287 protein-coding genes and 16 pseudogenes (2 of these 303 running past the window's edge) are annotated in these 461,373 nt (G+C 71.7%); 165 read left to right on the top strand and 138 right to left on the bottom strand.

The genetic code is table 11. The features are described from left to right. The 3 genes from N6H00_RS38265 to N6H00_RS38275 form a co-directional block, all read left to right on the top strand. Window positions 1–531, top strand: the 3' portion of a protein-coding gene (locus tag N6H00_RS38265; protein ID WP_268976499.1) for a MaoC family dehydratase. Its footprint begins 39 nt before the window's first position; only the last 531 of its 570 coding nucleotides appear in the window; its start codon lies off the left edge, out of view; its stop codon occupies window positions 529–531. A 390-nt stretch (window positions 532–921) separates the two neighbouring features. Further along, window positions 922–2,541, top strand: coding sequence for an extracellular catalytic domain type 1 short-chain-length polyhydroxyalkanoate depolymerase (locus tag N6H00_RS38270; protein WP_268976500.1), 1,620 nt, complete (start codon window positions 922–924; stop codon window positions 2,539–2,541). Window positions 2,542–2,724: 183 nt separating this feature from the next. Beyond that, on the top strand, window positions 2,725–4,158 hold the full coding sequence (locus N6H00_RS38275; RefSeq protein WP_268976501.1) for a 3-hydroxybutyrate oligomer hydrolase family protein: 1,434 nt from the start codon (window positions 2,725–2,727) through the stop codon (window positions 4,156–4,158). 54 nt (window positions 4,159–4,212) lie between these two features. Here N6H00_RS38275 and N6H00_RS38280 read toward each other — a convergent pair whose 3' ends face one another. Beyond that, window positions 4,213–4,437: a hypothetical protein gene (locus N6H00_RS38280; RefSeq protein WP_268977303.1), complete on the bottom strand. Its 225-nt coding sequence runs from the start codon at window positions 4,435–4,437 to the stop codon at window positions 4,213–4,215. Between the two features lie 288 nt (window positions 4,438–4,725). On the opposite strand from N6H00_RS38280, the gene N6H00_RS38285 reads away from it, so the two are divergent. From N6H00_RS38285 to N6H00_RS38325, 9 genes are read left to right on the top strand one after another with little or no spacing between them, the layout of a single operon-like run. Beyond that, the gene (locus N6H00_RS38285; RefSeq protein WP_268976502.1) at window positions 4,726–5,031 is read left to right on the top strand and encodes an MSMEG_0570 family nitrogen starvation response protein; all 306 of its coding nucleotides are present in this window, start codon (window positions 4,726–4,728) and stop codon (window positions 5,029–5,031) included. Then, window positions 5,028–6,344, top strand: coding sequence for an MSMEG_0569 family flavin-dependent oxidoreductase (locus N6H00_RS38290; protein ID WP_268976503.1), 1,317 nt, complete (start codon window positions 5,028–5,030; stop codon window positions 6,342–6,344). The genes N6H00_RS38285 and N6H00_RS38290 overlap by 4 nt, the downstream gene beginning before the upstream one ends. A gap of 10 nt (window positions 6,345–6,354) precedes the next feature. Then, entirely contained in the window at window positions 6,355–7,170 is an 816-nt protein-coding gene (locus N6H00_RS38295; RefSeq protein ID WP_268976504.1) for an amidohydrolase family protein, read from the top strand. Window positions 7,171–7,205: 35 nt separating this feature from the next. After that, window positions 7,206–7,736, top strand: a complete 531-nt coding sequence (locus N6H00_RS38300) for an MSMEG_0572/Sll0783 family nitrogen starvation response protein (RefSeq protein ID WP_268976505.1) — start codon at window positions 7,206–7,208, stop codon at window positions 7,734–7,736. A 10-nt stretch (window positions 7,737–7,746) separates the two neighbouring features. Continuing rightward, window positions 7,747–8,838, top strand: a complete 1,092-nt coding sequence (locus tag N6H00_RS38305) for an MSMEG_0568 family radical SAM protein (protein WP_268976506.1) — start codon at window positions 7,747–7,749, stop codon at window positions 8,836–8,838. 1 nt (window position 8,839) lies between these two features. Next, window positions 8,840–10,273: an MSMEG_0567/sll0787 family protein gene (locus N6H00_RS38310; protein WP_268977269.1), complete on the top strand. Its 1,434-nt coding sequence runs from the start codon at window positions 8,840–8,842 to the stop codon at window positions 10,271–10,273. Next, a complete protein-coding gene (locus tag N6H00_RS38315; RefSeq protein WP_268976507.1) occupies window positions 10,270–11,121 on the top strand; it encodes a carbon-nitrogen hydrolase family protein in 852 nt (283 codons plus the stop codon). Before N6H00_RS38310 ends, N6H00_RS38315 begins: the two co-directional genes overlap by 4 nt. Next, window positions 11,118–11,954 (top strand): carbon-nitrogen hydrolase family protein, encoded by an 837-nt coding sequence (locus tag N6H00_RS38320; protein ID WP_268976508.1) that lies wholly within the window; start codon window positions 11,118–11,120, stop codon window positions 11,952–11,954. The genes N6H00_RS38315 and N6H00_RS38320 overlap by 4 nt, the downstream gene beginning before the upstream one ends. Further along, entirely contained in the window at window positions 11,951–13,027 is a 1,077-nt protein-coding gene (locus N6H00_RS38325) for an MSMEG_0565 family glycosyltransferase (protein WP_268976509.1), read from the top strand. The genes N6H00_RS38320 and N6H00_RS38325 overlap by 4 nt, the downstream gene beginning before the upstream one ends. A gap of 155 nt (window positions 13,028–13,182) precedes the next feature. Here the strand turns inward: N6H00_RS38325 and N6H00_RS38330 are convergent, their stop codons facing one another. After that, the gene (locus N6H00_RS38330; protein ID WP_329618602.1) at window positions 13,183–14,322 is read right to left on the bottom strand and encodes a GlxA family transcriptional regulator; all 1,140 of its coding nucleotides are present in this window, start codon (window positions 14,320–14,322) and stop codon (window positions 13,183–13,185) included. A 70-nt stretch (window positions 14,323–14,392) separates the two neighbouring features. Between N6H00_RS38330 and N6H00_RS38335 the strand changes: the two genes are divergently transcribed. Then, window positions 14,393–15,433: an NADP-dependent oxidoreductase gene (locus tag N6H00_RS38335; protein ID WP_443073164.1), complete on the top strand. Its 1,041-nt coding sequence runs from the start codon at window positions 14,393–14,395 to the stop codon at window positions 15,431–15,433. A gap of 42 nt (window positions 15,434–15,475) precedes the next feature. Here the strand turns inward: N6H00_RS38335 and N6H00_RS38340 are convergent, their stop codons facing one another. Both N6H00_RS38340 and N6H00_RS38345 read right to left on the bottom strand, forming a co-directional pair. Next, on the bottom strand, window positions 15,476–16,372 hold the full coding sequence (locus tag N6H00_RS38340) for an alpha/beta fold hydrolase (RefSeq protein WP_268976510.1): 897 nt from the start codon (window positions 16,370–16,372) through the stop codon (window positions 15,476–15,478). 368 nt (window positions 16,373–16,740) lie between these two features. Then, the gene (locus tag N6H00_RS38345; protein ID WP_268976511.1) at window positions 16,741–17,751 is read right to left on the bottom strand and encodes an NADP-dependent oxidoreductase; all 1,011 of its coding nucleotides are present in this window, start codon (window positions 17,749–17,751) and stop codon (window positions 16,741–16,743) included. Between the two features lie 104 nt (window positions 17,752–17,855). On the opposite strand from N6H00_RS38345, the gene N6H00_RS38350 reads away from it, so the two are divergent. Then, window positions 17,856–18,413: a TetR/AcrR family transcriptional regulator gene (locus tag N6H00_RS38350; RefSeq protein WP_268976512.1), complete on the top strand. Its 558-nt coding sequence runs from the start codon at window positions 17,856–17,858 to the stop codon at window positions 18,411–18,413. A gap of 226 nt (window positions 18,414–18,639) precedes the next feature. After that, a pseudogene (locus N6H00_RS38360) lies at window positions 18,640–18,834 on the top strand (glycoside hydrolase family 15 protein); the annotation flags it as partial. Between the two features lie 6 nt (window positions 18,835–18,840). Here N6H00_RS38360 and N6H00_RS38365 read toward each other — a convergent pair. From N6H00_RS38365 to N6H00_RS38375, 3 genes are all read right to left on the bottom strand, one after another. Further along, complete coding sequence (locus N6H00_RS38365; RefSeq protein WP_268976513.1) at window positions 18,841–20,301, bottom strand: hypothetical protein; 1,461 nt, start codon at window positions 20,299–20,301, stop codon at window positions 18,841–18,843. Beyond that, entirely contained in the window at window positions 20,298–21,134 is an 837-nt protein-coding gene (locus tag N6H00_RS38370) for an undecaprenyl-diphosphate phosphatase (protein ID WP_268976514.1), read from the bottom strand. Before N6H00_RS38370 ends, N6H00_RS38365 begins: the two co-directional genes overlap by 4 nt. A gap of 90 nt (window positions 21,135–21,224) precedes the next feature. After that, on the bottom strand, window positions 21,225–21,728 hold the full coding sequence (locus tag N6H00_RS38375) for a hypothetical protein (protein WP_268976515.1): 504 nt from the start codon (window positions 21,726–21,728) through the stop codon (window positions 21,225–21,227). Window positions 21,729–21,869: 141 nt separating this feature from the next. Here N6H00_RS38375 and N6H00_RS38380 point away from each other — a divergent pair, with 141 nt between their 5' ends. Continuing rightward, complete coding sequence (locus N6H00_RS38380; RefSeq protein WP_268976516.1) at window positions 21,870–22,247, top strand: BlaI/MecI/CopY family transcriptional regulator; 378 nt, start codon at window positions 21,870–21,872, stop codon at window positions 22,245–22,247. A gap of 15 nt (window positions 22,248–22,262) precedes the next feature. Next, window positions 22,263–23,195, top strand: a complete 933-nt coding sequence (locus tag N6H00_RS38385) for a M56 family metallopeptidase (RefSeq protein WP_268976517.1) — start codon at window positions 22,263–22,265, stop codon at window positions 23,193–23,195. Window positions 23,196–23,453: 258 nt separating this feature from the next. Here the strand turns inward: N6H00_RS38385 and N6H00_RS38390 are convergent, their stop codons facing one another. Then, on the bottom strand, window positions 23,454–23,744 hold the full coding sequence (locus tag N6H00_RS38390) for a hypothetical protein (RefSeq protein ID WP_268976518.1): 291 nt from the start codon (window positions 23,742–23,744) through the stop codon (window positions 23,454–23,456). A 301-nt stretch (window positions 23,745–24,045) separates the two neighbouring features. Here N6H00_RS38390 and N6H00_RS38395 point away from each other — a divergent pair, with 301 nt between their 5' ends. Beyond that, the gene (locus tag N6H00_RS38395; RefSeq protein ID WP_268976519.1) at window positions 24,046–27,303 is read left to right on the top strand and encodes a bifunctional [glutamine synthetase] adenylyltransferase/[glutamine synthetase]-adenylyl-L-tyrosine phosphorylase; all 3,258 of its coding nucleotides are present in this window, start codon (window positions 24,046–24,048) and stop codon (window positions 27,301–27,303) included. 188 nt (window positions 27,304–27,491) lie between these two features. Here the strand turns inward: N6H00_RS38395 and N6H00_RS38400 are convergent, their stop codons facing one another. Beyond that, the gene (locus tag N6H00_RS38400) at window positions 27,492–29,048 is read right to left on the bottom strand and encodes a carboxylesterase/lipase family protein (RefSeq protein WP_268976520.1); all 1,557 of its coding nucleotides are present in this window, start codon (window positions 29,046–29,048) and stop codon (window positions 27,492–27,494) included. 6 nt (window positions 29,049–29,054) lie between these two features. Next, window positions 29,055–30,350 carry an MFS transporter gene (locus tag N6H00_RS38405; RefSeq protein ID WP_268976521.1) on the bottom strand — a complete coding sequence of 432 codons (1,296 nt, stop codon included), beginning with the start codon at window positions 30,348–30,350 and terminating at the stop codon, window positions 29,055–29,057. Between the two features lie 136 nt (window positions 30,351–30,486). On the opposite strand from N6H00_RS38405, the gene N6H00_RS38410 reads away from it, so the two are divergent. Then, window positions 30,487–31,422: a LysR family transcriptional regulator gene (locus tag N6H00_RS38410; protein WP_268976522.1), complete on the top strand. Its 936-nt coding sequence runs from the start codon at window positions 30,487–30,489 to the stop codon at window positions 31,420–31,422. 64 nt (window positions 31,423–31,486) lie between these two features. Here the strand turns inward: N6H00_RS38410 and N6H00_RS38415 are convergent, their stop codons facing one another. Beyond that, window positions 31,487–32,551: an aldo/keto reductase gene (locus tag N6H00_RS38415; protein ID WP_268976523.1), complete on the bottom strand. Its 1,065-nt coding sequence runs from the start codon at window positions 32,549–32,551 to the stop codon at window positions 31,487–31,489. Window positions 32,552–32,683: 132 nt separating this feature from the next. On the opposite strand from N6H00_RS38415, the gene N6H00_RS38420 reads away from it, so the two are divergent. Beyond that, a complete protein-coding gene (locus N6H00_RS38420; RefSeq protein ID WP_268976524.1) occupies window positions 32,684–33,502 on the top strand; it encodes a helix-turn-helix transcriptional regulator in 819 nt (272 codons plus the stop codon). A gap of 49 nt (window positions 33,503–33,551) precedes the next feature. Here N6H00_RS38420 and N6H00_RS38425 read toward each other — a convergent pair whose 3' ends face one another. The 13 genes from N6H00_RS38425 to N6H00_RS38485 form a co-directional block, all read right to left on the bottom strand. After that, entirely contained in the window at window positions 33,552–33,722 is a 171-nt protein-coding gene (locus tag N6H00_RS38425) for a hypothetical protein (RefSeq protein ID WP_268976525.1), read from the bottom strand. Continuing rightward, the gene (locus tag N6H00_RS38430; protein WP_268976526.1) at window positions 33,701–34,285 is read right to left on the bottom strand and encodes a hypothetical protein; all 585 of its coding nucleotides are present in this window, start codon (window positions 34,283–34,285) and stop codon (window positions 33,701–33,703) included. The genes N6H00_RS38425 and N6H00_RS38430 overlap by 22 nt, the downstream gene beginning before the upstream one ends. Before the next feature lie 179 nt (window positions 34,286–34,464). Then, window positions 34,465–35,736, bottom strand: a complete 1,272-nt coding sequence (ectB, locus tag N6H00_RS38435; protein ID WP_268976527.1) for a diaminobutyrate--2-oxoglutarate transaminase — start codon at window positions 35,734–35,736, stop codon at window positions 34,465–34,467. 70 nt (window positions 35,737–35,806) lie between these two features. Beyond that, window positions 35,807–37,687, bottom strand: coding sequence for a condensation domain-containing protein (locus tag N6H00_RS38440; RefSeq protein WP_268976528.1), 1,881 nt, complete (start codon window positions 37,685–37,687; stop codon window positions 35,807–35,809). Continuing rightward, window positions 37,684–38,712 carry an LLM class flavin-dependent oxidoreductase gene (locus N6H00_RS38445; protein WP_268976529.1) on the bottom strand — a complete coding sequence of 343 codons (1,029 nt, stop codon included), beginning with the start codon at window positions 38,710–38,712 and terminating at the stop codon, window positions 37,684–37,686. Before N6H00_RS38445 ends, N6H00_RS38440 begins: the two co-directional genes overlap by 4 nt. Window positions 38,713–38,758: 46 nt before the next feature. Further along, window positions 38,759–39,526: a class I SAM-dependent methyltransferase gene (locus N6H00_RS38450; RefSeq protein WP_268976530.1), complete on the bottom strand. Its 768-nt coding sequence runs from the start codon at window positions 39,524–39,526 to the stop codon at window positions 38,759–38,761. A gap of 49 nt (window positions 39,527–39,575) precedes the next feature. Next, entirely contained in the window at window positions 39,576–40,466 is an 891-nt protein-coding gene (locus tag N6H00_RS38455; RefSeq protein WP_268976531.1) for a hypothetical protein, read from the bottom strand. 26 nt (window positions 40,467–40,492) lie between these two features. Further along, entirely contained in the window at window positions 40,493–41,701 is a 1,209-nt protein-coding gene (locus tag N6H00_RS38460; RefSeq protein WP_268976532.1) for a cytochrome P450, read from the bottom strand. Then, a complete protein-coding gene (locus N6H00_RS38465) occupies window positions 41,698–43,017 on the bottom strand; it encodes an aminotransferase-like domain-containing protein (RefSeq protein ID WP_268976533.1) in 1,320 nt (439 codons plus the stop codon). The genes N6H00_RS38460 and N6H00_RS38465 overlap by 4 nt, the downstream gene beginning before the upstream one ends. A gap of 11 nt (window positions 43,018–43,028) precedes the next feature. Next, the gene (dpgC, locus tag N6H00_RS38470) at window positions 43,029–44,357 is read right to left on the bottom strand and encodes a (3,5-dihydroxyphenyl)acetyl-CoA 1,2-dioxygenase DpgC (protein WP_268976534.1); all 1,329 of its coding nucleotides are present in this window, start codon (window positions 44,355–44,357) and stop codon (window positions 43,029–43,031) included. Then, window positions 44,354–45,106, bottom strand: a complete 753-nt coding sequence (gene dpgB, locus N6H00_RS38475; protein ID WP_268976535.1) for an enoyl-CoA-hydratase DpgB — start codon at window positions 45,104–45,106, stop codon at window positions 44,354–44,356. The genes dpgC and dpgB overlap by 4 nt, the downstream gene beginning before the upstream one ends. Window positions 45,107–45,120: 14 nt before the next feature. Beyond that, entirely contained in the window at window positions 45,121–46,254 is a 1,134-nt protein-coding gene (gene dpgA, locus N6H00_RS38480; protein ID WP_268976536.1) for a 3,5-dihydroxyphenylacetyl-CoA synthase DpgA, read from the bottom strand. 36 nt (window positions 46,255–46,290) lie between these two features. Continuing rightward, window positions 46,291–47,439: a glycine amidinotransferase gene (locus tag N6H00_RS38485; protein WP_268976537.1), complete on the bottom strand. Its 1,149-nt coding sequence runs from the start codon at window positions 47,437–47,439 to the stop codon at window positions 46,291–46,293. Window positions 47,440–47,909: 470 nt separating this feature from the next. Between N6H00_RS38485 and N6H00_RS38490 the strand changes: the two genes are divergently transcribed. From N6H00_RS38490 to N6H00_RS38515, 6 genes are all read left to right on the top strand, one after another. Beyond that, on the top strand, window positions 47,910–48,953 hold the full coding sequence (locus N6H00_RS38490) for a methyltransferase (RefSeq protein WP_268976538.1): 1,044 nt from the start codon (window positions 47,910–47,912) through the stop codon (window positions 48,951–48,953). Between the two features lie 59 nt (window positions 48,954–49,012). Further along, window positions 49,013–50,713, top strand: a complete 1,701-nt coding sequence (locus N6H00_RS38495) for an ABC transporter transmembrane domain-containing protein (protein WP_268976539.1) — start codon at window positions 49,013–49,015, stop codon at window positions 50,711–50,713. Next, window positions 50,710–52,524, top strand: coding sequence for an ABC transporter ATP-binding protein (locus N6H00_RS38500; protein WP_268976540.1), 1,815 nt, complete (start codon window positions 50,710–50,712; stop codon window positions 52,522–52,524). The genes N6H00_RS38495 and N6H00_RS38500 overlap by 4 nt, the downstream gene beginning before the upstream one ends. An 87-nt stretch (window positions 52,525–52,611) precedes the next feature. Further along, the gene (locus N6H00_RS38505) at window positions 52,612–55,107 is read left to right on the top strand and encodes an amino acid adenylation domain-containing protein (RefSeq protein ID WP_268976541.1); all 2,496 of its coding nucleotides are present in this window, start codon (window positions 52,612–52,614) and stop codon (window positions 55,105–55,107) included. Continuing rightward, window positions 55,101–56,483, top strand: coding sequence for a peptide ligase PGM1-related protein (locus N6H00_RS38510; RefSeq protein ID WP_268976542.1), 1,383 nt, complete (start codon window positions 55,101–55,103; stop codon window positions 56,481–56,483). The genes N6H00_RS38505 and N6H00_RS38510 overlap by 7 nt, the downstream gene beginning before the upstream one ends. A gap of 70 nt (window positions 56,484–56,553) precedes the next feature. Continuing rightward, a complete protein-coding gene (locus N6H00_RS38515; protein ID WP_268976543.1) occupies window positions 56,554–56,793 on the top strand; it encodes an acyl carrier protein in 240 nt (79 codons plus the stop codon). An 87-nt stretch (window positions 56,794–56,880) separates the two neighbouring features. Here the strand turns inward: N6H00_RS38515 and N6H00_RS38520 are convergent, their stop codons facing one another. Genes N6H00_RS38520 through N6H00_RS38535 form a run of 4 tightly spaced genes read right to left on the bottom strand, consistent with a single transcriptional unit; the run spans window position 56,881 to window position 66,854 of the window. Beyond that, window positions 56,881–59,982: an amino acid adenylation domain-containing protein gene (locus N6H00_RS38520; protein ID WP_268976544.1), complete on the bottom strand. Its 3,102-nt coding sequence runs from the start codon at window positions 59,980–59,982 to the stop codon at window positions 56,881–56,883. Then, on the bottom strand, window positions 59,979–61,772 hold the full coding sequence (locus tag N6H00_RS38525) for a non-ribosomal peptide synthetase (protein WP_268976545.1): 1,794 nt from the start codon (window positions 61,770–61,772) through the stop codon (window positions 59,979–59,981). Before N6H00_RS38525 ends, N6H00_RS38520 begins: the two co-directional genes overlap by 4 nt. A 27-nt stretch (window positions 61,773–61,799) precedes the next feature. Beyond that, a complete protein-coding gene (locus N6H00_RS38530; protein ID WP_268976546.1) occupies window positions 61,800–62,579 on the bottom strand; it encodes a hypothetical protein in 780 nt (259 codons plus the stop codon). A 57-nt stretch (window positions 62,580–62,636) separates the two neighbouring features. Continuing rightward, a complete protein-coding gene (locus N6H00_RS38535) occupies window positions 62,637–66,854 on the bottom strand; it encodes an amino acid adenylation domain-containing protein (protein ID WP_268976547.1) in 4,218 nt (1,405 codons plus the stop codon). A gap of 553 nt (window positions 66,855–67,407) precedes the next feature. Between N6H00_RS38535 and N6H00_RS38540 the strand changes: the two genes are divergently transcribed. The 8 genes from N6H00_RS38540 to N6H00_RS38575 all read left to right on the top strand — a co-directional run bounded on the left by N6H00_RS38540 (window position 67,408) and on the right by N6H00_RS38575 (window position 76,917). Next, window positions 67,408–68,121 carry a GntR family transcriptional regulator gene (locus N6H00_RS38540; protein ID WP_268976548.1) on the top strand — a complete coding sequence of 238 codons (714 nt, stop codon included), beginning with the start codon at window positions 67,408–67,410 and terminating at the stop codon, window positions 68,119–68,121. A 60-nt stretch (window positions 68,122–68,181) separates the two neighbouring features. Further along, entirely contained in the window at window positions 68,182–69,585 is a 1,404-nt protein-coding gene (locus N6H00_RS38545; RefSeq protein ID WP_268976549.1) for a cytosine permease, read from the top strand. A gap of 3 nt (window positions 69,586–69,588) precedes the next feature. Beyond that, the gene (gene biuH, locus N6H00_RS38550; RefSeq protein ID WP_268976550.1) at window positions 69,589–70,275 is read left to right on the top strand and encodes a biuret amidohydrolase; all 687 of its coding nucleotides are present in this window, start codon (window positions 69,589–69,591) and stop codon (window positions 70,273–70,275) included. Next, window positions 70,272–72,098, top strand: a complete 1,827-nt coding sequence (atzF, locus tag N6H00_RS38555; protein ID WP_268976551.1) for an allophanate hydrolase — start codon at window positions 70,272–70,274, stop codon at window positions 72,096–72,098. The genes biuH and atzF overlap by 4 nt, the downstream gene beginning before the upstream one ends. Window positions 72,099–72,251: 153 nt before the next feature. Beyond that, entirely contained in the window at window positions 72,252–72,503 is a 252-nt protein-coding gene (locus tag N6H00_RS38560; RefSeq protein ID WP_268976552.1) for a hypothetical protein, read from the top strand. Window positions 72,504–73,024: 521 nt separating this feature from the next. Continuing rightward, window positions 73,025–75,514: a glycosyltransferase gene (locus N6H00_RS38565; RefSeq protein ID WP_268976553.1), complete on the top strand. Its 2,490-nt coding sequence runs from the start codon at window positions 73,025–73,027 to the stop codon at window positions 75,512–75,514. Between the two features lie 48 nt (window positions 75,515–75,562). After that, window positions 75,563–75,937, top strand: a complete 375-nt coding sequence (locus tag N6H00_RS38570) for a hypothetical protein (protein WP_268976554.1) — start codon at window positions 75,563–75,565, stop codon at window positions 75,935–75,937. Next, the gene (locus N6H00_RS38575; RefSeq protein WP_268976555.1) at window positions 75,934–76,917 is read left to right on the top strand and encodes a glycosyltransferase family 2 protein; all 984 of its coding nucleotides are present in this window, start codon (window positions 75,934–75,936) and stop codon (window positions 76,915–76,917) included. The genes N6H00_RS38570 and N6H00_RS38575 overlap by 4 nt, the downstream gene beginning before the upstream one ends. A gap of 43 nt (window positions 76,918–76,960) precedes the next feature. Here the strand turns inward: N6H00_RS38575 and N6H00_RS38580 are convergent, their stop codons facing one another. Continuing rightward, window positions 76,961–79,378, bottom strand: a complete 2,418-nt coding sequence (locus N6H00_RS38580) for a SpoIIE family protein phosphatase (protein ID WP_268976556.1) — start codon at window positions 79,376–79,378, stop codon at window positions 76,961–76,963. Window positions 79,379–79,530: 152 nt separating this feature from the next. Here N6H00_RS38580 and N6H00_RS38585 point away from each other — a divergent pair, with 152 nt between their 5' ends. The 19 genes from N6H00_RS38585 (at window position 79,531) to N6H00_RS38675 (ending at window position 105,690) form a co-directional block, all read left to right on the top strand. Next, complete coding sequence (locus tag N6H00_RS38585) at window positions 79,531–80,193, top strand: TetR/AcrR family transcriptional regulator (protein WP_268976557.1); 663 nt, start codon at window positions 79,531–79,533, stop codon at window positions 80,191–80,193. 251 nt (window positions 80,194–80,444) lie between these two features. Continuing rightward, complete coding sequence (locus tag N6H00_RS38590; RefSeq protein WP_268976558.1) at window positions 80,445–81,755, top strand: MFS transporter; 1,311 nt, start codon at window positions 80,445–80,447, stop codon at window positions 81,753–81,755. Between the two features lie 2 nt (window positions 81,756–81,757). Further along, window positions 81,758–83,083 carry an MmgE/PrpD family protein gene (locus N6H00_RS38595; protein ID WP_268976559.1) on the top strand — a complete coding sequence of 442 codons (1,326 nt, stop codon included), beginning with the start codon at window positions 81,758–81,760 and terminating at the stop codon, window positions 83,081–83,083. Window positions 83,084–83,266: 183 nt separating this feature from the next. Beyond that, a complete protein-coding gene (locus N6H00_RS38600; RefSeq protein WP_268976560.1) occupies window positions 83,267–85,369 on the top strand; it encodes a hydantoinase/oxoprolinase family protein in 2,103 nt (700 codons plus the stop codon). Beyond that, entirely contained in the window at window positions 85,366–87,402 is a 2,037-nt protein-coding gene (locus N6H00_RS38605) for a hydantoinase B/oxoprolinase family protein (RefSeq protein ID WP_268976561.1), read from the top strand. The genes N6H00_RS38600 and N6H00_RS38605 overlap by 4 nt, the downstream gene beginning before the upstream one ends. A 26-nt stretch (window positions 87,403–87,428) precedes the next feature. Next, window positions 87,429–89,021 carry a class I adenylate-forming enzyme family protein gene (locus tag N6H00_RS38610; RefSeq protein ID WP_268976562.1) on the top strand — a complete coding sequence of 531 codons (1,593 nt, stop codon included), beginning with the start codon at window positions 87,429–87,431 and terminating at the stop codon, window positions 89,019–89,021. After that, entirely contained in the window at window positions 89,018–89,998 is a 981-nt protein-coding gene (locus N6H00_RS38615) for a cyclase family protein (RefSeq protein ID WP_268976563.1), read from the top strand. Before N6H00_RS38610 ends, N6H00_RS38615 begins: the two co-directional genes overlap by 4 nt. Window positions 89,999–90,028: 30 nt before the next feature. Further along, entirely contained in the window at window positions 90,029–91,201 is a 1,173-nt protein-coding gene (locus N6H00_RS38620) for a thiolase family protein (protein WP_268976564.1), read from the top strand. 5 nt (window positions 91,202–91,206) lie between these two features. Next, entirely contained in the window at window positions 91,207–91,608 is a 402-nt protein-coding gene (locus N6H00_RS38625; protein WP_268976565.1) for a Zn-ribbon domain-containing OB-fold protein, read from the top strand. Then, window positions 91,605–92,540, top strand: a complete 936-nt coding sequence (locus N6H00_RS38630) for a TIGR03620 family F420-dependent LLM class oxidoreductase (protein ID WP_268976566.1) — start codon at window positions 91,605–91,607, stop codon at window positions 92,538–92,540. The genes N6H00_RS38625 and N6H00_RS38630 overlap by 4 nt, the downstream gene beginning before the upstream one ends. Window positions 92,541–92,571: 31 nt before the next feature. After that, window positions 92,572–96,093, top strand: coding sequence for an indolepyruvate ferredoxin oxidoreductase family protein (locus tag N6H00_RS38635; protein WP_268976567.1), 3,522 nt, complete (start codon window positions 92,572–92,574; stop codon window positions 96,091–96,093). After that, a complete protein-coding gene (locus N6H00_RS38640; protein ID WP_268976568.1) occupies window positions 96,087–97,484 on the top strand; it encodes an FAD-binding oxidoreductase in 1,398 nt (465 codons plus the stop codon). The genes N6H00_RS38635 and N6H00_RS38640 overlap by 7 nt, the downstream gene beginning before the upstream one ends. After that, window positions 97,466–98,509 (top strand): alcohol dehydrogenase catalytic domain-containing protein, encoded by a 1,044-nt coding sequence (locus N6H00_RS38645; RefSeq protein ID WP_268976569.1) that lies wholly within the window; start codon window positions 97,466–97,468, stop codon window positions 98,507–98,509. The genes N6H00_RS38640 and N6H00_RS38645 overlap by 19 nt, the downstream gene beginning before the upstream one ends. Further along, complete coding sequence (locus tag N6H00_RS38650; RefSeq protein ID WP_268976570.1) at window positions 98,506–98,913, top strand: Zn-ribbon domain-containing OB-fold protein; 408 nt, start codon at window positions 98,506–98,508, stop codon at window positions 98,911–98,913. Before N6H00_RS38645 ends, N6H00_RS38650 begins: the two co-directional genes overlap by 4 nt. Then, window positions 98,910–100,148 (top strand): CoA transferase, encoded by a 1,239-nt coding sequence (locus tag N6H00_RS38655; protein WP_268976572.1) that lies wholly within the window; start codon window positions 98,910–98,912, stop codon window positions 100,146–100,148. The genes N6H00_RS38650 and N6H00_RS38655 overlap by 4 nt, the downstream gene beginning before the upstream one ends. Continuing rightward, window positions 100,145–101,623 carry an aldehyde dehydrogenase gene (locus N6H00_RS38660; protein WP_268976573.1) on the top strand — a complete coding sequence of 493 codons (1,479 nt, stop codon included), beginning with the start codon at window positions 100,145–100,147 and terminating at the stop codon, window positions 101,621–101,623. The genes N6H00_RS38655 and N6H00_RS38660 overlap by 4 nt, the downstream gene beginning before the upstream one ends. 82 nt (window positions 101,624–101,705) lie before the next feature. Continuing rightward, window positions 101,706–103,313 (top strand): outer membrane protein assembly factor BamB family protein, encoded by a 1,608-nt coding sequence (locus tag N6H00_RS38665; protein ID WP_268976574.1) that lies wholly within the window; start codon window positions 101,706–101,708, stop codon window positions 103,311–103,313. A 166-nt stretch (window positions 103,314–103,479) separates the two neighbouring features. Beyond that, window positions 103,480–104,676 (top strand): acyl-CoA dehydrogenase family protein, encoded by a 1,197-nt coding sequence (locus tag N6H00_RS38670; RefSeq protein WP_268977273.1) that lies wholly within the window; start codon window positions 103,480–103,482, stop codon window positions 104,674–104,676. Window positions 104,677–104,820: 144 nt separating this feature from the next. Further along, window positions 104,821–105,690: a hypothetical protein gene (locus N6H00_RS38675; protein WP_268976575.1), complete on the top strand. Its 870-nt coding sequence runs from the start codon at window positions 104,821–104,823 to the stop codon at window positions 105,688–105,690. A 148-nt stretch (window positions 105,691–105,838) separates the two neighbouring features. Here the strand turns inward: N6H00_RS38675 and N6H00_RS38680 are convergent, their stop codons facing one another. Together N6H00_RS38680 and N6H00_RS38685 are read right to left on the bottom strand one after the other, a co-directional pair. Further along, window positions 105,839–106,801, bottom strand: coding sequence for a phosphotransferase family protein (locus tag N6H00_RS38680; RefSeq protein WP_268976576.1), 963 nt, complete (start codon window positions 106,799–106,801; stop codon window positions 105,839–105,841). Next, complete coding sequence (locus N6H00_RS38685) at window positions 106,785–107,165, bottom strand: hypothetical protein (protein ID WP_268976577.1); 381 nt, start codon at window positions 107,163–107,165, stop codon at window positions 106,785–106,787. The genes N6H00_RS38680 and N6H00_RS38685 overlap by 17 nt, the downstream gene beginning before the upstream one ends. 374 nt (window positions 107,166–107,539) lie before the next feature. Here N6H00_RS38685 and gdhA point away from each other — a divergent pair, with 374 nt between their 5' ends. Then, window positions 107,540–108,898 (top strand): NADP-specific glutamate dehydrogenase, encoded by a 1,359-nt coding sequence (gene gdhA, locus N6H00_RS38690; protein WP_268976578.1) that lies wholly within the window; start codon window positions 107,540–107,542, stop codon window positions 108,896–108,898. 92 nt (window positions 108,899–108,990) lie between these two features. On the opposite strand, the gene dgoD is transcribed toward gdhA, so the two are convergent. Beyond that, a complete protein-coding gene (gene dgoD, locus N6H00_RS38695) occupies window positions 108,991–110,136 on the bottom strand; it encodes a galactonate dehydratase (protein ID WP_268976579.1) in 1,146 nt (381 codons plus the stop codon). Between the two features lie 203 nt (window positions 110,137–110,339). On the opposite strand from dgoD, the gene N6H00_RS38700 reads away from it, so the two are divergent. The 16 genes from N6H00_RS38700 (at window position 110,340) to N6H00_RS38775 (ending at window position 125,827) form a co-directional block, all read left to right on the top strand. Continuing rightward, window positions 110,340–111,119, top strand: coding sequence for a LamB/YcsF family protein (locus N6H00_RS38700; RefSeq protein WP_268976580.1), 780 nt, complete (start codon window positions 110,340–110,342; stop codon window positions 111,117–111,119). Continuing rightward, the gene (locus tag N6H00_RS38705) at window positions 111,116–111,859 is read left to right on the top strand and encodes a 5-oxoprolinase subunit B family protein (protein ID WP_268976581.1); all 744 of its coding nucleotides are present in this window, start codon (window positions 111,116–111,118) and stop codon (window positions 111,857–111,859) included. Before N6H00_RS38700 ends, N6H00_RS38705 begins: the two co-directional genes overlap by 4 nt. Further along, the gene (locus N6H00_RS38710) at window positions 111,852–112,823 is read left to right on the top strand and encodes a biotin-dependent carboxyltransferase family protein (RefSeq protein WP_268976582.1); all 972 of its coding nucleotides are present in this window, start codon (window positions 111,852–111,854) and stop codon (window positions 112,821–112,823) included. The genes N6H00_RS38705 and N6H00_RS38710 overlap by 8 nt, the downstream gene beginning before the upstream one ends. A 20-nt stretch (window positions 112,824–112,843) precedes the next feature. Further along, window positions 112,844–114,073 carry an aminotransferase class I/II-fold pyridoxal phosphate-dependent enzyme gene (locus N6H00_RS38715; RefSeq protein ID WP_268976583.1) on the top strand — a complete coding sequence of 410 codons (1,230 nt, stop codon included), beginning with the start codon at window positions 112,844–112,846 and terminating at the stop codon, window positions 114,071–114,073. Window positions 114,074–114,244: 171 nt separating this feature from the next. Next, on the top strand, window positions 114,245–115,570 hold the full coding sequence (locus tag N6H00_RS38720) for an MFS transporter (protein WP_268976584.1): 1,326 nt from the start codon (window positions 114,245–114,247) through the stop codon (window positions 115,568–115,570). Between the two features lie 56 nt (window positions 115,571–115,626). Then, a complete protein-coding gene (locus tag N6H00_RS38725; protein WP_268976585.1) occupies window positions 115,627–116,661 on the top strand; it encodes a M24 family metallopeptidase in 1,035 nt (344 codons plus the stop codon). A gap of 56 nt (window positions 116,662–116,717) precedes the next feature. Next, complete coding sequence (locus N6H00_RS38730) at window positions 116,718–117,530, top strand: aldo/keto reductase (RefSeq protein ID WP_268976586.1); 813 nt, start codon at window positions 116,718–116,720, stop codon at window positions 117,528–117,530. Between the two features lie 186 nt (window positions 117,531–117,716). After that, on the top strand, window positions 117,717–118,700 hold the full coding sequence (locus N6H00_RS38735) for an NAD(P)-dependent oxidoreductase (protein WP_268976587.1): 984 nt from the start codon (window positions 117,717–117,719) through the stop codon (window positions 118,698–118,700). Between the two features lie 48 nt (window positions 118,701–118,748). After that, window positions 118,749–119,516 carry an SDR family NAD(P)-dependent oxidoreductase gene (locus N6H00_RS38740; RefSeq protein WP_268976588.1) on the top strand — a complete coding sequence of 256 codons (768 nt, stop codon included), beginning with the start codon at window positions 118,749–118,751 and terminating at the stop codon, window positions 119,514–119,516. Further along, a complete protein-coding gene (locus tag N6H00_RS38745) occupies window positions 119,509–120,534 on the top strand; it encodes a sugar phosphate isomerase/epimerase family protein (protein WP_268976589.1) in 1,026 nt (341 codons plus the stop codon). The genes N6H00_RS38740 and N6H00_RS38745 overlap by 8 nt, the downstream gene beginning before the upstream one ends. A gap of 49 nt (window positions 120,535–120,583) precedes the next feature. Next, window positions 120,584–121,372: an SDR family NAD(P)-dependent oxidoreductase gene (locus tag N6H00_RS38750; protein ID WP_268976590.1), complete on the top strand. Its 789-nt coding sequence runs from the start codon at window positions 120,584–120,586 to the stop codon at window positions 121,370–121,372. Further along, window positions 121,369–122,154, top strand: a complete 786-nt coding sequence (locus tag N6H00_RS38755; RefSeq protein WP_268976591.1) for an SDR family NAD(P)-dependent oxidoreductase — start codon at window positions 121,369–121,371, stop codon at window positions 122,152–122,154. Before N6H00_RS38750 ends, N6H00_RS38755 begins: the two co-directional genes overlap by 4 nt. A 21-nt stretch (window positions 122,155–122,175) precedes the next feature. Beyond that, window positions 122,176–123,216, top strand: a complete 1,041-nt coding sequence (locus N6H00_RS38760; protein ID WP_268976592.1) for a zinc-binding dehydrogenase — start codon at window positions 122,176–122,178, stop codon at window positions 123,214–123,216. A 48-nt stretch (window positions 123,217–123,264) separates the two neighbouring features. Continuing rightward, entirely contained in the window at window positions 123,265–123,942 is a 678-nt protein-coding gene (locus N6H00_RS38765; protein ID WP_268976594.1) for a 4-carboxy-4-hydroxy-2-oxoadipate aldolase/oxaloacetate decarboxylase, read from the top strand. 8 nt (window positions 123,943–123,950) lie between these two features. Next, on the top strand, window positions 123,951–124,826 hold the full coding sequence (locus N6H00_RS38770; protein ID WP_268976595.1) for an NAD(P)-dependent oxidoreductase: 876 nt from the start codon (window positions 123,951–123,953) through the stop codon (window positions 124,824–124,826). A 71-nt stretch (window positions 124,827–124,897) separates the two neighbouring features. After that, window positions 124,898–125,827, top strand: a complete 930-nt coding sequence (locus N6H00_RS38775; protein ID WP_268976596.1) for a LysR substrate-binding domain-containing protein — start codon at window positions 124,898–124,900, stop codon at window positions 125,825–125,827. A 4-nt stretch (window positions 125,828–125,831) separates the two neighbouring features. Here N6H00_RS38775 and N6H00_RS38780 read toward each other — a convergent pair whose 3' ends face one another. Next, window positions 125,832–126,575, bottom strand: a complete 744-nt coding sequence (locus tag N6H00_RS38780; protein WP_268976597.1) for an SDR family oxidoreductase — start codon at window positions 126,573–126,575, stop codon at window positions 125,832–125,834. On the opposite strand from N6H00_RS38780, the gene N6H00_RS38785 reads away from it, so the two are divergent. Beyond that, entirely contained in the window at window positions 126,574–126,732 is a 159-nt protein-coding gene (locus tag N6H00_RS38785) for a hypothetical protein (RefSeq protein WP_268976598.1), read from the top strand. The two genes, N6H00_RS38780 and N6H00_RS38785, sit on opposite strands and share 2 nt — an antisense overlap. 64 nt (window positions 126,733–126,796) lie before the next feature. Then, a complete protein-coding gene (locus tag N6H00_RS38790; protein WP_268976599.1) occupies window positions 126,797–127,792 on the top strand; it encodes a 2-hydroxyacid dehydrogenase in 996 nt (331 codons plus the stop codon). Window positions 127,793–127,870: 78 nt separating this feature from the next. Here N6H00_RS38790 and N6H00_RS38795 read toward each other — a convergent pair whose 3' ends face one another. Both N6H00_RS38795 and N6H00_RS38800 read right to left on the bottom strand, forming a co-directional pair. Continuing rightward, a complete protein-coding gene (locus N6H00_RS38795; RefSeq protein WP_443073170.1) occupies window positions 127,871–128,335 on the bottom strand; it encodes a lamin tail domain-containing protein in 465 nt (154 codons plus the stop codon). A 114-nt stretch (window positions 128,336–128,449) separates the two neighbouring features. Next, complete coding sequence (locus N6H00_RS38800) at window positions 128,450–129,052, bottom strand: TetR/AcrR family transcriptional regulator (protein ID WP_268976600.1); 603 nt, start codon at window positions 129,050–129,052, stop codon at window positions 128,450–128,452. A gap of 78 nt (window positions 129,053–129,130) precedes the next feature. Between N6H00_RS38800 and N6H00_RS38805 the strand changes: the two genes are divergently transcribed. Both N6H00_RS38805 and N6H00_RS38810 read left to right on the top strand, forming a co-directional pair. Then, a complete protein-coding gene (locus tag N6H00_RS38805; protein ID WP_268976601.1) occupies window positions 129,131–129,967 on the top strand; it encodes an SDR family oxidoreductase in 837 nt (278 codons plus the stop codon). A gap of 33 nt (window positions 129,968–130,000) precedes the next feature. Continuing rightward, complete coding sequence (locus N6H00_RS38810) at window positions 130,001–130,594, top strand: helix-turn-helix domain-containing protein (RefSeq protein WP_268976602.1); 594 nt, start codon at window positions 130,001–130,003, stop codon at window positions 130,592–130,594. 12 nt (window positions 130,595–130,606) lie between these two features. On the opposite strand, the gene N6H00_RS38815 is transcribed toward N6H00_RS38810, so the two are convergent. After that, window positions 130,607–131,632: an SMP-30/gluconolactonase/LRE family protein gene (locus N6H00_RS38815; RefSeq protein WP_268976603.1), complete on the bottom strand. Its 1,026-nt coding sequence runs from the start codon at window positions 131,630–131,632 to the stop codon at window positions 130,607–130,609. Window positions 131,633–131,805: 173 nt separating this feature from the next. Between N6H00_RS38815 and N6H00_RS38820 the strand changes: the two genes are divergently transcribed. The 3 genes from N6H00_RS38820 (at window position 131,806) to N6H00_RS38830 (ending at window position 135,208) form a co-directional block, all read left to right on the top strand. Next, a complete protein-coding gene (locus tag N6H00_RS38820) occupies window positions 131,806–133,608 on the top strand; it encodes a flavin-containing monooxygenase (RefSeq protein ID WP_268976604.1) in 1,803 nt (600 codons plus the stop codon). Window positions 133,609–133,725: 117 nt separating this feature from the next. Further along, window positions 133,726–134,391 (top strand): hemerythrin domain-containing protein, encoded by a 666-nt coding sequence (locus N6H00_RS38825; protein WP_268976605.1) that lies wholly within the window; start codon window positions 133,726–133,728, stop codon window positions 134,389–134,391. 286 nt (window positions 134,392–134,677) lie between these two features. Beyond that, entirely contained in the window at window positions 134,678–135,208 is a 531-nt protein-coding gene (locus N6H00_RS38830; protein ID WP_268976606.1) for a VOC family protein, read from the top strand. 141 nt (window positions 135,209–135,349) lie between these two features. Here the strand turns inward: N6H00_RS38830 and N6H00_RS38835 are convergent, their stop codons facing one another. The 17 genes from N6H00_RS38835 to N6H00_RS38915 all read right to left on the bottom strand — a co-directional run bounded on the left by N6H00_RS38835 (window position 135,350) and on the right by N6H00_RS38915 (window position 157,058). Further along, window positions 135,350–136,159: a zinc ribbon domain-containing protein gene (locus N6H00_RS38835; RefSeq protein ID WP_268976607.1), complete on the bottom strand. Its 810-nt coding sequence runs from the start codon at window positions 136,157–136,159 to the stop codon at window positions 135,350–135,352. A 460-nt stretch (window positions 136,160–136,619) separates the two neighbouring features. Beyond that, window positions 136,620–137,183, bottom strand: a complete 564-nt coding sequence (locus N6H00_RS38840; RefSeq protein ID WP_268976608.1) for a phage tail protein — start codon at window positions 137,181–137,183, stop codon at window positions 136,620–136,622. Continuing rightward, window positions 137,180–139,138, bottom strand: coding sequence for a putative baseplate assembly protein (locus tag N6H00_RS38845; protein WP_268976609.1), 1,959 nt, complete (start codon window positions 139,136–139,138; stop codon window positions 137,180–137,182). The genes N6H00_RS38840 and N6H00_RS38845 overlap by 4 nt, the downstream gene beginning before the upstream one ends. After that, window positions 139,138–139,560, bottom strand: coding sequence for a GPW/gp25 family protein (locus tag N6H00_RS38850; protein WP_268976611.1), 423 nt, complete (start codon window positions 139,558–139,560; stop codon window positions 139,138–139,140). The genes N6H00_RS38845 and N6H00_RS38850 overlap by 1 nt, the downstream gene beginning before the upstream one ends. Continuing rightward, window positions 139,560–139,877, bottom strand: coding sequence for a PAAR domain-containing protein (locus tag N6H00_RS38855; RefSeq protein ID WP_268976613.1), 318 nt, complete (start codon window positions 139,875–139,877; stop codon window positions 139,560–139,562). The genes N6H00_RS38850 and N6H00_RS38855 overlap by 1 nt, the downstream gene beginning before the upstream one ends. A 178-nt stretch (window positions 139,878–140,055) precedes the next feature. Then, the gene (locus N6H00_RS38860) at window positions 140,056–141,879 is read right to left on the bottom strand and encodes a VgrG-related protein (protein ID WP_268976614.1); all 1,824 of its coding nucleotides are present in this window, start codon (window positions 141,877–141,879) and stop codon (window positions 140,056–140,058) included. Next, on the bottom strand, window positions 141,876–142,598 hold the full coding sequence (locus N6H00_RS38865) for a CIS tube protein (protein ID WP_268976615.1): 723 nt from the start codon (window positions 142,596–142,598) through the stop codon (window positions 141,876–141,878). The genes N6H00_RS38860 and N6H00_RS38865 overlap by 4 nt, the downstream gene beginning before the upstream one ends. Before the next feature lie 82 nt (window positions 142,599–142,680). After that, the gene (locus N6H00_RS38870) at window positions 142,681–143,106 is read right to left on the bottom strand and encodes a phage tail protein (protein ID WP_268976616.1); all 426 of its coding nucleotides are present in this window, start codon (window positions 143,104–143,106) and stop codon (window positions 142,681–142,683) included. Between the two features lie 196 nt (window positions 143,107–143,302). Then, window positions 143,303–145,522: a hypothetical protein gene (locus N6H00_RS38875; RefSeq protein ID WP_268976617.1), complete on the bottom strand. Its 2,220-nt coding sequence runs from the start codon at window positions 145,520–145,522 to the stop codon at window positions 143,303–143,305. A 1,252-nt stretch (window positions 145,523–146,774) separates the two neighbouring features. Next, window positions 146,775–146,933 carry a DUF6760 family protein gene (locus N6H00_RS38880; RefSeq protein WP_268976619.1) on the bottom strand — a complete coding sequence of 53 codons (159 nt, stop codon included), beginning with the start codon at window positions 146,931–146,933 and terminating at the stop codon, window positions 146,775–146,777. Next, entirely contained in the window at window positions 146,930–147,424 is a 495-nt protein-coding gene (locus N6H00_RS38885) for a hypothetical protein (protein WP_268976620.1), read from the bottom strand. Before N6H00_RS38885 ends, N6H00_RS38880 begins: the two co-directional genes overlap by 4 nt. Continuing rightward, window positions 147,421–147,861, bottom strand: coding sequence for a phage tail protein (locus tag N6H00_RS38890; protein WP_268976621.1), 441 nt, complete (start codon window positions 147,859–147,861; stop codon window positions 147,421–147,423). Before N6H00_RS38890 ends, N6H00_RS38885 begins: the two co-directional genes overlap by 4 nt. A 34-nt stretch (window positions 147,862–147,895) precedes the next feature. After that, entirely contained in the window at window positions 147,896–149,479 is a 1,584-nt protein-coding gene (locus tag N6H00_RS38895; protein ID WP_268976622.1) for a phage tail sheath family protein, read from the bottom strand. A 340-nt stretch (window positions 149,480–149,819) separates the two neighbouring features. Next, window positions 149,820–151,853, bottom strand: a complete 2,034-nt coding sequence (locus N6H00_RS38900) for an ATP-binding protein (protein WP_268977275.1) — start codon at window positions 151,851–151,853, stop codon at window positions 149,820–149,822. 464 nt (window positions 151,854–152,317) lie between these two features. Then, window positions 152,318–153,061 (bottom strand): DUF4255 domain-containing protein, encoded by a 744-nt coding sequence (locus tag N6H00_RS38905; protein WP_268976623.1) that lies wholly within the window; start codon window positions 153,059–153,061, stop codon window positions 152,318–152,320. Continuing rightward, on the bottom strand, window positions 153,058–156,147 hold the full coding sequence (locus tag N6H00_RS38910) for a hypothetical protein (protein WP_268976624.1): 3,090 nt from the start codon (window positions 156,145–156,147) through the stop codon (window positions 153,058–153,060). Before N6H00_RS38910 ends, N6H00_RS38905 begins: the two co-directional genes overlap by 4 nt. Before the next feature lie 188 nt (window positions 156,148–156,335). Further along, the gene (locus N6H00_RS38915) at window positions 156,336–157,058 is read right to left on the bottom strand and encodes a helix-turn-helix transcriptional regulator (RefSeq protein ID WP_268976625.1); all 723 of its coding nucleotides are present in this window, start codon (window positions 157,056–157,058) and stop codon (window positions 156,336–156,338) included. Between the two features lie 297 nt (window positions 157,059–157,355). Between N6H00_RS38915 and N6H00_RS38920 the strand changes: the two genes are divergently transcribed. Continuing rightward, on the top strand, window positions 157,356–158,732 hold the full coding sequence (locus N6H00_RS38920) for a COG1470 family protein (protein ID WP_268976626.1): 1,377 nt from the start codon (window positions 157,356–157,358) through the stop codon (window positions 158,730–158,732). A 327-nt stretch (window positions 158,733–159,059) separates the two neighbouring features. Here N6H00_RS38920 and N6H00_RS38925 read toward each other — a convergent pair whose 3' ends face one another. Then, window positions 159,060–160,223, bottom strand: a complete 1,164-nt coding sequence (locus N6H00_RS38925; protein WP_268976627.1) for a M20 family metallopeptidase — start codon at window positions 160,221–160,223, stop codon at window positions 159,060–159,062. A gap of 117 nt (window positions 160,224–160,340) precedes the next feature. Beyond that, the gene (locus N6H00_RS38930) at window positions 160,341–161,609 is read right to left on the bottom strand and encodes a CapA family protein (protein WP_268976628.1); all 1,269 of its coding nucleotides are present in this window, start codon (window positions 161,607–161,609) and stop codon (window positions 160,341–160,343) included. A 24-nt stretch (window positions 161,610–161,633) separates the two neighbouring features. On the opposite strand from N6H00_RS38930, the gene N6H00_RS38935 reads away from it, so the two are divergent. Beyond that, window positions 161,634–162,449, top strand: a complete 816-nt coding sequence (locus tag N6H00_RS38935; protein ID WP_268976629.1) for an IclR family transcriptional regulator — start codon at window positions 161,634–161,636, stop codon at window positions 162,447–162,449. Window positions 162,450–162,491: 42 nt separating this feature from the next. Here N6H00_RS38935 and N6H00_RS38940 read toward each other — a convergent pair whose 3' ends face one another. Continuing rightward, a complete protein-coding gene (locus N6H00_RS38940; protein WP_268976630.1) occupies window positions 162,492–163,292 on the bottom strand; it encodes an alpha/beta fold hydrolase in 801 nt (266 codons plus the stop codon). Window positions 163,293–163,737: 445 nt separating this feature from the next. Here N6H00_RS38940 and N6H00_RS38945 point away from each other — a divergent pair, with 445 nt between their 5' ends. The 3 genes from N6H00_RS38945 to N6H00_RS38955 all read left to right on the top strand — a co-directional run bounded on the left by N6H00_RS38945 (window position 163,738) and on the right by N6H00_RS38955 (window position 166,314). Next, the gene (locus N6H00_RS38945) at window positions 163,738–164,295 is read left to right on the top strand and encodes a TetR/AcrR family transcriptional regulator (RefSeq protein ID WP_268976631.1); all 558 of its coding nucleotides are present in this window, start codon (window positions 163,738–163,740) and stop codon (window positions 164,293–164,295) included. Then, window positions 164,292–165,185, top strand: a complete 894-nt coding sequence (locus N6H00_RS38950; protein ID WP_268976632.1) for an aldo/keto reductase — start codon at window positions 164,292–164,294, stop codon at window positions 165,183–165,185. Before N6H00_RS38945 ends, N6H00_RS38950 begins: the two co-directional genes overlap by 4 nt. 109 nt (window positions 165,186–165,294) lie before the next feature. Then, on the top strand, window positions 165,295–166,314 hold the full coding sequence (locus N6H00_RS38955) for an NADPH:quinone reductase (RefSeq protein ID WP_268976633.1): 1,020 nt from the start codon (window positions 165,295–165,297) through the stop codon (window positions 166,312–166,314). A gap of 253 nt (window positions 166,315–166,567) precedes the next feature. Here the strand turns inward: N6H00_RS38955 and N6H00_RS38960 are convergent, their stop codons facing one another. The 5 genes and pseudogenes from N6H00_RS38960 to N6H00_RS38980 form a co-directional block, all read right to left on the bottom strand. Then, entirely contained in the window at window positions 166,568–167,587 is a 1,020-nt protein-coding gene (locus N6H00_RS38960; RefSeq protein WP_268976634.1) for a terpene synthase family protein, read from the bottom strand. Between the two features lie 39 nt (window positions 167,588–167,626). Further along, window positions 167,627–168,955 carry a cytochrome P450 gene (locus tag N6H00_RS38965; RefSeq protein ID WP_268976635.1) on the bottom strand — a complete coding sequence of 443 codons (1,329 nt, stop codon included), beginning with the start codon at window positions 168,953–168,955 and terminating at the stop codon, window positions 167,627–167,629. 336 nt (window positions 168,956–169,291) lie between these two features. After that, a pseudogene (locus N6H00_RS40685) lies at window positions 169,292–169,550 on the bottom strand (transposase); the annotation flags it as partial. A 39-nt stretch (window positions 169,551–169,589) separates the two neighbouring features. Then, window positions 169,590–170,894 carry an MFS transporter gene (locus tag N6H00_RS38975; RefSeq protein WP_268976636.1) on the bottom strand — a complete coding sequence of 435 codons (1,305 nt, stop codon included), beginning with the start codon at window positions 170,892–170,894 and terminating at the stop codon, window positions 169,590–169,592. Between the two features lie 80 nt (window positions 170,895–170,974). Beyond that, entirely contained in the window at window positions 170,975–172,171 is a 1,197-nt protein-coding gene (locus N6H00_RS38980; RefSeq protein WP_268976637.1) for a dipeptidase, read from the bottom strand. Between the two features lie 756 nt (window positions 172,172–172,927). On the opposite strand from N6H00_RS38980, the gene N6H00_RS38985 reads away from it, so the two are divergent. Together N6H00_RS38985 and N6H00_RS38990 are read left to right on the top strand one after the other, a co-directional pair. Beyond that, window positions 172,928–173,998, top strand: coding sequence for an oxidoreductase (locus tag N6H00_RS38985; protein WP_268976638.1), 1,071 nt, complete (start codon window positions 172,928–172,930; stop codon window positions 173,996–173,998). A gap of 254 nt (window positions 173,999–174,252) precedes the next feature. Beyond that, window positions 174,253–174,918: a maleylpyruvate isomerase family mycothiol-dependent enzyme gene (locus tag N6H00_RS38990; protein ID WP_268976639.1), complete on the top strand. Its 666-nt coding sequence runs from the start codon at window positions 174,253–174,255 to the stop codon at window positions 174,916–174,918. A 308-nt stretch (window positions 174,919–175,226) separates the two neighbouring features. Here the strand turns inward: N6H00_RS38990 and N6H00_RS38995 are convergent, their stop codons facing one another. After that, window positions 175,227–177,590 carry a transketolase-like TK C-terminal-containing protein gene (locus N6H00_RS38995; protein WP_268976640.1) on the bottom strand — a complete coding sequence of 788 codons (2,364 nt, stop codon included), beginning with the start codon at window positions 177,588–177,590 and terminating at the stop codon, window positions 175,227–175,229. 126 nt (window positions 177,591–177,716) lie between these two features. Here N6H00_RS38995 and N6H00_RS39000 point away from each other — a divergent pair, with 126 nt between their 5' ends. The 5 genes from N6H00_RS39000 (at window position 177,717) to N6H00_RS39020 (ending at window position 188,800) form a co-directional block, all read left to right on the top strand. Further along, entirely contained in the window at window positions 177,717–178,235 is a 519-nt protein-coding gene (locus tag N6H00_RS39000) for an Lrp/AsnC family transcriptional regulator (RefSeq protein ID WP_443073172.1), read from the top strand. Window positions 178,236–178,575: 340 nt separating this feature from the next. Continuing rightward, window positions 178,576–180,057: an amidase gene (locus N6H00_RS39005; RefSeq protein WP_268976641.1), complete on the top strand. Its 1,482-nt coding sequence runs from the start codon at window positions 178,576–178,578 to the stop codon at window positions 180,055–180,057. Window positions 180,058–180,363: 306 nt separating this feature from the next. After that, window positions 180,364–180,672: a trypco2 family protein gene (locus tag N6H00_RS39010; RefSeq protein WP_268976642.1), complete on the top strand. Its 309-nt coding sequence runs from the start codon at window positions 180,364–180,366 to the stop codon at window positions 180,670–180,672. Window positions 180,673–180,697: 25 nt separating this feature from the next. Further along, window positions 180,698–184,981, top strand: a complete 4,284-nt coding sequence (locus N6H00_RS39015; RefSeq protein ID WP_268976644.1) for a trypsin-like peptidase domain-containing protein — start codon at window positions 180,698–180,700, stop codon at window positions 184,979–184,981. Between the two features lie 186 nt (window positions 184,982–185,167). After that, window positions 185,168–188,800: an NACHT domain-containing protein gene (locus N6H00_RS39020; protein ID WP_268976645.1), complete on the top strand. Its 3,633-nt coding sequence runs from the start codon at window positions 185,168–185,170 to the stop codon at window positions 188,798–188,800. A gap of 74 nt (window positions 188,801–188,874) precedes the next feature. Here the strand turns inward: N6H00_RS39020 and N6H00_RS39025 are convergent, their stop codons facing one another. Next, window positions 188,875–189,282: an ester cyclase gene (locus N6H00_RS39025; protein ID WP_268976646.1), complete on the bottom strand. Its 408-nt coding sequence runs from the start codon at window positions 189,280–189,282 to the stop codon at window positions 188,875–188,877. Between the two features lie 340 nt (window positions 189,283–189,622). On the opposite strand from N6H00_RS39025, the gene N6H00_RS39030 reads away from it, so the two are divergent. Next, window positions 189,623–190,405 carry an SDR family oxidoreductase gene (locus N6H00_RS39030; protein WP_268976647.1) on the top strand — a complete coding sequence of 261 codons (783 nt, stop codon included), beginning with the start codon at window positions 189,623–189,625 and terminating at the stop codon, window positions 190,403–190,405. Between the two features lie 138 nt (window positions 190,406–190,543). Here N6H00_RS39030 and N6H00_RS40690 read toward each other — a convergent pair whose 3' ends face one another. After that, window positions 190,544–191,863: an eCIS core domain-containing protein gene (locus N6H00_RS40690; protein ID WP_443073174.1), complete on the bottom strand. Its 1,320-nt coding sequence runs from the start codon at window positions 191,861–191,863 to the stop codon at window positions 190,544–190,546. A 581-nt stretch (window positions 191,864–192,444) separates the two neighbouring features. Further along, window positions 192,445–193,002: a TetR/AcrR family transcriptional regulator gene (locus N6H00_RS39040; protein WP_268976648.1), complete on the bottom strand. Its 558-nt coding sequence runs from the start codon at window positions 193,000–193,002 to the stop codon at window positions 192,445–192,447. 77 nt (window positions 193,003–193,079) lie between these two features. Here N6H00_RS39040 and N6H00_RS39045 point away from each other — a divergent pair, with 77 nt between their 5' ends. Further along, window positions 193,080–193,775, top strand: a complete 696-nt coding sequence (locus N6H00_RS39045) for an alpha/beta hydrolase (protein WP_268976649.1) — start codon at window positions 193,080–193,082, stop codon at window positions 193,773–193,775. Between the two features lie 295 nt (window positions 193,776–194,070). On the opposite strand, the gene N6H00_RS39050 is transcribed toward N6H00_RS39045, so the two are convergent. Together N6H00_RS39050 and N6H00_RS39055 are read right to left on the bottom strand one after the other, a co-directional pair. Then, window positions 194,071–194,529: a PPOX class F420-dependent oxidoreductase gene (locus tag N6H00_RS39050; protein WP_268976650.1), complete on the bottom strand. Its 459-nt coding sequence runs from the start codon at window positions 194,527–194,529 to the stop codon at window positions 194,071–194,073. A 63-nt stretch (window positions 194,530–194,592) separates the two neighbouring features. Next, window positions 194,593–194,979 carry a nuclear transport factor 2 family protein gene (locus N6H00_RS39055; protein WP_268976652.1) on the bottom strand — a complete coding sequence of 129 codons (387 nt, stop codon included), beginning with the start codon at window positions 194,977–194,979 and terminating at the stop codon, window positions 194,593–194,595. 26 nt (window positions 194,980–195,005) lie between these two features. Here N6H00_RS39055 and N6H00_RS39060 point away from each other — a divergent pair, with 26 nt between their 5' ends. Then, entirely contained in the window at window positions 195,006–195,647 is a 642-nt protein-coding gene (locus tag N6H00_RS39060; protein WP_268976653.1) for a TetR/AcrR family transcriptional regulator, read from the top strand. A 23-nt stretch (window positions 195,648–195,670) separates the two neighbouring features. After that, window positions 195,671–195,939, top strand: a pseudogene (locus tag N6H00_RS40695) (transposase); the annotation flags it as partial. Window positions 195,940–196,120: 181 nt separating this feature from the next. On the opposite strand, the gene N6H00_RS39065 reads toward N6H00_RS40695, so the two are convergent. Beyond that, window positions 196,121–196,714 (bottom strand): TetR family transcriptional regulator, encoded by a 594-nt coding sequence (locus N6H00_RS39065; RefSeq protein WP_268976654.1) that lies wholly within the window; start codon window positions 196,712–196,714, stop codon window positions 196,121–196,123. 93 nt (window positions 196,715–196,807) lie between these two features. On the opposite strand from N6H00_RS39065, the gene N6H00_RS39070 reads away from it, so the two are divergent. From N6H00_RS39070 to N6H00_RS39075, 3 genes and pseudogenes are all read left to right on the top strand, one after another. Further along, the gene (locus N6H00_RS39070) at window positions 196,808–197,875 is read left to right on the top strand and encodes an NAD(P)-dependent alcohol dehydrogenase (protein ID WP_268976655.1); all 1,068 of its coding nucleotides are present in this window, start codon (window positions 196,808–196,810) and stop codon (window positions 197,873–197,875) included. A 43-nt stretch (window positions 197,876–197,918) separates the two neighbouring features. After that, window positions 197,919–198,002 (top strand): annotated as a pseudogene (locus N6H00_RS40700) (IS5/IS1182 family transposase); the annotation flags it as partial. A 228-nt stretch (window positions 198,003–198,230) separates the two neighbouring features. Further along, window positions 198,231–198,953: a dienelactone hydrolase family protein gene (locus N6H00_RS39075; RefSeq protein WP_268976656.1), complete on the top strand. Its 723-nt coding sequence runs from the start codon at window positions 198,231–198,233 to the stop codon at window positions 198,951–198,953. Window positions 198,954–199,378: 425 nt separating this feature from the next. Here N6H00_RS39075 and N6H00_RS39080 read toward each other — a convergent pair. Together N6H00_RS39080 and N6H00_RS39085 are read right to left on the bottom strand one after the other, a co-directional pair. Further along, window positions 199,379–199,947 (bottom strand): annotated as a pseudogene (locus N6H00_RS39080) (helix-turn-helix domain-containing protein). Between the two features lie 8 nt (window positions 199,948–199,955). After that, window positions 199,956–200,513 (bottom strand): annotated as a pseudogene (locus N6H00_RS39085) (MFS transporter); the annotation flags it as partial. Between the two features lie 122 nt (window positions 200,514–200,635). On the opposite strand from N6H00_RS39085, the gene N6H00_RS39090 reads away from it, so the two are divergent. Both N6H00_RS39090 and N6H00_RS40300 read left to right on the top strand, forming a co-directional pair. Beyond that, complete coding sequence (locus N6H00_RS39090; RefSeq protein WP_268976657.1) at window positions 200,636–200,764, top strand: hypothetical protein; 129 nt, start codon at window positions 200,636–200,638, stop codon at window positions 200,762–200,764. 167 nt (window positions 200,765–200,931) lie between these two features. Continuing rightward, a pseudogene (locus N6H00_RS40300) lies at window positions 200,932–201,480 on the top strand (citrate/2-methylcitrate synthase); the annotation flags it as partial. Between the two features lie 78 nt (window positions 201,481–201,558). On the opposite strand, the gene N6H00_RS39105 reads toward N6H00_RS40300, so the two are convergent. Next, the gene (locus N6H00_RS39105; protein WP_268976659.1) at window positions 201,559–201,963 is read right to left on the bottom strand and encodes a tautomerase family protein; all 405 of its coding nucleotides are present in this window, start codon (window positions 201,961–201,963) and stop codon (window positions 201,559–201,561) included. 732 nt (window positions 201,964–202,695) lie between these two features. On the opposite strand from N6H00_RS39105, the gene N6H00_RS39110 reads away from it, so the two are divergent. From N6H00_RS39110 to N6H00_RS39160, 11 genes and pseudogenes are all read left to right on the top strand, one after another. Beyond that, window positions 202,696–203,904 (top strand): glycoside hydrolase family 30 beta sandwich domain-containing protein, encoded by a 1,209-nt coding sequence (locus N6H00_RS39110; protein WP_329618606.1) that lies wholly within the window; start codon window positions 202,696–202,698, stop codon window positions 203,902–203,904. A 463-nt stretch (window positions 203,905–204,367) separates the two neighbouring features. Further along, window positions 204,368–205,771, top strand: a complete 1,404-nt coding sequence (locus tag N6H00_RS39115; protein ID WP_268977277.1) for a purine-cytosine permease family protein — start codon at window positions 204,368–204,370, stop codon at window positions 205,769–205,771. Window positions 205,772–206,331: 560 nt separating this feature from the next. Beyond that, window positions 206,332–207,333, top strand: coding sequence for an Lrp/AsnC family transcriptional regulator (locus N6H00_RS39120; RefSeq protein ID WP_268976661.1), 1,002 nt, complete (start codon window positions 206,332–206,334; stop codon window positions 207,331–207,333). 103 nt (window positions 207,334–207,436) lie between these two features. Next, window positions 207,437–208,387, top strand: coding sequence for a polysaccharide deacetylase family protein (locus N6H00_RS39125; RefSeq protein ID WP_268976662.1), 951 nt, complete (start codon window positions 207,437–207,439; stop codon window positions 208,385–208,387). 14 nt (window positions 208,388–208,401) lie between these two features. Beyond that, window positions 208,402–209,712: an MFS transporter gene (locus tag N6H00_RS39130; protein ID WP_443073264.1), complete on the top strand. Its 1,311-nt coding sequence runs from the start codon at window positions 208,402–208,404 to the stop codon at window positions 209,710–209,712. Beyond that, the gene (locus tag N6H00_RS39135; RefSeq protein WP_268976664.1) at window positions 209,712–210,536 is read left to right on the top strand and encodes an SDR family NAD(P)-dependent oxidoreductase; all 825 of its coding nucleotides are present in this window, start codon (window positions 209,712–209,714) and stop codon (window positions 210,534–210,536) included. The genes N6H00_RS39130 and N6H00_RS39135 overlap by 1 nt, the downstream gene beginning before the upstream one ends. Beyond that, window positions 210,533–212,755 (top strand): 2-dehydropantoate 2-reductase, encoded by a 2,223-nt coding sequence (locus N6H00_RS39140; protein WP_268976665.1) that lies wholly within the window; start codon window positions 210,533–210,535, stop codon window positions 212,753–212,755. Before N6H00_RS39135 ends, N6H00_RS39140 begins: the two co-directional genes overlap by 4 nt. A gap of 157 nt (window positions 212,756–212,912) precedes the next feature. Next, the gene (locus N6H00_RS39145) at window positions 212,913–213,707 is read left to right on the top strand and encodes a TetR/AcrR family transcriptional regulator (RefSeq protein WP_268976666.1); all 795 of its coding nucleotides are present in this window, start codon (window positions 212,913–212,915) and stop codon (window positions 213,705–213,707) included. Next, a complete protein-coding gene (locus tag N6H00_RS39150) occupies window positions 213,704–214,552 on the top strand; it encodes an SDR family NAD(P)-dependent oxidoreductase (RefSeq protein ID WP_268976667.1) in 849 nt (282 codons plus the stop codon). The genes N6H00_RS39145 and N6H00_RS39150 overlap by 4 nt, the downstream gene beginning before the upstream one ends. Window positions 214,553–214,556: 4 nt before the next feature. Beyond that, window positions 214,557–215,168 carry a hypothetical protein gene (locus tag N6H00_RS39155; protein ID WP_268976668.1) on the top strand — a complete coding sequence of 204 codons (612 nt, stop codon included), beginning with the start codon at window positions 214,557–214,559 and terminating at the stop codon, window positions 215,166–215,168. Window positions 215,169–215,455: 287 nt separating this feature from the next. Next, window positions 215,456–215,629: pseudogene (locus tag N6H00_RS39160) on the top strand (substrate-binding domain-containing protein); the annotation flags it as partial. Between the two features lie 251 nt (window positions 215,630–215,880). Here N6H00_RS39160 and N6H00_RS39165 read toward each other — a convergent pair. From N6H00_RS39165 to N6H00_RS39175, 3 genes are all read right to left on the bottom strand, one after another. Further along, a complete protein-coding gene (locus N6H00_RS39165; protein WP_268976669.1) occupies window positions 215,881–217,218 on the bottom strand; it encodes an MFS transporter in 1,338 nt (445 codons plus the stop codon). Between the two features lie 141 nt (window positions 217,219–217,359). Next, window positions 217,360–218,529, bottom strand: a complete 1,170-nt coding sequence (locus N6H00_RS39170; protein WP_268976670.1) for an acyl-CoA dehydrogenase family protein — start codon at window positions 218,527–218,529, stop codon at window positions 217,360–217,362. A 14-nt stretch (window positions 218,530–218,543) separates the two neighbouring features. Further along, entirely contained in the window at window positions 218,544–220,100 is a 1,557-nt protein-coding gene (locus tag N6H00_RS39175) for an acyl-CoA synthetase (RefSeq protein ID WP_268976671.1), read from the bottom strand. Between the two features lie 114 nt (window positions 220,101–220,214). Here N6H00_RS39175 and N6H00_RS39180 point away from each other — a divergent pair, with 114 nt between their 5' ends. Further along, complete coding sequence (locus N6H00_RS39180) at window positions 220,215–220,859, top strand: TetR/AcrR family transcriptional regulator (protein WP_268976672.1); 645 nt, start codon at window positions 220,215–220,217, stop codon at window positions 220,857–220,859. A gap of 95 nt (window positions 220,860–220,954) precedes the next feature. Further along, window positions 220,955–222,139, top strand: coding sequence for a serine hydrolase domain-containing protein (locus tag N6H00_RS39185; RefSeq protein ID WP_268976673.1), 1,185 nt, complete (start codon window positions 220,955–220,957; stop codon window positions 222,137–222,139). Between the two features lie 17 nt (window positions 222,140–222,156). On the opposite strand, the gene N6H00_RS39190 is transcribed toward N6H00_RS39185, so the two are convergent. Continuing rightward, complete coding sequence (locus N6H00_RS39190; protein ID WP_268976674.1) at window positions 222,157–222,849, bottom strand: DUF4232 domain-containing protein; 693 nt, start codon at window positions 222,847–222,849, stop codon at window positions 222,157–222,159. 211 nt (window positions 222,850–223,060) lie between these two features. After that, window positions 223,061–223,702 carry a DJ-1/PfpI family protein gene (locus tag N6H00_RS39195; protein WP_268976675.1) on the bottom strand — a complete coding sequence of 214 codons (642 nt, stop codon included), beginning with the start codon at window positions 223,700–223,702 and terminating at the stop codon, window positions 223,061–223,063. Window positions 223,703–224,059: 357 nt separating this feature from the next. On the opposite strand from N6H00_RS39195, the gene N6H00_RS39200 reads away from it, so the two are divergent. Continuing rightward, entirely contained in the window at window positions 224,060–224,572 is a 513-nt protein-coding gene (locus N6H00_RS39200; protein WP_268976676.1) for an RDD family protein, read from the top strand. A 31-nt stretch (window positions 224,573–224,603) separates the two neighbouring features. Beyond that, the gene (locus N6H00_RS39205; protein WP_268976677.1) at window positions 224,604–225,911 is read left to right on the top strand and encodes a DUF1266 domain-containing protein; all 1,308 of its coding nucleotides are present in this window, start codon (window positions 224,604–224,606) and stop codon (window positions 225,909–225,911) included. A 219-nt stretch (window positions 225,912–226,130) separates the two neighbouring features. Here the strand turns inward: N6H00_RS39205 and N6H00_RS39210 are convergent, their stop codons facing one another. The 9 genes and pseudogenes from N6H00_RS39210 to N6H00_RS39250 form a co-directional block, all read right to left on the bottom strand. After that, window positions 226,131–227,570 (bottom strand): xylulokinase, encoded by a 1,440-nt coding sequence (locus tag N6H00_RS39210; protein WP_268976678.1) that lies wholly within the window; start codon window positions 227,568–227,570, stop codon window positions 226,131–226,133. Next, window positions 227,567–228,283, bottom strand: coding sequence for a GntR family transcriptional regulator (locus N6H00_RS39215; RefSeq protein WP_268976679.1), 717 nt, complete (start codon window positions 228,281–228,283; stop codon window positions 227,567–227,569). Before N6H00_RS39215 ends, N6H00_RS39210 begins: the two co-directional genes overlap by 4 nt. A 3-nt stretch (window positions 228,284–228,286) precedes the next feature. Then, a complete protein-coding gene (locus N6H00_RS39220; RefSeq protein WP_268976680.1) occupies window positions 228,287–229,483 on the bottom strand; it encodes a CaiB/BaiF CoA transferase family protein in 1,197 nt (398 codons plus the stop codon). 32 nt (window positions 229,484–229,515) lie between these two features. Then, window positions 229,516–231,207, bottom strand: a complete 1,692-nt coding sequence (locus tag N6H00_RS39225; protein WP_268976681.1) for a thiamine pyrophosphate-binding protein — start codon at window positions 231,205–231,207, stop codon at window positions 229,516–229,518. A 48-nt stretch (window positions 231,208–231,255) separates the two neighbouring features. Beyond that, complete coding sequence (locus N6H00_RS39230; RefSeq protein ID WP_268976682.1) at window positions 231,256–232,266, bottom strand: hypothetical protein; 1,011 nt, start codon at window positions 232,264–232,266, stop codon at window positions 231,256–231,258. Further along, window positions 232,263–233,627, bottom strand: a complete 1,365-nt coding sequence (locus N6H00_RS39235; protein ID WP_268976683.1) for an MFS transporter — start codon at window positions 233,625–233,627, stop codon at window positions 232,263–232,265. The genes N6H00_RS39230 and N6H00_RS39235 overlap by 4 nt, the downstream gene beginning before the upstream one ends. 51 nt (window positions 233,628–233,678) lie before the next feature. Further along, on the bottom strand, window positions 233,679–234,641 hold the full coding sequence (locus N6H00_RS39240; protein ID WP_268976684.1) for a MaoC family dehydratase: 963 nt from the start codon (window positions 234,639–234,641) through the stop codon (window positions 233,679–233,681). Between the two features lie 765 nt (window positions 234,642–235,406). After that, window positions 235,407–235,569: pseudogene (locus N6H00_RS40705) on the bottom strand (IS481 family transposase); the annotation flags it as partial. Window positions 235,570–235,627: 58 nt separating this feature from the next. After that, window positions 235,628–237,040, bottom strand: a complete 1,413-nt coding sequence (locus tag N6H00_RS39250; protein WP_268976685.1) for an MFS transporter — start codon at window positions 237,038–237,040, stop codon at window positions 235,628–235,630. A 285-nt stretch (window positions 237,041–237,325) separates the two neighbouring features. On the opposite strand from N6H00_RS39250, the gene N6H00_RS39255 reads away from it, so the two are divergent. From N6H00_RS39255 to N6H00_RS39265, 3 genes and pseudogenes are all read left to right on the top strand, one after another. Next, a complete protein-coding gene (locus tag N6H00_RS39255; protein WP_268976686.1) occupies window positions 237,326–237,883 on the top strand; it encodes a 2'-5' RNA ligase family protein in 558 nt (185 codons plus the stop codon). 183 nt (window positions 237,884–238,066) lie between these two features. After that, window positions 238,067–238,645 (top strand): restriction endonuclease, encoded by a 579-nt coding sequence (locus N6H00_RS39260; RefSeq protein ID WP_268976687.1) that lies wholly within the window; start codon window positions 238,067–238,069, stop codon window positions 238,643–238,645. Between the two features lie 117 nt (window positions 238,646–238,762). Beyond that, window positions 238,763–239,166: pseudogene (locus tag N6H00_RS39265) on the top strand (MmyB family transcriptional regulator); the annotation flags it as partial. Window positions 239,167–239,494: 328 nt separating this feature from the next. Here N6H00_RS39265 and N6H00_RS39270 read toward each other — a convergent pair. The 4 genes from N6H00_RS39270 to N6H00_RS39285 all read right to left on the bottom strand — a co-directional run bounded on the left by N6H00_RS39270 (window position 239,495) and on the right by N6H00_RS39285 (window position 243,314). Continuing rightward, window positions 239,495–240,409, bottom strand: a complete 915-nt coding sequence (locus N6H00_RS39270) for a sulfotransferase domain-containing protein (RefSeq protein ID WP_268976688.1) — start codon at window positions 240,407–240,409, stop codon at window positions 239,495–239,497. Between the two features lie 40 nt (window positions 240,410–240,449). Further along, on the bottom strand, window positions 240,450–241,919 hold the full coding sequence (locus N6H00_RS39275) for an MFS transporter (protein ID WP_268976689.1): 1,470 nt from the start codon (window positions 241,917–241,919) through the stop codon (window positions 240,450–240,452). A gap of 73 nt (window positions 241,920–241,992) precedes the next feature. Continuing rightward, the gene (locus N6H00_RS39280; protein WP_268976690.1) at window positions 241,993–242,778 is read right to left on the bottom strand and encodes a class I SAM-dependent methyltransferase; all 786 of its coding nucleotides are present in this window, start codon (window positions 242,776–242,778) and stop codon (window positions 241,993–241,995) included. Beyond that, complete coding sequence (locus N6H00_RS39285) at window positions 242,775–243,314, bottom strand: adenylyl-sulfate kinase (protein ID WP_268976691.1); 540 nt, start codon at window positions 243,312–243,314, stop codon at window positions 242,775–242,777. The genes N6H00_RS39280 and N6H00_RS39285 overlap by 4 nt, the downstream gene beginning before the upstream one ends. 836 nt (window positions 243,315–244,150) lie before the next feature. Here N6H00_RS39285 and N6H00_RS39290 point away from each other — a divergent pair. From N6H00_RS39290 to N6H00_RS39300, 3 genes are all read left to right on the top strand, one after another. Then, a complete protein-coding gene (locus N6H00_RS39290; protein ID WP_268977278.1) occupies window positions 244,151–244,582 on the top strand; it encodes an Rrf2 family transcriptional regulator in 432 nt (143 codons plus the stop codon). A gap of 94 nt (window positions 244,583–244,676) precedes the next feature. After that, on the top strand, window positions 244,677–245,429 hold the full coding sequence (locus N6H00_RS39295) for an SDR family NAD(P)-dependent oxidoreductase (protein WP_268976692.1): 753 nt from the start codon (window positions 244,677–244,679) through the stop codon (window positions 245,427–245,429). Window positions 245,430–245,499: 70 nt separating this feature from the next. Continuing rightward, window positions 245,500–245,916, top strand: coding sequence for a nuclear transport factor 2 family protein (locus N6H00_RS39300; RefSeq protein ID WP_268976694.1), 417 nt, complete (start codon window positions 245,500–245,502; stop codon window positions 245,914–245,916). Window positions 245,917–246,125: 209 nt separating this feature from the next. On the opposite strand, the pseudogene N6H00_RS39305 reads toward N6H00_RS39300, so the two are convergent. Next, window positions 246,126–246,314, bottom strand: a pseudogene (locus N6H00_RS39305) (cytochrome P450); the annotation flags it as partial. Window positions 246,315–246,640: 326 nt separating this feature from the next. Here N6H00_RS39305 and N6H00_RS39310 point away from each other — a divergent pair. Further along, a complete protein-coding gene (locus N6H00_RS39310) occupies window positions 246,641–247,693 on the top strand; it encodes a fatty acid desaturase family protein (RefSeq protein WP_268976695.1) in 1,053 nt (350 codons plus the stop codon). A gap of 492 nt (window positions 247,694–248,185) precedes the next feature. On the opposite strand, the gene N6H00_RS39315 is transcribed toward N6H00_RS39310, so the two are convergent. The 6 genes from N6H00_RS39315 to N6H00_RS39340 form a co-directional block, all read right to left on the bottom strand. Beyond that, the gene (locus N6H00_RS39315; RefSeq protein WP_268976696.1) at window positions 248,186–248,638 is read right to left on the bottom strand and encodes a nuclear transport factor 2 family protein; all 453 of its coding nucleotides are present in this window, start codon (window positions 248,636–248,638) and stop codon (window positions 248,186–248,188) included. Between the two features lie 26 nt (window positions 248,639–248,664). Further along, a complete protein-coding gene (locus tag N6H00_RS39320) occupies window positions 248,665–248,880 on the bottom strand; it encodes a ferredoxin (protein ID WP_030840144.1) in 216 nt (71 codons plus the stop codon). Beyond that, window positions 248,877–250,097, bottom strand: coding sequence for a cytochrome P450 (locus N6H00_RS39325; protein WP_268976697.1), 1,221 nt, complete (start codon window positions 250,095–250,097; stop codon window positions 248,877–248,879). The genes N6H00_RS39320 and N6H00_RS39325 overlap by 4 nt, the downstream gene beginning before the upstream one ends. A 142-nt stretch (window positions 250,098–250,239) precedes the next feature. Then, window positions 250,240–252,984, bottom strand: coding sequence for an AAA family ATPase (locus N6H00_RS39330; protein WP_268976698.1), 2,745 nt, complete (start codon window positions 252,982–252,984; stop codon window positions 250,240–250,242). Then, window positions 252,981–255,626, bottom strand: coding sequence for a helix-turn-helix transcriptional regulator (locus N6H00_RS39335; protein ID WP_268976699.1), 2,646 nt, complete (start codon window positions 255,624–255,626; stop codon window positions 252,981–252,983). Before N6H00_RS39335 ends, N6H00_RS39330 begins: the two co-directional genes overlap by 4 nt. A 465-nt stretch (window positions 255,627–256,091) precedes the next feature. Beyond that, window positions 256,092–256,685, bottom strand: a complete 594-nt coding sequence (locus tag N6H00_RS39340) for an NADPH-dependent FMN reductase (protein ID WP_268976700.1) — start codon at window positions 256,683–256,685, stop codon at window positions 256,092–256,094. A gap of 256 nt (window positions 256,686–256,941) precedes the next feature. On the opposite strand from N6H00_RS39340, the gene N6H00_RS39345 reads away from it, so the two are divergent. Further along, the gene (locus tag N6H00_RS39345; protein WP_268976701.1) at window positions 256,942–258,126 is read left to right on the top strand and encodes an acyl-CoA dehydrogenase family protein; all 1,185 of its coding nucleotides are present in this window, start codon (window positions 256,942–256,944) and stop codon (window positions 258,124–258,126) included. A 159-nt stretch (window positions 258,127–258,285) separates the two neighbouring features. On the opposite strand, the gene N6H00_RS39350 is transcribed toward N6H00_RS39345, so the two are convergent. Both N6H00_RS39350 and ccrA read right to left on the bottom strand, forming a co-directional pair. Beyond that, complete coding sequence (locus N6H00_RS39350; RefSeq protein ID WP_268976702.1) at window positions 258,286–260,364, bottom strand: aspartate aminotransferase family protein; 2,079 nt, start codon at window positions 260,362–260,364, stop codon at window positions 258,286–258,288. Window positions 260,365–260,378: 14 nt separating this feature from the next. After that, on the bottom strand, window positions 260,379–261,728 hold the full coding sequence (gene ccrA / locus N6H00_RS39355; RefSeq protein ID WP_443073176.1) for a crotonyl-CoA carboxylase/reductase: 1,350 nt from the start codon (window positions 261,726–261,728) through the stop codon (window positions 260,379–260,381). A 134-nt stretch (window positions 261,729–261,862) separates the two neighbouring features. On the opposite strand from ccrA, the pseudogene N6H00_RS39360 reads away from it, so the two are divergent. From N6H00_RS39360 to N6H00_RS39375, 4 genes and pseudogenes are all read left to right on the top strand, one after another. Further along, window positions 261,863–273,211 (top strand): annotated as a pseudogene (locus N6H00_RS39360) (type I polyketide synthase); the annotation flags it as partial. Between the two features lie 161 nt (window positions 273,212–273,372). Beyond that, the gene (locus N6H00_RS39365; RefSeq protein ID WP_443073265.1) at window positions 273,373–279,375 is read left to right on the top strand and encodes a thioester reductase domain-containing protein; all 6,003 of its coding nucleotides are present in this window, start codon (window positions 273,373–273,375) and stop codon (window positions 279,373–279,375) included. Window positions 279,376–279,431: 56 nt separating this feature from the next. Beyond that, complete coding sequence (locus N6H00_RS39370) at window positions 279,432–281,072, top strand: HAL/PAL/TAL family ammonia-lyase (protein WP_268976705.1); 1,641 nt, start codon at window positions 279,432–279,434, stop codon at window positions 281,070–281,072. Then, window positions 281,069–282,913 carry an AMP-binding protein gene (locus tag N6H00_RS39375; protein ID WP_268976706.1) on the top strand — a complete coding sequence of 615 codons (1,845 nt, stop codon included), beginning with the start codon at window positions 281,069–281,071 and terminating at the stop codon, window positions 282,911–282,913. The genes N6H00_RS39370 and N6H00_RS39375 overlap by 4 nt, the downstream gene beginning before the upstream one ends. Before the next feature lie 57 nt (window positions 282,914–282,970). Here the strand turns inward: N6H00_RS39375 and N6H00_RS39380 are convergent, their stop codons facing one another. From N6H00_RS39380 to N6H00_RS39390, 3 genes are all read right to left on the bottom strand, one after another. Further along, window positions 282,971–283,156 (bottom strand): hypothetical protein, encoded by a 186-nt coding sequence (locus tag N6H00_RS39380; RefSeq protein ID WP_268976707.1) that lies wholly within the window; start codon window positions 283,154–283,156, stop codon window positions 282,971–282,973. 132 nt (window positions 283,157–283,288) lie between these two features. Further along, the gene (locus N6H00_RS39385) at window positions 283,289–286,099 is read right to left on the bottom strand and encodes a BTAD domain-containing putative transcriptional regulator (protein ID WP_268976708.1); all 2,811 of its coding nucleotides are present in this window, start codon (window positions 286,097–286,099) and stop codon (window positions 283,289–283,291) included. Beyond that, on the bottom strand, window positions 286,096–286,890 hold the full coding sequence (locus N6H00_RS39390; RefSeq protein WP_268976709.1) for an AfsR/SARP family transcriptional regulator: 795 nt from the start codon (window positions 286,888–286,890) through the stop codon (window positions 286,096–286,098). Before N6H00_RS39390 ends, N6H00_RS39385 begins: the two co-directional genes overlap by 4 nt. A 1,130-nt stretch (window positions 286,891–288,020) precedes the next feature. Between N6H00_RS39390 and N6H00_RS39395 the strand changes: the two genes are divergently transcribed. From N6H00_RS39395 to N6H00_RS39410, 4 genes and pseudogenes are all read left to right on the top strand, one after another. Beyond that, window positions 288,021–324,155 (top strand): type I polyketide synthase, encoded by a 36,135-nt coding sequence (locus tag N6H00_RS39395; RefSeq protein ID WP_268976710.1) that lies wholly within the window; start codon window positions 288,021–288,023, stop codon window positions 324,153–324,155. A gap of 5 nt (window positions 324,156–324,160) precedes the next feature. Continuing rightward, window positions 324,161–334,906, top strand: a complete 10,746-nt coding sequence (locus N6H00_RS39400; protein WP_268976711.1) for a type I polyketide synthase — start codon at window positions 324,161–324,163, stop codon at window positions 334,904–334,906. 54 nt (window positions 334,907–334,960) lie between these two features. Further along, a pseudogene (locus N6H00_RS39405) lies at window positions 334,961–351,523 on the top strand (SDR family NAD(P)-dependent oxidoreductase); the annotation flags it as partial. A gap of 109 nt (window positions 351,524–351,632) precedes the next feature. Further along, the gene (locus N6H00_RS39410; protein WP_268976713.1) at window positions 351,633–352,133 is read left to right on the top strand and encodes a hypothetical protein; all 501 of its coding nucleotides are present in this window, start codon (window positions 351,633–351,635) and stop codon (window positions 352,131–352,133) included. 71 nt (window positions 352,134–352,204) lie between these two features. On the opposite strand, the gene N6H00_RS39415 is transcribed toward N6H00_RS39410, so the two are convergent. Then, a complete protein-coding gene (locus tag N6H00_RS39415; RefSeq protein WP_268976714.1) occupies window positions 352,205–353,077 on the bottom strand; it encodes a ketopantoate reductase family protein in 873 nt (290 codons plus the stop codon). Between the two features lie 70 nt (window positions 353,078–353,147). Here N6H00_RS39415 and N6H00_RS39420 point away from each other — a divergent pair, with 70 nt between their 5' ends. Continuing rightward, window positions 353,148–353,777: a TetR/AcrR family transcriptional regulator gene (locus N6H00_RS39420; protein WP_268976715.1), complete on the top strand. Its 630-nt coding sequence runs from the start codon at window positions 353,148–353,150 to the stop codon at window positions 353,775–353,777. 283 nt (window positions 353,778–354,060) lie between these two features. Continuing rightward, window positions 354,061–354,891, top strand: a complete 831-nt coding sequence (locus N6H00_RS39425; protein WP_268976716.1) for an alpha/beta fold hydrolase — start codon at window positions 354,061–354,063, stop codon at window positions 354,889–354,891. A 190-nt stretch (window positions 354,892–355,081) separates the two neighbouring features. Here the strand turns inward: N6H00_RS39425 and N6H00_RS39430 are convergent, their stop codons facing one another. Next, window positions 355,082–356,344, bottom strand: coding sequence for a YncE family protein (locus tag N6H00_RS39430; protein WP_268976717.1), 1,263 nt, complete (start codon window positions 356,342–356,344; stop codon window positions 355,082–355,084). Window positions 356,345–356,644: 300 nt separating this feature from the next. Between N6H00_RS39430 and N6H00_RS39435 the strand changes: the two genes are divergently transcribed. From N6H00_RS39435 to N6H00_RS39460, 6 genes are all read left to right on the top strand, one after another. Continuing rightward, the gene (locus N6H00_RS39435; RefSeq protein WP_268976718.1) at window positions 356,645–357,262 is read left to right on the top strand and encodes a helix-turn-helix domain-containing protein; all 618 of its coding nucleotides are present in this window, start codon (window positions 356,645–356,647) and stop codon (window positions 357,260–357,262) included. Between the two features lie 115 nt (window positions 357,263–357,377). Then, complete coding sequence (locus tag N6H00_RS39440; protein WP_268976719.1) at window positions 357,378–358,583, top strand: NAD(P)/FAD-dependent oxidoreductase; 1,206 nt, start codon at window positions 357,378–357,380, stop codon at window positions 358,581–358,583. Next, the gene (locus tag N6H00_RS39445; protein WP_268976720.1) at window positions 358,580–358,942 is read left to right on the top strand and encodes a (2Fe-2S)-binding protein; all 363 of its coding nucleotides are present in this window, start codon (window positions 358,580–358,582) and stop codon (window positions 358,940–358,942) included. Before N6H00_RS39440 ends, N6H00_RS39445 begins: the two co-directional genes overlap by 4 nt. Window positions 358,943–359,017: 75 nt before the next feature. Next, entirely contained in the window at window positions 359,018–360,499 is a 1,482-nt protein-coding gene (locus N6H00_RS39450) for an FAD-dependent oxidoreductase (RefSeq protein WP_443073177.1), read from the top strand. Between the two features lie 87 nt (window positions 360,500–360,586). Continuing rightward, the gene (locus tag N6H00_RS39455; protein ID WP_268976722.1) at window positions 360,587–361,519 is read left to right on the top strand and encodes a dihydrodipicolinate synthase family protein; all 933 of its coding nucleotides are present in this window, start codon (window positions 360,587–360,589) and stop codon (window positions 361,517–361,519) included. Beyond that, on the top strand, window positions 361,519–362,520 hold the full coding sequence (locus N6H00_RS39460) for a proline racemase family protein (protein ID WP_268976723.1): 1,002 nt from the start codon (window positions 361,519–361,521) through the stop codon (window positions 362,518–362,520). The genes N6H00_RS39455 and N6H00_RS39460 overlap by 1 nt, the downstream gene beginning before the upstream one ends. Here N6H00_RS39460 and N6H00_RS39465 read toward each other — a convergent pair. Further along, window positions 362,517–362,846 carry a beta-L-arabinofuranosidase domain-containing protein gene (locus tag N6H00_RS39465; protein WP_268976724.1) on the bottom strand — a complete coding sequence of 110 codons (330 nt, stop codon included), beginning with the start codon at window positions 362,844–362,846 and terminating at the stop codon, window positions 362,517–362,519. The genes N6H00_RS39460 and N6H00_RS39465 overlap by 4 nt on opposite strands. A gap of 2 nt (window positions 362,847–362,848) precedes the next feature. Next, window positions 362,849–363,349 carry a beta-L-arabinofuranosidase domain-containing protein gene (locus N6H00_RS39470; protein ID WP_268976725.1) on the bottom strand — a complete coding sequence of 167 codons (501 nt, stop codon included), beginning with the start codon at window positions 363,347–363,349 and terminating at the stop codon, window positions 362,849–362,851. 90 nt (window positions 363,350–363,439) lie between these two features. On the opposite strand from N6H00_RS39470, the gene N6H00_RS39475 reads away from it, so the two are divergent. The 3 genes from N6H00_RS39475 to N6H00_RS39485 all read left to right on the top strand — a co-directional run bounded on the left by N6H00_RS39475 (window position 363,440) and on the right by N6H00_RS39485 (window position 364,682). Further along, a complete protein-coding gene (locus tag N6H00_RS39475; protein ID WP_268976726.1) occupies window positions 363,440–364,093 on the top strand; it encodes a GntR family transcriptional regulator in 654 nt (217 codons plus the stop codon). Next, entirely contained in the window at window positions 364,090–364,230 is a 141-nt protein-coding gene (locus N6H00_RS39480) for a hypothetical protein (protein WP_268976727.1), read from the top strand. The genes N6H00_RS39475 and N6H00_RS39480 overlap by 4 nt, the downstream gene beginning before the upstream one ends. 146 nt (window positions 364,231–364,376) lie before the next feature. After that, window positions 364,377–364,682: a PadR family transcriptional regulator gene (locus N6H00_RS39485; protein WP_268976728.1), complete on the top strand. Its 306-nt coding sequence runs from the start codon at window positions 364,377–364,379 to the stop codon at window positions 364,680–364,682. Window positions 364,683–364,705: 23 nt separating this feature from the next. Here N6H00_RS39485 and N6H00_RS39490 read toward each other — a convergent pair whose 3' ends face one another. Beyond that, window positions 364,706–365,983, bottom strand: a complete 1,278-nt coding sequence (locus N6H00_RS39490) for an APC family permease (RefSeq protein ID WP_268976729.1) — start codon at window positions 365,981–365,983, stop codon at window positions 364,706–364,708. Between the two features lie 159 nt (window positions 365,984–366,142). Here N6H00_RS39490 and N6H00_RS39495 point away from each other — a divergent pair, with 159 nt between their 5' ends. Continuing rightward, window positions 366,143–366,460 (top strand): hypothetical protein, encoded by a 318-nt coding sequence (locus tag N6H00_RS39495; RefSeq protein WP_268976730.1) that lies wholly within the window; start codon window positions 366,143–366,145, stop codon window positions 366,458–366,460. On the opposite strand, the gene N6H00_RS39500 is transcribed toward N6H00_RS39495, so the two are convergent. Further along, window positions 366,380–367,402, bottom strand: a complete 1,023-nt coding sequence (locus N6H00_RS39500; protein ID WP_268976731.1) for a polyprenyl synthetase family protein — start codon at window positions 367,400–367,402, stop codon at window positions 366,380–366,382. The genes N6H00_RS39495 and N6H00_RS39500 overlap by 81 nt on opposite strands. 722 nt (window positions 367,403–368,124) lie before the next feature. Here N6H00_RS39500 and ctaD point away from each other — a divergent pair. Both ctaD and ctaF read left to right on the top strand, forming a co-directional pair. Beyond that, entirely contained in the window at window positions 368,125–369,798 is a 1,674-nt protein-coding gene (gene ctaD, locus N6H00_RS39505; protein WP_268976732.1) for an aa3-type cytochrome oxidase subunit I, read from the top strand. Next, window positions 369,795–370,187, top strand: coding sequence for an aa3-type cytochrome oxidase subunit IV (gene ctaF / locus N6H00_RS39510; RefSeq protein WP_268976733.1), 393 nt, complete (start codon window positions 369,795–369,797; stop codon window positions 370,185–370,187). The genes ctaD and ctaF overlap by 4 nt, the downstream gene beginning before the upstream one ends. Here the strand turns inward: ctaF and qcrB are convergent. The 3 genes from qcrB to N6H00_RS39525 all read right to left on the bottom strand — a co-directional run bounded on the left by qcrB (window position 370,117) and on the right by N6H00_RS39525 (window position 374,577). Continuing rightward, entirely contained in the window at window positions 370,117–371,628 is a 1,512-nt protein-coding gene (gene qcrB, locus N6H00_RS39515) for a cytochrome bc1 complex cytochrome b subunit (RefSeq protein ID WP_443073266.1), read from the bottom strand. The genes ctaF and qcrB overlap by 71 nt on opposite strands. Before the next feature lie 1,494 nt (window positions 371,629–373,122). After that, complete coding sequence (locus N6H00_RS39520) at window positions 373,123–373,791, bottom strand: Type 1 glutamine amidotransferase-like domain-containing protein (RefSeq protein WP_268976734.1); 669 nt, start codon at window positions 373,789–373,791, stop codon at window positions 373,123–373,125. Between the two features lie 327 nt (window positions 373,792–374,118). Beyond that, window positions 374,119–374,577: a peptidoglycan-binding domain-containing protein gene (locus N6H00_RS39525; protein WP_268976735.1), complete on the bottom strand. Its 459-nt coding sequence runs from the start codon at window positions 374,575–374,577 to the stop codon at window positions 374,119–374,121. Between the two features lie 477 nt (window positions 374,578–375,054). On the opposite strand from N6H00_RS39525, the gene N6H00_RS39530 reads away from it, so the two are divergent. The 3 genes from N6H00_RS39530 to N6H00_RS39540 all read left to right on the top strand — a co-directional run bounded on the left by N6H00_RS39530 (window position 375,055) and on the right by N6H00_RS39540 (window position 377,800). Then, window positions 375,055–375,780, top strand: coding sequence for a leucine-rich repeat domain-containing protein (locus tag N6H00_RS39530; protein ID WP_268976736.1), 726 nt, complete (start codon window positions 375,055–375,057; stop codon window positions 375,778–375,780). Between the two features lie 410 nt (window positions 375,781–376,190). Next, entirely contained in the window at window positions 376,191–376,631 is a 441-nt protein-coding gene (locus N6H00_RS39535; protein WP_268976737.1) for a MarR family winged helix-turn-helix transcriptional regulator, read from the top strand. Window positions 376,632–376,714: 83 nt separating this feature from the next. Then, complete coding sequence (locus tag N6H00_RS39540) at window positions 376,715–377,800, top strand: FAD-dependent oxidoreductase (protein ID WP_268976738.1); 1,086 nt, start codon at window positions 376,715–376,717, stop codon at window positions 377,798–377,800. Between the two features lie 27 nt (window positions 377,801–377,827). Here N6H00_RS39540 and N6H00_RS39545 read toward each other — a convergent pair. Then, window positions 377,828–377,971: pseudogene (locus tag N6H00_RS39545) on the bottom strand (transposase); the annotation flags it as partial. 169 nt (window positions 377,972–378,140) lie between these two features. Here N6H00_RS39545 and N6H00_RS39550 point away from each other — a divergent pair. Both N6H00_RS39550 and N6H00_RS39555 read left to right on the top strand, forming a co-directional pair. After that, window positions 378,141–378,419, top strand: coding sequence for a sigma-70 family RNA polymerase sigma factor (locus tag N6H00_RS39550; protein WP_268976739.1), 279 nt, complete (start codon window positions 378,141–378,143; stop codon window positions 378,417–378,419). Between the two features lies 1 nt (window position 378,420). Continuing rightward, window positions 378,421–379,032: a hypothetical protein gene (locus tag N6H00_RS39555; protein WP_268976740.1), complete on the top strand. Its 612-nt coding sequence runs from the start codon at window positions 378,421–378,423 to the stop codon at window positions 379,030–379,032. 301 nt (window positions 379,033–379,333) lie between these two features. Here the strand turns inward: N6H00_RS39555 and N6H00_RS39560 are convergent, their stop codons facing one another. From N6H00_RS39560 to N6H00_RS39570, 3 genes and pseudogenes are all read right to left on the bottom strand, one after another. Next, window positions 379,334–381,400 (bottom strand): hypothetical protein, encoded by a 2,067-nt coding sequence (locus tag N6H00_RS39560; RefSeq protein WP_268976741.1) that lies wholly within the window; start codon window positions 381,398–381,400, stop codon window positions 379,334–379,336. Between the two features lie 568 nt (window positions 381,401–381,968). After that, a pseudogene (locus N6H00_RS39565) lies at window positions 381,969–382,162 on the bottom strand (transposase); the annotation flags it as partial. Further along, window positions 382,155–382,439, bottom strand: coding sequence for a hypothetical protein (locus tag N6H00_RS39570; RefSeq protein WP_443073178.1), 285 nt, complete (start codon window positions 382,437–382,439; stop codon window positions 382,155–382,157). The pseudogene N6H00_RS39565 and the gene N6H00_RS39570, both read right to left, overlap by 8 nt. A gap of 98 nt (window positions 382,440–382,537) precedes the next feature. Between N6H00_RS39570 and N6H00_RS39575 the strand changes: the two genes are divergently transcribed. Beyond that, the gene (locus N6H00_RS39575; RefSeq protein WP_329618623.1) at window positions 382,538–383,326 is read left to right on the top strand and encodes a LysR substrate-binding domain-containing protein; all 789 of its coding nucleotides are present in this window, start codon (window positions 382,538–382,540) and stop codon (window positions 383,324–383,326) included. A 96-nt stretch (window positions 383,327–383,422) separates the two neighbouring features. Here the strand turns inward: N6H00_RS39575 and N6H00_RS39580 are convergent, their stop codons facing one another. Next, the gene (locus N6H00_RS39580; protein ID WP_268976742.1) at window positions 383,423–383,887 is read right to left on the bottom strand and encodes a MarR family winged helix-turn-helix transcriptional regulator; all 465 of its coding nucleotides are present in this window, start codon (window positions 383,885–383,887) and stop codon (window positions 383,423–383,425) included. Between the two features lie 118 nt (window positions 383,888–384,005). On the opposite strand from N6H00_RS39580, the gene N6H00_RS39585 reads away from it, so the two are divergent. After that, entirely contained in the window at window positions 384,006–385,262 is a 1,257-nt protein-coding gene (locus N6H00_RS39585) for an alpha/beta hydrolase (RefSeq protein WP_268976743.1), read from the top strand. A 361-nt stretch (window positions 385,263–385,623) separates the two neighbouring features. On the opposite strand, the gene N6H00_RS39590 is transcribed toward N6H00_RS39585, so the two are convergent. The 6 genes from N6H00_RS39590 to N6H00_RS39615 all read right to left on the bottom strand — a co-directional run bounded on the left by N6H00_RS39590 (window position 385,624) and on the right by N6H00_RS39615 (window position 391,962). Further along, window positions 385,624–386,655: an LLM class F420-dependent oxidoreductase gene (locus N6H00_RS39590; protein ID WP_268976744.1), complete on the bottom strand. Its 1,032-nt coding sequence runs from the start codon at window positions 386,653–386,655 to the stop codon at window positions 385,624–385,626. 20 nt (window positions 386,656–386,675) lie between these two features. Beyond that, window positions 386,676–387,476 (bottom strand): SDR family oxidoreductase, encoded by an 801-nt coding sequence (locus N6H00_RS39595; protein ID WP_268976745.1) that lies wholly within the window; start codon window positions 387,474–387,476, stop codon window positions 386,676–386,678. Further along, on the bottom strand, window positions 387,476–388,360 hold the full coding sequence (locus tag N6H00_RS39600) for an amidohydrolase family protein (RefSeq protein ID WP_268976746.1): 885 nt from the start codon (window positions 388,358–388,360) through the stop codon (window positions 387,476–387,478). Before N6H00_RS39600 ends, N6H00_RS39595 begins: the two co-directional genes overlap by 1 nt. A 46-nt stretch (window positions 388,361–388,406) precedes the next feature. Next, a complete protein-coding gene (locus N6H00_RS39605; protein WP_329618625.1) occupies window positions 388,407–390,002 on the bottom strand; it encodes an AMP-binding protein in 1,596 nt (531 codons plus the stop codon). A 90-nt stretch (window positions 390,003–390,092) separates the two neighbouring features. Further along, window positions 390,093–390,869: an AraC family transcriptional regulator gene (locus tag N6H00_RS39610; protein WP_268976748.1), complete on the bottom strand. Its 777-nt coding sequence runs from the start codon at window positions 390,867–390,869 to the stop codon at window positions 390,093–390,095. A gap of 469 nt (window positions 390,870–391,338) precedes the next feature. Next, complete coding sequence (locus N6H00_RS39615) at window positions 391,339–391,962, bottom strand: TetR/AcrR family transcriptional regulator (RefSeq protein WP_268976749.1); 624 nt, start codon at window positions 391,960–391,962, stop codon at window positions 391,339–391,341. A 140-nt stretch (window positions 391,963–392,102) separates the two neighbouring features. Between N6H00_RS39615 and N6H00_RS39620 the strand changes: the two genes are divergently transcribed. Continuing rightward, window positions 392,103–393,062 (top strand): quinone oxidoreductase family protein, encoded by a 960-nt coding sequence (locus N6H00_RS39620; protein ID WP_268976750.1) that lies wholly within the window; start codon window positions 392,103–392,105, stop codon window positions 393,060–393,062. A gap of 200 nt (window positions 393,063–393,262) precedes the next feature. Here the strand turns inward: N6H00_RS39620 and N6H00_RS40710 are convergent. From N6H00_RS40710 to N6H00_RS39645, 6 genes and pseudogenes are all read right to left on the bottom strand, one after another. After that, window positions 393,263–393,597, bottom strand: a pseudogene (locus tag N6H00_RS40710) (sulfatase); the annotation flags it as partial. Further along, window positions 393,594–395,426 carry a glycoside hydrolase family 2 protein gene (locus N6H00_RS39625; RefSeq protein ID WP_268976751.1) on the bottom strand — a complete coding sequence of 611 codons (1,833 nt, stop codon included), beginning with the start codon at window positions 395,424–395,426 and terminating at the stop codon, window positions 393,594–393,596. The pseudogene N6H00_RS40710 and the gene N6H00_RS39625, both read right to left, overlap by 4 nt. A gap of 40 nt (window positions 395,427–395,466) precedes the next feature. Further along, window positions 395,467–398,439, bottom strand: coding sequence for an alpha-mannosidase (locus N6H00_RS39630; RefSeq protein WP_268977282.1), 2,973 nt, complete (start codon window positions 398,437–398,439; stop codon window positions 395,467–395,469). A gap of 138 nt (window positions 398,440–398,577) precedes the next feature. Then, window positions 398,578–399,465 (bottom strand): carbohydrate ABC transporter permease, encoded by an 888-nt coding sequence (locus N6H00_RS39635; RefSeq protein ID WP_268976752.1) that lies wholly within the window; start codon window positions 399,463–399,465, stop codon window positions 398,578–398,580. After that, entirely contained in the window at window positions 399,465–400,376 is a 912-nt protein-coding gene (locus tag N6H00_RS39640) for a carbohydrate ABC transporter permease (RefSeq protein ID WP_268976753.1), read from the bottom strand. The genes N6H00_RS39635 and N6H00_RS39640 overlap by 1 nt, the downstream gene beginning before the upstream one ends. Then, window positions 400,373–401,722 carry an ABC transporter substrate-binding protein gene (locus N6H00_RS39645; RefSeq protein ID WP_268976754.1) on the bottom strand — a complete coding sequence of 450 codons (1,350 nt, stop codon included), beginning with the start codon at window positions 401,720–401,722 and terminating at the stop codon, window positions 400,373–400,375. The genes N6H00_RS39640 and N6H00_RS39645 overlap by 4 nt, the downstream gene beginning before the upstream one ends. A gap of 234 nt (window positions 401,723–401,956) precedes the next feature. Here N6H00_RS39645 and N6H00_RS39650 point away from each other — a divergent pair, with 234 nt between their 5' ends. From N6H00_RS39650 to N6H00_RS39660, 3 genes are all read left to right on the top strand, one after another. Then, window positions 401,957–403,174, top strand: coding sequence for an ROK family transcriptional regulator (locus N6H00_RS39650; protein ID WP_268976755.1), 1,218 nt, complete (start codon window positions 401,957–401,959; stop codon window positions 403,172–403,174). A 145-nt stretch (window positions 403,175–403,319) separates the two neighbouring features. Beyond that, on the top strand, window positions 403,320–403,988 hold the full coding sequence (locus N6H00_RS39655; protein ID WP_268976756.1) for a prolyl oligopeptidase family serine peptidase: 669 nt from the start codon (window positions 403,320–403,322) through the stop codon (window positions 403,986–403,988). A gap of 249 nt (window positions 403,989–404,237) precedes the next feature. After that, window positions 404,238–404,819, top strand: a complete 582-nt coding sequence (locus N6H00_RS39660) for an alpha/beta hydrolase-fold protein (RefSeq protein ID WP_268976758.1) — start codon at window positions 404,238–404,240, stop codon at window positions 404,817–404,819. 317 nt (window positions 404,820–405,136) lie between these two features. Here the strand turns inward: N6H00_RS39660 and N6H00_RS39665 are convergent, their stop codons facing one another. The 3 genes from N6H00_RS39665 to N6H00_RS39675 form a co-directional block, all read right to left on the bottom strand. Beyond that, window positions 405,137–406,096 (bottom strand): sulfotransferase domain-containing protein, encoded by a 960-nt coding sequence (locus N6H00_RS39665; protein WP_268976759.1) that lies wholly within the window; start codon window positions 406,094–406,096, stop codon window positions 405,137–405,139. A 393-nt stretch (window positions 406,097–406,489) separates the two neighbouring features. Further along, window positions 406,490–407,509 (bottom strand): Gfo/Idh/MocA family protein, encoded by a 1,020-nt coding sequence (locus N6H00_RS39670; RefSeq protein ID WP_268976760.1) that lies wholly within the window; start codon window positions 407,507–407,509, stop codon window positions 406,490–406,492. Next, window positions 407,506–408,879 carry an NDP-hexose 2,3-dehydratase family protein gene (locus N6H00_RS39675; protein ID WP_268976761.1) on the bottom strand — a complete coding sequence of 458 codons (1,374 nt, stop codon included), beginning with the start codon at window positions 408,877–408,879 and terminating at the stop codon, window positions 407,506–407,508. The genes N6H00_RS39670 and N6H00_RS39675 overlap by 4 nt, the downstream gene beginning before the upstream one ends. Window positions 408,880–409,177: 298 nt before the next feature. Between N6H00_RS39675 and N6H00_RS39680 the strand changes: the two genes are divergently transcribed. From N6H00_RS39680 to N6H00_RS39710, 7 genes are all read left to right on the top strand, one after another. Then, window positions 409,178–409,384 carry an MbtH family protein gene (locus N6H00_RS39680; protein WP_268976762.1) on the top strand — a complete coding sequence of 69 codons (207 nt, stop codon included), beginning with the start codon at window positions 409,178–409,180 and terminating at the stop codon, window positions 409,382–409,384. Between the two features lie 24 nt (window positions 409,385–409,408). Continuing rightward, window positions 409,409–410,281, top strand: a complete 873-nt coding sequence (rfbA, locus tag N6H00_RS39685) for a glucose-1-phosphate thymidylyltransferase RfbA (RefSeq protein ID WP_268976763.1) — start codon at window positions 409,409–409,411, stop codon at window positions 410,279–410,281. 12 nt (window positions 410,282–410,293) lie between these two features. After that, window positions 410,294–411,286 carry a dTDP-glucose 4,6-dehydratase gene (gene rfbB, locus N6H00_RS39690; RefSeq protein WP_268976764.1) on the top strand — a complete coding sequence of 331 codons (993 nt, stop codon included), beginning with the start codon at window positions 410,294–410,296 and terminating at the stop codon, window positions 411,284–411,286. Window positions 411,287–411,362: 76 nt separating this feature from the next. Then, the gene (locus tag N6H00_RS39695) at window positions 411,363–412,148 is read left to right on the top strand and encodes a thioesterase II family protein (RefSeq protein ID WP_268976765.1); all 786 of its coding nucleotides are present in this window, start codon (window positions 411,363–411,365) and stop codon (window positions 412,146–412,148) included. Window positions 412,149–412,162: 14 nt separating this feature from the next. After that, a complete protein-coding gene (locus tag N6H00_RS39700) occupies window positions 412,163–413,416 on the top strand; it encodes an activator-dependent family glycosyltransferase (protein WP_268976766.1) in 1,254 nt (417 codons plus the stop codon). Further along, window positions 413,413–414,033 carry a dTDP-4-dehydrorhamnose 3,5-epimerase family protein gene (locus N6H00_RS39705; RefSeq protein WP_268976767.1) on the top strand — a complete coding sequence of 207 codons (621 nt, stop codon included), beginning with the start codon at window positions 413,413–413,415 and terminating at the stop codon, window positions 414,031–414,033. The genes N6H00_RS39700 and N6H00_RS39705 overlap by 4 nt, the downstream gene beginning before the upstream one ends. Then, a complete protein-coding gene (locus N6H00_RS39710) occupies window positions 414,030–414,956 on the top strand; it encodes an NAD-dependent epimerase/dehydratase family protein (protein WP_268976768.1) in 927 nt (308 codons plus the stop codon). The genes N6H00_RS39705 and N6H00_RS39710 overlap by 4 nt, the downstream gene beginning before the upstream one ends. A gap of 27 nt (window positions 414,957–414,983) precedes the next feature. Here the strand turns inward: N6H00_RS39710 and N6H00_RS39715 are convergent, their stop codons facing one another. Beyond that, window positions 414,984–415,871 carry a 2OG-Fe dioxygenase family protein gene (locus tag N6H00_RS39715; protein ID WP_268976769.1) on the bottom strand — a complete coding sequence of 296 codons (888 nt, stop codon included), beginning with the start codon at window positions 415,869–415,871 and terminating at the stop codon, window positions 414,984–414,986. A gap of 531 nt (window positions 415,872–416,402) precedes the next feature. Between N6H00_RS39715 and N6H00_RS39720 the strand changes: the two genes are divergently transcribed. From N6H00_RS39720 to N6H00_RS39730, 3 genes are all read left to right on the top strand, one after another. Beyond that, complete coding sequence (locus N6H00_RS39720; protein ID WP_268976770.1) at window positions 416,403–429,026, top strand: type I polyketide synthase; 12,624 nt, start codon at window positions 416,403–416,405, stop codon at window positions 429,024–429,026. Further along, a complete protein-coding gene (locus N6H00_RS39725) occupies window positions 429,023–440,128 on the top strand; it encodes a type I polyketide synthase (protein WP_443073268.1) in 11,106 nt (3,701 codons plus the stop codon). The genes N6H00_RS39720 and N6H00_RS39725 overlap by 4 nt, the downstream gene beginning before the upstream one ends. Window positions 440,129–440,363: 235 nt before the next feature. Continuing rightward, entirely contained in the window at window positions 440,364–441,755 is a 1,392-nt protein-coding gene (locus N6H00_RS39730; RefSeq protein WP_329618702.1) for a tryptophan 7-halogenase, read from the top strand. A gap of 256 nt (window positions 441,756–442,011) precedes the next feature. On the opposite strand, the gene N6H00_RS39735 is transcribed toward N6H00_RS39730, so the two are convergent. The 7 genes from N6H00_RS39735 to N6H00_RS39765 all read right to left on the bottom strand — a co-directional run bounded on the left by N6H00_RS39735 (window position 442,012) and on the right by N6H00_RS39765 (window position 448,409). Then, the gene (locus N6H00_RS39735) at window positions 442,012–442,980 is read right to left on the bottom strand and encodes an LnmK family bifunctional acyltransferase/decarboxylase (RefSeq protein WP_268976773.1); all 969 of its coding nucleotides are present in this window, start codon (window positions 442,978–442,980) and stop codon (window positions 442,012–442,014) included. Window positions 442,981–443,064: 84 nt separating this feature from the next. Further along, window positions 443,065–444,264: a histidinol-phosphate transaminase gene (locus tag N6H00_RS39740; protein ID WP_329618628.1), complete on the bottom strand. Its 1,200-nt coding sequence runs from the start codon at window positions 444,262–444,264 to the stop codon at window positions 443,065–443,067. A gap of 13 nt (window positions 444,265–444,277) precedes the next feature. Continuing rightward, window positions 444,278–444,535, bottom strand: a complete 258-nt coding sequence (locus tag N6H00_RS39745; RefSeq protein ID WP_268976774.1) for an acyl carrier protein — start codon at window positions 444,533–444,535, stop codon at window positions 444,278–444,280. A 21-nt stretch (window positions 444,536–444,556) separates the two neighbouring features. Next, a complete protein-coding gene (dmpG, locus tag N6H00_RS39750; RefSeq protein ID WP_443073183.1) occupies window positions 444,557–445,636 on the bottom strand; it encodes a 4-hydroxy-2-oxovalerate aldolase in 1,080 nt (359 codons plus the stop codon). After that, window positions 445,633–446,538 carry an acetaldehyde dehydrogenase (acetylating) gene (locus N6H00_RS39755; protein WP_268976775.1) on the bottom strand — a complete coding sequence of 302 codons (906 nt, stop codon included), beginning with the start codon at window positions 446,536–446,538 and terminating at the stop codon, window positions 445,633–445,635. The genes dmpG and N6H00_RS39755 overlap by 4 nt, the downstream gene beginning before the upstream one ends. A 77-nt stretch (window positions 446,539–446,615) precedes the next feature. Beyond that, a complete protein-coding gene (locus N6H00_RS39760; RefSeq protein ID WP_268976776.1) occupies window positions 446,616–447,404 on the bottom strand; it encodes a 2-keto-4-pentenoate hydratase in 789 nt (262 codons plus the stop codon). Window positions 447,405–447,422: 18 nt separating this feature from the next. Beyond that, window positions 447,423–448,409: a class I SAM-dependent methyltransferase gene (locus N6H00_RS39765; RefSeq protein WP_268976777.1), complete on the bottom strand. Its 987-nt coding sequence runs from the start codon at window positions 448,407–448,409 to the stop codon at window positions 447,423–447,425. Window positions 448,410–448,849: 440 nt separating this feature from the next. Between N6H00_RS39765 and N6H00_RS39770 the strand changes: the two genes are divergently transcribed. Further along, window positions 448,850–461,373: the 5' portion of a non-ribosomal peptide synthase/polyketide synthase gene (locus tag N6H00_RS39770; RefSeq protein WP_268976778.1), read on the top strand. 6,670 nt of this gene lie beyond the right edge of the window; the window shows 12,524 of its 19,194 coding nt (coding positions 1–12,524); the start codon lies at window positions 448,850–448,852; the stop codon falls past the right edge of the window.

Below are 461,373 nucleotides of genomic sequence, written 5' to 3' on the forward strand. Positions count from 1 at the left end.
GCTGTGGTCGAGGGCTGGCAGGGCCGCTACTTCGAGGACTTCACCACCGGCGACGTGTACCGCCACCCCCTGGGGCGCACGGTCCTGGAGACCGACAACTCCTGGCTCACGCTCCTGACGCAGAACACCGCGCCGCTGCACTTCGACCGCCACTACTCGGCGGGCACCACCTGGGGCAAGCCGCTGGTGGACTCCACCTTCACCCTCGCCCTGGTCACCGGGCAGAGCGTCACCGACATCTCCCAGCATGTGATGGCCAACCTCGGCTGGGACCGGGTCAGGCTGCCGAACCCGGTCTTCGAGGGCGACACCATCTACTCGCAGTCCGAGGTCCTGAACACCCGGGAGTCCGCCAGCCGACCTGACGTAGGCATCATCAGCGTGCGCACCATCGGCTACAACCAGGACGGTGTCATCGTCATCACCTTCGAGCGGACACTGATGGTCTACCGCCGCGGACACGGGCCCCGGTTCGCCGCGGTGGAACCGGTCTGGGACGAGCGGTCCCGCAGGGCCGCGGGACTGCACTGACCGGTCCGGCCCTCCCGCCGGCCACGGTCTGCGTACTGCACTTGGGCGCGGCCTGCCCCACGCGGCTGGCGTCCTCGGCCGCCATACCGCCCAGCCCGCCGACGCCCGGTCCGCCGACGCCCGGTCCCTCCAGGGCAGGCAAGGCCGACCGGCCGAGTCGGACACCATGACGCCCTACCCGTGTCGGGTGGGGCGTTCGTCGCGTCCGGGTATCAGATTCCGCAAGGCGACACAATCCGTCCGGGCGCACATCGCGCGGTGCGGGGTGTGGTGCTCCGGGCCATACCGTTGCGGGTTGAGCCACCCCTACGGTGCCGGGCACCGGGGCGCTCCCACTGATCGACGTCAGGGAGCCCTCCGTGTCCCCCCCACGACATCGAGGGAGCCGCCATGCAGCCGCCGCCGTTCCGGGGAATCCTCACCCCGCTGTTCCCCCTCTCCTCCTCGCCGCCGGTCGGGTCGTTGTCGCGTCCGGGACGGCGGGGGGTGCTCACCCGTCTCGTGGCCGTCGTGGCCCTCGTACTCGGAGCGGCCCTGCTCGGCCCTGCGCCGACGGCCCACGCCGCGGCGGGCCTGACCAAGCCCGGTCTGACCAAGCCCGGTCTGACCAAGCCCGGTCTGACCAAGCCCGGTCTGACCAAGCCCGGTCTGACCAAGGCGGACCTGACCAAGGTCGCGGACTTCGGCACGAACCCGGGCCGGCTGAACATGTACGTCTACCGGCCCGCGTCCCTGCCCGCGGAGCCGGCGGTGGTGTTCGCCCTGCACGGTTGCACCCAGGACGCCCAGGGCTACGCCGACAACTCCGGCCTGCTCTCATTCGCGGACCGCTATGGCTTCCTGCTCGTGTTCGCCGAGACCACGTCGTCGAACAACGCGAACAGGTGCTTCAACTGGTTCCAGAGCAGCGACAACCGCAGGGGCCAGGGCGAAGCCGCGTCGATCCGGCAGATGGCCGCTCACACCGTCTCCGCCTACGGCGCGGACCCCCAGCGCACCTACATCACCGGGCTGTCCGCCGGCGGTGCCATGACGTCGGTGATGCTCGCCACCTATCCGGACGTCTTCCAGGCCGGCGCGGTCGTCGCCGGCCTGCCCTTCGGCTGTGCCACCGACGTCAGCAGCGCGTACCTGTGCATGAACCCCGGGACCGACCTGACCGCGGACCAGTGGGCGCGGCGGGTCCGTGACGGCTACCCCTCGTGGTCGGGCCCGTGGCCGCGCGTGGCCATCTGGCACGGCGACAAGGACACCACCGTCGCGCCGCGCAACGCCGACGAGTTGCGCGACCAGTGGACCGCTGTGCACGGCGTGTCCCAGACGCCGGACCGTACCTCGGTGATCGGCCCGAACTCCACCCGGCACGAGGAGTACCTGGCCGCGGACGGATCGGTGGCCGTGGAGGTGAACCGGGTGCCGGGCATCGGGCACGGCACCCCGGTCGATCCCGGCACCGGAGCGCAGCAGTGCGGCAGCACCGGCGCCGCCTACTTCCTGGACTCGATCTGTTCCAGCTACTGGATCACGCAGTTCTTCGGCCTGAGCGGATCCGCCTCCGACCCCGGTTCGCTGCCCGCTCCGTCCGGCCTGGCCGCCACCGGCGCCACCGACACCACCATCAGCCTGACCTGGAAACCCGTCGACGGCGCCACCGACTACGCCGTCCACCGCGACGGTGCCCAGATCACCACGTCCGCCACGACGTCGTACACGGACACCGGCCTGAGGGCGGGCACATCGCACACCTACGCGGTCGCCGCCCGGGACGCGGACGGCAAGGCCGGACCGCTCTCGGGCGCGGTCACCGCGCAGACGACCGGTGCCACGGCCGTCTGCTGGACCGCCGGCAACTACGCTCACGTCCAGGCGGGCCGCGCCACGACGAGCGCCGGTTACACCTACGCCAAGGGCTCCGGCCAGAACATGGGCCTGTACAACACCTTCGTCACGACCACCTTGAAAGAGTCGCCGACCGGCTACTTCACCGTCGCGAACGACACCTGTCCCTGACCCGGGGACCCGGAACCGGTGGCGGCCGCGGGCACCGCGCCGGAGCGCCCGCGGTCCCGCGCCCGTCATGGCGGCGGCCCACCTCTGAGGGGCCTCAGTCATGGCGGGCGCACCCATGTTCGTCTCCACCGTGCGCGACCTAGCCTCCAGTCCGTCATCCATCCGCACGTCTGGAGGCTCTCCATGGTTCTGCCCCTCGGTGTCGGACGGGCCCCGAGAAGACGCACCGGCCTCGGCGCTCTCACCCTGGCCGCAGTCGCCGTCCTGCTCCCCTCACCGGCCACGGCCCGGCCTGCTCCCGATGCCCCGGACGGTCACTGCGCCCGTCTGTCCCAGCTGCGTGTCCCGGCGGCGGCACGTCAGCAGGCCGACTGCCTGGACGAGCTGACCACGGCGGGAACGGCGGCCACCGGCCACACCGACCCGGCGGACTGGGCAGGGCTGACGCCCAAGAACCTGGCCACTCCCACCGGAGTGCCCGGGATCCAGATCGACGGCTACTTCCCCGACACCTCCACCACCAACACCAACCACGGGTGGAACCACGACGCCCAGTTCGTCATCCGGCTGCCCGACCGCTGGAACGGTGGCCTGGTCGTGGCCGGCACCCCCGGTAACCGCGAGCAGTACGCCAACGACCGGGCCATCGCCGACTGGGTGCTCGCCCGCGGTTACGCCTACGCCGCCACCGACAAGGGCAACACCGGCCCCGCGTTCTACCGTGATGGCTCCCGGCCGGGCGACGCCGTCGCCGAGTGGAACACCCGCCTCACCCAGCTGACCCGGGCCGCCCGCGCGTCGGTCGCCCAGCGCTACCACCGGCCGCTAGAGGAGCGCACCCTGGTCACCGGGATGTCCAACGGCGGCTACCTCGTGCGCTGGCAGCTGGAGAACCATCCCGAGCTGTACGACGGAGGAGTCGACTGGGAAGGCACCCTGTGGCGCGCGGAGGGACCCAACCTCTTCACCTTCCTGCCGGCCGCCCTGCGCGACTACCCCACCTACGCGGCAGGCGGCCCCGCAGCCGGCCAGGCGCGCGAGGCGCTGCTCCGCGCCGGGTTCCCGGCCGGCTCCGAGTTCTTGTGGCCGTACCACCACGAGGTCTACTGGGATCTGACGCAGCGCGTCTACCGCGAGGAGTTCGACCCCGGCTTCGATGGGGAGAAGGAAGCCGGCACACCGTATTGCGCCCCGGGGACGGTCCCGGGCTGCGATGCCGACTACGACTACGCCACCCGCTCCTCCGGCGTCCACGCGGCCGTGGAACGCATCGCGTTGACCGGTCGTATCGGCAAGCCGCTGATCACCATCCAGGGCAATCTCGACGTGCTGCTGCCCGCCGGCCGGGGCTCCGACGTGTACGCGCGTATGGTCCGGCAAGCGGGCCTTGGCGGCCGGTACCGCTACTACCGCATCGAGGACGGCACGCACACCGACGCCCTCGTCGACACCTTCCCCGACCGACTCCGGCCCTTGCTGCCGTGTCACCGCTCAGCCTTCACCGCCCTGGAGAGCTGGCTCACCACCGGCCACCGCCCGCCCGCGAACCACACGGTCGTCCGGCCCGCAGGTGCCGACCAGGCGTCCCTGCTCGCCGAGTGCCGTCTCGACGGATGACCGCCCGGCGGCCGTGAGCACGAGCCACGGCCGCCGTACGCCCTCCCCGTACCGTCACCCGGCCGATGCCGGGCGGTGTCCCCGACGCCACACCGCGCGGGTGTTCAGCGTCGAGGAGAGCCGCGAGGTCGGGTCACCGTCCACGAGCACCAGGTCCGCCGAGGCGCCGGGCTCGATCCGCCCGCCACGCGTGGGCGGGATCCCAGGCCGGCTGGGCTGGGCCCTCAGCCACTCCAGCGGATCGTCCGTCAGCGCATCGACAGCCTCCTCATCGCTCACGACCGGCCCCGACAACCGTGTCACGCCGGGCATCCCGCCGGCGGGGGAGAGACGACGGTGCCCGGGCGCGCCACTCTCGTCGCGTACTCCGCCCTGGTGCGGACCGTACACGCCCCTTTCGGTTTGCCTATGAGGCAACTCAGCGTATGCTGGCGGTCGCCCAATGTGAGGACCTTGTAACCGCCCTTTATTCCGGATGACTTGGTTCCGCAATCGCCGCTGACTGAAGTGGTCCGTACAAGCAGCGGCGAGGTGTTCACCACCTCGGCGCCTCGCCTGGAGGACTTCATGCCTGAGATCTATTTCCGCGTCCGCTGGCCAGACGGCGAGACCCAGCGCTGTTACTCCCCCTCCACGGTGGTCGAGGACTACTTCACCGCGGGGAGTGCCTACGACCTCGCGGACTTCGTGGACCGCAGCCGCACCGCCCTCGGTATCGCCGGTGAGCGGGTGAGGGAGAAGTTCGGCTTCCACTGCACCGGCGCCTCCGACCAGCTCGCGCGGATCGAGCGCACCGCCTCCGCCTACGCCTCCTTCCCGGGAGCCGAGGTCACCGTCGAGGCGCTGGTCAACGCGGACGGGAGCGTGCGGTGAGCGCGGCGGTACGGCTGGCCGGAGCCCACTTCCCGGTGGCGGTGGTCGGCGGCGGACAGGCGGGTCTGTCGATGAGCTACTGCCTGCGCCGGCGCGGTGTCGAGCACGTCGTGATCGAGGCGCATCGGGTGGCACACGAGTGGCGCGAGCGTCGCTGGGACACCTTCTGCCTGGTCACCCCCAACTGGCAGTGCAAGCTGCCCGGTTTCCCCTATCGGGGTGACCACCCCGACGGCTTCATGGTCCGCGACGAGATCGTGCGGTACCTGGAGGACTACGTGGCCTTCTTCCGGCCGCCGCTGGTGGAGGGGGTGGCCGTCACCAGGCTGCGCCGGGCCGCGAGCGGTGTGTTCGAACTGAGCACCTCCCAGGGGGACTTCACCACAGACCAGGTGGTGGTCGCCACCGGCCCGTACCACACCCCGTCCGTGCCCCGCATGGCCGAGCGGCTGCCCGAGGGCATCGCGCAGATCCACTCCTCCCGCTACCGCCACCCGGCCCAGCTCCCCGACGGGGCCGTGCTGGTGGTCGGCACCGGCCAGTCCGGCTGCCAGATCGCCGAGGACCTGCACCTGGCCGGCCGGCAGGTCCACCTGGCCGTGGGCAGCGCACCGCGGGTCGCCCGGTTCTACCGGGGCCGCGACTGTGTGGCCTGGCTGGACGACATGGGCCACTACGCCAGGAGCATCGACGAGTTCGGCGACGCCGACGCGGTCCGGATGCGCGTCAACCACTACGTCACCGGCCGCGACGGCGGCCGTGACATCGACCTGCGGGCCTTCGCCCGCGACGGTATGCGGCTGTACGGGCGGCTCACCCGAATCCGAGGTACCGCCCTGGAGTTCGCCGGCGACCTGAAGGCGAACCTGGACCACGCGGACGCGGTGGCCGAGGGCATCAAGGACGCCATCGACGCCTACATCGCCGGGCAGGACATCCCGGCTCCGCGGGAGACCCGGTACGTACCGGTGTGGGAGCCCGCCGAGCAGCCGGGCCACCTGGACCTGGAAGCGGCCGGCATCACCTCCGTGGTCTGGTCGACCGGTTTCCGCCGCGATCACCGGTGGGTCGAGATACCCGTCTTCGACGGGCGCGGCTACCCGATGCACCGGCGCGGCGCCACCAGCACACCCGGCCTGTACTTCCTGGGACTGCCCTGGCAGTACTCATGGGGCTCGGGACGGTTCGAGGCGGTGGGCCGGGACGCCGAGTTCCTGGCGGACCACATCGACGCCTCCCGTCGTACGGCCGACGTCTGCGGCGCCCTCACCGGCGCGCCGGCCGAACTCGCCGCCGCGCTCCCCATCGGCTGAAAGCACCGACATGGTCTTCGACGCACACCGCCACATCGGCGTCCTGCCCGCCTACCCCTTCTACGGCGGCCCGCCCGTCAATCCCGACACCACCGCCCGTGCCACGGTCGGGCAACTGATCGCCGACCTGGACGCGGAAGGCACCGAACGCGCCCTTGTCCTTCCCAACTACGGGGTCCCGGACCCCGCCGTCGCGTTCTCCTTCAACGAACTGGCCGTCGAGGCCGCACAGCGCGACGACCGCATCAGGGCCGGGCTGTGGGTATCGCCCCGGCCCGAGGACCAGGACCGGACCCTCCAGGCCCTGAAGCTGGCCGGTGAGGAGGGCGTGCGCGCCCTGAAACTGAGCTTCCTGCTGGGTGGCCGCCCCACCGACCCGGCCTGTCGGCCCCTGCTCGACCGCATTTTCGCCGAAGCCGCCCGGTACGGACTGGTGGTCCATGTGCACACCTCGCCGGGCGCCGCCTCCGACATCGACGAGGTCGGCCACCTCGTCGACTGGTACGCCGGCCAGGTGCCCGTCCACCTCGTCCACTTCGGTGGTGGGATGAGCGGCCACATCAAGCTCGCCGGCTCCCGGTTCTTCGACTGGATCGCGGCCGGCAAGCGCGTCTACACCGACCTCTCCTGGGCCATCGGCTTCGCGCCCCGCTGGCTCGCCCAGGAGATCGAGCGCCGCGGCATCGGCCACGACCGGGTGCTCTTCGCCAGCGACCAGCCGTGGGGCGACTTCGCGGGCGAGTACGCCCGCCTCGCCGCGGCGACCGGCGGCGGCGCCCTCGGCGAGCTCGTCTTCCGGGACACGTTCGCCGCGCTCTACGACTGACCGACCCGACCACCGCACCGCACAGGGAGACAGCCATGTCCGAAACCCCGGCCACCGCCGAACTCACCGACGTCGAGCAGCAGTCGCTCAACGAGATCCCGCACCCCTCACTGCCCGAGGGCTCCAGCATCTACGGCTCCACCAAGGTCTTCCCCGACTACCAGGCCGAGAACGGCGAGACCTACTTCACCCTCGTCCACGGCATCGCCCACGAGTCGTCGGTGTCCTTCGTCGCCGTCCTGCAGGCCACCCGCGCCCTGCGCAAGGGCTTCGAGACCGCGATCTACTTCTACGGCCCCGGCTCCCTCAACTGCCTGGCCACCCGCGGCTTCCCGACCACCGGCAACTCCGCCTTCCCCGGCGAGCACAACATCAACAACCAGCTCAAGACGTTCATCGCGGAGGGCGGCAAGGTGTACTGCTGCCGCTTCGGCCTGTCACTGCACGGCGCCCGCGAGGAGGACCTCATCGAGGGCGTCATCCCCACCCATCCGCTCGACGTCCAGGACGCGCTGATCCACTACGCGCGCAAGGGCGCCATCATCAACTCGACCTACCAGCTGTAAGGGGCACGACGTGAGCGTTGGCACCGGAACGACAGGTACGGCGGTGGACGTGCGGATCACGACCCGCGCCGAACTCGCCCTTCGAGGAGTCGCGTTGGACGCCCCCGTGCGGCGGCCGGACGGCGCGGGCCCCAGCGACGACGGACACGTCCTCGTCGACGGTGCCAACGCCGCGCTCCCCACCAACCCCGGCAGTCCCTACCGGGTCCGCGACGGCAAGGTGTGGCTCGGCGACGAGGACACCGGCCTGACCCTCACCGCCGTACGACGGCCGAAGTTCTACGACCTGACCACCGCCGACGGCGTCCCCTACGAGCACATCGCCCGCCTGCACGGCGCCGACGTCCTCGCCACCACCGTCGTGCAGACCTGCGTCCGCTACGCCGAGGCCGACCGCTGCCGCTTCTGCACCATCGAGGAGTCCTTGCGCTCCGGCGCCACGGTGGCCGCCAAGACACCGGCCCAGCTCGCCGAGGTGGCCAAGGCCGCGGTACGGCTGGACGGCATCAAGCAGATGGTGATGACCACCGGCACCACCACCGGCCCGGACCGTGGCGCCCGCACCCTCGTACGGTCGGTGCGCACCGTCCTGCGGGCGGTGCCCGGACTGCCGATCCAGGTGCAGTGCGAACCGCCCGGCGACCTGTCCTGGATCCGCTCCCTGCACGACGCCGGGGCCACCGCGATCGGCATCCACGTCGAGTCCCTGGACGAGGAGGTGCGCCGGCGCTGGATGCCCGGCAAGTCCACCGTCCCCCTGGCCGAGTACGAGGCAGCGTGGGACGAGGCGGTAGCGGTCTTCGGACCGAACCGCGTCTCCACCTACCTGCTGGTCGGCCTGGGTGAGGACCCCGACGAACTCGTCGAGGGGGCGGGGCGGCTGATCGAGAGGGGCGTGTACCCCTTCGTCGTCCCCTTCCGGCCCATGGCCGGCACCCTCGCGGCCCGGGACGGCGTCCCGGCGCCGAGCGCGGAGCGCCTGACCTACGTCACCCGGGGCGTCGCGGCGAAGCTGCGCGCGGCCGGGATGAACGGCGCCGACCAGGGGGCCGGCTGCGCGGCCTGCGGGGCGTGCAGCGTGCTGCGCTCGGCGGGTGGCTGAGATGTACCTCGACGGATCCGCCGCGCCCCCCGCCTCCGGCGAGGCTCCCGACATCCTGGCCCTGCTCGGTGATCGCAGCACCCTCGCCCGGCAGCCCGCCTTCCACATCGAGGAAGCCGACGGACACGGCGGACTGCGTGCGTACCGGCGCCTGCGCCGAGACGTCTTCGTGCACGAGCAGGAGCTGTTCTCCGGTCACGACCTGGACGACTGGGACACCGACCCGCGCACGCTCGTGCTCATCGCCAGGGACCGCACGGGCACGGTCGTCGGCGGAGTGCGGCTCGGCCCGGCGACCGGCGGCCCCGACATCGGGTGGTGGCAGGGCGGTCGCCTGGTCGTCGCCCCGGCCGCCCGCGGAGCGCACGGCATCGGCGCGGCCCTGGTCCGGGCCGCCTGCGCCCGCGCCGAGGCGGAAGGCGCGCTGCGGTTCGACGCCACCGTCCAGGCCCGCAACGAGGTGCTGTTCCGGCGGCTGGGCTGGCAGCGGGTCCGTGAGGTCACGGTCGCGGACGCGCCCCACGTACTGATGCGGTGGCCGATCGGGCGGATCGCGGCGCAGGCGTCCGCCGCCAAGGCCGCCCTCGGTCCGCTGCTCGCCCCGCTCGCCACCGCCACGCCCGGCTTCGTCGGCGACGACGGCGCGCCGGTCCCCGGCACCGATGTGCTCGCCGCGTGCGACGCCATCGTGCCGTCCATGGTCGAACGCGACCCGGAGTGGGCGGGCTGGTGCGCCGTCCTGGTCAACGTCAACGACCTGGCGGCCATGGGCGCCTCACCGCTCGGGCTGCTCGACGCGCTAGGTGCCCGGGACGCCGCGCACGCGGCACGCGTCCTGGCCGGACTGGGCCGGGCCGCGCGGGCGTACGGCGTGCCCGTTCTGGGCGGGCACACCCAGCTCGGCGTCCCGGCGGCCCTGTCCGTCACCGCACTGGGCCGGACCCGGCATCCGGTGCCCGGCGGCGGCGGACGCCCCGGCCACGCCGTACGGCTGACCGCGGACCTCGGCGGCGCCTGGCGCCCGGGGTACCGGGGCCGCCAGTGGGACTCCACCAGTCACCGCCGTGCGGACGAACTGCGGGCGATGACCGGCGCGCTGGCGGTCACCCGGCCCGCCGCGGCCAAGGACGTGTCGATGGCCGGCATCGCGGGCACCCTCGGCATGCTCACGGAGGCGAGCGGCTGCGGGGCAGTGCTCGACGTGGCCGCCGTGCCCCGCCCGCCGGAGGCGGCCATGGGCGACTGGCTCACCTGCTTCCCCGGCTACGCGATGCTCACCGCCGATGTTCCCGACGCGCCGCCGCTCGCCGCCGGGCCCGCCGCGGACGCCGTGTGCGGGGTGCTGACCACGGGAGAAGGAGTCGGGCTGCGCTGGCCCGACGGAGACATCACCGAAGCGGTCACGGCCACGGTGACCGGGATGGGAACCGCATGACCACCCTGCGCATGGCGGCCGTCGCCGCCGAGTTCGGCCGCGATCTGGAGGACGCCTTCGCCACCGTCGAACGGCTGATCAAGGAGGCCCGCGCCGAGGGCGTACGGCTGCTCGCCCTGCCGGAAGCCTGCCTGGGCGGCTACCTGCTCAGCCTCGACGACGACACCGCGCTCGACGAGGGGCCGCCCGCCCTCGCCGTGGACGGGCCCGAGATCCGCCGGCTGGCCGCGATGGCCGGTGAGATGACCGTGGTCGCGGGCTACTGCGAGGCGGGCGGGGACGGTCTGCGCTACAACAGCGTCGTCTGCGTCAGCGGCGACGGCGTCCTCGGCAACCACCGCAAGGTGCACCAACCGCTGAGCGAGGACGCCAGCTACGCCTCCGGCGACCGCTTCCACGCCTTCGACACCCCGGTCGGCCGGATCGGCATGATGATCTGTTACGACAAGGCGTTCCCGGAGTCCGCACGGGCGCTCGCGCTCGACGGAGCGCAGATCGGGGTGTGCGTGTCGGCCTGGCCCGGCGCGCGGACCAACGCCTCGGCCGACCTGGCCGAGGACCGCTGGAAGCGCCGCTTCGACCTCTTCGACCGGGCCCGCGCCCTGGAGAACCAGATCGTATGGCTCTCGGCCAACCAGGCGGGCACCTTCGGGTCACTGCGCTTCGTCGGCAGCGCCAAGGTCGTCGACCCCGGCGGCGAGATCCTCGCGGACACCGGAGTCACGGCCGGGACCGCCGTCGCCGAACTCGACGTCGCACAGGCTCTCCAGACCGCCCGCCGGTCCATGGGACACCTGCGCGACCGGCGCCCGGACGCCTACACACCCCCAGGAGCGGCAACCGCATGAGCACGATCAGGATCGCGGCCGCGGCCGCCCACTTCGGTCGCGACCTGGAGTTCGATCTGGCCCGCGTCGGCAAAATCATCGACGACGCGCGCGCATCCGGTGCTGGGCTGCTCGTCCTGCCCGACGCCGCGCTCGGCGGCTACCTCGCCGACCTGCGCCACCCCGATCCCGACGCCCTGCCCCCCGCCCTTGAGCCGGACGACCCGCTGATCCTCGAAGTGGCCCGTCGCGCGGCCGAGATGGTGGTGTGCGTCGGCTACTGCGAGGACGGCGGCACCGAGCGCTACAACGCCGCCGTCTGCGTCAGCGGCGACGGCGTCCTCGGCCGCCACCGCAAGGTGCACCTGCCGGCCGGCGAGGTCGCCGCCTACACCCCCGGCGACCGGTTCGACGCCTTCGACACCCCGGTCGGCCGGATCGGCATGCTCATCGACTACGACAAGACGTTCCCCGAGTCCGCCCGCTCCCTCGCCCTGGACGGCGCCGAGATCCTCGCCTGCCTGTCCGCCTGGCCCACCAGCATCACCAACCGCGCCCCGCGCATGGCCCAGGACCGCCAGGCCAAGCTCTTCGACCTGTACGACCAGGCCCGCGCCGCGGAGAACCAGGTCGTCCTCGCCTCCGCCAACCAGACCGGCGCCATGGGCGGCATGCGCTTCCTCGGCCAGGCCAAGGTCGTCGGCCCCGGCGGCGACATCCTCGCCCGCACCTGGGCCAAGGCCGGCCTCGCGGTCGCCGAGGTCGACGTGGCCGAGGAGATCGACCGGGCCCGTCGCATCCTGCACCACCTCGGCGAACTGCGCCCCTCCGCCTACCGGGAGACCCCGTCGTGAACATCGCCCTGCTGAGCTACTCCACCAAGCCGCGCGGCGGAGTGGTCCACACCCTCGCCCTCGCCGAGGCCCTCGCGGCGGCGGGCCAGGACGTCACCGTGTGGACACTGGGCCGGGACGGCGACGCGGGCTTCTTCCGCCCCGTGGACCCGGCCGTACGCCTGCGGATCGTGCCGTTCCCGCACGGCCCGGAGAACGAGACCGTGGGCGAGCGCATCCTGCGCTCCATCGACACCCTCCGCGACGCCTTCGACCCGGCATCGTACGACGTCGTCCACGCCCAGGACTGCATCAGCGCCAACGCGGCCGGCCGCTGCGTCCGCACCGTCCACCACATCGACCACTTCACCACACCGGAGCTGGCCGCCTGCCACGAGCGGGCGATCGTGGAGCCGTACGCGCACATCTGCGTCTCACGATCGGTGGCCGGGGAACTGGCCCGGGGATGGGGGCTGACCCCGGTCGTCATCCCCAACGGGGTGGCGTACGAGCGTTTCGCCACCGTTGCCCCGGAAGCCCGCGCCGCCTGGCGCTCCCGCCTGGGCCGCTACGTCCTCACCGTGGGTGGCATCGAACCCCGCAAGGGATCGCTGGACCTGCTGGAGGCGTATGCCGCGGTGCGCACCGCCCGTCCCGATGTGCGGCTGGTGATCGCGGGCGGCGAGACACTGTTCGACTACCGCGCCTACCGGGCCCGTTGGGAGGCCAGAGCCGCCGAGCTCGGTGTCGAGCCGGTCGTGCTGGGGCAGGTCGCCGAGGAGGAACTGCCCCCGCTGGTCGCCGCCGCCGGTGCTTTCGCCTTCCCCTCCGTCAAGGAGGGCTTCGGACTGGCCGCCATGGAGGCGCTCGCCGCGGGCGTTCCACTGGTGGTCCGCGATCTGCCCGTCCTGCGCGAGGTGTTCGACGGCGCCGCCCGTTTCGCACACACCCCCGACGACCTGGCCGCCGCGCTCGGCGCGGCGCTCGCGGCCGACGACCCGGCCCGGCGGGCGAGGGGCCGACAGCTCGCCGCGCGGCACACCTGGAAGGCGGCCGCCGAACGGCATCTGGCCTTCTACCGCACACTCGGCTGAGCAGCGCGTTCCACCGCGACCGGCGGCGCGGTCAGCACCGCCGCCATGCTCGAAGGCGGCGCCGGCCCACCCGGGCGTACATCGGCGAGGTGACACACCGCCATGCCCGGATCAGCCCTCAACGGTGCGCACCCGTGCCAGGGGAGTGTCCGGCGTCATGGCCCGGACCGTGCCGCCGGCTCGTCGGACATGCCGAGTGGGAAGGCGGGCCGCGCGGTGGCCGGGGGCGCGGCCGGACCCGAGGCACGGAAGGTGCGCCGGTACGCCGACGGGGCGACCCCCGCCTCCGCCGCCAGGTGCCGGCGCAGCGAGGTGGCGGTGGCGAAGCCGACTTCGTGGGCGACCCGTTCCACCGGCAGGTCGCTGGACTCCAGCAGGTGCCGCGCCCGCCGCAGCCGCTGCTGGGTCAGCCAGCGGCCGGGGCTCAGACCGGTCTCCTCCCGGAAGCGCCGGGCGAAGGTACGGGTGCTCATCGCCGCGTGCGCGGCCAGCTCGTCCAGCGACAGAGGCAGTTCCAGCCGCTCCAGCGCCCAGTCGCGGGTCGGCCCGGTGCCGGTTCCGCTGGCCGGCGGCAGCGGCCGCTCGATGTACTGCGCCTGCCCGCCGTCCCGGTACGGCGGCACCACGCAGCAACGGGCGACCTGGTTGGCCACCTCGCTGCCGTGGTCCTGGCGCACCAGGTGCAGGCACACGTCCACACCGCTCGCCGCCCCCGCGGAGGTCAGCACGTCACCGTGGTCGACGAAGAGCACCTCCGCGTCCAGCTCGACCCGGGGGAACAGCTCCTGGAAGTGGCCGGCGAGCGCCCAGTGGGTGGTGGCCCGGCGCCCGTCCAGGAGACCGGCGGCGGCCAGCAGGAAGGCGCCGGTGCAGATGGACACCAGACGGGCGCCGGGGCGGACGCGGGACAGGGCGGCGAGGGCCTGCGGGTCCGGGGTGGCGGCCGAGGCCCGGGAGATCGAGTACGGCGGGATCACCACGGTGTCCGCCTCGGCCAGCACGTCGGGACCGTGCCCGGGAGTGACGGTCAGGTCCGAGTCGGTCCGCACGGGCTGCCCGTCCACGCTCGCGGACAGCACCTCGTAGCGGCCGTCGGCGGAACCCAGGACCCGGTGCGGGATGCCGAGTTCGAAGGGATAGACGCCGTCGAGGGCGAGGACGACGACCTTGTGGGCGCCGGGCCGCGGGTCCGGGCGCATCCGGCGGTCCAGTTCGGCCGCGCGGTCGGCGAGGTCATGGGCCCGGGAGGGCGGGGGCAGGGCGGACACGGGGCGGGCGGCAGGGGCGAGAGGCATGGCAGGAATGTATCGGAGGATGACCTTCTTGCCATCGTGCTGGGGCGGATGGCACGGCCAGGATCGAGGCATGACTTCCACGAACGCTCCTGAGAACTTCGACTCCCCGGCCCAGGCGGCCGTCACGGACTCCCCGGACTCCGCCGCCCCGCACCCTGCCGCCCCGGACGGCGCCCCCGTGATGCTCGCTCTGCACCAGACGGCCCTCGGCGGCCCCGAGGTCCTGCGGCTGACCGAGCTTCCGCGGCCCGCGCCCGGCCCCGGGGAAATCCTCGTCGCCGTGCACGCGGCCGGACTCAATCCCACGGACTTCAAGCACCGCGCCCTGAGTATTTTCCTGCCGCCCCCGCCGCTGACCCTCGGTTGGGACGTCTCCGGCACCGTGGTGGAGACCGGCCTCGGCGTCACCCTCTTCCAGCCCGGTGACGAGGTGTTCGGCATGCTGCCCTACCCGTACGGGGTCGGCTCCCACGCCGAGTACGTGACCGGCCCCACCCGCGCCTTCGCCGCCAAGCCCGCCGGGATCGACCACGTCCAGGCGGCCGCGCTGCCGCTGGCCGCGCTCACCGCCTGGCAGGCCCTCGTCGAGACCGCGGACCTCCGGGCCGGGCAGCGGGTGCTGATCCACGCCGCGGCCGGCGGTGTCGGTCATCTCGCCGTACAGATCGCCAAGGAGCGCGGCGCGCACGTCACCGGAACGGCGAGCGCCCCCAAACATGACTTCCTGCGCGAGCTCGGCGCGGACGCCTGCGTCGATTACCGCTCCGAGGACTTCACCGACACCGAGGAGCGCTACGACGTCGTCCTCGACGCCCTCGGCGGGGAGACCGCCACCCGTTCCGTGGGCGTGCTCCGCCCCGGCGGCGTCCTGGTCTCCCTGGTGCCGACCGCCGAGGACACCCGGGCCGCGGCGGAGAAGGCACAGGTCCGCGCCGTCACCCTGCTCGTCGAGCACGACCAGGCCGGTATGCGCGCCGTCGCCGAGCTCGTCGACCGGGGCAGGCTCCGCGCCCACGTCTCCGGCACCTTCCCCCTCGCCGAAGGCGCCCGCGCCCACGCCCTGGGGGAGACCGGCCGCACCACGGGCAAGCTGGTCATCACCGTGCGCTGAGGCGGGACGGGGGCGAGGTGCACCGCCCCGACCTGCCCGGGGCTATGCCCGAGCCCGGCGGGCCACCTCCTCGATCGCGTCCGCGAGGAGGCCGGACAGCTGCGGCGGCAGATCATGTCCCATGCCGGGGATCAGGCGGAACTCCGCACCGGGAATGCTGTCGGCGGTATCCCTGCCGCATACCGGGGAGATCAGCGGGTCCTGCTCGCCGTGGAGGACAAGCGTGGGCGCGGTGATCGTCCTCAGCTTGGGACGGCGGTCGGGCGCGGCGACGATGGCGGCGTGGTGGCGGGCGGACCCGGCCGGGTAGTAGGAGCGCTCGACGTCGGCGGTGAACTGCGCGCGCATGAAGCCTTCGTCGACGGAATAGGCGGGGGACCGTGTCAGCCGCCAGTGGCTGAGCATGTGGTCCACGAAGCCCTCCGGGTCTTCATGGGCGTCCGGCGGTGTCCGGGTGAACTGCTCTGTCAGTTCCGGCGACGTGGCGGGAAGGTCCGGATTGGCCGTGGTGGACATGATGGAGGTCAGGGAGAGGACGTGGTCCGGGTGGTCGGCGGCGACGAGCTGCGCGACCATGCCGCCCATGGACGCGCCCACGATATGCGCCTTGGGAACGTGCAGCGCGTCCAGCAGGCCTACGGCATCGGCTGCCATGTCGTCGAGATGGTAGGCGACGGGGGCGGGGTCCCCCTGTGCCACCGCCGTGGCGACGGCCTCCATGTCCGGAAGGCCGGCGGCGTCCATTTTTTCGGACAGCCCGACGTCGCGGGCGTCGTACCGGATCACGCGGAAGCCCTTCGCCGCAAGGAGCTCGATGAGCCCCAGCGGCCACTGGGTCAGCTGCCCGCCCATCCCCATGATGAGCATGATTGCTTCCCCGTCCTCGGGACCGTGGGACTCGTACTCGATCGTGATTCCGTTCGCGTGTGCGTGAGGCACTGGCGTTTCCCTTCGGTGCGGTTGGTCGGACGGAAGAACCACAACCCGGTCCTCGGGGCCGTGGCGCGGTGCGTCCGGGGCGCTCGGTGACGGCCCCGGCCGCCCGGTCAACGGGCGCGGGGACTTCGGACACGGTGCTCCTCGGACACACAAACGGCGGGGCCCGCCGTTTGTGTTCCAGCACGATATGGCGAGGCCCGCCGGTTAGCAAACCAGGAGGTCACGTCGTACCCAAGGCTCCTCGCGCAGACGCCAGGGGCGACCACGCGCGTATCCGGACGCGCGTGGTCGCGCCGTGACGGAGGAGGAGATCGCCGACCATGGCGCCGATGCTGCCCCGCCTCCCCGTCCGCCGCGCGGGTCCGGCCTCACACGACCGTGAGCACGATCTTGCCCTGGATGTGTCCACGGGCGGCTCGTTCGTGCGCCGTTCGGGCATCCGCGAGCGGGAATGTGCTGTCGATGGCGACGCGAAGTGTGCCCGCGCCGAGCAGGTGTCCGAGTTCGGCGAGCTGGGCGCCGTTCGAGCGCACTTGGGTGCCGGAGGTCGTGACGCCCAGCTTCGCGGTCTCTTCGGGGTCGTATTCGGCGACGAAGACCGGGTACAACGCGCCGCCGCGCCTGAGGGTGCGCAGGAAACGCCTGCTGCCGGGACCGCCGACGGTGTCGAGCACGAGATCAACGTCGTGCGCCACGTCCTCGGGGCGGCTCTTGGTGTAGTCGATGAACTCGTCGGCCCCGAGTTCGCGCAGGAACGACTCATGCGTACCCGAGGCGACCGCGATGACGTGCGCACGCTTCCACTTCGCGATCTGTAGCGCGAAGTGCCCCACGCCGCCCGCGGCGCCGTTGATGAGCACCGTCGTCTCGTCGTTCAGCGCCATCGGGTGATGCTGCGCCGCCTGAAAGGGCGACGGATGATCGTGTCCGAGTTCGATCAGGAACTGCCACGCGGTGAGTCCCGCCATGGGCGCCCCTGCGGCGTGCACGTGATCGAGGTGAGCCGGCTTGCGTGCGAGGTCCGACGCGGGCGCGGCGACGTACTCGGCGTACGCGCTGCCCTCGAGGCTGGGGAAGCGAAGGAGGCCGAAGACCTCATCGCCGACGGAGAAGCCGTCCACATCCGCGCCGACGGCCGCGACGACGCCCGACACGTCCGTCCCCGGAATCACGGGCAAGCTCAGCTTGGGCCTCATCTCGGGAGGCACATTGGGCATTCCCTCGCGTACGTACCAGTCGGGGGGATTGACACCAACCGCGTGCACGCGGACGAGTACCTCACCCGGCTCCGGCTCGGGGATCGGCACCTCCTCGTACCGCAGCACCTCAGGACCACCGTGCTCGTGCAGCCGGATGGCCTTCATCGTGTTCGTGGGCATGGCCTTCGCCTTTCGCCGCGGATGAGCTACCGTTTGGTTTCGGTTTCGGAGCAGTGCTCCGAATATAGGCGGAGCACTGCTCCGATTGTCAAACCAGGAGACGTATGCGAGCCGACGCCAGGAAGAACTGCGACCAGCTCCTCGCGGTCGCGCGCACCGTCGTGACCGAGCAGGGCGCCGACGCGTCGCTGCGCGACATCGCCCGCAAGGCCGGCGTCGGGCTCGGCACGCTGTACCGTCACTTCCCGACGCGGGAGGCGTTGCTCGAGGCCTTGCTCCGCGTCGGCTTCGACGAACTGGCGGCACAGGCGGGCGAGCTCGAGACGTCGGATTCGCCCGGGGACGCTCTCGTCTCGTGGCTGCGCGACTGCGTCGCGTGCGCACATGAGTACCGGGGCGTGGTGGCGCTGATGGTGGCCGCCCTCGAAGACACCGAGTCCGCACTCCATGCGTCGTGTGTCGCGATGCGCGCGGCGGGCACGCGGCTCCTCACCCGCGCTCAGACCGCGGGCGCGGCACGGACCGACATCGATGGCACCGACCTGTTCGCGCTGGTCGGGGCACTCGCGTGGCTCAACGACCAGCCCTCGCTCGCGCCACGCGCCGATCATCTCTTCGACGTCGTCGCGAGCGCGATCCTGACCGAACGAACCGGGCAGTGACGCCGGGGAGGAACACCACCTCGGCCCGCCGCCTGATGACGCCGCATCGAGCGCACGACGGCGCTGCCGCGGCGGGGCGACCTCAGCGTCACCGAGGTCTGCTCCGGGGTCGGCTGCGTGTCGCTCGGCACCTTCACCACCCGCTTCACCGAGTTGGTCGGCATGCCGCCCGAGCCTTCCGGCGCCGGGCGGCGGATGCGGCGGCCGACCGTGCCGATGCTACTGAGAGCACACCCGGGCCGCCTGCCGCCCGCCGGGCCCGTTCGCCGAGGAGTACGACGTCCGCCGGCGCCGGCTACGAGGCAACCTGCCGCAGGCGTTCGTCCACGCCCAACTCCTCGATGCGGCCCGGCGGGCGGTTCGACCATGGGGAGGAGCCATCGGATCGCGGGTTCCGCGTTCGGCACATCTTCGGACGTAGCGGGTGTTACACCGGCGATGGTAGTCGGGAGTGCACATAGGCCGTGAGTCCGGTGCCCGGCAGGCGGTGCGGGGTCCAGGTGCGGGCGTAGTGGGGCGGACCGGAGCGGGTCCTGGTGAGGGCGGCGGCGGGCTCGCGGGCGGCGTGGCGCAGCAGGGTGTGCGGGGTGGTACTGCGGTTGTTGCCGCCGACGTTCGCCGAGGCGCAGCCGGTGTAGTAGCCGATGGGCGGTGCGTGTGCGCCGCTGACCAGGCAGGGCGGGGTGACTCCGAGGTGGCGCAGGTCGTGCGCGGCGGTGCGGTAGCGGTGGGCGGTGACCCGGGCGTCGGCCGTGTTGCGGTCGAGGACCTGGACTTGCGCGGACAGGTGCAGGGCGAGCAGTACGGCCGCCGACCCGGCGGCCAGGACACGCACGCGGGGCGGGCGGACGGCCCGTGCGCAGTGCGCGGCCACGGTGGCGAGGGGGAGGGCGAGCAGGGCGTAGGCGGGCAGCAGAAAACGCGGTGCGGAGTAGTCGATGAGCAGCAGGTACGGGATGCTCAGCGCGGTGGCGCAGGCGATGGGCAGCACGATGACTGCGCCGCGCCGGGTGCGCCGGGCCAGGACGCAGGCGATGAGGACGAGGGCGGGCAGGGCCAGCCACCACAGGGTCAGCTCGGGGTGGCTGAGCGGCACGTGGCAGGGGCGGCAGAGCAAGGGACCGTTGAGGCTGCGCCACGCCATGCCGCCCGCCCAGTGCGCGCCCATGCCACCCTCGGTGGCGCTGGAGACGTGCAGCCGGGCGCCGACCCCGCCCCAGCGGGCGTACGCCTCCGCGATCCACTCGGCGCTGCCCAGGGCGAGCCCGCCGGCCACGGCGAGCGCGGGCGCGGGGCGTCGCCAGGCCGGGACGATCGCGCACGCCATGAGCAGGGGCAGGGCGAGCCACACGCCGTCGGAGAAGCGGAAGCAGGTGGCGGCCGCGACCATGGTGCCCAGGCCGAGCAGGGCGCGTCGCCGCGTAGGGGGGAGCGAGGCGCGCAGGAACCAGCCGGTCGCCGCCACCGCGGACAGCGCCACCCACAGGTTGGGCATGGCCTGCGGTCCGTAGAGCACGGTGGTCCACAGGCCGGCGAACAGCAGCGTGGCCAGGGCGGTCCGTCCGGGGCCGAGCAGCGGCTGCCAGACGCGGTAGGCGGCGTACAGGGCGGCGGCGGACGCCAGGGCCAGGACGGTCCGGAGGACGGTGGTGGAGTCGGTAACGGCGAGGACCGGGGCGACCAGAAGGCTGATGCCGCGTGAGCGCGGGGCGCTGAAGTACGCCGCCGGGCGGTGCGGATCCACCTGGGAGAGGTACACCGTCTCGTCCCAGCCGAGCCCCAAGTGCGGTACGACGAGGGCCAGTTGGGCAGCCGCGTAGGCGAGGGCGACCAGCGCGGGCCACGGTGTCCGGCGGAGCGGTCGGATGACGGTGCGCACAGCGGTCATGCGGTGAGCACCCCGGTGCCCAGCAGGCCGAACAGCAACACGCCGACGGCGACGCGGTAGATGACGAAGGCGTTGAAGGAGTGCTTGGCGACGAACTTCAGCAGCCAGGCGATCGAGGCGTAGGCGACCGCGAAGGAGACAGCGGTGCCGACGACGAGCGGGCCGACGCCGACTCCGGCGCCGACGGCGTCCTTCAGCTCGTACAGGCCCGCGCCGGTCAGCGCCGGAATGCCGAGGAAGAAGGACAGACGGGTGGCGGCCACGCGGTCCAGGTCCAGGATGAGCGCGGTGGACATGGTGGCGCCGGAGCGGGAGAAGCCGGGGAAGAGCAGCGCGAGGATCTGCGAGCAGCCGACCAGCATGGCGTCCTTGAAGGAGGTGTCGTCCTCACCGCGCTTGTGGCGGCCCATCTGGTCGGCCGCCCACATCACGCCGGACCCGGCGACGAGCGAGCCGGCGACCACCCACAGGGATGCGAGGGGGCCTTCGACGAGCGGCTTCGCGGCCAGGCCCACGATCACGATCGGGATGGTGGCGCAGATGACCCACCAGGCGAACTTGTAGTCGTGGTGGTACCGCTGTTCGCGGTGGAGGAGTCCGCGGCCCCAGGCGGAGACGATCCGCACGATGTCGGTGAAGAAATACACCAGTACGGCGGCGATCGCGCCGACCTGGATGACGGCGGTGAAGCCGACCACGGAGGTGTCGTCGACCGGGATGCCCATCAGCCCTTCGGTGATCTTCAGGTGGCCGGTGGAGGAGACGGGGAGGAACTCCGTGATGCCTTCGACGATGCCGAGGACGGCCGCCTGGCCGATGCTGATGGCGCTCATCTGGAATCCGTTTCTGTGGTGGCGAAAGCGGGCCGGGTCCGCAGCGGAACGGCGCAGTGTGGTGGGACCGTCGGAAAAGGGGGGGGAGGGTCAGCCGCGCCGGCGGGCCCTGCGCCGCTGCCGGGCGCGGTCGGAACGCGTGGCGCCGAGGCCGGTGAACAGCTCCTCGTAGGCGTAGGCGGCATGGGCCGGGTCGAAGCGGCGGGCCGCGGCGCGGGCCACCTCGCTCATGCGATGGCGGCCGGGCTCGTCGGCGCTCCCCGTGGCCGGTTCCGCGGCGGTACGGCGCCGGCGGGACCTGAGCACTTCCAGGGCCGCGGCAGCAGGAAGACGGCGGCGCACGGTGACCGTCCCGGCGAGCGGGTTGAGCGCGGTCCGCACGACCGGGACGCGTCGGGCCGACGCGATCGCCTTGCCCTGGCCGTAGCGGGCGAGCGGCTGCTCCACGCGCCGCGCTCCGTCCCCCGGGTGCCGGCCGCGGGCGCCGATCAGCGGGGCCCGCCCGGCGCGGCGGCCGATCGGACGGCCGGTCCGGGCGCCGAGCAGCGCACCGGCCGTTGGGGCGGCGTCCAGCGGATTGAGGGCCAAAGGCACCGCGGGTCCTTTCCGGCCGTGCGCGCCCAGGGCAGAGTTCTGCCCAGGCACGTGCGCATGGCACACTTGAAGACAGCGGCTTTTACACCGGTGTAGGAGTCCTACACGAGTGTAGGAGATACGGAAAGGGACACCAAACCCATGGGCACCCGCACGCCAGGACACGGTCCCAAGCGGCCCAACGGCGCACGCGAGGCCGAAATCCTCGAACTGTTGCAGCGGGCCGAGGGCGCGCTGACCCCGCGGGAGGTCACCGAACGCCTCGGCGGCGAGCTGGCCTACAACAGCGTGGTGACGATCCTCACCCGCATGCACGCCAAGCAGCTGCTCACCCGCACCCCGCGCGGCCGTGCCTACGCCTACGCCCCCGTGACCGACGACCCCGGCTTCGCCGCCCGCCGTATGCGCTCCGTCCTGGAGGAGCGATCGGACCGCCAGGACGTCCTCGCCCGCTTCGCCGACGGCCTGTCCGCCACCGACGCGGACCTGCTGCGCCAACTGCTCGACCCCGGCCAGTAGGAAGCGGCCGCAAAGATGCGCATCGCCGTCTACATCCCCCTGCTGCTCTCCCTGCTCGCCCCCCTCGGCGCACGCCCCCTGGCGGAGCGATGCGAACCCCGCCTGGCGACCTGGCTGCTCACCGCATCGGCCCTCGTGCTGGGTACGGCGACCACCATCTCACTGGGCCTGCTGGCCGTCACCGGACTGATCCGGGTCCCCCAGCTGGCCACCCTCGGCCACTGGTCGGCCCACACCGCGCAGCGCGACGACCCCGCCGAACTGTCCGTCGCCCTGATCGCCGGCCTCCTGCTCGGCGCCGCCGTCCTGATGGCCGCCCGTATGCTCTGGCGGCGCGCCCGCACCCTGGCCGCCGCCATCCTGGAAGCGGAGTGCATGCCCGCCGAGGACGGTCTGGTCGTGGTCGAGGACGAGGCCCCCGAGGCCTTCGCGGTCCCCGGCCTGCCCGGCCGCGTCGTCGTCTCCACCGGCATGCTGGCCACCCTGGACGAAACCGAGCGCCGGATCCTGCTCGCCCACGAACGCGCCCACCTCACCGCACACCATTACGCCTTCGTCGCCCTGGCCCAGCTCGGCGCCGCCGCCAACCCCCTGCTGCGCCCCCTCGCCACGGCCGTGACGTACACCATCGAACGGTGGGCCGACGAGACCGCGGCCGCCGCCACCGGCGACCGTGAACGGGTCGCCCGCACCGTCGGCAAGGCCGCCCTCGCCGCCCACCACGCGCCCGCCCGCGCCCCGGGCGCCGCCCTGGCGATCCTCGGCCGCCGCGCCCCGCTCGCCACCGCCGGGCCCGTGCCCCGCCGCGTCGCCGCCCTCCTGGCTCCCCCTTTCGGCCGTCACCCCGTCCTGGCCGCCACGACGGCCGCCGTCCTCGCCACCGCGGCCCTGTCCACCGCTGAAGCCGCCCACGACCTCCACCTCCTGCTGGAAGCCGTCGGCGCCTGAGGGGTCCGGCGACACTCGGCCCGCCAGGGAAAAGACGGCGCCTTCGGGATCTGCCGACGGCACGTTCACATTGCGCCATGTCTCGCACCTCGCTTTCCGGCCAACCCGCCGGTCCGCACCCCGTCGGACCTGGGCCGGCGCGGCCGCGGCGATGGGAATCCCTTTACCGCGGTAGGAATCCCTTTACCGCTGGCGGGGAACCAATGCGGACAGCCGGATCGGAACCGGGTGCCGCTTCCGTGATGAATTAAAACAAGGCTAAATAATTGGTGAATATTGATTAAAAGAGTCGCTGCGGAAGGCGGAGAAGTCGCAGCCGAAAGGGCTGTCCAAAACTTCACGGACGCGGCGTTGGGTGAAGGTATTTTGTCCCCATTCGCACATCAATGTATCCGTCAACGTTTTATTGCCCCGACCTTGACCGGCATCGACGGCTCCTTCTACGTTTTTGCCGCCGGATTCAGGCGTTCCACCTGACGCTGCGGAGAACCGCAAAACGCTTGTCGCAAAATCAACAAGAGGATGCGATGGAAAACAGTGCGAGGTCATCGGACGCCTCGCTTTTGCCAGGCAGGCAAAGGCGGGGCGCGGTGACCGCCGGGGCGCCGGACACTAAGGGCCGGATGGCCCCGTGAAAACGCTCCGTCCGGCTCACCGATACGAGAAGCATTGAGATAACGGGATTCCGTGATGGGTCGACGCGGCCTGGTCGGTGCGGCGAGGCCAGCAGTAAGTGACCGTTGTTCCTAGAAATGATCTGGTGGGCTTCTTGATGACGTTCGCACGGGCTCGTCAGCGGGCCTCGACCATGGCAGGGCGGGAATGCAGTACAGGGACGGAGGCGGTGCGCATGGCCCTACCGCAGGGGCGCAGGAGCAGTACCTCGGCCCGGCTGCTGCGGCACGGTTTCACCGACCCCTCGACGGCCCAGCGGCTGCTGGACGCGCCCGAGCTGGCCGGGGTGCGCGGCCATCCGGTGCTGCTGGACGGACTCGGGGCGACCGCCGACCCCGATCTGGCGCTGCGCGGACTGGTACGGCTGGTCGAGGCGCTCGCGGACGTTCCAGGGGACCGGGACGAGACGGAGCGCGCCGACTCGCGGCAGGCGCTGCTGGACACCCTCGTCACCGCCAAGCCGCTGCGCGACCGGCTGCTCGGGGTACTGGGGGCGTCCGAGGCGCTGGGCGACCATCTGGCCCGGCATCCGCGCCACTGGCGGGCGCTGATGACGTACGAGGCGGCGGACCCGCGCCCGACCACCTCCGACTTCGAGAAGGCGCTGGCCGACGGGGTACGGGACGAGCCGGGGGCGGGGCTGCCGCGGTCGGACGCGCTGCGGGTGGCGTACCGCCGGGCGCTGCTGGCCATCGCGGCCCGCGATGTGTGCGGCACCACCGATGGCACCCGGACCGCCGCCGAACTGACCGACCTGGCGACCGCGACGCTGCGCACCGCGCTGAAGATGGCCGCGGAGGAGCGGCCCGAGGACGCCGCGGCCTGCCGGCTGGCGGTGATCGGGATGGGCGAGTGCGGCGGGCACGAGCTGGACTACGCCTCGGACGTGGACGTCATCTTCGTCGCCGAGGCCGTGGCCGGGACGGAGGAGCCCGAGGCGATGCGGGCGGCCACCCGGCTGGCCTCCCGGATGATGCGGATCTGCTCGGACGTCACGGTCGAGGGCACCATCCGGCCCGTCGAGGCCGGCCTCCGCCCCGAGGGGCGCGACGGCCCGCTGGTGCGGACCCTCTCCAGCCATCTGGCGTACTACCAGCGCCGGGCCAGGGCCTGGGAGTTCCAGGCGCTGCTGAAGGCCCGTCCGGTCGCGGGCGACGGCGCGCTGGGACGGGCGTACGTGGCGGCCCTCGCGCCGATGGTCTGGCAGGCCGCCGAGCGCGAGAACTTCGTGTCCGACGTGCGGCAGATGCGCCGCCGGGCGGTGGAGAACCTCCCCGCCGCCGAGGTCGACCGCGAACTCGAGCTGGGCCCCGGGGGCCTGCGCGACGTCGAGTTCGCCGTCCAGCTGCTCCAGTTGGTGCACGGGCGGTGCGACGAATCGCTGCGCGGCCGCACCACGCTGGACGCGCTCGCGGCGCTGGCCGCGGGCGGCTACGTGGCCCGTTCGGACGCGGCCGCGCTGGACCGGGCGTACCGCTTCCTGCGCTCGGTGGAGCGGCGCATCCAGCTGTACCGGCTGCGCCGCACCCGTCTCCTACCGGAGGGTGAGGCGGATCTGCGGCGGCTGGGGCGGTCGCTCGGCGCCCTCTACGACTGGGACCGCCGCACCGAACCGGTGACCGGGCTGGGCACGGTGTGGCGGCGGTACAGACGCGAGGTGCGGCAGCTGCACGTGAGGCTGTTCTACCGGCCGCTGCTGGACGCGGTGGCCCACCTGGGCCCGGCGGAGGCCCGGTTGAGCCCGCAGGCCGCGGGCCGGCGGTTGAAGACGCTGGGCTACGCGGACCCGGCCGCCGCCCTGCGCCATGTGGAGGCGCTGGCGTCCGGGGTGACCCGGAAGGCGGCGATCCAGCGCACGCTGCTGCCGGTGCTGCTGGGCTGGTTCGCCGACTCCGCCGACCCGGACGCCGGGCTGCTGGGGTTCCGCAAGGTCTCCGACGCGCTGGGCAGGACGCCCGGGTATCTGCGGCTGCTGCGCGACGAGGGCGCCGCCGCGGAGAACCTGGCCCGGGTGCTGTCCGCCGGTCGGCTCGCCCCCGACCTGCTGTCGCGCGCCCCCGAGGCGGTCACCGTGCTGGGCACCCGGGAGGGGCTGCGGCCGCGCGGGAGAGCCCAGCTGGAGCAGGAGGTGCTGGCCGCGGTGGGGCGCGCCGACGACGCCGAGCGGGCGGTGGCGGCGGTGCGCGGGGTGCGGCGGCGGGAGCTGTTCCGTACGGTGGCGGCGGATGTGATCGAGAGCGCCCGGCTGGTGACCGCGGCGGTCCCGCCGACCGGGAGCCGGCCGCCGGGCGGCGACCGCGCCCCGGCCACCCCGCGCGAGGACGGGGCGCTCTTATCGGGCGCCCCAAGATCCGCGCGGCCCGCGGCCGAGCTGCCCGGCGCGCTCCGCGACTTTGAGCCCCACGTCCCGGGCCGCCGCCCGAGCCGTACGGCGCTGCCCGAGGAGCCCGCGAGCCCGGGGGCGCTGGTCGACATGGTCGGCGACGCCCTCTCCGACCTGAACGCCGCGACCCTGGCGGGCGCCCTGCGCGCCGCCGTCCGCGACACCTGGGGCGATGAGCTGCCCACCCGCTTCGCCGTAATCGGCCTCGGCCGCTTCGGCGGCCATGAACTCAGCTACGGCTCCGACGCGGACGTGCTCTTCGTCCACGAGCCGCGCGAGGGCGCCGACGAACAGGAAGCCGCCCGCGCCGCCTTCGCCGTGGCCAACGAGATGCGCCGGCTGCTCCAGCTCCCCACCGTCGACCCGCCCCTCCTCATCGACGCCGACCTGCGCCCCGAGGGCAAGTCCGGCCCGCTGGTGCGCACCCTCGCCTCCTACGCCGCCTACTACCGCCGCTGGTCGCTGGTCTGGGAGAGCCAGGCGCTGCTGCGCGCCGAACCGGTCGCAGGCGACCCCGGGCTCGGCGAGCGGTTCATCGAGCTGATCGATCCGCTGCGGTACCCGCCCGAGGGGCTGGGCGAGGACGCGGTCCGCGAGATCCGGCGGCTCAAGGCCCGGATGGAGTCCGAACGGCTGCCGCGCGGGGCCGACCCCACCACCCACACCAAACTCGGCCGCGGCGGCCTCAGCGACGTCGAATGGACCGTCCAGCTGCTCCAGATGCGCCACGGCTGGGCCGAGCCCGGTCTGCGCACCACCCGCACCCGCCAGGCCCTGGCCGCCGCCCACGCCGCCGGACTGATCTCCACCGAGGACGCCCAGACCCTGGACGAGGCGTGGGTCCTGGCCAGCCGCGTCCGCAACGCCGTCATGCTGGTCCGCGGCCGCCCCGGCGACACCTTCCCGACCGACGTCCGCGAACTGGCCGCGGTGGGCCGCTACCTGGGCTACGGCCCCGGCCACGTCGGCGAGATGCTGGAGGACTACCGCCGCACCACCCGCCACGCCCGTGCCGTGATGGAGCGCCTGTTCTACGGGTACGAGGACTGACCGTCCGGCCGGGCCGAGGTGGCCGGTCTCGACGACACACGGCGTCCGGGTGTCGGAGAGCGCCCCGGCGGCGCCGGGCATCCCGCCTCGGGGGACGGGAGTCCAGCCCGGTGTGCACCGTGCCCGACCTCGCCACGGCGGACGCGGACTTCGGCGTGCACCTGGCCGAGCGAACGACGCCGGTGCCGTCAGGGGCGGGAGCCCGCCGTGTGGGCGCCGCTGGGCAGGGGGTGGCGAAGACGCTCCCACAGCTGTCGTGTGGCGGCTCCCGGATCCGCGTGTGTTCGGGGGGCGCCGTCGCCCCACCGCATGACCAGGCGCCGGTCGGCGTAAGGCGGCCAGGGTGGCAGCGTCCCGCCGGGCCCGCCGTCGCCGTCGGGGCGGCCGGTGCGGGCGAAGGAGACCCACGCCCCGCGCAGAGCGTCGGAGAGTTCCCGCGGGGCGTCGGGGCCGGCGAGCGGGTCGGATAGGTTGCCGAATACGAAGCCGATCTCCGCCATGTGGCAGGCGCCGAGGGCACCGTCAAGGACGGGAGAGGGCCGTGCGAACTCGTACACGAAGGTGTCCGCTCCGTGTGCGGCACGGGCCTCGGCCACCCGGAGGGCCGGGATCCGGTAGGCGTGGTCGCTCAGGGCCGCGGACAGCAGGTCGCCCGGGGTCGCACCGGGGTGCGCCGCCGCGTACGTCCCGCGCGCCTCGACGGGGTCCAGCCCGAAGCCGGCCAGGAAACCGTGCAGCACCTCGTCCGTGATCCGCGGACCGATCCCCAGAGGAACGAGGAAGAGGCGGAACTCATCGCTGGTGGTGCCGGTGAGCAGGTCGATGTCCCGACCCACTCCGCCGGCGAGCGCGTCGATCGGACGCTCGGGGAGGGTGGTTCCGTCGACGACGGGCAGCACGGTGGTGCCGCCGCCCGCCGACTCGCCCCACTGACCGGGGTCGGTGGCCTGCGCGATGTCCCGGCCCAGGGCGCCGTCGGCGGCGACGAGCCGCACGGGCGGTACGGCGGCCAGGCCCTCGCGCGTCGGCTCCGCACCGGCGAGGGCGGCCAGCCGCTCGGTGACCCGCCGGGCGATGTCCTCGGGATGGCTGTGGTGCCCGGCGCCGCTCTGCGTGATCGCACGGCGGAACAGTCCCCGGGCCCGCGGCATGGTCAGGAGCGCGGTGATGCTGATGGCGCCGGCGGACTGCCCGAAGACGGTGACGTTGTCCGGATCGCCGCCGAAGCCGGCGATGTTCTCACGGACCCATTCCAGTGCGGCGATCTGGTCGAGGAGGCCGAGGTTGGACGTACCGTCGGGCAGCAGGAGGAATCCTTCCGCGCCGAGCCGGTAGTTGAGGGTCACGCACACGACGCCCTCGGCGGCGAGCCGCGCGCCGTCGTAGGAGGGCAGGGAACCGGCGCCGTTACGGAACGCGCCGCCGTGGATCCAGACCATGACCGGAAGCCGTCCCCCGGTGCGGCCCGGTGCCGGCGTCCACACGTTCACGCTCAGGCAGTCCTCGCCAGGCTCCACGGCTTCTTCCAGGAGCGAAGCCATCGCGGGGAGATAACCGGGCTGGGGCGCGGACGGACCGGGGACGAACGCGTCGCGCACCCCCGTCCACGGTTCCGGTGGTTCCGGGGGCCGCAGGCGCCGTGGGCCGAAAGGCGCTGCCGCGTAGGGAACGCCCATGAACGCCGTGACGACCTCCCCCCGGCGTCCGCGGACCCGACCTGCTGTTGTGGAGACGGTGACGTGCATGAACCCTCATCGACGTGATGACTTGTGATCCGCATCCTCTCCGTGCGCTCGACGGGCGGACAACGTGTTTTCCGGCGGTTCCGGCTCGTGTAGCGGTGTCCGGCCCGGTCGGGGAAGCAGGAGCGGGGTGGCCAGGATGAGCAGTCCCGCGACCGCGAGAGCGGTGCGTGGGCTGGTGACGTCGGCGAGCAGCCCGCCGAGCGCGGTGAGGACGGCGATGGCCGCCTGCTGGCCGATCGACCAGGCCGACAGGGTACGGGCGACGAGATGCTCGGGGGTGTGTTCGAGCCGGTAGGTGGCGAGCACCGGGGTGTACAGGCTCATGTTGATGATGATCGCCAGCTCGACGGCGATCACGGTGACGAGGCCGACGACACCGGGACGGACGAAGGCCAGGCCGATCAGCCAGATGGCGCGCAGGGTGCCGACGGTCCGGAAGACCGCCTGCCGGCCGTAGCGGGCCACGACACGGCGGGCCAGCCGCGAGCCGATGAGCCCGCCGACACAGGGGGCGGCGAAGGCGAGGCCGTACTGCCAGGGTGGGAACCCGAGCCGGCGGAGCAGGAGCACGGCCAGCAGCGGCTCGGTGGCCATGATCAGACCCGCGACGAGCATGTTGTTGAGGTAGAGCGCCCGCAGCCCGGGGTGGCCCATGATGTGTCGCCAGCCGTCGAGCAACGCGCCCGCCCGGACCGGGCCTTCGCCGGTCGGTCGCGGCGCTTCCTCCCGGTCGTGGATCGCGGCCAGGCCCAGCGCGGAGAGCAGATAGCTGAGCGCGTCGGCCACCACGGTGGTGACCGGACCGAACAGGCCGATCGCCGCCCCGCCCAGTGGTGGCCCGACCGCGATGGAACTCCAGTTCGTGGACTCCAGCCGCGCGTTGGCCACGAGCAGGTCATCCGGCCGGACGAGGGCCTTGAGGTAGGCGCCGCCGGCCGCGTTGAAGGCGATCTTGGCCGCGGCGACCAGGGCCGAGATCACCAGCAGCTGGACGAAACCGAGCCAGCCGAAGGCGTAGGCGACCGGGATCGTCGCCATGAGCGCGAACCGGGTCACATCCATCACGATCATGACCGGGCGCTTGCGCCGGAACTCCACCCACGGCGCGAGTGGCACCGCGATCAGCGCGCCCACCGCGGGCCCCACCGCGGACAGCGCGGACACCTCAGCGGGGCCGGCACCCAACACCAGCACGGCGATCAGCGGCAAGGCCCCGAACCCCAGCCCGGACCCATAGGCGCTCACCGCGTAGGCCGCCCACAGCCAGCCGAACCGCCGGCCCAACGATCTCCTGCCCACCATGCTCAGCGCCCCTTGACGTCCCACCCGGACACACCGCCGTTGACCGGTGAGAGCTAAGCGAGCGGCACAACAGCAGGTCAAACAACTGACCCGGCACCCAGCCACAACCATCCGTTGTTCACTAAGGTGGATCGGCGTGGATCTCGAGGCAGTACGCACCTTCGTCGCCGTCGCGGAAGCGGGCCAGTTCCAGAAAGCCGCCGCCGACCTGTCGATCACCCAGCAGGCCGTCTCCAAACGCATCGCGGCGCTGGAGCGCACCCTCGGTGTGCGGCTGTTCACCCGCGCCCCCCGCGGCGCCGAGCCCACCATCGACGGGCAGGCGTTCCTGCCCCACGCACGCGAGCTGCTGCGCGTCGCCGAGCGCGCGGTCGCCTCCGTGCGCATCGGCCACCGCCCGCTGCGTGTCGACGTGATCGCCTCGCGCAGCGCGCAGTCGAGCCTGATGCGCGGCTTCCACCACGCGCACCCCGAGATCGCCCTCGACGTGGTGATGCTGTTCGACATCGAGACGGCCATCGCCGCCATCCGGTCCGGTACGGTCGACGCGACCTTCCGTGCCGTCGCCGCGCCCGGCCGGCCCCTTCCCGAGGACATCGAGTCCGTCCGCGTGCTCGACGAGCCGCTCCAGCTCCTCACCGGCCCCGCCCACGCGCTGGCGGGTGCCCGGTCGGTGCCCCTCGCCGAGCTCACCGGGCACCGGATCTGGATGCCCGGCATCGTCCCCGGTACCGAGTGGGCCGCCTACTACGACGACCTCGTCGCCGCGTTCGGCCTCACCATCGAGGCGACCGGCCCCAACTTCGGCTCCGACGTGCTCCTCGACACCATCGCCGACACCCCGGCCCTGGCCACCTTCATGAGCGAGCACACCCGCCTGGTCTGGCCCGCCGGCCACGGTCTGCGCCGCATCCCGGTGACCGACCCGACGCCCGTCTACCCGCACTCGCTCCTGTGGCACCGCGACAACCGCCACCCAGCGCTGGCCACCCTCCGCACCCACCTCGCCACCGCGGCGGCCGGCCACGACGCCGCCGGGACCTGGAGGCCGGGCTGGGTGCTCCCGCGCTGAACGCCGACGGCGCCGCGATCAGGACCAACGGCCTCCCCGGTCCCGAGGTGGTGCCGATCGGGTATCAGCGGCGTGCCTCGATCTTCAGGTCACCCGCGGTCACATTGCGGATGTGGTCACTGGCGAGCATGTCGTGCGGAAAGCCGAGTCCGATCGCGCTGGCCTCGTCGAGGCGGGCCAGTTGGGCTGCGGTGAAGTCGACCTCCAGGGCGCCCAGATTGTCCTCCAGTTGCGCGGGGGTGCGGGCGCCGATGATCGGCGTCGTCACGCCCGGATTCCGCAGGGTCCAGGCCAGCCCGACCTGGGCGGGTGTGCGGCCCAGATCCGTGGCGACCTCCTTCACCACATCAGCGATGGCAAGGTTGCGTTCCGTGAGCGTGCCCAAGGCGAGGTTGAAGCTCTTGCGCGTGCCGTCGTCGGATGCGGCGTTCGTCGCGGTCAGGTCGGCGCGGCTGTACTTGCCGGTGAGCACCCCGCCGGCCAGGGGGGAATACGGGACCACACCCAGCCCCATCTCGCGTGCCATGGGGATCAGGTCACGTTCCCCGGTACGTTCGATCAGGCTGTATTCGATCTGTAGCGCGACCAGCGGCGACCAGCCGCGCAGGTCGGCGATCGTCTGCATGCGCGACACCTGCCAGGCCGGGGTGTTGCAGATCGCCACGTACAAGACCTTGCCCTGCCGGACCAGATCGTCCATGCCGCGCAGGATCTCCTCGACCGGTGTCGTGAAGTCCCACACGTGCAGGTAGAGCAGATCGATGTAGTCCGTACCGAGCTGTCGCAGACTCGCTTCCACCGAAGCGAACAGGCTCTTGCGGTGACCGCCCCCGGAATTCGGGTCGCCGGGCCGGCGCAGCGTCGTGTATTTCGTTGCCAGCACCAGGCTTTCGCGCTGGTCGCGGGCGAATTCACCCAGCAGGCGCTCGGAGCTGCCCTGGGTATAGGTGTTGGCGGTGTCGATGAAGTTGCCGCCTCGCTCGACGTAGAGGTCGAACAGCTTGCGTGCCTCGTCCTGCTCGGCTCCCCAGCCCCAATCGGTGCCGAAGGTCGCCGCGCCCAGGGCCAGCGGTGAGACCCGCAGCCCGGAGCGGCCCAGCAGCCGGTAGGTGTCGAGGGTGAGTGACATCGTGTCCTCCTGCGCTCGTGATCCGTTGTCGAGAACAAGCCTGTGACCGCCGCGAGCCGGGGGTAAGGGAAAGAGGTTCCTGGGAACGCCGGTCCTACCCTGGCTGTTGGAACGGGCATGATGACCCACACCGTGAACGCAACACAGGAGCTGGCCGCGTTCCTGCGGAACCGGCGCGAACGGCTGGACCCGGGCGACCTCGGTCTGCCGTCGCGTCGGCAGACCCGGCGGACCCCGGGGCTGCGCCGCGAAGAGGTCGCTGAACTGGCCGGGGTCAGCGTCGACTACATCGTGCGGCTGGAACAGGGCCGTGGGCTGCGGCCCTCAGCGGACGTGGTGGAGGCGCTGGCACGGGCGCTGCGCCTGACCCCCGTCGAACGCGCCTACCTCTTCGACCTGGCCCAGCAGCGCCCCCGCGACGCCGGCGAGCCCGCCACCGTTGCGGCGCCGCCGCTGGCCCGGCTGGTCGCCGACCTGTCGCCGCTGCCGGCCATGCTGGTGAACCACCGGTACGACATCCTGGCCTGGAACCGCGAAATGGCGAGGCTGTTGCTGGATTTCGGCACCCTGCCTCCGTCGCAGCGCAACGCGATGTGGCTGTGCCTGAGGCATCCGGAGATACGCGGGTTCTACGCCGACCGGGAACGTGTGGTGCGGGAGGGGATCGCCCACCTGCGCGCTGCCTGGGCCGCGTATCCGGAGGACCGGGCGTTGACCGACCTCATCGCCGAATGCATGACTCATGACGCGGAATTCGCGCGATGGTGGGCCGAGCGGGACATCAAGGTCAACGGCCGCGGACACAAGGTGATGCGGCATCCTGACGCCGGTGTGATCGCAGTGCATTCCGAAGTGCTCATGCCACTTCAAGATCCGGATCAGCGGTTGCTGATCTTCCGCGCCGCGGACGAGGAGAGCCAGTCGGCGTTGGACCGGCTGTGCGCACGGTGATCTCTAACCGGTTCCGGTGCGCGATCCTCCGCAGGCAAGGGCGCCGGGCCTATTCCGGTCCTGCTTGGGCGAGGCCGACGAGGGCTTCGGCCTCGCCGGGGTCGAAGCGGGTGGGCCCGTGCCAGTGGAGCAGGAGGATGGTGGCGTCGTCAGCGAGGTGTCCGTGGTGGTAGCCGAGGATGCTGTGGATGAGCCGGCTCAGGGTTTCGGGAATCGACATGCCCAGGTCGGTACCGAGGGGTGGGCCGGGGTCGCACAGCAGGTGGGTGTTGCGGCGGCCGGGGCGGAAGAACGCACCAGCCGGGCATAGGAGTCGCTGAGCGCGCGTTTGCTGACCACGATCAGGCCGACCAGGTCCGCGAGGGCTTGCAGGTCGGCAAGTGTCTGCATGTCGCCGTCCTGGCTGGTCACCCCCAGCACGCCGAGCCGCTCGGCGCCGTGCCGCAGCGGTACCCACCACCGGCGCGCCGTCGCGGTGGCCTGCGACGCCGGGGGGTCAGGGCCCGGTGGCTCGGGCTGGACCAGTCCCAGCTGGCAGGCGCGGCCCGCTGTGGTTCCCTCGATCCGCAGCTCGGCGGACCGGCCGCCGGCATCCGCTCCGGCGTCCGGACCGCGGCCGGTGAGCAGGAACAGGAGGTCCTGCTGGAGGTCGGACACATAGATGAGCACATCGCGCAGGCCCACGGCCCCGGCGTGCTGGGACACGTACGCCGGTAGCTGTTCGATGCTGGTCATGTGACTGTCGGCAAGGATGTTGCGCATCATCCGGCTGCAGTCGGTCACCCCGGCCATGATCACGCCTTCTCCCGGTTTTCGGCGGAAGATCCCGACAACCCGTCCGGTCCACCGGGCGCCGTGCGCCAGTATCGGATGCCGGGGAACCTTCGTGTGCGACACCCGGTCCGGAGGCGTTCGCACCAGCGAGCCGGTACGGCACTCAGCCCTCCCCCGTCGGCCCCGGTTCAGCGGGTCTCGGACACGGCTCGGGCCAGGATGCGCAGTCCCTCCTGCGTCTCGTCGGCCGTGATGGTGAGCGCGGGCAGCAGTTTCACCACCTCGCCGTGCACGCCCGACGTCTCGACCAGCAGGCCGAGTTCGAAGGCGCGCCGGCTCACCCGCGCGGCGCGGCCTCTGTCGTGGAACTCCAGCCCCCACACCAGTCCGCGCCCCCGATAGGCCTTGACCTCGGCGGGGTGTTCCGCCGCGATCGCGGCCAGCGCATCCTCGACCAGCCGGCCGCCGGCCCGGGTCTGCTTCTCCATGGCGGTGGCGTCCGTCCAGTACGTCCTCAGGGCAGCGGTCGCGGTGACGAAGGCGGGGTTGTTGCCGCGGAAGGTGCCGTTGTGCTCGCCGGGCTCCCAGACATCCAGCTCGGACCGGAACAGGCACAGCGACATGGGCAGGCCGTAGCCGCTGATGGACTTCGAGACGGTCACGATGTCCGGGACGATCCCCGCGTCCTCGAAGGAGAAGAAGGCTCCGGTACGGCCGCAGCCCATCTGAATGTCGTCGACGATGAGCAGTACGCCGTGGCGGAGACACAACTCGGCCAGGGTGGACAGCCATGCGGGACGCGCGACGTTGACGCCACCCTCGCCCTGCACGGTCTCGACGATCACCGCGGCCGGCCGGTCGAGACCTGATCCGGGATCGTCGAGCAGTTTCTCGAACCACGAGAAGTCCTCTGCCGCACCGCCGAGATAGTGGTCGAACGGCATCGTCGTGACGTGGGGGAGCGGCACACCGGCCCCGGCCCGCTTGAAGGCGTTCCCGGTGACCGCGAGGGCCCCCAGGGACATGCCGTGGAAGGCGTTGGTGAACGACACCACCGTCGCGCGGCCCGTCACCTTGCGCGCCAGCTTCAGCGCCGCCTCGACGGCGTTGGCACCGGTCGGGCCCGGGAACATCACCTTGTACGGCAGGCCGCGGGGGTGCAGTACCAGCTCCTGGAACGTGCGCAGGAAGGCGCGTTTGGCGACGGTGGCCATGTCCAGACCGTGGGTGACACCGTCGCGTTCCAGGTAGTCGGCCAGGGCACGCTTGAGCACCGGGTTGTTGTGGCCGTAGTTGAGCGACCCGGCTCCGGCGAAGAAATCGAGGTAGGCGCGGCCGTTCTCGTCGTACATACGGCTGCCCCGTGCGCGGTCGAAGACGGTGGGCCAGGCACGGCAGTAACTGCGGACCGCCGATTCGAGGCTTTCGAAGGTGCTGAGGTCTGGCTGGCTGGTGGTCACCACGGTTGTCCTCTTCGGTGAGGGCGGAGCGCGGAATCGAGGGGAGCGGAGGACGGGCGGGGAGCGGGCCTCACCCCGTATGCGCCTGCTCCGCGCGGACCAGGGACCGGGCCAGGGAGCGGAGGGTGCGGGGGGTGTCGAAGTGGCCGAACGTCAGCCCCGTCAGACCGCGTCGCCGCAGGCTCTCCACCAGTGCGGGAGCGAGGATGACCCGGCCGCCGGCGTCCGCGTAGGTGGGGGCCAGGTCCGTCAGCGGGGTGCCGTGGGTCTCCTGGAAGGCGAGGGCGAGTTCGCGTTCGGACTCGGTGACGGGTGGGAGCACGGGCAGGACGTCCGCGGGTGCCCAGGATTCGTCCACGTCGAGGTCCGCGACGCCGGGACCGACACCGCGGCCCGCCGAGCCCTCGATGAGCCGGTAGCGGCGCGGCAGGACCAGGGCCACCGCCTCGTGCAGCCGGGTGAGGAGATGCTCGTGGACGTCGTACAGCGTGGACCGGGCGCCAAGGGACACCTGGGCGACGACCTCCTCGCCCTCGACCAGGACGTGTGCCGCGTGGACCCCCGGACACGAGGCCACCGCCTCCCGCACCGCGTCCGTGTCCACCCATACGCCGCCCACCAGACGGGCCGTGGTGACGACACCGAAGTCCGCGGGCAGCAGCGCGCCCGCCGTCGCCAGTGGCGCGTCCGGCTCCCGGGCGACCCGCTCCAGGAAGCGGGGGAGGAGGTCACCCATACGGTGCACCACCGAGGCGGGGACCATGGTGGTGTCCACGTCGAAGTCGACCACCAGGTCATCGTCGTCGACGTTGATCCACACGATGTTCAGCCAGTGTGTGTCCACCGGACGCCACGCGTCCTCGCGCGTCCACCGCACGCCCTCCTGCGCCTCCGCCCCGGCCGGCGGCGGCTGCGAGGGGCCCTGGTAGTTGAAGTACAGGGGGCGCACGGCGGACACGCCCCGTTCGGCCGCGAGCCGTAGCCGTGCCTCCGCCGGGCGGGGCCCGGACCCGACCTCGGCTCCGTAGGACCGCAGCGTGGCCGCGGAGGCGGCCTTGAGGGACTCCCGGAAGCTCGCCGACTCGTCGAACTCCAGCAGGCTGTCCATCATCCGCGAGACACAGTCGATGCTGTCGTCCCCGGGCATCCGGTTGCCGATGGTGCTACAGCACAGGACGCGGGGGAGTCCCGCGTGGCGGGCGAAGAGCCACGCGATGGCGTGGGTCAGCACCAGCGTCCGGGAGACGCCGTCGCGCCGGCAGATGTCGTCGACGAGCCGCAGCAGCCCCGTGTAGGACACCGACGACATGAGGAAGCGGGACCCCGACGGCTTCTCGGCGGCCGACGGGAGGACCGCCTGCGGTACGAGGGCCGCCGGGTCGGTGCGGTGCGGATCGTCCCGGCCGGTGGACGCCGACCGGTCCTCCTTCGCCCGGCGGTCCAGGGGATGGGTGATGCGCAGGGCGGGGCGCCGGCCCGCGCACAGGTCCAGGAACTGCTGCCGCAGATTGCGCAGTCCTGACCCGTCCGTGACGATGTGCTCGAAGACGAAGCCCACCGAGCGGACCTCGCCACCGCGCGTGAACAGCCGCACGCTCCACGGCGGACGCGGGAAGACCGAACCGCCGACCAGGGGATGCACCCCGGCCGTCCGGAACTCCTCCCGCGACGACTCGTCGGCCACCGACAGCGGCAGCCGCACGTCCGCCGGATCGAACACCACCTGGACCGGCAGATGGTCCGGCCCCAGCAGGAAGGCCGTCCGCAGCACCTCGAACCGCTCCACCAGAGCCGTGAAGGCGTTCCGGGCGGTGTCCACGTCGATACCGGGCGGCAGGTCCCACCACTTCGACCAGGCGATGTCGTACTCGCCCTGCTCCCGCCAGTACAGCCGCAGCCACCAGCGTTCCTGGGACCGCGTGAGCCGACCGCTGCGCACCACACGGCTCATTCGTTCTCCTCTCCGCGTCCGGGCCGGACCGTGTGCCGGCGCGCCGCCTCGAAGGCCCGGTTGATGTCCTCGTGGTCCGTCTCGTACGAGCCGTTCAGCAGTACGTGCTCGACACCTGCCGTGAGATAGGCGCCGAGCCGGGCGCCGACGTCCTCGTGGGACCCCACGAGGAACGGCGCGCTCGCCCGCCCGTTGCGGAACGCGCCCAGCCAGTACGGGTCGGGCACCTTCGAGGCATCGGGCGCGGACTCCTCGGCCACCGCCCGCGTCGCCAGCTGCCGCGACCAGTTGTTCTGCGACAGTGTCTTCAGCAGCGTCTCCTGGCGCCCTCGCCAGGTCTCGGGGAAGCGGTCCCGGGCCGTGCGCCAGGCCTCCAGCGGATCGGACCGGGCGATGACCCCGATCCGGATGCCGAAGGTACCGCGGTAGCCGTCGGCCAACAGCGGTTTCAGAAAGTCCCGTTCCCACTCCGGGTACGGGGCGGGATGGGTGATGACGACGTCCGCGACCTCCTTGGCCACCCGGAGGCTCGCCGGAGAGGACCCTGCCACGAAGAGCAGGCACCGCGCCAGGACCTCGGGCCGCGGCTCCAGCCGGAACCTCTCGTACCGGTAGTGCGGCCCCTCCTCGCTGACCTCCTCGCCGGCGAGCAGGCCCCGCAGCACCCTGCCGTACACCAGGAGCCGCTGGTAGCGCTCGTCGTGGCCGAGCAGGTCACCGGTGCTGCGCAGTTCGTCCTCGCGGGCTCCGGCCACGAGGTTGAAGTGCAGCGGGCGGCCGTAGAGCGTCGCATACGCCGAGGCCATGGCCGCCGCCGTGTGCGGGGGGAGGGACGACGGCTGCACGGCGATCAGCGGCAGCAGCCGGTCCGTGACCGAACCCAGGTAGGCGGCGACCACCCAGGGGTCCACCTCGTGCAGGTTGTGCGGGACCAGCACGCCCGACCAGCCGGCCCGCTCGTACCCGGCGGCGGCCCGCGTCAGCCGGGTCCGGAAGTCTTCGTCGAACTCCTCGATGGGGCTCATGGATTCGGGAGTCACGGAGTAGATGTGCACGATCGCCTCGCTGTGGTCAGCCGGCGTCGAGGACGCCTGTGGGGTCGTTGCTGTTGCCCTGCGGGCGAAGGTCCTCCGGGTCGACGTAGTCGCGGGTCCGGCGGATCAGCGTGGTGCTGTTCTGCCCGAACCGGTGGGGCTCGCGCAGGTTGAGCATCTCCAGGCGGCCGTTGTCGCGGGCCCGCAGGGACTCCAGGTAGCGCAGGACCGCCCGGCCCTCGGGATACGTCATCAGGTAGTGCGCGGCGAACACGCCGCCCGCCGGGTCGAGGAGGTCCCAGTACTCGCGGACGAAGGCCAGCGTGTCCCAGGTGTCGATCCAGGCGAAGTCCAGCAGTCCGACCGCCTCCCGCACCCGCCCGCTGGAGCCCCGCAGGTCACCCTCGATGACCTCGCACACGCCGGTGAGTTCCAGTTCCTCCAGCACCTTCCAGGCACGGGGCGCCGACGACGCGGTGTCCGTCATACGGTCGACGCAGACCAGGCGCGGCTCGTACGGCTGGTCGTAGTAGGCGGCGTGCGCGAGCGGCTGGACCTCCTGGCCCTCCGCCGTGCCCAGCAGCGCCTTCTCCGCCTCGTACGCCTCCTTGTTGTCGCGCAGTGCTCGGGCGAGGAACGGGGTGGTATAGCCCATGCCCACTTCCAGGACCCGCTGCGGGCGCAGGGTGCGGACGAGCCAGTAGAGCAGGGGCGCGGTGGAGTCGGTGCACATCTCCGGCACCTGGAGGGACCTCACCGTCGCGGTGAACCGGTCGTCGAGGGCGGGGGCGGGATGGCTGAGCACGGGATCCTCCGTGGAGAGTCGGCGGCTGGTTCGGTGCGCGGGCGGCCGGTCACAGCCGTCTGAACGCGATGGCCGAGCAGGTGTGGGGCCCGAAGACGGCCGTGAGCAGAACATCCCCGGCGGCGAGAGCACCGGCGGCCGCCCGGCGGCCCACGGTGAGGAGGGGGTCCGCGGAGAAGCAGTGGCCGATGTCGGTGACGGGTCCGAGGGACAGCCGGCCGGCGGGGACGCCGAGCGCGGCGGTCAGGAACCTCTGCGCGGTGGGGCGGTAGTTGGGCAGCACGACCTGGGTGACGTCCTCCCAGGTGAGACCGGAGACGTCCAGGAGCGCGGCCACGCTGTCCGAGGCGAGCCGGGCCGTCGTCAGGACGCCCTGCCGTGCCGGGTCGTCATCGGGCCGTACCGCGGTCCGGCCGGCCACCGCCTCGACCCGCAGGACCGGGCCCGCGGCGGGCGGCCGCCGGGTGAGCAGACAGGCCGCGGCGCCGTCGCTGAACACCGACAGGCCGCTGGCCATCACCCGGCGCCCGGCGCGGGCCCGGTCCGCGAGCACGAGCAGCACCCGCTCGTACCGGCCCGTCGCCAGCAGCGCCGACGCGGTCTCCAGCGCGGGCGCCAGGTTGCCGCAGTCGCGGCCGGACAGGGCGAGGTGCTCGGCCGCCGGCAGGCGCAGCCGTTGGCCGAGCCGGGCCAGGGAGGCAGCGGTGTCGGGGTCGTTCTCGCTGACGTAGACGATGAGGTCGGGCGGGTGCGGAGAGTGCGAGAGGGTCTGTTCGGCCGCGTCGGCGGCCAGTTCCCAGATGTCCCGGGAGCTTTCCCTGAAGTGCGCGATCTCCTCGATCAGCGCGGTCAGACCGGTGTCGACCGAGGTGGCCAGCTCGGACACCTTACGGGGCTCGCCGAGGGCCTCGCCGACCGCTGAGAGGTAGGTTTTGTCCATGCGCTCCTGCCGTGTGTGCCGGGTCGTCACCAGGTCACGGGGAGGTGGTGCACCCCGTAGAAACCCATGTCGCCGGAGAGCGGCACCTCGTCCCGGGGGACCGCCAGGGCCAGCGTGGGGAACCGCTGGAACAGCGCCGGGAGGGCGACGCGCAGCTCCATCCGGGCGAGGTTCTGGCCGACGCACTGGTGGATGCCGAAGCCGAACGCCATGTGGCCCTGGGCGTGGCGGCCGACGTCCAGTTCGTCGGGCCGGTCGAACTGCGCCGGGTCGCGGTTGGCGGCGGGCAGCGAGACCGTGACCGACTCGCCCTTGCGCAGCACCTGCCCGGCCAGTTCCACGTCCTCCAGCGGGGTGCGGGGTACCCCGAAGTGGAAGATGGTCAGATAGCGCAGGAGTTCCTCCACCGCGCCGTCCGAGAGTGAGGGGTCGGCCCTGAACCGGTCGAGCTGGCCGGGATGACTCAGCAGTGCGAACGTGCTCAGGCTCAGGGAGCCGGCGGTCGTCTCGTGCCCTGCCGTCAGCAGCAGCACGCCCAGGCCCGCGATCTCCCCGGTGGTCAGCGTGCCGTCCCGCACCAGCTGGCTGAGCAGGTCGTCCGCCGGGTGGCCGCGCCGGTACTCGGTGAGGTCCCGCAGCAGTCCGTCGAGCCGGTCCATGGCGGCCGACGCCTCCTCAAAGGACGCGTCGAGCCGGAACAGGGTGGCGCTGTCGTGCTGGAAGGAGGCCCGCTCCCCGTACGGCACGCCGAGCAGTTCGCAGATGACCAGCGAGGGCACGGGCAGCGCGAACGACGCGACGAGGTCGGCCGGGGGACCGGAGCGGCCCAGCGCGTCGAGGTGGTCCTCCACCAGACGCTCGACGCGCGGTTGCAGGTCCTTCATCCGGCGCATGGTGAACCGGCCCGTCAACAGGCGGCGGATCCGCGTGTGCTGCGGCGGGTCCATGTCGACCAGCCAGCCCGGCAGCGCGGGCGCGCCGAAGAAGGGGGCGATGCCGGGCCGGGACACCGGGGCCCGTTTCGTCTCCGAGCTCGCGCTGAACCGCTGGTCGGACAGGACGGTCCGGGCCAGCGCGTGGCTTGTCACCAGCCAGCCGGTGTGCCCGTCCGGGTAGCGCATCCGGCGCAGTCCGCCGCCGGTGCGGTAGGCGGCGAGTTCGGGCGGCGGGTCGAAGGGGTTCTCCCGCACCGTGGGGTGCGGGACCGGCGGGTGCGGGGGGACGGTCCATGTCATGCGCTCACCTCGTTCCTCAGGAAGTCGGCCAGTCTGCGCACCCCGGTCTCGATCTGACGGGGGTCCAGGTAACTGCAGGACAGCCGCAACTGGTCGGCGCCCGCCTCGGTCAGGTGGAACGGTGCCATCGGCGTCCACAGCACTCCGTAGCGGGCCGCCGAGGTCTCCAGGAGGGCGGTGTCCACCCGGACCGGCAGCCGCATCAGGACGAAGAACCCGCCCTCCGGCCGGTTGACGTGGATGCCGTCGGCGGGCCCGAGGTCGAGGTGCCGGTCCAGGGCGTCCGTGAGCAGCCGCAGGTTGCGCCGGTACAACTCGGCCTTGCGGCGGCCCAGTTCCCGCAGGGAGCCGCCGTGCTCCAGCAGCATCCCGCCGACCACTGCCTGTGTCAGCGGGGAGGTGTTGACGGTCACCACGCTCTTGACGGCGGCCAGTTCGTCCGCGAGCAGGACACTCCCGGCGGAGGTGGCGACGGGCTGGTCGGCGACCACGTAGCCGACGCGGGCCCCGGGGAAGCCCACCTTGGCGAAGGTGCCGATGTGCACCACGCGCCGGCCGGGGTCCTCGGCCTTCAGCGGCGGCAGCGCGTCATGCGGTGCCGCGGTGAACCCGTAGGCGTTGTCCTCCAGGACGAGGAAGTCCTCCCGCTCGGCCAGCGCGAGCAGCCGACGCCGGTTCACCGGTGGCATCCGGCTGCCGGCGGGGTTGGCGAAGTCGGGGGCGACATAGCAGGCACGGATCCGTCCGCCGGCCCGGCGTGCCGCCGCGCACTCCGCGGCGAGCGCGGCGAGGTCGAGTCCGTCGTGGGTCTCCTCGACGCCGATGACCTCGATATCGAGGAGGCGTGCGGCGCCGACGATCCCGACGAAGGAGGGGCTGGCGACGGCGAGCCGGTCGGTGGCGGATCCGAACAGGGCGCGCAGCGTGAGCAGCATGGCCTCCTGGGCACCGACGGTGATGACCAGCGCGCGGTCGGGAACATCGATACCGTGGTCCCGGCGCAGGGCCGCGGCCACGATGTCATTGACCAGTCCCCGGCTCGGCCCGTACTCGTACAGCGCGCGGCGGGCGTCGCGCGGCTTCAGACCACGCTCCTGGACGAGGTGGTCGAGGAATCGGTCGACGTAAGCCCGCGGCTCCACGTCGGTCAGAAGGTCCGGGTGCGGGGCTCCGGGAGCGAAGGAGATCGCGTCCGGGTAGCGGCTCATCACCTCGTTGAGGAAGCCGATCGAGCGGAGCACGGGATCGTCGAGCGAGCCGTGCAGCCCGTCGAGTTCCCGCACGGGGGGCGGGGCGGGGCGGTCGGTGCGTGCCATGTCGTACCTCGTCACCGGGAGAGGGAGCGCTGCCAGCGCCGTTCGACCTTGTCGAGGACGTCCTGGCTGTGGATGCGGCGGGCCTGCACGACCGCGAACTCGGCCAGGTAGGTGCGGAAGAGGTCCAGCGGCTCCTCCGCCAGCGCCAGCATGCGCCGGTTCGCGGCCACCGCCGGGGTGCTCAGCTCGCGTACCGCGCGCTCCACCGCCTCGTCCATGGCCTCGGCGGGCACCACCTCGTCACACAGCAGCGCCGCCTCGGGGTCGGTGGCGCGGATCCGCCGCCCGGAGAGCACCACCTGACGGGCCAGCCTGGCGCCGGTGAGCCGGCTGAGCCGCAGATTGCCCAGGCCGGGCACGATGCCCTCCTCGGCGGCCGGCAGGCTCAGGAACGCGTCGGTCTCCACGATCACCCGGTCCAGCACCAGCAGCACCTGCATGCCACCGCCGATGGCGAACGTGTCGACCGCGCCGACCCACGGCTTCTGCACGGTGCGCGTCGACCAGGCGGCGGCCGGGTCGGTGAGCAGTCCGCGCTGCATCTTGTGCAGGTAGCCCAGCTCGCGGCCGAGGAGGAAACCGGCGAAGGAGATCGTCCCGTTGCGCAGGTCCTTGAGGTTGATGCCGGCGCTGAAGACACGCCGGCCTTGGTACTTCGGATGGTCCACCGGGCCCCCGCGCACCACCCCGACCCGCACCTGGTCGTCCAACAGGACCAGGTCGGTGGCGACTTCCAGGTCGGCGATCAGCCGGTCGTCCTCGGCGTTGAGACAGTGCGCGTTGCGGAAGGTCACATGGGCGGCCGTGCCCGCTCGTTCCACCGTCACCGAGGGCAGCGCGAGGTGCCCCGTCTCCCGGAAGGCGGCGAGGGCGTCCAGGGAGCGCGGGGTGGGCAGCAGCATCGCGTCGATCAGATGGGCGCCCACGGCGGGTGAGCGCAGCAGCGCCCCGCACAGGATCGCCTGGTCGATCGCCCGCCCCTCCCGGTGTGCCTGGATCAGCCCGGCCTCGGCGTCCAGTTGGGCGCGGGTGGGCGCCAGACCGGGAAACCGCTCGGCCGCCGTGTCGAGCAGCTCCGGCAGGCGCACATACCGGCCACGGTGGTCGGTGAGGACGTCGTAGACCGCTTCGGTGTGCAGGGCCAGGAAGGCGCGGCGGGCGTCCCGGGCCGCTTCCAGGAGCACGTCGGCATGGCGCTGTTGCCGCGCGTCGCGCACCGCCTTGGCGGGCAGCGCCGACAGTTCCGCGTCGGCCGAGGCGGTCAGGCGCTCCAACGTCACCGTGTCGTCGGCGAGTACGGAGGTGAAGGGCGGGCGCTGTGGCCGCGCGGGGGCGTTCACGCGGACACCTGCCCGGTGGGCGGTACGGGGTCCGAGCCCGAGGGCCGCGCGGGACCGGGGGCGGCGCTCAGTCGGCGTAACTCCCGGTCGCAGGCGGCCAGATGGATGCCCAGCGCGTCGTCGTAGTCCGCCGTCGAGGACTCCAGGACGAGCTGGCGGCGGACGGCGAGTTCCGGGTCGGAGATGCGGCCCATGAGGACGGTGGCCGTGTGCAGGGCCTCGGTGAGGTCGTCGCCGGCCTGGTCGATCAGTCCCAGGTCGAGGGCGGTGCCCAGGGAGATGTCGTTGCCCCACAGCACGATCTGCCGGGCTCGGCCGGCGCCGAGCTGGTGCACCAGCCGGTGCAGGGCCATGCCTGGCCAGATGTGCCCGTCGTTGACCGGAAGCATCAGCAGCAGGTCCCGGGCCGCTATGCGGAAGTCGGTCGCCAGCAGCAGGTCGAGGGCGGGTCCTCCGCAGGCGCCTTCGGCCAGCGCGATGGTCATGGCGGGCAGCCGTTCCAGCCGGCGCACCGCCCGCTCCCAGCGGTTGACCTCCCGGATGGAGACCTGGCCGGGCCAGGCCCGTGAGTCCGATGCCGTCGCCGCGAACCGCAGGACGACCACGGTCCGTTCGGACCGGTCCTCCACCGCGTCGCAGGTGGCGTTCACGGTGTCGGTCAGGCCGGTCAGCGACTGGGTGCCGTCGATCTCGGCCAACAGGCCCAGTCCGTCGGGCAGCCGGGCCGGGCCCGCAGTGCTTCGTGTCACCGCTCTTCCTTTCGTCACCAGCGCACCAGAGCCGTCTCGATGGTGGAACCGGGCCCCATGGTCATGAGGACCCCGAGCTCGCCGGGCGCCACTCGGCCCTCGGCGGCCAGCCGTTCGTAGGAGAACAGGAACGAACCGCTCGACAGATTGCCGTGGTCGCGCAGAACGCCCGTGGTGTGCCGCACGTCCGCGCGGGACAGGCCGAGGTTGGCGCGGACGGAGTCGACGACCTTCTTGCCCCCCGAGTGGATGATCCAGTGCGCCACGTCCGAGCGGCGCACACCGGTGCCGTTCAGCAGCCGGCCGACCGCCGCCTCGGCGTGCGCGCCCACGACGTACGGCACCTCGGGGTCGAGGTAGAAGCTGAACTTGCCGTGGTCCTCGTCCCAGTCGTAGCGCATGGCGCCGACGGCCTCGGGGATGATGCGGCTGGAGAAGCGCAGCAGGGCGGGTCCTCCTCCGGCCGCGGTTCCCGGTCCCGCCTCCTGGCCGCCGTCCCCGTCATGGCGTACCGCCACGGCCGCGGCGCCGTCCCCGAAGAGGCTGTTGACCACGGACGACCGCATGGTCCCGTCGAACACGTACGCCGCCGAGCACGCTTCCACACAGACCATGAGCGCCAGCTCACCGGGGTGGGCGCGGGCCCACCCCGCGACGGCCGTCAGCGCGTTGAGCCCGGCGTTGCAGCCCATGCCGACGACGTCGAGGCGCGAGCAGTGGCGATCCAGGCCCAGCTCCTTGATGAACAGAGCGGAGAAGCCGGGGGTGAGGAATCCGGTGGAGGTGACGCAGCACAGATACCCGACGTCGGCGAGGTCGGCGCCGGCCGCGCGCAGACAGCCCTCGATCGCCTCGCGGCCCATGGCCAGTCCTAAGCCGAGGTGTTTGCCGAGCAACTCGCCCTGGGTCTCGACGGCGCGTTCCCCCGTCGGCTTCAGGGGCGGCAGGACCAGGCCGCGGCGCTCGATCGCGCTGTTGAGGAACACGGACCGAACCCGGGGATCGCTGATCCCGAACGCGTCCAGGACCTCCTGTTGGGTGTACGTGGTGGCGGGCACGGCCGTTCCCACCCCGCGCAGACGCGGAGCGGCGGCGGCCAGGTCGTCCAGGGATGAACCCGGGTTCTCCCGCAGGGCACTGTCCAGCATGTACATCACCGTTCCTTCGGCCGGCGGCCGGCCCGGTCAGTCGAGGTAGTCCTCCGGGCCGCCCTCGCGGACGGTGTCGAGGGTGAAGCAGTGGAAGCCGCCGCCGAACAGGCGCCGGTGCCGGTGGCGGACGGGAACCACGGTGAAGCCGTGCCGCTCCAGCTCGCGTATCAGCTCCGGGCACGCCTCGTTGACCAGGACGGTGTCGGGGGACACCGACAGCACGTTGAGGTCGATGAACTTGCTGGTGAGGATCAGATCGTCGTCGTCGTACCGCGGGAAGTTGTCGCTCTCCGGTGCCGGCGGGACGATCAGATCCCATGTGCGCAGCTGCTCGGGCAGCTTCTCCGCCACCGCCTCGGAGCGCACCAGCAGCGTTCCGGGCCGCAGTGCCAGCACCATGCTGTCGATGTGGCTGTCACTGAGCTGGTGCACCCGGTGGATGCGGAACCTGCCTTCCAGATGGCGCTCCAGCCAGTCGCAGCCCAGGGCGTGGTTGGCCGTGGAGACGTTGACGACGATGTCGCGGCCGAGCCGCAGACACTGCGCGCCGTCGAACATCATCTCGTAGCCGACGTCGTAGGGGGAGGGGCGCGGATCCTCGATGGGCTCGGTGGGGCCGCCGGCCGTGCTGGCGCGCACGTACGACAGGTCGAAGGAGGCGTCCGTCATCAAGGGGCGCGGCATCACCGTCCACGCGGCGCCCTGCCGGAAGTACTCCTGGAAAACCGGGTGGAGGAACTGCGTTTCGAAGTAGCGCGACCGGATCATGGGGGGCGTCTCGATGATCTCGTCGCCCGCGATCAGTGTGTTGTCGCGGATGTTCAGGGGCGGCACCACCGACGCCTCCCAGGCCGGGGTGCGCACCTGGACCGTGGTCGGCGCGATGTCCAACGGGCGGTGCACGGTGACCGCGAGTGATTCCAGCGCTTTGGCGATGCCTTCCAGGTCCTCGTTCAGTTCATCCACATACCGCTGCTTGATGGGCTGGGACCCGGACCGGGGCGCCGTTCCGGCGGTGAGTCGCGGATAGTACCACTCGGAGCGCGAGTTGTTGTCGCCCGCGATGTTGTCGTGGAAGAACAGGTCGAAGGAGAGTTCGCGTTGATGCGACGTGTAATTCTGCGCGGATCCTACGATCGCTTCTTTGAGCGGAGACCATTCGTCGAAGCTGTTCAACTGCATCGTGGGGTTCCTCCGTGGGGGTGAGCCCGGCCGGAAGGCAGTCCGAAGCGCGCCGATGAAATGCGGCGGTTCTCTCGGAGGTCGTCTTCCCCGGCGAGGCGTATGGCTGAGCCCTCACTGATCGTCCAGCGGCTCCCGGCTCTCCCGATGCGGTGCCCAACGGGCCGCTGACAAGCAGACTGTGACACCCAATCAGGTGATCCTCGAGCCTGTCCAGGAATCCGTGACCCTGTACACATTGCTGTAACGAAATTGCAGACACATGCGGATGAGCTAGATCATTTTGATGGGCGTCGAGATTCTTTGCGGGAGTGCGAATAAAAGGTTTCTGTATGTGGAAACGATCCGCTGGTGGGTTCATGCTCGGCGGGCGATGTGGACACTGATCGGTCAGCACTGCATGCTGGACTCGTCGGCGGTCCCGACCGAAATTGCTGTGCGGTATTCCAGGAAGGAACACGCGAGCCCCCATGAGTTCCTTACGCGAAGACGACCCCGTCTATGAGCGCTTCCGATTCCTCGTCAATGCACCGGCGCTGTTCAACGCGGTCGCCACGGCCGCCGAACTCGATGTGTTCGCCCTCCTCGCCACGTCGCCCGGCGCGACCTTCGAGGAGATCGGCGCCGAGGTCCCCGTACCGGCCCACCAGTTGCGCGTCCTGCTCCAGGCGGTGTGCGCGACCGGTCTGCTGGAGAAGGAGGACGGGCGGTACCGCAACTCGCCGGTCGCCGCGGAACTCCTCGCCCCCGACACCCCTGACAGCTGGCGCCACATCCTGCTCGGCTGGAAGGAGGTCTACTACCCCGCCTTCGCCCGTATGACCGAGGCGCTGCGTGCCGGCCGCAACGTGGCGCTGGACGACCATCCCGGCGACGAACCCACCCTGTATCAGCGGCTGTCCCACAACCCCGAGCTGGAAGCCGTCTTCCACCGCGCCATGAGCGCCTTCACACTCCGCTCCGCCGACGCGCTCGTCGACCGCCCGGAGCTGGCCGGCGTCCGTCACCTGCTCGACGTCGGGGGAGGCGACGGCACGACGTCCCTGCGGCTCGCCGCCCGCTATCCCCGACTGCGACTGACCGTCTTCGACATGCCCAGCGTCTCCGCACTCGCGCGCGACAACACCGCCCCCGATGTGAGCGACCGGGTCCGCACCCACCCCGGGGACATCTTCGCCGACGTCTTCCCCGAAGGCGCCGACGCCGTCCTGTTCAGCCATGTGCTGGAGATCTTCGCCGAGGAGCAGATCGTCCACCTGCTCCGCAAGGCGTACGACGCGCTGCCCTCGGGCGGCCGGGTCTTCGTCTACGGCTTCAACGTCTCCGACGACGAGACCTCCGGTCTCTTCTCCGCCCGCCTCGGCCTGTATTTCAACGTGCTGGCGAGCGGCCAGGGCATGGCCTACCCGGCCAAGGACTATGAGACCTGGCTGCGGCGGGTGGGTTTCACCGAGGTGCGTACCATCGGCGGCCTGCCCTACGAGCACGGCCTCACCCTGGGCACCAAGAGCTAACGACCACCACCGTGTACGCCGCTCGGTGGGGCGGCACACGGCCCTACGCAGGGGACGTCATGCGTCATTTTCCCGAACCCGACCCGGGCCGCCCCTCGGTGGGCTCCGCCCGCGCCTACGTACTGTGGCTGGCCGGCCGGCACCGCGCCCCGGCCCTGCTGGCCACCCTCTACGGCGTGGTGTGCACCCTCGCCCAGGCACTGGTGCCCGCCACGGTGGGCGTCGCCATCGACCAGGGACTGGTCGACCGGGACCGGCGGGCACTTGTGCTGTGGAGCGCCGCCGTCCTCGGCCTCGGCATCGTCCAGGCGATCAGCGGCACCCTGCGGGACCGCTGCTCCCTGACGAACCGTCTGGGCGGCGCCTACCGCACGATGCAGCTCGTCACCGCCAAGGCGGTCGACCTCGGCGCGGAGCTGCCCCGCCGGGTCTCGTCGGGATCCGTGGTGAGCGTCGGCGCCACCGACATCGCCCAGATCGGGGCGGCGCTGGAGAGCACCGCCCGCGGCGGAGGCGCCGTCGTCTCCATCGTCGCCGTCGCCGTCCTCATGCTCACCGCCTCCTGGCAGCTCGGTCTGGTCGCCCTGGTGGGCGTGCCGCTCATCGCCTGGGCCGTCACCCGTCTGATGCGCCTGCTCCACGACCGCCAGCACGACCTGCGTGACCAGCAGGGCGCCCTCACCGACCTGTCCGTGGACATCGTCGAGGGGCTCAGGGTGCTGCGGGGCATCGGCGGCGAGGACGTCTTCGCCGCCCGGTACCGCGAACGCTCCCAGCGGGTACGGCAGGAGGCCGTCCGGGTCGCCTCGGTCGAGGCCCTCGCCGCACTCGGCCGGACCCTGCTGCCCGGACTGCTGACCACGGCCATCGTCTGGCTCGGCGCCCACTACGTCGGCACCGGCCGGCTCGGCCCCGGCGACCTGGTCGCCTTCTACGGCTACGCCGTCTTCCTCGCCGAGCAACTGCGCCGCGCCACCACCACCGTCGACCAGCTCACCCGGGCCCTCGTCAGCGCCCGTCGGGTCGTGGAGTTCCTCGCCCTGGAACGCACCACACCCTCCGGGGACCGGGCCCTGGCCACCGAGGGGGACCTGCACGACCCCGACGCCGGGCTGACCGTCCCCGACGGCCGGTTCGTCGCCGTGGTGTGCGCTGAGAGCGGGGACGCCCATCGCCTCGCCGACCGCCTCGGCGGCTACCTGCCCGCCCCCGTCACCTACGGCGACGTCCCGCTCGCCGCCGCGCCGCCCGACGAGGTGCGCGGCCGCATCCTCGTCGTGGACCATGCGTTCCGGCTCTTCTCCGGCCGCCTGGGCCGGGAACTCGACCCCGACGGACGCCTCACGGACGACGCCGGCCGGCTGGAGCGCGTTCTCGACACCGCCTCCGCCCGCGACATCGTCGACGCGCTGCCCGACGGCCTGGACCACGAGGGCTCGGGGGGCCGCGAGTTCTCCGGCGGCGAGCAGCAGCGCCTGCACCTGGCACGGGCGTTGATCAGGGACCCGAAGGTACTGATCCTCGTCGATCCGACCAGCGCGCTCGACGCCCACACCGAGGGCCGTATCGCCGACCGCCTGGGCGCGTATCGCGAGGGACGGACCACCCTCCTGTTCACCACCAGCCCGCTGCTCCTCGACCGGGCCGAACTCGTCCTGTACGTGGAGGACGGCCGGGTCACGGCCCGGGGCAGCCACGACGAGCTGCTCGCGGACGCCCGCTACCGTGCCGTCGTCACCCGAGAGGTGGCCGTGGCATGACCGCTCTGCCCGTCGCCTCCTCGGCCGAAGTCCGCGCCCGCGCCCGTCGGCTGATGGCCAGGCACCCGCGCGAGCTGACCGGTTCGCTCGCCCTGCACGCCCTGGCCGCCATCGCGGGCCTGGTGGCGCCCCAGCTCCTGGGGCGACTGGTCCAGAACGCCGGGAACGACCCGGACTCCATCACCCCGGCCGTGCTGCTGATCTGCGTGGCCGTCGTCGCGCAGTCGTTCTTCACCTGGCTGGCGATCCCCGCCTCGCTGCGGCTGGCCGAGAAGGTTCTCGCCGACCTGCGGGAGGAGTTCATCGACCGGGTGCTCGAACTGCCCCCGCACACCGTGGAGAAGGAGGGGACCGGCGAACTGGTCACCCGCACCACCCGGGACGTCGACGTGCTGGCGACCACCGTCCGCCTCGCCGTCCCCGACACGCTGGTGGCCTTCTCCACGGTCCTGCTCACCCTCGGCGCCATCGTCCTGACCTCCCCCGTCCTCGTCCTGCCCTGCCTGGTGGCCGTCCCGGTGCTGTGGATCTCCACCCGCTGGTACCTGCGCCGGGCCCGCGCCGGGTATCTGCGGGCCGGCGCCTCCTACGCGCGGCTCACCGGCGGACTCGGCGAGACCGTCGACGGCGCCCGCACCGTCGACGCGCTGCGACTGGGCCCACACCGGCTGCGCAGGGTCGCGGAGGACATCGCCGAGTCCTACGCGGCGGAACGCCGCACCCTGTACCTGCGCAGCGTCTACCTGCCCATCGCGGACACCGCGTACATGCTGCCCCTGGTGGCGACCCTGCTGATCGGCGGGCTGCTCCACCTCGACGGCCGGGTGGACCTCGCGGCCGTGACCGCGGTCAGTCTGTATGCGCAGCAGATCATCGGGCCGGTGGACCGGCTGCTGTTCTGGATGGACGAACTCCAGGTGGGCGGAGCGTCGTTCGCGCGCATTCTCGGTGTGCACGAGGCCGCGGGGGAGCGGCGGCCGGAGAGCGGCACACCGGCCTCGCAGGACACCGGCGAGACGGACATCGTCCTCAAGGGTGTACGGCACGCCTACCGAGAGGGCCAGGACGTCCTGCACGGCATCGACCTGGTCGTGGCACCCGGTGAGCGGGTCGCCGTCGTCGGTCCGTCCGGCGCGGGCAAGAGCACGCTGGGCCGACTGCTCGCCGGGGTCCACGCGCCGAGGACGGGCAGCGTGTCCATCGGCGGCACCGACCTGCGCGACCTCCCCCTGGACCAACTCCGCGGCAGCATCGTCCTCGTCACCCAGGAACACCACGTCTTCCGAGGCACCCTCCGCGACAACCTCCTCATCGCCCGCCCCGCCGCCGACGACGACGCACTGCGGGCGGCTCTGACCGCCGTCGGCGCCTGGGAGTGGGCCGCCGGACTCGGACTGGACGCCGAGGTCGGCTCGGGCGCCCACGCCCTCGCCCCGGGCCAGGCCCAGCACCTCGCACTCGCCCGGCTGGTCCTCGCCGACCCGCGGGCCGTCGTCCTGGACGAGGCGACCTCCCTCCTGACGCCGCACACCGCCCGCCGCCTCGAGCGGTCGCTGGCCACGGTGCTGGAGGGCCGCACCGTCGTCGCGATGGCCCACCGCCTGCACACGGCGCACGACGCGGACCGGGTCGTGGTCATGGAGGACGGCCGCATCACGGAGGACGGCAGCCACGACGACCTGGTGCGACGCGGGGGTGCCTACGCACGCCTGTGGCACTCCTGGCACGGGGACCGGCATCCGCCCAGGGCGGAAGCGGAGGGCGCACCGGTGCCAAAGACCCGGAACCGGACGACACGCCCCGGCGGCTGAGCCCCCGGCGGCGCGCCGCTCCCCGGATGCTCCCGTCCAGGCCAACGGATCACGCACCACCCCCCATGCGGAAGTGAGGCTGAGATCATGCACGGCACCGATCCCGGCGGCCACGGCCGGGAGCATCCGGACGGCGATGCGGCTGGGCCCTGGCTCGCGACCGACCGGCACCGCTTCAACGCCCGGGAGCACACCCCCGACAGCGTGACCAGGACGCTCACCCCGGACACCGTCCGACGCCTGGCGGAGGGGAGCACCGCCGCGGACGTCCCCGGCCCGGTCACCCTCCTCACGGCCTGGACGGCCGTCCTCCACCGCCACACCCAGCAGCGCGACCTGCTCATCGGGCTGGACCCGGCGTCCTTCACGGACGCGGCCGCCCCGGCCGGAAACCCACCGGACGCGGCCACCGTCCCGCTGCGCGTCCGGTTACGGCCCGACGCCGCCTTCGCCGACGAACGCGCCCGGATACACACCGCCGTCACCGAAGCCCTGGCCCGCGATCCCGGCGGCACCCCCGCCACGGACCCCCGCGCGGTGGCCGGCCGCGCTCCCGCGCCCTCCCTCCGGCACGGCACCTGGGACGTCGCGCTCACCCTGGACAGCGGCCCGGTCCACACCCACCTGACCCTGCACTACAACGCGAGCCTGTTCACCCGGGCCACGGCCCAATGGATCCTCGGGCACTGCGCGACCCTGCTCACCGCGGCCGTGGCCACCCCCGGAACCCCGATACGCGAACTGCCCGTCCAGGACGAACCGGCGCCCGCCCCCTGGCGGTTGCCCGTCCCCGACGGCTACCGTCCACCCGAGCCCGCCCGCCGCGGCGAAGGACTCGTCGACCGCTTCCGCCGCACCGCGGCCGCCCACCCCGCCCGACTCGCGGTCACCGGCCCCCAGGGCAGCCTGACCTACGCGGAACTGGACCGGGTCAGCGACACCGTGGCCCGCCGTCTGCGCCGCACGGCCGGCCCCGGCGACCGGGTCGCCCTGCTGTACGGACATGACGTGGGCGCGGTCGCCGCGATCTGGGCGGTGCTCAAGACCGGCGCCGCCTACGTCCCCCTCGACCCACGCCAGCCGGACGGACGGCTCACCCGACTGCTCACCGACGCCGACTGCACCACGCTCGTCTGCGACCCCGCCCTCGCCGACCGGGCCGGGAGCCTGGCACGCGGCGCCCGGACCGTCCCGGCCGATCCCTTCGACATCGCCGTGACGTCCCCGGCCCCGCCCGAGGCACCGGCACCCGGCGACGCGGACGCGCCCGCCTATCTGCTGCACACCTCCGGATCCACCGGCCGCCCCAAAGCGGTCGTGCAGAGCCACGCCAACGTCCTCGCCCACACCCTCGCCTACGCGGACCGGCTGCGCATCGGCCCGCGCGACCACATCCCGCTGCTGGCCCGCTACACCTTCGACGCCGCCGTGATGGACCTGTACGCGGCCCTCCTCACCGGCGCCACCCTGCACGTCGAGGACCCGGTGGCGACAGCCCCCGAACTGCGCGAGCGGCTGAGGCGCGCCGCCACGACCGTCCTGCACACGACCCCCACGCTCTTCCGGCACCTCGTGGGCGACCTGCCGGAGGAAGGCGGACCGGACCCGGCCTTCGCCTCGGTACGCGCGGTCGTCCTCGGCGGTGAGGAGGCCGGCCAGCACGACCTGCGCCGCTTCCTCGCCGCCTTCGGCCGCAACGCCGTCCTGGTGAACGGGCTCGGCCCCACCGAGTGCACGCTCATCGCCCAGTACCTGGCGGGCGCGACCGACCTCGGCGGGACGGCACTTCCCGTAGGGCACCCCGTCGAGGGGATCTCCCTGCGCCTCCTCGACGAGGAGGGCCGCGGCACCGAACTCCTCGGCGAACTGGAGGTGCGCGGCGAGCGGGTGGCCCACGGCTACTGGAACGAGCCGGACGCCACGGCCGCGGCCTTCGGCACCGGTGCGGACGGCACCCGCCACTACCGCACCGGCGATCTGGCCCGCCGCCGCGCCGACGGCGCCCTGGTCTTCGCCGGACGCAAGGACCGGCAGATCAAACTGCGCGGACACCGGATCGAACCCGGGGAGATCGAGGCAGCGCTGCGCTCCCACCCCACCGTCGCCGAGGCCGTGGTGGCGGTCGACACCCGCGACCCGGCCCCCCGGCTGGTCGGCTACGTCACCCCCGCCACCGGATTCCCACCGGACACCGGGGAACTGCTCGCCTACCTCGCCCGGACCCTGCCCGACTACGCGGTGCCCTGGCGGATCGTCGCCCTCGACCGGCTGCCGCTCGGCCCGACCGGCAAGGTCGACCGCGCCCGGCTGCCCGCCCCCGGGGAACCGCCCTCCGACGCGGCGGCCGCACCCACCACCCCGCTGGAGCGCACGGTGGCCCAGCTGTGGTGCCGGGTCCTCGGCACCGACTCCGCCGACCTGCACGGCAACTTCATGGCGGCGGGCGGAGACTCCGTGCGGCTGCTGACCCTGCTGGGCGATGTCAGACGCGAACTCGGCGCGGAGGTGCCCCTGTTGGAGTTCCTCGCCGCCCCGACCATCGACACCCTGGTCAAGCTGATCGAACGGGAGACCCGATGCTGATCCTGCCCGCCGACCGCGCCAAGGCCCCCGCGTCCGGCACCGGAGAGCCCCGCGCCGCCCGGATCCTCATCGGCAACGACTTCAGCGAGGACGTACGGACCGACCGGGGCTGGACCGGCTGGTGGGTCCAGCGCCTGGTGTGGTTCGCGGAACCCGGCGACATCCTGGTCCTGCCGGTCCGCCCGGAGGAGGCGTTCGTGGCGTACGTCACCTCCCTCACCGGCACCCCACCGGACTCCCTCACCATCGTCGTCCCGCCCGCGCACGCCGGCAGCGAGGGGACCCTCTCCCCGGGCCGGCTCGCCGACCCCCGGTTCGCGCGGATGCTCGATGAGGCCATCGGGGAGCGGGAGGTGACCCAGGTGTCGGCGCTGTGGCCGGACACCGCCGTCGCACGGCTCGCCCGCACCCTCGGCGCCACCGGGGCGACCCCCGGGCACGGCTTCATCGACCAGGCCGGCGGTGTCATGGTCAACAGCAAGTCCGCGTTCCGCACCATCGCGGCGGGCGCCGGAGTGCCGCTGCCGCCGGGAGCCGTCGGCATCAGCCCGGAGGCGGCGGAGGAGTCGGTGTGGGAACTCCTCACGGGCGGCCCCGTGGTGGTCAAGCACGACTTCCTCTCCGGCGGCCGTGGTAACGAGATCCTCACCACGGGCGAGCTGTTCCGGCCGATCGGCGCCCGGCGCGTGGTGCGCGTCTCCAGCCGCGAGGAGGTGCGTTCCTACCTGGGACAGCACTGGGAGTGGCTGACGGCGGGCGGCCGCGGCCGGCCCGTCGTGGAGCGGTACGTCCGCGACAGCTCGGCCTTCTTCGTGGAGTTCCTCGTCACCGACGACGGTGTACGGCTCACCGGACACGGGGAACTCCTGTCCGCGCCCTACGCCGTGGGCCAGATCATGCCGTCGCAGGGACTGGAACCGGAGGTACTGGAGCGCATCGTCGACGGGGGACGGCGGCTGGCGCAGGCGCTGCACGCCATCGGCTACCGGGGAATCCTGGGTCCGGACACCATCGTGACGCCCGAGCGGGACGTTCTGTTCACGGAGTACAACGGCCGCGTCACCGGCTCCACGCATATCTACGGCCGGATCGGGGCGCTCGTCGTGGGCGAGGGCTTCGGCCGGGACCGGGTGATCCTGGAGCGGGTGTGGCCGGAGGGCTGGTCCACCCCGTCCTTCCCGGCCACCCGGGAGGCGCTGGAGAAGGCCGGACTCGGCTACGACCCGGTCACCCGGACCGGCGTGGTGCTCACCAACGCGTTCGACGGCACCAACGGTGTCATGTACTGCGTGGTGGCCGAGGACCTGGCCGCCGCCTGGGCCCGCGACCGCGCACTGGAGCCCCTGTTCGCCGCCGGGAGCCGGCAGCCGGCCTGAACACCGGCCACCGCACCAGAACCTCCCCGCAGCCAGTACCCGACCCCCAGCAGAGAGTGAGGCACGCACGATGTCGGACCTGAAGGTCACGTTGGCGGATCTGTGGCGGGAACTCCTCAAGATCGAGGAGGTGACGGAGGACACGGACTTCTTCGACGCCGGCGGCACCTCGATCGTGGCCGTGTACCTGGCAGCCGAGATCCAGGAGAGGTTCGGGGCGGCGGTGGACGCCGTCGATGTGGTGACGTACCCCCGGTTCGCCGACCTCTCGGGACTGGTCGAAGAGAAGCTGACCGGCACCGCGCCCTGACCGCGCCTGCCCCGGCGACCGGCCCCCGGCCCCGCCGCCCCCGCGACCAGCGGGGCGACGGGGCCGAGGGCGTCCGCTGTGCGGACCTCAGTCCAGGGCGGCCAGTTCCTCGACCGAGCACAGCACCTCGCCCGCCAGGGCGGCGGCCGTCGCGTCGTCAAGGCCGTCCACACGCCACTGGGTGTTCAGCCGCCAGCCGCCGTGCACGTCCGGAACCGCCTCGACGGTCAGCTCGCGCGCCGTGGCGGGCGCCGGTACCCGCACCGACCGCACGGTCAGCCCAGGGGCGAACCGCCCGTGCGGCGGCCGCCGTTGGACGACGGACCACACCTGGAAGAACGGATGCCGGTCCCGCGGTGGCGCGAGTCGCCGCACCAGCTCGTCGAACGGGACGCGCCCGTGCGCCAGCCCCGTCACCACGGTCCGCGCGACCTGGTCGAGCAGCGTGGCGTCCGGCGCGTCGCGCGCACCGCGCACCGGGACCACCAGCGGATTGACGAAGTACCCCACGACCGGCTCCAGTTCGGGCGCGAACCGGCCGTCCGTCACCGTGCCCACCGTGACATCGGCTGCGTCGAAGGTCCGGGCGAGGCCCCGGCCGACCGCCGCGACCAGCCCCGCCACCGCGGGGCCGCCGCGCAGCGCGGACGCCCGGGTGAGGCGCTCCACCGTGTCCCGGGGCACATACCCGGCCGACTCGGCGGCGGGTGCCTCGCCCTCGCTGGTGGGCGCGGGCAGCACGGGTGTCGGCAACTGGGCCAACTCCTCTTCCCAGAAGGGCAGTTCCGCCTCGATTCTGCGGGGGAGGTGGCGGTGTTCCCAGCGTGCGTAGTCGGGATAGCCAGGGGCCGGGGGCGGTCCGCCCTCCGGGCCGGACCCGGTGTGCCAGGAGTAGAACAGGCCGAGATCGCGCAGCAGCACCGACTCGGACCAGCCGTCGAAGGCGATGTGATGGAGGTGCAGGCACAACAGGTGCCGTGCCGGTCCCAGCTCACACAGCCGGGCCCGGATCGGAAGCTCCTCCTCCAGCCGGAACGGCAGCCGCCACCAGTCCTCGGTCACCGCCCGCGCGGCCTGTGCGGCCTCCGCGCCGACCGGACGCGCCACCGGCTCCAGCGGGATCCGGACGAGGGCGGCCGGCCGGACGCGCTGCTCGGGCAGCTCGTCCCGCCAGGGGTGGACCGTGCGCAACACCGGGTGACGGACGACGACGTCGTGCAGCGCGCGGTGCAGGGCTTCGGGGTCCAGGGGGCCGTCGAGGACGTAGGCGAGGACGAGCGCGTTGTCCGCGGCCCCCGGCGCGGCCCCCTCCGCCATCCAGAACCGCTGCTGTGCGCGGGTCAGCGGCAGCGGGCCCGGGGCGGAGGCCGGCTCCGGCTCCAGGGGAACGCCGGTGTCGGCGGGCGGGGCGGTCGCGCCGTGCCCGCGCAGCGCGGCCACCGAGCGCAGCCGGTAGACGTCCGCGACGGTGATCCGCGCGCGGAGCAGACGGCTGCTGCGGGCGGCGAGGCGGACCACGTCGAGGGAGGTCGCCCCGGCCGCGATGACGTCGTCGTCCTCCCCCAGCGCGGGAGCGCCGAGCAGCTCAGCCGCCGCCGTCAGCAGCCCCGGGACCTCTGGACCCGGACGGGCGGGCGCCGGACGGGCGGCGGTGAGCGTGTCGGTGATCAGGCGGGCCGCGGCGGCCCGGTCCGCCTTGCCGGTGGCGCCCAGCGGCAGCTGGGCGGTGTGGGTCAGCACGGCCGGGACCATCGCGTCCAGCAGCGTGCGCGCCGCGACGCTCCGCAACTCCTCGTCCGGCACCGGCGCACCGGACACCGTCGTGTAGAGGACGGCCAGTTCGGGGCGGTCCGGAGCCGTCTCGGCCAGGACCGCGCAGCAGGACGCCACGTCCGGGTGGCGCTCCAGCACGGCCTCCACCTCACCGGGCTCGACGCGTACCCCCCGGACCTTGAACTGCTGGTCGGCACGGCCCCGGTAGCGCAGCAGCCCGTCCGCGTCCCGGGTGGCGAGGTCGCCGGTGCGGTAGTGCCGCACACCGTCCAGGGTCACGAAGCGCCGCGCGGTCTCCTCGGCGTCGCCCAGGTAGCCGAGGGACAGTCCGTCACCACTGAGGGCGATCTCGCCGTCCCCCGGGCCCGTACGGACCTCGCCCTCGGGGCCGAGCAGGACCACGCCGGTGCGGGGCACGGGGCGGCCGATGGGGATCTCGGTGCTGTCCGGGGCGACGTCGGACGGCCGGACCGGGTGACAGGTGGCGAAGATCGTGCTCTCCACGGGGCCGTAGCCGTTGACCAGCCGCAGCCCGGGAAAGCGATCGAGCAACTGGCGCGCGTGCCGCACGGAGACCCGCTCGCCGCCCACCAGCACCAGCCGTGCCGCCCCGACGAGCTCGGGAACCTCCTCCACGAGGACGTTGAACAACGAACTGGTCAGCCACAAGGTGTTGACGCCGTGGCCGAGGGCCCGCCGCAGCCCGTCGGCGTCCAGGGCGGGCGCGCCCCGGTCCAACAGGACCGCGCTGCCGCCGTTCAGCAGCGGCCCCCACAGTTCGAGCGAGAAGGCGTCCCAGGGCTGCGGCGCGGCCTGGAGGAACACCGTGTCCGAGTCGAGCGGGATCTCCGGGCAGCCCACCAGCGTGCGCACGGTGCCCCGGTGCGGGGACAGGACGCCCTTGGGGCGGCCCGTCGAGCCGGAGGTGTAGAACACACACGCCGTCTCGGTGCCGTCGCTGTGGGGCGGCGGTGGCGGTCCGTCGGCCCCGGACACCAGGGCGGTCCAGGCGACCACCGGGGACCCGCCCACCTCCGTGCCCGGCCGGTCCCCGACGACGAGCGGTGCTCCGCAGCGCCGTACCGCGTCCGCCGTGCGCTCGTGCGGCCAGGCCGGGTCCATGGCGATGTAGGCGGCGCCCGCGGTCAGCACGCCGAGCAGCACGGCCACGAACTCGGGCGAACGGGCCATCAGCACGGGCACGTACCCGCCAGGACCGACGCCACGGGCCCGTAGCCCGGCGGCGACGGAGCCGGCCAGCCCGGTCAGCTCGCCGTACCGCAGCGTCTCCGCACCCTGCCGTACCGCGAGGGCCCCGGGGTCGCGCTCGGCGTGCCGGGCCACGACCCGTTCGATGCGCTCGCCGTGGACGTAGGGGGAGTCCTCGGCCGCGAGAGCGCGGGCAGGCGCGTTCACCGTGCCGCGCCTTCGGTCGCGGTCGCGTCCACCAGCGCGGCCAGGTCGGCGAGGACGGACGTGCGGACCAGCGAACGGTATTCCAGGGTGACTCCCCGCTCCCGCTCGATGCGGCGCTGCATACGGAAGGCGAGCAGCGAGTGGCCGCCGAGGGCGAAGAAGTCGTCCCGGACACCGACCTCCTCCACGCCGAGCAGGGACCGCCACAGCCCGACCAGATAGCGCTCGGTGTCTGTCGCCGGGACGGCGTCCTGCCGGCCCGCTTCCCGGGTCAGCAGGGCGCGCAGGGCCGCCGTGTCGCGCTTGCCGTGGTGGGTGGCCGGGATCTCCGGCAGCACCACGATACGGCTGGGGACCAGGTAGTGCGGCAGCCGCTCCCGGGCGAAGTCGAGGAGAGCGTTCACCGGAACGGGTTCGTCGAGCACGGCGAAGGCCACCAGATGGCGGTCCTCGCCCTCACCGGAGGCGAGGACGACCGCGTCGTGCACGAGCGGGTGGTGCCGCAGCGAGCGGGCCACCTCGGCGGGCTCCACGCGGTAGCCGCGGATCTTGACCTGATCGTCGGCCCGGCCCAGGAACTCCAGTACCCCGTCCGCTCGGCGACGGGCCAGATCGCCGGTGCGGTAGACGCGTCGGGGGCCGTCCGGGAGCGGGCTTGGCACGAACGCGCGCTCGGTGCGGTCCGGGCGGTCGGGGACGGACAGATAGCCGCGGCCCACACCGGGCCCGCCGATGTGGATCTCGCCTGCCGCACCCGGCGCGACCGGCCGCCGGTCCGGGCCGAGCAGATGCACCGTCACCCCGTCCAGCGGACGCCCGATGGGAATGCTCTCCGCGCGGGTGTCGTCGAGGGTGACGCGGTGCGCGGTGCAGGCGGTGGTGGTCTCGGCCGGCCCGTACAGGTTGAACAGCTCCCCGCGGAACGCGCCCGACAGCAACCGCGCACAGGCGGCGGGCCGTAGGACATCCCCGCCGACGTGGAGGAGGCGCAGTGGCGCGAAGGCGTCCCGGTCCTCCCGCACCACCTGGTTGACGACCATGGTGGGCACCAGCATGGCGGTGACGCCGCGCCGCTCCAGCGCGGCCCGGAAGCCCGCCGCGAGCAGATCGGGCACCGGCGGCAGGACGACGACCTGCCCGCCGCGCGCCAGCGTCGCCCACATCTCGAAGTGGAAGGCGTCGAACGACAGGCTGGAGATCTGCCCGGTGCGGTCCTCGGGCCGCAGCGGCGGAAGGGCCGGATTCACGGCGAAGGAGACGATGTTGCGGTGTTCCAGGACGACCGCCTTGGGCGTGCCGGAGGACCCCGAGGTGAACAGCACACTGGCCGCGCCGTCCGGACGGGCCAGGTCGCCGGGGCCGGGCCCGGAGCCGTCCGCCGGTGGCACCGGCAGTTCCAGGGTGTCCAGGGGGAGACCGCCGAGTGCCGCGCCAGGACCCGGCCGGGTGAGAACGACCCGCACGCCGCTGTGCGTCAGCATCAGATCGCGGCGGGCGTCCGGGTAGCGGGTGTCGACGGCCACATAGGCGGCGCCCGCTTTGAGGATCCCGAGGATCGCGGCGAACACCTCGGCACCGCGGTCGAGATGGAGTCCGACCCGGTCCTCGGGCCGCACCCCGCGGGCCCGCAGCGCGGAGGCGACGTCATCGGAGCGGGCGTCCAACTCGGCGTAGCTGAACGAGGCGTGGTCGTCGGTCACGGCGGTCAGGTGCGGGAAGCGGCTGACGCTGCGGGCGAAGAGCCCGGTCAGGGTGGTCGGGTCCGGGGCGGGGCGGGGCGTGCTCGGCATCGTGGTCTCCCGGTGGGGGCGGGCTTGTCAGCGTCCGGTGGTGTCGCGCAGGAAGGCGAGGACGGTCTCCCGGGCCCGCGCGGTGCCCGGCAGCCCGGCGCGGTCGGCGTCGACGGCCTCCGTGCGGGTGGCCGCACTGCCCGGCCAGTCCGCGCGGAACGGGTGGTCGCGGGAGACCAGGTGCAGCACCTCGCCGCCCCACGCGGGGGCGGTGCAGTTGTGCGCGGCGACGAGATGGGTGAGCCAGGAGACGTAGTGGTCCACCACGGGTGCGGCGGCCTCTTCGAGTTCCCGCTCCTCCGCTCCGTCCTCGGCGAGGGTCTCCATGACCCGGCGCAGCATCGCGTCGCGGAGCGTGGCGATGACGTACGACGGCCGGTCGCGCAGGGTGCCGGGGTCGAGAAGCGCCTCCAGTGCGCCAGGCCCCGGCAGGGGCCCGCCCGCGCCGGCACCGAAGACCTCGAACACCGCCCGGCACTCCTCCGCCACGGACGCGGCGGTGCAGGGCGTGCTGTCGACGAGGACCACCGGCAGGACCACCCCGTGGTCCGCGGCGAGCCGTCCCGCCACCTCCTGCGCGAGGTGCCCCGCCATGCAGTAGCCGAGGACCCCGGCCAGCCGGTCCGGTTCGGCGCCGGACGCCTTGATGAGCGCCGCGGTGTGGGCGCCGGCGTCCGGCTCGTCCGGGCTGTGGAGCTGGATCGGGTACCGCACATCGAATCCGTGCTCCTCCAGGCGCAGGTCGAGAAGGCGTCCGGAGTCGCGCCTGCCGGGATAGTCGATCGCGATGAGCTGGCGGTCTGCCATCGGAGGGGAACCTTCCGTCGGCGCGGCGGCCGGGCGCGCCGCGCGGGGGCACGGGGGTCAGCCGGTCGCCCGCAGCCGGGCGGACAACAGGCGCAGGAGCGCGGCGGCCTGGGCGCGCAGGTAGAAGTGGCCGCCGGGGAACGTCTCGAAGGCCACGGGCGCGGAGCTGAGTTCGGCCCAGGCGGCCGTCCGCTCCGGGGCGAGGGTCGGGTCGTCGCGACCGGTGCACACCGTGATCGGCACGGTGAGCGGGGGCCGGGGCGGACAGGTGTAGGTCTCGGTCACCGCCGCGTCCGCCCGCAGCACCGGCAGCAGCGTCTGGAGCAGCTCGGGGGAGTCGAGCACGTCCGGCGGCGTGCCGCCGAGGCCGCGCAGGGCGCTGCGCAGGGCCTCGTCGTCCAGGGTGTGGGCGGGCCGTGCGGTCAGGGCGCGACGGTGCGGGGCGTCGAGGCCGGAGACGAACAGGGCCCGCGGCCGGTGCCCGCGAGCGGTGAGCGCGTGGCTCAGCTCGAACGCGAGCAGGGCTCCCATGCTGTGCCCGAAGAGCCCGAAGGGCCGGTCGGCGAACGCGGGCAGGACGTCGGCCAGTTCCTCCGCGAGTTCCCGCGCGTCGTGGCGGGCCGGTTCCATGAGACGGGTCTCCCGGCCCGGAAGGTGGACCGGGACCACCTCGACGTCCGCCGGGGCGAGCGCCCGCCAGTCACGGTAGGCGGAGGCGCCCCCGCCGGCGTGCGGCAGGCAGAAGAGCAGCGCCCCCCGCCCGCCCGACGGTTCCGCCGTACCGAACCACCGCTGGGCCGGGGTCCGCACCGGCGCGTGCGCGGGCCGGGCGGCATCCGTGCCGGTGAGCGCGGCGCGGAGTCCTTCGGGAGTGGGCCGCTCGAACAGGGCGCGCAGCGGCAGCGCGACGCCGAACGCGGCGCGCACCCGGGCGACCAGCCGGGTGGCGAGCAGCGAATGGCCGCCGAGGGCGAAGAAGTCGTCGTACCGGCCCACCCGAGGAAGGCCCAGCAGCTCCGCGAACAAGGCGCACAGCCGCGTCTCCTCGGCATCCCGCGGCGGGACGTAACCGTCACTCTCCGGCACCGGCGCGGGCGGCAGCGCGGCGCGGTCCACCTTGCCGTTGGCCGACAGCGGCAAGGCGTCGAGCGGGACGACGGCGGCGGGCACCATGGCGGACGGCAGCCGCCCGGCCAGCGCCGACCGCACGGCGTGCGGGTCGACCTCACCCGCCACGTACGCCACCAGCCGGGCCCCGCCCGGCCCGGAGCGGTCCGCGATCACCACCGCGTCCCGCACCCCGCTCAGGGTGCGTACGGCCGCCTCGACCTCGCCCGGCTCGATCCGCTGCCCACGGATCTTGACCTGGTGGTCACGGCGGCCGAGGAACTCCAACTGCCCGTCCCGCAGATACCGCACCACATCGCCGGTGCGGTACATCCGGGCACCCGGCACGTCATGGAACGGGTCGGGCGGGAACGCGGCGGCGGTACGCCGGGGATCGCCGAGGTAGCCCAGCCCCACCCCCATTCCCCCGACGTACAGCTCGCCCGGCACACCCACCGGGACCGGTTCGCACTCCTCGTCGAGGACGTAGAGCCGGGTGTTGCGCAGCGGCCGTCCGATCGGCACCCGGGCTCCGGCGAGCGGGGTGTCCTGGGCCAGGACGGCCTGAGCGACGTCGTCGGAACATTCGGCCGGACCGTAGGCGTTGACCAGCGGCACCCTGGGGAAGCGGGCGAACCAGCGCCTGCACAGATCCGGTGGCAGCGCCTCCCCGGTCACCATCAGCCGGCGCAGCCGGTCCGGGTCCGGCGCGGAACCGAGGACGTCCCAGGCGTCGAGCGCGGCCCGCAGCAGCGACGGCACGACCTCCAGGAAGGTCGCCCCCTCCCGGGCGGCGGTCTCGAACAACTCCACCGGATCGGAGGCGATCGCGTCCGCCACCACCAGGCTGCGGCCACCCACCACGAAGGCCACGAGGGTCTGCCAGACGGACACGTCGAAGGCCAGCCCCGCGTTCTGGACGACGGTGTCCGCCGCCGTCAGGCCCAACTCCTCGATCTCGGCGAGGAGATGGTTGTGCATCCCGAGCCGGTGGACGACGGCACCCTTGGGAACCCCGGTGGAGCCGGAGGTGTGGATGACGTAGGCGGGGCTGTCGCCGTCGAACGCCGTCGGAAGCGGGCCCCCGGCCGGTGCGTCGGCCGGGTAGGGGCTGACGACGGTCAGTGGCCGTTCCGCCGCCTCGATGAGCCGGTGCGCCCGTGCGGTCGCGGCGGGTTCGGCCACCAGGAAGCGGGCGCCGCTGCGGGAGGCGATCCCGGCGGCCCGCGGCAACGGCATCGCCACATCCACCGGAACGAACGCCGCGCCCGTCGCGAGGATGCCGAGCACGGCCGTCGTCACGGCCGCACCGCGATCGCCGAGGACGAGCACCAGGTCGCCGGACCCCACCCCGCGTCCCGCGAGATCCCGGCGCAGTGCGTCGGCGCGCTGCCACAACCGGCGGTACGTCAGGGACGTCGTCCGGTCCGTCAGGGCGACGGCGTCCGGAGTGACCTCGGCGAAGTGGCGCAGCCGCGTCACGACATCGGCGGTGGTGTTCTCGCGGTCGGTGGCGTTCCAGGTGACGAGCAGCTTCTCGCGATCCGCTGCCGGGACGCGCAGCAGGGTGGACAGCCGGGCCCCGGGCCGGTGTGCGGCGCCCTCGCACAGGTGGACGTACTCGTCGAGGACGGCCCGCGCGGTCTCCGGGTCGAAGAGATCGGTGGCGTACTCCAGGACGACCTCCAGGCCGTCCCCCTCCGCCACGGTCAGCGTGAGATCGAATTTGGCGCTGCCGGACTCCAGCGTGAGGAGTTCCACGGTGGTGTCCCCCAGCCGGGTGGGAGGCGGAGGTGTGTTCTGGAGGGTGAACATGGCCTGGAAGAGCGGGTTCCGGGACAGGTCGCGTTCCGGTGCGAGCACCTCCACCAGCCGCTCGAAGGGCACGTCCTGATGATCGAAGGCGGCGAGGGCGGTGCGCGACACCTGGGTGAGCAGCCCGCGGTAGGTGCCGTCGTCCGGCAGCCGCACCGGTAACGGCAGCGTGTTGACGAAGAACCCGATCAGGTCCTCGGCCTCCGCGCGGCCGCGGTTGGCCACGGGCACCCCGATCACGGCGGAGTCCTGACCGGAGCGGCGCATCAGTACCGCTCCGAAGGCGGCGTACAGGGCACTGAAGAGCGTGGTCCCCTCGGTGCGGGCGAGGGTGCGCAGCCGCTGTGCGGTTTCCGGGCCGATCCGCCCGTGCAACTGGGCCCCGCTGCCGCTCGCGGTGGCCGGGCGCGGCCGGTCGGTGGGCAGGTCGAGCGCCGAGGGCAGGTCGGCCAGGGCCGAGGTCCAGTGGGCGAGCTGGTCGTCCAGCGCGCCGTCCTTCAGCCAGGCCGTCTGCCAGGCGGCGTAGTCCGCGTACTGGAGGGGCAGTGGCTTCTGGGGCTCGCCGGTGTAGGCGGCGTGGAGGTCGCGGATCAGCACGCTGACGGACCAGCCGTCGAAGACGATGTGGTGGGTGCAGATCGCCAGCAGGTGCTCGTCCTCGGACAGCCGGGTGAGGGTCGCCCGGACGAGCGGGCCGTCCCGCAGATCGAAGGGTTCCCTGGCGTCGGCCGCGGCCCGTTCCAGGGCCGCCCGCTCCGGGACCTCCCCGGGGCCGGGCCGCACCTGGTCGAACCGGATGCGGGGCTTCTCGGCGGCCCGCGCCACCGGCTGCCCGTCCCTTTCCTCGAACCGGGTGCGCAGCACCTCATGCCGTTCCCCCACCGCGGCCAGCGCGGAGCGGAGCCGGCCCGGGTCCAGCGGCCCGCGCAGCCGCAGGGCGATCGGCACGTTGTACGACGGGTTGTCCGACTCCAGCTGGTCGAGGAGCCACATGCGTTCCTGGGCGTGGGAGAGCGGGAGCTCACCGGTGCGCTCGACCGGGACGATCGGGGGCACCGCGGGCCGCTGCTCGGGAAGCAGAGCACTGAGCGTGCGTGCGGTGGGGCGCTCGAAGACCGCGCGCATCGGGAGTTCGGTGCCCAGGCGGGCCCTGATCCTGGTGACCAGCCGGGTGGCGAGCAGGGAATGGCCACCGAGGGCGAAGAAGTCGTCGTCCGGCTCGACCGACGGGACGCCCAGCAGTTCCGCCATGAGCGCCGCCACCTGCCGCTCCCCAGGGAGGCGGGACCTGGGCGGGGCGGGTGACCCCGCCCCGTTGCGCGGCCCGGTGGCGGAGGGCGTGGTGGAACTCATGGGGCGGCTCCATGGGAAGGCTGGGCAGGCGGCATGGCGAACCGGCCTGAAGGCGGGCAGGCGAAACGCAGACGCGCGGGGAGGCACACGAGTCAGCGGGGGAAGCGTGACCTACACGTCGCCGACGCCTCTAGGAACGCGTGCGGCGGGCGCGCTCGCGGAGCGCGATACGACCTCGGGGGAGCGGGCGGGCGTCCGGTCCGTCAACAGCTTCCGCGGTCCGGACAGCGGACTGCCTCGGTGGAAAAGCGGTGGACACGGGGGAAGGGCCCGACTCGCATGTTCCTCCCGACCTCGCTGATGGAAGACGTACGAACAATCGGCCGATCGCGGTCGACGGCGGTGCTGTGTCGCACACCTCCTTCATATATACGACGAACTCCCTTGCCATAAACGGCACTTATGAGATCTCTCATGCCGCCACGGAACTGCTTGATGCGTGGTGTGGCGTGTGTTAGCCGATCACCTGTAACACCGCGGGAACACATGATAAAAGCCGCAGAAACGACGGTCCTCTAGCGTTCCCGCTATGGACGCACCCGTGCATACACGTATGTCGACACAGCCGGCCGGGGAACCGACGCCGAACCGAGCCGTGCGCAATCGGCGCGAGGAAACGTATACCGAGCTGCGCGGCATGCTGCTGCGGGGCGAGTTCGGCATGCGCGGCCGACTGGTCGAACTGCACCTGGCGCAGCGTCTCGGTGTGTCCCGGACCCCGGTCCGAGAGGCGCTGGTCCGGCTGGTCGCCGACGGGCTGGTGCAGCGCCTGCCGGACGGCTTCTACACCGCCCGGCCGAACCTCCCCGAGCTGCGCGACCTGTACGAACTGCGGATCACCGTGGAACTGCGGGGCATCACCCGCGCCCTGGAGTCCGACGCGGTGGTGCACGACGCCGCACTCCTGGAACCGCTGCGGGACCGCTGGCGTGCGCTGCGCTCCGACATGCCCGCACCCGACCCCGGATTCGTGTCGGAGGACGAGGATTTCCACCGCACGCTGCTCCGCTCGTCGGGTAACCGGCAGCTGACCGAGACGCTGGAGTCCGTCACCACCCGGATCCGCCCCGTGCGGATGTACGACTACCTGACCGAGGACCGCATCGAGCGGACCGTCACCGAGCACCTCGACATCGTCGAGCACGTCCTCGCCCAACGGCTGCCCGAAGCGCTCACCGCGCTGCGCCGCCATGTGGGCGAATCCCTCGACGTCGTCGAGAAACGCGCCGCGCACGCGATCGCGCAGATGGCCCTCCACCAGGGCTGACCACAGGGCTGAACACCCCTTTCGCACCCCCGTTCCCGCCCCCGCCGTCAGGAGCTCCCCATGACGCCGTCCCCGACCCCCGACACCCCACCGCTGACCGATATATCAGCTGAAACACCGACACCCGGCGCGGGACCCGGCTCCCGACCGCGGCTTCAGGACGAGTTCGAGGACCGCCCGGTGCCGCCCGAGCACCGCCGGCCGCTGCTGTCGGTGTCCTCCGTCTGGTTCGGCTTCCCCATGGTGCTGACCAACGCCGTCTTCGGCGGCGTCATCGTCTTCAACCTCGGCTTCGCCCGCGGCATGCTGGCGATCCTCGTCGGCTGTCTCGTCCTGGGCGGCTACGTCGGGGCACTCAGCTACCTCGCGGGCCGTACCGGCAACACCTTCGCCCGGATCGCCGCCGTCACCTTCGGACCCCGCGGCGCCACCCTTGTCTCCGGGTTCCTGGCGACCGTCGTCATCGGCTGGTTCGCCTTTCAGGTCGGCCTCACCGGCTCCACCCTGCACGCCGCGCTCGGCTGGCCCGTACCGGCCACCGTGCTGCTCGCCGGCGTGCTGTACGTGGCTCTCGCCTACGCCGGTATCCGCGCGCTGGCCGTCATCGGGTGGATCGCGGCGCCTTTGTACGTGGTGCTCGGCATCGTGGCCATCGTGCTGGCCCTGCGCGAGACCAGCGTGTCGGACGTGCTGTCGTACGACGGTCAGGCCCCGGCCGGGGGTGCGCTGGCGTTCGGCGCCTGCGTCACCATGGTCATCGCCGGGTTCATCGACTCGGGCACCATGACCGCGGACTTCACCCGCTGGTCGAAGAACGGCCGCGAGGCCGTCCTCGCCTCGCTCACCGCCTTCCCGCTGGCCAATCTGGTGGCGCTGATCGTCGGTGCCGTGGTGGTCGGCGCGGGCGCGGCCGCGGCGCCCGCATCGGCCGGCGGTGACTTCCTCGGCCTGCTGACCGGCCAGGGCGGTGTGCTCACCGCCGCGGCCGTCGCCTTCGTCTTCGTGAACCTCGGCTCCGTCTCCGCGCACTGCCTCTACAACGCGGCGGTCGGCTGGGGGCAGTTGACGGGCGCCGCCATGCGACGTCTGGTGCTCGTCATCGGAACGCTCGGCCTGGCGGTAGCCCTCGCCGGGGTCTGGGAGCACTTCGAGACCTGGCTCACCCTGCTGGGTGTCTTCGTCCCGCCCATCGGCGCGGTGATCATCACCGATCAGCTGGTGCGCCGGCGTACCGCGGCCGCCCGTCCGGCCGGTGCCCGGCTGCGGACCGTGCCCCTGATCGCCTGGGCGGGCGGCGCCGCCCTGGCCACGGTCGTGCACTACGAGGGGCCCCAGTACTGCGACGCCATCACCGGCATGGTCGCCGCCGCTCTGCTCCACCTCGCCCTGGAGCGCCCGCCCCGGGACGCGGCCCCCGCCCCGGCATCCGCGTCCGCACCCGAACCCGCCTCCGAGAGGACCTGACTCATGGCCACCGTCAACGCGACTCCGTACACCTGGCCCTACGACGGCGACGTGGCCGTCGACCGCACCGCCGTGCTGTGCATCGACTGGCAGACCGACTTCTGCGGCCCCGGCGGCTATGTCGACGCCATGGGCTACGACATCTCCCTCACCCGCGCGGGACTCGAACCCACCGCGCGCGTACTGGCCGCCGCCCGCGAGGCCGGCATGACCGTGATCCACACCCGTGAAGGGCACCGCCCCGACCTGTCCGACCTCCCGGCCAACAAACGCTGGCGCTCGGCTCGCATGGGCGCGGAGATCGGTTCCGAAGGTCCATGCGGCCGGATCCTGGTGCGCGGCGAGCCCGGCTGGCGGATCGTGCCCGAAGTGGCTCCCGAACCCGGTGAGCCGATCATCGATAAGCCGGGCAAGGGCTCCTTCTACGCGACCGACCTCGACCTGCTGCTGCGGACCCGTGGCATCACCCACCTGGTACTGACCGGCATCACCACCGACGTCTGCGTCCACACCACGATGCGCGAGGCCAACGACCGCGGCTACGAGTGCCTGCTGCTCTCCGACTGCACCGGCGCCACCGAACGCGGCAACCACGAGGCCGCGCTGAACATGATCAGCATGCAGGGCGGCATCTTCGGCGCCGTCGCCACCAGCGACCAGTGGCTCGCGGCCCTGAAGGAGACCGCGTGAACGGCACTTCCACAGCACGCGTACGGCAGGCACTGGCGCGGCTCGCCGAGGGGGAGCGGCCCGAGGCGTGGATCACGGTACGGCCCGAGGCGGAGCTGCTGGCCGAGGCGGCCCGTGTGGACGCCCGTACCGCGGCAGGCGAGGAACTGCCGCTCGCCGGTCAGGTCTTCGCCGTCAAGGACAACATCGACGTCGCGGGCCTGCCCACCACGGCCGGCTGCCCTGGCTACGCCTACCGGCCACGGTCCTCCGCCCCCGCGGTCGCGCGGCTGACCGAAGCCGGGGCCATCGCCCTGGGCAAGACCAACCTCGACCAGTTCGCCACCGGACTCGTCGGGACCCGCAGCCCGTACGGAGCGGTGCGCGCGGCGCACGACCCGGAGCGGGTCAGCGGCGGCTCCAGCTCGGGATCCGCGGTCGTCGTCGCCCTGGGGATCGTCGACTTCGCGCTCGGCACCGACACCGCGGGCTCCGGGCGGGTACCGGCCGCGTTCCAGGGGATCGTCGGTCTCAAGCCCACCCTCGGGCTCGTCCCGACCGAGGGCGTGGTGCCCGCCGCCCGGCCCTTCGACTGCGTCACCGTCCTCGCCCCCGGCCTGCCCGCCGCGGAGAGGGCCGCCGCCGTCATGGCCGGACCCGGACCCGGCACCCCCTCGACCCGTGACTGGCCTGCCGACGCGCCGCTCGCCGCACCGCCCCGGCCCCGCGTCGCCGTGCCCGATGAGGCCGGCCTCGTCGCCATGAGCCCCGCCTGGCGGGCCGCGTTCACCGCCGCCGCACAGCGGCTCCGGGCCGCCGGAGCCGAATTGATCACCGTCGACATCGCCCCGTTCCTCGAGGCCGCCGAGCTGCTGTACGGCGGAGGGTTCGCCGCCGAACGGCACGCCGCGGTCGGCGAGTTCATCGCCCGCGGCACAGACGATCTGGACCCCAGCGTGCGCCGCATCGTCCAGGACGCCGGCCGCATACCCGCCCACCGCTACGCCGCCGACCGCGCCCGGCTGGAGCGGCTCACCCATCAGGCCATGGCGCTGCTCGACGGGTGCGCCGCACTGCTGCTGCCCACCGCGCCGGAACACCCGACACTCGCCGAGGTGGCGGCCGACCCGATCGGGGTCAACAACCGCCTCGGCACCTACACCAATTTCGTCAACCTCATGGACCTCTCGGCGGTCGCCGTGCCCGCCGGCAGCGTGGCCGGCGGGCCGTTCGGCGTCACCGTCATCGCCAGGGCGTTCGCCGACCGGGTCGCCGCGGACATCGCGGCCCTGATCACCCCCGCCCCGGACGGCTCCGACGCGGTGACCGGCCCGGACACGGCGCCGGTCGTCGCCTGGGGCCCGCCCGGACTGCCCCTGGCCGTCTTCGGCGCCCACCTGTCCGGACAGCCGCTCAACCCCCAACTGACCGCCCGCGGTGCGCGGTTGGTCGGCCCGGTGCGCACGGCGCCGCGCTACCGCATGGCCGCCCTGCCGGGCAGCCCCCCGCGTCCCGGCCTGCTGCGGGTGCCCGACGGGGAGGAGGGCCGCTGCGTCACCGGCGAGCTGTGGGCGCTGCCCGCCGCCGCGCTCGGCCGGTTCCTCGCCGCCCTGCCGGAGCCCATGACACTGGGCCGGGTCCTGCTCGACGACGGCCGCTCCGTCACCGGCTTCCTGTGCGAGTCGTACGCCGTCCTGGACGCGCCGGACATCACCGCCCACGGGGACTGGCGCAGCTACCTGAACGAGCCACCGGCGGGTTGCGCGGCACGGCCCATCAGCTCGTCTGGTCACGCCCCGAGCGGATCAGAGGGAGTCCTTCGAGGCGTTCGATGCCCTGGTTGAGCTCTCTGAGCAAGGCCGGGAAGCGCTGAGTCCGCTGATCTGTCCATTCCGTTTCCTCGATGAGGCGTGCGACCCTTCGAGACTGATCGCCCGGTCGGCCCGCAGCCGTTCCGAGTGAGCAGGACGTAGGCGGAGCGTTCCAGGGTCTGGCCGGTGCGTGGCCCGCGTGAGGCGACGAAGCGGCGGGACACCGTACACGGGCTGATCACGCCCGAGGCGGAGTTCGAGACGTACGAGACCTCCCCGGAACGCGAGCGCCTCACCGGGATCTACCGGGCGAACGGGCGCGTGTGTGCCATCCTCGGCTGGAACGCCCCGAGGCAGGTTCTCCGCCTGCGTCGCGAGCTGCTCACCGGCCCGGAGCCGACTGCGGCCCGCCCCGCGGCCGTGCCGAAGCCCGCATGACAGCACGGCCGCTCCCGCGCCCGTAGAGCTGCTTGACCGCGTCCGCGTTCGCACGGGGTGACGTGCGCACGCGGACGCCGCACAGAGCTGCTGTTTCCCGCCCGTCTCTTCGGGACGGGCGGCAGCCGCGCTACTTCAGGTACGCGGCGGCGCTGCCGAGGCTCACGGTGCCCGCCTCCGCGCCCATCTCCGCCGCAGCCCGCCCGCCCCGACGGGACCGGACGAACCGGTACGCATCGGCGATCTCCACCCGCACTCCTACCGCCCTGCCGGCGTTCACCACACTGCGTGGACACGGCTACCGGCTCGACCCACCTGGGCCTTCCGGTTGCCGCTGACCCCAGCGTGAAGACCGGGACGTCCCCGAACGGGTGCTGTTCCCCCCGGCGTTGTCCTCGCGCTGCTGACCGCCGCCACCTGGGCCTTCACCGCCGGTACCCGGGGTGTGCGCTGGGCCGGGCGGGTGATGTTCCCCCTCACGCCGCCGCTCGGCCGGCCCACCACGCGAACATACTGGCCAAATGCCCGAACAGAGGGATATCTCCCCTATTATTCACCAGATCTGGAATGACAAGGACGTACCGCCGAAGTGTCAGGCGTGGGTCGAATCCTGGCGCCGGCACCACCCCGAGTGGGAGTACCGGCTGTGGACGCAGGTGGAGTGCCGCGCCCTGCTCGCCGAGCACTATCGGTGGTTCCTGCCGATCTATGACCGTTACCCCGAGGGGGCGATGCGAGCCGACGCCAGCCGGTACTTCATCCTCGACCGTTTCGGCGGGGTGTACGTGGATCTGGACCTCGAGTGTCTGCGCCCTGTGGACGCGCTGCTCGCGGGCCAGGAGCTGGTGGTCGGCCTCGAACCGCAGGAGCACGCCCAGCTGCTGTCGGCTCACCGGAGCGGTCTGCCGCGCCTGGTGGGGACCGGGTTCCTGGCCTCGCGGCCGGGCCATCCCTTCCTGGCCCATGTGCATCGGCAGCTGGTCGGCAGTCATACCCACCCCGGTTCGCTGGACGCCACCGGTACGTTCATGCTCACCCGGGCGGTCGACCGGGCTCCCGAGGACTGCCGGATCACCGTCCTGGGGGCGAAGACGTTGTATCCGCTGTTGAGCCCGGTGGCCGCCGAGCTGTTCGGCGACCGGCCCGTCGACCGCGACCACGCCTACGCCGTGCACCACTGGGCGGACAGCTGGGGCCAGGACGCCCCGTCACCCGCGCAGTCCGTGGCCGGACGCCAGATCCCGTTCTGGACCAGCCAGGACCTGCGCCCCCGCGCCAAGGGAGGGCTCGACCTGGATCCGCAGCGTGAGCGCTGGGCCTCGGGAGCCCCCGCGCCGACCGTGTCCTGCCTGATGGTGACCAAGGACCGGCTGCCATGGGCCAGGCGGGCCGTGCGCTGCTTCCTGGCCCAGACCTATCCGAGCGTGGAGCTGGTCGTGGTGGACGACAGTGCCGACGGCGCGCTGGAGGACCACGTACGCGACCTGGCCGACCCACGCATCCGCTTCCGGCGGCTGCCACCGGAGGGGCGCACGCTGGGCGAGCTGCGCAACATCGCGGTGGACCTGGCCACCGGGCCGTATGTGTGCCAGTGGGACGACGATGACCTGTACGACCCGGAGCGGGTGGAGGTGCAGATGGCGGCGCTGCTGGGACTGGACGCCACGGCGTGCTTCCTGGCCCGGGAGCGGCTGTGGTGGCCGAAGCGGCGCCTGCTCGCGGTCTCCGGTGCGCGGGTGTGGGAGGGGTCCATGGTCTGTGCGAAGGAGGTGCTTCCGCGCTACCCGGCGCAGCGGCGCGGCGAGGACTCCCCGGTCGCGGAGGCGGTGCTGCGCGCCGGGCGGGTGGTGTCCGTGGACGCGCCCGAGCTGTACACCTACGTCTACCACGGGACCAACACCTTCGATGAACCCCACTTCGCCGGGCTCTTCGACGCGGCGACCCATGTGTGGGTTCCGGGCCCCGCCTATGCGGGCCACCTGAGGGCCATGGCGGCCCGGCTGCCCCTCGATCCGGCGGACCTGGTCCGGGCGGAGCGGCCGGTCACGAGCCCGGCCCCGGAGACGGCTCCGAACGCGGCGGGGGACGTGCCACGCCCCCTCCCGCACGCCAGACGACCCGCTCCCGAGCTGGCCAAGTCCGCTCCGGCTTCTGTTCCCGCGGCCGAGCGCCCTTCCGTCCTGGTCCTCACGCCCGTCAAGGATGCCGTCGCCTTCCTGCCCCGCTACCTGGAGAACCTGCGTGCCCTGGACTATCCCCGCGACGCGGTCTCCGTCGGTCTGCTGGAGGGGGACAGCCATGACGGGACCTGGGAGGCCCTGAAGGACGCGCTGCCCGTGCTGGAGGCGGAGTTCCGGCGGGTCACCCTCGTACGGCGGCACTTCGGCTTCCAGCTGACCGGGCCTCGCTGGGAGCCGGCCGCCCAGCGGCAGCGGCGGTCGGTGCTGGCCAGGTCCCGCAACCAGCTGCTGTCGCGGGCGCTGGGGGAGGAGGAGTGGGTGCTGTGGCTCGATGTCGATGTGACCGACTATCCGCCCGATCTCATCCAGCGGCTGCTGGGTGCCCGCGAGGAGATCGTCGTTCCGCACTGCGTCGCCGAGCCCGGCGGGCCGACCTTCGACCTGAACACCTTCGTCCTGCACCCGAATGCCGCCGCGTTGGACTGGAGCCGGTGGCTGCGCGACGGGATCCTCCAGCCGCCCAGGGGATTCGGCCGGAGCTATCTCGAGGAACTGCGCGGCCACGCGAGGGTGCGCGTGGACGGGGTCGGCGGTACGGCCCTGCTGGTGCACGCCAATCTGCACCGCGACGGGCTGGTGTTCCCGACCGTCCCCTACCGCGAACTCATCGAGACCGAGGGGCTGGCCGCGCTGGCCCGGGACATGGGTGTGGAGTGCTGGGCGCTGCCCGGGGTGGAGGTGGTGCATCCCCGCCACTGGGGCGGCGGCCCGCTGGGCCGGACAGGTGAAGCGGGTCTTGGCGCCGAAGCCCAGGTGCGTGGTGATCGTTAGCCAGGTGCGTCCGGGGAGGTTCCGCGGAGCGCACACAAGGAGAATCGTATGAACATCGGCAAAACAGCGGCGCTGGTGACCGCGGCGGCCGGCGCGGTGGTCTTCGGCGGGGCGGACGCCGGCGCGCTGGGTCCGGACACCTCCTCCGTCGAGCAGACCAACGACTGCGATGCGAGCGGCGCCGCTGGCATCGGCGGGGCGCCGGCGCAGCCGAACTGCGTCAACTTCGCGCAGATCTTCGGTGAACCGCACGGTCTGACGCAGCTGAACCACTGTGATTCCAGCGGGGTCACCAGCACCGCCAACGTGATCGTCACCGCCCCGGTCACCGAGGGTTCGCACTGCGCCAATATCGCCGTCTCCGCCAAGCCGTCGAAGTCCAGGGCCGACCAGCGCGGGGCGCACGGCGGCGGGCACCGATGACCTCGGCACCGTCCGGCCCGGAACGCGGCCCCCTGGAGGCTGGCCTCCCGGGGGCCGCGGCGGCGCGGGAGCCGGTGGTCTCGGTGGTCATCCCCTGCTACGACTACGGTCACTATCTGCCGCAGGCCGTCGAGAGCGTGCTGGCCCAGACCTACGCGGACTGGGAGCTCATCGTGGTCGACGACGGCAGCACCGACGACACCGCCGCGGTGGCCCGGTCGCTGATCGCCGCCCACCCCGGGCGGCGCATCCGGCTGCTGCGGCAGGCCAACGCCGGGGTCTCGGCCGCGCGGAACGCGGGCATCGCCGCCGCCACCGGCCGCTACGTCCTGCCGCTGGACGCCGACGACGTGATCGCCCCCACGATGCTGGAGCTCACGGTCGCGGTGCTGGAGCAGAACCCCGGCATCGCCATCGTCTCCACCGACGTGTCCGTCTTCACCGACGACGACCTGCCCGCGCAGGTGCTGCGGCTTCCGGACTACGACCGGGACCTGCTGCTGCGGCGGCTGATCATGTTCTACTGCTCGCTCTACCGCCGCGAGGTGTGGCAGACGGTGGGCGGTTACGTCGAGGACATGCGCGCCGGTGAGGACTGGGACTTCTGGATTGCCTGCGCCGAACACGGCTTCACGGCTCATCACATCCCCCAACCGCTGTTCGGGGCGCGCAACAAGGACGACGGACTGCATGTGGAGGCGGCCGAGAACGACCTGGCCGCCCGAGCCAGGATCGTGGCCAACCACCCGGGGATGTTCAAGCCGGTCACCCGGGCCTGGGCTCGGGCCCTGCTCGCCCAGGACGAGCCGGAGGCCCTGGCCGATGACCGCGTGCCGGACGACATCCTCACCCGGGCCGCGGACATGGACACGTTCCTGCGGGTTGTCATGCGGCTCCAGCGCACCGCTCGACTGCAGCACCGTCACATCCAACGGCTGGAGGAGGCCCTGGCCCAACGCGGCGAGCCCGTGCCCGCCTGAACGCCGCCTGGCCCGGCAGGAGCGCGGACTCCCTCGGTCATGGTCAGGTGAGCTGCGCGGTGGTCGAGCCTGCGGGGAGGGGCTGTTCCGCCCAGATGGTCTTTCCGGATTGGCTGTAGCGGCTGCCCCAGCGGGTGGTGAGCTGGGCCACGAGGAACAGGCCGCGGCCGCCTTCGTCGGTCCAGCGGGCTCGGCGCAGGCGTGGCTGGGTGTTGCTGGGGTCGGTGACCTCGCAGATGAGCACCTGGTCGCGGATGAGCCGGAGTCCGACCGGGCCGCCGGCGTAGCGGATGGCGTTGGTGACCAGTTCGCTGACGATGAGTTCGGTGGTGAAGGTCAGGTCGTCCAGTCCCCAGGCGGCCAGCTGCCGGACGGTGGCTCCTCGGGCGTCGGCCACGATGGTGGGATTCGCGGGGAACTCCCAGCTCGCGGTGTGCTCCGGTGGGATCGCGCGGGTGCGGGCGAGGAGCAGGGCGATGTCGTCGCGGGGCGGGGGATCGGCGGCGTCGGCCAGCAGGCGGCGGCCGACCTCCGCGAGCGGGCGAGCGGGGCGGCACAGGGCGGCGAGACGGTCGGTCAGCAGGCGCAGTCCGCCATCGAGGTCGTGGCGGCCGCGGTCGATCAGGGCATTGGTGTACAGGGCGAGAACGCTGTCGGGGACCAGGTCGAGGGTGATGGTCTCGAAGGGCATGCCGCCGACGCCCAGTGGCGGACCGGGGGAGATGTCGAGGCTCCGGACCGTGCCGTCGGGCCGGACCAGGACGGGCGGGGGATGGCCGGCGCTGGCCAGGGTGCAGTGGCGGGCGATGGGGTCGTAGACGGCGTACAGACACGTGGCGCCGAAGGCGTCCTGATGTTCGGGGGCGGACTCGCCGGCGAGCCGCTGGACGAGGTCGTCGAGGTGGGTGAGGAGCTCCTCGGGCTCCAGCTCCAGGTCGGCCAGGGTCTGCACGGCGGTGCGCAGGCGGCCCATGGTGGCGGTGGCGGGCAGGCCGTGGCCGACGACATCGCCGACGACCAGGGCGGTGCGCAGCGACGGCAGCGGGATGACGTCGAACCAGTCGCCGCTGATATCGGCCCCTCCGCCGGCGGGCAGGTACAGGCCCGCGGTCTCGGCTGCCGGGGTGTCGGTGCCGGCGCGGGGGAGGAGGCGTTGTTGCAGGGCGACGGCCGCGCGGTGTTCGCGGGTGTAGCGACGGGCGGTGTCCACGCTCAGCGCGGCCCTGGACGCGATCTCCGCCAGCAGGTCCGCGTCCTCATCGGCGAAGGGCTCGGTCCGCTCAGTACGCCAGACCGCGACCGTGCCGAGCATCAGACCGCGGGCGGCCAGGGGAGCCAACGCGACCGAATGCCCGCGCTCGGGTATGAACAGCGGGATCAAGTCCGGGGTGTTTTCGTACGTGGCGATCGCGCTGGCTCGGTCGGGCAGGATGAAGGCCTCACCGCTCTGGAGGGTGCGCAGGCCGGGCCAGTCCATGATGTGCGGAACCGTCGCACCTGGCTGGAGCATCGCGGCGGGCCAGGGACCGGTGGCCGAGGCCACGGCGGCCCGGCGCAGGTGCAGCTCTCCTCCGCCGCGGAACTTGGGCGGCTCGTCGCCGTTGAGCACCGCCTCGGCCAGGTTCACCCACGCCAGATCGCCGAGGGCGGGGACGAGGACGTCCACCAGGTCCTGGGCGGTGCGCTGCACATCGAGGGAGCGGCCGATGCTGACCGAGGCCTGGTGAGACAGCTCCAGGTGGCGGCGGACGCGCTGCCGCTCGGTGGCGTCGGTGCTGAGCGCGGCCACGCCGACCGGGTGTCCCTGGGTGTCCTCCAGCCGGACAGCGGACAGCGAGACGCACCGCTGACGCTCGCGTGCCCGCGGCGAGCGCATGGGCTGCTCCTGCTCGACCAGCGGAACGCCGGTGGCCAGCACCTGGCGCAGCACCGTCTCCGCGGTCTCGGCGTCCGGCGCGGAGGTCACCTGCGCCGGTCGGCCGCCGGGGGACAGGGCGGGATCGTCGTCCCTGTCAGGCGTGATGTTGGTCCGCACCGACCGCAGGTCCGCGTCGTAGATGCCGATCCCGATCCGGTCCTGGGCGAGCAGGGCCCGCAAGAGGGCGGCACCCTGTTCCCAGTCGGTCACGCGGCGGGTGGGCGCGGCCAGGACGAGGAGGTGGGAGGGGACCTCCATCGGGAGCGTCCGGAAGGCGACCTCGACCTTGCCGCCGGAGCGGTGTCGCAGCAGGGCCCGTCCCGCCGTCGGCATCGCGTTCCCAGCGGCCTTGGACCGGCACGCTGACTCCTCGGCGAGCAGGTGCCCGACCGGGTGGCCGCACACCTCCGCGGCTGGTCGGTCCAGCAGCTCCGCGGCCGCGCGGGACCACCACAGCACGGTGCCCTGGGCGTCGAGGACAGCCGCCGCGATGGTGTTGAGCAAGGAGAACCCTGCGTCGGTGTGATCGGTGAAGGCGTTCATCCTGCCCTGCCTCCTCACCTGGCGGGACCCATGTCTCAGTATGGGGTGATGCAGGCGGGTCCGAGCGAGGCTGCGGCGGCATCACGGGGAGCCGCCGGCACCTTGGGGCCGCTGGTGCGCCGGGGTCGGCGGCGGCCGCCTATGATTGCCGGATGGACAACAAGGCGTCGAGTGAATCGACTGGTCTGCTCTCGGTGCGCGAGGAACAGCGGCGGATGACACGCCGGCGCATCGCCACCGCCGCGCGGCACGTCTTCGAGGAGCGTGGCTACGGGCAGGCGTCGATCGGTGACATCACCAAGGCGGCGAAGGTCAACAGGGCGACCTTCTACCTGCATTTCGCGAACAAGGCCGAAGTTTTCAACGAGGTCTACCAGGCCGTCCGGCAGCTTCAGAGCGCTCGCCACTGGGCGCTCCTCGGTCGTGCCCTCGCCGAGGGGACGGCGGTGTCGGTGAGGCAGTGGCTCGATCAGGCGCTCGTCTGGTGGGAGGACCAGGCGCCGTTGTTGCCGGCCATTCACGAGGCCATGGCGAGTGACCTCGAAGTCGCGGCCAGGTGGAAGGACCAGCTTGATCAGTTGGCCGGTGAGCTGGATGAATACCTCGCCGGATTCCCCGAGGACCGCCGAGAGGGGCAGCGGCTGCGCGTCGAACTCCTCATGGTGCAGCTCGATCAGCTCTGTTTCCGGGCCATCGTGCAGAAGGTCTTCGTGATCGAGCGAGAGGCGCTGCTGGACGTGGTGACCGGGCTTTGGGTCGACGCGCTCGGCCTTCAGGGCGTGGCCCGGACGCCTGTCGATCGATCATCAGCATGATGCTTGACTCGACAGGGTGTCGTTCTTAATCTCCATGCAAGACCTCAGTCACTCCGGCTTCATCGACGAGTGCCCAGGTCAGGTGGGCGGCTGTCGCTCCTGCTGCGCAGACCGGCTCACCTCCGGCATCGGCGGTCGGCGCGTCGTCAGGGAAGGGGTATCGCCACGTCGGTCCCGGCCTTCACGTCACAGACGACTTGGGAGCCCGCATGTCCTCCATTCCCCGTGCCGCTACCCCGCCTCCAGCCCTGATGCGGCGCGTGACCTTCGCGGCGGCCGTCGGCAACACCGTCGAGACCTATGACTATGCGGCCTACGGGTTCTTGACCGTCCTGATAGCCGAGCTGTTCTTCCCCGGCTCCCAGCCGGGCGTCGCCCTTCTGTCGGCGTTCGCGGCCTTCGGCGTCGCATTCGTGGTACGACCGCTCGGCTCGCTGCTGTTCGGATCGATCGCGGACCGGTTCGGGCGCAAGCCTTCGCTCGTGGCGACCTTGGTCCTGATGGCCGGCGCCACCACGCTCATCGGCCTGCTGCCCACGGCGGCATCCATCGGCGTGTGGGCGCCGGCCCTGCTGGTGGTGTGCCGCTTGATACAGGGGCTCGCCGCCGGTGGTGAGTACGGCACCGCGATGACCTACGCCGCGGAGTTCACCCCCCGGCGCAAGCGTGGTGCGATGACCAGCCGCGTGCAGATCGGGAGCGTGGTCAGCCTGCTGTTGGCCGCGGGGGTCGTCCTGCTCCTGAGCGCGTCCCTGTCCCCTCAGGCGATGGCTTCCTGGGGATGGCGGATCCCGTTCCTGCTCGCACTGCCGCTCGGGCTCGTCGGGCTGTACATCCGCGCCCGGCTCGAAGAATCACCGGAGTTCCGCGCCCTCGAGCGACAGGGGCGGATCCCGTCCTCGCCCGCCAAGGAGTCGTTCACAAAGCACTGGTCGCTCATCGCCCTGGTCTTCGGTGTCGCCGCACTCCAGCAGATCGGCTACTACATCGCCTTCACCTACGCCCAGTCCTACATCATCCAGCTCGGCTTCACACCGGCACAGGCCACCCTGGCCACGGTCATCAGCATCGCCGTGGCCGTGGTGCTCGTCGCGGTCGGCGGGCCGCTGTCCGACCGGTGGGGGCGGTGGCCGATGCTCTTCGGGCTCTCCGCCGCGATGCTGGTGCTCGCGTACCCCCTCCTCGCGGCCCTGTCGTCGGCGACGAGTCTCGGCACGGTGATCCTGACGACCGTGCTGCTCGGCGTGGTGCCCGCGCTGTACACCTCGGTCGCGCCCGCCACCTACATCGAGATCGTCCCGGCCCGGGTCCGGGCCACGGTCTTCGCGGTCGGCTTCGCCCTGGCGGCGGCCCTCCTCGGCGGCCCCGCGCTGTACGTCAGCCAGTCCTTGGTGCGGATGACCGGCGACAACCGGTCGCCGGCGCTGTTCCTCATGTTCGGGGCACTGCTGAGCCTGGCGGCGGCCGTGGTCGTGCGGCGGCGGCATCCGGAAGTCCTCACGCCGGACCTGCCGGCCCACGTCGCCGACGTACCCGGCGCGCGGTCGACTGAGGGAGTCTGACCGTGTTCCTCGGCGAGCTCGCGGAGCAGCTCGACGCCGCGGCGCCACGGCTCACCCCCGACCTGATCGACCAGGGCGGCACCTGCGTGCTCGATGCCCTCGCCTGCGCCTACGGCGGACGCGAGATGCCGTGGGTCGCCCAGGCACGGGCGATCGCGGGCACCGGTGGCGACACCACGATCTGGGCGAGCGGCGGACGCCGGAGCGGGCTGGCGGACGCGGTGTTCGCCAACGCCGTCGGCTGCCACTCACTCCTGCACGAGGACACGCATGCCGAGAGCCGGGTGCATCCGGGCACCGTGGTGATACCCGCGGCACTCGCGATCGGGGAGCGGTTGGGCTCGCCCATGCTCGACGTGCTGCGCGCGGTCGTCATCGGGTACGAGGCGGTGGCTCAGGTCGCGGCCACGGTGCTGACCGACGACTTCGTGGCTCGCGGATGGCGGGCCAGTGGCGTGTTCGGCCCGTTCGGGGCCGCTGCCGCCACCGCCCACCTGCTCGGCCTGGACACGACCACCACTGCCCACGCACTGGCCATCGCGGCCAGCTCCGCCGCCGGCATCTGCCAGTGGGCGCGGGACGGGACCACGGAGGTCTTCTTCCAGAACGCGAACGCCTGCCGCGCAGGGCTCGTGGCGGCCCTTCTGGCCCGCGAGGGTGCGACGGGGGCCGCGTCGGCGGTCGAGGGAACGCTGGGCCTCCAGCAGGCCTTCGGCGGAACCCGGGACGGCGCAGGGAAGCCGGAGGTCCGGCTGGACCGGATGGCGGTCTCGGCGACCTTCTTCAAGGCCCACCCCTCGTGCGCCCTCACCCAAGAGGCCATCGACGCCGCACAGCGGCTCGCCGAACGGGGGATCGACCCGGAGGCGGTCGTCGAGGCGACGGTTCACACCTCCGGCGCGGCGGCGCGGTATCCCGGCTGCGACAACGGCACATCGCTGTCGACGACGATCTCCCGGCAGATGAGCCTTCAGTTCGCGGTCGCCGCCGCGCTGACCGACGGCGCCCTGCGCCCAGCCCGGTACACCGGGCCACCGGACCCCGGCCTCGCGGCGCTGGCCAAGCGCATCTCGGTGGCCGTCGATCCCGTGGCCGATCGCGCCTATCCGCGGCGCAGGGACGCGCGGGTGACGGTCCGGCTGGCCGACGGCCGCACCGTGTCGGCGACCAACCGCGACACCGTGAACCTGAGCGCGGTCCGTGTGGCCGAGAAGTTCCACGCATACGCGGCAGCGGTGCTCGGCGACGACGCGAGGGCGATCGTCCGGGCAGTGCGTGCCCCCGGATCCTGCCCGGACGTCGCGGTCTTCCTGGCCCGCCTGCACTGAACCACGCCCCAGAACGGGTGGTCGCGGCCGCGACCACCCGTGCCCTGGCCTGCCCGCATCACGGCAGATCCGGCCAGTAAAAACGACAACTCGTTGCTTGACTCGACACTATGTCGTCTATAAGGTCGAGCTCACTCGGAGCGCAGTCCCACGCCGCGCACCGACCAGGGAAGGACAAAGACGTTGCATTCCTCGGTCACGTTCCAGATCGGCTGCGACATCGGTGGCACGTTCACCGACGTCGCGGCGCTTTCCTCAACCGGGCTGTCCTATGCGGACAAGGCCGACACCACGCACGACGATCTCGCGGCCGGACTCCTCGCGGCGCTGGAGAATCTCGCCACCCGGATCGGGATGCCACTGCCCGAGTTGCTCGGCGCGACCACGCGCTTCGTCAACGGCACCACCGTGGTCACCAACTCGGTCGCCGAACTTCGCGGGGCCACGGTCGGCCTGATCACCACACAGGGCTTCGGGGACAACCTGCTCATCGCCCGTTCGGCCCGCAACGCCCACCGAGACCACCACAAGCAGCTGAGCATCCCGCAGATCGTCGCCCGGGAACACGTGGTCGAGGTCACCGAGCGCGTGGACCGCAAGGGCCGGGTGATCGTCGCCTTGTCCGAGGCGGAGGCACGGCGCGCCATCGGCACGCTGGTCGGCGCAGGGGTCGACTCGATCGCCGTCTCCCTGCTGTGGAGCTTCGCGAACTCCGCTCACGAGGAACTGCTCGCCTCGATCGTCGAAGCGGAGTACCCGGAACTGTTCCTGAGCGTCTCATCCCGTCTGCACCCCGTCATCCGGGAGTACGAGCGGACGATGACCACGGTGCTCAACTCCTTCACCGGCATCCGGGTGGCGGAGTACACGAGCCGGATCGAGCACGAACTCGCCGCCCGCGGGCTGCGCGTGCCGGTCTCCTTCATGCAGGGCTTCGGCGGGACGCTGTCCGCGGCGGAGGCCCGCCAGCGGCCCATCACGCTCATCGACTCCGGCCCCGCAGGCGGGGTGATGGGGGCGCGGGCACTGGCCACCCGGCTCGGCCTGAGCGACATCGTGACCGCCGACATGGGCGGCACCTCCTTCGACGTCTCGGTAGTGCGGGACGCCACCCCCCAGGTCACCCGGCGGGTGATGCTGGGCGAGCGCTTCCTCACCGCGCTGTCCAAGATCGACGTGATGCCGATCGGCACTGGCGGCGGCAGCATCGCGTGGCTCGACACGCGGGGGGTGCCCCAGGTGGGCCCCCGCAGCGCGGGAGCCGAACCCGGCCCGATCTGCTACGGCAAGGGCGGTACCCGGCCCACCGTCACCGACGCGTCCGCCGTCCTGGGACTCCTCGACTCGAAGTCCTTCCTGGACGGCCGCAGGGCCCTCGACGTCGACGGCGCCCGGGAGGCGCTGGCCCGCGAGATCGGCGAGCCGCTCGGAATCGACGCGGTGCGGGCCGCCGCGGATGTGCATCGGATGGTGATCGCCGACATGGGCAACGCCGTCCGCGCGGTCACGGTCGAACGAGGCCACGATCCCCGCCGATTCGCCATGGTGGCCTTCGGCGGCGCGCTGGGCCTGTTCGCCGCCGACATCGCCCGCGCGGTCGGCATCGGCAAGGTCGTGATTCCGGCCGACGCCGCCGTCTTCTCCGCCCGCGGCCTGCTCGCGAGCGACGACGTCCGCACCCGAGCCCGCTCGGCCATGTGGCAGGGCGGCGACGCCGGCGCGGTGGTCCGTGCCCTGCGCGAGCTCGACGACGAACTGGTCGCGGCGCTGCGTGCGGCCGGCTACCCGGACGACCGCATCGAGGTGCGGTGGGAGGGGGAGTTCAAGTTCGCGGGCCAGCAGTGGGAGCTGCGCCTCCCCATCCCGCGCCGCGACGATCTCGGCGAGGCGGATCTGGCCGCGATCCAGGCCGGGTTCCCCACGCGCTACGAGGAGGAATACGGCACCGGAACCGCTTGGGTGGGCAGTCCGGTCGTGCTGATGTCGGTCCGTGTCACAGCCACCGGCCGGCTGGAAACCATCGAGACCGTCCCCGCGGAGCCGGAGACCGACATCCAGGTCACACCGATCGGCCGCAGGCGCATCCACCGTCCCACCGGCCAAGAGGTCGACGTCCACGACGCGCTGCGGCTGCCCACGGGGGCCCGGGTGTCCGGCCCCGCGCTGATCGAGCACCCGCTGACCACCATCCAGCTCCCGGCCGGCTGGGACCTGCGGGTCGACGGCCGGCGGAACTACCTGCTCACCGACACCCAGTCCACCACCACCGGGGAGAGCGCGGCATGACCCTCACCAACGAGACCCGGCTCGACCCGGTGGACGTCGACATCCTCGCCAAGGCGCTGGACAACGTCGCCGCCGAGATGGGCGTGGTGATGATGCGCGCCTCCGGCAGCCCCGCCATCGCGGAGGCAGTCGACTTCTCCACCTTCATCGCCGACGCCGATGGCGACATCATCAGTTACGCCGGCTACATCACCATGTACCTCGGCGCCGCGCGCCAGGCCGTGCGGCACATCCTCGCCACCTACCCGCGCTCGGAGATCCGCGCGGGGGACATGTTCCTGTGCAACGACCCCTTCACCACCGGCAACGCCCACGCCGTCGACGTGGGCGTGGTGCGACCGATCTTCGCCGGCGACGAGCTGATGGCCTGGTGCTGGGCCGAAGCACATGTGAACGACTTCGGCGGGTTCGCGCCGGGCGGGATGAACCCGATCGCGACCGAGGCCTATGGCGAGGCGCTGCGGCTCCCCGGCGTCAAGATCGTCGACCAGGGCCGCATCGTCGAGGACATATGGCGGATCATCGAAACCAACATCCGCGTCCCCGAACTGGTCCTCAACGACATCCGCTGCTTCATCGCCGCCTGCCACCGCTGCGACGAGCGGCTCCAGGCGCTGATCGGACAATACGGCGCCGCGACCTTCCGTACCTATGTCGAGGCGGCGAAGGACCTCGCCGAAAAGGCCGTCCGCCGCCGCATCGCGGACCTGCCCAACGGGACCTACGCCGCGGAGGAGTTCGCCGAACACAACGGCCACACCGACGAGCTCTACCCGGTCCGGTGCACGCTCACGGTCACCGACGACTCGCTGCGGTTCGATCTGAGTGAATCCGCGCCGCAGACCGACGGCTTCATCAACGTCAGCGCCGCGACCACACTGGGCGCGGTCGTATCCCCGCTGCTGATCACCCTGCTCCCGGACCTGCCCATCAACCAGGGCACGCTGCGGCCGATCGAGGTCGTCACCCAACCGGGCACCATCTGCGACGCCCGGATGCCGGCGCCGATGGGCGCCGGGCACATCGAGACCGGCTTCCGGATCGGCAAGGTGGTCACCAGGCTGCTCGCCGACCTCCAGGCCGGCAGCGACAACGCCTTCGTGCGCGAGCACGTGATGGCACCGTGGCAGGACTCCTGGAGCGCGAGCTTCTTCTACGCCCCTGACGAGGACGGCAGGCTGGTGCCGTTCCCGGACATGAACGGGGGTGGCAGCGGGGCCGGCGCGCAGGCTGTCGCCGACGGCATGGACGTCAGTGGCGTGCTCGCGCAGCCACAGAACAGCATCCCCGACATCGAGATCAACGAGCTCGCCTACCCGGTCCTGTACCTGTGGCGCAGGCTCAACCCGAACTCCGGCGGACCCGGCCGCACACGCGGCGGCGCGGGCATCGACCTCGCCTTCATGCCCTGGTACACGCCCGGTGGCCAAGAACACGTGATGGCGGCGTGCTGGCAGGTCCCGCCGGCCGGCGTCTTCGGCGGTTACCCCGGCTCGACGAGCGGCTCCGCGCTGGTGGCCGGTGCCCGCGCGGACGAAGCACTCGCCCAGGGCCGCGTCCCGCGGTCCGTCGACGACCTGGCCGCACCACCACAACCCTTGCAGGGCAAGCAGTTCGGGCTGTCGGTGGGCCCCGGGGACGTTGTCGTCCTGCGGGTCGGAGGCGGGGGCGGACACGGCGACCCGATCGAGCGCGACCCCGCTCTCGTGGCGGCGGACGTGCGATCCGGGGCGGTCACCGCCGAGGCCGCCCGCGTCTCCTACGGCGTCGTACTCGACGCGGAAGGGCACCCCGATCACGGCGCGACCAGCGCCGAGCGCGAGTGGATCCGCCAGGACCGCAGGGGCTGGGCCCGCGAGGGCGGGCTGGCCGTGCGCCGAAGCGAGGCCCACGAACGGCTGCGAGAGCGCGGACAGTGGTGCCAGGCGCGACCGGGAGTCCGGCTCGTCGAGTACGCCGACCCCCGCACCGGAGCACTGGTTCGCGCGGACGTGGTCGTCCACCCGGACGGCGACCACGAAGGACTCCGATGACCGGCACCGACGACGCGAGGACGGACATGAGCACTGCGACCGATATGGACGCCGGCCCGGCCGGTACGTTCCCCGCCGCACTGGTCGAGCTGGCGAACCGTTTCGGCGACCAGGAAGCCGTGGTGGCACCCGAGGGACGCATCACCTTCGCCGAGTTCGTCCGCCGCTGTGACGAGCTGGCCGGCGCCTTCGCGGCCGCCGGGCTTCAGCCGGGGGACCGGGTCGGCATCCTGCTGCCCAACGGGCTGCGGTGGCTGGTGACGATGCTCGGCGCCCAGCGGGCCGGACTGGTCGCGGTCCCGATCAACACCTGGTACCGCTCCAGTGAGCTGGCCCACCTGTTGGACACCGCCGAACTGCGGCTGGTCGTGACCGACGCGTATGTGTTCGGCAAGGACATGCTCGCCGAACTCGGCGCGGCGGGTTACCGCGACGTCTTCGCACCCGGCCGGCGCGCAGAGGGCTATCTGGGCGCGCTGATCTGGCCCGCGGCGCAGACGTTCCCGCCCGCCGCCGTGCCCGGCCCGGCCCCTGCACAGGCCGCCGCGCCGGACGACATCGCGATGATCCTCTACACCAGCGGCAGCACGGCACTGCCCAAACCCGTCCCGCTCGAGCACGGCAAGCTCCTGCGCAACGGCCGGGCCATGGGCGAGCGCATGCACCTGCGGCCCGGCGACCGGCTCTGGTTCGCCATGCCGCTGTTCTTCGGCTACGGCGCCTGCAACGCGCTTCCGGTGGCGCTCACCCACGGGGTGACCCTGTGCATCCAGGAGAAGGTCGAAGGAGACAAGGCCCTCGAGTTCATCGAGCGGGAGCGCTGCACCGTCTCCTACGGACTGGCGACGGCGGTCCGGGCGCTGCTCGACGCACCGAGCTTCGGCAGCCGGGAGATCTCGTCGCTGCGCACCGGTCCGGTGGGCTTCAACGCCGAGGACAAGCGCCTCGCGATCGAGGGACTCGGCATCTCCGAGGCGTGCGCCGCCTACGGGCTCACGGAGTCCTACGGCTTCGTGACGATGACCGACGCCCACGACCCCCTCGAGATCAAGCTGCACACCCAGGGCACCGTGCTGCCGACCCAGCGGATCCGCGTCGTCGACGCCGCGGGCGCCGTATGCCCGCCCGGCGTCACCGGTGAGATCGAGGTCCGGGGGTGCGTGATCGACGGATACCTCGGCTCGGCGGAGATCAACGCCGGTACCCGCTCGGCGGACGGCTGGTTCCGCACCGGCGACCTCGGCTCGATCGACGCGGACGGCCGGCTCGCGTTCGGCGGCCGGTGGAAGGAGATGCTCAAGATCAAGGGCATCAACGTGGCGCCGCTGGAGATCGAGGGCATCCTCTCCGGTCACGCCGGCGTCGACCAGGTCCACGTCGTCGGACTGGCCACGCCGGAAGGCGACCAGGAGATGGCCTGCGTCGTGGTCCCGAAGACCGGTTGGCCGGCCGACGAGGCCCAGCTCGTCCACGAGTTGACCGAGTACATCCGCGGCCGCGCCGCCAGCTACAAGGTGCCCACCCGGTTCGTTGTGATGGACGCGCGATCGGTGCCGCAGACCCACACCGGCAAGGTCAGCAAGCTCAAGCTGCGCGAGATGCTCGAGGCCGCCCGGTGACCCGGACCACCATGCCCACCGGCCGGCTCCGGCGCACCCCGGCCTTCACCGACCTGCCCACCCTGCCCGGCCGCGACGAGCACCACGCCTGGGACGTATGGGGCCGCGACGACGAGATCGGGACGCTCAACCTGATCGGACCCGAGCAGCGCCTCGCCGCCGCCCAAGCCGTCCGGACCGGCGAAATGATCTCGCTGGCGCTCCCCCTGAACGAGCCCGACCCCGGTCTGTTCGACGAGCGGGCCCGCTACCGCCACCTCGTCGAGGACACCGCCGCGGGACACGACGACAAGCTCGACGACTTCTACCTCCAGTCCTCCTCGCAATGGGACGGGCTGCGTCACATCAAGGCCGGCCGGCACGGCTACTGGGGCGGCAGGCAGGAGGAGGACCTCGCCACCACCGGCGTTCTGGGCATCGACCGGTGGGCCGACCACGGCTTCGGCGGCCGAGGCGTCCTGGTCGACGTCGCGGCCCACCTCGCGTCGCGCGGCACACCGCTCGTCCCCGACCAGCCGGTCGAGATCACCACGGCCATGCTCGACGAAGCCGCCGCGGCACAGGGCACCACGTTCCGCTCCGGCGACATCCTCGTGGTCCGGACCGGGTGGACCGAGTGGTACCGGGCGTTGCCGCCGGCGCACCGCGCACGCCTGCGCGGCACCATCGGCACCGGTTTCGCCTGCCCCGGCCTGGAGTCCTCGCAGAACACCGCGGGCTACCTGTGGGACCACGAGTTCGCCGCGGTCGCCGTGGACAACGTCGGCGTCGAGGTGTTCCCCGTCGAACGCGCCAAGGGCTTCCTGCACCGGCGGCTCATCGCCCTCCAGGGCATGCCGCTGGGAGAGCTGTGGCACCTCCGCCGCCTCGCCGAAGTGTGCGCCGCCCGCGGGCGTTACGACTTCCTGCTCGTCTCCGGCGTTCTGCCGCTGCCGCGCGGGGTCGGCAGCCCTGCCAACGCCTACGCGATCGTCTGACCCCGCGCGCCGCGCAAGAAAGGACACACCATGCCCCTAGGGCCCCTGCGACAGGTGGCCGTCGTCGGAATCGGGATGACCGAAGTGTCGCGCGTTTCGACACGCGGCGCCCTCGGCTTCGCAGCCGACGCCCTCCGGCTCGCCCTTGACGACGCCGGCCTGCGTGCCGAGGATGTCGACGGCCTGTTCACCAACGTCGGAAACCCGCTGGCCGTCGACTACGACCGGATGGCGGAGGCATTCGGGCTGCGTATCCGCGCCGCCGTGCAGACCTGGAGCCACGGCCGATTCGTCGGCCCCGCCCTCCAGGCCGCCGTCCAGGCGGTAGCGCTCGGTACGGCCGACGTCGCCGCCTGCGTGGGCGGCGTGGCCTTCTCCGGGCTGGGCGTCGTCGGCGGTTCCGGCGACCTGGAGGGAATGCGCCAGGGCGGCGGGTCGCACGGCGAACTGCCGCACTACGGGATGACGGCACCCGGCGCCGGTGCGGCGATGGCGTTCCGCCGGTACTGCGCCCGCTACGGGTACGACCCCGAGCTGATCTCCGCCGTCCCGATCGCGTTCCGCCGCCACGCCCGGCGGAACGCGAACGCGCAGATGACCAAGGCTCTCGAGCGCGCGGACTACGCGGCACAGCCGTACGTGGTCGAGCCGTTGCGCCGCCCCGACTTCGCGCTGCTCAGCGACGGCGGCGGCTGTGTGCTCGTGACCACGGTCGAGCGGGCACGGGACCTGCGGCAGCCCGCGGTCGTCATCGGCGGTATGCAGGGTCTGCACGCCGGCCGTGACGAGTTCATCTTCGCCCCGCCCGGACTGGGGGTCTTCTCCCAGGGCGACACCCGCCGTGCCGAGGACAACCCGGTCTATGCCATGGCCGGGCTGACCGGGCCCGGCGACGTCGACTCGCTCCAGCTCTATGACGCCTTCTCGCCCAACGTCGTGTTCGTCCTGGAGCGCTTCGGCTTCACCGGGGAGGGCGAGGCGCTCGGGTGGCTCCAGAACGGCCGCATCGAGCTCGGCGGCGACCTGCCGACCAACACCGCGGGCGGCCTGTTGTCCGAGGCCCATATCTGCGGGTGGGGGCACATGATCGAGGCCACCCGGCAGATCCGCGGCCAGGCCGGAGCGCGGCAGGTGGCGGACTGCGAAGTCGTCCAGTGGGCGACCCCGTTCGGAGACTCGCTCATCTTCCAGAAGGACCGGTGACCGCGATGACCAACGCACGACCGCTTCCCGCGCGGTACCCCGAGGACGTCGAACACCTCGACGGCGCGGCCCGCGGCGAACTCCGCATCCCGGTCTGCCACTCCTGCGCCCACACGTTCTGGCCGCCAGGACCGGTGTGCCCCCGCGACTTCACCACCGACGTCGGCTGGGTGACCGACCCCGGCACCGGGCGCGTCAACAGCTGGGTGCGCTTCCACAAGCGGTACTTCGCCGGCGACGAGGTGCCCTACACCGTGGTCCAGGTCCGGCTCGACAGCGGGCCGAACCTGACCACCACCTGGACCGGCCCCGCCGATCCCGTGATCGGCGAGCCAGTGGCGGTGTCCTTCCGCGAGGCCGGCGCGTCGGTCTTCCTCCCGGAGTTCGGGCCCGGAGGCCAGGCGTGACCGCCGCCCGGGAACTCGCGGCCCGGATCGGACCGGTGGGGGTGTGGCCGGCCGTGCTCGGGGAGGTCCCGGCCGCGCGGACCGCGGCCGCCGCCGCGGAGATCGAGGACCTCGGCTACGGCGCCCTGTGGGTCGGCGAATCCCCGGCGCACAAGGAGGTCTTCACGCACAGCGCGCTCCTGCTCGGCGCCACCGCACGGATCACCGTGGCCACCGGGGTCGCCACCATCGGGGCGCGGGACGCGACCGCCACCGACGCCGCGGCGCAGACGCTGGGCGAGGCCTTCCCGGATCGGTTTGTGCTGGGGCTGGGCGCCGGCCATGCCGAGGCCGGACGCGGACGAGGACACGACCGGCCCCTCACCGCCCTGCGGGAGTACCTCGACGCGCTGGACACCCGCCCGTATCGCGGACCACGCCCAGCCCGGCCCGTGCCCCGTGTCCTGGCGGCTCTGCGGCCGCGGATGCAGGAGCTGGCCCGCGATCGGACGAGTGGCGCGCACTCGTTCTTCGTCCCGCCGTCGCACACCGCGGCGGCGCGGGAACGGCTCGGTCCCGACCCCCTGCTCGCCCCCGAACAGGCCGTGGTCGTCGACCCGGATCCCGGACGGGCCCGCGCCATCGCGCGTGCGCACGTCGCGACCCGGCTCGCCCTGCGGAACTACGTGAACCACGTGCGCGCCCTCGGATTCGGCGACGACGACCTCGTCGGCAGCGGCAGCGATCGCCTCGTCGACGCGCTGGTCGCCTGGGGCGACGCCGAGACCGTCGCCGCCCGCGTCCGGGAGCACCTTGACGCCGGAGCCGACCACGTGGCGATCCACCCCCTCACCAGCGCGCCCGCGCAGGGACTGGCGCCGGTCCTCGACCAGCTGCGTGCCCTCACGCCCGCCCTGCCCCTGACGACGGTCCTCCCTGGATCCGCCCGCTGACGGCTGCCGTCCCCGACGAAGGAACCACCACATGAACGAGCCCGCCCCGCGCCTCAGTCCCGAGGATCGCTACCTGGTGACCGAGGGGCTCATCCACCTGACCGGGGTACAGGCCCTGGCCCGGCTCCCGATCGACGTCCGCAGGTCCGACCGCCGGGCCGGGCTGAAGACCGCGGCGTTCGTCTCGGGCTACGAGGGATCACCGCTTGGCGGCTACGACCTCGAGCTGGGCAGGCAGGCCGCTCTGCTGGCCGAGCACGACGTCGTGTTCCGGCCCGGCGTCAACGAGGAGCTGGCGGCGACGGCGGTCCAGGGCGCGCAGTTGGCCGCGGCCTCGGCCGACCGGCGCGTCGACGGGGTCACCGGCTACTGGTACGGCAAGTCCCCGGGCCTCGACCGGGCCTCGGACGCGCTGCGGCACAACAACCTGATGGGCACCCACCCCGCCGGTGGTGCACTGGCCCTCGTCGGGGACGATCCGTCGGCGAAGTCCTCCACGGTGCCCGGCAGCTCCGAGCTGCTGCTCGCCGACCTGGGCATGCCGACGCTCTGCCCTGCCGACCCGCAGGAGGTGCTCGACCTGGGGCTGCACGCCGTCGCACTGTCCCGGGCGTGCGGTCTGTGGGTCGGCTTCAAAATCGCCACGAACGTCGCGGACGGCACCGGCACCGCGCAGGTGCACCCCGGTCGCGTCCGGCCCGTGGCCCCGGATCTCATCGTCGACGGGCAGCCGTTCGCCCACGAGATGACCGCCAGGATGCTGCAACCGGATCTCGGCAGGCTCGAGCGCAGTCGCGACGGGGCCCGGCTCGAGATCGCCCGGCGCTACGCCGCGGTCAACGGACTGAACACGATGGTCGGCGCGGGGGCCGGCGACCGCCTGGGGATCGTCGCGCCGGGCAAGACCTTCCACGACCTTCGCCAGGCGCTGCGCATCCTCGGTCTGGACGACGCCGAGCTGGCCCGCCGGGGCGTCCGGCTGTTGCACCTGGCGATGGTGCATCCACTCGAACCGGACGTGATCGGCCGTTTCGCCGCCGGCGTGCGCGAGATCATCGTCGTGGAGGAGAAGCGGTCCTTCGTGGAGGCCGCCCTCAAGGCCCTGCTGTACGGTCGTCCGGACGCGCCAGTGGTCAGCGGCAAGCGCGGGCCGGACGGCGCCGCCCTCATCCCGTCCGACGGCGAGCTGGACCCGGACCGCATCGCGGCGGCCCTCGCCGTCCGGCTCCGCGAGCACGGCGGCTTCCCCTCCGTCGAGGCGTGGGTGGCGGCCCGGCGATCGCCGCGGCAGCGAGTCCTGCTGCCCCTTGCCACCCGCACGCCGTATTTCTGCTCGGGCTGCCCGCACAACTCCTCGACCAAGGCACCCGAAGGGTCGCTGGTCGGTGCCGGCATCGGCTGCCACAGCCTCGTGCTGATGATGGATCCCGGGCAGACCGGCGACATCACCGGGCTGACGCAGATGGGCGGCGAGGGTGCGCAGTGGGTGGGCATGGCGCCCTTCCTGTCCAGGGACCACCTGCTGCAGAACCTCGGCGACGGCACCTTCCACCACTCGGGCAGCCTGGCCGTGCGCGCGGCCGTGGCCGCCGGGGTGAACATCACCTACAAGCTGCTGTACAACTCGGCGGTCGCGATGACGGGCGGGCAGCAGCCCGCGGGTGTGCTGACGATCCCGCAGATCACCCGCGCCATGCAGGCCGAGGGCGTGCGCCGGATCATCGTCACCACCGAGGACCCGCGCCGCTACCGGCGTGCCCGGCTCGCGCCGGGGGTGCGGGTCTGGCACCGTGACCGGCTCACGGAGGCGCAGCAGACCCTCGCTCGCACCGAGGGTGTCACCCTGCTGATCCACGACCAGGAGTGTGCGACGGAGCTGCGCCGCAAGCGCAAGCGCGGGCTGGCCCCGGACCCCGTCGAACGGGTGGTCATCAACGAGCGCGTCTGCGAGGGCTGCGGCGACTGCGGAGAGAAGTCGAACTGCCTGTCGGTCCAGCCGGTCCCCACCGAGTTCGGCCGCAAGACCCGCATCGACCAGTCGTCGTGCAACAAGGACTTCTCCTGCCTCGCCGGGGACTGCCCGTCCTTCCTCACGGTGGTGCCGTCCAAGGGGCGGGCGACGCGGCCGGTCGCCGACCCGGTCCCAGCTGGGCTGCCCAAGCCGGCGTGGGTGTTCTCGGCCGAGCGGTTCACCGTGCGGGTGACGGGGGTCGGCGGCTCGGGAGTGGTCACCCTGTCGCAGATCCTCGGCAGCGCGGCGACCATCGCCGGCCTGCCCGTCCGCTCGCTCGACCAGACCGGACTCGCGCAGAAGGGCGGCGCCGTCGTCTCCGACATCAAGATCGGTCAGGCCCACGCCAACAAGGCGGCCGAGCGAGAGTGCGATCTCTACCTCGGCGCCGATGTGCTCGTCGCCGCCGATCAGCGATACCTCGCCGTCGCCGATCCGCGCCGCACCGTCGCCGTGGTCTCGACCTCACCCGTGCCCACCGGCGCGATGGTCACCGACACCAGCGTCGGCTTCCCCGACGAGGACGCGCTGCTCGGCCGCATCCGGGAGGCGACCGACGCCACGGCGATGACCGCCCTCGACGCCCGTGAACTCTCCGAGGTGCTGTTCGGCCAGGACCAGTACGCCAACCTCCTGCTGACCGGGGTGGCCTACCAGCTGGGCGCGCTGCCGATCCCGGACTCCGCGATCGAGGAGGCGATCACCCTCAACGGGACCAAGGCGGAGACCAACGTGCAGGCGTTCCGCCGCGGCCGGCAGTTCGTGGCCGACCGCCCCGCCCTGGAAGCCACGCTGCGCTCCCTGCGCGGCGAGCCCGCACCACCGCCACCGCTCGACTCCACCGCGCGGGAGCTGCTGGCCAGGGTCGGCGCCGCCGAGGACACCGAACTCGCCCGGCTGCTGAGAATCCGCGTACCGGACCTGATCGCGTACCAGAACGCCGGCTACGCCCGCCGCTACGTCGAGAACGTCGAGCGCGTGCGCCAGGCCGAGGCCGTCGCCGTGCCGGGCGCGACGGCACTGGCCGAAGCGGTCGCCCACAACCTCTACAAGCTCATGGCCTACAAGGACGAGTACGAGGTCGCCCGGCTCTCCCTCGACCGCGCGAACGAGCGGGCCATCCGCGCTCGGTTCGGCGAGGACGCCCGCATCTCCTACCGGCTGCACCCACCGGTGCTGCGCGCGCTGGGCATGCGCCGCAAGCTGGAGCTCGGCCCCTGGTTCCGTCCGGTCTTCCGCGCATTGGTGGCCGCCCGGCGGCTCCGCGGCACGCGGCTGGATCCGTTCGGCCATGCCGGGGTACGCCGCGTGGAACGCGAGCTGATCGCCGAGTACGAAAGCGTGATCACCGAGCTCGCCCGGTCCGTGCGATCGGACACCCACGCGCTCGCGGTCGAGACGGCGCGGCTGCCGGACCTGGTCCGTGGCTATGAGGGCGTCAAGCTCAGGACGGTCGCCCAGTACCGCTCCGCGCTCGAGGAGCGGATGACTCGCCTCCGCGCCACGGGCGTCCCCGCCGTCGAGGGGGGTGAGCCATGCTGAGCGCGGACGTGGTCCAGGACCTGCGCCGGACACTGCCCGCCGGCCGGGTGCTGGAGGATCCTGGCATCGTCGCCGGCTACCTGCGCGACGAGGCCGTGTGGGCACCGCACGGTGAGCCGGTGGCGGTGGTGCGCCCGCACAGTGCCGAGGAGGTCGGGCAGGTGGTGCGCGCGTGCCTGCGGCATCGCGTACCCGTGGTGCCACGGGGCGCGGGCACCGGTCTGTCGGGCGGCGCCAACGCGGTCGACGGCGGGATCGTGGTCTCCACCGAGCAGATGACCGCCATCCGGGAGATCGACGCCACCGAGCGGCTCGCCGTCGTCGAGCCCGGCGTGGTCAACGACGACCTGCGCGCCGCCTGCGCGGAACGAGGGCTGTGGTATCCGCCGGACCCGGCGAGTGCGCCCTGGTCGACCATCGGCGGCAACGTCGCCACCAACGCCGGCGGGCTGTGCTGCGTCAAGTACGGGGTGACCCGCGACTACGTGCTCGGCATCCAGGTCGTCACCGGCACCGGGGAGCTCGTCCGACTCGGTCGCCGCACCGCCAAGGGGGTCGCCGGCTACGACCTCGCCGGACTGATGGTCGGCTCCGAGGGAACCCTCGGCATCGTCACCGAGGTGACCGTGCGACTGCGCCCCGCGCGGGAGCCCGAACGCACGGTCGCCGGCTATTTCGGCTCTCTCACCGACGCGGGGCGCGCTGTCGCCGCCGTCGGCGCCGCCGGCATCATGCCGTCGGCGCTCGAGCTGATCGACCGCCACACCCTCGCCGCGGTCGACGCCTGGAAGAACATGGGGCTGTCGGCAGAGGCTGACGTCGTCCTGCTCGGCCGGACCGACGCGCCGGGCGAGGCGGGTGACCACGAGGCCGAGACCATGCTGGCCTGCTTCACCGGCGCCGGTGCCACCTGGGCGGTCGCGTCGTCCGACGCCGAGGAGGCCGACGCCCTGTTCGCGGCACGACGGCTGGCGTACCCGGCACTCGAACGCATCGGGCTGGTGCTGACCGAGGACGTCTGCGTGCCCCGCGCCGCGGTTCCGGACATGCTCAGCCGGATCGAGCGCATCGGACAGCGGCACGACGTCCTCATCGCCAACGTCGCCCACGCCGGCGATGGCAACCTGCATCCGCTGCTCATCGTCCCCGCCGACGACACCGCGGCACGGACCAGGGCGGAGGCCGCCTTCGAGGCGATCCTCGACGACGCCCTCGCACTGGGTGGCACCGTCACCGGCGAACACGGCGTGGGACTGCTGAAACGAGCCGGGCTCGAGCGGGAACTGCCGCCGCCGGTGCTGGCCCTCCAGACCGCGGTGAAACAGGCGCTCGACCCGCACGGAATCCTCAACCCGGGCAAGGTGATCGCTCCGTGCGCGCCGCGGTTCTGACACGTCCGGGCGGACCCGGCGCCGTCACCGTCATCGACCTCCAACGGCCGCGTCCCGCGGCCGACGAAGTCCTCGTCGAGGTCGCGGCCTGCGGCGTCTGCGGACACGACCAGGCCGATCGCACGGGCCTGTTGACGGTCCCGCTCCCGGCCGTGCTCGGCCACGAGGTCGCCGGCACCGTTGTCGAGGCCGGACCTGCCGTGCGGCGCTTCGCCGTCGGCGACCCGGTCGCCACCAAGCAGTTCAGCACCTGTGGGTACTGCGGCCCGTGTACGAGTGGCGAGGAGTTGCGGTGCGCGCAGCGGTCGTTCACCTACGGCGGGTTCGCCGAGTACGTCGTGCTGCGCGAGTCGGCCCTGCTGGCGGTGCCGCCGGGGGTGCCCCTCGCGGAGGCCGCCGTCGTGGCGTGCGCGGTGGGAACCGGTCTCCAGGCGCTGCGCCGCATCGCGCGGGTGCGGGCCGGCGAGACGGTGCTCGTCACCGGTGCGGGCGGCGGCCTCGGCCTGCACGCGGTGCAGGTCGCCCGTGCGCTCGGCGCCCGCGTCGTCGCCCTCACCGGCGACGTCGGCAAGGCCGGACGGCTGCGCTCCCTCGGCGCCGACCATGTGCTGACGATGGGCGACCAGACGTGGCAGGACGTGCTCGACGCCACCGAGGGGCACGGCGCTGACGTCGTGTTGGACAACACCGGTCACCCGGCTGTCTTCCGGCAGGCCTTCCGCGCGCTCGCACACGCCGGGCGTTACGTCCTGACCGGTCAGGTCGGCGGTGAGCCGTTGCGGGTGCATCCGGCCTTCGTGTTCGCGAAGGAGGCCGTCATCACCGGCTCCGGTTCCACGTCGATGTCGGCCTTCTCCGACGCCATGGACATGGTCGCCGATGCCCGGGTGAGGCCCGTCCTGGCCGCTTACCCGCTCGACGACGCGGTCCGGGCCTTCACCGATCTCGACGAGCGCCGGGTAGTCGGCCGTGCCGTCCTCGTCCCCGGCGCACACGCGCCGCACGAGAACCGAGGAGAGCGATGACCACGAGCAGCCCGCTGCGCACCGCCGCCGTCGGGGTCGGGACGACCACGTTCGGCCGGCTGCCCGGCCTGTCCGCCGACGACCTGGGCGGCCGGGCACCGCGCGCGGCCCTGGCCGACGCCGGGCTCACCGCCGTGACCGCGCTCGCCGCCGGCCAGTGCCGCACGGTCGCGCCCGTCCATGGCAACGATGGAGCCCCCCACACGGCCTACCTGCCCGAACCGGCGCCGCAACCGCCTTGCACCGTCGCGGTCGTCCAGCCGGCCGAGGGGCCGGAGCTGATCACCAACATCGTGGGGGCCGAGCCCGCGGAGCTGAGCATCGGCATGCCGGCGGAGCCGGTTTTCGGCCCCGATGACGCGGCCGAGGTGCGCTTTCGGCCAGTACGGAAGGAGGACCGGTGAGTCGTCCCCTGGACGGTTTGCACGTCGTGGAGTGTGCCAGTTTCGTCGCCGGACCCACCGGCGGCATGACCTTGGCCCAGATGGGTGCGGACGTGATCCGCATCGACCCGATCGGTGGCGGCAGCGACCACCGGCGCTGGCCGGTGGCGCCCACCGGAGAGAGCTACTACTGGGCGTCGCTGAACAAGGGCAAGCGCTCGGTCGCGGTCGACATGCGCGGCGACGAGGGCCGAGAGCTGGTCCTCGCCTTGGCGGCCGCGCCCGGACCCGACCGCGGCGTACTGATCGACAACGTCGTCGGGCGACGGTGGATGGCACACGAGCGGCTGGCCGAACGCCGGCCCGACCTCGTCCACGTCCGCCTACAGGGCCACCCCGACGGCCGGCCGGCGGTCGACTACACGGTCAACGCAGAGGCCGGCGTCCCCCTGATCACCGGGGGCGAGGACTGGGCCGGCCCGGTGAACCACGTCCTGCCCGCGTGGGACCTCATCGCGGGCCTGAGCGTCGCGACGGGGGTCCTCGCCGCCCTGCACCAGCGGGCGCGCACCGGTCGTGGCTCCTACATCGAGCTGGCCCTGTCCGACGTGGCGCTCGCCGGGGTCGCGAACCTCGGCTGGCTGTCCGAGGCCGCCGACCGGCAGGGGGAGCGCCCACGGCAGGGCAACCACGTCTACGGCAGCTTCGGCGTCGATTTCACCTGCCGGGACGGCGAGCGCGTGATGGTCGTGGCGCTCACCGAGGGCCAGTGGCGGGCGCTTCGGACGGTGACCGGCACCGCCGAGGTCTTCACCGCGCTCGAAACCGCGTTGCAGGCGAACCTCGCCGACGAGTCCGAGCGGTACCGGCTGCGCGAGACCATCGCCGCGGTCATCCGGCCGTGGTTCGCCGCTCGGGACCTGGCCCAGGTCGGCAAGGAGCTCGACACCGCCCGTGTCCTGTGGGGCCGCTACCGGGGCATGGCCGACGTCGTCGGTGACCACCGCAGGGAGGCCCACGCCGTGCTCGCCGACGTCGAGCTGCCGTGCGGACGGCCGGCCATCACCGCGCGGTCGCCACTGCGGTTCGACGGCGACCACGGTCCCGCGGGCGAGTGCCCGGCGCTCGGCCGCGACACCGAGACCGTCCTGGCCGAGGTCCTCGGCCTGACCGCCGCCGAGATCGGCGGCCTGTACGACCGGCGGGTCATCGGTCCGCCGGGCAACCTGACGAACCCACACATGGAGGCAGGATGACCGTCACCTCGGAGTCGAGGACCGAGCTCGACCGGACGCGCTTCTTCATCGACGGCGAGTGGGTCGCGCCGCGGGGAACCGAGACCCACGTGGCGCTGGAGGCGGCCACCGAGACCCCGCTGGGCGTCGCGTCCCTGGGCACGGACGCGGACATCGACGCCGCTGTCCGGGCCGCCCGCCGCGCCCTCGACGAGGGCCCGTGGGGCCGGACCACCGCCGCCGAACGGGCGGCGGTCATGCGCCGGTTCGCCGACGCGCTGGCTGCCCGCGCCGACGGCACCGCGATGCTGGTCAGCCGCGAGAACGGGATGCCGATCGGGCTGTCGAACGCCTTCAACGGCGCCGCCCCCGCCGGGTTGCTGCACCTGTACGCCGATGCGATCGAGACGCTGCCGCTGGAGGACGTGCGGCCCAGCCCGTCCGGTTCCACCGTGGTCCGCCGGGAGCCTGTCGGGGTCGTGGGAGCGATCACCCCATGGAACTACCCGCAGGTCCTCGCGATGATGAAGATCGCCCCGGCGCTTGCCGCGGGCTGCACCCTCGTGCTCAAGCCCGCCCCGGAGACCGCACTCGACGGGTACGTCCTGGGGGATGCCGCCGCCGAAGCCGGGCTGCCGCCCGGCGTGCTGAACATCGTGCTCGCCGGCCGGGAGGCGGGCGCCGCGCTCGTGTCACACCCGCTGGTGGACAAGATCGCCTTTACCGGGTCGACCGCGGCCGGCCGGCTCATCGGCGCCGAGTGCGGACGGCTGATCCGCCGCTGTACGTTGGAGCTGGGCGGCAAGTCCGCGGCCATCGTGCTCGACGACGCCGACCTCGCCACCTTCGTCGCCGGGCTCGGCGACGCGTCCTTCCAGAACAACGGCCAGACCTGCACCGTCCAGTCGCGGATCCTCGCACCCCGCTCACGCTACGAGGAGGTCGTCGAGGCCGTCGCGCAGTTCGCCCGCGGCATGACGGTCGGTGATCCCCTCGACCCGGCCGTCACCTGCGGACCCATGGCCAGCAAGGCGCAGCTCGACCGCGTCCTCGGCTACATCGACCTCGGCCGCGGGTCGAGCGCCCGGCTCGTGGCCGGCGGCGGCCGCCCCGCCGAACTGTCCCGCGGCTGGTTCGTCGAGCCCACCGTCTTCGCCGACGTCGACAACTCCGAACGGATCGCCCAAGAGGAGATCTTCGGCCCGGTCATCACCGTCACTCCCTATGACGGCGACGACGAGGCGGTCCGGCTCGCCAATGACAGTGAGTACGGACTCGGTGGTTCGGTCTGGACCTCGGACGAGGAACGCGGCCTCGCCGTCGCACGTCGCGTTCGCACCGGCACGATCGGCGTGAACTACTACCTACAGGACCTCGGTGCGCCGTTCGGCGGTGTGAAGAGCAGCGGTATCGGCCGCGAGCTCGGGCCCGAGGCACTCGACAACTACCTCGAGTTCAAATCGATCTACGCGAGCGCGGATCAACTCGGGCGTTGAGCCCTCGCCTCCGGGGGCCGCGATCGCGGCCCCCGGAAGCCCGACCCCTGCGGAGGACAGAACCGTGCGCATCCCTCGACGTGTGACGACCGCTCTGATCATCATCGCCTCACTTGCCCTGACGACCTCCTGCGCGACCGCGACCGCGACCAGCAATGGCACCACCGGCTACCGGGTCAAGCGCATCGTCACCGGAACCGCGCTGCACACCGTCAACGGCCTGGCCCTCGCGCCCGACGGCAGCCTCCTCGCCGCGAGCCTCGCGAGCGAAACCGTCTCCACGATCGACCCCGCCACCGGGAAGGCCGGTGCCCTCGTGGCCCAGCCGCACGGCCGGTCCGACGATCTCGTCGTGGCACCCTCGGGAGAGATCCTCTGGACCGACCCGCTGGCCGGCGCGGTGAAAGAACGCGACCGCGACGGCCGGATCCGGACGCTCGCGCAGAACCTTCCCGGCGTCAACTCCATCGCCTTCGACCGGTCCCAAAAACGCCTGTTCGTCGGGCAGACCTTCTTCGCCGACAATCTTTGGGAGATCGATCCGAAAGGCATCGCCGCGCCCCGGCTCGTCGCGCGTGACCTCGGCTGGCTCAACGCCTTCGCGTTCGGCCCGGACGGGATGATCTACGGTCCGCTCGGAAAACGCGGTGAAGTGGTGCGCATCGACCCGCACACGGGCGCGACCAGCACCGTCGCCACCGGATTCGGTCAGCCGGTCTCGGTCCGGTTCGATTCCCACGACCGCCTCTACACCCTCGACGGAGCCACGGGACAGCTCATCCGAGTCGACCTCGCGACCGGCGCGAAGGAAACGGTCGCCGTACTGCCCGCGGCCGCCGACAACATGGTCATCGACCGGCGGGACCACGCCTACGTCAGCAACATGGCCGACAGCAGCGTCGTCCGAGTCGACCTCACCACCGGGGCCGGCCGGGCACTGACCAAGAGCCCGCTCGCTTTCCCCCAGGACATCGCATCCGAGGGAAACACGCTCTACATCGCCGACAGCACAGCCCTGCGGAGGGTGGACCCGCACACCGGAAAGGTCACCGAAATCGCCCGGCGGCTGAGTTCGGAACTACAGTTCCCCTCCGGGATCAGCGCCACCAAGCGGCATCTCGTTCTGACGTCGGAACTGATCGGCACGGTCCAGGTGGTCGACCGCACCACCGGTGAGCCGGTCCGCGCGGTCGACGGGCTCGACAAGCCCGCGGACGCCGTAGAGCTGGGGGACGGCAGCCTCGTGGTCTCCGAACCCGCAACCGGCCGCCTGATCCACATCGTCGGCACCACGCCCCGTCCGCTGGCCGAAAACCTCGGCGCCCCGACCGGTCTCATCCTCACCCGGGACGGCAACCTGCTGGTCACCGACACGACCGGGGGCCGACTGCTCGAGATCAACCCGAAGTCCGGAGCGGTCACGGAGATCGCCAGGGGGCTCGGCACGCCACGAGCGGTCGCCGTCGCACCCGACGGATCTCTCGTCGTCCTGGACACCGCAGCGGGCCAGGTGCTCTCGGTGAACGCACACGACGGGCAGCATCGGGTCCTCGCCGCCGGCCTCGCGGTCGGCCACCTGAAGCAGCCTTACGCGCGATCCGGGGGACTGACGGTCGGACCTGACGGGACGATGTACGTCACCGCCGACCGGAGGAATTCCGTATACGCGATCCGGCGGACGGGACGATGAACCCGCGCCCCTTCCGATTCGGCGTCAACCTGCTCGGCCTCCCGGCACCGTTCCCAGCGCTGGTCTCGGCGGCCGAGGCCACCGCCCGCCCCATCACGCTGCCGGAACCGGCCAGGTGCGATTTCGCCCATGTCATGGCATTGCTGAGTTAGTCAAGGAGTCGAACATGGCCCGTCTGGCCCGGACCGCCGGTCTCACCACCGTGCAGTCCGAAATGCTGTCCACCGTCCGGTCGTTCGTGGACAAGGAGATCATTCCGTATGCGCAGCAACTGGAGCATGCCGATGCCTACCCGGCCGACATTGTCGAGGGCATGAAGGAGATGGGCCTGTTCGGCCTGACCATCCCCGAGGAGTACGGCGGACTGGGAGAGTCGCTGCTGACCTATGCCCTGGTGGTCGAGGAGATCGCGCGCGGGTGGATGAGCGTGTCGGGTGTGATCAATACGCATTTCATCGTGGCGCACATGATCTCCCGGCATGGCACACCGGAGCAGAAGCGAAAGTATCTGCCGAAGATGGCGGCCGGCGAGATCCGCGGCTCGTTCTCCATGTCCGAACCCGACCTGGGATCCGACGTGGCCGCGATCAAGACCAGGGCCCGGCGCGACGGTAGTGATTACCTCATCGACGGGACGAAGATGTGGCTGACCAACGGTGGCACCTCGAACCTCATCGCGCTGCTGGCCAAGACCGAGGAAGGCGCGGAGAAGGCGCACCAGAACCTGACGGCGTTCCTGGTGGACAAGCCGGAGGGGTTCGGAGAGGTGGCGCCGGGGCTGACCATCCCGGGCAAGATCGCCAAGATGGGCTACAAGGGCGTGGACACCACCGAGGCGGTGTTCGACGGGTTCCGCGTCCCCGCCACCCAGATTCTGGGGGAGACGCCGGGCCAGGGCTTCGCCTTCATGATGGACGGTGTCGAGGTCGGCCGGGTCAACGTGGCGGCGCGTGCGTGCGGTATCGCCATCCGGGCGTTCGAGCTGGCCATGGACTACGCCCAGCAGCGCAGGACGTTCGGCAAGCCGATCGCGCAGCACCAGGCGATTGCCTTCAAACTGGCCGAGATGGCGACCAAGGTCGAAGCGGCCCACCTGATGATGGTCAACGCGGCGCGCCAGAAGGACACCGGCGAGCGCAACGACGTCGCGGCCGGCATGGCCAAGCTCATTGCCAGTGAGTACTGCGCCGAGGTCACCCAGGAGGCCTTCCGTATCCACGGGGGCTACGGCTACTCGAAGGAGTATGAGATCGAGCGCCTCATGCGCGAGGCCCCGTTCCTGCTCATCGGCGAAGGCACCAGCGAGATCCAGAAGACCGTCATATGCCGCGGCCTGCTGCGGGAGTACCAGGCCAAGGGCTGAACGAGCGACACCGGGACCCGCACCCCCGGACCGAAAACACTCTGCGGCCGACCTGCCGCAGCCCATGCCGACCAGGCCATGTGCCATGTGATGTGCGGGGGACGGCGCGGGAGAGGCGCGTCACCACCGATATCGGGAGAAGCCATGCACAGCGCTCGCAGCAAGCTCGGTCCGTACGTGGAATCGTGGAGCCCCGGGGCGGTCACCGACGACGACGCCCTGCCAGTCGCCCCGGTGGCCGCCATGTCGGCTCTGCTGGACCAGCCCGAACCGGTCGCGGCGGCCGGCGACCCCCTGCCGCCGCTGTGGCACTGGCTGTACTTCCTGCACTGGCCGGCGCAGCGGGACCTGGGAGCCGACGGGCACCCTCGCCGCGGCCACTTCCTGCCGCCCATCCCTCACCGGCAGCGGATGTTCGCCGGAGGACGTTGCGAGGTCTTCGAACCGCTGCGTGTCGGTGCGCCCGCCCAGCGCATCAGCGGCGTGCGCACAGTCGCGACCAAACAGGGCACGACGGGGGAACTCCTGTTCGTCACGGTGCGCAGCGAGTACCTTCAGCAGGGCCGTACACGCGTGGTCGAGGAACAGGACATCGTCTACCGGTCGGGACGGAGCGCCGGGCAGCATCCGGCGGACCTCGACACCTGCCCCGCACCGGCGTCCGACGAGACCTGGCGGCTTCCGCTTCAGCCGGACCCCCCACTGCTGTTCCGCTTCAGCGCCCTGACCGCGAACGCGCACCGCATCCACTACGACGCGCCGTACGCCCAGGGCGAGGAGGGCTACCCCGGCCTCGTCGTCCACGGCCCGCTCCTGGTACTGGCGATGCTGGAATTGGCACGGCGCAACGCCCCGTCCCGCCGCGTGCGCTCCGTGTCCTACCGGCTGCGGCGTCCCGCCTTCGCGGGCGAGCACCTGCTGGCCTCCGGCACACCGGCCGACGGACATGCCACCCTGCGCATCGCAACGCACCGCGAGCAGCGCCACGCCATGGCCGAGGTGACCTTCGCATGACCCTGTTCCGCAGCCGGATCGAAACCGCCCGCGGCTTGCTGGTCGTACCCGGGCACTGGCCGGACCGGCGATCCCCCAGGGTCCGCTCGATCCCCCCTGATGGAGCGGTGAACGATGAGGCCGGGCCCGCGCCCCGGACCGCCTTTCCTCAGCCCAGCGCGTCCATCACGGCGGTGACATAGGCATCCAGCCGCTCCTCCACCGCGCGTGTCGTCAGCTCTGTCCTCCCTGCCTCCCGCCACGACCGCGACACCAACCGCACCTCTTCCGAGCACGCCAGCCCGTCCCGCACCTGCCAGTACAGCCGCTCGCGCGCGGCCGCGGCCAGCACCCCGCCGGCCTCCTCATACGCCTCAGCGAACCGCAGACCCCACCCCGGGCCGTGCAGCAGCGCGAGATTGGTGGAGCAGTGCGCCACATCGAGATCCGCCGGGCCCCAGGAGGCCGCTGCCCAGTCGACGACGCCGGTGATCCGGGCACCTGCCGGCCTTGAGGGCTCCACGTCGAACAGCACGTTGCCGGGTTGGAAGTCCCGGTGCAGGAATCGCCCTTCATAGGGTGGCGCGGGCTCGCGGATCACGTCGGTCGCCGCGGCCCATACCGCCCTGTCGGCGCCCTGCGGAACCACGACGGTGTCGGCGGTCGTCAACGCCACATACTCCGGGGGCCGCACAGCGGGTCGCACCGCGTGGATCGCCACGAGTTGACGGGCCAGCAGAGGAACGCGCGTCTCCAATCCCTCATCACCCAGGACCGTCCGGCCCGCCAGATGCGTCATCAGGAGCGACGGATACTCGCAATGCGCGGCGGTCGGATCCACCGCGACCAGTCCAGGAGCCGACACGCCGGTCCCCGCGAGCAGGGTCAGGGCGCCGGCCTCCCGGTTCAGCCCATCCTCGGCGTGCTCCACGTAGAACGGGTCGACGAAGCTCCGCAGCACCAGGTCACGGGTGCCTCCGTCCCGCATGCCGATGGTCAGCCTCCGCATTTCGGCAGTCATGCCGCCGTGCAGCGCCTCGGCTTTGACGACCCGTTCACCGGCCTCCAGGTGCCGGTTCACCCAATCCAGGGTCAACGGTCGGACAGCCGCCGCCTCATCGTGGTTGGTCACTGTGCGACCTCAACATTCCGCGAAGACTCATGAGTTCAGTGCTGGGCGAGCCTGAGACTGGCTGGTGGCTCGTCCGGCAGGCCTTCCAGCTCAGGCCGGGCCGCAGATGCTCCAGCCAGCGTCGGTCGGTGACCTGGACCTCGTAGTCGGCCTGCACGAGAAGGCGCTCATCCGGCCAGCCGCCGTCCCGTTGGTGAATGCCCTCCTCCTGGAGGGTATCGAAGTGCTTCCAGTCCGCTTCGGACAGCGGATGGTTGCGGACGGTGACAAGCTCCTCCAACAGCGACCGCAGCTTCGCGGCGGCTGCTCCGGGCATCCGTTCCGCCGAGTCGCTGGACGCCGCCCACCAGGAACTCGCGGGCATGCTCGCACCCCGCTCGCGCGCAGATCGCGCGCGAGTGCGGGGCGAGGAGGTTCGTCAGCCCGGCCTGGGCGGCCTCGTCCGGTCTGATGGTGAACAGCGGCGCGGTGGTCGGAGCAGGCGCTCAAGTGCCGTGGCGTCGAAGACCCGGCCCGGATCGATGGTGCCGTCGAGTTCGCTATGGGGCGGTATGTGAAGCTCTGGTCTCGCATAGTGGTCGCACCTGGACCCGGGTACTGGTCAGCTTGTTACATGCGCGTAACACTTAAGTGTCCCGCGCACGGCAATGGCGCCGAGCGCCCCCCACCGGGCGGTATTGGAGCGAGCCGGCCCTCCCCGTACCGGATCCGGTGTCAGCTGTGCCAGAAAGGGTTTACGTGACCACGCGATCCGAGACGAAGACCACGCTCGCGCACCTGCTCACCGAGATCGAGCACCGCAACCCGGCCCAGCCGGAGTTCCACCAGGCCGTCCACGAGGTTCTGGAGACGCTGGCGCCGGTCGTCGCGGCCCGCCCCGAGTACGCCGACCCCGGGCTGATCGAGCGGCTGTGCGAGCCGGAGCGGCAGGTCATCTTCCGGGTGCCGTGGCAGGACGATCAGGGCCGCGTTCGCGTCAACCGGGGCTTCCGGGTGGAGTTCAACAGCGCGCTCGGCCCCTACAAGGGCGGCCTGCGCTTCCACCCGTCGGTGAACCTCGGCGTCATCAAGTTCCTGGGGTTCGAGCAGATCTTCAAGAACGCGTTGACGGACCTCGGCATCGGCGGCGGCAAGGGCGGCAGCGACTTCGACCCACACGGGCGCAGCGACGCGGAGGTCATGCGGTTCTGCCAGTCGTTCATGACGGAGCTGTACCGGCACATCGGCGAGCACACGGACGTGCCCGCGGGTGACATCGGCGTCGGCGGCCGGGAGATCGGCTACCTGTTCGGCCAGTACCGGCGCATCACCAACCGCTGGGAGGCCGGCGTCCTCACCGGCAAGGGTCAGGGCTGGGGCGGCTCGCTGATCCGGCCGGAGGCCACCGGATACGGCAACGTCCTCTTCGCGGCCGCGATGCTGCGCGAGCGCGGCGAGGACCTGGAAGGCCGGACGGCGGTCGTCTCCGGCTCCGGCAACGTCGCCATCTACACCATCGAAAAGCTGGCCGCTCTCGGTGCCAATGCCGTGACCTGCTCGGATTCGTCCGGCTACGTGGTCGATGAGAAGGGCATCGACCTCGACCTCCTCAAGCAGGTCAAAGAGGTCGAGCGCGGCCGGGTGGATACGTACGCCGAGCGTCGGGGCGCTTCGGCCCGCTTCGTGCCCGGCGGGCGGGTCTGGGAGGTTCCGGCCGACATCGCGCTGCCGTCGGCCACCCAGAACGAGCTGGACGACAAGGATGCGGTCGCTCTGATCCGCAACGGGGTGAAGGCGGTCTCGGAAGGCGCCAACATGCCGACGACCCCGGAGGCGGTGCACCTGTTCCAGCAGGCGGGCGTCGCGTTCGGGCCCGGCAAGGCGGCCAACGCCGGTGGCGTCGCGGTCAGCGCCCTGGAGATGGCCCAGAACCACGCCCGTACCTCGTGGACGGCGGCGCGGGTCGAGGAGGAGCTGACCCACATCATGAACAACATCCACACCACCTGCCATGAGACCGCCGAGCGCTACGGCGCCCCCGATGACTATGTGACGGGCGCGAACATCGCGGGCTTCGAGCGGGTGGCGGACGCGATGCTGGCCCAGGGCGTCATCTGAACCCGGCAGGAACCGGGAAGCAGGGAGCCACGTGCGCAGGAAGGAGACGGTCCGGCGCACGTGGTCCATGAGCGGCTGGAGATCCGGTCACCTCACCACTCGGCGAAGCTTCCGTCGGGGTGGCGCCACACCGGGTTGCGCCAGGCCGGCGCCGAGGCGTCGGCCCGGCGTACGGCGGCCTCGTCCACGGTGATGCCGAGTCCGGGCAGCGTGGTGCGCTGGGCGTGGCCGTCGGTGAAGCGGAACGGGGCCGGGTCGAGCACGTAGGACAGCAGGTCGGCGCTCTTGTTGTAGTGGATGCCGAGACTCTGCTCCTGGATCAGGAAGTTCGGGGTGGCGAACGCGACCTGGAGGCTGGCCGCGAGGGCGAGCGGGCCGAGTGGACAGTGCGGCGCGAGCAGCGCGCCGAAGGTCTCGGCGACCGCCGCGATGCGGTGCACCTCGGAGATGCCCCCGGCGTGCGAGAGATCGGGCTGTGCCACGGCGATACCGGCCTGGAACGCGGGCAGGAACTCGGCGCGGGAGAAGAGCCGTTCACCGGTGGCGATCGGGACGGCCGTGGACTCCACGAGCCGTGGCAGCAGTGGCGTGTGCTCGGGCAGTACGGGCTCCTCGGCGAAGAGCGGGTGCAGGGGTGCGATCAGCTCCAGCACGCGGCGCGCGCCGGCGGGTGTGAACCTGCCGTGGAAGTCGATTGCCATGTCCCGGTCCGGGCCCAGGGCCTCGCGGGCCGTCGCCGCCCGCTCCACCACGGCGGCGGTCTCGGCGGCCGTGGGCAGCGGGGAGGTACGCCCGGCGGCGTTCATCTTCACCGCGGTGAAACCGGCCTCGACCTGCGCGGCGATGTGTTCGGCCAGCTCCGCGGGCTCGTCCCCGCCGACCCAGGCGTAGACCCGTACCGCGTCGCGGACCGGGCCGCCCAGCAGCGCGTGCACCGGTACTCCGTACGCCTTGCCGGCGATGTCCCACAGCGCCTGGTCGAGTCCGGCGACGGCGCTGGAGAGGACCGGGCCGCCACGGTAGAACCCGCCCTTGGTGAGGACCTGCCAGTGATCCTGGATGCGCAACGGGTCCTGACCGATCAGATACTCGGCGAGGGTGGCCACGGCCGTGCGCACCACCTCCGCCCGGCCCTCGACCACGGGCTCGCCCCAGCCGACGATGCCGTCGTCGGTCTCCACCCGGCAGAACAGCCAGCGGGGCGGCAGCCGGAACGTCTCGATGCGGGTGATCTTCACGGGAGGGCCGGCCTTTCGTGAGGGGCTGAGGGAACCAAGTCTGGTCGAGTCCCGGCGTGTTTCCACACCCCCGTGTACGCACCCATCGCGAACCGCTATGCGGCCATGGGCCTTCCTGATGTGCGCTTCTTCTCCGGTCCCGCCCGCTCTAGCGTCTGGGCCAGACACGGTCTGGTGGTTTTCCAAAGGGAGGGAGCAGCACTGTGCCTGTTGTCGATCTGGTCGCGGATCTCGGAGAGAGCTTCGGGGCCTACACCATGGGCAATGACGCCGAACTGCTGAAACTGCTGACGTCCGCGAACGTCGCCTGCGGATTCCACGCGGGCGACCCGCGGGTGATGGACACGACCGTACGGACCTGCGTGGAGCGCGGCGTCCGCATCGGCGCACACCCGAGCTTCCCCGACCTGGTGGGCTTCGGACGCCGGGCGATGGACCTGACCCCCGACGAGGTGCGCACCGACGTGCTGTACCAGATCGGGGCGCTGTCCGCGTTCACCCGCGCGCACGGCACCCGGATCGAGCACCTGGCTCCGCACGGGCGCCTGGGCAACCTCGTCGTCACCCGGCGCGACTACGCCGAGGCCGTCGCCGACGCCGTCGAGGCCTTCGACCCGTCACTGGTGATCCTGATGCAGGAGGGCGAGATGGCCGCCGTGGCCCGCGAACGCGGCCTGCGCATGGCCATGGTCGGCATCGCCGACCGCGCCTACGAGGACGACGGCACTTTGGTGTCGCGGTCCGAGCCCGGCGCCGTGCTGCACGACCCGGACGAGGTCACCCGCCGGACCGTCCGCATGGTCACCGAGGGGCTGATCACCAGCCGGAACGGCAAGGACATCGCGGTGCGGACGGACTGCGTGCAGCTCCACGGCGACGGCCCGGCGGCCCTCCAGCTCGCGACCCGTATCCGTGACGAACTTCAGGCCGCCGGTGTCCGGCTGGCGCCCCTGGACGAGGTACTGGGCGCGCCGGCCGCATGACGGACACGCGCGCAGCGACGACGATGGCCATCTCGCTGTGCGGCGACGCCGCTGTGCGCGTCGCCGTCGACGGCGACGACACCGACCAGGTGTGGACGGCCGTGCACCGGCTCGCCGGATGGCTCAACCACGGGGGGATCCATCCCACGGTGACGGCCGTGCCCACCTACGACGCGGTGCTCGTGGAGTTCGACCCGTACTACACCACGGGTGAGGAGATCGCCTCGCTCATCCGCTCCTGGGACACCGCCGCGCCGGCCGGCGAGAGCGGCGCGGCCGGCGGCGGCGTCATCGGCGGCGTCATCGACGTGCCGGTGCTCTTCGGTGGCGAGGCCGGCCCCGACCTGGAGTGGGTGGCCGACGTGGTCGGCCACCCGGTGCCCAAGATCATCGACCTCGTGTGTGCCGGGGAACCTCTTATCCGCTGCCTGGGCGGCCCGGCGGCCTCGGCCATGATGGACGGACCCGGCTTCGGCCTGCCCATTCCACGGCTGGCCACGCCCCGGCTGCGCGTGCCGCCCGGCGCGGTCTCCGTCGCCGGGCGCCAGACGGTCATCGGGCCCGTCGCCGCTCCCAGCGGCTGGCGGCAGATCGGCCGCACCCCGCTGGACATCCTGCGCACCGACACCGACACCGTGGTCCCGTACCGGCCGGGGGACCGGGTGCGGTTCCTGCCCATCGACGAGACCGGCTACGCGGAGCTGCTCGGCACCCCGATGAGGTACCGCCACGATGACTGACCGCCCCGAACTGCACGTCGACTCCGCCAGGGTGTGCGTCGTCACCGACCTCGGCCGGGTCGCGGGACCCGCGCGAGGACTCGCCGTCAACGGCGCCCTCGACCAGTTCGCCGCCCGCGCCGCCAACGCCCTGGCCGGCAACGCGCCCACGGACCCGCTCATCGAGGCCACCGGCTTCGGGATCACCTTCCGGCCCAGCCACGACGTCCTGCTGTCCGTCACCGGCGCGCCCGCCGAACCCACCGTCGACGGCCGTGCCCGCCCGGCCTGGACGCCGCTGTCGGTGCGCGCGGGTGAGACGGTGCGGGTCGGCATCTCCGACGCCGGACTGCGTGCCTACGTCGCCGTACACGGGTCCTTCGACGTGCCCCGGCTGATGGGGAGCTGCGCACCGGACTCGATGATCGGGTTCGGGACCCAGGTCACCTCCGGCACCGTGCTGCCGCTGCTGCGCTCCCACCCGCCGCTGGTCAACCGCCGCTTCGGTGCCACCGTGTTCCACTTCGGCATCCCCCGCGACGTCGGCCGGGTCTCCTCGGTCCTGGACGTGGTCGACGGGCCGGACGCCGCCGAGTTCGGGCCGGGGCTCCAGCGGCTGTACGACTCCCCGTACACGGTCACCCCGCGCATCAACCACGTCGGGATGCGGGTCGCCGGACCCGTGCCCCGGCGGTCGGTCACCGGGGAGGTGCTCTCCCGCGGGGTGCCGATCGGCGCGGTCGAGGCCCCGGCCGGTGACGAACTGCTCGTTCTGATGCGCGGTCGCGGCATCACCGCGGGATACCCGGTCCTCGCGGTGCTCACCTCCCGTGCACTGGACCACGCGGCGCAGCTCAGACCGGGCCAGACCATCCGCTTCCACCGCACGACCGCGTCCGCCGCCACCGCCGCCTACCTGGAGCGGCGCCGTCTGCTGGACCGCGTCGCCCTGCGCGCGCGCACGGCCTTCGCGGCACTCGTGTGACCCACCCAAGGAGAGAAGGAATGACGAACCCCACAACGCTCCGGGCGCCCGCGCCGGCCGAGCGCATGTCCCGTGTCAAGGAGTCACCGAGTTCCCGGGTCGCGGACCGGGTACGGGAGTTCCAGGCGGCGGGCCGCAAGGTGCTGCCGCTGACGATCGGCGAACCCGACTTCGACACCCCCGACCATGTGAAGGAAGCGGCCATAGCCGCGATCCGCGCCGGGGAGACGAAATACACCTCGGCCAACGGCACCCCCGCGTTGCAGAAGGCCATCACCGCCCGGCTGCTGAGGAAGACCGGGCAGTCCTACGCAGGGGACGAGATCTGCGTGGGCGGCGGCGCGAAACAGCTCATCTTCCTGGCCTTCATGGCCACTCTCGACGAAGGCGACGAGGTCATCGTCCCGGCCCCGTACTGGGTGTCGTATCCGGACATGGTCACGGTCAACGGCGGGCGGCCCGTCACCGTCGCCACCACGGCGGACGAGGGATACAAGCTCACCCCGGACCGGCTCCGCGAGGCCATCACCGACCGGACCACCTGGGTCGTGCTCAACACGCCCAACAACCCCACGGGCGCCGTCTACAGCGAGTCGGAGCTGCGCGGCCTCACCGACGTCGTCCGCGCCCACCCGCATGTCTCGATCCTCTGCGACGAGATCTACGACGAGATCAACTATGGCGCGCGACCGGTCCCCAGCGCGGTGACCGTCGCACCCGACCTGCGGAGGAGGATCTTCCTCGTCAACGGTGTGTCGAAGGCGTACGCCATGACCGGATGGCGGATCGGCTACGGCGCGGGGGCGGCCGGGCTCTGCGCCGCCATCGGCACGCTCCAGTCGCAGAGTTCCTCCTGCCCGTCCTCCGTGAGCCAGGCCGCGGCGGTCGCGGCGCTCGACGGCGGGCGTGAGTTCATCGACCGCACCGTGGGCGTCTACACCGAACGACGGGACCTCCTCGTCTCGGGCCTCGCCGCGATCGACGGACTGCGGCCGACCGCCCCCGAGGGGGGCTTCTACGTCTGGGTCGACGCCTCCGCGCTGATGGGGTCCGTCACCCCCTCGGGCAAAAGGATCACCACCGACGCGGAACTGGCCGAACACTTCCTGGACACCAGCGGCGTCGTGGTCATCTCCGGCGATTCCTACGGCTGTCCGGGACATTTCCGCGCCAGCTTCGCACTGTCCTCGGAAATCATCCGCGAGGCCGTCGCCGGACTCGCCCGGTCCGTCGAGTCGCTGCGTCGCTGATATACCCTTCCGCGCCGTGCCGGCCCGGCGATCCACCAGAAATCAGCTTCTCTAATGCCGGTATCGGGAGCTGGATTCCGAATGCCGCCGGGTATACCCATCGGCAATACCGAGGAAATAATGACGGGCCAAAGTACTGACGACGACGTCACTTTGTGAAAGGTTGTGCCCGTGAACAGCAAGGTATCCGCGGCTCCGCCGCACGCGCAGCCACTCGGGGCCACCACGAAGGCGACGAAGGTGTCCATCGTCGGGGGTCTCATCGGTGTCTTCATCGAGCTGTACGACAACGCCGTCTACGGCTTCGTGGCCGGAACCCTCGCGGTCGTGTTCTTTCCCAGCGGCGCCTCCACCACGAGCGTCTTGCTGACCTTCACAGCCTTCGCCATTCCCTTCTTCTTCCGCCCCGTGGGTGCCGCCGTAGCCGGATCGTGGGGCGACCGGATAGGGCGCAAACGAGTCCTGTTGGTGCTCATCACCATGATGAGCCTGTCCACCGCCCTGGTCGGCGTTCTGCCGAGCTACGCGACGGTGGGCGTCTGGGCGCCGATCGGCCTGGTGCTGCTGCGCTTCGTCCAGGGCTTCGCGATGGGCGGCGAGCCCGGCAACGGCAACTCCTTCCTCGCCGAACACGCCGGTGACGGCCGCCGCGGCCGGGTGGTCAGCTATGCCAACGCCGCCACGTTCATAGCGATGCTCCTCGGCACCCTGTTCGCCGCCCTGCTCACCGCGGTGCTCAGCACCGGACAGATGGAGGCGTGGGGCTGGCGGCTGCCCTTCCTCCTCGCCCTGCCGCTCGGCGTGGTGGGCCTGGTGGTCCGCCGGCTCTCCGCGGAGTCACCGGAGTTCGCCGAGGCGGAGCAGAAGGGCGCGGTGACCGGCAGCCCGCTGAAGGAGGCGTTCACCACTCCCGAGATCCGCCGCGCGATGGGCCTGACCATCGTGCTGCCGCTGCTCAACAGCTCCGGCTACTTCGTCCTGTTCATCTACATGCCGTCCTTCATGAAGGACGAGATGCACTTCTCCGGCCTCGAAGGGCTGCTGGTCACCGCCATCATGCTGGCCGTCGGCACCTTCGCGGTGCTCTACGCCGGACGCCTCTCCGACCGGATCGGCCGCAAGAAGCTGCTCAGCGGCTCGGCGTTCGGCATGGTCGTCATCGGCTTCCCCTGCTACTGGCTGCTGACGCGGGGCTCCTTCGCCACGGCGGTCGTCGGCGCGGTCCTGATGGCCGTCTGTTTCGCCGGCACCAACGGCGTGATGCAGGTGACGCTCGCCGAACTCTTTCCCACCCGGGTCCGCACCGTGGCCTACGGCGTCGGCTACAACCTCGGCACCGCCATCTTCGGCGGCGCCGCACCGCTGCTGGTCTCCGCGCTCATCGCCGCGACCGGCAGCACCTGGATCCCGGCGATCTACCTGGTCCTCACCTCCGTCGTCGCCGGGTTCACCGCGCTGCGCATCAAGGAGACGGCCTTCGAGCCGCTCAAGCGCTGAACCGGACCCGCCCCGACGCACCCGTACGCACTCCCATCCGAAAGGACGGTGGTCCCGTGGCGACAGCGGCCACGCACCAGGCCACAGCCGCACTCGACAGGCTCCGCGGACGACTGGACAAGGCCGGCTTCGGCGCCCTGCTGCTGACCTCGCGCACCGGGCGCCGGTACGCCCTGGGCCCGGGACCCGGCTCCGCCGACGCGACCGCCGTCCTGCTCACGACCGACGGCACGGTGGCGAGCGCGACCGGCGACCCGACCGCCGCCACCGCCGCCGCGCTGCGTGCGGCCGGCCTCGCGGGCGGCGTGGTCGCCACCGAGGCCGATCTGCCGCCGGACGTCCTCGGGCAGACCGACGGCACCGGCGTCCGGCTGCGCCCGGCCGCCGACCTGGTCTTCGCCGAACTGGCCTGCTGCGAGCCCGGCGAGCAGCCGGCGTTCGCCGCCGCGGCCGAGCTCGCCGCCGTCGGCTACACGGCGGTCATGGACCACCTGCGGGTGGGCATGGACGTACGGGAGCTGTCCGGCAACGTCGACCGGTCGGTCCGCCGGGCCGGCGGACTGCTCGGGTGGTACGACCCGTACGACGCCGACGGGGCGGCCGGCACCGACCTGGTGACCGTCCGCGGCCACGACCCCGCCACGGCCCGGCTCACCGCGACCGTCCCGCTCCGTTACGTCCTGCACCCGCTGCTGGACGGGACCGCCGGGTACGCCGCCGCGACCGCCGTGCTCAGCAGGGCCGACGGCCCGCTGCGCACCGCGGGCGACGTATGCGCCGCCGCGACGGCCGCGCTGCTCGCGGCCCTGCGGCCGGGCGCCCGGCTCACCGACGGATACGCGGCGTTCGAGCGAGAGGCCGGCGGGCACGGGGCGGCCTGCCGGCTGGTCGCGCTGCGCGGGGGCGGGGCATCGTCGCCGCTGCCGCCGGACAGCGCGGTGGTCGCCGAGCCCGGCATGGTGCTCGGCGTGCGGACCGGGGTCCAGGTGCCGGGCCGGGGCGCGGTCGAGCTCGCGGAGACCGTCGCGCTGACCGCCGAGGGCGCCGAGCCGCAGGCGGGCACACCCTTGCGCCTCGTCGAGCTGTACTGACCCCACCCGCCACGCCACCGCCGTAACCCCCCTGTGAACGCAAGAGGAGAACCGTCATGGGCACGACCCACCCGGCCGGAGCGGACCGGATACCCACGGCCGACGCGGCCGGTGTCACCATGCCGCTGGTCGGTTTCGGCACCCATCCGATGCGCGGCGACCAGGCCACCGAGGCCGTACTGACCGCCTTCTCCGTCGGTTACCGGCTCGTCGACACCGCCACCCGCTACCGCAACGAGGCCGCCGTCGGCGCCGCCCTCGCCGCCACCGACCTGCCCCGCTCCGACCTGTTCGTGACCACCAAGATGCCGCCCGACCAGGTCGGCCGGGAACGGCTCACCCTGGAGCGGAGCCTGACCGCGCTGGGCTGTGACCACATCGACCTCTGGCTGATCCACTGGCCCCCGGGCGGCCACCCGGGCGTCACCAGCTGGCGCGCGTTCGTGCAGGCCCGCGACGAGGGCCTGGTCCGGGCCATCGGGGTCAGCAACTACTCGGTGGAACTCATCGACGCGCTGCACCGCGAGACCGGTGTCTACCCGGCCGTCAACCAGGTGCAGTGGGGCCCCGGCGACTACGACCCGCACTTCGCCGGGGCGATGCGTGAGCGCGGTGTGGTGCTGAGCGCGCACAGCCCGCTGCGCAGCACCGACCTCGACCACCCGGTGCTCCTCGACGTGGCCCGCCGGCACGGCCGTTCGCCGCGCGACGTCGTTCTGGCGTGGAACCTGCACCACAAGGTCGCGGTCACCGTGAAATCCGCGCACCGCGACCGTATGGAGCGCAATCTGTCCGCCGCCGACCTCACCCTGACGGCGGCGGACGTCGAGGCGATCGACGGTCTCACGACCGTGACGACGGGGCGCTAGCCACACACCGACCGGAGCGAATACCACGGCCGTGCGAGGAAGGATGGCCGTGGTATTCGCATGTCCTTTTCCCCTCTCCCATCGGTATTTTTTATGCCGCCATACGGATAGCCGCTTCGCCTCTTTCACCGGAAGCCGCGGTACTACGCTCTGACCCACGTTCCCGATTTCCCGAGAAGGGCCGCCGTGGTTTATCAGGTAGTGGTCACGCGAGGTTATGCGCAGCCGGACGGCAGCACCGTTTTCGGTGACATCGGGCTCTCCCGGCTGACCGACGCCGGACTGGCGTGGCGCGTACTGAACGAGGAGGTCGGGGAACTGCGGGCGGAGCAGCTCGCGGAAGCCGACGCGGTCCTGGTGCTCGGGCACGAGCGGATCACGGCGCGTTCCCTACCGGCCTCGGGCCGGCTCCGGCATGTCGCGCGGTTCGGCGCCGGTTTCGACGCCGTCGACACCGAGGCCTGTGCCCGGCGCGGTGTGCTGGTCACCAACGCCCCTGACGCGGTACGGCGGCCGGTGGCCGACTCCGTGATCGCGCTGCTGTACGCGCTCTCGCACCACCTGGTCGTCAAGGACAGGCTGGTGCGCGAGGGACGCTGGGCGGAGCGCGGGGCGTGGCGCGGCCCCGGGCTGACCGGGGCCACCGTGGGCATCGTCGGGCTCGGCGGCATCGGACTGGAGACGGCACGGCGGGTACGCGCGCAGGGACTGCGCGTCCTCGGCTACAACCGCAGCGACCGCGCCCGGGAGGCGGCCGAGACCGGCGTCGAACTCGCCACGCTGGACGACGTACTGAGCACCAGTGACTACGTGGTCGTCGCCGTCGCCGCCAACCCCGGCACCCGGCACCTCATCGGAGAACGGGAACTGGCGCTGATGCGTCCCACCGCCCGGCTGATCAACGTCTCGCGCGGCGTGGTGGTCGACGAGGAGGCGCTCGTCGCACGGCTGTCGGACAGCCGGCTGGCCGGAGCCGGCCTGGACGTGTTCACCGAGGAGCCGCTCACCCCGGACAGCCCGCTGACCGCGCTGGACAACGTGATCCTCGCGCCGCACTCCCTGTGCTGGACCGACCAGTACACGGCCGCCGTGTCGGCGAGCGTGATGGCGTCGCTCATCGCCGTGAGCCGCGGCGAACAGCCCCCGGAGACGGTCAACGGCCCCTTCTGACCGGATGACTCGAATGACGCCGGACGACTCGAACAAGAGGGACAGGACATGACGGAGCACAGCACGGGCCGCCGCACCGCGGTCATCACGGGAGCGGCGTCCACGCGGGGCATCGGCCGCGCCCTCGCCGGCCGGCTGGCCGCGGCCGGCTGGCACCTCGGCCTGCTCGACATCGACCCGGAGGTCGAGAAGGCCGCCGCCGGGATCCGCGCCGAGTACGGTGTCGCCGCGGTCGGCGCGGTCGCGGACATCGCCGACCCCGCCGCCGTGGACACGGCCGTCACCGCCTTCGAAGCCGAACTGCCGCCGGTCACCGGGCTGGTCAACAGCGCGGGCATCAGCTCACCGGTGTCCTTCCTCGACGCGGACCTGGCCACCTGGGAACGTGTCATGCGGATCAACGCCACCGGAACCTTCGTGGTGAGCAAGCGCATCGTGCCCGGCATGGCCGAGCGCGGCCACGGCCGGGTGGTCAGCCTCGGTTCGACGGCGATGCAGAACGGCGGCGGCACCTACAGCAAGTCCACCTACGCCGCGTCCAAGGGCGCGATCGAGGCGTTCAGCCGGGCCCTCGCCCTGGAGGTGGCCCCACGCGGGGTGACGGTCAACGTCGTCGCGCCCGCCACCATCGACACCGACATCATGGGCGGCCGGATCACCGACGACCGCAAACCCGCCTTCCTGTCCCAGCTTCCGGTGGGGCGGCTCGGCACCACCCGCGATGTCGCCGCGCTCGTCGAGTTCCTCCTCGGCGAGGACGCCGGCTACATCACCGGCGCCACCTACAACATCAACGGAGGCCTTCGCATTGGCTGATGTCCCGGCGCCCCCGGCGTCCCCCGCCGCCGCCCCGCCCGCTTCCACGAAGCGGCCGTCCCTGGCCGCGCCGTCCCGCCTCCCGGTCCCGCACACACCCGAGACCTGGCCGATCGCCGCCGCCATGCTCCAGTTCCCGCCGCACGCGGCGGACGGCACCCCGGTGGCGAAGCTCGACCCCGAGGAATGGCGGCGCCTGCTCCAGCCCGTCGTGGACGAGGGCTTCACCCATCTGGAACTGTCCACCGCCTGGCTGCCCCTGGGCGACCTGGACCGCGCCCGGCTGACGGCGCTGCGCGAGGTCCTGGCCGACGCGGGGCTCGCCGTACCCGGTGTCGGCGTCGTCCGCCGCAGTGTCGTCCACCCCGAGCGCGGCGAGGACCATCTCGCCTTCTCCCACCGGACCGTCGACGCGGCCGCCGCGCTGGGCGCGGACGTCGTCTGCCTCGGACTTCACGACGCGCTGAGCCCCCGGCAACGGCGGGCGCTGTGGTTCTGGACGGTTCCGGGCGACGACGTACCGCCCCGCCACGACCGGCAGGTGCGCGCGCTCGCCGTCCACCGGTTCCGCGAACTCGCCGTCCACGCCGCCGACGTCGGTGTGGAACTCTCCCTGGAGCTGTATGAGAACACCTATCTGGGCAGCGGTGACGAGGCGGTCCGGTTCCTCGACGACATCGGCCATGAAGCGGTCGGACTCAATCCCGACCTCGGCAACCTGCTGCGCGTCCAGGGGCCGGTGGACACCTGGGAGTACCTGGTCTCGGTCACCGCGCCCCGCACCAACTACTGGCACGTCAAGAACTACGCCCGTCTGGAGGACCCGGCCACCGGCACCGTGCTCACCCACCCCACATCCCTGGAACTCGGCGTGATCGACTACCGAGCCGCCGTCCGCTACGCGATCTCCCAGGGCTTCGGCGGCACCTTCGTGGTCGAGCACTACGGCGGCGACGGCCTGAGCGTGGGCGCCACCAACGCCGCGTACCTCAGGCGCGTCCTGCCCCGCACCGACTGACCGTACGACACCCGCCGGTACGACACCCGCCCGTACGAACTGGAGAGCCGTGACACTTCCACCACCGCCCGCCGCGGAGTTCCCCGCCGCCCGCACCGCGATCGTCACCGGCGCCGCGTCACCGCGCGGCATCGGACGGGCCACCGCCGCCCAGCTCGCCGCCGAGGGCTGGTCGGTCGCCGTGCTCGACCTGGACGAGACCGCCTGCCGCGGCGTGGCCACCGCCCTGACCGCCCAACACCACGTCGCCTGCCTCGGCATCGGCGTGGACATCAGGGACCGCGCCGCGGTGGACGCCGCCGTGCACCGCGTCGGCACCGAACTGCCGCAGCTCGTCGGGCTCGTCAACAACGCCGGCGTCAGCTCGCCGGTGCCCTTCCTCGACGTCACGGACGCCGAATGGCACCGGGTGATCGACGTCAACCTGCACGGGACCTTCCACGTCACCCACGCCGCGGCGAAACTCATGGCCGAACACCGGATCGGCCGTATCGTCAACATCTCCTCCACCTCCGCCGAACGCGGCGGCGGGGTGTACGGACGAGCCGCCTACTCGGCCTCCAAGGCCGCGCTGCTCGGCCTCTCCCGCACCCTTGCCCGGGAGCTCGGCCCCTACGGCATCACCGCCAACTCCGTGGCGCCCGGCTCCATCGACACCGACATCATGGGCGGCCGGCTGACCGACGAGCGCAAGGCCGTACTGCTGAAGGACCTGCCCGTCGGCCGCATCGGCACCGTGGACGACGTGGCCGCGGTCGTCGCCTTCCTGCTGAGCGAGCGCGCCGGCTACCTCACGGGCGTCACCTACGACGTCAACGGCGGATCGCACATCGCATGACGCACCCGCACCCCAAGCACCCAGACGTGGAGGACGACAGCACCGTGGACGTTCCGTTCACCGCCGACCTGACCGGCAAGACGGCCGTGGTCACCGGGGCGAGTACCGGTATCGGCCACGCGATCGCCGAGCTCTACCTGCGCAACGGCGCGACCGTGATCGGCATCCACCGCCGCGAGAGCGCCGCGCACACCGGAGCGTACGTCCCGGTGAGCGCCGACCTGAGCGATCCGGAGCAGGTGCGCGCCACCGCCGCCGGGATACTGCGCGAGCACCGGGTCGACATCCTGGTCAACAACGCGGGCCTCAACCTCCGGCACCGCTTCGAGGAGTTCCCGGCCGCGGACTGGGACCGGGTCCAGCAGCTCAACGTGCGCACGGTCGTCGAACTGACCCAGCTCTTCGGCCGGCCGATGCTCGAACGGGGCTCGGGCGCGATCGTCAATCTGGCCTCGATGCTCTCCTTCACCGGTGGCTTCACCGCCTCCGCGTACGCCGCGTCCAAGGGCGCCGTCGGACAGTTCACCAAGTCGGTGGCGAACGAGTGGGCGCCGAAGGGCGTCCGCGTCAACGCCATCGCGCCGGGCTTCATCGACACCGAGATGAACGTGGCGCTCGTCGCCGACGAGACCCGCAACCGCCAGATCCTCGAACGCATCCCGGCGGGGCGGTGGGGCACCGCACGGGACATCGCGGGCGCCGCGCTGTTCCTGGTGTCCGACGCCGCCCGCTTCATCCACGGAACCGTGCTGCCCGTCGACGGCGGCTACCTTGCCCGCTGACGCCGAAAGGAACGCGCTGTGATGAAAGCCGTCGTCGTCCACGGACCGGGAGACCTGCGCGTGGACGCGCTGCCCGAACCCGAGCCGGCACCGGACCGGGTTCTGGTCCGCGTCGTCTACGGAGGCATCTGCGGCTCCGACCTGCACTACGCCGCGGACGGCCGCAACGGCCCCTACACGGTCACCGAACCGCTGGTCCTCGGCCACGAGGTGGTCGGCGTCGTCGCCGGGGCGGGAGAAGACGTGCCGGACGCGCCGGCCGTCGGCTCCCGCGTCGCCCTGCACCCGGCGACCCCCTGCGCTCCGGCCGGCACCACCGCGCCCACCGGCCTGCACCTGGACCCGGACGGCAGCTACTTCGGCAGCGCCTCCACCCGGCCGCACACCCAGGGCGGCTTCGTGGAACTCCTGGAGGTACGTCCCTCCCAGCTCCGCCCGCTGCCCGCCGCACTGCCCCTGCGCCGGGCCGTACTGGCCGAGCCGCTGGCCGTCGTCCTGCACGGTACGGCCCGCCTGGGCGACCGGATACGGGGCGCGACGGCGCTGGTCAGCGGCGCCGGCCCGATCGGTGCGCTGGCCGTCGCGGCACTGCGGCACGCGGGCGCCGCCGAGATCACCGCCGTCGACCTCGCGGACTTCCCGCTGCGGACCGCCGCCGCGGTCGGCGCCACCACGACCGTGAACCTCTCCGAGGGCGGCACCGTCGACCGGTCGGCGTTCGACGTGACGGTCGAAGCGGCGGGCGCCGTCGCCTCGCTCGCCACCGCGCTGGACGCGGTACGCCCCGGCGGCGTCGTGCTCCAGCTCGGCATACTGCCGCGCGAACCGGTGCCGGTCGCCATGTCGACACTCATCGCCAAGGAGCTGACGCTGTACGGCTCCCAGCGCTTCGACACCGAACTGGATGCCGCGATCGCCCTGCTGGCCGCCGACCCCGCGCTGGACGTGGTGCTCAGCCACGAGTTCACCGTCGAGGACGCCGCGGAGGCGTTCCGCTGCGCCGCCGACTCCTCCCGGTCCGCCAAGACGGTGCTCCGGGTCTCCGCCGACCCGGACGCCTGAACCCGCACGACATCACCGAACCGCACCGCACCGCAAGGGAGTGTTCCCATGATCCACGTACGCACCCGGATCGACCGTCCGTCCGCCGATGTCGTGGCCGCGCTCGGCCGCTTCTCCGCCGCGACCATCCACGAGGCACAGGGCCGCAAGGGCGCCCTGGCACACCGGCTGAAGCCCGTGGACCCGGCGATGTCCTTCTGCGGACCGGCCTTCACGGTCGACGCGCAGGCGGGCGACAACATCATGGTGCAGGTCGCCATCTCCTACGCCCGCGCCGGTGACGTCGTGATCGTAGCGGGGTCGGAGTACGAACAGGCGGGCTCCTTCGGAGACGTACTGGCCACCGCCTGCCAGAGCAGGCAACTGGCCGCCTTCGTCACCGACTCCGGTGTGCGCGACAGCGCTGACCTGCGCAAGCTCGGCTTCCCCGTCTTCTCCGGCACGGTGTGCATCGAGGGAACGGTCAAGGAGACCCTCGGCCAGGTGAACCGCCCGATCTCCATCGGCGGGCAGATCGTCCGGCCCGGCGACATCCTGCGCGGCGACGCCGACGGCATCGTCGTCATCGACCCGGAGGAGGCCGAGGAGGTCGTCCGGCTCTGCCAGGAGCGCGAGGACCACGAGGCGAAGATCCGCGAACAGCACCGGCGTGGTGGCAAAACGCTGATCGAGGTGCACGGACTGACCGAGAAGCTCAAGGCCAAGGGCCTGGTCGTCGAGGAGTGAACCGGCCCGTGAACGGACCCGACGTGGCCGTGCTCGGCCTCGGCCCGATGGGCGCCCCGGTGGCCCGGCACATCGCCCGCGCCGGCTTCCCGCTCCAGGTGTGGAACCGGACCCGCGCCAGGGCGGAGGAGTTCGGCCACCGGGCCGTCGCCCGCCCCGATGAACTGCGCGCGAGAATCGTCCTGTCGGCCCTGCCGGACATCGACCAGCTCGACGACATCGCGCCCGAGCCGGTGGTACGCCGCTGGGCCGCCCAGGGCACCACGCACCTGGCCGTCCTGAGCACCACGTCTCCCGACAAGGTGCGCGGGCTCGCCGGCCGGCTCGGACGGCACGGCCTGGCCGTGCTCGACGCGCCGATGAGCGGCGGCGACGCGGGCGCCCGCGCGGGCACGCTGAGCCTGATGGTGGGCGCCGACCCGGAGGCGTACCGGACCGTGGAACCGGTACTGAGGTCCTTCGCCACCACCATCGAGCACATGGGCCCGCCCGGCGCGGGCAGCGCGGCCAAGCTGTGCAACCAGGTGATCGTCGCCGGCACCCTGGTGGCCGTGGCCGAAGCCCTCGACCTGGGCCGCAGAGCGGGCCTGTCCGGCGGACAACTGGTGCGCGTGCTCCAGGGCGGCCTGGCCGCCACCGCCGTCCTCGACGCCAAGGCGGAAAAGATCCTGCACCGCGACTACCGCCTCGGCGGCAGCGGAACCAACCAGGTCAAGGACCTGCGGTACGCCACCGCGCTGGCCGACACCCTCGGCGCCGGCCTGCCGCAGACCCGGCGCACCCGTGCCCTCTTCGAGGAGGTGCTGCGCCGGGGCCTCGGCGGCGCGGACCACACGGCGGTGTACGAGGTCGTCTCCGGGGGAGCCGCGGCCGGGGAGGAGTGAGCGGTGCCCGGCTGTTCCGCTGCCGGGCCCCCGCGGGATACGTTCACCCGCAACGATCTGGGAGGAGAGCGATGGACACCCGCAGGCTCGGATACTTCGTCAGGGTGGTCGACGTCGGCAACATCACCCGGGCCGCGGACTCGCTGCACATCACCCAGTCGGCGCTCAGCCAGCACATCTCGGCCCTGGAGAGCGACTTCAAGACCCGGCTGCTGGAACGCACCGGCCGCGGCGTCCAGGTCACGGCGTCCGGCCGCTCCCTCTACCGCTACGCGCAGGGCATCCTGCGGCTGGAGAAGGCGGCGCGGATCGACCTGCGCGCCGGCAACGACACTCCCGCCGGGCTGGTGACCGTCGGTCTGGCCTCGTACAGCATGGCGCCGGGTATCGCCGTACCGCTGTTGCGGGCGGTACGCGAGCGGTACCCGAACATCCATCTGCAACTGATCCAGAACCTGACGGTGGTGATGAGCCAGGCGGTGCTGCTCGGCCAGGTGGACATGGCGCTCATCTACGACCCCGGCTATGTCAAAGGGGTCGTGTTCGACCATGTCCTGGAGGAGGAGTTCCACCTGGTCACCAGTGCCCGGGTGCCGCGCCTCACCAGCCGCGGCGACACCGTCCCCCTCAAGGAGGCGAGCCGTCTGGACTTCATCATGCCCAACGAACTGCACACCGTCCGGCGCATCACTGACGCCGCCTTCCACGCCGCTGGGCTGCACTGCTCCGTCGTCGCCGAGGTCGAGCCGGACACGGTGCTGCGGGACGCCGTGGTCAGCGGACTCGGCGCCACCGTGCTGCCGCTCACGGCCGTCCAAGCGCACTTCGCCCCCGAGGAGGTGCGGGTCTACCGTTTCGCCGACGCCCGGTTGTCCACCGCGATGTCCCTGTGCACCCCGGAGGTGCAGCCGCTCTCGCACGCCGCCGCGCTCGTGGCCGACCTGCTGCGCACGCTCCTGCTCGACCCGTCGGTCCCGGGCCGCAAAAGCGTGTTGGCGTGAGGCGTCAGACCCCGCTCCGCGCGAATTCAAGGCCGCCGGGGACCTGCCGGGTGGGCAGGATCTCGATGTGCCCGATATTGACGTGCGGCGGCGTACCGACGGCGAATTCGATGGCGTCGGCGATGTCCTCCGGTTTGAGCGACTCATAGCCGTCGAAGAAACGCCGCTGCGCCTCTTCCATATTGCCCAGCAGCCGACCGAATATCTCCGTTTCGACGCGCCCCGGGCAGATTTCGGTGACGCGCACCCGCCCGCCGAATCCGTCCACGCGCAGTTGCCGGGACAAGGTGTGCACCGCCGCCTTGGTGGCGTGGTAGATGGTGTTGCCGCCGAAGTTGTACACGCCGGCGATGGAGCTGATGTTGACGATGTGGCCGAGGTCGCGCCGCACCATGCCGGGCATGAGCAGCCGTACCAGGTGCAACACGGCCTGGATGTTGACCGCCACCTGCTCGTCCACGGCCCACTCGTCGGCGGTGAGGATGGTGCCCGTGCGCGACACACCGGCGTTGTTGACCAGGACGTCGATGTCCAGGCCGCCCACCGCCTCGGTGAGCGCGTCGGTGTCGGTGATGTCCACGGCGTGCGGGACGCAGCCGGTCCTGGCGGCGAGTTCGGTCAGCCGGTCGGCGTTGCGGGCGACCGCGTGCACCTCCAGGCCCTGCCGGGCGAGCCGTTCGACGACGACGGCGCCGATGCCGGTGGACGCGCCGGTGACCAGGGCGGTCTGGTAGTCGGAGAAGGACATGACGCTGGTCTCCTCTTCAGCAGGTGTCTTCCGCATGAGTGATGGAGGAAGGAAGTCCCTGTGGATTGAATACCGGATGTGCGGTCGCGGCAATGGTGATTCCTTTTCCAGATACCGTCAGAAGAATTTGTTGTTTGCCTTCGCCAGGTTTTACTGACTAGCGTGCCCGCGAACCATTCCCGTCCCGTCGTCGATCGTGCGAAATGGCTGGGGAGTCGAATATGAGTATGCGTGTCCTCGTCACCCGGAGCGGACTTCCGGGAAGCGGTGTGGAGCGGCTCGGCGCGGCGGCGGAGCCGGTGTTCTGGACGGGCGGCGGCAAGCCGGAACCGGAGGAGCTGGCCGCGCTCGCCACGGGGGCCGGCGCCGTCCTGGCGCTGGGCAACGACCCCGTGGACGCCGCGCTGCTGGATGCCGCCGGCCCGTCCCTGCGGGTGGTGGCGCTGGCCAGCATGGGGTACGACAACGTCGACCGGGCCGCCGCGGCCGAGCGGGGGATCGTGGTGACGCACACACCGCATGTGCTGGCCGAGACCACCGCCGACCTGGCCTTCGCCCTGATCCTCGCCGCCCGGCGCCGGCTGGGCGCCGCCACCGCCGACCTGGCCCGGGGCGGCTGGGACCTGTTCCGGATGCACGACTACCTCGGCCTGGACGTCCACGGCGCCACGCTCGGGCTGGTCGGCTACGGGCAGATCGGCCGCGCGGTGGCCCGGCGGGCCCACGGCTTCGGCATGCGCGTCTGCCACCACGACCCGTACGCCACGACCGGCGACGCCCTGTCCACCGCGACCGGCCTGGACGAACTGCTGGCGCGGTCCGACATCGTGTCACTGCACGTCCCGCTCACCGACGAGACGCGCCATCTGATCTCCGTACGGGAACTCGCCCTCATGAAGCCGACCGCCACCCTGGTCAGTACCGCCCGGGGCGGCGTCGTCGACGAGGACGCCCTGCTGCACGCCGTACGGGAGGGCCGGCTGCACTCCGCGGGGCTCGACGTCTACGAACGCGAGCCCATGGGCACCGAACTCTCGCCGCTGGCCGCGGAGGAGAACATCGTCACGCTGCCCCACATCGGTTCGGCCACCCACGCCACCCGCGCCGCGATGGTCGACCTCGCGGTGGACAACATCCTCGACGTCCTCGCGGGCCGCCCGGCCCGCACGGCCCTGCCGGGCACCGCCGCCGTCCCAGGCATCCCCACCGTCACGTAGAGGCTCCACTTGGTTGCCGGCGCGGAGTGCCCCTCGCCCGCCCAGACGGCCGGGCGAGGGGCACTGCCGCCGCTCAGGTCAGCACATCTTGTAGTCGTAGCGGGTGCTGTTGTAGGCGCAGGAGTCCCGGAACGCGCCGGAAGCCGTGCGCAGTGTCGCGGTGTCCTTGTCGTTGTTCCACACGTAGGCACCGCGGCCCCAGTAGACGTGGCCGGCGCTCGTGCTGCCCCGGCCGGTGTGCACCTTCACCGTCTTCCCGGCCCCTATCTTGTACGAGGGGAAGGTGAACTTGTAGCCGGTGGCGTCGCGGAGGGTGTATCCCTTGAGCTGCACGGCGCTGCTCGTGCTGTTCTTGATCTGCACATACTCGGCGTTGAGGCTGGTGTTGGAGCGGGTGTCCGAGCCAGGCGAGTCGTAGTAGACCTTGTACAGGTGGATCGAGCCGGCCGCCTGTGCGTGGGTGGGCAGCAGTGCGATGCCGACGGAGGCCGCCACGGCGAAGGCGGCGGCGGGCATGCGGGTACGAAGCACGTTCGTCCTCATGGGTCATGCCGGGTACCCCCCATGGTCCCGGCGAGGACGACCACACTACGGGCAAGACGGAACGAGCAGGGCACTGTTACCGATCTGGGATGGACCCGGCGGCGCGGCCGGTGCTCAGGTCGCCCGCAGACCGTCCAGCAGGACGCGGACAAGTCCCTCGGCCCGCTCCGGAGCGTCGCTGGTCCGGCCGGTGAGCAGAAGGTAGAGGGTCGCCCCGATCAGGCCGTCCACCACGGCGTCCAGATCGGCGTCGGCGCGGAACTCGCCCGTCTCCACACCCGCTCGCAGCAGCCTGACGACGGCCGTGTGCTGGTCCGCGGTGTGGTATCGGTACAGCGACTCCGCGTCCTGCGGACTTTCCGCCGCCGCTGCCGTCAGGGCCAGGACGAACGCGGCGTTGCGCGGATCGCGGAGCGCCCGCGCCTGATAGCGGAACCACGTCGCCACCGTCGGCGCGACCTTCCCCGACCCGGGCACGGGGACCGCCCCGTCGGGGACGGACGCGAGGTAGGCCCGTCGGGTCACATCACCCACCAAGGCCGCCTTCGACGGCCAGCGGCGGTACACCGTGGGTTTGCCGACGCCCGCCTCGGCGGCGACCTTCTCCATCGACATCCCGGCGTAGCCGTCCCGCAGCAGCAACTCACCCGCCGCGTCCAGGATCGCCTGGTCCGTGTCCGCGCTCCGCGGTCTGCCGCGCCGCCGCACCTCAGCCATGACGCCCATCCTAGAAGCGCTACGATGCATTACGAAACGACACGTAATGTTTATGGTGTCATGTTTATGGAAGGTGTCATGAGCGCACAGGTGGTGGCCGTCATCGGCGTGGGCGGTATGGGGCAGGCGATCGCCCGCCGCCAGGGTCCGGGGCGCACCCTGCTGCTCGCCGATCACGACGAGAAGCTGCTCACGTCCGTCGCCGACGACCTGCGGGACCACGGCCACGCGGTGGTCACCCAGGCCGTGGACGTCTCCTCGCGTGCCGCGGTGGCGGCCCTGGCGGACACCGCCGCCGGACTCGGCGCGGTCACCCAGGTCGCGCACACCGCCGGTCTCTCCCCGGTCCAGGCGCCCGCCGCGGCCATCCTCCGCGTGGACCTGCTCGGCACCGCGCTGGTCCTGGAGGAGTTCGCCCGGGTGATCGCTCCCGGCGGCGCCGGCGTGGTCATCGCCAGCATGGCCGGACATATGCTGCCGCCCTCGGCGCTCACCGCGGAACAGGAACACGCCCTGGCGCGCACCCCGGCCGACGATCTCCTCGCGCTGCCCTTCCTCGACGCCGACACCCTCGGCCCGCGGGGCGCCTATCCGCTGTCCAAGTACGCCAACCGGCTCCGGGTCCAGGCCGCGAGCACCGTCTGGGGCGAGCGCGGAGCGCGGATCAACTCCATCAGCCCCGGCGTGATCTCCACCCCCATGGGACAGCGGGAACTCGCCGGTGAGAGCGGGAGCCACATACGGGCCATGGTCGCGGCCTCCGGCACCCGGCGACTGGGCACTGCCGACGACATCGCCGCTGCCGCCGCCTTCCTTCTGGGGCCCGATGCCACCTTCGTCACCGGCAACGACCTGCTGGTCGACGGTGGCGTGATCGCCGCTCTGCGCTCCGGCCGCAGCGGTGGAGCAGGTTGAGCCGCGACTGCCCCGGACCGCTATCCTCGCGGCGTGACACGGCGACCACTCCCTGATGAGCGACGGCCCGCGAACGACGGGCCCAAGGCTGCCGCCCGTAATCGCGCCGCCCTGATCGCCGCGGCCCGGGAGATCTTCGCGGAGTCCGGGCTGGACGTGCCACTGTCCGCGATCGCGCGCCGGGCCGGGGTCGGCCAGGGCGTGCTGTACCGGCACTTCCCCGACCGGGCCGCCGTGGCGCTCGCCGTGCTGGAGGAGAACGTCCGGGAGATCGAGCGCGCGGCGGCAGCGGACGGCGCGGACCTCGCCCACATCCTCGGTGTCCTGACGTGGCACCAGACCGAGTCGACGGCGTTCGTGGGCATCCTCCATGCCGACGGGGCAGGCGGTCGGTCCGACTACGCCGCGACTCTGTCCCAGCGGGTCGAGCGGGCCCTGCGCGGACATCTGCCCGCGGACCACCGGCTCGCCGCCGACCCCGGCGATCTGATGATCGCGGTCGGCATGGTCTCCGGCGCCGTCACCGGCCCCACCCGCGAACACCGGGAGCGCCGGGCACTCGCGGCGTGGCGGCTGCTGGGCGTGGAGGTGGGACCGGTGCGGCCCTTCGAGGGCCGAGAGGAGTGAACGGGCGGCGGGTCAGCCGCCGTTGGACTGACGGATCCCCTCGGCCAGGGCGTCGAAGGTGTACAGGTAGCCCCCGTCGGGCCCGCTGACGGTCATGTACGCCTTCCTGCCGCCGGGCGTGATGGCCACGTTGGTCGCCGACTCCAGACCTTCGGCGGCACGGGCGGGGACCTCCACGGTCGCCAGCCGCTCACCGTGCTCGCTGTACACCGCCATCGCGGGCCGGCCGTGCAGCGCCTGGTAGAGGTTGCCGTCGGCGTCCACGGCGATGGAGTCGGTCTGCGCGATCCCGCCGTCGACCCGGATGGCGGTGTGCCGGGAGGCCGCGCCGCCCTCGCCGTCCAGCAGCAGGTAGGAGATGCGGTCCTCGGTCAGTTCGCTGAACCACAGCCCGCGGTAGTCAGTGTCGAAGGAGATGCCGTTCGGCGCCGACAGGCCGTCCGCCAGGACGGTGGCCTTCTGCCCGTCGCGGCCGATCCGCACCACGCGCCCGGTCGGCTTCCCCTCGGACATGCCGCGTGAGTCGCTGACAAACAGGTTGCCCTCCTGATCGAAGGCCAGATCGTCGGGGTTCATCCGCGCCCCGTCGACCTCACCGGAGAAGAAGGTGCGCGGATCACCGCCGTCCGGCGCCAGACTCACGATCTCGCCGTGGGAGAAGTCGGTCAGATAGACACGCCCGTCGTAGGGGCTGAACTGCGCCGAGGTGTAGGTCCCGCGGTCGTCGGTGTGGAACATCCGCGAGGTCTTCTCGCGGACGTCGACGCGGAGCACCTTCCGTTCCCCGGCGGGCGCGGTGACGTCGACGACGAGCAGTTGGCCGTCCTCGTCGAAGACCGGACCCTCCAGCAGCGTCATCCCGGTCTCCTGGTGAACCGTCGTCAGTCGCATCACCTTCTGGGCGTGGACCGTCCGGCCCGCACCGGTGGCGGTCGCCGCGTCCGCGGCGGTGCCGCCTGTCTGGGTGCCGCAGCCGGTGAGGGCCAGCAGGCCGATCGTGGCGAGCCCGGCGAGCGGTGGGATCGGGAGACGTCGCATGGAGATCACTCTTCCTGTCCGAAGGAATACGGAAGCTGCGTCCGCACTAACCGGACAACATTGTCCGGAGCTTGTTACGGTAGTGCATGGCTGCTCAAGTCCTGCGAGCCGCGGCTCAGTTCGTGGAAGAGACAGCCCCATGGCAGCGAACCGGAAGGAACGAGGTCCCCCCTATGGCGAATTCCCCTGCGCTGACCCCCGAGGCACTCGCCGAGCTGAGAGAGCGTTACCGGGTCGAACGGGAGCGACGCGTACGGCCCGACGGCACTCGGCAGTACCTCGCCGCCGACGCCGAGTTCGGCTACTACGCCGCCGACCCGTACGGGGAGACATCCGAGCGCGAGCCGCTGCGGGACCGGGTGGACGTCGTGGTCGTCGGCGGCGGCTTCGGCGGCATCCTCGCCGGGGCGCGGTTGCGGCAGCAGGGTGTCGAGCGGGTCCGGATCATCGAGAAGGGCGGCGACTTCGGAGGGACCTGGTACTGGAACCGGTACCCGGGCATCCACTGCGACATCGAGTCGCACGTGTACCTGCCGCTGCTCGACGAGACCGGATACGTCCCGGAGTGGAAGTACGCGCCCGGCGAGGAGATCCGCCACCACGCGGTGCGCATCGCCCAGAAGTTCGACCTCTACGCCGACGCCCTGTTCTCCACCGCGGTCACGGCCCTGACCTGGGACGACACAAATAAGGCATGGATCGTCACCACCGACCGCGGCGACACGTTCCACGCCACGTACGTCATCACGGCCACCGGCACCCTCTCGGAGATGAAGCTCCCCGGCATCCCCGGCATCGAGACCTACCGGGGCCACACCTTCCACACCTCACGCTGGGACTACGGCTACACCGGCGGCACCCCGGACGGCGGTCTGACCGGCCTCGCCGACAAGCGCGTGGGCGTGGTGGGCACCGGTGCCACCGGTATCCAGGTCATCCCCATGCTCGCCGAGGACGCCGGCCACCTGTACGTCTTCCAGCGCACGCCCTCCACGGTGGACATCCGTGCCAACCGCCGTACCACCGCCGCGGACGTCGGCGCCGACCGGCCGGGCTGGGCCGGTGAGCGCCGCGACAACTTCCTGCGGATCGTCTCCGGCGACTTCGCCGACGAGGATCTCGTGGCCGACCAGTGGACAGCGACGGCGGGCCTGCTGGAGAAGCTCTTGCCGAGCTTCCGCCGCCAGGGCGACCGGGCCGCCTTCGAGGCGGAGTACGAGGTCGCGGACGCCGCCAAGATGAACGAGATCCGCGCCCGCGTCGATAAGGTCGTCACCGACCCGGAGACGGCGGAGAAGCTCAAGCCCTGGTATCGGTACGCCTGCAAGCGCCCGACCTTCTCCGACCTGTACCTCCCCACGTTCAACCGCGACAACGTCACCCTGGTCGACACCGCCGACACCCACGGCATCGAGCGGATGACGGAATACGGTGTCGTCGTCGGCGACACCGAGTACCAGCTGGACTGCCTGATCTTCGCCACCGGATTCTCCGTCGGCATCTCCGGTGTCCACTCGGGCCGGCTGCCCGTGCGCGGCCGGCAGGGTGTCCGATTGCAGGACGCCTGGCGGGAGCACGGCCCGCGCACACTGCACGGCTTCACCAGCAACGGCTTCCCGAACCTCATCCAGCTGGGCGGGACGCAGAGCGCCAGCAGCGTCAACTACACACATGTGCTGGACGAGCACGCCGTGCACGCCGCCGCGCTCGTCGCCGCCGCCGAGGCCGAGGCCGCCCTGATCGAACCCTCGCGCGAGGCCGAGGACGCCTGGATCACGCTCCTGGCCGAGGGTGCCCCTGACCACGAGTGGTTCCACGCCGAGTGCACCCCCGGTTACTACAACGCCGAAGGCCGCGGCCGGCGGAACGGCCCCATCGCGTATCCCCACGGTGCGGTCGCCTTTCATGACCTGCTGCGACGCTGGCGGAAGGAGTCCATGGACGAGGTGCTCGCCGCCCGCGACCAGGTGCTGTAACAGGCCACACCCACGGGGCGCCGGGCATGGGGGGTTCGTCACCGGGGCTTGCGTCGAGTGAGCGGTGCGCGCGGGGGTACCCAGGACGGCTGAGACGCGCGTGAGGAGGGACAGACCATGGGCACCCTGACGAAACAGGCCGCGCTGAAGACAGCGACCAAGCCGTCGCTCGCCGGGAAGGCGACGGCCCGGACCGCGGCCACCGCTCCTGCTTGGTCTCGGCGGGCGATGCGAGCTCTGGGCGGCGAAAACGTCGTCGACGTGCTCACCCGCCAGCACCGGCAGATCCGGCTCGGCTTCCTGCGGGCCGCCCTTCCCGGCCCATGGCGCCGCCGGAACTTCGACCGGCTGATGCGCCTGCTCGCCGTCCACGAGGCCGCCGAAGAGGCACACGTCCATCCCGTCGCGCGCCGCGCCCTGCGGCACGGCCGCGAGCTGGCGGCCCGCCGCCGCGCGGAGGAGAAACAAGCCAAGGAGCTGCTGATCGCACTGTGGCACACGGGGCCCGACGGGGCCGGGTACCTGCGGCGCCTCAACGAGGTCAGGCGCGTGGTCTCCCGGCACGCCGCGCGCGAGGAGCGTGAGGAGTTCCAGGCCCTCCGGAAGGCCATCAGCCTTCCCCGGCTCCGCATGCTGGGCGCCGAGGTCAAGTTCGCCCAGGCATACGCCCCGACCCGGCCGCACCGATGGGTCAACAACGAGGCCACGAACAAGCTGGCCGCACCGATCCTCGGCCCCGTCGACCGAGCACTCGACGCCCTTCGCCGGCGCAGCGCGTCGTGACGGCCGCGGGCAGCCGCCCGCGACGGTGACGCGCGGCTGCGCACCGGTAAATGGCTGAAAATTGATTTAACGCTAAACCATTCTGGGTGTCATTCTGGTCTCAGACCGGGCGACCGCCCGGTTGCCGGGCCCGCGCTTCCCGCCTTTCACCGCAACGTCATGGGAGCGCTCCCGTCCCGTTGCGACTACTCTGCGTGGGCGCTTGCGTGCCCTGCGTGGTCAAAGGTGCAACAACGCGCCCGGCCCGGCAGTCCCGTCTCCTTCCCGTAACCGGAGGAAATTCCCCATGACGCAGACCCTTCCGCTCCGCCTCCACCACCACGCCTGGGTAACCGATGACCAGGAGGCCAACCGGGTCTTCTACGAGGACGTCCTCGGCCTGCCCCTGGTGGCCACATGGACCGAGAGCGACGTGCTCTTCGGGGCCGAGCGTGTCTACAGCCACTGCTTCTACGGCCTGGGCGACGGAAGCGTCCTGGCGTTCTTCCAGTTCGCCAACCAGGCGGACCGGGAGGAGTTCAACACCGCCATCAACTTCACGCCCTGGCGCCACATCGCCTTCAAGGTGGACCAGGAGACCCAGGACGGCATGCGCAGGCGCATCGCCGCGGCCGGCTACTCGGAGGAAGACGCTTATGTGATCGACCACGGGTGGTGCGTCTCGCTGTACATCACGGACCCCAACGGGCTGATGCTCGAATTCACCATTGACCACCCCGACATCGAGAAGATCGAAGCGGAGCGGCGGACGACAGCGCACGCCGACCTCGCCCGCTGGCTCGGCGGCGACCACACCAGCAACAACCCCTGGCGCTGACCCTGCCCCCGGACCGGCCCAACGGGGCATCCCGGTGAAGCCGGGCCCCGCCGCGCCGGACACCCACCGGCGCGGCGGGGCCGGACCCGGGACCGCGCGGCTGGAACCACGGGGCCCGGCCGCGGTCTTCGCGCCCCGTACTCATCCGGCCCGGTGTGCCGGAACGCACTCGTCCCCCGACCGGGCCATCCGGGCGCCACCGGCTGAGCCGCGCTGGAAGAACTCCACCTCCGCCAGGGCCAGATGGCGCTCCGGGTCCAGGCCGGTGGGGGAGCGCAGGGTCAGCCGTATGGACGTCACGTCGCTGATGCCGGTGGAGACCTGTTGACAGCCCGGTTTGTCGCCGAGCGTGATGCTCGTGTGGTGTTTCCCGCTGTCCGACGTCGTCACCTCCAGGTCGATCTGGAGGGCGCGCGCCTGGTGAGCGTAGGTCTCGGCATCGACGGACGCGCCGTTGGTGATGGCCAGGTCGACCAGTCGGAACGGCTTGCGGAAGGTGTACGTGATCCACGCGCTCGGTCCTGGCGCGCCCCAGTAGCGGTTGTTCAGGCCGTCGATGGTGTTGGTGGCCGGGTGGCCCGGGACCTCGGCGCTCGCGCGGATCTTCACGGGGCTCACGGGTGTGGGCTTGCCCAGTTTGTCCCGGGTGTCCTCGTACAGGGCGCGTCCGGCGGGCAGCAGCAGGACACCGCCCGTGCACAGGCCCGCCACCACGGCCAGGATCACCAGGAACCGCACCCCCCGGCCCGATCTGGCCCGCACCCGGCGGCGGAACGGCCACACCGTCCGCCACCACGGCAGCGGATCGGGCTTCGCGGTGGTGTGCAGTGGGGCCGCGCAGCGCCGGCAGAACCGGCGCTCCGGCTGATTGGGCGTTCCGCAGGAGGGGCACGGCACCCCCGCCACCTCGTCCTCCACCGCCGCGGGCCGTACGACGGGGCGTGGGGCCACGGGTTTGGCGGGGCGCACCGGCAGTACCGGTTCCGGCGCCGGTGGCCCGGAGGCGGCAGGGCTACCCGGCCCCGGCGCGTCTCCGGCGGCCGGGGGCCGGGGGGTGGGCCGCGGCGCGGCGGGTGCGTACCCGGTGGCCGGGGGTGCCGCTCCGGCCGGGTCGGGATCCTCCGGGGCGGGCCCCGGACCGGCCGGTCCCTCCGCCGGGCCGGTGCGCGTCCGGACTGGGCCCGCCCCGGCAGGGGACTGCGACGGAGCCGGTTCCGATGGTGCCGGTTCCGATGGTGCCGGCTCCGGGGGAGCGACCCAGGACGAGGACGTGGGCGGGGACGGGGGCGCGGACGAAGGGGCGCTCGGCGCCGGCGCGGTGTCCGACCAGCCCAGATACGCGCCGCAGTTGCCGCAGAAGTCGTCCGTGGGGCCGTTGGACGCCCCGCACGCGGGACACGCGCGCATGGCGTCACCTCCCTTCGTCGGCGGGCGGGCCGGGCAGGATCTCCACCCGGCAGACGGTGTGCACCGGGCACATGGCCCGGACGAGCGCGTGGACCCGGTCCGCGTCCACCGGCCCCCCGTGCCCCGGCCAGACCCGGACCAGCACTTCGGCGGGCGGCTCCGGCGGCAGGTCCGCACCGGCGGTGCGCGACCACGCCGCGCCCCCGTCCCCCGCCACCTCGGCATGCGCGCCGAGCGCCAGCCGCAGCCCCTCCACCAGCCCCCGCCGGGTGCCGCGCCACCGGTGCAGCTCCACCGCGCGCGCCACCGCCTCGCGGCGCGGTTCCACCGGCCACCGCGGGTCGTGGGCGGCGCCCACCCAGGACGCCAGCCAGGCCACGAAGTCGGCCGGCGCGACCCGCGGGTCGAGGTAAGCGGGCAGGTTGTCGAGGGTGGCGAACACCGGGGCGAGGACGGTGTCGAGTCCGGCGGTGAACCGCTGTGCGAAGTCGTCGTCGGCGTAGAGGGCGGGCAGGTGCCCGCCGATGGGGTGCCTGCTCGGCAGGCCGGGGACGGCGGCGCGGCTCATCCCCGCGCCCCCGGCCCGGCCGCCGTGACGACCACCTGGTGCTGGTAGGAGAAGACGAGTGCGCCCGGGGCCACCTCGATACGGTCCGCCGGGGCGCCGCGCCGCCCGGTGAGGGGGTCGGCGGGGAACAGCCGGATCTCCTCCACGAGCGCCTCGCCGGTGGCGCGTTGCAGCACGCCGAACACCTCCCCGTACTGCACCGGCCGCCCGAACGGCCACCCGGTGCCGTCCGGGCCGCCGCGCAGCGGGTCGAGGTGCCGGAACAGCGCGGCGAGCGCCGCCTCGCGCACCCGGTCGGCGTCGCCCGGCGCCGCGGCGAGCCGGGCCACCACGGTGACGCCCTGGTAGACCGGCGGTTCCACCACGAGGCGGGTGCCGATCAGCCGCCGCTCGTCCAGGCTCGTGGTGATCGCTTCGAGCACCTGGTCGGACGGGATGAGCTGCTCGAAGCGGAGCCGGTCGCCCTCGTCGGCCACCGCGTCCGGCACCACCAGGACCCGCACCGCGCCCGGTCCGTCCCCGGCGGGCAGACAGCGGACCCGCCGCACCGAGGGCGCAGCCTGACGGCTGATGACCTCGTAGTCCTCGGCGGTCACCGCGCGCTCCTGCATCCGCAGCGCGTCCGGCGCCCGCAGCCTGGCGTTCTCGACGGTCTCCCCGGCGACCCCGCCGCGCGCCGCCTCCCGGTTCTCGACCCGCGCCACGTACGGGACGGAGCTGCGCAGGACGGAGATCGCGCCGCGGGCCACGTTGCCCGCCGGTCCGCCGCCGGTGCGGTAGCGGGCCACCCGTACCTCGGCGCCCTTGGGCGGCACGGCGCCGCACTGCCGCAGGGTGCCGTCCGGTTCGCGCAGCGCCGGGGGGAAGGTGAACTCGCCGGTGGTCGCGTCCACGCGGACGTGCCGGTCGGCGGGCCCCGAGCGGCCGAAGTGCTCCACCACGTCCCAGCGCTGCCACCCCTCGGCCGAGGAGACCTCCACCACCGGCGGCTCGCCGTCGAGGAGGACCGGTGGGCGGCCGAGCCGGAAGGTCTGCCCCGCGACCCCCTCCGAGGTGCCCAGCGGCACGTCGGTGACGGTCTCGGCGTGTTCGACGGTCATGGTGCCGCCGACGGTGAACACCGCCGCCTCGCGCACCGTCGGGGACTCCGAGTAGAACGGCTGGCCCGGTTCCGCCTCCGTGACCCGGCAGCGCAGCCACCCCGCCCGGGTCCCGCTGATCACCGAGGCCGTATGAGCGGCCGGTACATACACGATGACCTCACCGGGCCGGTTCAGCCCGCCCGTGGTGTCCGGGCCGGTCTCGCAGAGCCGCCAGCGCCCGCCGTCCCACGCCTCCCACACCAGCGGGGGCTGACGCGGATCCACCCCGATGCCCTCGACCCGGCTGTCCAGACGCACCGCCACCACACAGCGCGGCACGGCGGTCGGCAGACCGAACAGCAGCGCGTCGCCCGGTTCCGGCGCCGCCTGGAAACACGGTACGTCGCGGCCCTCGGCCAGCTCCCCGGTGCGGTCGGTCTGCTCACCGGTCCGAACCGCGGTCACCAGGCGTGTCAACGAGCTGGGCACGATGCGCAGTTCGGCGGTGGTGGTGAACACCACGGGATCCTCCGCCTCGCCGCCCGCCGTCGTCACCTCGGTTCCGGCGGGCAGCGCCACCGTGTCGGGCTGCGGCGCCGACAGCCAGAAGTCGGCCTCGGCCACCGCCGCGGCCGGCGGGAACAGCCGGATGCCCAGCAGATCGAGGAAGGCGAGGTAGTTCTTGTCCGGAACCCGGTTCAGCCGGTACAGCACCTGGTCCACCAGGTAGGCGAACGTCTCGATCAGGGTGACGCCGGGGTCGGAGACGTTGTGGTCGGTCCACTCCGGGGCGCGCTGCTGCACGTACCGCTTCGCCTCGTCCACGAGCTGCTGGAAGCGGCGGTCGTCCAGGTTGGGGGAGGGCAGCGCCATCAGTCCGCGACCTGCTCCCCGGACCCCTCGTCGGAGGGGATCGTGTAGAAGGGGAACACCAGGTTGCGCCGGTCGTTGGTGGACCGCACGGTGTAGTGCACGTCGATGTAGAGGGTTCCGGCCTCCACGGCGTCGAACGCCACCACCACGTCGTCCACCGCGATCCGCGGCTCCCACCGCTCCAGCGCGTCGCGCACCCGCTGCGCGACGCGTCCGGCGGTGGCGCCGTCCACGGGGGCGAAGACGTCGTCGTGGATGCCGCAGCCGAACTCGGGGCGCATCGGGCGCTCGCCGGGCGCGGTGCCGAGCACCAGCCGGATGGCCTCCTCGATCTCCCGTTCCCGTTCCACCATGGCGATCCCGCCGGTGGGCCCGACCCGCAGCGGGAACGCCCAGCCGCGGCCGATGAAGCGCTCGCTCATCACACGCCCCCGATCAGGACGTTCACGGCGCCGATGTGCACGGTGGCGCCGCACGCCGTGCGATCGCCCGTCCGGGCGGCGGGCAGCCCGCCGATGAGCACCGGCCCCGCCGTGACGGCGCCCGGACCGGGCACGATCACATTGGCCGGTCCGAGGAGCGCGTGCGGCGGCATCGGGCAGGTGTGCAGACTGCCCACGACGGCGGCGGGCCGGCCGCCGATCAGCACCCGCGCCACCGCGGCGGCGGCGCCGGGCGGCGGGGCGGCGACCACCCCGCCGTGGCTGGTGGGGTCGCCGGTACGGGCTGCGGCTGGCATGCGGCGCTCCTCAACGAGGGTAGGGTCGGACGGGCAGGGCGGTCGGGCGTGGCGGACGGTCGGGGCAACGGAAGCCGTCGGCCCTCGCGGCCTCGGGCCTGGTGCCGGCCGGCGGGGCCGGGAGGGACACCGGGCAACGGGGCACGGGGTGGCGTCGGGGAGGACACGGGCCGCCGCCTCAGTTGATCCGGATGAGCGCGGCCTTGAGGACACCCAGCAGACCGCCGTCCACGGTGACCTCCGACTGGCCGGCGACCCGCACCGTGCGGCCGCCGATGCGCACCGCGTTCGTGGCGCCCAGGTCCACCGTTGCGCCCCGTACCTTCACCGTGCCCTCCTTGGCGTCGAGCGTGATGCCGTCCTTGTCGAGCACGACCGAGCCGAGGGCGCGGCCCCGCCCGGCGTAGACCGTCAGCTCGATCCGGTTCCGCCGGTCGTCCAGGCGCACCTGGAGGCGTTCGTCCCCCGTCATCAGCCGCAGCCCCGAGGGACCCGGCGCCTTCGCGTCCAAAAGCTCCACCCGGTGGCCCGAACGCGACACCACCGAGCGGCGGTTGACCTTTCCGCTGGTGCCGTCGACCAGGGGCACGTCATGGGGCGAGGGCCGGTCCACGCCGTTGTAGAGCCCGCCGATGACGTACGGGCTGTCCAGCAGGCCCTGTTCGAACCCCACCAGCACCTCGTCGTTGACCTCCGGGCTCACCACGCCCCCGCCGCCCCTGCCGCCCCACTGCACGGTGCGCACCCAGTCGGTGACGTAGTCGTCGTCCAGCCAGGGGAACCTCAGCCGCACCGCGCCGCGTTCACCGCCGTCCGGCTCGCGCACGTCCGTCACCACACCGATCGCCAGGCCCGGTACGCGGGGGCCGCGGGACGGTGCGTTGGCGCCCGTCACCAGGCCCGTCAGGGAGCGGTCCGGGCTGGCGCTCACCCACACCGTCGTCCGGTACCCGCCGTGCGGTTCGAGGACGTGGCGCACCGCGGTGGCCGTGTACCGGCCCGAGAACGCCTGCCCCACGTTGCCCAGCGCCACGGGTTTGCCCGCCCGCAGCCGCGGGTTCCCCTCGGCCAGCGCCTCCAGCTCCCCGAACCCCGCGCTGACGTGCGCGGCCGTCGCGTCCGCGACCGCCGTGGTCTCCGCCTGTGTGCGGTACGGGGTGTCGGTGACCGTCAGTTTCGCCGACGCGCCGAACCGGGCGCCGAGCGCGGGGCTCAGGCCCGGCAGCACCGTCTCGCTGGTCACCGACGGATGCCGCGCCACCAGCGGCCTCTTCGTGGTGGTGTCCCAGCCGCGCACCTCCACCGACGCCGCGCCGTCCGCGGCCGTCAGCGAGGCCCGCAGCGCCAGCAGATTCCGCCCGTACTCCAGCACCATCGGGTTCCGGGTGGCCGGGGTGGACGGCGCGGGCGCGCCGGAGGCCCTCTCCGGCCGGACGAACTGGAGCACCCCCTGGTCGTCCACGCGCACCTGGGCGCCGCTCTCACCCGCCAGATAGTGCAGGAAGTCCCAGTCGGACACGTTCGCCTGCGAGAGCTGCCGATAGGTGACGGGCGCTGCCTGCACCGTGCCACAGGTCAGCCCGGCGCCCGCGGCCACCTTGCGGACGATCGCCGCCGCCGTCATGTTCCGGTACGCCCGCACCCTCCGGCCCCGCTGGAGGCGGTGCGCCTTGGAGTAGGCGCGCACCACCGTGAACGACCCCGTACGGTCCCGGTCCAGCTCCAGCGCCGTCACCTCGCCGCTGAACAGCCGCTCCCGCGCCTGCCCGGACGCCGTCACCACCGACACCCGCAGCGGAGTGCCGATGGTGATGCCGGTCGCCGCCAGCAACTCGTGGTCCGGGTCGCGGAAGGTGAGCACCGCCGCGTCCGGCAGGCCCACGTTCTCGTCCACCACGCAGCTCACCAACTGGGCGGCCCACACCGGGGGGAGTTCGGCGGGCGCCTCCACCACCGGGTCCGCCGCGAACGACCGGCCGCCTTGCGCCTGGGACGTGCTCACCGCTCCTCCTCGCTCCCGGCGTCCCGCAGTCCGGGCACCACCAGTTCGGCGCCGGGCGCGAGCACCATCGGGTCGTCGATGCCGTTCGCCTCCGCGATGACCCGCCAGGCCGTCGGGTCGCCGTACTCCCGCCAGGCCAGCAGGGCCAGGCTGTCGCCCGCCACCACGGTGTGCGTACTGCGGGCGGTCCGCGCCCCGGACGTCGGGTTCTGGCCCGGCGGGTCGACGCTCGCCTCCTCGATCGACAGCGCGCAGGTGGCCCGCAGCGGCTTGCCGTCCACGTCGAACAGCGTGTACGTCACCGACAGGCTCGACAGCACCCCGTCGAACGAGGTCGTCCGCGCCGTGCCCCACTCGAACCGCACCCACGGACTGGCCGGTTTCTTGCGGCCCAGGCTGGCCGGGGTCGGCACACACGCCTTCATCAGCTTCTCCACCGCCTGCTCCACCGAGCCGTCGTGGGTGGCGGTCGCGTCCAGGAACACCTCGAGGCTCAGGGTGCGCGGCCCGCTCCCCACGAACTCGGGCAGCGCCGACTGCCCGGCCATACGGGACGGGGTGCGCCGCCACTCGGTGGTCTTGCGCAGCTCCAGCGTGGACGGGTTGAACTGGAGGCCGAGCCGCGCGATCGTCCCGCCGGGCTTCGCCCCGACCGACGTCGGCGGCTCCTTCAGGGTGAGCTGCGCCCTCGCCCGGCTGGCGCGGACCGCTGGGGACATACCGGGCCTTCCTTTCTGGGGGGGGAGGGGGACGGGGTACGCGGGTCCGGGGGACGGGGCCGCCGGTCGGCTCAGGGAGGGGTCAGGAGGGACGCAGCCCCTCGTGGGCGATCTCCAGGGTCTCCACGGCGGGTTCGGAGCTGGCGGGGTCGAACGACGGCCCCTGCCAGCGCACGGGGACGATCCCGAACACCTGCCAACTGATGATCCGGGTCAAGTCCGGTTTCAGCGCCACGATCTCGCCGTCCTTGGGCTCCACCCGCCGCAGCGTCTCGTCCAGCCAGCGGCCGATCTTGGCCGTGTCGGCGGTGACCGGCCGGGTGAGCGTGATGTTCGACCAGGTGACGCGCCCGGGTAGCTGCCAGGTGAAGCCGTTGTTGCCGCCCTCGGCGTAGCTCTCCATCTCGACCTCGGCGCCCATACCGGAGCAGGTGTGGAAGGCGCCCAGGTCGTTGCCGCCGATGGCGAGCCGGAAGAACACGCTCGTCGCGAAGATGCTGTCCGTCATGCGTCCGCCCTCCGCCCACCCGCCGGTTCACCCGCCCGTTCGCCCTTCCCGCCGACCGTCCGACCGCCTGTCCGCCTGCTCACCCGTCCGTTCATCCGTGCGCCCACCCGTCCGTTCATCCGTTGCGTTCGTCCGGACGTCATCCATCGGCCCGTCCACGTGCCTGTCCATGTGCCCGTGCCTCCGTCTCCCGGCCTCAGCGGCGTCCGTCGTAGGGGCGGCCCATACGTTCCCGGCCGCGCCGCAGTTCGGCGCGGAGCAGCCGGGCCACCGGATCGAGCAGGCGACGCGCCAGGTCGTCCAGGTCGGCGCCGGGGTTCTCCAGGGCGTCGGGGTGCTGGGCGGCGCCCGCGCCGGACGCGGGCGAGGCGGCCGGGCCGGCGGCCCGCGCCGACCGATCACCGGCCGGTCCGCCCGTGGCCGGTCCGCCCGTGGGCACAGCGGAGCCACCCGGCGCTGCCTCGCGACGCTGGACCGGTGGCGCCGTCCGGCCGGTTCCGCCGCCACCTGTCGCCGGCGCGGCGCCGTGTGCCCCGGAACCCGGCCGGGCCCGCACCACGGGAACGGGCCGCGCCGGGACCGCGGTGGCCGACGGGAGGCCCGTCGGCGCCGGTCCCTCCGGGGTGGCCACCGGGCGCCGGGCCGGTACGGCGGCGGCCGGTACGGCCGGGACGGTTCGGACGACGGGGGTGGCCGGAGCGGCCGGGGTGGCCGGGGTGGTGGCGGTGCCGTGGGCGGTCGGGGTGCGCGTCGTGACGTCCCCGGCCGTGGTCCGGCCGGGCGGTGCGGGCCGGACCACCGGGGCGGGCTGGACGGCGCTCAGGGCACGTTGGCCGGGGCCAGGGGCGCGCTGGACGGGGTCCAGGGCGCCACTCTGCCGTACGCCCGGGACGTCCGGCCCGGGGCGTAAGGCCGCGGCCCGCTGGACCCGTGGCGCCGCCGGGACGGTGGCGGAAGGGTGCGGGACCGACGGCGCGGGGCCCCGGGGGGCCTTCCCGGGGGCCTCCCCGGGGGTGGCCGGGCCACCGGACCAGCGCACCGGCACCACGGGACGGCCGCCGAGTCGCGCGACGGCAGGCGGCGCCATCCCGTGCGCCGCGCGGGTGTCGAGGGTGAGGGGACGCGCGGCGAGCAGCGCGAGCGAGCGGGGCACCGCTCGAGCGGGGCGCGCTTCACGGCGGGCCGTGCCGCTCGGGGCGGCCACGCCGGGGCCGCTGTCGCCACCGGTGCGAGCGGCCACCGCTCGGGCGACGACAACCGGCGCGGGGACGCCGGGTCCCGGTCCGGTGGCCGTGGCGCCGGGTCGCTGCGCGTGTCCCGCCGCGCCGGACGCGTCCGTGTCGTGTGCGTCCGGCGCGGCTGGGGACGGCGCGACCAGCGGTGGGGCGGGTGTGTGCGCGGGCCCATGACGGACGGCGTCGCCTGCCGGGCCGGTGGACGGGGGATGGCCCATGAGGTGGTGCGGCACATCGGCCGACCCCAGCAGAGGCGCGGCCTGGTCCGTCCCGCCGCTTCCTGGCGACGCCGGATCACCCGCCGTGGGCGGTGCTGTTGACGGCCCCGGTCCGCGGCCTGGTCCCGCCGGAGCGCGCTGGGCGTCCGGGCCGGGAGCCGTACGGGCGGCGCGGACGCCGGACGCGGTGGAACCGGGTGCCTCGGCGCTCGGCGGCAGGGCGGGCAGAGGCGCGCCCAGACCGCCGCGCGCCCGTGCCCCGGAGCGGCCGGGCGCCGGGGGCCGGCGCGGGGGGTTCGCCGGGCCGTCCGGATCGTCCGGCGCGCCGTGCGCCGTACGCGTCGCGCCGCCGTCGTACGGGACCGGGCCGTCGTACGGGACCGGGCCGCCGGTGGCGCCGTCCGCGCGGCGCTGGACGACGGGCCCCACCGGCCCGGGTGCGGTGTGCGGAGCCGAGGCGCCCGGGGGCGGCGGGGTCGCCGTGGGGGGAAGTTCGCTCAGCGGCGCGCCGAGGGGCGCGCGGCTTCCCGCGCGCGGGGCGCCGGGTGCCGTGGCGTCGCCGTGTGCCGTCGTGGTGGCGGCGGTGGGGCCGGGCGCCCCGGACGTGGCCCGGTCGCCGGGCGCCGCGCTCGTGGCCGGACGCAGCGCCGGAAGGCGGCGCGCCGGTCCGGCGGGCCGCCGGGCGATGATCGGCGAAGGCCCCAGCGGACGGAGGGGGACGGCCGGTCCGGACTCGTCGGGGCCGGAGACTGCCTGCCCGTCTCCCCGGGCGGAACCTGTCCCCGACGTCCCTGCGGCGGTGCGTCGGCCGGACGGACCGGCGGACGGCGGCGTACCGCCCCCGGCCCGGGACCCGCCCGGCGGCCGGGCCTGGCCGGAGCGGTGCGGTGCGGCGGGCCCGCCGTCGGCGGACCGGGCCACGGACGCCTTCACGTGCGGCGGCACCACGGCCACGCGTCGCACGAGCGGGATCTGGGGAGGAGCTGTCCGGCGACCGGTGCCGGCGGAGGTCACCACCGGGCCGGCACCCGGTACGGCAGGGGAGGGAGCGAGGCCGCGGGCCCGGTGCGGGGTGTCCGAACCGCCGTGTGCGGAAGGGGCGCCGGTGACGGCCCGCGGCCCGGGGTCCGTCCCGGCGGCCCGCGGCTCGGGGCCCGTCCCGGCGGGTCCGGTCCCGGCGGGTCCGGTCCCGGCGGGCCCAGCCCGGGCGGACCCCGTGCCGCCGGAGCGGTCACGGGAAGACCGCATGACGGAGGGTTCCGGCCCGGACGGAGCGGGCCGGGGCCCGACCGGACCGGGCGCAGGGGCACCGGACGTGGCGGGACCGGACGTGGCGGAACTGGATATGACGGCACCGGACGTGGCGGCACCGGACGTGGTGGAACCGGACGTGGCGGCAGCGGACATAACGGAACCGGGCGTAACGGAACCGGATGTGGCGGAACCGGGCGCAGGGGCACCGGTCGCGGCCGGACCGGACGCGGCCGGACCGGACGCGGCAGGACCGGGCGCTCCCGGCCCGGTCCGGCCGGGGCCGGACGGTCGCGCACCCGCACGCGAGCGCCCCGCGGCCCCGCCGGCGTCCCCGGCCCGCGCAGTACCCGCGACCCCCGGTGTTCGGGTGTCCGGCGCGCCGTCCGGGGGACCGCCGTCGGAGGCGGCCGCTCCCTCCGGACGCACGGCGCGGAGCAGCAGCGGCCCCCCGCCGCTCGGAGCGGACCGGGGAGCGGCCGGGCGGGTGACGCCGCGCAGCAGCCCGGCCGGGGCGGTGGGGAGCAGAGCGTGGCCGAGACCGGCGTCGAACGACGGGTTCTGCCAGGCCGCGAGGCCCGCGCGGAAGGCGAGGCCGTCGCTGACGGCGAGCAGGGTGCGGGCCACGGTGAGGTGCGGCGGCCCGGTACGACGCCACCCGCCGTCCCAGTCACCCGGCACGGACGGCCCCGGCACTTCGGACGCGCCGGGGCCCACCCCGTCGTCCGACCGCCCGCCCGGCCCGGAACCCGGCCCGGCCGCGGAACCCGGCCCGGCCCCAGGACCCGGCCCGGCCCCGGAATCCGGCCCGGCCCCGGAACCCGGCCCGGCCGCGGAATCCAGCCCGGCCGCGGAACCCGGCCCGGCCCCAGGACGCAGCCCGGCCCCAGGACCCGCCGTCCCCGCAGGTTCCGCCGTGCGGGCGGCGGGACGCCGGCGCCGTCTGTGCAGCCATGCCATCCGCTCAGCCACCTTCGTTCACACGCGTGTTGATCCGGGCGATCTCGGCCACCCACTGCCGGCGCTCGTCGTGGGTCAGGTCGAGGATCTCCGCGCGGGGCCAGTGGAAGTGGTAGGCGATGTACGCGATCTCCTCCCGGAGCCGGGGAAGGGCGTACGTCACGATTCCCCCAGGCGCCCACCCGAGAGGTCGACCTCGAAGCCGCCCTCGCAGTGCGGGCAGGTCACCGCGGCGCGGGTGTGGCCCTCGCTGTTGACGCGGCGGTAGAAGTCCTGGAGGAAGGCGACGTCCGTGGCGTACATCCGCTCCACGATCCCGGCGTGCACATCGGTGAGGGTGCCGAGCCGGGTGATCACCTGGCTGAGCAGCACCACGCTCAGGTACGCCGGGTTCTCCTTGACCCGCAGGTCGATCTGGGGCCGCAGCTCGTCCCGGGCGGTGGCCAGCCGCATGGTGCCGTGGCGGTGGACCGCGCCCGTCTCGTCCACGTAACCGCGTGGCAACTCGAACGCGAACTCCGTCCGCAGCCCGTGGTCCTCCCCGGGCGTGGCCGGAGTCGCCGGGGCCGCCGCCGTCTGCTCCGGGGCGGGAGCGGGCGCCGTCACCTGGAGGATCTCCTCCAGATTGCCCGCGGTCACCGTACGGCGCCTCATTCGACCACGATCTCCTCGAACACGATCGTCACCGTCTCGGTGGCCGCGGCCGACTCGCCCGCCTTCAGCGACGGGCCCTCCCATTTGGACGCCCAGCCCTGCATGAGCTGGATGCGCCGGACGGTGGTGCCCTCGGAGTCCTTGATCTCGATGGTGAGGTTCTGCCGGGCGGCGTCCACGGCGCCCTTGTTCAGCGTCTCCTTGATCCACTCGGTGAACTCGCTGCTCTTGTCGAGTCCCCGGGTGATCGTGACCTCCCCGGCCTGCCGGGCGCCGGGCTGCTTGCGGATGATCTGTTTGCCCTCCGAGCTGACCTGGCGTACCTCGACGACCTCCTCCTCGACCGTCAGCCCGCTGATCTCCTGAATCGACTCGACCAGATAGCCGCCGAGCTGCACGCCGAAGACGTGGGTGGAAAGAGCGTCACCCTCTGCCATGACTGTCCGTCACCTCTCCTTGCCGACCCGCGGGTCACTCGTCGATGAGGCTGGTGCTGTCGGAGAACTGGGCCAGCCGGAACACCACGAACTCCGCGGGCTTGACCGGCGCGACGCCGATTTCGCAGACGACCCGGCCCTGGTCGATGGACTCCTGCGGGTTGTTGTCGCGGTCGCACCGCACATAGAACGCCTCGTCGGCGGTGCGGCCGAACAGCGCGCCGCGCCGCCACTCCTCGGTGAGGAACGCGGTGACGTTGCGCCGGATGCTCGACCACAGCCGGTCGTCGTTCGGTTCGAAGACCACCCACTGGGTGCCCAGGAGGATCGACTCCTCCAGGTAGTTGAACAGCCGCCGCACGTTCAGGTACCGCCAGGCCGGGTCGGAGGAGAGGGTGCGGGCGCCCCACACCCGGATGCCCCGGCCGGGGAAGGCCCGTACGCAGTTCACCCCGATCGGGTTGAGCAGGTCCTGCTCGCCCTTGCTGAGCCGCAGTTCGAGGTCCACCGCGCCCCGCACCACCTCGTTGGCGGGAGCCTTGTGCACACCGCGCTCGGCGTCGCTGCGCGCCCACACCCCGGCGATGTGGCCGCTCGGCGGGACGGTGGTGTTGCGTCCGGCGGCCGGGTCGAAGACCCGCACCCACGGGTAGTACAGGGCGGCGTACCGGGAGTCGTAGCCCGCCTCGTCGTTGCGCCAGGCGCGGACCTGCTGGGCCGAGAGGCGCGGCGGGGGATCCAGGACGGCCACCCGGTCGCCCATCTGCTCGCAGTGCGCGATCACGGCGAGCTGTACGGTGCGCACGCCCTCGGCGTCGAGGGCGCCGCGCTCGTAGGCGCTCATCAGATCCGGCACCGCGACCATCGTGATCTCGTCGACGGTCTCCAGGCCGCCGAAGCCTGTGCGGGCGGCGGCGTCCCCCACGTACTCGGCCGGGTCCAGGCGCACCACGTCGCCGGAGCCGGACGCGCCGGGCGTGGCGGGGGCGACGGGTGCGGCCGGTCCGTCGGGCACCGCCACGGTCCCGGTCGCGGGCCTGCTCTGGGCGGCGGGCCGCTGCTCGGTGACCTCGATCAGCTTCGAGGAGCGGGCCTGGGTGACCAGGTACCCCTTGACGTTCTTGCGGGTGGAGGCCTCGTACCGCTCCACCACCTGGTCGCCCTGGCGCACCAGGAGCGTGAAGCGGTCCTCGGGCGGGTTCTCCCCCTCGGCGTCGGCCACCTCCACCGACACCCCGGTGACCCCCGGCCGGGCGGCGACCAGGAAGCCGCCCAGCTCCACCGGCTCCGCCGCCGGGGTCTCCCCGCGCCGCCGCGGGCCGGTGGCGGCCGCGGGCGCGGAGGTGTCCTCGGCGGAACCGCCGATCCGCACGATGTACGCGGCGCCGCCGCCGTTGGCGAAGTACCCGTACACCGCGTGGGCGAGGTACGTCCCCTCGGTGAAGCCACCGAACAACTGGGTGTACTGGTCCCAGCCGGTGACCAGCGTCGGCGTGTGGAACGGGCCGCTCTGAGCGAACCCGACGAACGCGGCGACGGCGGTGCCGACCCCTTCGATGGGCCGGGCACCGGACTGCACCTCCTCCACGTACACGCCCGGGGTGAGGTACGTCGGCATTCCGGCTCCTTCACGTCCTGACAGCCCACTTGTGTCCGGGCCGAGTCTCACCGGTGGGTCCCTTGGGACGGCAGGGACCCGGGTCCCTCTCCGGGGGCAGGCCGGCTGCCTTTCCGAACGCCCCGCCTGCCTTGTCCGGACGTCACCCGGCCTTGCCCTCGGCTCTGCCTGTGCGGGCCTGGACACCCGTGGTCCCCCGCGACCGGCACGGGAGAACGAGGCCCCGGGCCCGGCGGGCCCCGGCCACGGGACCGCCGTCCAGCGGACGGAGACGGACGAGCGGAGAGCAGGAGGAGGCGGTGGAAGCGGCGGGGGCGAGCGAGCCAGGGGTGGGCTCCCTTCACGCCTCGTTGGCCGCCCCCAGATACGGCCCGAACTCGCCCTCCAGTACCAGCCGTCCGAGCTTGCGGTACTCCTGGGCGACCGCTGTCACCAGCAGTCGCATGGTCAGCGGGCCGCCCGACTCCGCCGCGAGGTAGGCCGCGGTCACCGCGCAGGCCCGGATCGAGCCGCCGGCCAGCTCGAAGCGGTCCGCGCAGAAGGCGAGGTCCACGTCGGCGGCGCGGGGCAGTCGGTCACCCAGGCACCGTTCCCACAGGGCGAGGCGCCGGCCGGCGTCGGGCACCGGGAAGTCGGCCACCACGTCCAGACGGCGCGTGAACGCCTCGTCCAGGTTGGCCCGCATGTTGGTGGTCAGCACCGCGATCCCGTCGAACGACTCCATGCGCTGGAGCAGATACGCCGACTCGATGTTGGCGTGCCGGTCGTGCGCGTCCTTCACCTCCGAGCGCTTGCCGAAGATGGCGTCGGCCTCGTCGAAGAGCAGCACCCCGTTGACCACGGACGCCTCGGTGAAGATCCGCTCCAGATTCTTCTCGGTCTCCCCGACGTACTTGTCGACGACCGTGGACAGGTCCACCACGTACAGGTCCATGCCCAGATCGGCCGCGACGACCTCGGCGGACATGGTCTTGCCGGTGCCCGACTCGCCCGCGAACAGCGCGATCACACCGCGGCCCCGGCCCCCGCCGGGCCGCATCCCCCACTGCCCGAGCACCTGATCGCGGTGGCGGGCGCGCACCGCGAGGTCGCGCAGCCGCCGGTGGGTCGGCCGCGGCAGGACGAGGTCGTCCCAGCCGACGGACGGCTCCACCCGGCGGGCGAGCCGGTCGAGCCCGGCACCGTTCTGGGCCCGTACGGCGGCCCGCAGATCGTCGGGGCCGACCGTACGCCCGCCGAGGGCGGCCGTGCGCACCGCCACGTCGGCGGCGCGGCGCAACTGCCCGGAGTCCAGGCGGTGGGCGGCGACCGCCCGAGCCAGTGCGTCCGCGTCGCCGGTCGCGCGCCCGTCCCCGGCGGCCCGGTCCAGCGCGTGCCGCCAGCGCGCGGCCTGCCGCTCGGGTGTGGGCGCCGTGACCGTCAGGGTGACGGGCGAGTCGGCCGCCCACGCCGGATCCCAGCCGGTGGCGCCGTACGTGAACAGGGGGACGCCGCGCAGCGCGGCGCACACCGCCCGCAGCACGCGAACCCGTGCGGCGGGTTCGTCGGGCAGCGACTCCAGCGGGCCGAGGAGGACCCCGGCGCCGGTCAGCCGCGCCTCCAGGGCGGTGACCCGGGCGAGTTCCGGCACCTCGTCGGCGCGCCGGGCGAGCGCCGCCGGGTCCAGCACCAGCGGACGAAGACCACGGGCGCGCAGCGCGGCGGCGGCCAGCCCCTCGGCGTCGCCGCCCCGGCTGCGCAGATGGACATGGCCGGTGCCGGTTCCGGCCGCGGCCGCCGCGTGGTCCGTCTCGGCCGCCTCGGCGGTCGGGTCCGGGCAGGCGGCGGCGAGCACCCCGATGAGCCGCGCGTCGGGCGCCGCGTGGCCGAGCAGATGGGCGGTGACGCGGTCGGGCACCCGCACGACGCGGGACAGCGGCGGCCGGTCCGGCTCGGTGACCTCCAGCAGACCGCCCGCGATCAGCGGCGCGCCGGGCGAGAGCCGGAACCGTGCGGGTGACACCCCGCCGGTCCCGCACAGTTCGAGAGCGAGCCCGACCGTGGGGCGACGGCGCGTCAGGTCGTCGTTGAGATAGCCGTAGAGCTGTTCGTACCGGGCGTCCAGATCGGGCGCCACCGCGACCAGGAGCAGGTCCGCGTCCAACGGCGACAAGCCGAAGTCGGCCGCGAGACGGGCCAGGACCGAGCCGGACGGCGGGGACGGCGGCTCGGGGGCGGCCGGTCCGAGCCCGTTCGGCCGGTCCAGGAGACGGGCGACCGCCTCCGGGGAGAGGTACTGCCCCCGGTACGGGTCGTCGGGGTCGGGGTCGAGGGCACGCCGCGCGGCCACGGCCTCCCGGACCCGCTCCTCGACCAGCCGGAACCGTGCCCACAGATACGCGTCCCCGGCCCCCTCGACAGCGCCCCCACCAGGCGGGGTGCCGGATGCGGTGGCGGGCCATGTGTCGGGTGCGGCGTCGGTGCTTCGTTCGGTGGGCGGTGGGGTGTCGGGGGTGGCGTCGGGTGGTGTTTCGGGCCGGGTGCCGGATGCGGTGGCGGGCCATGTGTCGGGTGCGGCGTCGGTGCTTCGTTCGGTGGGCGGTGGGGTGTCGGGGGTGGCGCTGGGTGGTGTTTCGGGCCGGGTGCCGGATGCGGTGGCGGGCCTGGCGCTGGGTGGGTGGCCGGTGACACCGTCGGCGGTTCGGCCGTCGGGTACGGCTTCGGTACGCGTGTCGTCCGGGGCATCGGGCGGGGCCTTGGACGGGGCATCGGTGCCGGGTTCGCGCGCGGGGTCGGGCCGGGCGGCGACGGGTTCGCGCGCCGGGTCGGGCCGGGCGGCGACGGGTTCGGCGGTGTGCGTCACGGCCGGCGGTCTCCCCGGTCGTCCCCCCGGCTGTCGTCCCGATGGTCTCCTCGGCGGCGCCGCCGGGCGGGGGCGGGCTGCCGCTCGCGCGGGCCGGCGAAGCCGTTCGGGCCCGGGTCGGTCGTACCCGTGTAGCGCAGCCGGCGCCCCGGTGTCGCGTCCCCGCCACTGTCCCGGGCCGCGGAGCGCGTCACCAGTCCCTCGGTGACCGGTGGCGCGACGGCGGTGCTGATCCCGGCCAGCGGCGCCCGCACCCGCACCCCGAGCGACGCCTTCAGCTCCCCGCCGAGCGCCGACCACACATCGGCGGCGGTCGGCGCGTCGAGCCCGGCCTCCGCGGTGTCCAGGCCCACGGTCAGGCCGAGTTCGGCGAGGGAGCCGGTGAGCAGCCGCGCGGGCAGCGTCTCGGTGGCCACCAGGCAGGCGAGTACCTGCGAGAGCAGCCGGTGTTCGTCCTGCGGCCGGTTCGCCCACGCCGTGACCAGGTACGTCAGCGTGAACCAGCGCGCCGGGGCCCGCCGCGCCACCACGTGGCCGTCCGCGTCGTACACCTCCCGGTCCCCGGCGCCGCGCCGCGTGGCGTCCTGCCGGATGTCGTAGAGGAACACGCAGACCGTGGGGGCGCTGCGGCGCGCCGCCCAGTCCCGGGTGGGCGCGTCGAACACCACCTCGATGCCCGACGCCTCCAGTTCGCACTCGCCGAGCAGCCGGCGCAGCCCCTCGTCCACCTCGTGGATCATCGCCGGGTCACCTCGTCCGGCGGCTGCACGGTGCCGCTGACGACCAGGAAGTCGGTCCGCACCGGGGAGAATCCCGGGCCCGTGGCGGTGATGGTCCGCGGTCCGGTCTGATCCTTGGCGAGGATGAGCAGCTGGCCGATGAACGTGCCGTCCGGCAGCGGTACGGTCGGCGCCGCCGCCGCGGTGATCCCCGGCTTCCAGGTGAACCGCACCGGCGCGCCCGGCGGGAAGTCCTTGCCGCGCACCGAGGTGACGAAGCCGGGCTTGCCGATCGGCGGCACGGCGACGATCCGCGGCTGGAGGATCCGCAGCCGGGTACGGGCGGTGTTGTCGCGCGGGTCGGCGTCCGTCCCGGTCGTGGTGAGCGTGGCCGTGGTGTACGCGGTCAGCGCCTTGTCGGGGCTCAGGACGACGGTGAGGCCGGCCCGCGCGCCCGGGACCAGGTCCGGCAGGGCGCAGACCCAGGCGCGGTCGCAGCCCGGCGGCGGCCCGTCGGCCGGGATGCCCCGGGGCGGGCCGATGCGCAGCCGCAACCCGGTGGCCAGCGCGTTCCGCCCGTTGCGCACGGTGTACGTCACCACGACGCGCCCGCCGACGTAGCCCGGGTTGGGCTGGGCCGTGATCCGCACCCCGGGCCCGGCCGCGGGCTCCTGTGACGGGGGCGGGGCCGGCGGGGGAGCGGTCGTCGGCGGGGGACTGGTCGGCGGCTGGGTGGCCTCGCGCACCGGCACCACGGTCCGGCCGGTGTTGTCGTCGGGCCGCGGGTCCAGCACGGCCCCGGTAACCGACCAGTCGACCGGCGCCGGGCCGGGGGTGACCCCGGTGAGGGTGACGGTCACCTGGACGGTGGCGCCCGGCCGTACCACGCCGATGTCGCACTGGAGGGAGGCGGCGGCGCAGGTCCCGCCGGGCCGGGTCAGTCCGGTGATCCGCACCCCGGGCGGCGGGGCGGCGGTGAGGCGGGTGCCGGGGGAGGCGGCGGGGCCGTTGTTCACCACGTCCACGCGGACCGTGGTGGAGCGGCCGACCGTGACCGCCGGGACGCTGCCGGGCGCGCGGACGGCGAGGTCCACGGACTGCCGGACGCTGGGCTCCTTCTGCCGGCCCGGGAGGCCGGCGGTGAGCGGGGTGACGCTGCCGGAGGCGATGTCCACCAGCCGTAGCTTCTCGGGGCTGTTGGGCGGCAGGGCCTCGCGGGAGCTGAACACCAGGGCCGTGCCGTCGGCCGTCCAGGCGGCGTCGCGCGGCTGGAACGGGCCGGTGGCCGAGGTGTCCGGCAGTTCCCCGTGGCAGGCGTCGGGGAGGTCGCGGGCGGCGGCGGGCAGCAGGACCCGGCAGTCGTCGCCGGAGACGGACGCCAGGAGCAGGCCGTTGCGCTCGTCGACCCGGCCGCCGCCGTTCTTGCGGTTGAACGCGACGGTGCGCCCGTCCGGTGAGAACGCCGGGCTGTCGTCGATGACCTGGCAGTTTCCCGGGCAGAACGTGGCGCTCAGATCGTGCTGCTGGTCCAGGTGGTCCACGGGCACGGTCCATACGTGCTTGCTGCCGCCGGTCCCGTAGATCACCTGGTCGCGGGTGAAGGCCAGGGTGGTGCCGTCGGAGGACCAGGTGGGCTGGGCGTCCCCGCCCTGGCCCTGCCCGGCCGGCGGGGTGATCTCGCCGCGGATCGCGCCGGTGGCCACGTCCGCGATCAGGATGCGGCCGGGGCCCGCCCCGTCGCCGGTACCGCCCGGGGAAGTGCGGGTGAAGGCGAGGTACCTGCCGTCCGGGGAGAACGTCGGATCGGTGTCCCAGTCCCCCGGGCCGCGCCCGGCGAGCGGCAGGGGCGCCGCCTGGGAGCCCTCCGCATCCGCCGTCCAGATACGCTCGACACGGGTGTCCCGTTCGTCCTCGAACCTCGTCACCACCAGCCCGCGCCCGTCGGGGGTGTAGTTCTGGCGCTCGGTCCACGGGTCGTAGCCCGGCCGGGGCTGGAACAGAGGATCCCGGGTGGGGTCGGTGTTGGTATCGGCTTCCGGGTCCTCATCGAGGATGGTCGGCCCCAGGTCGCGTGGGTCGACCCCGTCCATCCGGATGTCCTGCAACGTCGCCGTCCGCACCGTGGGGGCGGAGGTGCGCTGCACCACCACCGAGCCGCCGTCGAGGGGGCCGAGCCAGGTGGGCGAGAGGACTTCCCGGTCCTCGCTGAGCACCAGTTCGGGCTGGCCGGAGGGCGAGCGCACCGCGTACACGTGGTCCCAGTCGCCCTTGCAGTCGCACGTGCGGTCGGGGCTGAGGAACAGCAGTCCGTTCCCGTCGGGCAGCCATGCCGCCGCATGGCTGCGCCAGCCCTCCGGCACACCCGTGAGCAGCGGTTCGTCGGTGCGTCCGTCCGTCACCCGCAGCCGGGGCCCGCCCGTGGAGGTGGACGTGTACGCGATCCGGTCCCGGTGGGCGGGGTCGTCGACCGGGTTCCACACCGGTTCGGTGGCCGTGCCGTTCGCCGGGTCGGTGATCCGCGTGGCGGTGCCGCCGTCCAGGGGCCGGACGTAGATCTGCGCTCCGGCGAGCGGGTCGCTGTCGCAGGAGTACGCCAGGCGCAGTCCGTCGGGAGAGACCGTGGGGAACTCATCGTTCGCGGGGGTGTCGGTCAGCCGCCGCAGCCCGGTGCCGTCGGTGTGCACCAGCCACAGGTCGCGCTGGGTCCCGCCGTCCGGCCCGCCGGGCTCGGCCGAGTCGAACACAACGGACCGGCCGTCCGGCGTCAGCCGGGGGTGCGCCGCGTCCCGGCCGCTGGTGAGGCGGCGCACCGACCCGTCGGCGGACCGCAGATAGATCTGCGGGTTCTTCTCGTCGCGGCGGCCGGCGAACACCATCGCGTCGCCGAGGGCGGACGGCTGGACGTCGAAGTGGGCCGGCCCCGCGCCGAACAGCGGCTCGCTGGACTCCTCCCCGGTGACCCGGCCCAGACTGCGGTGCCGGGTACCGGCGTAGGCGACCCGGGTGTCCGCGGCGTCCTTCACCACCGGCCCGGGTGCGGGCTCGGCGCTGCCGCTCCCGGAGGCCGCCGTCACGGTGAGCAGCGGAACGATCAGCAGCCACGACATGCCGAGTCTCCCCAGGCGGTACCGCCCACCGGACGCAGCGGTGCCCATCACGGTCCCCCTCACACTCCGGTACGGCCATGCCCCCGCCATCCTGCGCCCCGCCGTGCGCGGCGCGGCAGGGTGGCAGGGACGTACCCGGGGGAAACGCGCGGTGTGCGTTCGGGCAGCGCCCAGGGCCCGGCCGCCGGTCAGATCAGCCCGTTGCGCAGCGCGTAGCCGACGGCGTGGGCCCGGTTGCGCAGTTGCAGCCGGGCGATGACCTCGTGCAGCACGTTCTTGACGGTCCGTTCGGAGTACGCGGTCTTGCGTGCGATCTCGGCAGTGTCCAGGCCGTCCGCCACCAGCCGTAACATGTCGGCCTCGCGCGTGGTCAGCGTGGACAGGGCGGGGCCCTGCGGGTCGAGCGCGGACCGCTGAAGTCTGCTCACCTGGGCCAGGAGCGTGCCGAGCAGGTCGCCGGGCAGCACCCCCTCGCCCTTGGCGATCGCCAGGATCAGGTGCAGGAGCTGGTCCTGACCGGCCTCGGCGCGCCGGAGCACCGCCGCGACACCGCATTCGATGACCCGTTGCAGGGCGCCGGCCCCGAGGGTGCCGACCACCAGACCCGTGCGGGTGGCGGGGTTGTGCCGCAGCCGGTGCAGCAGGGCGGCCACGTCGTCGTCGACCCCGTCCACGACCACCAGCGACACCTGGGCGTGCCCGGCGTCGGCGTCGTCGAGCAGATCGACCTCGGGGCGCTGCCGGAGCTGGTGGACGACGCCGACGCGCAGCACCGGATCGGCGGCGTAGATCGCGACGGTCACCCGGTCCGGACGGCCCGGACCGGAGGGCCACCGTACCGCCCGGGACCGGGCGGGCACGGGCGTCGCGGCGGCGGACGGGGTACGGCTGGTTTCCTCTGAACGGGACATGGTGCGGATACCTGTCTCTCGAGTTCGGGGAAAGGAAAGTCAGAACCAGGAGGATCAGGAGGATCAGGAGCAGGAACGACGGAGAGCGGAACGGAGGGCCTGGCGGGGAAAGGGGAGGAAGCCGGGACGGGCACGGGGCGGGCCGGGCGCCGCGGGGCGGCGCGGCGGGCAGGGCGGGGCCGCATCACGATCTCATTCGCGTGGAGCGCGGGGCGGCGGCTTCCGGGGCAGCGCGCGTGCCCGGACGTTGCCCCCGCGTTCCTCGTGGCGCCCCGGGCGCGTTCCTACCGTGGTGGCGTGACGCCTTCTGCAGCCTCGTCCGGCGCCGGCGCGCCGGGTGTCGAGATCCCGGCGGTGACGGTGGCGCCCGGCGGCACCGCCACGACCACCCTGACCGTCCGCAACGACAGTGACATCGTCGAGGCATACGATCTGGAGGCCGTCGGCGACTGTGCCCCCTGGACCACCGTGGAACCCGCGCGGGTCTCCCTCTACCCCGGCACCTCCGAGACGGTGACGCTCCGTCTGGAGCCGCCGCGGTCCCCGGAGATCGGAGCCGGCGCGGTGCCCCTGGGCGTTCGGGTGCTGCCGAACCAGCATCCCGAGTCGGTCCGGGTCCCCGAGACCACCGTGCACATCGAGGAGTTCCACGAGCTGCGCACCGAACTGGCCCCGCGCCGCCGGCGCGGCTGGCTGCGCGGCCGCTACCGGCTCGCGGTGCGCAACCAGGGCAACACCCCGGTGCGGGTGGGCTTCACCCCCGGTCAGGCGGGTGAGGAGCTGGGGTTCGCCTTCAGTCCGACGGGGCCGAAGCTGGAGCCCGGCGAGTCGACGGAGGTCCGGCTGCGGGTCCGTACGGGCAAGCCCGTATGGTTCGGCGCGCCCGTGGTGTGGCCCTTCACCGTGCACACCGCTGAGACCGGCGATCAGGACACGGCGCGGCGGGAGGAGGCGCGGCGGGACGCGGCCCCACCCGCCGTCCAGGCGCCGCTGGACGCGGAGTTCGTCCAGATCCCGATCTTCTCCAAGTGGCTGCTCGCGGTGCTCGCGGCGCTCATCGCACTGGTGCTCGCCTGGTTCGCGCTGGTCCGCCCCGCGGTGCGCAGCGCCGCCGAGAAGGCGGCCAACAAGACCGTCCAGTCCCGCCCCGGCCTCGGCGACCGGGGCGGGCAGTCCCCGGGAGCCGGCGCCGGGGACGGTACGCCGACCCAGCCCGGAGGGCAGGAGACCGGCGGGCAGAACGGGCAGCCCGAGCCCGGCGGATCGGGCCCCGGCGCCTCGTCCGGATCCGGCGGGGGCACCGGCCGCACGGCGGTTGAGCAGAGTTCGCGGACCATCGACGTGCGGACGGCCGCGGGGGCGAAGAAGACCGGCACCTACCGGGTGCCCGCGGACACGGCCTTCGGGATCACCGACATCGTCGTCGCGAACTTCCAGGGCGACGAGGGCGTGATGACCATCACCTTCGGCAATCGCAAGATCACGACGATTGCGCTGGAGACCTTCCGCAACCAGGACTACCACTGGGTCACCCCCATCCAGATCGCCGAGAACGACACCGTGACCGTCGAGGTGACCTGCGACAAGCCGGGCACTCCGGCCACCGGGCGTCGGGCGCGGGAGTGCCACGAGGTCCTGAACGTGAGCGGAGAGCTCAGTCGCACGAAGCGATGAAGTGTGCCTGCCGGGACATTGTTGGGCACCTGTGACGCCGTGAGGAAGGCGGGCCCACGGCGGATGACCGGAAGACGTATGAAAAACAATGACGCTCGTCCGAAAACAGCGTCCGCTTCCCCGGCACCGACACTGCCGGGTCTGCCGGCGCGGCGGCCGCCCCCAGCGGGCGAGCGCCACTCGGCGCCGCGCGGCAGCGTGCCGCCGGGGCCCCGCGGCGAGACCAGCGCGCTGTACGCCGACCACGGGTACGACCACGGCATCGTGGCCGGGCCCCCGCGCCACCGCTGCCGTTCCGGCATCCGCGGTGCCCTTGCGGTTGCCTCTTCAGCTGGTGGAGGCCCGGCCGATCAGTCGCCTGCGGACCGGCCCCGACTGCGCGACGTCCGCGATCGTCAGTGCCATGGCCAATCCGCCGTCGTGAACGAACCGGTCGCCCTCGGGGCCTGCCGCAGCGGCCGCGAAGGCGGCGGTGTGATTGCCTTCCTCGGTCGGAAGATCGAACGAAAGCATGGGGTGCAGCGCGGGGATCCGCAGGGAGACGTTGCCCATGTCGGTCGACCCGAACGTCTTGTCGGGATAGTCGGGGAAGGTCCGGCCGATGGCCTTCGCGTGGGACTCGAAGATGGGGGCCAGGTCCTGGTCGTGACGGAACTCGCGGTAGACGGAGGGCAAGGACGTGAACTCCACACCGGTCCCGGTGGCGATGGCTCCGGCGTCGAAGCACCGTCGTACCCGCTCCCACACCTCATCGACCTCATTGATCGTGTCACCGCGGATCATGCAGTCGACCACGGCGTGGTCCGCGATGACATTGACGGCCGACCCGGCTTCCTTCACGACGTGATGCACCCTGATGCCGTCGCGCAGCTGCTGGCGCAGCAGACCGATGGCGGTCTGGGCGACGACCGTCGCGTCGGCGGCGTTCAGCGCACTCCACGGCCGCGACGCATGCCCTCCACGACCCGTGTACGTCACGCGCCAGGACCGCGCGGCGCGGAGTTGCGGGGTGACGACATCCTTCAGCGAGGGGTGAACCATGATGGCCGCGTGGGTCCCGTCGAAGACGCCGCGGTTCACCATGATCTCCTTGCCGGTTCCGCTTTCCTCGGCAGGTGTACCGAAGACCCGCACCGTCAGTCCGAGCTCATCGGCGAACGGGGCCAGCGCCAGCGCGGCACCCACGGCCGACGCGGCGATGACGTTGTGACCACAACCGTGACCGATGCCGGGGAGGGCGTCCATCTCCGCGCAGACGCCGAACACCAGGTCACCGGATCCGGCCGACGCCACGAATGCCGTTGGCAGGTCGGCCACCCCTTTCTCGATCGTGAAGTCACCGCTGTTCTCAAGAGCCGCGACGATCGCCGCCGATGTCTCGTGCTCCTCGAAAGCCGGCTCAGGATGGGCGCTGATCCTGTGCGAGAGCTCGGTCACCAGGTCGAGGTTCTTCTCGAACTCGCGTTTGACGCGTCCGTTGATGTCAGTCATGGTCGCACCTCGTTCCAGGGGTGGGTGGATGTTGCCGCGTGCTCCGTCGACGCCGCACGTGGTCGACGACCTGGGCATTCGCCAGTGGTGCGAGAGGCACTCCGCTGGGCAGTGCGTCTAGGCATCGGCGTCCGACTCGGCGGCCACCCGGCGTCGTACGCGCCCGTCTTCGTCCACCACGATGGACGGATCCAACTCCCTCGATGCCTCAGCGAACCGGGCGAGGATCGAGGCCGCCACCTCGGGCCTCGGAATGACCGGCTGACTGTCCGCGTCCAGTTCGATGGGGTCCAGGCGGAGCTCGGGCCCGTCGGGCCCTCCCAGCCGCACTCGGAATACCGCACTCTCGTACCAAGGCCCCTTGAGCAAGGCCGGCTGATACGGAGCGGAGGGATGAGCGTCTTCCTTCGCGACCATCGAATCCGGATTCCACCCGTCGCACCAGTCGAAGACGAAGTTCCCCGTCGAATAGAGGATCAGGCCGTGTTCGTAGAACTCGACCGGGTGGAGGCAGTGCGGGTGGTGCCCAATGATGAGGTCCGCCCCGGCGTGGATCAAACGCCGTGCCAAGGGCTGCTGGTACCGCGCCAGCGGCCCTTGCGCCGTCGGCAGGTAGCAGAACGGCACGCCCCAGTGCAGCGCGACGGCCACGAAGTCGTTGTGCTTCTTGGCCTCGTGGATCAGGGCCTCGGCCCGCTGGACGTCCGGCTCGTGCGCGCTGGAGTGCACGAAGGGAGGCGTGCCGGGTGTCTCCTCCAGGAAACCGCTGTCGAACTCGAAGCTCTGGCGTACCCGGATCGCTGCGATGCCCGCCCGGTCGGCGGTGGCGTCGGCGCCCAGTGGGAGCGCGCAGCAGAAGCTGAAAAAGGCCAGGCTGCTCTCACCGAGAGGTACCACACGGGGACGAGTCGCCTCGGAGATCGATTCGCCGAAGCCGGCGTGCAGGACTCCCGCGGCATCCAGCGCCCGCACCGTGTCACGCATGCCCTCGGCGCCATAGTCCATCGCGTGGTTCATGGCCAGGGACATGACATCGAACCCGAGAGCCGCCAGTTCTGCCGCGCCCGACGTCGGAGCACGCATCGTGACCAGTTTCTCGGCACGCTCCCCGGACGCGGTGAGCGGTACCTCCAGGTTGCCGATCGTCAGATCGCCGCCCTGGAGCAGCCCGAAGGCCGAGTCGCCGGGTCGGGCGGGGTCCCGGGCCGGGCGCCGCGGCACCCCGGAGACGACGACATCTCCGACGACGGTGAGATCCATGGTGCTCCGTTTCGCGTTGCGATACGAAGTACCGCAATGTAATCCAGCCCTGTGGTGTCCGTAAAGCGGAAGGTGCCGATCGGGCAGGTGCGGCGCCGGGGTGGCTCGCGCCGAAATGGGGTTCACGCCAGGTGATAAGGTCTTTGCCTTATGCGCATAGAAGAGGGCGACAAGGACGCCTCCGGCCAGGACAAGCGGAGCGCCGGCGTCCGATCGATGAACAGCGTGCTGAGCACACTCCGCGTCTTCGAAGAAGTCGCCCTGCGGCAGCCGATCGGCGTCTCGGAACTGTCCCGCGTGACGAACATCCCGAAAAGCTCGGCGCAGCGATGCCTGGTGACACTCCAGCAGGCCGGCTGGCTACGAGTCGTCGACCCCGAGCATGCGCGGTGGGGTGTGACGATGAAAGCTCTCACCCTCGGATTGCGGGGCGCCGGAGAACAGGATCTCCGAGAGGTGGCGGGGCCCGTTATCAAGCGTCTCGCGGCCGAGACGGACGAGACCGTCCACCTCGGCCTCCGCGACGGTGAGGATTACGTCGTCGTCGCGAGAGAAGACAGCACGCACGTCGTTCGGGTGTTTCTCGACATCGGCACGCGCCTGCCCCTGCAAGCCACCTCGGGGGGAGTCGCGATCATGGCGCACCTCGAGGCCGCCGAGGTCGATCAACTGCTGCGGCGCGAACTTGAGGAGTTCGCGGAGTTCCCCATGCCGGACTCCGATGAGCTCCGGCAGGAGATCGCCCGGACCGCCGAACGCGGGTACGCGCTCAACGTCTCGTCGTCGTGGTACCGCCCGCACGTCTCCTCGATCGCCGCGGTTGTCACGAACGCGGCCGAGCAACCCATCGCAGCGCTCACGCTCTCCATGCCGGAGATCCGCTATGACAGCGCACGCGAGAAGGACCTGGCGCACTTGGTCATCGCGGCAGCGGATGAGATCAGCCGGCTGATCTCATCCGCCTGACAGCCTCGGCGGCAGTCACGAGCGGGGTGGTCGGTGGTGGTCCTATCCGGCTACCACTCGGGCCACGAGCTCAGCCGTGCCGGCAGGCGACTCGCGGTGAAAGTGATGACTGCCCAAGTCGACGGGCACGATGCGGATGCGGTCACCGTAGCGGTCGATTGCCTCCTGAGTGAGGATCTCGCGCACCGCGAACAAGGTGATCGGCTGCTTCACCTCGCGCAGCACGTCATCCATGCGCCAGCGCACCAGGCCCTCGAGTGATCGCAAGCCCGCGGGCTGCCGCACGGACACCATCTTCTCGACGTACGCGTCCTTCACCCCCGGATCGGTGCCGGCCGGTGAACCCGCCTCGACCATGCCCCGCACGCCCGCGGGGAAGTCTTCGCTGAAAGACCGCAGCATCGCCTGGACCCGGCTCTCGTCCTGCGCGGGAAACAGGGAGAGATAGTGCAAGGCGTCGAGCGCGACCACGTGCGAGACCATATCGGGCAGGAGCCGACCGACTTCAACGGCCACCGCTCCGCCGAGCGAGTGCCCGACCACGACACAGGTGTCCACCCGCTCGGCCTCCAACACCGCCGCCACGTCGCGGGCGAACTCCTCCATCGTCCAGACGTCTCGCGTGGACCGCGACTCACCGTGCTCGGCAAGATCGACCGCAAGGACCCGGTAGTGCCCGGGGAGGAAGGCGGTCACCTCGGCGAAGTCGTCACGGTCGCATCCCCAGCCGTGCACGAAGACCACCACCGGTCCGTCGGCCGGACCGCTGATCGTGTACCGGATCGTCGTATGGCTCGAACGCTGGACTGCACGCGTCGTCGTGCTCCCACGTACCTTCGACATAGCAGGCTCCTCCTGTACCGCAATGTGATCCAACAGATCGCATTATGATCCATGCGTGCCCGGCTGCCCAGGCTGACCGTCGAGGAGCGGCACCCACCACGGATGACGCACGGCTCGTGGCGGTTCGGCTCCATGACCGGGCGGGCGGCCTTCCGCAGCTGCGCAAGGCCGCGAAGAAGGTTGCCGCGGCGGTCGAGGTGCCACGGGAAGCTGAAGTCGGCCAAGCTCGGCAAGGCCGAGGAGCCCAAGCTCATGCCGCCGTTCCGCCAGTTGGGGAGACGGCGCGCACCGACCGGCTGCGGTCCGTCTGACAGACCTATCGCGAGCAGGCCCGGTCGTCACGACCGGGCCTGCTCGTATGACACGCACCCACCACAAACAAAACCACGATTCTGCTAATGTCTTCCCCGTAAGCAGAACAGCGATTCTTTTTGTGGGAGGTGTGGTGCCTCGGCTCACCGACGCACGCAAGGAACTCCGGCGTACTCAGATCGCCGAGGCCGCCGTCCGCTGCTTCAGCCGCAACGGCCTGGAGCGGACCTCGATCGCCGACATCACCGCCGAGTCCGGCCTCTCGGCCGGCTCGATCTATGCGCACTACCGCAACAAGGCCGACCTGGTCCGGGCCGCGGCCCGCGAGGTGCTCGCCAAGCGTGCCGATGTCCTCGGCGAGTACGCCGCGGCCGACGCCCCACCCAGCCCCGACGAACTGCTCGCCCGCCTGATCGCCGCGATCGACCCGGCCGAGGCCCGGGTCGGCGTGCAGACGTGGGGTGAGGCGACCACCGACCCGGCCATCCGCGACATCGTCGTCGACATGACCGACCGGATGCGCGCGATGCTGCACGACTGCGTCACGGCCTGGCTCGTCAAGGTAGAGCACCATGAGCCGCCCCGAGCCCGGGAGCGCGCCACCCCGATCGCCCACCGGGTGATGGCGCTCTACCAGGCCGAACTGCTGTACACCGCCTTGCGAACACCGACCGAGGAGACACCGTCGTGATCAACGCGACCGCTTCGTTCGCCGCCCGCACCGTTTTCCGGATCGGATACGGCGCATTGCAGCTCGAGCGGCTGCACGACCGCCGCGGCGAGGCCGTCGCGCTGCTGCGCCGCGCGGTCGAGCTGGGTGTCGACCACGTGGACACCGCCGAGTTCTACGGCTTCGGTTTCGCCAACGCCGTGATCCGCGAGGCACTTCGCCCCGAGGACGACGTCCTGGTCGTCACGAAGGTGGGGGCTGACCCCGACCCGGGCGGGCGCCTGCCGCTGCGTCTGGCGCAGCGGCCCGAGCAGCTGCGCGCCAGCGTCGAGGACAACCTGCGCAGCCTCGGCGTCGACCGGCTCGCGGTCGTCAACCTCCGCCGCCTGGACACCGGCCCCGGGCTGCGTCCCGAGGGCGATCAGGTCGTCGACCTCGACGATCAGCTCGCGGTGATGACCGCCTTGCGCGACGAGGGCAAGATCGGCGCGATCGGCCTGAGCAGCGTCACCCTCGACGGCCTGCGCCGTGCCCTGCCCGCCGGCGTCGTCTGCGTGCAGAACGCCTACAGTCTCGTCTCCCGCGAGGACGAGGAGATGCTGCGGCTGTGCGCGGCCGAGGGCATCGCCTGGGTGCCGTTCTTCCCGCTCGGCGGGGCCTTCCCCGGCCTGCCCAAAGCGACCGACGAGCCGGCGGTGCACGCCGTGGCCGAGTCCCTGGGCGCCACGCCCTCCCAGGTCGGCCTCGCCTGGCTGCTGCACCACGCCCCGAACGTGCTGCTCATCCCCGGCACCGCCAACGCCGCCCACCTGGAGGCCAACATCGCGGTCAGCGAGATCGCGCTCGACGCCGCGACCCTCGCCACCCTCGATGGCATCGAGTCCCGCTCCAACGACGTCCCCATCGGCTGACCGGAACCAACGCGGCCCGGGTCGCGATCGCACCACACGCCGGACACTCTGCCGAACCGCCAGGCCACGCCGGAATAACCCCGCCCCTACCAGGCTCCAAGGACGGATCATGAAGGCCATCATCTACCGCGACAACGGCGCCCCCGACGTTCTGCGGTTCGTCGACCGTGACCTGCCGGCGCCGGGCCCCGGCGAGGTTCGCGTCCGGGTCGCCGTGTCCGGGGTCAACCCGACCGACTGGCAGGCACGCTCCGGCGCCGGCCACCCCAAGCACTTCTCCGAGGTCACCCCGCACCTCGACGGCGCCGGCACGATCGACGCCGTCGGTGAGGGTGTCGCCCAGAGCCGGGTCGGTCAGCGGGTCTGGCTGTTCATGGCCGCCGCCGGGCGGCCCACCGGCACCGCCGCCGAGTTCACCGTCGTGCCCGCCGAACAGGCCGTGCCGCTGCCCGACGAGGCCGGCTTCGACGTCGGCGCGGCACTCGGAGTCCCCGCGCTGACCGCGCACCGCGCGCTCACCGTCGCCGAGGACGGCCCGCGTCGGCTGCGGCCCGGGGCACTCGACGGGAAGGTGGTGCTCGCCGCGGGCGGGGCCGGAGCGGTCGGGCACGCGGTGATCCAGCTCGCCCGATGGGCCGGCGCCACCGTGATCAGCACGATCAGCGGCCCGGAGAAAGCCCGGCTGGCCACCGCCGCCGGAGCCCACCACGTGATCAACTACCGCGAGGGCGACCCGGCCGCCGAGATCCGCAAGATAGCCCCGGACGGCGTCGACATCGTCGCCGAGGTGGCCCTGGGCACGAACCTCGCACTGGACCTGGCCGTGCTGCGAACCCGCGGCACGATCTCGACCTACGCCAACGACGGTGGCAAGCCGGTCGAACTGAACGTGCTGCAGAACATGGTGCTGAACACACGCTTCCAGTTCCTGGTGCTCTACACGGCCGGTCCGGAGGCACGCACCGCGGCCGTCCAGGACGTCACCACCGCTGTACGCGACGGCGCGCTGCCGGTCGGTGAGAAGCACGGCCTGCCGCTGATCCGCTTTCCCCTCGACCGCACCGCCGACGCGCACCGAGCGGTCGAGAGCCACGCGGTCGGCAAAGTCCTGGTGGACGTCACCGCCTGACGTCCAGTTGGCCACCGCGCGCCCTCCGGCCGCCCCGGGGAGCCCGGCATGGGGCGGCCGGACCACGCCCTCGCATCCGCGCCGCCTGTACAGCCGCCTACGGCCTCGTGGCGTGGCAACGGCCATCGCGGCGGCCAACGCGTGGCCGTCTCCCGCTACGAAGAGCCCTGCCCCTCACATGGGACCGGGGTCCGGTCAGCGATCGGCTGCGGGGTGCCGAGCCGGTCGCTGACCTTGAGGGACGTCCCCTGAGTCACAGGTCATCGGGGTAGCAGTACGCCCCCTCTCCGCTGGAGACGTCGTCGGTTGCGTAGCGCATGACGATGTGATGCCAGTCGTGATTGGCGCCTATAACGGCGTCCATGTTGGTGATGAATCTCTCCACGGCTGATATGACCTCTGGCCGGGTGCCCGAGCCACGAAGCTCGGCGCGCAGGCTCTCGCAGGCATCCTTGTAGATGGTGACAAGTTCCGCCATACGTTCCAGCACTGCGCCAACTGCTTCTTGGGCGCTGCAACCCTTTTCCTGCTGGTAGATCACGACGCTGTTGACCTGGCGCTCCTGGTGATCTTCGCGGGCAGCGGAGAAAACGTCGTTGAGGAGTGCCTGCTGAAGGGTGGAGGACCAGCGCAGGGTACGCATCGGGATGCTCCGACGCACCGCCTCCGGCAGGTAGGTGCCGGAGGAGTTGACCATTTCCATGAAGTCATAGACCCACTCCATGCCGTATGTGATCTCACGGAAGGATTCATACTCAGCCATCGGCATCACCTGACCCTGACCGGGTGCGTAGTTGAAGCGCGACTGGTCTGCGTAAGAGCGGACGAGGTCACAGTAGTGGCGGCGGAAGGTGTCCACCCAGTCCGACGGACGGCCTTCCTGGGTGTGCAGCCAGGTGCGGTGCAGTTCTTGGGAAAGTGCGCTGTCGCCAGCTTCGCGCTGGTTGTGCATGATGCCTGTGATTTCTTCGACCGCACGGTTGACACGGACGAAGTCCCGCTGGGCCGCTCCCTCTTCCATCTGGTCGTCGAACCGGAAGAAGAAGAACATCCACTTCATGCCCTCCAAAAGCTGCTCCTGGTTCGCCCACGGCCAGCACCAGCAGGAGGCGAGTTCTATGCCGCTGCGTCTGAGGCGTTCGCGGGCGCGATCGTTCGGAGCGAGCGTCCGGTTTTCAATCCACTCCCAGAAGCGCTGTGACACGCGACCGGTGTAGGGATTCAGGAGAGGTGTGAAGGGAACGGGAAAGCGAGTGGGGATCTCGAATCGCAAGTCACTCCTCCGAGCACTTCGGTGGTCTTCCCGACATCTTCATGCCCGGGAGGTGACGCGTATCCGCAGCCCGCGCGGAGCAAGAACGGCGCCGAGGGCGGGACGGACCGGTTCGCTGGAAGCCGGCTCCAGATCCCATTTGGCGGCGATACTGGAGATCACCAGGGACGACTGGGTGAGGCTGAAAATATCGGCGATGCATTTGCGTGGGCCCTCACCGAAGGGAATGTGCGCGTTGCGGGGAACATCGGCGGCGCGCTCGGGCAGCCAGCGGTCGGGATCGTAACTTTCCGGATCGGGGTATACGTCGCCGTCCCGGTGGATCATGTAGGGGCTGTAGATGATTGTGGTGCCTGCCGGAATGGTGTGCCCGGCGAGCACGCTCTCGGTTGTGCTCACCCTGGTGACAAACCAACCGGGTGACCACAGGCGGAGCGATTCAGCGATAACGCGTTTGGTGACATCCAGGCTCCGCAAGTCCTCGAAGGTGGGGTCGGCGCCCTTGAGGACGGCATTCGTTTCGGCCTGCAACTGGCTCTGCACATCACGATGTTGTGTCAGGAGGTGCAGCGTCCAGGACAGAGCGCTGGCAGTCGTCATCACGCCGGCCAAGAAAAACGTGCACAGATGATCGTGGATTTCACTGCCGGTCAGGCCCTCGCCCGCGTCGTCGCGTTCACTCAGCAGCACGGAGAGCAAATCGCCACGATCCTCACCGCTGGCCCGCCGCTCGGCAACGATCCTGTTGACAGTGTCCTTGACGAAGGCCCGGGACGCGTCGTAGCGGCGTTTGTCGGGAAGAGGGAGCTTGTCCAACGGCGGCGGCATGATCATGCGCTTGTACATGGTTCTGACGATCGTGACGAAGTTCTCGGTCGTTTCCCTGACCAGGTCAGGCGACATCGAGTCCGAGAACATCGTGGCCAGAACGACCTTTGCCGTGATGGTCAGCATTTCCGAGTAGCCGTCGATGACCTGTCCGTCGCGCCAGGACCCGGTTACCGCAGCAATCTGCTCCCCCATGATATTCGCATAACCGGGCATGCGGGAGGTGTGGAAGGCCGGTTGGATCATGCGGCGCTGCCGCCGATGCACATCGCGCGGGGAGGTGCCCAGACCGTTGCCCATTATTTCCCGGAGGCGGTCGAAGAAAGGTCCACCTTTGTCGAAGGTGCGGTCGTCGCGAAGAACTTCCTGTGTCAGTTCACGGTCCAGCAGCACGATTGCCTTCATCGGACCGATCCGGATCTGAACCAAGTCCTCACTGGCGGGCAACGATTTCAGGAACTCAATCGGGTCGCGCAGCAACTGCACGCTGTTACCGATCAGCGGTATCGCGCCGGGCGCTTGAGGAATTGTTGTGGCCATAAGACACTCCTTGCGAACATCCTGAATGGATGCACTTAACCGTGGCTGGGGGGTGGCCTTGCGGACTAAGTCTTCGCTAAAGGGATCGGCGCGGTGTAGGAGGTGCTGGCGCTGTACTCCGGATCCGGCCAAGTGGCCGGATTTATACGGTCGTTGGTAACCGCAAGCGTAGCGAGAGGTGGCGCCTTGTCAAGCTTTCTGAGCTGCGGTAATTCTGACTTTGCATCAGGTAATCCGCCCAGCGCGGTAGTCAAGGAGGCAGCCCGTTCTGCCGCCGCTCACTCTTGCCCTCAGACAAACCAACAGATCTGGTACTCCAGTCGCAGATCGCTAGTTCCGTGTGCCCGACCTTGGCGGGACGCGGACTGTCGCCCGGCGGTCGGCATCCGAGGCCCATTCCTTGAGCAGGAACAGCCGTCACCGCAGTGGGAGGGAAGCGGTGTCGGTCACGGTGTGGAGGCTGACTGCGACCTGGCAGTTCGCCCGTTTCCCCAGTGCCCCGCAGTACTGCGGGGCCACCCCGACCGTCTCTTCGCGGCACCGAGGCGAACACATCCGCCACGAACAACGCCAACGCCGCCCGGACACGGTTCACTTCATGGGCATCCGCACACTCAACGTGCTCCCGAACCCATTAGGGGGTGGGTCGTAGGCTGGTGGGTTTGCGGTCGTGTGCGTGGGGTTGGGGTGTGGTTGTCGTGTGGTTGTGGGTTTCGGGTAGTGCGGCGGTGATGACGATGAGTGCGATGGCAGCCAGGACTGTGATGTAGGTGCCGGGTGCCAGTTGTCCGAAGTGTTGGGTGAGGAGGGCGCCGAGGAGTGGGGCGGTGCCGCCGAATACGGCGTAGGCGGCGTTGTAGGCGAGCGCTGTGCTGGTGGTGCGGATGTGGGGTGGGACGAGTTCCACGGCCATGATGGTCGCCGGCATGCCGATGAGGGCGGCGGGGATGATGAGCAGGGTTTCCGCGGCCAGTGTGGTGAGGAGTCCTCCGCCGCCGGCGAGGATGTAGGCGGGTACGGAGCCCGCGGCTGCGATGACCACTCCGGTGATCAGTAGTGGCTTGCGTCCGATGCGGTCGGTGAGGGCGCCGGTGAGGATGCACAGGCCGGTACACAGGAGGAGAGCGGTGCCGCCTGCGACGAGTACGGTGACTTCGGGGAGGCCGCCGGTGGTGATGAGGTAGGTGGGCAGGTAGCCCAGGAGGTTGTGGACGACGACGGCGAGGAGGGCGAAGACGGTGAACAGGACGAGGAAGAGCCGCCAGTTGCGGAAGGAGTCCCTGACGGGGCTGGCCGAGGTTTCGCCGTGGGCTTCCAGGTTCCGGAAGGTGCTGGTCTCCTCGAGGCTGAGGCGCATGTAGAGGCCGACCAGGGCCATGAGTCCTCCGAAGAGGAAGGCGATCCGCCAGGTCCATTCCGTATAGGCGTGTGGTGATGCCGAGTGGAGGGCGAGGAGCGCGAAGGCGGCGAATGCGGAGCCGATGAAGGAGGCGCTGCCTACGGCGCTGATCCATAGTCCGCGCCTGTTCGCAGGGGCTTGTTCCATGACGTAGGACGCTGCGCTGGTGTATTCGGCTCCCATGGATATCCCTTGGGCGAGCCGGCAGCACAGCAGCAGCAGTGGGGCGGCGATCCCGGCCGTGGTGTAACCGGGCAGCAGCGCGATCGCGGCCGTCGAGATGGCCATGATCAGCACCACGGTGGACAGCGCGGTGCGTCGGCCAAGACGGTCGCCGATGCTGCCGAAGACGGCGGCGCCGACAGGGCGGACCACGAAGGCGATGCCGTAGACGGCCAGGGCCGACAGGATCGCCAGGGTCGGGTTGTCGTCGGGGAAGAAGCGCTGGGCGATGATGGTCGCTGAGGAGCCATAGATGACGAAGTCGTAGGACTCGACGGCGTGCCCGATCATGGCGGCGCCGAGAATTTTCTTTTGCACCACTGCTCCGTTGCTCCGTGAGAGAAGGATGGGAAGGGGTGAGGATGCTCCTGGCGTGTGGTGCTGCGTGGGTCAGCGGTTCACCAGATGTTCTCGAGCACCCGCAGGGCGTTACCGCCGATGACCGCGGAGATGTCCTCGTCCGAATATCCGTGCTTGACGAGCCAGCGGGTGATGTTGCGGAAGCATTCACCGGGGTTTTCCAGCCCGGCTACGGATTCGATGGTCTCGAATGCGGGACCGGACCGGATGGTGTCGGTGACTCCCCATTTCTGACTCATCACGTGGTGCAGGTCCAGGTGGTCTCCGAAGAAGGTGTCCGGACCGAATCCGACGTGCTCGATGCCGACCAGGTCGACGCAGTAGCGGAAGTGATCCATCACGGACTCGATGGTGTGGCGGCGGTGCTGCGGGCTGACGGTGGTGTAGGGGGCCGCTTCGATGCCGATCATGCCGCCTGTTTCCGCGCAGGCGCGGATGACCTCGTCGGGTTTCATCCGGGCGGTGTTCCACAGGCCCCGTGCCCCGGCGTGCGTGATCAGTACGGGTTTGTCGCTGGTCTCGATCACGTCGAGTGCGGTCCGGTCCCCGGCGTGCGAGAGGTCGATGGCGATGCCGAGTTGGTTCATCCGGCGGACCGCGCGCCGTCCGAGTGAGGTCAGGCCGCCGTCTGTTTTTTCTCGTAGACCACTGCCGAGGGAGTTCGCATCGCTGTAGGCGATGCCGATCTGCCGGACGCCCAGTCCGTGGAGCACGTCGAGCCGGTCGATTTCATTCTCGATCAGTGCCGCTCCCTCGAGGCCGGCGACCACGGCGAGTTGGCCTTCGGCGTGCGCGCGCCGGATGTCGGCGACCGACTCGGCGCGGATGACGTAGTCCTGGTGGGCGACGTCGCACCAGCGCATTCCCAGGTCGGTGATGACGTCGTCCCACTTCCACCCGTTCCGGGACTCGCAGGCGCCCCAGCCGAGGTTGTCGAACACGGCGTCCAGTCCGGACCGGCTCAGTCCCTCGTAGCCGTAGGCGAGGCGGGCCTCACGGTTCCACTGGAGCAGTTCCGTCCTGGCCCTCAGGGGGAGGCGCACCGGGTGGTCGTGGAGCGATACCGCGATGTTCTCGGTCAGGAGGCGCTCGGCCCGTGCCTGTTCATCGGCGGTCAGTCCGAGGTCGTGTGCCGGCAGCCGGTCCACATCGGCCGAGGGGGTGAACTCGGTGTAGTCCTTTCCGGCTTCAAGGTAGGAAAAGGACTGGTAACCGGTATAGCGCTTGGTTGCCATCGCGACTTCGCCTCCATGCGAGTGTGGGCGTACGGCTTGCGGAACAGCGTGCTGCTGGCGGGACGCGTGTGAGGGGCCTGTGCCGAAGCGAGGGCGGCGAGGCCTGTGGAGTGCCCGGGTCGTGCGGCACCAAAGCCTCGGAGCGACGCGACTGGGCCTTGCCGTGACCGCGGCGGCGGTGACGATGACCCGCCGGGCGATGCCCGTAAGGCCACGAAGCGGGGCCGGATTCGGCGGCGGCCGGACAGGTTCTGCGTGTGCGATGTGTCGCTCAGGGGGCCGAGTCGTCCAGGCAGCGCTCATGGCGCAACCCCTGTTGTTCCGGAATGCGGAACGACCGTGCTGCTTTCCGACACGAATCTGAACGGAGTGTGGCGGTTCTGTCAACCATCGCGCGGCACTCTCCGTATCGGTCGGAGGCGGCCGAGGAAAGGCGGTGCGGGTGGCGGTCCGGCTGCCCGCCGAGGCCGTGCGGCGGCTGCGCCGGCCCTTCCCCCTGGTGTCAGTGCGACCTCGTGCAGGCGGGTTACGCCCCCTGTCCGGATCGATCGGGGCCTCGTGCTGGACGGTGCGCTCGTGGAGGAGCGGCCCGACCCCCTTGTCTTCCTGTGTCTTCCTGCTCGTCAGGGTCGGCGATCGGCGGTTGACGATGGCGCGGCCCCGAAACTATCGTTCCGTATCTCGATATGCTGTTCACCATGGCGGCACGGTAGGCACATGCTCATGCCAGCCGGAACCAGGAGAGAGGTATGGCCGATGACGACGGCATCCATGGCCTGGACCCCGATTCGTCTCAGGGAGCTGTCGGTACCCAACCGGGTGTGGCTCTCACCGATGTGCCAGTACTCCGCGGACAGGTCCGGCGCCCCGACCGACTGGCACATTGCCCACTACGGGTCCCGGGCGGCAGGGGGCGTCGGCATGATCATGGTCGAATGCACCGCCGTCGCCCCCGACATGCGCACCACGGCACAGGACCTCGGGCTGTACACCGATGACCAGGTGATCGGCCACCGGCGATTGGCGGAGGCCATCACCTCCATCGGGTCGGTGGCGGCGGTCCAGCTGGGGGTCGCGGGTCGCAAGAGCTCGCACGGCGTGCCGTGGGCGAATGACGGGACCCGGAACGCGATACCACCGGAGGATGGCGGATGGCAGCCGCTTGCGCCTTCCCCGATCCCGTTCGCCGGCCTGGCCGTTCCGGCCGAGATGACCACGAAGGACGGAACGCGGGTGCTGGAGGACATCGAGCGGGCCGCCCGCAACGCCCATCGCGCGGGTTATGAGGCCATCGAACTGCATGGGGCGAACGGATATCTGCTCCACGAGTTCCTCTCGCCGCTGGCCAATCACCGTACCGACGAGTGGGGAGGCGACCCGGAGCGGCGGATGCGGTTCCCGCTGGAGATGGTGAAGGCCGTTCGCGCGGGCTGGCCGGAGGACAAGCCGGTCCTCGTCCGTCTGCCCGCCGCGGATCTGCTGGAGGGCGGTCTCACCGCCGACGATATGGCCCTGGTCGCGGCCCGCATGGGCGAGGTGGGCGTTGACATGATCGACCTCGTGACCGGGGCGCTGGTCCCGGAGGCCCTCCGGGTTGCCGAGCCCTTGCACAACGCCCAGTACGGTCCGCGCTTTCGTGCGGCAGGGGTCCTCACGGCGGCGTCCGGCATGATTGCGCAGGCGCACCACCTCGATCAGGCGATCCCGGAGCTGGTGGACGCGGTGCTGGTCGGCCGGGCCATGCTGCGCGACCCCTATTGGGCGCTGCGCGCCCTCGATGCGGACCCGCGTGCGTCATGGCCGAAGCAATACCATCGCGCGTTCTGAGGTACGCGCATCGCCCGCAGCCCGCCGCCGTATCCCCAGGACCCCGGGACGGGAAGACCTGGAAGCGGCGGACAGTTGCCGCAGCGTGCGGGATGCGGGTTCGGGGCGCGAGGAAAGTTCACGCGCGGGCGATGATTCTGCTGCGATTCTGCTGCGGGATAAGGGTCTCCTCCTTGAACGCCCCTGCCGGACGCCCACCTGTTCCGGTCCGGGTGTGGAGGCAGAGCACTACTCGTGACAGGAGACTCTCCCGAATGACTGATCCCGAACTGGCAGCAGGCCGCAGCCGGAGGGCCGGGGTCTGGCCCCTGATCCACAATGAGCGAGCGGCGCTGGCGACCGATCTCGCGGACCTGTCCGACGAGCAGTGGGCGACACCTTCGCTGTGCAGCGGATTGACGGTACGCGAGGTCCTGGCGCATCTGACTGCGGGGGCCAGCCTCAACGCCGCGCGCTGGCTGGCGGGTGTGATCCGCTGCCGGTTCGACTTTGACAAGCAGGTGGCCATGCGGCTGGCCGAGCAGCTGGGGGCAACCCCGACCGAGACCCGTGAGCGATTCCGGCACATCGTCCCGAGCACGACGAAGCCTCCGCTCCCGGCGGTGGCCATGCTGGGCGAGACGATCGTGCACGCGGAAGACATCCGGCGCCCGCTGGGAATTCGCCGTGACTATCCGATCGAGACAGTCACGCAGGTGGCCGAGTACTACCGGGGATCGGACCTCGTGGTCGTCGCCAAGGGACGCATCGGCGGCCTGCAACTCGTCGCCGCTGACGGCCCCTTCGCGGCCGGTTCCGGACCGCTCGTGTCCGGCACCAGCTTGGCCCTGGTGATGGCCATGACCGGGCGCACGACGTACTGCGATGACCTTGAAGGCGACGGTGTCGAGCTCCTCCGCGGCCGCTGCGCAATAGTGTGACGGCGTGGAGCCGTTCCTCCCAACGCTTCGCCCGGTGGAGCCGGGCCCGAGTCCGGGCCCGGCTCCACCGCGTCCCGACGCCCCCGGTCGCCGGTATGTATCGCCGGTAAAGGTGTGGAGTCCTCGCAACGACGCGGACGCTCCGGTCGTCGCTTTCCCTCGCGCGCTGACGAGAGACCGCCGGCCGGAGATGGGTGGCTGACAGGGCCCGGCCGGCCGGCGGTCGTTCGGGGTTATGCGAAGAACGGGCTTTCGCCGCCGCCCGCCGTGGGGTCACCTTCGTCCATGGGCATGCGCGAGCTCTCCTTTCAGTCGAGGAGGTCCAGCCCGGCGGCGACGATGCTGTCGGTATCGATGCCGTGGTAGCGGTAGACGTCCTCGAGGCCGCCGGACTGGCCGAAGCCGGTCACGCCGAGCGTGGCGATGGGCACGTTGTTGACCGTGGCGAGGAAGGCCAGCGTGTGCGGGTGGCCGTCGAGCACGGTGAGCAGGGGAGTGGCCCGCTCGGCCGGGAAGATCTGGTCGAGGATCCAGTCCGGGGCAGCCGCCAGCCCCCGTCGGGCCTGGAGTGCGCGGAAGAGCAGGTCCGGGCTGGTCACGCACACGACGTCGGCCCCGTAACCGAGTGCGGCCAGCCGGTCGGCGGCGGCCATGGCCTGGGGAACCGTGGCGCCCATCGCGGCCAGCGTCACTGCCGGCTGATCGTGCTGCCGTAGCCGGTAGCCGCCTGCGACCACCTGCCGGCGGCGGCGTTCGCGGGCAGCCGGGTCGCTCGGCACCGCCGCCAGGGACTGGTCGATGGGACGGGTGGACAGCCGCAGGTACGCCGAGCTCCCCTCCGGCCGGCCGAGGTTGCCGAGCGCGGCCAGCAGGCACCACTCGGTATCGATCGCGAACGCGGGCTCGTAGGCCACACACCCCGGCTGTTCGATGCCGAGCGAGGGTGTGGTGATCGACTGGTGCGCGCCGCCTTCCGGTGCGAGGGTGACGCCGGACGGCGTGCCGACCAGGATCGACTGGCCGCCGGCGTAGATACCGAAGGACCACGGCTCCAGGGCCCTGTTGACGAAGGGGTCGTAGACCACGCCGATCGGCAGCAGCGGCTGGCCCCAGCGGCTCCAGGTGGCGCCCAGTTCGCCGAGCAGGCCCACCAGGTTCGTCTCGGCGATACCCAACTCCACGTGCTGCCCGGTCGGCTTCTCCCGCCAGTGCAGGATCGTCTCCGCGTCGTCGGCGAACCAGTTGGTGCGTTCAGCGGGCGACCACACGCCCACCTTGTTGAGCCAGCCGCCCAGGTTGGTGGTGGAGCTGACGTCCGGGCTGACGGTGACGATCCGGCCCGCCGCCTGCGGTGCCTGACGAGTGAGGTCCAGCAGCACCCGCCCGAGGGCCTGCTGGGTGGTGCCGGTGCCGCTGGGTGCCGGGCGGCCAAGGTCGGGCGGGACCGTGGGCGGCGCTTGCGGCTCGCGCAGGGGACGGCGCAGCCGCCGGGCGGCGGCCGCGCACAGATCCGCTTCCGCCGAACCCTCGGTGAAACCTGTCCAGGGGTGGTCCAGGTCCGTCCCGAGGCGGTCGGCCAGTGCCCGCATCTGACCGGCGGTCAGCAGCGAGGAGTGGTTCTGCGGATGGCCCTCGGTGGGCAGCCGATGGCCTTTGACCGTGTACGCGAAGATCACGGTCGGGCGGGTGTCGTCGACGGCGTCGTACGCCTCGAGCAGCGTGCCGAGGTCATGGCCGCCCAGGTTGCGCAGTGCCGCCAGCAGAGTGGCATCGTCCAGTTCCGCGATGAGCCCGGCGATGGGGGCGGCGGTGGAGCCGGTGCCGGGCAGACGTTCGCGCAGCTGATCGGCGGAGCAGCGCAGCAACCGCTGGTACTCGGGGTTGCCCATGGCGTCGATACGGGCGCGCAGGGACTCCCCGCCGGGACGGGTGAACAACTCCTGCAGCAGATGCCCGTACTTGAGAGTGAGCACCTGCCAGCCGGCCGCGGCAAACGTGTCCCGCAGCCGTTCCGCGGCGATTCCGGGCACGACACGGTCCAGCGACTGCCGATTCAGATCCACGACCCACACCACCTCGCCCAGGCCCGGCACCGCAGGGTCATGGACCGCCTCCCAGATCGCGCCCTCGTCCAGCTCCGCGTCACCGAGCAGGGAATACTGCCGCCCGGTCCCGGCGCCGCCGAAGTGGCCCTCCACGTAGCGCCGCGCGAGGGCACCCCACAGGGGAGCGGTGGCGCCGATGCCGACCGAACCGGTGGAGTAGTCGACCGGATCGGGGTCCTTGGACCGGCTGGGATAGCTCTGCAGACCACCGAAAGCGCGCAGACTCGTCAGGTAGGACTCGTCCAGCTCGTCCAGCAGGTAGTTGATCGCGTGCAGAACGGGTGACGCGTGGGGCTTGACGGACACCCGGTCCTCGGCGCCCAGCGCGTGGAACCACAGCGCCGTCATGATCGAGGTCATCGAGGCGCTGGACGCCTGGTGGCCGCCGACCTTCAGCCCTGACGGGTTCGGCCGCACGCGGTTGGCATGGTCGACGATCGCCGTGGAGAGCCACAGCACCCGCCGCTCGACCGCCTCCAGCGTCGCGAGTTGTCCTGGCTGGACAGGCCCCCTGCCCTGAGCGTCAACGGATGCCACCTTCGGAACCACCACAGACCACCTCCGCATCCCGGGTCAAGACTCCGGGCTGTGACTTTGTGATCCGCAAGTAGACAGATAAGTCTCCGACTGCACAAGATGCGCTCCTGCGACTGAGCATTCTGCTCACATACGAGGGAAACGAGAGGACGCCGATTGAACACCGTGAACAGCAAACGGGCCCTGGATGCCACCGACGCCCGGATCCTGCTCGCCCTGGCGACCGAGCCACGCGCCACCGTCGTCGCCTTGGCCGAGCGCCTGGGTCTGTCCCGCAACACCGTTCAGGCGCGGCTGGCCAGGATGGAGCGTGGTGGCGCGCTCGGTTCCTTCGAACGCCGCATCACCCCGGACGCGCTCGGCTACCCGCTCACCGCATTCGTCACCGCACGGGTCGACCAACACCGGCTGGCCGAGGTCTCCCAGGCGCTGACAGGCATTGCCGAGGTGGTGGAGGTCTTCGGTCTCAGCGGCGAGACCGACCTGCTGGTGCGGGTCGTCGCAGCCGACGCCGAGGACCTGTACCGGATCGCGGGACAGATCCTCGCCATCCCCGATGTCGAACGCACCACCACGGCCCTGGCCATGCGCGAACTGGTGCCCCACCGCCTCACCCCACTGCTGCGCCGTGCCGCCACGGACGGCAGCCGGCGACAGGACGATGAAGGGCCCTGATGGGCGGGTCGGCCGGTCGGCGCGGCGGCACTCCACCACGGGAAGCTCGCAGCCTGAGCAGGTGTCGGCTGGTCACGCTCGTCCTCAGCCGCTGCGGACTACGCCTCTCCAGCGCACCGGCCCTCGCCGTCGGCTGCCTGCTCCCCGGCGGCCAGGCCACCTCCTGGAGCAGGGAGAAGACCAGTGCGCGCCGCGTGATGGCCTGGGGAGCCCCGCCCCGGCCCCCGTCGCGGACGGCACCGCCGCGTAGGGGGGGCGGCCGGACGCGGACCGGCGAGTGGAGCCTTGACATGCCGATGAGCCCGTTCCTAGCCTGTGCCGTGTTCAAGCACACTGTGCCATGATTCGGCACGCCGTCCGGGTGAAAGCCTCGCCTTCCGGAACGGCGACGATGGGGGTGTTCGTGACTTCTTCAGCTGGCGCGACCGTCGGCACGTACGACCCGGTCGCGTTCCGCGGACTGCGGTTTCACACGGCGGTGGAGCAGTTCCGCAGTGGCGCTGACACGCCGCGCGATTACCTGGAGCGTTGCCTTTCGAGGATCGCCGAACTCGAGCCGACCGTGCGAGCCTGGGCCGTGCTCGAGGAGTCGGGTGCGCGCGAGCAGGCTGACGCCAGCACCCGTCGCTACCGTCGGGGGGAGCCGCTCTCGCCCATCGACGGCATGCCCATCGGAATCAAGGACGTTCTGGAAACGAAGGACATGCCCACCGAGTACGGCTGCGCCGCGTACGCGGGTAACTTCCCGAAGCGGGACAACGCCGCGGTGTGGGCGCTGCGGCAGGCGGGCGCCGTCCTGGTCGGGAAAACCGTCACCACGGAACTGGCGGGCCCGGAACCCGGCCCGACGACCAACCCGTTCCACCCGGAGCACACGCCGGGTGGATCGTCGTCCGGCTCGTCAGCGGCCGTCGGGGCGTCGATGGTGCCCGCGGCGATCTCCACACAGTCCGGCGGGTCGCTCATGCGGCCTGCGAGCTTTTGCGGGAACTGGGGTCTGAAGCCGTCACGCGGGGCCATCAATCGCGGTGAACGGCAGACCGCGAGCACGACGACCCACGGCGTGGTGGCGGCGTGTCCTGAGGACATGTGGCAGGTGGCCATCGAGATCGCCCGTCGCGTGGGCGGCGATCCGGGTTGGCCGGCCTTGCGCGGGCCCGCCACGCCGCCACCGGCCCGAAAGCCCCTCACCCTCGCCGTCATGGAGACCGAAGGCTGGGACCGTCTGGACGAGCGGAGCCGCGAAGCCTTTCACCGGGTGACCCGACAGATCGAGGCCTGCGGCGTGACGGTGCTCCGGCGAGGCGACGAACCGCTGCTCGAACGATTTGAGCGGGCACTGGTCGGTGCTGCCGAGTTGACCAGTCTGATCCTCGCACGCGAGCACCTGTGGGCCTTCCGTGACCTGGTGGAGGCACACCCGGACCGCGTCAGCGCGCGGAGCAAGCGCTTCTTCATCGAAGCCGCGGAGAGGCTGGGGGCGGCAGGCTACGAGCGGGCGTTGCAGGACCGCGAAGTCGTGCAGGCGGCTTTCGCGGGTATGGGCAGCGTCGTGGACGCCGTCGTCGCGCCGACATCCACCGGCTCGGCGCCGCGGTGGCTTGGCGATGTCGCCGGAGAGCCGCCGGCGCGATGGCCGACGGGAGACCCGGTGTTCAATACGCCGAGCTCACTCTTGGGGACCCCGGCGGTGAACGTTCCGCTCATGGCGGTCGGCGGGCTGCCCTTCGGCCTTCAGGTGATGGGGCAACCGGGCACTGATGCCCGCATGGTCGCCCTCGCACGCTGGTTGGGTGAGGCCGTTGCGCCGGTCATCGCCTGATGCGGGCAAACGCGCCGTCCCGGAACCGGAACGTGGAGGGCCCGCCGTACCACGCTGAGGCGGCATGATCCGCCGCTACATCGTCTGGCGGAACGAACACGCCACTGACGGACGGCTTCGCGAGGTAGTCAACCAAGTGCCTGCGGTCGCCTGGACGCCGAGCCCAGGCGCGTACATCCTCCCGCGGCGAAAGGCATGAGCTGATGCGAGGCTCGGCGCCCGGCTGGACGAGGTGCGGCCGGTCGACGGGTGCGTCCCCGGTACTGTGTCGCCTACTACCCGACGCGCGGGCCGAGGAAGGGGAGCGTGGTGGAGCTCACCGAGATGATCCGGGAACTGCGGGCGCAGCTGACGGCCGCGGCGGCGGACGGTACGGGTGAGTCGCTCCAGTTCGAGGTCGGCCCGATCGAGATCGAGGTGAGTGTCGCCGTCAGCAAAGAGGCGGGCGGCAGCGGCAAGGTGCGTTTCCTCGTCGTCGAGGCGGGCGCTGACGGCAAGTACGCGAGGGCCGAGACACAGCGCATCACGATCACCCTTCAGCCGACATCCCCAGGTCCGGGCGGCACCCGCACGGCCACCCGGATCTCGGGGGCCGAGGTGCCGGAAGAACGCTGAGGGGTGAGGCTGGACGGTGGGGGGATTGGACATCGGCCGCGTCGCCGAGATCATCGTCACGACTGCGGCAGGTAAGGGGCTCCGAGGTTCGGGCTATTTGGTGGCGGCCGGGCGGGTTCTGACGGCGGCGCACGTGCTCACGGATGCGGTGGCCGTGCGGGTGCGGTTCGACGCGGACCGGCCGGGCGAACGGATGCTCGACGCCGAGGTGGTCTTCACGAACGTGGCGATCGATGTCGCCGTCCTCTCCGTCGCCGCCGTTGCCGGTGGGCCCGCCCGGTTCGGCCGCGTGGGCGAGCGGGACGCGGTGCTGCGGTGCAGCGCCGTGGGCTTTCCGGCGTTCAAGCTGCGGGAGGACGAGGACGGATCGCGCTACCGCGACTCCGAGCACGTACAAGGCACCTGCCCGGTGCTCTCCAACCGTCGCGAAGGCACCCTCGATCTGCATGTCCCGGCGCCGCAGGGCGACTGGGACGGCATGTCAGGGGCGGTGGCCTTCAGCGACGGCCGGATCGTCGGGATCGTGGTGATCCACCACCCGGCCGACGGTCCCGGGCGCCTGGCGGTGAGCCGTGCCGATCGCTGGGCCGAGCGCCTGTCCGCTGACGAACGGAAGATGCTTGAGAAGCTGCTGGGGACGGAACTCCTTCCGGATCGGCTGCCCGACGTGCTGGTGTCAACCGGGCCCGGCCGGACCAGAACCGGCTTTGAGGAGTTGTTGCGGGACATCGCACCACCCGAGTTGCTGGGGCGGGAGGCCGAGCTCAAGGATCTTGTGACGTTCTGTGCCGGGCGGGAGCCGTACCGGTGGCTCCGGGGTGGTCCGTGGGTGGGAAAGACGGCGCTGGTGTCGTGGTTCGCGCTGCATCCACCCCGTGGCGTGATCCCCGTGTGGTTCTTCATCACGTCACGCCTGGCCGGACAGGCGGACGTCGCCGCGTACACGGAGGCTCTCGTCCACCAGCTCGCCTGGCTGACCGGGCGGGAGCCGTCCTCGCACACCTCGCCGATCGCCAGGGACGTGGAACGCAGGCAACTGCTGAGGGAGGCGGCCGAACACGTCGCTGAGGACGGGGGCACGCTGCTGCTCATCGTCGATGGCCTTGACGAGGACCAATCCGCGCGACTCGGCAGCGGTGTGAGCATCGCCTCGCTGCTGCCGGAGCACCCGCCGGACAACGTGCGGGTGCTGGTCACCAGCCGGCCGAACCCCGCTCTTCCCTTGAGCGTCAAGCCCAGCCATCCGCTGCGTAGTTGCACGGTGCGGTGGCTCGACAGCACCCACGTGGCGCGGAACCTGGAGGACCAGGCACGGTTCGAACTGAACCAGGCGTTCGCGGGGGACGCCGTGGAGAAGGACATCGTGGGCCTGCTGGCGGCGGCGCGCGGTGGCCTGCGTCCCGAGGACCTGCGGGAGCTGAGCGGGCAGGCACTGTACGCCGTGCGGCACCGCGTGGACAGCGTCTTCGGACGAATCCTGCGCTCCCGCAGCACCGTGGCCGGTGAGCCGGCCGAGCGTCGCTACCTGTTCGCGCACGAGACGCTCTACGAGGCCGCGGTGCACACGCTCGGACCGGACATCCACCCGTACCGCGAACGCATCGAGGAATGGGCCGAGTCTTACCGCCGGCGGAGCTGGCCCGAGGACACGCCGCCGTATCTGCTGGAGTCCTACGTGCCGATGCTCGCGGAGAACGGAGACAAGGCACGGGCCATGGCCCTGGCCACGGACGCCGCTCGGCACCACCGGATGCGTGCCATCACCGGCAGCGACGCAGCCGCGTTCGCCGAGATCGACGCCGTCCGGCGGGAACTGCGTCGCAAGAACCCAGGTGACGTGGGTGACCTGGCGGTCCTCACCGCGACCGAGGACACGTTGAGCCGCCGCAACGCGCTGATGCCGGCGAACGTCCCCGCCATCGTGGCGCGGCTGGGGCAGCTCCGGCGCGCGGAGGGTCTGGCAAGGACCGTGGTGCCACCTTCTTATCGCCCCATGGCCAAGGCGTGCGCGCTCGCCGCCGTAGCCCGGGTCATGGCCGAGAGAGGTGAGCCCCGTGCGGTGGGCCTGGCGCTGGAATCCGAGCGTCTGGCAAGAGGCGTCATGGAGGACGGCAGACCGCTTCCAGCCTACGACGTCTATGCGGTATTCAGGGACGCGGCTACCGCCCTCGCGGGAGCGGGGCTCGGAGAACGGGCCCGCAGCATGGTCGGGTCTCTCCGGACCGTGCTCCTGTACGGGGAGTTCGACGGAGATGTCGAGTACGGTCCTTCCCCTCCCTTTCCCAGGTTCTCCCATGAGCGTCGTCTCGCGTCCAGGGAGGCGGCCATGGCGCTGGTCGACGTATCGGCGGCGTTGCGTGGGCGGGATGCGCTGCTCGCCGCGGACATCCTGGATGAGGCGGAGCAGGGCGCCGAGGAAGAAGCGCACGTCAGCGGCCGTGTCCAGGTACTGGCAAAGGTGCTCCGCGCCTGCTCGGGCTCCGATCGTGAACGGCACTGCCGAGTGCTCGGCCGGATCGAGAGGACGGTCACCGATCCAGCGGCCGATGCACTCCAGGCGGCAGACACCCTGTCCGCAGCGGCTGTCGCCCTGCATGATGTCCTCCCGGAACGTGCCGCCCACTGGGCCCAGGAGTTGAGTCGGCGCTTCACGTCCGGCCCTTCGACCGAGCGTGAATGGACGCGCACGAAAACGGGACAGACAGCCTATGCCCGGACCATCCAGACCCTGACGGCCCTCCACATGATCGACCACGCACAAACCCTCATTGACGCGTATGTCGGGGGTGAGGAGCTGAACCATCGGTTCAGGAGGCGATGGGAGGATCCGACGTCATCGGAGGACCCCATGTCATGGGCGGTTCTCCGTAACGACTCTCTTGCCGCGATCGCCTGCGCATGGGCGCGGGCAGGCCACGCGGACAAGGCTCGGGAAGCATTGCAGCAGCGGCGGAGACCGGGGCTCTTCGGGGAGGTGGGGACGGAGACCCGGAAGGCGGTGGCCTGCGCCCTGGCAGCGAGTGGGCTTGTCGCAGAGGCGGAGAAGTGGGCCAACTCCATGCCGGGCACTCTGGCCGCCATGGCGGAGCGCCTGTGCGAACGCGATCGGGACCAGGCCGAGCGGCTCGTCGAATCCGCAATGAACCGCTACAGCCCCATTATCGGTTACGCGGACACCGCGTTCTTCGAGGCTCTTGCCGGGGCGCTCGCCGCATGTGGAGACCAGGTCCATGCCGAGCGACTTGCCAGGCGTGCCGTGGGCAGGACGGCACGGGCCTTGGCCGCCGTGGCTCCTGCTGTCGGAGGCGGACGCGCGGCGCGTCTGACAGCGGACGCGCGCGAGTTTGCCGACCGCCCGTACATGGACAGTAAGGACAGCCGGGACAAAGGACTGGCGGCGGTCGCTGATGCCCTCGCACGGACCAGGCAACAAGACGCCGCGCTGTCCTTGCTCGCAAAGTTCGTGCAAGAGGTGGAAAGCATGGACGAATGGGGTCGGCTGATCTCTGACGATCCCGGCCGGCGGCTGAATACCATCCGAATCCCATTGGTGTCCAGCCTGTGGAAACGGGCGCCGACTGCTGCCGCCTCCCTCGCCGATGATGTGGAACGTGACTGGGACGACAAGACCGGACCCGTCTCCCACATCCTCTTCCACACCCCGCACCAGAGGGAATACAGCGTTGATCTCATGGCGCGGCTCATAGCAGCGGTCGGCGACCGGGATATGCCACGGAGCCGCCGCCTCGCCGGCAAGCTGAAGTTGCTGTCCTTACCTGACGATGAGCGCGTTCGAAGTGAAACATGGGTGCTGGCGGCGATGGCGGTCGCGAGAACCGAACCAGATCATGCCGAGGCACTGCTGCTGCGAGCTGACGCGCGCCTGCGTGTGTACACCCCCGATGAGCCTCTCACCCCCCGAAGCCTGAACGTGCGGGCGGTCTCCCACGCCGCGGCTGGAGACTACGAGACGGCCGAGGAGCTTGCCGAGCGGATACCCGCGGGCAGGGAACGAGCCACGTGCCTGGCCTCGGTGGCGGCGCTGCTGGTGGGGCTGCCGGACGACGCCACGCTTGTGCATCTCGACGTTCTCAGCGGTTCCCGCCCTCATCTGCTGCGTCTGGGCGCCGCTCTGCTCGGCCCGCCCACGGCGGCAGATATCGAGGATCGGTTGAGGCGCGCCCGTCGGCTCGTCGCCAAGGCGATGGCGAGCGAGGAGTGGTATCACGCCCTGCCGGTCCTCGCTCAGCTGGACCGGGATGCCGTCCGGAGCGTCGGAGCCGTCGTCTTCTCACACCTGGGCTTGTGACGCACTGCTCCGGAGCCCAGAAGGCTTCTGAGAACAGTGTTCCGGGTGGGTGCACCCGATGCGTGGCAGGTCGGCGGCGCTGCGGCCAGCGCGGTTGCGGGGCCGATGGGGAGTGTTTCCATGGAAGGAGGTGGTGGCCCTGCGGGTCTGGCGTGCCGAGAGCTGTTCTCGGAAGGAGAGCGCGCGATGCCGAAGGTTATTCGTCACCTGCCGGGCAAGAGGCCACCGCGCAGCGCGCCGATGGCCACCCTGGATCTGAGACGGGCGGGAGAACGGTTCCGGCGAGTCTCTCTCAGCTCTTGGCACATCGTGGCGATGCGTCTGGAGGCGCGCCGCGCAACCACCCGCCCCAAGAAGTGGCGCCGATGGATCTCGTACGCCAACGTGACCAGGATTGTCTGGCTGGTCGCCGCGCTCGCTGTCCTTGCCTGGTGCGGGGAGGGCCTGTACATACTGGTCACACATGAGACGACCCCCTTCGAGGGGTGGCTGCGGGGGAACGCGGGGTTCGACGCCGTCGTCCGCTTCGTCGGTCCGGTACTCACCGCTTCGATCGCTGCCGTGGCGTTCCTGTTCTGGTGGTACAGGGGGGCCAAGCGGCGTTACCTCGCCAAGGCACGCAAGCATCCCCGGGAGTTGGTGCTCACGGCAGGGCCGGATATCGCCGAGATTGTGGGCCGAGAGGAGGTCGCCCAGGTCATCGCCCAACGGTTGCGGGAGCGCAACACCCGCAGACCCTATGTGCTCGTTGGCGGTATCGGAGCGGGGAAGACCGCCGTCCTGGTGAGGCTGACCGAATTGCTGGCCCGGCAGCACGCCGTGCCCGTGCCGATCCGGCTGAGGGACGTTGCCAGTGCCGCCGACATGAATTTCGAACGCATGGCCAGGAAGCGATTCGCCGAGGAGGCGCCCCAGAGCATCCTGGCCCGAGCCAAGAACGAGCGAGTCTGGCAGCAGATGCTCGCCGATGACAAGCCCGTGGTCATCGCCGATGGCTTGGAAGAGGCGCTCCTTGACGAGAGTCTCCAGGAAGACCGGGACAACATCATCCGTCGGGCGATCGAGCGTGCCCATGCGGAGAAATTGCCTCTGGTCATCGCTTCCCGGCCGCACAGTCCGCTGGAGAGTACCCAAGCCGCGATCATGGAGCTGGAACCGCTGAGTGAGGAGGAGGCGCTGCACTTCCTGGAAGCACGTGTCCCGGAGACGGACGAGCGCCGGGTGGACTGGATCGTGGAGACGGCGGAGGTGACCGAATCGCCTATCTACCTTCAGATCGCCCGGGAACTGCACCGCCACGGAGCCTTGGAACGCGACCGTCCGCGCAACGACCCGCAGCGGTTGGACACCCGCAGTTGGGATCGCAGCACGCTCCGGCTGTGGCTGCTGGAGACCTGGGACCACGCCCTGTGCGAAGGCCGACTGCGCGAGGATGTCGCGCTGGCCCCGCAAGAGCGGCGCGACACCCTCGAAGTGCTCTCCGCCCTGGCGTGTATAGGACTGCTCCAGGACAAGGTGGAGGTCGGCTTCGCCGAGTTGCTCGACCAGGACGTCCACCCTGGTCCGGCGCGACGTGCGAGGGCCCGTGCGGAGCACCTTTGGGCGAGGCGACGTGGCTTCGACCGGTACGGCAAGCGCGGGAACGCCCTGTCCGAGAGGCACCGGGAACACCTATGGGACGCGCTCTGCGACAGGCTCAGCGCCGAGGAGAGCAGACGTCTGCGCGAAGGGAACATGGGCCAGTGTCAGGCCGCGCTCGCCCGTTTCGCGAACAACGCCAACAAGCTCGAGCTGGTGGAGGGATGCGAACAGAAGGTCCGTTTCCCGCACACCATCATCCAGGCGTACCTCGGTTTCCGCATGCTGAGCCATCTGGGGGAGCGCGGGGCCGGGGAACTGATCGAGCAGGTGCTGCAGCCGCCCGGTCCCAGCCGCGAACTGCTGATCGCGCTGGTGCTGTTGTCACGTCAGCAGGCGGCGAAACTCACAGCCGAGTGCGGCAGTGTCCGGGCCGAGATGAAGAAGCAGATGGCGAATCGGTGGCGACAGGCGTCCGTCAGCGGACGTAGCCTGGCCCACCGCCTCCACGCGGCCGCGAATCACCGGACGGATGACCCGAAGGTCCTCGACCTGTACGCGGCAGCCCTGGAAGTCGAGAGCGTGGAAGAAAACCCGAAACTGCTCAGCTGTATCGTCGGCACGGTGCACGCCCGCTGGGACAGCATCAAGGGGGATCGACGCACCGTCGAGGACGCAAAGCGGCGACTGCTCAAGCAACTCGGCGCGGCGCTGCGCAAGGCCTCCGACAAGATCGACACCACGCCGCTGTACGAAATGCTCTTCGAGATCGGCATTGCGGAGCCCACCTACCCCATTCGCTTGGCCGCTGCCCAAGAGTTCGGCAGCGGCGGCAATGCGGCCTTCGCTGTGATCCGCGAGCGGGTCGGTCTGAACAGTGACCCCGTGCGGGAGTACAACGAGAGGATCAGCGATCTGAAAGCCTGGAAGCGGCAGGAGCACCAGGCATGGGCCGACGAGATAAGGCGGGCGAGAGCTGCCCGCGCGTTCTCGCCGACCACTCCCGGCAAGAACATCGAACAGTTGCAACGCAACCGGCAGGATTTCAAGCGGCGGTACCAGAAGCAACGCGCCGACCTCATACGGGAGTTCGCGATGCGAGCCTGGATGCTGCCCATGCTTCTGGGCTCCGTCGACGACGCCCACCGCGACGAGGCCCGGGAACGCCTCACCAAGTGGCTGCGTCACCTCGACCCGAAGTTCACCGGCGGCGCTCCCGACCTGCCGCTCGCCCTCGAGGCCGCGCTGGCCCAGGGCTTCAAGTACGCGGCCAACCGGCGCAAACGTCACCCGCACACCTACCCGGGCAGTCGTGCCGACCTGATTCGGCAGGCGGAGACCGTGCTGCAGCAGTCTCGGTGCTGGTATGCGCAGATCAGCTTGCTCCAGGCGCTGTGCTTGTGGGAACTCCCGGACGATATCGGCCGCCATGAGCAGGACGAGGACACGTGGACATGGCCAGATGGCGATGGCCACGCGGCGCGCGAACCGTCCCGAGGAATCGGCGGGACAACCGCCGTGCAGACCGTGAAGCGCTGGCTCTCGATGGCGGGCACGGTGAACGGAGCGCCCGGACAGCCCGGTATGAGCCCTGACTCCACCCGGCCATGCGTACATCCGTTCGTCGCCGAGGCGGGCGACCTGGTTGCCCTTGCTTTGGAGACCGGGCAGGTCGAACGCTTCCTGTGGATCGACGAGAAGGGCGTCGCCGACAACATCGGCTCCCGCACCCGCACCCCCACCCACGGGGCGTACCGCAAGCACAACCTTTGGATTCCGCCTTCGGCCGGGTGGAGCACCCTCGACGGGCGTGCCCAACGACTTGTCGCCGATCTGCTGGTCATGCTGAACCTCATCGAACGGGACGGGCACCCGGACGAGGTCGAGGAGCGTCTGGCCCGCGCGGAGCAACCCGACATGCCGCTTCCGCCGTGTATCCGTGCCGACCGCGATGCACTGCGGCCCGGCTTGCGGGCCGGTGTCTCCACCCCGCCCGTACCAGGCACCACCTGCCTGGCCGACTGCACGTTCCAGCTCTGCCCGTATCCGCCCCTTGGGTCCGTATCCCGGGGCGAGATCCGTGAGCCGTTCTGCCGCCAGCAGCAGGCCCTCTTGCCTGGACGCTGGCGCCGCTGTCTTCCCAGGGGCCTGCGCAGGAAGACGCCCTACTGGGTGGGTATGCGCGTCCGGGAACTGGACCGTTTCTGGGACGCGATGGCCAGGCGAACGCGCCACTCCTAGGACGTGCCGGAGCACTGGCCGACCGGCGCGCCACCGCCAGTGCGGACGGGGGTGCCGCGGTGCCGGCTGCGCCCCTACCGGTCGGGATCGCTGGGGGTGAGCTGTTCGCGGATCGCCTCCATGTCGATCAGGGACCAGATTTCTGCGATCCTGCCGTCCTGGTAGCGGTAGAAGACGTGCTCGACGAACGAGATCGGCCGGCCGGTGGGCGGTATGCCGCGGAAGCTCGCCGCAGGGGTGCAGTCGAACCGGATGCGGCACGCCACCTGCTCGCCTTGGACGACGAGCCGCTCGATCGCGTAGTGCAGATCGGGAATCTCCGCTGCGTCGCGGCGCAGCAGATCCTGGAACTCGGTGATGCTCAGCGTCCGGTCGTTGTGCACCACGGGGTTGTGCACGAACTTCGAAAGGTCATGGAAGCGCCGCTCGTTCAGGCACGTGAGGTACTCGCGGTATTGGTTCTCAAGGTCAAGATCAGTCATTGGGTGTGTTTCCTCGATTCCGTGGGCACGGTGTCCCTCCGACGCGGTGCCTCTGGCGGGGCGGTCCACCATCGGATTGGCACCTGAAATCTACAGCCGGCATGTGGGGTTCGTCCGGGGCGGGCTGGGTCGCTACGGCCCGTCGTGTCCTACCGAGGCCAACGCCATGAGCGGGCGATGCCGGTGTAGTAGGCGTAGTCGCCGCCCCTCGTAGCCAGGGGGCGGCGTCCCCTGGGTAGACGCAGCCCTGGTCAGGGGCGGGGGACCGGCCGATCGTGGAGGACGCAGCAGGGCGACGGCAAGACCGCGGCCCGACCCGCATCCACCACAGGCGTCAGCAATGCCTCTCCCCACTTCCCCCGACCGGATCGGCGCCCCGGCCCAGCCCTCCGCCTCACCTCGGGTCGCGATCGTCACCGGCGGCTCGCGCGGCATCGGCCGCCAGACCGTCGGCCGGCTGGCCGCCGACGGGTACGCCATCGTGGTCGGCTACGCTGGCAACCAGGACGAGGCCGAATCCGCCGTGAGGGAGGCCGTCACCAGCGGTGGCCGGGCGATCGCAGTGCGCGCGGACGTCGCCGACGAACACGCGGTCGCGACCCTGTTCGACGCGGCCGAAGCAGAGTTCGGCGGCATCGACGTCGTCGTGCACGAGGCCGTGCGGGCGCACACGGCGCCGATCGCCGAGCTGGACCTGGCCGTCCTGGACGACCTGCACCGCACCAACATTCGCGGCACATTCGTCGTCGTCCAGCAGGCCGCCCGTCGGGTGCGCCCCGGCGGTGCGATCGTGACGTTCTCCACGTCCGTGGTGGGGCTGGCCTTCCCGAACTACGGCGCGTACTCCGCCAGCAAGGGCGCGGTCGAGGCGCTGACGCTGATCCTGGCCAGGGAGCTGCGGGGCCGGGACGTCACCGCCAACGCCGTCGCGCCCGGCCCCACGGCCACCGGCCTGTTCCTGGACGGCAAGGACGAGGAGACCATCGCCCGCCTGGCCGCCCAGCCCCCGCTGGAGCGACTCGGTAGCCCGGCCGACATCGCCGAGGTCGTCGCGTTCCTGGCCTCCCCGGCCGGCCACTGGATCAACGGACAGGTCGTCCGTGCCAACGGCGGAATCATCTGAACCGCCCGCAGCCACCCCATCGATCGGCGAAAGGCTCTGTCTGGCGCTGTCCGTACGTGCTCTGGCCCGAAGTGGTCTCCGCGGTCGCCGACCGCCTCCGTAACGCCCCACTGGAAGGCGGATGGGACGGGGCATCCGTCACTCGTAGAACAGAAACGGGGCCCTGATGCCGTTGGGGTCCATGACGAGCACCGGGTAGGGGGGCGTGCCTGGTGGCGCCACGGCCGTCGGAGCCTGCGTCGAGGACATGTGCTGTCCGTTTTGGAGCGCGTGGTGGAGCACCCCCGCAAGCCCGTTGATGGTGAACTTGAGGGACGAGGGGGAGGCGGCGCTGTAGGCGAAGACGTGGCTTTCGTGCTGCGGGGTCAGCCGCACGCACTCAAGGTTGGTGACCGTATGGGTGGCCTGCGCCCCTCCCTGGTTCGGGAGGGGCACCGCAGACGGCGGAGGGGAGTCGGTGAACACCGCCCCGGTGTGGCGGATGGTCCCGGGCAGGAAATCGGCGTCGATGGCGTTGCCGATCGATGCGTTGAGGGAGGCGTCCCCGATCCGCAGATTCTGCGAGCTGCTGTTGAGGGCGCTGAGCAGGCTCTGGATCGCGGCCTCCACCGGAGCGCGCTGCGTCCTGGTGAAGGGATGGTTCAAGGCGTTGATGACGGCGTTGCGCCGTTGAACCATCGCGGTGTGCTCGGGCGAGCCATTCGTGAACAGGGCGTCGCAGTTCGCCTCGAATGCGGCGACAGCGCTCTGCCACCCCGTTGTGCCGCGGGCGTCGAACAGAAAGTTCGCGTGCTTGTCCAGGTCGCGCTGGATCCGTTCGAACGGGATGATGTGGTTGAGGGACGCGTTCGGCCCGGCGTTGTTGGCCATCGCTTGGGCGGTGGGTTCCCAGGCTGGACGGCCCGGTGTGAGCTGGAGCTCGAAGCTCCCGTCCTCGGCGTTCGGCCCGAACTCGATCAGCCGCTGCACGGCGGCGTGCCCGTGGTCGTGCGCCGCGGAGTCCGGGGCGGGGCCGTCGGTGTGCTGGTGCGCGCTGACCGGCCCGGACATCACCCGCCGCGCGGTGGCTTCGGCCTCGCGTTCGAAACGGTCGGACGGGTCGCTCACGCGCAGGCCGTGGCCGGTGTCGCTGCCCGCGACAGGCCCCCGGCGCTGCTGGACGACATGGGTCAGCTCGTGGGCCAGCGTGTGCTTGTCCACGCCGCCTTCGCCGACAACGATGTGGCTTCCGGAGGTATAGGCCCGGGCGTCGATCTCGCCCGCCGAACGCCGGGCGGCGGCATCCGCGTGCACGCGTACATCGCTGAAGTTCGCGCCCCCGAAGCGGGCCTCCATCTCGGTGCGGAGTCCTTCGTCCAGCGGCTGCCCTGCGGAGCGGAGGACATCGTGCACCGCGGACCGCTGCACCGCCAGTTCCTGTTCATGGCGGCAGCCCGTGCCGCGCCGCCGACCGATCATCCGTGCCACCGCCGCGTTTCCGACGGTGCGTTGCAAGGACGCGACCACGGGAGCCGACATGACCCCGGCGGCGGGCTGCGCCCTGGCAGTGGTCTGCCGCGTCGGGTTCGGCAGGCTCCGTGGACCGGCACTCTTCTCCGGCTGTTCCTTGGCGTGCATGTCGAGACGACCCTTCTCACGGCTTCCGCGCTCCCTCCTCCGTACAGAAGCGGAAGCCGTCCGGGAACGGTACGGACGGGCAACCCTGGTGCACATGACTGCCCTTCCGGGCACCGGGGCCGACGGCAAGGAGCGGCGGCAGCGCAGCAGGGTGACGCCAGCGGCTCCGCACGGCGTGGCCGTCGGTGCGTTCCCGCTCCGGGCGCGTCGCGTCGGGCGCCGCCGGTGGCGGCCGCCGTCCGCATCCGCCAGGTGTTGATCAGCGCGTTCGCGGCTCCCTCAGTCGATACAGACGGGAGCCGGCCACTCGACAGCGGGTGGAGTCGCGGCGCGTCGAGCTGGAGAGGGCAGAGCGAAGCCGCAGCGCTTGGCGGGATGGCGGGGCGGTGGCCGCCCTCGGTGTCCTTGGCCCCGGCGGTCCGCTAACCGCTGGACAGGTGCTCGACTGCGCCGAGGAAGTCGCGGAAGGCCTGGTCGGTGCGGGTGGTGTCGCCGGTGGCGTCGAGGTCCATGAGGAGACCGCGGATGACAGCGAGAACGAGCGTCGCGAGATCCGGCCGGCCGATGCTGCGCAGACCGTCCTCGAGCGGCCCGAGCCAGTCGGTCGTCGCGGTGCGCCGGAAGTTGGGCCACAGCTGCTGCTCCGTACTCTCGCGCAGCTGACCGAACATGCGCAGGTACGGCTGGCCGTCCGGGCCGGTGATGGAGGTCCAGGCGCGATACAGGGTGGTCGTGTACGGCTCGTCGGGCCGCACCCGCAGGAGGTCGCCGAATGTGTCGAGTTGGCGTTGCCGCGCGCGCCCGAGGACGGCCCGCAGCAGGGCGTCGCGGGTGCCGAAGTGATAAATCAGCATGCGGGCCGAGGTGCCGGTGGCGGTGGCCAGCGGTTCGAGCCGGTCGGGGAGGCCGTGCGCGAGGGCGTGATCAGCGCAGGCATCGAGCAGCCTCTCCTTGATGTGCGGTTGCGGTCGTCTGCCCACGACTCCAACTTTTTCACGTAACAGCAGCTACGTCTACCGTTGATCGAAAGGCAGTCAACGTAGATGTGGAGTCAGCGATGAGGGTCGTGTTCGTCCATGGGGCGTGTGTGCGGGACGGGTCGTGGTGGTGGCACCGCACCGCCGAGCTGCTGCGGGAGCGAGGGGTGCCGAGCGTGGCCCCGGCGCTGCCGAGCTGCGGCGAGGCGGGCCTGCCCGGCGGCGTCGGCGGTCCGGGGCTGTCCGAGGACGTTGCCGCGGTGCGGCAGGTGCTGCAGGCCGGCGACGAGCCGACCGTCGTGGTCGCCCACAGCTACGGCGGCATCGTCACCGCGGAAGCCGCCGCGGGAATCGGGTCGGTACGCCACCTGCTGCTGGTCTCCAGCTATCTGCCCGAGGTCGGGCAGAGCCTGTCGGAGTTCGGGGACGGCAGCCCGGCCCCGTTCCTCGACGTCGACCCCGACGCCGGCACCTTCGGGGTCCGCCCCGAGCTGCTGGTGGACACGTTCCTGCACGACTGTGACCCTGAGGTCCAGGCGCAGGCGGCGGACCATCTCGCCCGGCAGAGCGTGCAGGTGACCGGGCAGCCGGTCGGGGCGGCCGCATGGCAGCAGGTGCCCTCGACGTACCTCGTCTGCGCCCAGGACCGCGGTACTCCGCCGCGGCTGCAGCGCGAGTTCGCCCGCCGGGCCGGCAGCGTCGTCGAACTCGAGACCGGTCACCACCCGTTCCTGTCCCAGCCCGCCGCGGTCCGGGACCTGCTGCTGAGCCTGTGACGGCAGCCACGGACGAGCCGGGCCGGCGATCCGAGGGCCAGGAGAACCAGGAGACCGTCATGAGTGCCTGGGGAGAACTGCTGTCGAGGGCCTACCTGGCCTGCGACGGGCAGGATCGACGGCCTGCCCGTTCCCGTCGGCGACGACGTCGGCCGGCCGGACGGCTCGCAGAGCGGCGTGGGGTCGTCCGAAGGCCGTGGTCGTGAGTCCGGTGCATCAAGGGGCCCCAGGAGTTCCCGTAGGAGAAAGCAACGGTGAGGAAGGAGAAGCGCACCGCCACCGTCGAGGGCTCTGGCTAGTCGGTCAGGTCGGCCACGGCCACGATGTGGGTGGGGTGAACACGGACCAACAATGTGCCTGGGCCTCCGATGCGCTTTCCGATCTCGTCGGCGAGGTCGGCGCCCATGTAGCGCGCCGCGCTTGCCGTGGCCCACCTCAGCAGTTCTTCGGGCTCTTCGCTGAGGGTGACCGTGCCCTCGATGCTCACGAAGGAGAACGGTGGCCGTTCGTCGTCGATGCACAAGGCCACTCGGGGATCGCGGCGCAGTGCTCGTCCCTTCACCGAGGCGGCACCGGTGGTGATCACGATGTCGCCGAGCGGTGACTCGGGGGTGGCCGCTGTCCGGTCCAGGGTGAACCAGACCGGGGCCGCATGGGGCCTCCCGTCCGGGCGCACGGTGGCCAACGTGGCCGTCCGGGCCGGTTCCGCCGTGAGGAAGGCCACCAGCTCGTCATCGCTCATGGGGTGGGGCATCTCTTCTCCATTCGGGCCGGAGGGGTCGTGGGCGAGGTGGCGTGGATCCGAGGAGACGGCGCGTCACTCCGAGCCGGGCAGCGCGTTCATGTAGTCCTGGATGCGCGTCACCTTGCCGTCGCGCCGGGTGATGAACCAGATGTAGCCGAGATCCCTGGGTGTGCCGTCGGGGCTTCGGTGGTGGCCGGTGGCCTGGACGATGGTCTCGTCGCCCGCCTCACGCACGTGGACGTCGGTGAACGGCCCGAACTCGATGACCTCAGGGAGCCGGCTCATGTAGTCCGCGATCGCGTCGCGCCCCTCCAGACGGCGGACGGCGTCTTCGGCCGCCCAGGGGAATTCGTGCATGGCGTCGGGAGCGTAGATGCTCATCCACCCGTCGAGATCGCCGGCGGTAAGGGAGCCGAGCGCGTTGGCCAGCCATGTGGGGAGAGCGGACGTGGGTGACACAGGGTCCTCCGATATATTTACGGACTGTGAGTCCAGAACACTCTAACAGCATTACGGACCGGCAGTCCGCAAAGGCGGGTGCGGGTGCGCGTCGGGGCCGCCCACCGGTTCGCCCCGAGGTCGTGCTCGCCGCCGCCGACGCGCTCTTCGCCGACGCCGACGCCCCCGACACGGTCCCGATGGACGCCATAGCCGCCGCGGCCGGCGTGGGGAAGGGAACTCTGTTCCGGGCCTTCGGCAGCCGCGACGGCCTGCTCGACGCACTGTGGGCCCATAAGCTCACCGCCCTGCGCGAGGCCGTGGAGGAAGGAGAGGCACCGCTCGGTCCGGGGGCACCGTCGCGCGAGCGGGTCGTCGCGTTCCTCGACGCGCTGCTCACCTTCAAGCTGGACAACCGCCACCTCATCCGCGCACGCGAGGTGGCCTCCGCCGGAGTGCGGCAGTCGGAGCACTACAAGTGGATGCACGGCCTGCTGCGGAACCTGATCGAGGATGCCGCGCCCGGGGCGACGGCGGACGACACCGTATACGCCGCCCACGTCCTGCTCGCGGCGCTGCACATCGATCTCATCGAGGAGTTGCTCGCCGCCGGACGCTCGCCCCGAGCGATCCGCCGCGCACAGGCCGCGCTCGCGCGAGCGGTCATGGACGACGCCCGACGCCGCTAGGACTCGTCCGGCCGATCATGTGACTGCCTCGTGTGCGGCCGTTCTTGCCGGTCAGCGGGCGTTGTGGCAGGTGGCGGGATCACCGGCAGGTGATCGACGGGATCCTGCACCGTGTGCGCACCGGGGGACAATGGCGTGAGTGCCGGAACGGTTCGGGCCGTGGAAGACCGTGGATGAACGCCACGGCTGTGGCCGGCCGACGGCACCCGGGAACGTCTGCTGCAAGCAGGTCCAGGCCGCGGCCGACGCCGTCGGCGACATCGACCGGGACGTCGCGGTCGACTCGACCATCGTGCGTCTCACCAGCGTGCGAGGTGAGGGACTGGGCCGCTCGCGCGGCGGGCTCACGAGCAACCTCTACCTGAGCGCCGACGGCCGCTGCCGCCCGCCGTCCCTTGATTGTCACCTGCCACCACAGCCGCCCTGGTCATCTGGCTTCGCACATGATCGACCGGACAAGTCCTGGATGCGTCCTAGATGTGGTCGGCCGCCATGGCGCGGCGAACGCTCTCGCGGAGCAGGGTGCGACGCCGGTCGTGCAGTTCGGGTGGCTCCTGCGCCGTTGCCGCGTAGACATTGCTGACCGGGGACCATGCCATGGACATGGCGATCACCATGGCCATGAGGTCGAACGGGTCTCCCTGGCGCACCGAACCGGCGGCCTGGGCCTCGGCGATGGCGCGTAGCTTGCGGTCGTCGAGGCGGTCGGGATCGTCCACCAGGTGGCCGGCCGGGCGCCGCTCGAGGCGCGCCCAGGTGGCCAGCCGGATGAGGTCGGGGCGGCGCAGATACTCGTCGTAGAGGCGTACGGCCCAGTCCGCGAGGTCGGTGGCGTCGATCGGGACGACATTCACGATCCGCTCCAGCGAGCCGAAGAAAATGGCGTCGAAGAGCCCTTCCTTGCTGCCGAAGTAGGCGTAGAGCTGCGCCTTGTTCGTGCGTGCCGCAGCCACGATCCGCTCGACGCGCGCGCCGGCGATCCCGTACTCGGCGAATTCCTGGGTCGCCGCTTCGAGGATGCGTTGGTACGTCGCGGCTCCACGCGCGCTCAGGGGCTGATCGGCCATGCCCCCAGGCTAACAGACAGAATAGTTGGTTTGCCTGAGTCCGAAGCAAGCGCTACGGTGACAGACCGAACAGTCTGTTTATAAGGATGCGACATGAGGAACACGGTTGGCTGGCAGGTGGAAGACTCCTCGTCGACGCTGCGGCGGACGCCGCTGCAACGACGCGATCTGCGCCCTGACGACCTGGCTGTCAGGGTGGATTACTGCGGTGTCTGCCACTCCGATCTGCACGCCATCAGTGCCCGGGACGGCGAAGGCAGCCGGCCTTTGGTGCCCGGACACGAGTTCACGGGCGTGGTGACCGAGACCGGCCCCGCGGTCACCCACTTCACCGTCGGTGACCTGGTCGCGGTGGGCAACATCGTCGACTCCTGCGGCGAGTGCGTCATGTGCCAGGCCGGTCAGGAGAACTTCTGCCGCGCCTTCCCGACCCTGACCTACGGCGGTACCGACCGGTACGACGGATCGACCACGCTTGGGGGTTACTCCCGCGAGTACGTGGTCCGCGACCGCTTCGCCTACCCCCTTCCCGCCGGACTGGATCCGGCCGCCGCCGCTCCGCTTCTCTGCGCCGGGATCACCGTCTGGGAACCGCTGCACGCCCTCGGTGTGGGGCCGGGAACTCGCGTCGCCGTGGCCGGGCTGGGCGGCCTGGGCCACCTCGCGGTCAAAATTGCCGTGGCGCTCGGCGCCGACACCTCGGTCATCAGCCGCTCACCGGACAAGGCCGAGGACGCTCGCCGTCTGGGGGCCCACGGTCTCATCGTCTCCGCGGACCCGGAACACATGGCTGACGCCCGCGACCGCTTCGACGTCGTCATCGACACCATCTCCGCCCCGCACGACCTCGGCCCTTATCTGCGCCTGGTCGCCATGGACGGGACGCTGAGCCATCTCGGACACCTTGGACCCGTCACCGTGGACACCACCGACCTGCTCGTGGGACGCAAGAAGCTCAGCTCCGCAGGCAGCGGCGGCAGGCCCGCGACCATCGCCATGCTGGACTTCTGCGGCGAGCACGGCATCACCGCCGACATCGAACTGCTCCCCTCGGCGCAGGTGAACGAGGCCCTCGACCGTCTGAGGCGCAACGACGTCCGCTACCGCTTCGTACTCGACATGTCCGACGTGGACTTCGCGGCGAGCGACCGGACAAGCTGAGCGGTCAGCCGGGAACGGCGGTGTGCTGCCGCTCTGCGGCAACGTCCGTGACCGGAAGGCGGGTGTGTCCTCCCGTAACCGCGGGTTCTCGGCGAACGTACAGGTCATCGTGGATGCGGAAACCCGCTCGTGAGGGCGGCGGCTCGGTGGGGCATCCGACCACGGAGACTCCGCGACCGCCGCGAAAACCCGTTGGCGGACCACGGCGACCACTGCTACTTTTCCGGAGGCCGTGCGAGAGAACGAGGAGGTGGTACCCGTGAACGTATCGACATGGGTGCTCCCCTCCGGGGTCACGGTCGGGCGATAGGTCGTCCGGGAGCGCCGTTCAGCAGCCCTCCCGAAAGGCACGACCATGCGCTTCACTTCTGAACAGCGTCTCGACGACGGCGTCCTCGAGCGCGAATTCACCCTCGGCGAGATCCCCGGCACCCTGTGGACGCCTGGGCCCGCACCTGCCCCGCTGATCCTGATCGGCCACAACGGCGGTCTGCACAAGCGGGAATCGCGGCTGGTGGCCCGTGCCCGGCACTCCGCGGCGGAGTACGGCTACGCGGTGGCCGCCATCGACCACCCCGGGCACGGTGGCCGGCCCCGTTCCGCCGTCGATGAGCAGGCCCGCGCCGACCTGCGCCGGGCGATGGCGGCCGGCGAGCCGGTCGACGAGATCTTCGAGTCCTTCATCGGCCCGCTGGTCGAAAAGGCGGTCCCGGAATGGCGGACCACTCTGGACGCCCTCCTCGCGCTGCCCGAGATCGGCGGCCCGGTCGGGTACTCGGGGATGACCGCCATCGGCATTCGGCTGGCGGTGGCCGAACCGCGCATCGCGGCCGCCGGTTTCTTCGCCGGGGGTTACGTGCCCCGCGCCCAGCGCGAGGAGGCCCGGCAGGTCACCATTCCGCTGCTGTTCTTGCTGCAGTGGGACGACGAAGGGAACGACCGGCAGTCGGCCCTGGACCTGTTCGACGCCTTCGGCACCAAGGAGAAGACGCTGCACGCCAATATGGGCGGGCACGCCGGCACCCCGTGGTTCGAAGTGGACGACGGGGACCGGTTCTTCGGCCGGCACCTGCGGTGAGACCGGGCCGTCAGGCCGGCCGCAGACGGTAGGTGGTGTCGGCCAGGATGCCGCCATCGAGGACAGCTCCCGGCCCTCCTCGATGGCGGCGGCCGGCAGATGCGCAACCGCCCCGATCGCGGCGGTACCGGCCCTCGGCGGTACCGGCAAGCAGGCCCCGGTCACCGGCGAAGACACAGCAACTCCAGCCCTCCGGCTGCACGATGTCCTCGACGACGCGACACGGCCTCAGCCACTCCGGACGGCGCCTTCGGGCTTGGCAAGGCGCGTGCGGGACCCCACCGCCCGACCGGAGATACGCATGAACGCCAGAACCGCTCGTGTGACCGGCGGCGCCCGCGGAGTGGGCGCCGCCACCACCCAGCGCCCTTCGCGCACCGGGAACCGATGACCGGCGGTTGCGGGATGCGGGTGCGACGGCCTGATCAGGGCGTGGGGGCGGGGCCGGGCGGCAGGTGGACCGTCATGATCAGGTGGCAGGTCTCGTCACCCGCCCCGCGGTAGGTGTGGGGGCGTCGCCGTCGAAGGTGGCGGTCTGGCCGGCCTCGACGGGGTGCTCCGCGCCGTCGACGACGAGGGCCATCCGCCCCGAGGTGACACTGACGGTCTCGATGACTCCGGCCTGGTGGGGGTGGCTGGCGTACTCCTCGCCGGGCTCCAGCCGCCAGCGCCACACCTCGACCGGGGCCGGCCCCGAAGCCCTCAGCATGAGCCGGGCCTCACTGCCCCGCTCTCCCGCCCACAGCGGCATCACGGCATCGGCGGACACCACGCGGACACGACCCTCGGTCGGCCCCTCCATCAGGGCGGACACCGAGATGCCGAGCGTGTCGGCCAGCCGGACCAGAGTGGCGAAGTTCGGATTCCCCTGGGCCTTCTCCAGCCCGACCAGGGCCCCTTTGCTGACCTTGGCGCGGCGGCCGAGCTCGTCCAGGGACAGGCCCGCGCGGGCCCGGGCCGTCCTGACAGCATCTCCTTGGGATAGCGCCGCCAGGCTTCCACGAACCGGGTGCGGGCCAGCCGCTCGCACCATGTACCGCTGCGGTCCCGGGGGACGATGGCGCCGTTCTCCTTGAACTCGGCGGTCTCGTCGAGGGACGTGCGCACCCACAGCCCGAACAGCGTGAGCACCGCGCTGAGCAGGAACGGGATGCGCCAGCCCCAGGCCAGGAACGCGTCCTCGCTCAGCAGCCCGGTACAGAGCGCGAAGACGCCCGTGGACAGCAGCGTTCCGGTGCCTGTGCCGATCGCGGGCAGCGAGGTGAGCAGCCCGCGCCACTTCGGCGGCGCGTTCTCGAACAGGATGATCAGCGTCCCGGTCTTCTCGCCGCCCGCCGCGAACCCCTGCACGAACCGCAGCAGGGTCAGGAGCAGCGGTGCGGCCACGCCTATCCGCGCGTACGTCGGCAGCAGCCCGATGGCGGTGGTGGCGAGGCCCATCAGGAGCAGCGTCGCCACGAGAACCTTCTTAAGGCCCTGCGTGTCGCCCTTCTCGCCGAAGTAGGCGCCGCCGAGCGGCCGCGCGAGGAAGCCGATGGCGAAGCTGCCGTAGGCGAGGATCGTGCCGACGAGCGGATCGCTGTCGGGGCCTGGAGCAGCTGGCGGCCCGCGGCTTTGTCCACCGCCTCACCTTCCCCGACGGCCGCGACCGGCCTCTGGAGGTTCTGGGCAGCGCGATCCAGGTGGACGGCGAACCGGTCGGCCCGGCCGGCCCGCCCCCGCTGCTCGGCGAACACACCGACACGGTCCTGGCCGAACTCGGTTACGGAGAGCGGGAGATCGAGGAACTGCGCGCGAACGGAGCGATGTGATGACGGAAGGTCCCGTACGTACCGAGGCGGCGCTGATCGAGCAGGACCGGGTCACCGACTGGTGGTCCACGGCCGTGAGCCGCGTCCGCCCCGGCGAGATCCTGCTCCGCGGCTACCCGGTGGAACAGCTCATCGGCCACGTCACCTTCGCCGAACAGATCTGGCTGATGCTACGCGGCGAACTGCCAACTCCCGTACAGGGCAAGCTCCTCGAGGCCGCCCTTGTCTCCGCCGTCGACCACGGCCCGCAGGCGCCGTCCATCGCCGCCGCGCGGATGGCCGCCACCTGCGGGGTGGGCCTCAACAGCGCGGTCGCCACCGGCGCGGGGCTGCTCGGCGACACGCATGGTGGGGCGGGCCAGCAGTGCATGGAGATTCTGGAGGGCATCGTCGCGGGCGCCGAACCGCGTGCCGTGGTCGCGGAGTGCAGGAACGCAAGGCGTACGTCCCCGGCTTCGGACACCGCTTCCACCCGCACGACCCGCGCCGCGATCCGCTGCTCGCGCTGGTGAGGGAGGCGGTGGAGGCGGGGGGAGGTGCCGGGCCGTGCGCTGGCCGCCGGCCTCGCGCTGGAGGCGGCGCTGGCGGAGGGCCGCGCCCGCCCGGTCCCGATGAACATCGACGGGGCGACCGCCATCGTCTACGCCGAACTCGGCTTCCCCGCCGAACTGGGGCATGGCCTCTTCATCCTCTCCCGCAGCGTCGGCATCCTCGCCCACGCCTGGGAACGAGGTTGCCCACCTGACAGACCAGGTCCGGCGCATACCTGCGGGCCGCGAGCGGACCAGGTGCTGTCAGCGGCCGGGGACGGGCAGGAGGCCCTCGGCGTACTGAGCGCGTCCGAAGCCGAACGACCAGTCCTGGGGCCCGTTCTCGAAGATGGAGACGAAGACGTCCTCGCCGCCGATACCGAGGGGCTCCAACCGTTCGGCAACGGTCCGGAAGACGCGTTGCTTGACCTCGGTCGTGCGCCCTTCCTGAGTGAAGATCTGGATCATCACGAGCCGCTCGCCGCGCTCGAAGCCGAGGCCGGCGTCGAGGGCGATGACATGGTCGGCGTCGTGCTCGGTGAGGATCTGGAATCTGTCCCGCTCGGGGATGCCCAGCACATCCACCAGGGCACGGTGTGTCGCGTCGGCGATCGCCCGCAGCTCGTCGGTGCGTCGCCCGCGGATGAGATCGATGCGTACCAAAGGCATGAGTGTGGCTCCTTTCCGCCGGGTCGCACTTCGACGCTAGTGACCGCCTGGCCTGGACGGAAATGCCTGTCGCGCGCAGTCCATGCGCGTGGGACATGGATGCAGGTGCGAGATCCGGATCGCATCGAGCTCATCCCGCTCGACACCAGATAGCCGGAGCATGGATTGTCCACGCTCGGGTACGGCGTCGCGCAGCCCAGGACCGTGAGGTGAAGAAGCTATTCGCCCATCCCAAGTTCCTGAAACACCCGATCCACAAGTCTGGACGATTACTCCACGGGCTTGGCTACCTGGTCGTACGTGACGGGCAGACAGGACAGGGGCCAGACGTCCCGCACCCATGTGTGGACGGTCCTCGACGGGGTCGCCCTCGACATCACCGGGTTCGCAAGCTGGCAGTGGTAGCAGCGCGGGCCGGCCGGCTGGAGCGAGGACCCGGCAACGGACGAAGTCGCCCGGGAGGTGCCGTCCCGCTTCGCGGGGCGCTCGCGAGGGCTATTGACACTTCGGATTCCGTCACCAGAATCATGCGGTGGTGTGACCCATGGGAGCGCTCCCAACACAGAGTCTTCCGACGCTGACCGACGAGATGAGGACCAGCCCAGTGCGGAACAACACCAACACGCAGGAGGAAAATCGATGATGCCGAGTCGGAACGAATCCATGGGCCCAGGGCGAGAACTCCCGAGCCGGAGGTCTGTTCTGGCCACGATGGGTGCCCTACCGGTCCTCGTGTCCGCGACGCCGGCCGCGGGAGCATCCGCGGCGGTGGCTGCCGGCGTGACGATCAACCCGGCGGCGGAGCGGCAGACCATCCGGGGCTTCGGCGGCATGAATCACACGCTCTGGGTCAATGACCTCACACCTGCCCAGAGGGATGCGGCATTCGGCAACGGCGAGGGACAGCTCGGGTTCTCCGTATTGAGAATCCCCGTACACGAGAACCCGGCGGACTGGAGCCGCGAGGTGGCGACGGCGAAGCGCGCGATCGAGTACGGGGCGACCGTCATCGCGTCACCCTGGAATCCTCCCGCTCACATGGTGGAGACCTTCGTCCACGGCAATCAGACCAACGCGAGACGGCTCCGGTACGACATGTATGGCGCCTATGCGCGGCACCTGGACGACTTCTCCAGGTTCATGGCGGACAACGGTGTGAACCTGTACGCGATCTCGGTGCAGAACGAACCCGATTACGCGCAGGACTGGACGTGGTGGACTCCGGACGAGATGATCCGGTTCCTGCGGGAGAACGCCGGCTCGATCGGCACCAAGATCATTGCGCCGGAGTCCTTCCAGTATGTGAAGAGCCTCTCCGATCCGATTCTCAACGACGCGGGAGCCCTCGCCAACCTGGACATTCTCGGAACTCATCTCTACGGCACGCCGTACCAGAACTTTCCCTACCCCCTCTTCAAGGAAAAGGGCCGGGGGAAAGAACTCTGGATGACCGAGGTCTACTACCCCAACAGCACCGACTCGGCGGACCTCTGGCCCCAAGCGCTCGACGTGGGGGAGCACATCCACCGCGCCATGGTGGATGCCGAGTTCCAGGCATACGTGTGGTGGTACATCCGGCGTAGCTACGGCCCGATGAGGGAAGACGGGCGGATCAGCAAGCGCGGCGCCAATATGGCGCACTTCTCGAAGTTCGTCCGTCCAGGGTATGTACGGATAGACGCGACTTCGAATCCCCAGGCGAACCTTTACGTCTCGGCGTACAAGGGCGGTAACTCGAAGGTGGTCATCGTCGCCATCAACAAGGGGACCTCGCCGGTGAGTCAGCCGTTCACCCTGGTGGGGAACGCTTCGTCCAGCGTGTCGTCCTGGTTGACGGACGCGAGCAGGAACCTCGCGCCCGGGGGTGCGATCCACGTGTCGAACGGCTCCTTCACGGGCGAGCTTCCCGCTCGAAGCGTGACGACCTTCGTGACGGGGTGAGGAAAGCCGCCGTCATGCGTCATTCCGCGAGGCTTGTGCGATGGCCTGCCGGGGCGGGTGTAGGCCCGCTCGGCGGCCGAGCCGGCCGCACGTCCGTCGTGCCCTACGTTTCTTCGGCGGTGTCCCGCGACGCCTGGCCCGGACGACTCGCACACCGGGGTGGGCAAGCCGGATCTCCACGACCCGCCCGGACATCCACGCCAAGGTCGGCACCGATCCGGCAGGCCCGTCGGGCGGGCGGATCCGAGGTCGGGCCGCCGGATGGGGGCCGTCAGGCCGGTGGGTGAGTTCGTGAAGTGGTTTCGTGAGGTCTTCGGCGCCACCGATTCACCGGAGGGTATTGCAATCCATTCAGGGAAGAGGAACCCTGCATAGACATATGCAGGCGGTGGTGCGGCCCCGAGCTCTGGCGTGCCCGACCCCGCCGAGGAACGGCAGGACGGAGCACGTGGTGGCACAGGCCATGGTCGAACGGCGTTCCATCGACGTCATCCCCGACGAGGAGCGCCATGGCACGGCGTTCTCTCAGTTCACCCTCTGGCTCGGGGCCAACCTCCAGATCACCACGGTCGTCACCGGCGCGCTTGCCGTCGTCTTCGGCGGTGACGTGGTCTGGTCCGTGGTGGGGCTGCTCGTCGGCAATCTGCTGGGCGGCGCGGTCATGGCCCTGCACTCGGCGCAGGGCCCCCGGCTGGGGCTGCCGCAGATGATCTCCTCGCGGGCGCAGTTCGGGGTGCGCGGGGCGGTCGTACCGCTGGTCCTGGTGGTCGTGATGTACATCGGGTTCTTCGCCAGCGGTTCGGTGCTCGCCGGCCAGGCGGTCGGCAAGCTGACCCACCTCGGCCCGGTGCCCGGCATCATCGGCTTCGCCCTGGTGACCGGTGTCATGGCGACCGTGGGCTACCGGGTGGTCCACGCCCTGGGCCGGGTGGCCAGCGTGGTGTGCGCGCTGGCCTTCGTCTACCTGGGTGTGCGCCTGATGGAGCGAGCGGACCTCGCACACCTCGCACACCAGCACCACTTCGCGCTGCCGATGTTCCTGCTGGCCATGTCCTTGTCGGCGTCGTGGCAGCTGGCGTTCGGGCCGTACGTGGCGGACTACTCGCGCTATCTGCCGCGCACCACGTCCGCACGGGCCACGTTCGGCTGGACTCTGGCCGGCACGGTGCTGGGTGCCGGGTGGTCGATGAGCTTCGGCGTGCTGGTCGCGGCCACCGCCGGCACGGCCTTCGTGGACGACCAGGTCGGCTACGTGGTGGGCCTGGGCGGGACCGGTCTGGTGGCGTCCTTCCTGTACTTCGTCATCGCGCTGGGCAAGCTGACGGTGAACGTGCTCAACACCTACGGCGGATTCATGTCCCTCGTGACCAGCGTCAGCGGATTCCGCGGCCGGCGGGTGCTGTCGCAGCGCGGTCGTACCGCCTACATCCTGGGCATCATGGTCGCGGGCACCGCCGTGGCGCTCGCGGGGCGCACGTCGTTCCTCGACTCCTTCGCCGACTTCCTGCTGTTCCTGCTGACGTTCTTCACCCCGTGGTCGGCGATCAACCTGGTGGACTACTACCTGCTCTCCAAGGAGCGGTACGACCTGCCGGCCCTGAGCGATCCCAACGGCCGTTACGGCGGCTGGCGCTGGGACGCACTGCTGGTCTACGGCGTCGGTCTCGCCGCCCAGTTCCCGTTCCTGTCCACCAGCTTCTACACCGGCCCCCTGGTGACTCCGCTCGGCGGTGCCGACATCTCGTGGATCGTCGGTCTGATCGTTCCGGCCGTGCTCTACGCGGCCCTGGGCTCCCGCCGTGCCCGGACCGCACCGCCTTCCCCCACGACCGCCGACGCGTCCCGCACCGCCTCGCGCGCTGGTTGAAGTGATCCGTCGCCCGAGACCACCCGGCGCCCCTGCGGACGCATGCGGGAGGGTGAGGGGCTCCCTCCGGGAGACTCGGCCAGGGCCTGCCCGGCGGGCCTTCCAGCGGAGGCCCCGCCCCGATTCGTCCGCGCCCGGCCCGCCTTGCGGGCACGGGCGGCGTGCTGGTCAGCGGTCCCGCCATGACGGTGACGGAATCCGGCACGACACGGCACGGCACGCCCGCCACCACCGTCGGTGCGCACGGCAGCCGCCTGCCATACCTGCCCGTGCCGTTCCGCGGGTGTGGCTCCCGCAGCGGGTGACGTCGGCGGTCATGCCGTACGGGACCTCGGAGAAGAACGGACAGCGGCCCAGGTCATGGCCGAGCGGGGCACTGGTGAACTCTTCTGGCGACGGACATGGGGAAATCCTTCATGCGCTGTCCATCCGCGGGAAAGGTCCGGAGCAGCGCTTTTATTGCCGCCCTGAGTTCCAGCTGCTCGATCACACCTCGCTGACCAGCAATAATGCAGGATTCCGCCATTGACTGGCGGAAAATCGCTGGTTAGCTTCGGTGCATGACCGAGGCAGCCCTCAGGGACACCATCGACGAACTGGACCGTCGCGTCATCGCAGCGCTCCAGCTCAACGGCCGTGCCCCGTGGAGCGCGGTGGCGCGCTGGGTGGGTGCCAGCGAGACCACCGCGCAGCGCCGCTACACGGCTCTGCGCGAGCGGGGGCTGCTGCGCGTGTCCGGAACTCTGGAGCTGGACCGGACCAGGGAGGGATCCTCCATGATGGTCCGGGTCCAGGCCCGCCCGGGTCGCGGACTGGAGGCCGCGGCCCGGTTCAGTGAGAGCCCCGACGTCCGTTTCGTGGCCGTCGTCACCGGATCGGCCGACCTCATCGTCGACTTCGTTGCCCGTGACAACGAGGAGATGATGCGGATGCTGTTCACCGATCTTCCGGCGACCGACCTCATCACGAGTACCGAGGCCGTTCCCGTCATACGCTCCTTCACCTCGGCGGCGATGTGGGACACCGGCTTGCTCCCGCCCGTGGCGGCCGCCGAACTCCGGCCGGCCTCGTCCGCGCGCGACCGCCCCGACCGGGACCGCGCGCCACAAGCGCTCACCCCGCTCGAGCAGGAGATCGCCGCAGCGTTGAGGGAGGACGGCCGGACGCAGGTCAGTGTCCTCGCCCGGCAAATGAACCGTGCCGAGTCCAGCGTCGCCCGCGCGATGGACCGGCTCATCTCCCGTGGCGTCCTCCAGTTCCGCACCCTCGTCGAACCGTCCCTGCTCGGCTTCGACGCGGAGTTCATGGTGTGGCTGTCCATCGAACCCGGACAGCTGGACGCCGCCGGCAGGCAGCTCGCCAAGCATCCGGGGACGAAATTCCTCGGCGCGACCACCGGGCGTTTCAACCTCATCGGGCACATGGTCCTGCCCCGGCGCGCAGACCTGCACCCCTACACCAGCGAGGTCATCGGGTCGCTGCCCGGACTCATCGCCTCCGACGTGACCCTGCACCTCGCCACCGTGAAGTACTCCTGGTACCGGATGGACCGACCCGTCTGAACCCCCGGCCCACCGGCCCACCGGCCCCGCACACCCTCGCCGCGACGCGGCCCCTTCACCTCCGCTCCTCCCCGGCCCGTATCACCCTCTCAGGGAGTCACCCATGCCCTCAGAAGACTCCAGCCTGCCCGCAGAGAGCTGGCGCTGGCCCGAGACCACCTGGCGCGGTCACGTCGACGCCGTGCGCGCCGGACAGCGCCTGGTCCCGAACCGCTGGCCCGGCGACGCCCGCGTCGCCGTCGCCCTGTCGTTCGACTCCGACCACGAGACGATCCCCCTGCGCGACGGCGAGACCAGCCCCGGCCGACTGGCCCAGGGCGAATACGGCGCCCGCGTCGGCGCGGCGAGAATCCTGAACCTGCTGGCGCACTACGGCGTCCCCACCACGTTCTTCATGCCGGCCGTCTCCGCCCTCCTCCACCCCGAGGAAGCCCGCGCGTACGCCAAGGACGGGCACGAGCTGGCCGTACACGGCTGGATCCACGAGCGGAACATGCTCCTGGGCCGCGCGGACGAGCGGGAGCTGACCGCACGCGCCCTGGACACCCTCACGACGCTGACCGGGCAGCGCCCGGTCGGCATCCGGACTCCCTCCTGGGACTTCTCCGAGTCCACCCTGGCGATCATGCTCGAGCTCGGGTTCGCCTACGACTCCTCGCTCATGGCCGACGACGAGCCCTACGAGATCCTCGCCGGCGGGCGCCCCACCGGTCTGGTCGAGATCCCCGTCGACTGGATCCGGGACGACGCGCCGTACTTCACGATGGATCGCTACGGGTCCGTCCGCCCCTACAGCCGGCCCCGCGACGTAGGGGAGATCTGGCGGGACGAGTTCGACGCCGCCTACCGCGACGGCGGAGTCTTCCAGCTCACGCTGCACCCGCACGTCATCGGTCACCGCTCACGCCTGGTGGTACTGCGCGAACTGCTCGACCACATCACCGCGCACCACGACGTCTGGTTCGCCACCCACGCCCAGCTCGCCGACGCCGCCCGCGGCGTGCTGCACGGCTCCACCACCGCCCGGCCCGTCCCCTCGGAGCACACGCCATGACCACCAGATCTGCCATGTCCGCCGGGTCCCGGAAAGAAGAGGGCGGCGTCTCCGCCCCGGGGAAACTGCGTGCCACTCAGCGCAAGGCCATCGTCGCAGGCACCATCGGCAACACCGTCGAGTGGGTGGACTGGGCGCTGTACTCGATCTTCGCGAAGATCATCGCGGACGAGTTCTTCCCCAAGGGGGACGGCGCGGTCGCCCTGCTGTCGACCCTCGCCGTGTTCGCGGTCGGGTTCGTCATGCGCCCGGTCGGTGCCGCCGTGCTCGGCGCCTACGCCGACCGCCACGGCCGCAAGAAGGGCATGACGCTCACCGTGGCCCTGATGGCGGGAGCCGGCTTCGTGATCGCCATCACCCCCTCCTACGGGCAGATCGGTGTCCTCTCGCCGCTGCTCCTGCTCATCGCCCGCCTGGTGCAGGGCTTCTCCGCCGGCGGCGAGTTCGGTTCGTCCTCCGCCTTCCTCGTCGAGTCCGCAGCCCGGGGCCGCCGGGCCTTCGCCGGGTCCTGGCAGCAGGTGTCGGTCGCCGGCGGTGTCCTGATCGCCTCCCTCCTGGGCACCCTCACCACCTCGGTGCTCAGCGACGGGGCGCTGCACTCCTGGGGCTGGCGCGTCGCGTTCGTCTTCGGAGGACTGCTGGGACTGGTGGGGCTGTGGCTGCGCGTCTCGGTCGAGGACACCGAGTCCTTCGCTCGGACCCAGGGCAGCGGCCGCACCCGCAGCAATCCCGTCAAGGCGATGCTCGTCGAGCATCCGGCAGCCACCCTGCGCGTCGCCGGCATCACGATCGCCGGCACGCTCACCTACTACATCTGGGTCAACTACCTGCCCACGTACGCGAATCTGACCACCGGCATCCCGCTGAAGACGGCACTGCTCTCCCAGACCCTGTGCCTGATCGTCTTCGTGGTCGCGCTGCCCTTCGCCGGAGTGCTCTCGGACCGGATCGGACGCAAGCCGACGATGGCCGGCTTCGCCGGCGGATTCGTCGTCCTGGCCTGGCCGCTGCTGCACCTGCTCGGCAACAGCTTCCTGAGCCTGTTCCTGGTCCAGCTCGTGGGCATGCTGCTCATCCTCGGCTACTCCGCCAACTGCGCCGTCATCATGGCCGAGCAGTTCCCCGCGGAGGTCCGGGCCACCGGCATCGCCCTGCCCTACGCACTGGCCGTCGCCGTCTTCGGCGGCACGGCGCCGTACATCACGACGTGGATGCACGAGAGCGGCCACAGCGACCTGCTGTGGATCTACGTGTGCGCCGCATCGCTGATCTCCCTCGTCGTCTACCTCACCATGCCCGAGACCAAGGACAAGGACTTCACGTGATGCGGCACGTTCTCATCACCGGCGCCGCGGGCGGTATCGGCAGCGCGACCGCCGAGGCGTTCGCCGACCAGGGTGCGTTCCTCACGCTCACCGACCGCGACCACGACGCACTCCGGGCCACCGCCTCCCGCTTCGGCACGAGCGCCGCGACCCGGGCCGCCGACCTGACCGATCCCGGCGCGGCGACCGCCCTCGTCCAAGAGTCCTGGGCGGCGCACGGTCCGGTGGACGTCCTGGTCAACGCGGCGGGCATCTACCCCTCCCTGGACATGGCCGACGTCGACGCGGCCGCCTGGGACCGGCTGTTCGCCGTCAACGCGCGCGCCCCCGTCCTGACGACCGCGGCACTCGCCCGCCTTGCCATGGCGGAAGGCCGGCCCGGCTGCGTCGTCAACATCTCCTCCGGCTCGGCCCTGCGCTCACGCCCCGGAGGCGGACCGTACGCCAGCTCGAAGGCGGCCCTCGAAATGGCCACCCGGGCCGCCGCCCTCGAACTGGGCGGACACGCCATCCGCGTCAACGCGGTCAGCCCCGGCTTCGTCCTGGTCGACAGCGACTGCAATCCCGTCTCCGCCGAGTACGCCAAGGCCATCAGCGTCAACCCGCTGGGCCGCCCCGGAACGCCCGAGGACATCGCCCGCGCCGTGTGCTGGCTCGCGGGACCCGACGCCTCCTGGATCACGGGGGAGGTCCTCCGCGTCGACGGCGGGTCGAGCACCGGAGCCCTCCACCTTCCCCGGATCTGGCAGTCCGACGACACCCGCGCCACCGAGGCCCCCGCACCCGTGGCGGCCGTCCCCACGACAGAGGAACACGCCCGATGAGCGACACCAGCCCGGAACGAGCCGCCTACACCATCGTCGGCGCGGGAGCGATCGGCGGCACTCTCGCCTTCGCCCTCGCCCGCGCGGGCCACCCCGTCACCCTCGTCGACACCGACCGTGAACACGTCGACGCCATCCGCACGCACGGACTCGTCCTCGCCCAGGGCGACGGCCGAACGAGCGTCCCGGTGACCGCCACCACCCCCGACACGTTCACCGGCCGGCTACAGCGCGTCCTGCTGGCAGTGAAGGCTCAGGCCACCAAGAGCGCGGTCGACTGGATCGCTCCCCGCCTGGACCCGGACGGGTACGTCGTCTCGGTGCAGAACGGCTTCAACGAGGACCTGATCGCCCAACACGTCGGCGCTCACCGCACCGTGGCGGCCTTCGTCAACATCTTCGCCGACGTCATCGAACCGGGAGTGGTCCAGGACGGCGGCGCGGGAGCCCTGGTCATCGGCGAGCCCAACGGCGCCCCCGTCAGCGCACGCGTCCGCGCCCTGGTCGCCGACCTGCAGAGCTGGGGCCCCGCTCGGGCCGGCGACAACATCGAGGGCTACCTGTGGGCCAAGGCGGGATTCGGCGCCATGCTCGCCGCCACCGCCCTCGCCGACGCGCCCATGGCTGACCTGATCGACCGCCACCGCCCCGCCATGGCCGGGCTCACGGCGGAGATCTTCGCCGTAGCCGACCGGCGCGGCGTCACCCTCCAGGCGTTCGACGCCTTCGACCCCCACCCCTTCCGGCACGGCGCGGACGCCACGGCACGCGACGCCGCCTTCGACCGTCTCACCGCCTGGCTGCGCACCCAGACCAAGGACCGCAGCGGCATCTGGCGTGACCTGGCCGTACGCCACCGCCCCGTCGAAGTCACCACCCACTACAGCGACGTCATCGCGTACGCCACCCAGATGGGGCTGCCCACAGCCCTCCTGCGGACCGTCATGGACGGACTGCGCGAGCTGGAAGGCACACCGCAGAAGATGTCCGAAGAGCGACTCGACGCACTCGACCGGCTCACCGGGCAGCCGACGGCCCGGCACATGCCCGCCGACGAACAGACCGCGCCCGTGCGGCGCTGGCTGGAACACCACCGCGAAGACATGGTCGCCGACCTGGCCGCCTACACCGCCCAGGGCAGCGCCAGCGACGACCTGGACGCCCTCGACGCCTGTCTCGCCTGGCTGCGCGACTGGCTCGACCAGCGGCTCGGAGCCCCGGACACGGAAGAGATCCTCCCGCGCGCCGAGGCCGGCGACATCATGATCCGCCGGTACCCGGCGCACGACGCCACCGCGGCCGACCAGCGCCCGGTCATGCTGGTGGGACACTACGACACCGTCTGGCCGACCGGCACCCTGGACACCTGGCCCTTCCACCGCGAAGGAGACGCCATCAGCGGACCCGGCGTCTTCGACATGAAGGCCGGCCTCGTCCAGGCGGTCTGGGCTCTGCGCGCCCTCCACGCGCTCGGCCTGCCCCGACCGGCCGTCACCCTCGTGCTCAACGGCGACGAGGAGACCGGAAGCCTCGCCTCCCACGAGGCGATCGTCGAGGCGGGCCGCGACTGCCGACTCGCCATGGTCTTCGAAGGCGCGGCCGACGGCGCCATCAAGACCGCCCGCAAAGGCGTGGGCCTGTTCACCCTGACGGTCATCGGCACCGAGGCCCACGCGGGACTGGACCCCACCGCCGGAGCCAGCGCCGTCGACGAACTCGCTCACCAGATCCTGCGCTTGACGGAACTCCGCGACCACGCGGCCGGAACCACCCTCAACATCGGAGTGATCGAAGGAGGCACGCGCAGCAACGTCACGGCCGGCCGCGCCGGCGCACACCTGGACATCCGCGTGGCCACCGCCCCCGAACAGCAGCGCATCACACAGGCCCTCGCGGAACTCCGCCCCGTCGACCCCCGCACCCGACTCGAGATCACCGGAGACTGGAACCGCCCCGTCTTCGAACGCAGCGAACCCGTCGCGGACCTCGCGCACCTGGCGAAGACCTGTGCCCGACGGCTCGGACACGACCTCGCGGAGGCGTCCGTCGGCGGAGCGAGCGACGGCAACTTCCTCGCGGCAGCCGGTGTACCGGTCCTGGACGGCATCGGAGCGGTCGGCCACGGCGCACACGCCCGCTCGGAGAGCACCTCTGTGTCCGGCATGGTCACACAGGCCGCGTTGACCGCCACCATCCTCACCACACTCGCCGGAAAGTGACATCCGGTCCGCGGCAGGACGCAGTCCCGCACCGGACCGCCCGCCTGGCAGGTCCGGTGCGGTCGGTTGGCTGTCGGGCGTGCCGTCGGCCCCGCCGGCGAAGAGCTCTCGCACGGCGCGGCTATGCGCCACCGGCCAGTCCACGCCGGGCCGGCTCATGGCGTTCACCGCCTCGGTGACGAACGGAACGTTCTCCGCGAAGCGCCAGGGGAGCCGCGTGCCCGCCCAAAGTCAGTGGTCACTCGGGGCATGGGAGGGAGGCGAAGGCACGCCTCATTTTCGAATCGGTGCGTCTCGATTCGATTCATGTAGCCTCGGAAGCATGCCGCCCACACCTGAACCGGTCCGCCCCGGCCGCAAGCGCAGTGAGGACAGCCGCACCGCGATTCTCGCCGCCGCCTGGGAACTCACGGTCGAGCTCGGCTACCCGGGACTGACGGTGCAGGGGATCGCCGCGCGGGCGGGCACCGGCAAGCAGACCGTGTACCGCTGGTGGCCGTCGAAGGCCGACGTGCTGCTCGACGCACTGGTGCTCAAGGCCGATATCCAGATCGGGCTCGACGATCACGGCAGCTATGCGGCCGACCTCCGCCAGTTCCTCGACCGATCGTTCGCGCTGGCCCTCGACCCCTCGATCATGCGCGTGATGCGCACGCTGATGGCCCAGGCTCAGATCGACCCGGAATTCGGCGCGAGCTTCCGCGAACAGTTCCTCGCCCGCCGCCGTGCCGCCTTCAAGGTCCTGGCGGACCGCGCCGTCGAGCGGGGGGATTTCCCAACAGGTCGTTCACCGGCACTCGACGCTCGAACCGTCTTCGGTCTCCTGTGGTACGAGGTACTCGCCGAGCCTCCACCGCTCGGAGCGGATCCCCCCGGTGAGTCCCATCGTGCCCTCGTCGATGCCCTCATCAACCTCCTCACCCACAGCCCCGTGCGGGAAGGACCGGCATGACCACTACGACCATCGCGATCACCGGCGCCACCGACGGCCTCGGCCGCGCCCTCGCCCTGCGCCTCGCGACCGAAGACGACGTCCGACTCGTCCTGCACGGCCGCGACCCCGCCAAGCTCGAGCGGCTCCTCGCCGAGGTCCTCGAGTCCGGCGCCACCGCACCTGTCACCGCGACCGCCGACCTGTCCGACCTCGGCCAGGTGGCCGGGCTGGCCGATACCATCGCCGACAGCGTCGACACCCTCGACGTGCTCGTGAACAACGCAGGCATCGGCTCCGGCGAGCCCGACGGACGCGAGCGCCGCACCAGCCGCGACGGCCATGAGCTGCGCTTCGCGGTGAACTACCTGGCGACCTTCCTGCTCACCGAGAACCTGCTCCCGCTCCTGCGGGCCTCCACGACCACGCAGCACGCCGCCCGCGTCGTCCACGTCTCTTCCCTGGGCCAGCACCCGCTCGACTTCGACGACCTTATGCTCGAACGCGGCTACTCAGGTACGCGCGCCTACGGCCAGAGCAAGCTCGCGCAGATCATGCACTGCTTCGACCTCGGCGGACGGTTCGCGCCCACCGAGCTGACCGCCACCTGCCTGCACCCCGGCACCTACATGCCGACCAAAATCGTCCTGTCCGAGATCGGCGTGACCGCCGACACCCTCGACTCGGGAGCCGAGGCCACCCGCAGGCTCGCCGTCGACCCCGCCCTCGAAGGCACCACCGGCCAGTTCTTCGACCGCCTCCGACCCGCCCGCGCGAACGACCAGGCCTACGACGAACAGGCCAGGGCGACCCTGCGCGCCCGCAGCCTCTCACTCGTGGACGGCCACCTCGCGACGACGCGCTGACCCGGTGCCGGCCCAGGCGGCCAGTCCGGCCCGCCACTGCGCATCGTCGTCCCCGTCGGTATCCAAGACCACCGCAGCGACCTTCTTCACCACCTGCCCCTCGTACTCCGCCGGATCGGACCGTGCGAGGCGCCGGCGGAATGCCACCGCCTGCCCGGAAGTCACCGCGGACACGCGGCAGGGCTTCACCCTGCTGCGGCTCGGGTTGCTGCCGGGCAGCGACGAGCTGTTCCTGTCCTGGCACCGAAGCGACTACGACACGGTCCGCCGCTACGACGTCTATCTCGACGACACCTACCTCGGTGGCATCTACGACGACGTCTACTACGTCAAGCGGTTCACCGCCACATCAGGGACGATCAAGCTCGTCGCGGTCGGCCCCGACGGATCCCGGAGCAAGCCCAGCAGCGCCTGGGCTATCTGCTCACGCAGCGTCTGGCTGTCGGCCGCCCCGGAGAACGCCGGCGGCCACCACACGACCGCCTTCTTCACCTGTTCGGCGCTCTCCAGCCGCACCTCGGTGGCCAGGCCCCCGTCGTCCTTGGAGAAGTACGGGTCGTCCAGTGTCCCGGCCGACGAGGGGAAGACCGAGGCCTTCTTGGCGAAGGAGAGCTGATGGGCGGAGTTCGTCACATACTTGGCGAAGGCGCTGGCCAGGGCCTGGTTCTTGCTGCCCGCGTTGACGACCAGGGACTCGGGACTCGATGTACATGTTGGGAGCGCTGTTGCTGATCCGCGGCCCGATGCCCAGGTTCTTGTAGACCTCGGGCGCGGTGGCCTTGAGGTCGCCCAGCGTGTAGGAGCTGCCGGGCAGATAGGCCACGTGGCCCGCGTACGCCAAGAAGGGCATGGACGAGGAAGCGCCTCGAGGCGCACCCGCGCTACACCGCGGTCGTCTACGACAACGACGTGATGGCGGTCGCCGGACTGGGCGTGGCCACCGAAATGGGCATTCCCGTGCCCGACACGTTGTCCGTCGTGTCCTTCGACGACTCCGTCTTCACCACCATGGCGCGCCCCACCCTCACCGCGCTCACCCGCGACACTTTCGCACTCGGCACGCTCACGGCCACCGAACTGCTCCGCGTCATGGCCGAACGCCCCCAACCCCGCCCCGTCCAGGCCCCACCCCCCAGCTCGTCGTACGGCAGAGCACCGCCCCTCCCGCCGGGGGAGCGAACGCCGGCCGAGGCTGAACCGGGCGCCGGGACGACTGGATACGCCTGGGACTGTTCGCCCGGCTGCGCACCCTTCTCGAGGCCGGTCGCGAGGTGGAGCTGTCGAAGCTGGGAGGGGACGGCGGAGGTGGGGACGTCCGGCCTCGCCCGTCAGCGCGGGGACGGGGCCCGTTCCGTGTGCAGGCCGAGCCGTCGCGCGTCCTGTTCCGGCCGGATGGCGGTGATGGCCGAGGCGCCCGCCAGCAGCATCACCGCGGCTGCGATGAGGAACGCGGTCGCGTAACCGGCGGACGCGGTGTCCGCCGCGTCGATGAGGTGGCCGGTGACGAAGGGGGCGATCAGACCGGGGAGGGTGCCTGTCGCGGCGACGATGCCGAAGACGGCACCGCGCTGGGCCGCGGGAACGACCTCGGCAGCGGTCACGTAGTGCAAAGGGATCGCGACGGCGACCGTGCCGAAGGCCACCCCGATCAGGAGCAGGCGGATGACGACGCCATCGGTGAAGGGAAAGGCGGCCATGGCACAGCCGGCGACACACACCGAGGCTCCCTGTGTGGCACCGCTGGACCAGCGGCTGGACACTCCGCGTGCCGTGAGGGCATCCATGAGCGGTGAGACGGTCAGCAGCAGTACGAGGCTGAGGGCGGAGATGGCGCTGATGGCGGTCGCCACCGCTTGGGGGCCCAGGTTGAGCTGGGTCCTGAGGTAGGCGGGCAGCCAGGCGTGGGCCAGAGCGAGCGCCCACGCGGCTCCGAAGGCGCTGGCGACGCTGCCCACCATGGTTCCGGTGCGCAGCAGCCGGCGGTAGGGCAGATGCTGCACGGGGCGTGAGCCGACAGCTCGTGGTGGGCGTGTCTCGTCGAACGGTCCGTCGTGGCCCGTCCGCCACCACACCAGCGCCCAGAGCAGGCTGACAACGGCCAGGACGGCGTACGCCGATCGCCATCCGAAGTCCGTGATGAGCCACGTGAGTACGGGCGCGGAGACCAGCGTGCCGATCGCGGCGCCGCCGATCTGCAGGGCCGAGGGCAGCCCGCGCCGCTCGGGCGGGAACCACTTGTACAGCGCGTGCATGGACATGGAGGCTGCGGGGCCTTCCGCGACACCCAGCAGGACGCGGCCGGCGATCAGGGTCGGGACCGCTGCCACGGCCAGCACGGGCAGCTGGGCGACTGCCCACAGCAGTGCCATCACGAAGAGCATGGTCCTGCTGGAGATACGGGAGGAGAAGAATCCGACGACGAGTCCGGAGAGGCTGAACAACAGGGAGAAGGAGCTCGAGACCAGCCCGTAGGTGCTGTTGCTGATGTCCAGCTCGTCCATGATCGGGACGGCGGCGAGGCCGAGGACCGACTTGTCGGCGAAGTTGATGACCATGAATGTGACGATCATGGCCGTCACCAGCCAGGCGCGGCGGTGGTCGGGCGGACGGGCGGCGGGCCGACGGGCTGAACGGTCGGCAGGGGGCGCGGAGGGTTGGGGTGCCATGGGGACTCCTGCGGATGCGGGTCGAGCAGGGGTGGGCGCGGACCGCCGGTGGCGCCGGGGGAGCCGCAGCGGGGGTGGGCCAGGCACACGGGGAGTGGGCCCCGGGCAGTGCCGTCTCGGGCGGCCTCCCCGGGGCGCCGGTCAGACGAGTGCCTTGACGATGGCGTTCTTGTGGATCTCGGTCGTGCCGGTGACGATCCGGAACATGCGCAGGGTCCGGAAGATCTGCTCCACCTCGTGACCGCGTCTCAGGCCGTCCTTGCCGTGGATCTGCACGGCCTGGTCCGCTGTGCGGAAGCACGCTTCGGCGGTGAACAGCTTGCACATGTTCGCCTCCACCGCGATGTTTTCGCCGCGGTCCGCCTTCGCGGCGGTGGCGAGGACCATCGACCGGGCCGCGTAGAGGTCGGTGGCCATGTCGGCGAGCTTGTGCTGGATGGCCTGAAGGGCGAGCAGCGGCTGTCCGAACGCGACGCGGGTCTTGGCATGGGTGACGGACAGATCCCAGGCGCGCCGTGCGGCACCGATCAGGGAGGGACAGTGGAGCAGCCGGTTGAGGGTGATGCGGCCGATGCCGATGCGCAGCCCCTGGCCGATCTCTCCGAGCAGGTTCGCGACGGGGATGCGGCAGTTCTCGAAGACGAGGTCGCCTTCCATCTGCTGGCCGGACATGGGCACGGCACCGTCCAGGACACGGCAGCCGGGGGTGTCCAGGTCGACGAGGAAGGCGCTGTACGTCTCCTCGCTGTCCGCCATCCGGGCGACGACGACCGCGAAGTCGGCGAACGGGGCGGCGGAGCTGAACACCTTGTGCCCGTTCAGCACGTAGGTGTCACCGTCCCGCGTCGCGGTGGTCCTCATGCGGCGTACGTCCGAACCCGCGTCCTGTTCGGTGAGGGAGAAACAGCAGGCGCGTTCGCCCCGGACGACGGGGAGCAGATAGCGCTCCCGCTGCTCGTCGGTGGCGTACTTCAGGATCGCGCCGACACGCAGCGGTCCGCCCATGTCGCCGAGGACCGAGTGGGACAAGGCGGCCCCGGAGGCGGTGAGTTCCTCCTTGAGGGCACACAGGTCGGTGAAGTTCAGTCCCTGGCCGCCGAGTTCCGGGGGCAGGCCGATGCCGTAGAAGCCGAGCTCGGCGCTGCGTTTCCAGACGCTTTCCAGGGTGGGCCTGTCCAGCTTGCTCTCGGGGGTGATGCCGTGTGCCCGCTCGTAGGGGAGGAGTTCGTCGGTCAGATAGGCGCGCAGCCGGCCGACCAGGTCCCGCAGGCGGGGGTTGTCGTCGTAGTGGGGAGCGAGGGTGTAGGGCATGGGGTGTTCCCTGTTCAGTGGACGCGGCGCTCGGCGCCGGACCAGTAGGTGTCGCGTATGGCGCGGCGGTCGATCTTTCCGTTGGGGTTGTGGGGCAACGCGGCGACGATGTCGACGGAACGGGGCTTCTTCATGCGCGCCAGGCGCTCGGCGCAGAAGGCGATCAGCTCCTCCGTGTCGAGCGTGATCCCTGCCCGCGGGACGACGACGGCCTTGACCGCCTCGCCCCATTGCTCGTCGGGTACGCCTACGACCGCGGCCTCGAAGACGCCGGGATGCTGGTGGAGGACGGCTTCGACCTCGACGGCGTAGATGTTGAAACCACCGGAGATGATCATGTCCTTCTTGCGGTCGACGATGAAGACGTATCCGTCCCGGCGCCGCCGCGCCAGGTCACCGGTGAGGAACCAGCCGTCGCGGAAGCTCTTCGCGGTCAGTTCCGGCTCGTTGTGGTAGCCGGGGACGACGTCGGGGCCCCGGACGGCGATCTCGCCGATCTCGCCGTCCGCCACCCGGACGCCGGTGTCGTCGACGATGCGTACCTCGGCCTCGGCGAGCGGGCGGCCGCAGGACAGCAGGAGTTCCTCGTCCTCGCCCTCGATGGCACGGCGGTGGTCCTCCGCGGAGAGGAACAGCACGCCGGAGGTCGTCTCGCCGCATCCGTAGCCCTGGCAGAGCACGGGGCCGAAGAGGTCCCAGGCCGCCCGGATCCGGGCGGGTGACATGGGCGCCGCGCCGTAGAGCAGATGGCGGAGACTGGAGAGGTCGTAGTCGCCCGCGTCCTCCAGCACGAGGACCGTGTTGACCATGGTCGGGACGAGGAACGCATGGGTCGCACGTTCTCGTTCCACGGTGGCGAGGAATTCCGCGGCGTCCCAGCGCGGCAGCACGACGGCGCATCCGCCGGCGAAGAAGATGCCCATGAGCGGCATACCGGAGGCATGGGTGACGGGCCCGGCGAGGATCTGCCGATCGCCCGTTCCGACCCGCGTGGCCTGGTTCATCACCGACTTGCGCAGCAGGGCCAGCCGATTGCCGTACGTCTGCACGGCCGCTTTGAGCTTGCCGGTGGAGCCCGAAGTGAAGTGCAGGACGGCGATGTCGTCCTCGTCGCACTCCACGTCGACGGCCTCGCGGGAGGTGGCCGCGAGGGTCTCCGCATAGCCGGGACCGAGGTCGGCGGGTCCGTCGTAGCCGATGACGGATTTCACGCCCGAGCCGGGTACCGCCCGTCGCGCCGTGTCCAGGTGTGCGGCATCGGTGAGCAGGACACGGGCGTCGGACTCCCGCAGGAGATGGGCGACTTCGCCGTCGCCGAGGCGGGCGTTGACCGGCGCGCGGGCCAGGCCCGCCTTGTAGAGCGCCACTTCCGTGACGACCAGCTCCGCGCGGTTGGCCGCGAGCGTGGCCACGCGCTCCCCTCGGCTCAGGCCCATCCCGATGAGTGCGGCCGCCAGCCGGTCGCTGTGGTCGTCGAGTTCCGCGTAGGTCAGCCGGACCTGGCCGCAGACCACCGCCTCCGCGTCCGGATGGTGCTCGGCTGTCCGGCGCACGTAACGCCCGAGATTCATCGCCGCCTCCAGAGTTTCAGAACAGCGTGTTCAGTATCAATCTGGCTGTCGGGAAAAGTACGGGCAGCGCTAGGGTCAGGTCAACGGTCCTGAGAGAAGGAATCGATAGTGGACATGAAGCCCGAAGACCGCCGCGTCCGGCGGACGCGCGCCGCGCTCCGCCAGGCCCTGGTCGAACTGGTGCTGGACAAGGGGTTCCAGGCCATCACCGTCGAGGAGATCACCGAGCGGGCCGACATCGGCCGGGCCACCTTCTACGCGCACTACCGGGACAAGGAGGATCTGCTCGTCGGCATCGTCCGCGACCTCGCACAGGACCGCGAGCGCTTGCTGCCGGCCGTTCGCCAGGCGCACGTCCAGGGCTTCACCGGCCTGCCGGTCAAGTACATCTTCGAACACGCCACCCTGGAGCGGGACGTCTACCGGGTGATCCTGCGGGGGGAGGGCGACGGGCGTGCGCTGCGGGAGTTCACCGAACTCATCCGCACGCACGCCGAGATGGCCTTCCGCGACCGGGCGGAGCAGCTCGGCGTGGAGCCGAGGATCCCGCTCGGCATCGTCGCCCGTGCCTGGACCGGCGAACTCATCTCGGTGCTGAGCTGGTGGGTCGAGAACGACACGGGTTACACCGCCGAGCAGATCACCGCCCACCTGCGGGATCTGTCCGTCTACGGAAGGGTCTGGGCCACGGGGCTGACCCCGGTGGACGCTCCCGGGGCCGTCGACCTTCCCGGGGGGCGGGGTACCGAACCCCAGTAGTCACGCCCGGCCGGGCCGACCCCTTCCTCCGTTTCCGAACAGCGTGTACGGTATCGATCTCGCGATGAGCTGATCCCGAACGAGCGGAGCGACACGTGACCGGCACGGACGCACTGGCCGACCTCGTCTGGGCCCGAGGATTCACGGACTCGGCCTGGGCGCGACGCCACACGACGGCAGGCCGGGAGATCATGCCCAGCCGTCGCGTCTGGCGGGGTCCGGGCGGCCCCGGTGACCTGCCCGCGTCGCCGCCCGGCGCCCTCGACGGCCTGAGCGTCACCGGCTCCTACGGACGTGCTCTCACACTGTCGGAACTGCTCGCCGAGGCGGAGACGGACGCCCTGCTCGTCCTGCACCGGGGCAGGCTCGTCCACGAGCAGTATCTGCACGGCTACGAGGCCCACGTCCCGCACTTCAACGCCTCGGCCGCCAAGTCCTATCTCGGTCTCCTGGCGGCGACCCTCGCCCACGAAGGACACCTCGACCGCGGCGCCCAGGTCGCCAAGTACGTGCCCGAACTCTCCGGCACCGCCTTCGGAGACGCCCAGGTCGACCACCTCCTGCACATGGGCACGGGGATGAGCTACGCCGGCCGCCCGTACGACAAGGCCCTGGAGGCACAGCGCTACTTCGCCGTCCTCGCTCCGCGACTGCGTCCCTACGGCTACTCGGGACCCGCGACCATCCGCGAACACCTCGCCACCGCCAGGGCCACGGGCGATCCCGGTACGGAGTTCCGCTACGAGAACGGCAACGTCGAGGCGCTCGCCGAAGTCCTGCGACGGATCACCGGACTCAGCACCTCGGCGCTGATGTCCGAGATGATCTGGTCCCGGATCGGGGCGGAGGAGGACGCCTACTACCTCCTCGACGCGGACGGCGCCGAGGCAGCTTGCGGCGGCTTCAGCGCCACCGCGCGCGACGTGGCCCGCCTGGGTGAACTCGTCCGCTGCGGCGGGGCCGTCGGCGGCCGCCAGATCCTGCCGGAAGCGGTGACCGCCCTCGTCGAGGGTGTCCCGGACGGCTACCCGCGCCGCGTTCGCTTCCCCGCGGCACCGCCCGACTCGCCGGCCACCCTCTCGTACCACGACCTGTGGTGGATCCTGAACGACCCCTACGGATCCTTCATGGCCAGCGGCATCCACGGTCAGCGCCTGTTCGTCTCGCCCGCTCTGGACCTGGTCGTCGTCCACTACGCCTCCCAGGTGGTCTCGCCGGCGGTCCCTCAGGTCCCCCTCGTGCAGGCGTTCCTCTCGATCGGCATGTGTCTCAACGGGTAGGGCAGGAGTTCGGGCGGTCAGAAGTCGTACGGTTTCTCGGTGTTCCAGTTCAGGACATCGGCCTCGTTCCAGCTGAACTGCTGCTTCTCGCCCTTCATGACGACGGAGTAGGAGGGGTTCTGGTGGCCGTCCGTGTCGCGCAGTGCGATGGCGAGCGACTGGGCCGTCTGGTTCTCCGAGCCGTAGTCGAAGAGGTTCACCGCGCTGTATACCGTGGCGCCGGGCTGGAGCGTGATGCGCTGGTCGCCGCCCGGGTTGTCCTTCTTCGAGTGCGGCAGTACGGAGTCGTCGTCGCCGAGCTTCACGGCGGGGTAGGAGGTGACCCAGCAGGGCGTGGCGCCCTCGTTCGACGCGGTGATCAGCAGGTGGTCGCCCTGCTGCCCGGCGAACCGGTGCACCGCGGTGACCAGCATCTCGTCGCCGCGGCACTGCTGGGCAGCGACCGATGCGTCCTTGCTCGCGACCTCCTCCGACCCGCCCGAGGCGGTGGCCGAGTCCGTGCCCGCCTTGGTGTCACCGTTGCTGTTGGCCTGCTCCGCGCCGCCCTTGCGGTCCCCGTCGGACGCGGACCGGCTCTGCGCGGTAGCGGCGGCGTTGTCGCCGCCTGCCGCCTTCGAGTCGCCGTCGGCGCCGCCGCAGGCGGTCAGGCCCAGCGCCAGCGCGGCGGTGACGGCGGCCAGGGCGGCGGTACGAATCCGGGTAGTACGCATGATCGGGTTCCCCCTCGAGTTTCGTGCGGGAGTCTTCTTCGGCGGTTCCCGCGGTGTGGACACCACTCTTCTCGGGGCCGCTGACGTTTCGGAAACGTCTCACTCATGTCCCGCAAACGAACCGCGTGCGAACGGGGCGGACGGACAGCCCGTCCCCGTCCGCGCCGTGCCACGGTGCCGTCCGCGTGGCTGGTGAACGCCACGTGTGCCGTCAGCCGTTGTGGGGCCGCTTTTTCATCAGTTCGAAGACCCGCTTTCGCACCGCGTCAGATGCCTTGGCCAATGAGCCGGAGTCGAAGGGGGGCTGTGGGTCGTACTCGGTCAACAGCTGAATCGCCTGGGCGGTCACGTCGTCGGTCAGCAAGGCGGCCAGAGTGAGGGCCATGTCGATGCCGGAGGATACGCCGGCCGAGGTGATGACCTTGCCCTGTCGGACCGTACGTTGAGGGGTGTAGACAGCGCCGTACGACGCCAGTGCCTCCACCTCGCTCCAGTGGGTGGTGGCGGTCAGGCCCTTCAGCAGGCCCGCCGCGCCCAGCGCCAGGGACCCGGTGCAGACCGAGGTGGTGAACCGGGTGCGGCGGTGGACGCGGCGCACCCAAGCGAGGAAATCGTCATCGGCCACCATGGCCTTGACGCTGCTCCCGCCCGGGATCAGCAGGACGTCACAGTGGTCCACCTGGGAGTACGTGGCCGGGACGTACGTCGGCAGGGACCCCAGCGCATCCTTCACGGGTCCCTTCTCGGCCCCGACGAACCGTACGGAGGCGCCGGGGATGTGGGCGAGGACTTCATAGGGTCCGACCACGTCGAGCGGCTCGTAGCCGTCGTAGAGCGGGATCACGATGTTCATGGCGGCTTCCTCTTTCCCGGATGACCTCACGGTGCGGATGTCGGATTGCGACGCGGACGCTGCCGCCGCACTGGCGGCGAGCGGCAGCGCAGCCGCAGCGGCCATGCCGGTCCCGAGGACAGTGCGCCGGGACACGGCGGCTGTTCGAGGGTGCTTGGGTTTGCTTGTCATGGCTAGATGGTCGGCCGCGGCCCCACGTCAGTTCCCGTACGCACCTGGCTGAGCCCTCGGGCCCCAAACCTGCCCGCCGGTGCCCGGCGGTCATCCGCGCGCTCCCGGCCGCTGCTGCCAACCCCCGCCGGGTCGTTCGGGAGCCCCGTTTGTGACCCGGTCGGCCACTGCTGTTAGATCATGTGCGTGGAGCTTCAACAGCAGTTCACGGACAGCCCGTACGGCTATCCCGACTGGCGCAGCGTCCCCTACGTGGGCGAGCGCCGGAGTGCCGGGCCGGATGAGGATGCGCTGGGCCGTTTCGGTGCCCGCCTGGCCGCCCGCGTGCTCGACATCGGTGTCCTGATGGCCGCGGTGTTCCTGGCGAATGTGCTCACCGACTACGCCGGGGGCGGCTTCACGTTGCTCTTCATCGTGGTGGTGGCCGGGTACGAGCCGGTGTTGACCACGGTGTACGGGGCCACGCTGGGCAAATGGCTGTGTGGGCTGCGGGTCGTCAGGCGGGACGACGGTGGCGGGCTGGGCTTCGGCCGGGCGCTGTGGCGCTGGGCCTGTGTCCTGATCGGGTGCGCCATACCGGTCCTGGGGGTCGTCAACCTGTTGCGGTGCGCCTGGGACCGGCCCTACCGGCAGTGCCTCCACGACAAGGCCGCGGATACCGTCGTCTGCCGCGTCCGGCAAGGAAACCCGCCACGATGACGCTGATCGCGCGACAGATATCGTGTCCGGCATGGGGTTGTGGAAGACGAACAAGTCTGTCGTACAGCAGCCGGTGTGGGGGTGGCAGGCGTGGGACTGGCAGAGGTGGCAGCCGCCCAGTGCCATCGAGCAGCAGTTGCTGGAGGCGAAGTCGCGCGGCGACTGGACCGGATATCTCGATGTGGCGGGCCATGCGGACCTGTTCTTCGCCGACCGGCGGGCGCGCGCTGACGCCCACCCCGACACCGTCCGCTTCACCCCGCAGTGGAACCCTCATCTGCGCGCCGAATACCTGGCCCTGTTCACGGAGGGAATTCTTCCGCCGCTCGATCCGGAGCTGGTCTTCCAGTCCATGACGCTGGAGTGGTACGCGAGCATCTGGGACGAGGAGGAAGCACCTTGGATCGCCATCAACCCCGGTACTCCCTGCGAAGCCTATCTCCCCGCCGCCACCCCGGAGGCCAGGGCCGTCTGGCGACGGCACGCCGACGACCGTGACGGCGGCACCGGTGGCTGCGACCACGCCCACCCGCACGGCCGGCTCCGCGGCCTGGCCGTGGGCGGCCCCTCCCAAGGTCCGGTCGCACACGGCCTGGCGTGCGCGGCACTGCTCTTCGTCAAGAACGGCGAGTTGTGGAACTCCATGGCCCACCACGGCATGGGGTACAACCAGGAGAAGCGCAGACTCAAGGAGTGGTGGGGGGTGACCTGCCGGGAGGAGTGGGTCAGCACCCAAAAACGCCTGCTCGACGCCGACATGGTCAGCCCGGTGTGGGAGTTCGCGCTGGGCATTCGCCGCTCCCTCGCCCAGGACTTCGCGGGGGCGGTCGAGCTGGACCACTGGCGGCAGGTCGCCGAGCGCGTACTGCGCCACGCCGCCGCGGAGGCAGCAGAGCCCCGGCTCACCCCCGACGGGGTCCTCCCGGCACGCCCTGGCAGCGCCGCCGAAGTCGAGGCCCAGGTCGCCGGAGTGCAGCGACTCATCGGGCGGATCGCCCGCTACGAGGCCCGGTTCCGCGCGGACGGCCTGCTGGCCGACAACGCCTTCGTCCGTTCCGTGGAAGCGTGGGACTACGGGCGGGCCTCCGCCATGGCCCGGTGGGGCCTGTCCACCCGCTACTGCACGCCCCAGGAGGCTGAACAGGCCGTGGTCGCCGCCGGCCGCGCTTGCCGCCAGAACTATCGCTCCTGGCGAGAATTCTCCGCCGCCTACATCCTCGGACGCTGTCTGCACTTCGACGAGGAGGAATTCGGCAGATGGTACGAGGACATGCTCACCGCGCACCGCGTCCTCACCACCGACCCTGCCAGCCCCTGGCTTACCATCCCGTGGGACTGACCGCTCCTGGTGCGGGCCGGGGCGGGGTGTTCCCAGGTCTCGACAAGCCGTCTGTCACCGGTGATGCGGCGAAAGGGACGCCCTACAGGGTACGGCTACGACAGCGAGCGGTTTCAGATGGATGCCCGCACCCAGCAGGACCCGTGAGGCGGCCATCAGTGCGATGGTGCCGAGCAGGCGTGGCCGTGGCCGACAGCCCGTCAGCCGGGTCGCACGCGCTCATCCGCAGTTCGCAAAGCCCTCCGCGTAAGCCGCGTCTGTCGCGTCGCGCAGGTGGCGCCAGCGGGTGTGCAGCCGTGCGTACTGCGCGGCGCGGGCGTCGTCGGGCTCGACCCTGCGCAGGGTGCCGATGAGCCGGGAGCGGAGGGCGTCCAGACTGGTGGCCGCGGAGCAGCCGAGGAAGGCCAGGGCCGCGGCGCCGAGCAACGTCACGTCCGGTTGCGGTGAGACCAGCAGCGGTCGGGCGAGGATGTCGGCACGTAGTTGTGCCACGTGGGCGCTGCGAGAGGAACCGCCGGCGAAGGCGACCGGCAGCCTGCCCGACGGATCGAGCCGGTCCAGCCCGTCGCGTACGGTGAAGGACGCCGCTTCCTGAGCCGCCCGCAGGATGCAGGCGGCGTCATGCTCGGGACGCTGACCGAGGACCGCGCCGCGGGCGCCGGGCCGCCAGTCGGGGAACCGGGCGCCGGTCATGGCCGGCAGAATCACCAGCCCGTGCGCGCCCGGCGGAAGCGCGGCGAGCCGCTCGTCGTCGACCGTGCCGACCAGGGAACGCCATTGGGCGACAGCACCCCCGGTGAGGCCGGTGGCCCCGCCGGCGACGAAGCGGCCGGGCAGCACGGACGGGTTGAGCACGGCACCGTCCGGTACGTCCCCGCCCCGCGGCAGCAGGCGTCCGACGACGTCAGTCGTGCCCGCCACGTCGGCGATGATGTCCTCGTCCGTACCGAGCAGCAGTCCCATACCCACCGAGCCGTCCGGACCACCCGCTACCACGGGGAGCCCGGCGGGCAGTCCGGTTGCGGTGGCGGCCTCCTCGGTGAGGGCACCGACCACCGACGCCGGCTCCGCCTGCTCAGGCAGCAGCGCGGAGTCGAGGTCCGCCGCACGCAGCACATCGAGGTTCCAGGCACGGCGGCGCACATCGGAGGCCAGGGTGTACGCGGCGCTGATGGTGTCCGAGGTGAGCCGGCCGGTCAGCCGAGCGACCAGGAAGTCCTTGGGGGACAGTACGGCGTGCACCCGCGGCATGGACTTCGGGTCCATGCCCAGGAGATAGGCCAGGGCACCGCCGGTGAGCGTCGGCCTGCCCGCGGTGTGCAGGAGCCGGCGCACTGCTCCGTCGTCGAGTGCGGTCAGCTGGGACACGCCGACGGAGTCGGCCCAGCCGCTGCTGCGGCCCACGGGCATGAGGGCCGAGTCGACGGCGACGGTGCCGATGTGGGCGGCGACGGCCAGGGCCGCGGGTGCCGGTCCGCCGGACACGCCCGAAAGTGCCGCCCGTACGTCCTTGTCCAGCGCCGCGGCGTCGAAGGTGTCGCCGCCGAGCCCTGAGACACGGCTGATGCGCTGCTGGGAGACGATATGGCCCGCGGAGTCCACGAGCGCGGCCCGGACGGCCGAGGTGCCGACGTCCACCGCGATGACGTGTGCGCTCATTCGGCATCGATCCGCAGCAGGAACGGGAACGCGGGCAGCGTCCAGCTCGTGGTGAACTCGACGATCTCGCCGCGCGAGCCGTAGGTGGTGCGGCGCACCTCCAGCGCGGCCCCGCCCGGCGCGGTGTCCAGCAGTTCCGCCTGCTCGGCGGTGAGCAGGGTGGCCGCCATGGACTGGTCGGCGTGGCGCAGTTCGACCCCGAAGCGCTCGGTCAGTGTGCGGTAGAGGGACCCGTCGAGCAGTGGTTCGCGGGACAGCGACGGTGCCACCGAGTAGGGCACCCAGGCATCCTGGAGCGCGGCGGGTGTGCCGCTGATGAGACGGACTCGGATGAGCCGGTTGGCCCTGTCGCCCTTCGCGGCGCCGAAGACTTCGGCCACCTCGGCCGGCGCGGGCGCGGTCTCGTTGCGGATCACCCGCGAGGACGCGGTCCCACCGTCGCCCTCGACCTCGTCGGCGAAGGACCGCAGCCGGTTGAGCCGCCGCCCGTGTTCGGCGTGATCACTGACGAACGTGCCGCTTCCCTGCCGTCGTACGACGAACCGCTCCGAGTCGAGCAGATCCAGGGCCTGACGCACCGTCATCCGGCTGACGCCGTACTGTTTGGCGAGGTCGGTCTCGCCGGGCAGCCGGGCGCCGGGGGCAAGGGCGCCGGAGCGGATCTGGGAGACCAGGTCGTCGTAGATCACCTGATACCTGGGTGCGCGCGACATGATTCAGATCGCTCCTGACTCCCGCAAGCGGTCCAAGTCCTCTGCGGACATACCCAGGATCTCCTGGTACACGTACGCGTTGTCCTCTCCGACCCTCGGCGGGGCCTTGCGAACCGTGGACGGGGTCTTTTCCATTTTGACGGGGTTGCCGGGCATCCGAATCGTACCCAGTTCGGGGTGCTCCGCCTCCACGATCATGCCGCGGGCGGCGATCTGCGGTGACGCGGCGACCTCCGCGACCGAGGCCACCTTGGCGTAGGGCACGCCCACCTCGTCGAGTACCGCCGCGATGTCCCCCGTGGTGCGCTCGGCCGCCCACGCGCCGATCTCGCCCTCCAGGAACTCCTGGTGCGCCATCCGGCCCTCGACGGTGGCGAAGCGCGGGTCGCCGGCCAGGTCTGGCCGCTCCATCACGGCGCACAGCTTCGGAAACAAAGACGCGGTGCCGGCCTGGATGTAGATGGGGCCGTCGGCGGCCTCGTAGACGTTGACCGGGGCGGTCAGCAGGTCGCGGGAACCGCTGCGGGGCATGTCCTGGCCCAGCATCAGCTGGGACATCAGGCGGACACCGAGCGCGGAGAACATCGTGTCGAAGGACGCGACGTCCACCAGCTGCCCCTCACCGGTGCGTTCCCGATGCAGGATCGCCATCAGCGCCCCGATCGCGCCCTGGTATCCCGTGGTGTAGTCGGCGATGTACGTGCCGCTGAGGGTGGGCTTGCCGTCAGGCTCGCCGGTCATGCTCATCAGGCCCGAGGACGCCTGCGAGATCGCGTCGAACAGGGCCCGGCGCGAGTCCGGACCGGTCTGGCCGAACCCGGAGATGGACACCAGGATGATGTCCGGGTTCAGCTCCTTCATCCGCTCGTAGCCGATGCCCATCTTCTCGATCGTGCCGGGGCGGTAGTTCTCCACCACGACGTCCGCCCACTCGATGAGCCGCTCCAGGATGCCGAGCGCCTCCGGGTGACGGGTGTCCAGGGACGCGTCGTACTTGTTCCGGTGGTAGAGGAACATGTAGATGCTCTCGCCCTGGTGGTACGGCCCGTGGTGCCGGGAGTCCTCACCGTTCGGACGCTCGACCTTGACCACCTCGGCGCCGAAGTCGGCCAGGATCTGCGCGCACAGCGGGCCCGCGATGAACCGCGAGAGGTCGAGCACCTTCACGCCGCTCAGGGGCGCGGCGGTCCCGTTCGCCATTGACGCTGTCACCTCCTGCTTCTCTCGTCCGGTTACTTCTCGCGGGCCGTGAACGCCGGGAACGTCCAGGCGTTGACGTCGCGGTCGATCGGCACGTCGAGGACCACCGGGGTGCCCGCCGCGAAGGCGTCGGCGACGCGCCGGCGCAATGTGGGCAGGCTGGTGACGACCTCGCCGGGCACGCCCAGCGCGCGGGCCGCCATGCCGAAGTCGACGGGGCCGAAGTCGACGCCGGCCGTCCGGCCGTTGAAGTGCAGTTCCTGTTCCTGGCGGATGTTGCCGTAGCTGGAGTCGTTGAGCACGACGACGCAGACATTGCCGCCGACGCGAGCCAGCGTCTCCACCTCGCCCAGGCTCATGCCGAGGGAGCCGTCGCCGATCAGTGCGAGCACGGGGCGCTGAGGGTCGATCAGCGAGGCCGCGATCGCCGAGGGCAGCGCGAAACCCATGTTGCCGAAGCCGACGGGCTTGATGTAGCTGTTCGGCCGCTGGATCTCCCACAGGAACGACCAGACGCCCGGGTTGCCGGCGTCCGGGATCAGCAGGGTGTCCTCGGGGGCCACCTCACGCAGCGAACGGACGATGTCGGCCGGGGACAGGGGCCCCTCGGCGCCGCCGTCCACCACATCGCTCTCCCGCCACCACTGGGTGCGGGCCTTGTCCAGTGCCGCGATCCACTCGGCGCGCCCGGCCTTGGCCCGCTCCGCCTGGCCGGCGGTGGCAGTGACCAGGTCACGGGCGAAGGAGCCCAGGTCGCTCACCACGCCCTGGGTGATCTCGGAGTAGTAGCGTCCGATCATCGTCGGGTCGACGTCGACCTGGACGATCTCGGGGAGCGCGCGCCGCCAGCGGGTGGTGGATACGGCGTTGAGGCTGTTGCCCAGCGCGAGCACCAGGTCGGCGTCGCCGATGACGTCACTGGAGAGCGCGGTTCCCATGCGGCTGACGGCACCGAACACCAGAGGGTGCGTGGTCGGCACGGAGCCGATGCCGTTGAAGGTGGTGACGACCGGGATGCCCAGGGCGTCGGCGAGTGCCAGGACATCCTCGCTCGCGCGGGCCCGGTTGCCGCCGTTGCCCAGCCAGATGACCGGCCGCTGGGCACGCAGCACCCGTTCGGCGACCCGGGCCAGGGCGGCCGGGTTGGCCGAGGGCCGCTCGGTGACCCAGGCGCGGCTCGGGTGTACATCGGGCACCGTCGGCGGGTTCTCGACCCGGCCCTCGATGGTGTCGCGGGCGAAGTCCAGATGCACCGGACCGGGGTTGCCGGTGAGAGCGTTGACATAGGCCTCTTCCATCGCCTGCTTGATGGAGGAGGCGTGCGCCACCAGGCGGGAGTACTTCACCAGCGGCTTGACCAGCTCGACGTGGTCGGCGTTCTGGGCGTCGTCCTTGTGGATGTTCTCGCCGTTGTTGTTGCAGGTGATGACGAATCCGGGGCTGGAGTCGCGGTAGGCGCCGCCGACGCCGGTGAGCAGGTTGGTGGCACCGGGGCCGGTGGTGGAGATGCAGGCCGCGGGCTTGCCGGTGAGCCGGCCGTAGGCGTCCATCATCACGGCGGCGGCGTTCTCGTGCCGGGTGTGGATCAGCTGGATGCCGGGGGTGTCGATGATGGCGTCGGTGATGGCGAGGGTCTGGCCGCCGACGACTCCGAAGACGTACTCGACGCCCAGGGACGTCAGCATGTCGACGACGACCTGGCCGCCGGTCTTGGAAGTGGTCATCTGCGAGGTCCGCTTTCTGTATCGGTGGGGGGCGGTCGGTTCGGTGGGTCAGGACGCGGGAACGGTGACGGCGGCCCAGCCGGCCGTCATGAGGCGGTTGTCGGTGTCGCGGCGGACCCACACCTCCAGGTCGACACGGAGGCCGTCGTCGACCGGGGTGACAGCGGTGACGACGCCGGTCGAGGTGAACGGCTCGAACACGTCCAGCGGGACGAGGAACTTCAGCCGCAGCCACCCGGAGGTCAGGAACGTGGGCCCGGAACGGAGGGTGAGCAGCTGGGCCAGGACGCCGAACTGCTGCTGGCCCTGCACGATCGGCATCCGCAGACCGCCCGCGCGGGCCACGTCGATATCGTTGTGGATGTTGCGCACGTACTCGCCGATACGGCTGAACACCGCGGCCTGCTCGGCGGTCACCGTCTTGTGCAGCGGTGCGAGCACGTCGCCGGCGCGGATGTCCGGGCCGATCGTGTCGACGACCCGCGCGTCCGGCGGGACCTCGCCGGTCACCCGGCGTCCGGGCTTCGCCGAGCCGCGGCCGCCGATGGCGCCGGGGTTGGTCTTGAGGATCTCGACACCGCGGTGGCGCACGATGCTGCGCCCGTCCTCGCCGGTGGCCGTGGCCTCCATGACGACGTAGCCTTCACCGCGGCGCTCGTAGGCCTCGGTGTAGGTGCCGTGCAGCGTGACCACCTCGTCCAGCGCCGCCGGGCTGTCGAACCACATCTGTTCCTCGGTGTGGTAGCCGACGACCTTGCTGCCCGCGTAGACGAGGGTGAACAGCTGCACCAGGTCGTTGCCCAGCAGCGCCGCCTGCCCCACCCGCTTCCCGCCGAAGTAGGGACTCCCGGCGAGGGCCCAGGGGTGGTGGTCGTCGTGTGTGAAGGCGTACCGCTTGATCTTGTGGTCGTCGACCACCACCCGTACGGTGCCGAGGTCCTCGGGGATCTCCAGGTTCTCGAACTCGGGCTCCTTCAGCCCGGCTTCGAGGTCGCCGGCGGTGGCGGCCCGGCGCGGGTCGGTCAGGTCCCGCCAGGGGCGCAGGGACGACGGCGTCATCGTGCCTCCTCGGTCGGTGCGCCGACACGCGTCATGTCGGCCTTGTTGGTCTCGGGCGCCAGCACCGCGCACACCAGCCCGATCAGCAGGCATACGACCGTGATCAAGGCGATCGGCCAGGGGTCGCCGTCGGTCGCGGCCAGCAGGGCGGTCGAGGCCAGTGGCCACAGACCGATGAGGACGCTCGGGATCTGCGCGGACAGCGACAGGCCCGTGTAGCGCGTCTTGGTGCTGAACAGCTCGGCGAAGAAAGCCGGTTCAACGCCGTAGACGGCGCCCACGCCGATCGCGTACGCCACCGTGTAGATCACGTACGTCAGCACCAGGGCGTCGGCGTCGAGGATCCAGAAGAAGGGGAAGATGACGATCAGTCCGGCGACCGAGCCGAGAATGAAGACCGCGCGCCGGCCGATCCGGTCGGACAGCTTGCCGAAGAAGTAGTAGGTGTAGATGGCGAACGCGGCGGCGACGCTGCTCGCCACCAGCACATGGGTGCGCGGGATGTCGGTGTAGTTCTCGGCGAAGGTCAGCCCGATGGTGAGGATGATGTAACCGAAGACCGCCTCGCCCAGGCGCATCCCCATGGCCAGCAGCAGCGGCCGCTTGAACCGCCTGAACAGCTCGGCGATCGGCATCCGCTCCTTCGCCTGCTCGGCGGACTGCTGCTCCAGCTCCTCCTGCGCCGCCTGGAAGGCCGGCGTCTCGGTGAGTCTGAACCGGATGAACAGCCCGACAGCGATGAGCACGGCACTGAGCAGGAAGGGCAGTCGCCAGCCCCAGCTGAAGAGCTGGTCCTCGGGGAGCATCGACACCAGCGCGAAGACGGCCGTGGACAGCACGAGGCCGACGGCGTTGCCGATCTGCGGAAAACTGCCGTACGCACCGCGTTTGTCCGCCGGGGCGTACTCGACGGCGACCAAGGACGCGCCGCCCCACTCGCCGCCGACGCCGAAGCCCTGGATGAGCCGCATCAGGACGAGCAGGATCGGGGCCAGGACGCCGATCTGGCCGGTTGTGGGGATCAGCCCGATGAGGAAGGTGGAACCGCCCATCATCATGAGCGTGGTCACCAGGGCGGCCTTGCGGCCGACCTTGTCGCCGAAGTGGCCGAAGACGATGCCGCCGAGGGGGCGGGCCAGGAAGCCGACACCGAAGACGGCGAAGGCCGAGAGGGTGCCCATGATCGGGTCGTCCTCGTTGGGGAAGAACAGGTCGCCGAAGACGAGGGCCGACGCGGTGCTGAAGATGAAGTAGTCGTACCACTCGACGGCCGTGCCGACGAGGCTGGCGACGGCGGCGCGTTTGGCGAGCGCGGTGCGCTCCTGCTCGTTGACCACAGGAGCGATAGCTGATTGCGCCATGGATGACTCCGTTGTCGATCTCATTGACTGGCTGGGCGGTCGGCGGAGGTCTCAGACCAGGCGCGCAGGGCGCTCAGGATCGTCACTGACGCGGGCCGACGCCCAGCCGAGCGCGGTGCGGGTGCCGTCGGCCTTGTCCACCCAGACCTCCAGCTCCAGCCGGTCACCGCGGACGCCGACGACGGCACCGCTCGTGGTCAGCTCGTCGCCGACGAAGGCCGGGGAGACGAAGCGGAGGTCGACTTCGCCGGAGGTGAAGAACGTCGTGCCGAAGAGCTCGACCAGGTTGGCGATGATGAACCCGGTCTGCTGCTGGGCCTGCACGATCGTGCGGTCCAGGCCGGAGGCCGCGGCCTTCTCCGGGTGGGTGTGCACATTGGCGTAGCCGCGGCCTGCCCAGGAGAAGACGGACATCTGGTCCTGGGTGAAGGTGATGGTGCGCCGGGGCAGCGCGGCGCGCTCGGGAGCGTCGAGTGTGGCCCGCTCCAGGGGGCGGACGGACGGGTCGACGGTGCCGAGCACGGTGCGTGACCGTGCCTCGCCCGCCGTGCGGTTCCGCCCGGTGACCTCACCGGCGACCGTCCGCATGATCTCCTTGCCGACGTGCCGCACCAGCAGCCGTCCGTCGGCGCCGCGGGCCTCCGCCTCCAGGACGACGTAACCCTGTCCGCGGCGCTCGTACTTCTGTGTGTAGCCGCCTTCGACGGTGACCGTCTCGCCGACCGCAACGGGGGAGTGGAAGGTGAGGTGCTCGTGCGTGTGCAGGCCCTGGGCGGTGTTGCCGTCGTAGTTCTCGTAGAACAGGAAGAGCAGGTCGTTGGCGAGGACCAGAGGATGGCCCACCGGTCCGCCGAACGGCGAGGTTCCGAAGTACCAGGACCCGAAGTCGTCCTCGCTGTAGGCGTAGTCGAGCACCTTACGCCGGTCCACGGTCACGGTGACAGGTCCCATCGGCTCGGGAACTTCGACCAACTCGTAGCGGGCTTCCTTCAACTGAGACGTCTGCGACTTCATCGTCACCTCCGTGTCAGACCCCAGCAGGGGCAAAAATGTCTAGACGACTAGTCTTTACGTTAGGTAGATGCAAATGGAGGTGTCAATGGGCGTGCGCGTCCTCATGAGATACCTGCGTCTGTACGGGGGAAGCGACCTGAGGGGCGCTGTCGCCCTGGCAAGGGCCGGTCTGCGTGTGAGTCGATCGGCGCCGGCGTCGTAGCTTTGCCGACGCGGGGTACCGCACTCATCCCCGTCACCGGCGCCCTCATCGGGGATACGCTCACCGCGACCGTACGCACCGGACGTCAGGGCCTCGCCGTCCTCGCGCAGCGCACGACGGGCCGGCCGGGGATGACATTCGCCCCGGAGCGGGACAGCAGGAACGCCGGCAACACCAGCCACTGAGACCCGGTCGGGTCCCGGGCCCGCCGCGGGCCCGGAACCTCGCACCCGGATCGAGGCAGACGTCGGCGTCGTCGAACCAGGGCACATCCACGCGCGACCGGCTCTACGCGACCTGGGGTTCGGAGCGGTGATGGATGCGGTCGGAGACAGCTGCTGAACTCCGGCAACCTCGTGCGGGTCGCCGGAAACCGGCGGCCCGCACGCTGCCCTGGGGTGTCCGGCCTTCGTCGGCGCACCAGCACACGGAGTCCGGGACGCCGGCGCGGCCCACCGCGGCGTCAGACCCAGCGGAGGCGACCGTAGAGCACGGTCCCACGGCGCCCGGAGCCGGCTGAGACCGCGGCCTGCAGAGGCGCGCCGACCTGCGATGTGCCGGCTTGGTGTCAGTGGCGGCACGTGCTTGAGCACGTGCCAGTGGAAGGCGGACTGGGAACTCGGCGCCGTTGTCGGTCTGGATGACCTCGACCTGGAGCGGCAGACGCTGGATGACGTAGTCGAGGAACTGGACGGCAGTGACCTGATGCAACGTCGGGTGGATCCGCGGTCGCGATACCGGGCGACCGGGGTGGCTGTTGCGGCATCGCTCAGGCCGCGTGGTGTTACGGGGCGGCCGGGCGCTTGCCGGGGAGTTGCGGAGCCAGAGTGCCCTTGCCCCACCACGAACCCGCCGCGTCCGCGTCGCGGTGTCCGGTGTCGGTGAGGTTCGCGCCGTTGGTCTCCGGCGCCCACATCAGCGACGTGACGCCGCCGATCAGCGAGACCACGCCCATGAAGAACATGGACCAGCTCAGTCCGAGGTGGGTCAGGGACAGGGGCAGCAAGAAGGTGCCGACGGCGGCGCCGACGCGGCTGGCCGCGGAGGACAGGCCGACGCCGGACGTGCGGATCGAGGTGGGGAAGACCTCCTCCGGGTAGATGCCGGGGAGGATGCTCATGATCCCGTACGAGTAGAGGTAACCGAAGAAGCAGACGGTGCCGAGCCATATCGGCAGCACATGCCCCAGACTGACCAGGAAAAGGGCGAGAGCGCAGCCGAACATCGGCCAGATGAGGATGGTCCGGCGGCCCACGCGGTCGACCAGCCACCAGCCGGTTGCCGCGCCGAGCAAGGCGATCACCGTGCCGAGCAGGGCGCCGGCCAGAGCGCTGTCCCCGAGCCCGATCGCGCTGAGAACGGTGGGCTGGAAGAAGGTCAGCGCGAAGTACGGCAGGACGATGCAGATCCAGAAGGTGCAGGCGAAAACGGTGCGCCGCAGGTAGGCCGGCGAGAACAGCTCGCGGTAACGGGTCTTGGCGGGCTCTTCGGCGTGAAAGCCATCGCTGTCGGAGGTGGTGTCCAGTTCACGCTCGATGATGGCGATGGCCTCCTCGCGGCGCCCCTTGGACATCAGCCAGCGCGGCGACTCGGGCAGGCCGTGCCTGGCGAGCAGGCACAGCGCCGCGGGCACGGCGCTCGCGGCGAGGGTGATGTGCCAGGCCCCGGGCCAGTTGGTGTTGATGACGTAGCCGATGAGGTAGGCGACCACGTAACCGACGTTCCAGAGGATCTCCAGGATCCCCAGGTAGTGGCCGCGCCGGGCGCTGGGTGAGAACTCGGCCAGCAGCGGAGAACCGATCGAGTAGTCCGCTCCGACGGCCAGTCCCATCACCAGGCCCAGGACGAAGACGTGCCAGGCCGACGTGACGAAGAACATCAGCACCGAACAGATCAGGAAGACCGAGAGGTCGATGGTGAACATCGGCCGCCGGCCGACCTTGTCGGTGACGTACCCCAGGCCCAGGCCGCCGAAGAACGTGCCGACGAGTGTCGAGGCCGAGATCAGCGCGCTCCAGGTGGCGGTGATACCGATGTCACGCGCCATGGCGTTCCCGGCGAGGGCGGCGGCCACGGAGGCGAAGACGAAACCGTCGATGAACATCCCACCGCCGGTGGCGAGGGTGAGGCGGCGCAGGAAACGCCCGGTGCGCGGGTTCGGCTCGTTGGTCGGCGGCCTGTCGAGGACTGTCGGCATGGAGATCCCTTTCCTGGGTACGTGCAGCGGGCACCTACCCAGGACGGGGCGCAGCACTGAGTGACGTGGATCACCATGTGCTGCGTCATGGTTTCGTCACTGTCGGCTGAGAAACGCCGTCATCCAGGGCCGTCATTCCGCCGGATGACGGGTGCGTTCCCGAGGACACCGGCACCGCATGGGTGACCGCCCGCCACCCCGTCGCCGCGTCACACCGACGCCCTTTCCCGCTCTCCGCTTCCCGTGGCTGTCCCGCGGGACCCGCGGCTGCGATCATGACAGGCCATGTGCGCAGACGAAGACGCCGCCGGGAGCGCGGGAGCGGCCTCGGGATGGCCGGATGTGCCGGGCGACACCGCGTTCACCATCAAGGTGCCCGCAGCCGATCCGCTGGTCCGGGCCGGCTTCCCGGCCCATGTGACCGTGCTTTACCCGTTCCTGCACGAGAGCCGCATCGATGCCGCGACCGACCGCGAACTGACCGGCCTCTTCGCCGGGCACGCGGCCTTCACCCTCAGTTTCGACGCCTTCGGACGCTTCCCTGGAGTGCTCTACCTCGACCCATGGCCACACGGCCCCGTGACCGCGCTGACGAAGGACCTCACCCGGCGCTGGCCCGAGGCGGTGCCCTACCGGGGGATATTCGGCGCCGGGCTCGCCCCGCACCTGACGGTCGCCAACAGCGAGGGCCCCGCCACCCAGGACGCCGCATACGACGCGCTGCAGACCGAACTGGCCCCGCGGCTGCCGCTGAGCTGCCACGTCCGGGCCGTGCACCTCATCACCTGGGACGGAAGCCGCTGGCAGGACCGTGCCGAGTACCGCCTGACGGCCCACCTCTGAAAGGCACGCAGCGGCGCCAGGGCACACCTCCTCGGGCATCACCGGGACCGGCGGACGCGTACACCGGAGCGTTCCGCGCCCGCAACGTCGAATGCTGCCTGGCCGACCTCACTGGGTAGACCCGCCGCTGGATGGGGAGCGACAAGGCGGCACACCGCCGCGACAGGGGAGGGGCAGGAAAGCATGGGGACAACGCTGCTGGGGGTATGTGCCGCGGTGGTCGCCGCGGTCGTCGTCACGGTCCTGGTACGGGCCGGGCGCCGTGAAGCACAGGCCGAGAAAACACGGCTCGCCGAAGAAGAGCGGCGGCAGGCCCGCCGTTCGCTGGACGCAGTCTGGGCCATGGACGATCGCGAGTTCGAGGAGTACATCGCCGAGCTGTGCCGCCGCGACGGCTGCACCGACGTGGAACGAGTCGGCGGCGCCGGCGACTTGGGCGCGGATGTGATCGGCCGGTTGCCCGACGGACGGAAGATCGTCATTCAGTGCAAGCGTTATGCGAAGCATCGCACGGTCGGCAGCCGCGACATCCAGACGTTCAACGGCACCGCCCGCGCCGAACACGGCGCCGACGTCCCCGTCTTCGTCGCCTCCTGCGTCTTCACCGGCCCCGCCCGCACGTTCGCCGCCAAGCACGACCTGACGCTCATCGACGTCAACCTGCTCGGCTTCTGGAACAACGGCACCACGCTGACCTCGCTTCTGACCCTGGACATCGGGCGCTCCGGCAACAACCGCCGACTGCACCCGGACCACGACTGACAGGACCCCGTCGCCCCCGGCACCGGGACGCGCACTCATGCGTGGCGCCTCCGATGTCGGGGCAGGGGCCGCGAGGGCTGATGCCCTTGCCGGATCCCGGGTGTCGGTGGGTGATGGGCTCGCTACCTCTTCCTCCACCCCGCGGCCCGCGAACTCTTCCCCGATTGGGACAGCCAGATCCGCGGCTGCGTCGCCCGCCTGCGAGCCCTTGCCGGACCGACCCCGATGCCCCCGACCTCACGCGGCTCGTCGGTGAGCTTCTCCTGAAGAGCCCGGCCTTCGCCGGGCTGGGGGAGCGCTACGAGGTCACCGGACGCAAGATCACCACCAAGACCTTCCAGCACCCCCAGGTCGGCATGATCACCCTCGCCTTCCAGGGCATGGCTCTGGAAGGCACCGCCGGCCAGCGCATGGGCATCTACACCGCCGAACCCGGCAGCCCGGACCACGACGCCATGCTCCTGCTGGACATGGCGGCCGCACCGCCCCCGTCCGGGCAGCCGTCGCAGAGGCGAACGTAGCCCAGACCTGCCTCTCTGGCCCGGTGATACCGGCGGCGAGTGCGAGAACTGCCGCAAGGTCATCCACCTCCAGCGCGCTCGCCGCGCCCAGATCGCGGCTGCCGCCCGCGTGAGGGAGTCCTTGGAGACCGACGTCGCCACCGCCCAGCGCGAGTTCATGGAACTGCTGGAGCCGGGCGAGACGACGCGGATGGGTTCACCTTGCCCGGCGACGTTGGCGAGTTCTGCCGCGACGCGCTTGTAGGCGATCATGGCCAGTGCCCAGTTCCCCTCCAGCGGGTTGGTGGTGGAGCGGGTGTTCCAACAGCTCGTGCGGGGCCGGTCCGGCTCAGGACCATCCTCGTCCTGCTGACCGTTGCTGAGGGGCGAGGTCGTATCCGTAGCGTTCGGCCACCGCAGGCATTTCTCCTTTCATGAATTGGCGCTCAAGCTCGGGGGTGATCCATTGGAGCCATTCGTTGGGAGTGCCACTGCGCATGATTCTGGTGTTTCCCTCGACGGGGTCGGGCTGCTTCGCCTGGGACTTGGATTCGTGCGCGCGCATATTTTCGAAACTGCTCTTCTCAACCGCCCGCGAGATGGCGTCGTCGGGCACGGTGACACCGAGGTCTTCGAAGTTTGACCGAAGTGTGGCAACCGGTTCACGTTTGAGGTCTTCGTAGGTCGTCAGTGTTGATACCTGGAAGGCCGCGCGGCGATCTGCCCACTGCTCATAGAACATGGACCAGTCGGCAAGGCGGCTTACCCCCGCTGGTCCAGGGCGTTCGAGCCAGGCATGGAAGGTTCCTGATGCGATATCCAGTGGGTCTTTGGCGAAATTGGTGCGGAACTTGTACCACGAGAAGAGGGAGTCTCGCGGGTCCCGCACGAGTATCCATACCCCCTTGAGGGGGCGCTGCTCAAGGAAATCTGGCGTCAGGTGGGTCTTGAAGAAGCGGGGCCATTGTCCTTTCTGCAGGGGCCGTTCACCGCCGTGCCGGTCCGCTGTCGCGGAGAGCCTTTGAGCATAGTCGCTGTAGGCGGGCACCGGGCTGCTGGTTCCGTCAGCGTGCAGGGCTTCGATGTACGGGTCCGCGTAGTTGAGCCCCACCTCCTGGAGGATGTTGCCGAGTAAAGACTGCCCGGAGCCGCCGATGCTGGCCACAGCGATGTCCTCGGCGCCGAGGCATTTCATGTTCTCCTGGTACAGGGCGTTGTATCGGTCCTGTATTCCGTGCAGGAGGTAGTAGACTTTTCCGCTCATGCTGCACCTTCAGCTTTATCCTGGAAGGAGTGGTTTCGAGTTAGCTGACGTCCCTTCGGGAGCGTGGCGCGCGGACGGTACCGGGCCGTTCGCGCGCGGACCCTTTTTGATCGTCGCCCAGCAGGGCGGTCACCAGGCCACCCAGGACAGCGATACCGGCGGCCACAAGGAAAGCGAGGCGGTACCCGGCAGCCAGGGCCGTTGCCTGGTCAGCCGCGTCCATGTGGGCGGTCCGGGCGGCGGCGATGCTCCCCAGACAGGCAATGGCAAGAACACCTGCCACGTACTTGGCTGTTTCGAAGAGGCCATAGCCTACGCCCTTTTCGTTCGCCGAGAGATCCTTACCCGCGGCGACGTTGAAGGTAACGGCTCCGACGACCGTGCCAAGGCCGAGGATGAGTAGACCGGGCAAAATGTGCGGCACGTACCGCGCACTGGGAGAAGCCAGCGCCAGAAGAACGAATCCGCATGCGCTGAGGAACTGGGCGCACGAGGCGATGATCGTCCAGCGGTAGCGCCGTAGCAATAGCTTTGTCAGCGGGGAACCGGCGAGGACGACGATACCCAGGGGGCAGAAGGCCAGCCCAGCTGCCAGTGGGCTGTATCCGAGGGCCTGTTGAAAGAAGAGAAGGCCGATAAAGACAGTGCCTTGGTAGGAGAATTCATTGGCGGGCATGGCCAGTGCCGAGGTCCGGAAAGAGGGAACGTGCAGTACTTCTGGGCGGATCAAAGGCGCTGCTGCCTTGCGTTCGTGGCTGATGAAGATGAGGAAGACGAGGACTGACCCCGCCAGGGAGCCCAACACGACGGGCGAGGCCAACCCGGCGTGCTCAACGCCGGCAATGCCGTAGACGAGGATCATGAGACCGGCGACGGACAATGCCGCACCTGGCAGGTCCAAGCCGTCGGGGTGCCCGCGAGGCCGGTGACCAGGCAGAAGCTTCGGGGCGGAGAGGAAAGCGCAGGCCGCGACAGGCACGGACAGCAGGAAGACGTAGCGCCAGCCAAGGCCTTGGATGACCGCGCCGCCTACGACGGCTCCGCCTGCTGCACCGAGCCCGCCTGCGACCGCGACCGCGGCGAACGTGCGGTCGCGGTCACCCGCGTCGGGTCGGCTGCTGATGGTCGCGAAGGACGTCGGAACGGCCAGGGCCGCGCCCACGCCCTGGAGGGCCCTGCCGACGAGGAGCAGCCAGGGTGTGAGCGCGAGTCCGGCGAGCATCAGGCCTACGGTGAACAGTCCGAGGCCGGTGGTCAGGACGCGTCGGCGGCCGTACCTGTCGCCGCACCGGCCGCCAAGCAGCAGCATGCCTCCCAGGGGGAGCATGTACGCCGTCATGACCCACTGAGCACCGACCTGGCTCATGTCGAAGCCGCGTTGCACGGTGGGCAGCGCGACGGTGACGACCAGCCCGTCGAAGACCACCAGGAAGTTCGTCACCACAAGCAGCGCCGTGAGGTAGAGCGCCTTCCGGGGACGAGCTGCGTGCTCGGGACGAGAAAGAGACATGGTCCTCGATCTTCCCGGGCCCGCAGCCCGGTGATTGCGGTGGCCGGGTGACAATGGCCGTCGGCTGCCGTGCTCAGGCGCTACGGCGCCGGGCCGCCCAAGCGCGGGTGAGGTAGGTGGTTTCGACCGTACGGGCGTCTCCGATGCGGTCCCTGGCGTAGTCGAGGAACCGCTCGAACTTCTCCTCGCCGAGCTGTACTCGGACATCGTTCACCGAACGCCACACCCCGATGTACTCCTCGACCGTTTGACTGACCTGGTGCCGCCCCTCCAGGAATACCAAGTCGTCGAAGACGGGTGCGCTTGCCAGCCGGTCTGTGAGTTCGTCCATGAGACCTTGGCGAGCGGAGGTGACCCGTTTCATATCAGGTTTGAGTCGCGTGAGTTCGGCTTCGATGTCCATGAGCAGCGGGCTGGCCTCTATGTGGCGAGGATTCCACAGTGCCACGAACCACCCACCGGGCCGTAAGAGGCGCGCGAACTCCTGTGTTCCCGCTTCGAAATCGACCCAGTGGAACGACGAGGCCATGCTCACCAAGTCCGCGCAGTCCTTCGGGAGACCGGTGTGTTCCCCTCGGCCGGCACGCCATTGGATGTCAAGGTGGGCGGAGTCGCGTTCCCCGGTGGCGCGCATCGTGTCGTTCGGTTCGACCGCCGTCACAGACCTGAACCCTGCTTCCGCCAGCATCCTGCTCCAGATGCCGGTCCCTGCGCCGACATCGACCGCGTCACAGGCTTCCGCTGTCCCGCCGAGCAGTCCGATCAACGAGGAGACGACGGAGGGCGCGTAGCCTTGCCGGTACTTGGAATAGTCCTTGGCCAGGCTCGTGAAGTCACCGTGCTTGAGTGTGGCAGTCATATGCTCCCTTTCTCATGCCGATGTGATGACCCCGTTGAGGAGTCGTGCTTGCACGCCCGATAGATGCGTTCTGCGGCGTCATCGGGTGTTGTCCCGGAGAAGTTGACGATGCGTAGATCCGGCGCCACGGGAAACTCCGGATCGAGGTCGACGCCGACAACTTCCCCTTTCTTCACTCCCGCGTACACGCCCTTGCTGTCCCTCCTCTTCAACTCTTGCATGGGAACATCCAGGAGCACCTCAAGATAATTCCGAATGTGCCGCCGGTTCCACGAATGAACCTCGTGGAAGAGTGAGATGGTGGAACACACCACGACATGCCCCTGATCAGACAGCATGCGGCTGAACCTGGCATAGGTGAAGGCCATGCTCATGCGCCCGGTTCGGTCGAAGGCATGGCCCTCTGTACCCACTGCCTCCCGGACCGCGTTGCCATCAAGGTGCACCGGCTTGATGCCCACTCTGGTGAGCCGGTTGATGAGCCGCCTGGATACCGTCGTCTTCCCCGACTCTGCGAGCCCCGTTATCCAGACCACCGCCCCGTCCCTCAAGGAAATCGCAGGATGGGCATACCCGATTGAAGTCACAATTCGCACCTCTCGCTACCCGGCAACCCGGACTGGAAGTGTCGGCGCGCCGAATTGGCAGGTCGAGATGACCTCGACGGCACCCATTTCGGCACCTCTGACAGGGCGCCACTCATTGCAGGAAGGAAAACGCTCCGGTTGGTCGGTGCTTCATCCAAGGTTACGGACAGGTGAATACCCGTCAACATGTAACAGTGGCAAGGCACAAAATGATGCGATCGGGTACCCCTGCATGCAGGGTGCAGTCGAGGATGTCGCTGCTCGACCGAAAGCCGCCACTCGCAGCTCAGGAGAATGCTGGCAAACTCCGCAAATAGCCAGCGGGCGGGTATGCGCCGCAACCCCGGAGTATCAGGTAGGGGAGTTCACTCTCTGATGTATGTGGCGTGCATCACATACGATGTGGTTCTCTTCACGCCACGCACATGCGATCGGGGGTCCGGGGGCACGGGCCGGGATGTCGAGACTGAAGGCGTCCAGAGTGGCGTGGGCGGGTGCGCTTGGGTGTGCTTGAGCTGCGTCCGCGCGGTGACGAGGTCGCCCAGAAGGGTGTGTGGCGACGGTGCTGGTCGGCTCCCGCTGCCGGTTCCGCAGCCGCTGTACCTCCGCCTGGTCCTCCTCCGGTCGGCCGTCGAGGTCAGCCGGTGCTGTTGGCGGCGCCCGCAGTGGTGTGCCGGGTGCACGCGCCAGGCGGGCCTCCGGCCGGCTCCGCAGCGCTTGCCGTATATGGTTGTAACAACTATCGTTACGACTAGAACCGAGGGACGAGGGAGGTGGAGTCCGACGTGGGTGCCAACAGCAGGCTGACCATCGCGGCGCACGCCCTGACGTGGATCGGGCTGTATCAGCGGCGTGGCCACGAAGTCGCCACCTCCGAGCAGATCGCGACGAGCGTCAACACCAACCCGGTGGTGATCCGCCGCCTGCTGGCCAAGCTGAGCAAGGCCGGCCTGGCCGATTCACGGCGGGGGGCGGGGGCGGGCTGGATGCTCGCGCGGGACCTGGCGGCGATCACCCTGCTCGACGTCTATCAGGCGATCGAACCGGGGCCGGTCTTCGCCCTGCATCCCGCGACACCGGACCACGAGTGCGTCGTGGGCCACGGCATCGGGCCGGCGATGACCGCCGTGTACGACGGTGTGGAGGCCGCCCTGCGCAGGGAGCTGGCCAAGACCACGCTGGAGGACGTGCTGCGGGACGTCTTGAAAGCCGCCTGACCTCGGACCGTCGACTTCCCCTGATCGAGGGGGATCGCATTCCGCACTCATCGGTGTAACAAAAATGGTTACATCAAGGAATTGGGAGAATTTCATGGGACAGCTGGACGACAAGACCGCCCTCGTCACCGGCGCCTCCAGCGGCATCGGCCTGGCGATCGCCCGCCGTTTCGCCGCCGAGGGCGCGACCGTCTACCTGACCGGGCGCCGCAAGGCCGCGCTGGACGCCGCCGTCGCGCAGGTCGGCGCCCGCGGCATCGCCATCCAGGGCGATGCCGCGGACCTCGGCGACCTCGACCGGCTCTTCGCCGAGATCGCCAACCGCAGCGGCCGCCTGGACATTGTGGTGGCCAACGCCGGGGTCGGGGAGTACAGCCCGCTCGGCGCGATCACCGAGGAGGAGTACGACCGCACTGCCTCGATCAATCTCAAGGGCACGGTCTTCACTGTGCAAAAGGCGCTGCCGCTGCTGACGGCCGGCGCCTCGGTGATGCTGCTCTCCTCCAGCTCGGCCCTGCGAGCCGTCCCGGGCCTGGGCGTCTACGCCGCCACCAAGGCCGCGATCCGCAGCCTCGCCCGCACCTGGGCCGCCGAACTGGCCGGTCGGGGAATCCGCGTCAACACCCTCACCCCCGGCCCTGTCGAGACCCCGGGCCTGGCCGAACTCCTCGCCGCTTTCCCGCACGGCGACCGGCCCACCGCGGCCGAGCCCGCCCCAGTGACCCCGCTCGGCCGCGCCGGCCATCCCGACGAGGTCGCCGCCACCGCCCTCTACCTGGCCGGCGAGCAAAGCACTTTCACCACCGGCGCGGAACTGTTCGTCGACGGCGGCGCCACACAGCTCTAGGCGCCGAACCGGCGACGCGGGACGCATTCGACGCTGCAAACGAAAAGACAAAGGACAAGGAACAAGGACGATGGCAACAGATGCTCAGGCCTCGCGGACCGTGGCCGAGAAGTTCGTGGAGCGCCTCGGCAGGCAGGACCCCGACGGCATCCAGGAACTGTTCGCCGAGGAGATCGACTGGCACGTCCCCGGCAGTGACGCGCTGTCCTGGACCGGGCGCCGTACCCGCCGGGAGGAGGTCGCGCCGTACTTCACCACGATGTGGCCGCACTTCGCGCACGGCAGGAGCAAGGTCGTGCTGGAGCGCGTCATCGTCGACGGTGGTGAGGTGGTACTGCTGGCGGTCTGGACGCACACCGTCGTGGCCACTGGGAAGGAGTTCACCACACCGGCGGCCATACACCTGACGGTCGAGGACAACCGGATCGTCCGCATGCACCTGTACGAGGACACACTGACTGTCGAGGAGGCGTTCAACGCCGGCTGAGCGAAGAGGGCTCATGCGCCCCGTGGCCCGGAGCACCTGACGGCCGGGGCCGAGCGAGCACCGTACGACGATCATGCCCCGGCCGGCGCGCCATGCGGGTGCGGGTGCCGCCGCACCGGTGATGGCGAGGGTGCGCTGCTCCGCCATGGTCGTCATCCGGTCCTTCGAGCACCCCCGCGGTTCTCCCTGTCGCGTGGGGGCCCGCAGTCTCAGGCGAGCGTCACCTCGACGGGCAGCTTCTTGATGCCGTTGACGAAGTTGGAGCGCACGCGCGGCACGTCGCCGGCGAGGCGGATGTCCGCCAGGCGCGGGATCAGCTCCTCGAACATGATGCGGATCTCGGTGCGCGCCAGCAGGTTGCCCAGGCACAGGTGGGGGCTGCCCTTGCCGAAGGCGACAGGCGCACAGGGCCTCGTCGAGGCCGACGCACTGCTCCGGGCCGCTGCCGCGGCCGCTGGCCCTCGACTCCCGCAGCACCATGCCGGCCACGGAGCGGTGATCACGGTGCGGGGTCGCTGGAGCGGTTCCTCCGCGGCATGATCCGGGTGCTCCGGTGGGGTGTGGCCGTCTGGAGGCCGGGGCGGAGGTGTCGCTCACCCCCTTCGGGATCCTGGGGCTGGCCCCCGTGCGACTGGGGTGTTGACGCCATGGCGCCGTATGACCCCCGGTCCGTACGTTTAAGCAGGTCAGAGCTCTACTGGCCGATTCAGGACCGGAGTCCTCCATGTCTCAGACCACCGCGCCGTCTGTGTCCACCGCACCCGTCGGTGCCACCGCGCAGCAGGGGAGCGAGTTCACTCCCCTGCTGCGGAAGGTCAGGGGACAGGGGCTGCTGGAGCGTCGCAAGGGCTGGTACGCGCGGATGATCACCGTGAACCTCCTTGCCCTGGCCGCTGTGGTGGCAGGGTTCGTCCTCGCCGGGGACACCTGGTGGACGCTGCTGCTCGCCGTGCCGCTGGCCATCCTGTCCGCCCGCACCGCCTACGTCGGCCACGACGCCGGGCACGCCCAGATCGCCGTCGGCCGCCGGGCGAACCGCGCCATCGGACTCCTCCACGGCAATCTGCTCCTGGGCATGAGCTACGCGTGGTGGAACGACAAGCACAACCGGCACCACGCCAACCCCAACCACATCGAGAAGGACCCGGACGTCGGCGCCGGCGCACTCGTGTGGACCGCGGAGCAGGCCGCTGTGCGCCGCGGATTCGCCCGCTGGGTCACCCGCCACCAGGCCTGGCTGTTCTTCCCGATGCTGCTGCTCGAAGGCATCGCCCTGAAGGTGAGCAGTGTCCAGGACCTGCGGCGGCAGCCGGTGCGCGAGCGGGCCGTCGAGGGCGCGCTGCTGGCGCTGCACGCGGCCGGTTACGGTGCCCTGCTGCTCACCTGTCTGCCGGTGGGCAAGGCCATCGTCTTCGCACTGCTCCATCAGGCGCTCTTCGGGCTCCACCTGGGAATGGCCTTCGCTCCCAACCACAAGGGCATGGACATGCCCGACCCGGCGGGCGAGCGCTGGGGCCATCTGCGCCGCCAGGTCCTGACCTCGCGGAACGTCCGGGGCGGGCCGATCACGGACTGGCTCCTCGGCGGGCTGAACTACCAGATCGAGCACCACCTCTTCCCGAACATGCCCAGGCCCCACCTCAGGCTCGTACAGCCTCTGGTCCGGGAACACTGCCGCAACCTCGGGGTCTTGTACACCGAGACCGGGCTGCTCGACTCGTACCGGCAAGGGCTGCGGCACATGCACACGGTCGGCGGTGCGGCCCGGCCGGAATGAGTGCGCGTCGGTTGTGGGGTTAGGGACCGGTCCGGGCTGATGGCGGTCGGCGAACGTCTCCAGGCGCTGCGCGTCGTGGGCCGGTTCCTCCTCGCGTACGGCGCTGAGAGCCATGGTGAGGATCTGCGTCGACGTCTCGGGAAGGGAAGGAGCGGTCCGGGTCGGTGCACGTCCAGGTACACCGCCGCGCCACCGCCAGGCCCCCGTCGGCGTCGAGCGCGGGGGCCGGCGCCGGGGCCTCGCCCTGAGGCTCGCGGGGTCCGGCTGCTGGAGGTGGGCGGGTAGCTGGGTGTTGGACCCGGCTCGCCTGCGCCACCCCAACGACGTCTCCAACCACAAGGAGCGCCCAGCTCATCCGCCTGATCGGAATATTGACACCCTTCACCGCCGAACGGGCGGTGCTGCGCATGCCGCGCGCCGGGCGCCCGGCGGAACCGGGCTCGACCGGGGCGTACGCGGGGTGCGTACGCCGCCCGCATCGCGCGTACGCCGCTAGACCTCGGCGCCGGGCGGGGCCTCGTTCATGAGGGCCAGGGTGGTGAGCGGGTTCCAGTAGTCGCGGTAGTGCAGCACGAGCCCGTCGCGGACGCGCAGCACGGAGACGAAGGCGAGGTCGACCTGTTCGCCGGTGGCCGTCGCGGTGGACGTGCCGGCGAACTCGATGACGAGGACTTCCGGGTCCTTGGTCTCGTGCACCGTGAGGTCGGTGACCTCACTGGTCCCCATCATCCGCGAGTAGTTCATGAAGTACTCGCGCACCGCCTCGCCGCCCTCGATCCGGCGGGGCCGGCCCGGCGGGGTGAAGGGGAACTCCATGACCGCGTCGGGGTGGATCAGGGTCAGGAAAGTGGGGATGTCGTTGACGAGCAGCAGCTCCATGCAGCGGTTGAAGACGCCGATCGGCGTGGTGTCCGTGGTGTCCATGGTGTCCGTGGTGTCGGTCACGGGGAATGCGTCCCTTCGGGGTTGGGTCAGGTGCGGGCAGAGACGGTGGAGCCGTCCACCCGGAGCGCGCCGGACGGGCAGCGCTCCACCGCCTCGCGTACGGCCTCGTGTGTCTCCGGCGGCGGGGCCGGGTCCAGAACGACCACGGTCGCCTCCACCGGGTCCTGGTCGAAGACCTCGGGGACGGCCAGGGCGCACACCGCGGCCCCGATGCACCGGCCGGTGTCCGCCACGATCCTCATCGGGGAAGTACCTCGTCCCAGGCCGCGGGGACCTCCGCTGGTCCGCGGGCGGTGCTGTCGTCCCGGCACTCGATCTCGGACAGCGGCTTGACCAGCCGCAGGGACGGCACGCGGGTGGCGAGTCCGCGCAGCGCGGCGGTGAGCTGGACGCGGGCGATCTGCTGGGCCACACAGGCGTGCGCGCCGTGGCCGAAGCCGAGGTGCGGGCCCGGCTTGCGGGCCATGTCGAAGACGTCGCCGTCGGGCAGCAGGGCGGTGTCCCGGTTGGCCGACTGCACCGCCAGCACCACGTAGTCGCCCGCGGTGATCGGCTGCCCGTGCACCGTGGTGTCCTCGGTCGCCTGGCGCAGCAGGCCCGTGGGAGAGCCGAGGAAGCGGACGACCTCCTCGGCCGCGGTCGGGGCCAGGTCGGGGTCGGCGCACAGCCGCTCCCACCGTGACCGGTCCGAGAGCAGCATGAGCAGGCCGCCCGACAGACGCGAGGAGATGACGTCGAAGCCGAAGATGAACAGCGCGCCGTTCATCATGATCAGCTCATGGTCGCTCAGCGGCCGTTCGGCCTGGGCGTTGAAGGCGATCAGCCGGCTCACCACGTCGTCGCCGGGCTCGGCGCGGCGGGCGGCGACCAGTTCCTGCATGTAGACGTAGAGCGGGAGGAGGGCGGGCCCCAGCTCCTCGGTGGCCTTGCCGGTCGGGTCGAACAGGGCTTTGGCGGTGTCGTAGAACAGGTGCCGCGACTCCTGCGGGACCCCGATCAGCTCGGCGATCACCGTGGTGCTGATCAGGCGCGAGTAGTGGACGTGGAGGTCGTGCGGCTGCGCGGCGCCCTTCAGCCCGTCTATCGCGTCGTCCACCGTCTCCTGGACCAGCGGCTTGAGCTCGGCCAGGCGGCGGGGGTGCGACAGCTGCGGGGCGAAGTTGCGCCGGATGCGGATGTGCTCGGGACCGTCCATGCGCGTGAAGAGGTCGTCCACCGGCGACTCGGGGTCGAACCCCGGCATCACGTGCGCGGTGGACCCCGGCCGGGCCGAGAAACGGCGCCCGTCTCCGAGCACCTCGCGCACCCCGGCGTAGTCCGAGACCAGCCAGGCGTCGAAGCCGGCCGGGGTGGAGACCCGGACGACTTCCCCCGAGGCGCGCAGCGCGGCGTACTCGGGCGGCGGGTCGAAGGGCAACTGCCGTTCCGGGGCCTGCGGCAACGGGGGGTGAGTGGTCACTGGTGACTCCTTATGACCTCTGGGGTAGGTACCGACTGCGGTGTCTGGACTGTAACGGCGCCCGTTCCGGGGCGGGCCGGATGCTGCCGAGGGATTCCCCGGGTTCGTAGGCGTGTCGCGAACCGGGCGCGGGGCCGGGCGGTCACCGGCCCGCACCGGCCGGGTACTCGCCGGTCAGGATCGCCGTGGCCACGTCCACCCGGCTGCGGTAGCCGGTCCTGGCGAAGAGCCGGGTCAGTAGGCCCTCGACGCTCTTCTCGCTGGTCTGGAGCACGGTGGCCAGCTGGCGGTTGGTCGAGCCCTCGGCGATCAGGGTGGCCAGCAGCCGCTCGTTCTCCGACACCGCCGCGGCGCGGTGGGGCACCGGCACGTCGTGTTCGCGCATCAGCCGGCGCAGGCGGTAGCGGTACAGCAGCGCGTCGAGACCGCCGTACAGCTCATAGGCCTCGCTCAGCAGCGACGTGGCGCCGCATCCGGTGGTGGCCACGACCGACAGCGTCCTGGCCAGAGTGTGCGGCTGACCCAGTGTCCGCGCCAGTGCCACGGCCCGGTCGGCCACGGCCGGATCGCGGTGGACGGCGACCCGGGCCAGCAGCGCGTTCAACTCGCCGTGCGCGGTCCCGAGAAGAGCGGCCGCCCGCTCGACGCCGGCCAGCCCCTGCCGGGCTCCCGCCGGGTCGCCGCGGCTGACGGCCAGCCAGACGCGGATGAGCCACAGGTCGGCGGTGCCGGTGACGACCGCGTCCTTGGCCGCGTGGGCCAGCCCGTCGGCGACGTGGGCCTCCGCCCGTTCCGGGTCGCCGAGGGTCCAGGCGATCTCGGCGTCCATGGCGTCCAGCAGGTGGCCCGACGTGGCCGATTCGGCGCGGGCGGCGTCCAGCGCGGCCCGCGCGGCGGCCGGGCGCCCGCGGCCGAGCAGGATCCCGGCCACCGCGTGCTGGAGAGCACCCGAGGCGGCCTCGGAGGCGGTACCCGTCCGCGCGTGGTACAACGCCTCGTCCCAGCGCCCGCGCTGCCAGGCGAGCAGGCCCCGGTCCACGCCGGACAGCAGGTCGGCCGACAGCCGCGCGGCGGCCAGTACCCGTTCGGAGCCCTCGGTCTCCTGACACACCAGCAGAGTCCCCACCCGCACCCGTGCCCAGAGCTCCGGGCAGCGGGCTGCCCACTCCGCGCCGGGCGCCTCCAGCAGCTGCCGCAACCGGCCGGGGCGGCCGGTGACCGCCCCGGCGCAGGAGAGCAGCAGCTCGCCGACGGCCGCCGCGGCGGCGTCGCCCGCCCAGGAGCCCCGGGCGCCGGCCAGCCGCCGGTACGCCTCGTCCCAGCGGCCGAGCAGGCACAGTGCGATCGCCCGACCGACGGCCCGGGACGCCGCGTCGTGCCCCGCCTGCTGCTCGCCCGCGGCGATGCGCCGTACCGCCGCGACGTCCCGCAGCCCCCACAGGGCCGTCACCCGCACCAGCTGGGCGTCCAGGGCGGCGCCCGGCGGCAGTTGGCCGGCCCGCAGCCGCAGCAGCTGGTCTGCGCTGTGCGCGGCGGCCGCGTGATCCGCGGCCAGGCAGCCGGCGTTGGCGTGTTCCGCCAGGGCGACGGCGCGCTGCCGGGCGCCGGCCGCGGACTCGACGGCCGCGGCCAGCCACCGGGCGGCGGGCCCGGGGGTGCGCAGCATCGCGGCCGTCCCCAGGGCGAGCAGTTCGCCGCCGATCCGCCCGGGTTCGCCGAGCGGCCGGCAACGCATCAGCTGCTCGGCCCGGTAGTCGTCGCTGACGGGCCCCGCCTCGCCCGACCACAGCGCCGTGACGGCGGTCCGGGCCAGCTCGCGGCGCTCGTACGGGCCGAGAGCACCGGCCAGCGCCTCGGCCCAGTACGGCACCGCGAACCGCCACCCTCGCCCGGCCGTCCGCAGGATGCCCTCCTCCACCAGCGTCTCCAGCGCCCGTACGGTCTCCCCGGCGTCAAGGCCGAGGGCGACCGCCGCCAGCCGGGGCAGCCGCTCGTGCAGGGGGTGCAGTACGGCGGCCGCCTTCGCGACGGTCCACACCGGTTCGGGCAGCAGCCGGAAGCGCGCGAGCAGCGGGTGGCCGGGCGGCAGCGGGGCGGGTCCGGCGTGCCCGAGCAGATGGGCGCGGCCGTCGGCCACCTTCAGCGCCCCGGCGGCCGCGTAGCCGTCGATGGCCGCGTGGAGCGCCGCCGGGACGCCTCGGCTGTCCCGGCGCAGCCGGTTGGCGAGCGCGCGGTCGGGACGCGCCCGGAGGAGGTCGGCGGCGAGCCGGTCGGCCACCTGCCGGGGCAGCGGCGGCAGCGTCACCACGCGGGCCGCCCCCTCGGCCACCAGCCGCCGCAGCGCGGGCGGGAGTTGTGCCGCAACGGGGGAGCGTACGGCGCACACCCAATGCGCCGTCGACCGGTTCAGCCTGTGCACCAGCTGTTCCAGCACCTGACGCGAGGAGGCGTCCAGCCACTGCGCGTCGTCGACGAGGACGAGGAGGCCGGGGCGGGCCAGCAGCAGCCGGGCGAGTTCCGCGATGACCTGCTCGATACCGGTGGACCCCGCCGGTGCCTCGCGGTCCGGGCCGCGGCGCGCCGGAGCCTGCCGCCGGACCGCGACCGGCAGCCGGGTGAGGGCGGCGGCCAGGCGGGCGGCCGCGTGCAGCGGCACCGTGCGGCCGTGCCGGGACAGCGAGAGCGTCAGTGTCGTCTGCCCGCGCCTGGCCGCCTCGCACGCCACTTCCCCCAGCACCGCGGTGCGTCCCGTCCCGGCCGGCCCCGCCAGCACCGTCAGGACGGCCGGGCCGCGGCCCGCGTCGTCCGCGGCACCGGCAGCGGCGGCAGCACCGTTCACGATCTCCCGGACCGTGTCCTCGCGGCCGACGACCGCGTGGCCGCTCATGTGGAGACCCGGGCCGGGCCCGCGGCGGTCAGCCGCCCGGCCAGGCTCGCCGTCGCCAGCTGCACCCGGGAGCGGCAGCCGGTCCGCGCGAACAGCCGGACCAGGTGGTCCTCGATGGTCTTCTCGCTCATCCGCTCCCGCCGGGCTATCTGCCGGTTGGTCCAGCCCTCGCAGATCAGCTGGATGATCCGCAGCTCGGTGGGGGAGAACGTCTCGCGCCGCGCGCGCGGACGCGGGACGCTGACGCCCCGGCCCCGCATCAGCGTCCGGATCCGCCGGCGCAGATACGTCGAGTCGAACGGCCCGGCCAACTCGTACGCCTCGCGCAGCCACCTGCGGGGGGCGTCGCCGAGCTCGCCCGCCACCAGACAGGCCGTCACCAGGGCGGGCTGGTGGGCGCGGCGGCGGGCCAGTTCGGCGCCCGCCTCGGCGGCGGTGGCGTCCCCGGCGACCACCGCCCGGGTCAGCAGGCGGGCCTCGGCCAGCAGCGGGTCGGGGTCCCCGGCGCAGCGGTGCTCGATGTCGGCGAGCAGTTCGCGGGCGTGCCGGTGCTCGCCCGCGCTGACCGCCATCCGGGCCAGCCGCGGCAGCAGCCCGGCCACGCCGTGGCGGGTGCCGCCGTCCCCGAGGCGTTCGTAGACCCGCCAGCCCGCCGCGAAGGCCGCACGGTGCTCCGGGTCCCTGGCCTCGTGCCGCAGCGCGACCACTCCGCACTCCACCCAGCCCCGCAGCGCCGGGCAGACGCCGTCGGCGGGCACCGAATCCAGCCAGCCAAGGGCCTGGCGGGCGTCGCCGCGGGTCCGGCAGATCTCGGCCGCCAGCAGCCGCCCGTGCCGGTGTGCCGGGGTGTCCGCCGTCCCGGTCACCTCCAGCCGCCGTGCCGCGGACAGCGCGGCGGTGAGGTCACCGCGCGCGTAGCCGCGCACGATCCGCCGGTAGAGGCCGGGCACACTGCCCGGCGGCGGGGTGTAGCGGGGGCCGAGGGTCCGCTCGAAGACCTCCGCCACGTCGGCGGGGTCCGGCGCAGGTCCGCCGGCCGTGCGCAGCGGCCGGACCACCCGGGTGGCGTCCGCCTCCGGCCGGCGCGGCTCCCGGCCGGCGGACCAGGCGGCGGCGAAAGCCAGCGGCTCGGGCGGTTCGCCGCCGTCCGTGGCGAGGGCCTGCACGGTCGGGGCGGGGACCGGCTCGCCGGTGTGCACGGCGGCGAGCATGGCCGCGTCGGCCAGCTCCCCGCGCAGCGCCGACGGCACGCCGTGGTCGGCCAGGATCATGCCGACCGTCTCGCCGAGCAGTTCGTAGTGCCCGGCGCGGACCAGCAGCCGCAGCAGCGGGCCGGCGAGGCGGGCGCGGAGCCGTGCGTCGGCGGCGTGCCACCAGGCGGCCCGCAGCCACGCCGCCGCCCGTGCCGGGTCCTCGTCCGGGCGGGCGGCGAGGGTGGTCAGCAGTCTCCCGAGCGCGAGGTCGCGGGGCAGCGCCCGGCCGGCGTCCGCGACTCGGTCGGCCAGCGCCGCCGGGTCCACCGGCAGCCCGGCGGCGAACCTTCGGCGCAGCGCGTCGGCCAGCGATCTGCGCAGCGCGGCGGCGACGGCGGGGTCCGCCCGCTCCCGCAGCAGCGTGGCGAGCGCGGGGGACCGGTGCCGCAGGTGGCCGTCGGCGTCCGTCTCCAGCACACCGCGGTCGACCAGCGTGTCGACGAGCCGTCCGCAGTCGGCGGGCCGCATCCCGCGGGCCGCCGCGAGCAGCGGCAGCTCATCCAGGCCGACGGGGCCGAGCGCGATCAGGCCGGCCACCGCCGCGGCGTCCTCGCCCAGGTCCTCGAGCGGGCCGGCCGGGCCGTCCGCGGCCAGGGCGATCGGCCGGTCCGGCGCACCGAGGCAGAGCCGCCCGTGCACCGGCGTCAGCCGGCCCCTCGCCTCCAGGTCGGCCAGCGTGGCGAGTACGGCGCCGGGGTTCCCGGCCAGCGGGCCCAGGGCCTGGCACAGCGCGGGCAGCAGGGCCTCGTCCGGCGGGGCGGGGTACCGCTCGGCGACCAGCCGGCCCAGGTGGTCCCCGGTCAGCGGCGGCAGGTCGATCACCAGGTCGGCCAGGGTGACCAACTGGGTCATCGCGGCGGCGCCCCGGCCGGTGGAAGCGGTGTCCCGGACCGCGGCGACCACCAGGCAGCCCGGCCGGCGCGCCGCGTCGAGGGCCGCCGCCGGTTCCGCCACCGCGTCGGCGTCGTCGACCAGCAGCGCGACCGGGGCCGGGCCGCTGATCGAGTCGAACACAACGGCCAGTTCGAGGACCAGCGAGAGCGTACGCTCCGGACGGGTCCACGGCCGGCCGGCGCACAGCCGGACCAGCCCCCCGATCGCGTCCGTCAGACGCGGCTCGTCCAGCTGCTCGACGTGGTCGCGGACGGCCCGTACGACTGCCTGGAAGCCGAACGGGTCCGCCGGGTCCGCGGTATCGCCGAACCGGGTGGCCAGGACCTGGACGCCCGCGGCCCGCCAGGCGTCCGCCACGGCGTTCAGCAGCGCGGTCCTGCCCATGCCCCGGGCGCCGCGGAGGACGACCAGCGCGCCGCGCCCGGCCGCGTCGGCCAGCGACCGGTCCAGGGCGGCGCGTTCGTCCTGCCGTCCCCACAGGCGGCCTCTGCCCATGACACTCCATCCTGACGTGGCCTTTTCAGCTGACACAGCACACCCTTACGGAAATGTGTTTAGGGATGCACCTAAAACTCGGTTCCGGACGGTGTGGGCGGCCATGCAGCGGCGTACGGAGCCGGAGCCACCTTTTCGGTGGCCGGCTCCCGGGGGGCGAAGAGCCCCAGCGTGTACGCGTGGGAGACCAAGGCCGCCCGGGTCGGGGTGCGCATCGTGCGCAGCCGACGCGGGAAGCGGGACACGTCGCCGCCGGGCTCAGGGGAGCGTCCTGGCCCGCCCGCCGGGGCGAGGGCCGGACGGGAGACCACCTTGGAGACCACCGAAGGGGACACGGGCGTTTCCCCCGGGCCTTTTGGGAGGCACCGCCGCCTCGCGCAGGTCACCGGCGTGGACGTCCAGCTCTGCGTCGACCAGAGGACAGCGGATGCCCGTCGCGACGCGGTGACGAGGAGGCCGGCATCGTCACCGGTGGGACATCCTGGCGAACTCCACCACCTGCCGGGCCATGGTCTCCATCTGCTCCCGCACCCGGGGGTCCGCGCAGTGGCCGTCCTCGGTGAACCCGGTGGCCGAGGTGTTCACCACCACTCCGAGTGGTGTCGGCCAGCCCCGCAGCGCATGCGTGATCGTACGCAACGCGCCCAGCGTGGCCACGCCGCTCTGCCAGCCCTGGGCCACCGTCAGACACCCCACGGCACGACCGCTGAGGTACGGGCGCTCGTGGGTGCGCAACTCCTCGATGTGATCCAGGGCGTTCTTCAACAGGCCCGAGGTGCTGCCGTGGTAGGCGGGGCTGGCGATCACCAGCGCGTCGGCCTCGGCCACCGCATCCAGCAGCCGCCTGGCCGGCCGGGACAGGTCCCGTTCCGCCGGGTCGTACAGCGGCATGACCAGCTCGGCGCCGCCGATGACCGTGCCCTTCGCGCCGAGGCGCTCCGCGGCGGCCAGCGTGGCGCGCAGGGCCAGCTCGGCGGTCGAACCCGGCCGGGTCGAGCCACCGATGCCCAGTACGTTGACGGGTCGCTGCACCGTGTACGCCGTTGTCCCCTGATCCACACCCCGACTCTATGCAGCGGGTTCCATCGCCCGTTCTATCGCCGGTAACGCGGTGCTCCGCGGTGGGCAGACGGGCGATTACAGCGCCGTGGACGGACTCGGGGAAACCGCCGCTAACGTGTGGCGCCGCGGGCACTTCGCGTAACGGAGGGCGCGGCGGGCACACCGTCGCCGCGCGTCCGCCGGCCCTTTCGCCTCAGCTGCCCGTGGACGTGGGACGAAGCCACCCGCGAACGGCACCCAAGGAGGAACCACCATGTCCGAGACGACCGCCGAGCGGGTCCCCACCCGTGAGGAGCTGATCGAACGGGCACAGGGTCTGATCCCTCTGCTGCGGCGCAACGCCGAGCAGACCGAGAAGGAGTCGAGGGTCCCGGACGAGAGCATGACCGCCATGCGCGAGGCGGGTCTGCTGCGGCTCAGCACGCCCCGGAAGTGGGGCGGCTGGGAGCTGCCGATGCGTCACCAGGTGGAGGTCCTGTGCGAGCTGGGCCGCGGATGTCCGTCCACCGGCTGGATCGCCGCCAACCACGCCGCCTCCGTCGACCTCGTGATGCTCATGCCCGAGCCCGGTCTGCAGGAGATATACGGCGCCAACCCGGACGCCGTCATGCTCTCGGCCGCCAGCCTCGACCCCAAGCTGCGGGGTGACAAGGTGGACGGCGGTGTGAAGGTCAACGGCCGCTTCCCCTACGCCTCGGGCTGCGAGATCTCGGACTGGGCGTTCCTCGCCTGGGTGCCGGTCTACGAGGACGGCAAGCAGACGGGCGTGGCCAACCTGCTGGCTCCCCCCACCGACCTGCGCATCGAGCGCACCTGGAACGTGGCCGGCCTGCTGGGCACCGGCACCCACGCGATGGTGGCCGAGGATGTGTTCGTGCCGGACCGCTTCATGCAGTTCGCGCCGCTGAAGGAGGACGGCGAGCCCGACTCGCCGGTCCCCGCCACCGTCCTGATCAAGGGCAATCTGCACTCCCTGTCGTCCCTGGTGGGCGCCGCCCGCGGGGCGCTGGACGTGGTCCGGGACAAGTTGGAGGAGCACAAGCCCCTCGCCTTCTCCACCTACTCCCGGGCCATCGACTCGCTGTCCGTGCAGCAGGAGTTCGCCGAGGCCACCCACCTGATCGACACGGGCATGCTGCACATGCTCGCGGTGGCGGACGGGTTCGACGCGGTGCCCGAGGGCGAGGACGCGACCCCGGAGGAGCGGGCCCGGCTGCGCATGCACATGGTCAGCTCGCTGGAGCGCTGCCGCGAGGCGATGCAGCGCCTGCTGGACTTGGCGGGCACGAGCGGGTTCGCGCAGACCCACCCGGTGCAGCGGTACTGGCGGGACCTGGAGATCGGCAGCCGGCACACGGCGCTCAACCGGCCGATGATCTTCGAAGACTACGCCCGGTCGCTGCTCGGCACCGGCGCTCCGGTGTCGCTGCTGTTCTGACGGCCCGTCGGCGCGGGCCCTCGGCCGTACCACCGGCCGCGGGCCCGCGCCGCATGTCCGTCCGGCACGGGAACATTCCGCCCGCCATCGGAAACATGGCGAACGGCCCTGCCCGGTGCTCTCCGCACCGGGCAGGGCCGTTCACACGCTGGAACGCGCTCAGGGCGCCGGCGCCGCGGGCGGCAGACCGGGGTGGCCGTCGAGGTCGAAGCCCGCGGGCAGCACCAGCCCCTCGGGCGCGCGCACCGCCTCCGCCGGGACGTCCTCTCCGGTCAGCCGGCGCAGCGCGGGGCTCACCACGACGGATGTGTGCCCGGCGGCCCGCGCCGCCGCGACCTGCCCGGCCACGTCGGCCGCCAGGGTGCCCGCCGTGTCGCCGGCCGACTCCTCGACCAGCAGGGGGAAGACGGTCACCTCCACCGTCGCACCGTCCGCCGCGCGGTACCGCGACGGCGGGCACGGGGCCATGGCGCGCACCGGCGCCGACCGGGCCACGAACGACCGCAGCGTGGCGTCGTCCAGCTCCGCGAGCGAGGGGTCGAAACGCCGCAGCGCCTCGGGCGTGCCCAGGTCGGCCACGTACGCGACCCGGGTGGCCGTGGCCGCCGCCCCGGCGTCCTCGCCCGCCGGCGCCGCGGACCGGAAGTCCCGTACGTCCGTGCGCGGCAGCGGGGTGTCCACACCGGTCAGCGGGTGCACCAAGTGCAGCGCGTCCTGGTGCCGCAGCACCGTGCACACCTCCCGCAGGCCCGCCGCCAGCCGGTCGATCGCGGCGTCGTCGACGGCGTACGACGGCTGGATCCGCAACGTGTGCGGGGAACTGCCCGTCGGCATCAGCCGCACCCGGTACTTGCGCAGCAGGAATCCGGAGACGGCGAAGCCGAAGAACCCGCCGCGCGCGTAGTTGCGGATCACCGCGGAGCCGGACGCCGACTGGTCGGCGAACTCGAACCCGAGCAGCAGGCCCCGCCCGCGCATGCCGCGCACCACGTCCCCGAACTCGGCGTGCACCTCCTCCAGGGCGGCGCGCAGCCGCGCCCCCCGCTCGGCGGCCTGCCGGTAGGCGGCCCCGTCGTCGCGCTCCAGCATCTCCAGCACCTTCTCGGTGATCGCGCAGGAGAAGCTGTCCTTGGCGAACGTCGAGCTGTGCAGCAGCTCGAACTCCTTGACGTACGCCGACCGCCGCACCAGCAGCATCGACGTCTTGGCCAGGCCGCCGCCGACGCTCTTGGCCAGCGTGTAGTAGTCGCCGGTCAGGCCGATGCCCGCGCTGGCGAAGAAGGCCCCCGTGCGCCCGGCGCCGGTCTGGATCTCGTCGACCACCAGCGGGCACTGGAGCGTCCGGCACACGTCGGCGATCCGCTTGGCCTGGTCGGCGGTGAGCTCGTGGATGCCGCCCTCGCCCTGGATGGGCTCGACGACGAAGGCGGCGACGAACGGCACCGGCCGCCGCACCACGTCCACCACCCCGTCCTCGGCGACGACGTCGAGCAGATGGGGCTGCTCGGCCTCGACGTACTCCAGCGCATCCTCGGGCCGGTCGGCGGGGACGAAGCGGGCGCGCGCACCGAGCCCCTGGAACGGCAGGCGGAACGTGGGGTTGTGGGTGAGCTGGAGGGAGCCCACGAGCTTGCCGTGGAATCCGCCGTCCAGCGCGAAGAACTCCGGCGCCCGGCCCAGGGCCTCCGCGTTGCGCCGCCCGGCCTCCGCCACCAGCGCCGCCACGTCTCCGCCGGGCCCGGCCACCTGGGCGGCGGCCGGCGTGAGCCGGACCCCGCCGGCCCGCGCCCGCTCCTCGGCGTCGCGGGCGTGCGCGGCCACCTCGGCGGCCAGCGCGTTCATGCGGAACACCCGCGCCAGCTCGGCGTGTTTCATGGCCGCCTCGACGGCCTCGGCACCGGTGTTGGCGAAGACCACCTCGTACGGCTCCGTGGCGCCGAGCTCCCGCCGGACGATCACGTCGAGCGCCGCGGCGACCCGTTGGGCCTCGGTGCGCTTGGACAGCTGCGCGTGGCTCGGCGTGCCCGCGTCCAGCAGGGCCTTCGCGTGGGCCACCAGCTCCGGGTGGTTGTGCCCGAAGAACAGCGAGCCGAAGCCGCCGACGAAGTCGGTGACCGCGGTCCGCCCCCCGTCGGGACCCGGCAGGTACACGGTGTCGCCCTGGGCGCGGTCGTACTCCACGTCCAGGCCCCACGCGGACAGGGCGTTTCCCAGATAGCGTTCCGCCAGCTCTTCCATCGGCAGTACTCCTCTCACAGTGAGGACGCGGGCGCGAACTCCCGCAGCGGGTTGAGCCGCTCCGGCCCGATGCGCTTCCGCACCTCCGGCGCGGTGACGCCCAGGCCGGGTTCCGGCGCCAGGCACAGCACGCCGACCTTGCCGACATGCTCGTTGTTCTGCACCAGCCGGGTCGCCTCAGCGGCCCGTTCCAGCGGGTACAGCGCGGACAGGGTGGGCACGATCCCGCCCTGGGACAGCAGGCGGCTGGTGCGCGCGGCCTCGTCCAGGTTGGCGCCGTGGCTGCCGACCACCTTCTTGAGCCGCATCCACAGGTAGCGGTTGTCGTACGCGTGGTGGTAGCCGGTGCTCGAACCACAGGTGACCACCGTGCCTCCCCGCCCGGCGACGAAGACCGAGATGCCGAAGGTGGCCCGCCCCACGTGCTCGAAGACGATCTGCGGGTCGCTGCCGGTCTCCCGGCGGATGATGCGCCCCAGCCGCTTCCCGGCGGCGATGGTGTCCTCGGGGGAGGGGTCGGGGTCGTCGCTCAGCCCGATCTCGGACCGGTCGACCACCACCTCGCAGCCCAGCCGGCGGACGGCCTCGGCCTTGCGCTGCGAACCCACCACCGCCACGGGTATGCCGCCGCCGTTCTTGACGAACTGCACCGCGTACGCGCCCAGGCCCCCGGCGGCGCCCCAGACCAGGACCACGTCGCCCTGGGTCATCCGGGCCCCGCCCGGCCCGACGAGCATGCGGTAGGCGGTGCTGCCGCACATCGGGACGACGGCCGCTTCCTCCCAGGTCAGATGGGGTGGCTTGGGTACCAGCATGCTGGCGCGGGCGATGGCGAACTCGCCCATCCCGCCGTAGTTGGTCTCATAGCCCCAGGCGCGCATCTCGGTGCCGAGCATGGCGTCGGCGTGGGTCACCGGCTCCTCTTCGTCCACGTGCACCGGGTGCACCACGACATGGTCACCGGGCTTCCACCGGCTGACCTTGGAACCGACCCGCACGACCACGCCCGCGGCGTCCGAGCCGACCACCTGGAACGGGCGGTCGTGCCGGGCCGCCCAGCCGCCCTGCGCCGCGTACTTGCGCAGGAAGGTGAACGTCGGCATCGGCTCGAACGTCGCCGACCACACCGTGTTGTAGTTGATCGAACTGGCCATCACGGCGACGACGACCTCGTCGGGGGCCAGCTCCGGCATCTCCACCGGGCCGACCCGCAGCGACTTCCTGACGTCCTTGTCGGCGGCGTCGCGGAACATCTCGGTGTCCTCCGCGCGCAGATGCGCGGCGGCGTAGGTGTCGGGAAGGTCCAGACTCTCGAACACCTCAGGTGGTCGGTTGTCGAGAATCGCTTCCAGGAATGGGTTCACGGCAGCTCCCTGGCATAGTCCGGCCTGCTGCGGAACCTAGTGCCAGCAGGTAATCGCCCGTCCATCGCGCCCGGCCCCGGCCCGGATTCCGGCCAGTTGCCGGGCGGTGGAGCCCCGCGCATACCGTCGGTTTCGTGGCCGTAGACGTGCATGACGAACCCCGTCCCCCGGAGCCCGTGGCGGTTGTCGGAATCGCCTGCCGACTCCCTGGAGCACCCGACCCCGGCGCGTTCTGGCAATTGCTGCGCGAAGGGCGCGGCGCCGTCGCCGAGGCTCCCGCCGACCGCTGGAGCGACGCCCCCGTGCGGCTGCGCAGAGGCGGCTTCCTGGACCGCGTCGAGGACTTCGACGCCGACTTCTTCGGCGTCACCCCACGCGAGGCGGCCGCCATGGACCCCCAGCAGCGCCTCGCGCTCGAACTCGGCTGGGAGTCCCTGGAGAACGCCCGCATCGTGCCGTCGCGACTGCGCGGCACCCGGCTCGGGATCTTCTTCGGCGCGGTCGCCGACGACTACGCCCGGCTCACCGCGGGCGCGGGCCCGGACGCCGTCTCCCCGCACACCCTGGCCGGTCTCGGCCGCAGCCTGATCGCCAACCGGCTGTCGTACCTGCTGGGCAGCCGCGGCGCCAGCATGACCGTCGACACCGGCCAGTCCTCGTCCCTGGTCGCCGTGCACCTCGCCTGCGAGAGCCTGCGGTCGGGCCAGTGCGACCTCGCCCTCGCGGGCGGCGTGCAACTCAACCTCAGCGGCGCCGCGACGGCCGACGTCGAACGGTTCGGCGCCCTGTCCCCGGACGGCGAGTGCTTCACCTTCGACGCCCGCGCCAACGGCTACGTCCGCGGCGAGGGCGGCGCGGTGGTGGTGCTCAAGCCGCTGCGCCGGGCCCTGGCCGACGGCGACGACATCTGGTGTGTCATCCGCGGCGGCGCGGTCAACAACGACGGCGGCGGTCCCGGCCTGACCCACCCCGAGCCGGACGCGCAGCGCGAGGTGATCGAGGAGGCGTACCGCCAGGCGGGCGTCGACCCGGCCGCCGTCCAGTACGTCGAACTGCACGGCACCGGCACCCGCGCCGGCGACCCCGTCGAGGCCGAGGCGCTCGGCGCGGCGCTCGGCGCCCTCCGGCCCGCCGCCCGGCCGCTGCACGTCGGCTCGGTCAAGACCAACGTGGGCCATCTGGAGGCCGCCGCCGGCATCACCGGCCTGCTCAAGGTGGTTCTCGCGCTGCGCGAGGGCGAGCTGCCCGCCAGCCGCAACTACCGCACCCCCAACCCGCGCATCCCCATGGACGAGTGGCGGCTGCGCGTGCACGACCGGCTGGGCCCGTGGCCCAGCCCGGACGCGCCCCTGATCGCCGGGGTCAGCTCGTTCGGCATGGGCGGCACCAACTGCCACCTGGTCCTGGCGGCCGCGCCTGACCCGACGGACCCCCCCGACACCACCGCTCCCGCCCCGGCTGACACCAGTGCCGCCCCGGCTTCCGGGTCCGGCCCCGCCCCGGCCGATGCCCCCGCTCCGGCCGGCCACGCGCTGCCCCTGCCGTACGCCGTCTCCGGCCGCGACGCCGAGGCGCTGCGCGCCCAGGCCCGTCACCTCGCGCGCTGGGTGGAGGAGCGGCCCGGGGTGCCACCGGCCGCACTCGCCGCGTCACTCCTGACCACCCGCACCGCCTTCCCCGCGCGGGCCGTCGTGGTCGCAGGCGACCGCGCCACCCTGCGCACCCGGCTCGACGCGCTGGGCCGGGGCGCCGAGGGCGCCGGCACCGCCGTGGGCCAGGCCACGGGCGGCGACGTCGCGGTGCTGTTCAGCGGCCAGGGCGCGCAGCGGCCCGGCATGGGGCGGGAGCTGTACGCCGCCCACCCCGCCTTCGCCTCCGCCTTCGACGAGGTCTGCGCGCACTTCGATGCCCTGCTCGACCGTCCGCTGCGCGAGGTGCTGTGGGCCGGCCCCGGCTCGCCCGACGCCGATGCCGTGCACCGTACCGAGTACGCCCAGCCCGGCCTGTTCGCCATCGAGGTCGCGCTCCACCGGTTCGTCACCGGCCTCGGCGTACGGCCCGCCCTGCTGCTCGGCCACTCCATCGGCGAGCTGGCCGCGGCACACGTCGCCGGCGTGCTGACGCTGCCGGACGCCTGCGCCCTGGTCGCCGCCCGCGGGCGGCTCATGCAGGCGCTGCCCGGCGGCGGCGCGATGGCGGCCGTCGAGGCCGGCGAGGACGAGGTCAGGGCGGCCCTCGACCACGACGGCCTGACGGACCGGGTGTCCGTCGCCGCGGTCAACGGGCCGCGCGCCGTGGTGATCTCCGGTGACGCCGAGGCCGTCGACGGGCTCGCCGAGCGGTGGCGTGCCGAGGGCCGCAGGACCCGCCGGCTGCGGGTCAGCCACGCGTTCCACTCGCCCCGCATGGAGGGGATGCTGGACGCCTTCCGGACGGTCGCGGAGTCCCTGTCCTACGCGCCGCCGCGGCTGCCCGTCGTCTCGGACCTCACCGGCGACATCGCCACCGCCGCCGAGCTGTGCGACCCCGCGTACTGGGTGCGGCATGTGCGGGACAGCGTCCGGTTCGCCGACGGTGTGCGCCGCCTGGACGCGGCCGGGGTCACCACCTATCTGGAGCTGGGGCCCGACACGGTGCTCACCGCCGCGGCCCGCTCCACCGTCCCCGACGGCCGCCGCTTCCTCGGGGCCCTGCGCGCCGGCCGCCCCGAGCCCGAGACGCTGGTGGAGGCCCTGGCGGGGCTGCACGTGGCCGGCGCCGACGTGGACCTGACGGCGCTGACCGGGCGCGGCGGCCATGTCGCCCTGCCCACCTACGCGTTCCGCCGCCGCCGGCACTGGCTGCCCGCGGCGCCCGCCGCCGGGCAGGCGGCTCCGGGCGGGTCCGTACCCGAAGAGACCGCTCCGGCCGCGCCCGTACCCGGGGACTGCGGCCCGGCCGCGCCGGTACCGGAGGCGGCTGCTCCGGCCGCGTCCGTGACCGGGCAGGGCACCCCGGCCGCCCCGCCTGCGTCCGCGCAGGGGCCTGCCACCCCCGCCGGGGCCACTTCCGGGAAGACCGCCCAGACCGCGCCCGCGTCCGCGGCGGCCCCGGCCACCTCGGCGGACGCGAACCGGCGTACGGCACGGCCGGCCGAGGACCCGCTGGACCTGGTGCGGCGCCACACCGCCGCCGTCATCGGCTCCGACGCCCCCGGCGAGATCCCGGCCGACGCGGCCTTCCGCGACATCGGCGTCACCTCGATCATCGCCGTGGAGCTGCGCGACCGGCTGGCCGCCGCCATCGGCCGCGCCCTCCCGGAGACCCTGGTCTTCGAGTACCCCACGCCCGGCCGGCTCGCCCGCCACCTCTCGACGGGCGCCGACCCCGCCGACGAGCCCCCGGCAGCCGCCGAGAACACGGACGCGGACGACGACCCGGTGGTCATCGTCGGCATGGCCTGCCGCTTCCCCGGCGGCGTCCGGTCCCCCGAGGACCTGTGGCGGATCGTGGCCGACGGCGTGGACGCGATCGGCCCGTTCCCCACCGACCGCGGCTGGGACGTCGACCGGCTCTACGATCCCGACCCGCGGCGTCGCGGCTCCTCGTACGTGCGCGAGGGCGGCTTCCTGGCCGGCATCGCGGAGTTCGACGCCGCGTTCTTCGGCATCAGCCCCCGCGAGGCCGCCGCGCTCGACCCGCAGCAGCGGCTGCTTCTGGAGACCTCCTGGGAGTCCCTGGAGCGCTCGGGCATCGACCCCGGCTCGCTGCGCGACAGCGACACCGGCGTCTTCGTCGGCGCCACCTTCCAGGAGTACGGGCCGCGCATGGGCGAAGACAGCGACGGCTCCGACGGCTACCTCTACACCGGCACCACCCCCAGCGTCGCGTCCGGGCGGATCGCCTACGTCCTCGGCCTGCGCGGACCCGCCGTCACCGTCGACACCGCCTGCTCGGCGTCGCTCGTGGCCCTGCACACCGCGGCCCGCGCACTGCGCGCGGGCGAGTGCGCGCTCGCCCTCGCGGGCGGGGTGACCGTCATGCCGACGGCGGGCGTCTTCGCCGAGCTGAGCCGGCTCGGCGGACTGTCGCCCGACGGCCGGTCGAAGGCGTTCTCCGCCGCCGCCGACGGCACCGGCTGGGCCGAGGGCGCCGGCATGCTCGTCCTGGAACGTCTCTCCGCCGCCCGCCGCCACGGCCACCCCGTCCTGGCCGTGCTCCGCGGCTCGGCCATCAACTCCGACGGCGCGTCCAACGGGCTGACCGCCCCGAACGGTGCCGCGCAGCGCCACGTCATCCGGGCGGCCCTGCACACCGCGAACCTGACCGGCGCCGACGTCGACGCGGTCGAGGCCCACGGCACCGGCACCCGACTCGGCGACCCCATCGAGGCGAACGCACTGCTGGAGACCTACGGCCAGGACCGCCCCGAGGGCCGCCCGCTGTGGCTCGGCTCGCTGAAGTCGAACATCGGGCACACCCAGTCGGCCGCAGGGGTGGCCGGCGTCATCAAGATGACCATGGCACTGCGCCACGGCGTGCTGCCCCGCACCCTGCACGCCGACGTGCCGTCCCCGAGCGTCGACTGGAGCGCGGGCACGGTCCGTCTGCTGACCGAGCCCGTCGACTGGGCCGGCGCCGAGGGGCGACCGCGCCGGGCGGGCGTGTCGTCGTTCGGTATCAGCGGCACCAACGCCCACCTGATCCTGGAGGAGGCGCCCCCGCCGGCCGACCCCGAACCGCCCCGCGCCGCGGCGGGGCCCGTGGCCTGGCCGCTGTCCGCGAAGACGCCCGCGGCGCTGCGGGCCCAGGCCGCCCAGCTGCTCGACCACCTCGCCGCCCACCCCGGCACCGACCCCGCCGACGTGGCGTTCTCGCTCGCCCACGGCCGTGCCGACTTCCCGCACCGCGCCGTCGCCGTGGCCACCGACCACGACGGCTTCGCGGCCGCCCTGGACGCGCTGGCCACCGACACCCCGGCCGCGGGTGTCGTGCACGGCACCGCCGCCGACCACGGCCGGGTCGCCTTCGTCTTCCCCGGCCACGGATCGCAGTGGCCGGGCATGGCCAACGCGCTGTACGAGCAGGCCCCGGCGTTCGCCGACAAGCTGCGCGAGTGCGCCGCGGTGATCGACCCCCTCGTCGGCTGGTCCCTGCTCGACACCGTGCTCGGCCGTGAGGGCGCCGCCGACCAGGAACACAGCGACGTGGCCCAGCCGGTGCTGTTCTCCGTCATGGTCTCGCTCGCCGCCCTGTGGGAGGCGCACGGCGTACGCCCCGCCGCGGTCGTCGGCCACTCGCAGGGCGAACTGGCCGCCGCCTGCGTCGCCGGTGTGCTCACCCTGGAGGACGCCGCGACCGTCGTGGTGCGCCGCAGCCGCCTGTTCGCACAGGAGCTGCCGGGACGCGGCATGATGGCCGCGGTCGAGCTCTCCGCCGACGGTGTGCGCCGCCGTATCGCCGAGCGGAACGCGCCCGTCGATCTCGCCGTCGTCAATGGGCCGACTGCCGTGACCGTCGCGGGGGAGCCCGACGAGATCGAGCGCTTCGTCGCCGACTGCAAGGCGGACGGCATCCGCGCCCGCGTCGTGGTCCGCGCGGGCGCCTCGCACTGCGCCCTGGTCGAGCCGCTGCGCGAGCCCCTGCGCGAGTTGCTCGACGGCATCCCCCACCACCCGCCGCGCATCGCCCTCTACTCCACGGTGACCGGTGGCCCGCTGGGCGCCGGCGACCTCAACCCCGGCTACTGGTTCCGCAACGCCCGCGAGCCGGTGGACTTCCAGGCCGCCGTGGTCGCCCTGCTCGGCCACGGGCACCGCGCGTTCGTCGAGTGCAGCCCGCACCCCCTGCTGCTGTCGGCCCTGCTGGACACCGCCGACGAGATCGGCCACCAGCCCGCCGCCGTGGGCACCCTGCGCCGCGGCGAGGGCGGCCGGGAACGCTTCCTGCGTTCGCTCGCCGAGGCACACGTCCGTGGGCTCGCCGTGGACTGGGACGTGCCCCTGGACGGCACCGGGGCACGCCGGACCGACCTGCCCACCTACCCTTTCCAGCGGCGCCACCACTGGCTGTCCCCGGCGACCGGCCCCTCCGACGTCGCGGCCGCCGGACTCGCCCCCGCCGACCACCCCCTGCTCGGCGCCGTCCTGACCGCGGTCGACGGCGACCGGACCGTGCTGACCGGCCGCCTCTCGCCGCGGTCGCCCGCCTGGCTCGCCGACCACGCCGTCGGCGGCACCGCGCTCATGCCCGGCACCGCCTACGTCGAAGTGGCCCTTCGGGCCGGGGACGAGGTGGGCTGCTCCGGTATCGAGGAGCTGACCGTCGAGCGGCCGCTCCTGCTGCCCGAGGGCACGGCGGTCCAGCTCCGGGTCACCGTCGGCGCGCTCGACGCCCACCACACGCGCCCCGTCGACGTGCACGCCCGCCCGGACACCGGCCACGACGAGCCGTGGACCCGGCACGCCACCGGCTCCCTGACCACGGCCGCCCCCAGCCCGCAGCCGCCCGCCGCCTGGCCCCCGCCCGGCGCGGAACCGGTCGACGTGACCGCCTTCTACGCCGACCGGGAAGCCGACGGCTACGGATACGGGCCCGCCTTCCGGGGGTTGCGCGCCGCCTGGCGTCTGGGCGACGAGATGTACGCCGAAGTCGCCCTCGACCAGGCCCACCACGCCGACGCCCGCCGTTACGCCGTCCACCCCGCCCTGCTGGACGCGGCCCTCCACGCAGAGCTGCTGCGTACCCCGGCCACCGGGGCCGGCATGGTGCGGCTGCCGTTCACGTGGTCCGGCGTCCGCGTACCGGCGGCCGGGGCCACCACCCTGCGCGTGCGCGTCGCCCCGGCGGGCGGCGACGCGGTGAGCGTGACCGCGACCGACCCCGCGGGCCGCCCGGTGGCCGCCGTCGACTCGCTGCTGATGCGACCGGTCCCCGCCGCCGACCTGACGGCCGTCACCACGGGCGGCGGCGCCCTGTACGCACTCGACTGGCAGCCGCTGCCGGCCGGAGCGGCCACCGCGGCCGGAGCCGACCTGCGGATCGTGACACCGGCCGACGACGCGGCCGGGCCCGGCGGCCTGCCGGACGCGGCAGCGTCGGCCGGGCAGGCGCTCGGTTCGGGTGACCTGCCGGAGGCGACGGACGCGGCACCGGCAGCCGGGCGGGGGGCGGCACACGCCCGTGCCACGGCGGCACGCGGCCTGACGGCCCTCCATGCCTGGCTCGCCGACGAACACTCCCCGGCCGCGCGCCTGGTCGTGCTCACCCGCGGCGCGGTCGCGGTGCGCGGTCCCGCCGATGTCTCCGACCCCGCCGGGGCCGCCCTGTGGGGTCTGGTGCGGTCCGCGCAGGCCGAGCACCCGGACCAGTTCGTGCTGGTGGACGCCGACGCCGCCGCCGACGAGGCCGCCGTGCGGCGCGCCGCCGCCCTCGCCGTGGCGGCCGGCGAGAACCAGGCCGCGATCCGTGACGGCGCCATCCTGGTGCCCCGGCTGGTCCGTACCGCCGGCGCCGACCGGACCGCCGCCGATCCCACCGGCACCCACCTGATCACCGGTGGCCTCGGCAGCCTCGGCGGCGACCTGGCCCGCCACCTCGTCGCCGCCGGGGCCCGCCACCTGGTGCTCACCGGGCGGCGCGGCGCGGACACCCCCGGCGCCGCCGAACTGGCCGCCGAACTCACGGCCGCGGGCGCCGACGTCTCCGTACGCGCCTGCGACGTGACCGACCGCGCCGCGCTCGCCGCCGTGATCGCCGACATCCCCGCCACGCATCCGCTGACCGGCGTCTACCACCTGGCGGGCGCGGCCGACGACGCCCCGCTGGACGCCATGACGCCCGAGCGGCTCGACGCGGTGCTGCGCCCCAAGGCCGATGGGGCGGTCCACCTGGACGAGCTCACCCGCGACCTGCCGCTCACCGCCTTCGTGCTGTTCTCCTCGGCCGTCGGCGTGCTCGGCCTCCCGGCCCAGTCCGCGTACGCCGCCGCCAACACCTTCCTCGACGCGCTCGCCCACCGGCGCCGTGCCCGGGGCGTGCCCGGCGTCTCCCTGGCGTGGGGACTGTGGGAGCGCCCCAGCGGCCTGGGCAGCCTCGCCGACGCGGACCTGGCGCGGCTGCGCAGGTCCGGCCTCGCCCCGATGTCCACCGCCGACGGCTTGACCCTGTTCGCCGCCGCGCTCGGCGGGGACCGCACTCTGGTGGTCCCCGCCCGCCTCGACCTCGCCGCGCTCCGCGACCGGGCGGGGGAGAACGCGCTCGCGCCGCTCCTGCGCGGCCTGGTGCGCGCACCGGCCCGTGCCCTCGCCACCGAGACGGCCGAGGTGAGTGGGGAGGCGGGCCGGCTGGCCGGGCTCTCCCGGGCAGATCAGGACCGGCACCTGCTGGACCTGGTGCGCGGCCACGCGGCGACGGCGCTCGGCTACGACGCGGCCGACCGGGACACCATCCACCCGGACCGCGCGTTCCGCGAGTCCGGCTTCGACTCGCTGACTGTGGTCGAGCTGCGCAACCGGCTGCGGTCCGCGACCGGGCTGCCGCTGCCCGCCACCTTGCTGTTCGACTACCCGACCCCGGCCGCGCTCGCCGCCCACCTGCGCGAGCGCCTGCTCGGCGACGCGCCGGCCCCGGCGGCCGAGGCGGGCGGGACCACCACGGCTGCCGCCCCCGCCGGCGAGGACCCGATCGCCATCGTCGCCATGGCCGGCCGCTTCCCCGGCGATGTGCGCGGCCCGGAGGACCTGTGGCGGCTCGTCGGCGACGGGGCCGACGCGGTCGGTGAGTTCCCCACCGACCGCGGCTGGGACACCGGGCGCCTCTTCGCCGAGGACCCGGAAGGCACCGGCCGCTCGGCCACCCGCCACGGCGGGTTCCTGTACGACGCCGGGCACTTCGACGCCGCCCTGTTCGGCATCAGCCCGCGGGAGGCCCTCGCCATGGACCCGCAGCAGCGGCTGCTGCTCGAAGTCGCGTGGGAGACCTGGGAACGCGCCGGCATCCCGGTCGCCGACATCCGCGAGAGCTCCACCGGCGTGTTCATGGGCGTCGCCTACCACGACTACGCCGCCCGCGCCGAGCGGCTCCCGGACGGGGTCGAGGGCTATCTGATGACCGGCTCGGCGGGCAGCGTGGCGTCCGGCCGCATCGCGTACACCTTCGGCCTGCGCGGCCCGGCGATCACCGTGGACACCGCCTGCTCCTCCTCGCTGGTCGCCCTGCACCTCGCCGTCCAGGCCCTGCGCAACGGCGAGTGCGCCATGGCGCTCGCGGGAGGCGTCAGCGTGATGGCCACCCCGACCACCTTCGTGGAGTTCTCGCGTCAGCAGGGTCTGGCGGTCGACGGGCGGTGCAAGTCGTTCGGGGCGGGTGCGGATGGTACGGGCTGGTCCGAGGGCGTGGGCGTGCTGCTGGTGGAGAAGTTGTCGGATGCGCGTCGGCTCGGGCATCCGGTGGTGGGTGTGGTGCGTGGTTCGGCGCTGAACCAGGACGGTGCCTCCAACGGGTTGACGGCTCCGTCGGGCCCCGCTCAGGAGCGGGTGATCCGGGCGGCGTGGGCGGACGCGGGAATCAGTGGCGCGGATGTCGACGTGGTGGAGGGGCATGGGACCGGTACCCGGCTCGGCGACCCCATCGAGGCGCAGGCGCTGCTGGCCACGTACGGCCGGGACCGCGGCGACCGGGGTCCGCTCTGGCTGGGCTCGCTGAAGTCCAACATCGGCCACACCCAGGCCGCCGCGGGCGTCGCCGGCGTCATCAAGGTCCTCCAGGCCATGCGGTACGAGCGCATGCCGCGCACCCTGCACGCCGAGGAACCGAGCCCGGAGGTCGACTGGGAGGCGGGCGACGTCCGGCTGCTGGTTGAGGCCCGGCCGTGGCCGCGTACCCCGGACCGGGTGCGGCGGGCGGGGGTGTCGTCGTTCGGGATCAGCGGCACCAACGCGCACGTGATCATCGAAGAGCCGCCGGCCGAGCCGGTGCCCGAGCCCGCCGAGCCCGCCGAAACCGGTACGCCCGCCCTGCCGTTCGTCGTGTCCGCCGGGTCCGCCGCCGCCCTGCGCGGCCAGGTGGAGCGGCTGTCCACCCGGCTCGGCGAGGGCACGGCCGACCCGCTGGACGTGGCGTACTCCCTCGCCGTGTCCCGGTCGCCGCTCGCCTACCGTACGGCGGTCGTCGCACACACCTCCGCGGAGGCCGTCGAGCGGCTCGCCGGTGCCACGTCCGACCTCGCGTCCGCCGACCGCCGGGTGGCCGTGGTGTTCTCCGGCCAGGGGGCACGGCGGGCGGCGCCCGGCCGGGCGCTGTCGGCGGCGTTCCCCGTTTTCCGGCGGGTGTTCGCGGACGTGTGCGGGCGCTTCTCGCCGGAGCTGGCCCGGACGCTGTGGTCGGGGGACGGCGCCGAGCAGGAACGTACGGAGGTGGCGCAGCCGGCGCTGTTCGCCTACCAGGTGGCGCTGTTCCGGCTGGTGGAGTCCTGGGGGGTGCGGCCGTCGGTGGTGGCGGGGCACTCGGTGGGTGAGATCGCGGCGGCGCATGTGGCCGGGGTGCTGAGCCTGGACGATGCGGTGGCGCTGGTGGGTGAGCGGGCCCGGCTGATGCAGGAGTTGCCGGCGGGCGGGGTGATGGTGGCGGTGGCGGCGTCGGAGGAGCGGGTGCGCGCGCTGTTGACGGAGGAGGTGGCCGTCGCGGCGGTCAACGGGCCGGAGTCGGTGGTGGTCTCGGGTGCGGAGGCGGCGGTGGGGGCCGTGGTCGCGGGTCTGGGGGACGTACGGCACCGGCGGCTGCGGGTGTCGCACGCCTTCCACTCGCCCCTGATGGACCCGATGCTCGACGCCTTCGCCGCCGCGCTCCGCGAGGTGACACTGCGCGAGCCGCGTATGCCGGTGGTGTCGGGTCTCCTCGGCCGGCCGGTGGAGCCGGGCGAGCTGTCGGACCCGGGGTACTGGGTGCGGCATGTGCGCGAGCCGGTGCGGTTCGCGGACGCGGTGGCGGCGATGCGCGCCGACGGGGTGGACGTGTTCGTGGAGGCCGGGCCGGACGGGACGCTGACTGGGCTGCTCACCGAGGTGCCGGTGGCGGTGCCGCTGATCCGGCGGGACGCCGACGAGGCGGCCGGTGCGGTGTCCGCGCTGACCCGGCTGTTCACCGCGGGTGTGCCGGTGGACTGGGAGGGCTTCTTCGCGGACCGCGGCGCGCGCCCGACCGACCTGCCCACCTACGCCTTCGACCACCAGCACTACTGGATCGCCGACGGCGCCCCGCCGGCGACCGTGGCGGCGGCGCCCACCGCGGCGCCCACGGACCCCGGGTTCCGCGAACGGCTCGCCGGCCTCCCCGCGGCCGACCGGGGCCCGTACGTCCTCCAAGCGGTGTGCGAGCAGACCGCGGCCGTGCTCGGCCACGCCGACCCCGACGCCGTCGATCCGGAGCGGCCGTTCCACGAGATGGGCTTCGACTCCCTCACCGCCGTCGAACTGCGCAACCGGATCAACCGGCTCAGCGGCCTGGCGCTCTCCGCCACGCTGGTCTTCGACCACCCCACCCCGGCCGCGCTCGCCGAACACCTGCATACCGAGCTGCGCCCCGGGCCCGACCCGGCTCCCGACGACCCGTCCCTCGACGACCTGTTCGCATACGTCGACAGCGAACTCGGCCCGGAAGCGGAGTGATCCCGATGCCCACCCCCAACGAGCAGAAGCTCGCCGCCTACCTCAAGCGGGTCACCGAGGAGCTGCGGCGTACCCGGGACCGCCTCGCCGAACGGGAGTCCGGTGACGACGATCCGATCGCCGTGGTGTCGATGGCCTGCCGGTACCCGGGCGGTGTCCGCACCCCGGAGGACCTGTGGCGGCTCGTCCGCGACGGGGGCGACGCGATCGGCGACTTCCCCGACGACCGCGGCTGGGACCTGGCCGACCTCGCCGCCCGCTGCGACACCACGCGCGGTGGATTCCTCGACGGCGCGGGCGACTTCGACGCCGCGCTCTTCGGCATGACGCCCCGCGAGGCGCTGGCGACCGACCCGCAGCAGCGCCTGCTCCTCGAAGTCGCCTGGGAAGCGGTCGAGCGCGCGGGCATCGACCCGGCCGCACTGCGCGCCACCCCCACCGGTGTGTTCGCCGGCTTCGCCGGCCAGACCTACACCGACATGGACACCGGCCCGGACGAGCTGCGCGGATACCTGCTCGCCGGCAGCGCGGCCAGCGTGGCCTCCGGCCGCGTCGCCTACACCCTCGGCCTGCACGGCCCGGCGATCACCGTGGACACCGCCTGCTCCTCCTCGCTGGTCGCCCTGCACCTCGCCGCTCAGGCCCTGCGCAACGGCGACTGCACGCTCGCGCTCGTCGGCGGCGTCACCGTCATGTCCGCCCCCGGCGCCTGGATCGAGTTCTCGCGCCAGCAGGGTCTCGCGGTCGACGGTCGGTGCAAGTCGTACGGGGCGGGCGCGGACGGTACGGGCTGGTCCGAGGGCGTGGGCGTGCTGCTGGTGGAGAAGTTGTCGGATGCGCGTCGGCTCGGGCATCCGGTGGTGGGTGTGGTGCGTGGTTCGGCGCTGAACCAGGACGGTGCCTCCAATGGGTTGACGGCTCCGTCGGGCCCCGCTCAGGAGCGGGTGATCCGGGCGGCGTGGGCGGACGCGGGAATCAGCGGCGCGGATGTCGACGTGGTGGAGGGGCATGGGACCGGTACCCGGCTCGGCGACCCCATCGAGGCGCAGGCGCTGCTGGCCACGTACGGCCGGGACCGCGGCGACCGGGGCCCGCTCTGGCTGGGCTCGCTGAAGTCCAACATCGGCCACACCTCCGCCGCCGCCGGGGTCGGCGGCGTCATCAAGATGCTGCTCGCCCTGCGGTACGGGGCCGTGCCGCGCACCCTGCACGCCGACGAGCCCACCACCGTCGTGGACTGGGCGGCCGGCGCCGTGCGGCTCGCCGTACACGAGCAGCCCTGGCCGCACGTGCCCGGCCGGGTGCGGCGGGCGGGGGTGTCGTCGTTCGGGATCAGCGGCACCAACGCACACGTGATCATCGAGGAGCCGCCCGCCGCCGACGCCGGGCCCGCGCCCGTTGTGGAGACGCCGCACACCGCCGTCCTGCCACTCGCCGTCACCGCCGCCACCCCCGGCGGGCTGCGCAACCAGCTGCACCGGCTGCGCGACCACCTCACCGCCGTCCCCGACGGCGCCCTGACCGATGTGGCGTACTCGCTCGCGACCACCCGCGCCGTCCTGCCGTACCGCGCGGTCGTGTCCGGCCGGTCGACGGCGGACCTGCTGCCCGGCCTGACCGCCGCCGCCGGCGACGCCCCCGAACCGGCGGCCCGCCGACGGCGGGTAGGTGTGGTGTTCTCGGGCCAGGGGGCACAGTGGGCGGGCATGGGCAGCGGCCTGTCGGCGGCGTTCCCGCTCTTCGCCCGGGTGTTCGCGGACGTGTGCGGCCGTTTCTCGCCGGAGCTCGCCGAAGCGGTCGCGACGGGGGAGGGGCTGGACCGCACCACGTTCGCGCAGCCGGCGCTGTTCGCCTACCAGGTGGCGCTGTTCCGGCTGGTGGAGTCCTGGGGGGTGCGGCCGTCGGTGGTGGCGGGGCACTCGGTGGGTGAGATCGCGGCGGCGCATGTGGCCGGGGTGCTGAGCCTGGACGACGCGGTGGCGCTGGTGGGCGAGCGGGCCCGGCTGATGCAGGAGTTGCCGGCGGGCGGGGTGATGGTGGCGGTGGCGGCGTCGGAGGAGCGGGTGCGCGCGCTGTTGACGGAGGAGGTGGCCGTCGCGGCGGTCAACGGGCCGGAGTCGGTGGTGGTCTCGGGTGCGGAGGCGGCGGTGGAGGCCGTGGTCGCGGGGCTGGGGGACGTACGGCACCGGCGGCTGCGGGTGTCGCACGCCTTCCACTCGCCCCTGATGGACCCGATGCTCGACGCCTTCGGCGCGGTGGTGCGCGAGCTGCGCCTCGCCGCACCGGCCGTGCCGCTGGTCTCGGGCGTGACGGGGCGTATGGCGGGCCCGGAGGAGGTGACGGACCCGGGGTACTGGGTGCGGCATGTGCGCGAGCCGGTGCGGTTCGCGGACGCCGCGGCGGCGATGTCGGCGGCGGGGGTGGACACCTTCGTGGAGGTGGGCCCGGACGCGGTGCTGACGGGGATGCTGGCCGACCTGCCGGTGCCGGTGGCCGTGGCGCTGGGCCGCCGCGGAGGCGATGAGGCGGCGGTCGCGGTGACCGGCCTGGGCCGGCTGTTCGCGGCGGGTGTGCCGGTGGACTGGGAGGGCTTCTTCGCGGACCGCGGCGCGCGCCCGGCCGACCTGCCCACCTACGCCTTCGACCACCGCCGTTACTGGCAGGCCGCCCGGCGCGGCGCCGACCGCTCCGCGACCGGGCATCCGCTGCTCACCTCGGCCGTCGAGGACCCGGAGGGCGGGCGCGTCACGCTGACGGGGCGGCTGACCGGCGCCGGCACACCCGCGACGGTCTGGGTCGAGGCGGCTCTGCGCGCCGCCGACGAGGTCGACTGCACCACCGTGGAGACCCTCGCCGTCGACGCCGTCCCACCCGCGCGCGGAGGGCTCCAGCTCCAGGTCACGGTAGCGGCGCCGGGCGCCGACGGCCGCCGCGACCTGCGCGTCCACGCCCGCCCCTCGGAGGGTGGCGCGTGGACCCGGTACGCCCACGGCACCCTCAGCCCGACGCCGGCCGTACCACCCCCGGCCGTACCGCCCCCGGCCGCGGACGGCGCGTGCACCGTGGACGGCGACGACGCGGAGCGCTACATCCTCCACCCTGGGCTGCTGTCCGCCGCGATCGGCCACCGGCCCGTGCTCCGCTGGCGGGGCGTGCGCGTCTACACCGCGGGCGCGGACGCGGCACGCGTCGCACCCGCCCCGCCCGGCGGGCCCGGCCTGCTGCTCACCGACGCGGCCGGGCGAGTGATCGCCGCCGCGGACGAGGTCACCTACGGCGATCCACCCCCGGTGCTCCCGGCGGACGGCCTCCACCGGCTCGTGTGGACCCCGTTGGTCCTGCCCGCCGCCGAAGGGCCCGTCCCGCCGGGTACGCACGTGGCTGCCACGGATCCGCTGCACCGCGTGCTCGACGTGGCCCAGCGCAGTCTCGCCGACGGGCCCCCCGGCACCCCCCTCGCCGTTGTCACCCGCGGCGCGGTGGCGGTGGACGGGCAGGCGCCGTCCGACGCGGCCCCCGTCTGGGGCCTGCTGCGCTCCGCCCAGTCCGAGCACCCCGGCCGGTTCCTGCTGGTCGACGTGGACGAGTCCGCCACCGAGGTCCCGCCGTCGCTCCTGGCCGCCGTCGCCGCCTCCGGCGAGCCGCAGGTGGCCGTGCGCGGCAGCCGGGTCCTGGTGCCCCGGCTCGCCCCCGCCGCGGCGCCCACCGGGACGCCGCACTGGCCCACCGACGGCACCGTGCTGATCACCGGTGGCACCGGCGCGCTGGGCGCCGAGGTGGCCCGCCACCTGGCGGCCCGGCACGGCGTACGGCACCTGACGCTGACCAGCCGCAGCGGCCTGCGCGCCGCCGGCGCCGCGTCCCTGGTCGAGGAACTGGCCGCGCTGGGCGCCCACGCCACCGTCGAAACCTGCGACGTCGGCGACCGGGCGGCACTCGCCGCCGTCCTGGAGCGGATACCCGCCGACCGGCCGCTGCGCGCGGTCGTGCACGCAGCCGGCGTCCTGGACGACGGTGCGTTCACCGCGCTCACCCCGCAGCGCCTGGAGACGGTCCTGCGCCCCAAGGCCGACGCGGCCCGGCACCTGGACGAGCTGACACGCGGTCACGACCTCACCGCGTTCGTGCTCTTCTCCTCCGTCGCCGGGACCTTCGGCGGCCCCGGGCAGGCCAACTACGCCGCCGCCAACACCGCGCTCGACGCCCTCGCCCAGCGCCGGGCCGCCGCCGGGCTGCCTGCCGTCTCGGTGGCGTGGGGGCCGTGGACGGTGGCGGACGGGGGCATGTCGGCGGCGGCCGACCTGCGCAGGGTCGCCAGGGAAGGCTTCAGGACGATCTCCGCCGAGCACGGCATGGCCATGCTGGACGCCGCGGTCGCCGCCGCGGCCCCCCTGGTGGTGGCCTGCCCGATCGACCTGGACACGGTCCGCGGGCAGGTTCCGGTCCCGCCCCTGCTGCGCGGACTGGCCCGCCGCGGCGCCCGCCACCCGGCGGGGGAGTCGGCATCACCCATGGCGCTCGCCGACGAACTGGCCGCCCTGCCGCCCGCCGAGCGCCGGGCGCGCGTCCTGCACCTGGTACGGGCCCGGACCGCCCACCTCCTGGGCCTGACCGGCCCGGACGCCGTGCGCGCCGACGCGTCCTTCCCCGAGCTGGGCTTCGACTCGCTCAGCTCCGTCCAGCTGCGCAACCAGCTCGACGCCGCCTCCGGGCTACGGCTGCCACCCGGCCTGATCTTCGACCACCCGACCCCGCGGTCCGTCGCCGACCGGCTGCTGCGCGACCTCCAGCCCGCCGCACCCGACGGCGAAGCACCCGCCGGCGGAGGCCGGACGACGGACGACTTCGCCGCCGACACGGTCCTCCCCGACGACATCCGGCCCGCCACCACCACCGTCGAGGCCGTGGCCGACCCCGGCGAGGTCCTGCTCACCGGCGCCACCGGCTTCGTCGGCGCGTTCCTGCTGCGCGACCTGATGCGTACCACCCGCGCCAGAGTGCGCTGCCTGGTCCGCGGCACCGACCGGGACGACGCACTGCGCCGTCTGGCGGACAACATGCGCTGGTACGAGGTGTGGGACGAGGTCGACACCGGCCGCCTCGACGTGGTCGTCGGCGACCTCGCCAGGGACCGGCTGGGCCTGACGGCGGAACAGTTCGACGACCTTGCCCGGTCGGTCGATCTGATCCTCCACGCGGGCGCCCACGTCAACTGGCTCCAGCCGTACGCCCAGCTGAAGGCCGCCAACGTCGGGGGCACCGCGGAACTGCTGCGCCTCGCGGCCCGCCACCGCACCGTCCCGCTGCACCACATCTCCACCACCGGCGTGTTCGCCCGGCCGGTCACCCCCGGCGTTCCGCTGCGCCCCGACGACCCGACCGGGCCGCCCGAGGAGCTGCGGACCGGCTACACCCAGAGCAAGTGGGTGGCCGAGCAACTGCTCGGCCAGGCCCGCGAACGGGGGCTGCCGGTCACCGTCCACCGGGTCGACCTGGTCTCCGGCGACCAGCGGCGCGGCGCCTGCCAGACCCGCGACTTCGTGTGGCTGAGCGTCAAGGGCATGGTGCAGGCCCGCGCCGTCCCCGCCGGCCTCGGCGGCAGTTTCCACCTCGTGCCGGTGGACTACGTCAGCGCCGCCGTGCTCGCCCTGGCCCGGCGGCCCGACACCGCGGGCCGCACCTTCCACCTGTCCGGCCGGACCCCGGTCGGCTTCGCCGACATCGTGGCGCACCTGCGGTCCTTCGGCCACGAGCTGACCGAGCTCGACCGCGCGGCCTGGCACGACAAGATCGTCGCCGACCGCGGCAACGCGCTGCTGCCCCTGCTCGAATCGTTCGAGGCCGTCTCCGGCCCCGGCGCCACCGACGTGTACCTCGCCATGGACAGCTCCGCCACCGACGCGGCGCTCGCGGACACCGGCATCGTCCGGCCCGAGCCCACCCGGGAGCTGTTCCGCCAGTACGACGAGTTCTTCACCCGCACCGGCTACTTCCCCCGGTGATCCCTTCCACTTCCCCGGTGCAACCGGCTGCTTCCCGCAGTAGGAGATGACAGACCATGCTCACACCCACCCGACGGCGGACCGGACTGCGCGATGTGTCCCTCGACGGACACGACCTCGCCGTCGAGGACATCGTCACCCTCGCCCGGCGCCCGGGCACCCGGACCGTCGCCCTGTCCCCCGAGGCGGCCGCGCGGATCGCGGCGTCCAACGCGATGAAGCACACCCTGATCGAAGCCGGCACCCCGATCTACGGGGTGACCTCCGGATTCGGCGACAGCAGCGCCCGGCAGATATCCCAGCGCAAGACCGACCACCTCCAGGACAACCTGGTCCGCTTCCTGTCCGCGGGCACCGGCCCGCTGGCCCAGGACGACGTCGTACGGGCCACCATGGCGGTCCGCGCCAACTGCCTCGCCCGCGGTGTCTCCGGAGTGAGGCCCGAGCTGATCACCGCGCTGATCGACATGCTCAACGCGGACATCCTGCCCCGTATCCCGGAGCGTGGCTCGGTCGGCGCCAGCGGCGACCTGGTGCCGCTGAGCTACCTCGCCGCCGCCCTGACCGGGCGCGGCACGGTGCGGCACGCGGGCGAGGACAAGCCCGCGGCACAGGCCCTCGCCGAGTGCGGCCTGACCCCGGTGACCCTGGAGGCCAAGGAGGGCCTCGCCCTGGTCAACGGGACCTCCTTCATGTCCGGCTTCGCCGTCCTCGCGCTGCACGACGCCCGGGAGCTGGCCTTCGCCGCCGACCTGTGCACCGCGCTGACCAGCCAGGTGCTGCTCGGCAACCCCTCGCACTTCGCCCCCTTCCTGTTCGAGGCCAAGCCGCACGACGGCATGGTCGCCAGTGCCGCCGCCATCCGGGCGATGCTCACCGGCGACACCATGCCCGACCCGCTGCTGCGCAGGCCCGACGGCGACTTCGGCGAGCTGGAACGCCCCATCCAGGACCACTACTCGGTACGCTGCGCCCCGCATGTCACCGGCGTCCTGCGCGACACCGCCGACTGGGCGCACCGGTGGCTGACCGTCGAGGTCAATTCCGCCAACGACAACCCCCTGTTCGACGTGGCCGCCGGCACCGTGCGCAACGGCGGCAACTTCTACGGCGGCCACGTCGCCCAGGCCATGGACGCACTGAAGACCGCCGTCGCCAGTGTCGGCGACCTGCTGGACCGGCAGCTGGAACTGATCGTCGACGAGAAGTTCAACAACGGCCTCACGCCCAACCTCATCCCGCGGCTGGGTCCCGACGCGTTCGAGGCCGGCCTGTTCCACGGGTTCAAGGGCATGCAGATCACCGCCTCGTCGCTGGCCGCGGAAGCCTTGAAGTGGACCATGCCGGCCGCCTCGTTCTCCCGCTCGACGGAGGCGCACAACCAGGACAAGGTGAGCATGGGCACCATCGCCGCCCGTGACGCCCGCTCGGTCGTCGAACTGGTCCAGCGCGTCGCGGCCGCCCACCTCATCGCCCTGTGCCAGGCGGCCGACCTGCGCGGCCTGGACGTCCTCAGCGCGCCGACCCGTACGGCGTACGACGCGGTGCGCGGCCTCAGCGCGTTCCTGGACCGCGACCGGCCGCTGGACACCGACATCGAACGCGTCGCCACGCTGATCGCCTCCGGCGAGCTGCGTACACGGGTCGAGCTCGACCTTCAGAAGCGGGGCGCGGAGACCGGCGAGGCGGCCCGGTGAACGCGCCCGTGGCGCCGTACGCAGAGGTGTCCTGCGAGGAACGCCCCGACGGCAGCCGGATCCTGCGTGTCGGCGAGGGGCTGAAGGACCATCCGCCCACGCTCGCCCACGCGCTGCGCCACTGGGCCGCCGCCGAGCCGGACCGGGTCCTCGCGGCCGAGCGCGACGGCGAGGGCTGGCGCACCCTGACCTATGGCGCCGCCGCCGAGGCCGCCGCCGCCCTCGGCCAGGCGTACCTGGACCGGGGGTGCGGCCCCGGTGCCCCGGTCCTGCTGCTGTCCGGCAACTCCCTGGACCACCTGCTGCTGACCCTCGCCTGCCACCTCACCGGCGTACCGGCCGCACCGGTCAGCGTGGCCTACTCGCTGCGCAGCACCGACCTGGCACGGCTGCGCTCGCTCGCCGCCCTGGTCCGCCCCGGGGCGGTGTACGCCGAGGACGGCGAGCTCTTCCGCCGCGCCCTGGTGGCGGCCGCCGACGCGGCCGGCACCTCGCCCGCGACCCTCGTCTCGCGGCGGCCGGGTGCGGGGGATGTGACCGTCGACGCCCTGCGTCGCACCGCCGTCACCGGCGCGGTGCGGCGCGCGCAGGACGCGCTGACGCCGGACACCGTCGCGAAGATCCTGTTCACCTCGGGCTCCACGGGCACCCCCAAGGGAGTGCTCAACACCCACCGGATGCTGTGCGCCAACCAGCAGATGCTCCGGCAGATCTGGCCGTTCCTGGCCGACGAGCCGCCCGTACTGACCGACTGGCTGCCGTGGAGCCACACCTTCGGCGGCAACCACAACCTGAACCTGGCGCTGTGCAACGGCGGCAGCCTCTTCATCGACGACGGGACACCGCTGCCCGACGCGTTCCCCCGCACCCTCGACGCGCTGCGCCGGATGCCGCCCACCGTCGTCGTCAACGTACCGGCCGGATATACCCAGCTCGCCCAGGCGCTGGAGAGCGACCCCGGCCTCGCCCGGCGCGTGCTGTCGCGCGCGCGGATCATCCTCTACGCCGGGGCCGACCTGCCGGACGCGCTGCGGCGGCGGCTGCGGGCCGTCGCCCGTGCGGCGACCGGCCGCGACATCCCCGTGGTGTCCTCGTGGGGCGCCACCGAGACCGGGCCCGCGGCGACCTCCACCTGGGGCGGGGTGCGCGACGGCATCGGCATTCCGCTGCCCGGCGTGGAGCTGAAGCTCGCCCCGGCCGGCGGCCGGGCCGAGATCCGGGTACGCGGCGCCTCGGTCACCCCCGCCTACCTGGGCGCCGAGGTCTCCGACGCGCTCGACGAGGACGGCTACTACCGCACCGGCGACGCGGCCCGGCTGCTCGACCCCGGCGGCGACGCCCGCCGCGGGATCGCCTTCGACGGTCGGATAGCCGAGGACTTCAAGCTCGCCACCGGCACCTGGGTCGCCGCCGGCCGGCTGCGCAACGCGCTGCTGTCGGCCGCCGGGGTGCTTTCCGACGCCGTCCTCGTCGGCGGCGACCGGCCCTATGTCGCCGCCATCGCCTGGCCGGCGCTGGGCCGGGCCAACGAACTGCTCGGCACCGACGCCGCCGACACCGCGGAACTGCTCGGCGACGACGGCCTGCGCGACCACCTCGCCGCCGCCCTGGCCGCGCTCAACGCGGGCAAGGGCGCCGCCTCGAGCGTCGCCCGGCTGGCCCTGGTGGCCGAGCCGCCGAGCATCGACAACGGCGAGATCACCGACAAGGGCTACCTCAACCAGCGCGCCGTGGCCGAGCGCCGCGCCGAGGTGGTCGACCTGCTCTACGCCGAGCCCCCGGACCCGGCGCGCGTGGTCACCGCGGGGGACCGGCCGGGTGCGGCGGCGTCCGGTCGGTGAGCCGGGCTCGGGGGGTGCTGTGCGGAGGTGGCCGGTCTGCTGTGCCGCAGTGGGCGGTCACCGTCCGGCGCCGGCCGGGAACAGTGGCGTCCCCTCCGTGAGTGCGGCCCTGGGCTCCGGACCGGGCCCCGTCCGGGCCGCGTCGCGCAGCCGCTGTACCACGGAGCCCAGCCGCAGCAGTTCGGGCGCCACCGGGCGGAGCGATCCGCCCGGTGTCCGGGAGCGGCCCTCCCAGCGTGCCACGGCGGCATGCTTGGCGGCCCGCTGGGCCTGTGGGAGCCGTGCGTAGGCCACCTCGCGCAGCAGCGGCTGCCGGAAGGTGAAGCTGCCGGTGGTGCCGGCGTCCGCGGGAGCGGCCGGTGCCGCAGTGGGCGGTCACCGTCCGGCGCCGGCCGGGAATAGCGGCGTCCCCTCCGTGAGTGCGGCCCTGGGCTCCGGGCCGGGCCCCGTCCGGGCCGCGTCGCGCAGCCGCTGTACCACGGAGCCCAGCCGCAGCAGTTCGGGCGCCACCGGGCGGAGCGATCCGCCCGGTGTCCGGGAGCGGCCCTCCCAGCGTGCCACGGCGGCATGCTTGGCGGCCCGCTGGGCCTGTGGGAGCCGTGCGTAGGCCACCTCGCGCAGCAGCGGCTGCCGGAAGGTGAAGCTGCCGGTGGTGCCGGCGTCCGCGGGAGCGGCCATGAGCACTCCGCGGCGGACGAGTTCACCGAGCGCGTCGGCCACGTCGCCGGCGTCGGACTGCCGTTGGTCCCGCAGCGCCGCGACGTCCTCCGGGCGGACGGCCTCGCCGAGCACGGCGGCGTCCTGCGCGACCGCCTTGAGGTCGGTCGGCAGCGCGTCCAGCTGGGCCGCCAGTGCCCGGCCGACCGCCGACGGCAGCATGTCGTGCGCCGCCTCCGGCCGCTCGGCCGGGGCCGCGTCCGCCGCTGCCGTGTCCGGGCTGACGCGCCGCAGCGCCATCCGGGTCAGCTCCGCCGCGAACATCGGGTTGCCGTCGGCCAGCGCCGTCACCACCTCGACCAGCTCGGCCACCGGCCCGGGTGGCCGGTCCCGCCCTCCGCCCGCTTCGAGGACGGTACGCGTCAACTCGGCGACGACGGTGTCGGGCAGCCGCGTCAGCTCGACGGTGACGTTCACCGCCGACTCCCAGGCGGGGCGCCGCAGGAACAGCTCGGGACGGGCCGCGGCCACCACCTTCAGCCGGGCCGGACCCTCCTGGCCCAGCAGCGGGCCGACGAGCCCGAGCACGGACTCGTCCGCCGCGTGCAGATCGTCGATGACCACGACCACGGTGCGCTCCGCGGCCAGCCGCTCCAGCAGCGTGCACCAGGCCGCGACCACCTCCTCGGGACCGGCGGCCTGCTCCTGGTGCGTCACCTGCCCGAGCGGTACCAGCAGCCGCTCGAAGAGCCGTCGCGCCTCGTCGGCGTTTGCCGCCGCCCGCTCGACCATCGCCCACAGCTTCGCCCGCGCCGTCCCGGGCGGGTCCCACGACCCGATGCCACAACACGACGACAGCTCCGCGGCGAGGACGCGCAGGGCGCTGTCGTCCACCGTGCACGGCAGCAGATGCGCCAGCAGGGGCCGCGTCGCCGGGTCGCGCCCGGCGGTCTGCCGCTCGAACTCCTCGAGCACCGCGCTCTTGCCCATGCCGGGGCCGCCCACCACCAGCGCGACCCGCCGCTCCACCGCGTCGGTGTCGAGCAGGTCCGTCAGGGCCCGTACGCAGTCGGCACGCCCCAGCAGCGGCAGCCGCGGGCCGCGCACGGTGGCGCACCGGACGCCCTGTACCGTCCACATGGCCGCGTGGACGCGGGCGCGCTGATAGCCGATCAGGTTGTCGGTCTGTCCGCGGGTGTCCTCGCTGACCCACACCTCGTCCAGGGGGACGAGCGGAAGCAGCGACTGCGGCCGGTCCAGCGCCGCGCTGGTCACCGTCGGCGGTCCGGCACCGTCGCGGCCGTAGCGCACCAGGGCCTCGCCGGTGTCAACGGCGGCGCGCAGGCGCAGCGGGTGCGCGTTCCGCGCGCGGATCCGGTGGCGTACGGCGAGCACCATCAGCACCGCGCGCATGGCGTCGTTGTCGTGGCTGCGCCCGGCGCCGAAGACGACGAGCCAGCAGCAGCCGAGCTTCGCCGCCACGATGCCGTCGAAACGATGCGCCTCGGTCACGACGACCTCGTGCACGGCCTCCATCGCCATGTCCACGTGCTCCGGGTCACCGCCGCCCGGAACCGCCGGGCAGACCGCGTTGATCAGCGCGACGCTGACCTCCTTGCGCTCCGGCACGAGCCCGGCGGACTCCACCGCGTCCGGCGCGGGGGAGGCGGCGTCGGCCGCGGCCGACGGCTGCGGCGGTGCCGGACGCACCTGGAGGGTGCCGGGCAGCGGCGTGTAGTGGAGTGCCGTGTCGTGGGTGAGGATCGCCTGGTGGAGCTCCTGGAGTTCCCGGCTCGGATCCAGACCGAGCTGGTCGGCCAGCTCGGCGCGGTGCGCCCGGTAGACATCCAGGGCGTCGGACTGCCGCCCGCTGCGGTGCAGCGAGAGCATGAGCTGCCCGGTCAGCCGCTCGCGCCGCGGCTCGGACCGACGCAGTGTCAACAGCTCGGGGAGGACCGCGCTGTGCCGGCCCAGGGCCAGCTCGGCGTCGTAGTACTCCTCCAGCACGTCCAGCCGGGTGTCCGCGGACACTTTCAGCTCCGGCCAGGCCACCCCGGCCTCGGCCAGGTCGGCCAGCAGGGGCCCGCGCCACAGGGCGAGCGCCTGGCGCCACAGCCGGGACGCCTCCGCCACTCCGCCGTCCCGCATCCGGGCCCGCCCCTCCGCCACCAGCTCGTGGAACCGGTACAGGTCGACGGCCTGGGGATCCACCCGCAGCAGATAGCCGGGCGGGCGCGACTGGAGCGATATGTCCTCCTGCTCGGCGTGCTCCTCGTGCAGGTGCAGCAGCTTGCGCAGCCGCCACACCGCGTTCTGGACCATCTTGCGGGCCGAGGCGGGCGAGGGCCCGTCCCACAGTGCCGAGATCAGCTGGCTGGTGGCCGTCACCCGGTTGGGGTGCAGCAGCAGATAGCCCAGGACGGTGCGCTGCTTGATGCCGCCGAGCGGCAGCGGCACGCCGTTCCTCAGTACTTCCAGCGGTCCCAGCACGTGAAACCGCAGCTCTCCCGCGGTCGCGGCGGGTCTCATGCGGCCAGCCGGAGTACCGCGCCGGGCGCCGTCAGCTCGGGGTCGTGCGCGAGTACGTACTGCTCCAGATCGCGCAGTCGGGGGCCCGGCCCGGTCCCGAACCGCTCCGCCAGCACCGACCGGGTGCGGCGATAGACCTCCAGCGCGTCGGTCTGCCGGCCGGTCCGGTACAGCGCCACCATGTGCAGTCGGCACAGCCGCTCCCGGACGGGCTCGGCATCCGCCGCGAGCCCCAGTTCCGCGACCACCTCGCGGTGGCGGCCCAGCATCAGGTCGGCGACGATCCGGTCCTCCAGCGCCTTCCACCGGGCCTCGCGCACCACCGCCAGTTCAGGCCACTCGATACCGGCCTCGACCAGGTCGGCCAGCACCTCCCCGCGCCACAGCCCCAGCGCCTCGCGGAGCGTACGGGCGGCCGCCTCCCAGGACCGGTCGGCCAGTTCCCTGGCGCCGCGTTCCAGGAGCAGGTGGTGCCTGCCGAGGTCGATGTGCTCGGGCGGGATGCGCAGGATGTACCCCCGGCCCTCCGTGCGGAGTGCGACCGGAGCATCGCCGGACCGATGATGCGTCAGGAACGCCTTGCGTAGGCCTGATAAAGCGTTCTGAACGCTCTTCCGGGCCGTTGTCGGCTCATTTGCGCCCCACAGGGCACCAATGAGCCGCTGGGTGCTCACGGAGTTGTTCGGATGGAGTAGGAGGAAAGCGAGGACAGTCCGCTGGCGGAGTCCTCCGAGGGGCACGCCCTTGCCATGGTGATTCGCCGTCAGTGGGCCCAACACGCTGAAACGCATGAAACTCCCCGCTTGGCCGCGCTTATTCTGCGTCCTACATTAGCTGGCTTGTCCGGGCTTCCAGGATGGCCAAGTGAATGGGCTAAATCACACCGCGTCAATCCTGTGATCGGGAATTCGGGGAACTGCGCGCGCGAGTCGCTGCCGACACCTGGCTTTCGATCAGCCGCGCCCACAGCGGGCGACGTGGGTCTTCGGCGCGGCGGGTGCTCCTTCGACGATGACGGGGCGCGGCCGAGGGCAACGGCGGGAGCCGGCCCTGCCGTGGGCGGCTGATGAGCGGCCACCGAGCGGCGTGGGCAACACGACCCGGCTGCGCCCCGGCCGGCAGCGGCCTCGGTGCCGGGGGCGGCACCGTGTGGCGACGTGCCGGAGTCGCCTCGGCCACGGCGGCGGCGCTCCGCACCCCGGCCCCCGGGGCGTCGCGCACGGCCTGCTCGGCGCCGGACCGTGATCGTGGCCGATGCGGTCCGCCGCCGGTCACCCGTCACCCGTACGTACGGGCCGCCCGGCCCGCCTTGCAGGCGTGCCCGATCACCGTCTCGCCGACCTCCGCAGCCCGGAACCCCGCCCGTGTCAAGGGAGTAGGTCCAGGAATTAGGCGCCGCCGGGCCGAAACTAGGGGAATTCGAGGCGGCTCGGGTGACGGGTGTTTACTCGGCTGCTTGGCATCGTCACCCCTTCTTGGTCGCGAATTTCCGCTAATTGAATTGGTCATGACATCTTTCGTGTCGGGGTCCCACCTCCAGGACCGTTCCAGTCGGGCAGCGAACGGTCATCCCCGGCCATGAAACGGGTTTCCGGATACGGCTCAGCGGCGACACCGGCCGGTGAACCGCCGGTGCGCGGGCGATAAACCAACATCACGCCGGGGCGCCCCGGGCACCGGGTCCGGACAGCCACTCCGGACGCTACCGAGGGATTTCCCGGTTTTCGATCATGCACCGTCCTCAGCGATCACTTTTCCCGGCGCGCTGTGTTTGGCTGTCGCCCATGAGGCGCCGCCCCGGAGCCCGAACCGCCCCGGGGCCGCACGAACACTGCGGCGGCGACGGCCCGGAGTACGGCTCTCCCGACTCCGCTCGGCCGCCATCGGCCCGCGCAGGTACGGACTTTCAGGGAGTTCAGGCATGCCGACGCACACCACGGGCCCCGTTACGGGTGGCGAGGCGGACGACACCGAGATCGCCGTGATCGGAGCCTCGTGCCGGGTACCCTCGGCCTCCCGGCCCGCGGAGTTCTGGCGTCTCCTCACCGAAGGCACCGACGCGGTCTCCCCGTGGCCCGCCGAGCGCGGCCCCGGCCGCTCCTGGCGCGGTGGCTTCCTCGACAGGGTCGACGAGTTCGACGCCGCGTTCTTCGGCGTGGCACCCGACGAGGCCGCCGCGATGGACCCCCAGCAGCGGCTCGCCCTGGAACTGGCCTGGGAGGCGATGGAGGACGCCGGACTCCGCGACGACCAGCTGCGCTCCAGCCGCACCGGCGTCTTCGTCGGCGTCATGGAGGACGACTACGCGGCCCTGTCCGCCGCCGCCGACGACGGACCGCACACCTTCACCGGCCTGCACCGTGCCATCATCGCCAACCGCCTGTCGTGGACCCTCGGCCTGACCGGGCCCAGCTTCGCCGTCGACGCCGCCCAGGCATCCTCCCTCGTCGCCGTGCACCTGGCCTGCGAGAGCCTGCGGCGCGGCGAATCCACCCTCGCCCTCGCCGGCGGCGTCAACCTGATCCTCTCGCCGCGCGGTATGGAGACCGCCGCCGGCCTCGGCGCGCTCTCCGTCAGCGGCCGCTGCGCCGTCTTCGACGAGAGCGCCGACGGCTTCGTACGCGGCGAGGGCGGCGCGTTCGTCCTGCTCAAACCGCTCGCCCGCGCCGTGGCCGACGGCGACCCCATCTACTGCGTCATCCGCGGCAGCGCGGTCAACAACGACGGCGGCGGCGAGCGGCTCACCGACCCCGACGTCCACGGGCAGCAGGACGTGCTGCGCCGCGCCTACGCCGACGCCCGCACCGCGCCAGAGACCGTCCAGTACGTCGAACTGCACGGCACCGGCACGCCCGTCGGCGACCCCGTCGAGGCGGCCGCCCTGTCGGCCGTCCTCGCCCAGGGCGGCCCCGGCCGGCTTCCCCTGGCGGTCGGGTCGGCGAAGACCAACATCGGCCACCTGGAGGCCGCCGCCGGCATCGTGGGCCTGCTCAAGGCCGCGCTCGCCCTGCGCCACCGCCGGCTCCCGCCGAACCTGCACTTCCGCACCCCCAACCCGGACATCCCGCTGGAACAGCTGAACCTGCGGGTGCAGACCGAACTCGCCGCCTGGCCGCGCCCCGACGAAACGCTCGTCGCCGGCGTCAGCTCGTTCGGCATCGGCGGCACCAACTGCCACGTCGTCCTCGGCGAAGGCCCGTACACCGGCCGCCCGCCCGCCCCCGAGCGGACCCCCGCCCCCCTGGGCCGGGACCTCCCCTGGATCCTCTCCGCGCGCAGCGCACGCGCGCTGGGCGCCCAGACGCGGCAACTGCGCGCCCACCTGGAGGAGCACCCCGACCTCGACGCCGCCGACGTCGGCCTCTCCCTGGCAGCCAACCGGTCCGTCTTCGAGCACCGCACCGTCCTGCTCGGCGCGGACCGGGCCGAACTCACCGCCGCCCTCGACGGCGGACCCGCCGCCGACGCGGTCAGTGGCACCGCCAAGCCCGGCGGCACCGCCTTCCTCTTCCCCGGCCAGGGGGCGCAGCACATCGGCATGTGCCGTGAGCTGTACCGGACCCACCCCGTCTTCGCCGAGGCTCTGGACGAGGTGTGCGCCCAGTTCGAACCGCGCCTGCGGGACGTGCTGTTCGCCGACCCGGACAGCGACGACGCGGCGGTGCTCCACCAGACGCGGTACACCCAGCCGGCGACCTTCGCCGTCGAGGTCGCCCTGTACCGCCTCCTCACCTCCTGGGGCGTCACCCCCGACGTCGTCATCGGCCACTCCTTCGGGGAAATCGCCGCCGCCCACGTCTCCGGTGTGCTCTCCCTCGCCGACGCGGCCACCCTCGTCGCCGCGCGCGGCGAGCTGATGCAGGCGCTACCCGACGGCGGCGCGATGTACGTGGTCGAGGCGACCGAGGAGGAGGCCGCCGAGGCACTCACCGGCATCGACGACGTCTCGATCGCCGTGATCAACGGGCCGACGCAACTCGTGCTCTCCGGCACCGGCGAGACCGTGGCCCGTATCGCCGAGGACTTTCGCGCGCGGGGCCGCAGGACCACCAGGCTGCGCGTCTCGATCGCCGCCCACTCCCCGCTGATGGAACCCATACTGGCGGACTTCGCCGACGTCGCCCGCGGCCTGTCGTACGCGCCGCCCACCCTGCCCGTCATCTCCAACGTCACCGGCCGGGTCGCCACCGCGGACCAGCTGTGCTCGCCGGACTACTGGGTCGACCACGTCCGTGCCACCGTCCGCTTCCACGACGGCGTGGCCGCCCTCCGCGCCCAGGGCGCCACCCGGTTCCTCGAACTCGGCCCCGACGCCGTGCTCACCCCCGTCATCGAACCCGCCGAGTCCGAACTGGCCGTATCGCTGCTCCACCGGGACCAGCCGGAGCCCAGGACGCTGCTGCGCGGGCTCGCCGAGGCGTTCGTCGCCGGCGTCGGCGTCGACTGGACGGTTGCGTTCGCGGACACCGGCGCCCACCTCGTCGACCTCCCCACCTACGCCTTCCAGCGCGAGCGCTACTGGGTGGGAGAGGAGCCCACCGGGGCCGCTGCCCCGGTCGTGGCGGACGACCACGTCAGCTCCGCCACCCTCGCCCTCCGCGAGCGCCTGCTCGAACAGCCGGAGGGCTTCCTCGCGCAGTGGCTGGCCGCGCACCTGGCCGCACTCGACGGCCCCGAGCACGCCGAGGGCCGTACGACCTTCCGCGACCTTGGCTTCGACTCCGCCCGCTCCGTCCAGCTGCGCAACCGGCTCGCCTCCGCCACCGGCCTGCGGCTCCCCAGCAGCCTGCTCTTCGACTACCCCACTCCGGACGCCCTCGTCGACTATCTGCGCGACCGGATCCTCGGCGTGCTCCCCGCCGAGGAGACCGTCACCCGCCGGACGGCCGTCGACGGCGACCCCATCGCCATCGTCGGTATGGCCTGCCGGCTGCCGGGCGGCATCGCCTCGCCGCAGCAGCTCTGGCAGGCCGTGGCCGACGGCGTGGACGCCACCGCCGAGTTCCCGACCGACCGGGGCTGGAACCTCGCCGCGCTCTACGACCCCGACCAGGACCGTGTCGGCACGAGCTACGTCCGCCGGGGCGGCTTCCTGGACACCGCGGGCGAGTTCGACGCCGAGTTCTTCGGCATCAGCCCGCGCGAAGCCATCGCCATGGACCCGCAGCAGCGGCTGCTGCTGGAGACCTCCTGGGAGGCGGTCGAGCGGGCCGGCATCCGCCCCGACACCCTGCGCGGCGGCCGCGTCGGCGTGTTCGTCGGCGCCACCTCGATGGAGTACGGGCCCCGGCTGCACGAACCGGTCGAGGGCACCGACGGCCTCCGGCTGACCGGCAGCACCTCAAGCGTCGCCTCCGGGCGGGTGGCGTACACCTTCGGGTTCGAGGGGCCGGCGGTGACGGTGGACACGGCGTGTTCGTCGTCGCTGGTCGCACTCCATCTGGCGGCGCAGGCGGTGCGCAACGGTGAGTGTGATCTGGCGCTGGCGGGCGGTGTCACGGTGATGTCCACGCCGGGCATGTTCGTGGAGTTCTCGCGTCAGCGGGGTCTGGCGGCGGATGGCCGGTGCAAGTCGTTCTCGGACGATGCGGATGGTACGGGGTGGTCCGAGGGTGTGGGTCTGCTGGTGGTGGAGCGGTTGTCGGACGCGCGGCGCAACGGCCACCAGGTGTTGGCGGTGGTGCGGGGTTCGGCGGTGAATCAGGATGGTGCGTCGAATGGGTTGACGGCGCCGAATGGCCCGTCGCAGCAGCGGGTGATCCGGCAGGCGCTGGCCAGTGGGCGGCTGGGTCCCGGTGATGTGGATGTGGTGGAGGCGCACGGTACGGGTACGACGCTGGGTGACCCGATCGAGGCCGAGGCGCTGCTCGCCACCTACGGTCAGGGCCGTCCGGAGGACCGGCCGTTGTGGCTGGGTTCGGTGAAGTCGAACATCGGGCACGCGCAGGCGGCGGCGGGCGTGACCGGTGTGATCAAGATGGTGATGGCGATGCGGCAGGGTGTGTTGCCGCGCACGCTGCATGTGGGGGAGCCGTCGCGGCATGTGGACTGGTCGGCGGGTGCGGTGAGTCTGCTGACGGAGGAGCGGGCGTGGCCGGAGGTGGACCGGCCGCGCCGGGCGGCGGTGTCGTCGTTCGGGATCAGCGGCACCAACGCGCATGTGATTGTGGAGCAGGCCCCGGCGGAGGCCCGGCCCGCGCTGGAGCCTGCTGGGGATGGTTTGGTGCCGTGGGTGGTGTCGGCGAAGTCGGTGTCGGCGTTGGGGGAGCAGGCGGGGCGGCTGGCGGACGTGGCGTCGGGGCTGCGGCCGGTGGATGTGGGTTTCTCGCTGGCCACGGGCAGGGCGTCGTTCGAGCATCGTGTGGTGGTGCTGGGCCGGGACCGGGAGAGGTTGGTGGATGGCCTGGTGGCGGTGGCCGGGGAGCGGTCGGCTGCTGGTGTGGTCCGGGGGACGGGTGTGTCCGGTGGTCCGGTGTTTGTGTTCTCGGGTGAGGGTGCGCAGTGGGTGGGGATGGCCCGGGGTTTGCTGGAGGGTTCGCCAGTGTTCGCGGGTCGGATGGCGGAGTGTGCGGCGGCTTTGGAGCCGTATGTGGACTGGTCGTTGTTGGCGGTGGTGCGGGGTGAGGAGGGTGCCCCGTGTCTGGAGCGGGTGGATGTGGGTCAGCCGGTGTTGTTTGCGGTGATGGTGTCGTTGGCGGCGGTGTGGGAGTCCTATGGGGTGCGTCCGTCGGCTGTGGTGGGGCATTCGCGGGGTGAGATCGCGGCGGCGTGTGTGGCTGGTGCGTTGTCGCTGGCGGATGCTGCCAGGCTGGTGGTGGCGCGGGGCCGGTTGCTGGTGGGTGCGCGGGGTGCGGGCGCGATGGTGTCGGTGGCGCTGTCGGCGGAGCGGGTCGGGGAGCGGTTGTCGGGCGGGTTGGAGATCGCGGCGGTGAACGGGCCCGCGTCCGTGGTGGTCGCGGGAGACCCGGCGGAGGTGGCCGCGTTCGCCGAGGCGTGTGAGCGGGACGGTATTCGTGTCCGGCAGGTCAGTGACGCGTTCGCTTTCCACACCAGCCAGATGGAGGCCATCGGTGAGGAGTTGGCGGCGGCGGTTGCTGGGTTGTCTCCGCGTGCGTCCGAGGTGCCGTTGTATTCGACGGTGACCGGCGAGCTGTTGGACACGGCCACGATGGACGCCGGGTACTGGCGGCGGAATCTTCGGGAGCCGGTGTGTTTCGAGGCCGCGGTTCGGGCGTTGCTGGGGGCGGGGCACGGGCTGTTCATCGAGGTCAGTCCGCATCCGGTGCTGACCGGTGCGGTGGAGCAGACCGCCGAGGCCGTGGACGCGCCCGTGGTCGCCCTGGGCACGCTGCGGCGGGATGAGGATGACCGGGCGCGGTTGCTGACGAGCCTGGCCCAGGCGCACGTGCATGGCGCGGATGTCGACTGGGCCGTGTGGTTCGAGGGCCTCGGTGCGCGGCGGGTCGAGTTGCCCACGTACGCCTTCCAGCGCCGGCGGTACTGGCTGGAGACGGGGCATAGTTCGGCCGATGCGGCCGGGCTGGGGCTGGAGTCGGCGGGCCATCCGCTGCTCGGCGCGGTGGTGGTGCCGGCGTCGCAGGACGGTGTGGTGCTGACCGGGCGGTTGTCGTCGTACACGCATCCGTGGCTGGCGGATCATGTGATCGGTGGGTCGGTTCTGCTGCCGGGTACGGCCTTCGTGGAGCTGGCGTTGCGCGCCGGTGATGAGGTCGGCTGCGGGTTGCTGGAGGAGCTGACCCTGGAACAGCCGCTGGTGCTGTCCGGGGACCGCTCGGTGGCGGTGCAGGTGACCGTGGAGGCGCCGGACGAGACTGGGCGCCGTACCGTCGTCGTCCACTCCCGCCCCCAGGGCGCGGGTGAGACCGACGAGCCCATGACCCAGCACGCGACCGGCGTTCTGGTGGCGGGCGCGGCCGACGTCCCCGAGCAGGGCCTCGGGGTATGGCCACCCGAGGGCGCGGAGCCGGTCGATATCGCCGACGCGTACGAACGCCTCGCGAGCCGCGGCTATGGCTACGGCCCGGTGTTCCGGGGCCTGCGCGCGGTGTGGCGGACGGGCGGCGGCGAGTTCTTCGCCGAGCTGGCGCTCCCGGAGGGCACGCAGCCTCCGTCGACCGCGTTCGGTATGCACCCGGCGCTGCTGGATGCCGCTCTGCACGCCGTGCTGCTCGACACCGGGAGCGATGAGCTGCTGGTGCCGTTCGCGTGGACCGGGGTACGGCTGCACGCGGTCGGCGCCTCCGCGCTGCGCGTACGGCTGACGCCCGGTGCGGCGGGCAACGTGGCGATGGCGGCGTTCGACGAGGCCGGAGCGCCGGTCTTCGCCGCCGAGGCCGTGACCATGCGGGCAGCCGTGGCGGAGCAGTTCTCGGGCGCGGCCACCGCCGTGCGGCAGTCGCTGTTCGACGTTCAGTGGATATCCCTGCCCCCGTCCGAGCGCAGGCCGGTGGAGTGGGCCGAGCTGGGTCCCGACTACGACCTGGATGCGCTGGTCACCGCCGGTACGGTGCCGGAACTCGTAGTCGCCCCGGTCGAGTCCGGCGGTGAGGTGCACGCGCGCCTCGGCGCGGTGCTGCGGCTGATCCAGCTGTTCGTGGAGGCCCCGGAGCTGGTCGACGCCCGGCTCGTACTCGTCACTCGGCACGCTGTGCCGGTGGTCGCCGGCGACGAGCCCGATCCGGTGACGGCGGCGGTGTGGGGTCTGGTGCGTTCGGCGCAGGCGGAGCACCCTGGCCGGCTGCTGATCGTGGATGTGGACGCGGATGTGGACGCGGGTGGCGTGGCGGATGTTGTGTCCGTGGTGGTGGGGTGTGGTGAGCCGCAGGTGGCGGTGCGTGGGGACCGGTTGCTCGTGCCGCGTCTGGTGCGGTCTGCCGTGTCTGGTCTGGTGCCGCCTGTGGGTGTGCCGTGGCGTTTGGAGGTGGGTGCGCGCGGGACGTTGGAGAGTCTGGCGTTGGTGCCTGCTCCGTATGTGGCGGAGGAGTTGGCGCCGGGGGATGTGCGGGTGGCGATGCGTGCGGGCGGTGTGAACTTCCGGGATGTTCTCAATGCGTTGGGCATGTATCCGGGGGATGCGGGTGCGCTGGGTAATGAGGGTGCGGGTGTGGTGCTGGCTGTCGGCTCGGACGTGGTCGGGGTGGGTGTCGGGGACCGGGTGATGGGTCTTTTCCCGCGTGGTGGGCTGGGTCCGGTGGCGGTGACTGATCATCGTCTTGTGGTGCGGGTTCCGCGGGGGTGGTCGTTCGCGGAGGCGGCGGCGGTGCCGACGGTGTTCTTGACCGCGGTGTATGGGCTGGTGGATCTGGCCGGTCTGCGGGCGGGTGAGTCGGTGCTGGTTCATGCGGGTGCTGGTGGTGTGGGTATGGCGGCGGTGCAGCTGGCGCGGTATCTGGGGGCGGAGGTGTATGCCACGGCGAGTCCTGGTAAGTGGGGTGTGCTGCGGGGGTTGGGTCTGGATGATGCGCATATTGCGTCGTCGCGGACGCTGGAGTTCGCTGAGAAGTTTCCTGCTGGTATCGATGTGGTGCTCAATTCCCTGGCGGGGGAGTTCGTGGACGCGTCGGTGGGGTTGTTGGCCGAGGGTGGCCGGTTCGTGGAGATGGGCAAGACCGATATCCGCGACGCGGCGACCATGCCGGTGTCGTACCAGGCCTTCGACCTGTTCGATGTCAGCCCCGGGCGGCTGCGGGAAATGCTGGCCGATCTCGTGGAGTGGTTCGACCGGGGTGAGTTGGGCCGGTTGCCGGTACGGGCGTGGGATGTCCGGGAGGCCGCGGAGGCGTTCCGGTTCATCAGCCAGGCGCGGCACGTCGGCAAGGTGGTGCTGACGATCCCGCGGGAGCTGGATTCGCGGGGTACCGTTTTGGTCACTGGGGCGAGTGGCACCCTGGGTGGGCTGGTGGCCGAGCGGCTGGTCACCGAGCACGGCGCCCGGCATCTGCTGCTGGTCAGCCGGCGCGGCGTGGACGCGGCCGTTGTCGGGAGGCTGACGGAGCTGGGCGCGACGGTGCGGGTGGCGGCCTGCGACGTGGCCGACCGCGACGCGCTGGCGGAGGTGCTGGCGGAGATCCCGGCCGCGCATCCGCTCACCGGCGTGGTCCATACGGCCGGTGTGCTGGACGACGGTGTCATCGGCTCGCTCACGCAGGAGCGGCTGGACACGGTGCTGCGCCCGAAGGCGGACGCGGTCGTCAACCTGCACGAGCTGACGGCGGACGAAGACCTCGCCGCCTTCGTCCTGTTCTCCTCGATCGCCGGCGTGATGGGTACGGCGGGGCAGGCCAACTACGCGGCGGCCAACGCCTACCTCGACGCGTTCGCCGCGCGCCGCCACGCCCGCGGCCTGGCCGGGGCCTCGCTCGACTGGGGCCTGTGGGGGCAGACCAGCGGGATGGCCGGAGGACTGGACGCCGCCGACCGCGACCGGTGGGCGCGCCTCGGTGTGCTGCCGATCGACACCGAGCACGGCATGGCCCTGTTCGACGCGGCGCTGGACAGCGCCCGTCCCACGCTGATCCCGATGCGGCTGAACCCCGCGAAGATCGACGCCGCCGCCGGGGTCCCGCCGCTGCTCCAGCAACTGGCCAGGACCGCGCCGCGGCGTACCGCGCGGACCCGCCCGGCGGGGCGCGGCTCCCTGCTCGACCGGCTCGCCGCCGCCACGGAGGCCGACCGGCACCACATCCTGCTCCAGCTCATCCGCGGCGAGGTGGCCACCGTCCTGGGCCACACCAGCGGCGACGGCATTCCCGCCGAGCGCACCTTCCACGACCTGGGCCTGGACTCGCTGACGGCTGTCGAGTTCCGCAACCGGCTGATGACCGCCACCGGGCTGCGGCTGCCGACCACCGTGGTGTTCGACTACCCGAACCTCGCCGCGATGGCCGACTACCTGCTGGGGGAGTTGCTCGGGACGGTGGCCCCCGCGCGGGAGGCGGCCTCCGTGACGGCCGCCACCGACGAGGACGCGGTGGCGATCGTGGGCATGGCCTGCCGCTTCCCCGGCGGCGTCGAGAGCCCCGACGACCTGTGGCATCTGGTGTCCGGCGGCGAGGACGCGATCGGCGCGTTCCCGACGGACCGCGGCTGGGACCTGGACGGCCTCTTCGACGCGGACCTGAGCCGGTCCGGCACGATGTACGCCCGCGACGGCGGGTTCCTCGCCGACGCGGGTGGGTTCGACGCCGGCTTCTTCGGCATCAGCCCGCGTGAGGCGACCGCGATGGACCCGCAGCAGCGGCTGCTGCTGGAAACCTCCTGGGAAGCCGTCGAGAGCGCGGGCATCGACCCCACTGCCCTGCGCGGCGGCGACATCGGCGTGTTCGTCGGCGCCATCGCCCAGGAGTACGGGCCCCGCCTGCACGAGGGCGGAGAGGGCGCCGACGGGCACCTGCTGACCGGCACGACGACCAGCGTCGCCTCCGGCCGTATCGCCTACGCCCTCGGCCTCGAAGGCCCGGCGGTGACCGTGGACACGGCGTGCTCCTCGTCGCTGGTCGCGCTGCACCTGGCGGGCCGGGCGCTGCGCAACGGCGAGTGCTCGATGGCGCTCGTGGGCGGCGTGACCGTGATGTCCTCTCCGGGCATGTTCGTGGAGTTCTCCCGGCAGCAGGGGCTGTCCTCGGACGGCCGGTGCAAGTCCTTCTCCGACACGGCCGACGGCACGGGCTGGGCCGAGGGCGTCGGCCTGCTGGTGGTCGAGCGGCTGTCGGACGCGCGCCGCCACGGACACCAGGTGCTGGCGGTGGTGCGGGGCTCGGCGGTGAACCAGGACGGTGCGAGCAACGGCCTGACGGCGCCGAACGGCCCCTCGCAGCAGCGTGTGATCCGCAAGGCCCTGGCCGACGCCGGGCTGAGCGCCACCGACGTCGACGCGGTGGAGGCACACGGCACGGGCACGAAGCTGGGCGACCCGATCGAGGCGCAGGCGCTGCTGGCCACGTACGGCCAGGACCGTCCGGAGGACCGGCCGCTGTGGCTGGGGTCGGTCAAGTCGAACATCGGGCACACGCAGGCCGCCGCCGGTGTCGCCGGCGTCATCAAGCTGGTGCTGGCCATGCGGTACGGCGTACTGCCGCGCACCTTGCACGTGGCCGAACCCTCGCGCCACGTGGACTGGTCGGCGGGTGCGGTGAGTCTGCTGACGGAGGACCAGCCGTGGCCGGAGGTGGGCCGGCCGCGCCGGGCGGCGGTGTCGTCGTTCGGCATCAGCGGCACCAACGCCCACGTCATCCTGGAGCAGGCCCCCGCCGAGGACGAGGCGCCGGCCATCCCGGAGGACGTGTCGAACCCGGGCGTGGTGCCGTGGGTGGTGTCGGCGAAGTCCGCGCCCGCCCTGGTCGAGCAGGCACGGCGGCTGGAGGCCGCCGCACCCGGCCTGCGCCCGGAGGACGTGGGCCTGTCGCTGGCCACCGGACGGGCGCCCTTCGAGCACCGCGCGGTCGTCCTCGGCCGGAACCGGGACGAACTGCTGCGCCGCCTGGCCGCGTTCGCCACGGGCCGGCCGGACGACGGCGTACTGACCGGTACGGCCGACGCGCTCGGCGCCGCGAAGACGGCGGTGCTCTTCACCGGCCAGGGCAGCCAGCGCGTCGGCATGGGCCGGGAGCTGTACGCGGCCTATCCGGTGTTCGCCGCCGCGCTCGACGCCGCCATCGCGGCACTCGACCCGCACCTGGACACCCCGCTGCGCGAGGTGCTGTTCGCCGAGGACACGCCGGAGGCCGAACAGCGGCTGGCCCGTACCGGATACGCGCAGGTGGCACTGTTCGCGGTGGAGACCGCGCTGTACCGGCTGGTGGAGTCGTTCGGGGTGCGCCCCGACTACCTCGTGGGCCACTCCGTCGGTGAGCTGACCGCCGCTCACGCGGCCGGTGTGCTGTCTCTGGAGGACGCCGCGAAGGTGGTCGCCGCGCGTGGCCGCCTCATGGAGCGGCTGCCGGACGGCGGCGCCATGGCGACCCTCGCCGGAGAGCCGGAGCAGGTGGCGGCACTGGTCGCCGACCAGGCGGACCGGGTGTCGATCGCGGCGGTCAACAGCCCCCGCTCGGTGGTGATCTCCGGCGATTCCGACGCCGTGGACGAACTGGTCGCGCTCTGGAAGGCGCGGGACGGCCGGCCGCGTGCGAGCCGACTGCGGGTCAGCCACGCCTTCCACTCCGCGCACATGGACCCGATCCTGGAGGAGTTCCGCGCGGTCGTGGGCTCGGTGCGGCTGCGGCCGCCGGCCATTCCCGTCCTCTCGAACGTCACCGGCGAACCGGCCACCGACGAGGAACTCACCAGCCCGGACTACTGGACCCAGCACATCCGGGCGACCGTGCGCTACCTCGACAGCACCCGCCGCCTGCGCGCGGAAGGGGTCACGCACTACCTCGAACTGGGCCCGCACCCGACCCTCACCACCCTCACCGAGGAGACCTTCGCCTCGGACGACGCGGAGACCGAGGGACCGGCGGCAGGCACCGTCGCGCCGGTGGCGGTGGCCGCGCTGCGCGCCGACCACGACGAGCCCCGCACCCTGCTCAGCGCCCTCGCCCAGCTGCACACGCACGGCGGCTCCGTCGACTGGGCGGCGGCCCTGGACGGCACCGGTGCGCGCCGGGTCGGCCTGCCCACCTACGCCTTCCAGCACGAGCGGTACTGGCTGACCGCCGGGGACCGGTCGGCGGACGTCACGTCCGCCGGCCTGGGCGCCGCCGGACACCCGCTGCTGGGCGCGGTGGTGAGCGTGCCCAGCGCCGACGGCGCGGTGGTGCTGGCCGGCCGGCTGTCGCCGCGTACGCACCCCTGGCTGGCCGACCACGCGGTGGGCGGGTCGGTGCTGCTGCCCGGTACGGCGTTCGCCGAACTGGCCCTGCACGCCGGTGGGCTGGTCGGCTGCGGCGTCATCGAGGACATGGCGCTGGAGGCGCCGCTGGTGCTGACGGGCCACGGCGCGGTGCGCGTGCAGGTGGCCGTGGGCGCCGCGGCCGCCGACGGCCGACGGCCGGTGTCGGTGCACTCGGTGGCGGAGACCCCGGAGGCCGACGCCGACGGGCTCGCGGAGGAGACGTGGACCCGGCACGTGTCGGGTCTGCTCGCCCCCGACGCCTCGGTTCCGGAGGCCACCGGTCTGGAGGCATGGCCGCCCGCGGGTGCGGAGGCGGTGTCGCTGGAGGGCTTCTACGAGGAGCTGGCCGGGCGGGGTTATGGCTACGGGCCGGTCTTCCGGGGTCTGGAGTCGGTGTGGCGGGCGGGCGATGACCTGTTCGCCGAGGTGGTCCTGCCGGCCGAGGCCGATGGTTTTGGTGTGCATCCGGCGCTGCTGGACGCGGCGCTGCACGCGTCGCTGCTCGACACCGGGAGTGATGAGCTGCTGGTGCCGTTCGCGTGGACCGGGGTGCGGCTGCACGCGGTCGGCGCCTCGGCGGCACGGGTGCGGCTGTCACCGGTGGCCGACGGCCGTCTCGCCCTGCTCGTGGCGGACGAGACCGGCAGGCCGGTCCTCACCGCCGAGGCGGTGTCGCTGCGCGCGATCGCGGCCGAGGCGCTGTCCGCCGCGATCACTCCCGGCGAGGACTCGCTGTTCGAGGTGCGGTGGGTGTCGGTGCCGGTGGGTTCGGTGGTGGCGGTCGAGTCGGTGGTGCTGGGGGTGGATTGCGCTGACGTTGCGGGGTTGGCCGGGTGTGGTGAGGTTCCGGGTGTGGTGGTGTCGGTGGTGGAGCCTGGTGGTGTGGCGGGTGCTGAGGTGGTTGGTGTGCTGGAGGTGGTGCGGGGGTTCTTGGCTGAGCCGGGGTTGGCTGGTGCGCGGTTGGTGGTGGTGACGCGTGGTGGGATGGCGGAGGTGCCGGATCCGGCGACGGCCGCGGTGTGGGGTCTGGTGCGGTCTGCGCAGGCGGAGTATCCGGGGCGTGTGGTGCTGGTGGATGTGGAGGGCGATTTTGCTGTCGGTTCGTTGAGGGGTGCGGTGTCGGTGGCGTTGGGGTGTGGTGAGCCGCAGGTGGCGGTGCGGGGTGAGGGGGTGTTGGTGCCTCGTTTGTTGCGGGTGGGTGGGGTGTCGGGTGGGGCGGGTGTGGTCGGGCCGGTGTGGGATGCGGTGGGGACGGTGTTGGTGACGGGTGCCAGTGGTGGGTTGGCTGGTGTGGTGGCGCGGCATTTGGTGGTGGAGCAGGGGGTGCGGCGTTTGGTGTTGGTGAGTCGCAGTGGTGTGGGGGTGGAGGGGTTGGTGGCTGAGTTGGTGGCTGCTGGTGCTGAGGATGTGTCGTTCGTGTCGTGTGATGTGGCGGACCGTGAGGGTATGGCGGAGGTGCTGGCGGGGGTGCCGGAGGAGTATCCGCTGCGGGGGGTGGTGCATGCGGCGGGTGTGCTGGATGACGGTGTGCTGGTGGGGTTGTCGGGTGAGCGGTTGGCCGGGGTGTTGCGTCCCAAGGTGGATGGGGCGTTGGTGCTGGATGAGCTGACGCGTGGGCTGGATCTGTCGGCGTTCGTGGTGTTCTCGTCGATCGCTGGTGTGGTGGGTACGGCGGGTCAGGCCGCTTATGCGGCGGCCAATGCGTTCATGGACGCGTTGATGGCGGTGCGGCGCTCGGAAGGGCTCGCGGGGACGTCGTTGGCGTGGGGTCTGTGGGCTGCTGAGGGTGGTATGGGTGGTGGCTTGGGGGAGCGGGATCTGGAGCGTGTGTCGCGGATGGGGATTGTTCCCATGCCGGATGCGGAGGCTTTGGGGCTGTTCGACGCGGCGGTGGAGCTGGGGCGGGCGTGTGTGGTGCCGGCGCGTTTGGACATGGCCGCGCTGCGGGAGCGGGCCGCACAGGACGACCTGCCCGCCGTACTCCGCGGACTGGTCCGTACGCCCGTCCGCAAGCAGGTCGCAACCGCGACCCCGGCCGCAGCCGGCTCCGTCGGCCAGGATGCCGACTCGCGGTGGGGCGCCCGGCTGGCCGGGCTCGCCGGTGAACGGCGCAAGGCGGCACTCAGGGAGCTGGTGAACGCCGAGGCCGCGCACGTACTGGGACACGCGTCGGCCGACACGATCGAGGCATCGCGGCCGTTCCAGGACATGGGCTTCGACTCGCTGATGGCGCTGGAGCTCAAGGAACGCATCCAGGACGAGACCGCGACGCGGATGCCCGCCACTCTTATCTTCGACTATCCGACACCGCAGGCGCTGGCCGACTACCTGCTGCTGGAGGTCCTCGGTGCCGGAACCGAGGCCGGTGACGCCGCGACCGACCCGGCCGCGACCGACGTCGTGGTCGCCGCCGCCCTTGATGAGCCGGTGGCCATCGTGGGCATGGCCTGCCGCTACCCGGGCGGTGTGACCTCGCCCGAAGACCTGTGGCGGCTGGTGGCCGAGGGCGGAGACGCGATCACCGAGTTCCCCTCGGACCGCGGCTGGGACGTGGACGGGCTCTACGACCCGGACCCGGAGAGCGTCGGGAAGTCCTACAGCAGGCACGGCGGTTTCCTGCACGACGCGGCGGAGTTCGACGCGGACTTCTTCGGGATCAGTCCGCGCGAGGCGACCGCCACGGATCCGCAGCAGCGGTTGCTGCTGGAGACCGCGTGGGAGGCGCTGGAGCGCACGGGCCTGGACCCGGAGAAACTGCGGGGCAGCCGCACGGGCGTGTTCGCGGGGCTGATGTACCACGACTATGGTGCGTGGGCACCGGCCGCCGAGGGCTTCGAGGGAATGCTGTCGACCGGCAGCGCGGGCAGCGTGGCCTCCGGACGGGTCTCGTACACCTTCGGGTTCGAGGGCCCGGCGGTGACGGTGGACACGGCGTGCTCGTCGTCCCTGGTGGCACTCCATCTGGCGGCGCAGGCGCTGCGGAACGGCGAGTGTGATCTGGCGCTGGCCGGCGGTGTCACGGTCATGGCGACTCCGCAGACGTTCGTGGAGTTCTCGCGCCAGCGGGGTCTGGCGGCGGACGGCCGGTGCAAGTCGTTCTCGGACGATGCGGACGGCACCGGCTGGTCCGAGGGTGTGGGTCTGCTGGTGGTGGAGCGGTTGTCGGACGCGCGGCGCAACGGCCACCAGGTGCTCGCGGTGGTGCGGGGCAGTGCGGTGAACCAGGATGGTGCGTCGAATGGGTTGACGGCGCCGAATGGTCCGTCGCAGCAGCGGGTGATCCGGCAGGCGCTGGCCGGCGCCCGGCTGACCGCCAAGGACGTGGACCTGGTGGAGGCGCATGGTACGGGTACGACGTTGGGTGACCCGATCGAGGCGCAGGCGCTGCTGGCCACGTACGGTCAGGACCGCCCGGAGGACCGGCCGCTGTGGCTGGGCTCGGTCAAGTCCAATATCGGGCACACCCAGGCCGCGGCCGGTGTCGCCGGCATCATCAAGATGGTGATGGCGATGCGTCACGGCATGATGCCGCGCACGCTGCATGTGGGGGAGCCGTCGCGGCATGTGGATTGGTCGGCGGGTGCGGTGAGTCTGCTGACGGAGGAGCGGGCGTGGCCGGAGGTGGGCCGGCCGCGCCGGGCGGCGGTGTCGTCGTTCGGGATCAGCGGCACCAACGCGCATGTGATTGTGGAGCAGGCCCCGGCGGAGGCCCGGCCCGCGCTGGAGCCTGTGGGTGATGGTCTGGTGCCGTGGGTGGTCTCGGCGAAGACCGAGTCGGGCCTCATGGGACAGGCGCGGCGGCTGGCGGACGTGGCGTGGGGGCTGCGGCCGGTGGATGTGGGTTTCTCGCTGGCCACGGGCAGGGCGTCGTTCGAGCATCGTGTGGTGGTGCTGGGCCGGGACCGGGAGAGGTTGGTGGATGGCCTGGTGGCGGTGGCCGGGGAGCGGTCGGCTGCTGGTGTGGTCCGGGGGACGGGTGTGTCCGGTGGTCCGGTGTTTGTGTTTTCGGGTGAGGGTGCGCAGTGGGTGGGGATGGCCCGGGGTTTGTTGGAGGGTTCGCCGGTGTTCGCGGGTCGGATGGCGGAGTGTGCGGCGGCTTTGGAGCCGTATGTGGATTGGTCGTTGTTGGCGGTGGTGCGGGGTGAGGAGGGTGCTCCGTCGCTGGATGGGGTGGATGTGGGTCAGCCGGTGCTGTTTGCGGTGATGGTGTCGTTGGCGGCGGTGTGGGAGTCCTATGGGGTGCGTCCGTCGGCTGTGGTGGGCCATTCGCGGGGTGAGATCGCGGCGGCGTGTGTGGCTGGTGCGTTGTCGCTGGCGGATGCTGCTGCGTTGGTGGTGGCGCGGGGCCGGTTGCTGGTGGGTGCGCGGGGTGCGGGCGCGATGGTGTCGGTGGCGCTGTCGGCGGAGCGGGTCGGGGAGCGGTTGTCGGGCGGGTTGGAGATCGCGGCGGTGAACGGGCCCGCGTCCGTGGTGGTCGCGGGAGACCCGGCGGAAGTGGCCGCGTTCGCCGAGGCGTGTGAGGGGGACGGTATCCGTGTCCGGCAGGTCAGTGATGCGTTCGCCTTCCACACCAGCCAGATGGAGGCCATCGGTGAGGAGTTGGCGGCGGCGGTCGCTGGGTTGTCTCCGCGTGCGTCCGAGGTGCCGCTGTATTCGACGGTGACCGGCGAGTTGCTGGACACGCTCACGATGGATGCCGGGTACTGGCGGCGGAATCTTCGGGAGCCGGTGCGTTTCGAGGCCGCGGTTCGGGCGTTGCTGGGTGCGGGGCACGGGCTGTTCATCGAGGTCAGTCCGCACCCGGTACTGACCGGCGCGGTGGAGCAGACCGCCGAACAGCAAGAGACTTCCGCCGTGGCTTTGGGCACGCTGCGCCGGGGCGAGGACGATCAGGAGCGGTTGCTGACGAGCCTGGCCCAGGCGTATGTGCATGGCGCGGATGTCGACTGGTCCGTGTGGTTCGAGGGCACCGGTGCGCGGCGGGTCGAGCTGCCCACGTACGCCTTCCAGCGCCGACGGTACTGGCTGGAGGCCTCCACCCAGGCCGCGGATGTCGTGTCCGCAGGTCTGGGCACGGCCAGGCACTCCCTGCTGGGTGCGGCGGTCAGCGTGGCCGAGGCGGACGCCGCGGTCGTCCTCACCGGGCGGCTGTCGCCGCACACACATGCGTGGCTGGCCGACCACACCATCGGCGAGTCGGTTCTGCTGCCGGGTACGGCCTTCGTGGAGCTGGCGCTGCGCGCCGGTGACGAGGTCGGCTGCGACGCGGTGGAGGAGCTGACGCTGTACGCCCCGCTGGTGTTCCCGGCGGCCGGGGCGGTCCAGGTGCAGGTGGTGGTCGGGGAGATGGCCGATGGGCGGCGGCCCGTCGGCGTCTACTCCCGGGTCGAAAACGAGCAGTCGCCCGCCGAGTGGCTGCAGCACGCCGGCGGCACCCTGGTCGCCGGTGACCGTACCGAGCCGGACTTCGAACTGACGCAGTGGCCGCCCGCGGGTGCGGAGGCGGTGTCGCTGGAGGGCTTCTACGAGGAGCTGGCCGGGCGGGGTTATGGCTACGGGCCGGTCTTCCGGGGGCTGGAGTCGGTGTGGCGAGCGGGCGGCGACCTGTTCGCCGAGGTGGCCCTGCCGGCCGAGGCTGATGGTTTTGGTGTGCATCCGGCGCTGCTGGACGCGGCGCTGCACGCGTCGCTGCTCGACGGCGACGAGCTGCGGGTGCCGTTCACATGGGCCGGGGTGCGGCTGCACGCGGTCGCCGCCTCGACGCTGCGCGTGCGTCTTTCGTCTGGTGACGAGGGTGCGCTGCGTTTGGTCGCCGCCGATGCCGACGGCCTGCCGGTCATCTCGGTGGACGAGCTGCGTACCCAGCCCATGTCGCCACAGGCGCTGTCCGCCGCGGCCACTCCCGGCGAGGACTCGTTGTTCGAGGTGCGGTGGGTGTCGGTGCCGGTGGGTTCGGTGGTGGCGGTCGAGTCGGTGGTGCTGGGGGTGGATTGCGCTGACGTTGCGGGGTTGGCCGGGTGTGGTGAGGTTCCGGGTGTGGTGGTGTCGGTGGTGGAGCCTGGTGGTGTGGCGGGTGCTGAGGTGGTTGGTGTGCTGGAGGTGGTGCGGGGGTTTTTGGCTGAGCCGGGGTTGGCTGGTGCGCGGTTGGTGGTGGTGACGCGTGGTGGGATGGCGGAGGTGCCGGATCCGGCGACGGCTGCGGTGTGGGGTCTGGTGCGGTCTGCGCAGGCGGAGTATCCGGGGCGTGTGGTGCTGGTGGATGTGGAGGGCGATTTTGCTGTCGGTTCGTTGAGGGGTGCGGTGTCGGTGGCGTTGGGGTGTGGTGAGCCGCAGGTGGCGGTGCGGGGTGAGGGGGTGTTGGTGCCTCGTTTGTTGCGGGTGGGTGGGGTGTCGGGTGGGGCGGGTGTGGTCGGGCCGGTGTGGGATGCGGTGGGGACGGTGTTGGTGACGGGTGCCAGTGGTGGGTTGGCTGGTGTGGTGGCGCGGCATTTGGTGGTGGAGCAGGGGGTGCGGCGTTTGGTGTTGGTGAGTCGCAGTGGTGTGGGGGTGGAGGGGTTGGTGGCTGAGTTGGTGGCTGCTGGTGCTGAGGATGTGTCGTTCGTGTCGTGTGATGTGGCGGACCGTGAGGGTATGGCGGAGGTGCTGGCGGGGGTGCCGGAGGAGTATCCGCTGCGGGGGGTGGTGCATGCGGCGGGTGTGCTGGATGACGGTGTGCTGGTGGGGTTGTCGGGTGAGCGGTTGGCCGGGGTGTTGCGTCCGAAGGTGGATGGGGTGTTGGTGCTGGATGAGCTGACGCGTGGGCTGGATCTGTCGGCGTTCGTGGTGTTCTCGTCGATCGCTGGTGTGGTGGGTACGGCGGGTCAGGCCGCTTATGCGGCGGCCAATGCGTTCATGGACGCGTTGATGGCGGTGCGGCGCTCGGAAGGGCTCGCGGGGACGTCGTTGGCGTGGGGTCTGTGGGCTGCTGGGGGCGGTATGGGTGGTGGCTTGGGGGAGCGGGATCTGGAGCGTGTGTCGCGGATGGGGATTGTTCCCATGCCGGATGCGGAGGCTTTGGGGCTGTTCGACGCGGCGGTGGAGCTGGGGCGGGCGTGTGTGGTGCCGGCGCGTTTGGACATGGCCGCGCTGCGGGAGCGGGCCGCACAGGACGACCTGCCCGCCGTACTCCGCGGACTGGTGCGGGCCACTCGGCGTACGGCCGCACGGGGCCAGGAGTCGTCCGTTCTCGTACAGCGCCTGCTGACCATGCCTGAGTCCGACCGCGAGCGCTTCCTCGTCGACCTGGTCGGCGCTGAGGTGGCGGTGGTGCTGGGGCACGCGTCGCCCGGCACGATCGACACCTCACGCGCGTTCCAGGCGATGGGCTTCGACTCGCTCACCGCGCTGGAGTTGCGCCAGCGGTTGCAGAACGCGACCGGGGTGCGGATGCCCGCCACCCTCGTCTTCGACTACCCGACGCCGCAGGCGCTGGCCGACTACCTGCTGCGGGACGTCCTCGGCACCGAGGCCGCCACCGCGTCGGCCGTCACCGCGCCGGTCGCCACGCTCGATGAGCCGGTGGCGATCGTGGGTATGGCGTGCCGGTATCCGGGTGGTGTGGCCTCGCCGGAGGATCTGTGGCGGCTGGTGGCCGAGGGCGGGGACGCGATCACCGAGTTCCCGTCCGACCGTGGCTGGGACGTGGAGGGGCTCTATGACCCGGACCCGGAGAGTGTGGGGAAGTCGTACAGCAGGCATGGCGGTTTTCTGCACGACGCGGCGGAGTTCGACGCGGCGTTCTTCGGGATCAGTCCGCGTGAGGCGACCGCCACGGATCCGCAGCAGCGGTTGTTGCTGGAGACCGCGTGGGAGGCGCTGGAGCGCACGGGCCTGGACCCGGAGAAACTGCGGGGCAGCCGCACGGGCGTGTTCGCCGGAGTGATGTACGGCGACTACGCCGCGCGGCTGGACCGCGCACCCGAGGGCTTGGAGGGGATGCTGTCGACCGGCAGCGCGGGCAGCGTGGCCTCGGGGCGGATGGCGTACACCTTCGGGTTCGAGGGGCCGGCGGTGACGGTGGACACGGCGTGCTCCTCGTCCCTGGTGGCCCTGCACCTGGCCGCCCAGGCGCTGCGGAACGGTGAGTGTGATCTGGCGCTGGCGGGCGGGGCGACGGTGATGGCGACTCCGCAGACGTTCGTGGAGTTCTCGCGTCAGCGGGGTCTGGCGGCGGATGGCCGCTGCAAGCCGTTCTCCGACACCGCGGACGGCACCGGCTGGTCCGAGGGTGTGGGTCTGCTGGTGGTGGAGCGGTTGTCGGACGCGCGGCGCAACGGCCACCAGGTGCTCGCGGTGGTGCGGGGCAGTGCGGTGAACCAGGATGGTGCCTCCAATGGTCTGACGGCGCCGAATGGTCCGTCGCAGCAGCGGGTGATCCGGCAGGCGCTGGCCAGTGGGCGGCTGACCGCCAAGGACGTGGACCTGGTGGAGGCGCATGGTACGGGTACGACGTTGGGTGATCCGATCGAGGCGCAGGCGCTGCTGGCGACGTACGGTCAGGACCGTCCGGAGGACCGGCCGTTGTGGCTGGGTTCGGTGAAGTCGAATATCGGGCACGCGCAGGCGGCGGCCGGTGTCGCCGGCATCATCAAGATGGTGATGGCGATGCGTTACGGCAGGATGCCGCGCACGCTGCATGTGGGGGAGCCGTCGCGGCATGTGGATTGGTCGGCGGGTGCGGTGAGTCTGCTGACGGAGGAGCGGGCGTGGCCGGAGGTGGGCCGGCCGCGCCGGGCGGCGGTGTCGTCGTTCGGTATCAGCGGCACCAACGCGCATGTGGTGCTGGAGCAGGGCCCGGCCGAGAACGCGGACGAGCCGGTGGAGCCGACCGGTGACGTCCTGGTGCCGTGGGTGGTCTCGGCGAAGACCGAGTCGGGCCTCATGGGACAGGCGCGGCGGCTGGCCGATGCGGCCTGGGGGCTGCGGCCGGTGGATGTGGGTTTCTCGCTGGCCACGGGCAGGGCGTCGTTCGAGCATCGTGCGGTCGTGGTCGGGCGGGATCGCGACGTGTTGCTCGCCGGAGTGGAGTCCGTCGCCCGCGATACGGCGGCGCCTGGTGTGATTCGTGCTGCTGCGGAGGCTGGCAAGAGTCCGGTGTTTGTGTTCTCGGGTGAGGGTGCGCAGTGGGTGGGGATGGCCCGGGGTTTGTTGGAGGGTTCGCCGGTGTTCGCGGGCCGGATGGCGGAGTGTGCGGCGGCTTTGGAGCCGTATGTGGATTGGTCGTTGTTGGCGGTGGTGCGGGGTGAGGAGGGTGCTCCGTCGCTGGATGGGGTGGATGTGGGTCAGCCGGTGTTGTTTGCGGTGATGGTGTCGTTGGCGGCGGTGTGGGAGTCCTATGGGGTGCGTCCGTCGGCTGTGGTGGGGCATTCGCGGGGTGAGATCGCGGCGGCGTGTGTGGCTGGTGCGTTGTCGCTGGCGGATGCTGCCAGGCTGGTGGTGGCGCGGGGCCGGTTGCTGGTGGGTGCGCGGGGTGCGGGGGCGATGGTGTCGGTGGCGTTGTCGGCGGAGGGGGTGGGGGAGCGGTTGTCGGGTGGGTTGGAGATCGCGGCGGTGAACGGGCCCGCGTCGGTGGTGGTCGCGGGGGAACCGGCGGAGGTTGCCGGGTTCGCTGAGGCGTGTGAGGGGGACGGTATTCGTGTCCGGCGGGTCAGTGACGTGTTCGCTTTCCACACCAGCCAGATGGAGGCCATTGGTGAGGAGTTGGCGGCGGCGGTCGCTGGGTTGTCTCCGCGTGCGTCCGAGGTGCCGTTGTATTCGACGGTGACCGGCGAGCTGTTGGACACGGCCACGATGGATGCCGGGTACTGGCGGCGGAATCTTCGGGAGCCGGTGTGTTTCGAGGCCGCGGTTCGGGCGTTGCTGGGGGCGGGGCACGGGCTGTTCATCGAGGTCAGTCCGCATCCGGTGCTGACCGGCGCGGTGGAGCAGACCGCCGAACAGCAAGAGACTTCCGCCGTGGCTTTGGGCACGCTGCGCCGGGGCGAGGACGATCAGGAGCGGTTGCTGACGAGCCTGGCCCAGGCGTATGTGCATGGCGCGGATGTCGACTGGTCCGTGTGGTTCGAGGGCCTCGGTGCGCGGCGGGTCGAGTTGCCCACGTACGCCTTCGAGCACCAGCGGTACTGGCTGGACGCGGGTCGCGGGACGGCCGATGCGGCCGGGCTGGGGCTGGAGTCGGCGGGCCATCCGCTGCTCGGCGCGGTGGTGGTGCCGGCGTCGCAGGACGGTGTGGTGCTGACCGGGCGGTTGTCGTCGTACACGCATCCGTGGCTGGCGGATCATGTGATCGGTGGGTCGGTTCTGCTGCCGGGTACGGCCTTCGTGGAGCTGGCGTTGCGCGCCGGTGACGAGGTCGGCTGCGGGTTGCTGGAGGAGCTGACCCTGGAACAGCCGCTGGTGCTGTCCGGGGACCGCTCGGTGGCGGTGCAGGTGACCGTGGAGGCGCCGGACGAGACCGGGCGCCGTACCGTCGTCGTCCACTCCCGCCCCCAGGGCGGAGACGGCACATGGGACCGGAACGCGACCGGCGTTCTGGCCGCGGCCGCCGCACCACCGGCCGAGGTCCTGGCGGTGTGGCCACCTGCCGACGCGCAGCCGGTGCCGGTGGACGGGCTCTACGAGCGGCTGGCCGACCGGGGTTACGGCTACGGGCCGGCGTTCCAGGGCCTCACGGCGGCCTGGCAGCAGGGGAACGAGGTGTTCGCCGAGCTCGCCCTGCCGGGCGGCGCGGAGGGCTTCGGTATCCACCCGGCACTGCTGGACGCCGCTCTGCATGCGTTGCTGCTCGAGACCGCGAACACCACCGACGACGAGAACGGCGAGAACGGCGAGAACCCCGGGCTGCGGGTGCCGTTCGCGTGGACCGGGGTACGGCTGCACGCGGTCGGCGCCTCCGCGCTGCGTGTGCGCCTGTCGCGGGAAGCCGGTGACACGGTGCGTCTGGCGGCGTACGACACCACCGGTCTGCCTGTCGTGTCGGTGGACGTGCTGCGGCTGCAACCCATCTCCACGGAGCGGCTGGCTCCTGCGGCCCCCGCGCGCGACGACGCGTTGTTCGAGCTGCGGTGGACGCCGGTGCCGGCACCGCAGGTGGCCGCGACGGACATCGTGACGCTGGACACCGACTGCGCCGGCCTCGCCGAGCTGATCGACAGCGGCGTACGGCTCGACGGCGTGGTGGTCGCCCCGGTCGAGCCCGGCGGTGAGGTGCACGCGCGCCTCGGCGCGGTGCTGCGGCTGATCCAGCGATGGGCGGACGCGCCGGCCCTTGCCGACTCGCGCCTCCTCGTGGTCACCCGCGGCTCGATCGCCGAGGAGCCCGATCCGGTGACGGCGGCGGTGTGGGGTCTGGTGCGTTCGGCGCAGGCGGAGCACCCTGGCCGGCTGCTGATCGTGGACGTGGACGCGGATGTGGACGCGGGTGGCGTGGCGGATGTCGTGTCCGTGGTGGTGGGGTGTGGTGAGCCGCAGGTGGCGGTGCGTGGGGACCGGTTCCTCGTGCCGCGTCTGGTGCGGTCCGCCGTGTCTGGTCTGGTGCCGCCTGTGGGTGTGCCGTGGCGTTTGGAGGTGGGTGCGCGCGGGACGTTGGAGAGTCTGGCGCTGGTGCCTGCTCCGTATGTGGCGGAGGAGTTGGCGCCGGGGGATGTGCGGGTGGCGATGCGTGCGGGCGGTGTGAACTTCCGGGATGTTCTCAATGCGTTGGGCATGTATCCGGGGGATGCGGGTGCGCTGGGTAATGAGGGTGCGGGTGTGGTGCTGGCTGTCGGCTCGGACGTGGTCGGGGTGGGTGTCGGGGACCGGGTGATGGGTCTTTTCCCGCGTGGTGGGCTGGGTCCGGTGGCGGTGACTGATCATCGTCTTGTGGTGCGGGTTCCGCGGGGGTGGTCGTTCGCGGAGGCGGCGGCGGTGCCGACGGTGTTCTTGACCGCGGTGTATGGGCTGGTGGATCTGGCCGGTCTGCGGGCGGGTGAGTCGGTGCTGGTTCATGCGGGTGCTGGTGGTGTGGGTATGGCGGCGGTGCAGCTGGCGCGGTATCTGGGGGCGGAGGTGTATGCCACGGCGAGTCCTGGTAAGTGGGGTGTGCTGCGGGGGTTGGGTCTGGATGATGCGCATATTGCGTCGTCGCGGACGCTGGAGTTCGCTGAGAAGTTTCCTGCTGGTATCGATGTGGTGCTCAATTCCCTGGCGGGGGAGTTCGTGGACGCGTCGGTGGGGTTGTTGGCCGAGGGTGGCCGGTTCGTGGAGATGGGCAAGACCGATATCCGCGACGCGGCGACCATGCCGGTGTCGTACCAGGCCTTCGACCTGTTCGATGCCGGGAACGACCATATCCACGCCATGTTCGCCCAGCTGGTGGAGTGGTTCGACCGGGGTGAGTTGGGCCGGTTGCCGGTACGGGCGTGGGATGTCCGGGAGGCCGCGGAGGCGTTCCGGTTCATCAGCCAGGCGCGGCACGTCGGCAAGGTGGTGCTGACGATCCCGCGGGAGCTGGATTCGCGGGGTACCGTTTTGGTCACTGGGGCGAGTGGCACCCTGGGTGGGCTGGTGGCCGAGCGGCTGGTCACCGAGCACGGCGCCCGGCATCTGCTGCTGGTCAGCCGGCGCGGCGTGGACGCGGCCGTTGTCGGGAGGCTGACGGAGCTGGGCGCGACGGTGCGGGTGGCGGCCTGCGACGTGGCCGACCGCGACGCGCTGGCGGAGGTGCTGGCGGAGATCCCGGCCGCGCATCCGCTCACCGGCGTGGTCCATACGGCCGGTGTGCTGGACGACGGTGTCATCGGCTCGCTCACGCAGGAGCGGCTGGACACGGTGCTGCGCCCGAAGGCGGACGCGGTCGTCAACCTGCACGAGCTGACGGCGGACGAAGACCTCGCCGCCTTCGTCCTGTTCTCCTCCGCCGCTGGTACCTTCAACACGCCGGGCCAGGCCAACTACGCGGCGGCCAACGCCTACCTCGACGCCTTCGCCACCCAGCGCCACGCCGCCGGTCTTCCCGCTGTGTCGCTGGCGTGGGGCCTGTGGGCGCAGAGCAGCGCGATGACCGGTGACCTGGACGCCACCGACCGCGACCGGATGGCCCGTACGGGCGTCCTGCCGATCGAGACCGAGCACGGTCTGGACCTGTTCGGCATCGCGCTGGGCGCCCAGAGGCCCGTCCTCGTGCCCGTCCGGCTGGACCTCGGCGTGATCGGCGGCCACCAGGAAGTGCCCGCGCTCCTGCGGCAGCTGGCTCGCACGGCGCCGCGGCGCGCCACCCAGGCGGCAGCCGGCCGGCAGCCCCTGCTCGAACGGCTCGCCGCCGCCACCGGGACCGAGCGGCACCACATCCTGCTCCGGCTCGTCCAGACCGAGGTCGCCGCCGTCCTCGGCCACGCCACCCCGGCGGACATCCCCGCCGACCGGGCCTTCCGGGAGCTGGGCTTCGACTCGCTCACCGGCGTCGAGCTGCGCAACCGGCTCAACGCCGCCAGCGGCCTGCGGCTGCCCGCCACGCTGGTCTTCGACTACCCCACGCCGACCACGCTGGTGCGCCACCTGCACGCCGAACTCGTCGGGGACGAGATGGGGGACGAGACGGCCCAGGCGGCCGAGACGGCCGTACGGGACCTGGCCCCCGCCCCGACCGCCGCCGACGACGACGCGATCGCGATCGTGGGCATGGCCTGCCGCTTCCCGGGCGGGGTGGCCGGCCCCGAAGAGCTGTGGCACCTGGTGTCCGGCGGCGGGGACGCGATCGGCGGGTACCCCACGGACCGCGGCTGGGACCTGGAGAGCCTGTACGACCCGGACCCCGACCACTACGGCACCGCCTACGCGCGCGGCGGCGGGTTCCTGGCCGACGTGAGCGGGTTCGATGCCGACTTCTTCGGCATCAGCCCGCGTGAGGCCACTGCGATGGACCCGCAGCAGCGGCTGCTGCTGGAGACCTCCTGGGAGGCCCTCGAGAGCGCGGGCATCGACCCCACCTCCCTGCGCGGCAGCGGTGTCGGCGTGTTCGTCGGTGCCATCGCCCAGGAGTACGGGCCGCGCCTGGCCGAGAGCTCCGACGGGCTCGACGGGCACCTGCTGACCGGCACTACGACCAGTGTCGCCTCCGGCCGTATCGCCTACACCCTGGGCCTGGAGGGCCCGGCGGTCACGGTGGACACGGCGTGCTCCTCGTCACTGGTCGCGCTGCACCTGGCGGTGCAGGCGCTGCGCAACGGAGAGTGCTCGATGGCGCTCACCGGCGGTGTCACCGTGTTCTCCTCGCCCAGCTTCTTCGTGGACTTCTCCCGGCAGCGCGGGCTCGCGGCCGACGGCCGCTCCAAGCCGTTCTCGGACGCCGCCGACGGCATGGGCGGCGCCGAGGGCGTGGGCCTGCTGGTCGTGGAACGGCTCTCGGAGGCGCGGCGCAACGGCCACACCGTGCTCGCGGTGGTCCGCGGAAGCGCCGTCAACCAGGACGGTGCCTCCAACGGCCTCACGGCGCCCAACGGACCGTCCCAGCAACGTGTGATCCGCAAGGCGCTGGCCAACGCCCGGCTGAGTCCCGCCGACATCGACGTGGTGGAGGCGCACGGCACGGGCACGAAGCTCGGCGACCCGATCGAGGCGCAGGCGCTGATGGCCACGTACGGCCAGGAGCGCCCCGAGGACCGGCCGCTGTGGCTGGGCTCGGTCAAGTCCAACATCGGGCACACGCAGGCCGCCGCCGGTGTCGCCGGCGTCATCAAGATGGTGCTGGCCATGCGGCATGGCGCCATGCCGCGCACCCTGCACGTCGACGAGCCGTCCCAGCACATCGACTGGTCGGCCGGCACGGTGAGCCTGCTGGCCGAGGAGCGGCCGTGGCCGGAGGCCGGACATCCGCGCCGGGCCGCGGTGTCGTCGTTCGGCATCAGCGGCACCAACGCCCACGTCATCCTCGAACAGGGCCCCGCCGACGACCGGCCCGTGCGGGAGCCGAGCGGTGACCCGCGGCATCAGGGGGAGGTCCTGGTGCCGTGGGTGGTGTCGGCGCGGACCCCGGCCGCGCTCGCGGAGCAGGCGCGGCGGCTGGCCGGAGCGGTGGCCACCGGCGACGCGCGCCCTGTGGACGTGGGCCGCTCCCTGGTCACCGGCCGGGCGGCCCTGGAGCACCGGGCGGTCGTCCTCGGCCGGGACCGGGACGAACTGCTGCGCCGCCTGACCGCGTTCGCCACGGGCCGGCCGGACGACGGCGTGCTGACCGGTACGGCCGACGTACTCGGCGCCGCGAAGACGGCGGTGCTCTTCACCGGCCAGGGCAGCCAGCGGATCGGCATGGGCCGGGAGCTGTACGCCGCCCATCCCGTCTTCGCCGCCGCCTTCGACGAGGTGTGCCACCACCTCGACCGGCATCTGGACGAGCCCGTCGCCGAGGCGCTGGAGAACGAGGAGACGCTCGGTCAGACGCGCTACGCGCAGCCGGCGCTGTTCGCCGTGGAGGTCGCGCTGTACCGCCTCCTCCAGCACCACGGCCTGACCCCCGACTACCTCGCCGGGCACTCCCTCGGCGAACTCGTCGCCGCCCACGTCGGCGGGGTGCTGAACCTGGCGGACGCCGCCGTGCTGGTCACCGCGCGCGGCCGCCTCATGCAGGCGGTGGCGGCCGACGGCGCCATGACGTCGGTCCAGGCGACCGAGGACGAGGTCCGCCGGGCCATCGGCGGTCTCGCGGACCGCGTGGACATCGCGGCGGTCAACGGCCCCGACGCCGTGGTGGTCTCGGGCGACATGGCCACCGTGGACGCGGTTGCCGAGCGGTTCGCCGCGCAGGGCCGCAGGACCCGGCGGCTCGGTGTCGGGCACGCCTTCCACTCGCCGCACATGGACGCCGTCGTCGGCGCGTTCCGCGACATCGCGGCGACCTTGACCTACCACCGCCCGGCCGTCCCGATCGTCTCCAACGTGACCGGCCGGCTCGCCACCGACGAGCAGCTGACCTCGCCGGACTACTGGGCCGGGCACATCCGCCACGCGGTGCGGTTCGCCGACGGCGTCGCCTGGCTGGCCGGGCAAGGCTGCGGCACGTACGTCGAGGTCGGGCCCGACGCCACGCTGACCGCGCTCGTCGGCGGCGTCCTCGCCGACCGGCCCCACCTCGCCGTCAGCGCGCAGCGCCGCCGGTCCGGCGAGTACGAGTCCCTGCTCACCGCCCTGGCCGCCCTGTACGTCCACGGCACGGCCATCACCTGGGACGGGCTGTTCCCCGACGCGGACCGCGTCGACCTGCCCACGTACCCGTTCGAGCACCGGCGCTACTGGCGCGCGGCGGGCGCGCGGGCGGGTGACGCCACGAGCCTGGGCCAGGACACCACCGCGCACGCCATCCTGAACGCGGTCGTGGAGCTGCCCGACGGCGGACACCTCGCCACCGGCCGCGTCTCCGTGTCCACCCACCCGTGGGTGGACGACCACCGCATCGACGGCACGGTCGTGCTGTCCGGGACCACCTTCGTGGACCTGGCCCTGCACATCGGCGAGATGGTCGGGTGCCCGCACCTGAGCGACTTCACCCACCAGGAGTTCCTGGTCCTCGACGAGGCCGGAGGGCCGGGCACCGGCTCGGCGGAGGCGCAGGTCCAGGTGAGCGTGGGCGCCGCCGACGGCGACGGCCGGCGTACGGTGACCGTCCGCTCCCGGCCGCGCGACGCCGCGCCGGGAACGGACTGGACCGTGCACGGCAGCGGCACGCTCGGCCAGGAGCCGGCCACCGGGCACCGCCTGCCCGCCGCACCCGCGGGCCAGTGGCCGCCCGCCGGCGCCGAGCCGGTCGACACCGACGAGGTGTACCGGCTCCTCGAAGGGGTGGGCCTGGAGTACGGGCCGGTCTTCCACGGCCTGCGGCGCGCCTGGCGCGACGGCAGCACCCTCTACGGCGAGGCCGCGCTGCCCGAGCAGACCGACGCCGGCGCGTTCCGCGTCCACCCCGGCCTGCTCGACGCCGTCCTGCACCTGTTCGGAGCCCAGGGACTCGGGAACGCCGACGGGGCGCGGCTGCGCGTGCCGTTCTCCTGGAGCGGGGTCACCCTGCACGCCACCGGGGCCACCTCGGTGCGGGTCGCGCTCGAGGCGCGTACCCCCGAGACCCTCTCCCTGGAGCTCACGGACGACGACGGCGCACCCGTGGCGAGCGTCGCGGAGCTGGTCACCCGTCAGGCGAGCCCGGCACAGCAGGCGAGCCGCGGCGCCCGGCTGTACGAACTCACCTGGACCGCGCTCGCACCGGCTTTCCGCGCCCCGGAGCGTACGGACACCTGGGTGACGCTCGGGGACACCACCTTGCCGGACGTCGCCCACTACGCGGACCTCGGCGCGCTGGTGTCCGCGCTCGGCGACGGCCTGCCCGCGCCGGAAGTCGTCGTCGCGGGGTGCGACGGCGCGGAGGGCGAGGACGCCGCCACCGGCGCCCACGCCGCCCTCGCGGCCACGCTCGACACGCTCCAGACCTTCCTCGCGCTCGACGAACTGGCGGACACGCGGCTCGTCCTCACCACCTCCGGCGCCGTGTCCGTGGCCGGGGAGGACGTCACCGACCTGGCGGCCGCCGCCGTGTGGGGCATGGCGCGCGTCGCCCAGACCGAGCACCCCGACCGCGTGACGATCGTCGACGGCGGGGCGGACGCGGCCCTGTCGGCGGCGATCGGCAGCGGCGAGCCCCAGCTCGCGGTCCGCGACGGGCTGTCGTACGTGCCCCGGGTCACCGCCGCCGCGGCGGCCCCGGACCGGGCGCCGACCTTCGCCGCCGACGGCGCGGTCCTCGTCACCGGCGGCACCGGCGTCCTGGGCGGGATCCTCGCCCGCCACCTGGTGACCTCGCACGGCGTACGGCACCTGGTGCTGCTCAGCAGGCAGGGCCCGCACGCCTCCGGGGCCGCGTCCCTGGTGCGGGAGCTCGCCGAACTGGGAGCCCAGGCCGACATCGTGGCGTGTGACGCCGCCGACCGCGACGCCCTCGCCGCGGTGCTCAAGCGGTACCCCGTCACCGCCGTGGTGCACGCCGCCGGTGTACTGGCGGACGCGACCCTGGCCAACCTCGGCCCGGCCGAACTCGGCACCGTGCTGCGGCCCAAGGCCGACGCCGCCTGGCACCTGCACGAGCTGACCGCGGACCGCGACCTGGACGCGTTCGTGCTGTTCTCGTCGCTCGCGGGCACGGTGGGCAACGCGGGGCAGGCCAACTACGCGGCCGCCAATGCCTTCCTCGACGGGCTCGCCCAGCACCGGCGGGCGCACGGGCTGACCGCCGTGAGCATGGCCTGGGGGCTGTGGCACAGCGGTATGGCCGACACCCTCACGGACGCCGAGCGCGACCGGCTGGCCCGTACCGGCCTGCCGCCGATCCCGACCGACCAGGCGCTGCGGCTCTTCGACAGCGCCCTGGCCGCGGGGCGGCCGACCACGGTCAACACGGTGGTCGACACGGCGGCGATGGACGTGACGAGGCCGGTGCCCCCGGTCCTGCGCGACCTGCTCAGGACGACTGCCCGGCGCGGCACGGGCGCGGCCGACACCCCCACCGGGGCCCTGCGGCAGCAGCTCGCCGGGCTGAGCCGGGAGGAGGCGCACGGCGTCCTGCTCGACCTGGTGCGTACCCACATCGCCGGGGCGCTCGGCTACGAGTCCATCGACGCGGTCGAGCTGCGGCGGGACTTCCAGAAGCTCGGGTTCGACTCGCTGACCGCCGTGGAGCTGCGCAACAAGCTCAACACGGCGACCGGGCTGCGGTTGCCCGCGACGCTGGTCTTCGACTACCCCAACCCGGCGGCGCTGGCCGACTTCCTCACCGGCCGGCTCCTCGACGCGGCCGAGGAGCCGAGGACCGCGCCGGCCGCCGCCGCGCCGGTCGCTACGCTCGATGAGCCGGTGGCGATCGTGGGTATGGCGTGCCGGTATCCGGGTGGTGTGGCCTCGCCGGAGGATCTGTGGCGGCTGGTGGCCGAGGGCGGGGACGCGATTACCGAGTTCCCGTCCGACCGTGGCTGGGACGTGGAGGGGCTCTATGACCCGGACCCGGAGAGTGTGGGGAAGTCGTACAGCAGGCATGGCGGTTTCCTGCACGACGCGGCGGAGTTCGACGCGGCGTTCTTCGGGATCAGTCCGCGTGAGGCGACCGCCACGGATCCGCAGCAGCGGTTGCTGCTGGAGACCGCCTGGGAGGCGCTGGAGCGCACGGGGCTGGACCCGGAGAAGCTGCGGGGCAGCCGCACGGGCGTGTTCGCGGGGCTGATGTACCACGACTACGGCGCGTGGACGCCGGGCGCCGCGGAAGGCTTTGAGGGGATGCTGTCGACCGGCAGCGCGGGCAGCGTGGCCTCGGGGCGGCTCTCGTACACCTTCGGGTTCGAGGGCCCGGCGGTGACGGTGGACACGGCGTGCTCGTCGTCGCTGGTGGCGTTGCATCTGGCGGCGCAGGCGCTGCGGAACGGTGAGTGTGATCTGGCGCTGGCGGGCGGGGCGACGGTCATGGCGACTCCGCAGACGTTCGTGGAGTTCTCGCGTCAGCGGGGTCTGGCGGCGGACGGCCGGTGCAAGTCGTTCTCGGACGATGCGGACGGCACCGGCTGGTCCGAGGGTGTGGGGCTGCTGGTGGTGGAGCGGTTGTCGGACGCGCGGCGCAACGGCCACCAGGTGCTCGCGGTGGTGCGGGGCAGTGCGGTGAACCAGGATGGTGCGTCGAATGGGTTGACGGCGCCGAATGGTCCGTCGCAGCAGCGGGTGATCCGGCAGGCGCTGGCCGGCGCCCGGCTGACCGCCAAGGACGTGGACCTGGTGGAGGCGCATGGTACGGGTACGACGTTGGGTGATCCGATCGAGGCGCAGGCGCTGCTGGCGACGTACGGTCAGGACCGTCCGGAGGACCGGCCGTTGTGGCTGGGTTCGGTGAAGTCGAACATCGGGCACGCGCAGGCCGCGGCCGGTGTCGCCGGCATCATCAAGATGGTGATGGCGATGCGCCACGGCAGGATGCCGCGCACCCTGCACGTGGGCGAGCCATCGCGGCATGTGGACTGGTCGGCGGGCGCGGTGAGCCTGCTGACGGAGGAGCGGGCGTGGCCGGAGGTGGGCCGGCCGCGCCGGGCGGCGGTGTCGTCGTTCGGGATCAGCGGCACCAACGCGCACATCATCCTCGAACAGCCCGGGGAGCCGGCCCGGACCGTCCCGGCCGAGGACCTTCCGGCGGCCCCGGCCGCGCTGCCCTGGCCGGTGTCGGCCAAGTCGGCGGCGGCGCTGGACGCCGCGGTGGCCGCGGTGCGGGAGGCGGCCACCGGCCTGTCACCGGTGGACGTGGGCGCCACGCTCGCCCGCCGCTCGGTTTTCGAGCACCGCGCGGTCGTACTCGACGACGTGGTGGTGCGGGGTGTCGCCGCCGCGGGCCGGGTGGGCCTGCTGTTCACCGGCCAGGGCAGCCAGCGCTGCGGTATGGGGGCCGGCCTCTACCGGACGTTCCCGGTGTTCAAGGCCGCGTTCGACGAGATCGCCGCCCTGACCGGCATGCCTCTGGTGGAGCTGGTCGTGGAGGGCGGGGACGAGGAGGCGCTCACGGCCACCGGGGTGGCGCAGGTGGCGCTGTTCGCGGTCGAGGTGGCGCTGTTCCGCCTGCTGGAGTCGGTGGGCGTGACGCCCCACGCGGTCTGCGGGCACTCCGTCGGCCAGATCGCCGCGGCCCACGCCGCCGGTGTTCTCTCGCTCCCCGACGCGTGCCGCCTGGTGGCGGCGCGAGGCCGGCTGATGCAGGCCCTGCCGGAAGGCGGCGCGATGCTGGCCGTGGAGCTGCCCGAGGACACCGTCGCGGAGGCCCTGGCGGGGCTGACGGACCGGGTGTCCGTCGCGGCGGTGAACGCGCCGACGTCCGTGGTGGTCGCGGGAGACGAGGCTGCGGTGGCCGAGCTGGAGCGCGGCTGGCGCGCGGCGGCGGTACGGGTCAAGCGGCTGTCGGTCAGCCACGCGTTCCACTCGCCGCTGATGGACCCCATGCTCGACGACTTCGCCGCCGCCGTGGACGGGCTGACCTTCCGCCCGCCCGCCCTGGCCGGGCTGCCGGAGGAGGTCACGGACCCCGCCTACTGGGTGCGGCACGTACGGGACACGGTCCGGTTCGCCGACATGGTGCGGTCGCTGAGCGATGAGGGGGTCACGCGCTGGGTGGAGGTGGGCCCCGACGCGGTGCTCGCCGCACTGGCCCAGCAGACCCTCGACGCGCCGGACGCCGACGGCCTGGACGGGCAGGCGTTCGTGCCGGTGCTGCGCGCCGGCCGCGACGACCTGGCCGCCTTCTCCACCGCCCTGGCCCACCTGCACGTCGCGGGCGTGACCGTGGCCTGGGGAGACCTGTTCGCCACCTGGGGAGGACGCCTGGTCGACCTGCCCCGCTACCCCTTCCAGCGGCAGCGGTACTGGCTGTCCCGGAGCGTCGGCCGGGCCGGGGACGTGTCCGCGGCCGGCCTGGCCGCCACCGAACACGCCCTGCTCGGCGCGGTGGTCGAGCTGGCGGGGACCGGCGGCCGGCTGCTGACGGGACGGCTGTCGCCCACCACGCACCCGTGGCTGGCCGACCACAACGTCCTGGGCTCCGTTGTCCTGCCGGGCACCGCGCTGGTGGAGTTCGCCCTGCGCGCGGGCGCGGCCATGGGCTGCCCGACGCTCGCCGAGCTGACCATCGAGGCCCCGCTGCCGCTCGGTGACGGTGTCGACGTGCAGGTCAGGGTGGTCCCGGCCGAGGAGCCGGCCCGTGGCCACCGGGTGGACATCCACTCCCGGCCGGTGGGCGACGCGGGAGCGTGGGTACGCCACGCCACCGGAACCCTGACCGACGCGCCGGCGTCGGCACCCGGGGAGATCGGCCTCGCCGAGCCGCCGTCGGGCGCGCAGCCCTCGGTGCCCGCCGACGAGCTGTACGTGCGGCTCGAAGCGGCGGGGCTGCACTACGGCCCGGCCTTCGCCGCCCTCCGCCAGGCGTGGCGGCTCGACGACGCCGTCCACGCCGAGGTCGCGCTGCCGGACGACCCGGATCTCGCCGTGGACCGGTTCGTCGTCCACCCCGCGCTGCTCGACGCCGCCCTGCACGCGATCGCGGCCGCGGAGGGCGGGGACCAGGACGCCGCCGGGGCGGCGCCGACGGCGCGCGTGCCCTTCGCGTGGTCCGGGGTGACGGTGCACCGGGCCGGCGCCCGTGAGCTGCGGGTCCGGCTCACGCGCCGGGACGCGGACACCTATGCGCTGACGGCCACCGACCCGGCCGGCGCCCCCGTGGTGTCGGTGGAGTCGCTGGCGCTGCGGACGATGTCGCGCGAACAGCTGGGCGCGGCGGGGACGGCGGGCTCGCTCTTCCGGGTGGACTGGATCCCCGCCGGGGCCAGCGCCCCGGAGGGGACACCGGCGGTGCGGACGGTGTGCCCGGCGGGACCGGACGCGCACCTGGCCACCGCGTCGGCGCTGGAGGCGGTGCGCACGCACCTGGCCGACCCGGCCGGCGGAGTGCTGGCGGTGGTGACCCGCGGCGCGGTGACGGCCGGGCCGGACGGCGGCGGCACGGCGGTGGATCCGGCGATGGCCGCCGTATGGGGCCTGGTGGGGTCCGCGCAGAACGAGAACCCGGGCCGGATCGTGCTCGTCGACACGGACCCGGACACGGACACGGACACGGACACTGGCACCGGTGACGCTGCTGGACTGGACGCCGTGGTGGCGACCGCCCTCGCGACGGGCGAGCCGCAGGTGGCGGTGCGCGGCGGCGCTGCCTGGGTGCCGCGGCTCGTACCCGCCGCACCCGGCCGCGACAGCCGGGCCGACGGCACCGGCACGCATGCCCGGTTCGGCACCGGCACGGTCCTGCTGACCGGGGCGACGGGCGCGCTCGGCAGCGCGCTGGCGCGGCACCTCGTCGCCACGTGGGGTGTGCGGTCGCTGCTGCTGGTCTCGCGCCGCGGCCAGAGCGCGCCGGGCGCGGCGGAGCTGGCCGCCGAACTCGGCGCGGCCGGGGCGCGGGTGGAGTTCGCGGCGGTCGACGTGGCCCACCGTGACGCGCTCGCCGCCGTCCTGGCCGGGCGCGACCTCTCGGCGGTGGTGCACGCCGCCGGTGTGCTCGACGACGGTGTGGTGACGGGGCTGACGCCGGAGCGGCTGGCGGGCGTCCTGGCGCCGAAGGCGGACGCGGCCCGGCACCTGCACGAGCTGACCGCGGACCAGGACCTGTCGGCGTTCGTGCTGTTCTCCTCGGTCGCCGGGGTGCTCGGCAACCCCGGCCAAGCGGCGTACGCGGCGGCCAACCGCTACCTCGACGCGCTGGCCGAGCACCGGCACGCCCGCGGTCTGCCCGCGACCTCGCTGGCCTGGGGCCTGTGGGACTCCGCCGGCGACCTGACACGGGGACTGGCCGACGCCGACCGCGCGCGCATGGGCCGCGACGGGGTGGAGGCACTGCCCGAGCCCGCGGGGCTGGCCCTCTTCGACGCGGCCGTCGGCGGACCCGACCCCGTACTCGTCCCCGTACGAATGAACCGGGCCGCGCTGCGCCGCCGGGCGGCCACCGAACCGGACCTGTTCCCCGCCGTCCTCCGCTCGCTCGTCCCGGCCGCACCGCGCGCCGCCGGGCGTACGGGCCACGGGGCCGCGACGGTGCTGTGGAAGGAGCAGCTGGCGCCCTTCGCCGAGGCCGAGCGTCGGCGCAGGCTGCGGGAGCTCGTCCGGTCGGAGATCGCCACCGTCCTGGGGCACCCGACCGTCGCGGGCATCGAGCCGCAGACCAGCTTCCAGGAGCTGGGCTTCGACTCGCTGATGGGCGTCGAGCTGCGCAACCGGCTGGGCAGGGCGTCCGGCCTGACGCTCCCGGCGACGGTGGTCTTCGACCACCCGAGCGCGTCGGCGCTCGCCGACGAGCTGTTCTCGCTGCTCTTCCCGGAGGGCGAGCAGGACGGCGCCCCGGCCGACGGCACGGGCCCGTTCGACGAGGCGGCCTTCCGCCGCGCCCTGTCGGCACTGCCGCTGGACGCCCTGGAGAACGCCGGTCTCCTGGACGCGCTCCGCAAGCTCACCGGCGAGGAACCGCCCGGCGACGGCGGGACGGCGGAGGCCGAGGAGGCCGAAGCGGATCAATTCGAGGACATGGACGTGGACGCACTGGTGCGGGTGGCACTGGGCGACGTCGAGGGAAGCGGGGAGTAGGGGACATGGCTGCGTCCAACGAGCAGGTCGCGCAGGCGCTGCGCGCGTCGCTCAGGGAGAACGAACGGCTCAAGAAGGAGAACCGGCGGTACGCCGAGTCGGCCTCCGAGCCGATCGCCATCGTCGGCATGGCCTGCCGCTACCCCGGCGGCGTGCGGTCGCCCGGCGAGCTGTGGCGGCTCGTCGCCGAAGGCGTCGACGCGGTCTCCGGGTTCCCCGAGAACCGGGGCTGGGACACCGACCGGCTCTACGACCCCGACCCGGAGGCCACCGGCACCACGTACTGCCGCGAGGGCGGGTTCCTGCACGACGCGGACGAGTTCGACGCCGAGTTCTTCGGGATCTCGCCCCGCGAGGCCCTGGCGATGGACCCGCAGCAGCGGCTGCTGCTGGAGACGTCCTGGGAGGCGCTGGAGCGGTCCGGGATCGACCCGACGTCGCTGCGGGGCAGCAGGACCGGCGTGTTCGCCGGCGTGATGTACCACGACTACGGAACCTGGCTCCAGGAAGCGCCCCGATCCGTCGAGGGCCTGCTCGCAAACGGCAACGCGGCCAGCATCGCCTCCGGCCGGGTGGCGTACACCCTCGGCCTCGAGGGCCCCGCCGTGACCCTCGACACGGCGTGCTCGTCGTCGCTGGTCGCCCTGCACCTGGCGGTGCGGGCGCTGCGCGGCGGCGACTGCGACATGGCGCTGGCCGGCGGTGCCACGGTGATGACGACGCCCCGCACCTTCGTGGAGTTCAGCCGCCAGCGGGGCCTGGCGGCGGACGGCCGGTGCAAGTCCTTCGGCGCCGGGGCGGACGGCACCGGCTGGGCCGAGGGTGTGGGCATCCTCGTGGTGGAGCGGCTGTCGGACGCCCGGCGGCGCGGCCATCACGTGCTCGCGACGGTACGGGGCACCGCGATCAACCAGGACGGCGCGAGCAACGGGCTGACGGCGCCGAACGGCCCGTCGCAGCGCCGGGTGATCCGCCAGGCCCTCGCGAGCGCCGGACTCACGCCCGCAGACGTCGACGCCGTGGAGGCGCACGGCACCGGCACCACCCTGGGCGACCCCATCGAGGCCCAGGCCCTGCTCGCCACGTACGGGCAGGGGCGGGACGAGGACCGGCCGCTCTACCTCGGCTCGGTCAAGTCCAACCTCGGCCACACCCAGGCCGCCGCCGGGGTGGCCGGGGTGATCAAGATGGTCGAGGCCATGCGCCATGGCGTTCTGCCCAGGACCCTGCACGCCGACGAGCGCTCACCGCACGTGGACTGGTCCGCCGGCCGGATCGAGCTGCTGACCGAGGCCCGCGCGTGGCCCGCCGTGGACCGGCCGCGCCGCGCGGCGGTGTCCTCGTTCGGCATCAGCGGCACCAACGCCCACGTCGTCCTGGAGGCGGCCCCCGACGCGCCCGCGCCCGAGGCGGACCCCGCCTCCGCGGGTACGGTGCCGTGGCTGCTGTCGGGCCGCGGCGAGGACGGCCTTCGCGCACAGGCCGGGCGGCTGAGCGTCTGGCTGGCGGACCACCCGGACGCCGCCGTGGCGGACATCGGCCGGTCGCTGGCCACTGGCCGCGCGGCCCTGGAGTCGCGCGCCGTGGTCCTGGGCGCCGACCGCGCCGCCCTCACCGCGGCCCTGGAGGCGCTGGCCGCCGGCGCGGACAGCGCGGACGTGGTGACCGCGGCCCGTACGCCCGGGGCGCTGACCCTGCTCTTCACCGGCCAGGGGAGCCAGCGCCCCTGCATGGGACGGCTGCTCGCGCAGGCCTTCCCCGCCTTCGCCGCGGCGCTGGACGAGGTGTGCGCCCTGCTGGACCCGCTGCTGCCGCACCCGGTGCGCGAGGTGATGTTCGCCGAGCCGGACACGCCGCGGGCGGAACTGCTGGACACCACCGGGATGACCCAGCCCGCGCTGTTCGCGCTCGAGTACGCCCTGTACCGGCTGGTGGCGTCGTACGGGATCGCCCCCGACATGGTGGCCGGGCACTCCGTCGGCGAACTGCTCGCGGCCCATGTGGCCGGGGTGTTCTCCCTGCCCGACGCGTGCACCCTGGTGGCCGCCCGCGCGCGGCTGATGCAGGAGCTGCCCGCGGGCGGCGCGATGCTCGCGGTGGCGCTGGACGAGGCCGACACCGCGCCGCTGCTGGCCGGACGCGCGGACCGGGTGGCCGTCGCGGCGGTCAACGCCCCCGGCTCCGTGGTCCTCTCGGGCCCCGCCGACGACCTCGACGTGATCGCCGGGGAGTTGGCGGCGCGCCAGGTGCGCACCCGGCGCCTGCGCGTCAGCCACGCGTTCCACTCGCCCCTGATGGAGCCGATGCTCGACCGCTACCGTCAGGTGGCCGAGGGCCTGACCTACGCGGAGCCGGCCATCCCGGTCGTCTCCACCGTGACGGGCCGCACCGCCGAGACCGGGCTGCTGACCCGGCCCGAGTACTGGGTGCGGCAGGTGCGCCAGGCGGTGCGCTTCGGCGACGCCGTGGCCGCCGCGCGCACCGAAGGCAGCACGCTGTTCCTGGAGGTCGGCCCCGGCGGCGTGCTGACCGGTATGGCGCGGACCGTCCTGGACGGCGACCCGACGGCGACCGCGGTGGCCTCGCTGCCCGACGGACGGCCCGAACCGGACGCCCTGCTGCGGGCGCTGGGCCGGCTGCACGTCGCGGGCGGGGCCGTCGACTGGCGCGCCTGGTTCGCCGACGTGGCGCCCGCCGCCGGCCGGGCCGACCTGCCGACCTACCCGTTCGCCCGCCGGCGCTTCTGGCTGGGGCCGGGCGGCGCCTCGGCCGGCCTGACCACGGTGGCGCACCCGGTGCTCGGCGCGGCGGTGCCGAGCCCCGACGGCGCGCTGAGTCTGGTGGGGCGGGTGTCCCTGGCCACCCACGCGTGGCTGGGCGACCACCGGGTCCTGGGCACCGCCCTGATCCCCGGCACCGGTCTGGTCGAACTGGCCCTGCGCGCCGGCTGGGAGGCGGACTGCCCCGCCCTGCGCGACCTGACGCTGCGGGCGCCCCTCGTCCTGCCGGAACAGGGCGGCGTCCAAATCCAGGTGACCGTCGGCCCCGCCGGAGCCGACGGCACCCGGACGGTGGGCATCCACTCCCGCCCCGACCACGCGGTCCCCGAGACGCCCTGGACCCTGCACGCCGAGGGCCTGCTGGGCCCTGCCGCGCCGGCGCCCCAGGGCGACGGCGCCCCCTGGCCGCCGGAGGACCCGGACGCCGCGGTGGACGCCATCGACGTCAGCGACGCCTACGAGGTGCTCGCCGAGCGCGGGTACACCTACGGCCCCGCCTTCCGCGGACTGCGGGCCGCCTGGCGGCGCGGCGACGACGTCTTCGCCGAGGTCGTCCTCCCCGAGGAGGCCCAGCAGGACGCCGACGGCTTCACGATCCACCCGGCCCTGCTCGACGCCGCCCTGCACGCCGGGCTGATCGCCGACGATCCGGCCGGTGACCAGCCGCCCGTCCTGCCGTTCGCCTGGACCGGCGTCGGCCTGCACGCCACCGGCGCCACCGCGCTGCGCGTCCGCATCAGCCGCTCCTCCGGCGGGGCAGCCTCGGTGACGGTGACCGACACCGCCGGGACGCCCCTGCTCTCCGTGGACTCGCTGGCCGGCCGCCCCGTCCCGCCCGAGCACCTGGCCAAGGCGGGCACCCCGGCGGACCACGCCCTGTGGGCGGTGCGCTGGACCCCCGCGCCCGACACCGCCGCGGCCGGGGCGCCGGATCCCGTACCGGCGGTCGAGGCGGCCTCGTTCGCCGCACACCTGGACGCGCTGGCCGCGGACGGGACCCCACCGCCGTACGTGCCGGTCCTCTGCACGGCCGCGGGCGACGGCGAACTGCCCGCACAGGTGCGGACCGCCACCGCCGGCGCACTGGCGGCGGTCCAGGCGTTCCTCGCGGACGAGCGGTTCGCCTCCTCGCGGCTGGCGGTCGTGACCCGCGGCGCGGTGGCCGTGGACCCGGACGAGCCGGTGGACCTGCCAACCGCGCCCGTGTGGGGCCTGGTCCGCGCCGCGCAGGCGGAGCACCCGGGTCGGATCGTCCTGGTGGACACCGACCACGACGAACCGTCGTGGCAGCGGCTCGCCACCGCCGCGCTCGGCGACGAGCCCGAGCTGGCGGTACGCGCCGGACGGTGCCTGCTGCCGCGGCTGAGCCCCCTGACCGGCGGCACCGGCGAGGAGCCGGGGTTCGGGGCGGGCACCGTCCTGGTCACGGGCGGCACCGGCGGCCTCGGCGCCCTCGTGGCCCGGCACCTGGTGGCCGAGCACGGGGTGCGGCACCTGCTGCTCCTCTCGCGCCGCGGCGCCGAGGCCCCGGGCGCGGCAGAGCTGGCGCACGAGCTGACCCGGGCCGGCGCCCAGGTGCGCGTCGCGGCGTGCGACGTCGCGGACCGGGCGGCCTTGGCCGAGGCGATCGCGGACATTCCCGCGGAGGCCCCCCTCACCGGCGTGGTGCACGTGGCCGGTGTCAGCGACGTGGGCACGGTGGACTCGCTGACGCCGGAGAAACTCGACGCCGTGCTCGCGCCCAAGTCCGACGCGGCCTGGTATCTGCACGAACTCACCGTCGACCTGCCGCTGTCGGCGTTCGTCATCTTCTCGTCCGCCGGCGGCCTGGTGCTGGCGGCGGGGCAGGGCACCTACGCGGCGGCGAACGTTTTCCTGGACGCCCTCGCGCAACACCGGCGGGCCCGCGGCCTGCCGGGCACCTCCCTGCCGTTCGGCCTGTGGGACACGCGCACGGGGCTGGCGGGCGAGCTTGGCCACGCCGGTCTGGAGCGCATCCAGCGGCAGGGCCTGCCCGCCCTGTCCGTCCAGGAGGCACTGCGCGCGTTCGACGGCGCGGTGCGCGGCGACGAGCCGGTCGCGGTGCCGCTGCGCGTGGACACCGCCGCCCTGCGGGCGCGCGCCGCGCGCGTACCCGCGCTGCTGCGCGGCCTGGCGGGACCGGTGGTACGGCGAGCCGCCCGGGGCACGGCGCCCGGCGGCGCGGAGGCGAGCTCGCCGCTGGCGCGGCGGGTGCTGGCGGCCGAACCCGGCGAGCGCGAGCGGATGGTGCTCCGGGCCGTCCGGGAGAAGGCCGCGGCGGTGCTGGGCCACACCTCGGCTGAAGCGGTGCCGGCCGACCGGGCCTTCCAGGAGCTCGGCTTCGACTCACTGACCGCCGTCGAGCTGCGCAACGACCTGAACGACAGCACCGGCCTACGGGTGCCCGCCACCCTCGTCTTCGACTACCCGAACGCCCAGGCCGTCGCCGCGTACCTCGTCTCCGAGATCACCGGTGCCGCGGAGACCGGCCCACTGCCGGCCGCGTCGGCACCGGCGGCGTCGGCGCGGCCGGACGAGCCGATCGCGATCGTCGGCATGGCCTGCCGCTACCCCGGCGGCATCGCCTCCCCCGAGGACATGTGGCGGCTGGTGACGGACGGCGTGGACGCGGTCTCAGGCTTCCCCGCCGACCGCGGCTGGGACGTCGACGGGCTGTACGCCCCCGAGCCCGGCCTGCCGGGGAAGACCTACACGCGGCAGGGCGGCTTCCTCTACGACGCCGCGGACTTCGACCCCGACTTCTTCGGCATCTCGCCGCGCGAGGCGCAGCGCATGGACCCGCAGCAGCGGCTCCTGCTCGAAGTTTCCTGGGAGGCCGTCGAGCGCGCCGGCGTCGATCCGACGGCGCTGCGGGGCAGCCGCACCGGCGTGTTCGCGGGCGTCATGTACCACGACTACGGCCTCAGCACCGCCTCCGCGTCCACCAGCGGGGGAAGCCTGGTCTCCGGCCGTATCTCCTACACCCTGGGCCTGGAGGGGCCGGCGGTGACGGTGGACACGGCGTGTTCGTCGTCGCTGGTCGCACTCCATCTGGCGGCGCAGGCGCTGCGGAACGGTGAGTGTGATCTGGCGCTGGCGGGCGGTGTCACGGTGATGTCCACGCCGGGCATGTTCGTGGAGTTCTCGCGTCAGCGGGGTCTGGCGGCGGATGGCCGGTGCAAGTCGTTCTCGGACGATGCGGATGGTACGGGGTGGTCCGAGGGTGTGGGTCTGCTGGTGGTGGAGCGGTTGTCGGACGCGCGGCGCAACGGTCATCGGGTGTTGGCGGTGGTGCGGGGTTCGGCGGTGAATCAGGATGGTGCGTCGAATGGGTTGACGGCGCCGAATGGTCCGTCGCAGCAGCGGGTGATCCGGCAGGCGCTGGCCAGTGGGCGGCTGGGTCCCGGTGATGTGGATGTGGTGGAGGCGCATGGTACGGGTACGACGTTGGGTGATCCGATCGAGGCGCAGGCGCTGCTGGCGACGTACGGTCAGGGCCGTCCGGAGGACCGGCCGTTGTGGCTGGGTTCGGTGAAGTCGAATATCGGGCACGCGCAGGCGGCGGCCGGTGTCGCGGGTGTGATCAAGATGGTGATGGCGATGCGGCAGGGTGTGTTGCCGCGCACGCTGCATGTGGGGGAGCCGTCGCGGCATGTGGATTGGTCGGCGGGTGCGGTGAGTCTGCTGACGGAGGAGCGGGCGTGGCCGGAGGTGGACCGGCCGCGCCGGGCGGCGGTGTCGTCGTTCGGGATCAGCGGCACCAACGCGCATGTGATTGTGGAGCAGGCCCCGGCGGAGGCCCGGCCCGCGCTGGAGCCTGTGGGTGATGGTTTGGTGCCGTGGGTGGTGTCGGCGAAGTCGGTGTCGGCGTTGGGGGAGCAGGCGGGGCGGCTGGCGGACGTGGCGTCGGGTCTGCGGCCGGTGGATGTGGGTTTCTCGCTGGCCACGGGCAGGGCGTCGTTCGAGCATCGCGCGGTCGTGGTCGGGCGGGATCGCGACGTGTTGCTCGCCGGAGTGGAGTCCGTCGCCCGCGACACGGCGGCGCCTGGTGTGACCCGTGCGGCCGCGGAGGCTGGCAAGAGTCCGGTGTTTGTGTTCTCGGGTGAGGGTGCGCAGTGGGTGGGGATGGCCCGGGGTTTGTTGGAGGGTTCGCCGGTGTTCGCGGGTCGGATGGCGGAGTGTGCGGCGGCTTTGGAGCCGTATGTGGATTGGTCGTTGTTGGCGGTGGTGCGGGGTGAGGAGGGTGCTCCGTCGCTGGATGGGGTGGATGTGGGTCAGCCGGTGTTGTTTGCGGTGATGGTGTCGTTGGCGGCGGTGTGGGAGTCCTATGGGGTGCGTCCGTCGGCTGTGGTGGGGCATTCGCGGGGTGAGATCGCGGCGGCGTGTGTGGCTGGTGCGTTGTCGCTGGCGGATGCTGCCAGGCTGGTGGTGGCGCGGGGCCGGTTGCTGGTGGGTGCGCGGGGTGCGGGGGCGATGGTGTCGGTGGCGTTGTCGGCGGAGGGGGTGGGGGAGCGGTTGTCGGGTGGGTTGGAGATCGCGGCGGTGAACGGGCCCGCGTCGGTGGTGGTCGCGGGGGAACCGGCGGAGGTTGCCGGGTTCGCCGAGGCGTGTGAGGGGGACGGTATTCGTGTCCGGCGGGTCAGTGACGTGTTCGCTTTCCACACCAGCCAGATGGATGCCATCGGTGAGGAGTTGGCGGCGGCGGTCGCTGGGTTGTCTCCGCGTGCGTCCGAGGTGCCGCTGTACTCGACGGTGACCGGCGAGCTGCTGGACACGGCCACGATGGATGCCGGGTACTGGCGGCGGAATCTTCGGGAGCCGGTGTGTTTCGAGGCCGCTGTTCGGGCGTTGCTGGGGGCGGGGCACGGGCTGTTCATCGAGGTCAGTCCGCATCCGGTGCTGACCGGCGCGGTGGAGCAGACCGCCGAACAGCAAGAGACTTCCGCCGTGGCTTTGGGCACGCTGCGCCGGGGCGAGGACGATCAGGAGCGGTTGCTGACGAGCCTGGCCCAGGCGTATGTGCATGGCGCGGATGTCGACTGGTCCGTGTGGTTCGAGGGCACCGGTGCGCGGCGGGTCGAGCTGCCCACGTACGCCTTCGAGCACCAGCGGTACTGGCTGGACGCCACGTTCCGGGAGACGGCCGACGTCACGTCGGCGGGTCTGCGGACGGCGGACCACCCGCTGCTCACCGCTGCCGTGGGTCTCGCGGGCAACGACGGCGGGACCGTCCTGACCGGCCGGCTGTCGCGCCACACCCACCGGTGGCTGGCCGACCATGCCGTCGGCGGCGTCGTGCTGCTGCCCGGCACCGCGTTCGTGGAACTGGCCCTGCGCGCCGGTGACGAGGTCGGCTGCGACATCGTGGAGGACCTGACCATCGAAGCCCCACTGGTGCTCCCGGAGACCGGCGCCGTACAGCTGCAACTGCACGTCGGTGCCGGGACGGGCACCGACGGCCGCCGGACGGTCGAGGTCTACTCCCGGGTCGAGGACGACACGGCGTCCGGCGAGTGGACCCGACACGCCGAGGGCGCGCTGACCACCAGTGAGAGCGGCGGGGGCGCCGACTTCGACCTGGTGCAGTGGCCGCCGCCGGGCGCCCGTCCGGTGGACGTCGAGGGGATCTATGAACGGCTGGCCGAGCGCGGATACGGCTACGGGCCGGTGTTCCAGAGTCTCAAGGCGGCCTGGGAGCAGGGGTCCGACGTGTTCGCCGAAGTCGCCCTGCCGGCCGAGGCGGCGGACGGCGGGACCGAGTTCGGCATCCACCCCGCCCTGCTCGACGCCGTCGTCCACCCGATGATCCTGCGGTCCGAGCCGGGAGCGGAGATCCTTCTGCCGTTCTCCTGGGCCGGCGTACGGCTGTACGCGGCCGGTGCCTCGGAGCTGCGGGTCCGGCTGTCGAGCTCCGGCCCCGACGCGCTGAAGGTGGCCATCGCCGACACGTCCGGGATGCCGGTCGCGTCGGTCGACACCCTGACCGCGCGCCCGGTGCCGGCGGAGGCGCTGGTGGGAGCGGTGCGCAACGACGAGCTGTTCCAGGTGACCTGGCAGCCGGTGCCCTCCTCCGGCGCCCGCCCGCAGAAGTGGGCCGCGGTCGTCGGCCTCGGCACCGTGCCGGCGGGCGCCGAAGCCTTCGCCGACCTCGCCTCCGTCGGCGCCGATGGGCAGGTGCCGGACGTGGTGCTCCTCCCCGTCGAGGGCGGCGGCCCCGAGCGGCTGGGCGCCGTCACGTCCCACATCCTGTCCCTGGCCAAGGAGTGGCTGGCCAACGAACGGTTCCGCGCCTCGCGGCTCGCCGTGCTCACCCGCCGGGCCGTGGCCACGCGTCCGGGCGAGGAGATCCGGGACCTCGTCGGCGCGGCCGTGTGGGGCCTCATCCGCAGCGCGCAGTCGGAGAACCCGGACCGGTTCCTCCTTCTGGACCTCGATGACGCAGAGAGCTCGGTCGGCCTCGGGCTCGCGGAGGCGCTGGCCACCGGAGAGCCCCAGCTGGCGGTGCGCGACGGTGCCGCGTGCGCCCCGCGCATCGCACGGCTGTCACGCACGGAGCCGTCCGCGGCGCCGCGGACGCTCGACCCGGACGGCACCGTCCTCATCACCGGCGGCACCGGTACGCTCGGCGGGCTCGTCGCCCGGCACCTGGTCACCCGGCACGGGGCGCGGCACCTGCGGCTGGTCAGCCGCCGGGGTCCCCACGCGGCGGGCGCCGACCAGCTGCGAGCCGACCTGGCCGCCCTCGGCGCCGAGGTCACCGTCACCGCCTGCGACATCACCGACCGGGACGCCCTGGAGAGGCTCCTCGCGGACATACCGACCGACCATCCACTCACCGGCGTCATCCACACGGCCGGCGTGCTGGACGACGGCATCCTCACCTCGCTCACCCCGGAGCGGCTGGACACGGTCCTCCGCCCCAAGGCCGTCGCCGCCTGGCACCTGCACGAGCTGACGGCACGACTGGACCTCGCGGAATTCGTCCTGTTCTCCTCGGTCTCCGGTGTGCTGGGCGGCGCGGGCCAGGGCAACTACGCCGCGGCCAACGCCTTCCTCGACGCCCTGGCCCACCACCGGCAGGCCGCGGGACTGCCCGGCACCAGCCTCGCCTGGGGCCTGTGGGCGTCGGAGAGCACCATGAGCGGCACCCTCGACGGGACGGACCGGGCCCGCCTGAACCGCGGCGGCCTCCTGCCGCTGGCCTCCGACCACGGTTTGAGCCTCTTCGACGGCGCACGCTCCTCGGGCCTGCCGCTGCTGGTCCCCGTACGGATGAACGCGGCGGCGCTCCGCTCCCAGGCGGCGGCGGGAACGCTCCCGTCGATGCTGCGCGGCCTGTTCGCCGTTCCGGCGCGGCGCACGGTCGACGGCGCGGCGAAACTGCGGAACCGGCTGGCGGAACTGGGCCCGGAGGAGCAGGAGAAGGCCGTCCTGGACCTGATTCTGGGGCATATCGCCACAGTGCTCGGACACGCCTCGGCACAGGCGATCAAACCGCAGCGGCCGTTCTCCGAGCTGGGCTTCGACTCGCTCGTCGCCGTGGAGTTGCGGAACCGGCTGAACACGGCCACCGGCCTACGGCTGCCGGCCACCGCGGTCTTCGACTATCCGACGCCCGCCGCGCTCGCCGGCTTCGTCCGGACGGACATGCTCAAAGATCTGACCCCCGACGGATCGGACGAACTCCGGCAGCTCGACCGGCTCGAAGCCGCCCTGGCGGCGCGGCCCGCCGACGACGCCTGGCGGGCGAAGCTCACGGCCCGCCTCCAGACGATCCTCGTGGGCCTCGGCGTGGACAGCTTCGCCGCGAGCGCGGCCCCCGCGGACGGCGTCGCGGCGGAGAACGACGAGAACGACGATCGGCTGCATCTGGCCACCACCGACGAACTGTTCGCGATCGCCGAGCAGGAATTCGGCATTTTCCACGACGACGAGCGCCCGCAAGCCTGATCACCCGAGGAAGGCGAAAGACCGATGGCCGAGGAAGAAAAGCTCCGACAGTATCTCGCGGCTGCGCTCGGGGAACTCAAGCAGACCCGCCAGCGTCTGCAGAAGGCCGAAGCCGCCGGCCATGAGCCGGTGGCGATCGTGGGTATGGCGTGCCGGTATCCGGGTGGTGTGGCCTCGCCGGAGGATCTGTGGCGGCTGGTAACCGAGGGCGGGGACGCGATCACCGAGTTCCCCTCGGACCGTGGCTGGGACGTGGACGGGCTCTATGACCCGGACCCGGAGAGTGTGGGGAAGTCGTACAGCAGGCATGGCGGTTTTCTGCACGACGCGGCGGACTTCGACGCGGACTTCTTCGGGATCAGTCCGCGCGAGGCGACCGCCACGGACCCGCAGCAGCGGCTGCTGCTGGAGACCGCCTGGGAGGCGCTGGAGCGTGCGGGGGTCGACCCCGCGGGACTGCGGGGAAGTCGTACGGGGGTGTTCGCGGGGCTGATGTACGGCGACTACGCCGTGCGGCTGCACCGCGCGCCCGAGGGGTTCGAGGGGATGCTGTCGACCGGCAGCGCGGGCAGCGTGGCCTCGGGGCGGGTCTCCTACACCTTCGGGTTCGAGGGGCCGGCGGTGACGGTGGACACGGCGTGCTCGTCGTCGCTGGTCGCACTCCATCTGGCGGCGCAGGCGCTGCGGAACGGTGAGTGCGATCTGGCGCTGGCCGGCGGTGTCACGGTCATGGCGACGCCGTCCACCTTCGTGGAGTTCTCCCGTCAGCGGGGTCTCGCCCCCGACGGGCGCTGCAAGTCGTTCTCGGACGACGCGGATGGTACGGGGTGGGCCGAGGGTGTGGGTCTGCTGGTCGTGGAGCGGTTGTCGGACGCGCGGCGCAACGGCCACCAGGTGCTCGCGGTGGTGCGGGGCAGTGCGGTCAACCAGGACGGTGCGTCCAATGGTCTGACGGCGCCGAACGGTCCGTCGCAGCAGCGGGTGATCCGGCAGGCGCTGGCCGGCGCCCGGCTCGGCCCCGGCGACGTCGACGTGGTGGACGCGCACGGTACGGGCACGACGCTGGGTGACCCGATCGAGGCGCAGGCGCTGCTGGCCACGTATGGTCAGGACCGCCCGGAGGACCGGCCGCTGTGGCTGGGCTCGGTCAAATCGAACATCGGCCACGCCCAGGCCGCCGCCGGCGCGGCCAGCGTGATCAAGATGGTGATGGCGATGCGGCACGGGGTGCTGCCGCGCACCCTGCACGTGGGGGAGCCGTCGCGGCACGTGGACTGGGCGGCGGGCGCGGTGAGTCTGCTGACGGAGGAGCAGCCGTGGCCGGAGGTGGACCGGCCGCGCCGGGCGGCGGTGTCGTCGTTCGGGATCAGCGGCACCAACGCCCACGTCATCCTGGAGCAGGCCCCCGCCGAGACCCGGCCCGCATCCGAGCCCGCCGAGGAGCCGTCCGCGCCGGCCGCCGCCGAGGACCGGCCGGCCGAGGGCGCCCCGGTGCCCTGGCTGCTGTCGGCCCGTACCCAAGCGGCTCTCGCCGATCAGGCGCGGCGGCTCGCCGGCTCCCTCACCGGACTCGACACCCTGGACATCGGCTTCTCGTTGGCCGCGCGGACGCGGTTCGAGCACCGCGCCGTCGTCGTCGGCCGCGACCGCGACGAGCTGCTGTCCGGTCTCGCGGCCCTCGCCGAGGGCCGGTCCGCCGCCGGTGTGGTCCGGGGCGAGGAGGTCGACGGCGGCCCGGTGTTCGTCTTCCCCGGCCAGGGCTCCCAGTGGGTGGGTATGGCCCGCGGGCTGATGGACGGCTCGCCGGTCTTCGCCGGGCGGATGGCCGAGTGCGCGGCGGCGCTGGCCCCGCACACCGACTGGTCCCTGCTGGACGTGGTCCGTGCCGCGGACCCCGCCGCGCTGGAGCGCGTGGACGTCGTCCAGCCGGTGCTGTTCGCGGTGATGGTGTCGCTGGCGGCGGTGTGGGAGTCCTACGGGGTGCGCCCGTCCGCTGTCGTGGGGCACTCCCAGGGCGAGATCGCCGCCGCCTGTGTGGCCGGAGCGCTGTCGCTGGAGGACGCGGCGAAGGTCGTGGCCCTGCGCAGCCGGTCGCTGCTGCGCCTCTCGGGACAGGGCGGCATGGTCTCCGTGGCGGCGTCGTTGGCGCGGGTGGAGGCCCGTATCGCCGCGCTGGGCGGCGGCCTCGAGGTGGCCGTGGTCAACGCGCCCGAGCTGGTGGTCGTCTCCGGTGACCCCGACGCACTCGACGCGCTGGTGGCGAGCTGCGAAACCGACGGGGTACGGGCCAGGCGGATAGCCGTGGACTACGCGTCGCACTCGGCCCATGTCGAGCAGCTGCGCGACGAACTGGCCGAGGCGCTGTCCGGGATCCGGCCCGTGGCGGGGCGGGTGCCCTTCTACTCCACGGTCGGAGACGAGGCGTCCCCGGGCCGGAGTGAGGGCGAGGACGAGCCGACCGGTACCACGGCGCTTGACGCCGACTACTGGTACCGGAACCTGCGGCAGCCGGTGCGGTTCGACGCCGCGGTAGAGGCGGCGATCCAGGCGGGGAACGAGCTGTTCATCGAGGTCAGCCCGCATCCGGTGCTGACCGGCGCGGTGCAGCAGAACGCCGAGCGGCTGGAGCGGAGGGTCGCGGCGATCGGCACGCTCCGCCGCGCCGAGGAGGAGCCGTACCGGCTGTTGACGAGCCTGGCCGAGGCCCACGCGCACGGCGCGGCCGTCGACTGGACCGCCACGTTCCACGGCGGCCGCCGGGTGGCGCTGCCGACGTACGCCTTCCAGCACGAGCGGTACTGGCTGCCGGACGAGCCGGGCAGCGGCGACATCGGCGCGGTCGGCCTCGGCGCGCTGGGACACCCGCTGCTCGGCGCAGCCGTCCGGCTGGCCGACAGCGACAGCGTCGTGCTCACCGGCCGGCTCTCCCTGCACACCCACCCCTGGCTCGCCGACCACGCCGTGGCGGGCGAGGCCGTCTTCCCGCCCGCCGCGTTCGTCGAACTCGCCCTGCGCGCGGGCGACGAGGTCGGCTGCGACGTCGTGGAGGAGCTGACCCTCAGGGCGCCGCTCGTGCTGCCCGCGTCGGGCGGTGTGCAGGTGCAACTCGTCATCGGCGCCCCCGCGGGCGCCCGCCGCTCGGTCGCGGTCTACTCACGCGTCGAGAGCGCCGACGAGGCGCAGGGGTGGGTCCAGCACGTGGCCGGCGTCCTGGCCGCCGGCACGGACACGGCCGCCCCTTCCTTCGACCTGAGCCAGTGGCCGCCTGCCGGCGCCCGGCCGCTGCCGGTCGACGGCCTCTACGAGCGGCTCGCCGACCGCGGCCACGGTTACGGTCCGGCGTTCCAGGGCCTGCGGGCGGCCTGGCAGCGGGGCACCGACCTCTTCGCCGAGGTGGCGCTGCCCGCCGACACCGCCGGACAGGCGGCCCAGTTCGGCATGCACCCGGCGCTGCTCGACGCCGCCCTGCACCTGACGACGGCGAACGCCGACAGTGCGACGGACCACGGGACCGGTGGCATCACCCTGCCCTCCGACTGGTCGGGTGTGCGACTGTTCGCGGTCGGGTCCTCGGTCCTGCGGGTGAGGATCGCGGCCGACGGCGCCGTGCAGCTCGCCGACGGTGCGGGCGCCCCCGTGGCTGCCGTGGACTCCGTGACGTCCCGCCGCGTGGAAGTGGCGGTGCGTGGCACGGGCGACTCACTGTTCCGGCTGGAGTGGTCACCCGTGCCCGCGTCCGCGCAGGCGTCGGAAACCCCGGCGCCGGTGGTGCTCGGCACGGACTTCGCCGACGTCGAGGACCTGCGGCAGGCGATCGGGGCCGGGACCCCGGCCCCGGACGTGGTGATCCACCCAGCCGCGGGCGGGACGGCCCGTACCGTATTGCCCCTGCTGCAACAGTGGCTCACCCTGCCGGAGCTCGCGGGCACCCGGCTCGCCGTGGTCACGCGTGGCGCGGTGAGCACCGCCCCCGGCGAGGACGTGGCCGACCTGGCCGCCGCGACCGTGTGGGGTCTGGTGCGTTCGGCGCAGAGCGAGCATCCGGGCCGGTTCGTGCTGGTGGACCTGGACGAGGCGGCCGGACTGGCGGCCGCGTTCTCCGCGGTGGGGGAGGAGGACCAACTGGCGGTGCGGGGTGGCCGGGTGCTGGCGGCCCGGCTGGTGCGCGCCGTGCCCAGCGAGGACAAGGACGAGGACGAGCGGCTGCCGGTGTGGTCGGCGGACGGCACGGTGCTGGTCACCGGCGGTACGGGGACGTTGGGCGGGCTGGTGGCGCGGCACTTGGTGCGGCGGTGGGGTGTGCGGCGTCTGCTGCTGCTCAGCCGCCGTGGCGCGGATGCGCCCGGCGCGGGGGAACTGGTCCGGGAGCTGACGGAGCTGGGGGCCCGGGTCGATGTGGTGGCGTGTGATGTGTCCGACCGGCGGGCGTTGGCGGATGTGCTGTCAGGTGTGTCGTTGTCGGCGGTGGTGCACACGGCCGGTGTGCTGCGGGACGCCACGATCGCGTCGATGACCGGTGAGCAGGTCGACGAGGTGGTGCGGTCCAAGGCGGACGCGGCGTGGCATCTGCACGAGCTGACGCGGGAGATGGGCCTGTCGGCGTTCGTGCTGTTCTCCTCGGCCGCCGGTGTGCTCGGCAGCCCGGGGCAGGGCAACTACGCGGCGGCGAACGCCTTCCTGGACGCGCTGGCCGCTTCGCGCCGGGCCCAGGGCCTTCCGGGTGTGTCGCTGGCGTGGGGTCTGTGGGCCCCGGCCAGTGAGATGACCGGCGACATGACCGAGGCGGACCGCCGCCGCATGGCCCGCGCGGGCTTCAAGGCGATGAGCCCCGAGGAGGGCCTGGCCCTCTTCGACACCGCGCTGCGGCTCGACACGCCGGCCGTTATGCCCGCGTCCTTCGACTGGAGCGCCGTGCGCCGGCAGACCGAGACGGTGCCCAGCGTGCTGCGCGGGCTGATCCGGCCCTCCCGGCGCACGGCCGCGGGCGGCGAGGGCTCCTCCGCCTTCGCCCGCCAGTTGCTGGCCATGGCCGAGCCGGAACGCGAACGCTTCCTCGTCGACCTCGTCCGCACCGAGGTCGCGGCCGTCCTCGGCCACGCGGGAGCGGACGCGGTCGCCGCCGACCGGGCGTTCAAGGAGCTGGGCTTCGACTCGCTGACCGCCGTGGAGCTGCGCAACCGGCTCGGCGCGGTCACCGGCCTGACGCTGCCCGCGACGCTGGTCTTCGACCACCCCCGCCCGGTGGCCGTGGCGCGGTACCTCCTCGGCGACCTGGTGGGCACCGCCGACGCGGCCCGGCCCGAGCTGCCGGTGGCCGCCGTCGCCGACGAGCCGATCGCGATCGTGGGCATGGCCTGCCGCTTCCCGGGCGGGGTCGGCACCCCCGAGGACCTGTGGCGGTTGGTGGCCGACGGAACGGACGTGATCTCCGGCTTCCCGACCGACCGCGGCTGGGACGTGGACGGGCTCTACGACCCGGACCCGGAGCACCCCGGCACGTCGTACACCCGCGAAGGCGGCTTCCTGTCCGCGGTCGCGGACTTCGACGCCGCGTTCTTCGGCATCAGCCCCCGAGAGGCAGCCGCGACGGACCCGCAGCAGCGGCTGCTGCTGGAGACGGCGTGGGAAGCATTCGAGCGTACGGGCATCGACCCGTCGACCCTGCTGGGCAGCCGGACCGGCGTCTTCGTGGGCAGCAACGCGCAGGACTACGCCGCGTACGTGGTGGGGGCGCCGGAAGAGAGCGTCGGATACCTGGCGACCGGCAGCGCCGCGAGCGTGATGTCCGGCCGGGTGGCGTACACCTTCGGCCTGGAGGGGCCGGCGGTGACGGTGGACACGGCGTGCTCGTCGTCGCTGGTGGCGTTGCATCTGGCGGCGCAGGCGCTGCGGAACGGTGAGTGTGATCTGGCGCTGGCGGGCGGTGTCACGGTGATGACCACACCCGGCCTGTTCGTCGACTTCAGCCGGCAAAAGGCGCTGTCGCCCGACGGCCGGTGCAAGTCGTTCTCGGACGATGCGGATGGTACGGGGTGGGCCGAGGGTGTGGGTCTGCTGGTGGTGGAGCGGTTGTCGGACGCGCGGCGCAACGGTCATCGGGTGTTGGCGGTGGTGCGGGGTTCGGCGGTGAATCAGGATGGTGCGTCGAATGGGTTGACGGCGCCGAATGGTCCGTCGCAGCAGCGGGTGATCCGGCAGGCGCTGGCCAGTGGGCGGCTCGGTCCCGGTGATGTGGATGTGGTGGAGGCGCATGGTACGGGTACGACGCTGGGTGATCCGATCGAGGCGCAGGCGCTGCTGGCGACGTACGGTCAGGACCGTCCGGAGGACCGGCCGTTGTGGCTGGGTTCGGTGAAGTCGAATATCGGGCACGCGCAGGCGGCGGCCGGTGTCGCCGGCATCATCAAGATGGTGATGGCGATGCGTTACGGCAGGATGCCGCGCACGCTGCATGTGGGGGAGCCGTCGCGGCATGTGGATTGGTCGGCGGGTGCGGTGAGTCTGCTGACGGAGGAGCGGGCGTGGCCGGAGGTGGGCCGGCCGCGCCGGGCGGCGGTGTCGTCGTTCGGTATCAGCGGCACCAACGCGCATGTGGTGCTGGAGCAGGGCCCGGCCGAGAACGCGGACGAGCCGGTGGAGCCGACCGGTGACGTCCTGGTGCCGTGGGTGGTCTCGGCGAAGACCGAGTCGGGCCTCATGGGACAGGCGCGGCGGCTGGTGGATGTGGCGTCGGGGCTGCGGCCGGTGGATGTGGGTTTCTCGCTGGCCACGGGCAGGGCGTCGTTCGAGCATCGTGCGGTCGTGGTCGGGCGGGATCGCGACGTGTTGCTCGCCGGAGTGGAGTCCGTCGCCCGCGATACGGCGGCGCCTGGTGTGATTCGTGCTGCTGCGGAGGCTGGCAAGAGTCCGGTGTTTGTGTTCTCGGGTGAGGGTGCGCAGTGGGTGGGGATGGCCCGGGGTTTGTTGGAGGGTTCGCCGGTGTTCGCGGGCCGGATGGCGGAGTGTGCGGCGGCTTTGGAGCCGTATGTGGATTGGTCGTTGTTGGCGGTGGTGCGGGGTGAGGAGGGTGCTCCGTCGCTGGATGGGGTGGATGTGGGTCAGCCGGTGTTGTTTGCGGTGATGGTGTCGTTGGCGGCGGTGTGGGAGTCCTATGGGGTGCGTCCGTCGGCTGTGGTGGGGCATTCGCGGGGTGAGATCGCGGCGGCGTGTGTGGCTGGTGCGTTGTCGCTGGCGGATGCTGCCAGGCTGGTGGTGGCGCGGGGCCGGTTGCTGGTGGGTGCGCGGGGTGCGGGGGCGATGGTGTCGGTGGCGTTGTCGGCGGAGGGGGTGGGGGAGCGGTTGTCGGGTGGGTTGGAGATCGCGGCGGTGAACGGGCCCGCGTCGGTGGTGGTCGCGGGGGAACCGGCGGAGGTTGCCGGGTTCGCTGAGGCGTGTGAGGGGGACGGTATTCGTGTCCGGCGGGTCAGTGACGTGTTCGCTTTCCACACCAGCCAGATGGAGGCCATTGGTGAGGAGTTGGCGGCGGCGGTCGCTGGGTTGTCTCCGCGTGCGTCCGAGGTGCCGCTGTACTCGACGGTGACCGGCGAGCTGTTGGACACGGCCACGATGGATGCCGGGTACTGGCGGCGGAATCTTCGGGAGCCGGTGCGTTTCGAGGCCGCGGTACAGGCGTTGCTGGGGGCGGGGCACGGGCTGTTCATCGAGGTCAGTCCGCATCCGGTGCTGACCGGCGCGGTGGAGCAGACCGCCGAACAGCAAGAGACTTCCGCCGTGGCTTTGGGCACGCTGCGCCGGGGCGAGGACGATCAGGAGCGGTTGCTGACGAGCCTGGCGCAGGCGTATGTGCACGGTGTGGATGTCGACTGGGCCGTGTGGTTCGAGGGCCTCGGTGCGCGGCGGGTCGAGTTGCCCACGTACGCCTTCCAGCACCAGCGGTACTGGCTGGGGTCCTCCACACAGACCGCGGATGTCGTGTCCGCCGGTCTGGGCACGGCCGGCCACCCTCTGCTGGGCGCGGCGGTCAGCGTCGCGGAGGCGGATGCCGCCGTGGTGCTGACCGGGCGGCTGTCGCTGCACACGCACGCGTGGCTGGCGGATCATGTGATCGGTGGGTCGGTTCTGCTGCCGGGCACGGCCTTCGTGGAGCTGGCGCTGCGCGCCGGTGACGAGGTCGGCTGCGACACGGTGGAGGAGCTGACGCTGTACGCCCCGCTGGTGTTCCCGGCGGCCGGGGCGGTCCAGGTGCAGGTGGTGGTCGGTGATGTCGTGGACGGGCGGCGGCCCGTCGGCGTCCACTCCCGGGTCGAGGACGGCCAGTCGGCCGCCGAGTGGGTGCAGCACGCCGCCGGGACCCTGGTCGCCGGTGACCGTGCCGAGCCGGACTTCGAACTGACGCAATGGCCGCCCGCGGGCGCCGAGGCAGTGCCGGTCGACGACTTCTACGCGAGGCTGGCCGAGGCCGGATACGGCTACGGACCGGTGTTCCAGGGGCTGCGGGCCGTGTGGCGGCGCGGGGACCACGTCTTCGCCGAGGTCGCGCTGCCGTCTGACGCGGCGGCGCAGGCGGGGCGGTTCGGCATCCACCCCGCCCTGCTCGACGCGGCCCTCCAGTCCATGGCCCTTCAGGCGTTTTCCAGCGGTGAGATCATCCTGCCGTTCGCCTGGTCCGGGGTGCGGCTGCACGCCGTCGGCGGCTCCGCGCTGCGGGTCCGGCTGACGCGTACCGCGGCCGACGCCGTGGCCGTGGCCATCGCCGACACGGCGGGCGCGCCCGTCATCTCGGTCGACACCCTCACCATGCGCGAGGTCACACCGGAGCAGCTGGCCACGGCCTCCCGCGGTGACGACGGCATGCTGGGGGTGGAGTGGGTGCCCGTGGTCCACTCGGCGGTCCAGCCGGCGCGGCTGGTGGAGTGGGCCGAGGGCGTTTCCTTTCCCGAGGACACCGACGGCGCGCGAGCGGTGGTCGTGGACTGCCGGACGGCCACGGAGGCGTCGGCCGGTGCGGACACACCGCGGGCGGTCTCCGCCGAGGTGCGCCGGGTGCTGGCGGCCGTACAGGAGTGGCTGGCCCGGCCGGAGACGGCGGGCTGTCCACTGGTGGTGGTCACGCGCGGCGCGGTGAGCACCGCGCCCGGCGAGGACGTGGCCGACCTGGCGGGTGCCGCTGTGTGGGGTCTGGTGCGCTCCGCGCAGAGCGAGCACCCCGGGCGGCTGTTCCTGGTCGATGCGGACGACCACGAGTACGTGCCGGTGGTGGTGGCCGCCGCGCTGGCGGCCGGGGAGCCCCAACTGGCCGTACGGCACGGCCAGGTACGGGCGGCCCGGCTGACCCGGGTGCGCGCCGCCGGCGGGGATGAGCGGCTGCCGGTGTGGCCGGCGGACGGCACGGTGCTGGTCACCGGCGGTACGGGGACGCTGGGCGGGCTGGTGGCGCGGCATCTGGTGCGGCGGTGGGGTGTGCGGCGTCTGCTGCTGCTCAGCCGCCGTGGCGCGGATGCGCCCGGCGCGGGGCTGCTGGCCGAGGAGCTGGCGGGGCTCGGCGCTCACGTCGATGTGGTGGCGTGTGACGTGTCGGACCGGCGGGCGTTGGCGGATGTGCTGTCAGGTGTGTCGTTGTCGGCGGTGGTGCACACGGCCGGTGTGGTGCGGGACGCCACGGTCACCTCGATGACGGGTGAGCAGGTCGACGAGGTGCTGCGGGCGAAGGCGGACGCGGCGTGGCATCTGCACGAGCTGACGCGGGAGATGGACCTGTCGGCGTTCGTGCTGTTCTCCTCGGCCGCCGGCGTCCTGGGCAACCCGGGGCAGGGCAACTACGCGGCGGCGAACGCCTTCCTGGACGCGCTCGCGGTGACGCGCCGGGCCCAGGGACTCCCGGCGGTGTCGCTGGGATGGGGTCTGTGGGCCCCGGCCAGTGACATGACGGGGGAGCTGACCGAGGCGGACCGGCAGCGCATGGCCCGTGCCGGGGTGAAGGCGATGAGCGCTGAGGAGGGGCTGGCCCTCTTCGACACCGCGACGGCGGGTTCGGCGGCCGCCGTACTGCCGATGCGCCTGGACCTCTCCGTCCTCCAGCGCCAGGGGCCGGACCTTCCCCCGCTGGTGCGCGGTCTGGTGCGGCCTTCGCGGCGGGTGGCCGCGGGCGGCGCGGGCTCCTCCGACCTGGTGCGGCGGCTGGCGGGGCTCACGGAACCCGAGCGCGAGCGGCTGCTGGTGGACCTCGTCCGGTCCGAGGCGGCGGCGGCCCTCGGCCATGCCGGTGTCGAGGCGGTGGGTGCCGAGCGGGCCTTCAACGAGCTGGGCTTCGACTCGCTGACGGCGGTGGAGCTGCGCAACCGGCTCGGCGCGGTCACCGGTCTGCGGTTGCCCGCCACGCTGGTCTTCGACTACCCCCGCCCGGCGGCGGTGGCGCGGTATCTGCTCGGCGAGCTGGTGGGCGCCGCCGACGCGGCCGGGGCCGAGCCGGCCGTGGCCGCCGTGGCGGACGAGCCGATCGCGATCGTGGGCATGGCGTGCCGGTACCCGGGCGGCGTCGGGAATCCGGACCAGCTGTGGCAGCTGGTCGCGGGCGGCCGGGACGTCGTCTCGGAGTTCCCCGTGGACCGCGGGTGGGACCTGGCGAACCTCTTTCACCCGGACCCCGACCGTACGGGTACGTCCTACAGTCGGCACGGTGGCTTCCTGCACGACGCGGCGGATTTCGACGCGGGCTTCTTCGGGGTGAGCCCCCGCGAGGCGACGGCGATGGACCCCCAGCAGCGCCTGCTGCTGGAGACGGCCTGGGAGGCGATCGAGAGCGCGGGCGTCGACCCGGCGTCGCTGCGCGGCACCCGCACGGGTGTGTTCGCCGGTGTGATGTACAGCGATTACGCCGCGCGGCTGCGGCAGGTGCCGGAGGGCTTCGAGGGCCTGCTGTCCACGGGGAACGCGGGCAGTGTGGCGTCCGGCCGGGTGGCGTACACCTTCGGGTTCGAGGGGCCGGCGGTGACGGTGGACACGGCGTGCTCGTCGTCCCTGGTGGCCCTGCACTTGGCCGCGCAGGCGCTGCGCAACGGCGAGTGCTCCCTCGCCCTGGCCGGCGGTGTGGCGCTGATGGCCACCCCGACGACGTTCGTGGAGTTCTCCCGGCAGCGCGGCCTGGCGCCCGACGGCCGGTGCAAGTCCTTCTCCGACGCGGCCGACGGCGTCGGCTGGTCGGAGGGGGTCGGGCTGCTGGTCGTGGAACGGCTCTCCGACGCGCGGCGCAACGGCCACCCCGTGCTCGCGGTGGTGCGCGGCAGCGCGGTCAACCAGGACGGCGCGTCCAATGGTCTGACGGCGCCGAACGGCCCGTCGCAGCAGCGGGTGATCCGGCAGGCGCTGGCCGGCGCCCGGCTCGATCCGTCCGAGTTGGACGTGGTCGAGGGCCATGGCACGGGTACCAGGCTGGGCGACCCGATCGAGGCGCAGGCGCTGCTGGCCACGTACGGTCAGGGCCGCCCGGAGGACCGGCCGTTGTGGCTGGGCTCGATCAAGTCCAACCTGGGGCACACCCAGGCCGCGGCCGGTGTCGCCGGTGTGATCAAGATGATCATGGCGATGCGTCATGGTGTCATCCCCCGGTCGCTGCACGCGGGGGAGCCGTCCCGGCACATCGACTGGTCGGCGGGCGCGGTCCGGCTGCTCGCCGAGGATCAGCCGTGGCCGGAGGTGGACCGGCCGCGCCGGGCGGCGGTGTCGTCGTTCGGCATCAGCGGCACCAACGCGCACGTCATCCTCGAACAGCCGCCGGCCGGGGGGCCGTCCCCCGACGCGCCGCTCCTGGACGAGCTGCCGCCGGCCGAGCCGGTTGACGAAGCGCGGACGGAGGAGGGGCCCGCGGACGGTGCGGACGTGCCGGTGCCGTGGATGCTGTCGGCGCGTTCCGCCGAGGCGCTCGCGGAACAGGCGCGGCGGCTGGCCGAGGCGGTGACCGGCGACGGCGCTCCGCGCCCGGTGGACGTGGGGTACTCCCTGGCCACGGGCCGGTCGCTGTTCGAGCACCGGGCGATCGTCCTCGGCCGTGACCGCGAGGAGCTGGTGTCCGGCCTCGGTGCCGTCGCGGAAGGCCGCTCCGCCGCGGGTGTGGTGCGGGGCGGGCCGGCCACGGGGCACGAGCCGGTGTTCGTCTTCTCGGGCGAGGGCTCGCAGTGGCTCGGGATGGCCCGAGGGCTGCTGGAGAGCTCGCCGGTGTTCGCGAGCCGGATGGCCGAGTGCGCGGCGGCGCTCGCGCCGTACACCGGGTGGTCGCTGCTCGCGGTCGTCCGCGGGGAGGAGGGCGCGCCGTCGGCGGAGCGCGTGGACGTCGGCCAGCCGGTGCTGTTCGCGGTGATGGTGTCGCTGGCGGCGGTGTGGGAGTCCTATGGCGTGCGCCCGGCCGCCGTCGTGGGGCACTCCCGCGGTGAGATCGCCGCCGCGTGTGTGGCCGGCGGGCTGTCGCTGCCGGACGCCGCGGCGCTGATCACGGCGCGGGCGCGGCTGCTGTACCAGGCCGGCGTGGCCGGCCAGGGCGGCATGGCCGCGGTCGAACTGCCCGAGGAACGGGTCCGCGCCCGGCTCACCGGGAACCTCGAGATAGCGGCGGTCAACGGTCCCGAGTCGGTCGTGGTCGCCGGGGAGGCCGGGGAACTGGCGGAGTTCGTGGCCGCGTGCGCCGGGGACGGCGTCCGTACCCGCCAGGTCAGTGCCGAGTACGCGTACCACTCCGCGCAGATGGAGGCCATCGGCGAGGCGTTCACCACGGTGGCGGCCTCGCTGACGGCGCGGTCGGCGACGGTGCCGTTCTACTCCACGGTCACCGGCGGGCCGCTCGACACCGCGGCGTGCGACGCCGACTACTGGTACCGCAACCTGCGCGACACCGTACGGTTCGAGGACGCCGTACGGGCCCTGGTGGCCGCCGGGCACCGGACGTTCATCGAGGTGAGCCCGCACCCGGTGCTGACCGCCGCGGTGCAGCGGACGGCCGAGGAGATGTCCGTCACGGTGGCGGCCTTCGGGACGCTGCGGCGCGGCGACGACGACCGGACGCGGCTGCTGACCGGCCTGGCCGAGGCCCACACCCACGGTGTGGCCGTCACCTGGGCCGAGGCGTTCACCGGCAGCGGCGCCCGGCGGGTGCCGCTGCCCACGTACGCTTTCCAGCGCCGTCGGTACTGGCTGGACGCCACGGACGGCGCGGCGGACGTTGCGTCGGCGGGCCTGGAGGCCGCTGGGCATCCGCTGCTCGGTGCGGCCGTCGCCCTCGCCGACGCGGACGGCGCCGTGGTGCTGACCGGGCGGCTGTCCCTGCGGACCCACCCGTGGCTGGCCGACCACGCGATCGGCGGTTCGGCACTGCTGCCCGGCACCGCCTTCCTCGAACTGGCCTTGCGCGCGGGCGAGGAAGCCGGCTGCGACGTGCTGGCGGAACTGACCCTCCACGCGCCGCTGGCGCTCCCGGAGACCGGCGCGGTGCAGCTGCAACTGGTGGTCGGCGCCGCCGACGACGGCCGCCGGACGGTGCAGGCGTACGCACGGCCCGAGCGCGCCGGCCGGCCCGTGGCGTCCGGGGAACAGCCGGACGGAGGGTGGACGCTGCACGCCAGCGGCGTGCTCACCACCGAAGGCGCCGGCGTCGAAACCGGCTTCGACCTGGCGCAGTGGCCTCCGGCCGGGGCCGAGCCGGTGCTCGCCGAGGACGCCGTGGAAGAGGTGTACGAGCGGCTGGCAGGGCAGGGCTACGAGTACGGGCCCGCCTTCCGCGGCCTGCGGGCCGTTTGGCGGCAGGGCCGCGACCTGTACGCCGAGGTCGCCCTGGACCCCGAGACCGCGGAGCAGGCGGGCCGGTTCGGTGTCCATCCTGCCCTGCTGGACGCCTCGCTGCACGTGCTCACCGTGCATGCCCTGGAACAGGCCGACGCGGGCAGCGGGCAGGCGCTGTTGCCGTTCGTCTGGTCCGGGGTCCGGCTGCACGCGGTCGGTGCGTCGGGGCTGCGGGTGCGGGTGACACCGGAAGGGCCGGAGGCGGCGCGTATCCAGATCGCCGATGCCGACGGTGTGCCCGTGGCCTCGGTGCGGTCGCTGCTGTCCCGCCCGGTGTTCCTGGAGCGGCTGGCCGCCGCCGGGCGGAGCGGCGACGACAAGCTTTTCACGGTGCGGTGGGAGCCGGTCGCCGGCGCCGCCGTCCCGTCCGTGGAACACCCCGCGCCGCCGGTCGCCGACTGCCGGACGCTGCCCGCCGCCCCCGCGGCGGCGGTCCGGCAGGTGCTGGAGGAGGTGCGGCGGTGGCTGGACGGGGCGGACCCGGCTGGGCCGCCGCTGGTGGTGGTCACCCGGGGCGCGGTGAGCGCTGACCCGGAGGAGGCGGTCACGGATCTGGCGGGTGCGGCCGTGTGGGGTCTGGTGCGTTCGGCGCAGAGCGAGCATCCGGGCCGGCTGGTGCTGGTGGATGTGGATGAGGCGGCCGGTCTGGAGATCCTGCCCTCCCTGGTGCTGGCTGAGGAGAGCCAGTTGGCGGTGCGGGGTGGCCGGGTGCTGGCGGCCCGGCTGGTGCGCGCCGTGCCCGGCGAGGAGGAGGACGGGCGGCTGCCGGTGTGGTCGGCGGACGGCACGGTGCTGGTCACCGGTGGTACGGGGACGTTGGGCGGGCTGGTGGCGCGGCACTTGGTGCGGCGGTGGGGTGTGCGGCGTCTGCTGCTGCTCAGCCGCCGTGGCGCGGATGCGCCCGGCGCGGGGGAACTGGTCCGGGAGCTGACGGAGCTGGGGGCCCGGGTCGATGTGGTGGCGTGTGATGTGTCCGACCGGCGGGCGTTGGCGGATGTGCTGTCAGGTGTGTCGTTGTCGGCGGTGGTGCACACGGCCGGTGTGCTGCGGGACGCCACGATCGCGTCGATGACGGGTGAGCAGGTCGACGAGGTGGTGCGGTCCAAGGCGGACGCGGCGTGGCATCTGCACGAGCTGACGCGGGAGATGGGCCTGTCGGCGTTCGTGCTGTTCTCCTCGGCCGCCGGTGTGCTCGGCAGCCCGGGGCAGGGCAACTACGCGGCGGCGAACGCCTTCCTGGACGCGCTCGCGGTGACGCGCCGGGCCCAGGGACTCCCGGCGGCCTCGCTGGCGTGGGGTCTGTGGGCCCCGGCCAGTGACATGACGGGGGAGCTGAGTGAGGCGGACCGGCAGCGCATGGCCCGTGCCGGGGTGAAGGCGATGAGCGCCGAGGAGGGGCTGGCCCTCTTGGACACCGCGTTGGAGCTCGGCGCGCCGGCCGTCCTGGCCGCCTCGTTCGACCTGGCCGCGGTGCGCGGGCGGGCGGGCGCCGGACCGGTGCCGCCCCTGCTGCGCCGCCTGGTGCGGCCCGCCCGCCGGGCGGCCTCCGCGCTGCCCGCGCGGGAGGAAGCCGACCGGACGCGGCGGCGGCTCGCCGGGCTCCCGGCAGCCGAGCGCGAAGCGGCCCTGGTCACGGTGGTACGGGACCAGGTGGCCGTGGTGCTTGGACACGCGTCGTCCGAGGAGATCCCCGCCGAGACATCGATCCTGGAACTCGGTCTGGACTCGCTGACCGCCGTGGAGCTGCGCAACCGGCTGACGGCGGCCACGGGCGCCGAACTGAGCCCGACGGCCGTCTTCGACCACCCCACACCGCTCGGCCTCGCCCGCTTCCTGGCCGACGGCCTCGCCGCCCCGGCGCCGGGAGGCGCGGGAACCGCGGCCGACGCATCCGGGGGCGGCCGGGCGGCGGCTCCGCTCACCGCGCTGTTCCGGCAGGCGTGCGACGCCGGCCAGCCCACTGTGGCGCTGGCCATGGCCCGGGAGTTCGCCCGGCTGCGCCCGGTGTTCGACGCCACCGGTACGGACCGGTCGGCCGGCCCCGGTACGGGGAGCGCCGCCGGTCAGGGGAGCGATCCCGCGGGCGGCCGCGGGGCGGTGCGGGTGTCGGCGCCGGTGCGGATCGCCCGCGGGAGTTCCGGTCCCGGCCCGGTGGTCGTGTGCGTCCCGTCGATCGTCGCGCTGGGCGGTGTCCAGCAGTATCTGCGGCTCGCCACCTCCTTCGAGCCCGCGCAGGACGTCCGTGTCCTGGCCAACCCCGGCTTCGCCGAGGGTGAGGCGCTGCCGGCCACCATGGAGGCGGCGGTGCAGCACCACCTCCTGTCGCTCGAACAGGACACCTCCGACGGCCCCCTGGTCCTCGTCGGCCATTCCACAGGCGGTCTGCTGGCCCAGGCCGTCGCCGCCGGTCTGGAACGCGCGGGCCGGAGGGTCACGGGCGTCGCCATGCTGGACACCTACCTGCCGGGCGACGAGGGGGGCACGGCGGTGAGCGACGGCGTGCTGGGCGCGGTGTTCGCGGGGATGGCCCGGCGGGAGAGCGACATCCTCGGGTTCACCGACGCGCGGCTGTCCGCCATGGGCCGGTACCTGGAGCTGCTCGGGACGTGGGAGGCGCCGCGGATCTCCGTCCCCACCCTGCTCGTACGGGCCTCCGAACCGCTCGACGGCGCCCCGCCCGAGCTGATCGGTCCTGACGACTGGCAGACGTCCTGGCCGCAGCCGTACACCGTGACGCAGACACCGGGCGACCACTTCACCTTGCTGGAGGAGCATGCCGACAAGACGGCGCAGGTCGTCCTCGACTGGCTGACCGGACTCGTGTGACGGTCTGACCAGCGAACCGGCCGCGCGGAGAATCATCCCGCGCGGCCGGTCCGTTTCCGCGGAGAGGTCCGGTCAGGTGCGGCTGCCCGTAGCGCTCCGGCACGGCTTCACCGGCCCGGGCACGCTGCTCACTTGGCATCGCCGTCTGGTGCGCTGGAAGTGGCACCATGCGCCGGTCAGGCCCGGCCGACCACCGTTGCCGGAAGAGACAGTGGCGCTCATCCAGCGCCTGGCAAGGGAGAATCCGACCTGGGGGTACGTCAGGATCCAGGGTGAGCTGCGTCGGCTTGGTCATCGGGTCGCCGCCGCTCCGGTCTACCCGCCCGCGCCGCAGCGAGCATCCCAGCAGACGTGGCGCTCATTCCTCCGCGCTCAGGCCCACACCCTGCTTGCCTGCGACGTCATGCACGTGGAGACCGTCTTCCTCAAGCGCCTCTGCGTCTTCTTCGTCATGGAGATCTTGGCCTCGGTCGCCTCGCTCTGCCGGGCGTTCGCCGAAGCCGAGAACGCTGCGGCGGACGACAGCCTGCCGCTGCGACCCAAACCCGTCCGCATCCCCAGCCAGGGGACCCGCTGACCCCCGAGGAGATCGCCTGGGACTGGCGGTGGTGTGCGTGGGGTGGTGAGGTTTTCGCCGTCCTGGGTCGCTTAGCGGGCTCCCGCAGGGGCTCGGAGCTGTTCGGCCAGCCGCTGGAGTTCGGCCGCCGTGGCAGGCGAGGGGTCGTTGAGTCCGCTGTGCACGGCCGTCGGGCTCTTCAGGAAGCGCCGGAGCACGGCCACCAGGAGCCCTTGCGGCAGAGCCCGCAACGCGGCGAACGCGCGAGGTACCGGCGGCGTCTCCATCGCGGCGAGGTTCTGCCGCATGAGGTGGAGCATGCCGCGGACCGCGTCCGGGGCGTCGGCCAGCACCGCCGGGCCGCCCGCCGCGTGTACCGCCTGCCCGAGCGGGACCTCGAACGCGGCGTGCGTCCTGAGCCAGGCAGCCATCCGCGGCTCGGCCTTGGCGTTGATCCCGGCGGTACGGAACGTCTCCACGATCCGTACCAGCCGCGGGGTGGTACGGCCGTCGGGCTCGCCGATCGGCATCGCGACCCGGCGGGTGATGAAATTGCTCTTGCGGTAGCGGACCACGTCGCCGTCCATCGTGCCGCCAGTCGCGGGGAAGCCGAGCAGCACCCGCTCGTGGCCGATCACCGCACCCAGCGTCTTTGGGCCGGCTGCCCAGTTGAGCAGGAACAGCACGTCACCTTGGACACCAGCGAGTGATTCCAGCACCGCATCCACCTGGTGGGTGCGGACGAAGACGGTGATCAGGTCGTATCCGCCGTCCGGGTGCTCGATCACCGGTACCGGCACCCGCTTGACAGCTGGGCCGTCTTCCTCGGCGAGCTGCACTCCCTGCCGGCGCAGGGCGGTCAGGCGCTCGCCCCGGGCGAGGAGCGAGACGTCGTGGCCGGCCTCGTGCATGCGGGCGGCGAACAGGCTGCCGCAAACCCCGGCGCCGTACACGAGCAGCTTCATGACAGCCCTCTTTCACACGTTCGTTTCATTCATACGTTCGTTTCATTCAAACATATGTAGAGTCCCTCGTGTGGCGACCCCAGACACCCGCACCCAGATCCTCGACGCGGCCGAGCACCTCTTCGCCGAGCACGGATACCGCGGCACCTCGGTCCGCGCGATCACCAAACTCGCCGGGGCGAACCTGGCCGCCGTCGGCTACCACTTCGGCTCGAAGGCGGAGCTGATGGCCGCCGTCGCCCGCCGCGTGATCGAGCCCATCAACGCTGCCCAGTGCGCCGGGCTCGACACATTGCTCGCCCGGACCCCCGACCCACCGGTCGGCGAACTGGTGGAGGCATTCGCGGGGCCGCTGTTCGACGGGATGCCGGCCGGCGACGAGGGCGGCGCCCGGACGTCCCGGCTGATCGTGACGATCCTCAGCGACCCGGCCGAGGAGGCACGCAACTGGACCGGCCCGGCCGAGGACTCCGTCCGCGAACGCTACCTCGCGGCCTTCGCGCGCGTACTGCCCGGCCTTTCCCCGGAGGAGCTGCGGTTCCGGATGCGGGGGATCCTTGCCGTGACGGCCGTCGACCGCCTCGAGGTCCACCAGCAGCCCTCCCCTGGCTGTGTGTCCCCGGTAGCGGGCGAGGCGGCCCGGCGATGGGCCATCACGTTCCTGACGGCAGCGATGAGTGCGCCACCGACCCGGACCTGACGACCCAAGACAGACGCCGGCGGCGCGGGTCGGGCGGCGTTCGCTCTGTGGACGAGGGCAGTCCTCGATCCTGTCGGGCCGCTGCGACGGCACTTCCCTCCTCGGCCCGCCGCGCGTCAGCGGCGTCCTTTGGTCGTCGGCCGGACCAGCGCGAGCCATAAGGGGTGCGCTACGGGAGATCCCCGTGCCCCGCTGCCCGGTGCTGACGCGCCGTGGACGGCAGGGCAGACTGTCGGCGGACCACGCAGTGACGAGGCGCGGCGACGAGACCGGGAGGGGACCGATGACCGACACATCCACCCATCAGCACTCGGAGGCAGCCGGACCGGTACACGTCACCGTGTGGGAGGACGGTGGAGCGGGCCTCCCCTCCGTCGTCCTGGTCCACGGGATCCTCACCTGGGGTGACGACGAGCAATACGGCTTCGCGGCGCAGCGCCCGCTGGCCGACCGGCACCGGCTGCTGGTGATGGACCGCAGAGGTTATGGACGCAGCCCGGACATCGCGCACAGCGACTGGTCGGTCGATGCCGAGGACATCGTCGCGCTCCTCGGTACCGGGGCTCATCTGGTCGGGCACGCGTATGGCGGGGTCAGCGCGATGGCCGCCGCCGTACGCCGTCCCGACCTGGTCCACTCGCTCACCCTGATCCAGCCCGGCGCGCTGCGGCCCGCCGAACGTCACCCGGCCGTCGCCGAGGCGCTGGCGCGTGCCCGCGCGGCCACCGCGGCGCTGCCCGCCGACCTCACGCCCCAGGAGTTCCTGAGTGCGGCTACCGCATCGGTCGGCATGGCGACACCGGAGCCGACGCCGGCGCGGCTGCGCGCCGCGGCCGCCTCGATGGCCGAACGCCCCTGCTGGGACGCGGACATCCCACTCGGACCGCTGGCCGAGGCACCCTTCCCGAAGCTGATGATCTCCGGTGACTGGGACGGAGCGCCCGAGCAGTACCGAAGGTACGCCGGTGAGCCGCTGATCGCCTGCGCAGACTACGTCGCGGCCGCGATCGGCGCCGACCACCTGATCGTCCCCGGCTACTACCCACACACGCAGCAGCCCGAACGAGTCAATGCCGCACTGCGGGAGTTATGGGACCACGCCGAGCGAACGTGACCGCTTCGTGGAACCGCCGGCCGAGAACACGGAGCGCTCGTGACGAACCACAACCTGGCCGCGCTGACGGCCGTGCACCCGCCGTTTCAGAGGTGTCATCTGAGCACTGGCGTCGACATGACGAGGCGGGGGCCGCATACGCATCCGCCCCCGCCGGGCCACCGGAGCGCCGCGACGCTCCGAGGTACCGCTACGAGGCCGACGGGCCGGTCCAGTCGGCGGCCACATGGCCGATGCGCACCCGCTGCGGGTGGTCGCCGACCGACACGGACGCGGTCTTCTCGCCCGTCGCGAAATCGATTGCGGTGACCCGGTCGGCACCGCTCTCTGAGACGACGCACGCGGTGCCGTCGCCGCTCACCGTCGCCCAGTACGGCTTCGAGGTCGGCACCAGGGGCCCTTCCTGGAGTGATTCCCGGTCCACGACGGTCGCGTAGTCGTCCATCGTCCCGGCCACGCACAGCTTCTTGCCGTCGGGGCTCATCGACAGGCCGTGGTGGCGGGAGTCGTTGACCCAGGTGGTGCGGTCCTCGCTGGTCTCAGGGTTCTTCGGGAGGGTCTTCGAGCGGGTGATCTTGTCCTTGGCCACGTCGTACTCCAGGAACCCGTTGAAGAAGGAGACCTGGAAGTAGAGCTTGGACTCATCGGGGGTGAAGGCGACGGGCCGGACGGCATCGGACAGGTCCTTGCGGCCGAAGGCGTCGAGCCGTTCGCGCATATCGATGACCTTGACCTGCCGATACGTGTTCGCGTCGACCACGGTGATGTGCCGGTCGCCCTTCGTCCAGTCCATCGACGGATCGTCCAGGGCGGTGTTGACCTCGCCGATCGACATGTTCCAGAGATACGTGCCGCCGTCGGTGAAGACGTTCTCATGGGGCTTGTCACCGGCGGCGAACGAACCGAGCTGCTGACCCGTCTCGATGTCGAGGACATGCACCGTGTTCGATGTCGAAGCCGACACCGCGACGCGTTTGCCGTCGGGGGACACGGCCATGTGGTCCGCGCGGAACCCCGACACGGGGAAGCGCCAGTTGACTTTGCCTGTCGTGACATCGATCGAGACCACGTCGGCGAAGCTGGGCCGGGAGACGACGATGGCGGAGCCGTCCGGGGTCGAGTACATGTCGTCCACGAACTGGTCGTGCCCTTCACCCGGCCCCAGCCGGATCCCCAGGAAGAAGGCGAGCTTGATGGGGTTGAGGTAGATCTCGGTGAGCCGTTGGTCCTTGTCCGGTATGACGTTGATCCGGCCGATCCTGGCCATGTCGCCGGTGGATTTGATGACGTCGGCGGTGCCGTCCCAGTTGTTGCCCACGAACATCACCTCCCGCAGGCCGGCCGCCTTCGCCTGCGCGGAGGCGCTCACCGCCGTGGAACCGGTCACGGCCAGCGCCACGGCCGCGGCGAGGGAGAGCATCATCCGGGTGGAGCCACGGTGCTCGGGAGCCATGGTCACTCCATTCGAGGTGGGACCTGTCATCGTCGGGGCGCCGCTTACTGGAAAGTAATGAAGGTGGATACCTCTCACAAGAGCTCTGACGGCAAAAAATGACAGACTCTCAACTTCACCATGGACAAGGTCTGCTTTGATGCACCGACTCCGCCCCGGCGCGGCTCGCCGCCCTCACCCAGGCCACAGCCCTGCTCCTTGCGGTGCCCCACCCCGAGGCTCGATCCTGGTCTGAAGAGCGAACGACCGGTTGGGCGTCCGTACGTTAAATCGAACGAAATGGAAGAGAAGGGGGAGAGCGTGAGCGTTTCCGAGGGGTCGGTCCGGAGCATGCTGGCCACGAATCTGCGGCGGGCCAGATCCGAGCGAGGGCTGTCCCTCTCCGAGCTGTCCCGGCGGTCGAAGATCGGCAAGGCGACGTTGTCGCAACTGGAGTCCGGGACCGGCAACCCGACCATCGAGACGGTGTTCAGCCTGTCGCGGGTGCTGGAGGTGCCGATCTCCGATCTGTTGGACGCCCGGCCCGCCGGGGATCTGACCGTCGTGCGCGCCGCGGACGTGGAGGTGCTCAGCGGCGAGGGGGTCGATCTGCGCCCGCTGCAGCGGATCGAGTCCGGCGATGCGGTCGTCGAGCTCTTCGACCAGCAGGTTCGGGCCGGGCGCCGGCAGGAGTCGCTCGGTCATGTGGGGACCGAGCACACCATCGTTCAGGCCGGCCGGCTCGGTGTGCGGGTGGAGGGCCACGAGGTGGAGCTGGGACCGGGCGACTACGTGCGCTTCGACGCCTCTCGCCCGCACTCCTACATGGCCCTCGACGGCGACGTGCGCTCGGTCCTGCTGCTGCAGTACCGGGCGGAGCAGCGGCTCCACCTGTCCGACCCGGCGCTCGGCGGCGGCCCCTGCGGCTCGGAGCGATAGCCGGCCGGAACAGTGCCGAACGCTGTGCCCGCGTAAAGAGGCGAGCGTGACCGTTGACACGCCCTCTGTCGCGTCATACGTTTTGCGCGTTCGGTTTAACGAACGAGGGGGTTCGATGTACGGAACGCGAACGCGGGTGGCGGTGCTGGGCGCCGGGATCGTCGGCTGCGCCTGTGCTCGCGAGCTCGCCCTGGCGGGCCTCGACGTCACCGTCGTCGACCGGGGCGCAGCCGCGTCGGCGACGACGGCGCACGGCGAGGGCAACGTACTCGTCTCCGACAAGGGCCCAGGACCCGAGCTGGAACTCGCAAAGCTCTCCAGGCGGCTGTGGCCGCAGGTGCTCGAGGCCGTCGCGGCGCGGTCCCCGCATGCGGCCCGAGCGGTGGAGTGGGAGCCCAAGGGCGGCATCGTCGTCGCCACCACCGACGCCGGCGCCCGTGAACTGACCCGTTTCGCCGCCGATCAGCGCGCGGCGGGGGTGCACAGCGAAGTCCTCGGTGCCGATGCGCTCGCCGAGGCCGAGCCGTACGTCACCCGCGAGTACACCGCCGCCCTGCACTACCCCAAGGACGCCCAGGTGCAGCCGGCCGCCGCGGCCGCCGCCCTGCTCACAGAAGCACTCGCGGCGGGCGCCACCCTGCGCACGGGCTGCGAGGCGCTCTCCGCGGTCACCCGCGGCGACCGGATCACCGGCGTCCGCACCTCGACCGGCCTGCTGGAGGCCGACTGGTTCGTCAACGCCGCGGGTCCCTGGTCCGGCGAGCTGTCCACCCGGCTCGGCGCACCCGTGGACGTCCGGCCCCGGCGGGGTGATGTGCTGGTGACCACGCCGCTGCCGCCGACGGTCTTCCACAAGGTCTACGACGCCGACTACGTCGGAGCGGTCGGCAGCAGCGCCGAGGAGTTGCAGACCTCGGCGGTGGTGGAGTCCACCCGCGGCGGCAGCGTCCTCATCGGCTCCTCGCGCCGCCGGGCCGGCTTCGACGACCGGCTGCGCCCGGAGGTCCTGTCGGCCATCGCCGCCAAGGCGCTGCGCCTGTTCCCGGCACTGGCCGGGGTGCCGGTGATGCGGGCCTACGGCGGATTCCGCCCCTACGTCCCCGACCATCTCCCGGTCATCGGCGCCGACCCCCGGCTTGCCGGCCTCTGGCACGTCGGCGGGCACGAGGGCGCCGGAATCGGCCTGTCGGTGGGCAGCGCGCTGCTGCTGCGCGAGCTGCTGCTCGACCAGCCGACCGACATGGACGCCACCCCGTTCCGTGTGGACCGCCCGGCCGTACTGGGCGGCAGCACGGGCACCGCACGTGAGGAGACGGTATGAGTCCCAGACGTGTCCGCGCCGAGGCCGACGCCGTCGGACGGCAGGAGAGGCCACTGCGGATCATCGTCGACGGTGAGCCCGTCGACGGCATCGCGGGCCAGACCATCGCGGGCGTCCTGCTCGCCGCCGACCGGCTGTCCTGGCGCCGGCAACGTTCCGGCGCGCCCCGAGGAGTGTTCTGCGGCATCGGCGTCTGCTTCGACTGCCTCGTGACCGTGGGAGAGGACCGCGACGTACGGTCCTGCCGTCGCCGGGCCCGCGACGGCGACGTGGTGACCACCCAGACCCGACAGGCCGAACCCGGCCAGGGCCGGGAGGCGCGGGCGCTCCGGACCCGGGAGCTCGAGACCGGTCCATGACCCGTCGCCGCACACCGGCCCGGTCCCCGAGTCGTGGACCGGGGACAGTTCCGACGTACGGGGAAGGAAGCCGAAATGACGCACCGTCATGTCGCGGTGATCGGAGCGGGACCCGCGGGCCTCGCCGCGGCGGAGGCCGCGCTGAGCGCCGGCGCCCGGGTGACGTTGATCGACTCGGCCGACCAGCCCGGGGGCCAGTACCACCGCATGCTGCCCGACGCCTACCACGCCGCCCGGCCCGAGCGGCTCCAGCACGGCTGGCGGGCCTTCGACCGGCGCCGCCGCCGGGTGCTCGCGCACCCGCGGTGCACTTGGTGGCCCGACACCTCGGTCTGGGCGCTGGAACGCCCGGACGTGGGAGAGCCCGGAGTCCCGCGGGTGCACGTGCTGCGCGGCCCGGCCGACGGCGGCCGGCGGCGCCGCCTGACGCTCGACGCCGACGCGCTGGTGCTCGCCGTGGGCGCCCACGACCGGGTGTTGCCGTTCCCCGGCTGGGAACTGCCCGGCGTCTTCGCCGCCGGCGCGGCACAGGCGCTCGCCAAGGGCGAGCGGGTCGTGGTCGGTGACCACGTCGTGGTCGCCGGTACGGGACCGTTTCTACTGCCGGTGGCCGCTTCACTGCTGGAGGCCGGCTCCCGGGTCCTGGAAGTGCTGGAGGCCGGCACGGTGGGCACCCTGGCCCGCGGCTGGTCGCGACGGCCCTGGGAGCTGGCGGCCCAAGTCGGCAAGGCGGGCGAACTCGCCGCATACACCGCCCTGTTGATCCGCCACCGCGTCCCCTTCCGGGCCGGCCGTACCGTCGTCGAGGCGCGCGGCGACGGCCGGGTCGAGGAGGTCGTCACCGCCCGGCTGCACGCCGACTGGTCGGTGGTGCCGGGCACCGAGCGCACGCTCGCGGTCGACGCGGTGTGCGTCACGCACGGCTTCAGCCCGCAACTGGAGCTGCCCCTGGCCGCGGGCTGTGCGCTGCGCCGCACACCGAGCGGTGAGTTCGTGGCCGTGGACGACGACCAGCGCACCAGCTGTCCGGGCGTCTACGCGGCCGGTGAGATCACCGCTGTCGCGGGCGCCCCGGCCGCACGGTCGGAGGGCGCGCTCGCCGGCTGGCTCGCCGGCGGCGGCGACCCGGCCGTGCCCAGCCTGCGCCCGTTGCGCCGCGGCCGGGACCATGGCCGGGCCTTCGCCGAACGGCTGGCCACGGCGCACCCGATCGGCGAGGCCTGGCCCGGATGGCTGCGCCCGGAGACCGTCATCTGCCGCTGCGAGGAGGCCGACTACGCCTCGCTGTGCAGGGCCGCCGGCAACGAGGCGAGCGCGGGCACACGTGTCACCAAGCTGGAGACACGCGCCGGTCTCGGCCCCTGCCAGGGACGTGTCTGCGGCCCCACGGTCGCCGAACTCACCGCCCGGCTGACCGGCCGGCCCGTCGAGCGGCCGGTCGAGGGCCTGCCTGCGGCCGGGCCTCACCTCCGCCCGGTCGCCCAGCCCATCCGGCTCGGCGAACTCGCCGCCGCCCCCGAACCATCCCCCGACAACCCCACCCCTCAAGCCGGCTGACGGCTTCGACTCTCCCTGGAACACCGGCCTCCCCGGAACACCGACCCCTCCCCGAAACACCGACCTTCCTGGAACGGAGCACAGTTCATGAGCCCCACCAAGAAGCACCATCCCTCCCTCGGCGGCGTCGTGGTCGCCACCGCCCTGCCGTACTACGAGGACGCCTCCGCCCCGGCCGGCCTGGCCGTGGACTACGACCGCTACGCCGAGCACTGCCGGTGGCTGGTGGACAACGGCTGTCACGGCGTCGGCCCGAACGGCTCGCTGGGGGAGTACTCGTCGCTGACCGACGCCGAGCGCCGCACCGTGGCCCGCACCGCGGTCGAGGCGGTGGGTGACTCGGGCACGGTGGTCGTCGGTGTGCACGGGGTCGGCTCGCACCAGGCCCGGCACTGGGCCGAGGCCGCGGCCGAGGACGGCGCCGACGGTGTGCTGTGCCTGCCGCCGACCATGTACCGTGCCAACCGCGGTGAAGTCCTCGCACACTTCGAGGCCGTGGCGTCCGTCGGCCTGCCGGTGATGGTCTACAACAACCCCATCGACACCAAGGTCGACCTGACCCCGGGCCTGCTCGCCGAGATCGCGCAGATCGACAACGTGGTCGCGGTGAAGGAGTTCTCCGGCGACGTGCGGCGGGTGCTGGAGATCAAGGAGCAGGCGCCCGACATCGAGGTGATCAGCGGCGCCGACGACGTCGTGCTGGAGAGCCTGCTGATGGGAGCCACCGGCTGGTTCGCCGGCTTCCCGAACGTCTTCCCCGCGGAGTCGGCCCGCCTGTTCGGCCTGGCCACCGCGGGCAAGCTGGAGGAGGCCCGTGCGCTGTACGAGCCGCTGGTCGCGGCGTTCCGCTGGGACTCGCGCACCGAGTTCGTCCAGGCCATCAAGCTCGGCATGGAGCAGGTCGGCCGGTTCGGCGGGCCCTGCCGCCCCCCGCGCGGACCGCTGACGCCACAGATGCGTGAGCAGGTCCAGGCGGACATGGCCCGCGCCATCGCCTCCCTCGAACAGCCGGCCGCCTGATGCGCTCCGTCCGTACGATCAGCGCGGTCGACTCGCACACCGAGGGCATGCCCACCCGCGTTGTCACCGGCGGCGTCGGGCTGATCCCCGGGGACACCATGGCCGAGCGGCGCCGCCACGCCGTGGAGAACCTGGACGAATTGCGCCGGTTCCTGGTCGACGAGCCGCGCGGCCACTCGGCGATGAGCGGCGCGATCCTCCAGCCGCCGACCCGCCCGGACGCCGACTGGGGCGTGCTCTACATCGAGGTCAGTGGGTTCCTTCCGATGTGCGGGCACGGCACCATCGGTGTGGCCACCGTCCTGGTGGAGACCGGGATGGTGACGGTCACCGAACCGGAGACCACCGTACGGCTCGACACGCCGGCCGGGCTGGTCGAGGCGCGGGTGACCGTCCGCGGCGGCCGCGCCGAAAAGGTCACCCTGCGCAACGTGGACGCCTTCGCGCTCGAATTGGACGCCGCGGTGCAGGTGCCGGGGCTCGGGAGCGTCCGCTACGACATGGCGTACGGCGGCAACTTCTACGCTGTCGTCGAACTCGACCGGATCGGCCTGCCCTTCGACCGGGCGCGCAAGGACGAGATCCTCGCCGCCGGACTGTCGATCATGCAGGCGGTCAACGAGCAGAACCGGCCGTTGCACCCGGCCGACCCGCTCATCGGCGGCTGCAAGCACGTGCAGTTCCTGGCCCCGGACTCCACCGCCCAGCACTCGCGCAACGCCATGGCCATCCATCCGGGCTGGTTCGACCGCTCACCGTGCGGCACCGGCACCTCGGCGCGGATGGCACAGCTGCACGCGCGCGGTGAACTGCCGCTGCACACCGACTTCGTCAACGAGTCGTTCATCGGAACCCGCTTCACCGGCCGCCTGGTCGGCACGGCCGAGGTGGGCGGACTGGCCGCGGTCGTCCCCGAGTTCTCCGGACGGGCCTGGATCACCGGCACCGCGAACTACCTGCTCGACCCGAACGACCCCTTCCCGCACGGATTCGTGCTCTAAGAGCTGTCCCGTAACTGCTGGTCATGAGCGAGATGATTCGTCGTGTCCGGTGTGAACACGACATCGTGGACGGAACCGAGGTCCCCACGCGTGACCACGCATCCCGTCCGCACAGTCGCTGTTCTCCCGGCGGCGCGTTCGATGCGCAGCGTGAACGGCGCGGCGATCTCGACCCGGTCCCCGGTTCGCCAGGTCCGCTTCAGCGAGACGTAGCCGCCGGGTGTGGCGTCGACGCGCTGCCGCACTCCGTTGACCCGGACGGTGAAGCCGCGCTCGGCCCAGTAGGGCACCCGCAGTCTCAGGTCGAGGTGCCCGCCGCCGGTCACGGTCAGGTGCTGGTGCCGGCCGGGTCGGTCGGGTAGTGGGTGGACTGGCTGATGGTCAGTCCGCGCTCCGGCCAGTTCAGGGTGGACGGCAGATAGAGGTTCACGTAGAGGGTGGAGCCGTCGGTGGAGCTGAAGTAGACGGAGTCCTGGAACTTCGCGTGGGTTTCCAGGCCGGTGCCGCCGCAGCAGGTGCCGAGGTTGCCGTACTCGCGCTGGGCCCCCGGATTGACCGGCACGAAGTACGTCAGCAGCGGGTCGGTGTCGCTGGAGGTGTTCTGACGCGAGGCGAGGATCTGGCCGTACAGGGTCCGCTCGTAGTACTGCATGTACTTCGGGTCCGCGGTGTGGAAGAACAGGCTGCGGCTCAGTTTGAGCATGTTGTAGACGCAGCAGGTCTCGGCGTTGGTCTGCTCGATGGTCGCGGCGATGACGTCCCGCGCGCCGAACATCTCCCCCGAGCCCGCCATGCCGCCGTCGACGTACGTGTGGTGCGGCACCACCATGTTCCAGAAGTTCTCGGCCGCGGTGAAGTACTTCCGGTCCCCGGTCTGTCGTAGATCTCCAGGTAGCCCTGGTACTGGGGGATGTGCTGGTTGGCGTGCTCCCCGTCGACCCGGCGGGAGCAGATCAGGGAAGCCCTGCGAGCGGCCATCATCTCCGGTGAGCTGACCCCTGGAACGGTCTATTCGGCGCCCACACTCGGCGCCAGGTTCGGCGTGTCCCCCACACCGGTACGTGAGGCCATGCTCGACCTGGTGAAGGAGGGCCTCGTCGTCGCGCAGCCCAACAAAGGCTTCCGGATCACCGACGTGTCCGAGGAAGACCTCGACAACCTGGCCGCCGTTCGCCTGCTGATCGAACCGCCCACCGTGCGCGACATCACGACCCTCATCCCCGAGGCGGATTTCCCCACGCTGCGCTCGCTGGCACAGGACATCGTCGACGCGGCCGAACGCGGGGACCTGGTCCGCTACATCGAGGCGGACCACGTCTTCCACCTCACCCTCCTCGGTTACAGCGGCAACCGCTACCTGGTGGACGTGGTGGCCGGACTGCGTTCACAGACCCGGCTGCTGGGCCTGACCCCGCTCGTGCAGAGCGGCAGGCTCGGCACGTCGGCGGCTGAGCACCACGAGCTGATGAATTTCATCGAAGCGCGCGACCCAGTGGGCGCCGAGTTGCTGATGCGCCGGCACATCGGCCATGTCCGGGCCCTGTGGGCCCGCAGAACGGAGGAACAGCCGTGACCGGGCAGGCCGCGGACCCCGTGGTCATCGTGTACTTCACCGGCTCGCTGGCCTCCGACACCTTCGGCCCGGTGATGCGGTTGGCCGCCGGCACCCGCATCACCCGCTGCACCGCTCGCCGCGCGCACTCCGGCTGACCGAACCGGCCCCGCGGTCGGCCGCGTTGCGGGGCCCGTACGCCGTCGGCGTGCGGGGCGGCCGGGGCTCGGGCTGCCGCGTAGGATCGGTAGCCGATATCGGTTTCGTCACTGCGTGCGGCGGGCGGCGTGGAGGTGGGTCAGGGGTGCGGGAGTTCCAGCGGGGCGCGATGCGGCTGCACATCCTGCACCACGCGGCCGAGGAGGAGATCCACGGCGCGTGGATGACCGAGGAACTGGCCCGGCACGGCTACCAGATCAGCCCCGGCACTCTGTATCCGACGCTGCACCGGCTGGAAGCCGACGGGCTGCTCACCTCCGAGCAGCGGGTCGTCGACGGGCGCACCCGGCGGGTGTACCGGGCGACGAGCGCCGGGAAACAGGCACTGGAGGAAGACCGGCGGGCGCTGCGCGAACTGGCTCGCGAAGTCCTCGGTGACGACGCCCGGTAGGACGGAGGTGCGCATCTGGGGACTCAGGCGGCCGGACGGGCGCCCAGCGCGCGGCGGATGCTGTAGGCGGCGGCGCCGACGACCAGCACCGCGGCCCCCGACAGCACCGAGGACAGCGGCAGGGCGAAAGCGAGCACCAGGCAGCCGGCCGCCCCGGCGACGGGGATGATCCGCGCCGGACGGCCTTCCTCAGGCGTGAGGGTCCAGGCGGAGGCGTTGGCGATGGCGTAGTACGCCAGCACGCCGAAGGAGGAGAACCCGATCGCGCCGCGCACATCCGCCACCGCCGCCAGCACGGCCACCACCGCGCCGACCACCAGTTCGGCCCGGTGCGGCACCTTGAACCTCGGATGGACCGCCGCCAGCACGTGCGGCAGGTGATGGTCACGGGCCATGGCCAGCGTGGTACGCGAGACCCCGAGGACCAGCGCGAGCAACGAGCCCAGCGCGGCCACCGCCGCCCCCACCCGGACCACTGGCGCCAGCCGGCCGCCACCCGCCACCCGCACCGCCTCCGACAGCGGAGCGGCGGCGTGCGCCAGGCGGCCGGGACCGAGCACCACAAGGGCCGCGACGGCGACCACCGCGTAGACGACGAGCGTGATACCGAGCGCGATCGGAATCGCCCGAGGGATCGTACGCGCCGGATCCTTGACTTCCTCACCCAGGGTGGCGATGCGGGCGTACCCGGCGAACGCGAAGAACAGCAGGCCCCCGGCCTGCAGCACTCCGCCGAGGGAGGCGTCCGCACCGACGTCCAGCCGTGCCGCATCCGCGGCCTGAGAGGTCAGGGCGGTGACCACGACGGCGGCGAGGACCGCCAGCACGACCGCGACGATCGCCCGGGTCAGCCACGCCGACTTCTGCACGCCCGCGTAGTTCACCGCAGTCAGCGCCACCACGGCAGCGACCGCCACCGCGTGCGCCTGCCCCGGCCACACATACGCCCCGACCGTCAGTGCCATCGCCGCGCACGAGGCGGTCTTGCCGACGACGAAGGACCACCCGGCCAGGTATCCCCAAAACGCGCCCAGCCGTTCCCGCCCGTACACATACGTGCCGCCCGAGGCGGGATAGCGGGCGGCCAGCCGGGCCGAGGACGTCGCATTGCAGTACGCCACCACCGCCGCGGCGGCCAGCCCCAGCAGCAGCCCGGATCCGGCCGCGCGGGCCGCCGGCGCGAGTGCGGCGAAGATCCCCGCGCCGATCATCGATCCCAGGCCGATCACCACCGCATCCGGCACCCCCAGCCGCCGCGGCAACTCATCCGGCACCCCGCCCGCCGTCGACGCCTTCCCCACGGCCCCACTCCCTCGCTGCCCCTCGCTAACGGATCCCGATATCGGAAGACGATATATGAGCGGATGCGGGCATCCCCAGCACCGGCCGCCTGCCGGGGCATGGCCTACCCTGACCGCAGCAGGCCACATTTGGTCCGCCGATGGGTGAAGGGACCGCAGGTGGCTGGAGGACATGAGGAGCTGGGCGAGGCCCAGCGCCGCCACTGGGAGCAGACCTACACCGCCCACCCCGGCATGTATGGTGAGGTCCCTTCCGCGCCCGCCGTCCACGCCGCCGGGGTGTTCCGCTCCGCCGCCGCCCAGAACGTCCTCGAACTCGGCTCCGGACACGGCCGCGACGCCCTGTACTTCGCCCGCGAGGGCTTCACCGTCCAGGCGACCGACTTCTCCGGAAGGTCAGGGCAGTTCGTCGGCCATCGCGCCTACGAAGGCTGCGAGTTCGGCCTGGGCGGCCGGATCGGGCACCGCGTCGGGTAGTGCTCGCCGGGCCAGACTGGTGTGTTCCCGAATCCGGTCTTCTAGCCACGTTCGGCCGCCGCACTCCTCGATCAGGGCAGCGACGTGTTCGAGTTGTTCGATGCTCGGCTCAGTGGTGTCGTCGTAGAAGGCAGCCAGCTGGTCGCGGGCCGGTCCTCGGGACCGGAGGGCGAAGGCCACGAAGGCCCGGCTCTTACGGCGGCGCAGGTCGGCCCAGGGTTCTTCCAGCGACTCTCGCGAGGTCCCCCAGACTCCTTCCCAGTCGTCGAAGAACGCCATGGCCATGCCGGCGTGGTAACCGAACCTCTCGGCCGCCGCCACTTCGTCCTCCGAAGCCCCCCGCATCAGCGCGCCGACCATGGCCACTCCGACAGTCGGGAAGGCGATGGTGCTCTCCAGCAGGTCGAGCGAGTCCTCCAGGACCATCCGCGAGCTTCCTTCGGAGGCCACGTCATGGATCTGACCCGAGCAGCACTCCCGGATCGCGTACGCCGCGCGGCGGCTCAGTTCGACCGCGGTCCGGGGCGTCTCCGTGGCCAGCAGCTCGAAGGCCAGGCAGTGAAGAGCGACTCCGACCTGGATGGCGGAGGGCACCCCGAATACCGTCCACAGCGTGGGGCGCCCCTTGCGGAGCATCTCGTGGTCCGAGATGTCGTCGTGCACGGTGCCTGCGGCGGACATCAGCGTGCCCGCCACGGCGGCATTGCGGACGCCGTCCCACGCCTTCTTGGTACTGCCCGCGCACAGCAGCGCCACCAGTGCGGGTCGCCGCCGGAAGCCGACTGGGGTGGAGGGCCGTCCGTCGGCGTCGATCCAGCCGAAGTGATACTCCGCCATGTGTCTGACGGGCTGGCTGAGCATGGCCGTCGCCTCGCGCAACGCGGGCTCCATGTAGCAGATCACGTCATCGACGATCTGCTGTGACGTACGTTCAGTCTTCAATGCGGCCTCCGTCTGCTCCGAACGAGAACGAGTGCGGTTGTCCAGCTCGCTGCCGGTCCTGCGGTCGGACAGTGGCTTGGCCTGCGGCATCCGACCTTCTGAGTCCAGAGGAAGGGACAGGCAGCCGACGCCTTGACCGACGGCAGTGTCGCTGCAACGGCACGATCACACTCTGTATCCCCGTGGGGAGACGTGCCACGCGCCCTCTCACCCGGTAGGACCGGCCGGACGACCGGGTGGATGTGGCGATGCCCGCCCCCTTGCTTGGCCGGTCCCCTGCAGCGAGTTTCTCGACGCCATGGCGACGGCGCTGATCTCCTTCCGGCCGGGCTGCCATCACAGCCGCGTTGATCGGCTACGTCGGCATTGCGCTGACCGCCGCCATCACGGGCGTGCTCGCGCTCGCCGCGGCCGTCTGGCGGCTTCCGTGTTCCTATGGCGGATCTGCGCGAACATGCCGCAGCTCAACGTACGTCTTCCTCGGCGTTTGGGCGTGGCGAACCCACGTCGACGGGAGTGCCGCTATAGCGTCGCGGCGGACGGCCGTGATCCCGACCGCCGGTCACCCCAGCGGGCCTACGGAGGCGCGAGGCCCTGCGCCGGCCCCCTATTCCCCTCGGCCGGTTCCCGCCGGTGTCATGGGGCACCCCGCGTTGCGTTCGCATGCCGTCCGGGATGGGACGGGCGTAACGCCGCAGGGCGAGGACGCGTGGAGGAGAACGATGACGGAACTGTCGGAATACACCACCAGCCTCTGGCGGAAGGCCACCGCTGAATCCTCGCTCGGCCGGGCGCTGCTGCGCTGGGCCACGACGACCGACCACAAGGTGATCGGCCGCCTCTACATGGTCACTGCGTTCTGCTTCTTCCTCTTCGGCGGTCTGCTGGCGATGGGCATGCGGGCCGAACTCGCCCGTCCGGGACAGCAGTTCATGTCCCTGGCGGTCTACAACCAGCTCTTCACGGTGCACGGCACGGTGATGATGCTGCTGTTCGCCACGCCGATGTTCGCCGGGTTCGCCAACGCGGTGATGCCGCTGCAGATCGGCGCGCCGGACATGGCCTTCCCGCGCCTGAACGCCTTGTCCTACTGGATGTTCCTCTTCGGCGGCCTGATGGTCGTGTCCGGCTTCCTGGTACCCGGCGGAGCCGCGTCGTTCGGCTGGTTCGCCTACGCCCCGCTGAACAGCGCGTACCGGACGCCCGGCGCCGGCGGCGACCTGTGGACGATGGGCCTGGTCGTGACCGGCGTGTCGACGACGCTCAGCGCGGTCAACTTCATCGCCACCATCATGGCGCTGCGGGCCCCCGGCATGACGATGTTCCGGATGCCGATGTTCACCTGGAACGTGCTGTTCACCTCGATCCTCGTGCTGCCCGCCTTCCCCGCGCTCACCGCCACGCTGCTGGCCCTGGAGGCTGACCGCAAGTTCGGCGCGCACGTGTTCGACGCGGCGAACGGCGGAGCCATCCTGTGGCAGCACCTGTTCTGGTTCTTCGGCCATCCGGAGGTGTACATCGTCGCGCTGCCGTTCTTCGGAGTGGTCTCGGAGATCATTCCGGTGTTCTCACGCAAACCGCTGTTCGGCTATCTGCCGATGATCGGCGCGACGATCACGATCACCATGCTGTCCGCGGTCGTATGGGCGCACCACATGTTCGCCACCGGTGCCGTGCTGCTGCCGTTCTTCTCCCTGATGTCGTTCCTCATCGCGGTGCCGACGGGGATCAAGTTCTTCGCATGGATCGGCACCATGCACCGCGGGTCGCTGTCGTTCGAGACGCCGATGCTGTGGTCGTTCGGGTTCCTGGTGTCGTTCCTGCTCGGCGGTCTCAGCGGCGTGATCATCGCGTCCCCGCCGCTCGACTTCCACGTCACCGACTCGTACTTCATCGTGGCGCACCTGCACTACGTGCTCTTCGGCACCATCGTCTTCGCCATGTTCGCCGGTTTCTACTTCTGGTGGCCCAAACTCACCGGCAAGATGCTGAACGAGCGGCTGGGCAAGCTGCACTTCTGGCTGCTGTTCCCCGGCTTCCAGCTGACCTTCCTGGTGCAGCACTGGCTCGGCACGGAAGGCATGCCCCGCCGCTACGCCGACTACCTGCCCGCCGACGGCTTCACCCTGCTCAACACGCTGTCGTCAACGGGCGCGTTCCTGCTGGGCGTCTCCACCCTGCCGTTCCTGTACAACGTCTGGCACACCTCCCGGTACGGCGAACGGGTCACCCTGGACGACCCCTGGGGCTACGGCCGCTCCCTGGAGTGGGCGACCTCTTGCCCACCGCCGCGCCACAACTTCGTCGCTCTACCCCGGGTGCGCTCCGACTCGCCCGCCTCCGACCTGCACCATCCGGAAATCCTGCGGCAGTCCCTGGGGGAGGGGTCGCGTTGAAGGTCGAAGCAGTGCTCTTCGGCGGCGTCGCCGTGTTCTTCGCGGGTTCCGCCACCCTGTACGGCGTCTGGTCGAGGTGGGATCCCGCAGGTACGGCGGTCCTGATCATCGCCTTCGGGATGGCCGCCGTGGTGTCGGTCTTCTGTGCGATCCAGTACCGACGCCAGGGGCGCCGCCCTCAGGACCGCAGGGATGCCGAGGTGGCGGCCGCGGCCGGCCCGTTGGAGTTCTTCCCGGCCCACAGCCCGTGGCCGATCGTCACGGCGTTCGGCTTCACCCTCGCCGCCACCGGGGTGGTGTACGGGCTGTGGCTGTTCCTCATCGGGATGGGGATTCTGGCTCGGGGGGTTCTGGGGATGGTGTTCCAGTTCGTGACTCGAGGGAGCTGAGCGGCTTCCTCGGTGCTCCCGGCCGGAAGCCGGTCACCGGTTCGTGGCCGCTCTCGTAGCCGCCCTCCACGGTCTGGCGCACCTGACCGGTCTCTTCCCCCTCTTCCAGGCGCTTCTGCTCCGCCTCCAGTAGGGCGTGGCACAGCCGCCTGGTGAGCAGGAAGGCGACGACCGGTGCCACCACCAGAGCGATGCGTAGGATCCACGTCAGCGTGTTCATCGAGATCCGGAAGGTGTACGCCACCACGTCATTGCCGCCGGCCAGCAGCAGGATGCCGTAGCAGGTGACCCCGGCGACGCCGAGCCCGGTGCGCACCGGGCGTTCCCGCGGACGGTCGCACAGGTGGTGTTCCCGGTGGTGCTCCCCTGTCAGCCACTGTTCGACGAACGGGTAGGCATAGAGGACGACGAACAGCAGTCCCGGCAGGACGATCGCGGGCAGCAGGACGTTCCACATGAGCGTGTGGCCGGCGACGTTCGTCTCCCAGGGCGGTACGAGCCGCAGTGCGCCCTCCAGGAAGCCGACGTACCAGTCGGGCTGCGAGTCGGTCGACACCTGGTCGGGACGGTAGGGGCCGTATGCCCACACCGGGTTGATCTGCGCGAGCCCGCCGAGCAGCGCCATGACCCCGAACACCATGAGGGACAGACCCGTTGAGGAAGCCGTGAACTGAGGGACCATCGGCTTGCCGAGGGCGTTGCGGTTGGTGGTGCGGGGGCCGCGCCACTGCGTGTGTTTCAGGTAGAACACCAGGATCAGGTGCACGGTGACCAGGGCGAGCAGCGCCCCAGGCAGCAGCAGGATGTGCAGGCTGTACAGGCGGGGGATGATCTCCTGGCCGGGGAACTGGGACCCGAACGCGAACATGCTCATGTAGGTTCCCACGACCGGCAGGGACAGCATGATCCCCTGCGCGATGCGCAATCCGGTGCCGGAGAGCAGGTCGTCGGGGAGCGAGTAGCCTGCGAAACCCTCGGCCAGGGCGAGCAGGAACAGCGTGACACCGATGATCCAGTTCATCTCCCGCGGCCTGCGGAACGCACCCGTGAAGAAGATCCGCAACAGATGCAAACCGATCGCGGCGACGAACACGAGAGCGGCCCAGTGGTGCATCTGTCGCATGAGGAGTCCGCCGCGCACGTCGAAGCTGATGTGCAGGGTCGAGTCGAAGGCGGCCGACACGAGCACACCGCGCAGCGGCACATACGGCCCGGCGTAGACCACCTCGCGCATCTCCGGCTTGAAGAAGAACGTCAGCCACACCCCGGTCAGCACGAGAATGAGCAGGCTGTAGAGCGCGATCTCCCCGAGGAGGAACGACCAGTGCTCGGGAAAGGCTTTACGCAGCAGGCTTCCGCCGCCGTCCAGAAGGGGAAGCCGCCCGTCCGCCGCAACGACGAACCGCTCTCCGGGGCCGCGGGTCGCGGCCGCCCGCGGCAGGGCCGGTGGCCGACTCTCCGCACTCACGGTGCGTCCCTGCCTTCAGTGGCCCCCTCACACCGCTCCCGGTCCACGTAACGCCTCCTTCTGCCACCTCGCTGACCGTTCCAAGCCATGCATTGCCCTCGGGCCGACGGGCGAGTAACCCCGTCCGCGCGAAACACTCGGCCGACCCGAGGGGTGCACCCGTTCGGCTGTGCCCTGGCCGGACCGAGCGCCGAGCCTCGCCTTCCGGGGGAAGAACGCGATGCCTGGGACGATCGGCACGGCGGCGACGGTCACCCACCGTGACACGAGCGCGGCAGTCTGCTGCGCAGGTGCCTTCCTTTTCGCTCCGCCGGCCGGTCCTCGAAGCGTCGGACCAGCCGGACGGCTGAGTGCGTAGCCCGCCTTGGCGAACCGATAGCTGGAAGCCGATTGCGCGCCGTGCGGTACGAGCACCTGGACAGGCAGACGCCCTGCCACCCCTGTCGTGACGTCCGAAGAGCTCTCAAAAGAAGCCAGCTACTGCCCGAGGGCCGGCACTCCGGTCGAGGTCGTGGCCACCGAAGGGGCAGACCTCGTTTCCCCGGGAGCTTCAACTGCCGGTCTTCCGACATCATCTGGGCATACAGCTTGGGGCTTGCCTTGCCGTTGATCGAGTAGTGCTGTTGGCCGGTCGACTTCCAGGACCACCCGCACCCTGTTGGGCAGCAGCAGGAGGAAGTCCATACGCTGCCTCGCCAAAGGGCCAGGCGCGACCCGGATCTTCGCGGTGCAGGGATCGTAGTGGAGATACACCTGGGGAATCAGGGCGGGCAGGGCGGGCCCTCCCTTTCGGAAGTACAAGGCCGCGTACGTGTCGAACAGAACCTCTTCCGGCGGGGAGGCGAGCGACTTCGCGAGTCGTGCGCACAGAGTCCTGGAGGCGACCTCCTGGACACTGCCACGGCGGGGTTCGTCTGCTGCCTCCGCCTCGCTCGCGCAGAAGTGATACCCGTCTCCCGGCTCCAGATCACCGGTGGCCAGCCGCGTTCGGCGCACAGATCACTCAGCACGGCCAGGCCCCGTCTGGTCTGCCAGCGGCTGAGCCCGCACGCCCCCATCAGCGCTCGTCGACCGGGGAGCGCCACGCAGACTTGATCCGCACGGCTCTGTTCGAGGTTGCACCGGTCGGCGTGGTGCTCAGTAGAGGGCGCTGGGGTACGCCCGGCCGCTCTCGCCGTCGGCCTGTCATGGGTGGAGCTGGTCATCCGGCGGAAATGGGTGGGCTTCTCGCTGGTCCAGGCCCGTTCCCATTCCTCCGGTGAGCGAGTCACTGATGACCTGGGCAGCGGTCAGGCTGATGACCTGGCGGCTCACCCGCCGCTAGCCCCGTCCCGCTGATCGGCAAAGCGTCACTGCGTACTGCCTCGCGCAAGCCGCATGAGGCAGTTGCTCACCCCCGGCAGCTCCGCATCAGTGCGCCCCTGGGCGCCGCACTGCCCTGTCCGGGGCCCCACCGCGCGTATCGGGTTACGGATGGAACCGCCATCGGCCTTCAGAGACGACATCCACCTTGCCATCCCTGACGCGGATGGCTGTTTCGTCGTCGATGAAGTAGATCGGGAAGTCCGCTCGCGCAGCGATGCGATCAGCCCAGGCGTCGTCCCGCTCGGGGAAGTCCGGCGAGTACAGGTGGGGCTTGAGATACCAGTCGAAGAGGCCGAACGGTGGCTGCACGGTCGTCGCGCCGAGCACGTGGAGGTCCGTGGCGTCTCCGATGATGTCGGCAGAGTGTCCGGTGAGATTGCGGCTGAAGATCATTGATCCGGCGCTGACCCCCACGTAGACGCGGCTCTCCAGCGCCTTGAGGAAGCCGTCGGCCAGGCCGTTGCCGGTGATGCTGCGCGCGAGGTGGTAGTGGCTGCCGCCTTCGACGTAGATGACGTCGGCGTGGAGCAGCCGGTCGAGCACCATCTGCCGGGGCAGGCCGTTCAGCTCCAGGATGTTGAACTCCCGCCAGCCGAGGCCGTGCAGCCGGTTCATGTCCGCGACGACCCACCCGTGGTCTCCGGGTTCGGCGACTGATGCGGTGGGCACGTACACGACGTTCGCCGATCCGAACGGCCTGCCCAGCATGTCCCGCAGCGCATCCCGCAGCGTCTCGTTACGCAGGCCACTTGCCGTCAACAGAAAGTTCATTTGGCGAGCCAAGCACGACTCACGGGCGCGCGCAACAAACCCAGGATCCACCGATAAGGTAATGTCATGGCCACATCATGAGCGTGCTGCCAGGGTGCATCCAGCCTGGTCACGGTCCAGCCGGTCGGCTGCCGGCTCCATCTGTCGCCGCTGATCGCGCGTAAGGCCCGTTGCCAGGGCGTGCCGTTGGCCGAACGGTCACGGTGACCGCGCCGTTCCTCACATCTCGCAGCGGCGTGCGGACGAACAGCGGGGCCGGACGGGTGATCCTCTCCGGCCCCGCTGTCGTCTGTTCGCGGTGGCCGCTCACATCAGCAGCCGGGGGAGTCATCCGCAGCCGGGATAGTCGTCCGCAGCCATCCGTTTGAACGCAGCCTGCGATCCCGATCCGAAGATCCCGTCGATCGCGCCGGTGTAGCCCCAGGCTTCCTTGAGGAGGCGTTGCAGGGCCTTCTTCGTGCCGGTGCCGACGATGCCGTCGATCGCGCCGGTGTAGCCGTAGTTGGCTTGGAGATTGCGCTGGAAGGCCTTCCAGCTGTTGGTCCCGAGTTGCCCGTCGATCGCGCCGGTGTAGCCGTAGCCCCGCAGCCAGCACTGGATGTTCTTGGCCTCGGTCGTGTTCAGGCCCAGGTTGTTCACTGCCAGCGGAGTGACAGCCTCAGTGCCCACCGCTGGCTTCGAGACCGACGCGGGCGCCGCGAAGCTTGCGCCCGCCCCTGCCAGGCTTCCCGCGGCGATACCAGCGACGGCAATGGTGCTGACGAGCCCCCTCGTCAAAACTCGCATCCGTTTACCCCTTTCTGCTTGAGTTGGAAATACGGCACCTGGCGGGCCTGGTGTGCCTATTCATGGGTCGCCGGGCGAACCAGTGTCCGAAAGCGGGACTCGGGAGCTGAAAACCTGGGCGCCCATTAATGACAAGTGCAGCACCCCAGGAATTGTTCAGCACCCGACTCCGTTACGGTAAAGAACTGATGCACGCATGCGGCGCTGGATGTCCGGATCGGCCACCGGCCCTTTCCTTCATGATGGCCAGGCCGGCCCGGGACCCGTCCCGGTGACCTGCACGGCCACCGGTTCTGGCCCCCATGAGGGCCAGACCCGCCCGGGAATTCGGCGGGCTCGACTCCAGCCGAGGTCAGTACCCGAGCCCGAGCCGAACACCCTGAGGCCAGTTGATCTGGTCCTCACTGTGTGCTGACCCGTCGCCGCCGTGGAAGGTCTGGGGCGAGAATCGGAGCCCAGGGTGCTGACGAAGGGGAGATGGCCGTGAGGCACACACTGAACTTGTGGCGTCAACAGCTCGGCGAAGTGCCTGAGTCGGTCTGGCGACAGACTGAGCTCGATGTGCTGGTTCTCGCGGACAACGGACTCACGGTCCTCCCGCCGGACATCGGGCAGCTCCACCGGCTGAAAACCCTGGACCTGGGCCATAACGCGCTGATGTCGGTGCCTGAAGAACTGGGCAAGCTGACCGAGCTCAGCGATTGCCTCTACCTGCACGACAACCAGCTGTCTCGGCTCCCCGACTCTCTGGGTAACCTGACCCGTTTGCGTTACCTCAACGTTGGCGAGAACCACCTCACCACCCTGCCGGAGACCATAGGTCGGATGAGTGGCCTCATCGAGTTCAGGGCGCGGCACAACCGGCTCACCGTCCTGCCCGACGCCATCGGCCGGCTCGGCAGCCTGCGTGAGCTGTGGCTCCGAGGGAACGCGATCGAGCACTTGCCGTCGTCAGCGGCCAAGCTGCACGAACTGCGTCACCTGGACCTGCGCGAGAATTCCCTGACCGAGGTGCCGGATTCGCTCGCCGGTCTCCCGCGACTGCGTCAGATCGACCTGCGGAGCAACAACCTCGGCCGGCTGCCCGACTGGCTCGCCCTGATGCCGTCGCTGGAGAAGCTGGATCTGCGTTGGAACGAGGTCGATCCCTCCCTGCCACTCCTCAGCAAGCTGGAGCGGCTGGGGTGCGTCGTCTTGACCTGACAGCGACGCCCCCTCGCGCCACAGTGCTGCTGTTTCTCGGGTTCTGGCTCAGCTTCTGTGACGCCTACCTGCGGTGACCGCCGAAGTCCACACCGGATAGGACCCCATCCACGCAAGCGAATTCGATCTCTGTTCCGGTCACCACCGCACTCTGACTCGGAGAAGACAGCCAGTGCAACCGTTTTTCTCACGAAGTCGGGCCGTGGCCTCCCGGCGTTGCTGGGGCTCGATCCGGCTGTGCTCGACCTCCCGGTTCTGGGCTCGGGTCAGCTTGGCGGCCACATCGGCGTGGGTGAACCGCCGACAGGTTCCGCTTGAGGAGGTCCGGCGCGGCAGCGTGTGTGTCCATGTAGTGGGGCAAAGCCCAAGGAGGCTTGATTGTTAACCTGGCAACGGTTAGTGTGTTAACTATGGGCAGATTGAAGCGTGAGAGCACGTTGGAGCTGATGCGGTGGATTGTGTGGGGGCAGCGACGCATCGCTGACGACTGGATACGGGAACGCGGCCTCACGCACGAGCAGAGTGCCGTGCTGGCGTACCTGTCGAAGAATCCGGATGCCATTCAGCGTGACGTCGCGCGGGCCATGCGCACCAGTGCGCCGAGCGTCTCGCGGCTCCTGGCCGGACTCGAGCGGCGCGGACTCGTGGAGCGCCAGACGCAGGAGGATGACACGCGCAGCCGTCGGGTGCGCGCCACTCCAGCGGGCTCCGAACTGATCCAGGGTTTCGAAGAGGCCATGGACCGTGTCGAGGAGTCGATCCTCGCGCCGCTGGGCGCCGCAGAGCAGGCGCGGCTCCATGAATTCCTGGAACAGCTCGCGTCCCGGATCGAGCCTCCCCGCTCTCCCTGACCCGGCTCTACTGCTCCGCACGGCGGCCGGGAGCCTCTCGGGCAGGACCGCCGGTTCATTCACCAACAGTAAGGAACGCGTGTATGACTCAGATCACGATCATCGGTGCCGGTCTTGCGGGACTGACACTGGCACGAATCCTGGCGGTTCATGGAATTCCGTCCACGGTGTACGAGGCGGAGGCGTCTGCTCAGGCCCGGGGCCAAGGCGGCATGCTCGACATCCATGACTACAACGGACAGCACGGGATCCGTGCCACCGGTCTGATGGACGGCTTCCGATCCCTCGTCCTCGAAGGTCGCCAGGCATCCCGTGACGTGGCGCCTGACGGCACCATCTTGGCGGACCAGCCCGATGACCCCGCCGGAGGCCGCCCCGAGGTGCAGCGTGGCGAGCTGCGACAGTTGCTGCTGGAATCCCTGCCTGCCGACGGGGTCGTCTGGGGTCACAAGACGCGGAGCGTTCGGACCCTTGACGACGGTCGTCACGAAGTGACCTTCGCCAACGGATCGACGATTGTCACCGACATCCTCGTCGGTGCCGACGGTGCCTGGTCGAAGGTCCGACCGCTGCTCTCCGATGCCACGCCCGCCTATGCCGGACGCTCGATGGTCGAGACGTACCTGTATGAGAGCGACACCCGGCACCCTGCCACCCTGGCGCTGGTCGGCGGCGGGTCGATGACCGCCTACGACGAAACCACCCGCATCGGTCTTGGCGTGCAGCGCGAGCGCGGGGACACCCTGCATTCCTACGCCATGTTCGACCAGCCGCTCGACTGGTTCGACGGCATCGACTTCAATGACGGCCCTGCGGCCGCCCGCACGGTGGCGGCGATGTTCGAGGGGTGGGCGCCGGAGCTCGTCGCCCTGGTCGCGGACAGCGACATCCCGCCGATTTTCCGCCCCTTGTACGGGCTACCGATCGGGCACCGCTGGGAACATATACCTGGGGTCACGCTCATCGGAGACGCCGCCCACCTGGCACCGCCGGACGGCGAAGGAGCGAACTGGGCTCTCTTCGACGCAGGCCAGCTCGGCAACGCCATCGCCGAACAGCCAAAGGACATCGACGCGGCCATCCGCGCCTACGAAGCCGCGCTTTTCCCACGGAACATCGACACCGCAACCGCCGCCGCAGCCTACTACCCCGAATTCAAACCCTACTGACCACAGCAACTGGATAAGTCCGAGATTTTACCGCAGGCGTTGGATGTGGCGGTGGGTGATCAGGCAGGTGGCGAGACCGAGGAAGGCTTCGTGAATGTCGTCGCGTCGTTCCCAGCGGATCCGCAGTCGGCGGAAGCCGTGCAGCCAGGCAATCGTGCGCTCGACCACGTAGCACGCGGCCGGTGAGCTGGTCCACCAGGTGCTGATGCACCTGGCGATGAATTGGGCCCATCTGATGGAGGAGGCGAACCCCGCCGCCTCCGCGTGGGCTCTGCTCAAAGAGAGTGTCGCCGGGGGGCTCCGGGTCCAGGGCCGCAAGCCCGCGGTGCCGGAGACGGCCATGCCGCAGCTTGTGGTGCGCGCGGTGCTGGAGTCCAGCCGCCAGGAATTCGAGGTCATCGAAAGCGCTCTGGGCCTGTACCCGGCGATAGCCAGGCTGCCCGAGCGGCAGTTCGACGTGATGGTGCTCCGCTACGTCCTTGGCTTCTCCACCGATACCGTCGCCCGCATCATGGGAGTCACCACGGCCACGGTGCGTTCGCACTGCCACTTCGCGCGCCGGAAGATCGCCAGGGAACTGGGCATAGCGTTCGATACGGACTGCGACGACGAGGAGTGACATGACACCGCGCAGCCTTGATGAACTCCTGGCCGACGCCGAGATCCTGCAGCACGAGTACGACGACGAGGACACCGCGGCCTCACGCCTGCGTATCGAACGCGAGATCGCCGACACCTGGTGGCGCAGCGCGCTGCTGCTGGAGTCCTCCGCTCAGCAGGTCAAGCCCTGGCTCCCTGAGGACGCCCCCCGCCACCGCACCCCTTTGTGCACGGCCCAGCACGAACAGGCCGCCCACGACTTGCGCAAGCTGTCCACCCTGGTGATCCGCGACTCCCGGGCCGCTCACCACATCGCGCTGCTGGCCCAGTCCTGCCGCGTCGAACCCGCCAGCGCGCTGATCTTCGCCTGCCTGCTGCACCTGGCGGACAGAGAGAAAGCACAGTTCTGGTGGCAGTTCTCCGCCGGCGCCGGAAGCGTCACCGCGGCCCTCTGCCTGTATCTGATGCACATGCAGCGCGGAGAACTACGAGACGCCGAGCATTGGGCGCACGAAGCCGCCTGCCTGGAACACCTGGAGAACCAGACCAGCCCCAGCGATGATCTGGTCAGCCTCCTGCGCCGACCCCCAGCCAGGGACACCGCGGCAGTTGGTACAGCCCCCAGTCCGTGATCAACCGCACTATGGCGATCCTGCACTCCGGCGTCGCGGCCGGCACGCGCGTCGTCGACAACCCCGCCCTCGCCGATCAGCCGCTGTGCCACTCACTCGCTCCTTCGAATTCGCCGCCCGGCTGGAGGAATGCGCAGCATTTTCCCTCTGACCCGATGTATTCGGAAGCCCCCGGCAAGCGTGTCCTTGGTGATGCACCGGGTCATGCGGCAGGCGGCTTCAAGAGTGAGGAGGCGGCTGTCCCCCGTAGTGCACGTACGGGGGACAGCCCTTTTTCACACGCGTTCACCCGAAGGTCGGGTCACACCGGCGGGATGCACGGCCGCAGGGTGCCCGTCGAGGTGACGGTGGCGCCGCCGACGACGGCAGTCGCCTGGTAGGTGAGGTTGATGATCTGCAGCGGGCCGAGGTTCACCGAGAGGGTGGCGGTACCCGTCGCGTCGGTGATCGCCGTCCCCACAGGCACACCGCCCACCAGGAACTGCACCGGAATACCCGCGGCCGCCGGCGTCACCGTGGCCGTCAGCGTGGCCGGGAAGAGGAGCGGATTGGACAGGTTGATCCGCCAGCAGGCGGGGAGAGCCTGTAGCGCTCCCGGAGCCGCCCCGGGCAGTACGAGGATGGGGAGGGGGAGGGAGGTTGTGCCGGTGCAGTTGCAGGCGGTGCCGGTGGGGGTGGCGGTGACGGTGGCGGTGGCTGTGGTGGCGCCGGCGGTGGGGAAGGTGACGGTCGCTGTGGCCAGGCCGGAGGCGTTGGTTGTGCCGGTGCCGAGTGTTCCGCTGGGGCTGGTGAAGGTGACGGTGGCGCCGCTGAGGGGTTGGCCGTTGCACAGTACCAGTGCCTGGAGAGTGGTGGGCTGGCCTGCGGTGACGGTGCCGGTGGGGGGCAGGAGCAGGACTGTGCAGATGCCCTGGGGCAGTACGAGGATGGGGAGGGGGAGGGAGGTTGTGCCGGTGCAGTTGCAGGCGGTGCCGGTGGGGGTGGCGGTGACGGTGGCGGTGGCTGTGGTGGCGCCGGCGGTGGGGAAGGTGACGGTCGCTGTGGCCAGGCCGGAGGCGTTGGTTGTGCCGGTGCCGAGTGTTCCGCTGGGGCTGGTGAAGGTGACGGTGGCGCCGCTGAGGGGTTGGCCGTTGCACAGTACCAGTGCCTGGAGAGTGGTGGGCTGGCCTGCGGTGACGGTGCCGGTGGGGGGCAGGAGCAGGACTGTGCAGATGCCCTGGGGCAGTACGAGGATGGGGAGGGGGAGGGAGGTTGTGCCGGTGCAGTTGCAGGCGGTGCCGGTGGGGGTGGCGGTGACGGTGGCGGTGGCTGTGGTGGCGCCGGCGGTGGGGAAGGTGACGGTCGCTGTGGCCAGGCCGGAGGCGTTGGTTGTGCCGGTGCCGAGTGTTCCGCTGGGGCTGGTGAAGGTGACGGTGGCGCCGCTGAGGGGTTGGCCGTTGCACAGTACCAGTGCCTGGAGAGTGGTGGGCTGGCCTGCGGTGACGGTGCCAGTCGGGGGCAGGAGCAGGACTGTGCAGATGCCCTGGGGCAGTACGAGGATGGGGAGGGGGAGGGAGGTTGTGCCGGTGCAGTTGCAGGCGGTGCCGGTGGGGGTGGCGGTGACGGTGGCGGTGGCTGTGGTGGCGCCGGCGGTGGGGAAGGTGACGGTCGCTGTGGCCAGGCCGGAGGCGTTGGTTGTGCCGGTGCCGAGTGTTCCGCTGGGGCTGGTGAAGGTGACGGTGGCGCCGCTGAGGGGTTGGCCGTTGCACAGTACCAGTGCCTGGAGAGTGGTGGGCTGGCCTGCGGTGACGGTGCCAGTCGGGGGCAGGAGCAGGACCGTACACAGGCTCGTCGTGACCGGGGCGAAGGTGCATGCGGGGCAGGTCCCGGCGGCTGCCACGAACGTGGCCGTCACGGACTGACCCGAGGTCAGTAGCACCCCGAGGTCGACCGGGGTCACGACGCCGTTGGTGACGGGCGTCGACACCGTCCCTCCGCCGGGCAGGGTGTACTGGACCGTTCCGTTGAGTGAGGCGGTATCACCACCGCAGGCGAGGGTTGTGCTGGCCTGCGTGGTCGTGCCCACGGTGGTCAGGGTGGTCGAGATCGTCCCGGGGGGTGCGGGGGTGATGGTGATCGGTACGACCTCGGTGCCGGTGATGGTGGCACCGCTGGTGTACACCACGGTGATGGTCTGGGGGCCGGACCCGACGGCTGTGAAGGTGACCGGTGGGGTAGTTGCGTCAGCGGCGACGGTCGCGGTCTGGGTCTGGGCGTCGTAGGTGAAGGTGGCGGTGTCTCCGGCGCCTACCCCAGCAGGGACGGAAGTGACCTGGGCCGTGAACGTGGTACAGGCCGCGGGGGTGGCGGGAGTGATGGCGACTGGCATGGTGCAGCCCCTTCGAGTCAGTGTGTTGCGGGGCTGCCACTCGCTGCCGGGGTGCCCAAGGAACGGAACAGAGAACTTGAAAACGATCTCTGTCCTGACCCCGACAGGGAGATGGGCACCCCACAGTCGATGGGATCAGTAAAGCCACGGCTTGCGATGATTCACCACACTGGGTGCCGGACATCAGCCTTTTGGCCTAGTGTCCTGGCTTGGAACCTGCCCTGTCGCAGGGCTTCTTGAAGGAAGACGTGCTGCGTGGATGGAACGTCAGCCGGGGCGCCGCCGTATGGACGGCAACGCGGGGCCAGCCACGGGGAGAGTGCTCCGCACGGGTGAATGGTTGTGGCCCGGTCTTGCCGGCCAGGCATTGGCGAGCGCACGGTGGCATAGGTATGGCAGCCTGTCCCGGACCGGAACCCCCGCTGTAGGGGGGCTCGGCTCTTCGGGGCCGGGTTGGGCATAACACTGACGACCGTACCCGCGGCAATCGCGCCTCCTTCACCCTTTCCACCCGGGCGACCGCCTGACCTGCGGACAGGACGAAGGGCACCCTGAATCATCCGCTGGTGGCGTGCTGGTGGGCCCGGGTGATGGTGGAACTCGCATTTAACGGACACGCCTTGGCCAGTCGATGTCGCCGGCCGCGTCGGCGTGGGCTTGGGTCTGCTGCAGGGCCCGTGTGAAGACTCCGTCGAGGGCGTGGCGGCGGAAGCGGGTGTACACGGTCTTCCACGGCCCGTAGCGTTCCGGCAAGTCACGCCAGGAGGAAGGGACCACGATCGCCTTCCTCGGCATGAAGTGGAACCTCAAAGGTTCCCGTACACGGGGTGTCCGCGAGGTTGGCCACGGTGGCGCGCCGGCGCACCAGCCCTTCGGCTGTCAGCTCAATGGTCAGCGTCAGGCCGAGGGCCGCCGTCGTGTCGCGTGCGTGCGCGACGACGGTGCCGTGGCGGTCACCGTCGCCCCTCTCGCCGAGGGTGAGTTCGGTACTGGTGACGCGGAGGGCGGACGAGAAGTCCGCGCCGCCGCGGTTGCCCACCAGCCCCGGAGTGCCCAGCCGACCCGCCGACTGCTCGGGCAGTACGGAGACCTCGACGGGTTGGTCGACGGAGAAGCCGATCGCAGCTCGGGGTCACGTTGCTGGAGCGCACCAGCCGGAGGGTTACCCTCACCGACGCCGGGGCCGTGCTCTTGTCCGAGGCGCGTGCGATCCTCAGCGCGGTTACCGTGGCCGAGCGGGGTACCCGGCAAGCCGGGCAGAGCCGGCCCCGGCTCGTGCTCGCCGTCAAGTGCGGCACTGCCGGGGATCTGCTGACCGAACTCCTCGACGTCTACCAGGCAGAACCCGGCGCGGCCACCGTCGAGGTGCTGCTGTGCGAGGCGCATCAACACCAGGAACCGCTGCGCAGCGGGAAGGCTGGTGTGGCTCTTCTGTATTTGCCGTTCGACTCGGTGCTTGGACTCGACACCGAAAGTCTGTGCACCGAAGGGCAGGTGGCGGTCCTGCCGGCAGCCCACCCCCTTGCCGGCCGCACTCGCCTTCGGGTGGCCGAAGTCACCGCGTTGCCGGACCTCCTGATGGCCCGCTGGCCCGACTCCGGTGGCGGCTGCCCGGAAGGACCCGGGGTAGAAGTCAAGAATCTGACACAGCTCTTCCATCTGGTTGCGCTCGGCCGAGGCACCGTGATCTACACGTCTTTGACCAACCGTCCGCATCCGCGCAGGTCAACCGACGAACTCAATATCCGCCGTCGCCGGGGTGAAGGACCGGACCGACTCCTCCGGGGTGGTACCAGGAAACGAGCGCTGCCGCTTCCGGCTCGGTGTCCGCGAGTACCTTCGCCACAACGCTCCCACCAGCGCATGAAGGTGACACCAGCGGCCCGGCGCCACGCCGTTCGGCCCGACCGGCGCACTGTCACATGAGCGTTTCCGCTGGCGGCCGGGGACGCTGGTGAATAGCCCCGGCCGATCATTTCGGCTGTCGTGGCCGTACCCGGACGTGGTCGGAAGTGGCGCGGGTCAGAGTTGGTCATAGATCGCGGCCAGGCGCCGTAGGACGTCGGTGGCAGCGTCCAGGGCGATGGTGTCGTGATGGGCCAGCGCTGAGGTGAGCGCTTCGGTCAGGAGGGTCTGGCGCTCCTGATGGCGGGCTCTGCCGGCGTCGGTGAGGGAGACCTGGACCGATCTCTTGTCGTGGGTGGGGCGTTCGCGGGTGACGTAGCCGGCCGCGACCAGGCCGTTGACCAGCTGAGTGGCTGCGGCTGCGGTGGTCTCGGTGGCCGCGGCCAGTTGGTTGATCGACAGCGGGTCGGATTCAGCCAGCGCCCGAAGGGCCCGGGCGTGGGTGAGGGAGAGCGCGCCCGGGGTGCGGGTGGCGCGTCCGCGCAGCCGGGCGTCAGCGGCGCTCAGGCTGTACGCGGCACGGGCCAACTGGTCGAGTGCCTGAGGGCGGGTGAGGCTGGTTCTCGGCTGCGGTTCGGGCATGAGCGTCATCCTCTCGCGGCGGGTCGTGGGCTGGTTGACATCCACACTAACCTAAGTACTTACTAGATAAGTACTTAGGTAAATCTCCCGGTTGCCCCTCACTGGAAGGACCACCGTCATGACCACTCGCTCGACCGGACAGAGCTGGGCCCTGGACATTGCCCTGGCTCAGGGCGGCTTCGACGCCCTGCACCCCCAGGCCAAGGGCACCTTGGAGCAGCTCGGCCACGACCACACCGACTTCGACAAGGTCTTCGACCTGGTCGGCAGCGGCGCCATGCTGCCCAAGGCCTGGGCGACGGTGGCCGGACAGGCCGAAGAGCGCGCCGCCCACCACGAGCAGGGCGGTTTCCGCCAGACCGCTGCAGACCTGTACCTGCGCGCCGCGGTGATGTGGGGCCGCGCCCAGTACTCGATCTTCGACGCCACCGACCCGCGCAAGCTCGCCTTCCGCGAGCGCGCCAACCACTGCGTCGAGCGCCTCGGCGCACTGCGCGAGCACCGCGTACGCCGCGTCGTGCTGGACTTCGAGGGCGGGCAGATCTTCGGCCTGCTGCACCTGCCCGCCGGCGAAGTCACCGCCGCCCCCGCCGTCATCCTCGGCCCCGGCATGGACATGATCAAAGAAGATTACATCTACGCCGCGGAGCGCTACTACACCTCCCGCGGCATTGTCGCCCTGTCCATCGAAGGGCCCGGCCAGGGGGAGACCCGCGCCAACGGACTGACCGTCGACCTGACCAACTACGAGCGCGCCATCAGCCGCTACATCGACCACCTGGCCTCACTCCCGCAGGTCGACCCGACACGGATCGGCATGTTCGGCATCTCCATGAGCGGCTACTGGGGCTCGCGCGCCGCCGCCACCGACCCGCGCCTGTCCGCACTGGCCGCCTTCGAGGCCGTCACCGGCGACTTCACCACCATCTTCGAGCGCGCCCAGCCGACCTTCAAGAACAACTACATGTACATGGCCGGCTACACCGACGAGGACGCCTTCGACCGCGACCTGGCCGCCCACATGCCACTCGGCGACCTCGTCGAGGACATCACCTGCCCCGTCCTGTACGGCATCGGCGAGTTCGACGAGCTCACGCAACTCGAGCAGGCCCTGGCCAGCTACGAGAAGGTCCGCGCACCGAAGGAGATGCGCGTATACGAGGACGAGTTCCACCCCCTGGGCGGCACCGCGGCCGAAGTATTCCGCTTCGGCGCCGAATGGCTCGGGCGCGCCCTGAACGGCGAACTGCGCGAACCCGGCCGCGACGTACGCCACTACGTCCACCGCGACGGACGCACCACCGACCACACCGCCAACCCCACCTGGTGGCTCAACACCACCCCCGCCCAGGTCACCAACGCCCGCAACGCCTGACCCCGCTATCGGGGCGCCCCACCCACAAGGGCCGCCCCGATACCGCACCCCACGACACCGCCAGAACCCGGCCGGCCCGGCCTTGACGACACCACAGCAACAACGTCAGAGCCGCGCAGTGCGGGGACCGCGGATCGACCTCGAACAGGGCGGAATGGCGGGCGGCAGGTATGGGCATGCGCCGGTCGGTCGTAGGCGCGATGGGGTCCGTCGCCGGGGCCGGGGTCCTTGACCGGTTGCTCGACTTCGGCGGGACTGGAAGGGGCAAGTCGCTTCAACGATCCCGAGGCCAGGAGCCCACCGCCTCGGGGCCATTGACCGTCAAGCGCTGCAAGGGGTGTTGCCTGGGCAGAAGCGGAAGTCAGGCCACCCACTCCTTGAGTTGGCGCACGAGTCCGGCGGGGTCGTCGCCGGTCGGGGTCACCTGGAGATTGGTGACGCCGGACTCGCGGAAGGCTTCGATCCGCTCCCGGACGTAAGAGGCCGGACCGACGAGGTTGGTCTGTTCAAGGAGTGGGAATGGGACCTTGGCCTCGGCTTCCTTCTTCTTGCCGGCGAGGTAGAGGTCCTGGATCTCCTTGGCCTCGGCTTCGTAGCCGTAGCGTCGGACGAGGTCGTTGAAAAAGTTCTTGCCGCGGGCGCCCATGCCTCCGATGTAGAGCGCGAGTATCGGCCGCGCGAGGTCGAGTATCTCCTTCACGTCCTCGCCGATGGCGACGATGCCACCGGCGACGACCTCCAGGGGCGCGAGGTTCTCGGAGCGCTTCGCGGTTCCCGCGGCGAGCGCGTCGCCCCATACCCCGGCGGCGCCCTCGGGGGAGTACAGGAAAGGCAGCCAGCCGTCGGCGTACTCCGCCGCGCCTTCGACTGATTTCGGTCCCAGCGCGGCGATGTAGAGCGGAACCGAGGGGCGTAGCGGCTTGGTCATGATCTTCAGCGGCTCACTGAGACCGGTGCCCTGACCGGCTGGGAGAGGGATCTCGAAGGAGTGGCCGCTGTAGTCGACCGTCTCGCGCCGCAGGGCCGCGCGGATGATCTCGACGGTCTCCTTGGTACGGCCGGTCGACTGTACGAAGGGCAGGCCGTGCCACCCTTCGATGATCTTCGGGTTGGAGGCGCCGAGGCCGATGATGGCGCGACCACCGGACACGCTGTCGAGGCCGGCCGCAGTCGACGCGAGCATGGTCGGGGTGCGGGAGTAGACGTTGAGGATGGCTGCGCCGATCTCCACGCTCGAGGTGCGGGCCGCCAGGTAGCCCATCAGGGTCGGCGAGTCGTAGCCGTACCCCTCGGCGACCCAGACGGTGTCGAGCCCGGCGGCCTCAAGCCGAGTAATGTGGTCAGCGGCCTCGTGCGGGTCTGTGCCGTAGGTGAGCATCGTTGAGATCTTCATGGTCCGCTTCATCAAGGGCCTCACTTCGACGCCGGCGAGTCGAAGCTTGCGCCCATGCCGATGCCGACGCCACCGTCAACCGGGATCACCGCGCCGGTGACGAATCGCGCGTTGGGTGACACGAGCGCACCGACCAGGTCGGCAAACTCGCGGGGCTCCCCGATGCGTCCCATCGGTACCCCGTTCCCGAGGCCGGCCTTGGACAGCTCAGGCTGCCGTTCCAGCATCCCGCCCAGCAGGGCGGTGTCGAAGAATCCGGACAGCAGAGTGTTGACGTTGATGTCCTGCCTGGCGACCTCCAGGGCGAGGGTCTTGGCGTAGCCGATCACCGCCGACCACACGCTGACGGGCGCCGCCATGCCGACGGCCGGGCGCTCGACGACGCCGGAGACCACGTTGAGGATGCTGCCGCCTTCGGTGGTCATGTACGGCAAGGTGGCTCGCACAGATCTGACGACGTAGAAGAAGTGGCGCTCGAAGGCCTTCAGCCACGCCTCGTCGGTGAGCTCGGAGATGCGCCGGATCGGCGGTCCGCCGTCGTTGGTGACCAGAACGTGAACGGCTGGACCGAACCGCTCAAGGGTCGAGGCGGTGACGCGCTCGATGTCGGTGTCGGCCGAGCAGTCGGCGGCCAGCCCGAGGACTTTCTCCTCGCCGTATGCGCCGGCAAGCCGTTGCGCGGCGGCTGTGACCTTCTCCGCGCGTCGCGCGAAGATCGTGACATTGGCGCCTTCCTTCAGAAGACGATCGGCGATGGCGTATCCGAGGCCGTCGCTGCCGCCGCCGACGATCGCGACCTTGCCGGTCAGTCCGACGTCCATCACTGAACTCCGATCGAGGTGAGGAAGGTCTCGGCGTTGCCGGAGAACACGTCGTCGAGGATGTCGGAGGAGAAGCCCTCCTCGCGCCACTCCTCGACCAGTCTCTCGTGGGTGAGCATCGGGTAGTCGGCTCCGAAGAAGACCTTCTTGCGCAGCCGCCTGCCGATCTCGTGCTTGAGTTCGTCGGGGAAATAGCGCGGTGACCAACCGTGGAGTTCCATCCACACGTTCGCCTTGTGCAGTGCGACCGCGATCATCTCCGACTGCCAGGGCCACGCCACCCGAGCCGCGATCACGTTCAGATCGGGATGCTTGGCCGCGATGCGGTCGACGTAGCGGGGGTGGCAGCCCTCGAGGGTGATGCCCATGCCTCCGCGGGTGCCGGCCCCGGTGGCCGACATGCCGACATGGACCAGGACGGGACGGTTGGCCTCGATGCACATGTTCAGACAGGTCTCCCATTCCGGCTGGTCGGGTGTCCCGGCCGGTGTGAACGAGTGGACCGTCAGTCCGACGAGTCCCGTCCCCTCGCTCAGGCAGCGCTCGAGTTCCTTGACATGAGCTGGTTGCGTGGGATCGATGCCGATCCAGTTGCCGAGTACGACGTCGGGGTGCCTGCGCGCATAGTCGAAGGCGTAGTCATGCTGGTCGCGTAGTGCACCGGCGTCCATGGTGTGGGTGAACGCGAAGTCGAGCATCGCCTTGACGTTGGCGCGGCGGAACTGGACGGCCTGCTCCTCCTCGCTGACGAAGCTCATGCCCCACTTGAAGTAGCCCTGCAGGGCCTCGCGGTCTTCGGCGGTCTCGTACGGGCTTCCCTTCCACCCTCGCTCTGTGCCCCAGTGGGAGTGGAAGTCGATCAGTCGGGCTGGCGGTACGTTCACACTGAGTGCCTTTCGTGTAATGGCCATGGGAAGGGCATCGGGATGGTCAGTGGACATTGCGGGTCGAGTCGGACCAGAACGGCGCGCGCAGGCGCTTCTTGTCGATCTTTCCCACCGGCGTGGCGGGAAGTGAGTCCACGACCACGACCTTCTTGGGCGCGTACATCGATCCCTTGACCTGCTTCACGTGGGACTGGAGCGCGGGAATGTCGACCTGTCGCCCCGGTCGCGGGACCACGAACGCGGTGACGATTTCGCCCCAGCGGCTGTCCGGCACGCCGATGACGGCGGCTGAGCCCACCGAAGGGTGCGTTGTCAGGACGGCCTCGACCTCGCTGGCGTAGATGTTGAAACCGCCCGAGATGATCATGTCCTTCTTACGGTCCACGATGTAGATCAGGCCCTCGGCGTCCTGGCGGGCGAGGTCCCCGGTGTGGAGCCATCCCCCCTTGAGTGCCGCTTCTGTCTCGTCGGGGAGGTTCTTGTAGCCCTGCATCACCCCGCGGCTCTGCATGGCGATCTCGCCCACCTCGCCCAAAGGAACGTCGTGGCCGTCGTCGTCGATGAGCCTGATGCGGTTGCCGACCACCGGACGGCCACAGGAGGCGAGTTGCTCAAGGCTCGCGGTCTCGTGTGCGGCCTTGGTCAGGACCGTCCCGATGCCGGCCGACTCCGTCTGCCCGTAGACCTGGGAGAAGACCGGACCGATCCGCTCGCGAGCCTCCGCCAGGCGCACCGGCGACATCGGTCCGGTGGCGTACCAGATGACCTCAAGGCTGGAGAGGTCTCTGGTCTCCGGACGCTCCTGATCCAACAAGGTGTAGATCATCGTCGGAATGCCGTTCACACAGTTGATGTGCTCGGCCTCGACAACGTCGAGGAACCGGCTGGGTTCGAAGCCCTGCTCGATCACGACCGTGCCGCCACGCAGCAGTACAGGGATGACGGCCAGCCCCGCCGCGTGGGTGAGCGGGGCCGCTGCCAGGTACCGCGGGAGGTGTGGCTGCTCGAAGTCGGCCATGTGCGCATAGACCATCTGCACCATCGACCGATGAGGCTGCATCACGCCCTTGGGTCTGCCGGTCGTCCCCCCGGTGTACTGCAGCCAGGCGACATCCATCTCCGTCGCCGGACCACGGTCGAGCGATCGAACCGCCGGGGGCTCGCCCTCGGGCGGACCACCGGCGGCGGGGACCACCACCAGGTGGCGCAGGGAGTCGACCTCGCCGAGGACCTGGCGTCCATGCTCCTTCAGGGGCGCGGTCACCACCAGCACCGCGGCCTCCGCGTCCTCGCAGACGGTGATGTGGTCCGTGACCGAGGCCAGGGTCTGCAGCCCGGTGAAGCGGCCGCCCAAGAGATACGTCGCGGCCTGGACGATCCATGATTCAGGCATGTTCGGACTGAGCATCGTGACCCCCACCCCGAGCCCCACTCCCCGACGGGCCAGCGCGGCCACGTACTGCGAGAGAAGGTCCCTCACGTGCGCATAGGTCAGTCGCCGATCACCGGCCACGAAGGCCTCGGACGAGCTGTGCCGGCTGAGCGCCTGCATGATCAGGTCACCTAGCGTGACTCCGGAGGATGCCGTCGTGGCGGCTGCCGAAGCCGCAGGGCCGTGACCCGGAAGGTGGTGAGACATGCCTCAAAGCGTGGCCGCCGAGCGGGCGGGCGTGCCACCGATGTTCCGCCCCGAATTTCGGATAACCCGCCAGGCCGGCAGAGGCAGTGCTCAGCCGTGAGCTGCACCCGCTGTGGAGCGGTAGCGACCGGGCGTCTGGCCGACGAGATCGGTGAAGGCGCTGATGAAGCTGCCGGGATTCGCCCAGCCAAGTCGGATCGCCGTCTCGGTGACCGAGGTACCTTCACAGAGTTCGAGCAGCGCTCGCTGAATCCGCAGCAGCGTGCGCCACTGATGGAAGCTCATCGACAGTTCGCTGCTGAACAGCCGACTGAGGGTCCGTTCGCTCGAGCCGGTTCGGTGCCCCAGCTCGGCCAGCGTCGCCGAAATGGCCGGGTCGGCGTGCAGCAGGTCGGTGACGGCCTTAAGGCGAGGATCGCTCGGCTCCGGCAGCCGTAGTGCCTCCTGCGGGGCGCGGATCAGCTCTGCGCCGATCACTGCGAGCAGCAGACGGCCACGCTCACTGGCGGCAGTCTCGTGCTCGCTGCTCATCGCCAGGTATGCCTCGCGCAGGAGCGCACTGGCCACGAAGACCGACGGCTCGGGCGGCAGTTCCTCGGACAGCGCTGCCGGAACCGGGAGCACGCGGACATCGGTCTCGCCGTAGGAGCGACTGCTGTGGACGTAGAAGGGCGGCACCCACGTGATGCGGTTGGCCGGCGCCACCCAGGTGCCGACCTTGGTCGTCGTGACGAGCGCCCCAGAGGCGGCGTACCTCAGCTGGCCGTAGTCATGAAAGTGCGCGGCGATGTCCTCACCGTGCGCCATGGGCTCGCAGACCGGTGAATCGTCGGTCCAGAACACTGCCTGCTGCGCAACCTCAGTCATCAGCAAACAGCATAGCTCGCGTTTGGCGGGCCATCAGAATAGGAGATGAGGAATCCAGTAACGCGCCCGTGAGGGTCCACTCCGCGTCGCTCATGTCCGAGGCGTACCGGGGCCGGCGCTGCGGCCGGTCGGCCGCATTCCCGAACCGATGGGCGAGACAGTCACATCCAGGTGTATTGACCACGAGCGTTGGTGACGGTGGCCAGTGCGGCCGAGGTGCCGGCCAGGCGACATGTTGCGGACGGAGAAGTCGGACGGAGGTTTTGGTGCCGATGCCGGGTGTGCCTGTGCCGTAGGGCGACCAATGGTCGAGCTGGGAGTCTGCGCTGCGCGTGCGCGCTCATCGACTTCGGCACCGAAGCGCCTGCTGGAGATTGAGGGTGCATTGCGAGCCAAGACCTCGAAGTTCGACACCCAGGGCGGGAGTTCATAGGGCTCGGGAGTTGTGGCGGTGCGTCATTGCGGGAGCTCAGCGTCCTGTCCGCGTGCCGTGGGGTGACAGGCCGAGCAGCGGGAGCCACACCGTGTCCACGATCTCGACGATCTTCTCGTCCGGCACCGCCCCCATGGTCATCAGTATGTCGTGGCGCACCAAGTCGAAGGGCAGGTTCACCACGCGTTCGGAGCGAGGCGCATCCGTAAGCTCGCCGCGCTCGACGGCCCGGTCGACGAGCTGTGCGAAGGGGGGCGTCTGATCCGCAGGGCGCAGGCGGCTGCGCAGGTCGCTGAAGCTGGTGCCGGTCTCGCGGAAGTAGTCCGCCAGCTGGATGCGCAGGAGCATTACCGTGCGAGCCCGCTCGGCGTTGACCCTACGCAGGAGGGTGAGGGCGTCCTGGCGCAGGCTGCCGGTGTCAGGGATGTCGAGGGGATGCCAGTACCGGGTGAGTGTGGCGATGAGGAGGTCCTCGCGTTGCGGCCAGCGCCGATAGAGCACCGGTTTGCTGGTTCCGGCGCGTGCCGCGATGGCCTCGTAGGTGAAGCCGTTGTAGCCCAGCTCGACCAGCACCTCCCAGGCGGCATCGGTGATCGCGTTCTCCAGGGCGGCGCCCCTGCGCCGGGTGGCAGTGCCCTCCGTGCGCCGCTCACTCACCATTACCCCCTATGTCCATGTTCATGATATTTCTCCATGCATTTAGATTCGCTTGCGTATCTTAACCTGCGGCTATACGCTCGGCATCGCAAGAAACGGCGCCGTATCTTATCGGTGCCGTGTGCCCCACAAAGGAAACGCACATGTCCATGATCAATGCCGCGCTTGTGGAGTCCTTCGACGAGCCGCCGCACTTCCGCTCCATCCCCGCCCCCGAGGCCGCCCCCGGCCAGGAACTGGTGGACGTCCTCACCGTCGGCGTGCACCCCGCCACCCGCGGCATCGCCGCCGGCAAGCACTACACGAGTCCCAAGACATTGCCCGCCCTGGCGGGTGCGGACGCCGTCGTCCGCCGGGCAGACGGCAGCCTCGGCTACGTCATGGTCATGGGCGCCGGCACCCTGGCCGAGCGCATCGTCATCGATCCGGCCGCCGTCATCCCGGTCCCGGACGGAGCCGATCCCGCACTCCTGGTCGCCACCATGAACCCTGCCCTGTCCTCATGGACTGCGCTGCGCACGCGCGTCCCGTTCCAGGCCGGGCAGTCGGTTCTGGTGCACGGCGCGACCGGCAACGCCGGCTCGATGGCCGTCAAGGTCGCCAAGCACCTCGGCGCGGCGCGAGTGATCGCCGCCGGACGCAACCGCTCCCGCCTCGACGAACTCACGGACCAAGGCGCAGACGCTGTTGTTCAGCTCGTCCCCGACGAGGACGCCACCACGGCCGCGCTCGCCGAGGCCGCCGCAGAAGTCGACGTGGTCCTCGACTATGTGTGGGGGCCGCCCACCGAACTCGCCATGCGCGCCCTCCTCGGAGCGCGTACCCAGCACACCCGCCTGCTCGACTGGGTGCAGATCGGCGGCATGGGCGGAGACGCGATCACCCTGTCCGGGCACGCTCTGCGCTCCAACGCCTTCCGGATCCTGGGCAGCGGCTTCGGCTCAGTGGACATGCAGGTCATACAGCGGGAGTTCACCGAACTCGTCGCCGCGATCGCCGCGGGCGGAATGGCCGTGCGCCCGTACCGGTTCCCGCTCGACCAGGTCGAGGCGGCCTGGGCTCACCAGGACGCACCCGGCGAGCGCACCGTCATCCTCCTGTAACACGCCCGCCACCGGCTGCCCGGCTCGATTCCCGGCGTCGGCGGAGTGCTCGGCCACCGCGAGCACCGAGTCGCCGGGCAGTCAGCTCGGCGCCCCGGTGATCATGCGCGTCACGACCAAGCCGGACTGCTCTCGCACGCGCCGACCCACCTGCGCATGACACCACCCCGATGAGGTCCTCGTATCGCACCCCAGTTGCTGCGCAGATCCTCCAGCGGTTCCGGGTCGGCCACCTGCCCTATCCAGGCGTCGCCCTCCTGGCCGCGGAAGAACTCCCAGGTGCCCGTGGTAGGAGGCGCCGCCGTCCTCCCAATAGCGCTGATGGTCGCTGGCCAGGTGGGTGTACACACCGTGTTGCTTCAAAAGCTCGGGCATGGAGTCGTCGAACGGCTCCAGCGGACCCCAGCTGTAGCAGTTGTCGAACGTGGTGGAGCGGGCCGCGAGGCGCGCGAAGTTCGGGGCATGAACCCAGTCCGCGCCGTACGGAGGCAGCATGTGCCGGTTCATGCTGTCGAATGACCATGATGGCCTTCATGTACGGGGTCCCTCCCTGAGCTCGATGGCCGCGGGCCGGAGTTGCGCCGCCCGGATGCGCTCGATGTCGAACTTCTCCGAGCGGTCGAAGCCGAAGATGCCGTTCTGCTCCTGGAAGACGTCGGTCAGCTGCGTATAGCAGTAGCCGAACATGTCAGGGTGATCGAGCAGCGCGCCGACCAGTCCGTCGAATCGCGTGTAGAACTCCTCGACGCTGCGCACTCGGTCGCCGTAGCCCCAGGATGTGGTGGCGGACTGCGGCTGGTCGGCCTCGGCCGGGTTCCACCAGATGCCGCCGAACTCGCTGATGAAGAAGGGCTGTCCGCGGTAACCGATGGACCAGGATTCGCCGGTGCTGTCGGATCGGTTCACGTAGGGCTCGCCGGCGGACAGCGCCTGGTGATGGGCCGCGAACGCCTTCGGGTCCTGTTCGTAGTCGTGGCTGTCGAACACGTCGGACTCGGCGATCCGGTGCGCGTAGCCGGACGTGTCGAGTACCGGCCGGGAGGTGTCGTGGGCCTTGGTCGCCAGGAACATGCCGCGCATCACGTCGTCCAGCGCGGTGATCCGGTCGCCGTAGTCCTGCCAGGTCTCGTTCATCGGGCACCAGCCGATGATCGCCGGGTGGGAGTAGTCCCGTTCCAGCACCTCCAGCCATTCCTGGACATACGACGCGTCCGGCTGCTGGTTCGTGGACTGGCCCTGGTCGGTATTGCAGCCCCAGTCGCCGAACTCGCCCCAGACCAGGTAGCCCAGTCGGTCGGCGTGGTAGAGGTAGCGTTCCTCGAAGACCTTCTGGTGCAGCCGTGCACCGTTGAACCCGGCCGCCTGGCCGAGCCGGATGTCGCGGATCAGGTCGGCGTCGCTGGGTGCGGTCATCAGCCCGTCCGGGTAGTAGCCCTGGTCGAGCACGAGCCGCTGGAAGACGATGTCGCCGTTGATGCGGATCTGCTTACCCGTGATGGCGACGCTGCGGAGGCCGGCGTACGACTCCACCTTGTCGACCACGTGTCCGTCCGCGTCGCGCAGCTCGATGTCGACGTCGTAGAGGTGCGGGTCGGCCGGCGACCACAGGTGGATCCGCTCCGGGGGCAGCGTCAGGCTCAGCCGCGCGGACAGGTCGAGGTCGGCACGTACCGTGTCGGCGATCACGTCGCCAGAAGCGTCGCGGACCCGGATGTGCACCGCACCGCCGGGCAGGTTGGCGGAGAGCGGCACCTCCACGTCGAGCGCTCCGGCAGCGACGTTCGGTGTGATGCGCGGGCGGCGGATGGCGGTCGGCGGCACGGGCTCCATCCAGACCGTCTGCCAGATGCCGGTGGTGCGCCAGTACTTGGCCGCGCGCGGGGCGTACGGCACCGACTGCTTTCCTCGGGCCTGGGGGGCCTGCGGGTCGTCGCGGGCGCGCACCACCAGGGGCACCGACTCCCCAGCGGGGGCGGCATCGGTGATATCGAAGGTGAAGCCGGAGAAGCCGCCCCGGTGCCGTCCGACCTCGATCCCGTTCACCCATACGGTCGCGTCGTGATCGACCGCGCCGAAGTGCAGCAGCACGCGGTCGCCCTCCCATGACCGGGGGACGGTGATCATGCGGCGGTACCAGACCGCCCGCATGAAATCCTGCTCCTCGACTCCGGAGAGCTTGGCCTCGGGGGCGAAGGGCACCACGATCTCATCGGCCAGCTCCCGCTCGACCAGCCCGCGCTCGCGACCGGTGTCGGACCGGTCGATCTCGAACTCCCAACTGCCGTTGAGGTTCAGCCAGCGGTCTCGCCGGAACTGCGGTCGGGGATACTCCGGCCGGGGCGGTTCGGACTGGTCAACCGACATGCGGTCTGCCTTTCTGTTCAGCTCGTCCATGCGTACAGCCTCAGGCCACCGGGTCGCGGAAGCGGAGGGTGAGCAGTTCGAAGGGGCGCAGTTCGAGATCGACCCCGCTACCGGGCGTCGTCCCGCGGACCGCCTCGCCATCCACGGCACGCTCCAGAAGGTCGGTGGCGACGGCCTCGTGCCAGCCGAACCGGGTCCGCACGGTCGCGCGCGAGCGTTTGCCATGGGCCTCGTACAGGCGCACTACGAGATCTCCGGAGCGGTCCTCGGCGAGTTTGACGCTCTCGACGACGACGGCGCGGTCGGTGACCATGAGCAGCGGCTCGGCGGCAGCGCCCGGCACCGTGCGCAGAGGAAGGTGCAGGGCGTACCCGTCCGCGATGGCCTCGGGGATCCCACCCGGGCGAAGACTGACCGAGAAGGCGTGCCGCCCCTGGTCCGCGAACGGGTCCGGATAGCGCGGCGCGCGAAGCAGTGACAGCCGCGCCGTCGTCATCGGCCGGCCGCTGGGCGCCTGCCCGCCCCGGATGTCATGGCCGTAGACCACGTCGTTGGCTATGGCGACGCCGTAGCCGGGCTCGCCGACATGGATCCACCGGTGCGCGACGGTCTCGAACCGGGCGGCGTCCCAGGAGGTGTTCTGGTGGATCGGCCGGTGCAGGTGACCGAACTGGATCTCCGAGGTGGATCGATCGGTCCGGATGTCCAGCGGGAAGGCGAGTTTGAGCAGCTTCTGCGACTCGTGCCAGTCGATGTCGAAGGTGTAATCGATCTTGCCCTCGGACAGCCGGATCGACACGTTGATCACCGTCTTGCCACGCTCGTGCCGCACCACCACCGCATCGTCGACGATGTCGATCGACACCGGTTCGACGAGGTCACGGCCGCTGCGCTTGTCCTCGTCGTTGATGTCCCAGGCGTCCCACTCGCGTGGGGTGTCGCGGAAGAGCTGGAGGACGCCGCCCGCGACGCCCTGCGGCAGCAGTTCCCGGTCCGCGTCCAGATCGACGACCGATACGAGCGTGCCGCTTCGGTCGATCTCGACGTGCAGCATCCCGTCGTCGAGCACGATCCGGTCACCTGCCGGACGGGGTGTGGCCGTCGCAGCAGGTGTTGCCGGCCCCAGGCCCATCGCCGGTACGCCGTGCCGCGGGTACGGGCCGGCGTTGGCGGCGACCAGGGCGTCGTCCGCATCGGCGCGGAGCGCGTCGAGCGCGGTCGTTATCAGAGCCGTCAGCTCGTCCGCCACCCGCCCGTAGTCCCGCTCGGCGTCCTGGTGGACCCAGGCGATCGAGGTACCCGGCAGGATGTCGTGGAACTGCAGCAGCAGGACCGTCTCCCAGATCCGCCTCAGCTCGTCGTACGGGTAGGGGGCGCCCCGGCGAACGGCCGCGGTCGCCGCCCACAGCTCGGCCTCCCGCAGCAGGGCTTCGCTGTGCCGGTTGCCCCGCTTGCTCCGCGCCTGCGAGATCAGGGTGGCGCGGTGCAGTTCGAGGTACATCTCGCCGACCCACACCGGCGGCGCGGACAGCTCCGCCTCGGCGGCGCGGAAGAAGCTGCCCGGGTCGGCCAGCCGCACCCGTGGCGATCCGTCCAGGTCGTGCTTGCGCTCGGCCGCGGCCAGCATCTCCCGGGTGGGACCACCGCCGCCGTCGCCCCAGCCGTACAGCCCGAGTACGTGGCGCGCCTTGCCCTTTTGCCGGAACGTCCGCTCGGTACGGGCGAGGTCGGCGGCGCCGAGGTCGGAGTTGTAGGTCTCCGCCGGCGGGAAGTGGGTGAACACCCGGGAGCCGTCGATGCCCTCCCAGTGGAAGCTGGAGTGGGGCATCGGGTTGGTCTCGTTCCAGGACGGCTTCTGGGTGAGGAAGTAGCGGGCGCCCGCGGCTCGGGCTATCTGCGGCAGCGCCGCGGTGTATCCGAACGAGTCGGGCAGCCACACCTCCTCGCTGTCCACCCCGAACTCCTCGGCGAAGAAGCGCTTGCCGAGCACGAACTGACGGGCCAGCGCCTCACCGCCGGGCATGTTGGTGTCGGACTCGACCCACATGCCGCCGACCGGGCGGATGACGCCGTCGGCCACCGCATGGCGGACCCGCTCGAACAGTCGCGGCTGGCTGTCCTTGAGCCAGGCGTACTGCTGCGCCGATGAGGCGGCGAACACGAACTCCGGGTGACGTTCGCTGAGGTCCAGCACGTTGGCGAAGGTCCGCGCCACCTTCCGCACGGTCTCCCGGGTCGGCCACAGCCAGGCGCAGTCGATGTGGGCATGCCCCACCGCCGACACGATCAGCGAGCTGTCCGGCGCGCGGCCGGCCAGCACCGGCGCGAGGACCTCCCGCCCGCGCGCCGCGGTGCCGGCCACGTCGTCGGGGTCCATGACGTCGACCATCCGTTCCAGGGCATGCACGATCTCCGCGCGCCGCGCACCCTGCTCCGGAAGGACGTCGACCAGCCCGTCGAGGGTGGTCACGTCCTGCAGCAGTTCCCACACCTCCTGGTCGCGCCAGGCGACCGACAGGTCGGTGAGCCGGTACAGCGGTTCGTCGCCGGCCGTTGCCTTGTCGCCCATCGCCGTGGGTTCGTACTCGTAGGGCACCTGGACGATCGGGTTCGCGGCCGCCTCGATCAGCAGTCGGAAGGGGCCGTGATCGGGCAGCGGGACCCAGGAGTTGTACGGCTCGATCGCCTTGACGATCTCTCCGTCCGGCCGGTACACCAGCCCCTCGGCCTGGAAACCGGGCTGATCGCCGGTGAATCCCAGATCGACGACGAGTTCCGCCTGCCCCCCGGCCGCCCAGTCGGCGGGCACCTCACCGGAGACGTCGAACCACGTCGTGTCCCAGGGTCGTCCCCACCGCTCACCGAGCGCGAATGGCAGATACGGTTTCGTCACGGCCTCGGCGAACGGCACCGGCTCACCGCCGACCGTCCACGCGGTGATCCGGGTCGGACGGGTGTCGCGGTAGACGGCGGGCCGGATCCGGAACCTGGTGAACCGGCGGACCCGGAGCATCGCCAGTGCGGTGGCGTCCAGCTGGACCCGGCCGTTGGGGTTGTCGTCAACCAAGAGAGTGCCTCCTGTTGCTCATGGGATGTTGCCAGGCAGGGCGTGGCGGCCCATCGCCCACGATGTGTCGGTAGACGCGAGCGGTCAGCCCTTGATGGCGCCGCCCAGGCTCGAACGCATCAGATGCCGACGCAGGAAGATGTACAGCACGGCCGGGGGCGCCATGTAGACGAGAGCGCTCGCGGCGAGCACGCCCCAGTCGACCTGGTGGAAGGCGGTGAACGAGCGGAACAGGCCGATCGAGAGCGGATAGAGGTCCGGCGACTGGAGCAGCACCAGCGGGGTGAGGAAGTCCCCCCACACGTGCATGAACGTCAGCATGGCCGCAGCGCCGAGACCGGGGCCGACCAGCGGGAGGATGATCCGGCGGATCGCGCCGAATCGAGTGTTCCCGTCGAGCCAGGCGGCCTCCTCCAGCTCGGCCGGAACGGCGTCGATGGTCCCCTTCAGCAGCCACAGTGTGATCGGCAGCGCCGCCGCGGCTTCGGCCAGGATCAGGCCGAGATAGCTGTCGTCCAGCTCCATCTTGACCATCAGCAGGTACAGGGCCACGATCGTCGCCGGCGGCGGGATCACACGGATCAGCAGGATCCCGAACATGAAGGTCCTGCGCCCGCGGAACCGGTAGCGGGACAGCCCGTAGGCGCCGAGCAGGCCGCAGGCCAGGTTCAGCGCGGTCGCCGCGAAGGACACGATGACGCTGTTCAGGAACAGCCGCGGGGTGCCGCTGTCGGTGAAGAACCGGACGAAGTTGTCCGCGGTGAACGCCGGAAGTCTGACCGTGGGTCCCCCGTCGGCGTCCACTGCGGTGAGCGCGACCCATGCGAACGGTACGACGCAGAACAGGGCCAGCAGCGTCATCAGGGCGTACTGCAGTGCTCGTTGGACGACCGACCACGTCGGCGTACGACGACGCGGGGGACCGGCGGGTGCGGTGGCCGCCTGGGGCTCGGCCGCATGCGTGGCCGCCATCAGACCTCCACCTTGGCCAGCCGGGCGTACGTCAGGCCCAGGATCATCAGCAGGACGAACAGGATCACCGAAGCGGCGCTGCCCAGGCCGATCTGGGAGTACTGGAAGGCGCGGTGGAAGATGTAGATGGAGGCCAGCTCCGTCCCCTGTCCGGGACCGCCCTGGGTCAGGAAGTAGACCAGGCCGAAGACGCCGACCGTCGTGATGGTGGTGAGCAGCAGGTAGAGGAACACCGGGCCGCGGATCAGCGGCAGGGTGATGTGCCGGAAGACCTGGAGCGCACTCGCACCGTCCATGCGCGCCGATTCGATCAGCTCGTCGGGGATGTCCTCCAGCGCAGCCTGGAACATGATCATGGCGAGCGCGATCCCGCGCCAGACGTTGATGATGACCACCGACGCCATCGGATGGTCCTGGAGCGGAGCCGCCGCACCGGAGCCGAACAGGCCGAGCAGCCGGTTGAGGGTGCCGTCCCCATTGGAGGAGAGCACGCTCGCCCAGGTCAGCGATGCGACGACCTCGGGCACCACCATCGGCAGCAGCACCAGCGCCCCGAACAGGCCCTTGCCACGCAGCCACTTCGTGCGCAGCAGCAGCGCCGCGACCATGCCGAGTACCGTCTGCCCGATGATCGCCGACCAGAGTACGAACTCGCCCGTGCGGCCCAGCGATGCGAGGAAGTCCTCGGAGCCGAGCAGGTGCCGGAAGTTCTCCAGCCCGACGAACTGGGGGTCCCGTGCGGCCCAGCCGGTCAGCTGTGTGTCGGTGAGACCGAGGTAGATGCCGTAACCGGCTGGGGCGATCACGAAGACCGCGATCAGGAGGACCGAAGGCCCGAGCAACAGCGGCAGCACTCCGCGCTCCCGCCGTCGCCGGATCGGTCGGCCGGACAGGGCTTTGGCAGTGGTCATTCCGCAACCCGATTGTCGCCGAGCAGTTCCTTGGCCTCCTTCGCGAAGGCCTCGGCGGCCTGCCCGCCGTCTGCGCCCCCGGACAGCATCTTCCCCGTCGCGCCCTGGATCGCCTGGGACACCTGGTCCTCGCCGTCACCGCGCGGCGGCAGGATGCTGCCCGGCAGCTTGCGCTCCGCCTCGAGGAGCGACGGCTCGTTCTTGTACGGGGCGGTGCCGGTAAGGCCCTTGCGCGGCGAGACCGCCCCCACCGTCACCAGCTGCTTGGCCAGGGCCGTCCCGGAACTCAGCCACTTCACGAGCTCGACGGCGGCATCGGGGTTCTTGGCGTGGGCGTTGACGCTGTAGCCGTAGCCGCCGCCACTGACCGAGTACGGCTTGGTGCCCGATACCAGCGCCGGGTAGTCCCACGTGGCGACCTTCTCACGCAGGTTCTCAATCGGTGCCGCGCCTTCGGGGCCCCAGTCGAACTTCCAGCCCCAGCTGCCCTGGGCCGACACCGGAAGGGTGCCCTTGACGAACTTCTCGTACTTGGTCGGCTCCCACGGGTTGGGGTTCTGTAGATCCCGCACCGGAAGGAGGTCGGCCTTGATGAGCTTGTCGTACAGGCCGAAGGTGGCCGACAGCCCCTTGCTCTTGAGCGTCCACTTCTTGGACTTGGGGTCGTAGAAGGTGCTGCCGGTGCCGGCCACGAGGGGGAAGAAGCCCTCCGTCCATGTGCCGGCGCCCCAGGCGGTACCGGCGGGTATGACGATCGGGGCCTCCCCGGTCTTGGCCTGGACCTTCTTGAGCCTGCCGATCAGCTCGTCCCACGTACGCGGCTGCGAGGTGTCGATATTCAGCTGCTGCAGCACGTCCTTGCGGTAGAAGAGGCTCTGCACGCTCGCTTCGTGCGGGACGGAGTAGAAGCCGCCGTCGGGCTGGCGTGCGCTCTCCTTCGCCGACGTGTAGTACTGGCCCCAGCCGTCCCACTTGTCCAGGTAGTCGTCGAGCTTGAGTAGGTAGCCGGCGCCGGCCAAACCGGTCACGTTGCTGCCGCCCATGTCGAGGACGTCCGGCGCGGTGCCGGAGTGGAGCTGCTGCGTGATCTTGGTGTGGAACTGCTCGTCGGTGAGGGGGTCGGCGATCAGCTCGACCTTGATCTTTTTCCCCTGCTTGGCCATCGCCCTCTCGAACTCCGGGATGAGGGCCTTGATGACCTTGGCGCGGGGCTCCTGGTACTCCAGCAGCTTGATGGTCGCCGGGCCGTCCTCGCCCTCGTCCGCGCCCGAGCCCGAGCAGGCGGTGAGTGCCCCTGTCAACAACATCCCGGCCGTGGCAGCGGCAAGGACACGGTTGCGGCTCATCGCGTCACCTCTCCTGACTGTGGTTCTTCCGGTCCATGCTTTTATCAAGTGGATCGGATAAAGTTTCGTGATCGTAAGTGGCGTGTTCGTGGCCAGTCAAGGCTTGGGTACAGGTTGATGCGTGCATGTGTCCTGGCTCCGGATGCGCTCGATCGCGCAGGAATTATCAATCCAATTGATTAATTACGTAAGGCCGCGAGGATCGCTGGTCGTCGACGGATGTGAGGAGAGGGCATGCGGCGAGGGAGCAACCAGCTGCGGGTGGCTGACTTCAACCAGGCGGTGGTGCTGGACCTGGTCCGCCGGTCTCATGGCGTCAGCCGTGCCGATCTACAGCGTGAGTCCGGTTTGAGCTCGCAGACCATCTCCAACATCACCCGCCGGCTGATCGACGACCGGCTGATCCGCGAGAGCACGCCGGAGGGCGGTGCCCGCGGCCGCCCGAGCATTCCGTTGGTCACCGACCCGGACGGGGCGTACTCGGTCGGTGTGCACATCGATCCGGCCCGGCTCATCATCGTGCTCCTCGACCTCGACGGCGAGGTCCGGCTGGGCCGCCAGGACCCTACGCCGCAGGCCACGAACCCGTCCGAGGTGACCGCCTTCATCGCCGACGCCGTCGGCGGTCTGATCACCGAGGCCGGCATCGACCGGGCCCGGGTGCTTGGGCTGGGCATAGCGGCGCCGGGCCCGCTGGACGTCGACGCCGGGCTGCTGCTCGACCCGCCGCAACTGCCCAACTGGCGCAACGTCCGGCTGCGCACGGACCTGCACGAAGCGACGGGACTGCCCGTCCTCCTCGACAAGGACGTCACGGCCGCCGCGACGGCGGAGCTCCGCTCATCACCCCAGTCCTCGACCTCGTTCGTCTTCCTCTACCTGGGATCCGGGGTCGGCGCCTCGGTGGTGCTCGACAACCAGGTCATCCGCGGCACCACGAACAACGTCGGCGAGGTCGGGGACCTGGTCGTCGACCCCGAGGCCGAACAACTGGAGTGGAGCGGCCGGCGAGGAGGCCTGGCCGCCGCCTGCGTCCCGGAAGCGCTCGTTCTCCAGGCCGCCCGGGTCGGCCTGATGCCGCTGCCGAACCTGAACGACTACGTCGCCGTCGACGACGCCTGCTCCACGCTGTGCACCCTCGCCTCCGCGGGCAACGCCGTCGCGTTCCGCATCCTGGAGCGCGCGGCGCGCCGGGTCGCCGTCGGCCTCGGAGTGCTGGTGAACCTGCTGGACGTACCGCGGGTGGTGCTCGGCGGCCCGCTGTGGGACAGGCTCAGCCCGGTGTTCCTCCCCGTCATCCCCGACCTCGTCGACCGCGAACTCGTGGCGGCGCGCGAGGAGGTGCTGGTGCAGGGGTCTGCCGTGGGTGATCAAGCGGCCGCCCAGGGTGCGGCCGAGCTGGTGATGGATCATTTCCTCGCACCTCGCGCCTCCGCGCTGATGGTGGGCTGAACCCTCATCACCTGCCCGGCAACCGTAGTCCCCGGTGGGTGTGTGGAGTCGAGCGGAAGGGCCGATCACATAGGTGCCGCTGCCGGAGAACAGCGGGTCGTGGTCCGTCCAACTGCCGACGTGGGTTGCGCAGTACCCGGGGGCGATGTCCGCGTTCGTCGCGGCCGGCGGCGTGTTCGTGCACACGAACCTGCGCGGCGGCGGGGAGTTCGGCCGGGACTGGTGGCACGACGGCCGCCAGCAGGCCAAGCAGAACGGATACGACGACCTGTACGCGATCGCCGAGGACCTCGTCGCCCCCCGGGTCACCAGCCCGAACCTGCTCGCCTTGACCGGGGGGTCGGGAGGCGGACTGATGTGCGGCGTCGCTGCAACGCAGCGGCCGAACCTCTGGCGCGTGGTGGTCCCGCGCGTGCCGATCTTCGACCTCATCGGCGCCTGCCGCGACGGCTATGGCCGGTGGATCGTCGATACGGAGTTCGCGCGCACCGACGACCCGGACGAGGTCCGGCGCCTCGCCACGTTCTCGCCCTGCCACCTGCTCCGCGACGGCGTCGACTACCCGGCGGTGTTCATCGAGGCCGGTGACACCGACCCGCGATGCCCGCCATGGCACGCCGGTAAGTTCGGTGCCCGCCTGCAGGCGGCCACAGGTGGCGACGCGCCCGTGTTCATCCGCATCTGGAGCGACTCCGGCCACGGCTGGGCCACCGACAAGGAGATCGTGCTCACCCAGCAAACCGAGTCGCTCGCCTTCATGCTGAAGACGCTGGGAATGGTTCCGCCGGAGCGACCGCCAGTCGCCGCCAAGTGAGAACCGGGAGATTGAACGGATGACATTCGAAGGAGGACCAGGATCATGTGGACAGAGACCACTCCGCCGCTGGCCGCGATGCTGCCGGGAACGCGATACTTTGAACTCGAGTCGGAGGCGGTGGGCGCCCAGTTCGGTGTATGGGTGACGACTCCACCTCGCTACGAATCCGAAACGGAACGCTGATACCCCGCGATCTATCAGCCGGACGGAAACCTGACAGCTCCTCAGACCGCTCCAGCCCTGCAGATGGTGCGCGACGACTCGATCAATCCTGTAGAGCCCTTCATCCAGGTGAGCGTCGGCTACATCGGCGAAGACACCACCCGGCTGCTCGCGGTACGCGCCCGTGACCTGCTCCCCCCGGGCGAACCCCCGCTGTCCACCACTAACGCGGAGAGCCTGGATTTGCTCGTTCAGGCAGGGTACCTCGATGCAGACGCCGCAAAGCTCTATTGGCACAACCTGCAAAACCCTGCCGCCGACAAATTCCTTTCGTTTCTCGTCGACGAACTCCACCCACTCATCAGTGCAGAGTTTCGCGTCGATGACACATCGACCGGGCTGTGGGGCTTCTCGTACGGTGGGCTCTTCGCCACCTATGCTGCCCTGCGCCGGACCCTGTTCAGCAGGATCGGTGCTGGCAGCCCCGGCATCGTCCCTCAGTCGAAGGTATTCGAGCTGTACGACAGCGAGATAAAAGACGAAGCCGACTACAGCGGCCGCATGCTGCACATGACTGTCTGCGAGACAGAAGTGACAGCCGTATCGCCGTATCAAGCCTACGTCGGCCTCGGCACCACCGAGTTCGCAGTAGAGCCAGGTCCGTGATGGCCTCGCCGCCGTCGGCGAGCATCACCGCCAGATCCACCGCAACCGATCACCGTGCGCATCGCGTACGCCGCCGCGCACGGCGGCCCGTTCGGCGGCACCGGCCTCACCCCATCGGCCGGCTGACAAGGCCCGCTGATCCCCACCACGGATCACCGTCCGCTGCCCGAACCGGCCGCCACATGCTGCGGTTTGACGCGAACCCGCGCGTCCGCGGCGGTATGCCTCGGACATGATGGACGCGGAGTGGCAGGCGGTCGAACCACCGCCGCCCCGGCTCGCCCGGACGGCTCATGTCCTTGTCGGCGAGAGGCCATTCACGCGTCGGCGCCGGCTCCATCACCGATGGGGGGTGGGTCGCGGTGCAGCCAGTCCAGGAACGGCTTCGGAGCGAGGTCGCCAACGCGCTTCCGGTACGCGGCGAGATCGTCCTCGGTCAGGAAATCCCGACTGCCACCCGATCGCCCGCTGCGGAAAAACTTCACCGGGTCCTTGAGCAGGTCGGTGTCAGGCGCCAGCCGCTCCGCATGGTTCTTCATCTCGTCGAATGTCGCGGCCTTCACCAGATCGGGCCAGACGGACTCGTTCACCGTAATGCCCAGCCACTCGGCCAGCGCTGCCATCTGGCCGGCGAGGTCGGCGCACAGGTCGACGTAGTGCAGCAGCCTCACATTCGGCTGTGTCTGCCGCTTCCAGGCGTCAAAGAGATGGTGGACCGTCTGGTGCAGGCTCTCGGGAACCGCTATTCCCTGGTCGTCGGTCGGCTGGGGCAGACACCAATGCTGCAGCCACTCGCGCATCGACGGAAGCGGTGGGGGAGGCTGCCGAGACTGTGGGTCCGAACCGTCCTGGGCGGCGTACACGCGCTCGAGGTCCATGTTGGCGGTCTGATGGTAGACAGACAACGCCCGGTCGAGAGGATGCCTGGCGACCACGATGTAGCTGACGCGCGGGTCGAGCGGTAGGCCGTCGAGCGGGGTGTGCGTCTTGATGACACGGCGGTGACTCTGCTCGGCGAGGCGCGCGTAGACCTCTTCCTGTGAGCGCATGCGGTCCAACCACGGTGGTTGGTCCAGCCACGGTGACAGGACCTCCAGCGGCTGCGGGAGGTCGGGCGTTTGGAAGATCAGCAACGCACACATCATCTGTACCCACGTCGTACCCGACTTCGGCGGGGTGCTGACGACGATGTCACCGTCGCGCAAGGGAAAGTCGTCCCAGCGGACGCTGTTGTGCTCCGGCGACAGGTATCGGCGCGGTGCTTCTGTCATCATCATCCCCTGGCCATGCTGAGGACGTCACTCAGCGCTGATGCGTGGCGATGGGCCGGAACGTGATCGACGTTCCGCTTCCCGAAGCGGCCGGCGATCGACCGCAGCGTGGTGCGGACAACGGGTTGCGGGAGCGATTCGGGATCATGCTCCATCGGGACAGCGCCCTGGACATGCATGGCAGCACCCCTCGTGGATGTACAAGGAAGCAACGGACACGGTCCCAACCTTTCGTTGTCGTGGTGGAGAAACATCGGCGATCACCACAGTTACGGCCGAGCGGGCTGAGCGTGAGACGTTCACCCCAGGATCCGGACCCTCCTCGCCCCACAGCTCGGCGATCGTGTACCGGCTCCCGCTCTCATTCGGCGTCCAGCAGGCAACCTGCAGACAGCTCCCTCATGGGCCGTCGTCGACCGCGACCCGCACGGCTTGTCGGCGGACTTCATCCACGCATTCCATCAGGGCGATCGCCTCTCGCCGCCTGTCGCCCTCCGCGCTCCCGTCGCCGACTTGGCCCCCGCGCACCGCGCCCGCGAAGTCCTGGAGGCAGAAACGCAGTTGATCCGACGCCGGCAGTGTGAAGCGTTCCTCGTGGTCCTGTTCCTCCAGCACCAGCACCGGCTGGTGCGCCGCGGACGGAGTGAACGCGCGCGTCACCGACAGTCGGCCCCGGTCTCCCCACAGCGTGTACGACGATGCGTACGCGTGCTCGAAGCCGAACGTCACCTGGACCAGTACCCCAGAAGGCGAGATCAGCAACGCCTGCCCGGACAGATCGAGCCCGTCCGAGGCACGGGTGCGCAGCGTCGCCCCTGCCACCCGGGGCACAGCCCCCAGCAGCAGCGCCGCGGCGCGCAACGGATAGACGCCCACGTCGAGCAGTGCCCCGCCCCCGAGGCCGGGTGCGTACCGGATGTCGTCAGCGGGCAGCGGCGGAACGCAGAAGGACGCCTGGAACGTGGTCGGTGTGCCGATCCGTCCGCGCCGCACCAGGTCCGCGGCGAACGCGTGCTGCGGATGGTGCGGGAACATGAAGTTCTCCCGCAGCACCAGACCGCGCTCCCGTGCCAGGGCGCACAACTGGCGCGCCTCGTCGGCGTTCACCCCTATCGGCTTTTCGAGCAGGACGTGCTTGCTCGCGCGCAGTGCGCGGTCCGCCCATGCGCGGTGCAGCGCCGTCGGTGTCGAGATGTACACCGCCTCCACGTCCGGGCGGTTCAGCAGCGCCGCGTAGTCCGTCTCCGCCGCACAGCCGAACCGCTCGGCGAAACGGCCCGCCTTGTCCACGGATCTGCCGGCGACGGCCACGAGATCGACCTCCGGCGTGCTCACCGCGGTGGGCAGCACGCGCCTGCGGGCGATCGACGACGTGGCGAGCGCCCCCAGCCGCAACGGCCGGACTCCGGCCGGGCTCACAACGTCCGCAGTGCCGCCACCAGGGTCCTGGCCTGCACGTTCACGTGATGGTTGTAGCGGAGCAGTTCGTCCAACTGGCATGGTGTCACCCAACGGAAATCGTCCGGTACGGCGGGGAAGTCGCTCTCCACCTCGATGATCAGGTAACGGCTCTGGGCGTTCCGGAACCGGCCGCCTTCCTCCGACAGGACCACGTCGTAGTCGGCGCCGTCGGCGCGGGCCAGTGCCTCCGCGAGATAGGGCGGCTGGTCGGCCGCGGACAGATGGGCGTAGTTCTCGGGCACGCACTGCACCGTGGGGCCGAGCTCGACTACGTCGCGGAAGCCCGGCTCCGCCCGCGCCCGCAGCAGTGCGTGCGGTACGCCGTCGACACGGCGGATGAACAGGGCCACGACGCCCGTGCCGTGCGGTTCAAGCAGCGGCTGGGACCAGGAGGGCACCTCACGCCGGTGCGAGGAGACGTCGACCGCTACCACCGTGAAGTACCGCCCCTGCTCATGGGCCACCTCGTCCGCGGTACGGTGCCAGCCCACGGTCTCCGCGAGGCCGATCGGCACCACCTCGACCTCGTGTTCGGCCCGCCGCCGCGTGATCCAGCTACGAATCTCCCGGTCCGCGTGGAGCGCCCGCCGCGTGTTTTCCTGCCGCCAGTCCGGAAGGCAGGACAGGACCGTCCGCGCGTCCATGTTGATCAGGTTGTCCTGCCGCAGTAGCGCGTTGACTTGCCCCAGCGTCAGCCAGGCGAAGTCCTCACCCGCCTCGGCCTCGGGGCCGACCTCCACGATCATGTTGCGGTTGCGCTTGTGCAGGAACCACGAGCCCTGTTCCGACTGGAGAACGTCCGCCACGACGACACCGGGTTCCGGGCGGCGGAACAGCTTCAGGTAGGGGACGGCGGAACCCCCGTGCACCCGGGAGTAGTTGCTCTTGGTCGCCTGCACGGTCGGCGACAGCTGCACCCCGTTGACGTTCCCTGGCTCGGGCTTGGCCTGCATCAGCAGATGCGGCACACCGTCGAAGTCCCGCAGCGCGATGCCGAGAAGGCCGATCTCCGGCTGTCGGATGATCGGCTGCGACCATGCGGGCACCGGACCGAAGTCGGACCGCACCCGCAGCCCGTGCACCGAGAAGAACCGTCCGCTCGCGTGCCGCAGATCGCCCGTCCGTCCGTCGAAGCCCCAGTCGCGCAACGCGGCGAACGGCACCCGCTCCACTCGCTGTGCGTGTGCGCGACGACGTCTGTCGAGCCACGACAGTAGCTCCGGGTTGCTCATCACCCCGCCGTCGACCGCGGCGGCGGAAGCGGCCAGCCGTGACACGCTACGGGGCTCCGCGGCGCGGGACGGCAACATCAGACCTGTCGCGGTCATCGACTCCGCCTTTGCTCGTTCCGGGAAACACGGCCGCCAAGAGTGCGGCGATCCGCGGGCCGTGTGGTGCGCGAGGTGTGCACCGCCCGCCACCCAGCGTGTGGGTACCGAAGGGGCGGATCTCGCGGCGGCTGTTTGCGCAGCAAGGGTGCCACAGGAGGGTGCGCTTGGCACCGGTACGGGGTGTGACCGGAGCTGTAACTGTGGCTCTCGCGGACGCCGCTGCGGTCGGGGCACGCGAGGATGGCGGTTCAGGTGGTCCCGTCACCGCAGGACGGCATGAGAGGCAGAGACTGGCGTGAATCCTTTCGACGATCCCGACGGCGAGTTCTTGGTGCTGGTCAACGACGAGGGGCAGCATTCGCTGTGGCCCGTCTTCGCGGATGTGCCCGGCGGCTGGCGTGTCGCCCACAGCAAGGACACCCGTGAAGCGTGCCTGGCCTACATCGAGGAGAACTGGACGGACATGCGGCCCAAGAGCCTGATCGAGGCGATGGGCGGCTGAGCCGTCCTCGGCAACCGTTACGGTATGAAGGGGATAGTCCTCGCCGGCGGGAGCGGCACCCGGCTGCATCCGTTGACGCACGCGGTGTCGAAGCAGATCCTGCCCGTCTACAACAAGCCGCTGATCTACTATCCGCTGTCGGTGCTCATGCTCGGCGGCGTCAGGGACATCCTCGTCATATCGACTCCGCGCCATCTGGACCTCTTCCGTGTGCTCCTGGGCGACGGCAGCCGGCTGGGGATGTCGATCGAGTACGCTGAGCAGCGCGCGGCGAACGGCATCGCCGAAGCATTCGTCATCGGCGCGGAGTTCATCGGGGGCGAGTCCGTGGCGCTCGTGCTCGGGGACAACATCTTCCATGGGCCCGGTTTTTCGAGGATTCTGCACCAGGAGGCAAGCAGCATCGACGGCTGCGTGCTCTTCGGCTACCCGGTCAAGGACCCGGAGCGCTATGGCGTGGGAACCATGGACGAGCGGGGCCGGCTGATCCACCTGGAGGAGAAGCCGACGGATCCCACGTCGAATCTGGCGATCACCGGGCTCTACCTCTATGACAACGACGTCGTGGACATCGCCAAGAACCTCCGGCCGTCCGAGCGCGGCGAACTGGAGATCACCGACGTCAACCGGGTCTATCTGGAGCGCGGGAAAGCCAGACTGATCAGCCTGGGTCGCGGTTTCGCCTGGCTCGACACGGGAACGCACGATTCGCTGCTCCAGGCCGGACAATACGTCCAGCTCCTCGAACAGCGCCAGGGAGTGCGGATCGCCTGTCTCGAAGAGATCGCCTTCCGCATGGGGTTCATCGACGCCGCGGCCTGTTACGAGCTCGGCGAGCAACTGCGGCACACGGACTACGGAAAATACCTCCTGGACATCACGGCCAACAACCGCTGAGAGGAAGAACTCATGCGCGTAGTCGTGACTGGCGGCGCGGGCTTCATAGGCTCGCACTTCGTCCGCCAGGCACTGACAGGGGCGTACGAGGCCCTGGCGGACGCGGAGCTGGTGGTGGTCGACAAGCTCACCTACGCCGGCAACGAGGCCAATCTGGCGGACGTCGCCGCCAGTCCCCGGCTGCGCTTCGTGCGCGGTGACATCTGCGACGCCGCACTGATCAAAGGTCTGTTGCGCGGGGCCGACCAGGTGGTCCACTTCGCCGCGGAATCGCACGTCGACCGTTCCATAGCCGGCGCCGAGGAGTTCGTCAGGACCAATGTGCTGGGCACACACACTCTCCTTGAGGCGGCGACCGAAGCCGAGGTGGCGAAATTCGTGCACGTCTCCACGGACGAGGTGTACGGCTCCATCGACGTGGGCTCCTGGTCCGAGAACGCACCACTCGATCCCAACTCCCCCTATTCCGCGTCCAAGGCATCGTCCGATCTACTGGTACGGGCCTTTCACCGCACCCACGGGCTTCCCGTGTGCGTGACCCGGTGCGCCAACAACTACGGCCCCTACCAGCATCCGGAGAAAGCCATCCCGCGGTTCATCACCAACCTCATGGACGGCGACCCGGTGCCGCTGTACGGCGACGGTGCGAACGTGCGGGACTGGCTGCACGTCGACGACCATTGCCGGGGCGTCGCCCTGGCCGCGGAAAGGGGCCTGGCGGGGGAGGTGTACCACATCGGCGGCGGTACGGAACTGACCAATCGGCAGCTCACGGAGAAGCTGCTCGGATTGCTCGGTGCCGACTGGTCGATGGTGCGGAAGGTGCCGGACAGAAAGGGACACGACCGTCGCTATTCGCTGGACACCACCAAGATTCGCGGCGAACTCGGCTACCGGCCTGCCGTGTCCTTCGAAGAGGGCCTGGCGGCTACCGTGAAATGGTACGCGGAGCGACGCGATTGGTGGGAGCCGCTGAAGGCGAGCGAACAGTGCGCGGGTTCGTGAAAGGGAAAGCCCGAAGCCGAGGGAATCTCTCGTCCACGAGAGGACAGGAACAGCACAGAGAGGAACGACGAGAGCCATGGCGTTGCCCGCTACCGGTGAGAGCCGGTGGTTCCGCAGGTTCCATCCGAGCCCGGAGGCCGAGATCAGTCTGGTGTGTCTGCCGCACGCCGGGGGAACCGCGAGTTTCTACTTCCCGCTCTCCGAGCTGCTTCCTTCGACCGTGGAGGCCCTGGTCGTCCAGTACCCGGGGCGACAGGACCGGCTGCGGGAGCCCTGCATCGAGAGCGTCCCCCAGCTGGCGCGAGCCGTCTTCGACGTGCTGAAGCCGTTCGCCGCGAAGCGTCCCGTCGCGCTGTTCGGCCACAGCATGGGCGCCGCCGTCGGCTTCGAACTGGCCCGGCTGCTCGAACGAGAGCTGGGGAGAGCACCGCTGGCGCTCTTCGCCTCCGCCAGGTCCGCGCCTTCGCTCCGCCGCGGCCGAGACGTCCACCGTCTCGACGACGCCGGGCTCGTCGCCGAACTGCGGCGGCTCAGTGGCACCGACGCGCAGATCCTCGATGAACGCGAACTGCTGCAACTGGCTCTGCCGTCGATCCGCAGCGACTACAAGGCGTCCGAGACCTACACGGCCGAACCCGGCGCGACACTGCGGTGCGACGTCGTCGCGCTCACCGGCGAAGCCGACGACCACGTCCGGGTCGAGGAGGCGGCGAGCTGGCGGGAGCACACCATGGGCAGCTTCGACCTGCGGGTCTTCCCCGGCGGCCACTTCTATGTCGCCGACCACGCGCCAGCGGTGGCCGCGGCGGTCACGGACACCCTGTGCGCGGCGCGGACCCGCGGCGGACGAACCATCGGCTGAGGGAGAACCCGACGATGCGTGTACTTTTCGTGACGCTCTCCGACAGGTCGCATCTGCTGTCCATGGTGCCGCTCGCCTGGTCCCTGGCCGTCGCGGGCCACGACGTCCAGGTCGCCAGCAGCCCCGCGCTGGTGGACGCCATCAAGAGCATGGGCCTGACCGCGGTCCCCGTCGGCGAGGACCACAACTTCCACGAGATGCTGGCGCGGAACCGGGGCTCTCTGGAGAACCCGCTGTCCGACTGGTCCAACCCGACCCTCGAAGCGCACTCGTGGGAGCAGGTGCTGGCGAAGCTCAGGGTCAGTGTCATGTTCTCGCACCAGGTCTACAACGACCCCATGATCCCCGACCTGGTTGCCCACGCCCGCCGCTGGCGACCCGACCTGGTCATATGGGAACCGCTCAGCTACGCAGGACCGGTCGCGGCGCGCCTCGTCGGCGCCGCCCACGCCCGGCTGCTGTGGTGCTTCGACAACCACTCCGCGATGCGCGACGTCTTCCTGCAACGCCGGGCGGAACGCCCGCGGGAGCGCCGTGAGGACCCGATGGCCGATTGGCTCGGCAAGCACCTCAGCCGCTACGGCGGCTCGTTCGACGAAGAGGTGGTGGTCGGCCAGTGGACCATCGACCAGGTGCCCACCAGCCTCCAGTTTCCGCTGACGGTGGAGCGGATACCGGTCCGCTACCTCCCCTACAACGGTCCCTGCGAGATCCCGGACTGGCTGCACCAGCCACCCGAACGCCCGCGCGTCGTCCTGACTCCCGGCATCTCCACGCGTGCCGTGGTCGGCGACACCCTCCTCCCGATCCCCGACATGATCGACACGCTGGGCGACATGGACGTTGACGTGGTGGCCACGCTGCCGCCCGATGAAGCCGACAAGCTCGTCAAGGTCCCCAGCAACACCCGTATCGTCGCCTTCGTCCCCATGCACGCCCTGCTGCCCACCGCCTCGGCCGTCATCCACTACGGCGGCTTCGGCTCCTGGGGCACGGCGCTGGCCAACGCCGTACCCCAGTTCATCCCCACCATCCGCTACGCCGACTGGTGGAACAGAGCGACGAGCCTGTCAAGGGCCGGTGCGGGACTCGCCGTTCACGCCTCCGAGCTGACGGCCGACGTCCTGCGCGACAGCGTGCGACGGCTGGTCGAGGACCCCGCTTTCCGGAACGGGGCCGAGCGCCTGCGCCAGGAGAACCTGAACGCGCCCACCCCACACGATCTGGTGCCCATACTGGAAAACCTCACCGCGGAGCATCGCCGATGAAGGTCCGAGAGCTGGCAGTGCCCGGCGCCTACGAGTTCGTACCCGACGTGCACCGCGACCAGCGCGGCGCGTTCGTCGTCCACTACACCGAAACCGCTTTCTCGGAGGCCGTGGGGTATCCGCTGCGCCTGGGCCAGGTCCACCACAGCTTCTCCCGGCGCGGAGTCGTCCGCGGCGTGCACTATGAGGACGTACCGCCCGGCCAGGCCAAAGTGGTGACCTGCCCCGCCGGGGAGCTGCTCGACGTGGTGGTCGATCTGCGGGTGGGTTCCCCCACGTTCGGCCGCTGGGACAGCACCCGGCTGAACCCTGACTCCTGCCGCGCGGTGTATCTGGAGGAGGGGCTCGGGCACGCGTTCATCGCCCTGCGGGACAACACGGTGGCCGCCTATGTGACGTCGGTGGAGTACGATCCGGCCGCCGAGCACGAGATCGACGCCTTCGACCCGGCGCTCGGGCTGCCCTGGCCCGGAGGCATGGAGTACCTGGTCTCCCAACGTGACCGTCACGCGCCGACGCTGGCCGAGGCCCAGCGCGCCGGTGCGCTGCCGTCGTACGAGGCGTGCCGGGCACTGCACGCGGACACGCACGTGGCCGGAGGTGACAGGCCACGATGAACGATGTGATCGATGCGCGCGCGACCTCCGCCGTCGTCATCGGCGGCACCGGATTCCTGGGACGGCACATCTGCACGGCGCTGGCCGCCCAGGGATATGACGTCCTGGCCGTGGCGAGAAAACCCGTTGGGCCGATTCCCGGGGCCCGCTTCCTCGCGCTCGACGTGGCATCCGCGACGGTCGGGGACATCGCCGAGGCCGTGGGCTCCGCCGGTCTCGTCGTCAACGCGGCGGGCGACATCGGGGCGGACGATGAGGAACGGATGACGGCCGAGCACGTCCTGCTCGTCGACCGGCTGGTGTGCGCCGTCTCGACGCTCCGCCGACGGCCGAGGCTGCTGCAGCTCGGCACCGTGCACGAGTACGGCCCCGTCCGGGAGGGCACGGCCATCGCGGAGGACCACCCGACCGCCCCCGGCAGCCTCTACGCGCGCACCAAGCTAGCCGGCAGCCGAATCGTCCTGGACGCCACCGAGGCGGGGCGCGTGGACGGCTGCGTGCTCCGCCTCACCAACGGCTGCGGGCCCGGCGCCCCGCCGCACGGTTTCCTCGGCCGACTCGCCGCCCAGCTGCGCGCCACCAGTGAGGGCGCCCCGCTCAGCCTGACCGTCGTCGACGACCGGCGCGACTTCGTCGACGTACGTGACATCGCCGAGGCTGTGGTGCTGGCGGCAGGCACACGGGCCACCGGGCGCCTGATCAACATCGGTTCAGGGACCGCCACCAGCATCCGGGAACTCGCCGGGATTCTCGTCTCCGTGTCGGGCGTGCCCCCGCATCGGGTGCGCGAGGGGCAGGCCCCGGTACACAGGAAGGGCGGCGCGTGGACCCAGGCCGACATCCGGCTCGCGCGCAGGCTGCTGGGCTGGTCCCCGCAGGTGCCGCTGAAGCAGTCCCTCCACGACTTGTGGGCCGCTTCGTGACTTCTTCGGCCCGAGGCGGCGCGGCCGCTACGTGGACGGTGTGCTGTCGAGGAGGCGCAGGCCGACCGTCATGGGAAGCTCCGGGTGCGGCTTGAGCGAATCGAAGGAGTGCGAGTGGTGCCCTGCGGCCACCGGCTTGCGGGTCAGGAAGGCCAGCAGGTCTCGCGTGGCGCGCCTGGACGTGTCGGCGGCGTACAGGGTCGAGACGCTGTGCTTGCTCTCGTGGTCGACGATCAGGCACGTGTCGAGGAAGTCACGGTGCTGCGCCTTGGCGCGAACCAGGTCGGCGTTCGCGTCGTGCCATCGGGTGCCGTTCACCTCACGCATGTCGTGCAGGAACGTGACGGCGCTGTCGTCCGTCATGTTCTCGCTGCCCAGGTAGGTCGTCATGGTGTGGTCGACGCCGTCGCTGTGCACCCCTTCGAGCGCCGGCTCGCCGATCAGATCACCGTCGGTGATGGTCCTCACGTTGAGCAGTGTGCAGATCCACTGGTCGCTCTCGTAGTCCAGTCTCGGCCGGCGGGCGACCGTCACGCCGTCGAGGACCATGAACTTGAAGACGAAAAGCGCCTGTAGGGCGGTGTTGAGCTGCAGGTCGTTCTGGATCTCGTCGAAGATGCGCACCTGGCCGGAGTCGTGCCGTACGAAGTCGTCCTCCATGGACAGCATGAACGGCTGGAATTCGAGCCGCCGCACCCGCATGGACCGTGGGTCGTAACCGAACCGGCCGGTCCTGGTCTTTCGGAACGGGAGGGTCGGGTCGCTCTTCAGCCCGTCGCTGATGGTGGTGAGTTTCCCCAGGTCGTCGTCCGTGGCGCCCAGTCCCTTGAGGATCCTGGTGAGCTGAGCGCCGGGGACGAAAGCGAAACGGTCGCGGATATAGGTCGAGCGTATCTCGGTAATCTCGGAAGCCATGGCTTCGTAGTTCGGCATACCCCTTTGTGCCCTCCATGACGGTACAGCGGATTCCTTGGCCGAGGCCGACGGCCACTCGGATGTGATGCGCAAAGTCTGTCTGATGCGTCAGGTCCGGGAAGCGGCTCGGCGGAGTGCGGTTCCACCGGATGACGGGATCGGCCGACCGGTGTCACAACACTCGGCAGGCGCTGACGTCACGTTTATCATCCGGCGGCCCGTCGGACAATGGGCGGGAAAGCTGGCGCCGAGGCGGGCAATCCGCGACGGTATCCGGTGAACCGCGCGTTCGACCGGCCGTATGCGCACGTCACCGGTGTTTCGAGACGGTCGGGAACTCGCTCTCACCCGCTGTGCGGCACCGGTGGGGCGGCGCCGTAACGGCGGTGATCGCCGATGTCCCTGATGGGCGTGGCGTCGGACAGTCAAGGGCAGTTGATGCCGGCTACATCGAGAGCACGAACTCCACGCCGGGCTTCTTCTGCATTCGTTTCCGTTCGGCCGTACGTCCGGTGCTGGAGGTTTCCCTCGATGACCACTGTCGGCCCGTCTGGAAAGGTTTCTGCCGGAGGCGCTGTCGACCCGCGCACCGCGATAGCCGTGATCGGCGTCTCCTGCCGGTTCCCGCGGGCGGAAAGCCCGCAGCGGCTGTGGGAGCTGTTGGCGTCGGGCGAGAGTGCCGTCACGGAGGTCCCGCCGGACCGCTGGACAGGTCCGGCCTCCGACGAGGCACCTCGGTGGGGCGCCTTTCTCGACCGGCCGGCGGACTTCGACGCGGGCTTCTTCGGTCTCTCCCCCCGCGAGGCGCCTTTCGTCGACCCGCAGCAACGACTCGTACTGGAATTGGGCTGGGAAGCCCTCGAGGACGCCCGCGTGGTCCCCAGCGAGGTCAGCGGCAGTCGACTGGGCACATTCGTCGGCGTGAACGCGGACGACTACGCGAAGCTGCTGACCCGTCATGCCGAGGCGCTCCGTGCCCACCACACCATGCCGGGCATTCAGCGCGGCGTCATCGCCAACCGGCTCTCCGCTTTCCTCGGCGCCGGCGGCCCGAGTCTCACGATCGACTCCGCCCAGTCCTCCTCCTTGGTGGCCCTGCACCTGGCCTGCGAGAGCCTGCGGTCCGGGGAGTCGGAAATGGCCATCGCGTGCGGCGTCAACCTGCACCTGATGCCGGAAAGTGTGCTGCTCGCCGCAAGCTTGGGCGGTCTCTCGCCGGACGGTCGCTGCTACACGTTCGACGCCAAGGCCAACGGATACGTACCGGGCGAGGGCGGAGGCGCCGTCGTGCTCAAGCCCCTGAGCGCCGCGCTCGAGGACGGAGACCGCATCCTGTGCCTGGTGCGTGGCAGCGCGACCAACCACGACGGCAGGAGCGAGACGCTCACCTCTCCTGCGGTGGGTGCCCAGGTCGACGTCCTCACCCGGGCCTACGAGCACGCCGGCCTGTCCCCGGCCGTCGTCCGCTACGTCGAGCTGCACGGACCCGGAACCCCGGTGGGCGACCCGGTCGAGGCTGCCGCACTGGGAGAGGCCATCGGCCGTCGGCGTCCGGCCGGCCGGCCTCTCGCCGTCGGGTCGATCAAAACCAACATCGGCCACCTGAGCGGCGCGGGCGGTATCGCCGGGTTCATCAAGACCGTCCTGGCCCTCAAGCATCGACTGCTGCCCGCCAGCTTGAACTTCGAGACGCCGAACCCCCGGATTCCCCTGGACGAACTCAACCTCCAGGTGCAGCGGAAACTCAGTCCGTGGCCCGGGGACCCGGCGCCGGACGAGCAACTCGTCGCGGGCGTGAGCTCCTTCGGGATGGGCGGTAGCAACTGCCACGTCGTGCTGTCGGACTGGCGGCCGGAACCGGCGGACGAGCGCACCGGCGGGCGTACCGGACCGGATCTGCCGGTCGTGCCCTGGCTCGTCTCCGGCCGCTCCGAGGAAGCGCTGCGCGGACAGACACGCCGTCTGGCGGGCTATGTCGAGGGCGCCGGTGATGTGGACGTGGTGGATGTCGGTTGGTCGCTGGTGTCGTCGCGGTCGTCTTTCGGGCATCGGGCGGCGGTGGTGGGCAGGGGTCGGGGTGAGCTGGCCGAGGGGTTGTCGAACCTGGCCGGACGGGGCGGCGGACCGGGCGTGGTGTCGGGTTCGGCGGTGGACGGTGCCGTGGGGGTGGTGTTTTCGGGGCAGGGTGCGCAGCGCGTGGGTATGGGCGAGGGGCTGTCGGGTTTCAGTGCGTTCGCTGAGGCGCTGGACGAGGTGTTGGGCGTCTATGACGAGGTCGTCAGCGGTGTGGCCGCTGACGTGCAGCTCCCGGGCGATTTGAGGGATTATTTCGGGGTTGGGGATGGGTTTTCCGCTCGGCTGCGGGAGGTGATGTCCGGAGGGATGGACGGATTGGACGGGACGGGGTGGGCGCAGCCGGCGTTGTTCGCGTTCGAGGTGGCTTTGTGGCGTTTGCTGGGTTCGTGGGATGTGCGTCCCTCGGTGGTGGCGGGGCATTCGCTGGGTGAGTTGGTGGCGGCCTATGTGGCGGGTGTGTGGTCGTTGCGGGATGCGGCTCGGGTGGTGTTGGCGCGTGGGTGGTTGATGCATGGGTTGCCGACCGGCGAGGGCGTGATGGTGGCGGTGGGAGCTGGGGTGGATGCGGTGCGTTTGGGCGGCGGTGTGGAGCTCGCGGCGGTGAACGGTCCGGAGTCGGTGGTGCTCTCGGGGACGGTGGAGCCGGTGTTGGCCGAGGTGGGGCGCTTGGCGGGGTCGGGGGTGAGGACGCGGCGTCTGGCGGTGTCGATTGCGTCTCATTCGGCGTTGATGGAGCCGATGTTCGAGGCGTACGGGCGGGTCGTGGGGTCGGTGGGGTTCCGGGATCAGTCTGTGCCGGTGGTGTCGAGTGTCACAGGGCGGGTGGCCGCTCCGGGGTTGTTGCAGGACCCGGAGTACTGGGTGCGCCAGGTGCGTAGGACGGTGTTGTTCGCCGATGCGGTGACCACGATGCGTGAGCACGGGGTGGCGACCTTCCTCGAGATCGGCCCCGACGCCGTCCTCACCCCCATGATCAAGGAGTCGGTCCGGGCCTGGACCGAGGACGAGCGGACGCGTCCCGACGTCGCCGCCGTCCCGTTCTGCCGCAGGGATCGGGACGAGAGGCATACCGTGACCACTGCGGTGGCTCACCTGTGGGTGCGCGGTGAGGAGGTCGACTGGGAACCGTTCTTCGTGGGCGCCCGACAGGTCGACCTGCCCACCTACGCGTTCCAGCGCGAGCGGTACTGGATCGAGAGCCGGTCGTCACCGGACCGGACGGTCGCCGAACCCACTCGGAAGGTCCTCGAGGCCGACGGGACAAAGGTGGAAACGGCGTTGGACTCCGGGCGCGCCGACGGACACCTCGCCGCCGTTCTGACCGGGCTTTCCGAGCCCGAACAACGTGACGCCATCCTCGACGCGGTGTGCGACCAGGCGGCGTCGGTCATGGAGTACACCGGCCGGGTCGATGCCACGCTGACCTTCAAAGACCTCGGCTTCGACTCGCTGATGGCGCAGGAGCTGGCCGACGGTCTCGCCTCACGCACCGGCCTGCCCCTCGCCGGCCGCCTGGTCTTCGACTACCCGACCCCGCGCGGTCTCGCCCACCACCTCTACGAAGAGATCACCGGAAAGCGACAGGCGGCCGTCACGCGCGTCGCGAAGGCGACAGCGGAGCCGCTGGCCATCGTGGGCATGGCCTGCCGCTACCCCGGCGGGGTGAGCACCCCCGAAGAGCTGTGGCAGCTGGTCGTCACCGGCGAGGACGTCATCTCCGGGTTCCCCACCGACCGGGGGTGGGACCTGGACCGCCTCTACGATCCGGACCCCGGGCACTGGGGCACCAGTTACACACGGAACGGCGGCTTTCTCACCGCAGCCGGTGACTTCGACGCCGAGTTCTTCGGGATCTCGCCGCGTGAGGCGCTGGCGATGGACCCCCAGCAGCGGCTGCTGCTGGAGACGTCATGGGAGGCACTGGAGCGAGCCGGAATCGATCCGCGATCGCTCCGCCAGTCGGCGACCGGCACCTACATAGGCGCCACCACCCACTACTACGGCCCACGTGCTCACCAGGCCGCTGACGGCTTCGCCGGTTACCTGCTGACCGGTAACACGCCGAGCGTGATGTCCGGCCGCATCGCCTACGCGCTCGGACTGGAAGGTCCGGCGGTGACGGTGGATACGGCGTGTTCGTCATCGCTGGTGGCGCTGCACCTGGCCGGTCAGGCGCTGCGTTCGGGCGAGTGCGACCTGGCCCTCGCCGGCGGCGTCACGGTCATGGCCTCCCCGGACATGTTCATCGAATTCAGCCGGCAGCGCGGGTTGTCGGTGGATGGCCGGTGCAAGGCGTTTTCGGCGGGTGCGGATGGTACGGGGTGGGGTGAGGGTGTCGGTGTGCTGGTGGTGGAGCGGCTGTCGGACGCCAGGCGGAACGGGCACCGGGTCCTCGCCGTGGTGCGTGGTTCCGCGGTGAATCAGGATGGTGCGTCGAACGGGCTGGCGGCGCCGAATGGTCCGTCGCAGCAGCGGGTGATCCGGGCGGCGCTGGCGAGCGGGGGACTTGACGCGGGCGAGGTCGACGCTGTCGAGGCGCATGGTACGGGGACGAGGCTGGGGGACCCGATCGAGGCGCAGGCGTTGCTGGCCACGTACGGGCGGGACCGGAGCGGGGATCGGCCGTTGTGGCTCGGGTCGTTGAAGTCGAACATCGGTCATACGCAGGCGGCCGCGGGGGTGGCCGGTGTGATCAAGATGGTGTTGGCGATGCGGCACGGGGTGCTGCCGAAGACGCTGCACGTGGAGAAGCCGACGCCGCAGGTGGATTGGTCGGCGGGCGGGGTGGAACTGCTGGCCGAGGCACGCCCGTGGGTCGGGGATGGCCGTCCGCGGCGGGCGGGTGTGTCCTCGTTCGGGATCAGCGGCACCAACGCACATGTCATCCTGGAAGAAGCCGAAGAGGCCCCGGACGAGCCGGAAGCGCCGGCCGAAGAACCAGGTGACGCCCCCGCTGTCATGCCCTGGGTCCTGTCGGGGAAGAGCAACGCGGCGCTGCGCGGGCAGGCGCGACGGCTCGCGTCCTTCCTGGAGGCGCACCCCGAGGTGTCGCCCGTTGACGTCGGAGTGTCACTGGTCACCTCACGGTCGCTCCACGAGCGGCGCGTGGTGGTGACGGGCGGCTCGCGGGAGGAACTCCTCAAAGCGGTACGGGCCGTGGCCGAGAACACCGCGACGAGCGGTGCGGCGCGAGACGGCGGATCCACGCCCCGCCCCGTGTTCGTGTTCCCGGGGCAGGGGTCGCAGTGGGTGGGAATGGCCCGGGACCTGCTGTCGTCCTCGACGGCGTTCGCCTCACGGATGAGCGAGTGCGCGGTGGCGCTGTCCTCGTTCGTGGAGTGGCCGCTGCTGGAAGTGCTCGACGACGCTGATGCGTTGGAGCGCGTGGACGTGGTCCAGCCGGCACTGTGGGCGGTCATGGTGTCGCTGGCCGAGGTGTGGCGCTCGTACGGTGTCGAACCGGCGGCCGTGGTGGGCCACTCGCAGGGGGAGATCGCCGCTGCGGTGGTGGCCGGCGGCCTGTCGCTGCGGGACGGCGCCCGGGTGGCGGCGCTGCGCAGCCGTGCCATCGGCACCGTGCTGGCCGGGCGCGGCGGGATGGTGTCGGTGGCGTCACCGGTCGACGACGTGCGCCGGCGCGTCGAGGCGTTGAACGGGGCGGCGGCGGTGGCGGCGGTCAACGGGCCGTCGTCCACGGTGGTGTCGGGTACGCCGGAGGCGCTGGACGAACTGCTGGCGAGGTGTGAGCGCGACGGGACGAGGGCGAGTCGTGTGGCGGTGAACTACGCCTCGCACTCCTCGCAGGTCGATGAGGTGCGCGAACGGATCCTCGCCGATCTGGCGCCGGTGGAACCCCGGGCGTTCGCGGTGCCCTTCTTCTCCACGGTCACCGGGGAGTGGCTGGGCGGCGAGCGGGGCCCGGATGCCGAGTACTGGGTGCGCAACCTGCGGCAGACGGTGCGTTTCGAAGCGGCGATCCGGGCGCTGGCCGGAGAGGGCTTCGGGGCGTTCGTGGAGTGCAGCGCCCACCCGGTGCTGACCGCGAGCGTGCAGGAGACGCTGGAGACTGCGGGAAGCGACGCCGTGGTGCTCGGTTCGCTGCGGCGCGACGACGGCGGTGCGCGACGCATGTTCACGTCGCTGGGCGAGGCGTACGTCCATGGTCTGCCGGTGGACTGGACGCGGGCGTACACCGGGTCGGGGGCGCGGCGCGTCGATCTGCCCACGTACGCGTTCCAGCACCGCAGGTTCTGGTGGGAGCCGGACGCCGTGCCCGCAGCGGAGGGCAGCGCGGCCGACGCGGCGTTCTGGCAGGCCGTGGCGGGCGGCGACGCGGAGGCGCTGGCCGGCGCACTGGACGTGGACGACGAGTCGCTGGCGCGCGTGCTGCCCGCCTTGCAGTCCTGGCGGCAGCGGCAGCTCGTGACCTCGACGGTGGACGGCTGGCGTTACCGCACCAGGTGGGTGCCCATGAGCACGGTGCGTCGGCCGGCGCTGTCCGGCACCTGGCTGCTGGTCGCACCGGAGGGCTGCGCCGGGGAGGCCGTCGGGTCGGCCGCGGCCGCGGTGCGGGACCACGGCGGCGCCGTGGTCACGGTCGAGCTGCCCGCCGCGGACGTCCGCGACCGGATCGCCGGCCTGCTGCGAGGTGTTCGGGCGGAGGGCGGCGAGTACAGGGGTGTGCTGTCGCTGCTGTCCCTGGCCGACGGGCCGCCCACCGAGGCCGGGGTCTCCCGGGCGGGCCTGACCGGGACGCTCGCCCTGTTCCAGGCGCTGGGCGACGCGGGGGTGAACGCACCCCTGTGGTGCCTGACCCGCGGTGCGGTGGCCGTGGCGGACAGGGAACAGGTCGGCGGCCACGCCCAGCGGATGGTGTGGGGCCTGGGCCGGATCGTGGCCCTGGAGCACCCGGAGCGGTTCGGCGGCTTGGTGGACCTGCCGGAGCGGTGGGACACGCGCGCGGGTGGCCTGCTGGCGGCGGTCCTGGCCGGTGCCGAGGGCGAGGACCAGGTAGCGATCCGTCCCTCCGGAGTGTTCGCCCGCCGCCTCGCCCGCGCCACGCGTCCCGACCCGCAAGCGGAGTGGCGCCCGCGCGGCACCGTGCTGGTGACGGGTGGTACCGGTGGTCTGGGCGCGCAGGTGGCCCGCTGGCTGGCCCGGTCGGGCGCCGAACACGTGGTGCTGGCCGGCCGCCGTGGAGCAGACGCGCCCGGCGCCTCCGCGCTGCGCGAGGAACTGGAGGCCACCGGCGCGCGGGTGACCATCACCGCCTGCGACGTGAGCGACCGCGCGGCACTCGCCCGGCTCCTCGGTGACGTCTCCGACGGCTGCCCGCTGTCAGCGGTGGTCCACACCGCGGCGGTCCTGGACGACGCGGTCGTGGAGCGGCTGACCCCCGAGCAGATCGACCGCGTACTGCGGGTGAAGGCAGACGGAGCCTGGTACCTGCACGAGCTGACCCACGGCATGGACCTGGACGCGTTCGTGCTGTTCTCCTCCGTGGCGGGCACCCTGGGCGCCTCCGGACAGGGCAACTACGCGCCCGGCAACGCCTACCTCGACGCCCTCGCCGAGCACCGGCACGGCCTCGGCCTTCCCGCGTCCTCGGTGGCCTGGAGCGCGTGGGCCGAAGAAGGCATGGCCGAGGGCGGGATCGGCGCGGTGGCGCGCCGGCACGGCCTGCCGGAGATGGCCCCCGAACTGGCGGTGTCGGCACTGGCGGGCGCGGTGGCCGAAGGCGAGCCCAACGTCGTGATCGCGAACGTCGAATGGAACAGGTTCCATGTGGCGTACACCGCCACGCGCCCCAGCCCTTTCCTGGCCGACCTCCCCGACATACGCCGGCTCGCACAGGCGGCCGATCCCGGCACACACGCGGAGGCCAAGCCCGACGGCCTGGCCGGCAGGCTGGCCGGCCTGGCGACCCGGGCCGAACAGGAGGCGGCGATGCTCGCCGTGGTACGCGAACGCGTGGCATCGGTACTGGGCTACGTGGGAGCCGACGCGGTTGATCCGTCGCGGGCGTTCAAAGACCTCGGCCTTGACTCGGTGACCGCCATCGAGCTGCGCAACCACCTGAACACGGCCACCGGTCTGCGCCTGTCACCCACCTCCGCCTTCGACTTCCCGAACGCCCGCGCGCTCGCGGTCCACCTGTGCGCGGAACTGCTCGCCGACCCGGAGGCGGCGTCTGCCCCGCCCGTGGCCGCCGAGCCGGCGACGGACCAGGACCCCGTGGCCATCGTCGGGATGAGCTGCCGATTCCCCGGTGGCATCCGGTCACCCGAGGACCTGTGGCAAATGCTCGACACGGGCGGGGAGGGCATCACCCCGTTCCCCGACGACCGCGGCTGGGACGTGGAGGCCCTGTACGACCCGGACTCCGGCTCCGGCCGCGCCGGGACGTCCTGTGCCGGCGAGGGCGGCTTCCTCCACGACGCGGGCGACTTCGATGCCGACTTCTTCGGGATTTCGCCGCGTGAGGCGCTGGCGATGGACCCGCAGCAGCGGCTGCTGCTGGAGACGTCCTGGGAGGCGCTGGAGCGGGCGGGCATCGACCCCTCGGCGCTCAGGGGCTCCGGCACCGCCGTCTTCGCCGGGACGAACGGCCAGGACTACCTCGCCATGGGCCCCGACATGCCCGAGGAGGTGACGGGCTACGCCATCACGGGCAACACGGCCAGTGTGCTCTCCGGCCGGGTGGCCTACGCGCTGGGCTTCGAGGGCCCCGCGGTGACGGTGGACACGGCATGTTCGTCCTCGCTGGTGGCCCTGCACCTGGCCGTGCAGTCGCTGCGCACCGGCGAGTGCGCGCTCGCCCTCGTCAGCGGGGTGACCGTCATGGCCACGCCCGGCCTGTTCACCGAGTTCACCCGGCAGGGTGGGCTCGCTCCTGACGGGCGCTGCAAGGCGTTCGCGGCGGCGGCCGACGGTGCCGGCTTCTCCGAGGGCGTGGGCGTACTGGTGGTGGAGCGGCTGTCGGAGGCCCGACGCCAGGGTCACCAGGTGCTGGCGGTGGTACGGGGTTCGGCTGTGAACCAGGACGGTGCCTCCAACGGTCTGACGGCGCCGAGCGGCCCGTCGCAGCAGCGGGTGATCCGGGCGGCGTTGGCGAACGCGGGGCTGACCGCGGGGGAGGTCGACGTTGTGGAGGCGCACGGTACGGGGACGACGCTGGGCGACCCGATCGAGGCGCAGGCGCTGCTGGCCACGTACGGCCGCGACCGGGACGAGGACCAGCCGCTGTGGTTCGGCTCGGTCAAGTCGAACATCGGCCACACCCAGGCGGCGGCCGGGACAGCCGGTGTCATCAAGACGGTGCTGGCCATGCGGCACGGGATGTTGCCCCGGACCTTGCACGTCGATGAGCCCTCGCCGCATGTGGACTGGTCCGCGGGCACGGTGAGGTTGCTGACCGACCCCGTCGCGTGGCCTGAGACGGGCCGACCGCGTCGGGCGGGCGTGTCCTCCTTCGGCGTGAGTGGAACCAACGCCCACGTCATCCTGGAACAGGCACCGGGACGAGCACGGGAACAGACGGCCGGGGCGGACGGCGAGGCCGCGCCGAAGACCCTGGCGATTTCCGCCGGCGGTACCACCCCCTGGGTGTTGTCGGCGAAGTCCGGCGCGGCGCTCCGGGAACAGGCAGCGCGTTTGCTGTCGCTTGCCGACGAGGGCGCCGGCCCGGACGCGGTGGGCATGGGCGATGTCGGTTTCTCGCTGGCGACCACCCGGGCGGTGTTCGACCGACGCGCGGTGGTCCTGGGCACGGATCGCGCCGACATGGCGCGCGGCCTGACCGCGTTGGCGGAGGGACGGGAGGCCCCGGGCGTGGCGCACGGTGCCGTTGCCGGCTCCGACGACAGGGCGGTGTTCGTCTTCCCCGGCCAGGGGTGGCAGTGGGTGGGGATGGCGGTCGAGCTACTGGATTCGTCGCCGGTGTTCGCGGAGTGGATGAGGGCCTGCGCGGCGGCGCTGGCGCCGTCGGTTGAGTGGTCGTTGGTGGATGTGGTGCGAGGTGTCGAGGGGCCGGAGTGGATCGACCGGGTCGACATGGTGCAGCCGGTGATGTGGGCGGTGATGGTGTCGCTGGCGGAGACGTGGCGTTCGGTGGGTGTGGTGCCGTCGGCGGTGGTGGGGCATTCACAGGGGGAGATCGCGGCCGCGGTGGTGGCGGGTGGCTTGTCCTTGGAGGACGGCGCGCGGGTGGTGGCGGTACGCAGCCGCGCACTGCGGGCACTGTCAGGCCGTGGGGCGATGGCGTCGGTGAGTCTGCCTGTAGCAGCGGTGGAGGATCGGCTGGCGGGGGCGTGGGGTGAGCGGTTGTCGGTGGCGGCGGTGAACGCGCCGACGGCGGTGGTCGTGTCGGGTGACGCGGAAGCGGTCGAGGAGTTGCTGGCGGTGTGTGACGCGGAGGGGGTCCGGGCGCGCCGGGTGTCGGTGGATTACGCCTCGCATGGTGCACATGTCGAGGCGATCGAGGCCGAGCTCGAGCGGAGTCTTGCCGGGATCGCTCCACGGCCGTCGTCGGTCCCGTTCTATTCGACGGTGGTGGGCGGTGTGTTGGACACCGCGGAATTGGACGGGCGGTATTGGTATCGGAACGTGCGCGAAAGGGTGCGGTTCGACGACACGGTGCGGGTGTTGCTGGGCGAGGGCTTCCGGGTGTTCGTGGAACCCAGTGGGCATCCGGTGCTGGTGATGAGCGTGGCGGAGACGGCCGACGACTGTGGCGTCGGGGTCGCGGCGGTGGGGTCGTTGCGCCGTGGCGAGGGGGGCCCGGACCGGTTGTTGGCGTCCGTGGCCGAGGCGTTCGTGGGTGGCGCTGGGGTGGATTGGTCGGCGGTGTTCGCGGGGTCGGGCGCGCGGCGCGTGGACGTGCCGACGTACGCGTTCCAGCGCCGGCGGTACTGGCTCGACTCGCGCGTTGCTGCGGTATCTGGTGACGCGGCCTCGGTGGGGTTGGAGCCGACGGAGCATCCGTTGCTGGGGGCGGCGGTGCCGCTGCCCGAGTCGGACGGGTTCCTGCTGACGGGGCGTTTGTCGCTGCGCGACCAGCCATGGCTTGCCGATCACGTGATGCTGGGGCGGGCGGTCGTGCCGGGGTCGGCATGGGTGGAGATGGCCCTGCGGGCGGGGGAGGAAGTGGGGTGTCGCCGGCTGGAGGAGTTGACGCTCGAGGCGCCGCTGGTGCTGCCCGACGAGGGCGCGGTCCAGGTGCAGCTCGCCGTCGGCGGGCCGCGGGAGGAAGACAACGAAGGCCGGCGTGAGCTGAGCGTGTACGCCCGCGGCGGCGGAGGTTCGTGGACGCGTCATGCGCGGGGTGTGCTGAGCGTTGCCGGTGCGGCGGGCGGCTCGGGGGAAGTGAGCGCGTGGCCGCCGGCGGGGGCGGAGACGGTGGAGTTCGCCGGGACGTATGAGCGGTTGGCGGGCCTGGGGCTTGCCCATGGGACGGCGTTTCGCGGGCTGCGGGCGGTGTGGCGCCGAGGAGGGGAAGTGTTCGCCGAGGCGGAGTTGCCGGACGGGGCGAGCACGGGTCGCCTGGCGATGCATCCAGCGTTGCTGGATACGGCGTTGTACGCCTGGCTGGCGTGCGCGGACGGCGCTGGGGGCGGGGTGCGGTTGCCGTTCGCGTGGAGTGGCGTGTCGCTGCATGCGGCTGCGGCTGCGGCTGCGGCGTCGGTGGTGCGGGTGCGGTTGGCGCCGGGGGGTGATGGCGGGCTGTCGGTGACGGTGGTCGATGAGGCGGGGACGCCGGTGGTGTCGGTGGACGCTCTGGTCACACGGCCGGTGCGGGAGGCGGAGTTCGCGGTCGCGGCGGGGGCGGGGGAGTTGGACCGAGTGGAGTGGGTGCCGGCCGCGCCGCGTCTGGCGCCGGAGGGCGGGGTGCGGAGGTGGGCTCTGGTCGGGGAGGACGTCTTCGGGTTGGCTGGGGCGGTGGGGGCGGAGGCCCTTGAGGATCTCGCCGCGCTGAGCGAGCGCGTACCGGATGTGCCGGATGTGGCGGTGGTGTGCGTTGGTACCGCTGTCGGCGAGGGGGTGGTGTCCGCTGCGAGCCGTGCCGGGGACGGGATGCCGGGTGTGGTGCGGGAGTGGTTGGCGCAGGAGGGGTTCGCCGCGTCACGGTTGGTGGTGGTGACGCGGGGTGCGGTGGCCGTGGGGACTGGTGAGGATGTCCGCGATCCGGCAGCGGCCCGGGTGTGGGGGGTGGTGCGCTCCGCGCAGGCCGGGAATCCGGGGCGGTTGGTGTTGATGGACGTGGACGACTCCGCGACGTCGCCTGATGCCCTGCGCCAGGCCGTCCTGGCGGCAGCGGACCAGGTGGCCGTACGTGGCGGCGAGGTGTTCACACCGCGCTCGGCCCGGCCGAAGGGACACCTCCACCGGCCGGCCCCCGTACCGGGCGCCCCCGTCCCCACCCCCACCGAAGCCTCCCGTCCGGAAGGAGCGCCGCTGGTACGGCGTGTGTCGGGCCTCAGCCACGGGGAGCGACAGCGGGTACTGCTCCGGTCGGTCCGGGAACACGCCGCGGCCATCCTCGGCCTCGAGGCAGTGGGATCCGTGGCGCCTGATCGAGGCTTCCTCGACCTCGGCTTCGTCTCGCACACCGCGGTGGAACTGCGCAACCGGCTGAACGCGGCGACCGGGTTGCGGCTGCCCACGACCCTGATCTTCGACTACCCGAGCCCCGCAGCGCTTGCCGAACACCTCGGGAAGGAACTGGCACCTGCTGGGACAACCGGGGACGTGGACACTCTCCTGACCGCAGAGCTCGACAGGCTGGAGGCCACGCTCCTCGGCACGCGCGCCGAGCCGGACGACGCGACGCGCACCATGGTCGCGAGCCGCCTGGAGAGACTCCTGTCCCAGTGGAGCGGCAACCGGGACGGCGCGGCTACGGACGTTCCCGTTCTCGACGGCCCGACACCGGACGGCCCGACACCGGGCGGTCGGACACCGGAGGGCCCGGCACAGGCCGGCTCGGCGCGGAAGGCCCCGGTCAGCATCGCTGATCATTTGGAGTCCGCGGAGGCCGACGACCTCTTCAGCTTCATCGACCAGGAATTCGGACCGTCCTGAACGCACGCTCCCGCACGCCGTACACCAAGCACACGCCGACCACCCAAGCTCCCGAAGCTCCATCCCGTGAGGTATTGATGTCGGACCACGAAAAGCTCCTCGGCTACCTCCGACGGGTGACCGCCGACCTGCATGAGACCCGACAGCGCCTTCGGGAAGTGGAGGCGGCGGCGCGCGAGCCCATCGCGATCGTCGGGATGAGCTGCCGCTACCCCGGCGGGGTGCGGACTCCCGAGGCGTTCTGGGAGCTGCTGGACGGCGCACAGGACGTGATCACGGCCTTTCCCACAGACCGTGGCTGGGACGTCGACGCCCTGTACGACCCGGATCCCGACCGGCCGGGCACCTCCTACACCCAGGAAGGCGGCTTCCTCAGCGACGCGGGGGACTTCGATGCCGAGTTCTTCGGGATCTCGCCGCGTGAGGCGCTGGCGATGGACCCGCAGCAGCGGCTGCTGCTGGAAACGTCGTGGGAGGCCATCGAACGGTCGGGCATCGATCCCGCGTCGCTCAAGGGAAGTCAGGCCGGTGTCTTCATCGGAACCGTCGCCCCGGCCTACGGCCCGCGCCTGCACCGGGCGACCGGCGGTGTCGAGGGCCACCTGATGACCGGCACCGGCCTCAGCGTCGTGTCCGGACGCGTCGCCTTCACCCTCGGCCTGGAGGGCCCCGCGGTGACCGTGGACACGGCGTGCTCCTCCTCGCTGGTGGCCCTGCACCTGGCCGTACGGTCCCTGCGCCAGGGCGAGTGCTCCAGCGCGCTGGTCGGTGGTGTCACGGTCATGGCCACGCCCGGTACCTTCATCAGCTTCAGCCGGCAGCGCGGACTCGCCCCGGACGGACGGTGCAAACCCTTCTCAGCCGCCGCGGATGGCTTCGGGCTTGCCGAAGGCGTCGGCATGCTGTTCCTGGAGCGGCTGTCCGACGCGCACCGCAACGGCCATCCGGTGCTGGCCGTCGTACGCGGTACGGCGATCAACCAGGACGGGGCCAGCAGCGCGTTGTCCGCGCCGAACGGTCCCTCGCAGCAGCGGATGATCCGGGCCGCGCTGGCGAACGCGGGGCTGACCGCCGGGGAGGTCGACGTCGTGGAGGCGCACGGTACGGGCACGACGCTGGGCGACCCGGTCGAGGCGCAGGCGCTGCTGGCCACGTACGGTCGCGACCGGGACGAGGACCGGCCGCTGTGGCTGGGCTCGGTGAAGTCCAACATCGGGCACACCCAGGCCGCCGCGGGCGTGGCCGGTGTGATCAAGATGGTGCTGGCCATGCGGCACGGCGTGCTGCCGCCCACCCTGCACGTCAACGAGCCGTCGCCGCACGTCGACTGGTCGGCCGGCACCATCCGGCTCCTCACCGAGGCCACTCCCTGGCAGCAGGGTGAGGGACCGCGCCGGGCAGGTGTCTCCTCGTTCGGCATCAGCGGCACCAACGCGCACGCCATCATCGAGCAAGCGCCCGGCCTGCCGGAGGGCGAAGCGGACGGCGCATCGGACGACGACGCCGTACCGTCCGCGGCGGCTTCGGCATCGCTCCCGCTGGTCCCGTGGGTGTTCTCGGCCAGATCCGCGGCGGCTCTGCGCGCCCAGGCCGCCCGGCTGCTGGACCACGTGCGAAGGTATCCGGGGGTTGCCGCGGTGCACACCGGTCTGGCTCTTGGGACCACCCGAACCGCCTTCGACCACCGCGCGGTGGTCCTCGCGCCGGACCGCGCGAGCGCGGTACGCGAGCTGGAGAGGTACGTCGCGGGCCACGACACTCCGGGGCTCGTCGCGGGCCTTGCCCGACACGGCACCGCGGTGGCGCTCGTTTTTCCGGGGCAGGGATCGCAGTGGGCCGGGATGGCGGCAGAGCTGTTGGATTCCTCACCGGTGTTCGCGCAGCGGATGGGTGAGTGCGCCATCGCACTGGCGCCGTATGTGGACTGGTCACTGCTGGACGTCCTGCGGCGCACCGACGGGAACGGATGGCTGGACCAGGTGGATGTGGTGCAGCCTGCGTTGTGGGCGGTGATGGTGTCATTGGCCGAGCTGTGGCGTTCGTACGGCGTGGTGCCGGCGGCGGTGATCGGTCACTCCCAGGGGGAGATCGCAGCCGCGTGTGTCGCGGGCGGGTTGTCGTTGGCGGACGCGGCACGGGTGGTGGCGCTGCGGAGCCGGGCGTTGCGGGTGCTGTCGCGCCGAGGCGGCATGGTGTCCGTCGGCCTTCCCGTCGCCAAGGTGCGGGAGCGGCTGTGCGAAGGACTGTCGGTGGCGGCGGTCAACGGGCCCTCGGCGGCGGTGGTGTCGGGTGACGCCGGTGCGCTCGAGGAACTGCTGGCGCGGTGCGAACGTGACGGAGTACGGGCGCGCCGGGTTCCGGTGGATTACGCCTCGCACTCCGCACATGTGGAGGCGATCGAGGAGGAGCTGCTCCGGGATCTCGCGGGGATCACTCCGCGGTTGTCGGCGGTGCCGTTCTATTCGACGGTGACCGGCGGGATGCTGGATACGGCGGAGTTGGATGCCGCCTACTGGTATCGGAATCTGCGGCAGACGGTCCGCTTCGATGAGACGGTACGGGGAGTGCTGGACGAGGGTATCCAGGTGTTTGTGGAGGCCAGCGCCCATCCGGTACTGACTATGGAGATCGAGCAGACAGCTGATGACCACGGAACGCGGGCGACGGTGGTCGGGTCACTGCGGCGTGACGAGGGTGGGCCGGCGCGGTTCGTGCAGTCTGTGGCCGAGGCGTATGTGGGTGGCGCCGGCGTCGATTGGCGGGAGGTTTTCGCCGGTACCGGTGGGCACCGTGTGGACCTGCCCACGTACGCCTTCCAACGTCGCCGCTACTGGCTGGAGTCGGAGGCGACCGAAACCGGTGACGTGTCGTCGGCAGGGCTGGCCTCGGCCGAGCACCCCTTGCTGGGAGCCGCCGTTCCCTTGCCCGACTCCGATGGTCTCCTGTTGACGGGCCGCCTGTCGCTTCGTACCCATGCCTGGCTCGCCGACCACGCGGTGCTGGGCCGTGTCGTCCTGCCCGGCACGGCGTTTGTCGAATGGGCGTTGCGGGCGGGAGACGCCGTCGGATGTGACCGGCTGGAAGAGCTCACCCTCGAGATGCCGTTGGTGCTGCCCGAAGACGGCGCGGTCCAGGTGCAACTGGTCGTGAGCGGGCCGCGGGAGACGGGACACCGCGAATTCGGCGTATACGCCCGCCGCGACGACGCGCCGAGCGAGTCATGGGCGCGTTGCGCGAGAGGCACGCTGACCGCTGTGAGCCCGACAGCGACCTTGGCGGATCTGGGCGTCTGGCCGCCGACCGGCGCCCAGGAGGTCGAGACCGCCGGCCTCTACGAGCGGCTGGCGGCCACTGGGCTGGAGTACGGCCCGGTGTTTCGTGGACTGCGGGCTGCCTGGCGCCGGGGTGATGAGCTCTTCGCCGAAGTGGCGCTGCCGGAGGAGGCGCGAACCCAGGCCGGCCGGTTCGGGGTGCATCCCGCGTTGCTGGATGCGGCGCTCCACGTGTGGTCGGTCCACCACGATACGGACACCGATACGAAAACCGGGGGAGTCCGGTTGCCGTTTGTGTGGAGTGGTGTCTCGCTGTACGCGGTCGGGGCTTCGGTGGTGCGGGTGCGGCTGGTGCCGGCCGGCGATGGTGGGGTGTCGGTCGTGGTGGCCGACGAGGCGGGAGTGGCGGTGGCGTCGGCGGATGCCTTGGTGACGCGTCCGGTGGGGGAGGGGGATTTCGCGGCCTCCGCGGGGGCGGGGGAGTCGTTGTACCGCGTGGAGTGGGTGGCTGCGTCGACGGCCGCGGGCCCGGAGGCCGGGGTACAGGGGTGTGCCGTGGTCGGGGAGGATGCTTTCGGGCTGGTTGAGGTGTTGAGGGCGGAGGGGTTCGCGGATTTCGATGGGATGGGCGAGTGTGCGCCCGATGGTGTGGTGGTGTGTGTTGGTTCCGCCCGTGATCGGGGTGTCGTGCCGGGGGTGACCGCGGCGGTCGACCGGGTGCTGTGCTTGGTACAGCAGTGGTTGGCGGAGGAGCGGTTCGCCGGGTCGCGGTTGGTCGTGGTGACGCGGGGTGCGGTGGCGGTCGAGGCCGGCGAGGATATGCGCGATCTGGCCGCGGCCCCGGTGTGGGGACTGGTGCGCTCGGCGCAGGCCGAGCACCCGGGGCGGTTGGTCCTGCTGGACGTGGACGATGCCGACGCTTCGCTGGACGCCCTGCCCGGGGCGGTGCTGACCGGGGAACCCCAGATGGCCGTGCGCAGGGGTGCGGTTCTGGTGCCGCGCCTGACTCGAGGCCCGGCGAGCGGGGTGTTGGCGCCCGTGGACACGGGGCAGCCATGGCGGCTGGAGCCTTCGCGGGAGCGGACGCTGGAGGGGTTGACCCTGGCGACGGCTGAGGACGCGGGTCGTGAACTGGGCGAGGCCGAGGTGCGCGTCGCCGTACGCGCGGCAGGACTGAACTTCCGCGATGTGCTCCTCTCACTGGGCATGTATCCCGACCACCAGGCGCTGATGGGAAGTGAAGGAGCCGGTGTGGTGGTGGCCACCGGCCCGGGGGTCGAGTCCTGCGCCGTCGGTGATCGGGTGATGGGTCTGTGGACCGGCGGTTTCGGGCCGCTGGTGGTGGCGGACCACCGCACCCTGACCCGGATCCCGGACGGCTGGTCGTTCACTGAAGCCGCGTCTGTTCCGGTCGCGTTTGTGACGGCGCTGTACGCGTTGCGCGAGCTGGCGGGTGTGCGGCCCGGTGAGTCGCTGCTGGTGCACTCCGCGGCCGGTGGGGTGGGGATGGCGGCGGTGCAACTGGCGCGGGTGTTCGGCCTCCGAGTCTTCGCCACCGCCAGCCCCGGTAAGTGGGACGTGTTGCGCTGCCTGGGAGTCGACGACGGACATCTGGCGTCGTCGCGGTCGGTGGAGTTCGAGCAGCGGATCCGCTCGGCATCGGGTGATCGTGGTGTTGATGTCGTGCTGAACTCCCTGGCGGGTGAGTACGTCGACGCCTCGCTGCGGTTGCTCGGCGAGGGCGGGCGTTTCATGGAGATGGGGAAGACGGACGTGCGGTCCGCTGACGAGGTGTCAGCGGCGCACCCCGGTGTGGCATACCGGGCGTTCGACCTGGTGGAGGCGGGGCCGGAGCGCATCGGGGAGATGCTCACCGAGATCGTCGGCCTTTTCGAACAGGGTGCGCTCAAGCGGTTGCCGACGCGGGTGTGGGATGTGCGCCGGGCGGGTGAGGCGTTTCGGTTTATGCGTCAGGCACGGCATGTGGGGAAATTGGTGTTGAGCGTTCCGGCCGCCCTGGATCCGGAGGGTGTGGTGCTGGTGACGGGGGCGGGGGGCATGTTGGGTGGTTTGGTGGCTCGGCATCTGGTGGCCGAGCGTGGGGTGCGCCACCTGCTGCTGGTCAGTCGTCGTGGCTCGGCGGGCGAGGGCATGCCGGAGCTTGAGACGGAGCTGACCGGCATGGGTGCGTCGGTGACCGTCGCCGCATGCGATGTGGCGGATCGCGACGCACTGGCGGAGGTGCTGACGCGGTTGCCCGGTGGCCGTGGTGTGACGGGCGTGGTTCATGCTGCGGGGGTGTTGGACGACGGGACGGTGGCGTCGCTGACGCCGGAGCGGGTGGACGCGGTGTTGCGGGCGAAGGTGGCGGGGGCATGGAACCTGCATGAGCTGACGCGCCGGCATGATGTCGCGCTGTTCGCGTTGTTCTCGTCGGCTGCTGGTGTGCTGGGGTCGGCGGGGCAGGCGAATTACGCGGCGGCGAACACGTTTCTGGACGGGCTCGCCGCGCATCGTCGTGCTGCGGGTCTGGCCGGCGTGTCGTTGGCGTGGGGCATGTGGGCTGAGCGTTCCGGTATGACGGAGCACCTCGGCGAGGCTGATGTGTCGCGGATGGCGCGGGTCGGTGTGGTGCCGTTCTCGTCCGACGAGGGGTTGCGGCTTTTCGACGCGGCGCATGCGCTGGCGGAGAGCCTGGTGGTACCCGCCCGGCTGGACACCGGGGTCCCGGCCGCCTCCGGCGCGGCGGTACCCGCCATGCTCGAGGGACTCATCCGGCGGCCGATCCCCGCGCGGCGCACGCCCCTGCACGCCGAGCCGGCCGGCCCGGCCGACAAGGCCGCCGAATGGCGGCGGCGGCTGCTCGGGATGAGCCTCGCCGACCGCGGCCACACCGTGCTGGAGCTTGTCCATGCGCAGGTGGTGGCCGTGCTGGGGCACGCCACGCCTGACGCGGTCGAGTCCGACCGGGCGTTCAAGGAGCTTGGCCTGGACTCCCTGACGGCGGTCGAACTGCGCAATCTGCTGAGTGCGACGACCGGGCTGCGCCTGCCCGCCACGCTGGCCTTCGACTACCCGAACAGCAGGACACTGAGCCAATACATCCTGGCCCAACTGGTGGGGCAGGCCGACGCCGACGGCGCGGCGGCGACGTCCCCGGCCGGCGGAAGCGATGGCGTGCCCGACGATGACCTCATCGCGATCGTCGGGATGAGCTGCCGCTACCCGGGCGGCGTGGCGTCCCCGGAGGAATTGTGGCAGCTCGTCGTCTCCGGTGGGGACGCCATCGGCGGACTGCCCACCAATCGTGGATGGGATCTAGGCGGCATCTACGACCCGGACCCCGACGCGCCCGGCAAGACGTATGCGCGTGAGGGCGGGTTCCTCTACACCGCAGGCGAGTTCGACGCGGAGTTCTTCGGGATCTCACCGCGTGAGGCGTTGGCGATGGACCCGCAGCAGCGTCTGTTGCTGGAGACCTCGTGGGAGGCGCTCGAACGCGCCGGGCTGGTCGCGTCGTCGCTGCGTGGCAGCAGCACCGGTGTCTTCGTCGGGTCCCACTACCAGGAGTACGGCCCGCGGCTGCACGAGGCGGTGGAGGGTTCCGAAGGCCACCTGATGACGGGGGCCGCGGCCAGCGTCCTGTCCGGGCGCGTGGCGTACGCCTTCGGTTTCGAGGGGCCCGCGGTGACGGTGGACACGGCGTGTTCGTCGTCGCTTGTGGCCTTGCACCTGGCGGTGCGGTCGCTGCGTCAGGGCGAGTGCGACCTGGCGCTGGCCGGCGGTGTCGCCGTCATGCCCCATCCCGGCCCGTTCATGGGTTTCAGCAGGCAGCGCGGTCTGGCACTCGACGGGCGGTGCAGGGCGTTCGCGTCGGCCGCGGACGGGACGTCGCTCGCCGAGGGGGTGGGGGTGCTGGTGGTGGAGCGGTTGTCCGATGCTCGGCGGCGGGGGCATCGGGTGTTGGCGGTGGTGCGTGGCTCTGCGGTGAATCAGGATGGTGCGTCGAATGGGTTGACGGCGCCCAACGGTCCGTCGCAGCAGCGGGTGATTCGGGCGGCGTTGGCGGACGCGGGGGTGTCGGCGGCGGACGTGGACGCGGTGGAGGCGCATGGTACGGGGACGAGGCTGGGGGATCCGATTGAGGCCCAGGCGTTGCTGGCGACGTATGGGCGCGAACGGGGGAGCGGGGGGCGGCCGTTGTGGTTGGGGTCGTTGAAGTCCAATATCGGGCACACCCAGGCGGCTGCTGGTGTGGCAGGCGTGATCAAGGTGGTGCTCGCGCTGCGGCACGGTGTGCTGCCGCCCTCACTGCACATCGACGAGCCGACGCCGCACGTGGATTGGTCGGCCGGTGGGGTGGAGCTGTTGCGGGAGGCGGTGGAGTGGCCTGAGAGGGGAGGACCGAGGCGTGCGGGTGTGTCGTCGTTCGGGATCAGCGGGACGAATGCGCACGTGATCGTGGAGCAGGCTCCGCAGGAGGAGCGTGTGCAGGCGCCGGCGGATGAGGCAGGTGTGGTGGCGTGCGTGGTTTCCGGACGGTCGGAGGTGGCGCTGCGTGCGCAGGCGGAGCGTTTGGCGGAGTTCGTACGCGCTGATGACGGCTTGTCGCCGGCGGAGGTGGGGGCGTCGCTCGTGACGTACCGGTCGGTGTTCGAACACCGCGGTGTGGTGCTGGCTGCGGGGCGTGATGGGCTGCTGGCGGGCTTGGCGGCCTTGTCGTCGGGGAAGCCGGCGGCTGGTGTGGTGCGCGGCGCTGTCCTTCCCGGGAAGTCGGCGGTGCTGTTCTCGGGGCAGGGCAGCCAGCGCATCGGCATGGGGCGAGGGCTGTACGAGGCGTTCCCGGTCTTCGCGGAGGCTTTCGACGCGGTGTGCGCGCGGTTCGACGCCCTGCTGGAGCGGTCGTTGCGGGAGGTGGTGTTCGGGGACGTGGACGCGTTGGCCCGGACGGAGTTCACCCAGTGTGGGCTGTTCGCGGTCGAGGTGGCTTTGTTCCGGTTGGTGGAGTCGTGGGGTGTGCGGCCGGATTTCGTGGCTGGTCACTCGCTGGGGGAGGTGGTGGCCGCCTGTGTGGCGGGGGTGCTGTCGCTGGAGGACGCTTGTGCGCTGGTGGCGGCTCGGGGCCGGTTGATGGGGGAGTTGCCGGTGGGCGGGGCGATGGTGTCGGTGCGGGCGGCCGAGGCGGAGGTGTTGCCGGCCCTGGCGCGGTATGCGGACGAGGTGAGCGTCGCGGCGGTCAACAGCCCCGGATCCGTCGTGCTCTCGGGAAGGGAAGCGGCGGTGGCCGAGGTGGTAGGGGTGTTGGAGGAACGGGGCGTGGAGGCGAAGCGGCTGAGGGTGTCGCACGCCTTCCACTCGCCGTTGATGGAGCCCATGCTCGGCGCGTTCCGCGAGGTGGTGGAGGGGCTCTCCTTCCATGCGCCGCGCATTCCGGTGGTGTCGAACGTGACGGGCGCGGTGGCCTCGGCCGACGAGTTGTGCGTGCCTGATTACTGGGTGCGGCATGTGCGGGAGACGGTGCGCTTCGCCGATGGGGTGGCGGCCCTGGCCGGACAGGGAGTGACGACGTATCTCGAACTCGGTCCCGACGGGGTGCTCTCCGGGATGGGGCAGGAGTGCCTGCCCGATGCGGTGTTCGCGCCGGTCCTGCGGAGGAACGTGGACGAGACCAGCTCCGTCGTCGACGGGCTCGCCCAGGCGTACGTGCGGGGCGTGGCGGTGGACTGGGCCGCCGTCATCGCTGCCGGCGGCTCGTCGCCGCGACGCGTGGACCTGCCCACGTACGCCTTCCAGCGGGAGCATTTCTGGCTGCGCTCGGCCGCCGGGACCGCTGCGACGACAGCCGGTGACGCGGTGCCCGGGGGCCCGGCGGACGCCGGTTTCTGGGAGGCGGTGGAACGTGGTGACGCACGCGCGCTCGCGAGCGAGCTGTCGGTCGAGGACGGAGACGGTGCTGGTGAGTCGCTGGCGGCGGTACTCCCGGTGCTGTCGGCGTGGCGGCGGCGTCAGCGGGAGCTGGCATCGGTGGACGCCTGGCGCTACCGGGTGGCGTGGTCGCCGGTGGCCGGTGGGACGGGCACGCTGACGGGGGCGTGGCTGGTGGTCGTCCCCGAGGGGCACACCCGGGATGCGTGGGTGGCGCACGTCGTGGAGGCGGTGGCGGGGCGCGGGGCGTTCCCCGTGGTCGTGGAGCTGGCGTCGAGCGCCACGGACGCCGACGCGGTGGCCGGACCGTTGCGCGCGGCGCTGGCACGGGCCGGTGACGCGGGAATCGTCGGAGTGCTGTCGTTGCTGGCGCTCGCGGAGGGACGGCACGCGGTGTACGGGTCGGTGCCGCTGGGGGTGGCGTTGACGCTGGCCATGGTGCAGGCGGCGGGCGAGGCGGGGGTGCGCGCCCCGGTGTGGTGCGTCACGCGCGGGGCCATGTCCGTGAACGGTGCGGAACGGGCGCGGAACACAGAGCAGGCCGGGGTGTGGAGCCTGGGACGTGTGGTCGGTCTGGAGACCCCGGACCGTTGGGGCGGGGTGGTGGACCTGCCGGATGTGCTGGACGGGTGGGTCACGGATCGTCTGGCATGGGTGCTCGCCGGCGGCTCGGGCGAGAGCGAAGTGGCGGTCCGAGGCGCGGGTGTGTTCTGCCGCCGCGTGGTGCGGGCCGCCGCGGGTGGACGTCGTGGCGCGGGGTGGCGGCCCTCGGGGACCGTGTTGGTCACGGGCGGTACGGGAGCGTTGGGCAGGCACGTGGCGCGGTGGCTGGCGCACGCCGGCGCTGAGCGCTTGGTTCTCGTCTCCCGCCGCGGTCCCGGGGCCGACGGGGCGGACGACGTGCGCAAGGAACTGGAGGGGCTGGGTACGCGGGTGGAGCTGGTGGCCTGCGATGTGGGTGACCGAAGGGCCGTCGCTGAGCTGGTGGCGGGCGTGACAGCGCAGGCGCCGTTGACAGGAGTCGTGCACACGGCCGGGGTCCTGGACGATGGTGTGCTGGAAGGGCTGACCGTGGAGCGGTTCGAGGAGGTCCTGCGGTCGAAGAGCGAGGCGGCGTGGAATCTGCACGAGGTCACGCGGGACTTGGGGCTCTCGGCGTTCGTGCTGTTCTCCTCGTTCGCGGGCGTCGTGGGTTCTGCCGGGCAGGCGAACTACGCGGTGGCCAACGCGCTTGTGGACGCGCTGGCCGAGCAGCGGCGGGCTGAGGGACTGACGGCCACCTCGGTGGCGTGGGGGCCATGGGCGGACGAAGGCATGGCCGTCAGCAGCAGCGAGGCCGGCCGCAACGTCCGGCGCAGCGGTCTGGCCCCGATGGATCCGCGGTCGGCACTCAGGGCGATGGAGCGGTCACTGGCGGAGGGCGAGAGCTCCGTCGTCGTCGACGCCGACTGGCATCGCTTCGCCCTTGCGTTCGAGGCCCGCCCCTTGGAACGGCTGCTCAGCGGCATTCCAGAAGTGCGGCAGCTCATGACTGACGCGGCCGACCACACCGACGCGACGCGGGCCGAGGATCCGGCCGCCCTCGCCAGACGCCTGCGATCCCTGCCCGAGACCGAACGGAGCCGGGAGCTGCTGGAACTGGTGCGCGCCCATGCCGCCGCCGTGCTGGGGCACACCGGCGTGGACGCGATCGCCCCTGGCCGCCGCTTCACGGAGATGGGATTCGACTCCCTGACCGCCATGCGCCTGCGCAACCGGCTCGGCGCGGCCACGGGCATCCAGCTCACCGCCGCGACGGTGTTCGCCCACGCCACGCCGACCGCTCTGGCCGACCACCTGCTCGCCACGTACGCGGCTCCCCCCAAGCGACCGAGGCCCCGGCTGCGGCCACGAGACCGAGCATGACGGCGCCGGTCGCTCGGCGCGGCGCACCGGATGCGCCAGGGGGCGGCTCCCACCGGCCGAATCCCGCGTGGTCCCGATGAGACCCCGCTCAGCGCGTAACGGTGGCTCTCGCCGATGCCGGGCTTACTGCCGTGCGTGATGATGGCACAGATGTGGGAGAACCCATGCCCACCGGCGAACGACATGAGAGGCAGAGAAAGGCGTGCATTCTGCTGTTCAGTCAGATTACGACGTAGTGGTCGTCGGGGGTGGTCCCGGTGGATCCACGCTGTCGACTCTAGTGGCACTCCAGGGCTATCGGGTGTTGCTCCTGGAAAAGGAGGAGTTCCCCCGGCACCAGATCGGCGAGTCACTGCTCCCATCCACTGTGCACGGGATCTGCCGGCTCCTCGGAGTCACGGATGAGCTGGCGCATTCCGGTTTCATGAAGAAGCACGGCGGCACCTTCCGGTGGGGGCTCAACGCTGAGCCCTGGACCTTCGACTTCTCCGTTTCCGAAAAATTCTCGGGCCCGACCTCCTACGCCTACCAGGTCGAGCGCATGAAGTTCGACAAGATTCTCCTCGACAATGCCCGCAGTAAGGGGGTGGACGTCCGTGAACGCTGCGAGGTCGTGGGCGTTCTCGAGGAGGAGGGCCGGATCTGCGGTGTGCAGTACGACGACGCCGAAGGCGTCCAGCGGGAGGTCCGTGCCGGATTCGTGGCGGATGCCTCGGGAAACAAGAGCCGCATACACAAGCGGATCGGCGGCGCGCGTAAGTATTCGGACCTGTTCCAGAACATCGCCATATTCGGTTATTTCACAGGCGGAAAGCGAACGCCGGCCCCCTGGACGGGCAACATCACCTGCGCGTCATTCGATCACGGCTGGTTCTGGTACATTCCCCTCTCCGATGAGCTCACCAGTGTCGGCGCGGTGCTGAGGCGTGAGGCGCTGGAACGCCTCCGGGACGGACCCCGGGACAAGGTGTTGGGGGACCTGATCGACGAGTGCCCGCTCATCGCCGACTACCTCTCGGAGGCGGAGCGGGTCACTAAGGGGCCGTACGGGCAGGTCCGGGTCCGCAAGGACTACTCCTACATTCAAGAGAAATTCTGGCGGCCCGGCATGGTGCTGGTCGGCGACGCCGCCTGCTTCATCGACCCGCTCTTCTCCTCCGGCGTTCATCTGTCCACCTACAGTGCCCTGCTGGCGGCCCGATCGATCAACACCACACTGCGCGGCGCCATCGACGAGGCCGACTGCTTCCGCGAGTACGAAGCCCGGTACCGCAGGGAGTATGACGTGTTCCACGACTTCCTGGTCGCTTTCTACGACCTGCAGAAGGATGAACACGCGTACTTCCGTGAGGCGAAGAGCGTCACCGGGAGTTCCGCCTCGGCGGCGGAGTCATTCGCGGAGCTGGTGGGCGGTGGCGCGTCCCATGAAGAGGCACTGATCGGTACCGCGCCCTCCTACAGCCAGGAACGCAGGGCCGATCTGCTGGAGCACTCGCGGAAGATCCACTGGCAGGGATCCCGGATCCAGGTCCAGGCGCTCTTCGGTGAGAGCGTGGGAGACGATCCCCTGTACGAGGGCGGTCTGGTCGAATCACCCGATGGCATGCACTGGGCCCGCTCCCGATAGCCTGCCCCGTGGGACTCCGTGCGCTGACTGCCCACCAGGTGAGGTGGTTCTTCCTTGGCCCGTCGCCGTCTGCGTTCTCAGCAGGCTTTGGTGCCCAGGCCCGCCTCCCGCGGCGGCCTACACGGTGGGGGAACCTGGCCGGGAATCCTCACCGGGCCACCGCCTGTCCGGGGACGGCCTCGCGGATTCCCTGTTCCCCCGTATCGCCGGGGCCGCCCGGCTGCTCGACGTCCCCGCGGTCATGACGGGGCCCTCCTCACGAGGATGACGCGTCCGCGCAGGACGCGTCGATGTCGATCTCGACGCCGGCGACGGCGAGCAGACGACCCGTGCCGGAGTCACGCATGGCCATGTCCGCGATCTCGATCCGCGGATGCGCCGAGCTGTGCCATCTGCGCACCGTGATGGTGAACACCGCGCCCGGGTCGGCGTTGCCGAAGTACCCGACCTTCTGGTCGACCACCTTGCGCCGCAAGAACTCCTCGTCGCCGCGGCCGAGCGACCGCCACACGCCCAGCAGCGCCGTGTCGAAGATCGAGAAGTACGAGGCGAAGTACACCAGCCCGGCGCCGTTGAGGTCGCGTGCGACGTCCAGCGCGTACTCGGACGTGTGGACCGGCCCGGCCGCGACGAGGCCGGGCGGCTCCGCCGAGTAGAAGCTGCCAGCCTCGCGGGCGCGTCCGACCAGGGTTCGCGGCGAGTGGGAGTTGCGCAGCCGGGGGAGGCCGCTGTAGGAGAAGTCCGCAGGGGCGACCTGGGACAGCTGCCGGTTGCTGCTCGGGCGGCTACGGGCGATCCAGCGGTTGAAGTTCTCGGCGTAGAGACAGTCCGGGTGGGGGCGCTCGTACAGCTCCGCGGGATCCAACGGCGCGTCGGCCAGGCCCAGCCCGGCCGGCGCGAGCCGGTGGAGCGTGATCGCCGACTGGCTGCCGAACTGGAACACCCGGGAGGTCACCTGGAGCTCGTCGCCGAAGGTGAGGCCGTGGGGATGGACGACGTCGCCGCCGCGTACGTGGAAGTAGTAGAAGGACAGGTAGGCAGGCTGCCCCTCGGAGGTGCGGGCCGCGTGCACATTGGTGTGGCAGGCGGCCGCCACCGCCTCCCAGGTCCAGTCCCCGATCCGGCCGAAGATGAGTGATCCGCCACTGCACATGCCCGGGGCGACGACCACGTGGCGGGACAGCGAACTGCCGTCGTCAACCACCCGGACAGGCCGCGTCGTCATGCTCTGATTCACTGTTCCCTGCCTTTCTGAACGGGCTGAGCGCACGTGCCCCCCCCTGGTCTGCGACGGTACGCGGGGGCGGCATCACTCCTGCCCTGGAAGGGCGCCGGAGCTGGGCAGCGCAGGGCCTTCGATCCTGCTCACGGGTGACCAGAGCCCGGCCCTCGTGAGCCATGCGGCCGATGCGGCGAGGAAGGCGTCGTTGTCCTCGGCGCAACCGACGGACACGCGTACGCCCTCGCCCGGAAACGTCCGCACGGCGATGCCCTTGCCCGTGCACCACCTGCCGAACTCGGCCGAGGCAGCGCCCAGCGGGAGCCAGACGAAATTGGCGTGGCCGGCCGGTATGTCCCAGCCATGGGCCGCCAAGGCGTCCCGGACCCGGCCGCGTTCCGCGACCGTGGCATCGACGCGGCGCAGCAGCTGGTCCTCAAGCCCGAGGGCCGCCACGGCCGCTCGCTGCGCGGCCCCGTTCACCGCGTAGACGAGGCAGGCTTTGCGTAGCTGCTCGACCACGCGGGGATCACCCACGAGGTAGCCGACCCGGAGGCCGGCGAGTCCATACGCCTTCGAGAACGTGCGCAGCACCACGAGGTTCGGGTGCGTCTCGCCGAGGGGCAGGCCGCTTGAGTCGGCCGGCCCGCGCGCGTACTCGTAGTACGCCTCGTCGAGGGCGACCAGGCAGGTCGGCGGGACGCGTGCCAGGAACGTCCGCAGCTCCTCCCTGGCGACCACCGTGCCCGTCGGATTGTTCGGATTGCAGATGAGGACCAGTCGGGTGGCGTCGGTGATCCGGTCGGCCATGGCCGGGAGGTCGTGCGTGTGGCCGGCCAGGGGCACCCGCACGGAGCGCATGCCGGCGAGGTCGGCGAGAAGGGGGTAGAGCTCGAACGACCGCCAGGCGTACACGACCTCCGTGCCCGGGTCGCCGACGGATTGCAGAAGCGTCTGGAGGAGAGCGACGGACCCCGCGCCCACCACCACCCTGTCTTCGGTCACCCCGTGCCTCCGCGCGATCGCACGCGTCAGCTCGCCGCACCCCGGGTCGGGGTAGCGGTTCACCGTCGAAGCCGCCCCCGCGACCGCCTCCATGATGCCTGGCAGCGGGCCGTGGGGAGATTCGTTCGCCGACAGCGGGCGCGTGCGCGCCGCTGCCGCGTGCACGCCTTCGGTCGGCTGGTACGCGGCGAGACGGCCGAGGACCGCACGGAGTCGAGGCAAGGACAAGGGAACTCCCCAGCACGCAAGGCCAGTACGTCGTGATCCGGCAGTGTGATCCGGCATTCGCGGGACAGACTCAGGGGCGCCCCCCGGAGGCGTCGACTCCGGCGCGTGGCAGCCGCTCCTCCAGCAGACGCGCGATGTCCGCGACCGTGGCGGTGTCCATCAGCTCGTAGTCGTGGATCTCGATGCCGAGCCGGCTGTGCAGCAGCGCCGCCAGTTCCACCGCCGTGAGGGAGTCGAGACCCACCTCCTCGCGGCCGGCCGTCGGCACGACCTCTTCCGCCCTCATCTGGAGGTCGTCCACCAGGATGCCTTTGAGTATCTCGTACATGGCTTGTTCCTCTTTCCGCTGTCACACCTGACCGGAAGGCCGCGGCCCCCCGGTGGGACGACCGCCGCGGGCCTCCTCCCGCAAGGCGAGCGCGACGTCCACGATGAGGTCTTCCTGGCCGGCCACCGCTTGGCGCTCGCCCAGTTCGAAGAAGACGTCGCGCGGGTCGACCCCCTCGCGCCGGGAGATGTCGAGGACCCGGTTCTTGAAGCCGGAGAACACTCCGGACAGGCCACTGACGACACCGACGGAGTCGATGGCCGGCGGGGCGGGCATCAGCTCGCGTCCGGCGATGTCCGCCGCGTCCAGCAGACCGTACAGATCGATGCCCGTGGCGAATCCCATCCGCTCCAGCACGGGGACCAGGACCTCGAGCTGGGTGTTGCCGGCCCCCGCTCCGAAGCCCCGGGCGCAGGCGTCCACGATGTCCGCCCCCGCCTCGACCGCGGCGATCGAGTTGGCGACGGCCATGCCGAGGTTGTTGTGCCCGTGGAACATCACCGGAACGTCGACGGCGTGGCGGATGGCGCCGATGCGCTCGGCCACGTCTGCCGGGAGGAAATGACCGGAGGAGTCGAGAATCCCCACCCCGCTCGCCCCGTACTCCACGAGCCGGGCGCACTCCTCCGCGAGCCGCTGGGGACTGGCCATGTGGCTCATCAGGAGAACGCCGTGGGCTTCGACACCGGCGTCGCGGAGGAACCCCAGATGCCGCTCGGCGAGGTCCCCCTCGGTGCAGTGGGTGCCGATCCGCACCACGTCGACGTCGTGGGCGATGGCCTTCTCCAGGTCCTGGACGGTGCCCCAGCCGGGGATCATGAAGACGCCCATCCTGCTGTTCCGCAGAGCCTCTCGCACGACGGACAGCATCTCGTCGTCGCCGAGCCGGGCCTGGCCGGCCTGGAGGGAGGACGCGCCCAGGCCGTTGCCGTGCCCCACTTCGACCACCGGAACACCCGCGGCGTCCGCGGCGGCCGCGTACCCGCGCAGTTGGTCGGGGCCGAGGTTGTGGCGGACCGCGTGATGTCCATCGCGCAGGGTGGGATCATGGACGACAACCGGCTTCCGCCCGCCGCTCGCCCCGTCTGCCGTCCGGATCACGACATCACCGCGCCCGCGGTCGAGACGTGGGCAGCCGCGTACCGTTCGGCGACGTGCAGCGCGGCCGAGTTGATGATGTCGAGGTTGCCCGCGTACCGCGGGATGCGGTCGCCGGATGAGGTGACCTCGACGGCGATGAGGGCCTTTCCGCCGTCCACGACGCACGCCGTGACCTCGAAACCACCGGCGAATGCCCGGACCTGCTGGGTCGCGGTCGCCACGGCCGCGCGTACCGACTCCGCGGTCAGCTCTTCGCCCAGCACGGACATGGCGACTCGGAAGGTCGCCGGCGGCTTGGCGGGGCTCACGTTGAGGATCGCCTTGACGTCCTTGACCCCGGTGAACTCACGGACCGCCTCCTGGGTGGTCTGGACGTACTCGTCGAGGTTCAGCCGGGTGGACCGGCCCACGCTCGGACTGGCCGCGGTGGTCACCACCTCGACGTAGTCGATCCGGTGCTGCCGCGCGATCGCGTGCAGGATCGGTATCGACGCCTGACCGCCACAACTGATCATGTTGATGTCGCCGTGCTCCAGGACATCCGCCCCGTTCACCGTCGGGATCACCATCCGCCCCACCTTGCTCGGCGTAAGATCGACGAGCATCGTCCCGAGGGGCTTCAACTGCTCCGCGTGCTCGGCGTGCGATACGGCGCTGGTGGCGTCGAAGACCACGTCGAACGGGTCGGCAGCGTCGACCAGGGACTGGACGCCGCCCGTCGCGGTCGGCAGACCGAGCCTGGCGGCGTGCCGCAGACCTGGCGTGCCGTCGTCGCGTGCCACCACCAGTCGGCAGTCGAGGGAACGCGAACGCATCATCTTGGCCGCCAGGTCGACTCCGATGAGGCCGGCGCCGAGCACCGCCGCGGATAGTCGCCCGTTTCTTTTCCTGGCTGTACTCATGGCTGTATCGCCCTTCCTTGTGTGCGGGCCCGCCTTGACGAGCCCGGGTACGGCGTCCCGGTCGGAAGGACGGTTGCCTAGGGGCCGTCCACGTGCACAGTGATGGAGCCCAAGCGGTCGAACTCGGCGATGAACGTGTCCCCGGGGCTCATCGGGACCGCGGCGTGGAGCGCCCCCGTCATGATCAACTGCCCCGCGTCCAGGGACACCCCGCGCTCGCCGAGCACGTTCGCCAGCCATGCCACGACGGTGACCGGATCCCCCAGCGCCGCCGCGCCGGCGCCGGTCGCCACGATCTCACCGTTGCGTGAGAACACCATGCCGATCAGACGGGGGTCGCAGCCCGCGGTGGGGGCGACGGGCGGGGCCAGGGCAACGGCACCGTTCGACGCGAGATCGGCGATGGTGTCGGCCAGCTCGATGCGCCAGTTCTCGATCCGGGAGTCGACGATCTCCAGCCCCGCCATGACCTCCGCGACGGCTCCGCGCGCCTGCTCCAGCGTGATGCCGGGGCCAGTGAGGGGCGCGCCGAGACGGAAGACGATTTCGGCCTCCACCTTGGGCGCGATGAACGCGTCGCACGACACGGTCGCCCCGTCGGCGTACACGGTGGAGGCCAGCACGGGGCCGTAGTCCGGCGTGTCGACACCGAACATGTCCTGCATCGGAGCGGACGTGAGGCCCGCCTTGTACCCGACGACGCGGTCGCCGTCCGCGACGAGCATGCGCACGAGCTCACGCTGGACGGCATACCCGTCGTCCATGCCCAAAGTGGGGTCCGCGTCGGTGAACGGCGCGATGGGTACCCGCTTCGCGCGGGCCTCGTAAAGGGCTCTCGCCCTTGCCGCGGTGTCTTCGGCCGACATCCTCACAGTGCTCCTGTCCTATCCGGCGGCCACGAACATACGGCTGCCGGGCATCCGCAGCGGTGCGCTGGTCACGTCGGAGAACCCGGCCCGAGCGAACGCGGCGCGCCATTCCTCCTCGGGCGGCAGCGTGACGTCCATCGAGCTGGAGTGCAGGTACGTGAAGAGCGCGCTGAAGCCCCGCTCCCTCGGATCGGCGACGTAGGGCACCGCGTCGGTCACGACCAGACACCCCCCGTCCGCGATCGACGCCCGGCAGGTGCGCAGGACGCCGTCGAGCACCTCGGGTCTGCTCACCACGTCGTGCATCACGAATCCCGCGTGCACGACGTCCGCGTCCTGGACCGGCGAGGAATCCTCGACGAGTGATTCGATCGAACGGTTCACCACCTGGAGACGGCCGCCCACCCCGGCCCGCTGGGCGGCCCGTTCGGCCTCCTCGCAGGCCGCCGCGCTCAGGTCCAGTGCCAGTCCGCTGCTGTCCGGCAGTGCGGTCAGCAGGTGGATCAGCAGGCCGCCGGCTCCCGCGCCGAGATCCACGATCCGCCGCGGTGTGCGGCTGGTGATCTCCGAGACGACGCCGGGGTAGAAGCCGTAGGACCCGATCCAGCGGGACGAGACCGCCACCCGGCGCCCGTCCCGCTGGTACTGCGCCCCTGCCGCCGCGGGATCGCGGAGGAACAGCGCCGCGTTGTCGATGTACGGGCGGTTCGCATTGAGTGCCCAGGAGAGGTAGCCGGCCGCGTACCGGCGGTCGGCCATGTCGGAGCAGGGCATGAAACAGTGCGGGTCCTCGCCCCGCTCCACCAGTCCCGCGCAGAGCAGTGTGCCGAGAAACGCCGCGGCACCGGACTCGGGCACGGTGGCGGTGGCCATCACCTCGTGGAGTGTGAAGGGCGCGGCCCGGTCCAGGAGGGCGGAAAGGCCGAGGCCCTCGGCGATCTCGAGGAGAGCGGCGTCAGCGGCCAGATCGGCGGCGGTCTCCCTGGAGTCGATCCTGTTCATGCGTCGCTCCCGAATTGAGGACGGTACTTCTCGACGTCTCATGGTTCGGCGGCCCGCGCCCAAAGACATCGGCGACGACCGCCGTTACGGTCGCACCACGGCACGGCCGGACATCGGCGGGGCATCGTCGAGGCCCTTCCCCGGCGGGCCCCGGCTTCCCGCTGGTGTCTCGGCCGCGTGGCCCTCCGCGAGAGGGGCGCACAAGCGCCGCCCGTGGCCGAGCCAACCGACGGGACGGCACGGTGACCGCGGGGGCCGGCCGTAACTGTGGCTCCTACCGATGGCGTGCACCGGCGCGTCCTTGGAACATCGCACCCGTTGGAGTGGATGCACGGTTTGGACTGGCGTCTGGATCCCTGGCTGCCGTCGGATTGCGACTGCCTGAAGACCACAGTCGTTCTCCTTCCTTCGTCGGATGCGCTCGCCCGTAAGGAGTTCTTGTGATCCCCGCGTCGTATGCGCAGCGTCAGATGTGGTTCCTGGACCAGCTGGAAGGCCCGACCGCGCTCTACAACATCCCGCTGGTGCTGCGGATGTCCGGACGGCTGGACGTCGTGGCGCTCCGGGCCGCGCTGAACGATGTCCTGGCCCGGCACGAGAGTCTGCGCACGCGTTTCCCGCAGGTGGACGGGGAGCCGTACCAGGAGATCCTTCCCCCGGACGAAGCGAGCGTCGACCTTTCCCTGGTTCCCACCCCCGCCGACGAGCTGGATTCCGCTGTCGTCCGAGCGTCCCTGGACGTTTTCGACCTGGCGGCCGAGATCCCCCTGCGGGCCACACTGCTCACGCCGGTGTCCGGAGGACCGCCGGCGGAACGCGACCTGGTGGTCACCGGTGAGTGTGTGCTGGTGCTGGTGGTGCACCACATCGCGGGCGACGGATGGTCGGTGGCCCCGCTGTGGCGGGACCTCTCAGCGGCGTACGCGGCGCGGTGCGCCGGACGTGAGCCGTGCTGGGAGCCGTTGCCGGTGCAGTACGCCGACTACAGCCTGTGGCAGCGGGAGTTGCTGGGTGAGGCGCACGACCCGGACAGTGTGCTGGCCGGGCAGCTCGCGTACTGGCGGCAGGCCCTGGCCGGGGCGCCGGAGGAATTGGCCCTACCGGTGGACCGGCCGCGGCCGGCGACAGCCGATCACGACGGCGGACTGGTGCGGCTCGACCTGCCGGCCGAACTGCACGCAGCGCTGGCGGAGCTGGCGGCACGGCAGGACGTGACCCTGTTCATGGTGTGGCAGGCCGCGGTGGCGGTGCTGCTGTCGAAGCTGGGCGCGGGTGAGGACATTCCGATCGGCAGCCCGGTCGCCGGGCGGACCGACCAGGACCTGGAGGACCTGGTCGGGTTCTTCGTGAACACGCTGGTGGTGCGCACCGACCTGTCCGGTGTCCCGACCTTCAGCGAGCTCTTGGGACGGGTGCGACAGGCGGCCCTGGGCGCCCTGGAGCACCAGGACCTGCCGTTCGAGCGGCTGGTGGAGGAGCTGGCCCCGGTCCGCTCGGCGGGCCGGCACCCGCTGTTCCAGGTCAACGTCACACTCCACAACACCCCCGAGGGGACGGTGGACCTGCCGGGCCTGGCGGTCCGGGCCTGCCCCAGCGAGATTCCCCTGGCCAAGTTCGACCTGGACTTCCAGGTGATGGAACGATTCGACGGCCAGGGTCGGCCGGCCGGTATGGACGCCGTGCTCATCTATGCCGCCGCCCTGTTCGACCGGGCCACGGCCGAAGGCATCGTCACCCGCCTCGTCCGGGTCCTTCGCAAGGTCGTCGCCGATCCTGACATCGGGCTGGACCGGGTCGAGGTGGTGGACGCCGACGAACGCCGGCGGACGCTGGTCGAGTGGAATGACACCGCGCGCCCGGTGGCGGCCGCGACGGTGCCGGAGCTGTTCGGCGCGCAGGCCGCACGCACTCCTGAGGCCGTCGCGGTGGTATCGGGCGGGGAGCGGGTCTCGTACGCCGAACTGGAGGCGGAGTCGAACCGGTTGGCCCGGTACCTGATCGCGAAGGGTGTGGGTCCGGAGTCGCTGGTGGCGGTGGTGATGGACCGCTCGCCCGAGCTGGTCACGGCGCTGCTGGCGGTGATGAAGGCGGGTGGTGCGTATCTGCCGGTCGACCCGGAATATCCGTCCGAGCGCATCACCTCGATGGTGACGGATGCGGCCCCCGTCGCCTTGCTGACGACTGCTGCGGTCTCCGGCCGCCTGGACCGGGCAGGATCACATGCCGGACTGTCCGTGGCGCAGTGGGTCGTGCTGGATGATCCGGTGGTGCGGGCCGCGGTGGCCGGGCAGGACGCACACGCCCTGGTCCAGGCCGACCGAGGCGCCCCACTCCGGCCCGAGCATCCGGCCTATGTCATCTATACCTCCGGATCGACCGGTGCTCCCAAGGGTGTTTCCGTCGCTCATGCCAATGTGGCGGCCCTCTTGCAGGGGGCGGGGGAGCGGTTCGGCTTCGACAGCGGGGACGTGTGGACCTGGTTCCATTCCTTCGCGTTTGATTTCTCGGTGTGGGAGCTGTGGGGTGCGTTGCTGCACGGCGGGCGCCTGGTGGTGGTTCCGTTGGAGATCTCGCGCTCCCCCGAGGAGTTCCTGCGCATGCTGGCGCGGGAGCGGGTGACGGTGCTCAGCCAGACGCCCTCGGCGTTCTACCAGCTCGTGCGGGCCGACGGGCAACATGCGCAGGTGGGTGCCGAGCTGGCGCTGCGGCTGGTGGTGTTCGGCGGTGAGGCGCTTGATCTCCGCCGGTTGCGGGAGTGGTACGCCCGGCACCGGGGTGAGGCGCCGATGCTGGTGAACATGTACGGCATCACCGAGACCACCGTGCATGTCAGCCACCTCCGACTCGACGCGGCCATGGCGGACGAGGAACACCTCGGCAGCCTCATCGGATACCCGCTGGACAACACTCGGGTATACGTCCTCGACGACTTCCTCGATCCGGTGCCGGTGGGCGTGGCGGGTGAGTTGTACGTGGCCGGTGCTGGGCTGGCCCGGGGTTACCTGCACCGTCCGGGCCTGACCGCCGAGCGGTTCACAGCCTGCCCGTTCGAGGGTGCTGGTGCGCGGATGTACCGGACCGGGGACGTGGTGCGCTGGACCGGTGGCGGTCGGCTGGAGTTCGTGGGACGGGCGGATGAGCAGGTCAAGGTCCGGGGTTTCCGGATCGAGCCGGGCGAGGTGGAAGCCGTGCTGCTCGCCCACGAACGGGTGGGGCAGGCCGCGGTGGTGGTCCGAGAGGATCAGCCTGATGACAAGCGTCTGGTGGCGTATGTGGTTCCGGCAAGGGCTGAATCCGCCTCTGGTCACGGGCGTGATGCGACCCTGCGTACGTACGCGAGCGAGCGCCTGCCCACGTACATGGTGCCGTCCGCGGTGGTGGTGCTGGACGGCCTGCCGTTGACGGTGAACGGGAAGCTGGACCGGAAGGCGCTGCCGGCGCCTGACACGTCCGTGTCGGTGCACGGGCCGCGTACACGGCGGGAGGAGATCCTGTGCGAGGAGTTCGCTGAGGTCCTCGGGCTGCCCCAGGTGGGCATCGATGACAACTTCTTCGAGTTGGGCGGGCACTCGCTGCTCGCGGTGTCGTTGGTCGAACGGCTGCGACAGCGGGCTTTGACAGTTGACGTGCAGTCGTTGTTCACCGCACCGACGGTGGCCAGTCTGGCCGTGGTGGCCGGTCAGTCCGAAATCATGGTCCCGCCGAACATGATTCCGGTGGGGGCAGAGGCGATCACGCCGGACATGCTGCCGCTCGTCGATCTGACCGGCGAGGAGATTGACCGGATCGTCGAGCAGGTCCCGGGTGGGGCGGCGAACGTGGCGGACGTGTATCCGCTGGCGCCATTGCAGGAAGGCATCCTCTTCCACCACCTCATGCGGGACGGCAGCAACGACGCGTACGTCGTGTCCATCGTGTTGGAGTTCGATTCCCAGGCCCGTCTGGACCGGTACCTGGACGCTTTCCAGACGGTCGTGGATCGGCATGACACATTCCGGACGGTGTTCCTGTGGGAAGGCTTGCGGGAGCCGGTCCAGGTGGTACTCCGCGAAGCCACCTTCCCCGTTGAGGAAATCACCCTGGACGGCGGAACCTCTGACGCGGTTCAGGAGCTGCTGGCCGCGAGCGGATCGGCGATGGACATCGGCCGGCGTCCGTTGTTGCGCATGTGTGTCGCGGCCGGCCCGGACGGTGAACGCCGGCGTGGGGTGTTGCAGTTCCATCACCTCGTGCAGGATCACACTGCCCTGGATGTGGTGTTGGACGAGGTGCAGGCGGTCCTGGACGGGCGAGGGGACCAGCTCCCGGCGCCTTTGCCGTTCCGCACGTTCGTGGCGCAGGCACGGCTGGGCGTACCTCCGGCCGAGCACGAGCGGTACTTCGCGGGGTTGCTGGGAGACGTGGCCGAGCCGACGGCTCCGTTCGGCCTGGTGGACGTGGATGGGGATGGAACGGCTGTCAGGGAAGCCCGGCTGCCGGTGGACGGGCGGTTGGCGGTGCGGTTGCGGCAGCAGGCCAGCCTGCTGGGGGTGAGCCCGGCGACGGTGTTCCACACCGTGTGGGCCCGCGTCCTGGCGTCGGTGTCCGCCCGCGATGACGTGGTGTTCGGCACCGTGCTGTTCGGACGGATGAACGCCGGAGCGGGTGCCGACCGTGTCCCGGGACTGTTCATCAATACGCTGCCGGTGCGCGCGCGCACCGGCAGCAGCATCAGTGTGCGTGACGCGCTGCGCTCGATGCAGACCCAGCTGGCCGACCTGATCGTGCACGAACACGCCTCACTGGCCGTTGCCCAGCGGGCCAGCGGCGTCCGCGCCCCGGCTCCGCTGTTCACCGCTCTGCTGAACTACCGCCACTTCTTCAGCGGCGACTGGGTGGCGCCCAGGCCACACGGGACCGAGGTCCTCGGCTCCTGGGACCGTACCAACTACCCCCTGGTCGTGTCCGTGGACGACAGCGGCTACGAGTTCGCCTTCGTGGTGCAGGTGGCCGCGGCGATCGACCCGGAGCTGATCACCCGCCTGCTGCACACCACCACCGAAAACCTGATCAACGCTCTGGAACGGCATCCGGACACCCCGCTCGAGCACATCGACGTCCTCCCCGCGGCCGAGCGGTGGCGGATACTGGCGGAGTGGAACGACACCGCCCGCCCGGTGCCCGTCACCACCCTGGCGGACATGTTCACCGCCCAGGCCACCCGCACCCCCGATGCCGATGCTCTGGCCTACGACGACGTGCGGCTGTCCTACGCCGAGCTGGAGGCACGTTCCAACCGCCTGGCCCGGTATCTGATCACGCGCGGAGTGGGGCCGGAGTCCCTGGTCGCGGTGGTGATGGATCGCTCGCCCGACCTGATCACCGCGCTGCTGGCGGTGGTGAAGGCCGGTGGCGCCTACCTTCCCATCGACCCCGCCCAGCCCGCCGAACGCGTCGCCTTCATGTGTGCCGACGCCACCCCCGTCGCCCTGCTCACCACCACGGCGATCGCAGGCCGACTGCGTGCATCCCACGCGGACGGACGCGGGCCGGAGACCGGCCCGCAGTGGATCACGCTGGACGACCCGGCGGTCCGGGCGACGGTGGCCGGCCACGACCCGCGCGCCCTCACCCAGGCCGACCGGATCGCCGCCCTGCGTCCGGACCACGCCGCCTATGTGATCTACACCTCCGGCTCCACCGGGACGCCCAAGGGCGTCGTGGTGGAGCACGCGAACGCCGTGAACCTCCTGGCCGACCGCTGGCCGGACCTGGACTCCGACAGCCGGCTGTTGCAGTTCGCGTCGATCGGCTTCGACGTCGCGACCTGGGAGATCATGATGGCGTTCTCCGCAGGGGCATGCCTGGTGGTGGCGCCGGCCGAGCAACTGCTCCCCGGAGCCGGACTGGGCGGTGTGGTCGCCCGGCACGCCGTCACGCACATGCAACTGCCGCCCACCGTCCTCGGCATGGTCGAGACCGAGGCGGAACTGGCGTCCGTACGGACGCTGCTGGTCGCGGGTGAGGCACTGGGCGCCGAACTCGTCGACCGGTGGGGCGCCGGCCGCTGGTTCGGCAACGCGTACGGACCGACCGAGATCACCGTGATCGCGACCTCCGCAGGCCCGCTGCGCCCCGGTGACCTGCCGTGCATCGGCCGGCCGCTTCCCAACACGAGCGTCTACGTCCTCGATGAACACCTCGCGCCCGTGCCGGTGGGGGTGGTGGGCGACCTGTACGTCTCCGGCGCCGGTGTCGCCCGGGGTTACCTGAACCGCCCAGGGCTCACCGCCGATCGGTTCGTGGCCGATCCGTTCCGCGGGGCGGCCGGGAGGTGCCCCCAGCCTGATGCCGGGCGAGGCGGGCGCATGTACCGCACCGGCGACAAGGTGCGCTGGACCGCGGACGGTCAGCTCCTCTACGTCGGCCGCGCTGACGACCAGGTGAAGATCCGCGGTTTCCGGATCGAGCCGGGTGAGGTCGAGGCGGTGCTCTCCGGGCACGGGCGGGTGCGGCAGGCTGTGGTCATCGTCCGTGAGGACACTCCCGGTGACAAGCGACTGACGGCCTACCTCGTCCCCGCCGGCGACCCCGGCACGGCCGCTGGCGAAGGGCTGGAGTCGGCAGTACGCCGGTACCTGGCGGACATGCTGCCGGAGTACATGGTTCCGTCCGCGATCGTGGTGCTGGGGCGGCTGCCGCTGATGGCGAACGGCAAGCTCGACCGGGCCGCCCTCCCAGTGCCGGACTATGCCTCCGGCACGGGACGGAGCCCTGTCACCATGCGCGAGGAGCTGCTGTGCTCGCTCTTCGCACAGGTGCTGGGCCAGCCCCGGGTCGGGCCCGAGGACGACTTCTTCTCCCTTGGCGGGCATTCACTGCTCGCGGTGCGGCTGGTCAGCAGGATCCGCGCGGTCTTCGGCGCGGAGGTGCCGGTGCGGGCGCTGTTCGAGGCGCCGACCGTGGCCGCTCTGGCGGTGCGGCTGGAGCGGGCCGGTGGTGTGCCTGCGCGGCCTGCGGTGGTGGCCGGGCCGCGTCCGCCGGTGCTGCCGCTGTCCTACGCTCAGCGCCGGTTGTGGTTCCTGCACCGGCTTGAGGGCGCGAGCGCCTTGTACAACGTGCCGCTGGTGCTGCGATTGTCCGGGCGGCTGGACGTGGCGGCGCTGCGGGCGGCGCTGGGCGATGTGGTGGCGCGGCACGAGAGTCTGCGGACGCGGTTCCCGGAGGTGGAGGGGGAGCCGTACCAGGAGATCGTGCCCGTTGCCGAGGCGGACGTGGATCTGCCGGTGATCCCGGTCGCCGCCGACGAGCTGGAGGCGCGGATCGACCGGGCATCCTCCCACGCCTTCGACCCGGCGGCCGAACTGCCGCTGCGGGCCACTGTTTTCGCGCGCGTCCCGGACCAGCCGCCGGCAGAGGATGGCCTGGTGGTGACGGGTGAGTCCGTGCTGGTGCTGGTCGTGCACCACATCGCGGGCGACGGGTGGTCGATGGGGCTGCTGTGGCGGGATCTGTCGGTGGCGTACGCGGCGAGGTGTGCGGGGCGTGCGCCGGGCTGGGAGCCGCTGCCGGTGAGTTACGCGGACTACACGCTGTGGCAGCGGAAGGTGCTGGGTGAGACGGACGATCCGGACAGCGTGCTGGCCGGCCAGATGGCGTACTGGCGGCAGGCGCTGGCTGGGGCGCCGGAGGAACTGGCCTTGCCGGTGGACCGGCCGCGGCCTGCGGAGGCCAGCCACCGGGGTGGGCTGGCCGGCTTCCAGGTGCCTGCGGAACTGCATACCGAGCTGGCGGAGCTGGCCCGTGCCGAGGGCGTGACGATGTTCATGGTGTGGCAGGCCGCGGTGGCGGTCCTGCTGTCCAAGCTGGGCGCGGGGGAGGACGTCCTCATCGGCAGCCCGGTCGCCGGGCGCAACGATCAGGCCCTGGAGGAGCTGGTCGGGTTCTTCGTGAACTCGCTGGTGGTGCGCACCGACCTGTCCGGTGACCCGACCTTCGCCGAGGTGCTGGGGCGGGTGCGGCGGTCTGCTCTGGGCGCGCTGGAGCACCAGGACGTGCCGTTCGAGCGGCTGGTGGAGGAGCTGGCCCCTGTTCGTTCCATGGCCAGGCACCCGCTGTTCCAGGTCGCCCTGACGCTGCACAACGTCCCCGACGCAGCGCTCGACCTGCCCGGGGTCGAGGTCGGCGTCATGCCGTCCGGGGCACAGGGCGCCAAGTTCGACTTGGACCTCGAGGTCATCGAGCGTTTCGACGCGCGGGGTCTGCCGGCCGGTCTGGACGGCGGCATCGTGTATGCCATCGATCTGTTCGACCAGGCCACGGTGGACATGCTCGTCACCCGGCTGATCCGGGTCTTGCGGGCAGTCGTGAGTGATCCCCGGCGGCCCATCCGTGTAATCGGCCTGCTGGACGCCGCGGAGCGGCAGCGGATCCTGACAGAGTGGAGTGATGCCGCGCGTTCAGTGCCGGCGGGCACGGTGCCGGAGCTGTTCGGCGCGCGGCCCGCCCGTGCGTTCGACGCCGCGGCGCCGGTACCCGATGGGGAGCGCCCATCGATCGCGTATCCGCCGGCCAACACGCGTGTCTACGTCCTGGACGCCTATCTCGAACCGGTACCGCCGGGGGTGGCCGGTGAGCTGTACATCGCCGGCGCCGGGCTCACCCGTGGGGAACGGCACCGTCCGGGGCCGGTCGCCGGGCAGATTGTGGCCTGTCCGTTTGAGGAACCCGGTGCACGGATGTACCGCACCGGGGACGTGGTGCGGTGGAACCGCGCCGGCCGGCTGGAACTCGTGCGCCGGGCGGAAGAGCAGGCGGAACCCGCCTCCGCCGCCCTGCCTGCCCGATCCGGCGCGGCACCGGGAAGGCGACCGGCCACGGTGCGCGAGGAGCTTCTGTGCGCGGTCTTCGCCCAGGTGCTGGGCGTGCCGCAGGTCGGGGTCGACGACAGTTTCTTCGAGCTGGGCGGACATTCGCTGCAGGCGGTGCGGCTGGCCAGCCGGATCCGCACCGTGCTGGGAGTCGAACTGCCCGTCCGTGCCCTTTTCGAGGCGCCGACGGTGGCCGCTCTGGCGGTGCGGCTGGAGCGGGCCGGTGGTGTGCCCGCGCGGCCTGCGGTGGTGGCCGGGGAGCGTCCGCCGGTGCTGCCGCTGTCGTACGCCCAGCGGCGGTTGTGGTTCGTGGACCGGCTCGAGGGCGCGAGCGCCTTGTACAACGTGCCGCTGGTGCTGCGGTTGTCCGGGCGGCTGGACGTGGCGGCGCTGCGGGCGGCGCTGGGCGATGTGGTGGCGCGGCACGAGAGTCTGCGGACGCGGTTCCCGGAGGTGGAGGGGGAGCCCTACCAGGAGATCGTGCCTGTTTCTGAGGCGGGCGTGGACCTGCCGGTGGTCCCGGTCGCCGCCGACGAGCTGGAAGCGGAGATCGAGCAATCGGCGTGCCACGCCTTCGACCTCGCGCGCGAGTTGCCCGTGCGGGCCACACTGTTCGCGCCCCTCTCGGACCAGCCGCCGGCAGAGGATGGCCTGGTGGTGACGGGTGAGTCCGTGCTGGTGCTGGTCGTGCACCACATCGCGGGCGACGGGTGGTCGATGGGGCTGCTGTGGCGGGATCTGTCGGTGGCGTACGCGGCGAGGTGTGCGGGACGTGCGCCGGGCTGGGAGCCGTTGCCGGTGAGTTACGCGGACTACGCGCTGTGGCAGCGGGGGATGCTCGGCGATCTGGAGGATCCGGACAGTGTGCTGGCCGGCCAGGTGGCTTATTGGAGGGCCGAGCTGCGGGGTGCGCCGGAGGAGTTGGAGCTTCCGGTGGACCGGCGGCGGCCCGCGGTGGCCAGCCATCGAGGCGGCTGGGCGGTGATCGACGTTCCGCCGGAACTCCATGCCGACCTGGCGGAGCTGGCCCGTGCCGAGGGCGTGACGATGTTCATGGTGTGGCAGGCCGCCCTTGCGGTGCTGCTGTCCAAGCTAGGTGCCGGTCAGGACATCCCGATCGGCAGCGCGATCGCCGGACGGACCGACCAGGCGGTGGAGGACCTGGTCGGGTTGTTCATGAACATGCTGGTGGTGCGCACCGACCTGTCCGGTGACCCGGGCTTCGCCGAGCTGTTGGGGCGGGTGCGGAAAAGGGCGCTGGGTGCGCTGGAGCAGCAGGAGGTGCCGTTCGAGCGGCTGGTGGAGGAGCTCGCCCCGGCCCGCTCGCTGACCAGGCACCCGCTGTTCCAGGTCACCATGACGGTGCAGAACGTTCCCGAGGCGACGATCGACCTGCCGGGCCTGGACGTCGAAGCGCGCCCGAGCGGGGCCACCATGGCCAAGCTCGACCTCGACTTCCAAGTCGTCGAGGTGTTCGACGATCAGGGACGGCCCGGCGGCCTGCGCGGCGGGCTCACGTACGCCACCGACCTGTTCGACCAGACCACGGCGGAGACGCTGGTCACCCGGCTGATCCGCCTCTTGAAGACCGTCACCGCCGACCCTGCCCGTCCCGTCAGCCGCCTGGACCTGCTGGACTCCGCCGAGCGACGGCGACTGCTGACGGAATGGAGCGGCGACCGCCGCCCGGCCGCCGTCACGGTGCCGGCGTTGTTCACCGCGCACGCCACGCGCGCCCCTGAGGCCATTGCCTTGGCGTCTGGCGAGGAGCGGGTCTCGTACGGTGAGCTGGAGGCCCGGTCCAATCGTCTCGCCCGGCATCTGATCGACCGCGGGGTGGCCCCCGAGTCCCTCGTCGGCGTGGTCATGGACCGGTCGATCGACCTTGTGACCGCTCTGCTGGCGGTGCTGAAGGCCGGCGGCGCGTATGTGCCCGTCGACCCCGGCCAGCCGACCCAGCGCATCGGGCAGGTGCTGCGGCAGGCCGATGTGGAGGTGTGCCTGGTCGACCAGGTGTACGCGCCGACCGTGCGGGAGCACGTCGGCACGGTGGTCGTGGCCGACGCGGACGAGGCGGGCGCCGGGTGGGCCGAAGCGCCGGACTCGGCCGTACCGGTGCGGGTCCTGCCCGACCAGTTGGCCTACGTGATGTTCACCTCCGGATCGACGGGTGAGCCCAAGGGCATCGCGACCACCCACCGGGACGTGGTGGAACTGGCCGGTGACCGCTGCTGGCACTTCCCCGGGCAGGCCCGGGGTCTGTTCGCCGCGCCGCACACCTTCGACGGCTCCACCCTCGAGCTGTGGGTACGGCTGCTGACCGGCGGACAGGTGGTCGTCGCCCCCCGGGGCCGGATTGGCGCGGCGCTGCTCAGGTCGCTGGTCAGCGACCACGAGCTGACCCACGCCCAGCTGACCGCGGGTCTGTTCCGGGTGATCGCCGAGGAGGACCCCACCGCCTTCGCCGGGCTGCACGAGGTGTTCACCGGCGCCGACGTGGTCCCCGCCGCGGCGGTACGGCAGGTGCTGGAGGCCGTGCCCTCGATCACGGTCCGCAACACCTACGGCCCGACCGAGGTGACCGTCATCGGTACCCAGATCCCGATCCGGGACCCCAAGGCGATCGGGGATGTCGTGCCGGTCGGGTATCCGCTGGAGAACACGCGGATATACGTGCTCGACGACTATCTCAACCCCGTGCCGGCGGGGGTGGCCGGTGAGCTGTACATCGCCGGCGCCGGCCTGGCCCGGGGGTATCTGAACCGTCCCGGGCTGACCGGTGAGCGGTTCGTGGCCTGCCTGTTCGAAGGCGGCGGTGGGCGCATGTACCGGACCGGCGACGTGGTGCGGTGGAACCGCGCCGGTCAGTTGGAGTTCGTGAGCCGGGCGGACGACCAGGTGAAGATCCGTGGCTTCCGTGTCGAGCCGGGTGAGGTCGAGGCGGTGCTGGCCCGACACGAGCAGGTGGCCCAGGCGGTCGTCGTCGCCCGCGAGGACACCCCCGGTGACAAGTACCTCGCCGCCTACGCCGTGCCCACCCAGGACGCGGCGGACGCGGGACTGGCCACGGTGGCGCGGGACTTCATGGCGAACCGGCTGCCGCAGTACATGGTTCCGTCGGCGGTGGTGGTGCTGGAGCGGCTGCCGTTGACGGTGAACGGCAAGGTCGACCGGGCCGCGCTGCCCGCGCCGCGCCGCGTGTCCGGCACCGGCACCGGAACGGCCAGGCAGCCGGCCACCGTGTACGAGGAGCTTTTGTGCGCGGTGTTCGCCCAGGTGCTCGACGTGCCCCGGGTCGTCGTGGAGGACGACTTCTTCGCGCTGGGCGGGCATTCCCTGCTGGCCGTGCGGTTGGTCAGCCGGATCCGGGCGGTCATGGGCCTGGAGGTCCCGGTCCCGGCGGTGTTCGATGCGCCGACGGTGGCCGGTCTGGCGGCGCGGCTGGAACAGGCCGGTGGTGTGCCCGCGCGGCCTGCGGTGGTGGCCGGGCCGCGTCCGCCGGTGCTGCCGCTGTCGTACGCCCAGCGGAGGTTGTGGTTCGTGGACCGGCTCGAGGGCGCGAGCGCCTTGTACAACATTCCGCTGGTGCTGCGGTTGTCCGGGCGGCTGGACGTGGCCGCGCTGCGGGCGGCGCTGGGCGATGTGGTGGCGCGGCACGAGAGTCTGCGGACGCGGTTCCCGCAGGTGGAGGGGGAGCCCTACCAGGAGATCGTGCCCGTCGCCGAGGCGGGCGTCGACCTGCCCGTGGTCCCGGTCGCCGTCGGCGAGCTGGACGCGGAGACCGACCGGGCGTGCTCGCACGCGTTCGACCTCGCGAGCGAGCCGCCCCTGCGCGCCACGCTGTTCACCTCGGGAACCGGCCGGCCGTCACCCGATGCCGGGTGGATGGTCACGGGCGACTGCGTGCTGGTGCTGGTCGTGCACCACATCGTGGCCGACGGCTGGTCCATGGGGGTGCTGCTACGGGACCTGTCGGCCGCCTACGCCGCCCGCCGCGCCGGGCGTGCGCCGGGTTGGGAGCCGTTGCCGGTGAGTTACGCGGACTACGCGCTGTGGCAGCGGGGGATGCTCGGCGATCTGGAGGATCCGGACAGTGTGCTGGCCGGCCAGGTGGC

This window comes from Streptomyces sp. S465, from assembly GCF_026898115.1.
Taxonomy (GTDB): Bacteria; Actinomycetota; Actinomycetes; order Streptomycetales; family Streptomycetaceae; genus Streptomyces; species Streptomyces luomodiensis.

Coding starts and splice junctions, on each gene's coding strand:
- N6H00_RS38285 (WP_268976502.1), top strand. CDS start 4,726: ATGCCTGAGATCTATTTCCGCGTCCGCTGGCCAGACGGCGAGACCCAG.
- N6H00_RS38620 (WP_268976564.1), top strand. CDS start 90,029: ATGCCCCTAGGGCCCCTGCGACAGGTGGCCGTCGTCGGAATCGGGATG.
- N6H00_RS39370 (WP_268976705.1), top strand. CDS start 279,432: ATGCTCACACCCACCCGACGGCGGACCGGACTGCGCGATGTGTCCCTC.
- N6H00_RS38890 (WP_268976621.1), bottom strand. CDS start 147,861: ATGGCAGAGGGTGACGCTCTTTCCACCCACGTCTTCGGCGTGCAGCTC.
- N6H00_RS39650 (WP_268976755.1), top strand. CDS start 401,957: ATGCGGCGAGGGAGCAACCAGCTGCGGGTGGCTGACTTCAACCAGGCG.
- N6H00_RS38865 (WP_268976615.1), bottom strand. CDS start 142,598: ATGTCCCCAGCGGTCCGCGCCAGCCGGGCGAGGGCGCAGCTCACCCTG.
- N6H00_RS38365 (WP_268976513.1), bottom strand. CDS start 20,301: ATGACCGCTGTGCGCACCGTCATCCGACCGCTCCGCCGGACACCGTGG.
- N6H00_RS38485 (WP_268976537.1), bottom strand. CDS start 47,439: ATGCAGTTGAACAGCTTCGACGAATGGTCTCCGCTCAAAGAAGCGATC.
- N6H00_RS39530 (WP_268976736.1), top strand. CDS start 375,055: ATGGCCGTGAGGCACACACTGAACTTGTGGCGTCAACAGCTCGGCGAA.
- rfbB (WP_268976764.1), top strand. CDS start 410,294: ATGCGCGTAGTCGTGACTGGCGGCGCGGGCTTCATAGGCTCGCACTTC.
- N6H00_RS39030 (WP_268976647.1), top strand. CDS start 189,623: ATGCCTCTCCCCACTTCCCCCGACCGGATCGGCGCCCCGGCCCAGCCC.
- N6H00_RS38535 (WP_268976547.1), bottom strand. CDS start 66,854: ATGAGTTCCACCACGCCCTCCGCCACCGGGCCGCGCAACGGGGCGGGG.
- N6H00_RS38885 (WP_268976620.1), bottom strand. CDS start 147,424: ATGAGGCGCCGTACGGTGACCGCGGGCAATCTGGAGGAGATCCTCCAG.
- N6H00_RS39115 (WP_268977277.1), top strand. CDS start 204,368: ATGGTCGAACGGCGTTCCATCGACGTCATCCCCGACGAGGAGCGCCAT.
- N6H00_RS38765 (WP_268976594.1), top strand. CDS start 123,265: ATGATCCACGTACGCACCCGGATCGACCGTCCGTCCGCCGATGTCGTG.
- N6H00_RS39075 (WP_268976656.1), top strand. CDS start 198,231: ATGCGCTTCACTTCTGAACAGCGTCTCGACGACGGCGTCCTCGAGCGC.
- N6H00_RS39655 (WP_268976756.1), top strand. CDS start 403,320: ATGTCCGCGTTCGTCGCGGCCGGCGGCGTGTTCGTGCACACGAACCTG.
- N6H00_RS39235 (WP_268976683.1), bottom strand. CDS start 233,627: ATGGCGCAATCAGCTATCGCTCCTGTGGTCAACGAGCAGGAGCGCACC.
- N6H00_RS39580 (WP_268976742.1), bottom strand. CDS start 383,887: ATGCCCGAACCGCAGCCGAGAACCAGCCTCACCCGCCCTCAGGCACTC.
- N6H00_RS39550 (WP_268976739.1), top strand. CDS start 378,141: ATGCCGCAGCTTGTGGTGCGCGCGGTGCTGGAGTCCAGCCGCCAGGAA.
- N6H00_RS39610 (WP_268976748.1), bottom strand. CDS start 390,869: ATGACTGAGGTTGCGCAGCAGGCAGTGTTCTGGACCGACGATTCACCG.
- N6H00_RS38345 (WP_268976511.1), bottom strand. CDS start 17,751: ATGCCCACGAACACGATGAAGGCCATCCGGCTGCACGAGCACGGTGGT.
- N6H00_RS39760 (WP_268976776.1), bottom strand. CDS start 447,404: ATGTCGGCCGAAGACACCGCGGCAAGGGCGAGAGCCCTTTACGAGGCC.
- N6H00_RS38585 (WP_268976557.1), top strand. CDS start 79,531: ATGGACAACAAGGCGTCGAGTGAATCGACTGGTCTGCTCTCGGTGCGC.
- N6H00_RS38385 (WP_268976517.1), top strand. CDS start 22,263: ATGCGCATCGCCGTCTACATCCCCCTGCTGCTCTCCCTGCTCGCCCCC.
- rfbA (WP_268976763.1), top strand. CDS start 409,409: ATGAAGGGGATAGTCCTCGCCGGCGGGAGCGGCACCCGGCTGCATCCG.
- N6H00_RS39540 (WP_268976738.1), top strand. CDS start 376,715: ATGACTCAGATCACGATCATCGGTGCCGGTCTTGCGGGACTGACACTG.
- N6H00_RS39585 (WP_268976743.1), top strand. CDS start 384,006: ATGACCACTCGCTCGACCGGACAGAGCTGGGCCCTGGACATTGCCCTG.
- N6H00_RS38840 (WP_268976608.1), bottom strand. CDS start 137,183: ATGAGCCGCGCCGCCGTCCCCGGCCTGCCGAGCAGGCACCCCATCGGC.
- N6H00_RS39700 (WP_268976766.1), top strand. CDS start 412,163: ATGCGTGTACTTTTCGTGACGCTCTCCGACAGGTCGCATCTGCTGTCC.
- N6H00_RS38370 (WP_268976514.1), bottom strand. CDS start 21,134: ATGAGCGCCATCAGCATCGGCCAGGCGGCCGTCCTCGGCATCGTCGAA.
- N6H00_RS38335 (WP_443073164.1), top strand. CDS start 14,393: ATGACTTCCACGAACGCTCCTGAGAACTTCGACTCCCCGGCCCAGGCG.
- N6H00_RS38780 (WP_268976597.1), bottom strand. CDS start 126,575: ATGTCCTTCTCCGACTACCAGACCGCCCTGGTCACCGGCGCGTCCACC.
- N6H00_RS38465 (WP_268976533.1), bottom strand. CDS start 43,017: ATGGCACGCACCGACCGCCCCGCCCCGCCCCCCGTGCGGGAACTCGAC.
- N6H00_RS39300 (WP_268976694.1), top strand. CDS start 245,500: ATGGCAACAGATGCTCAGGCCTCGCGGACCGTGGCCGAGAAGTTCGTG.
- N6H00_RS38545 (WP_268976549.1), top strand. CDS start 68,182: ATGACGCCGTCCCCGACCCCCGACACCCCACCGCTGACCGATATATCA.
- N6H00_RS39330 (WP_268976698.1), bottom strand. CDS start 252,984: ATGAGCGGCCACGCGGTCGTCGGCCGCGAGGACACGGTCCGGGAGATC.
- N6H00_RS38740 (WP_268976588.1), top strand. CDS start 118,749: ATGACGGAGCACAGCACGGGCCGCCGCACCGCGGTCATCACGGGAGCG.
- N6H00_RS38580 (WP_268976556.1), bottom strand. CDS start 79,378: ATGAACGCCTTCACCGATCACACCGACGCAGGGTTCTCCTTGCTCAAC.
- N6H00_RS39005 (WP_268976641.1), top strand. CDS start 178,576: ATGATTCGGCACGCCGTCCGGGTGAAAGCCTCGCCTTCCGGAACGGCG.
- N6H00_RS39535 (WP_268976737.1), top strand. CDS start 376,191: ATGGGCAGATTGAAGCGTGAGAGCACGTTGGAGCTGATGCGGTGGATT.
- N6H00_RS38395 (WP_268976519.1), top strand. CDS start 24,046: ATGGCCCTACCGCAGGGGCGCAGGAGCAGTACCTCGGCCCGGCTGCTG.
- N6H00_RS39270 (WP_268976688.1), bottom strand. CDS start 240,409: ATGAGCGGAAAAGTCTACTACCTCCTGCACGGAATACAGGACCGATAC.
- N6H00_RS39125 (WP_268976662.1), top strand. CDS start 207,437: ATGCCCTCAGAAGACTCCAGCCTGCCCGCAGAGAGCTGGCGCTGGCCC.
- N6H00_RS38845 (WP_268976609.1), bottom strand. CDS start 139,138: ATGGCGCTGCCCTCCCCCAACCTGGACGACCGCCGCTTCCAGCAGCTC.
- N6H00_RS39105 (WP_268976659.1), bottom strand. CDS start 201,963: ATGCCTTTGGTACGCATCGATCTCATCCGCGGGCGACGCACCGACGAG.
- N6H00_RS38530 (WP_268976546.1), bottom strand. CDS start 62,579: ATGGCAGACCGCCAGCTCATCGCGATCGACTATCCCGGCAGGCGCGAC.
- N6H00_RS39050 (WP_268976650.1), bottom strand. CDS start 194,529: ATGCCCCACCCCATGAGCGATGACGAGCTGGTGGCCTTCCTCACGGCG.
- N6H00_RS39715 (WP_268976769.1), bottom strand. CDS start 415,871: ATGGCTTCCGAGATTACCGAGATACGCTCGACCTATATCCGCGACCGT.
- N6H00_RS39310 (WP_268976695.1), top strand. CDS start 246,641: ATGTCTCAGACCACCGCGCCGTCTGTGTCCACCGCACCCGTCGGTGCC.
- N6H00_RS39175 (WP_268976671.1), bottom strand. CDS start 220,100: ATGAATCTCGGGCGTTACGTGCGCCGGACAGCCGAGCACCATCCGGAC.
- N6H00_RS38795 (WP_443073170.1), bottom strand. CDS start 128,335: ATGAGGACGAACGTGCTTCGTACCCGCATGCCCGCCGCCGCCTTCGCC.
- N6H00_RS39320 (WP_030840144.1), bottom strand. CDS start 248,880: ATGAGGATCGTGGCGGACACCGGCCGGTGCATCGGGGCCGCGGTGTGC.
- N6H00_RS38275 (WP_268976501.1), top strand. CDS start 2,725: ATGGTTCTGCCCCTCGGTGTCGGACGGGCCCCGAGAAGACGCACCGGC.
- N6H00_RS38295 (WP_268976504.1), top strand. CDS start 6,355: ATGGTCTTCGACGCACACCGCCACATCGGCGTCCTGCCCGCCTACCCC.
- N6H00_RS38315 (WP_268976507.1), top strand. CDS start 10,270: ATGACCACCCTGCGCATGGCGGCCGTCGCCGCCGAGTTCGGCCGCGAT.
- N6H00_RS38460 (WP_268976532.1), bottom strand. CDS start 41,701: ATGACATGGACCGTCCCCCCGCACCCGCCGGTCCCGCACCCCACGGTG.
- N6H00_RS38760 (WP_268976592.1), top strand. CDS start 122,176: ATGAAAGCCGTCGTCGTCCACGGACCGGGAGACCTGCGCGTGGACGCG.
- N6H00_RS39620 (WP_268976750.1), top strand. CDS start 392,103: ATGTCCATGATCAATGCCGCGCTTGTGGAGTCCTTCGACGAGCCGCCG.
- N6H00_RS38805 (WP_268976601.1), top strand. CDS start 129,131: ATGAGCGCACAGGTGGTGGCCGTCATCGGCGTGGGCGGTATGGGGCAG.
- N6H00_RS38400 (WP_268976520.1), bottom strand. CDS start 29,048: ATGCACGTCACCGTCTCCACAACAGCAGGTCGGGTCCGCGGACGCCGG.
- N6H00_RS39430 (WP_268976717.1), bottom strand. CDS start 356,344: ATGGCTCCCGAGCACCGTGGCTCCACCCGGATGATGCTCTCCCTCGCC.
- N6H00_RS39280 (WP_268976690.1), bottom strand. CDS start 242,778: ATGACTGCCACACTCAAGCACGGTGACTTCACGAGCCTGGCCAAGGAC.
- N6H00_RS38905 (WP_268976623.1), bottom strand. CDS start 153,061: ATGATCCACGAGGTGGACGAGGGGCTGCGCCGGCTGCTCGGCGAGTGC.
- N6H00_RS39640 (WP_268976753.1), bottom strand. CDS start 400,376: ATGACCACTGCCAAAGCCCTGTCCGGCCGACCGATCCGGCGACGGCGG.
- N6H00_RS39230 (WP_268976682.1), bottom strand. CDS start 232,266: ATGACGCCGTCGTCCCTGCGCCCCTGGCGGGACCTGACCGACCCGCGC.
- N6H00_RS39170 (WP_268976670.1), bottom strand. CDS start 218,529: ATGCCCTACACCCTCGCTCCCCACTACGACGACAACCCCCGCCTGCGG.
- N6H00_RS39225 (WP_268976681.1), bottom strand. CDS start 231,207: ATGACCACTTCCAAGACCGGCGGCCAGGTCGTCGTCGACATGCTGACG.
- N6H00_RS39710 (WP_268976768.1), top strand. CDS start 414,030: ATGAACGATGTGATCGATGCGCGCGCGACCTCCGCCGTCGTCATCGGC.
- N6H00_RS38570 (WP_268976554.1), top strand. CDS start 75,563: ATGAACATCGGCAAAACAGCGGCGCTGGTGACCGCGGCGGCCGGCGCG.
- N6H00_RS39275 (WP_268976689.1), bottom strand. CDS start 241,919: ATGTCTCTTTCTCGTCCCGAGCACGCAGCTCGTCCCCGGAAGGCGCTC.
- N6H00_RS39065 (WP_268976654.1), bottom strand. CDS start 196,714: ATGGCCGATCAGCCCCTGAGCGCGCGTGGAGCCGCGACGTACCAACGC.
- N6H00_RS39045 (WP_268976649.1), top strand. CDS start 193,080: ATGAGGGTCGTGTTCGTCCATGGGGCGTGTGTGCGGGACGGGTCGTGG.
- N6H00_RS38895 (WP_268976622.1), bottom strand. CDS start 149,479: ATGCCGACGTACCTCACCCCGGGCGTGTACGTGGAGGAGGTGCAGTCC.
- N6H00_RS38955 (WP_268976633.1), top strand. CDS start 165,295: ATGAAGGCCATCATCTACCGCGACAACGGCGCCCCCGACGTTCTGCGG.
- N6H00_RS38445 (WP_268976529.1), bottom strand. CDS start 38,712: ATGAGCCCCATCGAGGAGTTCGACGAAGACTTCCGGACCCGGCTGACG.
- N6H00_RS39130 (WP_443073264.1), top strand. CDS start 208,402: ATGTCCGCCGGGTCCCGGAAAGAAGAGGGCGGCGTCTCCGCCCCGGGG.
- N6H00_RS39740 (WP_329618628.1), bottom strand. CDS start 444,264: ATGCCGGATCACACTGCCGGATCACGACGTACTGGCCTTGCGTGCTGG.
- N6H00_RS38330 (WP_329618602.1), bottom strand. CDS start 14,322: ATGCCTCTCGCCCCTGCCGCCCGCCCCGTGTCCGCCCTGCCCCCGCCC.
- biuH (WP_268976550.1), top strand. CDS start 69,589: ATGGCCACCGTCAACGCGACTCCGTACACCTGGCCCTACGACGGCGAC.
- N6H00_RS38440 (WP_268976528.1), bottom strand. CDS start 37,687: ATGAGCCGTGTGGTGCGCAGCGGTCGGCTCACGCGGTCCCAGGAACGC.
- N6H00_RS38505 (WP_268976541.1), top strand. CDS start 52,612: ATGCACGGCACCGATCCCGGCGGCCACGGCCGGGAGCATCCGGACGGC.
- N6H00_RS38995 (WP_268976640.1), bottom strand. CDS start 177,590: ATGCGGAGGTGGTCTGTGGTGGTTCCGAAGGTGGCATCCGTTGACGCT.
- N6H00_RS39675 (WP_268976761.1), bottom strand. CDS start 408,879: ATGACCGCGACAGGTCTGATGTTGCCGTCCCGCGCCGCGGAGCCCCGT.
- dpgA (WP_268976536.1), bottom strand. CDS start 46,254: ATGCTGGACAGTGCCCTGCGGGAGAACCCGGGTTCATCCCTGGACGAC.
- N6H00_RS39525 (WP_268976735.1), bottom strand. CDS start 374,577: ATGCGAGTTTTGACGAGGGGGCTCGTCAGCACCATTGCCGTCGCTGGT.
- N6H00_RS39220 (WP_268976680.1), bottom strand. CDS start 229,483: ATGGCGAACGGGACCGCCGCGCCCCTGAGCGGCGTGAAGGTGCTCGAC.
- N6H00_RS39555 (WP_268976740.1), top strand. CDS start 378,421: ATGACACCGCGCAGCCTTGATGAACTCCTGGCCGACGCCGAGATCCTG.
- N6H00_RS39165 (WP_268976669.1), bottom strand. CDS start 217,218: ATGGCACCCCAACCCTCCGCGCCCCCTGCCGACCGTTCAGCCCGTCGG.
- N6H00_RS39425 (WP_268976716.1), top strand. CDS start 354,061: ATGACCGACACATCCACCCATCAGCACTCGGAGGCAGCCGGACCGGTA.
- N6H00_RS38495 (WP_268976539.1), top strand. CDS start 49,013: ATGCGTCATTTTCCCGAACCCGACCCGGGCCGCCCCTCGGTGGGCTCC.
- N6H00_RS39735 (WP_268976773.1), bottom strand. CDS start 442,980: ATGACGACGCGGCCTGTCCGGGTGGTTGACGACGGCAGTTCGCTGTCC.
- N6H00_RS38490 (WP_268976538.1), top strand. CDS start 47,910: ATGAGTTCCTTACGCGAAGACGACCCCGTCTATGAGCGCTTCCGATTC.
- N6H00_RS39335 (WP_268976699.1), bottom strand. CDS start 255,626: ATGGGCAGAGGCCGCCTGTGGGGACGGCAGGACGAACGCGCCGCCCTG.
- N6H00_RS39345 (WP_268976701.1), top strand. CDS start 256,942: ATGTCCGAGACGACCGCCGAGCGGGTCCCCACCCGTGAGGAGCTGATC.
- N6H00_RS39445 (WP_268976720.1), top strand. CDS start 358,580: ATGAGTCCCAGACGTGTCCGCGCCGAGGCCGACGCCGTCGGACGGCAG.
- N6H00_RS39240 (WP_268976684.1), bottom strand. CDS start 234,641: ATGAAGTCGCAGACGTCTCAGTTGAAGGAAGCCCGCTACGAGTTGGTC.
- N6H00_RS39350 (WP_268976702.1), bottom strand. CDS start 260,364: ATGGAAGAGCTGGCGGAACGCTATCTGGGAAACGCCCTGTCCGCGTGG.
- N6H00_RS39745 (WP_268976774.1), bottom strand. CDS start 444,535: ATGTACGAGATACTCAAAGGCATCCTGGTGGACGACCTCCAGATGAGG.
- N6H00_RS39630 (WP_268977282.1), bottom strand. CDS start 398,439: ATGCTCCGGGTCCGCCGGTTCACCAGGTTCCGGATCCGGCCCGCCGTC.
- N6H00_RS38510 (WP_268976542.1), top strand. CDS start 55,101: ATGCTGATCCTGCCCGCCGACCGCGCCAAGGCCCCCGCGTCCGGCACC.
- N6H00_RS39460 (WP_268976723.1), top strand. CDS start 361,519: ATGCGCTCCGTCCGTACGATCAGCGCGGTCGACTCGCACACCGAGGGC.
- N6H00_RS39025 (WP_268976646.1), bottom strand. CDS start 189,282: ATGACTGATCTTGACCTTGAGAACCAATACCGCGAGTACCTCACGTGC.
- N6H00_RS38610 (WP_268976562.1), top strand. CDS start 87,429: ATGAGCACTGCGACCGATATGGACGCCGGCCCGGCCGGTACGTTCCCC.
- N6H00_RS38650 (WP_268976570.1), top strand. CDS start 98,506: ATGACCACGAGCAGCCCGCTGCGCACCGCCGCCGTCGGGGTCGGGACG.
- N6H00_RS39180 (WP_268976672.1), top strand. CDS start 220,215: ATGAAGCCCGAAGACCGCCGCGTCCGGCGGACGCGCGCCGCGCTCCGC.
- N6H00_RS39665 (WP_268976759.1), bottom strand. CDS start 406,096: ATGATGATGACAGAAGCACCGCGCCGATACCTGTCGCCGGAGCACAAC.
- N6H00_RS39765 (WP_268976777.1), bottom strand. CDS start 448,409: ATGAACAGGATCGACTCCAGGGAGACCGCCGCCGATCTGGCCGCTGAC.
- N6H00_RS40690 (WP_443073174.1), bottom strand. CDS start 191,863: ATGATCGGTCGGCGGCGCGGCACGGGCTGCCGCCATGAACAGGAACTG.
- N6H00_RS39250 (WP_268976685.1), bottom strand. CDS start 237,040: ATGCCGACAGTCCTCGACAGGCCGCCGACCAACGAGCCGAACCCGCGC.
- N6H00_RS39020 (WP_268976645.1), top strand. CDS start 185,168: ATGCCGAAGGTTATTCGTCACCTGCCGGGCAAGAGGCCACCGCGCAGC.
- N6H00_RS38380 (WP_268976516.1), top strand. CDS start 21,870: ATGGGCACCCGCACGCCAGGACACGGTCCCAAGCGGCCCAACGGCGCA.
- N6H00_RS39720 (WP_268976770.1), top strand. CDS start 416,403: ATGACCACTGTCGGCCCGTCTGGAAAGGTTTCTGCCGGAGGCGCTGTC.
- N6H00_RS39590 (WP_268976744.1), bottom strand. CDS start 386,655: ATGAAGATCTCAACGATGCTCACCTACGGCACAGACCCGCACGAGGCC.
- N6H00_RS38965 (WP_268976635.1), bottom strand. CDS start 168,955: ATGGCCACAACAATTCCTCAAGCGCCCGGCGCGATACCGCTGATCGGT.
- N6H00_RS38705 (WP_268976581.1), top strand. CDS start 111,116: ATGACGGACACGCGCGCAGCGACGACGATGGCCATCTCGCTGTGCGGC.
- N6H00_RS38500 (WP_268976540.1), top strand. CDS start 50,710: ATGACCGCTCTGCCCGTCGCCTCCTCGGCCGAAGTCCGCGCCCGCGCC.
- N6H00_RS38685 (WP_268976577.1), bottom strand. CDS start 107,165: ATGCCCGCGAGTTCCTGGTGGGCGGCGTCCAGCGACTCGGCGGAACGG.
- N6H00_RS39260 (WP_268976687.1), top strand. CDS start 238,067: ATGGGGACAACGCTGCTGGGGGTATGTGCCGCGGTGGTCGCCGCGGTC.
- N6H00_RS39560 (WP_268976741.1), bottom strand. CDS start 381,400: ATGCCAGTCGCCATCACTCCCGCCACCCCCGCGGCCTGTACCACGTTC.
- N6H00_RS39635 (WP_268976752.1), bottom strand. CDS start 399,465: ATGGCGGCCACGCATGCGGCCGAGCCCCAGGCGGCCACCGCACCCGCC.
- N6H00_RS38540 (WP_268976548.1), top strand. CDS start 67,408: ATGTCGACACAGCCGGCCGGGGAACCGACGCCGAACCGAGCCGTGCGC.
- N6H00_RS39415 (WP_268976714.1), bottom strand. CDS start 353,077: ATGAAGCTGCTCGTGTACGGCGCCGGGGTTTGCGGCAGCCTGTTCGCC.
- N6H00_RS38815 (WP_268976603.1), bottom strand. CDS start 131,632: ATGCGACGTCTCCCGATCCCACCGCTCGCCGGGCTCGCCACGATCGGC.
- N6H00_RS38605 (WP_268976561.1), top strand. CDS start 85,366: ATGACCCTCACCAACGAGACCCGGCTCGACCCGGTGGACGTCGACATC.
- N6H00_RS38710 (WP_268976582.1), top strand. CDS start 111,852: ATGACTGACCGCCCCGAACTGCACGTCGACTCCGCCAGGGTGTGCGTC.
- N6H00_RS38715 (WP_268976583.1), top strand. CDS start 112,844: ATGACGAACCCCACAACGCTCCGGGCGCCCGCGCCGGCCGAGCGCATG.
- N6H00_RS38850 (WP_268976611.1), bottom strand. CDS start 139,560: ATGAGCGAGCGCTTCATCGGCCGCGGCTGGGCGTTCCCGCTGCGGGTC.
- N6H00_RS38635 (WP_268976567.1), top strand. CDS start 92,572: ATGAACGAGCCCGCCCCGCGCCTCAGTCCCGAGGATCGCTACCTGGTG.
- N6H00_RS38730 (WP_268976586.1), top strand. CDS start 116,718: ATGGGCACGACCCACCCGGCCGGAGCGGACCGGATACCCACGGCCGAC.
- N6H00_RS38415 (WP_268976523.1), bottom strand. CDS start 32,551: ATGTCACTCACCCTCGACACCTACCGGCTGCTGGGCCGCTCCGGGCTG.
- ctaD (WP_268976732.1), top strand. CDS start 368,125: ATGACGGAACTGTCGGAATACACCACCAGCCTCTGGCGGAAGGCCACC.
- N6H00_RS39215 (WP_268976679.1), bottom strand. CDS start 228,283: ATGTCGCGCGCACCCAGGTATCAGGTGATCTACGACGACCTGGTCTCC.
- N6H00_RS39145 (WP_268976666.1), top strand. CDS start 212,913: ATGGCGTTCACCGCCTCGGTGACGAACGGAACGTTCTCCGCGAAGCGC.
- N6H00_RS39120 (WP_268976661.1), top strand. CDS start 206,332: ATGACCGAGGCAGCCCTCAGGGACACCATCGACGAACTGGACCGTCGC.
- N6H00_RS38790 (WP_268976599.1), top strand. CDS start 126,797: ATGAGTATGCGTGTCCTCGTCACCCGGAGCGGACTTCCGGGAAGCGGT.
- N6H00_RS39295 (WP_268976692.1), top strand. CDS start 244,677: ATGGGACAGCTGGACGACAAGACCGCCCTCGTCACCGGCGCCTCCAGC.
- N6H00_RS38825 (WP_268976605.1), top strand. CDS start 133,726: ATGGGCACCCTGACGAAACAGGCCGCGCTGAAGACAGCGACCAAGCCG.
- N6H00_RS39450 (WP_443073177.1), top strand. CDS start 359,018: ATGACGCACCGTCATGTCGCGGTGATCGGAGCGGGACCCGCGGGCCTC.
- N6H00_RS38855 (WP_268976613.1), bottom strand. CDS start 139,877: ATGCCAGCCGCAGCCCGTACCGGCGACCCCACCAGCCACGGCGGGGTG.
- N6H00_RS38675 (WP_268976575.1), top strand. CDS start 104,821: ATGCACAGCGCTCGCAGCAAGCTCGGTCCGTACGTGGAATCGTGGAGC.
- N6H00_RS38640 (WP_268976568.1), top strand. CDS start 96,087: ATGCTGAGCGCGGACGTGGTCCAGGACCTGCGCCGGACACTGCCCGCC.
- N6H00_RS38990 (WP_268976639.1), top strand. CDS start 174,253: ATGACTGATCCCGAACTGGCAGCAGGCCGCAGCCGGAGGGCCGGGGTC.
- N6H00_RS39070 (WP_268976655.1), top strand. CDS start 196,808: ATGAGGAACACGGTTGGCTGGCAGGTGGAAGACTCCTCGTCGACGCTG.
- N6H00_RS38670 (WP_268977273.1), top strand. CDS start 103,480: ATGGCCCGTCTGGCCCGGACCGCCGGTCTCACCACCGTGCAGTCCGAA.
- N6H00_RS38320 (WP_268976508.1), top strand. CDS start 11,118: ATGAGCACGATCAGGATCGCGGCCGCGGCCGCCCACTTCGGTCGCGAC.
- N6H00_RS39695 (WP_268976765.1), top strand. CDS start 411,363: ATGGCGTTGCCCGCTACCGGTGAGAGCCGGTGGTTCCGCAGGTTCCAT.
- N6H00_RS38940 (WP_268976630.1), bottom strand. CDS start 163,292: ATGTCGAAGGTACGTGGGAGCACGACGACGCGTGCAGTCCAGCGTTCG.
- N6H00_RS38390 (WP_268976518.1), bottom strand. CDS start 23,744: ATGACCTCGCACTGTTTTCCATCGCATCCTCTTGTTGATTTTGCGACA.
- N6H00_RS39705 (WP_268976767.1), top strand. CDS start 413,413: ATGAAGGTCCGAGAGCTGGCAGTGCCCGGCGCCTACGAGTTCGTACCC.
- N6H00_RS38565 (WP_268976553.1), top strand. CDS start 73,025: ATGCCCGAACAGAGGGATATCTCCCCTATTATTCACCAGATCTGGAAT.
- N6H00_RS39195 (WP_268976675.1), bottom strand. CDS start 223,702: ATGAACATCGTGATCCCGCTCTACGACGGCTACGAGCCGCTCGACGTG.
- N6H00_RS39755 (WP_268976775.1), bottom strand. CDS start 446,538: ATGAGTACAGCCAGGAAAAGAAACGGGCGACTATCCGCGGCGGTGCTC.
- N6H00_RS38775 (WP_268976596.1), top strand. CDS start 124,898: ATGGACACCCGCAGGCTCGGATACTTCGTCAGGGTGGTCGACGTCGGC.
- N6H00_RS38625 (WP_268976565.1), top strand. CDS start 91,207: ATGACCAACGCACGACCGCTTCCCGCGCGGTACCCCGAGGACGTCGAA.
- N6H00_RS38870 (WP_268976616.1), bottom strand. CDS start 143,106: ATGACGGACAGCATCTTCGCGACGAGCGTGTTCTTCCGGCTCGCCATC.
- N6H00_RS38820 (WP_268976604.1), top strand. CDS start 131,806: ATGGCGAATTCCCCTGCGCTGACCCCCGAGGCACTCGCCGAGCTGAGA.
- N6H00_RS38350 (WP_268976512.1), top strand. CDS start 17,856: ATGCGAGCCGACGCCAGGAAGAACTGCGACCAGCTCCTCGCGGTCGCG.
- N6H00_RS38980 (WP_268976637.1), bottom strand. CDS start 172,171: ATGGCAACCAAGCGCTATACCGGTTACCAGTCCTTTTCCTACCTTGAA.
- N6H00_RS39140 (WP_268976665.1), top strand. CDS start 210,533: ATGAGCGACACCAGCCCGGAACGAGCCGCCTACACCATCGTCGGCGCG.
- N6H00_RS38925 (WP_268976627.1), bottom strand. CDS start 160,223: ATGACTGACATCAACGGACGCGTCAAACGCGAGTTCGAGAAGAACCTC.
- N6H00_RS39455 (WP_268976722.1), top strand. CDS start 360,587: ATGAGCCCCACCAAGAAGCACCATCCCTCCCTCGGCGGCGTCGTGGTC.
- N6H00_RS39660 (WP_268976758.1), top strand. CDS start 404,238: ATGGTGCGCGACGACTCGATCAATCCTGTAGAGCCCTTCATCCAGGTG.
- N6H00_RS39440 (WP_268976719.1), top strand. CDS start 357,378: ATGTACGGAACGCGAACGCGGGTGGCGGTGCTGGGCGCCGGGATCGTC.
- N6H00_RS39470 (WP_268976725.1), bottom strand. CDS start 363,349: ATGGTGGTGCCGCACCACACGTACGTCGACGGCGGCATGGCGGGCTCG.
- N6H00_RS38830 (WP_268976606.1), top strand. CDS start 134,678: ATGACGCAGACCCTTCCGCTCCGCCTCCACCACCACGCCTGGGTAACC.
- N6H00_RS38915 (WP_268976625.1), bottom strand. CDS start 157,058: ATGTCCCGTTCAGAGGAAACCAGCCGTACCCCGTCCGCCGCCGCGACG.
- N6H00_RS39400 (WP_268976711.1), top strand. CDS start 324,161: ATGGCTGCGTCCAACGAGCAGGTCGCGCAGGCGCTGCGCGCGTCGCTC.
- N6H00_RS39625 (WP_268976751.1), bottom strand. CDS start 395,426: ATGTCGGTTGACCAGTCCGAACCGCCCCGGCCGGAGTATCCCCGACCG.
- N6H00_RS39205 (WP_268976677.1), top strand. CDS start 224,604: ATGGGGTTGTGGAAGACGAACAAGTCTGTCGTACAGCAGCCGGTGTGG.
- N6H00_RS39190 (WP_268976674.1), bottom strand. CDS start 222,849: ATGCGTACTACCCGGATTCGTACCGCCGCCCTGGCCGCCGTCACCGCC.
- N6H00_RS39615 (WP_268976749.1), bottom strand. CDS start 391,962: ATGGTGAGTGAGCGGCGCACGGAGGGCACTGCCACCCGGCGCAGGGGC.
- N6H00_RS38575 (WP_268976555.1), top strand. CDS start 75,934: ATGACCTCGGCACCGTCCGGCCCGGAACGCGGCCCCCTGGAGGCTGGC.
- N6H00_RS38270 (WP_268976500.1), top strand. CDS start 922: ATGCAGCCGCCGCCGTTCCGGGGAATCCTCACCCCGCTGTTCCCCCTC.
- N6H00_RS38455 (WP_268976531.1), bottom strand. CDS start 40,466: ATGGACAAAACCTACCTCTCAGCGGTCGGCGAGGCCCTCGGCGAGCCC.
- N6H00_RS39595 (WP_268976745.1), bottom strand. CDS start 387,476: ATGGACGTCGGACTGACCGGCAAGGTCGCGATCGTCGGCGGCGGCAGC.
- N6H00_RS38910 (WP_268976624.1), bottom strand. CDS start 156,147: ATGTCGTGGCTGCTGATCGTTCCGCTGCTCACCGTGACGGCGGCCTCC.
- N6H00_RS39385 (WP_268976708.1), bottom strand. CDS start 286,099: ATGAGACCCGCCGCGACCGCGGGAGAGCTGCGGTTTCACGTGCTGGGA.
- N6H00_RS38800 (WP_268976600.1), bottom strand. CDS start 129,052: ATGGCTGAGGTGCGGCGGCGCGGCAGACCGCGGAGCGCGGACACGGAC.
- N6H00_RS38525 (WP_268976545.1), bottom strand. CDS start 61,772: ATGCCGAGCACGCCCCGCCCCGCCCCGGACCCGACCACCCTGACCGGG.
- N6H00_RS39135 (WP_268976664.1), top strand. CDS start 209,712: ATGCGGCACGTTCTCATCACCGGCGCCGCGGGCGGTATCGGCAGCGCG.
- N6H00_RS39210 (WP_268976678.1), bottom strand. CDS start 227,570: ATGAGCGCACACGTCATCGCGGTGGACGTCGGCACCTCGGCCGTCCGG.
- N6H00_RS39395 (WP_268976710.1), top strand. CDS start 288,021: ATGCCGACGCACACCACGGGCCCCGTTACGGGTGGCGAGGCGGACGAC.
- N6H00_RS38425 (WP_268976525.1), bottom strand. CDS start 33,722: ATGTCGATTCCCGAAACCCTGAGCCGGCTCATCCACAGCATCCTCGGC.
- N6H00_RS38755 (WP_268976591.1), top strand. CDS start 121,369: ATGACGCACCCGCACCCCAAGCACCCAGACGTGGAGGACGACAGCACC.
- N6H00_RS38300 (WP_268976505.1), top strand. CDS start 7,206: ATGTCCGAAACCCCGGCCACCGCCGAACTCACCGACGTCGAGCAGCAG.
- N6H00_RS38590 (WP_268976558.1), top strand. CDS start 80,445: ATGCGGCGCGTGACCTTCGCGGCGGCCGTCGGCAACACCGTCGAGACC.
- N6H00_RS39255 (WP_268976686.1), top strand. CDS start 237,326: ATGTGCGCAGACGAAGACGCCGCCGGGAGCGCGGGAGCGGCCTCGGGA.
- N6H00_RS39390 (WP_268976709.1), bottom strand. CDS start 286,890: ATGCGTTTCAGCGTGTTGGGCCCACTGACGGCGAATCACCATGGCAAG.
- N6H00_RS38515 (WP_268976543.1), top strand. CDS start 56,554: ATGTCGGACCTGAAGGTCACGTTGGCGGATCTGTGGCGGGAACTCCTC.
- N6H00_RS38785 (WP_268976598.1), top strand. CDS start 126,574: ATGACGCTGGTCTCCTCTTCAGCAGGTGTCTTCCGCATGAGTGATGGA.
- N6H00_RS39605 (WP_329618625.1), bottom strand. CDS start 390,002: ATGTCTCACCACCTTCCGGGTCACGGCCCTGCGGCTTCGGCAGCCGCC.
- N6H00_RS39645 (WP_268976754.1), bottom strand. CDS start 401,722: ATGAGCCGCAACCGTGTCCTTGCCGCTGCCACGGCCGGGATGTTGTTG.
- N6H00_RS38935 (WP_268976629.1), top strand. CDS start 161,634: ATGCGCATAGAAGAGGGCGACAAGGACGCCTCCGGCCAGGACAAGCGG.
- N6H00_RS39520 (WP_268976734.1), bottom strand. CDS start 373,791: ATGAACTTTCTGTTGACGGCAAGTGGCCTGCGTAACGAGACGCTGCGG.
- N6H00_RS39150 (WP_268976667.1), top strand. CDS start 213,704: ATGACCACTACGACCATCGCGATCACCGGCGCCACCGACGGCCTCGGC.
- N6H00_RS38310 (WP_268977269.1), top strand. CDS start 8,840: ATGTACCTCGACGGATCCGCCGCGCCCCCCGCCTCCGGCGAGGCTCCC.
- N6H00_RS38985 (WP_268976638.1), top strand. CDS start 172,928: ATGACGACGGCATCCATGGCCTGGACCCCGATTCGTCTCAGGGAGCTG.
- N6H00_RS38660 (WP_268976573.1), top strand. CDS start 100,145: ATGACCGTCACCTCGGAGTCGAGGACCGAGCTCGACCGGACGCGCTTC.
- N6H00_RS38405 (WP_268976521.1), bottom strand. CDS start 30,350: ATGGTGGGCAGGAGATCGTTGGGCCGGCGGTTCGGCTGGCTGTGGGCG.